The organism is Streptomyces sp. NBC_00887 (assembly GCF_045207585.1).
Map to the genome: position 1 here is coordinate 8464506 of NZ_CP108788.1, position 459621 is coordinate 8924126.

Consider the following 459621-nt stretch of genomic DNA (forward strand, 5'->3'; position numbering starts at 1 on the left):
GCGCAGGCATCCGAGGACCTCAAGGAGCGGCAGGAGAAGCTGGGCGAGGACGTCGACGACGTCCTCGACGAGATCGACGACGTACTCGAGGCCAACGCCGAGGATTTCGTGAGGTCGTTCGTTCAGAAAGGTGGAGAGTAGGGCTTAATGTCCGACCTCTCTGCCGGAAGGAAATGCTCTCGCTGTCGAAAAACTCTGCCGACGGAGTCCTTCGCCAGTAACAGGGCAATGCGGGACGGCCTCCAGGCGTACTGCCGGGGGTGCTCTGCTGAGTACTACCGGCAGCGCCAGGAGGCCAGGGGCCGGACCGTTCGAGTCAAGGTCCCGGTCCCTCGGGGGCACAAGCGTTGCCCGCAGTGCGGCGAGGTGAAACCGCACGATCAGTGGGATCGCAACAGATCGTCTTCCGACGGCTGGTCGAGCTACTGTCGCCCATGCCGCGGCGAGCGAAACCGGATCAGTTACTTCCAGCGCAAGTACGGGCTCGGTCCAGCGGAGTTGGACGCGCTGATCGCCGCTCAGCAGGGCGTTTGCTGCATCTGTCTAACTGCTTCGGCGGAGCATGTGGATCACTGTCATGAGACGGGTAGGGTCCGTGGCGTACTGTGCTTCAGCTGCAACGCAGCCCTGGGGCAGCTCAAGGACCGGCCGGATGCCATAAGGCGTGCAGCCGCATACGTGGAGGGAAACGCGTGGAAGCCAACACTCGTAGCACCGGGCGTCTACCAGCTGCCTTCCTGACGCCGGGATCGTCCTCGTTCATGGACTTCCTGTCCGACCAGTCGCCGTCGATGCTTCCGGGCAACCGCAGCCTGCCGCCGATGCAGGGAGCCATCGAGGCACCGCACGGTACGACGATCGTCGCGGCCTCGTTCCCGGGCGGTGTGGTGCTGGCCGGTGACCGGCGGGCGACCATGGGGAACATGATCGCGCAACGGGACATCGAGAAGGTGTTCCCGGCCGACGAGTACTCGGCGGTGGGGATCGCCGGCACGGCCGGTCTCGCCGTGGAGATGGTCAAGCTGTTCCAGCTCGAACTGGAGCACTTCGAGAAGGTCGAGGGCGCCACACTCTCCCTGGAGGGCAAGGCGAACCGGCTGTCCACGATGATCCGCAGCAATCTGGCGATGGCCATGCAGGGTCTGGCGGTCGTCCCGTTGTTCGCCGGCTACGACGTCGACCGTGAGAAGGGCCGGATCTTCTCGTACGACGTCACCGGCGGGCGTTCCGAGGAACACGGGTACGCGGCCACCGGCTCCGGCTCGATCTTCGCCCGCGGGTCGATGAAGAAGCTGTACCGCGAGGACCTGACGGAGGAGCAGACACTCACTCTGGTCGTGCAGGCGCTGTACGACGCGGCAGACGACGACTCGGCGACCGGTGGCCCCGACGTGGCCCGCCGGATCTATCCGATCGTCACCGTCATCACCGACGAGGGCTTCCGCAGGCTGAACGACACGGAATCCTCGGAGATCGCGCGCGCGATCCTGGAGCGCCGGCTCGAGCAGCCCGACGGCCCGCGTGCCGCGCTGCTCTGACCGGCCCGATTCCTCTCCGATGCACTCGTCACTGACAGAAAGGGACGGATAGCCGGTGTCGACGCCGTTCTATGTCTCACCCCAGCAGGCCATGGCCGACCGGGCGGAATACGCCCGGAAGGGCATCGCCCGTGGTCGCAGCCTGGTTGTGCTGCAGTACGCCGACGGCATTGTGTTCGTCGGCGAGAACCCGTCCCGTGCGCTGCACAAGTTCAGCGAGATCTACGACCGGATCGGCTTCGCCGCCGCCGGCAAGTACAACGAGTACGAGAACCTCCGGATCGGCGGTGTGCGCTACGCGGATCTGCGCGGATACACCTACGACCGTGACGATGTGACGGCCCGTGGGCTGGCCAACGTCTACGCGCAGACCCTGGGCACCATCTTCTCCAGCGCCGCCGAGAAGCCGTACGAGGTGGAGCTGGTGGTCGCCGAGGTCGGTGCCGGGCCGGAGGGCGACCAGATCTACCGGCTCCCGCACGACGGTTCGATCGTGGACGAGCACGGCTCGGTCGCGGTCGGCGGCAACGCCGAGCAGATCAGCACCTTCCTCGATCAGCGCCATCGTGACGGGATGTCGCTCGCGGAGGCGCTCAAGCTGGCCGTGCAGGCGCTGTCGCGCGAGGCCAACGGCAACGAGCGGGAGATTCCCGCCGAGCGGCTCGAAGTCGCGGTCCTGGACCGTACGAGGCCGCAGCAGCGCAAGTTCAAGCGGATCGTCGGCCGGCAGCTGACGCGGCTGCTGGACGCGGACGGTGCGGGAGCGACCCCGACGGACGCCCCGTCCGACACCGAGGAACCCGACGCCCCGGACGGGACGACCGGCGAGAGCTCGGGCGAGAGCACCGGTGGCAGCACCGGCGAGTCCACGCAGGAGTAATCCGCTCGGGCAGGTATCCGTGCCGGTGCCCCCGGCAGCCGCGACCGGCTGCCGGGGCGCCGTCATGTCCGGCCGCCGTCGGCGGGAGGCGCCGCTGTGGAGCCGCGGACCACCAGGCGCACGGGGAGGCTGCCCGGCTCCGCGGGCCGGCCGTCCAGGACGGCGAGCAGGGCCGCCATACCGCGCTCGCCCACCTGTTCGGCCGGGAGCTGCACCGTGGTGAGCTCCGGTTCCACCGCTGTGGCGAGGGCGAGGTCGTCGAAGCCGGTCACGGAGATGTCGCCGGGAACCCGTAGCCCGCGCCTGCGTACCGCCTTGCAGGCACCGGCGGCCAGGATGTCGTCGTCGCAGACGATCGCCGTCGGCAGCGGCCCGGGGGCGGCCAGGACCGCCTCCGTTGCCTCGCGCCCGGCCCGAACGTCCAGCGGGGACGTCACCCGGCGGACGGCGGCGCCGGGGACGTCCCGCACGGCGTCCGCCAGGGCGCGGGCCCGCTCCGCGAAGGTCCAGGTGTCCACGGCGGAGGCCAGATGGACGAGGCGGCGGTGGCCGAGGGCCAGCAGATGCTCCGCCACCTGGCGCATGCCGTCCGCGATGTCGAGGTTCACCTGTGCCGCCGCGCCGTGTTCGTCGGGGTCGCTGTCGAGCATCACCAGGGGCAGATCCGCCCCGCGGAGCGCACCCAGGGCGTCGGCGGCCATGGAGGAGGCGATGACACCGTCGAGTGCCGCGCGGGCCGACGCGAACGGGTCCCTGGCCGGTCCTGTGCCATCGGGCGAGGGGTAGAGCACGACGCCGAAGTCGTGCTCGGCCGCGACGGCGGCGGCGCCCGTGTAGACCCGGGCGAAGAACTCGTTGGTGAGCGCGGGCACCACGAGGAGCGCGGTGCGGGTGCGGCCGAGCCGGAGGCTGCGAGCGGCGAGGTTGGGCCGGTAGCCGAGGTCCCGGGCGCTGTCGCGGACGCGCCCGGCGGTCGCCTCGGACACCCGTCCCTGCCATTTGCCGCCGAGCACGAGCGAGACGGTGGCCTGCGATACGCCTGCGGCCCGGGCCACGTCGCGGCTGGTGGGCCGGGGTGGGGCGGGCTGCTGCGCGCTGCTCACTCGTGCCTCCGTGCTGGACCGGCCAGCTGCCGTGGGATGGACTCGCGGACTGCGCACATGGTACGTATGAACCTCGACGTTATACGTAAAACTTCGGTGGAGCGCGAAGCACGCCGGGGGAGAGAGGCGGACATGGCCGCGGGATATCTGGACATCCTCCGGGCGCGGCATGCCGCCCGACTGCTGGCGGGGACCCTGGTCGGGCGGCTGCCGAACGGCACCGCCCACATCGCGATCGTCCTGTTCACCCGGGCCGAGGGCGGCAGCTACACGCTGGCCGGTGGCCTCGCCGCCGCGTACGGTCTGGCCACGGCCGTGGGGCAGCCCCTTCTGGGCAGAGCCGTGGACCTCTACGGCCAGCCACGCGTCCAGCTCCCCGCCGCCGTGCTCTCCGCACTGGGCATGGCCGCGCTGGCCCTGGTGGGCCTCGGCTCGCTCCCGCAGGCCGTCGCGGCCGTGATCGTGGCCGGAGTCTTCACACCGCCGCTGGAGGGCGGCCTGCGGGCCCTGTGGCCGAAGGTGCTGGGCAGCGAGGACCGGGTCCACCGTGCGTACGCCATGGACGCGGTGGCCCAGGAAGTGATGTTCACCCTGGGGCCGCTCCTCGTGACGGTCCTGGTGTCGCTCTGGTCACCGGCCGCGGCGCTGCTGGTCATCAACGCCATGGGTGTCCTCGGCGCGCTCTGGGTGGTGCTGTCCGAGCCGTCCCGCACCTGGCGCTCCGCTCCCCGCGAGGCGCACTGGCTGGGCGCGCTGCGCTCGCGCGGGCTGCTGGCCCTGCTGGGGGCGTTCTTCTTCGTCGGGCTCGCCCTCGGCTCGATCACGGTGGCGGGTGTCGCGTACGCCGACGACCACGGCCGGGAGTCCGTGTACGGCTGGCTGATGGCCGCGCTCGGACTGGGCGCACTGATCGGCGGCGTGGCCTACGGGGCGCGCCAGTGGGCCGGAGCCCCCGAGCGGCGGCTGCGGGTCATCGTCGCGCTGCTGGCCCTGTGCTACCTGCCCCTGATGCTGACCCCCGGGGTGCCCGCCATGACCGCGCTGTCCGCGCTCGCGGGAGTCTTCCTCGCGCCGGCCATCGCCTGCTCGTTCATCGTGGTCGACCGGCACGCCCCGCGGGGCACGGTGACGGAGGCGTTCTCCTGGCTCGTGACGACGTTCGGTGTGGGTGCCGCGGCCGGAACGGCCGTGGCGGGCCCGGCCGTCGAGCTCGGCGGAACGGCGTCGGGTTTCGCCGTCGCGGGGGCCGGGGGAGTGGCCGCGCTGCTGGTTCTGCTGGCCACCGGAAGGGTCCTCGCAGTTCCCGGGCGCAGGCCCGCTGTTGTGACCGGATCGGAAAATGATCGAAACGGTGCTGCCGAACCCGGTTTCAGCTCAGGCCGTAAGGCGTAATGTTCAGTCATGGACCGCCGCATTTTCGGGCTGGAGAACGAGTACGGCGTCACGTGCACGTTCAGGGGACAGCGCCGACTGTCACCTGACGAAGTGGCGCGCTACCTCTTCCGCCGTGTTGTGTCATGGGGCCGCAGCAGCAATGTCTTTCTGCGGAACGGCGCCCGCCTCTACCTCGACGTGGGATCGCATCCGGAATACGCGACACCCGAATGCGACGACGTGACCGAACTGGTCACGCACGACAAGGCAGGCGAACGCATTCTCGAAGGCCTGCTCGTCGACGCCGAACGCCGCCTGCACGAGGAGGGAATCGCGGGCGACGTCTATCTCTTCAAGAACAACACCGACTCGGCGGGAAACTCCTACGGGTGCCACGAGAACTACCTCGTGGCCCGGCACGGAGAATTCTCCCGGCTCGCGGACATCCTCATTCCGTTCCTCGTCACCCGGCAGCTGATCTGTGGTGCGGGCAAGGTGCTGCAGACCCCGCGTGGCGCGGTCTACTGCGTCAGCCAGCGTGCCGAGCACATCTGGGAGGGCGTCAGTTCCGCCACGACACGCTCCCGGCCGATCATCAACACCAGGGACGAACCGCACGCCGACGCCGAGCGGTACCGCCGCCTCCACGTCATCGTCGGTGACTCCAACATGTCCGAGACGACCATGCTGCTCAAGGTCGGCGCGACCGACCTGGTGCTCCGCATGATCGAGGCGGGCACGGTGATGCGCGACCTGACCCTGGAGAACCCGATCCGGGCCATCCGCGAGGTCAGCCACGACATCACCGGGCAGCGCAAGGTGCGCCTGGCCAGCGGCCGGGAGGCATCGGCCATCGAGGTCCAGCGGGAGTACTACGAGAAGGCCGTCGACTTCGTCGAACGCCGCGGCATCCGCACCGGCACCGTCGACCAGGTCCTCGAACTGTGGGGCCGCACGCTGGACGCCATCGAGGCCGAGGACCTCGACCGGATCGGCACCGAGATCGACTGGGTCATGAAGTACAAGCTCATCGAGCGGTACCGGGCCAAGCACAACATGACCATGTCGAACCCGAGGGTCGCGCAGATAGACCTCGCCTACCACGACATCCATCGGCGGCGCGGGCTCTACTACCTCCTGGAGCGCAAGGGCCAGACCGCCCGTATCTGCAACGACCTGAAGATCTTCGAGGGCAAGTCGGTGCCCCCGCAGACGACCAGGGCACGGCTGCGCGGTGACTTCATCCGCAGGGCCCAGGAGCAGCGGCGGGACTTCACCGTCGACTGGGTGCACCTCAAGCTCAACGACCAGGCACAGCGCACCGTGTTGTGCAAGGACCCGTTCCGCTCCGTCGACGAGCGGGTGGAGAAACTGATCGCGGGTATGTGATCCGGACGAGAGATCTCCCGCCCCGCACGCGACCGGGCCCCGTACGTTCCTCGTGCGGGGCCCTTCGCTCGGCCTAGAGTGTCGGGGACCCATTCACGTGCCGTCTGAGATCTGAGGAACCAGTGCGCCGACTTGCCGGCCTTCTCGTCGTCCCCCTTCTGCTGCTGTCCACGGCGGCATGCGGCGACGACAAGGCCTCCGACTCCGCCTCGTCCGAAGGCAATCCCGCGATCACCGCGGGAGCGAAATTCGGCGAGAAGCCCACCCTGGCGAAGGGTGAGGGCGATCCGCCCAAGGAGCTGAAGACCGAAGTCATCAGTGAGGGTGACGGCGCGAAGCTCAAGAACGGCGACGCGATCCAGGTCAACTACCTCGGGCAGGCGTGGAACTCCACCAAGCCGTTCGACAACAGCTTCGACAAGGGCCAGCCGTTCGACCTGACGCTCGGTGCCGGCATGGTCATCCAGGGCTGGGACAAGGGTCTGGTCGGCCAGAAGGTCGGTAGCCGGGTCCAGCTCGTCATCCCGCCGGACCTCGCCTACGGGGAGCAGGGGCAGGGAGACATCAAGCCCAACTCCACCCTCGTCTTCGTCGTCGACGTGGTGAAGGCGACGCAGGTTCCGAAGTCCGCCGAGGGCACCCCGGTCGCCCAGGACAACATCGACCTGCCGAAGGTCGGCACGAACACCGACGGCAAGGCACCGAAGGTCACGTTCCCCAAGGGCAACCCGCCCAAGAAGCTGGTCTCCCACTACATCCTGGAGTCCGACGGGGACGTCATCAAGGAGACCGACAGCCTCGTCGTGAACTACGAGGCCTACCTGTGGAAGGGCGGCAAGAAGTTCGACAGCACCTACGACACGGGCAAGACCGCGACCTTCCCGCTGGCCCAGATCACCGTCAAGGGTCTGAAGAACGGGTTGGTCGGCAAGAAGGTCGGCAGCCGTGTGCTGCTCGTCATCCCGCCGGACCAGGCTTTCGGCAACGAGGCGCAGCAGACCATTCCTGCCAACTCGACGCTCGTATGGGCCATGGACATCCTGACAAAGATGTAAGACTGTCCCGGTTGCCCAGTTCATCATTTAGAGGAGCAGTTCAGTGAGCATCGAGAAGCCCGAGATCGACTTCCCGGGTGGCGAGCCGCCGGCCGACCTGGAGATCAAGGACATCTGGGAGGGCGACGGAGCGGTGGCCCAGGCGGGCCAGACCGTCTCCGTGCACTACGTGGGTGTGGCGTTCTCCACCGGCGAGGAGTTCGACGCTTCGTGGAACCGCGGCACCCCGCTGCAGTTCCAGCTCGGTGCCGGTCAGGTCATCGCCGGCTGGGACCAGGGCGTCCAGGGCATGAAGGTCGGCGGCCGTCGTCAGCTGACCATCCCCGCGAACCTCGCCTACGGCGACCGCGGCGCGGGTGGCGGCGCCATCGCGCCCGGCGAGACGCTCATCTTCGTCTGTGACCTGGTCGGCGTCTGATCCGTCCGGACTACAGGAGCGAGGGCCCGCGCCGCAAGGCGCGGGCCCTCGCTTTGGTCCGGACACCCCGGGGCGGTACGGTCGACGGTCGTAGCACGTAGAGAAAGGGCGTCGATGGCGATTGCCAAGGCCGAACGGCTGATGAACCTGGCACTGTGTCTGCTGGGTACCCGGCGCCCGCTCAGCAAACGTGAGCTCCGCGGGTCCATCGAGGCCTACATGGAAGCGGGCTCGGACGAATCCTTCAACCGGATGTTCGAGCGCGACAAGGATGATCTGCGCGAACTCGGTCTGGTCATCGAGACCGTGGAGAACCTGGACGGCGACACCGGCTACCTCGCGCGCCGCGACAGCAACCGGCTGCCCCCCATCACGCTGGACGCCGAGGAGGCCGCCGCCCTCGGGCTCGCCGCCAAGGTCTGGCAGCAGGCAAGGCTGGCCGGGGCCGCCAGCGGCGCCCTGCAGAAGCTGCGGGCGGCCGGCATGCCGGAGGCCGAGGACGCGTACGAGGTGCACAGTGCCCTCGAACCCCGTATCCCGGTCCACGAGGCGGCCTTCGAGCCGCTGATGCTCGCCTGCAGGGACCGCCGCCCCGTCACCTTCGACTACCGCAAGGCCAACGCCGCCCGCCCCGAGCAGCGCCAGGTGGAGCCCTGGACGCTCGAGTGCTGGCGCGGCCACTGGTACCTGGCAGGCTGGGACCGGGACAGGGGCGCCGAGAGGGTCTTCCGGCTGTCCAGGATCGCCGGCCGGGTCCGCTCCCGGGCCGGGGCCTTCACGGCCTCGGTGCCCGATGTGGTGACCGTGCGCGAGACCGTGGAGAGCTGGGCGGGGGAGACCGCGACCAGGACCGCCCGGATCAGGCTGCGCGCCGGGTCCGGCTACCCGCTGCGCTCCCGCGCGATATCCGTACGGGAACTCGGTGACGGCTGGGACGAGTTGGAGATTCCGTACGGACACGGACTGGACGCCTGGCTCGTCGAGTTCGGACCCGACGTCGTCGTGAGGGAACCCGCCGATCTGCGGGCCGATGTGATGGACCGGCTGCGCGCCGTGGCCAAGGACTGAGGGGAACCGTACTCGTGGCCACGAACGCGATCGACCAGACCAGGCGGATGCTCTCCCTGGTGACATACCTGCGCGAGCGCCCCGGCGCCCACGTCCAGGACGTCGCCCGGGCCTTCGGGATCACCGAGGACGAGCTGATCTCCGACCTCGACGTGCTCCCCATGTGCGGGACCAGCTTCCGCGGCGGTGACCTGCTCGACATCGACACCGACGGCGACCGGATCTGGTGGCACAACCCGGACGACGTGGCGGAGCCGCTCCGGCTGGCCGCGGACGAGGCCACGGCGCTGCTCGTCGCGGCCCGCGCGGTGGCCACGCTGCCCGGACTGCGTGAGAGCGACCGGCAGGCGCTGGTGCGCGCGACCGCGAAACTGGAGACGGCGGCCGGAGAGGTCGGGGCGGCCAGTTCTCGGCTCTCGGTGATCTTCGAGTCCGAGGGCGGGGTCTTCGCCGAGGTCGACCGGGCGATCTCCGAGCGCCGCCGCCTCTGGCTGCGCTACTACTCTCCCGCGCGCGACGAGCTCACCGAGCGCGAGGTGGACCCGATCCGCCTGTTCGCCGTCGGCCACACCTATATGGAGGGCTGGTGCCGGCTCTCCGAGGCGCGGCGTACGTTCCGGCTCGACAGGGTCGCCGAGATCCGGCTGCTCGACGCCCCGGCCGCACCGCCGGAGCTCGAACTGCGTGATCTTTCGGAGGGCCTGGTGCAGCCGGCGGCCGAGGACCCGGAGGTCGTCGTCGAGGTGGGACCCGGGGGCCGGTGGGTCGCCGAGTACTACCCGCACGACAGCGCGGAGGAACTGCCCGACGGGGGCCTGCGGATCACACTCCGTACCCCCGACCCGGCCTCGCTGCGCAGACTCGCCCTGAGGCTGGGCGGAGAAGGGCGCATCACGGCGCCGGAGGACCTCGCGCAGAGTGCGCGGACGGCGGCCCGGGAAGCGCTCGCCGCCTATGACGGTGCCCTCTGAGCGGCGGCTACCGGAACACGGAGGAGACAGAGGCCGTATGACTGCGATATCGAGTAGGCAGACCGGGCCGGTAGCGGTACCGGTGCCCGCCACCGTCCGGTTCCGGGCGGCCTGCCCGGACTGCCGCGAGAGATTCGAGCTGGCGGCAGGTGCCCTGCGCCTCGCGATAGGCGCGAGCCGTCGCACGACCTTCTACTCCTTCACCTGCCCCGAGTGCGGCTCGGCCGTCCGCAAGCCCGCCGGGGAGCGCATCATCGAACTCCTCACCGGCGGCGGAGTGCGGACCCTTCGCCTCCACACCGCCCTGCGGTGACCGCCCCGCAGTAACGAGAAGACATCGAGGCTCCGTCCATGTTCTGGCCCATGCTCGCCATCGCTCTGGGATTCCTCGGCCTGGCCGTGCTCGGAATCCTGGCCGTCAAGGTCTTCGTCGAGGCGCAACGGCTCGGCCGCCAGGTTTCGGCCACCACGAAGCGGATCAATCGAGCGGCAGAGGATCTCGAACGAGCGGCCACCGGTCTCGCGGACACCGGTGAGGCCCTGCGATAGCAGGGGAGCGGCCTTAAGGATTCACCGGTTCGGGGGGTACGCTGCTGGAGTCGGCCCAGGCTAGGGAGGTGCGGGCCGCAAGCGGGAGTACGCACGGGCATTGCCTCGCGTTTACCCCTGCGGGTTACGATCGCTGCCAGCGCGCAGGTCGGACGTACGTCCGGTCGAACGGGTAGTGAGTCCACCCTCCAGTCGCCTCAGTGAGAAGGAAGTCGCACATGCCGCTCGGCAATCTGAAGCCCCTCGAGATCATCCTGATCATCGCTGTCATTCTGCTGCTCTTCGGTGCCAAGAAGCTTCCCGACATGGCGCGTTCGCTCGGCAAGTCGGCCCGCATCCTCAAGAGCGAGGCCAAGGCCATGAAGAAGGACGGCGCGGAACCCGCGACGCCCACCACGGAGACCGTCGCGGACCCCACCCCGCAGCCGGCCCCCGCCAAGACGATCCAGGCCGCCCCGGGAGACGTCACCAGCTCCCGCCCGGTCAGCGAGGCCAAGCCCACCACCCAGAGCTGACAGCTGACGCGCTCCACCGACAGCTGCCGCACGAGACGAGGGAAGTGGGTTGCTCAAGTCTGCCCGCAAGCAGGAGAAGGACGACGAGGGGCGGATGCCCCTCCTCGATCACCTGCGTGAGCTGCGCAACCGACTGCTGAAGTCGGTACTTGCCATCGTGGTCGCCGTGATCGCGGCAGCGTTCTTCCAGAAGGAAATCTTCGAGTTCCTGATGAAGCCGATCCTGGACTCGGTCGGCTGCAAGAACGGCGCCGTGACCATGGTCAACGGTCGGCCGTGTGCGGAGATGACCACCAACGGTCTGCTGTCGCCCTTCACCATCGCGCTGAAGGTGTCCCTGATGGCGGGCGTTCTGATGGCCACGCCGGTCTGGCTGTACCAGCTGTGGGCGTTCGTGGCCCCGGGCCTGCACAAGCAGGAGAAGCGCTACTCGATGGCCTTCGTGGCTGCCGGGGTTCCGCTCTTCCTCGCCGGCGCCTACCTCGCGTACACGATCCTTCCGCAGACCGCGGAGATCATGCTCGGCTTCACGCCGGACAACGTGAAGAACCTGCTGCCCCTCGACGACTTCCTCGACCTGATCACGCGGATGGTGCTCGTCTTCGGGCTGGCCTTCGAGCTGCCCCTGCTGCTCATCCTGCTCAACATGACGGGGGTCCTGTCCGGAGCCCGCATGCTGCGCTGGTGGCGCGGGATGCTCGTCGGACTCACCGCGTTCGCGGCCATCGCGACGCCGGGCGGCGAGCCCATCTCGATGCTCCTGCTGGCGGGCCCGCTCGCGGTGCTCTACTTCATCGCGGTCGGTTTCTCCCTCCTCAACGACAAGCGCAGGCGGCGCCGCAACCCCGACGCCGACCTCGACGACGACGAGGCATCGCAGCTCGACCTCACACCCGAGGGCGTCGGCGCGGTCGAGGGCGTCTCCGCCTCACGGGCAGCCCTGCCCGAGCAGGCCAGTGGTGACTCCGACGGTGCCCGATCTCACCGCCTCAACGGTTACGACGACATCACCTGATCTTGTAGGGTCCTCCCCCAGACTCCGTCCAAGGGGACCCCAGTGACCAGCGAGATCACCCTCTTCGTCAATCCCACCGCAGGACGCGGCCGGGGCGCGCGTGCCGCGCAGCCGGCCGCTTCCGCGTTGCGGGACGCCGGATTCTCCGTGCGGACCGTGCTCGGCGAGGACGCCGTTGACGCCCTGCGGCGCGCCCGCGAGGCCGTGGCCGCCGGGACCGGCGCACTGATAGCCGTGGGCGGGGACGGCATGATGTCCCTCGCCCTGCAGGCCGTCGCCGGGACCGGGACACCGCTGGGCGTCGTCGCGGTCGGCACCGGCAACGACTTCGCCCGCGCGCTCGGGCTGCCGATCCGTGACCCCGCCGCGGCGGGACGGCTGGCCGCGGCGGCGCTCAAGGCGGGGACGGAGCGCGAGATCGACCTGGGCCGGGTCGGCGAGCGCTGGTTCGGTTCCGTGCTCGCCTCCGGGTTCGACTCGCGGGTCAACGACCGCGGGAACCGGATGCGCTGGGTCGGCGGACGGTTCAAGTACGACCTGGCGATCCTCGCCGAACTGGCGGCCTTCCGGCCGATTCCGTACCGGATCCGGCTGGACGGAGGTCCGGTGCGCGAGATCGAGGCGACGCTGATCGCCGTCGGCAACGGGTCCACGTACGGCGGTGGCATGCGGATCTGCGCGGACGCGGTCATGGACGACGGGCTCTTCGACGTCACCGTGGTCGGAGACTGCAGCCGGTCCACCCTGCTCAAGGTGTTCCCGAAGGTGTACAAGGGGACGCATCTCGGCCACCCCGACGTCACCGTGCACCGGGTCGCCTCGATCGAGCTGGCCGCCGCGGGCGTCACCGCGTACGCCGACGGCGAGCCGCTGGGGGCGCTGCCCCTCACGGCGACCTGTGTACCCGGTGCCGTCCGGGTCCTCTCACCGTGAATTTAAAGATCGGGCTGACTGTCATACCTGGCGGGTAGGCTCGTATCAAGATGACAGAGGACCTCTCACCAGCTGAGCGATACCAGGCTTCCCGGGTCCGTGCGGCCGAGCAGGCCACCGCCCTCGGGCCCTTCCGCGAGATGTACGAGTTCGGACTGGACCCGTTCCAGATCGAGGCCTGCCAGGCCCTGGAGGCGGGCAAGGGGGTGCTGGTCGCGGCCCCCACGGGGTCGGGCAAGACGATCGTCGGCGAATTCGCCGTACACCTGGCCCTGGAGCAGGGCCGCAAGTGCTTCTACACGACGCCGATCAAGGCGCTGTCCAACCAGAAGTTCACCGACCTGGTCAGGCGCTACGGCGCGGACAAGGTCGGACTGCTCACCGGGGACAACAGCGTCAACGCGGACGCACCCGTGGTCGTCATGACCACCGAGGTGCTGCGCAACATGCTGTACGCGGGCTCCCAGTCGCTCACCGGCCTCGGCTATGTGGTGATGGACGAGGTGCACTACCTCTCCGACCGCTTCCGCGGTGCCGTGTGGGAGGAAGTGATCATCCACCTGCCGGAGTCGGTGACTCTGGTGTCGCTGTCGGCGACCGTGTCCAACGCCGAGGAGTTCGGCGACTGGCTGGACACCGTCCGGGGCGACACCCAGGTGATCGTCTCCGAGCACCGGCCGGTTCCGCTGTGGCAGCACGTCATGGCCGGACGGCGGATGTACGACCTCTTCGAGGAGGAGACCGACCACGGCGGCCGGGGCACCGGCCGGCGCGAGGTCAACCCCGACCTCGTCAGGCTCGCCCGCATGGAGAACCAGCGCGGGTACAACCCGCGTGAGCGCCGCCGGGGCAAGATGGTGCGCGAGGCCGACCGCGAGCGCGAGCGGCGTCAGCGCAGCCGGATCTGGACCCCGGCCAGGCCCGAGGTCATCGACCGGCTCGACGCCGAGGGCCTGCTGCCCGCCATCACGTTCATCTTCAGCCGGGCAGGCTGCGAGGGGGCCGTCCAGCAGTGCCTGCAGGCGGGGCTGCGGCTCAACGACGAGGACAAGCGCCGTCTGGTGCGGGAGATCGTCGAGGAGCGCACCGCGTCCATCCCACCCGAGGATCTGCATGTCCTCGGGTACTACGAGTGGCTCGAAGGCCTGGAGCGGGGCATCGCCGCGCACCACGCCGGCATGCTGCCGACCTTCAAGGAGGTCGTCGAGGAGCTCTTCGTCCGCGGCCTCGTCAAGGCGGTCTTCGCGACGGAGACACTGGCGCTCGGCATCAACATGCCGGCGCGTTCCGTCGTGCTGGAGAAACTCGTCAAGTGGAACGGCGAGCAGCACGCCGACATCACTCCCGGCGAGTACACCCAGCTGACCGGGCGGGCCGGGCGGCGGGGCATCGACGTCGAGGGCCATGCGGTGGTCCTGTGGCAGCGGGGCATGGACCCGGGCGCGCTCGCCGGACTCGCGGGTACGCGCACGTATCCGCTGCGTTCCAGCTTCCGGCCCTCGTACAACATGGCCGTGAACCTCGTGCAGCAGTTCGGGCGGCACCGGTCGCGCGAGCTGCTGGAGACCTCCTTCGCACAGTTCCAGGCGGACCGTTCGGTGGTCGGGATCTCCCGGCAGGTCCAGCGCAACGAAGAGGGCCTGGAGGGCTACCGCGAGGGCATGACCTGCCATCTCGGGGACTTCGAGGAGTACGCGCGGCTGCGCCGCGACCTCAAGGACCGGGAGACGGACCTCGCCAAGCAGGGTGCGGCGCAGCGGCGGGCCGCTGCCGCGTCGTCGCTGGAGAAGCTCAAGCCCGGTGACATCATCCATGTGCCGACCGGCAAGTTCGCGGGACTGGCTCTGGTGCTGGACCCGGGGCTGCCGGGAGGGCGCACCAACGGGCACCGCGGGCTGGAGTACCACGACGGACCGCGTCCCCTGGTGCTGACCGTCGAGCGTCAGGTCAAGCGGCTGGCCCACATCGACTTCCCGGTGCCGGTGGAGGCGCTGGAGCGGATGCGGGTCCCCAAGTCGTTCAACCCGCGCTCACCGCAGTCGCGCCGCGATCTGGCGTCCGCGCTGCGCAGCAAGGCGGGGCACATCGATCCGGGACGCCACCGCAAGGAGCGGGCCGCGGCGGCCGACGACAGGGAGATCGCCCGGCTGCGTACCGAGCTGCGTGCGCACCCGTGCCACGGGTGCGACGAGCGTGAGGACCACGCCCGGTGGGCGGAGCGGTACCACCGGCTGCAGCGCGACACCCGGCAGCTGGAGCACCGGATCGAGGGGCGGACGAACACGATCGCCCGCACCTTCGACCGGATCGTCGCCCTCCTCACCGAGCTCGACTACCTGCGGGGCAGCGAGGTCACGGACAACGGCAGGCGGCTGGCACGGCTCTACGGCGAGCTGGACCTGCTGGCGAGCGAGTGCCTGCGCGAAGGCGTCTGGGAGGGGCTGAACCCCGCCGAGCTCGCCGCGTGCGTGTCGGCCCTGGTCTACGAGTCGCGCCAGGCGGACGACGCGGTGGCGCCCAAGCTGCCGTCCGGTCCGGCGAAGACGGCGATGGGTGAGATGGTCCGCATCTGGGGCAGGCTCGACGCCCTGGAGGAGGACTTCAAGATCAGCCAGACGGAAGGGGTCGGCCAGCGCGAACCGGACCTCGGTTTCGCCTGGGCCGTCTACATGTGGGCCTCGGGGCGGACGCTGGACGAGGTGCTGCGGGAGGCGGAGATGCCGGCCGGCGACTTCGTGCGCTGGTGCAAGCAGGTCATCGACGTGCTCGGCCAGATCGCGGCCGCCGCACCCAGGGACGGGAGTTCGGTGGCGAAGAACGCGCACAAGGCCGTCGACGGGGTCCTGCGGGGCGTGGTGGCGTACAGCTCCGTGGGGTGATCCCGGACGGGGTGATTCCGGCGGGTGATCCCGTCGGCGTGATGCCGCCGGGTAGGAACGACAGCAGAGTGGCCGCAGGCGTGTTCGTGTCTGTGGCCACTTCTGTGCGTGCGCAGTCCTTTCCTGCGTTCGCGGTCCTCTCCGCTACGTCTTCTTGTTCATCACCGCGAGGCCCGCGCAGACCGCCCCCAGCACCACAGCCAGGCCTCCGACGATCACGTTGTTGAGGATGACGCCCATATCGGGGCTCGAGCCCACGATCCAGGGCGACACGATCAGCCAGGCGCCCAGGGCGCAGATGGCGATGCTCATGCCGGTCATCCGTTCCGGCATGGCGGTGAAGCACAGCGCCAGAACGGCGATCGCGATACCGATGACGAGGTTGTGTGTCACCAGGGCCGGCTGGCTCGCCGTGAAGTGCAGCACCCAGGGCGAGACGGCGCAGTAGATACCGAGGAGGAACACAGGCGCGTCGGCGAGAGCGGTACCGCGGCCGCCGCCGCTCATCACGCGGTCGTGGCGCTCCCGCATCTCATCGACATCGGGATGGCCCGATAGGTCACTCCTGTGCGAGACGTTACTCATGAGATCGTCTCCTTCGAACCTTTGAAGGGCGACCGCGGTACGGATGGCGCGGTCATCGTCTCTTCAGCCAGTGTGCCCTTATATGTCTCTTATGTGTAGGTTTTCTCGCGGCGGATTCCTGCGTTTCCGTCGAGCCGCTCGGTCAGGGACACCAGGTCCGCGGCCCGCAGCACCCGGTCCCCGTACCCCGGCAGCGGCACGTGCAGGGTTCGCGTCCAGCGTTCCGGGAGGGCGCCGAGCCCGTACACCGCTCCCGCCAGTCCGCCGGTGACCGCCGCGACCGTGTCGGTGTCCCCGCCCACGTCGACCGCGGCGCCGAGCGCGCCCTCGAAGCCGGAGGTGGTGCGCAGTGCCCGGAGCGCGGTGCCGAGGCAGGGCCACACCGCACCGTTGAACTCGGTCGCGTCGTCCGGATGCCAGTCCGGTGCCAGCACGGCCGCCCAGCGGTCCCGGTGGTCGGCATGCACCTCGGCGAGGGCGCCGGGAACGGCGGCGAGGGGATCGTCGCCGTCCAGGGCGACGCGCACCAGCTCGTGGAAGACGGAGGTGCCTTCCCACGCGGCCCGGTCGCCATGGGTCAGGGCCGCGATGCGGCGTGCGGCGTCCATGGTCGCCGCACCCCCCTGCCGCGCGAAGTACACGGCGGAGGTGGTCGCCCGCATCAGCGAACCGTTGCCCGCCGCACGCGCGTTGATCGGGAAATGCAGGGCGGCGGCCATGTCCCAGGGGTCCCCGCTCGTCAGGACGTCCTCGGTCTGCAGCCCGAGTTCCTTGGGTCCGTCGGCCGCCCAGCGCCTGAACGGGTCGAAGATGTCGGAGAGTTCGAGACCGTCGTTCTCCAGCAGCGACTCGCCGACCAGAACGGCCATCTGCGTGTCGTCCGTGGCCTCGCCAGGATCCCAGCCCCCGCCCCCGCACAGCGTCCTCACGCCGTCCGGGAAGCGGGCGCCGAACACACCGGGCGCCCCGAACTCGAAGGGGGCGCCCAGTGCGTCGCCGGCCGCGGAGCCGACCACGGCACCGGCGGCGCGGTCCCTCCGGGCCGCCTTCCCCGGTTCGCCCGTTCCAGGAGTGCGGCCCTCGGGGCCCGTTCTGCTCATACGGTCAGCGCACGAGCGGAAGAGAACGTCAGGCGGCCGGCATCAGGACGGTGTCGATGATGTAGACCGTGGCGTTGGCGGTCGGGACGTTGCCGCAGACGACCTTCGAGGAGTCGTTCACGGTGTACGTCATGTCCGAACCGGACGTCGTCAGCTGCGTCTTGGCCAGGGTGTCGAAGGAGCCCTTGTCCAGCTGCGAGGGCGCCAGCTTCTCGCCCACGACGTGCGAGGTGAGCACCTTGGTGAGCGCGGCCTTGTCGGCGAGCAGCTTGTCCAGGTCGGCCTTCGGGATCTTGGCGAAGGCGTCGTTGGTCGGGGCGAACACCGTGATGTTCTCGGCGCTGTTCAGGGTGTCGACGAGGCCGGCCTGCTTGACGGCCGTGACCAGGGTGGACAGCGCCGGGTTGCTCGACGCCGCCGTGGCGACCGGGTCCTGCGCCATCCCCGCGAAGGAGCCCGCGCCGTCCTTCGGGACCGTCGCACAGGCCGGGCCGAACGGCTCGTCCATGGGCCGGGTCTCCTTGGCCGGAGCGCTCGACGCGGCCTTGTCCGCGCCGGAGTCGGAGCCGGACGCCGCGGTGTCGGAGTCGCCGGAGCAGGCGGTCATCGCCAGCGGCAGCAGGGCGGCGGCGGAGACGGCGACGGCGACGCGGCGAAGGTGACGGTTGTTCATGGTGTTCTCCTGTGAGGTGTGTTGATCAACAAAGCGGAGGGGACAGGAAGGGGAACGGGTGGAAAGGCCGGGCGGTCAGGACACGTCGACCACCACCGAGTGCCGGCCGGTCGCACCGTCGGGCACGGTGCCGACCCGCTCGTCGGTCTGGGTGACGCCGCTACGGTCCGTCGCGCGGACCTCGAGGGTGTGGTGGCCGGTCGTGGCCGGCCACTCCCACACCCATTGGCGCCAGGTGTCACGACCGGCCTCGGCGGCCAGCCGTGCCGTGTGCCACGCGCCGCCGTCCACCCGGACCTCCACCCGGGCGATGCCCCGGTGCTGGGCCCATGCGACGCCGGCGACGGGCACGGTCCCCGCGCGCGGGGAGGCGAAGGGGCGGGGCGTGTCGATGCGTGACTGGGTCTTGATCGGAGCCTCGCGCGACCAGTCGCGCTCGACCCAGTACGCGTCGTACGCGTCGAACGTCGTGAGTTCGATGTCCCGGATCCACTTGCAGGCCGAGACGTAGCCGTACAGACCGGGAACGACCATCCGGACGGGGAAGCCGTGGTCGAACGGCAGCGGTTCGCCGTTCATACCGACCGCGAGCAGTGCGTCGCGGCCGTCCATGGCCGCCTCGACCGGGGTGCCGATCGTCATCCCGTCGACGGAACGCGCCACGATCTGGTCCGCGGGCCCGCCCTCCGACGGGGGCTTCACCCCGGCCTCGCCCAGCAGGTCGGCCAGTCGTACGCCGATCCACCGGGCGGTGCCCACGTACGGGCCGCCCACCTGGTTGGACACACAGGTCAGCGTGATGTCCCGCTCGACGAGTTCGCGCCGCAGGAGGTCCTGGAAGCGGAGAGTGACGGGTTGCGCCACCCCTCTGCCGTGGATCCGCAGCCGCCACCGGTCGGCGTCGACGCGCGGGACCACCAGGGCGGTGTCCACCCGGTAGAAATCCTTGTTCGGCGTCACGAAGGAACTCAGCCCACGGATCCCCAGATCGGCGCCCCCGGGTACGGCGGGAGCCGGTGAGGCGGGTGCCGGGAGTGCGATCTCGCCGCGTGAGGCGGAGACCCCGGCCAGTTCGGACACCTGGAACCGACGGCCCAGGAGCCCCGCACCGGCCGAGGCCGCCGCGGCAGCGGTCGCCGCGATCACGAATCCGCGGCGGTCGAAGGCACCCTGCGCCCCGCCGTCCGTCTCCTCAGCCGCGGGAGACGGGCCGGTTGCCGGTGTGAGCCGTCCGGCCAGGAGGTACAGGACCCCCGCGGCCACCAAGGCGCCCACGACCGACGGCAGCGCGTCGGCCGGGCGGCCCTCCGGCCGCCCGGCTGCCGCGACCGCGCCGACCACACCGAAGACCAGTACGGCCGCGGCGCCGCTCCGCCGGTGCCGCAGCGCGAGGACCCCGACCGCCATGGCGAAGAGCGCCAGGAGTACGAGGATCCCGAGCTGCAGCACCAGCTTGTCGTCGGTGCCGAAGTTCCGTACGGCGAAGTCCTTGACGGCCGGGGGAGTCCGGTCGATGACCGCCCCGCCCACCGCCGTGACCGGCCCCGCCTCCGGACGTACGGCAGCCGCGACGAGTTCGGCCACGCACAGGGCCGTGAACCCGGCGATCAGACCGCTGAGCGCGGCGAACGCGGCGCGTGCCCAGCGGGATCCCCGGGACCCCGGGGCCCCGTGACTCTGCGAAACGTATCGGTCTGTGCTCACACCAGGAGTTCGGCACCGGGGACCACGCGGATTGGTCGTTCACCCGATCGAAGGAAGTCCGCACAGCGGCCAATCCGCGGGCCCACCTGCACCGAATGGCCTCTGAGGGGCTCTCCGGCGAGCCCCGCCAGCCGTGCGACACCGGGAGGAACCCCCATGACAACGAAGCGGCGGCGCACAGCCGTGATCGGCAGCGGAGTGGCGGGGCTGACCGCCGCTCACGTCCTGGGCAGCGCACGGGACGTGACACTCCACGAGGCGGACGAGCGCGTCGGGGGCCACGCGCACACCCACGACCTGACCTCGTCGGACGGCCGCATACACCGCGTCGACTCCGGGTTCATCGTGCACAACCGGCGTACCTACCCCCATCTGCTCCGGCTCTTCGACGAACTCGGTGTGGCGACCCAGGAGTCGGAGATGAGCATGTCCGTGCGCTGCGAGGGCTGCGGCCTGGAGTACGCGGGCGCCCGGGGCGCCGCAGGACTGTTCGCCCGGCCGGGGGCCGCCCTGAGGGGCCCGTACCTGCGGATGCTCGCGGAAGTGCCCCGGTTCCACCGGGCAGCCCGCGCCCTGCTCGCCCGGGACGACGGTGCGTCCGCCATGACCCTGGGGCAGTTCGCCGCCCGGGGCCGCTTCTCCCCCTACTTCAGCGCCCACTTCCTGACACCCATGGTCTCCGCCGTCTGGTCCTGCGACCCGGTGACCGCGCTGCGCTACCCGGCCCGGTACCTCTTCCGGTTCCTGGACCACCACGGCATGCTCACGATCGGCGGGTCGCCGGTGTGGCGGACCGTCACCGGCGGATCGCGGACCTACGCCGAACGCATCGCCAAGCAGGTGCACTCCGTGCGCACGTCCACCCCCGTGCGTGCCGTGCGCCGGCACAGCGACGGCGTGGAGATCGTCACCGAGGACGGCGCCACCGACGAGTACGACGAGGTGGTCGTCGCCACCCATCCCGACCAGGCGCTCCGCCTGCTCGCCGACCCCACCGACGAGGAACGGCGCACCCTCGGCGCCTTCCGCTACTCCCACAACCCCACGCTGCTGCACACCGATACCGCCGTCCTTCCGCGCAGCCGGCGCGCCGCAGCCTCGTGGAACTACCTGATGCCGTCCTGCGCGGCCGACGCCGACCGGGTCACCGTCAGCTACGACATGAACCGGCTCCAACGGCTGGACGCCCCCGAGCGGTTCGTCGTCACGCTGAACGGTGCGGACAGGGTCGACCCGGACCGCGTCCGGGCCCGCATGCTCTACGAGCACCCCGTCTTCACCCCGGAATCGGTCGCCGCCCAGGCCCGGCTGCCGGCCCTTTCGGGACCGGTCACCGCCTACGCCGGGGCCTACCACGGCTGGGGTTTCCACGAGGACGGCTGCCGTTCCGGAGCCGAGGCCGCAGCCGCCCTGGGGGTGACCTGGTGAACGCCCTCTACCCGTGCGCCATCACCCACGTACGCACCGCGCCCCGTCGGTACGACCTGCGGCACCGCGGCTATCTGTGGCTGATCGACCCGGACCGGCCGCCACGACTCCCTTCCGTCCTGCGCCCGTTGGCCCGTTTCGACGCGCGCGACCACTTCGGCGGCACGGCCCCCACGATCCGGGCCGGGCTGGAGCGGTTCCTCGCCGCCCGGGCCGTCGACCTCGCCGACGGCACCGTCACCATGCTCACCCAGGCCCGGGTCTTCGGCCATGTCTTCAACCCGCTGACCGTCTACTGGTGCCGCCGCCCCGACGGCACGCCCCTCTGCGTGGTCGCCGAGGTGCACAACACCTACGGGGAACGTCACTGCTACCTGCTGCGCCCGGACGCGGCCGACCGGGCGGTGACCGGCAAGGACTTCTCCGTGTCGCCGTTCTTCCCCGTGGACGGCGACTACCGGATGCGGCTGCCCGAACCCGGCCCTCGACTGAACCTGACGATCCATCTGGAACGCGACGGCACACGCCCGTTCACGGCGACCGTACGGGGAACGCGGCGCCCCGGTACGCCCGCCCAACTGCTCCGGCTGTTCCTCCGCCACCCCTTTTCCACCCTTGTCGTCTCCGCCGCCATCAGGCTCCACGGCATCCGGCTGTTCCTTCGCCGGCTGCCCGTGCAGCCACGTCCCCGTCACCGCACACAGGAAGGCATGCAGTGAAGGTGCCCACCTCTCCCACTCCCTCAGCCCCTCGCGTGGCTCCCGCCCGCAGCGGCAGCATTCCGGCCCAGGTCAGAGCCGCCTCGGCCTCCCTCACGGGCGTCGACCCGGACAGATGGCCCGATGTGGTGGCCCAGCCGCGGGCGTCCGGGGTCAGGACCGCCGTGGCCGAACGGCTCGTCCGGCACGCCCTGTCACGGCTCCCGTTGCGTGCCCGGCTCGCCGGCCGTGACAGCATCGGACCGGGCGGGCCGCTCATGGAGATCCGGCGGCCGGACGCGTTCTTCCGGCGGATCGGCGCGAGCGGACTGGTCGGCTTCGGCGAGTCGTACATGGCCGGCGAATGGGACTCGCCGGACCTCGTCGGCGTCCTGACGGTCCTCGCCGGCAACGCGGCGGACCTCGTCCCCGCACCGCTGCAGAAGTTGCGGAGACTGTGGGCACCGCGGCAGCCTGCCGCTCAGGCCAACACCCCCGAGGGCTCGCGCGACAACATCAGCCACCACTACGACCTGTCCAACGACCTCTTCGCCCTCTTCCTCGACGACACGCTGACGTACTCCTCGGCCGTCTTCCGCGGATTCCCGGCCGAGCACGACCTGCTGGCCGCCGGCCAGCACCGCAAGATCGACCGGCTGCTCGACATGGCCGGCGTGAGCCAGGGCACCGAACTGCTGGAGATCGGAACCGGCTGGGGCGAACTCGCCCTCCGGGCCGCCGCGCGCGGTGCCCGCGTCACCACGCTGACGCTCTCCCGGGAACAGCGGGAACTGGCCATTGGCAGGATCCGCGAGGCCGGCCACGAGGACCGCGTGGACGTGCGCCTCTGCGACTACCGGGACGTCACCGGGGAGTACGACGCGGTCGTCAGCGTCGAGATGATCGAGGCCGTCGGCCAGGAGTTCTGGCCGGTGTACTTCCGCACGCTGGACCGCTGCCTCGCCCCCGGCGGGCGCATCGCACTCCAGGCGATCACCATGCCGGACGACCGGATGCTCGCCAGCAGCAGCACCCACACCTGGATCCAGAAGTACATCTTCCCGGGCGGGCTGCTCCCTTCCACCGAATCGATCGAGCGCGTCACCACCGCACACACCGCCCTGCGGACCAGGCGGCGCAGCACCTACGGCATGCACTACGCAGAGACACTCAGGCTGTGGCGTGAGCGCTTCGAGGAGCGGGCGGACCGGGTCGACGCCCTCGGCTTCGACGCGACCTTCCGGCGCATGTGGACGTTCTACCTCGCCTACTCCGAGGCCGGATTCCGGTCCGGTTATCTCGACGTGCAGCAGATTCTCCTGACCCGTGAGGACACCGCGTGAACACCATCACCCACACCCCGGGGTACGGGGCCGCGCAGCGCATCGCGCCGGTCATCGAGCAGTACCTCGGTGGGCAGCCGCCGCTCAGGATCAGGATGTGGGACGGCAGCGAGACCGGCCCCGAGGACGCCCTCACGGTGCAGGTCCGTTCGCCCAGGGCGCTGCGCCGCCTCCTCCGGCAGCCGGGCGAACCGGGCCTGGCCGAGGCCTGCATCACCGGTGACATCGACATCGCCGACAACCTCGCGGCCGGTCTGCGCGCCACCCGCCACGACCGGTACACGGGCCTCGGCGCCACGGCCGCACAGGACGGCCACACCCCCGGCGAACCCGTCATCGCGGGGCCGCGCCCAGGGTCCGGCCGGTGAACGGCTTCGCCTGGGCGGCATTCGCCCAGAACCTGGCCGCGGCGGCGGGTGCCGCGCTCGCCGTCATGCTCGTGACGTTCCTGATCGCCCTGCGCGAGGGCCTGCACCGGATCGTCGACGTGGCGTGGGGCATCGGCTTCGCAGCCGTCGCAGTCGTCTCGTACGCGCTCTCGAAGGGCGACGGTGAGGACGCACGCCGGCTCCTGGTGACCGCACTGACGGTCGTCTGGGGACTGCGGCTGGCCGTGCACATCGGCCTCCGCGGCCGAGGCCACGGGGAGGATCCCCGCTACGCCGCCATGCTGGCCAAGGCTCCCGGGCACCCGGACCTCTACGCCCTGCGCAAGGTGTACCTCCTCCAAGGGGCGCTGGTCTGGCTGATCTCACTGCCCGTACAGGCGGCGCAGTACCTGACGGGACCGCTGTCCTGGTGGGCCTGGGCGGGCACCGCGCTGTGGGCGGTGGGGCTCGGTTTCGAGGCGGTGGGGGACCGGCAACTGGCCCGGTTCAAGAGCGATCCGGAGAACAAGGGGCGGATCATGGACCGGGGGCTGTGGTCCTGGACCCGGCACCCGAACTACTTCGGCGACTTCTGTGTCTGGTGGGGTCTGTTCCTCTTCGTGTGCTCCGACCCCGCGGTCGCGGCGGCGACCCTCGTGGCGCCCGTGGTGATGAGCTTCCTGCTGATCAAGGGCAGCGGCAAGGCGCTGCTGGAGCGGCACATGGCAGGACGGCCCGGCTACGACGACTACCGGGCCCGTACCAGCGGATTCCTCCCGTGGCCGCCGGGCAGGAAGCGCTGAACAGCCCCTGGGCGCGCGTGCCCAGGGGCCCCTCGCTCCGACTCAGGCGCCCGGGAAGTCCATCAGGGCCACGGGCGCCGAGGTCGGCTGCTCGGATCCACCCGCCGGCTCGACGGTGATGCCCATGCCGGACGCCCGGTCGACCGGCCCGTCCAGCAGTACGGCGTCGTCCGTCGCCGACGGGTCCATCAGACCGGCCGACCGCATGGTCCCGTCGTCGTTGAACCACAGCTGGTAGACCTTCCCCCCGGGCGGCCGGGCCAGGCCGGAGGCCAGGAAGACCGCCCGGTTCTCACTCTGCGAGACGACGACCGCCCCGCGGGCGCCGTCTTCCAGGGCTCCCGAGCCGGTTCTGGCATCCGGCGCCGCGAGCACCCGGGCCAGCTGCTCGTTCTGCTGCTGTGCCCGGTCCGCCTTCTGCCGGGCGTCCTGCGCGACCTGGTTCTGCCACACGGCGACCCCGCCGAACGCGGCAGCGGCGGCGACGCAGGCGGCGAGCGCGTACGTCGACCAGCGGCCCGCCCGGCGCGGAGGGGCACCGGAGAGGCCGGTCCGGCCGCGGGCCGGCGGCTCCTGCCGTACGGTCGTGATCTCCCGCAGCACCCGGTCGCGCAACCCGGGCGGCGCAGGGGTGGACACCGCGAGCCCGAGCCGGGCGGCGGTGGCGGACAGCTCCCGTACCTCCTGGGCGCACGCCTCGCAGGCGTCCAGGTGCCGCTCGAACGCGAGGCGTTCGTCCTCCGGTAGAGCGTGCAGGGCGTAGGCCCCGGTCAGTGTGTGCAGATCGGCGGTGCTCATGCGTTCACCCCCAGGCAGTCGCGCAGCCGGATCAGCCCGTCGCGCAACCGTGTCTTGACGGTTCCCAGTGGTACGGAGAGCAGCTCGCCGACCTCGCGATAGGTCAGCCCCCGGTAGTACGCCAGGGTCACGGACTGCCGCTGGAGTTCGGAGAGCGTCCGCAGACAGCGACGGACCTGTTCCCTCTCGAGCCGGGTCTCGACCTGTTCGGAGACCTCGTCGAAGTCGGGCGTGCGGTCCAGCAGCGCCGCCCTGTGCTCCCGCGCCGCGCTCGCCTCGGCCGACCGGACCCGGTCGACGGCGCGGTGGTGGGCGAGGGTGAGCACCCAGTTCATGGCGCTGCCCCGGGACGGCTGGAAGCGGGCGGCGGTGCGCCACACCTCGACCAGCACCTCCTGGGCGACCTCCTCGGACTGGGCGGGGTCGCGGAGGACACTGCGCACCAGGCCGAGGACCGACCCGCTGACCATGTCGTACACCTCGGTGAAGGCGTCCTGGTCCCCACAGGCGACCAGGACGAGCAGCGCCTGCAGATCGGGCCCGGGCGCGGGTGCCCCGCTGATGTAAACGGCCTCTTTCACGCGGATGTTCCTCCCAGGGCACGCAACGGTTTCCTGGGTGATTCGAAGCCGGCGGCCGTGCGGATTGGTCGGTGGGCCGGAATCGTCGCACGGCCCGGCCGCCGTCGATGACGGGGACCGGGCCGCAGGGGTGCGTCGGGCTCGCTACGCGGCCTTCTCCTGCTCGCGCTCGACCTGCTCGTTCCACTCGCGCTTGACCGCGCGCCAGGCGTCGTCGTTCTTGCCTTCGCGCCAGTAACCGGAGATCGACAGCTGAGCGAGCGGGATCCCGCGCTCCAGCCGAAGGTGACGGCGGATCTCCTTGACGAAGCCCGCCTCGCCGTGGACGAAGGCCTGTACCTCGCCCTCGGGGAACTCAAGACCCGTCACCGCGGCGGTCAGAGCCTCTCCGACGGGACGTTCGGCCCGGTGCAGCCAGGTCACCACCACTCCGTCGGGCGTGACGATCTTCTGCTCCTCCGCGGCGTCCGCGACCTCGACGAAGGCGTGCACCAGCGCGCCCGCCGGCATCTGCTCCAGGGCCACGGCGATCGCGGGCAGCGCGCTCTCGTCGCCGACGAGCAGGTGCCAGTCGGCCGAGGCCTGCGGCCCGTAACCGCCGCCGGGGCCCAGGAACGTCACCTGGTCGCCGGGCTGCGCCCGGCTCGCCCACGGACCTGCGAGCCCCTCGTCCCCGTGCACCACGAAGTCGATGGCGAGCTCACGGGCGGCCGGATCCCAGGAACGCACCGTGTACGTACGGGTGGTGGGCCACTGCTCGCGCGGGTACTCCTCGCGGATCCTGGCCATGTCGAAGGGGTGTGCGTAGTCCGCGCCTTCGGGCGCGAAGCACAGCTTGACGTAGTGGTCGGCGAACCCCGCGAGCTCGAAGCCTGCCAGGCCGTCGCCGCCGAGAACCACCCGCACCATGTGCGGGGTGAGCTGTTCGGTGCGCACGACCTGCGCCCCCTGCGCCGTCGGTGCCTGGCGTGCCTGCCGCTCTGCCACAAGGGACTCCCTGCTCCGGTTGTGCAATGAACCTCTGGACTTAGGTATGCCTAAGTTAGCACTCTCACGCCTGGAGTGTGACGAGCAGGCGTTGCAGGGAGCCGCCCAGACCCCACTGGGCCGCGAGGGCCTCGAGGGCCGCGGGGTCCCGCGGCTCGTCGGGGAGCGCGGCGTCGAATTCGGGCAGCGGTACGTCGCCGGCGACCCGGACCACCTTCGGTGCGACCGCCACGTAGTCCCGCGCCTCGTCGAGGCGCTTGCGCTGCGACGGGGTCAGCTTCGAGGCCGGATCGCCGACCGCGGCCATGATCCCGGCCAGATCGCCGTAGGCGTCCAGCAGCTTCGCCGCGGTCTTCTCGCCGATGCCGGGGACCCCCGGCAGGCCGTCGCTCGGGTCTCCGCGCAGCAGCGCGAGATCGACGTAGCCGGCGCCGTCGACACCGTACTTCTCCCGCAGCCATGCCTCGTCGGTCATCTGGAGCGTGCCCACGCCCTTCAGCGGGTACAGCACCCGCACCTGGCGGGCGTCGTCGACCAGCTGGTACAGGTCGCGGTCGCCGGTCACGATGTCCACGGGGCCGGTGGCCCGGCCGGCGAGCGTGCCGATCACGTCGTCCGCCTCGTACGGGGCGACGCCCACCCTGGCGATGCCGAGGGCGTCCAGGACGTCCTCGATGATCGGGACCTGCGGGGAGAGGGTGTCGGGGGTCTCCTCCTCGTCCGGGACCCCGGCGGGTGTCTCGGCGGCCACCCGGTGCGCCTTGTAGGTGGGGATCAGCTCGACCCGCCAGTGCGGCCGCCAGTCCGCGTCCATGCAGGCGACCAGGTCGTCGGGCCGGTGGTCCTGGACCAGCCGGGCGATGAAGTCGAGGAGCCCGCGCACGGCGTTGACCGGAGTGCCGTCCGGTGCGCGCACCGAGTCCGGGACGCCGAAGTAGGCGCGGAAGTAGAGGGAGGCGGTGTCGAGGAGCATCAGGCGTCGCGTCACACCCCGATGATGCCGCACGGCACCGACACCGCCGGCGGCCGACGCCTGCCGTCCCGCCGCCACCGCCACCCGAAGGTGAACTGGATCACACATGTGTTTGGGCTGCGTAAGTGAGGGCAGGCGCGCCACCGGAGCGGACCACGTCCATTTTTCGACTGATGTGCGTGCTTTGCGGACCGAATCCGCACTGCTCCACGGTCTGCCGGAGGGGGTGGCAGACCGTTTTTGGTTCAACGCGTGAGGTATATGTGTCAAGGCTGCAAGCGGAGCACCTGTACAAGGTGTTCGGCAGACGACCCGATCAAGCCGTGCGGAAGCTCGAGAGCGGTACCCACCGCGACGAGCTGCGCGCCGACGGAACGACCGCAGCGGTGATCGACGCCTCGTTCACCGTGGAACCGGGCCAGATCTTCGTCGTCATGGGGCTCTCCGGATCCGGGAAGTCCACATTGCTGCGGATGCTCAACGGGCTGCTCGAGCCCACCGCCGGACGTGTGCTGTTCGACGGGCAGGACCTCACCGCCCTGAGCCCGCGCGAGCTGCGCGGCGTCCGCTCCTCCAAGATCAGCATGGTTTTCCAGCACTTTGCGCTCTTCCCCCACAGGAGCGTGCTCGAGAACGCCGCGTACGGGCTGGAGGTTCAGGGAGTACCGCGTGCCGAGCGCGAGAAGCGCGCCACCGACGCCCTGGAGATGACGGGCCTCGCCGGCTGGGAGAAGTCCTGGCCCGACGAGCTGTCCGGCGGCATGCAGCAGCGTGTCGGGCTCGCCCGCGCGCTCGCCACCGACGCCGACCTCCTGCTGATGGACGAGTCGTTCAGCGCGCTCGACCCCCTGATCCGCCGCGACATGCAGGACCAGCTGCTCGAACTGCAGAAGCGACTGAAGAAGACCATCGTCTTCATCACCCACGACCTCAACGAGGCCATGCGCCTCGGTGACCGCATCGCCGTGATGCGGGACGGCGAGATCGTCCAGCAGGGCACCGCCGAGGACATCCTCGTCCGGCCGGCCAACGACTACGTGGCCTCCTTCATCCAGGACGTCGACCGCTCCCGCGTGCTCACCGCCGGTTCGATCATGGAGCAGCCCGAAGCGGGCCGCTCCGACGAGGACCTGTTGGCCGAGGCCCCCGCGACGGTGTCCGCCGAGACGCCCATCGCGGAGCTCTTCACCCCCTGTTCCACCAGCGGGGTCGCCGTCGCCGTCACCGACGCGGAAGGCGGCGTCATCGGCGTCGTGCCGCGCAACCGTCTGCTCGCCGCGCTCGGCGAGGAACCGAAGGTCGAGAACGTGGTGCCGGCCCAGCGTGACATCAGGAAGGTGAACGCCGGTGCCTAGGATCTCCTTCGGCGCATGGGTCGAGAGCGCCGTCGACTGGCTCCAGTCGAACCTCACCTGGATCTTCGACGCCATCAAGGCCGTCCTCGGCGGCATGTACGACGGTGTCAACGCGGTACTCGGCGGCGGCGAGCCGCTGCTCGTGGCCGCGATCTTCGCCGTGATCGCCTTCTGGCTGCGCGGCATCGTCCCGGCCGTGCTCACCTTCGCGGGCTTCGCGCTGATCGACTCCCTCGCCCTGTGGGGCGAGGCGATGGCGACGCTCTCGCTGGTCGTGGTGGCAGCCGTCATCACCATCGTGATCGCGGTGCCCATGGGTATCTGGGCCGCGCGCAACAACCGGGTCGGCGCCGCCCTGCGGCCCGTGCTCGACGTCATGCAGACGATGCCCGCCTTCGTCTACCTGATCCCCGGCGTCATGTTCTTCGGCGTCGGCGTCACCCCCGGTGTCATCGCCACCATCGTCTTCGCGATGCCCCCCGGCGTCCGGATGACCGAGCTCGGCATCCGCCAGGTCGACAGCGAGCTGGTCGAGGCGGCCGCGGCGTTCGGCACCACGCCCAAGGACACCCTGACCCGGGTGCAGCTTCCGCTCGCGCTTCCGACGATCATGGCCGGAATCAACCAGGTCATCATGCTGGCCCTGTCGATGGTCGTCATCGGCGGCATGGCCGGCGCCGGAGGCCTCGGCGAGAAGGTGTACGCCGCGATCACCCAGCTCCAGGTCGGCCTCGCCGCCGAGAGCGGGATCGCCGTCGTCATCCTCGCCATGTACCTCGACCGGATGACCGGAGCGCTCAACGAGCGGGTCTCCCCGCTCGGCCGCCGAGCGGCCGCCAAGGCCGCCGCCGGTGCGCGTCGCCTGAAGTTCACGCACTACAAGCCGGGAACCGCTGTCGCGATGACCGGTGTCGTCGTGCTCGCGCTCGTCGCGGGCGGTCTGAACATCGCCGGCTCGGGCTCGAACGACTCCGGGACCGCCACGGCCGACAGCGGGAACGTCGGCAAGGGCGAGAAGATCAACCTGGGCTACATCCCCTGGGACGAGGGCATCGCCTCCACCTTCCTCTGGAAGGAGCTCCTCGAGCAGCGCGGCTACACCACGGGCATCACCCAGCTCGACCCGGGCCCGCTCTACACCGGCCTCGCGCAGGGACAGCTGGACGTCCAGTTCGACTCCTGGCTGCCGACCACGCACAAGGACTACTGGGATCGCTACAAGGACAACCTCACCGATCTCGGTTCCTGGTACGGGCCGACCTCGCTGGAGCTGACCGTTCCCTCGTACGTCAAGGGCATCGACTCGCTCGATGACCTCAAGGGCCAGGGCAAGAAGTTCAACGGCAAGATCATCGGCATCGAGTCCAGCGCCGGGATGATGGGCACGCTGAACGAGAAGGTGCTCAAGGAGTACGGACTGGAGGGCGAGTACGAGGTCGTCTCCTCCAGCACCTCCTCGATGCTGGCCGAGCTGAACCGGTCGATCAAGAAGAAGGAGCCGGTCGTGGTGACCCTGTGGTCGCCGCACTGGGCCTACGGCAAGCACGACCTGAAGAAGCTGAAGGACCCCAAGGGCGCCTGGGGCGAGGGCGAGCAGATCCACACCGTCGCCCACAAGGGCTTCGCCGAGAAGGCACCGGCCGTCGCCGACTGGCTGAAGAAGTTCAAGCTCACCGAGAAGCAGCTCACCAGCCTGGAGAACGAGATCCAGGGAGCCGGCCAGGGCAAGGAGCAGGACGGCGTCCGCAGCTGGCTGAAGAAGAACCCCGGTCTCCTCGCCAAGCTGGCGCCGGTACCCGGCGGTGCGGGCGGTGCGCAGCAGGGCGAGGACGCGGGCAAGACCGTCAACATGGGGTACTTCCCGTGGGACGAAGCCATCGCCTCCACCTACCTCTGGCAGAACATGCTGGAGGACCGCGGGTACAAGACCACGGTGAAGCAGCTCGACCCGGGCCCGCTCTACACCGGCCTCGCGCAGGGACAGCTGGACGTCCAGTTCGACTCCTGGCTGCCGACCACGCACAAGGACTACTGGGATCGCTACAAGGACAACCTCACCGATCTCGGTTCCTGGTACGGGCCGACCTCGCTGGAGCTGACCGTTCCCTCGTACGTCAAGGGCATCGACTCGCTCGATGACCTCAAGGGCCAGGGCAAGAAGTTCAACGGCAAGATCATCGGCATCGAGTCCAGCGCCGGGATGATGGGCACGCTGAACGAGAAGGTGCTCAAGGAGTACGGACTGGAGGGCGAGTACGAGGTCGTCTCCTCCAGCACCTCCTCGATGCTGGCCGAGCTGAACCGGTCGATCAAGAAGAAGGAGCCGGTCGTGGTGACCCTGTGGTCGCCGCACTGGGCCTACGGCAAGCACGACCTGAAGAAGCTGAAGGACCCCAAGGGCGCCTGGGGCGAGGGCGAGCAGATCCACACGGTCGCCAAGAAGGACTTCGCCAAGGACTTCCCGGAGTTCACCGGCTGGCTGAAGGACTTCAAGCTCAGTGAGGCGCAGCTGGCCTCGCTCGAGGTGGAGATCCAGAAGGGCGGGGCGGGCAAGGAGAAGGAATCCGCCCGCCACTGGATGGACGCCAACCCGGAAGTGGTGGACCAGCTGGCCCCCGTCGGCAGCTGAATCGGTCCGCGTCAGCAGTCAACACCCTGAAGGGGACGGTCCCGGCATTGCGCCGGGGCCGTCCCCTTCAGGCTGGTCGGAGCCCTCCCTGAAGGTTTCCCGGACATTCACTTCGGCTCCATCCCACAAACGACATGCGTAGGGTGCTGGCAACCGGGAGGATGACGATCCGGGGAGGGAGCCGGACATGGACGACAAGGAAGCCCTTCGGGTGGGTGCCGCGGTTCGCCGACGGCGCAGGACCCTGGGTCTCACACTGGCCGCGGTGGCCGGGCGCAGCGGCTTGTCCGTGCCGTTCCTCAGCCAGATCGAGAACGAGCGTGCCAGACCCAGCGCCCGTTCCCTGGACCGGGTGGCGGAAGCACTGGAAACCACGACCGAGCGGCTGCGGGCAGCGGCGGACTCGGCGCGCTCCGTGGACGTCGTGCGGGCGGGTGACGACGACGGCGTACGCAGACTCGTGCGCGGCCGCCACCAGCTCAGCGTCCTGGAGTTCGTGGGCGAGCAGGACCTCGGACGCGAGTTCCAGCACCGCAACGACGAGGTGATGTACGTCGTGGAGGGCGCAGCCGAGGTCGAGGCCGAGGGCCAGGCCTACCGGCTGGGCCGCGGCGACACCCTCTTCCTCTCCGGAGGGGTCCGGCACCGGTGGCGCGCGACGGTGCCCGGCACCCGGCTGCTCGTCGTCTCGGTCGCCGAGCACATCGACGCGACGTACGACTCGCGTCGCTGAGCCGAGGGGTCCTGTCGTGCGCGTCGTGTCCCTCGTTCCCTCGCTGACCGAGGCGGTGGCCGTCACCGCCCCCGGCCTGCTGGTCGGTGCCACCGACTGGTGCACCCACCCGCCGGAGCTCACCACCGCCCGGATCGGCGGTACCAAGAATCCCGACGTGGCGGCCGTCGTGGCACTGCGCCCCGACCTCGTCGTCGCCAACGAGGAGGAGAACCGGGACCCCGACCTCGCCGCCCTGCGGGAGGCCGGGCTGAACGTCCTGGTCACCGAGGTCCGCACCCTCGCCCAGGCCTTCACCGAACTGGAGCGGGTCCTGGTCGCCGGATGCGGCCTGGGCCGGCCGCGCTGGCTGGAGGAGGCCGAGACCGCCTGGGCGGCGCTGCCGCCTCCCGCCACCCCGCGCCCCGCGGTCATCCCGGTCTGGCGCAGGCCCTGGATGGTGCTGGGCCGCGACACGTTCGCCGGTGACCTGCTGGCACGGTTCGGCGTACGCAACGTCTACGCGGACCACCCCGAGCGCTATCCCCGCATCCCGGTGGCCGAGCTGAACGCGGCAGGCGCCGAGCTGGTCGTCCTGCCCGACGAGCCGTACCGGTTCACCGCGACCGACGGCCCCGAGGCCTTTCCCGGGCTGCCCGCCGCGCTCGTCGACGGCCGTCACCTCACGTGGTACGGGCCGTCGCTGACCGAAGCGGCTGCGGTGCTGCGAGCAGCACTCCGCTGAGCAGTCCCCGCAGCGTCCGTGCGCCCGCCACCGCCCAGGCGGCCACCAGCAGCACGTAGAGCGCGACGGCCAGCCAGACGAAGGCGGTGAGCCCGGTGTGCCGGGCCAGCCCCGCCGCGCCCGTGACACACGTACCGACCGGGAACGTGAAGCCCCACCACGTCATCGTGAACCGCATGCCGCGCCGCGCGGCCCGCACCACCATCGCCACGGACAGCGCCAGCCACAGCAGCGCGAACCCCATCACGGGTACCCCGTACAGCACGGCGAACGCGCCGAACGCCGAGGCGTGCGGCGCCCCGATCGCAGCCGGCGCCGCATCGGCCAGCTGATTGACCGCGGTCGTCGACTGGCCCAGGGGGCCGAGCACCAGGAAGAGGGTCGGTGTCAGCGCGAGCGGCAACGGGCCCTGGTGCACCAGCCGGCCGAAGACCAGCGGAACGATCACCAGGGTCGCCAGCAGCGACAGCCCGAACATCGCGAAGCAGGCGAGCAGCAGTGCCTCGCGCCACTGGCCCGCGGGCAGTTCCGGCACGAGCAGCGGACCGACAGCGGCGGAGACCATCGGCGCCACGAGGGGGAGCAGCCAGACCGGCGACGCGGTGCCGGGTTCCGGACGGTGCCGTACGACCATGAGGTACGGGATCGCGACCGCCGCGGCGAGTCCGGTCACCGTGCCGAGCGTGAACAGCACCGCGTCCACGGCGACCGCGGCGGAATGCCCGATGACGTCCCGGCCGACCAGGAGGGTCCCCGCGCCGACCGCGAGCAGCGCCATGGAGAGGCAGCCGTAGAACGGGGCGACGGCAGGATCCAGGAGGTGGGCGCGGGCCTGGTCCCGGTGCAGGATCCAGTGTCCGGCGCGGGCCGCGAGGACCGTTACGAGCAGCACCGCGGACACGGCCCAGACCACGAGGCAGGCACCGCGCAGCCCGGGCACGTGCACGGGCAGCCCGGCCCCTGCCGTGGCGACGATCACGGTGCCCATGACCGTCGCGTACCAGTTGGGGCCGATGTACCGCAGGGTGGGGAGCCGAAGAGGGGTGGGGGCGGGGGCGAGCACCCGGGACTGGATCTGCGGAAAGATGGCCATGCCACGATCCTCGGCGGGCGGGTTCCGGCCCACCAGGGAGCCCGGACCTATGACGTCATAAGCTGGGCTTATGTCCATACCGATGTCCAGCGCCCCGCCGCCCAGCCCCGGTGACGAGCACGGCCCCCTGTCCCACCGGGTCCCCGACCTCGGGGCGATGGTGCTGCTGCTGGCCGTCGCCCGTCACGGCAGCCTGGGCAGGGCCGCGCGGGACGTCGGCATCACCCAGCCCGCCGCCTCCAGCCGCATCCGGTCGATGGAGCGGCAGCTCGGTGTCGCGCTCCTTGACCGCTCGCCGCGGGGCTCCCGGCTGACCGACGCGGGCGCCCTCGTCACCGACTGGGCGCGCAGGGTCGTCGAGGCTGCCGAGGCGTTCGACGCCGGTGCGCAGGCGCTGCGGGACCGGCGCGACTCCCGGCTGCGGGTCGCGGCGAGCATGACCATCGCGGAGTACCTGCTGCCGGGCTGGCTGATCGCGCTGCGCGCCGCACGCCCTGGAACGGCCGTGTCCCTGACCGCGGGCAACTCGGCCGTGGTCGCCCTGCGGTTGCGCGCGGGTGAGGCCGACCTCGGCTTCGTCGAGGGACTGTCGGTGCCGGAGGGGCTCGACGGCACGGTCATCGCGCACGACCGCCTCGTCGTCGTCGTCGCGCCCACCCATCCGTGGGCCCGCCGCCGCAGTCAGCTGACTCCGCAGGAGCTGGCGGCGACACCGCTGATCCTGCGGGAGCACGGTTCGGGCACCCGGCAGGTCCTGGACGCCGCACTCGCCGTGCACGGCGGACTCGCGCGGCCGCTGCTGGAACTCTCCTCGACCACGGCGGTGAAGGGGGCGGCGGAGAGCGGGGCCGGTCCCTGTGTCCTGAGCGAACTGGCTCTCGGCGAGGAGCTGTCGGCCCGGCGCCTGGTCAAGGTCCCCGTGGCGGGCGTCCGGCTCAGGCGTCAGCTGCGGGCGGTCTGGCCCGCGGGCCACCGCCCCACGGGCCCCGCCCGTGACCTGCTCTCACTGACCGCCGACGGGGCGTAGTCCCGCGGGCCTGCCCGCCTTCCGGCTCTGCTGCTCCTCGGTCCCCGGACCGCTTCCGGCCCCGGTTCCTCAGACGGCGGACGGGCTCGTCCGTGCCAGGGCCGCCGTGACCAGGGCCCGCATGATCCGGAGGTCCTCGCCCATCTCCGGGTGCCACTGCACCCCGAGCACCCACTGCGGGCCCGGCAGCTCGACCGCCTCGACCGTGCCGTCCGCCGCGTGCGCGGACACCACGAGACCCGGAGCGAGACGGTCCACGGCCTGGTGGTGGTACGTGGGTACGGACGCGTTCTCGGGCACGAGCGAGGCGTACAGCGTCCCCGGCACCGGCGACACCGCGTGCTCGCCGAGCACCCCCGCCTTGCCGAACGGACCGGTGTGCCCGTCCAGATGCTGGCTCAGTGTGCCGCCCAGCGCCACGTTGAGCAGCTGCATGCCGCGGCAGATGCCGAGCACCGGGGTGCCGGCCTCCATCGCCGCGCGGAGCAGCGCAAGCTCCCAGGCGTCGCGCTCGTGCGCGGGCGGCCCGGTCCTGAAGTCGCGCTCCGCGCCGTACAGACCGGGGTCGATATCGGCGCCGCCCGCGATCACCAGCCCGTCCAGCCTGGCCACGACGGCCGACGCGCGCTCGGGGGCGTCCGGCGGCAGCAGGGCCGCCAGGCCGCCGGACCGCTGGACCAGCCGGGGATACGCCGAGGGGAGCACCGCTGCGGGGAGCTCCCAGACACCCCAGCGAGCCGCCGGCTCCAGGTAGGTGGTGACGCCGATGAGCGGTTCGTGCATGGTGCGGTCCCTCCGGCGGGCGGTCGCGTGGACCGGGCCCGGTGCAATGGTGATGCGTCATACCTTTGTGCGTACCGGGCCGGTGCGCAAGAGAGACGATCCGGAAGATCGGGTTCAGGCCAGGAAACCCCGGAGCAGTGCCGCCGTTCCGGCGCAGTGCTCGCGCATCACCGTGCGCGCGGCCTCCTCGTCGCCGTCGAGCACCGCGTCGACGAGCACCGCGTGCTGGTGCTGCGAATGCTCGAGGTTCCGCACCAGCAGGGGTATGCAGTCGAGCAGGTCGTTCAGGGTCGCCCGTACGGCGGCGTACCGGGCGGTGAGGGACGGGGAGCCGGAGAGCTCGGCCAGCGTCAGGTGAAACAGGGTGTCGAGCCTGCGGTAGTCGGGCAGAGGTGCTTCGTGTGTCGCGATCAGTGCCCTGCGCAGCCGGTCCACGCCCTCGTCGTGGAGGCCGTGCGCCGCGCACAGCCCGGCCGCCCCGGTGTCCAGCACCTCGCGGAAGCGCAGGACGTCCTCGATGTCGACCCCCTCCACCCGGCGGCGCAGCTCGCCGCCGCCGGCCCCGCCGGCGCGGGGGAGCACGAACGTGCCGCCGTACCTGCCCCTCCTGGCCTCGACCAGCCCCTGGTCCTGGAGCACCTTCAGGACCTCGCGCAGGGTGACGCGGCTGATCCCCAGCAGCTCCGCCAGATCCCGCTCGGCGGGCAGCCGCCCGCCGCTGGGCACCAGGCCGAGCCGGACCACCTGGAGGACCTGCTCCAGCGCCTCCTCGAAGCCGTTGCCCGCGTGCACCGGCCTCAGTACGGGCAGCAGCCGGTCGAAGGGCCCGGTCCCACCGGTCTCCTGCGCCACGTCCCGATCCCCTTCCCCTCAATGGTTCTGTCCCATACCTTAAGCCTTCCGGCTGACCGAACGAGGAGTACCCCGTGGCAGACCGCACACCCCCGCTCCGGCCCGAGGAGCTGCGTCTGCTCGTCGCGAGCGGCGAGATCGACACCGTCGTCCTTGCCTTCCCCGACATGCAGGGCCGGCTGCAGGGCAAACGGTTCGCGGCGTCCTTCTTCGTCGACGAGGTGCTGGAACACGGAACGGAGGGCTGCAACTACCTGCTCGCCGTCGACACGGACATGAACACCGTCGACGGATTCGCGATGTCCTCCTGGGCCAACGGCTACGGCGACTTCGCGATGCACCCCGACCTGGCCACCCTGCGCAGGGTGCCCTGGCACGAGGGCACGGCCATGGTTCTCGCCGACCTCGCCTGGGAGGACGGTGCACCCGTCGTCGCCGCGCCCCGCCAGATCCTCCGCCGCCAGCTGGAGCGGCTCGCCGCCCACGGGCTGACCGCCCATGTCGGCACCGAGCTCGAATTCATCGTCTTCAAGGACACCTACGAGCAGGCCTGGGACCGCAACTACCGCGATCTCACCCCGGCCAACCAGTACAACGTCGACTACTCCGTCCTCGGAACCGGCCGCATCGAGCCCCTGCTGCGCCGCATCCGCAACGAGATGGCGGCCGCCGGCCTCACCGTCGAGTCGGCCAAGGGCGAGTGCAACCCCGGCCAGCACGAGATCGTCTTCCGATACGCCGAGGCACTGGTCACCTGCGACCAGCACGCCGTCTACAAGACGGGCTCCAAGGAGATCGCCGCCCAGGAGGGCGTCGCGCTCACCTTCATGGCCAAGTTCAACGAGCGCGAAGGCAACTCCTGCCACATCCACCTCTCGCTCCGGGACGAAGGCGGACAGAGCGTCATGGCGGGCGAGGACGGCACGATGTCACCCGTGATGCGGCACTTCCTCGCCGGACAGCTCGCCGCCCTGCGCGACTTCTCCCTGCTCTACGCGCCCAACATCAACTCCTACAAACGCTTCCAGCCCGGCTCCTTCGCCCCGACGGCCGTCGCCTGGGGCCACGACAACCGCACCTGCGCCCTGCGCGTCGTCGGACACGGCCGCTCGATGCGCTTCGAGAACCGGCTCCCCGGCGGAGACGTCAACCCGTACCTCGCCGTCGCAGGCCTCGTCGCCGCCGGACTCCACGGCATCGAGCACGCACTCGAACTCCCCGACGCGTGCGAGGGCAACGCCTACACCGCCGGATACGACCAGGTCCCCACCACACTCCGCGAAGCGGCCGCCCTCTGGGAGGACAGCGACGTGGCCCGGGAGGCCTTCGGCGACGAGATCGTCTCGCACTACCGCAACATGGCGCGTGTCGAACTCGAGGCCTTCGACGCCGCGGTGACCGACTGGGAGCTCCGCCGCTCCTTCGAACGCCTGTGAGGCACCTGTGATCACCGAGCACCGAGTACTGAACCCGGCGACCGAAGAGCTCGTCGCCACCGTTCCCGCCACCACCGTCGCCGAGGTGGACACCGCCGTCACGCGGGCCGCGGCAGCGCAGCAGGTCTGGGCCGCACTCGCTCCCGCCGACCGCGCCCGGCTGCTGCGCCGCTTCGCCGTCCTTGTCGACGAACACGGCGAACGGCTCGCGCGGCTGGAGGTCACCGAGGCGGGCCACACCCTGGGCAACGCGCGCTGGGAGGCCGGCAACGTCCGCGATCTGCTGGACTACGCGGCCGGGGGAGTGGAGCGCCTCACCGGGCGTCAGATCCCCGTGCCCGGCGGCATCGACGTCACCTTCCTCGAACCCCTCGGCGTCATCGGGGTGATCGCCCCCTGGAACTTCCCCCTGCCGATCGCCGCCTGGGGGGTGGCCCCGGCTCTCGCCGCCGGTAACGCCGTACTCCTCAAACCGGCGGAGACAACCCCGCTCACCGCCCTGCACCTGGCCGGGCTCGCCCTGGAAGCGGGTCTGCCCGAGCACCTCTTCCAGGTGCTGCCCGGCGCGGGCGAGGTCGCGGGCAGGGCCCTGGTGGAACACCGCGGAGTGGCCAAGATCGTCTTCACGGGCTCCACCCGTGTCGGCAAGCAGATCATGGCCGCGTGCGCCGACCGCGTGAAGCGGCTCACCCTCGAACTCGGCGGCAAGAGCCCCAACATCGTCTTCGCGGACGCCGACATCGAGGCCGCCGCAGCCGCCGCACCGATGTCCTTCCTGGACAACGCCGGTCAGGACTGCTGCGCCCGCAGCCGCATCCTCGTCCAGCGTTCCGCCCACGAACGCTTCCTGGAACTCCTCGCCCCCGCCCTCGCCTCGGTGGTCGTGGGCGATCCCTCGGACGAGAAGACCCAGATGGGCCCGCTGATCTCCCGCACCCAACTGGAGCGGGTCCGCTCCTACGTCCCCGAGGGCGCGGCCGGCATCCGGGGCAGCGCCCCCGAAGGCCCTGGGTTCTGGTTCCCGCCCACCGTCCTCACCGAGGTCCACGCGGACGCGCCCGTCGCCACCGAGGAGGTCTTCGGGCCGGTCGCCGTCGTGCTGCCCTTCGAGGACGAGGCGGACGCGGTCCGGCTGGCGAACGCCACCGAGTACGGCCTGGCCGGGTCCGTCTGGACCCGCGACGTGGGCCGCGCCCTGCGGGTCTCCCGGGCGGTGCGGGCCGGAAACCTGTCCGTCAACTCCCACTCCGCCGTCCGCTACTGGACACCGTTCGGCGGCTACAAGCAGTCCGGACTCGGCCGTGAACTGGGGCCCGACGCCCTCGCGGCATTCACCGAAACCAAGAACGTCTTCATCGGCACGGAGGCCTGAACACGCATGACCACCGACACCGGGAACATCTGCCGCCGCCTGGCCGGCCGTACCGCCGTCATCACCGGAGCCGGCAGCGGCATCGGTCTCGCCACCGCCCGCAGGCTGGCGTCCGAAGGCGCCAACGTCGTCTGCGGCGACATCGACGAAACCGCGGGCAGAGCGGCCGCCAAGGAAGCCGGAGGCACCTTCGTACAGGTCGACGTCACCGACCCCGACCAGGTCGAGGCGCTGTTCAAGGCCGCGTACGACACGTACGGATCCGTGGACATCGCCTTCAACAACGCCGGCATCTCGCCACCCGACGACGACTCCATCCTGACCACCGGGCTGGAGGCGTGGAAGCGCGTCCAGGACGTCAACCTCACCTCCGTCTACCTCTGCTGCAAGGCTGCCCTCCCCTACATGCGGCGCCAGGGGCGCGGCTCGATCATCAACACCGCGTCCTTCGTGGCCCGGATGGGCGCGGCGACCTCCCAGATCTCGTACACCGCGTCCAAGGGCGGAGTGCTCGCGATGTCCCGCGAACTCGGTGTGCAGTTCGCCCGGGAGGGGATCCGGGTCAACGCCCTGTGCCCGGGACCGGTCAACACCCCTCTGCTCCAGGAGCTGTTCGCCAAGGACCCCGAGCGGGCAGCCCGCAGGCTGGTGCACATTCCCGTCGGCCGGTTCGCCGAGGCGACGGAGATCGCGGCGGCCGTAGCCTTCCTGGCCAGCGACGACTCCTCGTTCGTCAACGCCACCGACTTCCTCGTCGACGGCGGGATCTCGGGGGCGTACGTGACTCCCCTTTAGCGATCGCCCGTTCCGGTCGGCCGGGTCGACGGACGAGCCGCGGCCAGGCCGGCCGCCCGCCGGAAGTGTCGACCAAGTGGACCGGCTGTGACCTACCCTGACGGGGTTTCGACCGTTCGAGCCAGGGGTGGGGATCCGCATGGCGACGCGCACGACCGACGACACGGGGCCGGGGCGGAAGAGGCTGCTGCCGGGCCGTCAGGGTACGGGGCGGCTTCGCCCCCTCCGCGCGGCCTTCACCGCGCTCCTCGTCGCCGGCCTCGCCACGGGCTGCTCCGCCCTCGGGGGCTCACTGCGCGTCGTCTGGGAGGCCCCGGTCGACAGCGAAGCCATGGGCTACGGCAACGGAACCTGGCTGGTCGGTGACACGCTCGTCCGCAGCCGGTACGACGCGGTCACCGCCTTCGACGCGGGGACGGGGAAGGGCCGCTGGGAGTACACCCCACCCGGACAGGAGCACATCTGCGCCGTCAGCCGGCGGTCGGCCGGCTCCATCGTTCTGATCGCCCGGGGGAACACGACGGACGCGGGCTGCTCGACCGTCGCCGCGCTCGACCTCACGACCGGCCGCGAGCGATGGCACACGCCTCGCCCCCCGGGCGAACAGACCGATACGTTCACCGACATGGTCGCCGTCGGTGGCGGGATCGCCGTCGTGCGGGACGCCGACGACATGTGGGCCCTCGACGACGACACGTGGACCCCCGACACCCGCCCCGCCGTCCCCGGGTCGAAGGCCCTGCGCGCCCTCGATCTGCGGACCGGCGCCCCGCGCTGGACAGCGGCCGTCCCCGAGGGCTGCGTGCCCGAGCAGATCGCCGCGGGGGAGCGGCAGGTCGTCGCAGTACTCGCTTGTGCCCGCACCGAACTGCGCCTCGCCGCGTTCGATCCGGCCGACGGCCGGCAGCGGTGGACCGCGCCCCTCGGCGGCCGGACCACGCCCGTACCGGACGGTCAGGTGACCCTGTTGTCCGCCGAGCCGGCGGTCGCGCAGCTCGGCGGCGCGACGGAGGGCCAGCCAAGTACCTTCCTCGCCTTCAGAGAGGACGGGAAGCCCGCCGGGCGGATCGAGTCCACCGGCGGATACGGAACGGTCCAGGCACACGCGCCGGCCCTCGTGGCCGTCGCGGACGGGCGGCTCTATCTCGGCGCCGAGAGCAGGGAGCGCGAGGCGTACCGGGACCGCGTGGTCGCCTTCGACCTCACGAGCGGCGGCCAGGTCTGGCTGGAGGACGTGGCCGTCGCGGGCGGTCTGCGCGCCCTCGACGTGACCGGCGGCCGGGTGACCGTTCTCGCCGACCGCGGCTCCCGGCACGACGGCCTCGACGAACTGCGGGTGCTCGACGCCGCCACGGGCGACGAGAAGGAGAGCATCGAGACCGGTCTCGACGTGGACCGGGCACAGGGCGAACTGGCGGACCTGCTCGTGTACGAGGAGCTCGTCGTCGCCGTGCGGCAGGATTCGGGGGCGCGCCCCTTCTCGGTGTACGCGCGCGAGTGACGGATCGGGGACCGCACCACCGACGCCGGATCTCCGGCGCAGGGCACCAGGGCCCCTCGCAGCGAAATCCCCGGAATCTAGAGTGGGGGCATGAGCAACGCGACCCCTCCCGGCTGGTACCCGGACGCGAGTACCTCCGGCACCGAGCGCTGGTGGGACGGCACGGCCTGGACCGGGCACACGCGGCCGGCCGCCGTCGCGCAGCCCGTCGCGTTCCAGCAGCAGTTCGCACCGCAGGTCCCACCGGCCCCCGCCCCGAGCGGCGGCCGGACCACCCGGGTCGTCGCGGTCGCGCTGGCGGTCCTCGTGATCGCCGGCGCGACCGTCACCGGAATCCTGGTGCTGGGCGAGGACGACGGCACAGGCACACAGGCGGGCCCCGGGCCCAGCAGCTCCGCACCGGCGACCGGTGGCTCCGACACCCCGGGCACGGACACCCCGTCGGCCGACGACGCCCCCGCGGACGACCCGAAGCTGCTCGTCGACCAGCTCAACGGGATCACGCTCCCGGTCCCCGAGGGCTGGGAGAAGCCGGAGAGCACGCTCGACGACGCGACCACGATGCGTACGGTCGAGTCCTACACCTGCCCCGGCGATTCCGGCAGTTACTGCTACCACGGCACGGTCACCGTCCGCACCGCGAGCGGCACCGACGTCACGTCCGTCGAGACTCTGGCGAAGCAGGACATCAAGACCGCCGCCGACAAGGCCTACGGGGAGAACTTCGTCGGGGACCCGATCCACGGCGGCATCACGTCGCAGAAGGAACTGGCGTCCAAGTCCGTGAGCGTGGCCGGGCGGACCGGATACCTGGTGCGCCGGCAGGTCACCACGGGCAAGGGCCCCGGCGGATTCGTGCAGTCGCTCGTCTTCCCCTCGGCGGTGGGCAGCGAAACGCCGGTCATCGTCCGCTTCGCGCTCGACGCCGGACAGGACAAGCTGCCCGTCTCCCTCATGGACACCATCACCCGGGGCATCCGCCCGCTCGGTGACAGTGCCACCGGAGGAGGCGTCGGCAGCTCGGTCGGACCCTGACCCGCTCCGGCCCCGATCCGGGCAGACGACCCTAGAGGAACGTACGGCCCTCGCCCCGGTACGTCGGCACGGTCGCCGTGATCCGGTCGCCCTCGATCAGCTGCAGTTCGTCGAAGCGCTCGCACAGCTCACCGGCCTTGGCGTGCCGGAACCACACCTTGTCCCCGATCAGCAGATCATCGGCGGGCGAGCCGAGCAACGGCGTCTGCACCTCTCCCGGACCCTCCTGCGGGTCGTAGCGCAGCCCCTCGGGCAGGTACGGGACCGGCAGCCGGTCCGCGCCCGCGGCCCCGGACGCCGGATATCCGCCACCCAGCACCGTCACCACGCCCACACCCGGCCGCCGCACCACGGGCTGGGCGAACAGGGCGGCCGGACGGCCCGTGAACGAGGTGTAGTTGTCGAACAGCCGCGGTACGTACAACCCCGAACCGGCCGCGATCTCGGTCACCGCCGCCTCGGCCGCGGTGTGCTGCACACTGCCGGTGCCGCCCCCGTTCACGAACTCCAGGTCCGGCGTCACCGCCCGGACGGCCCGCACGACCTCCGCCCGCCGCGCCGCCAGCTCCTTGCGGGCCGTGGCCTGCATCAGGCGGACCGCACGCGATCGCAGCGGCCGGCCGGCGACCGAGTCCCCGACGCCCGCGACATGGCCCTCGTACGCCATCAGCCCCACCAGCCGGAAGCCCGGCCTACGGGCCACGGAACGGGCCAGCTCGGCCAGTTGGGCGGGCGAGCGCAGGGGCGAGCGCAGCGCGCCGATCCTGACCCGGCCGCCGAGCATCCGCAGCGAGGTGTCCAGCTCCAGACAGACCCGGATCTCCTCGGTGCCGCCGGCCCGTGCCGCGTCGATCAGCTCCAGCTGCGCGTGGTCGTCCACCATCACGGTCACGGCCGCCGACAGCTTGGGATCCGCCGCCAGCTCGGCGTACGCGGCCCGGTCGGCCGACGGATAGGCCAGCAGCACGTCGTCGAAACCGGCCCGGGCCAGCCACAGCGATTCCGCGAGGGTGAACGACATGATCCCGGCGAACCCCGGACGCGCGAGCACCCGCTCCAGCAGCGCGCGGCAGCGCACCGACTTGCTCGCCACCCGGACGGGCTTCCCGCCCGCCCGGCGCACGAGGTCGTCCGCATTGGTGTCGAAAGCCTCCAGGTCCACCACCGCCACAGGGGCGTCGAGATGGGCGGTGGCCCGGTTGTAACGGGTCCGGTCAGCGGCGCGGGCAGTCATGGCCGCAGCTTGCCAGACGGTCGTACCACTGGGTAGGGGGACGTTCGGTGCAGATCCCCCGCACCCCCGGTCCTGTGCCCACGGGGCGCCCTTCACCCCGTAGAGTGACGGTCACGCGGATGACCGACGGCCGGTCCGGGAAAGTGATCCGCAGGCGGTACGGGGAAGTGAACCAGGGGGCCGGATGAGTACCGAAGCGCAGCGCGCTCCTGTGCCGCCCCGCCCGACCACCCCGCCGCCCGTCCCCGCGCAGCCCCCGGCTCCGCCCGCGCCTCCCGCCGCACCGGGCACGGGCGTGCAGCCCATACCGCCCTCCGTGCCTCCCGCCGCACCGGGCACGGGCGTGCCGCCCACGCAGGCCCCCGCCGCACCGGGCACGGTCGCGCAGCCCACGCAGGCCCCGGCTCCCCGCCCGCAGGCCCCCGCGCCCCGCACCGCGGACGACGCGCCCCCGCCCGTGGAGACGACCACCCAGCTGCGCATCGTGCCGCCCGCACCACCCGCCGCGCCTCCTCCGCCGCCGCCCGCGACCAGGCGCAGGCCCGTCGGCGCGGTGGATCTCACCCCGCGCCCCGGCGCCGTCCCCGCCCCGCCGGGGGCGTACTACGGCTACGCCGAGACGCCCGTCGAGACCACCACCCGCCTGCGCCCCATAAAGACCCGGAACCCGGGCAGGGCCGCGGCCGCCGTGGCCTGTGTCGTGCTCGGCATCGGGCTGATCGGCGGTGCGGTCACCGGCACCTGGCTCACGGGGGACTCCGCGGCCGAGCCCGGAGCCGGTACCGCGTACTCGGCCGGCCGCTCCGCCTGGCACAGCGTCCCCGTCGACACGCTCTTCCCCCGCACCCTCAAGGGCGACGGCGCGGGACCGGGGGCCACCGACCGGGTCTGGACCCGCGTCGCCGTCGCCACCGACAGCGATTGCGCGGCGGGCCTGGACCCGCTGCTGCTCAAGACGCTCCGCCCGGTCGGCTGCGCACGCATGGTGCGGGCCACCTACACCGACGCGACAAGCAGCAGTGTCACCACCGTGGGCATGGTCTTCACCGAGGCGGACAGCGAAGGGATGCGCGCGCTCAGTACCCGGTTCACCGGCCAGCACCTCGATGTACGGGCAGACCTGATGCCCCGTACCTACCCCGCCGAGGGCACCGCCGCAGCGGACTTCGGTGACCGGCAGCGTGCCAGTTGGACGGTCAGCGTCCTGACCGAGGTGCCCGTCGTCGTGTTCGCCGTCTCCGGTTTCGCCGACGGCCGTACGGTCGCCGAGCCGCAGCCCGCAGCCGTCGCCATGGCGGCAGGCGCCACCACGGCGGTCGCCCAGGCCGGGCTCGGCCACGAGGCGAAGGGCATCGCCGACCGGGTGGAGCGCTCGCTGCGCAGGAACGTCACCGACCTCACGGAGAAGCCGGAATGACCCGCCCCCGCCGGCTCCGCGCGTTCGCCGCGGTGGCCATCGCCACAGCGTTCGCGGTACTGCCCGCGGTGCCGGCCCAGGCCGACGCCCTGCGGGACCGGCAATGGGCCCTGGAGGCCCTGCACACCGACCGGGCCTGGCAGACCACGAAGGGCAAGGGCATCACCGTCGCCGTCCTGGACACCGGGGTCGACGGCAGCCACCCCGACCTCCAGGGCCAAGTGCTCCCGGGCAAGGACCTCATCGGGTTCGGCGCCGGAAAGGGCGACCGGGCCTGGGCGGTGCACGGCACCGCGATGGCCGGCATCATCGCGGGCCACGGCAACGGGCCCGGGCGGAACGACGGCGTCCTCGGAGTCGCACCGGAAGTGAGGATCATGCCCGTGCGGGTCATCCTCGAGTCCAACGACGCGTCCCGCGCCAAGGCCCGTCAGTCGCGCGGTACCGCCCTCGCCGACGGCATCCGCTGGGCCACCGACCACGGTGCCGACGTCATCAACCTCTCCCTCGGCGACGACAGCAAGTCCGCGCACCCCGAGCCCGGTGAGGACGCGGCCGTCCAGTACGCCCTGAGCAAGAACGTCTCCGTCGTCGCCTCGGCCGGAAACAGCGGTGAGAAGGGCAACGGCGTCTCCTACCCCGCCGCCTACCCCGGGGTGATCGCTGTCGCCGCCGTCGACAAGTACGGCACCCACGCCGCGTTCTCCACCAGCCGCTGGTACGCCACCGTCAGCGCGCCGGGTGTCGACATCGTCGTCGCCAACCCGGACCGCCACTACTACATCGAGTGGGGCACCTCGGCCGCCTCGGCGTTCGTCTCCGGAGCCGTCGCCCTCGTACGCGCCGCCCACCCCGGGCTGTCGCCCGCCCAGCTCAAGACGTTGCTCGCGGACACCGCGCGCAACTCCCCGGCAGGCGGCCGCGACGACGCCCGTGGCTACGGGCTGGTCGACCCCGCCGCCGCGATCGAGGCCGGGGAGAAGCTCCGCCCCGACAACCTGGACGCCAAGTCCGCCCCGGCCGGTTACCGCAAGCAGTACTTCGGATCCGGCCCCGACCCGAAGGCCGGGGACGACGGCCCCGCCGGCTGGCTGGCCCCGTCCGCCGGGGCGCTCGGCGCCGTGCTGCTGGCCCTGGCCGTGGTCCTGTGGCGCGGCAGGGGAGCCCACACCGGCGGAAGCACGAGCGGAAACAGCACCGTCGCCGGCATCACCCGGTGGCGCTGACCCGTCCTGCCACGCCGACGGCGGCCTTCGCCACCGACTCGACGAGGGCTACGCCGGCCTCCTTCGTCGCGTGCCCGCGCGACAGCACGGCCACCAGGTAGGTGCTCCCGCCGCTCTCCACCCGTCCGATGCTGTTGATGTCCCACAGCCCGGTCGTCGTGCGGGGCATCCACCCGTTCTTCAGCGCCGCGCCGCTGCCCGCCGCCGACACCCCCCACCGCTGGTCCGCCCGGACCTCGCCCATCAGCTCCGTCAGGTACGCGCGCGAGGTCTCCGACAGCTCCGAATCCGTACCGAACACCGCCTCCAGCAGACGCACCTGGTCGGTGGCCGTCGTCTGCGTCAGCCCCCACGCATGCGCGGCAGTCGTCCCGGAGAGCCCCAGCCGCTCGTTCGCCGCGTCCAGCCCCTCGGCGCCGCCGACCGTCTTCAGGAGCTCGGTGGCCGAGGTGTTGTCGCTGCGCCGGATCATGGCCTCCGCCCACGCGTGCTCGGCGCCGTTCAGCTCCCGCCCCTCGTCCTGGGCGAGGAGCAGCAGGGCCGCCAGGATGTCGACCTTGACGATGCTCGCGGTGTCGTACGCCCCGTCCCCGTACACCGCGCCCGCCCCGCTCGCCGTGTCCAGCACCGCCACCGACACGTCGGCGCCGCCGGTCAGGGGCGCCAGCGCGCCTGCCAGCTCCGCATCGAGATCCACCTCGGGCTCCTCGCTCGTGCTCGCCGCGGCCGACGGGCTCGACGCGGACGATACGGATGCCACGGCGGCGGGCGCACGATCCGGCGAGTGACCCACCAGATTCGCGCCCCCGGCGGCGGAACCCGCCAGCAGCACGACAGCCGTCACGGATGCGGACAGGGCGGACCTGCGGATTCTTCTGCGGGACATGATCCGGACGCTAGGAACCGCAGCTGGCAGCAGCCTGTGCCCGACCTGTCGCCGGGATGGGAGAACCGGTCCACTACGCTCGTCGTGTGGCGCTCAAGAACATTCCGGACCCCGGCTTCTCCGACGACGACGGCACGGCCGCCCCCGAACTGACGGCGGCGCTCGCCGCGTGGGCGGAGGACCGGACAACCGTCGGCCCGGTCCTGGCGGCGCTCCGCGGCGCCAGGCTCCTCGTCCCGGTCGTCGCCGTCCTCGGCGAGGTCGAGGAGGACGAGAACGGGCTGCGTCGCGAGAAGACCAGCGACATGGCCGTGCCGACCCTGCAGGCCGGTGACCGGCGCGCCCTGCCCGCCTTCACCTCCACCGCCTCGCTGGCCCGCTGGGACCCGCAGGCGCGCCCGGTCGCCGTACCCCTGCACCAGGCCCTGCAGGCCGCCGCCCACGAGAAGGCGGACACGGTGGTCCTGGACCTCGCGGGGCCCGTCGCCTTCGAACTGACCGGCCCGGCGCTGCTCGCCCTGGCAGAGAACCGCAGCAGCACGGACCCGCTCGACGACCCGGCCGTGGTCGCCGCGGTACGGGAAGCGGTCGCAGCCGAACCTGCGGTGATCCGGGCCCACCTGGGCCCGGGGCAGGCCGACGGCACCCTCGCCCTGGTCCTCCGCCCGGACGCGGTGGTGGCCGAAGCCGCCCGGCGGGTCGCCGACGCGCTGTCGGCCAGCGAGGTCCTGCGTGCCAGGCTGGTGCGCGGTATCGACCTCGCACTCCTGCCGGCCGGGGCCGAGGCACCCGGCGAGCCCCTCTTCACCCGCTGACACACGCGAGAGCCCGCCGCCTGTCGCAGGCAGCGGGCTCGGAGGTGTGCGGTGCGGAGGGATCAGCCGTAGACGGGGCCCGTGTACTTCTCGCCGGGGCCCTGGCCCGGCTCGTCCGGTACGAGCGAGGCCTCGCGGAAGGCCAGCTGGAGCGACTTCAGGCCGTCGCGCAGCGGGGAGGCGTGGAAGGTGCTGATCTCGGTGGTGCTCGCGTCGAGCAGACCGGCCAGTGCCTGGACCAGCTTGCGGGCCTCGTCCAGGTCCTTGTGCTGCTCGCCCTCCTCGGTCAGACCGAGCTTCACGGCGGCCGCGCTCATCAGATTGACGGCGACGGTCACGATCACCTCGACCGCGGGGACCTCCGCGATGTCGCGGGCCATGTCGTCGAAGCCGGGGTTCTCGGTGCTGGGGGTCGCGTCACTCATGCCCCACACGATAAGGCCACGTCCGCACGGCGCTGTCCGTGGGAGCACCTGTGGGAGCGACTGCGAGGCGTGCGGGGCCGCGGGTTAGCCGCAGCCCCGCGAAGCTGCTAACCTTGTGTAACGACCGGCCGGACACCTATGTGCTCGGCCCACAAGTGGAGGCTCCGATCTCCCACCTGACCGTCCTCGCGGACGGCGGGTCACCGGTCAGGTAGCGACCATCGTTCCGTACGGACGATGGAGCTGCTCGATGCGCCCCGCGGTTGACCGCGCGGTGTTCCGGTATTTCCTGGAGCCCCGCCTGTGTCCCGTCCCGGGGCATTTTTGCTTTCCCGGCTCGGTTGGTCTTACGAAACAGACGCTACGCGGCTGTCCGCCAGGCGGTCGCGTGGCGCTACCGAGGAGGATCCATCAGCGCCGAGCCCCGCATCAACGACCGGATTCGCGTTCCCGAGGTGCGACTTGTCGGTCCCAGCGGCGAGCAGGTCGGGATTGTTCCGCTTGCCAAGGCCCTGGAACTTGCACAGGAGTACGACCTCGACCTGGTCGAGGTGGCGGCGACAGCCCGTCCCCCCGTGTGCAAGCTCATGGACTACGGAAAGTTCAAGTACGAGTCGGCCATGAAGGCCCGTGAGGCGCGCAAGAACCAGGCGCACACGGTCATCAAGGAAATGAAGCTCCGGCCGAAGATCGACCCGCACGACTACGACACCAAGAAGGGTCACGTCGTCCGGTTCCTCAAGCAGGGGGACAAGGTCAAGATCACGATCATGTTCCGTGGTCGTGAGCAGTCCCGTCCCGAGCTGGGTTTCCGACTGCTCCAGCGTCTCGCTTCGGATGTCGAGGACCTCGGCTTCATCGAGTCCAACCCGAAGCAGGACGGCCGGAACATGATCATGGTTCTGGGCCCGCACAAGAAGAAGACCGAAGCCATGGCCGAGGCCCGTGAGGCCCAGGCCGCCCGCAAGGCGGAGCGTCAGGGTTACGCCCACGACGCCGAGCCCGAGGGTGAAGACGCTGAGGCCCCGGCCGCAGCTGCCGAGGCTCCGGCCGAGACACCTGCAGAAACACCTTCCGAGGCGTGACCTCTGGGGGCTGCCATCCAGGCGCCCCCAGGTCCCTCGGGAACCACCCAAAGATCTGACGCCCCTGCAGTCCGGTGCCCGCACCGAGAGGGGCGCCACTGACGAGGAGAGAACGGCGCGATGCCGAAGAACAAGACGCACAGCGGTGCCAGCAAGCGCTTCAAGATCACCGGCTCCGGCAAGGTGCTCCGTGAGAAGGCCGGCAAGCGCCACCTGCTCGAGCACAAGTCGTCCAAGAAGACCCGCTCGCTGACCGGCACGGTCGTCGTGGCTCCGGCCGACGTCAAGAAGGTCAAGAAGCTTCTCGGCAAGTGAGGACGCTGCCTCCGGTGAACCCGGAGGCGCGACCTCGATCCGACCGGGACCAATTCGTTTCCGGGCCGTGTGAGTCCAACCACGGCCCCGCTGTAAGGAGTCAAAAGTGGCACGCGTCAAGCGGGCAGTAAACGCCCACAAGAAGCGCCGGGCGATCCTCGAGGCCGCCAAGGGTTACCGCGGTCAGCGTTCGCGCCTGTACCGCAAGGCCAAGGAGCAGGTCACCCACTCCCTGGTCTACAACTACAACGACCGCAAGAAGCGCAAGGGCGACTTCCGTCGGCTCTGGATCCAGCGCATCAACGCCGCTGCCCGCCAGAACGGCATGACGTACAACCGCCTCATCCAGGGTCTGAACGCCGCCAACATCGAGGTGGACCGCAAGATCCTGGCCGAGCTCGCGGTCAACGACGCCAACGCGTTCGCCGCTCTCGTCGAGGTCGCTCAGAAGGCCCTTCCGAGCGACGTCAACGCCCCGAAGGCCGCCTGATCCAGGCAGTCCTTCCAGGTGTGTGAGCCGGACCCGCAGGCGCAAGCCGTCTGCGGGTCCGGTGCGTTGCAGGACGCTGTGCGTACGTAGTCATCCGTACGCAGAGAAACGTACGCAGAGAAGCAGAGATACGCAGAGAGGCTCGCCGCCGACCATGGGCACCCCCGAACTGATCTCCGCGCGGTCGCCGCGCGTCGCCGCCGCACGACGGCTGGCCAGGCGCAACTTCCGCGGCAAGGAGCGCAGGTTCATCGCAGAGGGGCCGCAGGCCGTGCGGGAGGCAGCGGCGCACCGGGGCAGCGACGGCGAGCCCACGCTGACCGAGCTCTTCGCCACCGTCGAGGCCGCCGACCGGTACGCCGACATCGTCGACGCCGCCCACGCGGCGGGCGCCCGCGTGCATCTCGCGGACAGCGACGTGCTGGCCGACGTCTCGCAGACCGTCACCCCGCAGGGGCTGATCGGTGTCTGCCGCTTCCTGGACTCGCCCTTCGAGGAGATCCTCGCGGCGAAGCCCACACTGGTCGCCGTACTCGCCCACGTACGGGACCCCGGGAACGCCGGAACCGTGCTGCGCTGCGCCGATGCCGCGGGCGCCGACGCCGTCGTGCTCACCGACGCGTCCGTGGACCTGTACAACCCCAAGTCGGTCCGTGCCTCGGTCGGTTCGCTCTTCCATCTGCCGGTCGCCGTCGGCGTGCCCGTCGAACAGGCCGTGCAAGGGCTGCGGGACGCCGGTGTGCGCATCCTGGCGGCCGACGGCGCGGGCGCGGACGACCTCGACGACGAGCTCGACGCGGGCACCATGGGCGGTCCCACCGCCTGGGTGTTCGGTAACGAGGCCTGGGGCCTGCCGGAGGAGACCAGGGCGCTGGCCGACGCCGTCGTCCGGGTCCCGATCCACGGCCGGGCGGAGAGCCTCAATCTTGCCACTGCCGCCGCCGTGTGCCTCTACGCCTCCGCACGGGCCCAGCGCCCGCGGCACACCGGCTGAGCCGGCCCGTTACCGGAGCTCCACCGATCGATCCAAGCCACACCCGGCGGTGCGCAGCCTCGGGGTGTCGCTCGCCGTCCGGCGCCTAGTAGGGTGACGAACTCGGGGGCCCACTGCACCGGTTCGAGAGGTGGGGTACGGGAATATGGCTGTCGGCATGAGCAGGCCGCGTCAGACACACACGGCCGCCGTGCGCGCCATCACCGACGGGGACGACACCATCGGCATCATCGGGGACGCGGCAACGGGCATCGACCCGGACGACCTGCCCGACGGTCTCGTCGTCGCCGACGAGAGCGGCCGGATCATCTGCTTCAACTCGGCCGCGACGCGGATCACCGCCACACCGCGGGCTGCGGCCCTGGGCCGCCCCCTCGAGCTCGCGCTGCCCCTCGAAGACCTCAAGGGCCGCCGCTGGTGGGCCCTGACCGACCCGTACGGGGGGCTCGCCATCAGGGTCGGACAGCCCGAGCGGAACCTGCTGCTCCCCGGCGGCCGTGAGGTCCTGGTATCAGCGCGGTACGTACGTGAAGCCCCGACCGGCCCGGTCCGCCGGCTGGTCGTCTCGCTCCGCGGAACCGAGGCGCGCCGCCGCACCGAACGCAGCCACGCCGAGCTGATCGCCACCGTCGCCCACGAACTGCGCTCCCCGCTGACCTCGGTCAAGGGGTTCACCGCGACCCTGCTGGCCAAGTGGGAGCGTTTCACCGACGACCAGAAGCGGCTCATGCTGGAGACCGTCGACGCCGACGCCAACCGCGTCAACCGGCTCATCGCGGAGCTGCTCGACATCTCCCGCATCGACTCCGGGCGCCTGGAGCTGCGCCGCCAGCCCGTGGACATCTCCGCCGCCGTCGAACGCCACGTCCAGGCCCTCACGGCGAACGGCCAGGCACCGGACCGCTTCCTCGTACGCACACGGCAGCCCCTGCCCGACCTCTGGGCCGACCCCGACAAGGTCGACCAGGTCCTGGGCAACCTCCTGGAAAACGCGGTGCGCCACGGCGAGGGAACCATCACTATTGAGATCGCCCCTGCACCCGCACCGGGCAAGAGCGACGAGATCGGAACGGCAGTCACCGTGAGCGACGAAGGTCCCGGCATCCCCGAGGAGTCGATGGGCCGCGTCTTCACCCGCTTCTGGCGGGGGAGCAAGCGCGGCGGGACCGGCCTGGGCCTCTACATCGTCAAGGGCATCGTCGAGGCGCACGGCGGCACGATCACGGTCGACCGGGGGCCCGGCGGCGGCGCCGAGTTCCGATTTATCCTGCCCGTGAGCGCCCCGGCCTATCTGAAATGAAGGGGTTTCGCGCCAGCGAATCGGACAGGGTGGCGGCGGGCGACGGGTGGGCTTGAGCGGCCCACGGGCTCCTTCGCCTCTCCCCGGCCCTTAGACTCGACTTTTGGCACCTTTGCGTCCTCAGTCGTCGAGCGAGGGGCCGCAGGGTCCGGGGTTTCCCCGGTTCAGCGCAGTATCAGCCAATCGGAAGCACGGGAAGAGATGTCGGCACCGAACAAGTCGTACGACCCAGTCGAGGTCGAGGCACTGAAACCGGAAGAGATCGAGCGCATGCGGGACGAGGCGTTCGCCGCCTTCGCCGCTGCCGGCGACCTCGACGCGCTCGCCCAGGCGAAGACCGCGCACACCGGTGGCACCTCGCCCCTGTCGCTCGCCAACCGCGAGATCGGCGCCCTGCCGCCGCAGGCCAAGGCCGAGGCCGGCAAGCGCGTGGGCCAGGCCCGCGGCGCCGTCTCCAAGGCCCTCGCCGCCCGCCAGACGGAGCTGGAGGCCGAGCGTGACGCCCGTGTGCTCGTCGAGGAGGCCGTGGACGTCACACTGCCCTACGACCGCACCCCGGCCGGTGCGCGCCACCCCCTCACGACCATCATGGAGCGCGTCGCCGACGTCTTCGTCGCCATGGGCTACGAGATCGCGGAAGGCCCCGAGGTCGAGGCGGAGTGGTTCAACTTCGACGCCCTGAACTTCGTGCCCGACCACCCGGCCCGGCAGATGCAGGACACGTTCTTCGTGCAGGGCGCCGACGGTGCCAGGAACGACGAGTCCGGTGTCGTGCTGCGCACGCACACCTCGCCCGTCCAGGCCCGCTCGCTGCTCAGTCGCAAGCCCCCTGTCTACGTGGTCTGCCCCGGCAGGGTCTACCGCACCGACGAGCTCGACGCGACGCACACCCCGGTCTTCCACCAGATCGAGCTGCTCGCCGTCGACGAGGGCCTCACCATGGCCGACCTCAAGGGCACCCTCGACCACATGGTCCAGGCGCTCTTCGGCCCGGACATGAAGACCCGGCTGCGGCCGAACTTCTTCCCGTTCACCGAGCCGTCCGCCGAGATGGACATGGTCTGCTACGTCTGCCGCGGCGAGTCCGTCGGCAACCCGGACCGCCCCTGCCGCACCTGCGGCAGCGAGGGCTGGATCGAGCTCGGCGGCTGCGGCATGGTCAACCCGAAGGTGCTCGTCGCCTGCGGTGTCGACCCCCAGAAGTACAGCGGATTCGCCTTCGGGTTCGGCATCGAGCGGATGCTGATGTTCCGCCACAACGTCGAAGACATGCGAGACATGGTCGAGGGTGACGTCCGGTTCACCCGGCCGTTCGGGATGGAGATCTGATGCGCGTCCCGCTTTCCTGGCTGCGGGAGTACGTCGACCTGCCGGCGACCGAGACCGGCCGTGACGTACAGGCCAAGCTCGTCGCGGTGGGCCTCGAGGTAGAGACCGTCGAACAGATCGGCGCGGGCCTCAAGGGCCCCCTCGTCGTCGGTCAGGTACTGACCATCGAGGAGCTGGAGGGCTTCAAGAAGCCCATCCGCTTCTGCACCGTGGACGTCGGCACCGCCAACGGCACCGGCGAACCGCAGGAGATCGTCTGCGGCGCCCGCAACTTCGCCGTCGGCGACAAGGTCGTCGTGGTCCTCCCGGGCGCCGTCCTGCCCGGTGACTTCGCGATCGCCGCGCGCAAGACCTACGGCAAGACCTCGCACGGCATGATCTGCTCGACCGACGAACTCGGCATGGGCGACGACGGCACGCACGGCATCATCGTGCTGCCCCCCGAGCACGAGGCCGGCACCGACGCGATCGAGCTCCTCGAGCTCATCGACGAGGTCCTCGACATCGCCGTCACCCCCGACCGGGGCTACTGCCTGTCGATGCGCGGCGTCGCCCGCGAGACCGCGATCGCGTACGGTCTGCCGCTGCGCGACCCGGCGCTGCTGGACGTGCCCGCCCCGAACGCGTACGGCTACCCGGTGAAGGTCGCCGACCCGATCGGCTGCTCCCGCTTCACCGCGCGCACCGTGGTCGGTCTGCAGCCCGAGGCACGCTCCCCGATCTGGATGCAGCGCAGGCTCCAGAAGGCCGGGATGCGCCCGATCTCGCTCGCGGTCGACATCACCAACTACGTGATGCTCGAGCTCGGCCAGCCGCTGCACGCCTACGACCGGACCCGCATCCAGGGAGCGATCGGGGTGCGCCGCGCCCAGCAGGGCGAGAAGCTCACCACGCTCGACGGCACGGTGCGCGTCCTGGACGCCCAGGACCTGGTCATCACCGACGACCGCGGGCCGATCGGTCTCGCGGGTGTCATGGGCGGTGCCGACACGGAGATCGCCGACGTGCAGGCCGAGGAGGCCGGCACCACCGAGGTCGTCATCGAGGCCGCGCACTTCGACGCGATCTCCATCGCACGGACCGCGCGCCGCCACAAGCTGGCCTCGGAGGCGTCCAAGCGCTTCGAGCGCGGCGTCGACCCGCAGGCCGCCGCCGCTGCCGCGCAGCGCACCGTCGACCTGCTGGTCCTCCTCGCCGGCGGCACCGCGGAGTCGGGCGTCACCGAGATCAGCGCCCCGTCCGCCCCCCGCACCATCGCCATGCCGGCCGATCACCCCGACAGGGTGGCCGGTGTCGCCTACGGCCGCGAGATCGTCGTACGCCGCCTCCAGCAGGTCGGCTGCGACGTCTACGGTCAGGACGAGCTGATCGTCACGGTGCCGTCCTGGCGCCCCGACCTCGCCGCGCCGAACGACCTGGCCGAAGAGGTCATCCGGCTCGAGGGCTACGAGAACCTCCCGTCCACGCTGCCGACGCCGCCGTCCGGCCGGGGGCTCACCGACCGCCAGCGGCTCCACCGGCGCATCGGCCGGGCACTCGCGGGCGCCGGTTACGTCGAGGCGCTCAGCTACCCGTTCATCGGCGACGCCGCCCTCGACCAGCTCGGCCTGGACGAGGACGACGCCCGCCGCCGCACGGTCACGCTCGTCAACCCGCTGTCCGACGAGGAGCCCGCGCTGCGCACGACGCTGCTGCCGGGTCTGCTCGGAGCACTGCGGCGCAACGACGGGCGAGGCAGCCACGACCTCGCGCTCTTCGAGACCGGTCTGGTCTTCCGGCCGTCCGGCGAGGAGACGAAGGCCGTGCGGCTGCCCGTCGACCGCCGTCCCACCGACGAGGAGATCGCCGGTCTCGACGCGGCGCTCCCGCGCCAGCCGCGCCGCGCCGCCGTCGTCCTCGCGGGCGCCCGCGAGCAGGCCGGCTGGTGGGGCAGGGGCCGTCCCGCCGACTGGGCGGACTCCGTCGAGGCGGCACGCACGATCGCCCGTGAGGCGGGCGTCGAGCTGACCGTCCGCGGCGATCAGCACGCCCCGTGGCACCCCGGCCGGTGCGCCGCACTGTACGTCACGGTGAACGGCGAGGAGACCCTCTTCGGGCACGCGGGCGAACTGCACCCGCGCGTCATCAAGGAGCTCCACCTGCCGGAGCGGGCCTGCGCCATGGAGGTCGAGCTCGACGTCCTGGAGCAGGCCGTCGACGGTGCGCTCCAGGCGCCGCGGATCTCCACCTTCCCGGTGGCGACCCAGGACGTGGCGCTCGTCGTCGGGCAGGACGTGTCCGCCGACGCGGTCGAGAAGGCGCTGCGCGAAGGCGCCGGCGAACTCCTCGAGTCGCTGCGGCTGTTCGACGTCTTCACCGGCGACCAGATCGGCGAGGGTAAGAAGTCCCTGGCGTACGCGCTGCGTTTCCGCGCCACCGACCGCACGCTCACCGTCGACGAGGCCTCCGCGGCCCGCGACACCGCGGTCGCCCTGGCCGCCGAGCGCACGGGCGCGGTGCTGCGCGGCGCGTAGCACCCGGCGCGACCGGTCCTTGCCGACGAGGGCTCGCGCAGGGTTCGCGCACAGTTCGCGCACAGTGAGGAGGGGCGTATCCGGCCATCGGATACGCCCCTTCTTCTGTCTCGCCGGGCGCGTGGACCGCACGCGGGCCCCGGACGGCGCCGGGGGAACCCCGGTCCGGCCGGACCCGCAGCCACCCTCCTGTCATCGGGGCAGTAGGTCGTGCGATCCGGCGCCGTCCGCCCTGCCACGGAGTGTCGGGCAGGTCGGCAGAACGGACGGCGCGGGTGCGGGTCGTCGAACTTTACGAGGGGGAGCCGACGACCCGGCCGCCTCTTGCGAGGCACTCATTCAAGCGACCGGTGCCCCGGCGCGGCAGAGCGCACAGCAGGATGGTTCGGGCATTCCGTTCACACCCCGTGTGAATCGTGCTCCACTAGGGTCATTGCGACGCGCACATGGGGGGGCAATGGAGCCCAACGTCCTGCTCGAATCCCTGATCGACGAGGCGGGTGTGTCCCGCGCAGGGCTCGCCGGCCATGTCAATCAGGCAGGCCGCGCCCGCGGCCTGTGCCTGAAGTACGAACACACTGCGGTCTCCCGCTGGCTCAAGGGCCAACGCCCGCGCGGTCAGGTGCCGGACCTGATCTGCGAGGTCCTGGGCAGCCGACTGGACAGGCCCGTCACGCTCGACGACATCGGCATGGGTACCTCAGGGGTGTACACGGTCGCGCACGGTTCGACCCTCCCGGGATTCGTCGAGCACGCGACCGCCCTGTGGCGCTCCGACGAGCAACAGCGCCCCAATCTCGTGACGGCTCCCGCCGTCACGGGTACGACGGCCGTGATGCCCGTCTGGGAGTGGGAGAACCCGCCCGAGGACGCCGATGTGTCCCGCCCCGGGCCGTCCCGCGTGAGCATGGCCGACATAGCGATGCTGCGTGCGGCCCGCGCCCACTACGAACAGATGTACCGAAAGGCGGGTGGCATCGCGACCAGGGCACGGGTCGTGGGCTTCCTCAACGCCGAGACCGCGCCGCTCCTGCGCAGCGGGTACAGCGACGCGACGGGCCGTCAACTGCACCGTGCGACGGGTGGGCTGGTGGCCGTCGCGGGGATCTGTGCCTACGACTCGGACGCCCATGGGCTCGCGCAGCGCTACTTCCACCAGGCACTGCGACTCGCCAAGGCCAGCGGGGACCGGGGGCTCGGCGGCTACGTGATCGCGCTGCTGGTCAACCAGTCGCTGTTCCTGGCCGACTACCGCCGGTCCGTCGCGTTCGCCGAGGCCGCACTGCGGGCGGCGGGCTCCCACATCACCCCGGCCCTGGCAGCCGATCTGTACGCGATGCAGGCCAAGGCCTACGCGCAGCTCGGCGACCACCGGAGCGCCCTGGAGTGCATCCGCCGCGCAGAGTCCCAGGACGGCCGTATCCACCCGGGCCACGAACCGGACGAGACGGGATACGTGCAGCCCGGACTCGTCAACGTCCAGGTGGCGGAGGCGCTGCTCAGGCTCGGGGATCTCCCCGGCGCCAGGGAGCACGCCGCGGCGGCCGTACGCTCCCCGGCGCACGACCGCGGCACCGTGCACAGGCTGGCGATGCTCACCCATCTCGAACTGCTCCAGGGCGAGCCGGACAAGGCGGCCCGCACCGCCTCGGAAATGGCGGAACGCGCCCGGGGCATGGAGTCGCGGCGACTGCGTGACCGGCTGCGCTCCGTGCGGGAACACCTGGCCGCGAGCGGCTCCGCCGACGCCGACGCTGCGGCCGGCCTCATCGACGGGGCGCTGCGCGTGCCTCTGTGAGCTCCGCCCGAGGTGCCGCCGTACGTTCCCTTGCGGGGCTGACCCTGCTCCGATGTTGCCATCGACCAGTCGGAAGGTGGCAAAACTGTGCAGTGGATGAACTTAGGCGAACAGACTGTTTATGAGAATCGCTGGTTCCGGGTCAATCTGGCAGATGTCGTTCTGCCTGACGGCCGGCATCTCGAGCACTTCCTCATCCGGCTGCGGCCGGTGGCCGCGGCGACCGTCGTGAACGAGGCGAACGAGGTGCTCCTGCTGTGGCGGCACCGGTTCATCACCGACAGCTGGGGCTGGGAGCTCGCTGCGGGTGTCGTCGAGGACGGCGAGGACATCGCGGCCGGGGCAGCCCGGGAGATGGAGGAGGAGACCGGCTGGCGCCCGGGCGAACTGCGCCCACTGATGACGGTGGAGCCGGCCAACGGCCTCATCGACGCCCGGCACCACCTCTTCTGGACGCGGGAGGCGACGTACACCGGCCCCCCGGCGGACGGCTTCGAGTCCTCGCGCCGTGAGTGGATACCGCTCAAGCTCGTGCCCGACATGATCGCGCGCGGCGAGATCCCGGCGGCCAACATGGCGGCCGGCCTGCTGATGCTGCATCACATGCAGCTGGGCTGAGCGCATACGGACATGCGAAGGGCCGGCCGGGGATGTCCCGGCCGGCCCTTCGCGTACACGTGCGGCGCCTGGCGCGTGGTCGCGGCGCCGCGGGAATTCAGCCGTACGGGTAGAAGCCCGAGCCCGTCTTGCGGCCGAGGCGGCCCGCGTCCACCATCCGCTGGAGCAGCGGGGGAGCGGCGTACAGCGGCTCCTTGTACTCGGCGTACATCGAGTCGGCGACCGAGGCCACGGTGTCCAGCCCGATCAGGTCGGCGAGCTTGAGAGGACCCATCGGGTGGGCGCAGCCCATCTCCATGCCGTTGTCGATGTCCTCGCGGCTGGCGATGCCCGACTCGAACATCCGGATCGCCGAGAGCAGATACGGGATCAGCAGGGCGTTGACGACGAAACCGGAACGGTCCTGGGCGCGGATCGCGTGCTTCTCGAGCACGTTCTGCACGACGGCTTCGGCGCGCTTTATCGTCTCGTCCGACGTTGTCAGAGCGGGGATCAGCTCGACGAGCTTCTGCACCGGGGCCGGGTTGAAGAAGTGGATGCCGATGACCTGGTCCGGCCGGGACGTCGCCACGGCGAGCTTCACCAGCGGGATGGAGGAGGTGTTCGAGGCGAGGATCGCGTCCGGCCGGGTCACCACCTGGTCGAGCACCTGGAAGATCTCGGTCTTGACCTGCTCGTTCTCCACGACGGCCTCGATGACGAGATCGCGGTCCGCGAACTCACCGAGATCGGTGGTGAAGCTGAGGCGGCCGAGTGTCTCGTCGCGCTCCTCCGCAGTGATCTTGCCGCGTTCGGCGGCCTTCGAGAGGGAGTTGTGCAGCCGGGTACGCCCTATCTCCAGGGCCTCGCCGGTGGTCTCGGCCACCATGACATCGAGGCCGCTGCGGGCGCACACCTCCGCGATGCCTGCGCCCATCTGGCCACAGCCCACCACTCCGACGCGTGCAATGTCGGCCATAGAGTCCGTCACCTCGTGCCTTTCGCTGATCTTCGTGCGGCAGTTCCCGTCTGATTCCGGTGCCCGCCTCGACCCCACGACGTTACTCCGCGATCCGGCCGAGGTGACCTGCGGGTCGGGAGGTCTTGGGGCGGGCATGATCTGCGTCACCGGCCATGATCCGGAGTGAGACCGGAGCGGTACAGGGGACAGACGAGTGAAAGGTGTGATCAATGCGGCATATGGGCCGGAGATCCTTCGCGATGGGCGCGGCCGGGATGGTGGCCGCCCTGATGACGGCGGGCGACGCGGTCGCCGGGCCCCGGCCGGGCTCCGCACGGAGGCGCCGCGGGGCGGCCCCGGGTGAACTGCGGGGTGTGTGGATCGCGACGGTGGCCAATCTGGACTGGCCCTCTGCCCCCGGCCTGACCGCCGCGGCCCAGCAGGCGGAGCTGGCCGCCCATCTGGACCGGGCGGTCGAGCTGCGGCTGAACGCGGTGTTCCTCCAGGTGCGGCCGACCGCGGACGCCCTGTGGCCCTCGCCGTACGAGCCGTGGGCGCGGTGCCTGACCGGGGTGCAGGGCCGGGACCCGGGCTGGGACCCGCTGGGGACCGCGGTGCGCGAGGCGCACGCCCGCGGTCTGGAGCTGCACGCATGGTTCAACCCGTACCGGGTCGCGAACCACACGGACCCTTCACGGCTCGTCGCCACCCACCCGGCCAGACTTCATCCGGACTGGGTACTGCCCTACGGCGGGAAGCTCTACTACAACCCGGGGCTCCCCGAGGTGAGGACGTTCGTTCAGGACGCGATGCTCGACGCGGTCAGCCGCTACGACATCGACGGGGTCCACTGGGACGACTACTTCTACCCCTACCCGGTGGCGGGCCAGGCCTTCGCCGACGACGCGGCGTACGAGGAGTACGGCGCGGACTTCCCGGACAAGGCCGCCTGGCGCCGGGACAACACCGACCGGCTCGTCAGCGGGACGGCCGAACGGATCAAGGAGCTCAAGCCGGCCGTCCGCTTCGGGATCAGCCCCTTCGGGGTGTGGCGCAACGCCGCGACCGATCCACTGGGCTCGGACACCAGGGCCGGTGTGCAGACGTACGACGACCTGCACGCCGACACCCGCAAGTGGGTGAAGGAGGGCTGGATCGACTACATCTGCCCGCAGATCTACTGGAACATCGGCTTCGCCGCCGCCGACTACGCGAAGCTGCTGCCCTGGTGGGCCGAGACGGTCCGGGGCACGGGAGTCGGTCTCTATGCGGGAGAGGCGCTCCACAAGGCCGGTGATCCCGCCCAGCCCGCCGCCTGGCAGGACCCGGCGGAACTCTCCCGCCACCTCGACCTCGCCGCCACGCACCCGGAGGTGGGCGGCCACGTCTTCTTCTCCGCGCGGCACCTGAAGGCCGACAGGATCGGGGCCATGGCCCGTGTGGTCGCCGACCACTACCAGGTGCGGACCCGCACGCCGCGCTGACCGGGGACGCGTGTGCCGGGGACGCGTGTGCCGGGGACCCGCACGGTCCCCGGCTGCACGCGCGCGGCCCGGTTACCGGTCCCGGTCCTCGGGGGCGGTGTGCTGGACGACGCTGTCGGGGCCGGGGGACATGATCGACTCATGCCCGTCCTTGAAGCGCAGGCGGAACGGGGGACTGCCCCCGTCGCCGAGCACTTCGATGATGTCTGCGACACGGTCGTGCTGTCCCACGGTCCTGCCGTGCATCAGCAGCCGGTCGCCCGCATGTGCCTCCATCGGGAGTGACCTCCTCACGGGTGGCGATCCATGTCGACAAGTCTATGACCGGACGCGGGCGCCGCCTCTCGTACGGGCCGTCCCGCGGGCTCCAGGGCGTCCTGCGGGCCTGCCCGCGCGCTGGGTGACGGCGATGCACACCAGCACGGCCACCGCCGCCACCGGAGCGGCTGCGGGCACCTCCTCGCCGAGGGCGAAGAACGACCAGACCAGGGTGAGCAACGGCTGCGCCAGCTGGAGCTGGCTCGCCCGCGCGACCCCGATCTCCGCCATGCCGCGGTACCAGACGTACAGGCCGAGGAAGGTCGACCCCGCCGCGACCCAGACCAGACCGATCACCCCGTGCGCGGTGATTCGCACCGGCTCGAAGGGCAGCGCCACGGCCGCGCCCACGATGGCGAGCGGCAGGCAGAGGAGCAGAGCCCAGCCGACGACCTGCCAGCCCGGCATGACGCCGGCGAGCCTGCCGCCCTCCGTGTATCCGGCCGCGCAGACCAGCAGTGCGCCGAACAGGTACAGATCGCCGCGGGAGAGGACCCCGCCGCTCTGCTGGACCGTGAAGGCGATCACCACGGCGGCGCCGGTGAGCGCGGCGATCCAGAAGGCGCGGGGCGGCCGGGAGCCGGTGCGCAGCGACGCGAAGAGCGCGGTCGTCAGTGGCAGCAGCCCCACCACCACGGCCGCGTGCGAAGTCGTGGAGGTCTGCAGGGCGAGCGTCGTCAGCAGGGGGAACCCGACCACGACCCCGCCCGCGACGACCGCGAGGCCGCCCCAGTGGCGGCGGTCCGGCAACGGGACGCGGCCCGCGAGCAGGAAGCTGCCGACGATCAGCGCGGCGAGCACGCTGCGCAGCGCGACCAGGGACCAGGGGCCGAAGCTCTCCAGCCCCCACGCGGTGGACGGAAAGGTCAGTGAGAAGGCGAGGACGCCGAGTCCGGCGAGCAGGACGCCGCCACGGCCCGTGTGCCGGCCGACCGCTATCGTGGTGGGCGCAATAGCGCTATCCTGTGCTGTCATGCATGAGCGTAGCAGTGTGGCCGAGCTGGTGAGTTCCCTGCGCGAGGAACTCAACCGCTACTCACCCGGTGGAAAGCTCCCATCGAGCCGAGCTCTCGTCGAGCGCTTCCGGGTGAGTCCCGTGACCGTCTCCCGGGCCGTCGCGCAGCTCGCCGCCGAAGGCCTGGTCGTCACCCGGCCCGGCTCGGGAGCCTTCCGGGCCGAGGACCGCACCGACGTTCCCGCACCGGGTGACACGTCCTGGCAGGAGGTCTCGCTCAGCGGCGACAGCGGACCGGAGGTCGTACCGCGCACCGTCGACGCCTCCGGAGTGCTGGTCACGCTCGCCGCGCCGCGGCCCGGAGTCATCGAGTTCAACGGCGGTTACCTCCACACCTCGCTCCAGCCCGAGCGAGCCATGTCCGACGCGCTGGCCCGGGCCGGCCGCCGCCCCGGAGCGTGGGGGAGACCGCCCACCGACGGCCTGAGCGAGCTCCGCGCCTGGTTCGCCCGCGAGATCGGCGGCACGCTCACCGGCGCCGACGTCCTGATCACCGCGGGCGGCCAGAGCGCGCTGGCCACCGCACTGCGGGCCCTCGCGCCGCCCGGGGCCCCCGTTCTCGTCGAATCCCCCACCTATCCCGGCATGCTGGCCGCCGCCCGTGCCACCGGGCTGAGGCCGGTGCCCGTGCCGGTGGACACCGACGGCGTACGCCCCGACCTGCTCGCCGCCGCTTTCCGCGCCACCGGGGCGCGGCTCTTCGTCTGCCAGCCGCTCTTCCAGAACCCGACCGGCGCGGTACTCGGACCGGACCGGCGTGCGCAGATCGTACGGACCGCCCGGGAGGCGGGCGCCTTCGTCGTCGAGGACGACTTCGCCCGCCGCCTCGCCCACGCGGACTCCGGCCCGCTGCCCGAACCTCTGGTCGCACACGACCGGGACGGTGTCGTCGTCCACGTCCGCTCCCTCACCAAGGTCACCTCGCCGAGCCTGCGCGTCGGCGCGCTGGCGGCCCGCGGTCCTGTCCTGGAGCGCCTGCGGGCCATCCAGGTCGTCGACAGCTTCTTCGTGCCCCGCCCGCTCCAGGAGGCCGCACTCGAACTCGTCGGCTCACCGGCCTGGGGGCGTCATCTGCGTGCGGTGGCCGCCGAGCTCGGCAGCCGCCGCACCGCGATCACCGCCGCGGTCCGGAGCCGGCTGCCCGAACTCGCGCTGCCCCACGTGCCGTCGGGCGGAGGCAGCCTCTGGCTCAGGCTCCCCGGGCCGGGGGCCGAGGAGCCCGCCCTGGTCTCCGCCGCCCTGCGGGCCGGCGTCGCCGTCGCCCCCGGCCGCCCGTACCACTGCGCCGAGCCCCCGGCCGGTCACATCCGGCTGAGCTTCGCCGCGGTCGCCGGCCCCGTGGAGATCGCCGAGGGCGTACGGAGACTGCGCACAGCGTGCGACGAGCTGTTCGACCGCCAGGGCCCGACGGATAGCCTGCGCGCATGACCGACACAGACGCCTCAGCAGCCACCGCCTCCTCTGCCGACGCCTCCTCCGCAGGTGCCTGCGGGCAGCGGTACGAGATCTCCAGCGACCCCTCCCGGCTGGACCCCGCCCGCATTCACCAATGGCTCTCCACGGACGCCTACTGGGCCCTGGGCCGCAGTCGTGAGCAGCAGGACCGTGCGCTGGCCGGATCCCTCAACTTCGGCGCGTACGACGTCGCCTCGGGCGAACAGGTCGCCCTCGCCCGGGTGGTGACCGACCACGCCTCGTTCGCCTGGATCTGCGACGTGTACGTCGACCGGGCGGCCCGCGGCAACGGAATCGGCACCCGGCTCGTCACCGAGATCCGGGACCGGCTGGCGCCGACGGGCGTGCGCAGGTTCCTCCTCGCCACGGACGACGCGCACGGGGTCTACGCGAAGGTCGGCTTCATGCCGCTCGAAGCACCGGGAAAGTGGATGTGCCTCCAGGTGGGCTGACCGGAAGCGCTTGTGTCCGCCGGACGCCGCCCTCTTGACCGGCGCGGCGTTCGGCTCCACGATCGCGCCCATGAGTGTTCGTGTCTCCCTGGTCGCAGCAGCGCGCAGCTCCGCCCTGCTCGCCGAGCGTTTCGACGACGACCGGCCGCTCGACCACACGGGCTGGCACGAGGTGCAGCTCGCCGCACACGCCCTGGTGTCGCTCGGCGCGGCCGAGCTGCGCTACTGCTCGCCCACACCGCGCAGCCGCGCCACCGGCGACGCCCTCGGCTTCGCGCCCATGGCCCAGCCCGCGCTCCGCGACTGCGACATGGGCCGCTGGCGCGGCCTGACCCTCGCGGACGTGGCCGCCCGGGAGCCCGCGTCCGTCGACGCCTGGCTCGCCGACCCGCGATCCGCCCCGCACGGCGGCGAACCGCTGCTCGCCTTCATCTCCCGGATAGGCGGCTGGCTCGACACCCGTCCGGCGTGCGACGGTTTCATCGTCGCCGTCGCCGAACCCGCCGTCGTCCGGGCCGCCCTCGTCTACGCGCTCAAAGCTCCGCCGTCGACGTACTGGAACGTCGACGTCCGCCCGCTCTCCACCCTCACGCTCACCGGGATGCCCGGCCGCTGGAGCCTGAGCCTCGAAGCGCTTCGGCGCTGACGGCTCCCCTCGATCGGAGGAACCCGGAGTTCGGCTTCTTCCCGCCAGTCCGACCAGTCGGTACGGTGAGGGCTCCCGAGACGAGGAGTGATCCGTGCCGCACTTCCATGGCCACTGCGACGACCGGTTCGCGGCGGTGCGCGACGCGTTCGCGGCGAATTTCGAGCAGCGTGACGAACTGGGCGCGGCCGTCACCGTCCTCGTCGACGGTTCCCCGGCGGTAGACCTCTGGGGTGGCTGGGCGGACAAGGACCGGACCCGTCCGTGGGAGCGGGACACCGTGGTCAACGTGTGGTCCACGACGAAGGGCCCGACCGCGCTCTGCGCCCACATCCTCGTCGACCGCGGCCTCCTCGACCTGGACGCTCCCGTAGCCACGTACTGGCCCGAATTCGCCGCCGCCGGCAAGGAGTCCGTGCCCGTACGCCATCTGCTCTCGCACCGGTCGGGCGTCGCGGGCCTGCGGGATCCGCACACCCTGGCCGAGCTGTACGACTGGGAGCTGACGACGGCCCGCCTCGCCGCGACCGAACCGTGGTGGGAGCCGGGCACCCGCTCCGGATATCACGCCATCTCGTACGGATTCCTCATCGGCGAGGTCGTCCGCCGGATCACCGGCCTGCTGCCCGGGGAGTTCCTGCGGCAGGAGATCACGGGCCCGCTGGACATCGACTTCACCATCGGTTTCCCGGAGGAGGACGCCCACCGGGTCGCCGAGCTCGTCCAGCCGAAGACCGTCTCGCGTGAACAGGCCGCGCTCTTCGCCCGGATGGAGCCGGTGGCCATCGCCTCACTGCTCAACCCCGGTACGGGCACGGCCGCCGCCAACACCCCCGAGTGGCGGGCCGCCGAGATCCCCGCCGCGAACGGCCACGGAACGGCCCGCGCGGTCGCCGCGCTCTACGGCATCCTCGCCGGACGGGGCAGCGTCGACGGCCGTCGGATCCTCTCCGAGAAGGCCGCGGAAAGGGTCCGTGAGGGGCAGGGCAGCTGCCGGGACCTGGTCCTCGGCGCGGGCTTCGCCCACGACACCGAGCTGGGCCTCGGCCTCTGGCTGAGCGGCGAGAACGCCTCCTACGGTCCCAACCCGCGTGCCGTCGGGCACGACGGGGCGGGCGGTTCCTGCGGATTCGCCGACCCGGAGGCCGGCATCTCGCTCGGCTACGTCATGAACCGCATGGGCGCGAACATCGCCGACGACCCACGCAAGATGGCGCTGATCGACGCGGTGTACGCGTCCCTCTGACCGGGCGGACGGGGCGGACGACGTGCCCCGCTCCCGGCCGCGGGCGGCGTCCGGTCAGTAGCCGGCCGGGCGCACCAGCCCCGACTCGTACGCGAACACCGCGGCCTGCGTCCGGTCGCGCAGGCCCAGTTTCACCAGGATCCGGCTCACATGGGTCTTCACGGTCTGCTCCGCCACGACCAGCCGCCCGGCGATCTCCGCGTTGGACAGCCCTTGCGCGACGAGGAACAGGACCTCGGTCTCGCGTTCCGTGAGATCACCGACGCGGTCCCTGCTCGGGGCGCGCGGCGCGGTGCTCACCCGGGAGAACTCGGCGATCAGACGCTTGGTGATGTTCGGGGCGAGCAGCGCGTCGCCGGCCGCCACCACCCGTACCGCCCGCGCGAGTTCGGCCGCCGACGCGTCCTTCAGCAGGAAACCGGAGGCGCCCGCGCGCAGCGCCTCGTACACGTACTCGTCGAGGTCGAAGGTGGTCAGGACGAGGACCTTGACGGTGGCGCCCGGCGCTTCGGTGATGCGGCGGGTGGCGTCGATCCCGCCGAGACGCGGCATCCGTATGTCCATCAGGACGACGTCGGGAGCCAGTGCGGCGACCTTCTCCACCGCGTCGAGACCATCCACCGCCTGGCCGACGACCTCGATGCCGGGCTCGGCGTTCAGCAGCACCGTGAAGCCCTGACGCACCATCATCTGGTCGTCGGCGATCAGCACGCGGATGGTCATGCGGGTTCCTCCAGGGGAAGTGTCGCCACTACTTCGTAACCCCCGCCGGGGGTGGGGCCGTGGGTGAGTTCGCCGCCCAGCATGGCGGTCCGTTCGTTCATTCCGAGCAGCCCGTGGCCGACGCCTGCGGACCGTGCGGGCGGGGTGTCCGGGGCGGAGTTGGTGACCCGGACCGTGACGGCCGCCCTGTGGTAGCCGACCTCCACCCGGGCGCGTGCCCCCGGGGCGTGCCGCATCACGTTGCTGAGCGCCTCCTGCACGATGCGGAACGCCGACAGCTCGACGCCGGGCGGCAACGGCCGCCGGGTGCCGGCCGTTTCCGTGGTGACGGTGATGCCGGCCCCCCGTACCTTCCCGACCAGTTCGGGAAGCATGTCGAGGGTGGGCTGCGGGGCGTGCCGTACGCCGTCCGCGAGGGCGTCCTCCGAGCGCAGTACGCCGAGCACGCGGCGCAGTTCGGCGAGTGCCTCGACGGCGTTCTCCCGGATGCCCGCGAGGTTCTCCTTGAGCTCGTCCGACGGGTTCTCCACCAGGTGCGGGGCTACCTGGGCCTGGATGGAGATCACGGACATGTGGTGGGCGACCACGTCGTGCAGCTCGCGTGCGATCCGGTTGCGCTCCTCCAGGAGCGTGCGCCGGGCCCGTTCCTCCTCCGTCAGCTCCGACTGCTCCACCAACTGGGTGCGGGCCACCCGCAGGGCCCGCAGCGCGCTGCCGACCACGACGGCCGCGACGGCGACGAGGGCGGCGCGGTCGAGGGCGTAGTTGTGGGCCTGCGTGGCGAACGAGCTGGCGGCAAGCCCCGTCAGGAGACTGACCACCAGCGCGGTGACCGCGCGGCGTGGCTGGACCCGGAGTGCCAACAGAAACAACGCCCCGCTCTGCAGGGCGATTTCGGGCGTGGTCCACGGGAACAGCGCGTCTGGCCTCAGCACCGGCTCGGCGAGCCGCACGCTGACGACCATGAGCCCGAGCGACGCCCACCAGGCGTACAGCGGCCGGGACATACCGGTGATCAGCGCCACCGACTGGAGCACGGCGAGGAGAACCGCGTACAGGGGGATGCCGGAGCCGTCCGGTATCAGGTCGTACACATGGAACAGCGTGATCGCCGACGCGACGATCGCCAGCAGCATTCCGAACACCGGCCGCCATATCGGTGCGCCCGGCCGGCCCGGTGGCGGTACCGGATCGACGGGCGAGGTCCACAGATCCTCGCGCAGCGTGCGCGGCAGCCTCCGCAGAGCGGCCGCCAGCCGTCGCCCGGCCGCCCCGGCCCCCGCCCACCCCGTCATGTTCTCCACCTTAAGCACGTCGCGACTCCTGGATCCGGGCGGGGGAACTCTTCCGTACGACGGTCGATCTGCTGTTCCGCCGCTGCTCGTACGCACCGAAGGCGTGCCGGAGCGCCAGCAACACCAGGGCGAAGACCGGCAGCCAGGCCAGCCGTGCCAGGACCCAGACCGGGCCGTCGGGCACGGTGTGCAGACCGGGCAACGGGCCGCCGGCGAACAGGACGGTCGAGGTGACCACGATCATCGCGGTCTGGTGCCACAGGAACACGGTCATCGCGGACAGGTTCACCAGCGCCACGGCCGCCCAGACGGCGGGACGCGCCAGGACCCGGCGCAGCGGTCCGAGCAGCAGCAGAGCCGCTCCGCACTGGGCGAGGCCGAAGGTGACGACCGCGAGCGTCGGAGGATCGAGGTTGGACAGCTCGCCGCCCGGCACCCCGACCATGGACGCCGGATAGCCGGCGAACAGGACGAGCCCTGCGGTGGCCGCCGCGCCCCCGAGCAGCAACGCCCAACCGGTCCGGCGGCTGCGCAGCCCGCCCCGCGCCCAAGCGGCGCCCAGGCAGTACGGGACCAGCCAGCCCGCCGCCACGTTGACCCGGCCGAGGGCGGCCGGGCCGTCGAGGCCCAGGCGGATCAGGTCGACGTGGAGGACCGCGGCGAGCGGCCACAGCGCATGCAGCCGCGCCACGAGCGGGGTCGCCGCCGTCAGCGCCGCGAAGACCAGCAGGAACCACAGGGGCGACCACACCAGCTTGCCCAGCGCGCGCACGGTGCCCTGGTCCACCCCGGAGGCCAGCATCACGCACGCCGCCACGGCCCACACCACCAGGACCACGGCGACCGGCCGGAACAGCCGCCCCATCCGGGCCCGCAGCCACACGCCGTAGGACTCGCCCCTCGCCCGGGCGGAGGCATAACCCTTCGCTCCCACGTGCCCGCCCACCAGGAAGAAGACCGCGAGCGTCTGGAACACCCAGGACACCGGGGTGAACTGCGGCATGTACTGGAGCGGACTCGCCCCGTGCACCGTGCCGCTGTCGGCGACCAGAGCCGTCACCAGCCAGTGGCCGCACACCACGCCCAGGATGGCGAGGCCGCGCAGGGCGTCGAGCGCACGGTCGCGGTCCGGAGGCGTCGCGGACTCGATGCGCCGCACGAGCTCACGCACGACGGCCCGCCGTCCCCGCGACGATCCGGCCGATGCTGCGCAGCGAGACGGAACCGGGCTTCAGGTAGTCGCTGTGCCCGCCGTCGCCCGCGTCGAAGACCTCGGCGCCGAACTCCGGCGAGACCGGGTCGGTACCGAACCCGACCGTCACGAACGGCAGTCGCACCCGTATGTGCGGTACGTCCGCGATCCAGTCGTCACCGCTCCGGCCGGCCCGGACGGTGGCCCGGGTGTGCAGCGCGGCGGCGCTGTCGGCACCGGTGCCGGGACTGCCGTACAGCACGATCTCCGCGACATCGAGTCCGGACGCCGCCCTGGCGCAGACGACGGAACCGTAGGAGTGGCAGAGCACGGAGACCCGGGCGGGGGGCCGTGCCGCACCCAACTCCCGTACGAAGGAGGTCAGTTGAGGTGCCGCTTCGACGGCACGCGCCGACGTCAGCGCCCCGGGGCTCACCGTGACCGGTGTCCGGTACCCGAGCCAGGCGACGACGGCCGACCCGCTGCCGAGCTCCCGGAGGAGCGCCTCGGCATCGCGCCGTAAACGCCAGTAGTGGTCGAGGTCGACGCCGGCTCCCGGTACCAGTACGGCGATCCGTCCGGCCCGGGACAGATCCCCGAAGACCTCGGCGCTGCGGCCGCCGTCGCGCCCGTCGAACGCGAGGAAGTGCCGGGCGGACCTGGCCATGTCCCGCAGCGAGGCGGCGCGTTGCCGGTCCCCGTTCCGGGCGGCCATGTGCTCGGCGGCCCGGATGCCGTCACGGTTCGCCGCGTACCGCGCCGCCAGCGCGCCAGGGGCCGTGGTGCCCAGCGGGCCGAGGGCCGCAGGGGCGGGTGCCGGAACAGCGGCGGGGCGGGCCGCCCCCGACACCGGCAGTGCCACGGACGCGGTGACGAGCGCGGAGAGCAACGCGCGACGCAAACGGCTGCTGCGTGGGCGGGACGCCATGGGTGGTCCTTCCGTACCGGATGTGCCTGATGAATCCGGTACCGAAGCTATGGACCGCCCCGTGTGGTCGGCGTCCCGCTGAGGAGCGCACCTGTCACGTAGCTCTGGAGTACTACGAGTAGGGGGTGCCCCGCCTCCGATGCCCGCTACGGGCGACGCCGGGGCTTGCCGCGCTTGCCGCCGCCGGACGCGCCCCGGGGGCTCTTGCCCGTCGCCTTGCCGGCTGCGGGCTTGCGCGGTGCGCCGCCCTTCTTCTCCGGGCGCTTGGCCTTCGGCTGCGGGGGTGTCGGGGGGCGGCCCCGGGTGCTGTTCACGGTCCGCCCGCGGACGATCCCGATGAACTCCTCCACCAGGTCGGTGGTCCTCTCCTCCGGCCAGGACAGGGCGATGCGCGACTCGGGTACGTCCGAGAGCGGCCGGTAGGTGAGGTCCTTGCGGTGGTACAGACGGGCCAGCGACTGCGGGACGACGAGCAGCCCCACCCCCGCCGCCACCAGCTCGACGGCGTCCTCCGTCGTCGCGGGGCGCTCGAGCGCGGGCCGGCCAGGCGGACGCTCCCACTCCAGGGTGTCGTCGAGGGGGTGCAGCACGATCTCGTCGGCGAGATCCGCGGCCGACACCTCGTCGACGGCCGCCACGAGGTGGTCCTTGGGGACCACGACCACGGTCGTCTCGGTGTAGAGGGGGATCGCGCTCAGATCCGTACGGTCCACCGGGAGGCGTACGAAACCGGCGTCGGCGTCGCCGCCGCGCAGCACACCGGCCGCCTCGGCCGCGGGGACGCCCACGAGGATCAGCGGGACGCCGGGCAGCCGCTCGTTCCAGATCCGCACCCATTTGGTCGGGGTCACGCCCGGGACGTAGGCGAGCCGGAACGAAGAGGGGGTTTCCGAGCCTGTCACTCCGCCAGGTTACCGGCCGTGGTCGGAGGCGGCGCACATGCTCGATACCCTGGACACCATGACGTCGCACCAGACCACCCAGACAATGAAGCCCGCCACCGCGGCGAAGAAGCTGGGTGTGTACCTCGAAGCCACCCCCGCCGAGTTCCAGGAGGGCGTCGTCTCGCGCAGCGAGCTGAACGCACTCCAGGCCGATCCGCCCGAGTGGCTGCAGGAGCTGCGGCGCAACGGTCCGCACCCCCGGCCCGTGGTCGCTTCGAAGCTGGGCATCTCCATCGCCGGCCTCGCGCGGGGCGGAGTCACCGAGCCGCTCACCACCGAGCAGATCGACGCGCTCAAGGACGAGAGCCCCGAGTGGCTGCAGAAGGAGCGCGCCACCCAGGCCGAGGTCCGCAAGGAAGCGATCCGCATCAAGGAGAAGAACGCGGCGCGGTCCGAGGAGTCCGGCGACCCGCGTTCCTGACGCGTGCGGGGGCGGTGAGGGCGCGGTGACGGCCGCCGGGTCTCCCGGGTCCGTCAGGGTCTCGAAGCGGTGAGGAACCCGGCCGCCCCGCTCTACGCCCCGGTGTAGGCAGCGATCGTCGCCGCCGTCGTGGCCGCCACGACCTCCGGGTCCGCGCCCGACGCGGCGTACGCGGCGCCCCACTCGTTGCCGGAGCGCGCCATGACCGACTTCGCCTCGGGCGTGGACTGCCAGGCGGCCGCTTCCTCGCCGAACCCCGGCTCCGGCCCGAACAGCGGCGCCGGTGAGCGGTCAGCCGCCGTGGAGGCCCCACTGGTCGAGGCTGCCGTAGACGTGAGCCTCCAGGCATTGAGGTGCGTCAAGGCCTACGGCCTCGCCACGGTAGAGGGCGATGAGCGAGTCCTTGCCCCGCCACCAGGTGTCGGTCAGGCCCTGCACTTCAGGCACCTGCTCGTAACCGTCGAGGTCCAGTGAGTCGACGGCCTTGCCGGTGGTCCTCGTGATGGTCTTGGCCCAGCGCCTCGCGTGGGCGGCCAGCGCCAGCGATTCCACCCAGCCGTCCGCACTGGCATGCAGCGGCGCCCAATGGGAGCCGTGGATCCCGAACTCGCCACCGGGGCCGATCATGAAGCCGTAGGCCATGGACACCCGACAGTCCCCGGCCGGAATCCACCAGCCCTCCGCGGCCGAGCCCTCGGGGACGTCCGCGTCCAGGATGCGCGGGCCGCTCTCGTAGAACGGGGCCGGCGGCAGCGCGAGACCGCCCCAGCGGTTCTGGAAGGCCGCGACCCGGTCGATCTCTGCGGCCGGGATGCCGTGCCTGAGCCACGTGTCGCGATGGCGCCCGATGCACTGCCGAGGAACGCGGATGCCCTCCACCTCTACGAACCTCTTGGCCCTGCGGGTCAAACCGTCAGGAGCGACCGGGATCGGCGACAGGGGAGTGGCGGCCGTCATGGTGCCGGAGTCTAGTGGCGGGGTCCGGCAGCGCATCGGGCGGCAGTCCCGCCCGCAGTCCTACGGGCCAGGAATCGCGCTCAGGGGCCAACTCGTGAGCTCAAGGGCCAACTATCGCGCTCAGTCACCATCAAGACGACGCTCAATCAGCAAATCTTTGCATAAAAGTGCAGGCCAGCGTATAGTCATGCCATCGACGAGGAGGCATTTCGATGGTGGTACGTGCGGCAGTGGCTGGAGCGAGCGGATATGCCGGCGGGGAACTGCTCCGCCTGCTCCTCACCCACCCACAGGTCGAGATCGGCGCCCTCACCGGCCACTCCAACGCCGGACAGAAGCTCGGCGCACTGCAACCGCACCTGAGGCCGCTGGCCGACCGCGTGCTCCAGCCGACCACGGCCGAGGTGCTCGCCGGGCACGAGGTCGTCTTCCTGGCCCTGCCGCACGGGCAGTCGGCCGCCGTCGCCGAGCAGCTCGGCGACGAGGTGCTCGTCGTCGACATGGGCGCCGACTTCCGGCTGAAGGACGCCGCCGACTGGGAGAAATTCTACAACTCGCCGCACGCGGGCACCTGGCCGTACGGCCTGCCCGAGCTGCCCGGAGCCCGCAGCGCGCTGGAGGGGTCCAAGCGCATCGCGGTGCCCGGCTGCTACCCGACCGCCGTCTCCCTCGCGCTCTTCCCGGCGTACGCGGCCCAGCTCGCCGAACCGGAGGCCGTCGTCGTCGCCGCCTCCGGCACCTCGGGGGCGGGAAAGGCCGCCAAGCCGCACCTCCTGGGCTCCGAGGTCATGGGCAACATGTCCCCGTACGGCGTCGGCGGAGTCCACCGGCACACGCCCGAGATGATCCAGAACCTCAGTGCGGCAGCCGGTGAGCCGGTCACCGTGTCCTTCACACCGACCCTCGCGCCCATGCCCCGCGGCATCCTCGCCACGTGCAGCGCGAAGGCGAAGCCGGGCGTGAGCACGGAGTCCCTCCGCGCCGCCTACGAGAAGGCCTTCGCGGACGAGCCGTTCGTCGACCTGCTGCCCGAGGGGCAGTGGCCCGCCACCGCGGCCGTGTACGGATCCAACGCCGTCCAGATCCAGGTCGCCCACGACGAGGCAGCCGGCCGGATCATCGTGATCAGCGCCATCGACAACCTCGCCAAGGGCACCGCGTCCGGAGCCCTGCAGAGCATGAACATCGCACTCGGGCTGCCCGAGGACACAGGTCTTTCCACCATCGGAGTCGCACCGTGAGCGACGCACGCGCAGCCGCCGGGCTGCGGGAGACGACGAGGACCGCGCCGCCGCGCAGCGCCGGCGGAGCAGCGAACGAGGAGATGCAGTGAGCGTCACGGCAGCCAAGGGATTCACGGCGGCGGGCATCGCCGCCGGAATCAAGGAGAGCGGCGGTCCGGACCTGGCCCTCGTGGTCAACAACGGGCCCGGTCGCGCCGCCGCGGGCGTCTTCACCTCCAACCGCGTCAGGGCCGCACCCGTCCTCTGGTCGGAGCAGGTCCTCAAGGGTGGCGAAGTGACCGCCGTCGTCCTCAACTCCGGTGGTGCCAACGCCTGTACGGGCCCCAAGGGCTTCCAGGACACGCACGCGACCGCAGAGAAGGCCGCCGAGGTCCTCACCGGTCACAGCGCGGGCGAGATCGCGGTCGCGTCGACCGGACTGATCGGCCTGCTGCTCCCCATGGACAGGCTCCTGCCCGGCATCGAGAAGGCCGCGGCGGCGTTGAGCGAGCACGGCGGTGAGAAGGCCGCCATCGCCATCAAGACAACCGACACCGTGCACAAGACCGCGGTCGCGGGCGGCGCGGGCTGGACCGTCGGCGGAATGGCCAAGGGCGCCGGCATGCTCGCCCCCGGCCTCGCCACCATGCTGGTCGTCCTGACCACCGACGCCGACGTGGACGCCGCAGGTCTCGACTCCGCGCTGCGCGACGCGACCCGGACCACCTTCGACCGGGTCGACTCCGACGGCTGCATGTCGACCAACGACACCGTGCTGCTGCTCGCCTCGGGCGCGAGCGGAATCTCCCCGGGGCAGGCCGAGTTCGCCGCTGTCGTCCAGACCGTCTGCGCCGACCTCGCACGCCAGTTGATCGGTGACGCCGAGGGCGCTTCCAAGGACATCCGGATCGAGGTCGTCAACGCCGCGACCGAGGACGACGCCGTCGAGGTGGGCCGCAGCATCGCCCGCAACAACCTCCTCAAGTGCGCCATCCACGGGGAGGACCCCAACTGGGGCCGTGTCCTGTCCGCCATCGGTACCACGAAGGCCGCCTTCGACCCCGATCAGCTGAACGTCGCGATCAACGACGTGTGGGTCTGCAGGAACGGCTGTGTCGGCGAGGACCGCGACCTCGTCGACATGCGCTACCGGGAGGTCAAGATCACCGCCGACCTCGCCGCCGGCACCGAGACGGCCGTCATCTGGGCCAACGACCTCACCGCCGAGTACGTCCACGAGAACAGCGCGTACAGCTCATGAGTGCCGCGAGGAAGCACACGGCGCTGCCGAAGGCGCAGATCCTCATCGAGGCGCTGCCCTGGCTGACCCGGCACAACGGAAAGACCGTCGTCATCAAGTTCGGCGGCAACGCCATGATCGACGAGGAGCTGAAGGCCGCGTTCGCCCAGGACGTCGTCTTCCTGCGGCACGCCGGTCTCAAGCCCGTCGTCGTGCACGGCGGCGGTCCGCAGATCAGTGCCCAGCTCGACAAGCAGGGCCTGGTCAGTGAGTTCAAGGCCGGTCTCCGCGTCACCACGCCCGAGGCCATGGACGTCGTACGCATGGTGCTGGCCGGCCAGGTCCAGCGCGAGCTCGTCGGCCTCCTCAACCAGCACGGCCCGCTCGCCGTCGGCATGACCGGCGAGGACGCCCACACCATCACCGCCACCCAGCACCGCCCGATGATCGACGGCGAGTCCGTCGACATCGGCAGGGTCGGCGAGATCACCGCCATTGACACCGGAGCCATCCAGGCGCTGCTGGACGACGGCCGGATCCCGGTCATCTCCTCCATCGCGCGCTCCGCCGAGGACAACCACGTCTACAACGTCAACGCCGACACCGCCGCCGCGGCCCTCGCGGCCGCGCTCAACGCCGAGACGCTGATGGTCCTCACCGATGTCGAGGGCCTCTACGAGGACTGGCCCCACAGCGACGACGTGATCAGCCGGCTCACCGCCACCGAGCTGGAGAAGCTGCTGCCCGATCTCTCCAGCGGCATGGTGCCCAAGATGCAGGGCTGCCTGCACGCAGTGCGCAACGGCGTCGAGACCGCCCGCGTCATCGACGGCCGGGTCCAGCACTCGATCCTGCTGGAGATCTTCACCGACGAGGGAATCGGCACGATGGTCGTGCCCGACACGCAGGACGGCGCACCGGTCGGCCCACACAACGACGTACACATCGAGCCGCAGCCGCACGCGCAGGGGGAGTCATGAGCAACGAGCAGTTCTCGCAGCGCTGGCAGACGGCGCTGATGGACAACTACGGAACACCGCAGCTGTCCCTGGTCCGCGGCGCGGGCGCCCGTGTGTGGGACGCCGACGGCACCGAATATCTCGACTTCGTCGGCGGTATCGCGGTGAACGCCCTCGGCCACGCGCACCCGGCCGTCGTCGAGGCCGTCTCCGCCCAGGCCGCCTCACTCGGCCACGTCTCCAACCTCTTCATCGCCGAACCGCCCATCGCGCTCGCGGAGCGCCTGCTTCAGCTCTTCGGCCGGACGGGCAAGGTCTACTTCTCCAACTCCGGCGCCGAGGCGAACGAGGCCGCCTTCAAGATCGGCCGGCTCACCGGGCGCAGCCACATGGTCGCGACCGACGGCGGATTCCACGGCCGGACCATGGGCGCGCTCGCCCTGACCGGCCAGCCCAGGAAGCGCGAGCCCTTCGTGCCGCTGCCCGGCGACGTCACCCACGTGCCGTACGGCGACGTCGAGGCGCTCCGCGCCGCGGTGACGACCGACACGGCCCTCCTGATCATCGAGCCCATCCAGGGTGAGAACGGTGTCGTCGTACCGCCCAAGGGCTATCTGGAGGCCGCCCGGGAGATCACCCGGGCCACCGGCACACTGCTGGTCCTGGACGAGGTGCAGACCGGGATCGGCCGCTGCGGCCACTGGTTCGAGTACCAGGCCCACCAGGGCGTCGAGCCCGACCTCGTCACCCTCGCCAAGGGCCTCGGCGGAGGGCTGCCGATCGGCGCGACCGTAGCGTTCGGCGCGGCGGCCGACCTGCTGAAGCCCGGCCAGCACGGCACGACGTTCGGCGGCAACCCGGTCGCCTGCGCCGCCGGTCTCGCCGTTCTGGACACCCTGGCCGCCGACGGCGCCCTGGACGACGTGAAGCGGCTCGGCGAGAAGATCAGGGACGGTGTGGAGGGGCTGGGTCACCCGTTGGTCTCCCACGTCCGCGGCTCCGGCCTGCTGCTGGGCATCGTGCTCACCGGGCCCTTCGCACCGCAGGTGCAGAAGGCGGCCCAGGAAGCCGGACTCCTGGTGAACGCTCCCGCCCCCGATGTCGTGCGGCTCATGCCGCCACTGATCATCGGCGACGCCGAGGTGGACGCGTTCCTGCGCATTCTGCCCGGAGCTCTCGACGCGGCCCACGGGGACGGACGATCCGGAGAATGAGGCGACGACGATGACCGAGGCGCAGGAATCCGAGCACGGCGGGCCGTCGGTGCCACAGACCCGCACCGCCCGCCACCGACGGATCGTGGACATCCTGAACCGGCAGCCGGTGCGCTCACAGAGCCAGTTGGCCAGGCTGCTGGCCGACGACGGGCTGAGCGTCACCCAGGCGACGCTCTCCCGGGACCTGGACGAGCTCGGCGCGGTGAAGATCCGCAACACCGGAGGCGAGCTGATCTACGCGGTGCCCAGTGAGGGCGGTTTCCGTACCCCGCAGGCACCGCTCGGCGGGTCCGCGAAGGAGGAACGGATGCGCAGGCTCTCCTCCGAGCTGCTCATCTCGGCGGAGGCCTCGGCCAACCTCGTGGTGCTGCGTACGCCGCCGGGCGCCGCCCAGTTCCTCGCCTCGGCCATCGACCAGGCCGAACTGCAGGCGATCCTCGGCACGATCGCGGGTGACGACACGCTGATGCTGATCAGCCGTGACCCGAACGGCGGCCAGGCGCTGGCCGACCACCTGCTGCGGCTCGCCCAGAACGAGCGCTGAGCGGCGGCCCGTCAGTAGCGCGTGATCGCGGTCGGGCCGGACTCGGTCCCGACCGCGATATGCGGACGCCGCGCCGGCTCCGCCCAGGCCAGGATCCGGTCCATGTCGGCGGCCGGCACGGAGACACAACCCGCTGTCGCCCCCTTGCCGTTGACGTGGAGGAAGATCCCGGCACCCCGGCCCCGTACCGGCCGGTGGTAGTTGAAGCCGATCACGAGCGCACGCGCGTACTGCGTCCCGTACGTCACCAGATGTTCGGCCTCGTCCGCCCGGCAGTCCGCCGACAGCGGCTCCACCCAGCGGTTGTACGCGCGCGACGCGTTGTCCTGGCACCACCACGAGCGCTCGTTGACCAGGCGGTACGGATAGCGGGTCCCGGCCGGGGCGGCAGCGACGCCGAAGGCGTACGGCAGGTCGTACAGGCCGGTGGGCGTGGTGTTCGTGCCCTGCGTACGCGCGGCACCCTCGGTCAGTCCGTTCGCCCCGAAGCGGGCAGGTGCGGAACCCGCACGGACCCATGTACCCGACCGCCGGTCCCACCACGTGACCGTGCCCGTGGTGGAGTCCGTGCCCGGGGCCTCGGCGGTGATCAGTTGGCTGCCGCCGCCCGTGTCGGCCAGCCGTTCAGGGAGGGGTGCCGGTTCTGCCGGCCGGGCCGCGAGGGACGCCAGTGCCAGCAGAACCGACACGGTCACCAGGGATCTGCGCATGTTCCGGACCGTACGGCCCGCGGCGGCGCGGCCCCACCGCGCCTGCTCCGTACGGCCCAGCGCCTCACCCCGCGGACGGCGCCGGCAGGGCGGGCAGCGGCAGGGGAAGACCCGGCAGCCCGTCGATGCTGGTCGCGATGTGCTCCTTCTTCCCGAAGTACGCGCTCAGGCTGGCGTCGTCCTCCCGCCTGAAGCGGTCGGCGTGCAGGGAGCGGTCCTCGTCGTACGCCATGAAGGGCACCCCGTATCCGCAGCTGTCCCGGATCAGTTCGGCCGTCACCACGATGATCGCGCGCAGGCCGTGCGAAGCCGGGTCGACCGAGGGGAAGTGGCCGAGCAGGGCAGGGAACCGCGGATCGTCGCGGAAGACCGGCTCACCGCGGCCGTGCACACGCACGATGTTCGGCGGCCCCTGGAAGGCACACCACATCAGCGTGATGCGTCCGTTCTCGCGCAGGTGGGCGACGGTCTCGGCGGTGCTCCCCGCGAAGTCGAGGTAGGCGACGGTCCGTTCGTCGACGACGGCGAATGAACCGCTGACGCCCTTGGGGGAGAGGTTCACCGTGCCATCGGCGTCCAGAGGGGAGGTGGCGGTGAAGAAGATGTGCTGCTCCTCGATGAAGGTCCGCAGCCGTCCGTCGATACGCTCGTACGTTTTTCCCATGAAGTGAAGTATCCGTCGCCGGACGACTCGCCCGTAATGCTTCTCATCCACCGGAACTGAAGGGCGGCAGCGGCTCGTAGCGGGCACGCTGCGCCTCGTGGGCGACCTCGGGGTCCTCGTCGTCCTCCATCGCGGCCAGTACGCGTTTGCGCAGAGCGAGGCTGTGGGCGCAGAGCAGGCGGAGGGCGGAACGCCGCACGTGCTGGGGGCGGCCGGGGGCGACCAAGGAGGCCAGCCACTCCTCCGGGACCAGCAGGACGTACGGGACGAGCGCCTTGCAGGCGGTGCGCACCACCGGCGGATGCGGGTCGTCCATGGCGGCCATCAGCTCGTCGGGGGAGACCGCGTCCAGCATGCGCAGGGCGGCGAGTGCCGCGGCGCGCACCCGGCCCTCCGGATGGGCCGTCAACGGCCGCAGCAGGGCCGTCGCGTCGGGCGCTCCGGACTCGGCCAGGCCGAACAGGGCTCCCGGCGGCAGCCCGGAGGCGGCGCGACCGGCGCACATCGCGCGGTAGACCTCCCCCGGGTCGCGGCCCTCCAGCCGCAGGACCAGGCGGGCGGCGGAACGCACGCGGGCCGACTGATCGACCAGGCGCGACTCGGCCTCCGGGCCGCGGTCCGCCCGGTGCAGGGCCATCACCGCGGAGGACCGCGTCACGGCCGAGGAGGCCCCGAGCAAGGGGTCCAGGAGCCGCTCCGGATCACCTGCGGTGACCTGCGCGAGCAGTTTGTCGGTGCACCGGTGGCGGACGACCCGGTCCGGGGCGGTGAGGATGAGCTCCGTCAGCCCGGCGGGCGTGAGCAGGTCCCCCTCCAGGGCCAGTCGCGCCCCGAGGACCCGGACCTCCGGCGCATGGCTCGCGCAGAGCATGCCCGGCAGTCCCGGCAGGGGTCCCGTGGCGGCCAGGACCCGGTCCAGGGCCCAGCCGCCGTGCGGGAAAAGGGTCAGACGCAGGGCCAGGGCCACCAGGTCCGAGGGCTCCGCCTCCGACGCCTGCAGGGTCGCACGCATGATCCGGCGGGCCCGCTCCCGTACCCGTACGTGACGGTCGGCGCAGCGGATCAGCAGCAGGGGCAGGAGGGGCGGCTGCCCGGGGGTGAACGCCAGCGCGGCCTCGCGGACCTGCCACCGGCGGTGGCAGAGGGCGATCGCGGTCTCCGCCTCACGGGGCGGGAACTGCGACCAGGTGACGTCCTTCGCCTCCTCGTCCCAGCGGGGTGCGCTCGACCAGTCGACCGACCCGCGTCCGCCTGCATGACGCTCCCGGAGCAGGGACACCAGCGGCAGGACCCCGCTCCGCCGCGCGGTCTCCGACCGTATCCGCCGGTCGAGCTCGACCCATGCCTCCGGATCGGGCGTGTCCAGTGCCGCGGCCAGGGGCTTGCCCAGCAGGAGTCGGTCCTGCGGGGAGAGGTACAGCGTGGGCGACAGAGGGATCACGTTCCGCATGAGCCCAGCCTAGGGATCACACGCGCCTCCCACCAGCAGCTTTGACAAACCATACAGAGGGCTGCATAGTTATGCCTACCAGTGACTGCACCGCACAGGGCTTCATCGGGATCCTCGGCCTTTCCTCGAAGATCGCGGCCACGTGCGACCTCGTCCGATCCCCGAGTCACCCACCGCCTCCCCTCCGTACGCGTGCGGGGAGGCGGTCGCACATCCCACCCTTGCACTCCCGAGGAGCACGCAGTGAGCAACGGCACCGGCAACAGCGACGTACGCCTCTGGGGCGGCCGTTTCGCCGACGGACCCGCCGAGGCGCTGGCCAAGCTGTCCGCCTCCGTCCACTTCGACTGGCGGCTCGCCCCGTACGACATCGCCGGCTCCCGTGCCCACGCGCGGGTGCTCAACAAGGCGGGTCTGCTCACCGAGGACGAGCTCGACCGCATGATCGCCGGCCTGGACTCGCTCGAAGCCGCCGTCGCCGACGGCTCGTTCACCGGCACCATCGCCGACGAGGACGTCCACACCGCGCTGGAGCGCGGCCTGCTGGAGCGTCTCGGTCCGGACCTCGGCGGCAAGCTGCGGGCAGGCCGGTCACGCAACGACCAGGTCGCCACGCTCTTCCGGATGTACCTGCGCGACCACGCCAGGATCATCGGCGGGCTGATCGCCGAACTCCAGGACGCGCTCGTCGGGCTGGCCGAGGCCCACGCCGACGTGGCCATGCCCGGCCGTACGCACCTGCAGCACGCCCAGCCCGTGCTGTTCGCCCACCACGTCCTGGCCCATGTGCAGCCCTTCATCCGGGACGCCGAGCGGCTGCGGCAGTGGGACGAGCGGACCGCCGTCTCCCCGTACGGCTCCGGCGCGCTGGCCGGATCGTCCCTCGGGCTCGACCCGGAGGCGGTCGCCGCCGACCTCGGCTTCGAGCACGGATCCGTCGCCAACTCCATCGACGGCACCGCGTCCCGGGACTTCGTCGCCGAGTTCGCGTTCATCACCGCGATGATCGGCATCAACCTCTCCCGGATCGCGGAGGAGATCATCATCTGGAACACGAAGGAGTTCTCCTTCGTCACCCTCCACGACGCCTTCTCCACCGGGTCATCGATCATGCCGCAGAAGAAGAACCCGGACATCGCCGAGCTGGCCCGCGGCAAGTCCGGCCGTCTCATCGGTAATCTGACCGGGCTGATGGCGACCCTCAAGGCCCTCCCGCTCGCGTACAACCGCGACCTGCAGGAGGACAAGGAACCCGTCTTCGACTCCTGCGACCAGTTGGAGGTCCTGCTCCCCGCCTTCACCGGCATGATGGCCACGCTCACCGTCAACCGTGAGCGCATGGAGGAGCTGGCCCCGGCCGGCTTCTCGCTCGCCACGGACATCGCCGAGTGGCTGGTCAAGCAGGGCGTCCCGTTCCGGGTCGCGCACGAGGTCGCAGGCGAGTGCGTCAAGGTGTGCGAGCAGCAGGGCATCGAGCTCGACGAACTGACGGACGAGCAGTTCGCCAAGATCTCCGAGCACCTCACCCCCGAGGTGCGCACGGTACTCGACGTGCCCGGCGCGCTCGCCTCCCGCGACGGCCGCGGCGGCACGGCCCCGTCGGCCGTCGCCGTCCAGCTCGCCGAGGTGAAGGCCGACCTCACGACGCAGCACGCCTGGGCGACCGCGCGCGGCTGATCCGGCGGCATCGCGGGCTACGTTGGTCGGGCAGGTACATGAAACCGACCAGGAGGAGTCCGCGATGCCCTTCGCCCGCCTGAACCGAGCGACCACCCCGACCGCCCACATCGGGCTGGGCCTGGCCGCTGTCGGCAGGCCCGGTTACATCAATCTGCACCGGGACCGGGACCTGCCCGCAGACCGCAGCGCGGACGCGCTGCGCTCCCGCACCCACGACCTCCTGGACGCCGCCTACGCGCAGGGCGTCCGGTACTTCGACGCGGCCCGCTCCTACGGCCGTTCCGAGGAGTTCCTCGCCGACTGGCTGACCGCGCGGCCCGAGGTGACGGACGTGGTCATCGGCAGCAAGTGGGGCTACACCTACACCGCCGACTGGCGCGTCGACGCCGAAGCGCACGAGGTCAAGGACCACAGCCTCGCCACGTTCGAACGCCAGCGCGCCGAAACGGCCGGACTGCTCGGCGAACGGCTCGACCTCTACCAGATCCACTCGGTGACCGCCGACAGCCCGGCACTGAGCGACAAGGACCTGCACGCGCGCCTGGCCGCGCTGGCCGCGGAGGGCACCACCGTCGGTCTCTCCACCAGCGGCCCCGCCCAGGCCGACGCCATCCGGGCCGCCCTTGCCGTCACGGTGGACGGCGAGCCCCTCTTCCGCACCGTCCAGGCCACGTACAACGCGCTGGAGACCTCCGCGGAGCCGGCGCTCGCCGAGGCGCACGACGCCGGGCTCACCGTCATCGTCAAGGAGGCCATGGCCAACGGCAGGCTCGCCGGGACCGAGGCTCCCGCCGTCGTCCGGGAGATCGCCGCCGAGGCCGAACTGGGCGCGGACGCCGCCGCCCTGGCCTTCGTGCTCCACCGGCCGTGGGCGGGCGTCGTGCTGTCAGGAGCGGCCACCGTCACCCAGCTCGCCGGCAATCTGCACGCCCCCCTCCTCGACCTGGACGCGGACCGGCTGGACCGGCTCGACGCCCTGGTGGAGGAGCCGGAGGCGTACTGGCGGCACCGCTCCTCGCTGCCCTGGAGCTGAGCCGGCATCACGCCCAGGCGGCGAGTGCGTCGAAGTCCGCCCGCACCAGCCCCACCCGGGGATCCACCGGACGCAGCAGCGCCCGCCCCGGGTGGTGTCCCGCCACCCAGCCCGTGTCGAGATCCGTGATCTCGTCGTCGACCCAGGCGAACGGCCTCCCGGCCGCGTACTCGACGACGTACCGCGTCTTCCAGTACGTCCCGTCCGCGGTGGCACCGTGCATCGCGGGCCAGTCGATGTACGGCAGCGGGGGCAGCCCGAGGTGCGGGCCGATCCACTCGTTGGCCTCGTCCTTCCAGGTGGTCGCCCAGACGAGTTCGTACCGGTCGGTGAGGGCCAGCAGTTCGTCGCCGTGCTCCGGGTTGAGCAGGACCGGCAGCGCCGGCCCCGCCGTCCACCCCGTCGGCCGCATGGTGTGCCGCCGGTAGCCCTCGGGCGCCCCGCGGCGGGACAGCGCCATGTACGGATTGAGCGGGCCGTCGATGTCGATCAGCAGCAGCGGCTTCATCGCCTCATGGTGCCCCTGTCCCCGCCCGACAGGGTGGAAGGCGTCAGGAGCTCGTGAGGATGACGAGCTGCTGGGTCGCCCGGGTCATCGCGACATAGCGGTCGACCGCCCCTTCGACGCCCTCGCCGAACTCCTCCGGGTCGACGAGGACGACCAGGTCGAACTCGAGCCCCTTCGACAGCTCCGGGGTCAGCGACCGGACGCGGGACGTCGAGCGGAATGCCGGATCGCCGATGACGCAGGCGATCCCGTCCGCATGCTCGGCGAGCCAGGTGTCGAGGACCGAGCTCAGTTCCGAAGCGGACCCGTGCACGACGGGAACGTTGCTGCTGCGGATGGAGGCCGGAACATTGGCGTCCGGGAGCACGGCCCGGATGACCGGCTCGGCCTCCGCCATGATCTCCTCCGGCGTCCGGTAGTTGATGCTCAGTGAGGCCAGGTTGATCCGGTCGATCCCGACCCGCTCGAGACGTTCCTGCCACGACTCCGTGAACCCGTGCCTGGCCTGGGCGCGGTCCCCGACGATGGTGAAGCTGCGGGACGGGCACCGGAGCAGCAGCATCTGCCACTCCGCGTCGGTCAGTTCCTGGGCCTCGTCCACGACGACGTGGGCGAACGGGCCGGCGAGCAGGTCCGGTTCGGTGCCCTGCAGTGCGCTCTCGTCGATCAGGGAGTCCTGCAGGTCCCGGCCGTGCAGCATCCCCAGCGCGCCTTCGCTCTCGTCGATCACCATGTTCTGCATCATGCTGGTGATGGACTCGGCCCTGCGCTCGCGCTCGTCGGCGACAGCGGCCTCGTTCCGACGCCTGCGCCGCGCCGCCTCGGGGTCCCCGACCCGCTGTCGAGCCGCGTCCAGGATCGGCAGGTCGGACACGGTCCAGGCCTGGGCGTCGCGGCGCTGCAGACGCTTGATGTCATCGGGGCCGAGCCAGGGAGCGCACTTGCGCAGGTAGGCGGGTACCGACCACAGGTCTCCGACGAGGTCGGCCGCTTCGAGCAGCGGCCACGCCCGGTCGAAGGCCGTGAGCAGGTCCCTGTTCCGCAGCAGCGACTTGCGCAGCAAGTACTCCGAGCCTTCGCCCTCGTACTTGTCCATCAGGATCGTGAGCAGTTCCTCCCAGACCTGGTCGCGCGCCTCGTTGTGCGGGGCACCGGGTCCTGCTGCTTCGAACGCCACGGCCCAGTCGGCGGCGCTCAGCCGGATGTCGGACCACTGGGTCGTGACCGTCATCCCCTCGGTCGGCGGCTCCTCGTAGAAGCTGACGGCCGCCTCCACCGCCTTCACCAGGTTCGCGGACGACTTCAGGCGGGCCACCTCCGGGTCGGTCTCCACGGCCGCCGCGGCTCCCTCGGTGACGAGATCCCGCAGGGTGCAGGTCTGTACGCCCTCCTCCCCGAGGCTGGGCAGGACGTCGGCGACGTAGCCGAGGTAGGGCTGGTGCGGACCGACGAACAGGACGCCGCCCCGGCGGTGACCGAGGCGGGGGTCGGAGTAGAGGAGGTAGGCGGAGCGGTGCAGCGCGACGACGGTCTTCCCCGTGCCCGGACCGCCGTCGACGACGAGGGCGCCACGTGATCCCGCGCGGATGATGGCGTCCTGGTCGGCCTGGATGGTGCCGAGCACATCCCGCATCTTGGGCGACCTGTTGCTGCCCAGGCTGGCGATGAAGGCGGACTGGTCGTCGAGCGCGGCGTGCCCGGCGAAGCCGTCCGGGGTGAACACCTCGTCCCAGTAGTCGCTGATGCGGCCGCGTGTCCAGCGGTACCTGCGGCGGCTCGCCAGACCCATCGGGTTGCCGTGGGTGGCCCCGAAGAACGGCTCGGCCGCGGGTGAGCGCCAGTCGAGCAGCAGCCGGCGGCCCGAGCTGTCCGTCAGGCCCAGACGTCCGACGTAGACCGGCTCGGAGGTGTCCGCACCGACCATGTGCCCGAGGCACAGGTCCATGCCGAAGCGACGCAGTGTGCGCAGACGAGCGGTCAGCCGGTGGATTTCGCTGTCCCGGTCCATGGCCTGCCGGCCGATGCCGCCGGGGGTCCTTCGTTCGGCGGCGAGGCGGTCGGACAGTTCGGCGATCGACTGCTCGAGGCACTCCGCGATGGCCGCGAAGTGCCGCTCGTCGCCGGCGATCAGTGCCGGGTCGGCCTTGGGGGAGAGGCGGTCGGGAAGGTCGAATGCGCTGGTGGTCAGCGGGTTCACGGCGTTGGCTCCGATCTGAGGTCGCTTGCAACCGTTGCGCGCAGCAAGGTGCCTGGACCGGCGTGAAGAATCTGGTGTCCGTGGCGGGCATCGGCCACCAGGGGTGTTGAGGTCTCGTGCTCTGTGCTTCCGGGTTTCCGGGCCGGCGTTCCCGCGTGGCTCACGCGGACACGGGGTGTCGTTCGTCGGCCACCCGTCCGGCCCAGTACGGCCGGGTCACCACCACCGGAGGTGCGTCGGCCCGGATGGCCGTCACCGCGAGTCCCATCAGCGGTTCGGCCTCCCCGCCCGGTCCATACGCAGACGACAACGCGCGCACGTCGTTGCTCCCTCATTTCCGCAGGTAGTGGCTTCGGCGGATGATTCTGCGGCATGACCGGGGCCTTGCCGCAAGGCCCCCCGTGCGCTATATGTTGAGAGTGGAAAGGAGTGGGTGCTCCTCTTTTCCCTCTGCCGTCCGCTCCGGACGGACAGCCTCCTCGTACATCCGCGGTGTGCAGCCTACGAGCGTACGCCGGTGCCGCGGCTCAGGAGAATCTCCCGTCGGCCCACGGATGCGGCCGCGGATCCAGAAGTCGTTCATGATGACCCGTACCGCCGCGGGCTGCGACACGACCCGGCCTCGCTATGAGACGTCCATGTCTCATTTGGGTTAGTGTCGTCTCATGACTCTCGACCGTGAGCAGGTGCTGCGCAGCGCCGCCGCACTGCTGACCCGTAGATCCACCGCCACCATGGACGAGGTCGCCAAGGCCGCAGGCATCGGCCGCGCCACCCTGCACCGCCACTTTGCCGGACGGGATGCGCTGGTCAGGGCATTGGAGAACCTCGGCATCCAGGAATTCGAGGCCGCACTCGACACCGCCGAGCTCGACGAGGGAACCGCCGAGGAAGGCCTGCGGCGCCTCGTCGCCGCCGTCGAGCCCGCTGCCGGGCTGCTGTCCTTCCTCGTCAACGAGAACCAGCTCTTCGAGGGCGATCAGGTGAACGAGGGCTGGAACCGGCTCGACGCCCGCGTCTCCGCCTTCTTCCGGCGCGGCCAGGAGCGCGGCGAGTTCCGGATCGACCTCACACCGGCCTGGCTGACCGAGGCCCTGTACGGGCTCATCGGCACCGGCGCGTGGGCCGTACAGGCCGGGCGCGTCGCCGGACAGGACTTCCAGTACATGATCGTCGAGTTGCTGCTCGGCGGAGCACGCCGGAGCGTGGAGAAATGACCAGCACCGAGCACCGCCCCGGCATCTCGGGCGACCCGTACCACCCGGGGCGGTGGATCGCCCTCGCGGTCCTCGTCCTCGCCGTCCTGCTGGTGGCCGTCGACGCCACTGTCCTCGGCCTCGCCACCCCGTTCCTCAGTGAGGACCTCGAACCGACGGCGACCCAGTTGCTCTGGATCGGCGACGTCTACTCCTTCGTCATCGCCGGACTCCTCGTCTCCATGGGCAGCCTCGGCGACCGCATCGGCCGCAAGAAGCTCCTGCTGACCGGGGCCGCCGCCTTCGGCGCGGTCTCCGTGCTCAACGCGTATGCGAACAGCGCCGAGATGATGATCCTGGCCCGGGCGCTGCTGGGTGTCGCGGGAGCCACCCTGATGCCGTCCACGCTCGCCCTGATCCGGAACCTCTTCCACGATCCGCGCGAGCGAAGCTTCGCCATCGGCATCTGGGGTGCCATGGCCTCCGCGGGCGCGGCGGTCGGCCCCGTCATCGGCGGTGTCCTCCTCGAGCACTTCTGGTGGGGCTCGGTCTTCCTGATCAACCTGCCGGTGATGGCGGTCCTCGTGGCCGTGGGCATCAAGATGATCCCCGAGTCGAAGGACCCGGCGCCGGGGCCGTGGGACGTGCCCAGCGTGGGGCTCTCCCTCATCGGCATGGTCGGCGTCGTGTACGCCATCAAGGACCTGGCGGCGCACGGCATCAGCTGGGCCGTGGCTCTCGCAGCCGTGGTGGGTGTGCTCGCGCTCGTCTGGTTCGTACGGCGGCAGTTCCGGCTCCCCGCACCCCTGCTGGACATGCGGCTCTTCCACCACCGGGGCTTCTCGGGCGCGGTCGTCGCCGACCTGCTGACCATCCTCGGCCTGTCCGGACTGGTCTTCTTCCTCTCCCAGTTCCTGCAGCTGGTTCAGGGGCGCAGCCCGCTGGAGGCCGGGCTCGCCGAACTGCCCGCGGCGATCGGCGCGGTGACCGCGGGGCTGCTGGCGGGCCGGGCGGCCCGCCGCTTCTCGGTCCGGTCCGTCGTCGCGGGCGGGCTGGCGGCGATCGGGCTGTCGCTCGCGGTGGTCACCCTCATCCACAAGGAGACCGCGTATCCGCTGATCGGAGCTCTGCTCCTGGTGGTCGGCGTCGGCGCCGGATTCTCCTTCACCGTCACCGCCGACGTCATCCTTTCCAGCGTCCCCCATGAGCATGCCGGCTCCGCGTCCGCCGTCTCCGAGACGGCGTACGAGCTCGGCGCGGCCCTCGGTATCGCGCTGCTCGGCTCCATCGTCACCAGCGTCTACCAGGGCTTCGCCACACCGGAGGGAGTCCCGGCGGACACCTCCGCGGCGGCCCACGAATCACTCGGCGGTGCCGTGGAATCGGCCGAGGCACTACCCGCCCAGCAGGCGGAGGCACTGGTCTGGGCCGCGCAGGAGGCGTTCGTCAACGGGCTGAGGGTCGCCGCTGGCGTCGGCGCCGCGGTGCTCCTGGCGACCGCCGTATCCGCGTGGTACCTGCTGCGCGGCCAGAAGCTGGAGGAAGGCATCGTGCCGGACGGCAGGCCGTAGGGCCTTCACGCCGGCCACAGGGTCCACCCGAGCGGCGGACACACGAAAGGGCCCGTACCCCCGCCATCCGGAGGTACGGGCCCTTTCACGCCGGGCGCGGCCGGGTCAGGCGGCCTTGGCCTTCGTTGCGTACATGTCGACGTACTCCTGGCCGGACAGCCGCATCACCTCGGCCATCACCGAGTCCGTCACCGCCCGCAGCACATAGCGGTCGCGGTCCATGCCCTCGTAGCGCGAGAACTCCATCGGCTCACCGAACCGGACCGTCACCTTGCCCGGCCGGGGCAGCCCGGCGCCGCCCGGCTGCAGCTTGTCCGTGCCGATCATCGCGAACGGCACCACCGGCGCACCCGTCATCAGCGTCAGCCTCGCGATGCCCGTACGGCCCCGGTAGAGCCGGCCGTCGGGGGAGCGGGTGCCCTCCGGGTAGATGGCGAAGGCGTTGCCCCCGTCCAGCACCCGGCGGCCCGTCATGAGGGCGGCGACGCCTCCGCGGCCCCCGTCCCGGTCGACCGGGATCATTCCGCAGCCCGTGAAGAACCAGGCCATCAGACGGCCCTTGAGGCCCTTGCCGGTGACGTACTCGTCCTTGCCGATGTAGAACACCGGCCGGTCGCAGCAGATCGGCATGATCATCGAGTCGATGAACGTCAGATGGTTGCCCGCGAGAATCACCGGCCCGGTCCCCGGAATGTTCTTGGCGCCTTCCACCTGGGGGCGGAACATCAGGCGCAGGATCGGTCCGAGCACTGCCTTGATGACCGTGAGTCGGGACAACGCATCCTCCGGTGTTGTGGCCGGGCCGGCCGGGTCGGGAATTTTAAGGGTCTGTGCAGGTGAGGACGATACTCGTGGGTACCCCCGAATCGCACATCGGGTTCACCGAGTGGATACGCAGTGTTGACGTGTGTTTCCGCCATGTTCGTCCACGTGCCGCCCCACCGATGGCGTAGCTGCCTACGATCAAGCCACTCGAGCCTCTCGTACGGATGGGGCCGGGCTCGCGTGCGGCTTTACCCCGTCTCCTGGTCGTCGGGCAGCGCCTCCGCCCCGCGATCCACGGCACCGGACCCCGGCCCGATCCGGCCTGTTCCAAGCGGAAGACCCCGGCTCGACAGGTGCCGGACATCACATGCGAGGAGTACACATGACAGAGCGTGCGCAGGGTCCCGGCCGGCGGACACTGCTGGGAGCGGCCGTCCTCGGTACGGCAGCCCTCGGACCGATCGGTACGGCGAACGCGGCCGAGCACGGCCGGGCCGCACAGGGCGGCGGCCACGGCTCCTACCGGGACCTGCCCGTGCCGACCGTCATCGGCCACCGCGGCGCCAGCGGCTACCGGCCCGAGCACACCCTCGGCTCCTACCAGCTGGCCCTGGACATGGGCGCGCACATCGTCGAGCAGGATCTGGTGCCGACCAAGGACGGCCATCTCGTCTGCCGACACGAGAACGACATCACCGGCACGACGGACGTCGCGGACCACCCCGAGTTCGCGGGCCGCAGGACGACCAGGACGGTCGACGGGGTCTCCCTCACCGGCTGGTTCACCGAGGACTTCACCCTCGCCGAACTGAAGACGCTGCGCGCCAAGGAGCGGATCCCCGGCACCCGCCAGGAGAACACCCTCTACGACGGCCGCTGGGAGATCCCCACCTTCGAGGAGGTCCTGCGCTGGGCAGACAAGGAAGGACGCCGGCGCGGCAAGCCCGTCTGGCTGTACGTCGAGACCAAGCACCCCACGTACTTCCGGAGCCTCGGGCTCGGTCTCGAGGAGCCGCTGGCCCGGCTGCTGCGCCGCCACAACCGGCACCGCGCGCACTCCCCGCTGATCCTGCAGTCCTTCGAACCGACCTCCGTGCAGCGGCTGTCGAAGCTCGTCGCCACACCGCGCGTCGTCCTGCTGTCCGGACCGAAGGAGCGGCCCTGGGACTTCGTCGAGGCGGGCGACCCGCGTACCGTCGCCGACCTCGTGAAGCCCGCCGGGCTGACGTGGATCGCGTCCTTCGCGCAGGGCATAGGCCCGACGCTGGACCTGGTCATCCCCAAGGACTCGGCGGGCCGGCTCACCACACCGACCACCCTGGTCCGGGACGCGCACGCGCGCGGCCTGATCCTGCACCCGTACACGATGCGCAACGAGAACTCCTTCCTGCCGGCGGACTTCCGGCGCGGCACGGACCCGAACGCGTACGGCGACGCCTTCGGCGCCCTCCGTACGTACTTCCAGGCCGGCATCGACGGGGTCTTCTCGGACAACCCGGACACCGCGCTGCTCGCGGCGGCCGACTTCGCCGGGGACGCCGCCGGCCGCTGAGCCACCTCCGTCAGCGGCCAGGCCGGGATGCCCCGGTCGGGTGGAGCTCCCCGTGCACGGCAACCGGCTGTGGACGGGGAGCGTTGACGGGGCATGACGCTTCTCGATCAAGCTCCCGCGGCCCGGGGCCCGCTCTCCCCGGCCGCTGTCGTCCGGGCCCTGCTCCCGCTGGTGCGCGCGGAGGCGACGGCCGAGGCCCCGGCCGCCGAGATCGATCCGGCGGACCTGGAACAGGCCGTGTGGCTGCGGCTGCTGGAGCGGCCGGCGGGGCAGGGGGCACCCGCGGATCCCGCCCGCTGGGTCCGCACCGCCGTACGGGCGGAGGTGCGCCGCGCCCGCCGCAGAGCACGGCGCGAGCGCGCGTACACAGCGGGCGAGCCGCCGGGAGACTGGAGCGGCTGCCCGGAGCGCCTCGCCCTGGGTGCCGACGAACGCCGGGTGCTGCGTGCGGCGGTGGACCGGCTGCCCGGCCGGTGCCCCCGGCTGCTGGCGGCGATACTCGCTCCCCACGATCCGACCTACCGGGAAATCGCAGGGGAGTTGGGTATGTCACAGGGAAGCTTGGGCCCGATCCGTTCCCGATGCCTTGGATGTCTGCGCAGAATGCTCGCGGCGGAGGTTGTAGCTCCTGAAGTGCGGGGATAGGAGCGGTAGACAACCGGCGGACCAGGTGAGCGGGAGGCATGCACACATGGGCATGAGCGTGACCATCTCGGCGGCGACAGCACAGGACGTCGAGCAGATCTTCAAGCTTCAGTACCTCTGCTTCCAGAGCGAGGCGGAGCTCTACGGCAACTACCGGATCGACCCACTCGTCCAGACCCTCGAATCGGTACGCGGCGAAGTCGCCAGGGACCTGGTCTTCGTGGCCCGGCTCGGCGAGGAAGTCGTCGGTTCGGTACGCGGCTTCACCGACGGGGACAGCACCGGCCTCATCGGCAAACTCTGCGTCCACCCCCGGCTCCAGGGGCACGGCCTCGGCGCACGTCTGCTGCGCGCCGCGGAATCGGGCCTGGCCGACGGGCGTTCGGCCAGGCGCTTCCGGCTGCACACCGGAGAGCGCAGCGAGGCGAACCTGCGGCTCTACAGCAAGGCCGGCTACTCAAGGGTGGGCAACGCCACCGGCGAGGACGGCGTTCGTCTGATCCTGCTGGAGAAGGACGCTGCCGCACCGGTCTACGTGGCCAGTGCCTGAAGGACCGCGGCGGATCTGACAGTCAGGCGTTCCGCGCGCGGCGCAGCCAGATCATCCCGGTGACCGGCAGGATCACCGGGATGAACAGGTAGCCCATGCCGAAGTCCGACCACACCGTGGCATCGGGGAACGCGGACGGCTCCAGCAAGGTCCAGGTGCCGATGACCAGCACCCCCGCGAGCTCGGCGGCGCAGCACACCAGCGCCGCCCTGCGCGCCTTCTCCCCGCCCCGCACCAGCGAGTACGTGATGAAGCCGTATACGACGGCGGCGACGGCGGACAGCACGTAGGCCAACGGAGCCTTGTCGAAGTCCAGGATCATCTGGACGATCGAGCGGGACGCGGCGGCCACGGTGAACACCCCGTAGAACCAGACGAGTACGCGCCCGGGCCCGGTGCCGAGCTCGAACTGCGGCTTCGGGCCCGCGGGTACGGGGGAAGCGCCGGGGTCCCCGGTGCGGTCGGTGTCGGTCACGGTCAGTTTCCCCAGATGTCGTAGAGCCGTACTTCGAGCACGGCCAGCACGACCGCGCCCGCCGCCACCGTCACCGAACCCCAGCGGGTCCGCTCGCTCAGCGACAGGAAGCCCGCCGCGGGCACGGCCGCGAAGGAGCCGATCAGATAGGCGATGAAGATCGTCATGCCCTGGTCGGGCCGCTCACCCCGGGCCAGCTGCACGATCCCCACCAGCAGCTGGGCCAGCGCCAGCACGGAGACGACGGCCATCCCGATGAAGTGCCAGTCCTTCGTGGGCTGGTCCCGGTAGGCGGCGTGACCGCACCAGGCGGCGAGGGCGAGCGCGGTCACGGCGACCGCGACCGTCAGGGCGTCAAGCATGCAGTGAGGGTATTACGGACTCCAGGACCCGCCGCGTGCGGCCCCGGCCCCTCGGGCGGGCACCGGCGTCCGGACCGGCGCGGCGTCCGGACTTCGTGGCCTTGACCACAGCACGCGCCCGGCAAGGGCGGGCCGGGCACTGTGGAGGGGGTATGCCGTACCTCGTGTCACCGCAGGTCAGAGCGGTGCGCACGGGGCGCGGAACCGGAGGCCGGGCGTCGTGGGCCGACCATCCACGGCTGTCCGCTATCCGGACAGCTGGATCTTCCGGAACGGCACGTCTGTTTTACTGGGGCCCATGACCACGACGAGCTGCCGCATCCCTGCGACCGAGGCGATCACCACGCCCGGTGCTCGTTGTATGTGTCGAATGCGCGCCTTCTGAGGGCCCCCGCCTGAGCCTCGCGCCCCGAAGCGAGACCGAGCCCGCGCCGTCCGTAGCCAACGGATCGAGCCTGCCCGGGCATGTGCCGCGCCCCCGCCCACCGACGGCCCGGCCGTGCCGAGACTCCCACCGGTCGACCACGAGACCACCGAGAACAGTCTCTTCAGACGAATGCCCCGTGCCCGGCGGACACCGCGCCGTGCACTCGACAGTGACGGAACCCCCCTGTGATCACCACTTCGGGCCTCACGAAGGTCTACCAGTCACGCGGCCGTGAGGTCACGGCCCTGGACGGCGTGGACCTCCATGTCCGCGAAGGCGAGGTGTACGGCGTCATCGGACAGAGCGGCGCCGGAAAGTCCTCCCTCATCCGCTGCGTCAACCTGCTGGAACGCCCCACCGCCGGCACCGTGACCGTGGCCGGCCAGGACCTCACCGCCCTCGCGGGCCGCGGCAAGCGGGCCGGCAAGGAACTGCGCGAGGCGCGCAGCCGTATCGGCATGGTCTTCCAGCACTTCAACCTGCTGGCCTCACGCACCGTCCTCGGTAACGTCGAGCTGCCCCTGGAGATCCTCGGCGTCTCCGGCCAGGCACGCACCCGCAAGGCCCGCGAGCTCCTCGACCTCGTCGGACTCGCCGACAAGGCGAAGGCCTACCCGGGCCAGCTCTCCGGCGGTCAGAAGCAGCGCGTCGGCATCGCCCGCGCGCTGGCCGGCGACCCGAAGGTGCTGCTCTCCGACGAGGCGACCTCCGCCCTCGACCCCGAGACCACCCGCTCCATCCTGCAACTGCTGCGCGACCTCAACCAGGAGCTCGGCCTCACCGTGCTGCTCATCACGCACGAGATGGACGTCGTCAAGACCATCTGCGACTCGGCCGCGCTGATGAGGAAGGGCCGCATCGTCGAGTCGGGCACCGTCGGCACGCTGCTGGCCACGCCCGGTTCGGAGCTGGCCCACGAGCTCTTCCCCGTGGGGGGCACGGCCTCCGGCCCCGACTGCACGGTCGTCGACGTCACCTTCCACGGCGAGGCCGCGGCCCGGCCCCTGATCTCGCAGCTCTCCCGTACGTACAACGTCGACATCTCGATCCTGGGTGCCGCGATGGACACCGTCGGCGGCCGGCAGATCGGCCGGATGCGCATCGAGCTGCCCGGCCGGTTCGAGGAGAACGTCGTCCCGATCGGCTTCCTGCGCGAGCAGGGCCTCCAGGCCGAGATCGTGGACAGCGCGCCCGCCGGCACCACCGCCATCCCCGCACAGACCCCCGCCCCGCTCACCAAGGAGGTGGCGAAGTGACCTGGTCCGAAATGCAGCCACTGCTCACCCAGGGAACCATCGACACCCTCTACATGGTGCTGTGGTCCGCGGTCGTCACCGTCCTCGGCGGACTGCCGCTCGGCGTTCTGCTGGTCCTCACCGACAAGGGCGGGCTGCTCCAAAACACCGTGGTCAACAAGGTCATCGGCGTGATCGTGAACATCGGCCGCTCGCTGCCCTTCATCATCCTGCTGATCGCCCTGATCCCGTTCACCACCTGGGTCGTCGGCACCTTCATCGGCCCGTCGGCGATGATCGTGCCCCTCGCCGTCGGCGCCATCCCGTTCTTCGCGCGCCTCGTCGAGACGGCGATCCGCGAGGTCGACCACGGGCTCGTCGAAGCCGTCCAGTCGATGGGCGGGTCCATCCCCACGATCGTCCGCAAGGTCCTGCTCCCGCAGGCGCTGCCCTCGATTGTCTCCGGTGTGACCACCACCGTCATCGTGCTCATCGGCTACTCCGCGATGGCCGGCGCGGTCGGCGGCGAAGGGCTCGGCTCCAAGGCCGTCACCTACGGATTCCAGCGCTTCGACAACCAGTTCATGCTCATCACCGTCGTGCTGCTGATCGTCGTCGTGACCCTGATCCAGCTGATCGGTGACGGAGCCGTACGCCTGCTGGCCCGCCGGGGCCGCACCACCTCCTGACTTCTCCCCAAGAAGCCCGAACTCCTTGTCCGGGCGCACCACCATCACCACCGGAAAGAGGCACTCTTCGTGCGTAAGAACATCAAGATCACCGCTGCAGCCGCAGCCACCGCCGCCCTCGCCTTCGGCCTCAGCGCCTGCGGCACGGACTCCGACCCGGCCGCCAAGGGCGAGACCGGCGCCGGCGCCGACACCTCCAAGGCCCTCGTCGTCGCCGCGTCCCCGACGCCGCACGCCGACATCCTGAACTTCGTCAAGGAGAACCTGGCGGACGAGGCGGGCCTCAGGCTGGAGGTCAAGGAGTTCACCGACTACGTCCTGCCGAACACCGCCACGGAGAACGGCCAGGTCGACGCCAACTTCTTCCAGCACAAGCCGTACCTGGACGACTTCAACAAGAAGCAGAAGACGCACATCGTCCCGGTCGTCAACGTTCACCTGGAGCCCCTCGGCCTCTACTCGAGCAAGATCAAGGACGTCAAGGACATCAAGGCCGGCCAGACGGTCGCCGTGCCCAACGACACCACCAACGAGGGCCGCGCGCTCCAGCTGCTCGCCGAGAACGGGCTGATCACCCTCAAGGACGGCGTCGGAACCAGCGCCAAGCTCAGCGACATCACGGACAAGAAGGGTCTGGAGTTCAAGGAGCTGGAGGCCGCAACCGTGCCCCGCGCCCTGAACGACGTCGACGCCGCCGTCATCAACGGCAACTACGCCATCGAGGCCGACCTGAAGCCGGGCAAGGACTCGCTGGTGCTGGAGAGCGCCGACGACAACCCGTACGCCAACTTCCTCGCCGTCAAGGAAGGAAACGAGAAGGACGCCCGCGTCCAGAAGCTCGTGAAGCTCCTCAACTCCGACGAGGTCAAGAAGTTCATCGAGGACACCTACCAGGGCTCGATCGTCCCGGCCTTCGGAGTGCCCGCCAAGTCCTGACCCTCCGGGGCCACTTGCGTCACGAGCCCCGCACACCCCGACCGGGGTGTGCGGGGCTCCGCCGTGCGGACCCGGCCATGCACATCAACGGCCCGATGCTGCATGCTGTGCCTTTACACGGTCTTCGGCATGGAGCTGCGCATGAATACCACCTTCCCGTCCATCTCCATCAGCACGGACAGGTTGGTGCTGCGCCCCTTCGACATGGCGGACGTCCCCGCGTACATCGAAATGATGAACGACGAGCTGGTCACCGCCTGGACCGATGCGCCACACCCCTACACCCAGGTCGACGCGGAACGGTGGGTCCGCAGGATCGCCCCCGCCGAGCGCACCCAGGGAAACGGCATCGTCTTCGCCGTCACCGAATTCCTCACCCAGCGCCTCGTCGGCTCCGTCCGGCTCCTCAACACCGACTGGCGCACCCTGGCGGCCGAGGTCGGCTACATCACCGCCCCCTGGGCGCGCGGCGAGGGATACGCCACCGAATCCGTCCTGGCCCTCGCCGAGTGGCTCTTCCGCGACCAGGGCTTCGAGCGCATCGAGCTGCGCACGCCCGCCGACAACACCGCCTCCCAGCAGGTCGCCCAGAAGCTGGGCTGCATCAGCGAGGGAGTGCTGCGCAACGCACGGATAGCGCGCACCCGGACCGAGAACGGCACGGACGGCGGCTGGACGGACATCAGGACCGACCTGATCGTCTGGGGGCTCCTCCCGGAGGACCTCGAAGGCGTCGCCGAGCAGCTGGCCGACGCGGGCGGCTACGGCACCTACAACGACTGGAACTGAAGGCCTCCTCCGGGCTCAAGGAAGCCGCTGGCCGGCCCTTGGTACGGACCGGATACGCTCACCCTTGCTCCGCCGCTCCCGCGCAGAGCCCACGCCTGCGACACACCAGGAGACTGACGACGATGGCCGACCGGGTCACGGTGATCGGCTGGGACGGCTCGCCACTGACCAGAGCGGCCACGGCCGCGCTCTCGGCCGCCACGCTCGTCGCCGGAGCCGCCCACCACCTGGCGCTCCCCGAGGTCCCCGGGAGCGCCGAACGGATCCGCCTCGGCAGCATCGACCTGGCCGCCCGCAGGATCGCCGGCCACCGTGGCAGCGCCGTGGTCATCGCCGACGGCGATCCCGGCTTCTTCGGGGTCGTACGCACCCTGCGCGCACCCGAGCACGGCCTCGAGGTCGAAGTCGTCCCCGCCGTCTCCTCGGTCGCCGCCGCCTTCGCCCGCGCGGGAATGCCCTGGGACGACGCCCAGGTCGTCGTGGCCCACCCGCGCACCCTGCGCCGCGCGGTCAACGTCTGCCGCGCCCACCACAAGGTCGCCGTCCTCACCTCCCCGGGCGCGGGACCCGCCGAGCTCGCCCTCCTCATGGAAGGCGTCCACCGCACCTTCGTGATCTGCGAGGAGCTCGGTACCGAACGCGAACGGGTCACCGTCCTCACCTCCGACAAGACCGCCGACCACACCTGGCGCGACCCGAACGTGGTCATCGTCATAGGCGGCGGGCCCGAGAATCCCGCCACCGGCGCCTGGTTCGCCGGCCGCGAGCCGGTCCAGCCCCGGGGAGCCCGCGGCTGGGCCCTGCCGGCCGGTGCCTACGGACCCGTCGGGGCGGAGCCCGGCGAGGGCGAGTCGCCCGGCCTGCGGGCCGCCCAGTTGGCCCGCCTCGGCCCGCGCACCGGCGACCTGGTCTGGGACATCGGCTGCGGCGGCGGCGCCCTCGCCGTGGAGGCCGCAGGCTTCGGTGCGGCGGTCCTGGCCGTGGACAGCGACCCGGACGCCTGTACCCGTACGACGGCGGCGGCCAGGACCTTCCAGGTCCCGGTCCAGGTCGTCCACGGCCGGGCCCCGCACGTTCTCGAACGCCTGCCTGAGCCCGATGTCGTACGGATAGGCGGCGGCGGCGTTCCCGTGGTCACCGCCGTCGCCGCCCGGCGCCCGGAGCGCATCGTCACCCATGCCTCCACCCGGGACGAGGCCGAAGCCCTCGGGGCGGCACTCACGGAGAACGGCTACACCATCGAGTGCGCACTGCTCCAGTCCGTCGAACTCGACACCTCTGCCTGGACCGAGCGCGAACGGTCCGTCGTGTTCCTGCTCTCCGCGCTCCGTTCCGACCTCGCCCCCTGAGGTGCTCGCCACGGAGCGCGAGGTAGGCTGACCGATTGTTGTACCGCGCCCGGCCGTTCGTCGCTTCGTTCGTCAATGTCCGGAAAAGTGGCTCGTTTTGGTCCGCGGTGTGGTACGGCGAAACCGGGGGACGCGCAACGTGGCGCAGTCCACAGCGAGCCGTGGCGGAACTGCCTGTCGCGGCGGCGAACGACCGCGAGAATGTATAGCTCCGCGCGCGTTTCGTGCCGCGCGGCGAGCCCGCTCGTTCTTGTTGACGAGCACCGGCGTGCCGTGGTTCGGGCATCCCGGGCGAAGGGCCGAAGGAGCACTGACGATGGGCGAGGGGTACGCATGACTGACACCGGCCAGATCCCGGGCGAGGGACTGCCGGAGAACGCAGGCATGGTGGCGCAGCCGGGCATCCCCGCCCCGGACGCGTACGCCTACCTCGACCCCTCCGAGCACGCACCCGAGGACGAAGACCTTCTGCTGATGCCCGCGCCCCAGGGCGCGTGGAGCGACGCACCCGCCGCCCCGGCACCCGCACCGGCGCCCGCGCCGTCGGGTCTGCCCGAGCAGTCGGCAGGACAGCAGTCCGCCTTCCAGTCGCAGCACCATGCGCATGTACCGGCGCAGGGCCAGCCCCTGTACGCCGCCGAGGCGCAGACGTCCACGACCGGCACCCACGAGTCCGGAGGCCGTGACTCCGGCTCCGTCGACCTCAACGGGGTACGGATCCCGGCCCCCGCCCCGGTGCAGGCCCCCGCCCAGGTCCCCGTGGCCGCCCAGGCCCCCGCCCCGGCGCGGCGCCCACTGCACCGGGGCCCCGCCTCGGGCGACGCCCCCTCCTACGGCGGTTCGCCGAGCGGCGGCGTCGTGCGCTCACTCGCCGACCGCGGCCCGGCCGGCGCCCCGCAGAGCCCGATGCCCGCACGGCACGCCGGGCCGCCGACGACGGGTCCCGAGTACTTCGACATCCCGGCGGACGACCAGGCCCCGCTGCCGGGCCCGCAGCTGGGCGAGATCCCGCGCCAGCTCGGCGACCCGTGGGGCGCGCAGGCGCCCGAGCAGGCTTTCCGGCCCGAACCCGTACCTGCCGTTCCCGCAGAAACGGTCGCCCCGGAACAGGTCGCCCCGGAACAAGTGGCCCCGGAACCGGTGGCCGAGGCGACACCGGAGGTGCCGGCGGAGGTGCAGACCGGGATTGCCGGTCTTCCTGACGGGGTTGCTGAGGGAACTCCCCTCACGACGCCCCTCGACGCGCCGGCCGAAACTGCCGCAGCCGAGTCCATGGGGCAGTTCGTGCCCGTGGAAGGCTCCGTGCCGACGACTCCGCACCTCGCCCCGACGCCCGCTGCCCCGGCACCCGACCCCGTACAGCCGGAAGCCGGGGCTGTGACGGCCGAGGAGGCCCGGCCCGACGCGGTCGTCGACCAGGAGCCGTTCGCTGTCGCCCCGGCTGCTCCGGTCGCGTTCGCGCCCGAGGTCGCCCCGGCTGCTCCGGTCGCGTTCGCGCCCGAGGTCGCCCCGGAACCCGTGGCGCCGACCGCGCCGGAGCCCACCGCTCCTGCGGTGGCCGTCGCCCCGGTGCCGGTGGAGGCCCCCGAGCCCGAGCAGGCGGTCGAGGCGCCGGACGGCGTCGCCCCGGTCGAGCCGGTCACCTTCGCCGAACCGGCCCCCGTTGCGGAACCCGTCGCGATCGCCGAGCCGGTTGGCGCGCCCGAGCCCGAGCCGGTTGCCGCGCCGGACCCCGAGCCGGCCGCGCTCGCGACTCCGGAACCCGTCGTGGAGTCCGAGCCCGAGCTCGTCGCGGAGCCCGTCCCCGTACCGCAGGCCGAACTCCCCGTAGAGGCCGAGGCCGAACCGGGCACCGGACCGGAGATCATCGAGACTCCCGCCCTGGAGACCCCTGCCGTGGGTGCTCCGGCCACCGAACTCGCGGGCGGCGCGGAGCCCGACGCCGTGACGACGGACGCCGAGCCCCGCGGGGCCGAGGCCGTGTCCGCGGAAGCGGCTCCCGCCGGGGCCGTCTTCGTCGAAGCGGCTCCCGACGGGACCGTTGTCGCCGAGGCCGCTCCCGCCGCGGCCCCCGAGCCCGCCGAACCGCCGGCCGTGACCCCGCCCGCCCCCGGCTACGACGACGCCGAGCGCGAAGCCGTCCTCAAGGTCATGCGCGAACGCCGCGACATCCGCAACGGATTCCGCAGCGACCCCATCCCGCACGAGGTCCTGCTCCGTGTGCTCGAAGCAGCGCACACCGCACCGAGCGTCGGTCACTCCCAGCCCTGGGACTTCGTGGTCATCCGTTCCGCGGAGACCCGCCGTTCGATGCACGAACTGGCTCAGCGCCAGCGGGAGGCGTACGCCAAGTCGCTCCCCAAGGGCCGGGCCAAGCAGTTCAAGGAACTGAAGATCGAGGCCATCCTCGACACTCCGGTGAACATCGTCGTCACCGCGGATCCCACCCGCGGCGGCCGTCACACCCTTGGCCGCCACACCCAGCCGCAGATGGCCCCGTACTCCTCGGCTCTCGCCGTCGAGAACCTGTGGCTCGCCGCCCGCGCCGAGGGCCTCGGAGTCGGCTGGGTCAGCTTCTTCGACGAGCGTGAGATGGTCCGTGCCCTGGGCCTGCCCGATCACCTCGAAGTCGTCGCGTACCTCTGCGTCGGTTACGTCGACGAGTTCCCCGAGGAACCCGAGCTGATGCAGGCGGGCTGGTCCAAGCGCCGCCCGCTGTCCTGGGTCGTGCACGAGGAGACGTACGGCCGCCGTGCCCTGCCGGGCGAGGAGCCGCACGACCTGCTGCAGGACACCATCGCGAGCATCCGCCCGCTGGACGCGAAGGCGCTCGGCGAGGCCTGGGAACGCCAGAAGCGGATGACGAAGCCCGCAGGCGCGCTCGGCATGCTGGAGATCATCTCCGCCCAGCTGTCCGGACTCTCGCGGGTCTGCCCGCCGCCGGTCCCGGAGCCCGCCGCCGTCGCGATCTTCGCCGGTGACCACGGGGTGCACGCCCAGGGCGTCACGGCGTGGCCGCAGGAGGTCACGGGCCAGATGGTCGCCAACTTCCTCGGCGGCGGAGCCGTGTGCAACGCGTTCGCGGCCCAGGTCGGCGCCGAGGTCTGCGTGGTCGATGTCGGAGTCGCCTCCGACCTGCCCTCGACGCCCGGCCTCCTTCCCCGGAAGGTACGCCCGGGGACGGCCGACTTCACGACGGGCCCCGCGCTCACCCGCGAGGAGGTCCTCGCGGCGATCGAGGTCGGCATCGAGACCGCGCGGGACCTCGTGGCTGCGGGCAACAAGGGCCTCCTCACAGGTGAGATGGGCATCGCCAACACCACCGCGTCGGCGGCCCTGATCTGCGTGTACACGGGCATGGACCCGGCGGAGGTGACCGGGCGGGGCACCGGGATCAACGACGAGATGCACGCCCGCAAGGTCGATGTGGTCCGGCGCGGCCTGGAGCTGCACCAGCCCGACCCGGCCGACCCGATCGGCGTGCTGGCTGCCGTCGGCGGCCTCGAGCACGCCGCGATGGCCGGTTTCCTGCTGGGTGGTGCGTCGCTCCGCACACCCGTCATCCTCGACGGTGTGAGCGCGGGCGCGGCCGCCCTGGTCGCCCGCGCGATCGCCCCCGAGGCGCTCGCCGCCTGCATCGCCGGACACCGCAGCGCGGAACCCGGCCATGTCGCCGCCCTCAACAAGCTGGGCCTGCGCCCGCTGGTCGACCTGGACCTCAGGCTCGGCGAGGGCACGGGCGCCCTGCTCGCACTGCCGATCGTGCAGAGCGCGGCGCGCGCGATGCACGACGTGGCGACCTTCGACTCAGCCGGAGTCACGGAGAAGTAGCGGGCACCGCACCGCGGTACCGGTCCCACCCGGTGGGACCGGTACCGCGGTGCGGTGCACGATCGGGGACCGGGGACGGGCGGGAGCCCCGGTCACCGGCAGGGCGGGCAGGGGTACAGGCCCACCGCGGGCGCCCACCGGACCCCGCACCGCCCACCGACCCCCGCCCCCACCACCCCGTATCGTGGGTCCGCGACAGCCACACGTCACAGCCTCACGTCACAGCCGCTCCACCGCCGCAGCGGCCCGCAGCACACCGCACCCTGCACCCTGCACGAGGAGCCCGCACCGCCATGGCCGAGCACGACGATCACCCTGCCTACCCCGTCGGACTGCGCCTGACCGGGCGCCGCGTCGTCGTAGTCGGCGGCGGCCAGGTCGCGCAGCGCCGGCTGCCCGCCCTCATCGCGGCCGGCGCCGACATCACCCTGGTCTCCCCGTCCGCAACCCCGTCCGTCGAGGCGATGGCGGACGCCGGTGAGATCCGCTGGGAGCGCCGCCGGTACGAGGACGGCGACCTCGCGGACACCTGGTACGCCCTGGTCGCGTCCACCGACGCCGCAGCCAACGACGCCGCGTCCGCCGAGGCGGAGCGCACCCGCACCTGGTGCGTCCGCAGCGACGACGCGGAGGCGGCGACCGCCTGGACACCGGCCACCGGCCGCAGCGAGGGCATCACGGTCGCCGTCCTCACCACCACCTCGCAGGGCCGGGACCCCCGCCACTCCGCCGCGGTCCGCGACGCGATCGTCGAGGGCCTGCGCGACGGCACCCTCGCCGCCCCGCACCACCGCACCCGTGCCCCCGGCGTCGCGCTGGTCGGCGGCGGCCCGGGCGACCCCGACCTGATCACGGTCAGGGGCCGGCGCCTCCTGGCCGAGGCCGATGTGGTCATCGCCGACCGGCTCGGTCCCCGTGATCTGCTCGACGAACTCCCGCCGCACGTCGAGGTGATCGACGCGGCGAAGATCCCGTACGGCCGCTACATGGCGCAGGGGGCGATCAACCAGGCGCTGATCGACCACGCCAAGGCGGGCAAGGCCGTCGTCCGGCTCAAGGGAGGCGACCCCTTCGTTTTCGGCCGCGGGATGGAGGAGGCCCAGGCGCTGGCCGCCGAAGGCATCGCCTGCACCGTCGTCCCCGGCATCTCCAGTTCGATCTCCGTACCGGGGGCGGCCGGCATCCCCGTCACCCACCGCGGAGTCGCCCATGAGTTCACCGTGGTCAGTGGGCACGTGGCCCCCGAAGACCCGCGCTCGCTGGTCGACTGGGAGGCCCTCGCACAGCTGCGCGGCACCCTCGTCCTCCTGATGGCCGTCGACAAGATCGGCGCCATCGCCCGTGCGCTCATCTCCCACGGCAAGTCCCCCGACACCCCGGTCGCACTGGTCCAGGAGGGCACCACGGCCGCTCAGCGCAGGGTCGACGCGACCCTCAAGGACGTCGGGGAGCGAGTCGTCGCGGAGGACGTGCGTCCGCCCGCCGTGATCGTCATCGGCGCCGTCGTCGGCGTCGGCACCGGCCCGGTCACCGGTGGGGAAGCATCGTCCCGTGGCTGAACTCATCACGATCGACGACCCCGACGACCCGCGTCTGAGCGACTACACGGGCCTCACGGACGTCGAACTCCGGCGCCGCCGGGAGCCCGCCGAAGGCCTCTTCATCGCCGAGGGCGAGAAGGTCATCAGACGGGCCGCGGACGCCGGGTACGAGATGCGGTCCATGCTGCTGTCCGCCAAGTGGGTCGACGTGATGCGCGATGTCATCGACGAGGCCCGCGCACCCGTCTACGCGGTCACACCGGAGCTCGCCGAACGCGTCACCGGCTATCACGTGCACCGCGGAGCGCTCGCCTCCATGCAGCGCAGACCGCTTGCCGAGGTCGGCTCCCTCCTGGCCCCGGAGTCCGGGCACGTCCGCCGGGTGGCCGTCTTCGAGGACATCGTCGACCACGCCAATCTCGGAGCGGCCTTCCGTAACGCGGCAGCACTCGGAGTCGACGCCGTCCTCCTCACCCCGCGCTGCGCCGACCCCCTGTACCGGCGGGCGGTCAAGGTGTCGATGGGGTCCGTCTTCCTGGTCCCGTGGACCAGGCTCGGTGCATGGCCCAAGGACCTCGACCTGCTCCGCTCGGCCGGCTTCACCACGGCCGCGCTCTGCCTCAGCGAGCAGTCGATCACCCTGGACGCCCTGGCCGCACGTCGGCACGAGAGGCTCGCGCTCGTCTTCGGTACCGAGGGGGACGGGCTCACCGCCGCGGCGCTGGCCGCCGCGGACGAACACGTCCGCATCCCCATGGACGCCGGAGTCGACTCGCTCAACGTCGCCGCTGCCTCGGCCGTCGCCTTCTACGCGACGCGTCCCGTCTCCGCCTGACCGGACGGCGCCACCTGCTGATCCACGGCCGGGTACGCGTCGTGGGTCGGGGACGGCGTGCCGCCCAGCCCCTGCGAGGGGCCCTGGCAGCCCTGCGCAGCCGCGATCCCCAGCGCCACGAGCAGGGTCACGACGACGAACACGACGAGCCGCTGGCGCAGCAGCCGCGGATTGGCAGGCCGCCGCTTGCCGCTCTTCCCGGCGGAGGTCGTCCGGACCCCGGGGCGCGTGCCCGGACGGCCGTTCGTTCCGTTGGTGCCCTGCGGACGCTTCCCGGAGTGCCCGGTGCCGCGCGCCGCCTGAGGGCGTGTGCCGCCGGTACGTGGCGCAGCCGAGCGCGACGACGAGGGGCGCCCGGCCGCGGGACGGGGCGCCGGAGTGGGGCCGGCCGCCGCGCGCCGGGTGTGCTGCTCGGTGTACGGGCCGTCGAGGAGACCGGTCGGCCGGTCCAGCTCCTGCTCGGCCCGCTGGGCGGGCGGCCTGCGCTCCTGCAGTCCCTGTGCCTCGCGCGCGGCGATCTCCTTGAGCCGCATCGAGAGCTGCAGAGTGCTCGGCCGCTCCTCCGGGTCCTTCGCCAGACAGGCGCGCACCAGCGGAGCGAGCGCGTCGTGCACCTCGAAGAGATGCGGCTCCTCGTGCACCACGCGGTAGAGCATCACTTCGGAACTGCCGTGCCCGAAGGGCGAGTCGGCCGTCGCCGCGTACGCCAGGGTGGCGCCCAGCGAGAACACGTCCGTGGCGGGCGTCACCGCCGCGCCCCGCACCTGCTCGGGCGCCAGGAAGCCCGGCGAACCCACGGCCGTCCCGACATGCGTGAGCGTGCTCGCCCCGGTCGCCCACGCGATACCGAAGTCGATGATCCGGGGGCCCTTGGGGGAGAGGAGGATGTTCGACGGCTTCAGATCACGGTGAACCACCCCGGCCTCGTGCACCGCCACCAGTCCTTCGGACAGCGCCGCACCGATCGAGGCCACCTCGGCCGCCGACAGCGGCCCCTCCTCGACGACCTTGTCGTGCAGCGAAGGCCCCGGGACGTACTGCGTCGCGAACCACGGGCGGTCCGCCTCCAGATCGGCGGCCACCAGACGTGCCGTACAGCCACCGCGGATCCGGCGGGCGGCGGACACCTCGCGCGCGAAGCGCGAACGGAACTCCTGGTCCTCCGCCAGATCCGGCCGGATCACCTTGAGCGCCACCCGCTGGCCCCTGCGGTCGGAACCCAGATAGACCACACCCATACCGCCCGCACCGAGCCGCCGGTGCAGCCTGAACGAGCCGACGACACGCGGGTCCTCGCGCCGGAGCCGCATCATCGCCATCGTCTGCCCATCCCCGCTGCCGGTCCGCCTGACGAGGCACAGCTTACGTACCCGTGGCGCGGCGCGCTCAGAGGCCGCGCCCTCGCCGACCCATCGATTGTCAGTGCCCGGTGGGAGAATTGAGGAGTGGTCAGGGAGCCGGAGATCCAGGCCCTGTGACCCGTGCGAGATCTCAAAGGACCGTCGCAGAAGGGGGATTGGATCAATGAAGGGCGATCGCGTGGAGATAGTCGTGGACGCGGGAGACACGACTCGGACGTACGAGGTGGTGGCCTCCAGGGCAGGCCGCCGGGTGGAGACAGCAGTCCGTCGAGGGGTGGTCGAAGTGAGCGAAGTCACCCGAAGTGGATCAGTTGTCCGAACCGCCCGCTTCATGGCGACCAGGGTGCTCGCCCTGGTCGAACAACCGGTACCCAGGGAGGACGACTCGGAGCGTCCCCTCCGGGAAGACCCCAAGGCCTAGCGCCGCGTCTCCACCCAGGGGAGTACGCCGGATGCCGACGGCTCATCCTCCGGGAGGCCCGGTAATCGGTACGCGGGCATGACGCCCGAGGGCTTCCGCCTCCCTAATGTTGAAGTCAAGCGGCGGGCGCAGAACTCGTCCCCCGAGGTCGAACGCCCGCCGCTCCGAAACAGGTCAGGAGAGGAACCATGGCGGACACGGCAACGCGGACCATGATCCGCGCACAGGGACGCAGGGCCTACGCCTCGTTCGGTGCACGCCCGTCCGGTACGCGCCACCCCCTGGTGGCGACAGCCATGGTCCTTCCCCTGGCGGCCCTGCTCGTAGTTGTCTTCGGCGGCTGGGACGCAGTGGTCACACAAGCGTCGTCCGTGGGCGTGATGCTGGGGCGCTGAGCGGCGCCCCGGGTCCGGAAGAGCGGTCCGGACCAGGACATCCGGCCAACAACCCCGTGGGGACGGGGGTGCGGCGGACGGCAGCGTTTGTCCGGCCAGCTGGGGAGCTGGCCGGACATCGCGCTGTCCGGACCCCTTCGGGGCCGCCGGGCGACCTCCGGCCGGGCGGCCGCGCCCCGTACGCTCGTCGCCGGGACCGGCCGCAGGGCCGGCCGATCACCGCCGGGGGAGCCGAACCGATGACCACCACCCCTGTCGTACGCGTACTGGGCGACCTCGCTCATGCCGGCAGCCATGCCCGTGCCGTCGCGTGCGACTGCCCCCCGCCCCGGGTGCTCGCGGACCGCCCCGACGGAACAGTGGTCCGCAGGGGGCCGGTGGTCGCCAAGGCGCACGCCCCGGACACCGACCGGCCGGACCTGGCTGACCGTCTCGCCCTGGCCGCGGCACCGCTCCTCGCGGGCGTCCTGCTCCCGCCCCTGCCGGTCCCCGCACCCCGTCAGGCGCCGGAAACCGCGGCGCCCCCGGCCGGCTTCCTCGGGGTGACGCCCGACGGCCGCCCCGTCAGCCTCTGGCCGCACGGTGAACCCGTCGACCCCTCGGACCCCGATGCCGCTCCCTGGGAGGAGGCGGGCACCCTCCTGGCCCGGCTGCACCGCACCCCGCCGCCCCATCCGCTGCCGCCCATGCGCGGACCCGCCAAGGCCGCCCGGGCCGTCGCGCGGATGCGCGCCGCCCGGCCCGGCGACCCGGACACCGCTCCGGTCCTCGCCGCCTGGCGCGGCCTGCCCGCGTGGGCTCGTGACGAGGCGCCGTCCCGCGGGCTCCGGGCCCGCTTCGTCTGCCACGGAGACCTGCACCTCGGCCAGCTCGTCCGCCACCCGGCCCCGAACGGCCCCTGGTTGCTGATCGACGTCGACGACGCGGGCCTCGGCGACCCCGCCTGGGACCTGGCGCGCCCCGCCGCCTGGTACGCGGCAGGGCTGCTGGCGCCCGAGGTCTGGCTGCGCTTCCTGGACGCCTACCGGGCCGCGGGCGGCCCCGCCGTACGCGCCGAGGGGGACCCGTGGCCCGACCTGGACGTCGCCGCGCGCGCACTCACGGTGCAGACGGCGGCGCTCGCCTTCGCCAAGTCCGCGGCGGAGGGCCGAAGTCCGGATGCGGTGGAACAGCTGATGATCGACGCGTGTGTCCGCATTGCGTCCCTCCCGCCCGAGTTGACACCCGAGCTCTCGTCGTAGGGTGAACCGACTGCCGCCGGGCATGCATTCCGGCGACATCGAAACGACGGTGAGGAGCCGGCCCGATGATCCAGTGTCCCAAGTGCCACGCCCAGATGAACACGTACAACCGCAACGGCGTCCAGATCGAGCAGTGCACAGGCTGCCGCGGCATATTCCTCGACTACGGCGAGCTGGAGTCCCTGACCCGCCTCGAGTCGCAGTGGTCGCAGCAGGCCCCGCCCGCTCCGCCCGCCCCCCAGGCGTACCCCGCCGCCCCGCAGGCGTACCCCGCGGCCCCGGCTCCCGCGTGGGGTGCGCCGCACCAGGGCGGGCACCACGGACACCACCGCCAGAAGAGCTTCGGCCGGATGCTCTTCTCCTCCTGAACCCCTGCGGGGGCCCGGGCGCGTTGCGTCCGGGCCCGTCGCGCCCGCATTGCATACCGTCGACGAAGTTCGGTTCCTGATCTAGTCATGAGCATGATCGCTGCCTAGCGGGGCCATGCACTTCCTCGACAGGTCCCGAACTGTCGCCCCCCGGGCTGGAGCCGCTGGCTCGTGCCACCCGCCGCGCTCGCCGTGCACCTCTCCATCGGACAGGCCTACGCCTGGAGCGTGTTCAAGCCCCCACTCGAATCCGCACTCGGGCTGTCGGGCACCGTGAGCGCCCTCCCGTTCCAGCTGGGCATCGTGATGCTGGGCCTCTCCGCGGCCTTCGGCGGCACACTCGTCGAACGCAACGGTCCCCGCTGGGCGATGTCCGTCTCCCTCGTCTGCTTCTCCTCCGGCTTCCTCGTCGCCGCCCTCGGTGCGGCCACCGGCCGGTACTGGCTCGTCGTCCTCGGCTACGGCTTCATCGGCGGGATCGGGCTCGGCATCGGCTACATCTCCCCGGTCTCCACCCTCATCAAGTGGTTCCCCGACCGCCCCGGCATGGCCACGGGCATCGCCATCATGGGCTTCGGCGGCGGCGCCCTCATAGCCTCGCCCTGGTCCACGGGCATGCTCGAGAGCTTCGGTACGGACCGCTCCGGCATCGCGAGCGCCTTCCTCGTGCACGGCGTCGTCTACGCGGCGTTCTTGGCGCTCGGCGTCCTCCTGGTACGGGTGCCGCCGGAGGGCTGGCTCCCCGACGGCTGGGAGCCGAAGCAGGAAACCCGCAGGCTCGTCACCAACGCCCAGGTCTCCGCGCGCAACGCCCTGCGCACACCGCAGTTCTGGTGCCTGTGGGTAGTCCTGCGCATGAACGTCACCGCGGGCATCGGCATCCTCGAGAAGGCCGTGCCGATGATCCAGGACTTCTTCGCGGACACCTCCACCCCGGTGTCGGTCTCGGCCGCGGCGGGCTTCGTCGCCCTGCTCTCGCTGGCCAACATGGGCGGCCGTCTCCTGTGGTCCTCCACCTCGGACCTGATCGGCCGCAAGAACATGTACCGCGTCTACCTCGGTGTCGGCGCGCTGATGTACGTGATGATCGAACGGCTCGGCAACGACTCCAAGCCGCTCTTCATCTGCTGCGCGCTGGTGATCCTCTCCTTCTACGGAGGAGGGTTCGCGACCGCTCCCGCCTACCTGAGGGACCTCTTCGGCACGTACCAGGTCGGAGCCATCCACGGTCGGCTGCTGACCGCCTGGTCCACGGCGGGCGTGCTCGGTCCGCTGATCGTCAACAGGGTCGCCGACGCGGGGGAGCGCGCAGGCCACAGCGGTCCCAGCCTCTACACGACCTCGCTGACCATCATGATCGGGCTGCTCGTCGTCGGCTTCGTCGCCAACGAGTGCATCCGCCCCGTCCACCCGCGCTTCCACGAGACTCCGGAAGGGAGCAGCCCCCCGTGTCCACCAGGAGTCGTAAGCCGCTCATGGTCCTCGTCTGGCTCTGGGTCGCAGTGCCGTTCGGCTACGGGCTGTACGAACTGACCCGCAAGGCCACCCAGCTCTTCACCGGCTGACCCGCAGGACAACGACGAAGCCCCCGGTCGTCGAGACGACCGGGGGCTTCGAACGGTGCGCGATACTGGGATTGAACCAGTGACCTCTTCCGTGTCAGGGAAGCGCTCTCCCGCTGAGCTAATCGCGCAGGGTGACCCTGCGTGTACTGCGTGCGCGATACTGGGATTGAACCAGTGACCTCTTCCGTGTCAGGGAAGCGCTCTCCCGCTGAGCTAATCGCGCGGGGGTCCTTGCGGACCGGTGGACGATACTGGGATTGAACCAGTGACCCCTTCCGTGTCAGGGAAGTGCTCTCCCGCTGAGCTAATCGTCCTTGGAGGTGGAGACGGGATTTGAACCCGTGTAGACGGCTTTGCAGGCCGTTGCCTCGCCTCTCGGCCACTCCACCAGGGATGGGGGTTCGGGAAGATCCCCCACCTTCTGCGAGCGGACGACCAGGTTCGAACTGGCGACCTCAACCTTGGCAAGGTTGCGCTCTACCAACTGAGCTACGTCCGCTTGTCATTCCCGTTCGGCTTGCGCGTCCCGGTGACGTGTTGAACTCTAGCGGATTCCCGGGCCAGCACAAAAACGCGTTTGTGCAGCGTGCTGCGCTGCCTCCGCCCCGCCGCAGGTCACCGTGCACCGTTCTAGACTCACCAGAGTGCACGACCTAGCTCCCATGGCCCGCTTCGGCGGCCTCATCGCCTCAGGCCTGCAGGATGTGACCAGCGATCCTGCGGCTCTCGAATCATCCGGTTTCTGGGCCGTATCCGCCGATTTCGAGGGCCGTCTCGTCTGCGCCCGCTTCTCCACCGTACGGACCGAGCAGGTGCCCCTTCCCGTGCCCGGCGCCTGGCGTGGCCCGGCGCCGCAGGACTGGATCTCATCGCTCGACGAGGACGCGTACAAGGCCGGCGTACGGCGGATCCGTGAACACATCGCGGCGGGCGAGGTCTACCAGGCCAACCTCTGCCGGGTCCTGTCCGCACCGCTGCCCGGCCCCGTAGCCGACGTGGACGCGCTCACCGCCCTGCTGGCCCGCGGCAACCCCGCTCCCTACGCGGGGACGATCCGGCTGCCTGCCCAGGGTGTCGAGATAGCCACCGCCTCCCCGGAGCTCTTCCTGAGGCGTGAGGGCAGGATCGTCGAGTCCGGGCCGATCAAGGGAACCGGGCGGACCGAGGACGATCTGCTGGACAAGGACCACGCCGAGAACGTGATGATCGTCGACCTGGTCCGCAACGACCTGGGCCGGGTCTGCGCGACCGGCAGCGTGAGCGTCCCCGACCTCTGTGTGGTGGAGAAGCACCCCGGACTCGTCCACCTCGTCTCCACCGTGCGTGGCCGGCTGGCCGACGGCGCCGGCTGGCCGGAGCTGCTCACCGCCGCGTTTCCGCCCGGATCCGTCACCGGTGCCCCGAAGTCCAGTGCCCTGAGGATCATCGACGCCCTCGAGACAGCGCCGCGCGGTCCGTACTGCGGAGGGATCGGCTGGGTCGACGCGGACAGGGACACCGCGGAACTGGCCGTCGGCATAAGGACCTTCTGGATCGACCGCACGGGCACCGCACCCGAGCTGCGCTTCGGTACCGGAGCCGGTATCACCTGGGGATCCGACCCGCAGCGTGAATGGGCGGAGACCGAGCTGAAGGCGTCCCGGCTGCTCGCTGTAGCGTCGGGCGCCTACGAGGAGACAGGAAGGACCGCGTCATGAGGATTTGGGTCAACGGCGAGCTCCGGGACGCCGATGACGCACGGGTGTCCGTGCTCGATCACGGACTGACCGTGGGGGACGGCATCTTCGAGACGGTCAGGGTCGCCCAGGGCCGCCCCTTCGCCCTGACCCGGCATCTCGACCGGCTGACGCGCTCGGCCCGTGGCCTCGGACTGTCCGACCCCGACCAGGACGAGGTCCGCCGCGCCTCGGAGGCCGTCATCGCGGCCAATCCCACGGAGCTCGGCCGGCTGCGGATCACGTACACCGGAGGCCTCTCACCCCTCGGTTCCGACCGCGGCGACGCGGGGCCCAGCCTCGTCGTCGCCCTCGGTGAGACGTCACGCCGTCCGGACAGCACAGCCGTGATCACCGTCCCCTGGACGCGCAACGAACGCAGTGCGGTGGCAGGGCTCAAGACCACCTCGTACGCCGAGAACGTCGTCGCCCTCGCGCGCGCCCACGAGCAGGGTGCCTCCGAGGCGCTCTTCCCCAACACGGTCGGGCAGCTCTGCGAGGGCACCGGATCCAATGTCTTCGTCGTGCTCGACGGCCGGATCCACACCCCTCCCCTCACCTCCGGATGCCTTGCCGGGATCACCCGCGCACTGGCCGTGGAGTGGACCGGTGCGCAGGAGACGGAGCTGCCGCTGGACATCCTCGAAAGGGCCGAGGAGATCTTCCTGACCTCCACGCTCCGCGACATCCAGGCCGTCCACCGGGTGGACGGACGGGAGCTGCCGGGCGCGCCGGGGCCGGTTACGGCGAAGGCGATGCGGATCTTCGACGAGCGCGCGGGCGACGACCTCGATCCCTGAGCCCGTCCGGCAAAAACAGGTGACGGACCGAGGACGAGCGGATAGAACACCCCTGATGACCACGACCCTCCGGCCGACCGGGCCGATCCAGCAAGGCGCCGACGGCGCACAGGAACGCACGTACGACGTGTGCGACAACGGGCGTCCCGTCGGTTCCGTCGCCGTCTCCACCGATCCGGTGTTCGGCGCGTCGGCCGGGATAATCCGGTCGCTGCGCATCGAGGAGACGCATCGCAGGCGGGGCCGGGGCACCATCGCCGCCCTCGCCGCGGAGGAGGTGCTGCGCAGCTGGGGGTGCACCCAGGTCCGGCTGGTGGCTCCCGCGGACGACGAGGCCGCCCGGGGGCTCGGGGCCGTGCTCGGCTACACCGAGCGCAGCCGGAACATGGTCAAGGAGCTCCGGCGGACCGCACCCGCGCTCCCGGACGGCGTCACCGGGCGTCCCATGAGCGGCCAGGAATTCGCCGACTGGGCGAGCACCAGCGTGGAGACGTACGCGCAGAACTGGATCGAGCGCGGCGTCCCGGAGGAGCAGGCCCGGCGGAAGTCCGAGACCGACCACGCCACGAACCTGCCGGACGGTCTGGCCACCGAGGGCATGCACTTCCACGTGCTCGTCCACGGCGGCGACGTCATCGGCCATGTGTGGGTGGCGCGGCACGAGACACCGACGGGCGAGGCGATGGGATACGTCTTCGACGTCGAGGTCCGGGGAGAGCACCGCGGACACGGATACGGCCGTGCGCTGATGCACCGTGCCGAGGACATCACGCTCGACTCGGGGCTCGGCAGGCTCGGCCTGCACGTCTTCGCGTCCAACACCCCCGCGCTGCGGCTGTACGAGTCGCTCGGTTACGAGCCGACCCAGTACAACCTGGCCAAGGCGTTGTAGGCGGTCCTCGCGGCGGGGTGCCGGCCCGCGCCGCCGGGCGGACCCGCCGTCAGCCGCGGTCGGCCAGCAGACGGTCCGCGATCTCCTCGATCCGCTCGCGCAGCCCTTCCTGGCTCTTGCCACCGTCCAGCCGCTCGTCACCGATCACATACGTCGGGGTTCCGGTGACCCCGATGGCCTTGCCCTCGGCCTGGTCCGCGTCGACGATCAGCATGTGCCGGCCGTCGATCAGCGCGGTGTCGAACTCCTCGGCGTCCAGCCCCAGTTCACGTGCCACATCGAGCAGCACGGGCTCACCGGTACGGGCGAGGTCGGCGGTGCGGGCCAGTACCGCCTCGATGTACGGCCACCCCTTGCCCTGCTCGACGGCCTCCTCGGCCGCCTGGGCCGCGGCGTACGCGTGCTTGTGCTTCTCCAGCGGGAAGTGGCGCAGCCGGATCTCCAGCCGGTCGCCGTAGCGGGCGCGAAGGGCGTGGACGTCGGAGAGGGCCTGATGGCAGTCGGGGCACTCGAGCTCGCACCAGATGTCCAGGACGACCGGGGCTGAGGGGGTGGAATCGCTCATGGGATCAGTCTTTCAGGCCGGACCTCCGCTTCCCAATCGGGACCTGGGGAGGACCGCAGCCCTGAAATGTCCCTGATGTGGCCCGGGACCGTGGCCCCCGAGCCGCGACCGGTGCAGGATGGAAGGGACGTTTCCCGATGTGCTGGAGGCACCGATGCTTGCCGAGACCATCTGTTCCGCGGTGTCGGCGGCAGGCCTGGGCATCGCCGCGATCACCGCGTACCGCAAGCGATTCCTCGCGGCGACCAGGATCGCCGCTTACTCGCTGGTGCCCGTCGGCCTCGTGATGACCGGTGTCGTCGAGTGGTTGTCCGACATCGTGTTCAAGCCCAGCGTCTGGCTCGGCTTCGGGCTGCTCGCGCTGGCGTGGCTCCTCTTCATGACCACACGGGCGGTGGAGCGTCGCGGCGGCTCCACCCGCAGGGAACGCAAGGCCGCTCGGGCTGCGTCGCAGGGTGACGCAGTCTCCCCGGCCGCGTCGACACCCTCACTGACGTCCGCGAACACGACGGCCCGCCCGCAGCCGCAGCCGCAGGCGAAGAAGAAGCCGCAGCAGGCCGCCGCGCCCGGTGAGGACTTCAGCGACATCGAGGCGATCCTGAAGAAGCACGGCATCTGACAGGGCAATCCGGGCGCTGCGTGACACCGCCATTATGGCTGCAATATGAATCGATTCATGCGTGTGGGGGGCGTGCGCGAGCCGCTCGTCTCCGCTTCGCGTATCGGTATATTCGGGGTTGCTCCGATCCGATCTTGACGGTATCCGGGGATGGAGTTAGCGTCCCGGACGTATTGAAACAATTCATTCCTGGGCCGCAGGGCAAGGGCGACGGGCCGGCGGATCTTGCCGGATGACGTCGGCAGGACAGGGATACGCTGCGCCGACGCGCGGCGGCCGGACGCATCAGTGGGGCAGGGCAAGTGGGGCGTGTGGCAGGGATCAAGGATGTGGCCCGGCAGGCCGGAGTCTCGGTGGGCACCGTCTCCAACGTGATCAACCGCCCCGAGGCGGTGCTTCCGGACACCCGGGCCCGGGTACTGGCGGCGATCGAGGAGCTCGGTTACGTACGCAGCGAGTCGGCCAGGCAGCTCAGGGCGGGCCGGAGCCGGATCATGGCCCTGCTCGTCCTCGACATGGGCAACCCCTTCTTCGTCGACATCGCCCGCGGCGCGGAACGCGCGGCCCGGGACGCCGGTCTCGGCGTGATGGTGTGCAACAGCGGCCAGAGTCCCGAGGAGGAGGCCGAATACCTCGGGCTCTTCGCCGAACAACGCGTCTGCGGGGTGCTCGTCACCCCGGCCGACGCCACCGGCGGCAACCTCGAGGCGTTCGGCCGCCACCGGATTCCGTACGTGCTCGTGGACCGGGTCGCCCCGGGTGCCGAGACCTGCGCCGTCTCCGTCGACGACGTACGCGGCGGCAGGCTCGCCGTAGGGCACCTCGTCTCGGCGGGGCACCGTTCCGTCGCCTATGTCAGCGGCCCCGGCGACCTGCACCAGATCAGGGACCGCCGTGAGGGTGCGCTCTCCGCCCTCGCTGAGGCCGGACTCGGTCCCGAGGCCCTCATCGAGATCCCGTCCGACCGCCTGGACGTGGCGGCGGGCCGGGACGCCGGGGCACGGCTGCTCGGTCTCGTGCCGCGCCCGACCGCCGTCTTCTGCGCCAACGACCTGCTTGCCCTCGGTGTCCTTCAGTCGCTCTACGCGGCGGGCGTCCGGGTGCCGCAGGACGTCGCCATCGTCGGTTACGACGACATCGAGTTCGCCGCGGCGGCCGCCGTGCCGCTGACCTCGGTCAGGCAGCCCGCCGTGCTCATGGGCAGGATGGCGGCGGAGCTCCTTCTCGAGGAGGCGGACGACGGGGACGGCAGCCACCGGCACCGCAGTGTGGTGCTCCAGCCGGAGCTCGTCGTACGCGCGTCCAGCGCCGCTCCGCGCTGACTCGCGGGCCGCGCCCGGAGAGGGGTCCACGAGTCGTGGGCGACGGGTGCGGATGGGTGACCGGGGATCGGACGCCGGAGCGAATTCGCGCCGTACGCGGAGGGTGAACTCCCCGTGCGAAAAGGCGTGTTGATCGCCAACGGGGGTGCCTCTGCGTCATGATCGCCTCGAGATGGTGGATACATACCGGGGCGAGGCCCCCGCACCCCCTGCCGAAGAGCCGCGTGGCTGCCTCTTCGCGCTGTCCCAGCCACCCCTGATGATCTTTCTGACGGTGATCGGCAGTCTTCTGCTGATGGCCGCGCTGCATGATCTTTTCTTCCTGTGAGCGGGCATCGGCATCCGGGACCGCCGCTCCGCCCGCCACCCTGCAGGGGCCCGTCCGGCGCGTGCGGCGACGGTCAGCGCGCCGCTTCCCTGCGCCGTGCCCGGTACGCGGCGACATGGAGCCGATTACCGCAGGTGCGGCTGGAGCAGTAGCGACGCGAGCGGTTGCGGGACAGATCGACGAACGCGCGCCGGCAGTCCGGCGCCTCGCAGCGGCGCAGCCGCTCCTGTTCGCCCGCCACGACGATGAAGGCCAGGGCCATGCCGCAGTCGGCCGCGAGATGGTCCGAGACGGAGGCGTCCGGCGCGAAGTAGTGGACGTGCCAGTCGTAGCCGTCGTGGTTCGTGAGTTGCGGGGTGGTGCCCGCGGCGGCCACCAGCCGGTTGACGAGATCGGCGGCAGTACGGGCGTCGGGCGCCGCGAACACCTCCGCGAACAGGCTCCGCACGTCCCGTACGGCGCGCAGGTCCTTCTCGCCGAGCTCGCCCACGCCGCTGATGAGATGGCGCTCCGCGAAGTCGTAGAGCGCATCGACGTCGGGGAGCCCGTCGGCCGGCTCGCTCTCCGGCGCGGTGTTCACCAGATCGACCACCGTGTCGAGGGCGATCCGGGTGTCGTGTGGGATCAGCACGCTTCGCTCCCTGGCCTCCGGCGGGCGGGTGCCCGCCGATGCCGGGTGACTCTACTGGCTCGGCGAAGGCGCCACGGGCCCGGCAGGGACTTACGGGCGAGCGGGAGGGCCTTTGCCGGTCGGACGAGCCGCCGGAGCGCGTGACGGCCGCCTGGCGGCTCTGGTGGTCACATGGCGGTCACTCGTGAGTCGCTTCGGTACCTGTGGGGCGTGTGGGACGCGTGGGGTCGCCAGGACGGGACCGGAACCGTCGGTCGTGGGGGACCGTGACCGAGACCGCCGGTTCCCGGGACCGCGAGACCGAAGCCGTCGCAACCGAGGGACGCGCAGTAAGGAATCCCGGTGCCCCGGCGCGCGCCGACGCCGTCGCCGCGGTGGGTTCCGCGGCGACGGCGCCGGTGTCTGCCGTATGAGGTTGTCCGCGCGACGCCGTCTCCCCGAGTCGGACGGCGTCCCGCAGCTCTCGGCCTGGCTCAGCTCTCGGCCAGGATGTGTGAGAGCTCCGTATCCAGATCGAAGTGACGATGCTCGGTGCCCGGCGGAACCGCGGCGTCGGTCCTCTTCAGGAACGACTCCAGGGCCCTTGCCGGAGCTTCTAGCAGGGCTTCTCCCTCCGGGGAGCTCAGTGCGATGCAGACGACACCCTGGCCGTGACTACGTGATGGCCAGACGCGGACGTCTCCGGTGCCGGTGGGCCGGTGCAGCCCCTCGGCAAGGAGGTCACGGGCGAAAACCCACTCGACCGTCTCCTCCGCTCCGGTGTGGAAGGTGGCGTGCACGGCATAGGGATCGGCCGTGTCATACCGCAGGCCCGCGGGTACAGGCAGTGAGGACTCGCTCGACACAACGAGGCGCAGGTGCAGCTCGCAGCTGACCGTGGTGTTCATAAGCGCCAGGGCCTTTCGCTCAGTGTGCGCTCGGGGATTCGCACGTCGGCGAAATCGACATGCCACCTACGGTGGTGTTGTAAACCCCTCTGACCTATTTGTGATGCTTCGGGCGTGTTGTGGGGCGGTGTGTAACTTTGGGTGATGCGTCCATTCCAGTGACCGACACCGTTCGGGTAGGTTGGGGTTCATGAATGCGGAGAGTGACGAGCGGAGCGAGGTCGCCTCACGGCCGGCCGCGGAGTCCGCGACGGGGGATGCGGCGCAGGCCGAGAGGGAGCTGGGCTCGCGGGCCCCGGGGTTCATCAAGGCGTCCCGGCTGTTGCACGTGAGCTGGCAGGTCGGCATCTTCGTCGTCGGCCTCGCGGTGGTCGGAGCGGGCATCGTGATGCTGCCGCTGCCGGGCCCCGGGTGGCTGGTGATCTTCGGGGGTATGGCGATCTGGGCGACGGAGTTCGTCTGGGCGCAGCTCGTCCTGCGCTGGACCCGGCGCAAGGTCACCGAGGCTGCTCAGCGCGCCCTCGATCCCGAGGTGCGGCGGCGCAACATCATCCTCACCACGGTGGGGCTCGTGATCATCGCCGTACTCGTCGGGATCTACGTCTGGAAGTTCGGGATCACCATGCCGTGGAGGATCGACCAGTGACCCGTCGATGGTCCGGAGACACCGCTGACATGGGGTAATGTTTGCGGTGCGCCGGGGCGATTAGCTCAGTGGGAGAGCGCTTCGTTCACACCGAAGAGGTCACTGGTTCGAACCCAGTATCGCCCACCCCGTACCGATGGCCCGGAAGCTTCACTCGAAGCTTCCGGGCCATCGGTGTTTTCGCGTACAGGTGTTCGGCGGGCCGGGCGTTCCGCCGATTTTCGTCCTAACCGTTGACGAGCCGGGTGCCGCTCCTTACTTTGACCCAGCAAGCGCTTTCTAAAACGATTCAATGCGATGGTGGGGGCAAGAGATGTCTCGGAACAACGGCATGGACCGGCGGCAGATGCTGAAGCTGGCCGGCCTCTCGGCGGCCGGTCTCGGACTGACCGCAGCTGGTTGCGGCTCGGGCGGGAGCGGCAGTTCCGGGGGTACGGTCACCATCCGGCACTCCTGGTGGGGCGCCGACGACCGGGCGAAGAAGGTCCAGCAGTGCGTCGCCCTCTTCGAGAAGAAGCACCCGAAGATCAAGGTGAAGACGGACTTCCAGCAGTACCCGGACTTCTGGAAGAAGTTCAACACGCAGGCGGCCGGCGGCAACGCCCCGGACGTCATCCAGAACGCCGTGACCTTCCTGCGCAAGTACGAGGCGAAGAACGTCCTCCTCGACCTCAGCCCCCAGGTGGAGAAGGGCAACCTCAGCCTCGACGGTTTCCGTTCCGGGCTGGAGAAGTTCGCGGAGGTCGACGGCAAGCTGCTCGGCGTACCGGTCGGCAGCAACTCGATGGCCCTGGTCATCGACGAGAGGGTCTACGAGAAGGCCGGCATCGCCCCCGAGATCGGCTGGACCTGGGACGACTGGTACGCGGGCCTGCAGAAGATCAAGAACGGTCAGAAGATCGCCGGTGACGCCGGACCGCACGGCGTGATGTACCTGTACGACCTGATACTCCGCCAGAACGGCAAGGCCTTCTTCACCGAGGACGGAATGGGCTTCGGCGAGACCGAGCTGCTGCCGTACTGGACCGAGGCCCTGGAGCGGGTCAGGTCGGGTGTCTACGCCGACCCCAAGAAGGTCGAACAGATCAAGCCCGCCTCCGCGACCGCCAAGGGACTCTCCGCCGGTGAGTTCACCTGGGACAACTTCTCGGTCCGCTACAGCGCCGAGGGCAAGAGCAGCTACGGCCTCGCCCCCATCCCCAGCACCGACGGCAAGAAGACCGGCCAGTACCTGGGTTCGCTGATGCTCAGCGGCACGGCGCGCACCAAGCACCCGGCCGAGGTGGCCACCTTCATCGGCTTCATGACCCACGACCCCGCGGTCGCCAGGATCATGGGGTACGACCGCGGCGTACCCGCCACCACCGCCCAGTTCGAGGCCTACGAGCCCACCGACGCCCCCAGCAAGGCGATCGCCGCGTACGAGTCCGCGATCGCCGGCGCGGGCATCCTGGAGCCCATCACACCGCACCCGGCGGGCGCCGACGTGATCGAGGCGGCCTTCCTGCGCATCTCCGCCGACCTCTCCCTGGGCAAGGCCTCGCCGAAGGACTCCGTGAAGCAGTTCTTCTCCGAGGCCAAGACCGCCCTCGCCTCGAACTGAGAGGTACCGTGGTGACTCACATCCAGACCTCCTCGGGCGCACGCGCGTCCGGGGGCGACCGGTCCGCGGAGAAGCGGACCGGTCCCGTGGGAAACGCGCCGCCTGCCGGCCCCGAGCGGGCCGGCAGCCGCGAGAACCTGGCCGGCTACCTGTTCATGTCGCCCTGGATCGCGGGCTTCCTGTTCCTGGTCGCCGGGCCCATGGTGTTCTCGCTGTACCTCTCGTTCACCGAGTACAACCTGTTCGAAGCCCCGCGCTGGATCGGCCTGCAGAACTTCACCGACATGTTCGCCGACCCCCGGTGGCGCCAGTCGGTCGAGGTCACCTCGTGGTACGTACTGATCGGCACCCCGGTCAAACTGGCCGCCGCACTCGCCGTCGCGATGCTGCTCGCCCAGAAGCGGTGGGGCCAGTCCTTCTACCGGGCGGCCTTCTACGCCCCGTCCCTGATCGGCGCGAGCGTTTCGGCGGCCATCGTCTGGCGCGCACTGTTCTCGGACGACGCCCTCGTCGACCGTACGCAGAAGGTGTTCGGTGTCGAGGTGGGCGGCTGGATCGGCGACCCCGGGATGATCATCTACGCGCTGATCGCCCTCACCGTCTGGCAGTTCGGCGCCCCGATGGTCATCTTCCTGGCCGGTCTCAAGCAGGTCCCGCGGGAACTGTACGAGGCGGCCGAGGTGGACGGAGCCGGCCGATGGCGCAGGTTCTTCCACATCACCCTGCCGATGATCTCGCCGGTGCTGTTCTTCAACGTCCTGCTGGAGACCATCCACTCCTTCCAGATCTTCGGCTCCGCCTACATCGTCAGCAACGGCAGCTGCGGACCGGCCGACGCGACGCTCGTCTATACCTGCTACCTGTACGAACAGGGCTTCGTGAACAGCCGGATGGGCTTCGCCTCCGCCATGGGATGGCTGCTGCTCGTCGCGGTGGGCCTGGTCACCGCCGTGCTGTTCTGGTCCCAGAAGCGCTGGGTGCACTACGAGGAGGGCGGCCGATGAGTCTCCTGCACGCAGCCGTACGACGCCGGGGACCCGGCGCATTCGCCTGGCACCTCGGTGCACTCGTCATCCTCGCCGTGGTCCTCTACCCGGTGGTGTGGACGATCGGCGCCTCGTTCAAGCCCAGCGCGGACATCATCGGCGCCCTGGACCTGTTCCCGGCCGACCCCATCACGGACAACTACACCCGGCTCACCGAGGGCATCGCCGACATCCCCATCTCGACGTTCTTCCTGAACTCGGCCTACATCGCGGTTGGTTCGGTCATCGGCGTGGTGCTGTCCTGCTCGCTGACGGCGTACGCCTTCGCGAAGGTCCGCTTCGCCGGCCGCAACGTCATGTTCGCCATCATGATCGGCACCCTGCTCCTGCCGTACCACGTGCTGATCATTCCGCAGTACGTGCTGTTCCAGAAGCTGGAACTGATCAACACCTTCACGCCGCTGCTCATCGGCAAGTACCTCGCCACCGACGCCTTCTTCGTCTTCCTGATGGTGCAGTTCATGCGTGGGCTGCCCAAGGAGCTCGACGAGGCCGCGCGGCTCGACGGCTGCGGACACCTGAGGATCTACTGGTCGATCGTCATGCCGCTCTGCCGGCCCGCGCTCATCACCAGCGCCATCTTCACCTTCATCAACGCCTGGAACGACTTCATGGGCCCCCTGCTCTACCTCAACGAGCCGGACAAGTACACCGTCTCCATGGGGCTGAAGATGTTCATCGACCAGGACGCCGTGGCCGACTACGGCGGCATGATCGCCATGTCGCTGGTCGCCCTGCTGCCCGTGCTGGCCTTCTTCCTGGCCTTCCAGCGCTACCTGATCGACGGCATGGCCACCTCCGGTCTGAAGGGCTGAGGCCACCGTGACGACGAAGTCCCGCACCGCGGAACGGCGTTCGCGTGTCATGGACCGTTTCGGCCTGTTCTCCGAATGCCTGCTCACCGGCGTATGGATCGCCGTCGCCGCCCTGCCGCTCCTCACGTTCCCCGCGGCCTTCGCCGCGGGGACCCGGCACCTGCGCCGCCATCTGGCGGGCGAGCAGGGCGGCCTGCGGGAGTTCGTCACCGACGCACGCGCCGCTGCCCGCGGCGGCTGGCTCGTCGGCGTGTCCGTGTGGGCGGCCGCAGCCCTGCTGTGGCTGGACCTGTCGGCCGTACGAGCCGGGCTGCCCGGCGGCCCTTTCGTGGGCGCCGTCGGCATCCTCGCCCTGATCGGCTACCTGGTCGCGGTCGTACGCGCCGCCGCGTGCTGGGAGCCCGGCGACAACTGGCGGTCCCTCCTCGCCGCCGCGGGCCGCCGCACGGTCCGCGACCCGGCCGGCTCCCTCCTGCTCGTCTGCGGGATGGCCGTCGTCGTGCTCTCCGGCGCACTGGTACTGCCGCTCGCCGTCCCCGTCCTCGGGGCCGTCGCCGCCGCGGCCACCGCAGTCGAGGCCCGCCGGCTCGCCCGCTGAGACCCCCGTACCGCCCTTTCGATGTCCCCCGTCCGCACGGAGAGAGGCACAACCATGTCCAGGATGCCCCGCAGAACACTCCTGAAGGCCGCAGCGGCGGCCGGCGCAGCCGCCCAGTTCAGCTGGTCCTTCGGCGCCACCACCGCAACCGCCGTCCCGGGCGCGGAGAACACCACCGAGCCCGTCCCCCTCACCTGGCTCGAGTCCGGCGGCCTCGGCGCCGCCCCCGGATCCACACTCGGTGTGCCCTGGCCCAAGGGGCAGTACGCGAAGGACCAGACGTTCGCGCTGGCCACCGAGGACGGCAAGGACGTCCCCGTACAGACCTGGCCGATCGGCTACTGGCCCGACGGCTCGCTCAAGTGGACCGCGCACGCGGTCGGCCCCGAGGTCACCGCGAAGAAGTTCGCACTCACCACGGGGACGCCCGCCGCCCCGGAGAAGAAGGTCACCGTCACCCGGGCGGGCGGCACCCTCACCGTCTCGACCGGGGTGATCACGGCCAAACTCGGCACCAACGGCTCGGCACTGGTCACGTCCGTCACCCGCGGCTCCACCGAAATCGCCCGCAACGGCCGGCTCGTCCTGCTGCGCCAGGGCGAGATCGAGGACGGCGACCAGGGCAACGAGAAGTACGAGCGCTTCGAGAGCGTCATCGAAGCCGCCGAGACGGAGCAGGACGGCCCCGTCCGTGCCGTCGTCCGCATCGACGGCAAGCACCGCAAGGGCTCCCGCTCCTGGATGCCGTTCTCCGTACGGTTCTACTTCTACGCGGGCGCCGACTCCTTCCGGATGATGCACACCATCACCTACGACGGCACCCAGGAACCCGGAAAGGCGAGCGGCGACTTCATCCGCGGCCTCGGCGTCCGCTTCGGCGTCCCGATGCGCGACGCCGCCCATGACCGCCACATCCGCATCGGCGGCGACGGCACCGGCCTCCTGCGCGAGGCCGTGAAGGGCATCACCGGGCTGCGCCGGGACCCCGGGGCCGCCGTGCGCGAGGCACAGTTCGCGGGCCAGAAGCTCCCCGACCCCGCCACCTGGGACCAGCGGGTCACCACCCGGCTCCAGTACATCCCCGAGTGGGGCGACTACACGCTCTCCCAGCTCTCCGCCGACGGTTTCGGGCTGCGCAAGCGCACGAAGAAGGGCCATGGGTGGATCCCCGCCGGAGGCGGCACGCGGGCCTCCGGCTTCGGATACGTCGGCGGGCCGAGCGGCGGACTCTCCTTCGGACTGCGCGACTTCTGGGAGAAGCACCCCGCCCAGCTGGACATCCGCGACGCCCAGACCGACGAGGCCGAGGTCACCCTCTGGCTCTGGTCACCCGAGGCCCGGCCCATGGACCTGCGCTTCTACCACGACGGCATGGGACAGGACACCTACGCCGAACAGCTCGAAGGCCTCAACATCACCTACGAGGACTACGAACCCGGCTTCGGCACCCCGTACGGCATCGCGCGGACGAGTGAACTCCTCTTCTGGGCCAACGAGTTCACCCCCACCGCCGAGACCCTCGCCCAGCAGGTCGACGCCGTACGCACCCCGCCCCAGCTCGCCGCGCCGCCCAAGCAGCTCATCAAGGCCAAGGTCTTCGGCGGGCTCTTCGCCGAACCCGACCGGTCCACCGCCGCCAAGTCGAAGATCGAGGACCATCTGGACTTCCTCTTCACGTACTACAAGGACCAGGTGGAGATGCGCCGTTGGTACGGCTTCTGGGACTACGGCGACATCATGCACACCTACGACCCCACCCGCCATCAGTGGTGCTACGACGTCGGCGGCTACGCCTGGGACAACTCCGAGCTCTCGCCCGACCTGTGGCTCTGGTACGCGTACATGCGCTCGGGCCGCGCCGACATCTACCGCTTCGCCGAAGCCATGACCCGGCACACCGGCGAGGTCGACGTCTACCACCTCGGCAGGTGGGCGGGACTCGGCACGCGCCACGGCGTCCAGCACTACGCCGACAGCGCCAAGCAGCAGCGCATCGCCAACACCACCTACCGCCGAATGTTCTACTTCCTCACCGCGGACGAGCGCGTGGGCGACCTCATGCACGCCAATGTCGACTCCGACGAGACCTTCCTCGCCCTGGACCCCATCCGCAAGATCCGCACCGAGCCGTACACCCCCGACCGGCACGCCCTGTCCATCGGCTTCGGCACCGACTGGAGCGGCCTCGTCTCCGCCTGGCTCACCGAGTGGGAGCGCCGCGGCCCCAAGTGGGAGAAGGCCAGGGACCGGGTGCTGTCCACCATGGAGACCATCGCCGCCCAGCCCAACGGCTTCGTCCAGGGCGTCGGTCTGTACGACCTCGACACCGGGAAGTTCGCGATAGCCGAGAAGCCCGCGGTCGGTGTCTCGCACCTGTCGGCCATGTTCGGCCTGGTCGAGCTCAACGCCGAACTCATCGACATGATCGACATGCCGGAGTTCGAGGCGGCATGGATCGACTACTGCCGCTACTTCAACGCCACCAAGGCGGAACAGACCGCCCGCTACGGCAGCAACTTCGGCACCCTGCTGCTGTTCCAGGGCCACTCCCGCCAGGACGCCTACGCCGCCGTACGAACAGGAGACGTCACCCTTGCCACCCGGGCGTGGAAGCAGTTCTACAGCAGCGCCGACACGTGGGACTACAAGGAGACCACCGACTGGAGCACCCACAAGGTCGAGGGACCGACCGGACCCGTACCGGGCAGTGAAGCGGCCTGGGTCAGCACCAACTCCACCGCCCTGTACGGACTCGCGGCGATCCAGAACCTCGCACTCGTCGGCGACAAGATGCCCTAGGGTTCTTCGTTCGGGTCAGGCCGGATCAGGGTGCCGGGCCCCGCGAGCCCGGCATGATCCGAACGAGAGGCCCTAACGCATCCGGCCGAGGCTCTCCCGCACCCGGCGCGCGTCGCGCAGCCGCTGTTCGTACGTCGCCCCGAGTGCGAGCAGCAGCAGCCCGGCGAGCGCCGGGGGCGCCCAGCGGGGGAGTGCGTCGAAGACCTGGACGACATGCGGGGCCAGCTCGTGGAGCCCGACCAGGGCCAGGACCGAACCGCCCAGCACCAGGGGCGCCTGAAGCCGGAAGCGGGCGCCCACCAGCGTGACCACGAGCGCCGCCATGCCCAGCAGCAGGGGCCGCAGCCAGTGCGGATCGACCCACGCCACCACGAGGCTCGGTACCATCGTCATCGAGAGCGCGGGGCCGTACGCCACCCAGGAGGACGCGGCCGGGTCCGTGCGACGGCGCAGGTACCCGACCGCGAACGCGATCACCGACACCGGCAGGGTGTAGGCCTCCGGGTCCGACACCTCCGAAGCCGCCAGCCGCACCCACGCGGCCATCACGAACAGCACCGCCGCCAGGTGCCCCGCAACCGGCCGGCGGTCCGGCCGCACCGCGGTACCCGCGGCCAGCACCCCGCACAGCGCCAGCACCAGAGCCAGGAAGGGCGCGTCCGTCACCGCGAGCCCCACGGCCACCACCGCTCCGAAGGCCCCGGTGAGTTCCACCGTCGACGCCACGGCGGCCACCCGTAGCCGTGCCCCGAGCAGCACCGTCACCGCGGGAACGACCAGGACCAAAGGAGCGGCGTGCGGCGCGCTCCACCCCAGCGAAGCCCCCGCCGCCGAAACAGGCACGATCGCGCACAGGACGGAGGCACCGGCGAGGACCGACTGCACCGCAGCCGCCCCCGACCGGGCCGCCGCACCCGCGAACAGCACCGACAGTCCCACGAACACCGCGTACGTGGCCGGTTCGGCGGCCAGTGCGAGCAGGCCCGCACTCACCGCGCCCACGAGCGCGCACACCAGAGCGGTGAACGAAAGCGCACCCGCCCCCGCCCGCACGGCGACCGCCAGCAGCCCCGTCACCAGCAGCAGTTCCACGCCCACCGCCACCGCGTACGGCACGTCCATCACAGCCGGCAGCGCCAGTGCCGCACACCAGCCCAGGACCATCGCGCCGGCCGCCGCGGCGACACGCCACCCCGGCCGGGGCGACAGCAGCGCGCCGCATACCCGGTCCCACCCGGCGTGCAGAGCCGCAAACAGGCCCGCCACCAGTACCAGCACCACCGGCGAGGCAGCCGACTCCGGCCACGGCATCGACGGTCCCAGGGCGCCCCGGACGCTCCCCGGCGCCCCGGCCCACACATCGGTCAGCAAGGACACCGGCCCCAGCAGCACAGCCGCCACCGCAGGCAGCGCCCACAGCACCGCACCCGCCGTCACCGCCGCGGACGCCACCAGCACACCCCGGCCCACCGGCTGCGGAACCCGCACACGCACCACCGCCGTCAGCGCCGCACCGCACAGCAGGTACACCACCACCGACCAGTTCCACGGCAGGCCCGTACGCAGCACACCGCCCACCCCGGCCACCGCGGCGAGACCCGCCACCACACCCGCGGCACCGGCCCACTCCTTCGGCGCGCGCCACGCCGCGAACAGCGCCACCACCGCACCGGCCAGCAACAGCGCACCCGGGCCCGCGGCCGCGAGCGGTCCATCGGCCGACACCGACTGGCCCAGGCCGATCAGCATCGCGATCAGCCCGGCCGACGCCGCCCCGACGCCCGCCGTGATCCGCACCGCGAGTCCCCGGCCACGCAGCGCCACCGCGACATCCGCGGCCGCGGTCACCAGCAGCGCCCAACCGAAGACCGCTGCCTGCGCCCCGGCGGACCACGCCCCGAGCACCAGCGGCAGTTGCCCCGCCACCACGGCAGCGGGCAGCGGCATCCGCAGCCGCCCCAGCGCCAGCCCGTACGCCGCCCACAACGCGGTCAGCACCGCGGACGCGACCGCCGCGAAGCCGAGCCTGTCCGTGTCCGGCACGGCCACCGCGTGCAGCGCGTACGCGTCCAGAACCGTCAGCACGAGCGCCAGTACCGTCAGCGCCTCCGCCGTCGCGGACAGCTTGCGCCTCAGCAGCAGCGCGGGAGCCACGAGCGCGGCCAGCGTCACCGTCGCCAGCACCGCCGAACGGCCGGCGATACCCATCTCGCCCCAGCTGAACAGGGTGAACGCGATCGCCGCGATCGTCAGCAGCAGACCACCGAGGACCAGCAGCACGTTCTGTACACCGGACGCACCGGACGCCGGGGCTGCGGCGGCGGCGCCGACCGGCGGCCCCCAGCCGAACGGCGCGGCGGGAAGCCGCCCGGGAGGTGCCGCGAACGGAGGCGGGGCGACCGGCGGGCGCAGCACGCCCAGCAGCCAGGCGCGGCGGTTCAGCAGCTGCAGCCGACGGGCGTCGAGCCGGACAAGTTCTTGGTCGAGGAGCGCCAATTCCTCGGCGGGTGGCGGCACATGTTCCATGAGGGGAGTGTGGCGCCGACCACACGCTCGTACATGCGCTCGGATACTCAGTTCCCGCCATGAGTAGGTCCGGCACGCGCAGACTGGACCCATGGACTGGAACCACTACCGCTTCACCAGCGTCTGGGACCTGCCCGCCGCTCCCGACACCGTGTACGTGGCCCTGGAAGGCGCCGAGGACTACCCCCGGTGGTGGCCGCAGGTCCGCGAGGTCACGCCCGTCGACGACACCTCCGCCACGACGCGCTTCCGCTCCTTCCTCCCGTACGACCTGGTCGTGACCGTCAGGCAGAGCCGCCGCGAGCCCGCGTCCCGGATCCTCCAGGCCGCCATGACCGGTGATCTCGAGGGCTGGGTCCGCTGGACCGTCACCGCGCACGACGGCGGGAGCCGGGTGCTCTACGAGCAGGAGACCGTCGTCCGCAGGAGGCTGCTGCGCCGCCTCGCCGTGCCCGGACGCCTCGTCTTCCGCGCCAATCACACGCTGATGATGCGCGCCGGACGCCGCGGGCTGGCGGCATGGCTGCAAGGAGTTTGAACGTAGCCCGCCGGGCCCTGTATGGTTCAACCCGTTCCCGGGCGATTAGCTCAGTGGGAGAGCGCTTCGTTCACACCGAAGAGGTCACTGGTTCGAAACCAGTATCGCCCACCCGGGAAAAGCCGGTCCGTCAGCACCATCGACGGACCGGCTTTCGCGTACCGGCCCGGATCAGGCCGCCGCCGGCAGCTCCGGACGCAGCGGCCACGCCGGATCCACAGCCTCCGCCTCGCCGTTCTTCTCGAACCACGCCTGCAGACCGCGCGCCTGCGCCGCGTGCCACACCGCCTGCAGCGAATGCAGCTCCGCCGGCGACAGCCGCTCCAGCCGGGCGGAGAACCGCCGCCCCACCGCGCGCACCAGCTCCAGCGACGCCGCCGCGTCGGCCGCCGCGTCATGCGCCCCGTCCAGCACCACCCCGTACAGCTCGCACAGATCCGTCAGCGTGCGGCGGCCCTTGCGGTAGCGGTCCAGGTGTTTGTCCAGGACACGTGGGTCCAGCACGCACAGGGGCGTGTTCTGCAGATACGCGCCCAGCGACGACGCCCGGTGCCGCTTCAGCTCCCGGTCCAGCAGCGTCAGGTCGAACGGCGCGTTCATCACGACGAGCGGCCGGCCCGTCGCGCACTGCTCGGCCAGCGCCCTCGCTATCTCCTCGACGACCGGTGCGGGCCACCGGCCGTTGCGCTGCAGGTGGTCGTCGGTCAGACCGTGGATCTCGGTGGCCCCGACGGGTACCGGTATCCCCGGATTGACCAGCCAGCGGGTGACGCGAAGGCGTCCGCCCGCGGTGTCCTGGACGACGAGAGCGGCCGAAACGATCCGGTCCTCCTCGACGTTCACGCCTGTTGTCTCCGTGTCAAAAGCGGCCAGCGGCCCTTCGAACCAGTGCATCATCCCCGAACTCCTCGCCCCTGCGCGGCAGATGACGGGATTCCTCTGCCCGATTCGGTGATACCCGGGCCCTTTGCCTGATACGCCGTTTGCGGGCCGTCTCCTGCGGTGACAACACAGGAGACGGGAAAGGAAGTTGGCCGTCCCGTCAGCGGAGACCGGGCAACCGGTCGGCACAGCCCGGAAGGCACACGGAGCCATGGCGCTCGCGCAGCCGAACCCAGGGGGTCCCGCCCGCGCCGAGGACTACGGGGGAGGACCGCCGCCGCAGCGGATGGCACCACCACTGCGCGGCACACTCGCCACCACCGCCTGCATGGAGACCCTCCAGGTGGGCTACTTGCACGCGGTAGCGGCCGCGGCGGGGTGTTCCCTGTCGCAGCCCTTTCCCGACAACGGCATCGACTGGCACGTCAGCCACGGCGCCCCCGACCACACCGTCGACGACGAAGTGACCATCAAGGTGCAGCTCAAGTGCACCTACCAGATTCCCCCGCACCCACCTGGCGCGGCGTTCTCCTTCACGCTCGACAACGCCCACCTCGTGAAGCTCGCACGGACACCCGTGTCGGTGCACAAGATCCTCGTCGTGATGATCGTGCCCCGCAGCCAGGACGACTGGCTGCGGGCCGGGCACGACCGTCTCGACCTGCGGCACTGCTGCTACTGGACCAACCTGGCCGGCCACGCGGTGACGGGCCGGCACAGGACCACTGTGCGGATCCCGACCTCGCGGATCTTCGACGACCGAGCACTCTGCGAGATCATGGCCCGGGTCGGGGCGGGAGGGAGACCCTGATGCACCGGTCGATGGACGAGCCCGCCGGCGGGACGACGCCGGCGGGCACACGCGCGCACCCGTACGCCGAGGACGTGGACCAGGGGCCCGACCCCGCCCTCGTCGACCCGGCCGTACTCGGCACGCTCCTGCGCCGGCACGGATGGCGCCGTCGCGGGGGAGCCGCCGGGCGCTACAGCCGGTGGACCCCGCCCGGTTCCGCCGCGGGCACCAGCCTGCTCGTGCCCGACACCGCCGCCTACCCCGACAGTGAGGACCTGCTCGCCGAAGCCCTCACCGCGCTCGCCCGCAGCGCCGCGCCGTCGGCACGTGACGTCCTGGTCTCCCTCGCCGTGCCGAGCGACGAGATCCGCTGGTGGCGCGATGTCCCCGAGGAGACCGCCGGGGCCGCGGGCTGGACGGAGGCCGAACAACTGCGTACGGCCGCCCGGCAGATCCTGCTCGCCGGAGCACTCGCCGTACGCGGCCTCGCCGGCTACCACGGCGCACGCCACCGCGGGAAGGCGCGGGCGGCCCTGGACGGCACCCTCGTCGGACCCGCGCCGGGCGGCCGTCGGCTCACGGTCTTCGTCCCCGTCGCCTCCGGGAGGGCCGTGGCCGTACAGCTCTACCAGGCGCTGCACGCCACCAGGGAGGCCGTCGACTACCAGCGCGCCACCGGGGGCATGGAAGCGTTCGACAGCGCCGTCGCGGCCGGGGTCAGCAGGGAGCTGACCGAGGCGGTCGTCGCTCTGGTCCGCGGATCGGAAGGCACCAGGATCACGCTGGACTGGGCACCCGCCGCCGGAACGCCCGAAGGCTGCCCCGCACGGCCCGAGCCCGTCGAGTTCTCCCCGGGGGACCTGCCCGCCCTGCGCCTGGCAGGGGTGCGCTACCTCCAGGACGAGCCGGCCGTCCCGGTACGGATCACCGGGGCCGTCGTGCGGCTGCGCCGCTCCGGGCCGCGCGGCCCGGGCATCGTGCGGCTGCGGGTGCTCGCCGGGGCCGAGGTCGCGCACGTCCGGATCGAACTCGACGAGGAGGCGTACCGGATCGCCGGCCACGCCCACCTCGTCGGCCTGCCGCTGCGGGTCGAGGGCCGACTGGAGAACCGCGGCGGCTTCCGGCGGCTCACCGGAGCCTCGCAGGTCGCGCCCGTCCAGGTGGACGAGGCGGAGCGGGACCGGCTGATGAAGTCGCTCCAGGAGAACGTCGACTTCTTCGAGGAGGCGTGCACGGGGGACGAGGGATAGCCCCCGGGGTACCCCCGCGGTATCCCTTTCGCGTCCGGGGCCTCCGGCTCGGTACGATTCCTCTTGCGCGCAGAGGAATGCGACGCACCCCCTCAGTCAGGAGAGACCGGTGTCAGACGTCCGTGTGATCATCCAACGCGATTCCGAGCGGGAAGAGCACGTGGTGACGACGGGAACGACGGCCGGCGAGCTCTTCCCCGGACAGCGCACCGTCGTCGCCGCACGGGTCGAGGGGGAGCTGCGGGACCTCGCGTACGAGCTCAAGGACGGCGAAGTCGTCGAGCCCGTCGAGATCTCCTCCGAGGACGGCCTCAACATCTTGCGGCACTCCACCGCGCACGTGATGGCCCAGGCCGTGCAGGAGCTGCACCCCGACGCCAAGCTGGGCATCGGCCCGCCGGTCAAGGACGGCTTCTACTACGACTTCGACGTCGAGAAGCCGTTCACGCCCGAGGACCTCAAGGCCATCGAGAAGAAGATGCAGGAGATCCAGAAGCGGGGGCAGAGGTTCTCCCGCCGGGTGGTCACCGACGAGGCCGCCCGTGAGGAGCTCGCCGACGAGCCGTACAAGCTGGAGCTCATCGGCATCAAGGGCTCGGCCTCCTCGGACGACGGCGCGGACGTCGAGGTGGGCGGCGGCGAGCTGACCATCTACGACAACTTCGACGCCAAGACCGGCGAGCTGTGCTGGAAGGACCTCTGCCGCGGTCCCCACCTGCCCACCACCCGGTTCATCCCGGCGTTCAAGCTGATGCGGAACGCCGCGGCGTACTGGCGGGGCAGCGAGAAGAACCCCATGCTGCAGCGCATCTACGGCACCGCGTGGCCCACCAAGGACGAGCTCAAGGCGCACCTGGAGTTCCTGGAGGAGGCCGCCAAGCGCGACCACCGCAAGCTCGGCAACGAGCTGGACCTCTTCTCCTTCCCCGACGAGATCGGCCCCGGCCTCGCCGTCTTCCACCCCAAGGGCGGCGTCATCCGCCGGGCCATGGAGGACTACTCGCGGCGCCGCCACGAGGAGGAGGGCTACGAGTTCGTCTACAGCCCCCACGCGACCAAGGGCAAGCTCTTCGAGAAGTCGGGTCACCTGGACTGGTACGCCGACGGCATGTACCCGCCCATGCAGCTCGACGACGGGGTGGACTACTACCTCAAGCCGATGAACTGCCCGATGCACAACCTGATCTTCGACGCGCGAGGCCGTTCCTACCGCGAACTTCCGCTGCGGCTCTTCGAGTTCGGCACGGTGTACCGGTACGAGAAGTCGGGTGTCGTCCACGGGCTGACCCGCTCGCGCGGCTTCACCCAGGACGACGCGCACATCTACTGCACCAAGGAGCAGATGGCGGAGGAGCTCGACCGGACGCTCACCTTCGTCCTGAACCTCCTGCGCGACTACGGGCTGACCGACTTCTACCTGGAGCTCTCCACCAAGGACCCGGAGAAGTTCGTCGGCTCCGACGAGGTCTGGGAAGAGGCCACCGAGACGCTGCGCCAGGTCGCCGAGAAGCAGGGCCTGCCCCTCGTCCCCGACCCGGGCGGCGCCGCGTTCTACGGCCCGAAGATCTCGGTGCAGTGCAAGGACGCCATCGGCCGTACCTGGCAGATGTCGACCGTGCAGCTCGACTTCAACCTGCCGGAGCGCTTCGACCTGGAGTACACCGGCCCGGACGGCACCAAGCAGCGCCCGGTCATGATCCACCGCGCGCTGTTCGGCTCCATCGAGCGCTTCTTCGCGGTGCTGCTCGAGCACTACGCGGGTGCGTTCCCGGTATGGCTGGCCCCGGTCCAGGCGGTCGGCATCCCGATCGGTGACACCCACATCCCGTACCTCCAGGAGTTCGCCGCCGAGGCACGGAAGAAGGGCCTGCGGGTCGAGGTGGACGCTTCTTCGGACCGCATGCAGAAGAAGATCCGCAACCACCAGCGCGCCAAGGTGCCGTTCATGATCATCGTCGGTGACGAGGACATGAACGCGGGCACGGTGTCCTTCCGCTACCGCGACGGTTCGCAGGAGAACGGCATCGCCCGCGACGAAGCGATCGCCAAGCTCGTCGACGTGGTGGAGCGACGCGTCCAGGTGTGATCCTGCCTGAGGAGAGGCCCCCGGTGAGCTACGCGCTCCCCGAGGGCCTCTTCTCGTCCTCCCGGGCGAACACCTGCAGCAGCCACGACGAGAACGAGCCCGTCACCGCCCCCAGCAGGGCCAGCCCGCAGACCATCAGTCCCGTCGCGACGACCCGGCCGCCGAACGTGATCGGCACGGCGTCCCCGTACCCCACCGTCGTGAGCGTCGCGCACGCCCACCACACCGCGTCGCCGAACGTACGGATGCTGGCGTCCGGGGCCGTGTGCTCCAGGTGGTACACGGCGAGCGACGCCGAGAAGCCGAGCAGCACGGTCGTGAGCCCCGCGTAGGCGATCACACGGGCGTACAGGCTCAGCCGCGGCTCGTCCCGGCGCTTCTGGACCGCCGTGTAGATCTGGACCACACGCAGGGGGCGCAGCAGGGGCAGCGCGAGTACCACGGTGTCCAGCACGTGGGTGCGTACGAAGTGCCGGCCCAGGCCGCTGAGGCGGAGCCGTACGCCGTAGTCCACCGCGAAGAGCAGCCAGGTGGCGGCGACCAGGGCGAGGGCGATGTCGGGCCACGGTTCACTGTCGTGGGGGGCCAGGACGCGTACCGCGTAGCCGGTGAGGAAGACCAGCGCCGCGACGAAGAGCGGGACCTCCGTGCGCTGCTCCCATTCCGTGAGCCGGACGGGTACGGAAGAGTCGGAAGGGGCGCTCATGGCCCCAGCATCGCGGTGCGCTGCCCGGCCGGGCCCCGGCGACACGCTCCGCCGGGGTGAAGCAATATGCTGACCGGCATGACGAGTGAGCCGGAGCAGCAGATCGGAGTGGGGACGCCCGACGCGTTCCAGCGCCTGTGGACGCCCCACCGGATGGCCTACATCCAGGGTGAGAACAAGCCGAACGGTCCGGGGGCCGAGGACGGCTGTCCGTTCTGCGTCATTCCCTCCAAGTCGGACGAGGACGGGCTCGTCGTCGCGCGCGGCGAGAAGGTCTACGCCGTGCTCAATCTGTACCCGTACAACGGCGGGCACCTGATGGTCGTGCCGTACCGGCACGTCGCGGACTACACGGAGCTGGACGGTCCGGAGACGGCCGAACTCGCCGACTTCACCAAGCGGGCGATGGTCGCGCTGCGGGCGGCATCCGGAGCACACGGGTTCAACATCGGGATGAACCAGGGTGCGGAGGCCGGGGCGGGAATCGCCGCGCACCTGCACCAGCACGTGGTGCCGCGCTGGGGCGGGGACACCAACTTCATGCCGGTCGTCGCCCACACGAAGGTGCTGCCCCAGCTGCTCGGGGACACCCGGGCGATGCTGGCCGGTGTGTGGCCGGCCGAGCAGCCCTCCGGCTGAGTTCTCCCCGCATCGCACGCGTGGGCGCCCGCGGCCGGGTGGCCGGGGGCGCCCACGGTCGTGCCGTCACGCGTCGTAGACGTCGGCCTTCCGCGGTGCCGGGTCCTGGACGAGACCGCTGAGGATCATGGATCGGTTGTCGAAGCGTTCGGTGTCGACGCCGTTCTCCTTCAGGACCCGCATGGCGGCGGAGTGCACGGATCGCAGGACGGGGGTGGCCGCCCGCATGGCGTCGTCGGCCATGAAGCGGTGGCCCCACGGCTTGGCGGCCCAGGCGTGGCGCAGGCCGAAGGGCTCGGGCAGGACGATCTTGCCTCCGAGGTAGTCGAGCAGCGGCGGGTACCAGGTGAACGGGGCACGCAGCGCGAGCCTGACGACTTCCTTCGCCTTGACGAGGGGGAGCGTGACCTTGCGGGTCTCCCAGAACTTGACGGCCTTCTTCACCGTCTTCGTCTTGGCCTCCGGCTTGGAGAGGAAGAGGGAGTGGACCGGCCCAAGGGCGTGTCCGGTGACCTCGATCCGCAGGGTCTCGTGGAGCACGGTGACGGTGATCAGCATGGTGATCACCAACTGGCCGTCCCAGAGGGTGAACTGGACGCCCAGGTAGTGCCGGTCCCCGCTGCCGAACTGCTGGTGGTTGCAGATCCGCTGTATCTCGTGCGGCTTGACCTGGAAGGTGGCGACGTCCTCGCCCGCGGGGCGCGAGACGGAGTCGGCGTTCTCACCGACGGGCGACACGATCCAGTGCTTGACGGAGGGAGTGGGGAAGCCTCCGGTGTTCAGCGGGCCGCGCTCCAGCATCTTGAGCTGGTCGTGGATGACCCTTATCAGGTCCCAGCTGCGGAACTGGTGGATCTCCTTGGCGGGGTCCTTGGGTACGAGCTCCTCGGCGAGCTGCCAGCTGCCCCAGCGGGTGCCCATGCCGAGGATGCCCTTGGGGCCGGCGTAGAAGACCGCGTTGGACTGCTGTTCGGCGGAGAGCTTCTCCAGGCCCTGGCGCAGGGCTTCGCGGGCCGTCTCGTTGGGGTTCTTCGGTACGGCCTCGGGGATCTTGGCCCTGACGCCGGTGCCGGAGAGGAGCCCCTCCCAGCGGTCGCGCATGTCCTTGGCGGACGTCTCCGCGATCCGCTTGGCGAGCAACCAGCCGATGACCGGGGCGACGACCATGGCGCGGAGATAGAGGGCCAGGAGTCCGGTGACCGGCATGGCGACCAGGAAGATGATGGCGATGACGCCGACGGCGACGAGCAGGACGCCGCCCAGGGACTGGAAGACCTTGTCCTTGGAGTTGTTGAGGGAGTCACGTAGCCGGAAGGCCAGGACCCACAGGATCAGTCCGGGCAGGAACGCGAAGCCGAAGAGAGCCGTCACCAGGGTCAGCCGGGTGTCGCGCGCCTTGCGCAGCCGGGTGGCGGACAGGCAGTGCTCGACGACGGTCTGCGGGTCGGTGCCGAACGACTGGATGAGTGCCTTGCGGTCGCCCCCGAGCGTGCGTTCCTGGACGGCGCGGGAGAACGCCTCACCGAGATTCGGCTTGAAGTAGTCGGACTTGAAGAGCTTGGAGTCGCCCGGCTTCACCTCGGACTTGTGCCACTCGCTGTTGGCCTTGAGGATCTCCGACACATCGCTGTCGCGGTATGCGGCGGAGGCGAGGGCGTTGGTCGCCACCGCCTGTCCGGCCGAGCCCTGGACAGGGATCTGCGCGCCGGGAGAGAAATCGAATCCGTTGCTGGCCACTCTGCCGCCCCCACTTGACGCCTGGTCTGCTCCTGCGGCTTTCCCAACTACCGTACGTCGCACACCTTCTGAGCTGGGACCACAGCGTATCGTCCGGATCGCGACGCCGCCCGGCTGTGGGGGCCGGGGCGGGTTGGCAGGTGTCAATTCCGGTCAGCTAGGTGACGTCTGTGCCGTTTTCCTGCTCTTTGCGGATGCGGTCGGCGAGTTGGGGTGGCATGGCCTCGTGCCGGGCGTACGCCCGGTCGAATCGTCCGGTGCCGTGCGACAGGGAGCGTAGATCGACCGCGTACCTGCCGATCTCGATCTCGGGCACCTCGGCGCGTACGAGGGTCTGCTCCCCGGCCGCCTGCTCGGTGCCGACCACCCTGCCGCGCCGGCCGGCGAGATCGCTCATGACGGCCCCCACGTAGTCGTCGGGGACCAGCACCCGGACCTCGGCGACCGGTTCGAGGAGCTGGATGCGGGTGTCGGTGGCCGCCTCACGCAGTGCCAGGGCGCCGGCGGTCTGGAAAGCGGCGTCGGACGAGTCGACCGAGTGCGACTTCCCGTCGAGCAGGGTGATGCGGACGTCGACGAGCGGGTGCCCCGCCGCGACGCCGCGGGCCGCCTGGGCGCGCACGCCCTTCTCGACGGACGGGATGAACTGGCGCGGCACCGCGCCGCCCACCACCTTGTCGACGAACTCGATGCCCGTACCGGGAGGCAGCGGCTCCACCTCGATCTCGCAGATGGCGTACTGGCCGTGGCCGCCCGACTGCTTGACGTGGCGGCCCCGCCCGACGGTCCGTGACGCGAACGTCTCCCGCAGGGGCACCCGGTGGGCCACGGCGTCGACCTGCACGCCGTACCTGCTGCGCAGCCGCTCCAGCGCGACGTCCGCCTGGGCCTCTCCCATGCACCACAGGACGACCTGGTGGGTGTCCTGGTTCTGCTCCAGGCGCAGGGTGGGATCCTCGGCGACGAGCCGGGCCAGGCCCTGGGAGAGCTTGTCCTCGTCGGCCTTGCTGTGCGCGCGCACCGCCAGGGGCAGCAGCGGGTCCGGCATGGTCCACGGCTCCATCAGCAGCGGATCCCCGGTGCCGGAGAGCGTGTCCCCGGTCTCGGCACCGCCCAGCTTGGAGACGGACGCGAGGTCTCCGGCGATGCAGTGGTCCAGGGGGCGCTGCTGCTTGCCGAAAGGGGAGGAGAGCGCGCCCACCCGTACGTCCGCGTCGTGGCAGGGGCGCGGCTCGTGCCCCGGGTCGGTGAGGCCGTGGCCGCACACGTGCACCGTGTCGTCGGGGCGCAGGGTGCCGGAGAAGACGCGCACGAGGGAGACGCGTCCGACGTAGGGGTCGGACGCCGTCTTCACCACCTCGGCGACCAGGGGCCCCTGCGGGTCGCATACCGGGGCGGGCCGCGGGGCGCCCTCGGGAGTGGTGACGGCGGGGAGGGTCCGTTCGAGGGGGAGGGGAAGCCGCCGGTGATCAGGTCCAGGAGCTCGACCGTGCCGATCCCCTGACGCGCGCCGTCGACGGCCGGGGCCGCGGTGAGGACGGGGTGGAAGGCGCCGCGTGCGACGGCGCGTTCCAGGTCGTCGACGAGCGTCTTGGTGTCGATGTCGCCGCCGGCGAGGTAGTGGTCCATCAAGGTCTCGTCCTCGCTCTCGGCGATGATCCCTTCGATGAGCCGGTTGCGTGCCGCCAGGAGCGGTGCCCGCTCGTCGCCCGCGGGCGGGTTCTCCTTCCGCTCCCCGGAGGAGTAGTCGAAGATCCGCTGCGTGAGCAGTCCGGTGAGGCCCGTCAACGGCGCGTGCCCGTCAGGGGCCTCGGGGCCCTGCACCGGCAGATAGAGGGGAAGCACGGCGTCGGGGTCCTCGCCGCCGAAGAGCCGGCCGCAGACCCGGGTCATCTCGTCGAAGGAGGTGCGGGCGGTGTCCAGGTGCGTGACGACGATCGCGCGCGGCATCCCGACGGCGGCGCACTCCTCCCAGACCGCACGGGTGGTGCCCGCGACCGCGTCGGCCTCCTGGGCCGCCGAGACGACGAACAGGGCCGCGTCCGCAGCGCGCAGACCGGCCCTGAGTTCCCCGACGAAATCCGCGTAGCCGGGGGTGTCCAGCAGATTGATCTTGTAGCCGCCCCATTCGACGGGGACCAGCGAGAGCTGTACGGAACGTTGTCGGCGTTGCTCGATCTCGTCGTAGTCGGAGACGGTCCCGCCGTCCTCGACCCGGCCGGCCCGGTTGACCGCTCCCGCCGTGAGCGCGAGAGCCTCGACCAGAGTGGTCTTGCCGGAGCCGCTGTGGCCGACCAGTACCACGTTCCGTACGGAAGCGGGCCGGTCGGCCGTCGCTGCTCTGCCGGCGGCCCCGGTGTGTGTATGCGTCCTGTCGCCCATGATGCGTTCCTCCCGATCGGTGGGGCTGTGAGGCCCTGGGGAGTGGGGGTCACGGGCAGGAGGAGCCGACGCGGCTCCGGCAGCGCCCGCGTCATTCGAGCTTTCCACTCGCGCCGGGCCGCGTCCATATGTCGCACCCCGACGCCGGTGAGTTCCGGGTGACCCACCGGGACGGGGTGCCCCGCCGTGGGACGGCACGGCTCGTGACTACGATGGGCCAGCCGGTGGCCGAAGTGGCCGCACGGCCCACCGAACCTCGGGAAGGCCATGCTGAACAAGTACGCGCGTGCATTTTTTACGCGTGTCCTCACACCGTTCGCCGCTCTGCTGCTCCGCCTCGGGGTCAGCCCCGACGCGGTCACTCTCGTCGGCACGGCCGGAGTGATGGCAGGTGCGCTGGTCTTCTTCCCGATGGGGGAGTTCTTCTGGGGCACGATCGTGATCACGGCCTTCGTGTTCTCGGATCTCGTCGACGGCAACATGGCGCGGCAGGCCGGGATCTCCAGCCGGTGGGGCGCGTTCCTGGACTCGACGCTCGACCGGGTCGCGGACGGGGCGATCTTCGCCGGGTTCGCCCTCTGGTACGCGGGCAGCGGCGACGACAACGTGCTGTGTGCGGTCGCGATCTTCTGCCTGGCCAGCGGCCAGGTGGTCTCGTACACCAAGGCCCGCGGTGAGTCGATCGGCCTGCCGGTCGCGGTCAACGGGCTGGTGGAACGCGCCGAACGGCTGGTGATCTCGCTGGTCGCCGCCGGACTGGCCGGCCTGCACGGGTTCGGCGTGCCCGGGATCCAGATCCTGCTGCCGATCGCGCTGTGGATCGTTGCCGTGGGCAGCCTGGTGACCCTGGTCCAGCGGGTGGTGACCGTGCGCCGGGAGTCGGCCGAGGCCGACGCCGCGGGCGGGACCGCGGAACAGGGGAGCGAGGCCGCGCAGTGAGCGGCACCGGATCCGATCTCAGGGGACGGCTCACCGACGGGCTCTACGGGCTCGGCTGGGGCGCGGTCAAGAAGCTGCCCGAACCGGCCGCCCGTGCGCTCTTCCGCACCATCGCCGACCACGCCTGGAAGCGGCGGGGCAAGTCGGTGCTGCGGCTGGAGTCGAACCTGGCCAGGGTGGTTCCCGACGCGGACGCCGCCCGTCTCGCCGAGCTGTCGAAGGCCGGCATGCGCTCCTACATGCGCTACTGGATGGAGTCCTTCCGGCTGCCGACCTGGAGTCCGCAGCGGATCAGGGACAGCATCAACGTCCGGGACGTCCACCGGCTCACCGAAGGCATGGACGCCGGGAACGGGGTCATCATCGCGCTGCCGCACCTGGGGAACTGGGACCTGGCGGGCGCATGGGTCACCACCGACCTGAAGGTGCCGTTCACGACGGTCGCCGAGCGGCTGAAGCCGGAGACCCTGTACGACCGGTTCGTGGCCTACCGCCGGGGCCTGGGCATGGAGGTCCTGCCGCACAACGGAGGGGCCGCCTTCGGGACCCTGGCCAGGCGGCTGCGGTCCGGCGGCCTGATCTGCCTGGTCGCCGACCGCGACCTGTCGGCGTCCGGTGTCGAGGTGAACTTCTTCGGCGACACCGCGCGGATGCCCGCAGGACCCGCGCTGCTGGCCCAGCAGACCGGCGCGCTGCTGCTGCCCGTCACGCTCTGGTACGACGGCACGTCCGTCATGCAGGCGCAGATCCATCCGGCCGTGGGCGCACCCGGGACAGGTACCCGCGCCGAGAACACGTCCTCCATGACACAGGCGCTGGCCGATGCCTTCGCCACCGGGATCGCCGAGCATCCGGAGGACTGGCACATGCTGCAGCGGCTCTGGATCTCCGATCTGGACCCCCAGGGGGAAACTCCGTGAAGATCGGCATCGTCTGCCCGTACTCCTGGGACGTCCCCGGTGGGGTGCAGTTCCACATCCGGGACCTCGCCGAGCACCTGATCCGCCTCGGCCATCACGTCTCGGTGCTGGCGCCCGCGGACGACGAGACGCCGCTGCCGCCGTACGTGGTGTCCGCGGGCCGTGCCGTGCCCGTCCCGTACAACGGCTCGGTGGCCCGGTTGAACTTCGGGTTCCTGTCCGCCGCGCGGGTGCGCCGCTGGCTGCACGACGGCACCTTCGACGTCATCCACATCCACGAGCCCACCTCGCCCTCGCTCGGGCTGCTCGCCTGCTGGGCGGCGCAGGGGCCGATCGTCGCCACGTTCCACACGTCCAACCCCCGCTCCCGGGCCATGATCGCCGCGTACCCGATCCTCCAGCCGGCGCTGGAGAAGATCAGCGCGCGGATCGCGGTGAGCGAGTACGCGCGACGCACCCTGGTCGAGCACCTCGGCGGGGACGCGGTGGTCATCCCCAACGGCGTGGACGTCGGCTTCTTCGCCGGTGCCGAACCGAAGGCCGAGTGGCAGGGCGGCACGCTCGGCTTCATAGGGCGCATCGACGAACCGCGCAAGGGGCTGCCCGTCCTGATGAAGGCGCTCCCCGCGATCCTCGCCGCCCGCCCGGAGACGCGCCTGCTGGTCGCGGGCCGCGGTGACGAGGAGGAGGCGGTCGCCTCACTGCCGAAGGAGATGCGCGAGCGCGTCGAGTTCCTCGGCATGGTGAGCGACGAGGACAAGGCGCGGCTGCTGTGCAGTGTCGATGTGTACGTGGCGCCGAACACCGGCGGCGAGAGCTTCGGCATCATCCTGGTCGAGGCCCTGTCGGCGGGAGCACCCGTGCTCGCCAGCGACCTCGACGCGTTCGCGCAGGTGCTCGACCAGGGGGCCGCGGGCGACCTCTTCGCCAACGAGGACGCCGACGCGCTCGCCGCGGCCGCGATCCGCCTGCTGGGCGACCCGGAGCGACGGGCCGGTCTGAGGGAGCGGGGCAGCGCGCACGTGCGCCGCTTCGACTGGGAGACGGTCGGCGCGGACATCCTCGCCGTGTACGAGACGGTCACGGACGGGGCCGCATCGGTGGACACCGACGAACGCACGGGCCTGCGCGCACGGTTCGGGCTGGCCAGGGACTGACGCCGGGCTCACGGGCCGATACGGCGCACCGGCGGCCCGGGGGCGCACCCGGCGACGGTAGCCTTGCCGCCCGTGATCGAAACCTTCATCTGGATTGCCGTCGCGCTCCTCGCGATCGGCCTGTACCTCAGCTGGACCGCCGGCCGGCTCGACCGGCTCCACGCCCGTATCGACGCTTCCCGGGCGGCCTTGGACGCCCAGTTGTTGCGCCGTGCCTCGGTCACCCAGGAACTGGCCACCGCCGGGGTGCTGGATCCCGCGGCGTCGATCGTGCTGTACGAGGCGGCGCACGCCGCACGGCAGGCCGAGGAGGAGCAGCGCGAGGTCTCCGAGAGTGAGCTGAGCACCGCGCTGCGGGCCGTGTTCGGCGAGACGGCGCAGGTCGAGGCCCTCAAGGAGTTCCCCGGCGGACAGGACGCGGCGAAGGAACTGGCCGCCGCCGTGCGCCGGGTCCCGATGGCCCGGCGCTTCCACAACGACTCGGTGCGTGCCGCCCGCGCGCTGCGCAGGCACCGGACCGTACGACTGTTCCGGCTCGCCGGACACGCCCCGTTCCCGCTCGCCTTCGAGATGGACGACGAGCCACCGGTCGCGCTGGCGGACCGGCCCGGCAGCTGAGGCGGCGCACAAAACGATCCACGGGGTGTCCATTGGCCCTTGCTGTGGACTGGTCCCGGAGCGTTTGCTCGTGCCTGCAGTCTCCCGTTCCTTTTTCACCCCCAGTGAGGTCGATCCGTGTCCACGCTTCCCAGCACCCCGCAGTCCACCGAGTCCCCGGCCACCGGCACCGCCCGCGTCAAGCGCGGCATGGCCGAGCAGCTCAAGGGCGGCGTGATCATGGACGTCGTCGACGCCGAGCAGGCGAAGATCGCCGAGGACGCGGGCGCCGTGGCGGTCATGGCCCTGGAGCGGGTTCCGGCCGACATCCGCAAGGACGGCGGCGTGGCCCGGATGTCCGACCCCAACATGATCGAAGAGATCATCGAGGCCGTCTCCATCCCCGTCATGGCCAAGTCCCGCATCGGCCACTTCGTCGAGGCCCAGGTCCTGCAGTCCCTCGGCGTCGACTACATCGACGAGTCCGAGGTCCTCACCCCGGCCGACGAGGTCAACCACAGCGACAAGTTCGCCTTCACCACTCCCTTCGTCTGCGGTGCCACCAACCTGGGCGAGGCCCTGCGCCGCATCGCCGAGGGTGCCGCGATGATCCGCTCGAAGGGCGAGGCCGGCACCGGCAACGTCGTCGAGGCGGTCCGGCACCTGCGCCAGATCAAGAACGAGATCGCCCGCCTGCGCGGCTTCGACAACAACGAGCTGTACGCCGCCGCCAAGGACCTCCGTGCCCCGTACGAGCTGGTCAAGGAGGTCGCCGAGCTCGGCAAGCTGCCCGTCGTCCTGTTCTCCGCCGGTGGTGTCGCCACCCCCGCGGACGCGGCCCTGATGCGTCAGCTCGGTGCCGAGGGCGTCTTCGTCGGCTCCGGCATCTTCAAGTCCGGCGACCCCGCCAAGCGCGCCGCCGCCATCGTGAAGGCCACCACCTTCTACGACGACCCGAAGGTCATCGCGGACGCCTCCCGCAACCTGGGCGAGGCCATGGTCGGCATCAACTGCGACACGCTGCCCGAGGCCGAGCGCTACGCCAACCGCGGCTGGTAACCCACTGATGACCGACAACCCTGTCATCGGAGTCCTGGCTCTCCAGGGCGACGTACGGGAACATCTGATCGCCCTGGCCTCGGCGGACGCCGTGGCCAGGCCGGTCCGGCGTCCCGAGGAGCTCGCCGAGGTCGACGGGCTCGTCATACCCGGTGGCGAGTCCACCACGATGTCCAAGCTGGCCGTCCTGTTCGGCATGCTGGAACCGCTGCGCGAGCGGGTCGCCGCCGGAATGCCCGTCTACGGCACCTGCGCCGGGATGATCCTGCTCGCCGACAAGATCCTGGACCCCCGCTCGGGCCAGGAGACGGTCGGCGGTATCGACATGATCGTGCGCCGTAACGCTTTCGGGCGGCAGAACGAGTCGTTCGAAGCCGCCGTCGAGGTGGACGGGATCGCGGACGGTCCGGTCGAGGGCGTGTTCATCCGCGCGCCCTGGGTCGAGTCGGTCGGGGCGGAGGCAGAAGTCATCGCGGAACACGGCGGGCATATTGTCGCCGTACGGCAGGGAAACGCCCTGGCTACGTCATTCCACCCCGAACTGACCGGGGACCACCGGGTCCACGCACTCTTCGTCGACATGGTGCGCGCAGTGTGCTGACTCGATCCCGGTAGGATCTCTCGGGTTCGTTCAGATTTTGGTGACGCGAAGGAGAAGGCAGATGTCCGGCCACTCTAAATGGGCTACGACGAAGCACAAGAAGGCCGTGATCGATGCCAAGCGCGGCAAGCTCTTCGCGAAGCTGATCAAGAACATCGAGGTTGCGGCCCGTTCCGGCGGCGTGGACCCCGAAGGCAACCCGACGCTCGTCGACGCCATCCAGAAGGCGAAGAAGAGCTCCGTCCCGAACAAGAACATCGACTCCGCGGTCAAGCGCGGCGGCGGTCTCGAAGCGGGCGGCGCGGACTACGAGACGATCATGTACGAGGGCTACGGCCCCAACGGTGTCGCGGTGCTCATCGAGTGCCTCACCGACAACCGCAACCGCGCGGCGTCCGACGTACGTGTCGCGATGACCCGCAACGGCGGCTCGATGGCCGACCCCGGCTCCGTCTCGTACCTGTTCAACCGCAAGGGCGTCGTCATCGTCCCGAAGGGCGAGCTGTCCGAGGACGACGTCCTGGGCGCCGTGCTCGACGCGGGCGCCGAGGAGGTCAACGACCTCGGTGAGACCTTCGAGGTCGTCAGCGAGGCCACCGACATGGTCGCGGTCCGCACCGCGCTCCAGGAGGCGGGAATCGACTACGACTCCGCCGAGGCCAACTTCCTGCCCACCATGCAGGTCGACCTCGACGAAGAGGGCGCGCGCAAGATCTTCAAGCTCATCGACGCGCTCGAGGACAGCGACGACGTGCAGAACGTCTTCGCCAACTTCGACGTCTCCGACGAGGTCATGGAGAAGGTCGACGCCTGACATCCGGGCACCCTCCGCACGAGCGGAGCCGACGGGCCGACGGGGACACACCCCGTCGGCCCGTCGCATTGTCGGTGCGAGCCGATAGCCTGCGGGAACAGTTGACCGATCGGTGAGGGGAGGGGGCGCTCCATGCGTGTTCTGGGCGTGGACCCGGGGCTGACCCGGTGCGGTGTCGGAGTCGTCGAGGGTGTGGCGGGCCGGCCGCTGACGATGGTCGGCGTCGGCGTCGTACGCACGCCGGCCGATGCCGAGCTCGGACATCGACTGGTCGCCATCGAGCAGGGCATCGAGCAGTGGCTCGACGAGCACCGGCCCGAATTCGTCGCTGTGGAGCGGGTGTTCAGCCAGCACAACGTCCGTACGGTGATGGGCACGGCCCAGGCCAGCGCGGTCGCCATGCTCTGCGCCTCCCGCCGGGGCATCCCGGTCGCCCTGCACACCCCCAGTGAGGTCAAGGCGGCCGTCACCGGCTCGGGCCGCGCCGACAAGGCGCAGGTCGGAGCCATGGTGACGCGGCTGCTGCGGCTCGACGCACCGCCCAGGCCCGCCGACGCCGCCGACGCACTCGCCCTCGCCATCTGCCACATCTGGCGCGCCCCCGCGCAGAACCGACTGGAGCAGGCCGTCGCCGCCCACCGCACGCTGAAAGGCCGTACCGCATGATCGCCTTCGTCTCCGGCCCGGTGGCCGCCCTCGCCCCGACCACGGCCGTGATCGAGGTCGGCGGCATCGGCATGGCCGTCCACTGCGCCCCCGGCACACTCGCGGGCCTGCGGATCGGCCAGGAGGCGAGGCTCGCCACCTCCCTCGTCGTACGGGAGGACTCGCTCACGCTGTACGGCTTCGCCGACGACGACGAGCGGCAGGTCTTCGAGCTCCTCCAGACCGCCAACGGCGTCGGCCCGCGTCTCGCCCAGGCGATGCTCGCCACCCACAGCCCGGACGCCCTGCGCATCGCCGTCGCCACCGGTGACGAGAAGGCGCTCACCGCCGTCTCCGGGATCGGCAAGAAGGGCGCCCAGAAGCTCCTCCTGGACCTCAAGGACCGGCTCGGCGAGCCGGTCGGGGCGCACATCGGGCAGCAGGGCATCGGCACCGCGGTCAGCTCCTCCTGGCGCGACCAGCTGCAGGCCGCCCTGATCGGCCTCGGCTACGCGACGCGCGAGGCCGACGAGGCCGTGACCGCCGTGGCCCCGCAGGCCGAGGCCGCGATCGCCGGCGGCGCACAGCCGCCCGTACCGCAGCTGCTGCGCGCGGCCCTGCAGACACTCAACCGCGCACGCTGACCCGGGGGCCGACGCCCCGTACGCCGGCCGGAGCATCGCACGACCGGCACCGAAACACCCGAGGCGGGACTGACGAGATGAACTGGGACGAGACCGGAACCGACACCGGCGCGACGGACGACCTGCTGGACGACCGGCTGGTCGCCGCCGGTGCGGACGGGGAGGACACCGCGGTCGAGGCCGCGCTGCGCCCCAAGGACCTCGACGAGTTCGTCGGCCAGGAGAAGGTACGGGAACAGCTCGACCTGGTACTCAAGGCCGCGCGCGCCCGTGGCGCCACGGCCGATCACGTCCTGCTCTCCGGTGCCCCGGGCCTCGGCAAGACCACTCTCTCCCTGATCATCGCCGCCGAGATGAACGCCCCGATCCGCATCACCTCCGGCCCCGCCATCCAGCACGCGGGCGACCTCGCGGCGATCCTCTCCTCCCTCCAGGAGGGCGAGGTCCTCTTCCTCGACGAGATCCACCGCATGTCGCGGCCCGCCGAGGAAATGCTCTACATGGCCATGGAGGACTTCCGCGTCGACGTCATCGTCGGCAAGGGCCCCGGTGCCACGGCCATCCCGCTGGAACTGCCCCCCTTCACGCTGGTCGGGGCCACCACCAGGGCCGGACTGCTGCCGCCCCCGCTGCGCGACCGATTCGGCTTCACCGGCCACATGGAGTTCTACGCCCCCACGGAGCTGGAGCGGGTCATCCACCGCTCCGCGGGCCTCCTCGACGTGGCCATAGACACCGAGGGCGCGGCCGAGATCGCCGGACGCTCCCGGGGCACGCCCCGTATCGCCAACCGGCTGCTGCGCCGCGTCCGGGACTACGCGCAGGTCAAGGCCGAGGGCCGGATCGACCGGGACATCGCCGCAGCGGCCCTGCGGGTGTACGAGGTCGACGACCGGGGCCTGGACCGGCTGGACCGCGCGGTGCTCGGCGCCCTGCTGAAACTCTTCGGCGGCGGCCCCGTCGGCCTGTCCACCCTCGCCGTGGCGGTGGGGGAGGAGCGTGAGACCGTCGAGGAGGTCGCCGAGCCCTTCCTCGTACGGGAAGGACTGCTCGCCAGGACCCCCCGAGGACGGGTGGCCACCCCAGCGGCCTGGGCTCACCTCGGCCTCGTACCGCCGCAGCAAGGCGTTAAGGGACAACAGGGCCTGTTCGGGGCGTGATGCGTCACAGGGTTGGCCACCAGGGGAACCACGGTGCCATGCTGGGCGTTGTTCCAATGATGCGGACTCGCTTAGACTCCGCCGATGCCGCCCGTACAGGTCGGTGTACCCACCCCCGTAGATCAGGCCGCATTTCAGCGCGGTCGTGCGAAGGAAGTTCCGTCCCGTGAGTCTCGTGACCCTCCTCCCCTTCATCGTGCTCATCGGGGCCATGTTCCTGATGACCCGGTCCGCCAAGAAGAAGCAGCAGGCGGCTGCGCAGATGCGCAACGACATGCAGCCCGGCACGGGCGTCCGGACGATCGGGGGCATGTACGCCACCGTCAAGGAAATCCAGGACGACACGGTTCTCCTCGAGGTCGCGCCCGGCGTCCACGCCATCTACGCCAAGAACTCGATCGGTGCCGTCCTGGACGACGCGGAGTACAACCGCATCGTCCACGGTGACGACGAGGACCTGAAGGTCGACGGCGCGGTCGTGCCCGACGACGCCTCCTCGCTGACCGCCACCGAGACCGCCGAGGCGGACGCGGACGACGCGAAGATCGACCTGGGCAAGAAGGCCGAGGGCGACGCCGACGGGTCCAAGGACTCCGAGGTCAAGGACGCCAAGGCCGACGGCGAGGGCGACGCGAAGAAGTAGTTCCACGATCCAGGGACGCCGGACACCTACAGGTGACCGGTGTCCCCCGGACCGTGCGGTCTTCTGCGGGGGCGGGTCCCCACAACACTTCGTGGCCGCTCGGGCGCGTACCCGGCGCGGGGCGGTTGGACAGGGAGAAACGAGAAGGTGGCAGCACCGAAGAAGGGCCGAGGGCCGGCCGGCGGTCAGAGCAGGCCGGGGCGTGCCCTGGCTTTTATTCTGATCGCCATGGTCGCGCTCGCCGGCGGGATGTTCTGGTCCGGTCACACCACGCCCAGGCTTGGCATCGACCTGGCGGGCGGCACGTCGATCACGCTCAAGGCGAAGAGCCAGCCCGGCAAGCCTGACGCGATCAACGAGACCAACATGAACACCGCGGTCAGCATCATCGAGCGCCGTGTCAATGGTCTGGGTGTCTCCGAGGCCGAGGTCCAGACCCAGGGCAAGTCGAACATCATCGTCAACATCCCCAAGGGCACGAATTCGAAGCAGGCCCGGGATCAGGTCGGTACGACTGCCCAGCTCTACTTCCGTCCCGTGCTCACCGTCGCAGGCGGCGAACCGACGCCCACCGGGTCCGCGAGCCCTTCCGCGAACGGTTCCGGCAAGCCGAGTGCCACGCCCAGTGCGAAGGCGAGCGACCCGGAGACCGCTTCCGACTCGAAGGCCACGCCTTCGGCGAGCGCCACCACCCAGGGCCGTGCGGTCACCGGCGCCCTGAAGAAGGACGCGACGCCGACCCCCAGTGCCTCGGACGGTGCGAAGACCTCCGAGCCCCCTGCAGCGACGCCGGCGCCCGACCCGGCGACCGCCGCGCTGGAGAAGAAGTTCACCGCGCTGGACTGCACCGACCCGGAGGCCCGGGTGGCCGCCGGTGTCGGAGTCAAGCCCGAGGACCCCGCGGTCGCGTGCAGCTCCGAAGGTGACGCGAAATACCTCCTCGGCCCGGCCGAGGTCTCCGGTACCGACGTCGACGACGCCAAGGCCCAGTTCGACCAGCAGCGCGGCATCTGGCTCGTCTCGATGGAGTTCACCGACAAGGGCTCCAAGAAGTTCCAGACGATCACGAAGAAGCTGTCGGCGCAGCAGTCCCCGATGAACCAGTTCGCGATCTCCCTCGACGGCGAGGTCGTCTCCGCACCGCAGGTGAACGAGACCCTCAGCGGCAGCGCCGAGATCTCCGGCAGCTTCACCCAGCAGTCCGCCGAGGACCTGGCCAACGTGCTCTCCTACGGTGCGCTTCCGTTGTCCTTCAGCGAGGACACGGTCACCACGGTCACCGCAGCCCTCGGTGGCGAGCAGCTGGAGGCCGGTCTGATCGCCGGCGCCATCGGCCTGGCCCTGGTCATCATCTACCTGGTGGCCTACTACCGCGGTCTGGCGCTCATCGCGCTCCTCAGCCTCGCGGCGTCCGGCATCCTGACCTACACGATCATGGCTCTGCTCGGCCCGGCCATCGGCTTCGCGCTGAACCTGCCCGCAGTCTGTGGCGCCATCGTGGCGATCGGTATCACGGCGGACTCGTTCATCGTGTACTTCGAACGCGTCCGTGACGAGATCCGCGAAGGCCGCACGCTGCGTCCCGCGATCGAGAGGGCCTGGCCCCGTGCCCGGCGCACGATCCTGGTCTCCGACTTCGTGTCGTTCCTCGCCGCCGCGGTGCTCTTCCTGGTCACCGTCGGGAAGGTTCAGGGCTTCGCGTTCACGCTCGGCCTGACGACCGTGCTCGACGTCGTCGTGGTGTTCCTCTTCACGAAGCCCCTCATGACTCTGATGGGCCGTACGAAGTTCTTCTCCAGCGGTCACCCCTGGTCCGGGCTGGATCCGAAGCGGCTCGGTGCCAAGCCGCCGCTGCGCCGCTCGCGCCGTGTCCACGCCCCCACCGACCACCCGAAGGAGGCGTGAGATGTCGCGACTCGGCAATCTCGGCGCCCGGCTCTACCGTGGCGAGGTCGGTTACGACTTCATCGGCAAGCGCAAGATCTGGTACGGCGTCTCGATCCTGATCACGATCACGGCCATCCTCGGCCTGGCGGTCAGCGGTCTGAACATGGGCATCGAGTTCAAGGGCGGCGCGGTCTTCACGACCGACACCAAGGCCAAGGTCTCGGTCTCCCAGGCCCACGAGGACGCGGTGGCGGCCTCCGGCCACGAGGCGATCGTCCAGGAACTCGGCGACGGCGGGCTCCGGATCCAGATCACCGAGGTCGACACGGCGCAGGCCGACCGGATCAAGACCCAGCTCTCGGAGGACCTCGGCATCCCGGAGTCCAAGATCAACGCGGATCTGGTCGGTCCCAGCTGGGGTGAGCAGATCGCCAACAAGGCCTGGACCGGCCTCGGCATCTTCATGGTCCTCGTGGTGATCTATCTCGCGATCGCCTTCGAGTGGCGCATGGCCATCGCGGCCCTCGTCGCGTTGATCCATGACATCACCATCACGGTCGGTGTCTACGCCCTGGTCGGCTTCGAGGTCACCCCGGGCACCGTGATCGGTCTGCTGACGATCCTCGGTTACTCCCTCTACGACACCGTCGTCGTCTTCGACAGTCTCAAGGAGGGCCAGAAGGGGATCACGAAGCAGACCCGCTGGACGTACAGCGAGGTCGCCAACCGCTCCATCAACGGCACGCTGGTGCGCTCCATCAACACCACCGTCGTCGCTCTGCTGCCGGTCGCCGGCCTGCTCTTCATCGGTGGCGGTGTCCTCGGCGCAGGCATGCTGAACGACATCTCGCTGTCGCTCTTCGTCGGCCTCGCGGCCGGTGCGTACTCCTCGATCTTCATCGCCACACCTCTGGTCGCCGACCTCAAGGAACGCGAACCGCAGATGAAGGCGCTGAAGAAGCGGATCCTCGCCAAGCGGGCTGCCGCAGCCGCCAAGGGCGAGTCCGCGGAGGACGAGCGGGACGACCGCGCGCAGGAGGAGGACGGCTTCCCCGAGGACGCCGCAGCCGCCGGCGCCGTCGTCGGACAGCGCCAGCAGCCAAGGGGCCACGGGCGGACTCCGGGGAAGCGTCGATGACCAGCACCACCGACTCGACCCGGGAGCTCCTGCTCAGCCGGATCCGCGACGTACCGGACTATCCGAAGCCCGGAGTGGTGTTCAAGGACATCACCCCGCTGCTCGCGGACCCGGTCGCCTTCACGGCGCTCACCGACTCCCTCGTGGACCTGTGCGTACGGCACGGGGCCACCAAGGTCGTCGGCCTCGAGGCGCGCGGTTTCATCCTGGCGGCGCCCGTCGCCGTCAAGTCCGGCCTCGGCTTCGTACCCGTCCGCAAGGCCGGGAAGCTGCCCGGTGCCACGCTCGGGCAGGCGTACGAGCTGGAGTACGGCACGGCGGAGATCGAGATCCACGCCGAGGACCTGTCGGCCGACGACCGGATCATGGTCATCGACGACGTCCTGGCCACCGGCGGCACCGCCGAGGCCTCGCTGGAGCTGATCCGGCGGGCCGGCGCCCAGGTCGCGGGTGTGGCGGTCCTCATGGAGCTCGGCTTCCTCGCCGGCCGTGCACGTCTGGAGGGGGCCCTCCGCGGCGCCCCGCTGGAGGCGCTGATCACGCTCTGAGCGGCGCTGCGCAGCCGTAGTGGCAGCAGCCGGTCACACAGGACGGGCACTCGGGACATCCGGGTGCCCGTCCTGTGTGGTGACGGGTTCCCACGGTCCCCGGGCGAGGACCGGCCCGGGGATCGATACCATGGGCTTTCCGGGTAGCCCGGATCCGCACGAGGAGCGCACTTGCCAGACGAGGCCCAGCCAGTCGCCGCCCCGCAGCCCGACGAGCCCGCTGCGGACCCCGCCACGCCCGAGGAGGCGCAGCGCGCGCAGGAGCCGGAGCCCGGGAAGCGAGAGCCCGCGGACGACGCGGACCAGGACCGGGGCACCGCCTCCGAGGCACCTGCCGCACCTGCGACGGCGAAGCCGGGCCCCCCGCCCGGGGTGAAGGCGGCGTCCCCGGCGAAGCCGGATGCCGAGCCCGCGCCCTCCGCCGAGCCCACCGGGTCCACGCAGGCCGCCCCGAAGACTCCCGCACCACCGACGTCTCCCGCTCCGGCCGCGAAGCCCCCGGCCGCGACGTCTCCCGCTCCCGTCGCCAAGCCCCCGGCCAAGCCCGCAGCCACCCCGCCGGCCCCGCCGGCCCGCTCCGGTGGTTCGTCCAACCGTGTCCGGGCCAGGCTCGCCCGGCTGGGCGTGCAGCGCTCCAGCCCGTACAACCCGGTCCTCGAACCGCTCCTGCGCACGGTCCGCAGCAACGACCCCAAGATCGAGTCCGCCACACTGCGGCAGATCGAGAAGGCCTACCAGGTCGCCGAGCGCTGGCACCGCGGGCAGAAGCGCAAGAGCGGCGACCCCTACATCACCCATCCGCTCGCCGTCACGACCATCCTCGCCGAGCTCGGCATGGACCCGGCGACACTGATGGCCGGACTGCTGCACGACACGGTCGAGGACACCGAATACGGCCTGGACACGCTGCGCAAGGACTTCGGCGACCAGGTCGCGCTCCTCGTGGACGGCGTCACCAAGCTCGACAAGGTCAAGTTCGGCGAGGCCGCGCAGGCCGAGACCGTGCGCAAGATGGTCGTCGCCATGGCCAAGGACCCCAGGGTCCTCGTCATCAAGCTGGCCGACCGCCTGCACAACATGCGCACCATGCGGTACCTCAAGCGGGAGAAGCAGGAGAAGAAGGCCCGCGAGACCCTTGAGATCTACGCGCCCCTGGCTCACCGCCTGGGCATGAACACCATCAAGTGGGAGCTGGAGGACCTCGCCTTCGCGATCCTCTACCCGAAGATGTACGACGAGATCGTCCGCCTCGTCGCCGAGCGCGCGCCCAAGCGCGACGAGTACCTCGCCGTAGTGACCGACGAGGTCCAGTCCGACCTGCGCGCCGCCCGGATCAAGGCCACCGTCACCGGACGCCCGAAGCACTACTACAGCGTCTACCAGAAGATGATCGTGCGGGGCCGCGACTTCGCCGAGATCTACGACCTGGTGGGCATCCGTGTCCTCGTCGACACGGTCCGCGACTGCTACGCGGCCCTCGGCACCGTCCACGCGCGATGGAACCCGGTCCCCGGCCGGTTCAAGGACTACATCGCGATGCCGAAGTTCAACATGTACCAGTCACTGCACACCACGGTGATCGGCCCCAGCGGCAAGCCCGTCGAGCTCCAGATCCGCACGTTCGACATGCACCGCCGCGCCGAGTACGGCATCGCCGCGCACTGGAAGTACAAGCAGGAGCCCTCGGCCGGCGCCTCCAAGGTGCGTACCGACGTGCCCAAGAACACCGGCCGCGGCCAGGACACCGTCAACGACATGGCGTGGCTGCGCCAGCTCCTGGACTGGCAGAAGGAGACCGAGGACCCCAGCGAGTTCCTGGAGTCCCTGCGCTTCGACCTCTCGCGCAACGAGGTCTTCGTCTTCACACCCAAGGGCGATGTCATAGCGCTCCCCGCGGGTGCGACCCCGGTCGACTTCGCGTACGCCGTCCACACGGAGGTCGGCCACCGGACCATAGGAGCACGGGTCAACGGGCGGCTCGTACCGCTCGAGTCGACGCTCGACAACGGCGACCTGGTGGAGGTCTTCACCTCCAAGGCGGCCGGCGCCGGACCCTCCCGGGACTGGCTCGGGTTCGTCAAGTCGCCGCGGGCGCGCAACAAGATCCGCGCCTGGTTCTCCAAGGAGCGCCGCGACGAGGCGATCGAGCAGGGCAAGGACTCCATCGCGCGGGCCATGCGCAAGCAGAACCTGCCGATCCAGCGGATCCTCACCGGCGACTCCCTGGTCACCCTCGCCCACGAGATGCGGTACCCCGACATCTCGTCGCTATACGCGGCGATCGGTGAGGGGCACGTCGCGGCGGCAGGTGTCGTCCAGAAGCTGGTCCAGGCGCTCGGCGGCGAGGACGCCGCCAACGAGGACCTCGCGGAGAGCTCGCCGCCCTCGCACGGCCGCAACAAGCGCCGTGCCAAGGCGGATCCGGGTGTGGTCGTCAAGGGTGTCGAGGACGTCTGGGTCAAACTGGCCCGCTGCTGCACCCCCGTGCCCGGTGACCCGATCATCGGGTTCGTGACCCGTGGCAGCGGTGTCTCCGTGCACCGCGCCGACTGCGTCAACGTCGACTCGCTCTCGCAGCAGCCGGAGCGGATCCTCGAGGTCGAGTGGGCGCCGACCCAGTCGTCGGTCTTCCTCGTCGCCATCCAGGTCGAGGCACTGGACCGGTCGAGGCTGCTCTCCGACGTCACGCGGGTCCTGTCGGACCAGCACGTCAACATCCTGTCGGCGGCCGTGCAGACGTCCCGCGACCGGGTGGCCACCTCGCGGTTCACCTTCGAGATGGGCGACCCCAAGCACCTCGGCCACGTCCTGAAGGCCGTGCGGGGCGTCGAGGGCGTGTACGACGTCTACCGGGTCACTTCGGCCCGCAGGCCTTAGGACCGTCCCGGGGCGGTCCTACGGCGTCGTCGGCGTTGTGGCTCCGGCCCACGTCGCCGACGACGGCGCCCGTACGACAGGCCCAGGGAGCGCGGTCCTGCCCACGGTGCCCTCGGACATGACCGGGCTGAACGCCCCCTCGGAGCGAGGGGGCGTCAGAGGAGGTCGCGAGGCAGCGTCTCGTTCCACGTGCGGGAGAACACACGGCGGCCGTCCTCGTACCCGTCGAGCGTCGCGTCCACGAGGAATTCCGTCCGGGTGCACCGCAGTACCGTGCGGGTCTCCACCCGCACGTCCCAGTCCTTCCGCTGGAAGCGCATGGTCCAGGCGGCTTCGCCGCTGACCGACGTCAGGTCGTCGGCGACCGCCGCGTAGCGTTCGTAGGCGCGCAGGCCCACGTCGAGCCCGATGTCCTCGTAACGCACCAGACCACCGTCCTTCACGATCTCCAGCGCGGAGTGATAGTCGATCAGGTCACGCCTGACCTCCCAACGCTGCTCCGGGGGCGTGAGCTGTGTGGTCGCGAGCGGTGGAGCGCCCTCGGGCTCGCCGAAGGGCTTCCAGGACAGGTGGTCGGGTGCGCTGACAGGACGCACCGGCAGGGTCAGGCTGCTGGTCCCCTCCCACACGTTCAACGTGACCGGTTCGGGCGGAGGCCAGGCCAGCGGCCAGTACGAGGTCGAAAGGGAGAGGCGGATACGGTGTCCGGCCGGGAACGCCTGCGCCACGCCGTTGAGTTGGACGGTCGCCCGGTACCGCTTTCCGGGTTCGAGCGGCTGCGGGTCCTTCGACGTCTCGCAGTGGGTGAGGTTGAGCAGCCCGTACGTGACCCGGGTGGCGCTTCCGTCGGGTGCCACGTCGGAGAGCCGGGCTGCGACCATCGCCACCGGTTCGCTTGCGGACACCTCGAGTCGGACAGTCGGGGACCCAAGGATCTCAAGCTGCTCGGTGAGTTCGTCGGTCTCGAACACGAGTGAACCGCCGTCCTCCTCCCGCTGGTCGTAGGGCAGGTCCGGCGGTGCGTTGTACGACGCCCACTTACCGGCGAACTGGCCCACCGACAGGGGCGATCGCACAGTCAGCGGGTCCGCGGCCTCCGGCACCTCCCCGGGCCTGCCGATGCGGTGACGGCTCAGGCGGTGCTCGGTCGGTTCGATGTGCGGGGAGGGCCAGGCCGGTTCGCCCACCCAGCGGCCGGGCCGTTCCTCGTACGACGTGGAAGGCGGCACACTCTCCTGCATCCATGTCTGGAGCATGGGGCCGTCCATGACGCCGTTGTCGATGTCCTTCAGCCAGTGGTCCCACCAGGCAACGACCTCCTGCAGGTAGCCGATGGCCGGGCCCGGTTCCCCCAGGTGCGGGAACTTGTGGGACCACGGCCCGATGAGGCCCCTGCGCGGGACGTCCAGGTTGCCCAGCAGACGTGTCACCGCGTTGGAGTAGCCGTCGGCCCACCCGCTGGAGGCAAGGACCGGGCACCGCACGCGGGAGTAGTCCTCGCAGACCGAAGCGTGCTCCCAGTAGGCGTCGCGGCGCTGGTGGCGCAGCCATTCCAGGGCCCAGGGGCTGGTGTGCTCCATGCGCTGGTGCCACATCTCGCGCCACTGCTCGCCGACGACGGCCGGGTCGGGCGGGCAGGTGGCGTAGGCGAACATGGTGCCGGCCTCGGCGAGGTTGTCGGACAGCATGGCGCCGCCCATGTAGTGCATGTCGTCGGCGTAGCGGTCGTCGGTGAAGGAGGAGATGGCGATCGCCCGCAGGCTCGGTGGCTGCCGGGCAGCCACCTGGAGCGCTGCGAATGCGCCCCACGAGATGCCCATCATGCCGGTGCTGCCGTCGCACCAGGGCTGATCGGCCAGCCAGGCGAGCACTTCCTCGGTATCGGCCTGCTCGCGTTCCAGGTACTCATCCGCGAGCACGCCTTCGGAGTCGCCGGTGCCGCGGATGTCGACGCGGGCACAGGCATAGCCGTGCCCGGCGATGTAGGGGTGATGGAGCGAATCGCGCACCGAGGTGAGATCCCGCTTGCGGTAGGGGATGCACTCCAGAATCGCCGGCACCGGCTCCGCGTCCGAGGACACGGGCCGCCAGATCCGCGCGGAGAGGTTCACACCGTCGGACATGGGGATGACGACGTGGTCCTCCTCCGTCGTCTCGCAGGGCAAGTTGCTCACGGAACGCATACGGGCTTCCACCTCCTGGTGATTGCGGCTCAGCTGGTCTGCTGCCCAGGTGCTCGGCTGCCACACAGCAGCCATCCCTGCAGTCCGGGTCAGGGAGTCGTGCCGTCGTGGTCCGCGGGAGCAATGCCGTCGAAGGCGAGGTGCAGCGAGGCGACACAGCGGTCGAACTTCTCGCGCAGTTCCTCCTCGCTGTCGCCGCCGGTGAAGATGTGGGCCACTTCATAGCTGTAGCTGTCCTGCTCAGGCATCCGAGACAGCCGCTGCCCTTCTTCAGGGATCATGTCCACCCGCACCCCGGGGACTTCGCGCTCGATGCGCCGGATGTCCTCCTCGTCCGGGACTCCGTGGACGACCCCGTCGGCGAACCACCGGTAGTACCACTTGGCAGCCATCCGGTACGGGCCCGCGCCCCGGGCCACGCCCGGATCGTTGTCGAGGGCGAGGCTGATCATGTGGTGGTGGTTGGGGACTCCGTCCACGTACTCGAAGAGTTCCGCATGCGACTGCGAGTGCCGGGGGTTGATCTCCAGGAGGTTGAGTTCGTCGGCACGGGGATCGTAGAAGTACTCGATGCTGAAGGTGGCGGAGTCCATGCCGATCTGCTTGATCACCTTCGCGGAGACGTCGTGCAGTCGCTGGACCACCGGGGCGGGGAGCGTCGACGGGTACTGGTGGCGCAGGAAGGACGAGCTGTCCGGGTAGTTGATGGAGTCCAGCACGCCGTACACGGTGACCTCACCGCCACGCGCGTATCCCTCCACCGCCACTTGCAGGCCGGTGAGCGCCTCCTCCGCGAGGCAGACCTGTCCTCCGACACCCTTCATCTCGGGCGGCAGATCGAGCTGATCGAGGATGTGGTCGAAGGGACGGCCGACCCGGCTGATGCCGTCCCGTATCTCCGCGACGGCGGCACCGAATTCCTCGTCGTTCTTCACTCCGAAGGCCAGTTCCGAGGAGTACGACAGCGCCGGCTTGAGCCACATCGGATACCTCACCCCTTCCGGGGGGCGAGGGTCGGACGCGGACAGATCGACCCTTCCGAAACGGGGGTGCTCCTTCACCGCCTTCTGCTGTTCCAGCCGACTCCAGTACTTGTGCTCGCACTTGACGATGGATTCGAGGCTGGTGCTCCGCGTGCCGTAGCGTTCGGAGAGGAGCGGGACGAGGGTACTCACCGGGAAGTCCCGATAGCCGACGATCGCGTCGACAGTTCCGTCGAACGCGTCGAGTACGGACCGGGCCTTCTCCAGCAATGCGGGCACCGACACCTCGCCGACCTGGAGCTCGTCCATGGTCAGCAGAGGATGGAAGCGGTACCGCCCGGCGTCGGGTACTGATTCCAGCGTGCGCAGGTCGGCATCGCTCAGGCCGATGACGAATATGTTGTGCTTGCTCACCGCGTCTCCTCCGTCTGGGCATGCCGAACCGGTGAAGTGCCCTACCGGGCACGGGGTTCGGATCACCGCCGCCTACCCCTCACGCTTGTGGCCATGCCGTCACGCACACCGGTCGCAGACGCAAGCTCGCCGGTGGACACGCCATCTGTCCCGAGGGGTGTGTACCGATGCGGCGGGGGTACGCGCTGGTTCGCCTACGGGGGCCCAAAGGGCAGCAGATGACAGTGGAGGGGAAGATCGTGACATCGACGTCCAGACAGGCCTTGGTCGCGGACCCGGCGGTTGGGGCCGGGCTCCCGCAGATCGACGATCCTCAGAGGATCGCTCCGAAGGACGCACGGGCGATGGGGAAGATCTTCTTCGACCGGCTCCAGGTCCTGGAAGAGGGCACGGCCGAATACCAGTACGCCCGCAACACCTTGATCGAGATGAATCTGTCGCTGGTCCATTTCGCTGCCAAGCGATACCGCAACCGCGGTGACGGGCAGATGGAGGACATCATCCAGGTCGGCACCATCGGCCTGATCAAGGCGATCGACCGCTTCGAGCTCTCCCGCGAGGTCGAGTTCACCTCCTTCGCGATCCCCTACATCGTCGGCGAGATCAAGCGCTTCTTCCGGGACACGACATGGTCGGTCCACGTCCCGCGCCGACTTCAGGAACTACGGGTGACTCTCGCCAAGACCAAGGAACAGCTGGCCAACAGGCTGGACCGGGATCCCACGGTCGCCGAGATGGCCGCCTTCCTGGACATCGGCGAGGAGGACGTCATCGAGGGTCTCGTCGCGGCCAACGGCTACACCGCGGGCTCCCTCGACCTGCCCGTGGGTCACACCGAGGAGAACAGTTCCCGAAAGGGCGGCCATACGTATGCCGAGATCACGGGCTGCCTCGACCCCGACATGGAGCTGGTGGAGAACCTCCACGCACTGGCCCCACTGATGGAATCGCTGGACGAACGCGAACGCGCCATCCTTCGGATGCGCTTCGGCCAGGAGCTGACCCAGTCTCAGATCGGCGAACACCTCGGCCTTTCCCAGATGCACGTCTCACGCCTCCTCACCCGCATCCTGAAAAAGCTCCGCACAGGCATGCTCACCCAGGAATGACCTGCCCTCCCACCGGAAACGCCCGACGTGGCAGCCGTCGGCCGATGGCGCAGGCACCTCAGGCACCCCAGGAACTGAACCGGTCCGGCTCCGGGTAGGCGGAGCGGGCCGGAGTGCTACCTGGCGGTCGCCCTTCGCCGCCCCCGACGCCGGACCCGGTGGCAACGGCCACACAGCGGCAACGGCACGGCGCGACGCCGGGCGGGACCGGTACGCGTGTCATCCGCCGGGCGGCGGACGCCAGAGGGGCTTCCCCGCGCAGACGCGGGGAAGCCCCTCTGATCAAGTCGGGAGGCTTGTCAGCCGCCGAACTCCTCCAGGCCCTTCAGCGCCTGGTCCAGCAGCGCCTGCCGGCCCTCGAGCTCGCGGGACAGCTTGTCCGCCCTCGCGTTGTTGCCCGAGGCGCGCGCCGTGTCGATCTGCGTGCGCAGCTTGTCGACGGCGGCCTGGAGCTGACCGGTAAGACCCTCGGCGCGGGCCCGCGCCTCCGGGTTCGTCCGGCGCCACTCGGACTCCTCGGCCTCCTGAAGCGCCTTCTCCACCGCGTGCATCCGGCCCTCGACCTTCGGGCGGGCGTCACGCGGGACGTGGCCGACGGCCTCCCAGCGCTCGTTGACGGAGCGGAACGCGGCCCTGGCCGCCTTCAGATCCGTCACCGGCACCAGCTTCTCGGCCTCGACGGCGAGCTCCTCCTTCAGCTTGAGGTTCTCGCCCTGCTCCGCGTCACGCTCCGCGAAGACGCCGCTGCGCGCCGCGAAGAAGACGTCCTGGGCGCCGCGGAAACGGTTCCACAGGTCGTCCTCGGACTCGCGCTGGGCGCGGCCCGCGGCCTTCCACTCGGTCATCAGGTCGCGGTAACGGGCGGCCGTCGTACCCCAGTCGGTGGAACCGGAGAGCGACTCGGCCTCGGCGACCAGCTTCTCCTTGACCTTGCGGGCCTCCTCGCGCTGGGCGTCCAGCGAGGCGAAGTGCGCCTTGCGGCGCTTCGAGAACGCCGAACGGGCATGCGAGAAGCGGTGCCACAGCTCGTCGTCCGACTTGCGGTCGAGTCGCGGCAGACCCTTCCAGGTGTCGACGAGCGCCCGCAGCCGTTCACCCGCGGACCGCCACTGCTCGCTCTGCGCCAGCTCCTCGGCCTCGACGACGAGCGCCTCCTTGGCGTGGCGCGCCTCGTCGGTCTGCTTCGCCTTCTGGGCCTTGCGCTCCTCCCGCCGCGAGTCGACGGTCGCGACGAGGGAGTCCAGCCGCTTGCCGAGCGCGGCGAGGTCGCCCACGGCGTGGTGCTCGTCGACCTGCTGACGCAGATGCTCGATCGCAGCCGTCGCATCCTTCGCCGACAGATCGGTGGTCTTCACCCGCCGCTCGAGGAGGCCGATCTCGACCACCAGGCCCTCGTACTTGCGCTCGAAATAGGCCAGTGCCTCCTCGGGGGAACCGGCCTGCCACGATCCGACGACCTGCTCGCCCTCGGCCGTACGCACGTACACGGTGCCCGTCTCGTCGACACGGCCCCACGGGTCGCTGCTCACAGCGCCTCCTCCACCTGATGCCTACGAGGGGGTTCGCCCCCCGGGCATCGTCCACAGTTTCCTGGGGCGGGCAGCGCCCGCCCTGCACAACGCCAATCTAGGCGACCGGCCACCCGGCTGTCCGCACTCAGCGCGGCCGAAATTCTCCGCCCGCCCCGAGCGACGGGGGCCGGCCGGCCGGCCGGCCGGCCGGTCAGACCTTGTCGACCGTCGCCTTCTCGACCGTGACCGCCTTCTTCGGAGCACCGTCGGCCGCCCCACCGGTGACGCCCGCCGCGGCGATCTTCTTGACGGCCTTCAGGCCGGCATCGTCCATGGTGCCGAACGGCGTGTAGCTGGGCGGCAGTTTGGTGTCCTTGTAGACGAGGAAGAACTGGCTGCCGCCGGTGCCCGGCTGGCCGGTGTTCGCCATCGCGACCGTGCCCGCCGGGTATGTGACCGACCCGTCGTCGCCCGCCTTGCCGAGCGCGGTCAGGTTCTCGTCCGGGATCGTGTAGCCGGGACCGCCCGTTCCGTCTCCCTTGGGGTCACCGCACTGAAGGACGAAAATGCCCTCCGTGGTCAGGCGGTGACACTTCGTGCTGTCGAAGTACCCCTTGTCCGCGAGGGCCTTGAACGAGTTGGTGGTGTGCGGGGTCTTCGCCGCGTCCATCGCGATCGCGATGTCGCCCTGGCTCGTCTTCAGCGACATCGAGTACTTCGCTTTTTTGTCGATCTTCATCGCGGGCTCGGGAGCCTTGCTCTCGCTCGCCGAGGGAGAGGCCGACGGGCTCGCGCTCGCCGCCGCATCCGCGGAGTCCTTCGTGTCGTCGCCGTCCCGGGAGACGTACGCGCCCGCGCCGATGACCGCCACCACGGCCACAGCCGACACGATGATCACGGCAAGGCGCCTGGTCTTCCGGCGCGCTTCCTCCCGGCGCTGTTGCTGCCGCTCGAACTTCTCCCGGGCGAGCTGCCGCCGCCGCTGATCGCTGCTGACCACCGGTTGGTCTCCTTGTACGTCGTGTGATTCGGCCTGGGTTGCCCCGTACCGTATATGGGTTAGCTGTGGAATGAGGAGCGCCGGTAGGCTCTGATCTGCCGCATCCGTCTCCACAGCCCTCTCCCGTCGGACGAACACTAAGGACGATCGTGCTCATTGCCGGGTTCCCCGCCGGGGCCTGGGGGACCAATTGCTACCTGGTCGCCCCCGCCGCAGGCGAGGAGTGCGTGATCATCGACCCGGGCCACCAAGCGGCCCAGGGCGTCGAGGAAGCGCTCAAGAAGCATCGGCTCAAGCCCGTCGCCGTCGTGCTCACCCACGGCCACATCGACCATGTGGCCTCGGTCGTCCCCGTGTGCGGCGCCCATGACGTCCCCGCCTGGATCCACCCCGAGGACCGGTACATGATGAGCGATCCGGAGAAGGCGCTCGGCCGCTCCATCGGGATGCCGCTCATGGGTGAGCTGACCGTGGGCGAACCGGACGACGTCAAGGAGCTGACCGACGGCGCCCTGCTGAAGCTGGCGGGCCTGGAGTTCGGCGTCGCGCACGCGCCCGGCCATACCAAGGGGTCGGTGACGTTCAGGATGCCCGAGGCCGCGGATGTTCCGCAGGTTCTCTTCTCGGGCGACCTGCTCTTCGCCGGCTCCGTCGGACGCACCGACCTGCCCGGCGGCGACCACGCCGAGCTGCTCGAGTCGCTGGCCCGTGTGTGCCTGCCGCTCGACGACTCGACCGTGGTGCTGTCCGGCCACGGCCCCCAGACGACCATCGGCCGCGAGCGCGCCTCCAACCCGTATCTGCACGGCATGGACGCGCCCCGCCGAGGAATGTGACGAGAGAAATTCCTGTGAGTACCTTCCAGGCCCCCAAGGGCACGTACGACCTGATCCCGCCGGACTCCGCGAAGTACCTCGCGGTGCGCGCGGCGATCTCCGCACCCCTGAAGAACTCCGGCTACGGCTACATCGAGACGCCTGGATTCGAGGACGTCGCCCTGTTCGCGCGCGGGGTCGGTGAGTCCACCGACATCGTGTCCAAGGAGATGTACGCCTTCGAGACCAAGGGCGGCGACAAGCTCGCGCTGCGCCCCGAGGGCACCGCCTCCGTGCTGCGTGCCGCGCTGGAGGCCAACCTGCACAAGGCCGGCAACCTCCCCGTCAAGCTCTGGTATTCCGGCTCGTACTACCGCTACGAGCGCCCGCAGAAGGGCCGTTACAGGCACTTCTCGCAGGTCGGCGCGGAAGCCATCGGCACCGAGGACCCGGCGCTGGACGCCGAGCTGATCATCCTGGCCGACCAGGCGTACCGCTCGCTGGGCCTCGCGCAGTTCCGGATCCTGCTGAACTCGCTGGGCGACAAGGAGTGCCGTCCCGTCTACCGGGAGTCGCTCCAGACCTTCCTGCGCGACCTCGACCTGGATGAGGAGACCCGCCGGCGCATCGAGATCAACCCGCTCCGGGTCCTCGACGACAAGCGGCCCGACGTGCAGAAGCAGCTGACCGGCGCACCCAAGCTGCGCGACTACCTGTGCGACGCCTGCAAGGCGTACCACGAGGAGGTCCGCGATCTGCTGACGGCGGCCGGAGTCGTGTACGAGGACGACGAGAAACTGGTCCGAGGCCTCGACTACTACACGCGCACGACCTTCGAGTTCGTCCACGACGGTCTGGGCTCCCAGTCCGCGGTGGGCGGCGGCGGCCGCTACGACGGACTGTCCGAGATGATCGGCGGCCCCGCGCTGCCGTCCGTCGGCTGGGCGCTCGGCGTGGACCGTACGGTGCTCGCACTGGAGGCGGAGGGCATCGAGCTCGCCGTCCCCCCCACCACCAGCGTGTATGCGGTACCGCTCGGCGAGGAGGCCCGTCGGGTGCTCTTCGGCCTGGTCACCGAGTTGCGCCGGGCGGGTGTCGCCACCGACTTCGCGTTCGGCGGCCGGGGCCTGAAGGGTGCGATGAAGAGCGCGAACCGCTCCGGCGCCCGCTTGACGATCGTGGCCGGTGAGCGCGACCTCGCCGAGGGCACGGTCCAGCTCAAGGACATGGAGTCGGGCGAGCAGCAGGCGGTGGCGCTTCACGCGCTCGTGGCCGAGGTGCGGACCAGGCTGGCCTGATCGGCCGAGTTCGCCCGTGCCCGCCCGGTTCTCCCGGGCGGGCACAGGCGCGTTCGGCGCCGGCTGTGCCGCCGGACGGCGGGCAGGCCCAGGAGGGGTCCGCCGGGCTGTCTCCCGCACCGTCAACTCGGCGGGAGCCGATTCATCCTGCCGGACGTCGCCGATCCGGGAGCGCCGCCGGCGGCCGGCGGTGGCCGGATCGGCCCCGGGCACACGGACCGTCGCGGCCGCGGCGACCTCACAGGATCTCGACGCGGGTGCTCTTCCCCGCACCGTGCGGCCCGTGGGAGCCCGAGCACCTGTCCGGCACGGATCCGCAGGTGGACGCCGTCCGCGGCGGTCGGCCACCCCGTGTCGCCTGTGCAGCCCGCACACGTCGACCGCCCGATCCGTCATGCCGTGGAGGACCTCCCGCGGCCCCGCATTCCGGGCCCTGTCCGGGCACACCTTTATGTTCATCGAACGGTTGGCCGTGCCGGCTGTGCGGCACAATGACCAAGCCCGGCTGGCTACTCAGTGATGGAACGGCGATATGACGATGGCAGCGGTAGACCACCCCTCCTCCCGGCAGGACGAGGACGACGGCGCGAAGACCTTCGGCGGCAGTCGCGCGCTCGCGCTGCTGCTGGTGATCACCGGCGCGGCCGGGCTGCTCGCCGCCTGGGTGATCACGATCGACAAGTTCAAGCTGCTCGAGGACCCCAGCTTCACCCCGGGCTGCAGCCTGAACCCGGTCGTCGCCTGCGGCAACATCATGAAGAGCGAGCAGGCGGCGGCGTTCGGCTTCCCCAACCCGATGCTCGGAATCGCCACCTACTCGGTGGTCATCGGCATCGGCATGGCGCTCCTGGCCGGCGCGCGCTTCCGCAGCTGGTACTGGCTCGGCCTGAACGCGGGCACGCTGTTCGGCGTCGGATTCTGCACCTGGCTCCAGTACCAGTCGCTCTACAACATCAACTCGCTCTGCCTGTGGTGCTGCCTGGCCTGGGTCGCCACGATCTTCATGTTCTGCTACGTCACCACGCACAACATCAAGCACGGCATCCTGCCCGCCCCCGCCTGGCTGCGGAACACCCTCACCGAATTCCACTGGGTGCCGCCGGTGCTCTGGATCGGAATCATCGGCATGCTGATCCTGACCCGCTGGTGGGACTTCTGGACCAGCTGACGCAGCCGGCGGTCCTGTCAGTGGGGTGACATAGGCTTCGGAGCGTGGAGCCCGACCTCTTTACCGCAGCAGCCGAAGACCGCCAGGAGAAGGACCCGTCCAGCAGCCCCCTCGCTGTCCGGATGCGTCCTCGTACGCTCGACGAGGTCGTGGGCCAGCAGCATCTGCTCAAGCAGGGCTCGCCCCTGCGCCGGCTCGTCGGCGAAGGGAGCGGGGGACCGGCAGGCCCCTCCTCGGTGATCCTCTGGGGGCCGCCGGGCACCGGCAAGACGACCCTGGCGTACGTGGTCAGCAAGGCCACCAACAAGCGCTTCGTCGAGCTCTCCGCGATCACCGCGGGCGTCAAGGAGGTCCGGGCCGTCATCGAGGGCGCGCGCCGCGCCACCGGGGGCTTCGGCAAGGAGACGGTCCTCTTCCTCGACGAGATCCACCGCTTCTCCAAGGCGCAGCAGGACTCCCTGCTCCCCGCCGTGGAGAACCGCTGGGTGACCCTGATCGCCGCCACCACGGAGAATCCGTACTTCTCGATCATCTCCCCGCTGCTGTCGCGCTCCCTGCTGCTGACCCTGGAGCCCCTCACCGACGAGGATCTGCGCGCCCTCCTGCGCCGGGCCCTGTCCGATGAGCGGGGGCTGGGCGGAGCCGTCACCCTGACCGACGACGCGGAGGCGCATCTGCTGCGGATCGCGGGCGGTGACGCCCGGCGCGCCCTGACCGCTCTGGAGGCGGCGGCCGGAGCGGCCCTCGCCAAGCACGAGCCGGAGATCACGCTCACGACGCTCGAGGAGACCGTCGACCGGGCCGCCGTGAAGTACGACCGTGACGGCGACCAGCACTACGACGTGGCGAGTGCCCTGATCAAGTCCATCCGCGGCTCCGACGTGGATGCCGCCCTGCACTACCTCGCCCGGATGATCGAGGCGGGGGAGGACCCCCGGTTCATCGCCCGGAGGCTGATGATCTCCGCGAGTGAGGACATCGGGCTCGCCGATCCGACAGCGCTGCCCACCGCGGTGGCAGCGGCCCAGGCGGTAGCCATGATCGGCTTTCCGGAGGCTGCGCTCACCCTCAGCCACGCCACGATCGCGCTGGCGCTCGCCCCGAAGTCCAACGCGGCCACCCTGGCGATCTCGGCGGCGCAGGAGGATGTGCGCAGAGGCCTCGCAGGCCCGGTTCCCGCCCATCTGCGCGACGGTCACTACAAGGGTGCCGCCAAGCTGGGCCACGCCCAGGGCTATGTCTACCCCCACGACGTCCCCGGCGGGATCGCCGCACAGGAGTACGCCCCGGAGGCGGTCCGCGGCAAGCGCTACTACGAACCCACGCGCTACGGCGCGGAGGCGCGGTACGCGGACGTGGCGGACCGGGTCCGTGAGCGGCTCGGCCGCGGCGAACCGGGCACCGCGTCGTCCTGACCGTGAGCGGCCCGATGCGGTGACTCCGGGGCGGTTCAGCAGGAAGCCGCCTCGAAGAGCGTGTACATGGCGCGGCGCAGCTCGCTGACATCGCGGACGGGGTCCGGGAACTCGAATCGTGCGTCGAAGCAGTCCCCGCCGTCCTCGACGAACCGGACCCGGAGACCGAAGCGGTCGAGCGCGACCGGGACGGCGGCGGTCCGCCGAGCCGAGCGGGTGTCCGCGGTCCGTTCGCCGAGCAGCGTGGACAAGGTCTCCATCTGCTCGCCGTGGGCCGCGTGCAGATGCTGGAGCAGCTCGGCCTCGTGGCTGACGAGCGGATCGGCGTCCGCGTCGCGCAACGCCTCGGGCTCGATGTCCTCCGCGCCCCACAGGTCGTCGATGGCCGCCTCCCCGACCTCCAGCCTGAGCATCATCCGGCCGGGCTCGGCCAGGCCCGGTGGCCGGGTCAGCCAGCCGGCGATCCGGGCTCGGCCGCGGATCCGGTGCGGGACCGAGACCGGTGCGACGTCGGTGATCTCCAGTACGGCGGTGAGCTCGTCACCCTGGGCGTGTGTCGCGGCCCGCACGACCGGTGAGTCGGCTGGGAACCGGAGGAACAGATCCCCGTCGGGGCCGATGTACCTGGAGTCCGGTACCAGGAGGTCGGGAGGGATCACATCCAGCCCCGGTACGAGCAGTGCCGCGGAGCAGGTACTCTGTACGAGAGAACGTGTGCGCTCGGCTGCTGACGGCATCCGAGTGTTTTCAAGCCCGCTGGGACGCGGCTGACCACGATCAGATCGGCCTTCCGTCGTAGCAGCACCTTCTGGTGTGCTGCCGCTGTCTGTGCTGTCCGTGACGTGAGTGGTGTTCCCAGGGCGAGACATGCGATCTCCTTGAGTAAGGTAAGCCTTACCTAACTTAACCTACAACGGAGGTCTGGAGAACGTGCCTAACCAGTCGCGTCCCAAGGTCAAGAAGTCGCGTGCCCTCGGCATCGCCCTGACGCCGAAGGCTGTCAAGTACTTCGAAGCCCGCCCCTACCCGCCGGGCGAGCACGGCCGTGGCCGCAAGCAGAACTCGGACTACAAGGTCCGTCTGCTCGAGAAGCAGCGTCTCCGCGCGCAGTACGACATCAGCGAGCGCCAGATGGCGCGTGCCTACGACCGCGCCAAGAAGGCCGAAGGCAAGACGGGCGAGGCGCTGGTCGTCGAGCTCGAGCGCCGCCTCGACGCCCTGGTCCTGCGTTCGGGCATCGCCCGCACCATCTACCAGGCCCGCCAGATGGTCGTCCACGGCCACATCGAGGTCAACGGTGGCAAGGTCGACAAGCCGTCCTTCCGCGTGCGCCCCGACGACGTCGTGCAGGTCCGCGAGCGCAGCCGCGCCAAGGTCCCCTTCCAGGTGGCCCGCGAGGGTGGTTACGACACCGACGGTGAGACCCCGCGCTACCTCCAGGTGAACCTGAAGGCCCTGGCCTTCCGCCTGGACCGTGACCCGAACCGCAAGGAAATTCCGGTCATCTGCGACGAGCAGCTCGTCGTCGAGTACTACGCCCGCTGATCCAGGCGTAGCTACCTCACAGCTCGGGCCCGCCCCTCCCTGTTGTCCGGGAGGCGGCGGGCCTTCGCGTTTCCCCGGGCGCCGCCACACCGCGTGTCCCCTCCCCGCCCGGACGGACGTGGGCCACCTCGCCGAGCGCCCGCGCCACCGCGGCCGTCGTGTCCAGCCGGCTTCCCGTGCGCCGCTCCGCCTCGTACCGCACATCGCCGAGCACGTTGCGGGCCCGTGCCTCGCAGTCGGCGCGCGGCCTGCCGTAGTACGCCGAGCCGAACAGGGGAAGGCCCACCGAGGGCCAGACCCGGTCCGCGGCGCCCTGCAGGACGGCGGCCTCCGCGGCGTCGCCCTCGACGGCGGTCAGCAGGGCCATCAGCTCCAACGAGAGGACCGTGCCGAGCAGGTCGTGGAACGTGTGCGCGATGGACAGTGCTTCGCCGAGCATCTGCCGCGCCCGCGTCGTGCGCCCCCGCTGCAGAGCCGCATAGGCCAGTACGTACAGAGCGTAGGCAAGAGCCCAGCGCTCCCCGTGGTCCTCGCAGATCTCGCGGACCTCGTCACAGATCTCCGCCGCCCCGTCCAGGTCCCCGCCGAAGGCCACGGCCATCGCCAGCTCGATCTGGGCCATCAGTACATTGCTGTTGAGCTCACCGATCTCCCGGTAGCGCGCCAGGGCCTCGCGCAGCAGCTCCTCGGCGCGGACCAGATCGTCCGTGACGATCGCCAGGCAGCCGGTGCGGTGCACCGCGTAGGCCACCGCGGAGGCGTCCCCCGAGCGCTCGCCCTCCTCCCGGCACTCCTGCAGGGCCGAGACCGCGCCGATCGCGTCGCCCTGCAGCACCGCCACATAACCCAGCACCCACAGGGCCTTCAGCCGCGACGGATCGTAGGGCGACTCCTCCTCCAGGACGTGGTCCAGCCAGTGGCGCCCCTCCGAGAGCCGGCCGCAGCCCGCCCAGTAGAACCAGAGGGTGCCCGCCAGGTACTGGGCGAGGTGGACCTCGTCGGGGCTCTCCATCGAGCACTCCATCGCCCGGCGCAGATTGGGCAGCTCGCTGTCGATGCGGGCGGCCGCCGCGGCCTGCCGGGGGCTGAACCAGTCGAGCTCGCACCAGGTGGCGAGCCCCAGGAACCAGTCCCGGTGCCTGCGGCGCAGCCGTTCGGTGTCGCCGGTCGCGCCCAGCCACTCGGCGCCGTACTCCCGCACGGTGTCCAGCAGCCGGTACCGACTGCCCACCGGCGAGTCCTCCCGCAGTACGACGGACTGCGCGAGCAGCTCGTCCAGAACGTCGAGCACCGAGTCCACCGGCAGGTCGGGACCGCTGCAGATGTACTCGACGGCCTCCAGGTCGAACTGCCCGGCGAACACCGAAAGCCGCGCCCACAACAGGCGCTGTTCCGGGGCGCACAGTTCGTGGCTCCAGCCGATGGCCGTACGCAGGGTCTGATGGCGGGGCAACGCGCTCCGGCTGCCGCCGGTCAGCAGCCGGAAGCGGTCGTCCAGCCGCTGGAGGACCTGCTCCACGGACAGGGCCCGCAGCCGCCCGGCGGCCAGTTCGAGCGCGAGCGGGATTCCGTCGAGGCGCCGGCACAGCTCACGTGCGGACTCCTGGTTGTCGGCCGTCAGCCGGAACCCCGGCTGTACGGCCCGGGCCCGGTGGGTGAAGAGCTCCAGGGCGTCCTCGTCCGCCATCGGCGCCAGCGCGAAGGTGACCTCGCCGTCCACGCGCAGGGGACGGCGTCCGGCGGCGAGGATCTGCAGCCGCGGTGCCCTGCGCAGCAGTTCGCCCACCAGCTCGGCACATGAATCGATGAGATGTTCGAAGCCGTCGATCACGAGCAGAAGTTGACGCTCGGCGCAGTGCTCCACCAGCGTGGTGCGTGGCGGCCTCTTGGTGTGATCGGTGAGGCCCAGGGCGTCGACCAACGCGTGCTCGAGCAGCGCCGGATCGTGGATGGCCGACAGCTCGGCGATCCACACCCCGTCGCAGTACCGTTTCTCCGTGAGTGCCGCGATCCGGACGGCACAACGGGTCTTGCCGACCCCGGCCACCCCGGCGACCGTGACCAGCCTGGACTCGTCCAGCAGCAGCCCCAGCCGGGCCAGCTCGTCCTCGCGTCCCACGAATGTGTTCAGTTCGGCAGGGAGGTTTCCGTGGACGGCGGCGGGCGAGGGTTCGGCGTCGTCGGGTGCGGGGGAGGGGCGCTGAGGGCGTCGCATGAAACACGCAGAGTACTGGCACATAAGCTCTCCGTACAATCTCCCCGCCTCCGCGCTCGCCCCGCCCGCCCGTAATGCGGTACAGGGCCTGACGCCCGGCGCGATAGGGTCGAGGGACGAGGACCGGCTGTGGTGGCAGCACACACCGGCCGACCCGAGACAGGCAGAGACAAGCCCCGGCCGGGGCAATCGACGAGCAGGGAGCGGTGCACTGTGTCCGGTGGAGAGGTGGCCGGGATCCTGGTGGCCGTCTTCTGGGCGATCCTGGTTTCGTTCCTCGCCGTGGTGCTGGTGAGGCTGGCCCAGACGCTCAGGGCGACCACCGAGCTGGTGGCGGACGTGACCGAGCAGGCGGTTCCGCTGCTCGCCGACGCCTCCGCGACCCTGCGCTCCGCGCAGACCCAGCTCGACAAGGTCGACGCCATCGCGAGCGACGTGCAGGAGGTCACCTCCAACGCCTCCGCGCTCTCCACCACCGTCGCTTCGACGTTCGGCGGGCCGCTCGTGAAGGTCGCCGCGTTCGGCTACGGGGTACGCCAGGCGCTCGGCCGCCGGACCGCTCCGGAACCGGAGCCGGCCCCCCGGACCTCCCGCCGCACCGTGATCGTCGGCCGTACCGTGCCGTCCGCCCGCAGCAGGAAGCGGAGCGGCCGCAGCTCCCGTGGACAGAAGGACTGACGCAGCGATGTTCCGCCGTACGTTCTGGTTCACCGCCGGCGCAGCCGCCGGCGTCTGGGCCACCACCAAGGTCAACCGCAAGATCAGGCAGCTGACTCCCGAGAGCCTCGCGGCCCAGGCCGCGAACAAGGCGATCGAGGCGGGTCACAGGCTGAAGGACTTCGCTCTCGACGTGCGCGAGGGCATGGTCCGGCGCGAGGCCGAACTGGGCGGGGCGCTGGGCCTCGACGCACCTGTCGACCCCGAACTCCCGGTACGCGCCCATTACGCAGTCGAAGCGGCCGACCCGGGCCGCGACGCCACCCACCGCAAGCTCCCCTACAACTCGAACAACCGGAATGAGGACCACTAATGGAGTCGGCTGAAATTCGCCGCCGCTGGCTGAGCTTCTTCGAGGAGCGCGGTCACACCGTCGTGCCTTCGGCGTCGCTCATCGCGGACGACCCGACTCTGCTGCTGGTCCCCGCGGGCATGGTCCCCTTCAAGCCGTACTTCCTCGGCGAGGTCAAGCCGCCCGCCCCGCGCGTCACCAGCGTCCAGAAGTGCGTCCGTACGCCGGACATCGAAGAGGTCGGCAAGACCACCCGGCACGGCACGTTCTTCCAGATGTGCGGCAACTTCTCCTTCGGGGACTACTTCAAGGAAGGGGCCATCCAGTACGCCTGGGAGGCCCTGACCAACTCCGTCGAGGACGGCGGCTTCGGCCTCGACCCCGAGCGTCTGTGGATCACCGTCTACCTGGACGACGACGAGGCCGAGCAGATCTGGCGCGAGAAGATCGGCGTTCCGGCCGAGCGCATCCAGCGCCTGGGCAAGAAGGACAACTTCTGGTCCATGGGCGTCCCCGGTCCCTGCGGCCCGTGCTCCGAGATCAACTACGACCGCGGCCCGGAGTTCGGCGTCGAGGGCGGCCCCGCCGTCAACGACGAGCGCTACGTGGAGATCTGGAACCTGGTCTTCATGCAGTACGAGCGGGGTGCCGGCGACGGCAAGGAGGACTTCCCGATCCTCGGCGACCTGCCGTCGCAGAACATCGACACCGGTCTCGGCCTCGAGCGCCTCGCCATGATCCTTCAGGGCGTACAGAACATGTACGAGACCGACACCCTGCGCGTCGTCATGGACAAGGCCACCGAGCTCACCGGCGTGCGCTACGGAGCCGAGCAGGGCTCGGACGTCTCCCTGCGCGTCGTCGCCGACCACATCCGCACGTCGGTGATGCTCATCGGCGACGGCGTCACTCCCGGCAACGAGGGCCGCGGCTACGTGCTGCGCCGCATCATGCGCCGCGCCATCCGCAACATGCGGCTCATGGGCGCCACCGGACCGGTCGCCCGCGACCTGGTCGACGTCGTGATCGACACGATGGGCGAGCAGTACCCGGAGCTCATCACCGACCGCAAGCGCATCGAGACCGTCGCCCTGTCCGAGGAAGCCGCCTTCCTCAAGGCCCTCAAGGGCGGCACGAACATCCTCGAGACCGCCGTCACGGAGACCAAGGCCGCCGGCGGCCAGGTCCTCGCCGGCGACAAGGCGTTCCTGCTCCACGACACCTGGGGCTTCCCGATCGACCTCACGCTGGAGATGGCCGCAGAACAGGGCCTCTCCGTCGACGAGGAGGGCTTCCGCCGCCTGATGCAGGAGCAGCGGGACAAGGCCAAGGCCGACGCCCGCGCCAAGAAGACCGGTCACGCCGACCTGTCCGCCTACCGCGAGGTCGCCGACAGGTCCGGCGCCACCGAGTTCACCGGCTACACCTCCATCGAGGGCGAGTCGACGATCGTCGGTCTCCTCGTCGACGGTGTCCCCTCGCCGGCCGCCACCGAGGGCGACGAGGTCGAGGTCGTCCTGGACCGCACCCCGTTCTACGCCGAGGGCGGCGGCCAGATCGCCGACCAGGGACGGATCCGGCTCGACACCGGCGCCGTCATCGAGGTCCGCGACGTACAGAAGCCGGTCCCCGGCGTCCACGTGCACAAGGGCGTCGTCCAGGTCGGTGAGGTGACGGTCGGTGCCTCCGTGTACGCCGCCATCGACAACACGCGCCGCCGCGCCATCGCCCGCGCCCACAGCGCCACGCACCTCACGCACCAGGCGCTGCGCGACGCCCTCGGCCCGACGGCCGCCCAGGCCGGTTCGGAGAACTCGCCCGGCCGCTTCCGCTTCGACTTCGGCTCGCCCGCCGCCGTACCCGGCACGGTCCTCACCGACGTCGAGCAGAGGATCAACGAGGTCCTCTCACGGGAGCTCGACGTCCAGGCCGACGTCATGTCGATCGACGAGGCCAAGAAGCAGGGCGCCATCGCCGAGTTCGGCGAGAAGTACGGCGAGCGGGTCCGGGTCGTCACCATCGGCGACTTCTCCAAGGAGCTGTGCGGCGGCACGCACGTCCACAACACCTCCCAGCTGGGCCTGGTGAAGCTCCTCGGCGAGTCGTCGATCGGTTCCGGTGTGCGCCGTATCGAGGCCCTGGTCGGTGTCGACGCGTACAACTTCCTCGCCAAGGAGCACACGGTCGTCGCCCAGCTCCAGGAACTGGTCAAGGGCCGGTCCGAGGAGCTCCCGGAGAAGATCGCCGGCATGCTCGGCAAGCTGAAGGACGCCGAGAAGGAGATCGAGAAGTTCCGCGCGGAGAAGGTCCTGGCGGCCGCCGCCGGGCTGGTCGACTCGGCCAAGGACGTCCGGGGCGTCGCCCTGGTCACCGGACAGGTCCCGGACGGCACCTCGGCCGACGACCTGCGCAAGCTCGTCCTGGACGTGCGTGGACGCATCCAGGGCGGCCGGCCGGCCGTCGTGGCCCTGTTCGCCACGGCCAACGGACGCCCGCTGACCGTGATCGCCACCAACGAGGCCGCACGCGAACGCGGCCTCAAGGCCGGTGACCTGGTCCGTACCGCCGCCAAGACCCTCGGTGGCGGTGGCGGCGGCAAGCCGGACGTCGCGCAGGGCGGCGGCCAGAACCCGGACGCCATCGGTGACGCCGTCGCCGCTGTCGAACGCCTCGTCACCGAGACGGCGTGACACCGGAGATGACGCAGATGCGCCGTGGACGTCGACTCGCCATCGACGTCGGTGACGCCCGTATCGGGGTCGCCTCGTGCGACCCCGACGGGATCCTCGCCACGCCGGTGGAGACCGTGCCGGGACGCGACGTCCCGGCCGCCCACCGGCGGCTCGGCCAGATCGTCGAGGAGTACGAGCCGATCGAGGTCATCGTCGGTCTGCCCCGCTCACTGGGCGGTGGCGAAGGTCCCGCCGCGGCGAAGGTCCGGGCCTTCGCCCAGGTGTTCGCCCGCTCGGTCGCACCCATTCCGGTGCGATTGGTGGACGAGAGGATGACCACAGTGACGGCCACTCAGGGGCTCCGTGCTTCGGGCGTGAAGTCCAAGAAGGGCCGGTCTGTCATCGACCAGGCTGCCGCTGTGGTGATCCTTCAGAACGCTCTGGAGTCCGAACGGGCCTCGGGGCAGGCTCCCGGCGAGGGCGTCGAAGTGGTTGTCTGATCGCGATACGGTAACGTTCCGCGCGATGCGTCGGTGTTCGAACAAACACCGCACAGCGAAGCGAAGAGACGGAACGTCGTCTCGCGGCTCAAGGGGATCGATGACTGAGTATGGCCGGGGCCCCGGCTCCGAACCGTGGCACCCCGAGGACCCCTTGTACGGGGACCAGGGGTGGGAAGGCGGCCGACAGGCTGCCCACGGCCAGGGCCAGTACGACAGCCAGCAGCAGCCCTATGCGCAGGACCCGTATGCCCAGCAGCAGCCCCAGCAGGGCTACCCGCAGGACCCTTATACCCAGCAGCAGGCCCCGTACGCGCACCAGCAGGACCCGTATGCCCAGCAGCACCCCCAGCAGGGCTACCCGCAGGACCCGTACGCCCAGCAGCAGCCCCAGCAGCCCCAGCAGCCCCAGCAGCCCCAGTACAACGGCGGCTGGGACACGGGCCAGCACGCCGCGATGCCGTACGAGCCGCAGCCCCAGCCGCCGTACGGCAACGCCCCGGGCGGCTACGGCGAGCAGGCCGACTACTACGGCACGGCCGAGGCCTACCCCCCGCCGCAGCCCCCGGGCCGCCGCGAGCAGGCGCCCGAGCCTCAGCAGCCTCAGCGGCAGAACCCGGACTGGGATCCGGATGAGCCTCAGGAGGAGACGCATCCTTTCTTCACGGGTGCGGACGAGCCCGACGAGGGCCGCGATTCCCGGAACCCCCGCGACTCCCGGGACGGTGACGACTACGACGACGAGCCGCGCGAGCCCCGCCGGGGCAAAGGCAAGAAGAAGAGCCGCAGCGGCTGCGCCTGCCTGGTCGTCTCCCTGATCCTCGTGGGCGGCCTCGGCGGAGCCACCTACTTCGGCTACTCGTACTACAAGAGTCAGTTCGGCGAGGCCCCCGATTTCGCGGGCAGCGGTTCGGGCGAGGTCGAGGTGGAGATCCCGGAAGGCGCTCTCGGGGCGGAGATCGCGAACATTCTGAAGAAGGCGGGCGTCGTGAAGTCGGCCGACGCCTTCATTTCGGCCCAGAACGGGAATCCCAAGGGGAAGTCCATTCAGGCCGGTGTTTATCTCCTGAAGAAGGAGATGTCCGGGGACAGTGCAGTGGATCTCATGCTGTCCCCGACGAGCAAGAATGCTCTGGTGATTCCGGAGGGATGGCGGAACGCTGCCATCTACCAGTTGATCGACACGAAGCTGAAGATCAAGGCGGGCACGACGGCGGGCGTCGCCAAGACCAAGGCGGGAAGCTTCGGACTGCCCGACTGGGTGGAGGACGGCCCGGTCCTCAAGGATCCGCTGGAAGGATTCCTCTACCCGGCCGCCTATCCGGTCTCCCAGGGGACGAAGCCTGAGGTCGTCCTGAAGAAGATGGTCGATCGGGCGAACGCGGAATACAAGAAGCTCGACCTCGAAGCGGCGGCCAAGAAGTACAACCTGGACGGCCCGTGGCAGGTGCTCACGGTGGCCAGCCTCGTCCAGGCGGAGGGCCTCACGCACGATGACTTCCGCAAGATGGCGGAGGTTGTCTACAACCGCCTGAAGCCGGACAACACGATCACGAATCGGAAGCTCGAGTTCGACTCCGCGTTCAATTACCTGAAGAAGCAGAGCAAGATCAAGATCGATCTCGGTGAGATCCGGAGCAACGACGATCCGTACAACACCTATTTCCACGCCGGCCTGACCCCCGGACCGATCAGCAATCCGGGCGAGGAAGCGATCAGGGCCACGCTCAATCCGACGGCCGACGGCTGGATGTTCTTCATTTCGCTCGACGGCAAGAAGACCGACTTCACCAAGACGGTTGCTGAGCACGAAAAGCTCAATGACAAGTTCAAGGAACAGCATGGCCTCGACTGACGGACGCCGCCGCGCGGCCGTCCTCGGCTCGCCGATCGCCCATTCGCTCTCCCCGGCCCTGCACCGGGCCGCGTACGCGGAACTCGGCCTCGATACATGGTCGTACGACCGCTTCGACGTGGACGAGGCCGGGCTTGCGGGCTTCGTCGAGGGCCTGGACTCCTCCTGGGCCGGACTTTCCCTGACGATGCCGCTCAAGCGGGCGATCATTCCGCTGCTCGACGAGATCAGTGAGACCGCAGCCTCGGTCGAGGCGGTCAACACCGTCGTGTTCACCGAGGACGGCCGTCGGGTCGGCGACAACACCGACATCCCCGGAATGATCGCTGCACTGCACGAACGCGGAGTCGAGAAGGTGGAGTCCGCCGCCGTACTCGGCGCCGGAGCGACCGCGTCCTCGGCCGTCGCCGCACTCGCCGCGATCTGTACCGGACCGGTCACCGTCTACGTCCGCAGCAGGGAACGCGGAGACGAGATGCGCGGCTGGGGCGACCGCCTCGGCGTCGATGTCCGGGTCGCCGACTGGGCGTCGGCGGAGCAGGCGCTGCGGGCCCCGCTGGTGATCGCCACCACCCCCGCCGGCACCACGGACGCTCTGGCGGACGCGGTACCGGCTGCCCCGGGCACCCTGTTCGACGTGCTCTACGAGCCGTGGCCGACCGCGCTCGCCGCCCGCTGGTCAGCAGCGGAAGGGACCGTGGTCGCGGGTCTCGATCTTCTCGTCCATCAGGCCGTCCTCCAGGTGGAGCAGATGACCGGACGAAGCCCCGGCCCGCTGGCCGCGATGCGCGCGGCGGGCGAGGAAGCCCTCGCGGCGCGCGAGCACTGACGCCGCGCGAAGCGACGTGCACGTCGGGACCCTTCGTCCCGCGCGCGGGACCGCGTCGGGCGCCGGAACGGTCCGTCTGCTGGACCGGCGGGTGGTTCGCGCCCCCGGGCGTGGGAGGATCGGGGTGGCGGGCCAGGGCCGCGCACCCGGTCGCGCCGTTGCAGTTTTCAGGCGCGAGCATGAGGAGCACCGTTGAGCAGGTTGCGCTGGCTGACCGCGGGAGAGTCGCACGGCCCCGCACTGGTGGCGACGCTGGAGGGTCTTCCCGCCGGCATCCCGGTCACCACGGAGATGGTGGCGGACGCGCTCGCCCGGCGACGGCTCGGTTACGGGCGCGGCGCTCGGATGAAGTTCGAGAAGGACGAGGTCACCTTCCTCGGCGGCGTCCGGCACGGTCTGACCATGGGTTCGCCCGTCGCCGTGATGGTGGGCAACACCGAGTGGCCCAAGTGGGAGCAGGTCATGTCGGCCGACCCGGTCGACCCCGACGTACTGGCCGCGCAGGCCCGTAACGCCCCGCTGACCCGGCCCCGGCCCGGTCACGCCGACCTCGCCGGGATGCAGAAGTACGGCTTCGACGAGGCCCGGCCGATCCTGGAGCGCGCCAGCGCCCGGGAGACCGCGGCCCGTGTCGCCCTCGGCGCCGTCGCCCGCTCCTACCTCAAGGAGACCGCGGGCATCGAGATCGTCTCCCACGTCGTCGAGCTGGCCGCGGCCAAGGCGCCCTACGGCGTCTGCCCCAAGCCGTCCGATGTCGAGCGGCTCGACGCCGACCCCGTGCGCTGCCTGGACGCCGACGCGTCGAAGGCGATGGTCGCGGAGATCGACCAGGCCCACAAGGACGGCGACACCCTCGGCGGAGTCGTCGAGGTGCTCGCGTACGGCGTGCCCGTCGGTCTCGGTTCGCACGTGCACTGGGACCGTCGGCTCGACGCCCGGCTCGCCGCCGCTCTGATGGGCATCCAGGCCATCAAGGGCGTCGAGGTCGGCGACGGCTTCGACCTGGCCCGGGTACCGGGCTCCAAGGCGCACGACGAGATCGTGGCCACCGCGGACGGGATCAGGCGCACCTCCGGCCGTTCCGGCGGCACCGAGGGCGGCCTGACCACGGGTGAGCTGCTGCGGGTCCGGGCCGCGATGAAGCCGATCGCCACGGTGCCCCGCGCGCTCGCCACCATCGACGTCGTCACCGGTGAGGCGGCCCAGGCCCACCACCAGCGCTCCGACGTCTGTGCCGTCCCGGCCGCCGGGATCGTCGCCGAGGCGATGGTCGCACTGGTCCTGGCCGACGCGGTCGCGGAGAAGTTCGGCGGCGACAGCGTCGCGGAGACCCACCGCAACGTGCAGTCGTACCTCTCCCACATGCAGATCCGGTGAGCGGCCCGCTGATCGTCCTCGTCGGCCCCATGGGGGTCGGCAAGTCCACGGTGGGCGAGCTGCTCGCCGAGCGCCTCGGCACGACCTACCGGGACACCGACGCGGATGTCGTGGCCACGGCGGGCAAGGCGATCTCCGAGATCTTCTTCGACGAGGGCGAGGAGCACTTCCGGGCGCTGGAACGGCAGGCGGTGCGGGACGCCATGGCCCAGCACCGGGGCGTCCTCTCCCTCGGCGGCGGAACGGTGCTCGACGGGACGACGCGTGAGCTGCTCGCAGGCCACCCCGTCGTCTACCTGTCGATGGACGTGGACGAGGCCGTCAAACGGGTCGGGCTGAACACCGCCCGGCCCCTGCTCGCCGTCAACCCGCGACGGCAGTGGCGCGAGCTGATGGAGGCCAGGCGCCATCTCTACGAAGAGGTGGCCCGCTCCGTCGTCGCCACTGATGAACGCACCCCCGAAGAGGTCGCCCAGGCGGTCCTCGACGCACTGGAACTGCCGGAGCGCACGGGCGAGTCCCCGCTGTCCGGCCGGGAGAACACACGTATGACCGAGCAGGGCACCACGCGCATCCAGATCGCCGGCACGGCGGGTACCGACCCGTACGAGGTGCTCGTCGGCCGCCAGCTCCTCGGCGAGCTGGCGAACCTCATCGGCGACCGCGCCAGGAGGGTCGCCGTCCTGCACCCCGAAGCGCTCGCCGAGACCGGTGAGGCGGTCCGCCAGGACCTGGCCGACCAGGGCTACGAGGCCATCGCGATCCAGCTGCCGAACGCCGAGGAGGCCAAGACCGTCGAGGTCGCGGCCTACTGCTGGAAGGCGCTCGGCCAGACCGGCTTCACCCGCACGGACGTCATCGTCGGTGTCGGCGGTGGCGCCACCACCGACGTGGCGGGCTTCGTCGCCGCCACCTGGCTGCGCGGGGTCCGCTGGATCGCCGTGCCGACGACGGTGCTCGCGATGGTCGACGCGGCCGTCGGCGGCAAGACCGGTATCAACACCGCCGAGGGCAAGAACCTCGTCGGCGCCTTCCACCCGCCCGCCGGAGTGCTCTGCGACCTCGCCGCGCTCGACTCGCTGCCGGTCAACGACTACGTCTCCGGCATGGCCGAGATCATCAAGGCCGGCTTCATCGCCGACCCGGTCATCCTCGACCTCGTCGAGGCCGACCCGCAGGGCGCCCGCACGCCCGCCGGACCGCACACCGCCGAGCTGATCGAGCGTTCCATCCGGGTCAAGGCCGAGGTCGTCTCCAGCGACCTCAAGGAGTCCGGACTCCGGGAAATCCTCAACTACGGGCACACCCTGGCCCACGCCATCGAGAAGAACGAGCGCTACAAGTGGCGCCACGGCGCCGCCGTCTCGATCGGCATGGTCTTCGCCGCCGAACTGGGCCGGCTCGCCGGACGCCTCGACGACGCCACCGCCGACCGGCACCGCGCCGTCCTGGAGTCCGTCGGACTGCCGCTCACCTACCGCGGCGACCAGTGGCCCAAGCTCCTGGAGAACATGAAGGTCGACAAGAAGTCGCGCGGCGATCTGCTGCGCTTCATCGTCCTGGACGGCATCGGGAAGCCCACCGTGCTCGAGGGACCCGACCCGGCGGTCCTCCTCGCCGCCTACGGGGAGGTCTCCGCATGACCACCCGCAGGGTCCTCGTGCTCAACGGCCCGAATCTCGGACGGCTCGGCTCCCGCGAGCCCGACGTGTACGGGGCGACGTCGTACGCGGGTCTGGTCGACACCTGCCGTACCGTCGGCAAGGAGCTCGGCTTCGACGTCGACGTCCGCGAGACCAATGACGAGGGCGAACTGATCCGCTGGCTCCACGAGGCAGCCGACGGATCGATTCCGGTCGTTCTCAACCCGGGCGCTTTCACCCACTACTCGTACGGCATGCGCGACGCGGCCGCTCAGCGCACCGCTCCGCTGATCGAGGTGCACATCTCGAATCCGTACGCACGGGAGGAATTCCGCCACACCTCGGTGGTCGCCCCGGTGGCCACCGGCACCGTGGCCGGATTCGGTATCGGCTCCTACCGACTCGCCCTGCGCGCCCTGTCCGACGAGTTGACGGCCTGACGGACTGTCAACGGGCACTTCGTGCCTCCCTGGGCCGTTCACTCGGTGGCGGCCCAGGAAGGTACGGTTGCCGTCGACCAGCGCCAGTTGCCTGCACGAGACGGAGTGGCACCGGATGCAGCACGCAGTGGGGGCCCCGCTGCCGCCGCCCCACGGTCCCGGAAACGGGCCGTGGACGCAGGAGGCCCAGCACCCCGGTCCGCCGGGGCCGCCGCCGATACCTCCCGCCCCCCAGGGGCAGGGCTGGACCGGCCCCGCACCCCAGCACGCCCCTTCCCCTCCCTCGCGGGAGACCACCGGGCACATCCAGCTCCCACCGGGCGGGCCCGTTCCGCTGCCCGCGCCGCCCGCCGAGGCGGGCACCGGCACCGCGACCCTGGCCGTGCTGCTGATCGGCCCGGCGGGGGCCGGCAAGACGACGGTCGCCAAGCTCTGGGCGGGCCGCCGACGCGTCCCGACCGCGCATGTCTCCCTCGACGACGTCCGCGAATGGGTCTGCTCGGGTTTCGCCGACCCGCAGGCCGGTTGGAACGACCACTCCGAGGCGCAGTACCGGCTGGCACGCCGCACCTGCGGCTTCGCCGCCCGTAACTTCCTGGCCAACGGCATCTCGTGCATCCTCGACGACGCGGTCTTCCCTGACCGGCCCGTCGTCGGCCTGGGGGGCTGGAAGCGCCATGTCGGCCCCGGCCTGCTGCCCGTCGTCCTCCTGCCCGGCCTGGAGGTCGTCCTGGAGCGCAACGCGGCCCGCAGCGGCAACCGGCGCCTGTCCGACGAGGAAGTCGCCCGGATCCACGGCCGGATGGCCGGCTGGTACGGCTCCGGCCTGCCGATCATCGACAACTCCACGTACGACGTCGAGACCACCGCCAGGGTCCTGGACGACGTGCTCGCCCGCTCCATAGCCAGCCCGCCCACCTGGTAGCCGCGGGTGCCGCGCCCCGGTCGGATGCGCTGACCGGGCGGCCCGCCGCCCGCGCTCGTAGGCTCGGAACATGTCAGAGGTGTACGCCGTCCGACGCGGGCTGCTCCGCGACCGGTACGCCGCCGCCGGATCCGCTGCGGCCCTGGTCTCCCGCCCCGCCAACGTCCGCTATCTCGCGGGCGGGGCCCCGCCCGGCGCCGTGCTGCTGCTCGGCCCCGGACAGGACGTCCTGCTCTGCCCCCGTGCCCCGACGGGCGATCCCGCCCACGGGCGCCCCGACGAACAACTGCGGCTGACGGTGCTGCCCGCGCCCGACGGGGACCCCGTCGTCGCCGCCGCGGATCTGGCTCTCTCCCTCGACGCGGAATCCCTCGCCGTCGAGGAGCACGACCTCACCGTCGCCCGGCACCGAGCCATGGGCTCCGTCGCCCCCCGCCTCCGCCTGGCCGATCTCGGCTTCACCGTGGAGCAGCTGCGGGTCGTCAAGGACGAGGAGGAGATCGCCTGTCTGCGGATCGCCGCCGAGATCACCGACCAGGCCCTCGGAGAGCTCCTCGAATCCATCCTGGTGGGCCGCACCGAGCGGCACCTCGCCCTGGAGCTGGAGCGCCGCCTGGTGGACCACGGAGCGGACGGCCCCGCCTTCTCCACTTCCGTCGGAACCGGCCCCAATTCCGGCCAGGGGCGTCACAGGCCCTCGGACCGGAGGGTGGAGGAAGGCGATTTTCTCTCCGTCTGCCTGGGTGCGAACTATCGCGGCTACCGGTGCGAGATCGGTCGGACGTTCGTCATCGGGACCGCTCCCGCCGCATGGCAGATCGAGCTGTACGACCTTGTTTTCGCCGCTCAGCGGGCCGGGCGGGAGGCTCTCGTGCCCGGTGCCGCCTACCGTGACGTGGACCACGCGGCCCGTCATCTGCTGGAATCGGCGGGTCACACGGAGGGCCTCCAGGCATGGACCGGGCACGGGGTAGGGCTCGAAATCGACGAGGACCCGCAGCTGGCACCGACAGCCATGGGTAAACTGGACGCTTGTGTGCCGGTCACCGTCGAACCGGGGGTCCACCTCCCGGGCCGGGGCGGTGTCCGGATCGATGACACGCTCGTCGTGCGCCCCGAGGCGGACGGCGGACCCGAGCTACTCACCATTACGACCAAGGAGCTGCTCGCGCTCTAGCGCGCATCCTTTGTCGTCCACCAGCTTCAGTCCAGGAGATTCCGCAACCGTGGCTTCCACGAACGACCTCAAGAACGGCCTGGTGCTCAAGCTCGACGGAGGCCAGCTCTGGTCCGTCGTCGAGTTCCAGCACGTCAAGCCCGGCAAGGGCCCGGCTTTCGTGCGTACCAAGCTCAAGAACGTGCTCTCCGGCAAGGTCGTCGACAAGACGTTCAACGCCGGCGTGAAGGTCGAAACGGCCACCATTGACCGCCGAGACATGCAGTTCTCGTACATGGACGGCGAGTACTTCGTCTTCATGGACATGAACACGTACGACCAGCTGATGGTCGACCGCAAGGCTGTCGGCGACGCCGCCAACTTCCTGATCGAGGGCTTCACCGCTTCGGTCGCGCAGCACGAGGGCGAGGTGCTCTACGTCGAGCTGCCGGCCGCGGTCGAGCTGACGATCCAGCACACCGACCCGGGTGTCCAGGGTGACCGCTCCACCGGTGGCAGCAAGCCCGCCACCCTGGAGACGGGCTACGAGATCGGCGTCCCGCTCTTCATCACCACCGGCGAGAAGATCAAGGTCGACACCCGTACGGGCGACTACCTCGGCCGGGTGAACAGCTAACCGTGGCTGCCCGGAACAAGGCCCGCAAGCGCGCCTTCCAGATCCTCTTCGAGGCCGACCAGCGCGGTGAGTCCGTGCAGACGGTCCTCGCGGACTGGGTTCGGCTCTCGCGGACCGACGACCGTCAGCCGCCGGTCGGCGAATTCACCATGGAGCTCGTCGAGGGGTACGCGCAGTACGCGGACCGCATCGACGACCTCATCGTCACCTATGCCGTGGACTGGGAGATCGACCGCATGCCGGTCGTCGACCGGAGCATCCTCAGGCTCGGCGCGTACGAGCTGATCTGGATGGACTCGACCCCGGACGCCGTGGTGATCGATGAGGCGGTCCAGCTCGCCAAGGAGTTCTCCACGGACGACTCCCCGTCCTTCGTGAACGGCCTGCTGGCCCGTTTCAAGGATCTCAAGCCGAACCTCCGCCGGGAGCAGTAGCCCGGCGGTGTTCAGCCGAACGAAGGGCCCATGGCGCGAGCTGTGGGCCCTTCGGCGTGCCCGGCGCCGCCACCCCGCCCGGCAGGGCCGCGCCCCACACCTGCCGAGGTGCGAGCCGCCCCGGAAACGGAAAGGCGCCGGGAACGGAAACGCCGGGCCGGCGGGGTGCCCGCGAGGGCCCCCGCCTACCCGGCGGTACGTTTCTGCTGCGGCTGTCAGCCCTCGTCGTGGGCCACTGCGCGGCGCGCGTCGGCGTCCAGAACGCCCCAGCTGATCAGCTGCTCCGTGAGCACGGACGGCGACTGGTCGTAGATCACGGCCAGCGTGCGCAGATCGTCCTGGCGGATCGAGAGCACCTTGCCGTTGTAGTCGCCGCGCTGGCTCTGGATCGTCGCCGCGTAACGCTGCAGCGGTCCGGCCTTCTCCGGCGGGACGTGGGCGAGGCGCTCCAGGTCGAGGACGAGCTTCGGCGGCGGCTCGGCAGCACCGCCGGGCGTCGTGCCGGGCAGGAGCTCCTGCACCGGGACGCCATAGAAATCCGCCAGCTCGGCAAGGCGCTGCACGGTCACGGCGCGGTCGCCGCGCTCGTACGAACCGACCACTACGGCCTTCCAGCGGCCCTGCGACTTCTCCTCCACGCCGTGGAGGGAGAGGCCCTGCTGGGTGCGGATGGCGCGGAGCTTGGCCCCGAGCTGTTTTGCGTATTCGCTGGACATAAGGCTCCCCGGACGCTGGAACATTCTGCGGCTCCGCCGCGTGGCTGGTAACTCACTGTGAGGTTACGCAGCGTTACTTGGATGCGTCAAGCTGAAAGGTCCGGACTGCCACCTCCCGGGGGCGGGGTCGGGGCTCGCACAAGCCCTGGTAACGTGGATGACGCAATTTCGACGTCCTTTAACGTCCGTCCAGTGAGGCGGAGAAGGAGGTCCGTTTCTTATGGACGCACAGCATGACGACCACGGCAATGCGGCACGCCCCGTTCTCGAGGCTCCCGACATCGCCCGGGTACTGACCCGAATCGCCCACGAGATCGTCGAACGCGCCAAGGGCGCCGACGACGTGGTGCTCCTCGGCATCCCGACGCGGGGGGTCTACCTCGCCTCCCGGCTCGCCGGGAAACTCGAAGAGATCACCGGCCGGAAGACGCCGGTCGGATCGCTCGACATCACGATGTACCGCGACGACCTGAGGATGCGCCCCGCGCGCGCCCTTGCCCGCACGGAGATCCCCGGTGAGGGCATCGAGGGCAGGCTCGTCGTCCTGGTCGACGACGTGCTCTTCTCCGGCCGCACGATCCGCGCCGCACTCGACGCGCTCGGCGACATCGGCCGTCCACGCGCCGTGCAGCTCGCGGTCCTCGTCGACCGCGGCCACCGTGAACTCCCGATCCGTGCCGACTACGTCGGCAAGAACCTCCCCACGTCGCTGCGGGAGACGGTCAAGGTCCAGCTCGCCGAGGAGGACGGCCGCGACGCCGTGCTGCTCGGCGTCAAGCAGACCGTCCCGGCGGGCGAGCAGTAGCTCCGCGCCCCGTACGCCGCTCCAGTGGCCGTACGGCAGCTTCCGCACGCCCGCATGCCTGATCCCTCCACCATCCACGGAGAACCCCAGATGAAGCGTCACCTCATCTCGGCCGCAGATCTCACCCGCGACGACGCCGTCCTGATCCTCGACACCGCCGAGGAAATGGCCCGGGTCGCGGACCGGCCGATCAAGAAGCTCCCCACCCTGCGCGGCCGTACCGTCGTCAACCTCTTCTTCGAGGACTCGACGCGCACCCGCATCTCGTTCGAGGCCGCCGCCAAGCGGCTGTCCGCCGACGTCATCAACTTCTCCGCGAAGGGCTCGTCCGTCTCCAAGGGCGAGTCCCTCAAGGACACCGCCCTGACCCTGGAGGCGATGGGCGCCGACGCCGTCGTCATCCGGCACGGCGCCTCGGGGGCTCCGTACCGCCTCGCGACATCGGGCTGGATCGACGGGGCCGTCGTCAACGCGGGCGACGGCACGCACGAGCACCCCACCCAGGCACTGCTGGACGCCTTCACGATGCGCCGCAGGCTGGTCGGAGCCGACGCGGGGCTCGGCCGGGACCTCGAAGGCCGCCGCATCACGATCGTCGGCGACATCCTGCACAGCCGGGTGGCCCGGTCCAACGTCCACCTGCTGACCACGCTCGGCGCGCACGTCACCCTGGTGGCCCCGCCCACCCTGGTGCCCGTCGGTGTCGAGCAGTGGCCCTGCGACGTCAGCTACAGCCTCGACGAGGTGCTGCCGAAGTCCGACGCGGTGATGATGCTCCGTGTGCAGCGCGAACGGATGAACGCCGCGTACTTCCCGACCGAGCGCGAGTACTCGCGCCGCTACGGCCTGGACGGCCTGCGCATGGCGCGCATGCCCGAGCACGCCATCGTCATGCACCCCGGCCCGATGGTCCGCGGCATGGAGATCACCGCCGACGTCGCCGACTCCGACCGCTGCACGGTCGTCGAGCAGGTCGCCAACGGCGTGTCGATCCGCATGGCCGTGCTCTACCTGCTGCTCGGCGGCTCCGAGCCCGCCGCTCCCGCCGTTCACAACCGTACCGAGGAGAACAAGTAACCATGAGCAAGATCCTTATCCGCGGTGCGAAGGTCCTCGGCGGCGAGCCCCAGGACGTCCTCATCGACGGCGAGACCATCTCCGCGGTCGGCACCGGACTCGACGCCGGCGACGCCACCGTGATCGAGGCCGCGGGCCAGGTCCTGCTGCCCGGCCTCGTCGACCTGCACACGCACCTGCGCGAGCCCGGCCGCGAGGACTCCGAGACGGTGCTCACCGGCACCCGGGCCGCGGCCGTCGGCGGCTTCACCGCCGTCCACGCCATGGCCAACACATTCCCCGTAGCCGACACCGCGGGCGTCGTCGAGCAGGTCTGGCGGCTCGGCAAGGAGTCCGGCTACTGCGACGTGCAGCCCATCGGCGCCGTCACCGTCGGCCTGGAGGGCAAGCAGCTCGCCGAGCTCGGAGCCATGCACGACTCCGCCGCCGGAGTGAAGGTCTTCTCCGACGACGGCAAGTGCGTCGACGACGCGGTGATCATGCGACGCGCCCTGGAGTACGTGAAGGCGTTCGACGGCGTCGTCGCCCAGCATGCGCAGGAGCCCCGCCTCACCGAGGGCGCCCAGATGAACGAGGGCATCGTCTCGGCCGAGCTCGGTCTCGGCGGCTGGCCCGCCGTCGCCGAGGAGTCGATCATCGCCCGCGACGTACTGCTCGCCGCCCACGTCGACTCCCGGGTGCACATCTGCCACCTCTCGACCGCCGGCTCCGTGGAGATCGTCCGCTGGGCCAAGTCCAAGGGCTGGAACGTCACCGCCGAGGTCACCCCGCACCACCTGCTCCTCACCGACGAGCTCGTACGGACCTACGACCCCGTCTACAAGGTGAACCCGCCGCTGCGCACCGAGGCCGACGTGATGGCCCTGCGCGAGGCGCTCGCCGACGGCACGATCGACTGCGTCGCCACCGACCACGCCCCGCACCCGCACGAGGACAAGGACTGCGAGTGGGCCGCCGCCGCCATGGGCATGGTGGGCCTGGAGACCGCGCTGTCCGTGGTCCAGCAGACGATGGTGGACACCGGTCTCATCGACTGGGCGGGCGTCGCCGACCGCATGTCGTTCCGTCCCGCGGCCATCGGCCGGCTCGAAGGACACGGCCGGCCCGTCTCGGCGGGTGAGCCCGCCAACCTCACACTGGTCGATCCGGCATACCGTGGAGCCGTGGACCCCGCGGGCTTCGCGTCCCGCAGCCGCAACACTCCGTACGAGGGTCGCGAGCTGCCGGGCCGAGTGACCCACACCTTCCTGCGGGGCCGTGCCACGGTCGTCGACGGGAAGCTCGCGTGACAACACTCAACCCCAGTTATCAGCTGTACCAGCTGGCCGCCGAGCAGAAGTCGGCGGAGGTGACCGACTGGTCCGCCCGCATCAGCTGGGTCCTCGGACTGGTCGTCTTCATCGCTTTCGTCTACTGGCTGATGCGCCAGGGGTGGAAGTGGCGCGGCAGCCTCCAGTCCGATCTGCCCGAGCTCGCCACGGCCCCCGAAGGATTCGCGGACGGCGAGAAGCTGCTCACGCTGACCGGCCGCTACCACGCGTCGACCACTGCGGGACAGTGGCTCGACCGCATCGTCGCCCACGGCCTCGGCACCCGCAGCCGGGTGGAACTCACCCTCACGGAGCAGGGCCTCGACGTCGTACGCCCCGGCGCGGCCGACTTCTTCGTCCCCGCCGCCGCACTGCGCGAGGCCCGGCTCGACAAGGCGCTCGCCGGCAAGGTCCTCCCCGAGGGCGGCCTCCTGGTCATCACCTGGGCGCACGGCGACAGGCTGATCGACTCCGGTTTCCGCTCCGACCACGCCGCCGAGCACCCGGCCTGGGTCGACGCCGTCAACCACCTCACCAGCACTACGGAAGGCACCGCACGATGACGATCTCCACCCGGGGAGCCGACAAAGCTCCCGCCGTACTCGTCCTGGAGGACGGCCGCTCCTTCCGCGGCCGCGCCTACGGGGCCGTGGGGGAGACCTTCGGCGAAGCGGTGTTCTCCACCGGCATGACCGGTTACCAGGAAACGCTGACCGATCCCTCGTACCACCGCCAGGTCGTCGTGATGACCGCCCCGCACATCGGCAACACCGGTGTGAACGACGACGACGCCGAGTCGAAGCAGATCTGGGTCGCCGGATACGTCGTCCGCGACCCCGCCCGCAAGCCCTCCAACTGGCGCTCCCGGCGCTCGCTGGACGAGGAGCTCGTCAGCCAGGGCATCGTCGGCATCAGCGGCATCGACACCCGTGCGCTGACCCGCCACCTCCGCGAGCGCGGCGCGATGCGCGTCGGCATCTTCTCCGGCAACGCCATCGCGGACGAGGGCATACTGCTCGCCAAGGTGCGCCAGGCGCCCGAGATGAGCGGCGCCGACCTCGCCGCCGAGGTCGCCACCAAGGAGACGTACGTCGTCCCGGCGATCGGCACCAAGAAGTTCACCGTCGCCGCGATCGACCTCGGCATCAAGGGCATGACCCCGCACCGCATGGCCGAGCGCGGCATCGAGGTGCACGTCCTGCCCGCCACCGCCACCCTCGACGAGGTGTACGCGGTGAAGCCCGACGGAGTCTTCTTCTCCAACGGCCCCGGCGACCCGTCGACCGCCGACCACCCCGTCTCCGTCATGCAGGGCGTCCTGGAGCGGAAGACCCCGCTCTTCGGCATCTGCTTCGGCAACCAGATCCTGGGCCGCGCACTGGGCTTCGGCACGTACAAGCTGAAGTACGGCCACCGCGGCATCAACCAGCCCGTGCAGGACCGCACGACCGGCAAGGTCGAGGTCACCGCGCACAACCACGGCTTCGCCGTCGACGCCCCCCTCGACAAGGTCTCCGACACCGAGTTCGGCCGCGCCGAGGTCTCCCACGTCTGCCTGAACGACCAGGTCGTCGAAGGCCTCCAGCTCCTGGACCGGCCCGCCTTCAGCGTCCAGTACCACCCCGAAGCAGCTGCAGGCCCGCACGACGCCGCGTACCTCTTCGACCGTTTCGTTACCCTGATGGAGGGCCAGCGTGCCTAAGCGCTCCGATATCCAGTCCGTCCTGGTCATCGGCTCCGGCCCGATCGTCATCGGGCAGGCCGCCGAATTCGACTACTCCGGCACCCAGGCCTGCCGCGTTCTCAAGGCCGAGGGCCTGCGCGTCATCCTGGTCAACTCCAACCCGGCCACGATCATGACCGACCCGGAGATCGCCGACGCCACGTACGTCGAGCCGATCACCCCCGAGTTCGTCGAGAAGATCATCGCCAAGGAGCGCCCCGACGCGCTCCTCCCGACGCTGGGCGGCCAGACCGCGCTCAACACCGCGATCTCCATGCACGAGAACGGTGTCCTGGAGAAGTACGGCGTCGAGCTCATCGGCGCCAACGTCGAGGCCATCAACAAGGGCGAGGACCGCGACCTCTTCAAGGGCGTCGTCGAAGCCGTCAAGGCGAAGATCGGTTACGGCGAGTCCGCCCGCTCCGTCATCTGCCACACCATGGACGACATCATCGAGGGCGTCGACACCCTCGGCGGCTACCCCGTCGTCGTCCGCCCGTCCTTCACCATGGGCGGCGCCGGTTCCGGCTTCGCCCACGACGAGGACGAGCTGCGCCGCATCGCCGGACAGGGCCTCACGCTCTCGCCGACCACCGAGGTGCTCCTGGAGGAGTCCATCCTGGGCTGGAAGGAGTACGAGCTGGAGCTGATGCGCGACAAGAACGACAACGTCGTGGTCGTCTGCTCCATCGAGAACTTCGACCCGATGGGCGTCCACACCGGTGACTCGATCACCGTCGCCCCCTCGATGACCCTCACCGACCGCGAGTACCAGCGGCTGCGCGACATCGGCATCGCGATCATCCGCGAGGTCGGTGTCGACACCGGCGGCTGCAACATCCAGTTCGCCATCGACCCGACCGACGGCCGGGTCATCGTGATCGAGATGAACCCGCGCGTCTCCCGCTCCTCGGCGCTCGCCTCGAAGGCCACCGGCTTCCCGATCGCCAAGATCGCCGCCAAGCTGGCTGTCGGCTACACGCTCGACGAGATCCCCAACGACATCACCGAGAAGACGCCGGCCTCCTTCGAGCCGACCCTCGACTACGTCGTCGTGAAGGCCCCGCGCTTCGCCTTCGAGAAGTTCCCCTCCGCCGACTCCACCCTCACCACCACCATGAAGTCGGTGGGCGAGGCCATGGCGATCGGCCGCAACTTCACCGAGGCGCTGCAGAAGGCCCTGCGCTCCCTGGAGAAGAAGGGCTCGCAGTTCGCCTTCACCGGCGAGCCCGGCGACAAGGCCGAGCTGCTCGCCGAGGCGGTCCGCCCCACGGACGGCCGCATCAACACCGTCATGCAGGCGATCCGCGCCGGCGCCACCCAGGAAGAGGTCTTCGACGCCACGAAGATCGACCCCTGGTTCGTCGACCAGCTCTTCCTGATCAAGGAGATCGCCGACGAGCTGGCCGCCGCCGAGCGCCTCGACACCGAGCTGCTCGCCGAGGCCAAGCGGCACGGCTTCTCCGACGCCCAGATCGGCGAGATCCGCGGTCTGCGCGAGGACGTCGTGCGCGAGGTACGGCACGCCCTGGGCATCCGCCCGGTCTACAAGACGGTGGACACCTGTGCCGCGGAGTTCGCCGCCAACACGCCGTACTTCTACTCCTCCTACGACGAGGAGAGCGAGGTCGCGTCCCGCACCAAGCCCGCGGTGATCATCCTCGGATCCGGTCCGAACCGCATCGGCCAGGGCATCGAGTTCGACTACTCCTGCGTCCACGCCTCCTTCGCACTGAGCGACGCGGGCTACGAGACCGTGATGGTCAACTGCAACCCGGAGACCGTCTCCACGGACTACGACACCTCCGACCGGCTGTACTTCGAGCCGCTCACCCTCGAGGACGTCCTGGAGATCGTGCACGCCGAGTCCCTCGCGGGCCCGATCGCCGGTGTCATCGTCCAGCTCGGCGGCCAGACCCCGCTCGGCCTGGCGCAGGCGCTCAAGGACAACGGCGTGCCGATCGTGGGCACCTCCCCGGAGGCCATCCACGCCGCCGAGGACCGCGGTGCCTTCGGCCGGGTCCTCGCCGAGGCCGGTCTGCCCGCCCCGAAGCACGGCACGGCGACCACGTTCTCCGAGGCCAAGGCCATCGCCGACGAGATCGGCTACCCCGTCCTCGTACGCCCGTCGTACGTGCTCGGCGGCCGCGGCATGGAGATCGTGTACGACGAGGCGCGCCTCTCCTCGTACATCGCCGAGTCCACCGAGATCAGCCCCACCCGGCCGGTCCTGGTCGACCGCTTCCTCGACGACGCGATCGAGATCGACGTCGACGCGCTCTACGACGGCACCGAGCTGTACCTCGGCGGCGTCATGGAGCACATCGAGGAGGCCGGCATCCACTCCGGCGACTCCGCCTGCGCACTGCCCCCGATCACGCTCGGCGGCTTCGACATCAAGCGCCTGCGGGCCTCGACCGAGGGCATCGCCAAGGGCGTCGGCGTACGCGGCCTGATCAACATCCAGTTCGCGCTCTCCGGCGACATCCTCTACGTGCTCGAAGCCAACCCGCGCGCCTCGCGGACCGTCCCCTTCACCTCGAAGGCGACCGCGGTCCCGCTCGCGAAGGCCGCCGCCCGCATCTCGCTGGGCGCGACCGTCGCCGAGCTGCGCGAGGAGGGCCTGCTGCCGAAGCAGGGCGACGGCGGCACCCTGCCGCTCGACGCGCCGATCTCCGTCAAGGAGGCCGTCATGCCGTGGTCGCGCTTCCGCGACATCCACGGCCGCGGCGTCGACACGGTCCTCGGCCCGGAGATGCGCTCCACCGGTGAGGTCATGGGCATCGACTCGGTCTTCGGCACGGCGTACGCCAAGTCGCAGGCCGGCGCGTACGGCCCGCTGCCCACCAAGGGCCGCGCCTTCATCTCCGTCGCCAACCGCGACAAGCGCTCGATGATCTTCCCGGCCCGCGAGCTCGTCGCCCACGGCTTCGAGCTGATGGCCACGTCCGGCACGGCCGAGGTGCTCAAGCGCAACGGCATCAACGCCACCATCGTGCGCAAGCAGTCCGAGGGCGAGGGCCCCAACGGCGAGAAGACCATCGTCCAGCTGATCCACGACGGCCAGGTCGACCTCATCGTCAACACGCCGTACGGAACGGGCGGCAGGCTCGACGGCTACGAGATCCGCACCGCGGCCGTCGCCCGGTCGGTGCCGTGCCTCACCACGGTCCAGGCGCTCGCCGCCGCCGTCCAGGGCATCGACGCGCTCAACCACGGTGACGTCGGCGTACGTTCCCTCCAGGAACACGCGGAACATCTGACCGCGGCCCGCGACTAGGGCCTCCCGTTCGGATCATGCCGGGCTCGCGGGGTCCGGCACGCACTCCCCCAAGGCCTTAAGGGCCAGGGGGGACCCCCTCCGGCGTTGTCGTCGTCGCTTACTTCCCCGAGCTCTCGGCTTCGCTCGAGCAGAGGAGACCCCATCGCGTGGGCTCCCTCCTCCGCCTTGCAGCTGCACGCACCGGACCCCGCTCCCTGATCCGGCCTGATCCGAACGAAAGACCCTAGGACGCCAGCAGGGGGGACACCGGAAACGGTGTCCCCCTCTTCATGAGGACTGTGTGATGTACAAACTCTTCTTCCAGCTGGTCTTCAAGCGCATGGACCCGGAGCAGGCCCACTACCTGGCCTTCCGCTGGATCCGCCTCGCGGCCCGCGTCCCCGTGCTGCGGACCTTCGTCGCCGCCGCGCTCGCCCCCCGCTACGAGGAACTGCGCACCGAGGCCCTCGGGCTGAGGATGCACGGCCCGTTCGGGCTCGCCGCCGGCTTCGACAAGAACGCGATCGCGATCGACGGCATGTCGATGCTCGGGTTCGACCACATCGAGATCGGCACGGTCACCGGTGAACCGCAGCCCGGCAACCCGAAGCAGCGCCTCTTCCGGCTCGTCGCGGACCGTGCGCTGATCAACCGCATGGGCTTCAACAACGAGGGCTCCGCGGCCGTCGCCGAACGCCTGGCCGCCCGCAGGCCCGTCTTCCGTACGACGGTCGGCGTCAACATCGGCAAGACCAAGGTGGTCCCCGAGGCCGAGGCGGTGGGGGACTACGTCAAGTCCACCGAGCGGCTCGCCGCCCACGCCGACTACCTCGTCGTCAACGTCTCCTCGCCCAACACCCCCGGCCTGCGCAACCTCCAGGCCACCGAGGCGCTCCGGCCGCTGCTCTCGGCGGTGCGCGAGGCCGCCGACCGTACGGTCACGGACCGCCGGGTCCCGCTGCTCGTCAAGATCGCCCCCGACCTGGCGGACGACGACGTCGACGCGGTCGCGGACCTCGCCGTCGAGCTAGGTCTGGACGGCATCATCGCCACCAACACCACCATCGCCCGCGACAGTCTCGGACTGAAGTCCCCGGCGTCGCTGGTCAAGGAGACCGGCGGACTCTCCGGCGCACCCCTCAAGGAGCGCTCCCTGGAGGTCCTGAGCCGCCTGTACGCCCGTGTGGGGACCCGGATCACCCTCGTCGGTGTCGGGGGCGTCGAGAACGCCGAGGACGCCTGGCAGCGCATCCTCGCCGGTGCCACGCTCGTCCAGGGCTACAGCGCCTTCATCTACGAGGGCCCGTTCTACGCCCGTTCGATCCACAAGGGCCTGGCCGCCCGCCTTGCCGCCTCCCCGTACGCCACCCTCGCCGAAGCCGTCGGCGCCTCGACACGGAAGGTCATGCAGTGACCCTCGAACCCTTCGGCGCCCGTCTGCGCCGCGCCATGGACACCCGCGGACCGCTCTGCGTGGGCATCGACCCGCACGCCTCGCTCCTCACCTCCTGGGGCCTGAACGACGACATCGCGGGCCTGGAGCGCTTCACCCGTACCGTCGTCGAGGCACTGGCCGACCGGGTCGCCGTGCTCAAGCCGCAGTCGGCGTTCTTCGAGCGATTCGGCTCGCGCGGCATCGCCGTCCTGGAGAAGGCCGTCGAGGAGGCGCGCGCCGCCGGGGCCCTGGTGCTCATGGACGCCAAGCGCGGGGACATCGGCTCCACCATGGGCGCCTACGCGGCCACGTACCTCGACAAGGACTCGCCGCTGTTCTCCGACGCGGTCACCGTCTCGCCGTACCTCGGCTTCGGCTCGCTGCGCCCGGCGCTCGACGCGGCCGCGATCTCCGGCTCGGGCGTCTTCGTCCTCGCCCTCACCTCCAACCCGGAGGGCGCCGAGGTCCAGCGTGCCACCGCCGCGGACGGCCGGCCGCTGGCCCAGCTGATGCTCGACCACATGGCCGCCGAGAACGAGGGCGCGGCGCCGCTCGGCTCCGTCGGGGCGGTCGTCGGTGCCACGCTCGGGGACGCGGGTGTGAATCTGGCGATCAACGGTCCGCTGCTCGCTCCCGGCATCGGCGCCCAGGGCGCCACTCCCGCGGATCTGCCCGGTGTGTTCGGCGCCTCGGTGGGCAATGTGGTGCCGAGCGTGAGCCGGGGCGTGCTGCGCCACGGACCGGACGCGTCAGGGCTGCGCGAAGCCGCCGGTCGGTTCGCGGACGAGGTCCGCGCAGCCGTCTCGGATGGCTGACCATGCCACGTAACAGCGCGTTGACGGAATCCTGACCAGAAATCCGGGTTGTTATGACGGAAATGTCCTGGTCGGCTGAGGCTGACCAGGACTTTTCGTCTGTTCTCGCTGACTCAGGCGGCCGTGGCCGCTAGTCTCCGTCGAGAGCTAACGAGCACAGGTTGTTCGTTGCTCACCGGCTGTGGGGCTTTCACGTTCCTCAGCGGTCCGTATCCGACAGATCGACATCCGAGGTGACGTAGGCGTGGCTCTTCCGCCCCTTACCCCTGAACAGCGCGCAGCCGCGCTCGAAAAGGCCGCCGCGGCTCGCCGGGAGCGGGCCGAGGTCAAGAATCGACTCAAGCATTCCGGCGCCTCCCTCCACGAGGTCATCAAGTCGGGCCAGGAGAACGACGTCATCGGCAAGATGAAGGTCTCCGCCCTGCTGGAGTCCCTGCCGGGCGTGGGCAAGGTCCGCGCCAAGCAGATCATGGAGCGGCTCGGCATCTCCGAGAGCCGCCGGGTCCGGGGTCTTGGCTCCAACCAGATCGCATCTTTGGAGCGTGAGTTCGGCGGCAGTGCCGCCTGACGTTCTCAGGCACTCCTGAGAAGCGGGATAATCGCTCCATGGCTGCAACATCCCGGGGGAACTCCCCCGTACCCCCGGACGTACGTCCGCGGCTGACCGTGCTCTCCGGCCCCTCCGGGGTCGGTAAGAGCACGGTCGTCGCTCATATGCGCAAGGTTCACCCCGAGGTCTGGCTCTCGGTGTCGGCCACGACCCGCAAACCGCGCCCCGGCGAACGCAACGGCGTCCACTACTTCTTCGTGGACACCGAGGAGTTCGACAAGCTGATCGCCAACGGCGAGCTGCTGGAGTGGGCGGAGTTCGCGGGCAACCGTTACGGCACCCCACGCCGGGCCGTGCTGGAGCGCCTCGAGGCGGGCGAACCGGTGCTGCTGGAGATCGATCTGCAGGGTGCCCGCCTGGTCCGCCAGTCGATGCCCGACGCGCAGCTCGTCTTCCTGGCGCCGCCGAGCTGGGACGAGCTGGTCCGCCGGCTCACCGGCCGCGGGACGGAGGCGCCCGACGTGATCGAGCGCCGTCTCACGGCGGCGAAGGTCGAGCTGGCCGCCGAGGCGGAGTTCGATACGACTCTTGTCAACACCTCGGTCGAGGACGTGGCACGCGAGCTGCTAACGTTGATGCTGCAGGCTTCCGGCCTCCGCGGCATCGACGACTGACCTCGTCGGCCCCCGCGGACGCAGAGCATCACCACTGCGGAACCAGCATGATCAAAGATCTCTTTGATCTCTATCCCCTTCGGAAGGCAGAGAGTGTCCTCTTCCATCACCACGCCCGAGGGCATCATCAACCCGCCGATTGATGAGCTCCTCGAGGCCACCGACTCGAAGTACAGCCTCGTGATCTACGCGGCCAAGCGCGCGCGCCAGATCAACGCGTACTACTCGCAGCTCGGTGAAGGCCTCCTCGAGTACGTCGGTCCGCTCGTCGACACCCACGTGCACGAGAAGCCGCTCTCGATCGCGCTCCGCGAGATCAACGCGGGCCTGCTGACCTCCGAGGCCATCGAGGGCCCCGCACAGTAGGCAGGAAACGCACCTTCACCACAGGCCCGGCGGTCATCACCGCCGGGCCTGTGGTGTGTCCGGGGCCGGGCCCGCCGAGGGCCGTCCCATGCGGTGAGGCAGCATGGAGTGCGTACGTCCCCCGGCTGCGGGCAGCCGGGTGCGCATCGGTTGCGCGGAGAAACGAGTGCGGGGAGACGCAGTGGACAAGCCGAAGGTCGTCCTGGGGGTCAGCGGTGGCATCGCCGCCTACAAGGCGTGCGAACTGCTGCGCCGGCTGACCGAGTCCGGTCATGACGTCCGGGTCGTGCCGACCGGGGCGTCGCTGAACTTCGTCGGGGCCGCCACCTGGTCGGCGCTCTCCGGCAACCCCGTGTCGAGCGAGGTCTGGGACAGCGTGCACGAGGTGCCGCACGTCCGGATCGGGCAGGCGGCCGACCTCGTCGTGGTCGCCCCCGCCACCGCCGACATGCTCGCCAAGGCCGCCCACGGCCTCGCCGACGACCTCCTCACCAACACGCTCCTCACCGCCCGCTGTCCGGTCGTCTTCGCACCGGCGATGCACACCGAGATGTGGGAGCACCCGGCCACGCAGGAGAACGTGGCCACGCTGCGCCGCCGCGGCGCCGTCGTCATCGAGCCCGCTGTCGGCCGCCTCACCGGCGTCGACACCGGCAAGGGCCGGCTGCCGGACCCGGGTGAGATCTTCGAGGTCTGCCGCCGCGTCCTGACCCGCGGACCGGCCGAACCCGACCTCGCAGGCCGGCACGTGGTCATCAGCGCCGGCGGCACCCGGGAGCCCCTCGACCCGGTCCGCTACCTCGGCAACCGCTCCTCCGGCAAGCAGGGCTACGCGCTGGCGCGCACCGCTGTCGCCCGCGGCGCCCGGGTGACGCTGATCGAGGCGAACACCGGACTGCCCGACCCCGCGGGCGCCGACGTCCTGCGCGCCGGAACCGCCGTACAGCTGCGCGAGGCCGTGCTGAAGGCGGTGGCCGACGCCGATGTGGTGGTGATGGCCGCGGCGGTCGCCGACTTCCGTCCCGCGGACTACGCCGCGGGCAAGATCAAGAAGAAGGACGGCCAGGAGCCGGCGCCCCTGGTCCTCGTCCGCAATCCCGACATCCTCGCCGAGGTCTCCGCGGACCGGGCCCGCCCCGGCCAGGTCGTCGTCGGTTTCGCCGCGGAGACCGACGACGTCCTCGCCAACGGCCGCGAGAAGCTCCGCCGCAAGGGCTGCGACCTGCTCGTGGTCAACGAGGTGGGGGAGCGCAAGACCTTCGGGTCCGAGGAGAACGAAGCGGTGGTGCTCTCGGCCGAAGGCGGCGAGACCGCTGTGCCGTACGGGCCGAAAGAAGCACTCGCCGACACGGTTTGGGACCTGGTGGCGGCGCGCTTCGGCTAGATTGCTCAGTTGCCGCTCCGGCGGGATGGAAGCTCAAGAAATTCGGTCATTTCTCACACCCGGAAGGAGTGATTGTCGTACTGACGTCAACAGTGCCGCCGGTCACAGAGCTCCCAAGGGGCGAGACGCGTGGCCCATTCACCGGAAGCGACCGATAAACTGGTCGACGGAACGTGCCGGGCGCAGCTCCCGGAGGTCCATCAATGATCAGCCAGCAGCCGCTGCAACCCCAGGGAGCGATGTGTCCCGCCGTCTCTTCACCTCGGAGTCCGTTACCGAGGGCCACCCCGACAAGATCGCTGACCAGATCAGCGACACGATTCTCGACGCGCTCCTGCGTGAGGACCCTTCCTCGCGTGTCGCCGTCGAGACCTTGATCACTACTGGTCTGGTGCATGTCGCGGGTGAGGTCACCACCAAGGCCTACGCCGACATCCCCAACCTCGTGCGCAACAAGGTGCTGGAGATCGGCTACGACTCCTCCAAGAAGGGCTTCGACGGAGCCTCCTGCGGCGTGTCCGTGTCCATCGGAGCGCAGTCCCCGGACATCGCCCAGGGTGTCGACACGGCGTACGAGAAGCGCGTCGAGGGCGACGAGGACGAGCTCGACAAGCAGGGCGCCGGCGACCAGGGCCTCATGTTCGGCTACGCCTGCGACGAGACGCCCGAGCTGATGCCGCTCCCGATCCACGTGGCGCACCGGCTCTCCCGCCGGCTGTCGGAGGTCCGCAAGAACGGGACCATCCCGTACCTGCGTCCCGACGGCAAGACCCAGGTCACCATCGAGTACGACGGTGACAAGGCCGTCCGCCTCGACACGGTCGTCGTCTCCTCGCAGCACGCGTCCGACATCGACCTGGACTCGCTCCTCGCGCCCGACATCCGTGAGTTCGTCGTCGAGCACGTCCTGGCGCAGCTCATCGAGGACGGCATCAAGCTGGACACCGAGGGCTACCGGCTCCTGGTGAACCCGACCGGCCGCTTCGAGATCGGCGGTCCGATGGGTGACGCCGGTCTGACCGGCCGGAAGATCATCATCGACACCTACGGCGGCATGGCCCGCCACGGCGGCGGCGCCTTCTCCGGCAAGGACCCGTCGAAGGTCGACCGCTCGGCGGCGTACGCCATGCGCTGGGTGGCGAAGAACGTCGTCGCGGCCGGTCTCGCCGCCCGCTGCGAGGTCCAGGTCGCGTACGCGATCGGCAAGGCCGAGCCGGTGGGTCTGTTCGTCGAGACCTTCGGCACCGCCACCGTCGAGACGGAGAAGATCGAGCACGCGATCGGCGAGGTCTTCGACCTCCGTCCGGCCGCGATCATCCGCGACCTCGACCTGCTCCGCCCGATCTACGCCCAGACCGCCGCGTACGGCCACTTCGGCCGTGAGCTGCCCGACTTCACCTGGGAGCGCACCGACCGCGTGGACGCGCTGCGTGCGGCGGCGGGGCTCTAGCCCGGCCGACGTCAGCCCTCCGGGGCCCGGATGCCGTACACGGTGTCCGGGCCCCTGTGCGTGCGCTGCGGGAGGCGCGACCGGTGTCAGTGGCGTCTGGTAGGAATTTGGCTGTGAGCAGCGAAGACGAGCGGTCCGACGAGCCCGAGGCCGGGGCACCGGAGCAGCTTGCGCTCATCCGGGAGACCGTGCGCCGGGCCAAGGTGCCGCGGGCCAAGCCCCGCACCTGGCGGGGCGCGGCGCTCGCCGAGGAGCTGCCGGTCGCCCGGGTCCTGGTGAACAAGGGCGCGCTTCACCTCGATCAGTATTTCGATTACGCGGTCCCGGAGGAGCTCGACGCCGAGGCGCAGCCCGGTGTCCGGGTGCGGGTGCGGTTCGGGGCCGGGGGGCGCCAGGTCCGCGGCGGGCGGCGCGAGGGCGGTGGGCTGATCGACGGATTCCTGATCGAGCGGCGTGCCGGGTCGGACTATCAGGGCGCCCTGGCGGCGCTCGCCTACGTCGTCTCGCCCGAGCCGGTGCTCGGCCCCGAGCTGCTCGCGCTCTCGCGGGCCGTCGCCGACCGTTACGCGGGCAGCCTCGCCGATGTGCTGCAGCTCGCCGTGCCGCCCAGGAACGGCCGGGCGGAGTCCAAGGCGTCACCCGCGCCGCTGCCACCGCCCCCGGCACCGGCCCCCGGCACCTGGGAGCGGTACGCCCAGGGGCCCGCGTTCCTCGGCGCACTGGCCGAGGGCGGTGCGCCCAGAGCCGTCTGGACCGCACTGCCCGGGCCGCACTGGCCCGAGGAGATCGCCAGGGCCGTCGCCGCCACGCTGGCCTCGGGACGGGGCGCACTCGTCGTCGTACCCGACGGGCGGACCGCGGGGCGTGTGGACGCCGCGCTCACCGAGGTGATGGGGGAGGGGCGCCACGCGCTGCTGACCGCCGACTCGGGGCCCGAGAAGCGCTACCGGGAGTGGCTCGCCGTCCGGCGCGGTTCGGTGCGCGCGGTGGTCGGGACCAGGGCCGCCATGTTCGCCCCCGTCGCCGATCTGGGCCTGGTGGCCGTCTGGGACGACGGGGACTCCAGTCACAGCGACGACAACGCCCCGTTCCCGCACGTCCGGGAAGTCCTGGAGCTGAGGGCGGCGCACGGCCGGTGCGCGTTCCTCCTGGGCGGTACCCACTGCACCGTCGAGGCCGCCCAGCTGGTCGAGAGCGGCTGGGCGCTGCCTCTGCGCGCGGACCGGGAGCAGTTGCGGATCGCGGCGCCCCTGGTGCGTACGGTCGGCGACGGTGAGCTCGCGAGGGACGGGGCGGCGCGTTCCGCCCGGCTGCCCAGCCTCGCCTGGCAGACCGTACGGGACGGGCTGCGCAGCGGTCCCGTGCTGATCCAGGTGCCGCGCCGCGGGTACGCACCCCGGCTGGCCTGCGAGCGCTGCCGCGAACCCGCGCGGTGCGGGCACTGCGCGGGGCCGCTGGAGGCTCCGGACCAGCAGGATCTCAACTGCGCCTGGTGCGGACGCGCCGAGACGGCCTGGCGCTGCGCCGCCTGCGGCAGCGGGCGGCTGCGGGCCCGGATCGTCGGTGCCCGGCGGACCGCCGAGGAGCTGGGCCGGGCGTTTCCCGCCGTTCCGGTGCGGACGTCGGGCCGGGACCACGTGCTGGACTCCGTACCGGACCAGCCCGCCCTGGTGGTCAGCACGCCCGGGGCCGAACCCGTGGCGGAGGGCGGCTACGCGGCCGCGCTGCTGCTGGACGGCTGGGCGATGGTCGGCCGGCCGGACCTGCGGGCCGGCGAGGAGGCACTGCGGCGCTGGACGGCCGCAGCCTCACTGGTGCGGGGACAGCCTGAGGGGGGCACGGTGGTGATCGTGGCCGAGCCGACCCTGCGGCCCGTCCAGGCCCTCGTGCGCTGGGACCCCGTCGGCCATGCCCGCCGCGAACTCGCGGAGCGTGCCGAGCTCGGCTTCCCCCCGGTGTCCCGGATGGCTTCGGTGACCGGGCCGCCGGAGGCGATCGCCGCGTACCTGGCCGCCGTGGAACTGCCGTCGGAGGCGGAGATCCTCGGACCGGTACCGCTGCCGGGGGCCGTCTCCGGCAGGCCCCGGAGGCAGGGGGACGCACCGCCGGGCGAGACCTGGGAACGGGCACTGGTCAGGGTTCCGCCAGGGCGCGGGGCGGCGCTCGCCGCCGCCCTGAAGGCGGCTCAGGCGGCGCGGACGGCCCGTGGGACCGGAGATCCGGTACGGATCAGGATCGACCCGCCGGACATCGGCTGACGAGGCCGTACGGCCCCGCCGCCATGGCCGCCGCCCCCGCCGTGCGGACGCGGTGAGGGCAGAGGAAGCGCTCCGGTCAGCCGTTGCGGGGGCCGGGGAAGGCGCCGGGGCGCAGCTCCTCGCGCGGCGCGGGACGGTCCGCCGACGGCTGCGGCGGCATGGAACGGGCCGCGGGCACCGCGGGCAGCACGGGGGAGGAACCGGGCGGCGCGGGCAGCGGACGGGGTGCGGACTCGGCGGCGACCTCGGCGGTACCCGGCTGCGGGGTGTTCCGCCGCGCACCGTAACGGCGGTGCACCGCCTGCTTGGTGACCCCGAGGGCCGAGCCCACCGCGTCCCACGAGAAGCCGAGCGAGCGGTCGAAGTCCACCGCCGCCGTGACCAGCGTCTCGACGCTGTCCCGCAGTTCCTGAGCCAGCCGGACGGTGGGCGCCGGGGCCCTGCCGTAGACGACGAAGCCCGCGGACGGGCCGGAGCGGCGCGGACGGTAGACGTTTCCCAGCTGCGCAGTGAGGGTGCGCAGCGCGTCCACCTGCCGCCGGACCCGCTCGATGTCCCGCACCAGCAGGTGCAGACTGGCACGCGCCTGGGCGTCGTGGGTTGCGTGGTCGGCCATGAACAAGCCTCTCGAACCGGCGTTGAAAGGGATCGGACCGCATCTTTCGGCGGCCCACTTCGGTCAATCTCTCTTGACCAACGCCTCACCCGGCCATGTGGTCACGCATCAGGGGCGTATGCGCATATGCGCGGGGCGCACAGGCGTGCGTACGCCCCCCGGTGGCCGGGTCCCGGGGCCGCCCCGTCGTCCCGGGTGTGCGCCCGTCAGGGACGACGGGACAGCCCCTAGACTGGTGTGCTGCTCGCCACACCGTACGTTTCGGCCCGAGAGGCAGTCCGCCACCCATGAAGCTCGTCTTCGCAGGCACCCCCGAGGTTGCCGTCCCCGCCCTGGACGCCCTGATCGCCTCCGGCCGCCATGAGGTGGCCGCCGTCGTCACCCGTCCCGACGCACCCGCCGGGCGGGGCCGCCGCCTCGTGGCCAGCCCGGTGGCCGAGCGCGCCGAGGAAGCGGGGATCGAGGTCCTCAAGCCGGTACGCCCGCGCGACGAGGCCTTCCTGGCGCGGCTGCGGGAGATCGCCCCGGACTGCTGCCCCGTCGTGGCCTACGGTGCGCTGCTGCCCAGGACGGCCCTCGACGTTCCCGCCCGCGGCTGGGTCAATCTGCACTTCTCGCTCCTGCCGGCCTGGCGTGGCGCCGCACCGGTGCAGCACGCGGTGATGGCCGGGGACGAGGTGACCGGCGCGTCGACCTTCCTGATCGAGGAGGGCCTGGACTCCGGACCGGTGTACGGCGTCCTGACCGAAGAGGTACGGCCCACGGACACCAGCGGTGACCTGCTCACCCGGCTGGCCTTCGCCGGCGCCGGGCTGCTCGCCGCGACCATGGACGGCATCGAGGACGGCACCCTGCACGCCGTACCGCAGCCCGCCGAGGGCATCACCCTCGCGCCCAAGATCACCGTCGAGGACGCCCAGGTGCAGTGGTCCGCACCCGCGCTGCGGGTCGACCGGATCGTGCGCGGCTGCACCCCGGCCCCCGGTGCGTGGACCCTCTTCAGGGGCGAGCGCCTCAAGCTGGTCCAGGCAGCGCCCGTCCTGGACCGCGCCGACCTGGCGCCGGGCGAGCTGTCCGCGGGCAAGAACAACGTGTACGTGGGCACCGGATCGCACGCCGTGGAGCTCCTCTGGGTCCAGCCCCAGGGCAAGAAGCCGATGAAGGCCGCCGACTGGGCGCGCGGTGTGCGCATCGTCCCGGGCGAGCTCCTGGGACTCTGACGACGGGGAGGCGCCCGCGCCTCCGGAGCCCACGTCGCCGCACATGCCGCCGCCCGTGCCGCCGGTCCGGGCGGCGACGTACGCTGGGTGGGTTCGCCACTCTCACCATCAGCGGAGCACCTTTCACGTGAACGACCAGCAGCGTCGCCGTCCCGCCAAGCCGCATCGCCGCCCGCAGAAGGACCCGGTCCGGTTCCTCGCCTTCGAAGCGCTCAGGGCCGTCGACGAACGCGACGCGTACGCCAACCTCGTCCTGCCCCCGCTGCTGAAGAAGGCACGCGCCAAGGGTGACTTCGACGGACGGGACGCCGCGCTCGCGACCGAGCTGGTCTACGGGACCCTGCGCCGCCAGGGCACGTACGACGCGATCGTCGCGGCCTGCATCGACCGGCCGCTGCGCGAGGTGGACCCGCCCGTGCTGGACGTGCTCAACATGGGCGTGCACCAGCTGCTCGGCACCCGCATCCCGACCCACGCGGCCGTCTCCGCCAGCGTGGAGCTGGCCCGCGTCGTCCTGGGTGAGGGGCGTGCCAAGTTCGTCAACGCCGTGCTGCGCAAGGTCTCGGCGCACGATCTCGACACCTGGGTGGAGCGCGTCGCGCCGTCGTACGACGAGGATGCCGAGCAGCACCTCTCGGTCGTCCACTCCCATCCGCGGTGGATCGTCTCCGCGCTGTGGGACGCCCTGGGCGGTGGCCGCGCCGGGATCGAGGACCTCCTCGAAGCCGACAACGAACGCCCCGAGGTGACGCTCGTCGCCCGCCCCGGCCGCTCCACCACCGACGAGCTGCTGGCTGCCCTGGGCGAGGAGAGCGGACTGCCGGGCCGCTGGTCCCCCTACGCCGTACGGATGGCCGAGGGCGGCGAGCCCGGTGCGCTGACCGCGGTGCAGGACGGCAGCGCGGGTGTGCAGGACGAGGGCAGCCAGCTCGTCGCCACCGCCCTCGCCAACGCGCCCGTGGAGGGCAGTGACACACGGTGGCTCGACGGCTGCGCCGGCCCTGGCGGCAAGGCGGCCCTGCTTGCCGCGCTCGCTGCCGGACGCGGCGCGGCACTGCTCGCCGCCGAGAAGCAGCCGCACCGCGCCCGGCTCGTCGAGCGGGCACTGGCCGGCAACCCGGGCCCGTACCAGGTGGTCACCGCGGACGGCACCCGGCCGCCCTGGCAGCCGGGCACCTTCGACCGGATCCTGATGGACGTACCGTGCTCGGGCCTCGGGGCGCTGCGCCGCCGCCCGGAGTCCCGGTGGCGTCGCCGCGCGGAGGACCTGGAGAGCTTCGCGCCGCTCCAACGGGGCCTGCTGCGCGAGGCGTTGAAGGCCGTCCGGATCGGCGGGGTCGTCGGCTACGCGACCTGCTCGCCGCATCTGGCCGAGACCCGGATCGTCGTCGAGGACGTGCTCAAGGGGCGCGGCGGAGCGCCGGTCGAGGCGGAGTGGGTGGATGCCCGCCCCCTGATGCCGGGAGTACCGGCGCTGGGCGACGGTCCAGACGTCCAGTTGTGGCCGCATCTGCACGGCACGGACGCGATGTATCTGGCGCTGCTGCGACGTACGGGGTGACCCCTGGCCCGCAGGCCGGGCGAAAAGCCGGGATTGTGCGAACCGTAATGATCCCGTGAGGCTTTGGGGGGCACCGAGGCGGGGAAGTGGCGCGGAACATGGCAGGCTTGGTGCATGGCCCAGATCAACCCCAGCATCCTGTCCGCCGACTTCGCGCGACTCGCCGAGGAGGCGAAGGCCGTCGACGGCGCCGACTGGCTCCATGTCGATGTGATGGACAACCACTTTGTGCCCAACCTGACGCTCGGCGTGCCGATCGTGGAGGCGCTGAGCAAGGCCACGGACACCCCGCTGGACTGCCATCTGATGATCGAGGACGCGGACCGCTGGGCACCGCAGTACGTCGAGGCGGGCGCCGGCTCCGTCACCTTCCACGCGGAGGCGGCGGCGGCGCCCGTACGGCTGGCGCGGGAGATCAGGGCCAAGGGGGCGCGCGCCTCGATGGCACTCAAGCCCGCGACCCCGATCGAGCCGTACGAGGACCTGCTCCCCGAGCTCGACATGCTGCTGATCATGACGGTGGAGCCGGGCTTCGGGGGCCAGTCCTTCCTGGACATCATGCTGCCGAAGATCCGGCGTACCCGTGACCTGATCTCCAAGCACGGCCTCGAGCTCTGGCTCCAGGTCGACGGCGGCGTCTCCGCCACCACCATCGAGCGCTGCGCGGAGGCCGGAGCCGATGTCTTCGTCGCCGGGTCCGCGGTCTACGGGGCCCAGGACCCGGCCCAGGCCGTGCGTGCCCTGCGCGAGAAGGCGGACGCAGCCACCGCCGCGGCGCCCTGGGCGTGCGGCCACTGAACAAAGGGCAGATGAACGCGGCCCGACGGGCCGGATCAAGGATCGCCGGATCTGACAGGATGACGGTGTATCGGGCGTGTGAACAGCAGTGAGGAGATCGCGGTGTCTGGCATCTCGGCGGGTCGGTCAGCCATGCGGATGGGACCCGCGGAGCTGGTCCAGGCGGCGGCCATGGCCCGTCGGTTCTACCTCGAGGGAAAGTCGAAGATCCAGATCGCCGAGGAGTTCGGCGTCAGCCGCTTCAAGGTGGCCCGGGTTCTGGAGACGGCCCTCGAGCGTGATCTCGTACGGATCGAGATCCGGGTACCGGCCGAGCTTGACGCGGAGCGCTCCGACGCGCTGCGGGCCCGCTACGGGTTGCGCCACGCGGTCGTCGTCGAGTCCCCGGCGGACGAGCAGGACGACGCAGCCGACCCGGAGAACCTGGGCGAGGTCGCGGCCGAGCTGCTCGGCGAGCTGGTGAACGAGGGCGATGTGCTGGGCCTGGCCTGGGGCCGCTCCACGATCCACATGGCCGCGGCGCTCGACCGGCTGCCGCCCTGCACGGTCGTGCAGCTGACCGGGGTCTACGACGCGGGGACGGCCGAGCGCGGATCGGTCGAGGCGGTGCGCCGCGCGGCCCAGGTGTCCGGCGGCGAGGCGCATCCGATCTACGCGCCGATGCTCCTGCCCGATCCGGCGACGGCGGCGGCCCTGCGCCACCAGACGGGTATCGCCCGCGCCTTCGAGTACTTCGACAAGGTGACGGTCGCCGCGGTCTCCATCGGTTCCTGGGAGCCGGGCATCTCCACCGTCCACGACATGCTCTCGGACGAGGAGCGGGCGCACTACGCCTCGCTCGGGGTCGCGGCCGAGATGTCCGCGCACCTCTTCGACTCCGACGGTCGGCGCGTCGGCCGGGACCTGGGCGAGCGGTGCATCACCGTGGAGGCGGACCGGCTGCGCCGGATCCCCGAGGTGGTCGCCATCGCCGGCGGTCAGCGCAAGGCGGCGGCGATCGGCGCGGTGCTCCGCTCGGGCCTGGTCACCAGCCTGGTGACGGACACGGCCGCGGCCGACTACCTGCTGACGGAGTCCGCTGCCGGACAGCGCCCCGCCCTGGAGCGCGCCGACCCCGACGACTGACCGTCACGGAACATCACGGAGGCCGGGCACCGCACGGGTGCCCGGCCTCCGTCGTCTACCGGCTTCGCTGCCCGTCGGACGTGCCCGATCCCGCCGGGTCCGCGGCCACGCCGAGGACGGTCTCCTCCAGGTACTCCGCGGGTTCCGCGTACTGGCTGACATCCGCCGGGTTGTAGCGGGGGGTCTGCCGGGACCAGTCCAGATTGCCGCGCATCCAGCTCCGCATCCCGTCGAGATAGGGGACGAGCAGCTCGGACAGCTGCGGATACATGTCGAGCAGCTCGTCCTCCGCCGTGAGGAAGCGCTCGGTCTCGGTGGCTATCTCGGCGCACACGTGGTCGAGGGCCTGCTGTTCCCCGTAGCCCCGGTGGTGGCGTACCAGGTGAACGAGGTTGTGGATCTCGCCGAGCACCTGCTCCTTCTCGAAGGAGTACACGTCGTTCGCCCAGCACACGACGTTGCAGGAGGCTTCCAGAGCCGTGATGAACCGGGGGTCGTTGTGGACCGACTCGGGCGCCTCGATGCCCGCCACGATCTCTATCAGGTCCATGCACACATGGATCGCCCCCGTGTGCCGGCGCTGGGCCACGTAGGTCTCCTCGGCCGGCACGACGCCTTCGGCCCGGTTCCCCGCCTCCCAGGTGGTGGCGGTCATCAGGTACGTCATGAGGTGCCAGGAGAAACGCGTGCGCCAGTGCGGGGCCGCCTGCGGAATCGTACGTTCCCACAGATCGGCCAGGGCGACGACGGCGGCGGGCGGCTCCTCGCCCGGCAGCGGGCCGGGAGCCGTTCCCTCCACCACGGAACGCATCCGAGCCACGACGTCGCGTACCCGTTCGGGGCTGCGGCCGAGATGGCCGTCGTCCAGCTGGTCGTCGACGAGGAAGAGCCAGACGAACCAGTCGGCGACCAGGTCGAGGTGCTCGCTGCCCGCCGTGGGGTAGACCATGCCGACGAACGCGCCGAAGTCGGCCTGCTCGAAACGGCGTCTCGCGGACTCCCGGTGCACCAGACCGGTGCGGCGCGTCCACGCGGCGATGTGCTCGCGGGTGTGCCCTACGTGGGGGTTCGTCCGCTGAGGGAACGGGCAGTAGATGTCGGGCAGTTCGCTCTCCACAGACGGATCCGAATCCTCTCCGGCCAACGACGTGACGGGTTCCTCCGCGCGCTCTGAGCGGTGGTGGCGGTCACCCCCGAGACCTGCGGATTTGAAGCTACCTGACCCCCTGTCACCCGGTCCAGGGATCGTGATCACGAATGGTTGAAAGGCGTTCGGGTAAGGTCTACGAGTAAGGCAGGTTCCACTTGCCAGGCCCCCCGGAGCGCCTCTTTGGAGGAACTCACGAACGCGGGGGTCCATTGCTGTGTCTTCGTGGAAACGACCTGCACCGTTTCGTATGAAAAAATGAGTGTTATGCGTTTTCTTGAGCCCGGCACCGGTCGCTACACGGCGTCCCCCTCGGTCCCCTACGACCTCACGTACGACGATGTCTTCATGGTCCCCGGCCGCTCCGCGGTCGGTTCCCGGCAGGCCGTGGACCTCTCCTCGCCCGACGGCACCGGCACCACCATCCCGCTCGTCGTCGCGAACATGACCGCGATCGCGGGGCGCCGGATGGCGGAGACGGTCGCCCGCCGCGGTGGGCTGGTCGTCATCCCCCAGGACATCCCGATCGAGGTGGTCACCGAGGTCATCAGCTGGGTCAAGACGCGCCACCTCGTGCTCGACACTCCCATCGAGCTGTCTCCCGGCCAGACCGTTGCCGACGCCCTGTCCCTGCTGCACAAGCGGGCCCACGGAGCGGGTGTCGTCGTCGACGCGGAGCGCAGGCCGGTCGGTGTCGTCACCGACCACGACCTGACCGGTGTCGACCGCTTCACGCAGCTGTCCGAGGTCATGTCCAAGGACCTGGTGCTGCTCGACGCGGACATCGACCCGCGCGACGCCTTCGGCAAGCTCGACGGCGCCAACCGCAAGCTCGCCCCCGCGGTCGACGCGGACGGCAGGCTCGTCGGCATCCTCACCCGCAAGGCCGCGCTGCGCGCGACGCTGTACACCCCGGCGACGGACTCCGAGGGCAGGCTGCGCATCGCCGCGGCCGTCGGAATCAACGGCGATGTCGCGGGGAAGGCCAAGCAGCTCCTCGACGCGGGCGTCGACACGCTCGTCGTCGACACCGCGCACGGCCACCAGGAGTCCATGATCAGCGCGGTCGCCGCGGTGCGGGCGCTCGACCCGCGCGTGCCGATCGTGGCAGGCAACGTCGTCGCGGCCGAAGGCGTGCGCGACCTGATCGAGGCCGGCGCGGACATCATCAAGGTCGGGGTCGGCCCCGGCGCCATGTGCACCACCCGGATGATGACCGGTGTGGGCAGGCCCCAGTTCTCCGCCGTGCTCGAGTGCGCGGCCGAGGCCCGCAAGCACGGCAAGCACGTCTGGGCGGACGGAGGCGTCCGCCACCCGCGCGACGTCGCCATGGCGCTCGCCGCCGGTGCGTCCAACGTGATGATCGGTTCCTGGTTCGCCGGCACGTACGAGTCGCCCGGTGACCTCCAGCAGTCCGCGGACGGCCGCTACTACAAGGAGTCCTTCGGGATGGCCTCCGCACGCGCGGTGAAGAACCGCACATCGGAGGAGTCCGCCTACGACCGGGCTCGCAAGGGTCTGTTCGAGGAGGGTATCTCCACCTCGCGGATGTTCCTGGACCCGGCGCGCCCCGGTGTGGAGGACCTGATCGACTCGATCATCGCCGGCGTCCGCTCGTCCTGCACCTACGCGGGTGCGGCCTCGCTCGAGGAGTTCGCCGAGAAGGCCATCGTGGGTGTGCAGAGCGCCGCCGGTTACGCGGAGGGCAAGCCGCTGCACGCCAGCTGGAGTTGACCGCGCGGTCCACGCATCACAGGTGCCCCTCCCGGGTGTTCGTACCGGGAGGGGCACCTGTGTGTTCAGGTGTCGTTACATGACTGAATAAGACCGCTTCTAGTCGGCAGTCAGGCATTATTGACCACCTTCAACTCTGTTGAATTGTAAGTAATATGAGTCGCAATCAGCTGCCCGCCTCTCTGCGGTAAGGGATCTCATGTCCTTCTTCACTGACCTGGCCCACCAGTACATCGACGGCGAGTGGAGGCCGGGGAAGGGGTCCTGGGACATCATCGACTTCAACCCGTACAACGGTGACAAGCTCGCAGCCATCACCGTCGCCACGGCGGCCGAGGTCGACCAGGCCTACCGCGCGGCCGAGCGGGCCCAGCAGGAATGGGCGGACACCAACCCGTACACCCGCCGTGCGGTCCTGGAGAAGGCTCTGCGGATCGTCGAGGAGCGCGAGCCCGAGATCGCCGATGCGATCGTCGCGGAGCTCGGAGGCACCCGGCTGAAGGCCGCGTTCGAACTGCACCTCGCCAAGGAGTTCCTGCGCGAGGCCGTCCAGCTCGCGCTGCGGCCGTCCGGACAGATCCTTCCCTCGCCGACCGAGGGCAAGGAGAACCGTGTCTACCGCGTGCCCGTCGGCGTCGTGGGCGTCATCAGCCCCTTCAACTTCCCCTTCCTGCTGTCGCTCAAGTCGGTCGCGCCCGCGCTGGCCCTCGGCAACGCCGTGGTCCTCAAGCCCCACCAGAACACGCCGATCTGCGGTGGCACGCTCCTGGCCAAGGTTTTCGAGGACGCCGGTCTGCCCGCCGGGCTGCTGAACGTCGTGGTCACCGACATCGCCGAGATCGGCGACGCGCTGCTCGAACACCCCGTCCCGAGGCTCATCTCCTTCACCGGTTCCGACAAGGTGGGCCGCCACGTCGCGACGGTGTGCGCGGCCAACTTCAAGCAGTCCGTACTCGAACTCGGCGGGAACAGCGCGCTGATCGTCCTGGACGACGCCGATGTGGACTACGCCGTCGACGCGGCCGTCTTCAGCCGGTACGTGCACCAGGGCCAGGTCTGCATGGCCGCCAACCGGATCCTGATCGACCGCGCCGTCGAGAAGGAGTTCACCGAGAAGTTCGTCGCCAAGGTCGCCTCCCTGCGCGTCGGGGACCCGGCCGACCCCTCGACCCAGATCGGCCCGCTGATCAACTCCTCGCAGGCCGAAGCGGTGAGCAAGATCGTCGACCAGACCGTGGAGGCCGGCGCGACGGCCCTGTTGCACGGCCGGGCCGAGGGCAACCTGGTGAGCCCCTCCGTACTGACCGCGATAGCCGCCGATTCCCCCGTCCTGCAGCAGGAGATCTTCGGGCCCGTCGCCCTCCTCGTGCCCTTCGACGGCGAGGACGAGGCCGTCCGGATCGCCAACGACACCCCGTACGGGCTGAGCGGCGCGGTGCACACGGGAAACATCGAACGCGGTGTACGCGTGGGGCAGCGCATCCGCACCGGCATGATCCACATCAACGACGGCACGGTCCACGACGAGCCCATCGTGCCCTTCGGCGGCGAGAAGGCCTCGGGCCTGGGACGGCTGAACGGCGACTCGACGATCGAGGCCTTCACCACCCAGAAGTGGATCTCGGTGCAGCACGGCCGCTCGCAGTTCCCCTTCTGACCGGCCGCCCCCCTGCGGTGAGCGCGCCCCGCGCGGGCGCGCGTGGTCTACTTCGGGGGCGGCCCGTGCCGCCCCCGAATCCGACCGTCGCAGAGAAGTGATCCCTCTGAAGTGCGCCTGAACGACCTCGACGAACGCATCGTCCACGCCCTTGCCGAAGACGCCCGGCGCAGTTACGCCGACATCGGCGCGATCATCGGACTGTCCGCCCCCGCCGTGAAACGCCGCGTGGACCGACTGCGCGCCGAGGGAGCCATCACCGGCTTCACCGTGCGGGTGGACCCGGCGGCGCTCGGCTGGCACACCGAGGGCTTCATCGAGATCTACTGCAGCCGCAACACCGCACCGGAAGCGATCAAGCAGGGCCTCGCCCGTTACCCGGAGATCGCGTCCGCGTCCACCGTCACGGGGGACGCCGACGCGATCGTGCAGGTCTTCGCCGCCGATATGCGGCACTTCGAGCAGGTGCTCGAGCGCATCGCGGGCGAGCCGTACGTGGAGCGCACCAAGTCGGTGCTCGTCCTCTCCCCGCTGCTGCGACGGTACGCCTCGGGCTCTCCCGCCTGAGGCCGCGCGGGGCCCCGCCCCCGCCCGTGCGAGACCGAAATCACCCTTCTGACCTGCGTGGACGCCGTACGCAACGAATCGCCGCGGCAGCCCTGTCCGACGCAATGAATCGATGGTGTGTGCGCAACACTCGCGCCTTGTCCGGCCCGATCGGCGCCCCGTACCTTCAATACGTCTCCCCGTACTCCGCCCGCACCGCCCGAGGTCAGCCATGCCGCCGCTGCGTACCGCCCTGCTCCAGAGCTCCGGACGACCCGGCTCCGTGGACGAGAACATCAAGGTGCTCGACGAGGCCGCAGGACGCGCCGCCGAAGCCGGTGCCCGACTGCTCGTCTGCCCGGAACTCTTCCTCACCGGATACGCCGTCGGCGACGCCGTCCCCACGCTCGCCGAACCCGCGGACGGCCCGGGGGCACGCGCGGTCGCCGAGCTCTGCGCGCGGCACGGCATCGCGGTCCTGTACGGCTACCCGGAGCGCGCCGGCGAGCTGATCTTCAACGCGGCGCAGCTCATCGGCCCGGACGGCGGCGCCCTCGCGAACTACCGCAAGACCCACCTGTTCGGCAGCTTCGAGCAGAAGTGGTTCACCCCCGGCGAGCAGGCCGTGGTGCAGGCGGACCTCGACGGCGTCCGGATCGGCGTGCTGATCTGCTACGACGTCGAGTTCCCGGAGAACGTCCGCGCGCACGCCCTGGCGGGGACCGGTCTGCTGCTGGTGCCGACCGCCCAGATGCACCCCTTCCAGTTCGTCGCCGAGTCGGTGGTCCCGGTCCGTGCCTTCGAGAGCCAGATGTACGTCGCGTACGTCAACAGGACCGGTCCGGAGGGTGAGTTCGAGTTCGTCGGGCTGAGCTGTCTGGCAGGCCCCGACGGCACTGTGAGGACCCGCGCCGGCCGCGGTGAGGAGCTCGTCATCGGTGAGGTGGACCCCGGGTTCCTCGATGCCTCGCGGACGGCCAACCCGTATCTGAAGGACCGCCGTCCCGGCCTGTACGGCTCCCTCGTCTGACCCGCGCCGCCCTCCCTCTTCGTCCCCCTCTCACCTGTGCAAGGAGTCCGTACCCCATGACGTCCACGGTGCCCAACGCCGTCCAGCACACCGACGCGCAGCCGCCGATCACCATGTTCGGGCCGGACTTCCCCTACGCGTACGACGACTTCCTCGCGCACCCGGCGGGCATCGGCCAGATACCGGCGACCGAGCACGGATCCGAGGTCGCCGTCATCGGCGGTGGCCTCTCCGGCATCATCGCCGCGTACGAACTGATGAAGATGGGGCTGCGGCCCGTCGTCTACGAAGCGGACCAGATCGGCGGCCGGCTGCGTACGGTCGGTTTCGAGGGCTGCGACCCCTCGCTGACCGCCGAGATGGGCGCCATGCGCTTCCCGCCCTCGTCCACGGCGCTGCAGCACTACATCGACCTGGTGGGCCTGGAGACCGAGCCGTTCCCCAACCCGCTCTCCGCGGCGACTCCGTCGACCGTCGTCGACCTCAAGGGCGAGTCCCACTACGCCGAGACGATCGCCGATCTGCCGCAGGTCTACCGCGATGTGATGGACGCCTGGAACGCGTGCCTGGAAGAGGGCGCCGACTTCTCCGACATGAACAGCGCCATGCGCGAGCGCGATGTCCCGCGCATCCGGGAGATCTGGGCGAAGCTCGTCGAGAAGCTCGACAACCAGACCTTCTACGGGTTCCTCTGCGCCTCGGACGCCTTCAAGTCCTTCCGGCACCGCGAGATCTTCGGCCAGGTCGGCTTCGGAACCGGCGGCTGGGACACCGACTTCCCCAACTCCATCCTGGAGATCCTCCGCGTCGTCTACACCGAGGCCGACGACCACCACCGCGGGATCGTCGGCGGCAGCCAGCAGCTGCCGCTGCGCCTGTGGGACCGCGAACCGCGCAAGATCGTCCACTGGCCGCTCGGTACGTCGCTGGCCTCCCTGCACGGCGGGCAGCCGCGCCCCGCGGTGACCCGCCTGGACCGTACCGCAGGCAACCGGATCACCGTCACGGACGCCACCGGCGACATCCGCTCCTACCGGGCGGCGGTCTTCACCGGGCAGTCCTGGCTGCTGCTCTCCAAGATCGCCTGCGACGACGCGCTCTTCCCGATCGACCACTGGACGGCGATGGAGCGCACCCACTACATGGAGTCGTCCAAACTGTTCGTGCCCGTCGACCGGCCGTTCTGGTTGGACAAGGACGAAGCGACCGGCCGCGACACCATGTCGATGACGCTCACGGACCGGATGACCCGGGGCACGTACCTCCTGGACGACGGGCCCGGCAAGCCGGCCGTCATCTGCCTCTCCTACACGTGGTGCGACGACAGCCTGAAGTGGCTGCCGCTCTCCCCGAAGGAGCGCATGGACGTCATGCTCAAATCGCTCGGCGAGATCTATCCCAAGGTCGACATCCGCAAGCACATCATCGGTAACCCGGTCACCGTCTCGTGGGAGAACGAGCCCTACTTCATGGGCGCGTTCAAGGCCAACCTGCCGGGTCACTACCGCTACCAGCGGCGCCTGTTCACCCACTTCATGCAGGACCGGCTGCCCTCGGACAAGCGGGGCCTGTTCCTGGCCGGCGACGACATCTCGTGGACGGCCGGCTGGGCCGAGGGCGCCGTGCAGACCGCGCTCAACGCCGTCTGGGGTGTGATGGCCCAGTTCGGCGGCGCCACGGACCCGACGAACCCCGGCCCCGGCGACGTCTTCGACGAGATCGCACCGGTCGAGCTTCCGGAGGACTGAGACCGGGCACCGGCCGGGCCGTCGGCGCAGACCCCGGCCCGGCCGGCAGCCCCGGCACCGCCCGGAACGCCTGCGCGCGCAGACCCCGGACGGGCCGTCAGCGCAGGCGTTCCAGGGCGTCGGCGGTCACCGTGTGGAGCAGGCGCTGCCCGGCGAGCAACCGCAGCACCTCGCCGACGGCGCTCGCCCCGAGACGCTGCCTGCCCTCGACGCTGCCCGCGGCCCGATGCGGGGTCAGCAGCACGTTCGGCAGGGCGCGGAAGGGGTGGTCCTCCGGGAGCGGCTCCGCGTCGAACACGTCGATCGCCGCGTCCAGCCGCCCCGAGGCCAGCTCCGCGAGCAGTGCCTCCTCGTCGACCAGCCAGGCCCGGGCGGTGTTCACCAGGCCCGCGCCGTCCGGCATCAGCGCAAGCTGGGCGGCACCGAGCATCCGGTGCGTCCGCTCGGTCACCGGGGCGTGCACGGCGACGATTCTGCTCCGCGTCAGCAGCTCCTCCAGCGGCACGGACTCCACCCCGAGCGCCACCGCGTCCGCGTCGGACAGGAACGGGTCGGTGACCCGGACCCGCGCCCCCATCGCCCGCACCATGGAGATGTACGCGCGACCGGTGCGGGACGCGCCGACCACCCCGATGTCGCTGCCGTGGATCTCGTGCGACGGCGGCGCCCTGGACGGCCTCGGCCCACGGGGCGCCGCCGTGCAGGGCATGATCGAAGCGGTGGATGCGGTGCAGCAGGGACAGGGTGAAGGCGAGGGCCACCTCGGCCACCGGCCGGGCCATCTCGTGCCCCGCCTGCGTGACATGGACGCCGCGCCGGAACACCTCCTCGTCGACGTACGGGGCCACGGCCGATCCCGTGTGCGCGACGAGCTCCAACCGGTCAGCGGAGTCGAGGAGCCGCGCGTCGACGCGCGGACTGCGCCACGAGGTGATGAGTGCCCGTGCGCCGGGGAGGGCCGCAGCCAGCGCCGTACGGTCCCGGTGCTCGTCCAGAACGGTCAGCTCGGCCGCCGCGTCCAACTGCTGCCAGACCTCGGCGGTGAAGAACTCGGCGCGCAGGTGCGGGGGTACGGAGACGACCACGCGGGGGCGGCCGGCCGGATCGGACATGATGGGCTCCGCGGGGAAGAGGCCGGGGAACACCCCAGGGTATGACCCGCCGTCCGGGTGAACCGGATCAGCGGCACGGGGTGAGCAGAATCCGCCCCACCAGGCCGATACCCGCGTCCGTACGAGCCCTGAACTCCTCGGCCAGCAGCGGTACTCCACGCAGTCGCCACAGCATCCGCGCCGCCGACCACGAGGCCTCACGGGCCCTCTCCAGGCTCCAGGAACCCGCCAGATGCGTGAGGGGGTCGGCGACCTCCAGCAGATCGGGACCCGGCATCAGTTCTTCGCGGATCTGTTCCTCCAGCATCACGAGGAGATCTCCCACCCGGTCGAACTCCTCCTCCAGGTCCGCCGGAGCGCAGCCGAGCGTACGACAGGTGTCCACCACGGCCACGGCGAGATCGTGACCGATGTGCGCATTGATACCGGCGAGTGCGAACTGCAGCGGGCGTACGCCGGGATGGCGCCGGAGCTGGAACAGCGGACGCCAGCAGGCGGGCGGCCGACCGCCCGCGGCGGCGGTGTCGACAGCGGTCAGATAGCGCTCGGCGAACCGCACATCCAGGGCGGACACGGTGTCCCGGTCCGGGAGGGAACCGTCCTCGGTCCGCCCGCTGACGGCCTCGGTGACCGTCAGATAGACCTGGTTGAACACGGCTACGCCGTCTCCCGGCGGCCAGTGGGAGCGGAGCATGCGCATCCGCTCGATCACCGTGCCCACATCGGCCACCGCACCGTCCACTCGTGGGCAGGAGGCGCCGACCGGGTCTGCGAACTGCTCGAACTGGGCCATGCGGGCAGCGTCCCAGCCGTAGGCTCGCCACGGCGCAGACCGGCCGGAGGTTCATCGGAACGGACGAACGCGGGGCGCCGGGGGAGAGGAACGAACAGTGTCGGGCGCACGCGCACAACGCAGGACCGAAACCAGACAGCGGAGGCGTACCGCACGCCGGCACGCCATGGCCTTCGCCGCATCGGCCGTCGTCGCCGTCGGTACGGCGACCGGTGTGATCACCGCAGCCGCGGGGGAGGGCGAGCGGACGACCGCCCGCCCCGACACGACCGCTTCGCCGGTCCTCGAACCGCTGCCCGCGGTGCCCACCGCGTCACCGGCCACCGTGTCCCCCTCCGCCTCGCCGCGTCCTTCCCGGACGGGCGTGAAGAGAGCCGCTCCGGCGCCGTCGCAGAAGAAGCCCCCGCAGCGGACCGCCACGGCCGCCGGGCTCTACCGCCACCCGGAGTCGCAGGTCCTGGACTGGGTCCGAGGCCACCGGGACGATCCGCGCCGCCCGCTCATCGAGTCCCGGATCGCGGCGCAGCCGGCCGCGGTCTGGTTCGCGGCCTACAACCCGTCAGCGGTGACCGCCCAGGTCCGCGGCGTGACGTCGGGAGCCGCCGCCGCGGGCCGCACCCCCGTGCTCGTGCCCTACGCGATACCCGACCGGGACTGTGGCGGAGCCTCCGAAGGAGGGGCGCCGGGACTCGCGGCGTACGACGCGTGGATGGGCGAATTCGCCGAAGGGCTGGGCAGCGGGCCGGTGATCGTGATCCTTGAGCCGGACGCGATCGCGCTCTCGGACTGCCTCTCGGCGGGGCAGCGCGCAGCCCGCTTCGCGTCGCTGGCCAGGGCGGGCCGTACCCTGCACGCCGCGAACCCGCGGGCCAGGGTCTACTTCGACGGCGGGCACTCGGGCTGGCACGCCGCCGCCAAGCAGGCGGCGGCGCTCAAGGAGGCCGGAGCCGCGACCAGCGGGGACGGCATCTTCACCAATGTGTCGAACTTCCACAGCACGGCGGACGAAGCGGACTACGCCCGCCGGGTACTGGCCGCCCTCGGCGGCCCGGCCCGCCTCGGCGCGGTCATCGACACCAGTCGCAACGGCAACGGGGCGCCGCAGGCCGGTGACTGGTGCGACCCGGGAGGCAGGGCCCTCGGCCGGACCCCGACGACGAGGACCGGCGAGTCCCGGATCGACGCCTACCTGTGGGTGAAGCTGCCGGGGGAGTCCGACGGCTGCACGGGCGCGGCCGGATCCTTCACCCCGGACTACGCCTACGCCCTGGCCACCGGCTGAGCCTCAGCTCTTGGGCGATTCCTCGTCGTACGCGGAGGTGCCCGAGTCCAGCAGGGCTCCTTGGTCCTGAGGTGGGCGGGGGCGAAGGCCCGCAGCACGTGGTAACCGGTGATCACGACGATGGTGCCGAGCACGGCACCGCTCAGTTCGAAGTCGTCGGGACATCGTGAGGGTGGAAGCCGGCCCCAGGAGCTCGCACGGACCAGGAGCCGGCACTACTCGACCTTCGACCTGGTCGCCCACACCCGGCTCGCCGCCATCGGCAGGCAGGTCGGGGTGGACCTCTGGGACTACGAAGGGCCGCAGGGGCAGAGCCTGTTCACGGCCGTGCGCCATCTGCTGCCCGCCGCGACCGGGGCCGCCCCCTGGCCGCACCCCGAGCTGGAGTTCCACCGGTACGCGGCGAGCGACATCGTGCACGCGGCCGCGGCCGCGGGCGACCGGGAGGCCCGGGCGGCGGTCCCCGCCTCGAAACTCCCCCGGCGGTGACCCGTGGGCACTGTGCCCCGCCGCGGAACAGCTCGACTCGATCGCCGGCTGACCTGCGGCGTACGGGCCCCGCGCCGTCCGCGGCACCCGTACGCCGTCCCGTGTCACTTTCCGGCGGTGCTTCCGGACGGTGCGGCGGCGGGTGCCGCGTCGGGCGCGCCGCCCTCCGCCACCTTGCGATCGCCCGCCCTCAGCACCCCGGCGCCCAGCACCAGTCCGAATGCCAGCACCGTCACGAGGCCGAACGACACCAGCAGCGACGTCGCCTCCGCCAGGGAGCCGATCGCGGACGGGGCGATGAGCCCCGAGGTGTACGTGATGGTGGCGACGCCCGCGATGGCCCGGCTCGGGTTGTCCCCGCTGCGCCCGGCCGCCGCGAACGCCAGCGGTACGACGACCGCGACGCCCAGTCCCAGCAGGCCGAAGCCGCACAGCGCCAGCCCCGCGTTCGGCGCCAGGACAACCAGCAGCCCGCCGACGGTGGCCAGGACGCCGCCGACCCGTACGGTCCGCACCGCGCCGAACCGGTCGACGACCCGGTCGCCGGCGATCCGGGCGATCGCCATCATCAGGGCGAACGCGGTCGTGGACGCCGCGGCGAGCCCGGCGGAACTGCCCATGTTGTCCTTGAGGTAGACCGCCGACCAGTCCAGGCTCGCTCCTTCGGCGAACACGGCGCAGAAGCCCACCGCGCCGATGACCAGCGCGGACTTCGGCGGCAGAGTGAAGCGTGGCGGCGGCTCCTCGTCCGGCTCGCTGCGCAGGTCGAGCACGTGCCGGCACGCGATCAGGCCGAGCACGGTGAGCACGAGCGCGGCCAGGGTGTGATGGAGCCGGGCATCGGCGCCGATGTGCGCGGCGACCGTGCCGGCCGCGGAACCGACCAGCGCGCCCACGCTCCACCACCCGTGCAGCCCGGACATGATCGACTTGTCGAGCCGGTTCTCCACCTCGACGCCGAGCGCGTTCATGGCGACGTCCGACATCCCGGCGGTCGCCCCGTACACGAAGAGCGCCGCGCAGAGCGTGAACAGGTTCGGGGCCAGGGCCGGAAGGGCCAGTGCCAGCGTCCAGAGCGCCAGCAGCCCGCGCAGGGCCGTCCGTGCGCCGAACCGGTGACTGACCCGGCCGGCCAGCGGCATGGCCAGTGACGCGCCGATGGCCGGGAAGGCGAGGGCGAGGCCGAGCTGTCCGGCGCTCACCGAGGCATGGTCCTGGATCCAGGGGACCCGGGTCGCGAAGCTGCCGGTCACCGCTCCGTGCACGGCGAAGACCGCGGCGACCGCGTACCTGGCCCGCCTGACCTGTTCCATGCCGAAAACCCGGACCGTTGGATCCATCGTCATACGCCGTGCCCTCCCCGGAGAATCCTCGCCGAACAGGCCACTCGGGTGCCCGTCCACGCGGTGCGGGACGTAAACTATCAGGAACCCTGCCTGATAAATAGCCCGCCACGGCGGGCCGGCAGCGATCTGGAAGGATCCCGGCATGCCCGCATCCCCCAGCACGGCCCGGGCCATCAACGACCGGCTCGCCCTGCGACTTCTCCAGCAGGACGGCCCGCTGACGGCCACTCAGCTCAAGACCCTGACCGGACTGTCCCGCCCCACGGTCGCCGACCTGGTCGAACGACTGCAGGACGCCGGCCTGGTCAGGGTCGTCGGCGAGAGCGGATCGGACCGCCGGGGCCCCAACGCCCGGCTGTACGGGATCGTTGCCGACCGCGCACACCTGGCCGCTCTCGACGTACGCACCGACAGCGTCGCCGTGGTCGTCGCCGATCTGCTGGGTGTCACGCTCGCCGAGGCCACCCTGCCCATCGGCAGCGACACCGCGACCGAGCCCGCGGTGGAACAGGCCGTCGCGCTGCTGGAGCGCACCGCCCGCGCCGCGGGAACGGCGCCGCTCCACAGCGTCGGCATCGGAGCCCCCGGCCTCATCGACCCCGTTTCCGGCGAGCTCCGCGACACGACAGGGCTCCCCGCCTGGCACCGCGGGCTGGTCAAGGTGCTCCAGCAGCGGCTGCCCGCGACGGTCCTCGTGGAGAACGAGACCAATCTGGCCGCCGTCGCCGAACACCGCATCGGCGCCGCACGCGACCGCGACACCTTCGTCCTGCTCTGGCTCGGCCACGGCATCGGAGCCGCCGTCATGCTGGACGGGAAGCTGCGCCGCGGCGCCTCCGGCGGGGCGGGCGAGATCGGATTCCTGCCGGTACCCGGCACCGGCGGGGTGCCCTCGGCACACAACTGCGACGGCGGATACCACTCGCTGACCGGCTCGGTCGCCGTCTGCGAACTGGCAGCCGACCACGGCATCAAGGCGCAGGGCCCCGCCGGCGACGGGGAGCAGGAGCAGTACCTCGCAGCCGCGTCCGTCGTCCGTTCCGCGCTGGCCGCGGACGGCCCGGAGGGCGACGCGTTCCTGGCGGCGCTGGCCGACCGGATCGCGCTCGGCGCCGCAGCCGTCGTCTCGGTGCTCGACCCCGGCTGCCTCGTCCTGGCCGGCGAGGTCGGCAGGGCGGGCGGTGACACGCTCGCCGCACGGGTCGAGGAACGGCTCGCCCGCATGTCGCCCCTGCCCACGGAGGTCAGGGCGGGGGAGCTGGGTGGCAGCGCGGTCCTGCGTGGCGCGCTGCTCGCCGCCCGCGAGGCCGCGCAGGAGGTCCTGTTCGCTCCGGGTGGCGCCCGGTAGCTTTCTGTGATCCACGCCACAGTGCGCACCCGCATGGCTGAACTCCAGCCGTGGCAGAATGTGTGCTGTACCAGTAGCAGCGCACTCCGGGGTCGGTGTAATTCCGAACCGGCGGTTATAGTCCGCGACCCGTCCGCATCCAGCGGCCGGTTGACCAGGTGAGATTCCTGGACCGACGGTGAAAGTCCGGATGGGAGGCAGTGCGCGGCGGTCCGTCACAGGTACGCCGCCTTGGGCGGATGCGTTCCGGGATCTTCCGGGACCACGCATCCGTGTCCCGGCTCGGCGTTCCCCTGTTGCGTTCCGCTTCATCTGTCGTCATCGACAGGCCCCGGAGTCCGTGCCCGAAGAGGCAGGAGGACCCGGTGGCCACCGCAGCCGATATCACCGCCATGCGGCGAGCGATCACGCTCGCGGCCCGCGGACTCGGCTCCACCAGCCCCAACCCGGTCGTCGGGTGCGTGATTCTCGACGCCGCCGGACAGCCGGCCGGTGAGGGCTTCCACCGGCGCGCCGGTGGGCCGCACGCCGAGATCCACGCCCTGCGCGAGGCCGGCGAGCAGGCCAGGGGCGGCACCGCCTACGTCACCCTCGAACCCTGCAACCACACCGGACGCACCGGCCCCTGCGCGCAGGCGCTCGCGGCAGCCGGTGTCGAGCGGGTGGTGTACGCCGTCGGTGACCCGAACCCGCAGGCCGCCGGAGGCGCCGACACCCTGCGTGCCGCCGGGATCGAGGTGGAGCAGGGCCTCCTCGCCGAAGAGGCCGAGGCGGGCAACGCCGCCTGGCTGACCTCCGTGCGGCTCAGCCGCCCGTACGTCCTGTGGAAGTACGCGGCCACCCTCGACGGCCGGATCGCCGCCGCGGACGCCACGAGCCGCTGGATCACCTCCGCCGAGTCCCGCGCCGACGTCCACCGGCTGCGCGCCGAGGCCGACGCCGTCGTGGTCGGTTCCGGCACGGCCCGCACCGACGACCCCCAGCTCGCGGTACGCGGCATCGAAGGCGCCGACCAGCCTCTCCGTGTCGTCGTCGACACGGGCGCCACCGCCGTACGACCCGGCTCCCGGGTGCTCGACGGCACGGCACCCACCCTGATCGCGGTCGCCGGCGACGCCGACACCGCGCACCTCCCCGAAGGCACCGTGCTCCGGCTGCCCCGCGCCGCCACCGGCCCCGGCCTGGACATCCCGTCCCTGCTCACGGCCCTGCACAGGCGCGGGATCCGCTCCGTACTCCTCGAAGGCGGACCCGTCCTCGCCGGTTCCTTCGTCGCCGCGGGAGCAGTCGACAAGGTCGTCGGCTACCTCGCTCCGGTCCTCCTCGGCGCGGGCCCGGCAGCCCTCGCCGACGCCGGAATCTCCACCATCTCCCAGGCGTTGCGCCTCGACGTGACCGAGACCGTCCGTATCGGCCCCGATCTGCGCATCACCGCCGTCCCCGTCCCTGCTCGGAAGGGAAACTGAGTGTTCACCGGAATTGTCGAAGAACTGGGTGAGGTCACCGCCGTCGAGAAACTCGGCGACGCCTCCCGCTTCCGACTGCGCGGCCCCGTTGTCACCGAAGGCGCCAAGCACGGCGACTCCATCGCCGTCAACGGCGTCTGCCTCACCGTCGTGGACCTCGGCGAACACGAGTTCACCGCCGATGTGATGGCCGAGACGCTGAGCCGCTCCAGCCTCGGAGCGCTCGAGACCGGCTCCCGGGTCAACCTGGAGCGCCCCATGGCGCTCGGCGGCCGGCTCGGCGGACACATCGTCCAGGGCCACGTCGACGGCACGGGCCGCATCATCGAGCGCAAGATCTCCGAGAACTGGGAGATCGTGAAGATCTCCCTGCCCGCCGATCTCACCCGTTACGTGGTGGAGAAGGGCTCGATCACCGTCGACGGCGTGAGCCTGACCGTCGTCGACGCGGGCCCTGACTACTTCACCATCAGCCTCATCCCCACCACCCTCGCGCTGACCACTCTGGGCGTGAAGGAGCCCGGCGACCCGGTCAACCTCGAAGTGGACGTCATCGCGAAGTACGTCGAGCGGCTGCTCGGCGGGAACGCGCCGGAATCCGGAGGGCCGGTCGCATGAGCGCCCTGGACTGGCTGAACTCGGAGGCGTTCACCGCCTTCGGCCAGCACATCATCTGGTCGGACCTGATCGGCAACACGATCGGTCTGACAGCCCTGGCCCTCGGCTGGCTCCGCTCGGTCTGGACCTGGCCCGCCCAGCTCCTGTCCGGCGTCGTCCTGATCGCCGCCAACGTCTCCGTGCAGCAGGCGGGCAGCGTCGGCAAGCAGCTGATCGTCGTCGCCGTCGCCGTATGGGGCTGGCAGCAGTGGACCCGCGGCAGGCAGCAGGACGGTTCCATCGCCGTGCGCTTCGCCACCTGGCGCGAGCGTGCGTACCTGGCGGGCGGCGCCGCGGTCGGCACCCTCGCGGTCGGCTGCCTGTTCACCGCCTTCCCCTCGCTCTCCTGGAGCCCGTGGGCGGACGCGTACATCTTCGCCGGCACGCTCGTCGCGATGCTGGCCCAGGCCCGCGGCATGGTCGAGTTCTGGTTCGCGTGGCTGCTCGTCGACCTCGTCGGCGTACCGCTCAACTTCCACAGCGGACTCGCCTTCTCCGGTCTCATCTACGTCGTCTACGGGGCCCTCGTCCTGTGGGGCATGCGCGACTGGTGGCTGCGTACGCGGTCACCCGCTCTGGAAGGAGCCACGGCATGACTGCCCAGCCCACCTGGTTGCACGACCGTACGGCCGAGGACCTGTCCCTCGACCCCGTGGAGCAGGCGATCCGCGACATCGCCGCCGGCCGGCCCGTCGTCGTCGTCGACGACGAGGACCGCGAGAACGAGGGCGACCTCGTCATCGCCGCCGAGAAGGCGACCCCCGAGATCGTCGCGTTCATGATGAGCGAGTGCCGTGGGCTGATCTGCGCGCCCATGGAGAACGACGAGCTGGAACGGCTCGAACTCCCGCAGATGGTCGACAACAACACCGAGTCGATGAAGACCGCCTTCACCGTCTCCGTCGACGCCTCGGCCGCCCATGGTGTGACCACCGGGATCTCCGCAGCCGACCGGGCCACCACGCTGCGGATGCTGGCGGGCGGCAGGGCGGGCGCCGGCGACTTCGTCCGGCCCGGCCACATCTTCCCGCTGCGCGCCCGCTCCGGTGGTGTCCTCGTCCGCAACGGCCACACCGAGGCCGCGGTGGACCTCGCCCGCCTCGCCGGGCTGCGGCCCGCAGGCGCCATCGTCGAGATCGCCGGCGAGGACGGGGTGATGCTCAGGCTGCCCGACCTCGTCCCGTTCGCACGCAAGCACGGACTGACGATCATCTCCATCGAGGACCTGATCGCCTACCGGCGCAGCTCGGAACCGACCGTCCGCCGTGAGGCCGAGGTACGCCTGCCGACCGCGTTCGGCGCGTTCACCGCGTTCGGCTACCGCTCCACCGTCGACGGCGTCGAGCACGTGGCACTCGTCCACGGGGACATCGGTGACGGCCAGGACGTCCTCGTCCGGGTCCACTCCGAGTGCCTGACGGGGGACATCTTCCAGTCCCAGCGCTGCGACTGCGGCCCCCAGCTGCACGCCTCGATGGAACGCATCACGACCGAGGGCCGCGGCATCGTCGTCTATCTGCGCGGTCACGAGGGACGCGGCATCGGCCTGCTGTCCAAGCTGCGCGCGTACGAACTCCAGGAGCGGGGCTCCGACACCCTCGACGCCAATCTCGAGCTCGGCCTGCCGGCCGATGCCAGGGACTACGCGGCGGGTGCCCAGATCCTCGAGGACCTCGGCGTCCGCACGCTCCGGCTGATGACCAACAACCCCGACAAGACCGCCGCGCTCGTGCGGCACGGGCTCGGGATCACCGGGCGCGAACCCATGCCCGTCCAGGCCGGCGAACACAATCTGCGGTACCTGCGCACCAAGCGGGACCGCATGGGGCACGACCTGCCCTGGCTCGACGCGGTCACCGCGTCGACCTGCGGCAACCAGTAAGCACAGACGAACAGTAGGAGAGACATGAGCGGCAAGGGCGCACCCGAACTGTCCGTACGCAACTGCGGTGACCTGCGGGTGGCAGTGATCGCTGCGCAGTGGCACGAGAAGGTCATGGACGGACTCGTCGACGGGGCACTGCGCGCCCTGCACGACCTGGGCATCGACGAACCGACCCTGCTCCGGGTCCCCGGCAGCTTCGAGCTCCCGGTGGTCGCCAAGGTCCTCGCGGGACGCGGTTACGACGCGATCGTCGCCCTCGGAGTGATCATCCGCGGCGGCACCCCCCACTTCGAGTACGTGTCCCAGGGCGTCACCAACGGCCTCACCCAGGTCACCGTCGACACCGGCGTCCCCGTCGGCTTCGGCGTCCTCACCTGCGACACCGAGGAGCAGGCGCTGGACCGGGCGGGACTCGAGGGTTCCAACGAGGACAAGGGGCACGAAGCGGTCACCGCCGCCGTCGCCACCGCGGCCACGCTGCGCACCGTCAGCGAACCCTGGCGCTGAGAGAGGGTCCGGGACCCCGTATTCTAAGGACCATCATGGCGAACAAAACCTTCGAAGAGCTCTTCGCCGAGCTGCAGCTCAAGGCCGCCAACGGCGACCCCTCCACCTCCCGCACCGCCGAACTGGTGGACAAGGGCGTGCATGCCATCGGCAAGAAGGTCGTCGAGGAGGCCGCCGAGGTCTGGATGGCCGCCGAGTACGAGGGCAAGGAAGCCGCCGCCGAGGAGATCTCGCAGCTGCTGTACCACGTCCAGGTGATGATGGTCGCCCGCGGAATCTCCCTCGACGACGTCTACGCCCACCTCTGAGCACAGCCCCGCACGTTCCCGGAACTCCCTCCGTACAAAGGAAACCTGACCTCATGCTGCGCATCGCCGTCCCCAACAAGGGTGCAATCTCCGGGCCTGCGATGGCGATGCTCCATGAGGCGGGCTACCAGCAGCGCAAGGAGTCGAAGGAACTCGTCCTGGTCGACCCCACGAACGAGGTCGAGTTCTTCTATCTGCGGCCGCGCGACATCGCGATCTACGTCAGCTCCGGCCGCCTGGACATCGGCATCACCGGCCGCGACCTGCTGCTGGACTCCGGTGCCGACGCCGAGGAGATCCTCCAGCTCGGCTTCGCCCGCTCCACCTTCCGCTACGCCACGAAGCCCGGCACGGCCACCGGCCCGCAGGACTTCGACGGCATGACGGTCGCCACCTCCTACGAGGGCATCGTCGCCAAGCACCTCGCCGAAGTGGGTGTCAAGGCCTCGGTCGTGCACCTCGACGGCGCGGTCGAGACGGCCATCGAGCTCGGTGTCGCCCAGATCATCGCCGATGTGGTGGAGACCGGCACCAGCATGCGCAACGCCGGTCTGGAAGTCATCGGCGAGCCGATCATGTCCTCGGAAGCGGTCGTGATCCGTCGCAAGGGCGCCCCCGCCGACGAGCCCAAGGTGGAGCAGTTCCTGCGCCGCCTGCAGGGCGTCCTGGTCGCCCGCAGCTACGTGATGATGGACTACGACTGCCGCGTCGAGCACCTGGAGCGCGCCGTGGCCCTCACCCCGGGCCTCGAGTCGCCGACCATCTCCCCGCTGCACCACGAGGGCTGGGTGGCCGTCCGCTCCATGGTCGCCGCCAAGGAGGCGCAGCGGATCATGGACGACCTGTACGAGCTCGGCGCCCGCGCCATCCTCACGACGGCCATCCACGCCTGCCGCCTCTGACGGCCCGGACCGACCAGCGCACACCGAAGGACGACAGTCTCATGTCCGCCCCCGCGTCCCGGACCGAACTCCCCGCCCTCCCGGTCACCTTCAGGCCCACCCTCACCCGGGTGGTCCTGCTGACCGTGGGGGTGGCCATGTTCGTCGTCATCACCGTCGTCGCACTGATCCTCGAACACCTGAGCCCGGGGGAGCGGACCAGCTTCGTCTTCGTCGCGCTGCTCTTCCTCGGTGTGCTCGCCCTGCTCAGCAGGCCGAAGATCGTCGCCGACGAGGCCGGGGTCAGGGTGGTCAACATCACCCGGACCCGCCGACTGGCCTGGGCGGAGATCCTGCGCGTCAATCTGCGGGCGGGCGACCCCTGGGTCTTCCTCGACCTGAGCGACGGCACCAGCATGCCCGCCCTCGGCATCCAGCCCGGAATCGCCAGGGAACAGGCCATTCGTGACGCACGGACACTCCGCGCGCTCGTGGAATTCACACGGCACCGGAACGGACGACGCCACGGAGAACGTCTGAGCCCTCTGCCCCGAAGAGCCGCATCTTGATTACTCTGGAGGGCGGCGGCGCCTCGAGCGCCCCGCCCCGCACCAGAGGCCCACGGGCCGGCGGGGCATTCCTGCGACCCAAGGAGTGACTCCCTCCAGCAATGGACGGATCGTCCGGTAGTACCTGCGCCGCCCTCTCCCCGGAGGCGGCGGCATGACAACCCCCCTGCTGCTTCTCAGCGCGGCATTCCTTCTCATCCTCGCCAACGGATTCTTCGTGGCAGCCGAATTCGGGCTCGTCACGGTGGACCGGCCGGACGCCGAACGCGCCGCCGCCGAAGGCGACCGCCGGGCCCGCACCGTCGTCGCGGCCCTGCGTGAACTCTCCTTCCAGCTCTCCGGCACCCAGCTCGGCATCACCATCACCTCGCTGGTCGTCGGCATGCTGGCCGAACCCGCGCTCGCCCAGCTGCTCGCCGGACCGCTCACCGCCACCGGACTGCCCGCAGGCGCCGTCCCCGGTGTGAGCGTCGTGATCGGCATGCTGCTCGCCTCCGCCGTCCAGATGGTCATCGGCGAGCTCGTACCGAAGAACTGGGCGGTCTCCCGGCCGCTCCAGGTCGCCCGGTTCGTCGCCGGTCCCCAGCACCGGTTCGCCACCCTCCTGAGGCCGGTGATCACCGTGCTGAACACCGTGGCCAACCGGCTGGTACGGCTGCTGGGCGTCGAGCCCACCGATGAACTGGCCTCCGCGCGGACCCCCGGCGAACTGGTCTCGCTCGCCCGCCACTCGGCAGAGGCCGGCATCCTGGAGCAGGACACCGCCGATCTCTTCGTACGGACCCTGTCGCTCGCCGGTCTCACCGCGCAGCACGTGATGACCCCGCGGGTGAAGGTCAGCGCCCTGCAGTCGTCGGCGACCGCCGCGGACGTCCTCAACCTCACCCGGGCCACCGGGCTCTCCCGCTTTCCCGTCTACCGGGACCGCATCGACGAGGTCGTGGGGATGGTGCATCTCAAGGACGCCCTCGCCGTCCCCGCCCAGGACCGGCTCCGGACCCCGGCGGGCCGGATCGCCGTACCGCCGCTCCTGGTACCGGAGACGCTTCCCGTCGAGCAGCTGCTCCGGCAGCTGCGCAACGAGCAGCCGATCGCCGTCGTGGTCGACGAGTACGGGGGCACCGCCGGTGTCGTCACCCTCGAGGACATCATCGAGGAACTCGTCGGCGAGGTGAGGGACGAGCATGACGCGGAAGGCGCCGACCGCCCCGAGCTGACGTCCGTCGTCACCGACGACGGACGCCCCGGCTGGGACGTGGAGGGAAGCTGCCGGGTACTGACATTGCTGCGGATAGGCCTCGACGTGCCCGAAGGGCCGTACGAGACCGTGGCAGGACTGGTCGCCGATTTGCTGGGACGCATCCCCGCTCCCGGTGACCGGGCCGAGCTGCCCGGCTGGCGGATCTCCGTCCGCCAGGTCGGCCACTACCGCGCCGAGCAGGTGCGCTTCGTGCGGCTGACGGGCGCGGCGGAACCGGTGGCGCACGAGCCCGTCCGTGCACTGGCGGAGGCTGTGCGATGAGTCTCGTCCAGTTGCTTTTCGCGGGGCTCCTGGTGCTGGCGAACGGCTTCTTCGTCGGCGCCGAATTCGCTCTGGTGTCCGTGCGTCGCAGTCAGATCGAACCCCTGGCCGCCAACGGGTCGAGCAGGGCGGGGAAGGTGCTGTACGGCCTGGAGAACCTGCCGCAGATGATGGCCGCCGCACAGTTCGGCATCACGGTCTGCTCGCTCACCCTCGGCGCCGTCGCCGAGCCGACCGTCGCCCATCTCCTGGAGCCGGTCTTCCACGCGGCGCACATGCCCGAGGGACTCATCCACCCCCTCGGCTACGCCCTGGCCCTCGTCTCCGTGATCTTCCTCCATCTCGTCATCGGCGAAATGGTCCCGAAGAACCTGGCGATGGCCGCTCCCGAGAAGACCGCGATGTGGCTCAGCCCCGGACTGGTCGGCTTCGCCCGGCTCTGCCGGCCGGTCACCTCGGCGCTCGGAGCGTGTGCCCGGCTCGTGCTCCGGCTCTTCAAGGTCGAGCCGAAGGACGAGGTCGAGTCCGTCTTCACCAGCGAACAGCTCAACCGGCTGGTGGAGGACTCCGGACAGGCCGGACTGCTCGAACCCGAGGCGCAGGAACGGCTCGGGGACGCACTGGAGCTGGGCAGCCGGCCCGTCACCGACGTGCTGCTCGACCGGGCGTCCCTGGTGACGGTGGATCCGTCCGTCACCCCGCGCCAGGTCGAGGAGCTGACCGTACGGACCGGCTTCTCGCGCTTTCCTGTCCGTGCGGAGGGCGGCGGCCCCTTCATGGGATATCTGCACGTCAAGGACGTCCTCGAGCTGGAGGACGGCGAGCGTGCCGTCCCGCAGCAGATCTGGCGCCCGATGGCGACCGTGCGGGCGGAACTCCCGCTGGACGACGCCCTGACCGTGATGCGCCGCGCCGCGACGCATCTGGCCCAGGTCGCCGACGCCACGGGCAAGGTGCTCGGCCTGGTCGCCATGGAGGACGTCCTGGAAAAGCTCGTCGGTGAGGTCCGGGACCCGGCGCACCGCGTCTCGGTGCCCCGCCGCACGGTGAAGGTGCCGACGGAGCGCAAGGCCATGGCCCCACTGGGCTGACGGGTCATTCACCACCGCACGGAACCGGCTCGGCGCCGGGAGGGCACCCGCCCCCCGGCGCCGGGGGACCCGGCGCCCTGCTGCTCACAGCGCCCCTGGCTCCGGCTTCCCGCGGTCCACCGGACCCCGCCCGGAGAGCACTTCGCCGTACGCCTGCATCAGGTCCGGCAGCCGGAGCGTGGCCAGATCGTCCCGGGTCGGCGCGACCGCGTAGCCGGAGAGCCGCAGATCGCGATAGGCGCAGCTCTTCTCGTACAGGGTGCGGAGGAAGCGGCCGTTACCCAGCTCGTCGATCCAGCCCTGGTCGACCACGTGCCCGCTGATGCTGCGCAGCTCGTCCAGCGACTCCTCGTCCCAGACGTCGCCGTTCTCGGCGGCCAGCACCCCGCCGATCGCGGTGAGTTCCAGAGGGCGGTAGCTGGGGAAGTCCACCCGGGTCGTGAAGCGTGAGGAGAGACCCGGATTGGTGGAGAGCAGCCGGTCCATGCCCTCCGGATAGCCCGCGAGGATGACCACGAGATGGTCCCTGTTGTCCTCGGCCCGCTTGAGCAGGACCTGCAGGGCCTCGTCGCCGTACGCGTCGCCCTTGCTGTAACCGGAGTTGGAGAGGCTGTACGCCTCGTCCACGAAGAGCACCCCGCCGAGCGCCGAGTCGATCAGCTCATTGGCCTTCACCGCCGTCTGGCCGAGGAACTCACCGACGAGATCGGACCGCTGGGCCTCCACCAAGTGGTCACCGCCCAGGAGGCCGAGCGCGTAGAACACCCGGCCGAGAATGCGCGCGACCGTGGTCTTGCCCGTCCCGGACGGCCCGGAGAAGACGAAGTGACGCTTGGGCGGCTGCACCGGAAGACCCTGCTCGGCGCGGAGCCGCGCCATGTTGAGCTGCGCGGACAGAGCCTTGACCTGGCGCTTCACGGGTTCGAGTCCCACCATGCGCTCCAGCTCCGCCAGGGCCTCGGCGAGCAGCGCCGGATCGCTCGGCCCCGAGGGGAAGGCGGCGGGCGCGGGCTGTCCCGCGGACTTCTCCCTCACCCCGTCGGCACGCGGAGCCGAACCGGCTCCGGGCAGGTCCTGCGGGTCCCCGCCGAGCCAGGGTTCGCGCCCGTCCACCAGACCGGTGTCCAGCAGCGAGTCCCCGTCGGCCTGGGCCTCCGTGCCCGTGCCGTCCGGGCCGAAGCCGGTCATCGACACCGCGGCCAGATCGGCCGCCTCGTCGTATCCGTCCCCCTCGGAGATCGCCGCGAGCCGGGCGGAGGTGTCCATGAAGGCGGGGTCCACGCGATGCACCGCCCGGTACAGCGGAAGCGCCGCCGCGCTACGCCCGGTGCCCTCATGGGCCCGCGCCAGCCAGTAGCGCAGCTCCTTGCGCTGCGGTTGCTCGCTGCGGCAGCGCATCAGGGCGGCGGACAGCAGTGGCTCCGCATGCCCGTACATCTCCAGGCGCACCCGTGCCATCCCGCCGAAGAGCCCGGCCTCGATGCCGAGCAGTGGATCGTCGACCAGCTGCTCCGTGGTGCGTACGAGCTGCTCCCAGTCCTTGACCAGGTAGGCGCGGCAGGCGTGGAGGAACCGCACATGCGGATCCGTGTCGATCGGGGGAAGGCCCGCCAACGCCCGGTCCAGCTCGGGTACGTGACGGCCGTCCAGCCAGTGCGAGGCGTGCGCGAGAAGCAGGTCGCGCGGGCTCTCGAGCACCGGTTGCACCCACCAGCCCAGCCAGTACCAGGAGTTGAGGGTGCGTCGATGGCGCGCCCGTTGCTCGCCGAACCGGTCTCGATGGCGGTACATGCGTAAGAGCGCGGTGGTGGTGTCGATCCGCAGGGCGTGCAGGCCGAGCCAGCCGTCCGCCATGCCGGGGTCGAAGCGCACCGCACTTCGGAATTCCTCTTCGGCCTGCGGGTACGCACCCATCGTGTAGGCGTCCACGCCGCGCAGCCACGCAAGGTCGGCGGGGGCTTGTGAGCCCTGCGTGCCGATGTCCATCAGGTCCCCCACAAACCGTGCCCCCAGAATGTCCCGCCCGCACAGCATGCCCATCGGAGCGTGCCGAATCACTGCGTCGGGGACGGGAATTGACCGCACCGAGATGCATCGTACCTGTACAGGGAGTGAGCAGCGAAGGGCGTAACCGGCGCATCGGAGTCGTGACCCAGTGTGAGCGGAACGCGTCACCGGGCGGCCGGAAACGGCTGCCCGAGGGCAGAACGAAGCCCCCGATCACGGGGGAACAACCGGGGGCTCCGCGTCTGTGAGGGCTCCGAAAAGCCGCACATCGAGAACGTAAGACCTGTACGGCCCCTCGGTCAAGCCGAGTTGGGGCACGCCGGGAGCGAATTCCGACTGCTCGGTATGGCGACCCTCAACCTTCACTGTGCGTGATGATGTGACGCGTTCCCGCTGTCGCGTGAGGCGCTTCCAGCCACGCGTACCCCTCGGGCAACTGCCGTATCACCGCATCCGCGAAGGGGTACGAGGGGTCGTGGGCGAAGTGCTCGAGTTCCGCGACGGTCCATCCGTCCCAGAATTCCGAGAGCGCGGGGCCGTCGCGACGGCGGCCCCGCTCCCAGGACCTGCCGCTGTCCCCTTCGAGCCACAGCAGCTCCGCCAGGAAGGGGCGCACCGCGCTCCGGCCCGCGCCCACCCCCTCGATCAGCATCACCGGGGCGGGCGGCAGTGCCCGCTGCGGCCCGAAGCACCGGCCTGTCCAGTCGTACGGGGCGTAGTGCGCCGTCTCTCCGCGCGAGAGCGGGCCGAGGACCTGCGCCCGCAGCCGGCCGGTCCAGGCGAAGAGCTCGCCATGGGTGGCGAGGTCGTCCAGATGCAGCACGGGGGCGTCGTCCAGGGCTGCGGCCAGCCGGCCCGCGAAGGTCGTCTTGCCCGAGCCCGCGTGTCCGTCGACCGCGATCAGCCGCACCGGCCCGCAGGACGGGGCCAGGGAGCGCAGGCGGCGGGCGTGGTCCGCCAGGTCGTTCATGTCTCCAGCCTAAGGGCTGTCCCGCACCCCGGCCGGAGCCCTCGCAGGTCACGCCAGTGGACCAGACCAATATTGATCACGCGACGCGGCGCGAATCGCTGGCCGGATCCGGTCCGGACCCGCAATAGTTGGCGCACCGCTCGGCATCCGCAGCCCCATATCCGCTCACGACAGGGGGTCTCGCCCATGACCAGACCGACTTCACGCAGAACCGTGCTGACCGCCGCGCTCGCGGCCGGCGCAGGCGCGGTGTCCGCCGCAGGCTCCGCCGCAGCCGCTCCCGCCCGCACCTCTCCCACCCCGGCGGTCGCCTCGCTCGTCGACAACCGTTTCTGGAACACCTACACCGACTGGCGCTTCGGTACCTCCGAGGGCACACGCGCCGTCGCCGGCCGCAGGCCGGGTCTCGTGATCTCGACCCCCGCCGGGACCACCGACTACGCCGACCCGCACACGGGGAGGACCACCACCTGGGAGTACGCGACCTGGACCTCACCCGTCCACCGCTCCACGGTGCCGGCCACCGAGGTGATCGCCTCGTGGAACGCCCGCACCCCGGCCGGTACATGGATCCAGATCGAGCTGCGCGGCCGGTACTCCGACGGGACCGACACCCCCTGGTACGTGATGGGCCGCTGGGCCTCCGGCGACGCGGACATCCGCCGGACCTCCGTCGACGACCAGACCGACGACAGGAGCACGGTCTGGACCGACACCTTCTCGGTGGACGACGCCGCGAGCGGGCTGCGGCTGGTCTCGTACCGGCTGCGGCTCACCCTCCACCGGACCCCGGGCAGCCGTCTCACCCCCACGGTCCACCGCGTCGGCGCGATGGCCTCGGACGTCCCGGACCGCTTCACCGTCCCGGCCGCCGCGCCGGGGCTCGTCCGCGAACTGCCGGTGCCCCGCTACTCGCAGAACGTCCACGTGGGGCAGTACCCCGAGTACGACAACGGTGGCGAGGCCTGGTGCAGCCCGACCTCCTCGCAGATGATCATCGAGTACTGGGGGCGCAAGCCCACCGCGGACGAGCTGTCCTGGGTCAAGCCGGGGCTCGCCGACCCCCAGGTCTGCCACGCGGCCCGCTACACCTTCGACTACCAGTACGAGGGCTGTGGCAACTGGCCCTTCAACGCCGCATACGCGGCCACGTACAAGGACATGAACGCGGTCGTCACCCGGCTCGGGTCGCTGGGCGATCTGGAGAAGCTGGTCGGTGCGGGCGTGCCGGTCATAACGTCCCAGTCGTTCCTCGAGACGGAGCTGACCGGGGCGGGCTACGGCACCTCCGGCCATCTGATGACCGTCATCGGCTTCACGGCCGACGGCGATGTGATCGCCAATGACCCCGCCTCGCCGGACAACGGGGCCGTGCGGCGCGTCTACCTTCGGCGAGAGTGGGAGAACATCTGGCTGAGGACGAAGCGCTACGACGCGAACGGCGCGGTCAGGAGCGGTACGGGCGGGGTCTGCTACGTCTACTGGCCGACGGACCCGACACCGGGTCAGCAGCGGGTTCTGAGGTCGCTGGGCCTGGCCTGAGCGGGGAACCCCACGGCCGCCTCGACGACCTGACGGCAGTGCTCCCGGCCGTCCTGGGCGAGGTGGCCGTACGGGGTCCACCGTGACGTCGACCCGGCGAAGTCCCAGGCGTTGATGTCGACTGGGGCCCGCTGGGTGCCGGCTCGGCCGGATGCACCCAGCGGTTGCGACGCGGGCCGATCGCTCTCGTCAGTAGCCGACCGAGAAGGTGGCGTCCGCCCTGTCGGTGGCGGTCACGACAGGGTCTATCCGCAGGGTGTAGTCGGAGTGCCGGACGTAGCGGGTCGGGTTGTTGTGTGAACGGAAGGACGCCCAGGAGGCATCGGCGAGGCCGGCGACCCGGTGGAAGGTCGCGTCCGCTGCGAATCCGGCCGTGCCGTCACTCTCGTCGAGGCGCAGCGCGTAGTTGAAGTGACGCAGGTAGCGGGTCGGGTAGTTGACCGACTGGAAGGACACTCCGGAAGCGTCGGCGAGGCCGGGTACCAGCTTCCACTGCGAGTCGGGGTACGGGTCGAACGGGTAGGTGTCCAACCGCGCGATCAGGTTGGCGTGGCGTACGTACCGGTCCGGGAAGTTGTAGGACTTGAGCCGGTTCCAGGCGGGTGCTCCCCACCGCGTCACGAGATTGCTGTGCTGGCCGGCGGTGATGGCGGCGATGGTGCAGTGTTTGGCGTTGAGGGGGTGGGTGTAGAGCCGCTGGTCGACGGGGGTCCAGCTGCCGGCGGCGAGATCGTTCGTCTGCCAGGCGTAGAGGACGCCGTTCGGCGTGTACGTGTCGCCCCACAGGTACCAGGTGTTCGAGGTCAGGGACTTCACCAGGGTGGGCGCCTCGGTGCCACCGTGGGCGAGCGAGGTGCCGAAGGGAACGAAGCTTCCCGGGTTCAGCGACGTGGACCGAGCCCCGGTCAGACCGCCGGTGGCGCTGTTCTTGAAGAACAGGTAGTTGACGCCGTTCACCCCCACCGCCATGTCCCCGTCGATGACGTCGTATCCCGGGTCGAAGAAGACCTGCGGTGCGGAGACCGTCAGGAAATCCGTCGTGTAGTTGACCATGATGACGCTGTGCCCGGTCGAGTTCACCGACGAGTAGATGAGGGCGTACTGGCCCCGGGAGGCGTCCCAGAAGGCTTCCGGGGCCCAGCTGTGGGTGGCCATGCCGTGCAGCTTCGGGCGCCGGTAGTTGGTGAAGGTGCGCAGGTCGGCGGAGTCCCAGACATGGATGTACTGGCTGTTGTAGCCCCAGTCGGTGCCTTTCAGATCGGTGGCGAGAACCACGAAGGCGCCGTCCTGCTTACGCAGGATGAACGGGTCGCGCAAGCCGCCGGCGCCCGCGGTGGGGGTGACCACCGGTGCGTTCTGGTTCAGCGGCATCCAATTCAGGGAGTCGGTGCTGACAGCCAGGTGGAGGCCGTAGTCGTTTCCGTTGTTCAGTGGTGATTCGGTGAAATAGCCCATGACGTATGCAGAATCGGCGGCGTGAGCTGTCCGGGCCCCTAGGGACACATCGGCGGCCAGAGCCACAGAAGTGGCTGCGGCGGCGCCGAGAAATGAACGGCGCGAAAGGGCTCGGGGGCGGGTGGGAATGCTCATCGGAACTCCGGTTTCTCGCTGGAGGCAGGGGTCTGGGGCGAGCTGAGGGAGTGCAGGTGCGGAGTGCGAAGTGACATATTGGTCGCGTGTTCGGCATCTCGAACCCAGTTCGGTTGGGCGGTCAGAAATTAGGGGCCCGCCGCTGCGACGTCAACGCCTGTGACGTAATTTCTTGCGCCTGCCGTTGCCGTCTCATCTGCTCCGCCCTCACGTCACCGAAAGGCGTCCTGGGAGTTGACTCCGCATTGCCCGGCACTTATGGTTCCGGCGACATCTGGCATGTGTTCGATATTCCGAACCTCGCGTGCCTCTCTTCACCTTTCCACGCAGAGGAAAGAAATAGCCCAAGGCAGGAACTGGCGTTTCCGTATTTCCGTACATGAGGCTCCTTCGAAGGTCTCTCAGGCCGGATCGGCTGCGTGTTCTCCCCGTTGGGCCCCCGCAGCCACGCTGCCGCGGGACAGGACCGCATCGGCAGGGTGGATCGAGAAGTGACTCGCCCGCCGCCGGTCGCGCCACGACCACAGCCTCTGCGCAGATGAGGGCCGGGGCGGGTCCCGCACCCGCCCCGGCCCCCTACTGACCGCACCGTTCTCGTCGCACGCCCCGATCAGGTCGTTCCCCTGCGCGACGGGGCGGCTCCGGCGGCGTCACAACCCCAGAGCAAGGCGGTGATATGCCTGGTTCCAGCGCAGTTCGCGCGTGAACTGCCGCACGTTCGTCGCCCCGTCGATGACAGCGAGTTCCATGCGGAGCATCTCGGCCAGATCGTCCAGGTGCTCCGTGGTGAGCGCGGTGCTCAGCACGGTGTGGTGCGGGCCGCCGGCCGTGAGCCACGACTCGGTGGAGGTACGCAGGTCGGGGCGGGGCTGCCAGACGGCGCGGGCCACAGGAAGGGCGGGCAGGGGCTCGGCCGGGGACACGACGTCGATGTCGTTGGCGACCAGGCGGAAGCGGTCCCCGAGGTCGGCCAGACCTACAACGACGCCGGGGCCCGGGGCGGCGTCGAACACCAGACGTACGGGGTCCTCGCGGCCGCCGATGCCCAGCGGATGGATCTCACAGCTGGGAGTGCCGGTCGCGATCGTCGGGCAGACCTCGAGCATGTGCGCGCCCAGGATGACTTCGTTGCCGGGCGTGAGGTCGTACGTGTAGTCCTCCATGAAGGACGTTCCGCCGGGGAGGCCCGCGGCGGCGACCTTGAGGGCGCGCAGCAGCACGGCGGTCTTCCAGTCGCCCTCGCCTCCGAAGCCGTAGCCCCGGGACATGAGGCGTTGCACGGCAAGACCCGGGAGCTGGCGCAAGCCGCCGAGGTCCTCGAAGTTGGTGGTGAAGGCCTCGAACCCGCCCTCGTCGAGGAAGGTGTTCAGACCCACCTCGATACGGGCCGCGTAGCGGAGCGACTCGTGCCGTTCGCCCCCGGTGCGCAGCTCCGGTGCGAGGTGATAGGTGTCGTCGTACTCCTTGACCAGGGCGCTGACCACTGATTCGTCCGCGCTGTCGACCACGTCGACGAGGTCGTTGACGCCATAGGTGTTGACGGACACCCCGAAGCGGAGCTGCGCCTCGACCTTGTCGCCCTCGGTGACGGCCACGTCGCGCATGTTGTCGCCGAAGCGGGCGACCTTGAGCGTGGCGAGTTCGGAGCGGGCGGCTGCGGCACGGGCCCAGGTCGTGACCCGGGCGACCGTCAGGGGATCGGTGACATGGCCGGCCACGGTCTTGCGGGCCACCCCGAGGCGGGACTGGATGTGCCCGAACTCGCGGTCGCCGTGGGCGGCTTGGTTGAGATTCATGAAGTCCATGTCGATGGTGGCCCAGGGCAGGGCGACGTTCGACTGGGTGTGGAGGTGGAGCAGGGGCTTGCGCAGGGCGTCCAGGCCGGAGATCCACATCTTCGCGGGGGAGAAGGTGTGCATCCAGGCGATGAGGCCCACGCAGCGATCGTCACTGTTCGCCTCGAGACACATGCGCCGGATCGAGGAGGCCTCCGTCAGCACGGGCTTCCACACGATGCGCGCCGGGAGGTCGCTCGCGTCGGCGAGAGCAGCGGCGATCTGCCCGGACTGCTCGGCCACCTGGTGCAGGGTCTCCTCGCCGTAGAGGCCCTGGCTGCCGGTGAGGAACCAGATCTCGTGGATGGATGATGCGGGGCTGGACACGGGAGCTCCTGGAGGTAGTCGTGTACGTGGTGGGGCCGCGCGCAGAGCGTTGCGGGCGTCGTGGCCGTTGTCAGAGGGAGGCGATCGCGTTGTTCCGTACGTTCCTCAGGCGGTGCAGGAGGTCGCCGGTGCCGAAGTGGTCGTGCAGCAGCCGGTATTCGGCGAACAGCGCGTCGTAGGCGTCGGCGCGCGCGGAGTCGGGCGTGAAGGCGTCGCGCTTCAGGCTGCCCATGGCGGCTGTCGCGGTACGCACGTCAGGGTGCGCTCCCGCGGCGACGGCGGCGTGGATGGCCGAGCCGAGTGCCGGTCCCTGCTGGGAGGCCGCGAGGGAGACAGGACGGCGCAGTACGTCGGAGTAGATCTGCATGAGCAGTTGGTTCTTGGCCAGTCCGCCGGCCACGATGAACTCGTTGACCGGGACGCCGCCGCTCTCCAGCGTCTCCACGATGACGCGGGTGCCGAAGGCGGTGGCTTCCAGGAGCGCGCGGTAGACGTCTTCGGGCCGGGTGGCCAGGGTGAGTCCCACGATGACACCGGAGAGGTGGTGGTCGACGAGCACCGAACGGTTGCCGTTCATCCAGTCCAGGGCCACCAGCCCATGGCCCCCGACCGGCTGCCGAGCCGCTTTGCGGGTCAGCAGGGTGTGCAGATCCTCGCCCAGGGACGCCGCCTCTTCGAGGTACTCCGCCGGGACGCCCTGGCGAAGGGCCCAGGCGAAGATGTCGCCGACCGCGCTCTGCCCCGCCTCGTAGCCGTAGGTGCCCTCCACGATGCCTCCGGCGACGACACCGCAGATCCCGGGGACGTCGGCCAGCACGGGAGCATTGACGACATGGCAGGTGGAGGTGCCCATGATGGCCAGCAGACGGCCGTCCTCCACGGCTTGGGCGGCCGCCGCGGTCACATGGGCGTCGACGTTGCCGGCCGCGACGGCGATACCGGCGGGAAGACCGGTCCAGTCGGCAGCCCTGGCGGACAGTGATCCCACACGGGAGCCGAGTGCGGACAGAGGGAACTCGAGCCGGGTCCGGGCGAAGTCCGAGAAGCGTGGGTCCAGGCCGGCCAGGTACTGCTCGCCGGGGTAGGAGCCGTCCTGGTAGATGCCCTTGTACCCGGCGGTGCAGGCGTTCCGCGACTCCGCACCGGTGAGCTGCCACACGATCCAGTCCGCCGCCTCGATCCAGCGGGCACACGAGTCGTACACCTGCGGGTCCTCCTCCAGGACCTGCAGGGCCTTGGCGAACTGCCATTCGGCCGAGATCTTGCCGCCGTACCGCGAGATCCACTGCTCGCCCCGTGCGTGAGCGAGATCGTTGATGCGGTCGGCCTGTCCCTGTGCGGCGTGGTGCTTCCACAGCTTCGGCCAGGCGTGAGGGCGGTCGGCGAGCCCCGTCTCGGCCAACGGGGTCCCGTCCGCAAGCGTGGGAAGCACGGTGCAGGCGGTGAAGTCGGTGGCGATGCCGATGACCGAGACGGGATCGACGCCTGCCGCCGCGACAGCCGCCGGCACGGCGTGGCGCAGGACGTCGACCCAGTCCTGGGGGTGCTGCAGGGCCCAGTCGGGCGGCAGTGATGCGCCGGTGCCGGGCAGATTCCGGTCGATCACCCCGTGCGGATAGTCGTGTACCGCGGTGGCCAGCTCCGCTCCGTCCCGCACGCGCACCACCACGGCGCGGCCCGACAGAGTGCCGAAGTCGACTCCCACGGTGTACTGCTCGGAGCTCTCGGAGCTCTCGGAGCTCTCGGAGCCCTCGGAACGCGGGGGTACGGGGGACGCGGGGGGATGGGGTGACGTCACCAGGGGTGCCTTTCGAGGAAGTTGTTCAACAGCAAGCGGCCGGCAGGAGGGCGGCGACTCGTGTGGGCCCAGGGAGCGGGCTTGCTCGACACTCGAAGTGTGAGCGCTAACAATCGTGAAATCAAGAGTCGCGCGCTGCCGGCGCCTCTCGCGCGGGAGGTGACCGTGCGTGCCGCCGGTCGAGACGTGGGGCAAATGTTGTCCGGTTATGGGTAAATGGTGCTGATCTGCTCGGCAGTTCCATGTCCTGTGTGCGTCACGGCGAGCCTTGTGGCGGTGCAGTTGCCGACGGAGAGGAGGTCGGTCGACCCGAGGCATGGAGCAAGATAACGGAAAAGTAACGCGCGTCAAGGGATTGAGATGTTGAGCTGTTAGCGCTCACAATGCTGCGGCACCCACCCTTCGAGGCGGGCCTGTCGGTACTCGTTCCTGCTGCCGGCTCCACTGCTCGAACAGGGCTCAACTCGCCTGCGGAGACCGCCTCGTGGTCGCGCCGACGTGAATTTCGTGTATCCCGAAAGGACACCCATCATGGCTCGCAGAGCTGCCTTTGCCGTCAGCATCGCCCTCATCGCGTCCTCGGCGCTGACCGCCTGCTCCACGGAGAACCCCGCATCCGGATCCGCGGGCGCCGGCGGGGGCGGCTCCGACGGCAAGATCGTGCTCGGCTTCGCCCAGGTCGGCGCCGAGAGCGGGTGGCGTACCGCCAACACCAAGTCCGTCCAGGAGGCGGCGAAGAAGGCCGGCATCACCCTCAAGTTCTCCGACGCGCAGCAGAAGCAGGAGAACCAGATCAAGGCGATCCGCACCTTCATCCAGCAGAAGGTCGACGTCATCGCCTTCTCGCCGGTGGTGGAGTCCGGCTGGGACACCGTCCTGAAGGAGGCCAAGGACGCCGGCATCCCGGTGATCCTCACCGACCGTGCGGTGGACAGCAAGGACTCCTCGCTCTACAAGTCCTTCCTGGGCTCGGACTTCGTCAAGGAGGGCAAGTCCGCCGGTGAGTGGCTGACGGCGGAGTACGAGGGCAAGGACGCGCCGGTCAACATCGTCGAACTCCAGGGCACCACCGGCTCGGCGCCGGCCAACGACCGCAAGGCCGGCTTCGCCGACGTCATCAAGGGCGACGACAAGTTCAAGATCACCGCCTCGCAGACCGGCGAGTTCACCCGCGCCAAGGGCAAGGAGGTCATGCAGGCCTTCCTGAAGTCCCAGAAGGACATCGACGTCCTCTACGCCCACAACGACGACATGGCACTCGGCGCGATCCAGGCGATCGAGGAAGCGGGCAAGAAGCCGGGCACCGACATCAAGATCATCTCGGTGGACGGGATCAAGGACGCCTTCGTCGCGATGGCCGCAGGCAAGATCAACGTCGTCGTCGAGTGCAACCCGTTGCTCGGTGACCAGCTGATGGAGCTGACCAAGAAGGTCGCAGCGGGGGAGGACGTGCCGGCCCGCGTGGAGACCGAGGAGGGAGTCTTCCCCCAGGCCGAGGCCGAGGCCGCACTGCCGACCCGTAAGTACTGACGCACGTCCGACCGGCACGGAGGAGGCCCCGACGCGGTGCGCCTCCTTCGGCCACACCTCATGAGAGGAGGGCGGATGGCAGCCCCAACCACCCCCCAGGCAGAGACGGCCGACCAGCGACGGCCGGTTCTGGAAGCCCACGGAATCCGCAAGCAATTCCCGGGTGTGCTCGCCCTGGACGGGGTAGCCCTGCGGCTCTACCCCGGAGAGGTTCACGCCCTGATGGGTGAGAACGGCGCGGGGAAGTCCACTCTGATCAAGGTTCTCACCGGCGTGCACCCGGCCGACGAAGGCACCATTCTCGTCGGCGGACGGCCGCAGGAGTTCGGCGACCCCCTCCAGGCCCAGCGTGCGGGCATCAGCACGGTCTACCAGGAAGTCAACCTCTGCTCGAACATCTCCGTCGCGGAGAACATCCTCATCGGCCGGGAACCCCGCAGGTTCGGTCTCATCCACTGGTCGGCGCTGCGGCAGCGGGCGAGGGAACTCCTGACGGAACTGGACCTCGACCTGGAAGTCACCAGTCCGCTGAGCACGCACTCCCTTGCCGTACAGCAACTGGTCGCCATCGTCCGGGCCGTGGACGTCTCGGCCAAGGTTCTCGTGCTGGACGAACCCACCTCCAGCCTCGACCGGGAGGAAGTCGCGCAGCTGTTCACGCTGGTACGCCGCCTGCGGGACCGCGGTGTGGCCATTCTGTTCGTCACCCACTTCCTCGATCAGGTCTTCGACATCTGCGACCGCGTCACGATCCTGCGCAACGGCCGCCTGGAGGGTGAGTACCCCATCGAGGAACTCACCCCTGTCTCCTTGGTGCAGCGCATGATCGGCGGGGCGTTGGCCACACTCGACCAGCTCTCGGACGAAGCCCACCGAGAAGCCTCCGAACGTGCCGGCGGCGAGCCGTTCCTCCGGGCGCGGCAGCTGACGCGCACCGGATTCATCGAACCGTACGACCTGGACATCCGTCCCGGAGAGGTCATCGGCCTGGCCGGGCTCCTCGGCTCCGGCCGAACGGAGGCCGCCCGCCTGCTGTTCGGCGCGGACAGCGCGGACGCCGGCGAGCTGAGTGTGGAAGGCGAGACGGTCTCGTTCCGCACCCCGCGCAACGCCATCGCCCACCGGATCGCGTTCTGCTCGGAGAACCGCAAGTCCGAGGGGCTCGTGGGTGAACTGACCGTCCGCGAGAACATCGTGCTCGCATTGCAGGCCGCCCGTGGCTGGACCAAGCCCCTGTCCCGGGCCAGGCAGGACGAGCTGGCGCGGCACTGGATCGACGCCCTGGACATCCGTCCCGCCGCCCCCGAGGCCCAGGTGCGCCATCTCAGCGGAGGCAACCAGCAGAAGGTCCTGCTGGCTCGCTGGCTGCTGACGGACCCCAGACTGCTGATCCTCGACGAACCCACCCGGGGCATCGACATCGGGGCCAAGGCCGAGATCCAGAAGCTCGTGGCCCGCCTCGCGGCCGATGGCACCGCCGTGCTGTTCATCTCCGCGGAGATCGAGGAGGTCCTGCGCCTCAGCCACCGCATCGCCGTGCTGCGGGACCACCGCATGGTCGCCACCCTCACGAACGACGACAGCGTCACACCCGAACGCATTCTGGCCACCATCGCCACCGGAGCGCATTCATGACCCCGCAGCCTGCCAAGGCCACAGCGGCCGACGGCCTCCGGAAGCGGCTGGCCGGCCACCGACTCCTGTGGCCCTCGCTCATCCTGCTCGCCCTGTTGCTCGGCAACCTCGCCTTCACGCACGACTTCCTCGCCGTGCGCGTACGCAACGACCACCTCTACGGCAGCCTCATCGACATCGTGCAGTTCGGCGCTCCCCTCATCCTGGTGTCGCTCGGCATGACGCTCGTCATCGCCACTCGTGGTATCGACCTCTCCGTCGGTTCCACCGTCGCCATCGCCGGCGCGCTCGCCTGCCAGCACATCGCAACCTCCGAACATCCCGGCAGTGTCGGCACCATGGCCACGGCAGTCGTCATCGCGCTGTGTGTGGCGTCGGTACTCGGCCTGGCGAACGGGCTGCTCGTCTCACGGCTCGGAGTACAGCCCATCGTGGCCACCCTCATCCTGATGGTGGCCGGCCGCGGCGTCGCCCAGCTGATCACCGACGGTCAGATCATCACGGTGACCAGCAGCCCCTACAAGATGATCGGCGGGGGCTACTGGCTCATGTTCCCCTTCGCCGTGCTCCTTGCGGCGGCCGTCGTCGCGCTCACCTCGGCCATCACGCGGCGCAGCGCACTGGGCCTGCTGATCGAGTCGGTGGGCGGCAACCCCACAGCGAGCCGCCTGGTCGGCATCCGCGCAGCCGGTGTCCTCACCGTGGTCTACGTCTTCAGCGCCCTGTGCGCCGCCATCGCCGGCTTGATGATCAGCTCCAACGTCTCCAGCGCAGACGGCAACAACGCCGGACTGTGGATCGAGCTCGACGCGATCCTCGCCGTCGTCGTGGGGGGCACGGCGCTCACCGGCGGGCGCTTCTCCATCGGCGGCACCGTCCTGGGTGCGTTGATCATCCAGACGCTCTCGACCACCGTGTACACCCTGGGCGTTCCGCCCGAGGTCACACTCGTCTTCAAGGCAGTCGTCGTCATCGTCGTCTGCCTCGTGCAGTCCCCGGTATTCCGGGCCAAGGCACTGCGCCGCCGCAGAAGAACGGCGCCCCCCGGATCACACACCACGGCGGGCGAGACCCCGCGGCAGCAGGAGGTACGTGCATGAGCACCGGCATCGCGGGGGCCGCCGCGACCCTCACCCGGCCCTTCCGTGCGACCGCCTCGGCGCGCAGTCGCGCCCGTATCCCCCTGATGGTCACCGCCGTCCTGCTGGTGGCGATGTTCGCCGTGGGCTCGGTGCGCTACGACGGGTTCTTCTCGGCACAGGTCCTGCTCAACCTCCTGATCGACAACGGCTTCCTCCTGGTCGTCGCCGTCGGCGTCACCTTCGTCATCCTCACCGGTGGCATCGACCTCTCCGTCGGTTCGGTCGTCGCCCTGTCGACGATGCTCACCGCCTGGCTGGTCGAACAGCACCAATGGCCGCTGGTCTCCGTCATCCCTCTGGTGCTGCTGGTGGGAGGGGCAGGGGGATCCCTGATGGGCTGGATCATCCACACCTTCGAGATCCAGCCGTTCATCGTCACCCTCGCCGGCATGTTCCTGGCCAGGGGCCTGTGCTACACCATCAGCACCGAGTCCATCTCGATCAGCGACCCCACCACGGTGCAGATCGCGCAGACGCGTCTCTACGCACCCGGGGGACTCTTCGTCTCCATATCCGTGGTCATCGCGCTGGCGGTGGTGGTGGCCGCCTTCGTGACCCTCCACCACTCCCGGTTCGGCCGCAACGTCCACGCTCTGGGCGGCAACGAGAACTCAGCCCGCCTGATGGGTCTGCCGGTCGGCACGACGAAGGTCGCGGTCTACGCGATCAGCGGTCTGTGCTCCGCACTCGGTGGCGTGCTGCTGACCTTCTACATGCTCTCCGGCTACGCCCTGCACGCCATGGGCCTGGAGCTCGACGCCATAGCCGCCACCGTCATCGGCGGCACCCTCCTGACGGGAGGTTCGGGGTTCGTCCTGGGCACGGCCATGGGCGTTCTCGTCCTGGGCATGATCCAGACGGTCATCAACTTCCAGGGCACGCTCAGCTCCTGGTGGACCCGCATCGTCATCGGGGCCCTGCTGCTCGTCTTCATCGTGCTGCAGCGCCTGATGAGTGGTCGTCGCCCCGCCGCCGACTGACGCCTCGCACGTCTCTCCTCCCACCGGTCGGCCCGCCCGTGCAGCCCGGGCAGCGGCCGCCCGCCCCCTGCCCGGTACCGCTACCGGGTACGCCACACGTCCAAGGGAACACAGACCATGGGACATCCACAGGAATCAGTGGGCGGACTGCCCCGGCCGAAGACGGGCGAGCCCTCCGGGCGGGTCCGTAGACCCTTCCCGTCGGCGGACGTCGGGACGGGCGACCGGTGGGTCTTCGGATTCCCCGGCCGGGCACGCGCGGAAGTCCACACACGCGGCGCCCGCCTGCACTCCCTTGTCGTACCCGACAGGTGGGGCCGCCTCGCGGATGTCGTCCTCTCCCCCCGGGAAGCAGGGGCGCTCCAGGGCGAGGCCCGCTACTTCGGTGCGACGGTGGGCCGCTACGCGAACCGCATCGCCCACGGCCGGCTCACCGTCGACGGGGTCACCCATCGCCTCGACACGCAGGACACCGGTCACAGCCTGCACGGCGGCCCCGACGGGTTCGATCAGCGGTCCTGGCGCTGCGAACCCTTTCACTCCGCCAACCGCACCGGCGTCAGGCTCTTCCTGCACAGCCCGGACGGGGACCAGGGGTTCCCGGGCGCCGTGAGCATCCGCGTGAGCTACACGCTGGACCGGGAGGACAACCTGACCCTGTCCTACCGGGCAGAGGCCGAAGCCCCGACCGTCGTCAACCTCTCCAACCACGCCTTCTGGAACCTCGAGGGAGAGGACCGCGGCAACATCCTGGCGCACCATCTCCAGATCGACGCACCGCTGTTCACCCCGGTCGATGCCGAACTCATCCCCGAAGGTCCTCATCGGCCGGTCAGCGACACACCGTTCGACCTGCGCCGTCCCCGGCGGCTGTCCGACGTCCTCACCCACACCGACGCCCAGCTCATCACCGCAGGAGGCGGGTTCGACCACAACTGGGTCCTCTACCCGGCGCGGCGCTCCCAGTTGCGCAGGGCGGCCGTTCTCCACGCTCCGGTGTCCGGACGGCGCCTCGAAGTCCGCACCACAGAGCCAGGCATGCAGGTGTACACCGGAAACGGCTTCTCCGGAGACGTCATCGGAAAGGGCGGCAGGCCGTACCGCGCCTATGCGGGGATAGCCCTGGAAACCCAGCACTTCCCGGATTCGCCCAATCGGGCAAGTGATCCGACCACCCTGCTGCGGCCCGGTGAGGTGTACCGGTCCACCACGGTACTGAGCTTCACGACGGACTGACCGGAGAACCCGCTGGTACCCGGCCCCGGATGAGGGTCGGGTCGTCGGCACGTCCTCCGGGAGAGCGGTCGAGGACGATCGCCCCGACGGCACCCCTCCCGGATTTCGGCAGCGGTGCGCTCCGGCCGTCCGCATCTGCGAGGTTGTCCGGTCGTGCGGGCGGCCATCCGTCCGAAGTCTGTCCGAGCCGTCAGGCTCGGCTTCGAAGGGCCCCTCGATGGCGTACGCACGCCCATTGACTTCGTTTCGACGCCGCCTCTAACGTACCGCCAACATCTCGAACGTCATTCGATATACCGAACAGATCGGGCCATGGTGATGATCGTCGCAAGACAAGGACTCCGGCACGGCAGCCGACCGCGCCGACCAGAAGAGGCTCTGCGGCACCACCAGCCCATGGACGGTGAATGATGAGTGCCGCGATCCTGGTCACCGGGCCGGGAGCGCACCAGGTGATATCGCAACCAGTCGTGTCGCCCGGCCCGGCCGAAGCGCTGGTCCGCGTACACAGCAACGGGCTCTGTCGAAGCGACACGGACATACTCCGCGGTGCGAGACCCGACGGCTATGTGCGGTATCCGCTCACGCCCGGCCATGAGTGGTCCGGAACCGTGGAGCGCGTGGGCAGCGGGGTGCCGGAAGGGCTCCTGGGCCGGAAGGTTGTCGGCGAGAGTGCCCGGGGATGCCAGATCTGCGAGCGGTGTCACCTGGGTGAGAGCACGCTGTGCGAGTCGGGGTACGAGGAGACGGGGTTCACCCAGCCCGGCGGCATGGCCGAAACGCTCGTGATTCCCGCACGGCACCTGCATGTGCTTCCGGACGACGCGGATCTTGCCGCGGCCGCCCTGCTCGAGCCGGCTGCCTGCGCGGTGGCCGCCGTGCTCAAGGCGCGGCCCCTCCCCCTGGAGAGCATCGCCGTGCTCGGCGACGGGGTGTTCGGGCTCCTCGTCGTCCAATTCCTGGTGGCGACCGGTGCGAAGCGGGTGACCGTGGTGGGTTCGGGTGCGGGCCGCGAGGACCTGGCCCTGGCTCTCGGCGCGCATGCCTACATCGCTCTCGGTGAGTCTCTGCCCCGGGAGTTCGACGTCGCCGTACACACCGTCGACGCGCACACCACCTCGCAGCAGGCGGTCGGAACACTCCGGAAGGGTGGTCGCCTGATCGGTACGAGTACGGGTCTGGGCCCGGACCTCCTCGATCCCGCCGAACTCATGAAGCGGCAACTGAATGTGCAGTGTGTCCTCGGAGCGACATCGGCGGCGTGGGTCCGCGCCGTGCGGGCCTTCACCTCGGGACGGCTCTCCACCCGCCCTCTGATCACGCACACCTTCGGCCTGGACGCCTATCAGCAAGCCATACAGCTCTCCGAATCGGTCGACCCCGGTGTCGGCAAGGTACTGCTCAGGCCCGGGGCGTGACGTACCGCGAACGCCTCTCGCTGCCGAGGAGTCCGACCGCGCTGTCGGAGCACGGGGATCGGCGGCAGGGGGTCGTCATTCCGCGTGCGGAATGTTCCGGCGCGCGGTGCTCGCACGCACGATGAGCTCCGGCGCGACGGTGAGGTGGGTCGACTCGCTGGTCCGGCCCTCGATGTGGTCCAGGAGCAGTGCGATGCTGCTTCGGCCCAGTGAGGTGAAGTCCTGACGGATCGTCGTGAGCGGGGGCGGGAAGAACTCCGCCTCGGGGATGTCGTCGAAGCCGGCGACCGCGACGTCCGTGGGTGTCTGCACGCCGGCTTCCCGAAATGCGCGCAGTACCCCGAGTGCCATCTGGTCGTTCGCGACGAACACGGCGGTCAGACCGTCCCCGCGTCCGGGTGAGGCCAGGACGTGGCCGGCGAGCTGCTGGCCTGCCCGGTACCCCGACATGGGACTCCAGTCGCCCCGGAGTGGCGGCGGTACCGTGGCGCCGGCGTCGCGCAGGGCGCTCTCCCATCCCGCGGTCCGCGCTTCGCTCTCCAGCCAGTCCTGAGGGCCTGCGACGTGCCACACGGTGGAGTGCCCGGTGGCGAGGAGATGCTCAGTGATCATCCGGGCGCCCAGGTGCTGGTCCAGGGACACCCCGGGCAGATCGAGGGTGTGGCCGCCTTCCACGGTGACGACAGGGCATGGGGTGTCGAGCGCCGCCAAGGCCTTCACGGCGTCACGCTGGGGGGTGATGGCGATGACACCCTCCACTCCCCAGGTCGTGAGGTGCTGCATGGCCTCCGTGAGCGCGGCCTGATTGGCCATGCGCAGGGTCACGGCCGAAGCGAGGTAACCGCGCTCCCGAGCCGCCTCCTGGACGCCCGACAGGGTGCTTGCGGGCCCGTGCAGGGTGGTGTTCACCGCGATGACACCGAGAGTGTGAGTGCGCCGGGTTGCCAGGGCGCGAGCCGCCGAGTTGCGGCGGTAACCCAGCTGCTCGATCACCTGTGTCACCGCGGCGCGGGTCTTGGCGCTCACGTTCGGATGACCACTGAGGACGCGGGAAACCGTCTGATGGGACACGTCCGCCGCGCGAGCGACGTCTGCCATCGTGGGGGCTCTCGCCACATCTGGGAGCTGGGTCAATCCTCTTCCTTCCTCGAGCGAGCGGCATGTCCAAGGTACCGCCCGGGGCCACGCCGGGGCGTGGGTGCCGACTTGCGTGATGACCCGTCCTTCTTGTGCGCGCGCACATTCTGCCCCATGCCTGGTACGGGGCGACAGGGAAGTTGGTGCACCAGAGGTCTTGAGTGTTGTGATGTTAGCGCTCACAATCTGATTGGCATAGAGCCGCTGCCCTCGCGGCCGACGCGCACCCATGCCCGACACACTCGACGTGCCGCAGCCTCCGCCGGCTCCGCTTCCGGAGAACTGCTGCCGACCCCAGAAGGCCCGGTGAACACGTAGTGAGCGAGACCACCATCAAGAAGCTCCGCCGCGAGGTACTGGCGGCCAACCTGCGGATCCCGGAGGCCGGGCTTGCGACGCTCACCTGGGGGAATGTGAGTGGAGTGGACCGTGACGCGGGTGTGTTCGTCATCAAGCCGTCCGGCGTCTCCTACACCGATCTCACCGAGGAAGATCTCGTGGTGGTGGCGCTGGAGGACGGCAGTGTCGTGGAAGGGAGCCTCAAGCCGTCCACCGACACCGAGACCCACCGCTGCCTCTACCGGGCCTTTCCCTCGGTGGGGGGAGTCACTCACACGCATTCGACCCACGCGGTCGCCTTCGCGCAGGCCCGGCGCCCCGTACCCGTCCTGGGTACGACACATGCGGACACGTTCAACGGGGCCATCCCCGTGACAGCGGATCTCACCGCCGAACAGTGCATGAAGGACTACGAGTACAACACCGGCCAGGTGATCGTCGCCCTGCTCGAAGGCGACCCCCGACGTGCCGAGGACGTCCCCGGGGCACTCGTTTCGCGTCACGGTCCCTTCACGTGGGGGGCCACCGCCACGGCTTCGCTCGAGAACGCCATCATCTGTGAGGCCGTAGCCGAGATGGCCCTGCACACGCTGGCGCTCCAGCCGGCACTCGAGGCCGTGTCGGCCCCACCGCAGCATCTCCTGGACAGGCACTTCACGCGGAAGCACGGACCGGACGCCTATTACGGCAACTCCGCTCATACGCCTGCCCGTTGACTGCGGCGTGCCGGGCAACAGCAGGTGTGTGCGGCTCGGGGGGCGCTCCTACGGCGTCGCCCACGGAGCTCGCCAGGGAAGGGTTCCGTCCGAGCGGGCCGCCGGGCGTGCCCGGCTGCGACGTCATGACTTCGGGTGGACGCGGACACGGAGGCGGCGGTAGGTGCCCGCTCTGCCGCCCGGACGCAGGCCTTCGAGACCGGTCGGCCTTCGGCGGCCCCACGAGGGGCCCATGCCCGAGCCCGCTTCGTCCGCCGACACGTACGGGGCGACGGGAGTGACCCGGTGCGCCGGGGCCGGGCCTCGGCCGGCCCTTCGGGTGCGGTCTGCGTCCTCTCGCCCGCAGTGCGGCATCACCCTCCGGGACTGCGGCGGTGGAGCCGGATGACCGGCTGGGACGACTCCATGATCACGCAGGGGACTTTCTTTCGGGGGAGCGTTCCCGGGAGTGATCCGTCAGCAGCACCTGCTGGTGTGACAATGGAGTACCGATCGCCGACGGCGACGCGGTGGTCGGCGGCCCGTCAGTACTCGCGGCTCGGCAGAGCCACCTCGGCCTCCTCCTGGGTGTAGACGTCCTCAACCGTCTCGACGCGCCGGGGAACCCTGCTCCCGGCTGCTACCTGCCGGACCAGGCGCATCAGTTGGTCGCCGAGCAGCGGATTGCACTCCACGATGACATTGATCTTCTTGGCCTTCATGGCCATGAAGGCATCCTTCGTGCCGTCGACCGAGATGATCTTGATGTCGGTCCCCGGTTCCATTCCGGCTTCCTCGATGGCCTCGATCGCACCCAGAGCCATGTCGTCATTGTGGGAGTACAGGACATCGGGGTTCCTGTGCGAATTCAGAATGGCCTGCATGACCTCCTTGCCCTTGGCGCGGGTGAAGTCACCCGACTGCGAAGCCACGATCCTGAACTTGGCGTCCAGCTTGATGGCCTCGGCGAAACCCGCTTCGCGGTCGTTCGCGGGAGCGGATCCGGTGGTGCCCTGGAGTTCGACGATGTCGACCGGGCCACTACGGTCCTCGTACTCCTTGACGAGCCAGACTCCCGCCTCCTCGCCCTCCTCGACGAAGTCCGAGCCGAGAAAGGACGTGTAGAGAGGGACATCCTCGGAGTCGACCGCACGGTCCGTGAGAATGACCGGAATCTTGGCGTCCTTCGCCTCGTTCAGTACCGCACCCCAGCCTGACTCCACGACCGGGGAGAAGGCGATGACGTCGACCTTCTGCTGGATGAATCCGCGGATCGCCTCGATCTGGTTCTCCTGCTTCTGCTGCGCATCGGAGAACTTGAGGGTGATGCCGGCCTTCTTCGCCGCCTCCTGAACGGACTTGGTGTTCGCCGTGCGCCAGCCGCTTTCCGAGCCGACCTGGGCGAATCCGAGCACCAGTTCGCCGTCCGAGTCCTCCCCGGACGACTGCTCGGTGGAGCAGGCGGTGAGCATCGAGCCTGCCAGAACGGCGGCGGCGAGAAGAGCTCTGCGCTTCATGGTCGTTGGGTCCTCTCGCATCTGCGGGTGGGCCCCGGAGCACGGTGAAGGCAGTGCACCGGGGTGGATGGGTCCCTGAGGGTGCGCCGTGGGAGGGCTCCGTGGCCGCCAGGGAGGCGAGGCGGGAGGTGGCCAGAGGCTGAGCGCGCATCATTGTTAGCGTTCACACATCGAGACTTCAAGGCCTCGGTGACGCGTTATCCATTCTTGACCCGTCGGGCCTTGAGGGGCTCATCATGCTTCCAGGCGGCCGGTATCCAGGGTGGAGGCGTAAGGCGTCGGAGGGCGGTGGGATGCCGGGCTCCGTGAGCGGAGACCGGGACCACGCTGGTTGATTCATCCCTAGATGCGATGAGTTGATACGCGGTGGACGCGACGGGCGGCCCTGAGGTCATCCGCCTCGGGGGTCGGCGTGACGCTGGAGCTCCACCAGGCCCGCAGAGCCGGTCGGGCGTAGGGGTGGAGTCGAACTTTGACAGAGCTCTTGACGCCCGGGCTGTTAGCGTTAACAATCTCGCAACCGATGGACCTCCTGGGTCGAACGGCAGGCGCTGCTCGTTGTCTCAGCCCACGGCACGGCAGGGCCCATGTCGTACGCCACCGCATGATCGCCCGCGGCCCCGGCCGGCGGGCGTGGGTCGGCCTTCGTCCACGCATGCCCAGCTGGTGCGCGAGGACGAAGGGGCGTCGGGGTGCAGCGACATGCGTAGGCCTGAAAGTTCATCCAGCTCAGCCCAGCCCGTCCCAGCCCGGCCCATCTCGGCTCAGCCCGGCCCAACGCACGTTTACCAGTGATGGCCGTCGGCCTCACTGTCGCCACATGAGGAGGACAGAGTGGGGTTCCGTAAGCTCTTCAGCGCTCTCGCGGTCGGGGTTGTCATGGTGGCAACCCTGCTGCTGCCCTCTCCCGCCCAGGCCGCCGCGCCGGACTCGCCGGCCGTCCCGTATTCCAACCCTTGGTGAATCAGCGGGCCGACCCGCATATCTTCAAACACACGGACGGGTTCTACTACTTCACCGCAACCGTCCCCGAGTACGACCGCATCGTCCTGCGCCGGGCCACAACCATCCAGGCACTCTCCACCGCCTCCGAAACGGTGATCTGGACGAAGCACGCGACCGGAGAGATGGGCGCACACATCTGGGCGCCGGAAATCCACTTCATCGACGGCAAGTGGTATGTCTACTTCGCTGCAGGACGCGCCGACGACGTGTGGAAGATCAGGATGCACGTCCTCGAGAGCTCTGCCGCGAACCCGCTGACCGGTGGATGGACCGAAAAGGGTCAGATCAAAACGCCGATGGACAGCTTCGCGCTGGATGCGACCACCTTCGTGGTGAACGGTTCCCGGTACCTCAGCTGGGCGCAGCAGGACCCGGGCATCAACAGCAACTCCAACCTCTACATCGCCAAGATGGTCAACCCGTGGACCATCAGCGGCACGCCTGTACGGCTGAGCGTGCCCACGTACGGCTGGGAGACCGCCGGCTATCGAGTCAACGAGGGTCCGGCGTTGATCCAGCACGGCGGCAAGGTCTTCATGACGTACTCCGCGTCTGCGACCGACAGCAACTACTGCCTCGGCATGCTCACCGCCTCGGCCACCGGAAATCTGCTCGATCCCGCGGCTTGGTCGAAGAGCGCCACTCCCGTCTTCGCCACCAACGCGGCCACCGGCCAGTACGGCCCGGGTCACAACTCCTTCACGACCTCGGAGGACAACAGGAGCGACGTACTCGTCTATCACGACCGCAACTACAAAGACATCGCCGGCGATCCGCTCAACGACCCCAACCGCAGGACGCGTGTCCAGAAGGTCTACTGGAACGCCGACGGCACACCCAATTTCGGGATTCCGGTCGCCGATGGTGTCACCCCCAAGCGTCTGTCCTCCTTCAATTTCCCGAACCATTACATCCGGCACTGGGAATTCCGCGGAAAGCTCGAGGCGAACGTCAGCAATCTCGCTGACTCGCAATTCCGCACCGTGAGTGGGCTCACCGGCAGCGGAACGGTCTCGCTGGAGTCCGCCAACTTCCCGGGCTACTACCTGCGCGCCAGGAACGGCGAGGTCTGGGTGGAGAAGAACGACGGCACCACGACCTTCGCCGACGGAGCGACCTTCTACCAGCGGCCCGGCCTCGCGGATGCGGCCGGTGGTGTCTCCTACGAGGCCTACCGGCTTCCGGGACAGTACGTCCGGCACTTCGGCTTCCTGCTGTACGTACAGAGCGTCGGTACGACGACCGCCAACCAGGACGCCACGTTCCGCCAGCAGTGACCACGCTTCCGTCGCAGGGCTTGCCGAGAGGGCTCCTCCTGCCCGAGCGATCTCGGCTGCGCAGCGCAGTCCGTCGTCCGCAACCTTCACACTCCCCCGAGGAGAAGATGTGCTGTTCGTCCATGAAGGAAGAGCCGTGGGGCGAGGAATTCTCCTCCTTCTCGCGTTCATCACCGCAATTGGCATGAGCCTGCCTAGCGCGAGCCCTGCTCAGGCGGCACCCGGCCCATCCTTCACCAACCCTGTGGTAAATGTTCCGAACAGCGCGGACCCGACGCTGGTCTTCCACGGCGGCTTCTACTACTACGTCGCCACGACATGGTCCTCCGACGTCGTCATGCGCCGGTCGACGACCGTCGCAGGTCTGCGCAACGCCCCGGAACAGGTGGTCTTCCGCACGGCCGGAACGGCGATGTGGGCACCCCACCTGGAGATGATCGGCGACCGCTGGTACCTGTACTACTCGGTCGAGCAGTCCGGTGGCCCCCGTCGGACGCACGCACTGGAGAGCGCCGGGACCGATCCGCTCGGGCCGTACACGGACCGAGGCATCATCCATCTGATGCCGGACAACGGGTGGGCGATCGATGCGAGCCCGCTGAGGCTCAACGGCGCTCTCTACATGACCTACTCCGCGTTCTCCCCGCAGGACGGTCTGCAGTCGCTCTACATCGCACCCCTGTCGAACCCTTGGACGGCCGGCGCCCACGGCACGCGGATATCGGCTCCGACCCTCGCGTGGGAACGGCAGGACGGAGCCGTCAACGAGGGGTCGTTCGCCCTGCAACGCAACGGCCGCACCTTCCTGACGTACTCGGCCAGCCACTGCAACGGCCCCCACTACAAGCTGGGCATGCTGGAGTACAGCGGTGGCGACCCGCTCGCCACCGCGTCCTGGGCCAAGTCGCCCCAGCCGATCTTCCAGCGCAACGACGCGGCCGGGGTGTTCGGGCCCGGGCACCATTCGTTCTTCACGTCCCCCGACGGCAGCGAGACCTGGATCGCCTACCACGCGAACTCCTCGGCGAGCCAGGGCTGCGGCACCACACGCACGACGCGGGTGCAGAAGATCTCCTGGAACGCCGATGGCACTCCGAACCTGGGCACCCCGGTCTCGACGTCGACCGTCCTCCAGGGCCCGTCGGGCGAGGCCGGCGCCGCCCCCGCACCGGTGGCCCTCCGCAACCGGCACAGCGGCCTGTGCCTGGACGACTACGACTGGGCCACCACGCCAGGAGCGGAGGTGCGCCAGTGGACATGCAACGGCGCCGCGGTCCAGAACTGGACCCTGACACCCACGGAGAACGGGTACTACCGGATCCGCAACGGGCACAGCGGGCTCTGCCTGGACAACAAGGACTTCGCGACCGCGCCCGGATCCGTCGTTCAGCAGTGGACGTGCAATGGCGCGACAGTGCAGCAATGGCGGCCGGTTCCGGTGGGGGAAGGGTATTCCACCCTCGTCAACCGGCACAGCGGGCTGTGCCTCGACAACTACAACTGGGGTACCGCGCCGGGCGCCGAGGTCCGTCAATGGACCTGCAACAACAACAATGCCCAGCGATGGAGCATCACCTGATGCCCGTGCCCGCTCGCAGGGCACCTCGGCCATGAGGAGGAGGGCGGAAACGCCCGCTGCCCGAGACGAGGAATGCCCCGCCGGCCGGTGCGTCCGCGTCGGACCGGAGCGGGCCCGGAGTCGGTTCGGGTGCCGTGTGGTGTCCCGCACAGCCGGCACGCTCCCTCCGCTCCGGTCCCGTCCCGGATCCCTTACGGCAGAGGGGATCCGGGACAGCGGCCGGCCGCACGCCCGGTCCGCGGGCCGCGGCGGGAGTGATCCGGGTCTCTACCCGTGAGCCGGCCACGCTGGCACTGTGGTCGGGTCACGGGGGACGACCACTGCCGAACGACCGAGCGAGATGCCATGACCGCGACCGCAGCCGAGAACACGACCCGCGCCCGCCGCGCCCGCACGGGCGGCCCCCAGGACGGGCCGAAGGTGCTGGAGCACATCCTGGGCTGGACGCTCGTGGTCGTGCTCGCGATGTTCGTCACCCAGGCCGGACTCATGTGACGCCGGACGATCGCGGCGCGGGGGCACGTGCGAGAGGGGCGAGGCGCCCGCCCGGCCCCCCGCCCCTCGCCCGCCCTGTCGTGCGTGTACCCCGTCGCGGCTAGTTGATCGCCTTGATCAGCTCGCCGTTCGTGGTGTCACCGCTGAGCTCCCAGAAGAAGGTGCCTCCCAGGCCCTGCTGGTTCTTGTAGTCCATCTTCGTGGCGATGGTGGCCGGGGTGTCGTAGCTCCACCAGTCGGTGCCGCAGTGGGCGTACGCGGTCCCGGCGACCGTGCCCGTGGCCGGGCAGCTGTTCTTCAGGACCTTGTAGTCCTCCATGCCCGCCTCGTACGTCCCCGGGGCAGCCCCGGTGGCCGTGCCGCCGGGCTCCGACTGCGTGACGCCCGTCCAGCCGCGGCCGTAGAAGCCGATGCCCAGCAGCAGCTTCTCCGAGGGGACGCCCAGACCCTTGAGCTTGGATATGGCCGCGTCGCTGTCGAAGCCCTCCGTCGGGATGCCCGGGTAGGAGGTCAGCGGGGAATGCGGGGCGGTCGGCCCCTCGGCCGCGAACGCGCCGAAGAAGTCGTACGTCATCGGGTTGAACCAGTCGAGGTACTTCGCCGCACCGGCGTAGTCCGCGGCGTCGATCTTTCCGCCGTCCGAGCCGTCGGCCGTGATCGCCGAGGTGATCAGGTTGCCGGTGCCGAACTTGGTGCGCAGAGCGGACAGAAGGTTGCCGTAGGCGTCACGGCCGCTGGTGTCGCAGCTCAGGCCGCAGGCATTCGGGTACTCCCAGTCGATGTCGATGCCGTCGAAGACGTCGGCCCAGCGGGGGTCCTCGACCAGGTTGTAGCAGGACTCGGCGAAGGCGGCCGGATTCTGCGCGGCCTCACCGAAGCCGCCGGACCAGGTCCAGCCGCCGAAGGACCAGATGATCTTCAGGTCCGGGTGCAGCTTCTTCAGCTTGCGCAACTGGTTGAAATTGCCGCGCAGTTCCTGGTCCCAGGTGTCCGCGACGCCGTCGACGGACTGGTCGGCCGTGTACGCCTTCTCGTAGTCGGCGTAGCTGTCGCCGATGGTGCACTTGCCACCCTGGACATTGCCGAAGGCGTAGTTGATGTGCGTGAGCTTGTCGGCCGAGCCGGACGTCTCGATGTTCTTGACGTGGTAATCGCGCTCGTAGACACCCCAGTTGGTGAAGTATCCGACCACCTTGCCGCCGGCGGCGGCGGGGGCGGCCTCGGCGGCTGCCGGTGCGGGGGCGGCGGGGGCCGCACCCGCCGACGACGTCCCTGCTACGCCTAGGAGGGCGGCTCCGAGCGCGGCGGTGCAGACGGTCGCTGCGAGCGCCCGGAAGCGGGCGCGTGGACGGTGAAGTCCGGTCATTGTGGCTCCTCGTGGGGGAGGGCTTCTGTGTGGGGGTGCCGACCGAATCCATAGGTTTGGCATGGACGCGATCGGCAATGGGGGAAACCGTAGGTGGACTAGACCAGTTGGGTCAATGGTTCGGACCAATTTCCCTGATCAAGGACGCCGGGCGACCGGTGACGCAAGCGCTCCGATCGGGCATACTCAACGCGCCACAGCCGCTGGCCAGCGCCTCTCGTGATCCGAGCAGGCAGGATCGGCTGGGGAGTCATAGATTTCCGGGCATCGCCCGGGACCACCCGGCGGCGCCGCTCACACCCCGCGCGCGCGACCGCCGCAACGCCCGACAGGGAGGAGAGCGCCGTCATGTCCGACAGTGCCCCGCAGCCGGTGGAACGCCGCCTGCCCACCGAGGAGTCCCGGCAGCTCATCGAGCTCGTCCGCGACATCGTGTCCAAGGAGATCACTCCCAGGGCGGCGGAGGAGGAGGAAGCGGGCCATTTCCCGCGCGCGGTCTTCACCCTGCTCTCCGAGTCCGGACTGCTCGGCCTGCCGTACGACTCCGCACACGGCGGCGGTGACCAGCCGTACGAGGTGTACCTCCAGGTGCTCGAAGAGCTGGCCGCGGCCAGGCTCACCGTCGGACTCGGAGTCAGTGTCCACTCCCTCGCCTGCCACGCGCTCGCCGGATACGGCACCGAGGAGCAGCAGGCAACCCACCTCCCGGCGATGCTCTCGGGCGGTCTGCTGGGCGCCTACTGCCTCTCGGAGCCCGCCTCGGGCTCCGACGCGGCCTCGCTGCGCACGAAGGCGGTGCGGGACGGCGACGACTGGGTGCTGACCGGCACCAAGGCCTGGATCACGCACGGCGGCATCGCCGACTTCTACACGGTGCTGGCGAGGACCGGGGTGGAGGGTTCCCGCGGGATCACCGCGTTCCTCGTCCCGGGGGACGCGGAGGGGCTCACCGCGGCCGTACCCGAGAAGAAGATGGGCATGAAGGGCTCGCCGACCGCCCAGCTGCACTTCGACGGTGTGCGGATCTCCGGTGACCGCCGTATCGGCGACGAGGGGCAGGGCTTCGCCATCGCCCTGTCCGCGCTCGACTCGGGGCGGCTCGGGATCGCCGCCTGTGCCATCGGGGTCGCCCAGGCGGCCCTGGACGAGGCCGTCGGCTACGCGACGGGACGACGTCAGTTCGGCCGTCCCGTCGCGGACTTCCAGGGCCTGCGCTTCATGCTCGCCGACATGGCCACCCAGATCGAGGCCGGACGGGCGCTCTACCTGGAGGCGGCGCGCCTCCGTGACGCGGGCCTGCCGTTCTCCCGGCAGGCGGCGATGGCGAAGCTGTTCTGCACCGACGCGGCCATGAGGGTGACCACCGACGCGGTCCAGGTGCTCGGGGGCTACGGCTACACCCTCGACTTCCCCGTCGAGCGTCTGATGCGTGAGGCCAAGGTGCTGCAGATCGTCGAGGGCACCAATCAGATCCAGCGCATGGTCATCGCCCGCCATCTCGCGGGTCCCGAGACGCGCTGACCCGGACGGGCCGGTCCGACCACACCGGCGTCGTCATGATCCGGTTCCACTCCTGGTCCTGGCGGCCCGGCAGCGTCCGGCCCGTACCCTCCCAATGGTGCAGCATCGCCCGGTAGATGGGCGGGTCGGTCGTGTGCGGCACGGGCGGCTGTGCCGCCTCCCGGGGTGCCTGGCCGGGCTGAGGAACCGATTCTTCGGGCGTCGGAGCGGTCAGGCGGCGGCGAACCGGTCCGGCTGTCGAGTGCAGCATGCTCATACGCAAACAACGCCCCGGCAGGGCGGCGGGTCACCGTCCGGGCGATTCGTGCGCCCGTTCCTCGGGTGCACGGGCCCCGGAGGGCGCATGCGGGTGCCCCGGACGGTGTCCGGGCTGTACGGGCGCCGGAACCGGTCGGTGGAACTGTCCGCACCACGACGGCCCGCCGTCGTGGTGCGGCACAGATGTGCGACTCAGGGAACGTCAGGCGGCGCGACGCCGCATCTGCGGAACCTGCAGGGGGCGTGAGCCGGGGCCGCCGGCGTGCGAGAAGGGCTGCATCCGCCAGTCGAGCCCCTGAGGGAGTGTCAGCAGCAGGGCCGTCTCCTGCTCCTGGGCATCGAGGGACTCATCGGCCGGACGCGCGTCCGCGGCGGAGCGGCTCGTGCCCGAGCACACGGTGAGGACGAACGGATTCCACGGGGAGGGGCACAACGCGTGCTCGGGCAGGACGTCCTCGTCCGCCAGCAGGGCGATGGGCTGGGAGCAGTCCGGGCAGATCACCCGGTACATCTCGAATGTGTCGTACGCGTCGGGAGCGGTGTCCTCGTCGGAATCAACGGGCTCCGGTTCGGTACGTCCGGTGAGCTTCAGGCTCTGCATGGGTTGTTCCCCCCTCGGGTGGGCCGGCAAGGCGCCACGGCCTCGACCACAGCAAGCACTTCCCGTCGGGAGCGGGCGGTAACCGCGAGGCCGTCGGCTACCCACCCGTAAACTTGTGGCATTCGTCACATGCCCCCCGAACGTGCAGTTCCACAGGCTCCACGACTGTGCTTGGAGGGACCTGGGGCCATAGGTTGATCCGCATGGAGGAGCTGGACCGTCAGATCGTGGAGTTGCTCGTCAAGGACGGGCGGATGAGCTACACCGACCTGGGCAAGGCCACGGGCCTGTCCACCTCGGCCGTTCATCAGCGTGTGCGCAGGCTGGAGCAGCGCGGGGTCATCCGGGGCTATGCCGCGGTCGTCGACCCCGAAGCCGTCGGCCTGCCCCTTACCGCGTTCATCTCGGTGAAGCCGTTCGACCCGAGCGCGCCCGACGACATCGCCGAACGCCTCGCCGGTGTCCCGGAGCTCGAGGCCTGCCACAGCGTCGCGGGCGACGAGAACTACATCCTCAAGGTGCGGGTCGCCACCCCCCTGGAGCTGGAGCACCTGCTGACCCGGATCCGCTCGCTGGCCGGTGTCTCCACCCGTACGACCGTCGTCCTCTCCACACCGTACGAGGCCCGCCCCCCGCGTATCTGAGGCGCGGTGCCCCGGCCCCCGCCCGGGAGCGGGCGGTGCTCGTCGGTGCGTGGGTGCCGGCCCCCCGTCGAGGGGGTGCAGCCCTCCGTCGAGGGGGGTGCGGACCGAAGCGGTCCGGGCAGGCGCGAGACTGGTGCCATGACCGAGAGCACCGCCTTTCAGGGCGACCACCGCACCGTGCTGCTGCGCGGTGGAGACGTCCACAGCCCCGCCGACCCGTTCGCGACCGCGATGGTCGTCGAACGCGGGCATGTCGCCTGGGTGGGGTCCGAGGGGGCCGCCGACGCCTTCGCGAGCGGCGTCGACGAGGTGATCGACCTGGAAGGGGCCCTGGTCACCCCGGCGTTCACCGACTCGCACGTCCACACCACGTCGACCGGACTCGCTCTCACCGGGCTGGACCTCTCGGGCGCGCGCACGCTCGCCGACGCCCTCCGGCTCGTGCGTGCGTACGTGAAGAGCCACCCGGGGGAGCGGGTCGTCCTCGGCCATGGCTGGGACGCGACGCGCTGGCCGGAACAGCGGCCCCCCTCGCGCCCCGAACTCGACGCGGCGGCCGGCGGCCGGCCGGTCTACCTGCCCCGTGTCGATGTGCACTCCGCGGTGGTCACCACCGCGCTCCTGGACCTCGTCCCGGGTGCCACCGAGCTCACCGGCTACCACCCCGACGGCCCTCTGGTCGGCGCCGCGCACCACGCGGTGCGCGCCGCGGCCCACGGCGCCGTCACACCGCAGCAGCGTGCCGAGGCCCAGCGTGCCGCGCTCGCGCAGGCGGCCTCGCTCGGCATCGGGACGGTGCACGAGTGCGCCGGCCCCGACATCTCGGACGAGGAGGACTTCACCGCTCTGCTGAAGATCGCCGCCGAACAGTCGGGCCCCCGGGTCTTCGGATACTGGGCCGAACGGATCGAGGACGCGAAGGGCGCCGCCCGGATCCGGGAGCTCGGAGCCGCCGGCGCGGCAGGGGACCTCTTCGTCGACGGGTCCCTGGGCTCGCACACCGCCTTCCTCCACGAGCCGTACGCCGACGCGCCGCACACCGGCACCGCCCATCTGGACGCGGCGCAGATCGCCGCGCATGTCACGGCCTGCACCGAGGCGGGACTGCAGGCGGGGTTCCACGCCATCGGCGACGCCGCGGTCTCCGCGGTCGTGGCGGGTGTACGGGCTGCCTCCGAGACTCTCGGACTGGCCCGGATCCGCGCCGCCAGGCACCGGGTGGAACATGCCGAGATGCTCACCCCCGAGACCATCGCGGCCTTTGCCGAGCTGGGGCTCACCGCATCCGTCCAGCCCGCCTTCGACGCCGCCTGGGGCGGCCCGGACGGCATGTACACCGGTCGGCTGGGTGCCGAGCGGGCCGGCACGCTCAATCCGTACGCGGCACTCCTGCGCGCAGGTGTGCCCCTCGCCTTCGGCTCGGACAGCCCGGTCACCCCTCTGGACCCGTGGGGGACCGTGCGCGCCGCTGCCTTCCACCGGACGGCGGGGCACCGCATCTCCGTACGGGCGGGCTTCACGGCACACACCCGCGGCGGCTGGCGGGCGGTCGGCCGCGACGACGCGGGAGTCCTCGTCCCCGGCGCGCCCGCCGACTACGCCGTGTGGCGTGCCGGTGAGCTGGTCGTTCAGGCCCCCGACGACAGGGTCTCCCGCTGGTCGACCGACCCCCGTTCCGGCACCCCTGGCCTGCCGGATCTCACTCCCGGGGGTGAGCTTCCCGTATGCCTGCGCACCGTGGTTTTCGGACAAACTGTCTACGTACGGCCGAACGAGTGACGTCGTGACATTTCGTACCGCCGATCGAAGTTGCGCGCACTCTGCCGCGACCTGCGGACCCTTGGCACTGGCCAGGCGCTTTAGGTAAAAATCGCAGGTCAAACGGCTGTTGACAGAGAGTGCCCACGGGCCGGTAGGTTCGGCTGGGTCCACCACTGGACGTCCGCCCGGTCAAACCTCCACGCAGTCGTCGAACGCCGCTGGGTCACGGGGTGGTGTGCCGCACCGGCGCGCCACCACTGACAGCCAGGTTCAGCGCCCGCGCCTCGGGGGCGAGGGGAGGTTTCGGCCGGACGGCGGGTGCGACCCGGGTGGGGCCCGGAGGTTCAGTAGACAACGGCATTCGGTCGACCCGCAGCCAGCGGGTCCCAGGTCGGCCCGAAGGACGCCGGGCCCCGATCCGCAGTTCTGTCCGCAGTTCCATCCTTCTGTCCGGTACCGCGGGCGCGCCTCGCGCGTCACGTCGTGACCGCGTCGGAGTCCGGCCGTGGCGCGCTGGATATGGTGTGCACCTGCGTACGGACTTTAAGGGGCAGTAGTGAACGACGGCGGTCAGAGGCAGTTCGGCCCGCTCGGCAGAGTCTTGGTGATCATTCCGACCTACAACGAGGCCGAGAACATCAAGCTGATCGTCGCCAGGGTGCGCGCCGCCGTTCCGGAAGCGGACATCCTGGTCGCCGACGACAACAGCCCCGACGGCACCGGAAAGGTCGCCGACGAGCTCGCAGCGGGCGACGACCACGTGCACGTCCTGCACCGCAAGGGCAAGGAAGGGCTCGGAGCCGCCTATCTGGCGGGCTTCCGCTGGGGCTCGGAGAACGACTACGGCGTTCTCGTCGAGATGGACGCCGACGGCTCCCACCAGCCCGAGGAACTTCCCCGGCTCCTGACCGCGCTGAAGGGCGCCGATCTCGTCCTCGGCTCGCGCTGGGTCCCCGGCGGCCGGGTGGTCAACTGGCCCAGGCACCGCGAGATGATCTCCCGCGGCGGCAGCCTCTACTCCCGGATGCTCCTCGGCCTCTCGGTGCGGGACGTCACCGGCGGCTACCGTGCCTTCCGCACCCCGACCCTGGACGGCCTCGGCCTCGAAGAGGTCGCCTCGCAGGGCTACTGCTTCCAGGTCGACCTGGCCCGCCGCGCGGTCGAGGCGGGCTACCACGTGGTCGAGGTGCCGATCACGTTCATGGAGCGGGAGATCGGCGACTCCAAGATGAGCCGCGACATCCTGGTCGAGGCGTTGTGGCGGGTCACCGGATGGGGAATCACCACCCGGGTGAGCAAGGTCCTCGGCCGCAAGCCCTCCTGACCTCCCGGCCCCGGTCGATGATCGGCGGCGGGCACCATGATCACCCCCTTATGCCGCTTCCACGCCCGTACAGGCACACTGGGTGCATGACGACCGGCACACCGCCTTCGAACCGTCCACGGCGCTCACGCGCCCGTACCTTCCTGCCCCTGGGCCTCGCGGCCTGGCTGGTGCTGGAGATCTGGCTGCTGACCGTGGTGGCCGAAGCGGCGAGCGCGTTCACCGTGCTGCTGATCCTGGTCGCCGGCGCCGTACTCGGGGCCGTGGTGATCAAGCGGGCGGGGCGGCGGGCCATGCGCACCCTCACCGAGACCTTCCAGCAGATGCCCGGGCAGCCGGGCGCGACGGCGACCCCGGCCGCTGCCCCGTCGGGCAGCAAGGGCAACGGCTTCCTGATGCTGGCCGGCCTGCTCCTCATGCTCCCCGGCCTCATCTCGGACGCGGCGGGACTGCTGCTCCTGCTGCCGCCGGTCCGCTCGATGGCGGGCCGCTACGTGGAGCGTTCCCTGGAGCGCCGGATGCGGGCGGCCGGGCCGGGCAGCCTGTCGGACGCCTTCCAGCAGGCCCGTATGCACCGGCCGGACGGAAAGGTCGTCCAGGGCGAGGTCATCCGTGAGGACGGCACGCGGACGCACTCCCGCCCCGACGAGGGCCCCGGAGCGAACCGGCCGCCGCTGTCCCCCTGAAACTCTGTGGGCTGTACGGCTCCCGAGGCCGCACAGCCCACAGAAGTGCAGCGCGGCCCACAACGCCTTGGGCGCACAAGCCCTGGGTGCACGGGCGGACAAAGAGCCGCGGGCCGTGACACACGTTCTGTGTCACGGCCCGCGGCTCTTGGATCTGTGCGGTGATATGCGGTCAGGCAGACTTCCTGCTGTCCCGCGGGTGCACGGCAATGTTCATGGCGCCGGAGCGCAGGACCGCCAGCCTCTCGGCCAGCACTTCCTCCAACTCCTCGCGTGTGCGCCGCTCCATGAGCATGTCCCAGTGCGTACGCGCAGGCTTGCCCTTCTTCTCCTCGGGGCCATCCCCGTCCACCAGGAGTGCCGTGGCGCCGCACGCCTTGCACTCCCACTCCGGCGGAATGTCCGCCTCTACCGAGAACGGCATCTCAAATCGATGGCCGTTCGGGCATGCGTACTCCACCGCCTGGCGCGGGGCCAGATCGATGCCGCGGTCCGTCTCGTAGCTGGTAACCACAAGTCGCGTGCCGCGGAGAGCTCGCTCACTCATGAATCGTGCCTCCCGGGCTTGTCGCCCACAGGACAAATGTCGCTGTCGTCGTCATCCGGTCAACGTCCGGTCGGCGGTAAAGATTCCCGTTTCCGGTCATGCGTCGCCCGTCGTGCCGCTGCTGTATCTGGGTTGAGTACCCATCGGTGCCCGGTTTGTCACCTCTGGTGGAAGTTGTCACCCAACGGTTTTGCTTCTACCACTCGCAGTAACGGTCCTCCGGGCAGGCCAAAGGCGTACACTACCGGCCTTTCACTTCAACGTCTAAATCCGGTCCGGCACGGGATTGCCCGCGGCGGCCACAGCCGCCCGCACAGGCACCCGCGCGAGCAGCACGGAACCGAGCGTGAAGAAGATCACCAGGGACAGGATCGCGTCCCGGTAGCTGCCGGTCAGCTGATAGCCGAGACCGAAGACCAGGGGGCCCAGCCAGCTGAGTCCCCGGTCGCTCATCTCGTACGCCGAGAAGTACTCGGCCTCCTTCCCGCGCGGCACGAGGTGCGAGAACAGCGAGCGCGAGAGCGCCTGGCTGCCGCCCAGAACCAGGCCGATCGCGGCCGCCAGCGAGTAGAAGAACACCGGCGCGTCGGCAGGCAGCAGGTAGGCGCAGACGAGGATCAGCGTCCAGACGACCAGCGAGGCGAGAATCGTGCGCTTCGCGCCGTACACCCGGGCGAGCCGGCCCATCCCGAGCGCCCCGGCCACCGCGAGCACCTGCACGAGAAGCACCGCGGTGATCAGAGTCGTCTGGTCGAGGCCCAGCTCCTCCGAGCCGTACACCGAGGCCTGGGAGATCACCGTCTGGATCCCGTCGTTGTATACGAGGTAGGCGAGCAGGAAGGACAGCGTCAGCGGATGGCGGCGCATGTCGCGCAGGGTCGCCATCAGCTGCCGCCAGCCGGATCCGACCGCCCCCTCGCCGCCGGGAGCCACCCGTCGGTCGCGCAGCCTTCGCAGGGGTACGAGGGTGAAGGCGCCCCACCACACACCGGCCGAGGCGAGACAGATCCGGACCGCGTCGGACTCGGACAGGCCGAAGGAGTCATGGCCCGTGTAGAGGACGAGGTTCAGGACGAGGACGAGGGCACCCGAGGTGTACCCGAAGGCCCATCCGCGGGAGGAGACCGCGTCGCGTTCCTCCGGAGCCGCGATCTGCGGCAGATAGGCGTTGTACAGCACCATCGACACGGAGATCGACGCGTTCGCCACGATGAGCAGGAACGCACCCAGCAGATAGCGCTCGCCGTCCAGGAAGAACATGCAGGCGGTCGCCGTGGCGCCCACGTAAGCCGCCGCCGCGAGCAGCGGCTTCTTGCGCCCCGTACGGTCCGCGGCGGCGCCCGCCATCGGCATCACCAGTACCGCCACCACGACCGACACCGAGACGGCGTACGCGAAGAGCGAGCCGGCCCGCACGGGTATGCCCAGCGGATGCACGAAGCCGTCCGCATCGGCGGCGGCCTTGGCTATGGACGTCAGGTACGGGCCGAGGAAGACCGTGAGGACGCTGGTGGAGTAGACGGAACAGGCGAAGTCGTAGAAGTACCAGCCTCGTTGTTCCCGAAGGCGGTCCGCGGCCCCGGGGGGCCGTTCCGCAGGTCCGGTCGATTCTGCGGTTCCGGTGCTCACGCCGCGCCCCCTCGCTGATGCAGTGCGGACGCGGCCGTGCCGGCGTCAGGCCCAGGCCCCCCGCTCGCTCAGCACCGTGCGCAGCGTCTCGATGTGATCGGTCATGATGCCATCCACACCGAGGTCCAGGAGCGCCGCCATTCGTTCCGGTTCGTTGACCGTCCAGACATGCACCTGCAGTCCGCGTGCGTGGGCCGTACGGACGAAGCTCCGGTCCACCACCCGGATGCCGTTCTGGCTCTCCGGGACCTGTGCGCACACGGCCCCGGCGCGGAGCGCCGCCGGAATGCCGTACGAACGCAGCCGCAGGCCGAACACACCGCGCACACCGTAGGAGGTGGCCAGGCGCGGACCCGCGAGACGGTGCGCCCTGGCCACCCTCGACTCCGAGAACGACCCCACGCACACCCGGTCCCAGGCGTCGGTCCTGCGGATCAGCTCGATGAGCGGGACGAGGGCAGGCTCCGCCTTGATGTCCACGTTCCAGCGGGCCTCGGGGAACTCCTCCAGCAGCTCCTCGAAGAGCGGCAGCGGCTCACTTCCCGCCACCCTCGCCCGGCTCACCTCGCTCCAGGGGAGCTCGGCTATCCGGCCCCGGGCGTCCGTGACACGGTCCAGGGTGGAGTCGTGGAAGGCCACCAGGCGGCCGTCCGCGGTGGTGTGGACATCCGTCTCGAAGTAGCGATAGCCCGCACCGGCCGCCCGACGGAAGGCTGCTGCCGTGTTCTCCATCCCGTCCGCCGCTCCGCCGCGGTGGGCGAACGGAATCGGCGAAGGGTGGTCCAGATAGGGGTGGCGTCCCGAAGTCGCTGTTGTCACTGCGGCAGTATCGCCTCCTGCGGTGTCCGGCCGGCAACATCCGGGGTGCCCTCGTCCGGCGCCGGGAGGTCGAAGACGCGTAGGAAGAACTGGGCCAGCGGGCCGATGGCCAGGGCGTACAGCACAGTGCCTGCGCCGAGGGAGCCCCCGAGCAGGAATCCGGTCACCACGACGGCCACCTCGATCGCCGTGCGCACCAGCCTGATGGGGCGCCCCGTGAGCCGGTTCAGGCCGGTCATCAGCCCGTCGCGCGGCCCCGGGCCGAACCGCGCCGAGATGTACAGCCCGGTGGCGACGCCGTTGAGGACGATGCCCGCGGCCATCAGCGGGATCTGCGCCCCGAACCCGTGCGCATCCGGAAGGAGGGCGAGGGTGGAGTCCATCGCGATGCCCACGGCGAAGACGTTGGAGACTGTGCCGAGCCCGGGGCGCTGTCTGATCGGGATCCACACGAGCAGCACGACGGCGCCGACGATGATCGAGACGACGCCGATGGAGATGCCCGTCCGCTCAGCGAGGCCCTGATGCAGCACGCCCCACGGTTCGAGCCCGAGCCCGGCGCGGACCATGAGCGCCGAACTCGCTCCGTAGAGGGCCAGGCCCGCATAGAGCTGGATCAGCCGCCGGCTGAGGCGGGTCCCGCTCCGGGCGGTGGGTTCGGACAAGTGGTGCCCCCTGTGTGGTGGTGTTGGACTGCTGCATGACACTCTGTGGCGGGGGATCGGCTGCCAACTATGGCCAATCCGAGGAAGGTGGACTGATTTCCATGGCTCAGTGGACTTCGACGGTGGGTGCCGCGCAGCTCGCACGGCAGCTCAGGGCGCAGCAGCCCCGGCCCGCCGGGCAGGGCACCCGCAAGCCGCCCGCCTACCGCGCCCTCGCCGACGGTGTGCGCCTGCTCGTCCTCGAAGGCAGGGTCCCGGTCGCCGCCCGGCTGCCCGCCGAGCGGGAGCTGGCCCTCGCCCTCTCGCTCAGCCGGACCACCGTCGCCGCGGCGTACGAGGCGCTGCGTGCCGAGGGGTTCCTGGAGTCCCGCCGCGGGGCCGGCAGCTGGACCGCGGTCCCCGCGGGCAACCCGCTGCCCGCCCGCGGTCTCGAACCCCTGCCCCCGGAATCACTCGGCTCGATAATCGATCTGGGCTGCGCCTCGCTGCCGGCCCCGGAGCCCTGGCTGACCCGGGCCGTCCAGGGCGCTCTGGAGGAGCTTCCGCCCTACGCGCACACCCACGGCGACTACCCGGCCGGCCTGCCCGCACTGCGGCAGATGATCGCCGCCCGCTACACCGGTTCCGGCATCCCCACCATGCCGGAACAGATCATGGTCACCACCGGGGCGATGGGCGCCATCGACGCGATCTGCCACCTCTTCGCCGGGCGCGGCGAGCGCATCGCTGTGGAGTCCCCGAGTTACGCCAACATCCTGCAGCTCATGCGGGAGGCCGGGGCCCGGCTGGTACCGGTGGCCATGGAGGAGGGGCTCGGCGGCTGGGACATGAACCGGTGGCGCCAGGTCCTGCGGGACTCCGCGCCCCGGCTGGCCTATGTCGTCGCGGACTTCCACAACCCCACCGGGGCGCTCGCCGACGAGCAGCAACGGCGCGCCCTGGTCGACGCGGCCCGCTCCGCGGGCACGGTGCTCGTGGTCGACGAGACCATGAACGAGCTCCATCTGGACGCCGACGTGGAGATGCCCCGCCGGGTCTGCGCCTTCGACCCGGCGGGCAGCACCGTCCTCACCGTCGGATCGGCGAGCAAGGCCTTCTGGGCGGGAATGCGGATCGGCTGGGTCCGGGCGGCCCCGGACGTCATCCGCAGCCTGGTGGCGGCCCGTGCGTACGCGGACATGGGCACTCCGGTACTGGAACAGCTCGCCATCAACTGGCTGATGCGCACCGGAGGCTGGGAACAGGCGGTGGAGGTCCGGCGCGACCAGGCGCGGGTGAACAGGGACGACCTGGTGCGGGCACTGCGCCGGGAACTCCCGGAGTGGCAGTTCGAGGTGCCGCGCGGCGGGCTCACCCTCTGGGTGCGCACGGGCGGGCTCTCCGGATCACGGCTGGCCGTGGCAGGCGAGCGGGTCGGCGTACGGGTGCCGTCGGGGCCCCGGTTCGGGGTCGACGGGGCGTTCGAGGGCTATGTGCGGCTGCCGTTCACGGTGGGCGGCCCGGTGGCGGACGAGGCTGCGGTGAGACTCGCCGCGGCAGCGGAGCTCGTCAGGTCCGGCGCGAGCGCGGGAGCCGAGACCCCGCGGACGTTCGTGGCCTGAGGCCGTCGGCTTCACCCCTCGGCAGTGGCCGGCGCCGTGATCAGCGGATCCGGGTGTGCCGGGACGGGGACGGATTCGGCGGCTTCCGCGGCCCGTGGGGCCTGTTCCACCGGAGGCTGCTGCCCACCCGGCAGCAGGTCGAGCACGGCCTGCCGGTGCGCCTCGCTCGTCGCGTGGTCGTACGGGTCGGGTGTTGCCGGGACCTGGAGCCGCAGGACCGGGCCGGTGCCCAGTCGCGCGTACCCCCGGCCCGGCGGTACGTCCGCGGTCGGGGTGGTGTGGGGCGGGGCACCGAGCACGGACTCGACCTGCTCGTGCGTGGCGGGGCCGAGGACGGCGCGGGCCCGGGTGTGGGTCCGTACGGTATCGGTGAGCGCGTCCACGCTGTCGAACTGGTCCGCCACGACGACCGTCACACCGGCCGCACGGCCGTGTCGCAGTGGTACCTGGAGCAGCTCCTGCGGATCGGGCCTGCCGTCGGCCGCCGCCAGGTGTCCGAGCGCGCTCGGGCGGTCCAGCAGGATCCAGAGAGGGCGCTTGATGTCCTCGGGTTCGGGGTGGCCCGCCTGGCGCGCCCGGTTCGCCGCGATGAGCCGGCGTTCCGTCTCGTGCGCGGCCCATTCGAGCGTTGCCAGGGACCCGGCCAGACCGCATTCGACGGCGAGGACTCCCGGGCGTCCTGCCAGACAGCCGTACTCGCCGGTTCCGCTGCCTTCGACGACGAGGACGTCGCCGTGCTGGAGGGCCTGCAGCGCGATGGACCGCAGGAGCGTCGTCGTGCCGCTGCCAGGATGCCCGACGACGAGCAGATGCGGTTCCGTGGAACGGGCTCCGGTCCGCCAGACCACCGGAGGCGCGTCCCGGGTCGCGTCACCGTCCACGACCGGAACGGTGCGCCGCACCGCGTCGGCGTCGGTGAAACCCAGCACGGTCTCACCGGGGCCGGTGACGAAGCGCTGGGCGGCAATGGTGGTGGGCAGCGCTTCGAGCACGGTCATGAGGAGGTGGTTGTTCTCCTCGTCCCAGGCGAAGTGGTACTCGCGGCCCCGGCCCGACTTGGCGTGGAGGACCTGCTCGATGCGCGTCCGGGAAGCCGCTTCGCCGTCCGTGAAGTACGCCGGGTAGCCCACCTGGAGACGGGTGAGGCGGCCGCTGCCGTCGAACGCGAACGAGGAGTCGAAGGCCTTCTCCCAGTCGCCGCCGTGGGAGTACAGCGGACTGGGGTCGTCGGCCACGGAGAAGTGGGGCACCAGCGCCTCGTAGAGCGCTTGCAGCCGTGCCGTCTCCGTGTCGTCGGGACCGGTCTTCACCGGAGTGCGGTCCCGTCCCTTCCACGCGGCGGCGCCCATCACCGAGATCAGGGCCAGCAGGGGCCCGTACGGGATGAGCGCCACCACCAGTACGCAGGCCGCGACGAGGAACAGGACGTGCCCGCGCCTGTCCCTGGGCGTCGCGGCCCATTTCTGTCGTCCTGCTCCGGCCAGCAGCCGCAGTCCACGGGTGACCGTGATCAGCGGATGGAGGACGTCGGTGGCGTTGTCGGCGGCCGTGCGCGCGAACTCGCGACTGCGAGTGATCGAAGCGCTGCCGCTGCTCAGAATGCGGGGGAGTGGTCGCCGGGCCACGTCGGTCTCCTGAAGAGGTCGGAGCGGGAGGGGAGCGTCAGAACTTGATCCCGCCCAGCATGCTGGCGAGGCTCGCGCCGCCTGCGGTGATGCTGGGAGCGATGGCGGTGCCGGCCAGGTAGAAGCCGAACAGGGCGCAGATGAGGGCGTGGGATGCCTTGAGCCCGTCCTTCTTGAAGAACAGGAAGACGATGATGCCGAGCAGTACCACGCCCGAGATGGAGAGGATCATGAGCAGTTCTCCTGGTTGAAGGGGACAGTCACCATGAGTACTTCCAGGATCACAAGATGTATCTATACGATAAAAGGTGCAATTGGGTGAAATGGTGATGTTTTCACTCGACCGGCGGGCGAAAAGTGGTTGTCCGAGCGGAACGGTCCGGAGAGCGCGCCGCAAAGGCCGCCACTCGTCGTGATCTTTTGCCGCATCCGGGCACGCTCATGTCGGCACCGGAGCAGTACCCTGTCGATTCACTCGTACGGCCCCCGCCGTACTCCCCACCAGGTCGGCAACGGCGACCAACGGTTATGGAAGGCGGTCCGTCCGATGAGCGAAACCCCCGATCCCGAGGTGGTCGAGCTGGCGACCAAGGTCTTCGACCTCGCTCGCAAGGGGGAGGCCGACTCGCTCGCCGCCTATGTCGACGCCGGAGTCCCCGCGAACCTCACCAACGACCGGGGCGACTCCCTGCTGATGCTCGCCGCGTACCACGGGCACGCAGAGGCCGTCACGGCCCTCGCCGGCCGTGGTGCGGACCCTGACCGCGCCAACGACCGGGGGCAGACCCCGCTCGCCGGAGCCGTCTTCAAGGGGGAGCGCACCGTGATCGAGGCACTGCTCGCCGCGGGAGCCGATCCGGCCGCCGGAACACCGTCCGCGGTGGACACCGCACGCATGTTCGGCAAGGGCGACCTGCTGGAACTCTTCGGTGCGCGCTGAGACACCGCCCGGACCGCCGGCTGACCGGTGCGCCGTAAATGTGGTCGCGTCGGCGAAATGGCTGGGTCATCATGACGTCGCGGGTCCGCTCAGGACCACCGACGAGAGGCAGAGGAAGATGAGCACCAGGCAGAAGACGGCGGTCGGCCGATCATGTTGCTGCGCGGCCTAGTGCCTCCCAGGCACTTGGAACAGCACAGTCCCGGTTGCGTCGACAGCTTGATGTGAGGCTTTCCCCATGTTCGATCCATTCATAGCGCCGAGCGGCACCCTGCTCGGCCTGTTGCAGAGGGGCCGCGGCGACGGCACGCTCCACGCACTCGCCGCACCACGCCCCGAGGCTCTCGCGGCCCTCAACCACTGCGTCCTGAGCGATCCGCGTCACGACTGGCAGGTCGACAACCGCTCCCTCTACTACGCACGCCTGTACCTCGATCTCGACGGCGGCATCGAGGAGATCGAGCGGCACCTGTGGGACCCCGAGGACCAGCTCGACACCGAGGACTCACGCACGGGCCTGGCACTCTCCGTACTCGGCCACCTCGCCTCCTACGGACGCGACGACGCCCTCGTGCTGCTCCGGCGCTACGCGGCCACCGGGGCCAACTGGGCCTGGGCACTCGACGAGCTGGCCCTGCGCGACGACGACGCCGGACTGCGCTCACTCGCCGTACCCGTACTCGGCCGGTTCCCCGCCACCCCGGAAGGCACCGCCGAGCTGGCCGCCGCCGTACGGGACGCATTCGAGCCGCGGCCCTGGCGGCTGTGGGCGGACGACCCGCGCGAAGCGGTCGGAGCCCGCGTCCGGGCCGCGACCGAACAGGGCTCCTTCGACCGGTGGCAGCGGCAGATGCGGCCCGGCGGTCCCCGCCCCGGCTGGAGTGTCCAGGCCGTCTTCGACTGGGCACAGGAAGGTCTGGAGCGCGGCAGTGTGCTCCACGTGCCGGCCGCCCGCTGCCTCTCCGCCGTCGCGGGCGCCGAGGACAGGCCGCTGATCATCGAGGCCGCCCGCGGCGGCTCCGACGGCGCACGCTGTGCGGCCCTCCACTACCTCGTCGAGGCCCAGGACCCGGCCGTGCTCGACCTGATCGAGCAGGCCGCCCTCAGCCCCTCGTCCGTCGTCGCCGAAGCCGCCGTGGCCGCGTTCGAGCGCATGTGCGGCGACGCGGCGGTGGACCGAGCCCGGCGCTGGGCGCACCGGCCCGACGCCCTCGGAGCGTCGGCCGCGGGAGTGCTCGCCTGCCGCGGCGGCGCCGAGGACGCCCCGCTCGTACTCGCCGCGCTGCGCGAGGCCGTACGGGGGGACGGCCCCGACGCCCAGCGGCTGTGGACCCTCGTCGACGGCACGGGCCGCCTCGGCATCGCCTGCGCCGCTCCGGTACTGCGCCACGTCTACCGGGAGACGTCCTCCTCGCACCTTCGAGGACGGGCGGCCCGCGCCCTGGCAGCCACCGACCCCTCCTTCGCCACCGGCTTCGCGGTCGAATGCCTCTGGGACTGCGAGGAGACGACCCGGGAACTCGCCGCGCTCCACGCGGAGACGGGGGACATCAGGGTCGCCGAACGCCTGCGGCGGCTGGCCGCCGACCCGGCCGAGGAAGCCGAGGTACAGACGGCTGTACGCAGCCGGATCGGACCGGACGCTCCCGCCGTCTGACCCGGGGCGCGGGCTGCCGCGCCGAACCCGGGATGCCGCGTGTCGGGGGGCACGCGGCGCAAAAGCTCATAGGACGTTCCCCGGGCGGAAAGATCCAAGTCGGCGCAGCCACGCCCGGCGCGGCGACAACACGGGTATGCGTGTCGTCATCGTCACCGAGTCCTTCCCGCCCGACGTCAACGGTGTGGCCCACTGCACCCTGCAGACCGCACGGCATCTCGTCGCCCGAGGCCACGAACCGCTCGTCATCGCCCCGGCAGCCGCCGGGACAACGTCCTCCACCGTCTCCGCCGACCCCACGTACACCGACGCGCCCTGCCCGGTGGTGCGTGTCCCCTCCCTGCCTCTGCCCGGCTACCCGCAGGTCCGGGTGGCGCTCCCCAGCCGACGGCTCGCCGCCGCGCTCACGGGGCACCGCGCCGAACTCGTCCATCTCGCGGGACCCTTCGTCCTCGGCGTACGGGGGATGGCCGTCGCCACCCGGCTGGGGCTGCCGGCCGTCGCCGTCTACCAGACCGACCTGGCCGGCTACGCCCGCACCTATCTGGGCACCGGTGAGAACGCCGCCTGGCGCAGGATGCGCGCCGTGCACAGCGCGGCCGACCTCACCCTCGCCCCCTCCGCCGCCGCACTGCGCGATCTCACCGACCACGGAGTGCCCCGGGTGAGGCTCTGGCCGCGGGGCGTCGACACCGTACGGTTCCGCCCCGGTCTGCGGGACGAGGCGCTGCGCCGCTCGCTCGCTCCCGGCGGGGAGAAGATCGTCGGCTACGTCGGCCGGCTGGCCCCGGAGAAACACGTCGAACTCCTCGCCGGAGCCTGCACCCTGCCCGGCGTCAGGGTCGTGGTCGTCGGCGACGGACCGAGCGAGGCCTCGCTGCGCACGGCACTGCCCGGAGCCGTCTTCCTGGGAAGGCGGACCGGAGAGGAACTCGCGCGGATCTTCGCCTCCCTGGACGTGTTCGCACACACAGGTCCGTACGAGACCTTCTGCCAGACCGTGCAGGAGGCCATGGCCTCCGGCGTCCCCGTGGTCGCCCCGGCGGCGGGCGGACCGCTCGACCTCGTCGACCACGGGCGCACCGGGGTGCTCGTCCCCCCGCACGACCCCGGGGCCGTACAAGCAGCGGTCGGCGCCCTCGTCGCGGACCCCGCGCGCGCCGAGGCCTACGGCAGGACCGCACGGGCCATGGTCGAGGGCCGCACCTGGGCAGCGGTCGGCGACCAGCTGCTCGGCCACTACGACGAGGTCCTCCGCGGCCGGACGGCGGTGGCCGCGTGAACGGCAGGACCCCAAGAGCCCGGGACGGGCTCAGGATCGTGCGTCTGGCGAACTTCGTCACCCCCGCATCCGGCGGCCTGCGCACCGCACTGGACGAGCTCGGCCGCGGCTACCGCGCGGCGGGGCACGAGCCCGTACTGATCGTCCCGGGGGCCACGGCGAGCGACGTGCACACCCCCCAGGGCCGCGTGATCACCCTGCCCGGGCCGGTCCTGCCGGGAAGCGGCGGCTACCGCGTGCTGACGAACCGCAGGAGGCTGCGCGGCCTCCTGGAGGGGCTGCGCCCCGACCGGCTCGAGGCGTCCGACCGGACCACACTGCGATGGACGGGGGAGTGGGCACGCCGCGCCCGGGTGCCCGCGGTCATGGTGTCCCACGAGACGGCCGACGGAGTCCTGCGCACCTGGGGCGTCCCCCCGGCGGCGGCGGGTCGCGCCGCCGACCGTCTCAACGCACGGAGCGCCCACGCCTACACCCGGATCGTGTGCACCACGGAATGGGCGGAGCGCGAGTTCGTACGGATCGGTGTGCGCAACGTCGTGCGCGCCCCGCTCGGCGTGGACCTGCGCGGGTGCCGTCCGGATCTCCGCAGCGGGACGCTGCGCGCCCGTCACACCGTCGGCGACGCGGTGCTCCTGCTGCTGTGTTCACGGCTCTCGGTGGAGAAACGGCCCGGCCGCGCCCTGGACGCACTGGCGGCGCTGCGGGGCCAAGGGGTGCGCGCCGCGCTGGTCGTGGCAGGTGACGGGCCGCTGCGGGCCGGGCTGGAGAACAGGGCCCGTGCGGAGCGCCTGCCGGTCGAGTTCCTGGGCCACGTACGGGAGCGCACCCACCTGGCCGACCTTCAGGCGACGGCGGACGTCTGTCTGGCCCCGGGCCCCGCAGAGACGTTCGGCCTGTCGGCCCTGGAGGCACTCGCCTGCGGTACCCCGGTCGTCGCGAGCGGCACCTCGGCACTGCCGGAGGTGATCGGAGACGGAGGCCTGGCCGCCGCGGACACGGGAGAGGCGTTCGCCGCCGCGGTACGGGAACTCCTGGCCCGCCCCGAGCGGGAACGCAGGGCGGCGGCGCGGGCGCGGGCCGAACTCTTCGGCTGGGAACGCTCGGTGGCCGCGTTCCTGGCCGCGCACGATGCCCCCGAACGGCGCGGAGCGCTCGGGGCGAGGCCATGAGCGGGCCGGCCGGCCTCCACGCGACGGCCGGTCCCGCGACACCCGGAGCCGGCGCCACGGCCGCCCGTAAAACCCTGCGGTTCGCCGCACTGGGGGACTCGCTGACCGAAGGAATCGGGGACCCTGTTCCGGGCGGCTGGCGGGGCTGGGCCGCCCTGCTCGCCGAGGGACTCGGCGGCGCGGAGCGGGACGTGGAATTCCGCAACTTCGCCGTCGCCGGCTCGCTGTCCGGCGATGTCCGCGACCACCAGGCAGCGGCGGCCGCGGCGTTCCGGCCCGACATCGCCTCGGTCGTCGTCGGCGTCAACGACACCCTTCGCCGCTCCTTCGACATCCGGCTGCTCGCCGGGCGGCTCGACGAGATCTGCGCACAGCTGGCCGCGGGCGGAGCCGTGATCCTGACAGCGTGTCTGCCCGACCCCGGCACGGCCCTGGGGCTCCCCGCCCCGCTGCGCCACCCCCTGGCCCGGCGGCAACGGGCGGTGAACGCCGTGGTGCACGCCCTGTCCGCCCGCTACGACGCGGTACATCTCCACGCCGCGGACCGGACCTGGGTCCAGGATCGCTCCCTGTGGAGCGTGGACCGGCTCCATCCGGCCGAGCGGGGACACAGGAGACTCGCAGGCGGATTCCACCGGCTGCTCGCCGACCGCGGCCTCGCCCTGGGCGCCCCGCCCGGTCCCGAACCGCAGCAGCCGCCCCCCACGCGCGCGGCCGCGGCCCGCTGGCTGGTCACGGAGGGCACGGGCTGGCTGGCCCGCAGAAGCACGGACCTGCTGCCCCAGCTGCTGGGACTCGCGGCGGCCGAGATCCGCCACCGGGTGGGCGGAACGAGCGGACAGCTGGACGTCAGGGCCGAGCAGACGCTGCTGGAGGCACTCGCCGACATCACGCACGCGCCGTCCCTGCGTGTGGTCGTCCCCCGCGCCAGAATGGAGGGATGACCGGGCGCTGGGAGTTCTGGATCGACCGTGGAGGCACCTTCACCGACGTGGTGGGACGTGACCCCGACGGGCGGCTCGTCTCCCGCAAACTCCTCTCGCACGATCCGGACCGCTACCGCGACGCGGCCGTGGCCGGAATCAGGCAGCTGCTCGGTCTCGGCCCCCACGACCCGGTTCCCGCCGACCGGGTCGCGGGCGTCAAGATGGGCACCACCGTCGCCACGAACGCGCTCCTGGAGCGCCGGGGCGAGCCGACCGTCCTGGTCATCACGGAAGGCTTCCGGGACGCCCTGCGGATCGCGTACCAGAACCGGCCGCGCCTCTTCGACCGGCACATCGTGCTCCCCGAGGCCGTGTACGACCGGGTGATCGAGGTCCCGGAGCGGATCGACGCCGGGGGCCGGATCGTGAGACCCCTCGACCGCACCGCGGTGGCCGAGCAGCTGAAGGCGGCCCGGGACGACGGAATCCAGAGCGCGGCGGTCGTACTCATGCACGGCTACCGCCACCCCGACCACGAGATCGCCGTCGCGGCGGCAGCCCGGGAAGCGGGCTTCACCCAGATCAGCTGCTCGCACGAAGTCAGTCCGCTGATCAAGCTGGTGCCACGGGGCGACACCACGGTCGTCGACGCCTACCTGTCGCCGATCCTGCGCCGGTACGTCGACGAGGTGGCCGGTGAACTGAGGGGGATCCGCCTCATGTTCATGCAGTCCAACGGCGGACTGCGTGAGGCCGCGCACTTCCGGGGCAAGGACGCGGTGCTCTCCGGCCCCGCCGGCGGCGTCGTCGGCATGGTCCGCACGTCCGAACAGGCGGGATACGACCGGGTCATCGGGTTCGACATGGGTGGCACCTCCACCGACGTCTCCCACTACGCGGGCGAGTTCGAGCGGGAGTTCGGCACCCAGGTGGCAGGGGTGCGGATGCGCGCACCCATGATGAGCATCAACACCGTCGCCGCGGGCGGCGGCTCGGTGCTGCACTTCGACGGGCGCCGTTACCGGGTCGGCCCCGACTCCGCGGGCGCCGACCCCGGCCCCGCCTGCTACCGCAGGGGCGGGCCGCTCACCGTCACCGACGCCAACGTGATGCTCGGCCGGGTCCAGGCCGCGTACTTCCCCGCCGTCTTCGGACCGGCCGGCGACCAGCCGCTCGACGAGACCGTCGTGCGAGAACACTTCGACGCGCTCGCCGAGAGGGCCGCATCCGTCACGGGGAGGCCCCGGACCGCGGCGGAGGCCGCCTCGGGCTTCCTGGAGATCGCCGTACTGAACATGGCGAACGCCGTCAAGAAGATCTCCGTCCAGCGAGGCCACGACATCACCCGGTACGCGCTCACGACGTTCGGCGGGGCCGGCGGTCAGCACGCCTGCGCCGTCGCCGACGCCCTGGGCATCGACACCGTCCTCGTACCGCCGCTCGCCGGGGTCCTCTCCGCGTACGGCATCGGTCTGGCCGATGCCACCGCGATGCGCGAACAATCGGTCGAGGCCGAACTGGACGAGGAGACCGGGGCCGGGGTGGACGGCACCTGCGAGGAGCTGGCCGAGCGCACCCGCGCCGAGCTCCGAGCGGAATCCGTCCCCGACCGGGCCGTCGGTACCCGGGCGCGGGTCCTCCTGCGCTACTCCGGCACGGACGCGAGCCTGCCCGTAGCCCTCGGCACGGTGACCGCCATGACGGAGGAGTTCACAGCCGCCCACCGGGCCCGCTACGGATTCACCATGGACAAGCCCCTGGTGGTCGAGGCCGTCTCGGTGGAGGCGACCGCGGCAGCCGGACCGCACGTCCCCCACCGCGTCTCCTCGGCCGCGCGCGAGCACGCGCTGCAACCGCTCGAGAACGTGCGGATGTTCACCGAGGGCCGATGGCAGGACACCGCTCTGTACCGCAGGGCCGACCTGCGCCTGTCGGACACCGTGACCGGCCCGGCCGTCGTCGCCGAGGACGACTCCACCACCGTCGTCGACCCGGGCTGGCAGGCCACGGCGGACGCGGCCGGGCACCTCGTACTGACACGGGTACGCCCCAGGCCCGAGAGGACCGCCGTCGGCACCCGGGTGGACCCGGTGATGCTGGAGGTGTTCAACAACCTCTTCATGTCGATCGCCGAACAGATGGGCGTGAGGCTGGAGAACACCGCCCACTCCGTCAACATCAAGGAGCGTCTGGACTTCTCGTGCGCGCTGTTCGACCAGGACGGCAACCTCGTGGCCAATGCACCGCACATCCCGGTGCACCTGGGCTCGATGGGGGAGTCCATCAAGGAGGTGCTGCGACGCAACCGGAACTCCTTGCGCCCCGGCGATGTGTATGCCATCAACGATCCGTACCACGGCGGCACGCACCTGCCCGACGTCACCGTCGTGTCGCCCGTGTTCGACGACGAGGACGGCTCGGAGCCCCGGCTGCGCTTCCTGGTGGCCTCGCGCGGACACCACGCCGAGATCGGCGGCATCACCCCCGGGTCCATGCCCGCCTTCAGCCGCACGATCCACGAAGAGGGGGTCCTGTTCGACAACTGGCTGCTCGTGCGCGACGGAAGGCTCCGCGAGGAGGAGACCCGGGAGCTGCTCACGACCGCCGCGTACCCCTCACGGGACCCGGACACCAACCTCGCCGACCTGCGCGCCCAGATCGCGGCCAACGAGAAGGGCATCGCGGAGCTGCGCCGCATGACCCGTCAGTTCGGGCACGACGTCGTCTCGGCGTACATGGGTCACGTCCAGGACAACGCGGAGGAGTCCGTGCGCCGGATCGTCGCCGGGCTGCACGACGGCTCCTGCCGCTACGAGACCGACAACGGCGCCGTCATCGAGGTGGCCGTGACGGTGGACCGCGAGGCACGCACCGCCGTCATCGACTTCGCCGGCACCTCCCCCCAGCAGCCCGGCAACTTCAACGCCCCGAAGTCCGTGGTCATGGCAGCCGTCCTGTACGTCTTCAGGACACTGATCGAGGACGACATCCCGCTCAACAGCGGCTGCCTCGAACCCCTGGAAGTACGCGTCCCGGCGGGATCCATGCTGGCGCCCGTCCACCCGGCGGCGACCGTCGCGGGCAATGTGGAGACCTCCCAGGCCGTGACCGGTGCCCTCTACGCGGCACTGGGCGTCCAGGCCGAGGGATCGGGCACCATGAACAACCTCACCTTCGGCAACGACCGCGTCCAGTACTACGAGACGGTCGCCAGCGGGTCGGGCGCCGGTGACGGCTTCGACGGCACCGACGCCGTACAGACCCACATGACCAACTCCCGGCTCACCGACCCCGAGATCCTCGAGTGGCGCTACCCCGTGCTGCTGGAGAGCTTCGGCGTACGGGAAGGCAGCGGCGGCGAGGGCCGGTGGCACGGCGGCTCCGGGGTGGAACGCAGAATCCGCTTCCTCGAGCCCGTGACCGTGGCACTGCTGTCCGGACACCGCCGAGTGGCACCGTACGGAATGTCCGGAGGCGGGCCGGGGGCACTGGGCACCCAGCACGTGGAACGGGCCGACGGTAGGACCGTCACACCGCTGGACGGCTGCGACACCGCCGAGCTGGACACCGGGGACGTGCTGGTCCTGCGCACACCGGGCGGAGGCGGCTACGGGTCCGGGCAACCGGTCGCTTCTGCGCCGTTTCGACCGTTGTCGGTGTGAGGACCTAATCTGTTCAGCGTGACTTCGCCTGCCTACACCGACACCGCTGCGTCCCAGCTCAGCGCCGGACCGCGGCCCGCCGCGGGCCCCGCCGCCGACGAGGGGCTCTCGCGTCGGCTGCGCGCGCTGGCCTGCACCGCTCCGCTGCACGACCTCGATGTGCGCAAGGCGAATCTCGCCGGCGAGTACACGGTCTACGCGATGGCCGAGGTCGCCCTCGCCGCGATCGACCTGGTCACCCTGAACATGGACTTCGACACGGGCGCCGACCACGACCAGATAGTGGCCAGACTCCTCCCGCGGGTCGGTGCCCAGGCACCGGGCCGCCCCGTCGCCGAGTACGAGCGGGTTGCCCGCTGGGTGCTGGAGAACCTGATCAACGTCGGCAGCGTCGACCGCGGCTTCCGCGCGGTGTACGGCACCTTCGGCCCCGATGGCGTGTACGTCCGCAGGGACTATGACTTCAAGCTCATCGAAGAGGTCCCCGGGCACGGCGGCAGCCTCTACCTCCGCGCCACCGACGAAGCGGTCAACGTCCTGGTCGGTGCACTCGACACGGACGTGACCAGCGCCCAGATCGCCGCCGAGGTCAAGTTGGAGGTCCTCATCAGCCGGGGCCGCCTGGCCGACGCGCAGCTCGCCGCGGAGCAGGCCCGCTACCGCACCGTGCAGTACGCGCAGACCCTCCGCAGGACACTCGAGGCGACCCGGCGCAACGTCCGCGCCGTCGACTGGCTCAACGCCGTTCCGGACATGATCACCGAAGCGCTGGACCACGTAGCCGACCGCTACCGCCACGAGAACGCGATTCTCACCAACATCCGCAAGGCCAGGGACGAGGCGGAGGACCCCGAACACAAGCGGCGCGCCGCGGAGCTCGTCGACATCGTGAAGGACTGCATCCGCCGCCACACCCAGCTGCAGTCCAGGCTCCTGGAGGCCGGACCGCTCTTCCGCGCCGAGCAGGACCGCCAGGCCTTCGCCGCCCCCACGGCCCGGGTGGGACTCGATCTGTACGGACAGCTCGTCGTCCCCCTGCTGCCGCTCCCCGTCGAACAGGCCACCAGGGCCACCGACGCGTTCTTCGCCCACGGGACCGGACTGCGTACCCCCACCTCGGTCCGCATCGGCGATCTCGTCGACATGCTGTTCACACCGCCGGTGGAGCGTGAGCACCTGGGCGTGGAAATGCCCGAACCCGATCTCATCGCCACCCCTGACGACAGCCGGTTCAGCGAGGAGCAGCTCGCGAGCGCCATGGAGCTGCTCGACCTCGAGCACGACGCCCCCCGCCGGCTCTCCGGACTCCTCGCCGAGGCCCGCCTCCGTGATCCGGACCTGCCCTACCTGGTCGCCCTGCTGTCGGTCCATGCGGCGAGCCCGCCGGTCGGGACCGCCTACCGCCAGGGCGAGCGGCGACTGCTGTTCGCCGTCGACGACGGCACCCAGCTCGACGACCCGGAATTCGGCGGCGCGGACCTGATAGTGGGCATGGCGCTCCTGGACGCCGCAGGCATGGCCGCCGACCGGAAGGAAGCCTCATGAGGGCCCCCGGAACGAAGGCCCCCGGGGCGAGGACACCAGGAACGAAGGCCCCCGGACCGGGTCGGCGGGCGAGGACCCGCACCACCCTGCCGGAACGTGAGCGCAGTACCCGCACCGAGGAGCCACAGCAGTGAGCGAGCAGCACGCCGAGTACACCGAAGGGTGGGGCGACCCGTCCGCCACGCACACGGCCGACACCGCACCGCCCGCCGCTCCCGCCGCCGTCACCCCGGCCGACGCGGCCGACGCCGCGCGGCTCGTCTCCTTCGGACTGCAGCCCAAGCTCATGCCTGCCCGTGACGCCGAGTACGCGGAACTGCTGCGCCGCTACCGGGAAGAGCCGGCCTTCGCCCGGCTCGCCGACGCGGTCGCCACCGGGCTCGGACTCGTCGTCCTGGAGGTCTCCACCCGGGCGGGCATGGCCGTGACCGCCGACGAGGACTCGGTGTTCGCCGTGCGCATGGGGGACTACGCCCGGCGCGCGTCCTCCGATTCCGCCGACCGCTTCCTCCACGGCCTCGCCCACCTCGCCGTCGCCGCCATGGCCTTTCCCCGGCCCGAGGACCTCGCGGACGACGCCTACATCGGCCGCATCACGGTCAACGGGGTCGACGCCTTCGTCCGCCAGGCCTGCCACCGCCTGGAGGAGCTTGCCGAGGAACGGGGCGACAACACCGACCCGGCCTCCGACGCCCCGGGGCTGGAATCCGGCTGGCGGGTCTACGCCCGCCGCAGCGCCACCGGAGCGACGAAGGACGCACGGCGGCTCGCAGGATCCACCACGGGCATCATCGGCAAGGCCGTCGCCTTCCTCACCGACTCGGGCTTCCTCCAGCGCACCGGGGACGACGCGGGCGGCACGTACCGCACCACCGCCCGTTACCAGCTGCAGGTACGTGACATGGCGGGCAACGCGGCCATGACCGAGCTGCTGGAGCTCGGCGTCGTCCCGGTCACGGACGGCTCGGCGACCCTCCTGCCCCCGCCCGACGCCGACAATCCGGAACTGGTCGCCGACGCGGGTCTGCCCTTCCACTCCTGACCCGGCCCCGTCCACGCCCCAACCGCCGTGCCCGGCACCTGTCGGGCCCAGCCTCTTCCGTTGCCCCTCCGCTGCCTGAACGACGAGAGTCCGCCGCCATGTACGAGTTGTCCCGGGTCCGCCTCTACTCCATCGGACCCGCCGGTGCGCGCTACGCCGACACCGTGCTCGACCTGCGCGGTGTCGGTCAGCCCGTGCCCCACCCCGCACCGGCCCAGGCGGAGTTCTTCGAGGACGAGCCGGTGGGCCCGCCGCGCCGTCCCGCACCCGCAGGTGTGCTCTTCCTGGAGAACGGCGGCGGAAAGTCCGTCCTGCTCAAGCTGATCTTCTCCGTCATGCTGCCGGGGCACCGCAACACCCTGGGCGGCGCGAGCTCGGGAGTGCTGCGCAAGTTCCTGCTCGCCGACGACTGCGGGCATGTCGCCCTGGAGTGGCAGCACACGCTCACCGGTGAATGCGTGGTCGTCGGCAAGGTCAGCGAGTGGCGCGGGCGTCAGGTGTCCAACGACCCGCGCAAGTTCGCCGAAGCCTGGTACTCCTTCCGCCCCGGGCCGGGACTCAGCCTCGACAGCCTCCCCGTCGCCGAGGCCACCTCCGTGGGCCGCCCGGCCGAAGGCGTCTCCGGCGCCCGGGGCAGGCGCCGCACCATGAAGGGCTTCCGGGACGCCCTCACGGACGCGGGCAAGTTCTACCAGCACCTCGATGTGCACTGGGAAGAGATCCACGACCGATGGAACGAGCACCTCGGTGAGCTGGGCCTCGACCCCGAACTCTTCCGCTACCAGCGCGAGATGAACTCGGACGAGGGCGAGGCAGCCGGTCTGTTCGCCGTCAAGAAGGACTCCGACTTCACCGACCTGCTGCTGCGGGCCGTCACCGACACCCGCGACACGGACGGCCTCGCCGACCTCGTCAGCGGCTTCGGCAACAAGCTGGGCCGGCGCGCCGAGCTCACAGCAGAGCGCGACTTCACCGCGGGATCCGTCGACCTGCTGGGCCGGATCGTCGAGGCCACCGCGACCAGGGCCCGCAGCCGCGACATCCACGCCGGTGCCGAGCGCCGCACCCGCACCATCGCCCGCAGGCTGGCCACCCGCGCCGCCGAGGAGCGGGGCCGCACCGCGGAGCTGGCCGAGCAGGTCACAGCAGCCGCCCACACCGTCACGGCGGCGGAGGCCGCCCGCGGCCACCGGGACCTGATCGCGGCGGAGCTGGCCTACCGGCACGCCTCACTGGCCCTGGCAGCCGCGGAGAAGGGCGCGGCGGCCCAGCGCCGCGAGCTGGGCGACGCCCGTACCCTGCACGCCGCCTGGCAGGCAGCCGAGGCGGTCCTGCGCCATCGCGCGGCAGCCGACCGCTCCGCCCGCGTCGCCGTGGCCATCCGGGAGGCGGAACGGGACGCCGCCCCGGCTCTCGCCGCACGCGCCACAGCCGCCGCGGACCTGGTGCGCGCCCTGCACACAGCGGCCGAGGCGGGCGAGAGCGTCGCCAACGAGGAGGAGGAGCGCTCCGCCACCCTCCAGGCCACCGGCGAGACGGCTCACCGCGACGCCACCACCGCGGCCACGGAGGCCCAGCGCGCCCGCAGCGAGGCCGGACACCTGCGCCAGCGCCTCGCCGAGGTCGAACAGGAGACAGCCGAAGCCGTCCGGGCGGGCTGGCTCGACAACACCGCGCCGGACGCCGACCCGGCCCGCGCCGCGCTCGCCGCGAGCGATGCCGAACAGACCGCCGTCGCCGCCTGGGACACCGCCAGGGAGGCCGCCCGGGCCACGGCCGACCACGCCAGGGAGGCGGCGGCGGCCGAGAGCCGCGCCGAGCTCGCCGCGGCAAGGGCCGCGGACGGCGCGCAGGCCGCCGAACAGTCGTACGAGGCCGAGCGCAGGGCCGCCGAGTCGATCGCGGCCGACCACCGCCTCGCCGACCTGCTGGGACTGCAGACCACGAGCGGCACCGGCGTGCCCCGCCCCCGCCGGGGCGCCGCAGAACAGGAGGGGGAGAGCACCCCGGGGGCCGGCGGACCGGCTTCCCGGGACGCGCAGTCCCTCAGCGCCGAGGAGTTCGACAGCAGCGCCGACGAACTGCGTGAGCTCCTCGACCAGGGCGTCGCCTCCGCCGAGCGCAGGCTCTTCGACCTGCGCACCGCCGCCGCCGACGACGCACGCATCCTGGGCGCGCTCGGCGACGGAGGACTGCTGCCGCCCGGCCCCGACGTCCTCGCCACCGTCGAGTACCTCGGTGAGCACGGCATCCCGGCCCTGCCCGGCTGGCGCTACCTCGCCCAGGCCGTCGACCCCGCCGACCACGCAGCGATGCTCTCCGCACGCCCCGAGCTCGTCGACGGCGTCGTCATCACCGACCCGGACGCCCACGCCCGCGCCCGGGAGGTGCTCGGCACCGCGGCCCTGCTGCCCCGCTCGGCCGTCGCGGTCGGCACCACCGCGGCACTCCTCGCACCCGTCCCCGCGCCCGGCGCAGGCACGGGCGGAGCGGACGAGGTCTTCCTCGTCCCGCCGAACCCGGCCATGCACGACGAGCACGCGGCGGACGAGGAACGGCAGGCGCTCAGGACCCGGGCCGCAGCCCGTGACGAGGACATCAGGATCCTGGCGGCGCGGCTCACCGCCGACCGCTCCCTCGCCGCCCGTATCGGCTCGTGGCGCTCCGACTGCCCGCCCGGCATGCTCGGCGAGCTCGGCGATGCTGCCCGTACCGCGCGCACCGCCGCCGAGACGGCCGAGGCCGTACTCGCCGAGGCGCGCACCGTCCGCGCCGAGGCCGACGAAGCCGCCGCCGACGCCGCACGCGTCCGCGAGGAGCGGCAGGAGACCGCGCAGCGCGCCCGCCGTGCTGCCGACGCCCTCGCCGGCCTGGCGCACCGTCTGCGCGAGCGGTCGGCCTGGCAGGCACGGCTCCGTGAACTGACGGACGAAGCAGCCGAATCCGAAGCACGGGCCACGGTCTGCCTGGATCGGGCGCGTGCCGCGGACGAGGACCGCAGGGCCGCCCAGCGCGCCGCGGACGACGCCCGACGCACCGCCCGTGCCCTGCGCGCCGAACGCGCCGAGATCGCGGGTGCCCCCGAAACCCTGCCCGAGCAGGCCGCCGGCACAGCCCGCACCTCCCTCCCCGCCCTGCGCGAGGCGTACCGGGCCGCATCCCAGCTGTACGAGAAGGTGGGCGTCGGCGCCGACCTGCGCGCCGAGCAGGCCCGCGCCGAGAGCGACGAGAGTGCCGCCGTCGCGGAGCTCGACCGCCTCTCCAACAAGGTCCGTACCCGTGCCGCCCAGCTCCTCGAAGGCACCGACGGCGCCGACGGCCCCTCGCGGCAGGCCGCGGCCGCCCGCGCCGAGTCCCTCGTGCAGCTCCTGGAGACCAGGGCGTCCACGGCCAGCGAGCAGCTCGGCAGGCTGCGGGGCGAGGCGGAACGGCTCGCCCCGGCCGACGACGAGGCACGCCACACCGAGCTCTCCGAGGACCTCTCCCCGGCCGACGCGGAACAGGCCCAGATCCTGTTCCGCACGGCAACGGCCGAACTGGCCACCGCCACCGCGGCCCTGGACACCGCCCGTGCCACCCACGCCGAACTGCTGCGCGCCCACCGCGGCGCGGAGGACTCGGCGAGCGGCTTCGACGAGACGGCGGCGCTCCTGCGCGATCTGCTCAGGGACCACGGCGCGGACGACGAAGGCGACGCCCCCAGCCCGTACCCCGGCACCCTCGAGGAGGCCAGGCAGTCCGCCGCGGAGGCCCGGCGCTCACTGCGCGGCTGCGTCACCGACCTGTCGGCGGCCGAGAGTTCCGTACGGGAAGCGAGCGACGTGCTCGTACGGCATGCCAACTCCACCCGCTACGAGCAGGTCCGCACACCCGCCCGGCAGCAGATCCGTGAGCTACCGGCCGTCGCCCTTCCCGACCACGCGGAGAAGTGGGCCGCCGCCTTCGCCCCCCGGCTGCGGGTGCTCACCGACGAGCTCGCCCAGCTGGAGCGCAACCGCGACTCCATCGTCGACCGGCTCCGCGGTCTCGTGGACTCCGCCCTCACGACCCTTCGCTCCGCCCAGCGGCTCTCCCGGCTTCCCGAGGGGCTCGGGGAGTGGTCCGGCCAGGAGTTCCTCCGGATCCGCTTCGAGGAACCCGACCAGGCCACTCTCAGCGAACGGCTCGGAGAGGTCATCGACGACGCCACACACGCCGCGCTCAAGAAGAACTCCGACCTGCGCCGGGACGGTATGTCCCTGCTGCTGCGGGGAGTCCAGGCGGCGCTGCTGCCCAAGGGCATCGCCGTGGAGATCCTCAAGCCGGACGCGGTGCTGCGCGCCGAGCGGGTCCCGGTCGGGCAGATGGGCGATGTCTTCTCGGGCGGTCAGCTGCTGACCGCGGCGATCGCCCTGTACTGCACGATGGCGGCCCTGCGCAGCAACGACCGGGGCCGCGACCGCCATCGCCACGCGGGCACCCTCTTCCTCGACAATCCCATCGGCCGGGCCAACGCCACCTATCTGCTGGAACTCCAGCGTGCCGTCTCGGACGCCCTGGGGGTTCAGCTCCTCTACACGACCGGTTTGTTCGACACCACGGCGCTCGCCGAATTCCCGCTGGTCATCCGGCTCCGCAACGACGCGGACCTGCGCGCGGGACTGAAGTACATCAGCGTGGAGGAGCACCTGAGGCCGGGACTGCCGCAGCAGGACCCGGCGGGGGAGACCGTCCACGGAGAGATCACGGCGACCCGCATGTTCAAGCGCAGCGAGCAGACGCCGAACGCCCCGGCGGGGGCATCGGTTCCGGAGATGCGGTCGGAGACGACTCTTCGCTGAGGCTGTCCCGGAGGCCCTCTCGAACCGTGAGGCCCTCTCGAACCATGAGGGCCTCTCCAACGGTGAGGGCCTTTCCAACCGTCCGAGCGTCACCGGATCGCCGGCCACCGCGCCGGAGCACAGGCCGTCAGGCCCTGGAGAGCCCGCCTGTGCCCCGGCGCCGTATCCGGGTGGCCTTGCGCGTCTGCGCCCTGGCCGTGCGCCGGGCGCGGCGCCGCTCACGCCGCATGCGACGCGCGGTGCTGGACGGCACGGACACCACGCCGTTGCGCTGGTTCCACACCTGCCGGGTCACCCACACATCCAGCACCGACCATGTCGCGACGACCGTGCTGCCCACACCGCTGAGCACCATCGGGAAGGCGAGCCACGATCCGGCGAGGGTGCACAGGAAGGCCACCATGGCCTGAATGATCGTCAGCGACGCTATGAGGACGGCACGCACCGCGGCAGTCCGCACCGGATCAGGCATCCGCCGCCGCAGCGCGGGTTCCTCCACCCACAGCTGCTGCCGCGGAACCCTCGCCGGCCCGGTCGCCTCCGCAGCCGACGCCGCGATCCGACGCTCTTCCGTGTCCAAGGACCTTCAACTCCCCACCGCTGTCCGACTTCAGGGTGGCTGCCCGGGTTGCGCCCGTTCTACGCGGGCGGGCCCTGCAGCTCTGCCACGCCTGCCCCATAATGTTCTCCTGCCCCGTACATGTGGACGAATGCCGAGCCGGGAAGATTCCCGCAGAACATCCTCAATCGGCCCCGTACGGTCGCGGAACGAAGAATTCCAGCCAACTGCCTGAAGTGACTCCGTGGCCTGTCGGGAGACTTTCTCTGTCGCTTTCGCGAATTTCATCTCAGGGAATACCCGGACAACTCGTGATCAACGATGGGGAGGGCGGCCGAAAATCGTCCGGACACGCCTTCGAGTTGTCTGCTTGTCAGTAGTAGGCTCGCGCCGTTTGTTGACGGCACACCGACGTACCTCCGGCGGACCACCGCCGGAACACCGGAACGACACCGACACGACCACCCCCGCAGCGCGGGGTCGAGCTGGGGGAGGCCATGCGCTTTCGCGGGAAGTCCATCCGCAGGAAGATCGTGGCGTTGCTCCTGGTGCCGCTCGTCTCTCTCACGGGACTCTGGGTCTTCGCCACTTACGTCACCGGGCGCGAAGCCGACGAACTGATGGGTGCGAGCGCCATCGTGGAGAAGGTCGGCCATCCTCTGGAGGACACCGTCCGTGCCGTCCAGGGCGAACGCCGTCAGACGCTGGTCTTCCTCGCCGACCCCCGGGCTTCCGACGCCCTGCCGATCCTGCGCCGTCAACGTGCCGCGACCGACCGGGTCGTGGCGGACGTCAGGAGGAGCGCACAACAGGAGGGCGTCCGCGACGCGCTGAGTCAGGACGCGGAGACGCAGCTCGACTCGATCCTCAGCGAGGTCGACGGCCTGGACTCGCTGCGTGCGTCCGTCGAGAAGCGCACCATCGACCGTACCCGTGCCCTCGACTTCTACAACGGTCTCGTCGACCCCTGCTACCGCTTCCTCAACGGACTCCACACCATGGAGAACGTATCGATGGACAAGCAGGTCCGGGCGCTGGTCGGCATCTCCCGGGCGCGCGAGATGCTCTCCCGCGAGGACGCGCTGATCACCTCGGGCCTCATCGCGGGACGCCTGGGCGCCCCCGAGCTGCGCGCCATCTCCGACCTCGCCGCCAGCCGCAACCTTCTGTACGAGGTCAACCTCGAACTGCTGCCCGAGGCCGAGAGCCGGCGCATGGAGCAGTACTGGGGAAGCCCCGACACCGAATCGTTGCGTACGGCCGAGCAACGGCTCATTGCCGCAGGCCCGTTCAAGAAGCCCGGCCCCATCGACGCGGCGCGCTGGCAGGAAGTGGCCCCGCCGGTTCTCGAACACCTGGCCAACGACAGCACGGAGATGGCGAACCGCTTCCAGGACCGTGCCGAACCGGCCGGATACCGCGTCCTCATCCAGGCAGGCGTCGCCGGTGTCCTCGGATTCGTCGCGCTGCTCGTCTCCGTCTTCGTCTCGGTACGCATCGGACGCGAGCTCGTCCGCGACCTCTCCCGGCTGCGCAAGGACGCCCACGAGGTGTCCGGCGTACGGCTGCCGAGCGTGATGCGGCGGCTGGCCGCGGGCGAACAGGTCGACGTCGAGACCGAGGCCCCGCACCTCCAGTACGAACGGGACGAGATCGGCCAGGTCGGCCAGGCGCTCAACACGCTCCAGCGGGCCGCCGTCGAGGCCGCGGTCAAGCAGGCGGACATGCGCCGCGGCGTCTCCGAGGTCTTCGTCAATCTCGCACGGCGCAACCAGGTGCTCCTGCACCGCCAGCTGACGCTCCTGGACACCATGGAGCGCCGCACCGAGAACAGCGACGAACTCTCCGATCTCTTCCGCCTCGACCACCTCACCACCCGCATGCGGCGCCACGCGGAAGGGCTCGTGATCCTCTCCGGGGCAGCCCCTTCCCGGCAGTGGCGCAAGCCCATCCAGCTGATGGACGTGGTACGGGCGGCGGTCGCCGAGGTCGAGGACTACGAACGGATCGAGGTACGGCGCCTCGCCCGTATCGGCGTGGGCGGCCCCGCCGTGGCCGACCTCACCCACCTGATCGCCGAACTCCTTGAGAACGCCACCGTGTTCTCGCCCCCGCACGCCGCCGTCCAGGTGCACGGCGAACGCGTGGCCAACGGCTTCACGCTCGAGATCCACGACCGCGGCCTCGGCATGTCGCCCGAGGTCCTCCTGGACGCCAACCTACGGCTCGCCGAGACCCCCGACTTCGAGCTCTCCGACACCGACCGGCTCGGCCTCTTCGTGGTCAGCCGGCTCGCCCAGCGGCAGAACGTCAGGGTGTCGCTGCAGACATCGCCGTACGGGGGGACGACCGCGATCGTCTTCATCCCGGCCCAACTGCTCACCGACGCACCCGACACCCATGGCACGGGCTTCCGCCTCGACCGCCGGGCCGAGAAGGCCATCGGCAGCGGCCGGCCGGGCAGCACCGTGCCCGGCAGCGACAAGGCCCGCAGGGACGGACTGGCGGACGTGACCACCACGGCCAGGCCCGCCGGGCTCTCGCCGGTCCCCACCGGACTCAGCGACCCGTCCGTGCTCGACGGCCCCGTGGAACTCGAAAGCCCGGTAGGGGCCCTGGAGTTCACCGACGACCAGGTACTCGACCCGGCGCTCGCGCCCGTCCTCGACGGCGTCTCCGACCTCGAGGACACGGAGAGCGAGCGCGGCGGCATCTTCCGCGCCCGCGATCTGCGCCGGGACACCGGCCGTGAACAGCACCAGCAGGCGTTCGACCCGTCCGACGGGCGCTCCGGAGACGTCCGCCCGATGCGCCCCGCGGGGCCCGTACCGCTGCCGCGCCGCAAGCCGCCGACCCTGGTCACCGACCACGGCCGCCGGGTCGGCGAACGGGACCGGTCCCCCTCCACGGCACCGGACGACTTCCCGGTCGCGCCGGACGCCGCGGTCTTCCCGGCCGCTCCCGAGACAGGCACCGTCTCGGCGGCCGGCCGGCGGGCCCCCTTCCCGTCACAGCGCAGCTCCAGTGCGCGGCCGTCCGCACCGGACACCGTGGGCGGCCTGCCGCGCAGGGTCCGGCAGGCAAGCCTCGCCCCTCAGCTCCGGGAGGACTCCGCGGGCCGGACTCCCGGCAACGCCCCCGCAGACACCGTCGACGACCTCGAACGTGACGCGGACGAAGTACGCAATCGCATGGCTTCGCTTCAACGCGGCTGGCAGCGCGGCCGTCGGCAGAACGCCGAGGACGTGACCGGCCACGGCGAGACAGCACCAGGAACCACTCCGGGAGGGGACGGTCGATGACCGCACCGAACGCCGCAGCACACAACGCCTCACGCCAGGGCTCCGGCGAACTCAACTGGCTCCTCGACGAACTGGTCGAGCGCGTCGCGAGCATCCGTAAGGCGCTGGTGCTCTCCAGCGACGGCCTGGCCACCGGCACGTCCAAGGATCTGACCCGCGAGGACAGCGAACACCTGGCAGCCGTGGCGTCCGGATTCCACAGCCTCGCCAAGGGCGTGGGCCGGCACTTCGACGCGGGCCGGGTCCGGCAGACCGTAGTGGAACTCGACGACGCCTTCCTCTTCGTCACCGCGGCCGGTGACGGCAGCTGTCTCGCCGTCCTCTCCGACTCGGACTCGGACGTCGGGCAGGTGGCGTACGAGATGACACTCATGGTCAAGCGCGTGGGGGTTCACCTGGCCAACGCCCCCCGGACGACCGGTTTCCCCGCCGGCGGGTGAGCGGACGGCATGAGCGCCGACTCCGACCGGGGCACCGCCCCCGGATCAGCACCCACCGATGTGGGCTCCTCACGCTGGTACGACGCCGAAGCAGGCCCGGTCGTCCGTCCCTACGCGATGACCCGGGGCCGTACCAGCAGCGCGTCCCGTCATCGTCTCGACCTGATCGCGATCGTCGTCCCCGAACCCGCGGCCGACGATCCGGGCCGTGATCAGACGCTCTCCCCGGAACACGTGGAGATCGTTGAACTGTGCAGCGACATGCCCCAGTCCATCGCCGAGCTCGCCTCCGGACTGGACCTCCCTGTCGGGGTGGTCCGGGTCCTGGTCGGCGATCTCGTCGAGGACGAACTGGTTCATGTCACCCGTCCCGTTCCGCCGGCCGAGCTGCCGGACGTGAACATTCTTCGCGAGGTGATCAATGGCCTTCGGGCGCTCTAGCCGCAGAAAGCGGCCCGTTGAGCCCGTTACCCTGAAAATCCTGGTGGCGGGCGGATTCGGCGTAGGCAAGACGACCCTGGTGGGGGCGGTCAGCGAGATCAGACCGCTGCGTACGGAGGAGAGGCTGAGCGAGGCGGGCCGCCCCGTCGACGACCTTGCCGGTGTCGAGGGCAAGAACACCACCACGGTGGCCATGGACTTCGGGCGGATCACCCTGCGCGAGGACCTGGTCCTCTATCTGTTCGGGACGCCCGGACAGGACCGGTTCTGGTTCCTGTGGGACGAACTGGCCCAGGGCGCGCTGGGGGCGGTCGTCCTCGCGGACACCCGCCGGCTGGAGGACTGCTTCGCGGCGGTCGACTACTTCGAGCGCCGCGGGATCCCGTTCACCGTCGCGGTCAACCTCTTCGAGGGGGCCGAACAGTTCCCCGACGAAGCGGTGCGAACGGCACTCGACCTCGACCCCGAGGTACCGGTTCTCCTGTGCGACGCGCGCGACCGGGCGTCCGTACGGGATGTGCTGGTGGCCGTCGTCGAACACGCGATGGCGCGGGCCGACCGGCTCCGGGAACCTGCCACGACCTGACAGTCCGGCGACAGCACCGAACGCGGCCCGTACCCCCGCCGACCGGGGTACGGGCCGCGCGTACGGTGCGGACCGGCAGTGGTCGTGGAAGGAGTCTTCACCTGTCGTGACGGACCGTCAACCCCCGTGCACACCCTCCGGTCAGGGGTTCTCGGCGAGCCACTTGGCGGCCGTCTCGGCCAGCTCCCCGTCCCGTCCGGCGAGCATCATGCGGATCATCTGCACATCGCCGCGCAGCGACCATGCGGGGTGCCCGAACGTGGCGGGATTGTTCTTCTCGATGAGGAAGTGCGCCGGCCAGGCGGTGCCGTACCCGATCAGGGGCAACGCAGCGGCGTAGCGCTTCCGGCCGCGCGCCAGTCCGTAGGCGGTGACGGCGAGACCGGTCAGTGTTCCCGTCAGATGGACCCACCTCGTCGCCGCCCTGGAATGCATCGCGACGTAGTAGGGCCAGAACTCTTCGTACGAATCGAACGTCTGTTGTGACATAGAGGCACCGTAATGGCTCAGATGGCAACCGGATACGGCAGTTCCGCGTCCGACAAGGAGAACGGGCGGCCGGAGCCCACGGGGGTGGTCCCGGTCGCCCGTTCTTCGCGCCGGAGCCGCTCTCAGTGGCCCGCGACGGACCGCCTGCTCACCGGGAAGTCGAAGTAGGTGTCCGGGAACACCTCGGGCTTGTAGGTGTAGTGCCACCACTCCTCGGCCAGGTTCACGAAACCGAGGCCGGTGAGCGTCGTCTTCAGGAACTGCCGGTTCGTGCGCTGTATCCCCTGCACCCTCGGGTCGTCCGTGTGCGACAAGGTGTCGAAACAGTCGTAACCCGTCCCCATGTCGACCGAGTTGTCGGGGAATCGCTCGTCCGCCGGCGCGTAGCACGGCGCCAGCCGCTCGCCCGGCACGTAGGGCCTGGTCGGCAGGGCGGGAAGCTTCACCAGCGTCAGGTCGACCGTGCTGCCCCGGCTGTGACCGGACTTCTCCGCGATGTAACCGTCCTCGAACAGACGGGTCTTGTCGACGAGCGGATAGAACTCGTTTTTCATGGTCTGGTCGTCGAGATCCTTCGCCCAGCGCACGAAGTGGTCCACCGCCCGCTGCGGCCGGTAGCAGTCGTACACCTTGAGCGAGTAACCCTGGCGCAGGAGGCTCCGCTGAGCCGTGCGCAGCGCCCGTGCCGCGGGCCGGGTCAGGATGCAGACGGGCTGCCGGTACCCCTCCACCCGCTCGCCCAGGAAGGTGTGCGCGGTGGTGTACCGCATCTCGGTGATGATCGTGGGATCGACGGAGCGCAGGTCGACGAACTCCGGGGGAGCCTTGGGTTCGGGCTCGGCCCGGGCCACCGGAGCGGCAGCGGTCAGGGCGAGCAGGGCGGCGGCAGCGGCGGCCGAAGCGCGGAGGGCGTGAACGATTCCTGTCATGGGCACATCGTCCATCAGCTCGGGGGCGGAGGAGAAGGGCGATCGGATACAGTCCGCCCGTGAAGGACTCCCACTGCAGCTCCTGCGGAGCCCCGTACTCCGCAGACCCGTCGGTGCCCACCGCCTGGCCACGCACCTGCCCCGCCTGCGGCGCCACCACCTACCGCAACCCGCTGCCCGTCGCCGTCGCCCTCCTGCCCGTCACCGGCCCGCACGGCACCGGACTCGTCGTCATCACCCGCACCATCCCACCGCAACTGGGCGGCATCGCCCTGCCCGGCGGGTACATCGACCACACCGAGGACTGGCGCGAGGCGGTCGTACGGGAACTGCGCGAGGAAACCGGGATCAAGGCCGACGGGACGGACGTACGGCTCGCCGACGCCCTGAGCTCGCCGGACGGCCATCTCCTCCTCTTCGGTCTGCTCCCGCCCCGCCCCGCCGCGGACCTGCCGCCGTCCGTGCCCACGGACGAGACCTCGGGGTTCGAGGTCCTGCAGACCCCCGCGGAGCTCGCCTTCCCGCTGCACACCCGGGCCGTACGCTCCTGGTTCGCCGGCAGCTACAGCGACTGAACCGGGCCCGCGGGGGCCCGCAGCCCCCGCACCCGTACCGGATACGTCACCAGGTCCTCCTCACCGTCCCGCTCGACCACGACACGCCCGCCCGAGAGCCGGGACGTGAACCGCTCCACCTCGGACCGGGTCCACCCGTCGCCCACATCGCGCGCCACCAGCCCGCCACCCGTGCGCCCCGCCGCAGGAGCCCACACCTCCAGCTCCGTGCTTCCGTCCGCACGCCGCACCGGAAGCACCGCCCCGGCCCGCGCCAGCACCGGAATCCGTGACAACGGCGCGTCCAGCAGAACCTGTCCCGGCCCCTCGTACGCCTCCTCGGTCGCCGTGTCGTACCAGCGGCCGCGCGGCAGCCGAACCGCCCGGCGATCCGACCCGCACTCCAGCACCGGTGCCACGAGCAGTGCATCGCCCAGCAGGAACGCGTCCTCGCACTCCCGCAGCGCCCGGTCCCCGGAGGCCCCCCACCACAACGGCCGCACATACGGCGCACCCGTCAGCCTGGCCAGTTCCGCCAGCGTCACGAAGTAGGGGCGCAGCCGCTCCCGTTCCTCCAGTGCGGCCCTCGCGCCACTGAGCACCTCGGTCCCGAACTCCCACGGCTCCCGCCGCCCCGCGTCGATGGCCGCATGGGTACGGAACAACGGCAGGTACGCGCCCAGCTGGAACCAGCGCAGATACAGCTCCGGCGACGGCGACCCGTCGAACCCGCCCACATCCGGCCCCGAATACGGCACCCCGCAGAGTCCGAGACCCAGCACCAGGGCCAGCGACGCACGCAGCCCGGGCCACCCCGTCGCCACGTCACCGGACCAGGTGCCTCCGTACCGCTGCATCCCCGCCCAGCCGGAACGGGAGAACAGGAACGGCCGCTCATCGGGCCGCAGCCTGCGCAGCCCTTCGTACCCGGCCTGCGCCATCGTGAGGCCGTAGACGTTGTGCGCCTCACGATGGTCACCGCCACGGCCCTCAAGCGCGTGCCGGGACGAATGCGGCAGCGAAGGGTCCCCGAAGGCCGTGAACGCCACCGGCTCGTTCATGTCGTGCCACACCCCGGAGAACCCCTGGGCGAGCCGCTCCTCGTACAGCGTCCCCCACCACTGCCTCACCTGCGGATCGGTGAAGTCCGGGTAGACGCACTCACCCGGCCACACCTCACCGAGCACCCGGCGCCCCTGCGGATCCCGGACGAACGCACCCGCCGTGCCGACCTCCCGGCCGCTGTCGAAAACCCCGTTGCCCGGTGACGCCTTCACCGCCGGGTCGACGATCGACACCAGACGCACCCCGTCCGCGCGCAACTCCTTGGCCAGCCCGGGCAGATCGGGGAACCGCTCACGGTCGACCGTGAAGACCTGATGCGCGTCGTAGTGATCGATGTCCAGGTGCACCGCCGACAGTGCCAGGCCCCGCTCCCGGTACCCCGCCACTATCCGCCGCACCTCGTCCTCGCTGCCGAACCCCCACCTGGAGTGCTGCGGACCCAACGCCCACGAGGGCGGCAGCGCGGGCGCACCGGTCAGCGCCGTCCAGCCCTGCAGCACCCTGGACGGCGTACCCGTCACCACCCAGCAGCGCAGCGGACCGCCCTCCATCCGCACCTCACAGGTACCCGGCCGGTCATGCCCGGACCCCGCACCCTCCTCACCCTCCCGGAGGGTCACCCGGCCCGACCAGGTGTTGTCATGGAAGGCCAGATGCGTCCCCGCGTCCGACACCACCAACTGCACCGGCATAGTCAGATACAGCGGATCGTCCCCGGGACCGAAGCGGCCACCCGGATCGGTGTTCCACAGCCTGTACGTCCCCCCGCGCAGCCGCGGACCGCCCGCCCGCCCACCGAGTCCGAAGAAGCGCGCGTCGGCAGGCACCTCGGAGCGCTGGACCCAACGCGCCGCACCCCCGCCCACCGGTTCCCACCACCGCGGCGGCAGCTCCCGGCGCAGCACCACACCGCCCGGTGTACGCAGCTCCACCGCCCCGTGCCGCGACACCGCCACCGTCAGCCGCTCCGACACCACCTGCCAGCCGCCGTCCTTGTCCGGCTCCAGCCCGGCCCGCGGATCCGGTTCCGGCGCCTCTCCCGGCAGCGCGTAGGACGGCATCGACTCCGCACCGTCCCAGGACCAGAACACCGCACCACCGACGGCCACACGGATGCGCAACTCCGAACGGGCGAATCTCACGACACCCCCGCCCGGTCCGGGCTCGGCCCCCACCAGAAGACCGGGGACCCGAGCCCGCTCCGGCCCCCGCGGCGGCAACGCCCGCGCGTCCGTCCGCCGTCGTCGCCAGGCGGAGCGCACCGCGCGCATCCCCTGCACGGAACCGACCATCTTCACCGAGCGCACCAGGTCACGACCATCCATGCAGGCCACCCTGCCACCCGGCCGACGGCGAACGGGGTCCGTTCAGCTTCCGTTCACCTGTGGCCGGACCACACTGCCGCGCCGGCAACCATGGCCGGGGGACCCTGGTGCGAAAGACGATCACATGGCATCGTCCGTGAATGCCGCTCACGCGCACACCCCAGCCCGTGCGCGCGACGCACGCACACCCCGCGTACCCGAGAAAGGCCAGGGAGCCACCCCATGACCTCAGAAGCCGGCGAAGCCCCCCTCTGGCAGCCCGACCCCGAACGCATCGAGGCCGCGGCCGTCACCCGCTTCCAGCGCTGGGCGGCAGGGCGGTACGGAGCGCCCGCCGAAGGCGGCTACGAGGCACTGCACCGCTGGTCGGTCGACGAGCTCGACACCTTCTGGCAGGCCGTCACCGACTGGTTCGACGTGCGCTTCTCCACCCCGTACGAGACCGTCATCGGCGACCGCGCCATGCCCGGTGCCCAGTGGTTCCCCGGATCCACCCTCAACTACGCCGAACACGCACTGCGGACCGCCGACGACCCCCTGCGCGCCGATGCCCCGGCACTGCTCCACGTCGACGAGACCCACACGCAGATCCCCATCAGCTGGTCGTCGCTCCGCAGCCAGGTCGGCTCCCTCGCCGCCGAGCTGCGCGCCCTCGGCGTCACACCCGGCGACCGCGTCAGCGGGTACCTCCCCAACATTCCGCAGGCGGTCGTCGCCTTCCTCGCCACGGCTGCCGTCGGCGGAGTCTGGACGTCGTGCGCCCCCGACTTCGGTGCCCGCAGCGTCCTCGACCGCTTCCAGCAGGTCGAACCCGTCGTCCTGTTCACCGTCGACGGCTACCGCTACGGCGGCAAGGAGCACGACCGCACCGAGACCGTGGCGGAGCTCCGACGCGAGCTCCCCACCCTGCGCGCCGTCGTCCACATCCCGCTCCTCGGCACGGACGCGCCCGACGGAGCCCTCGAGTGGTCCGCGCTCACCTCCGCCGATGTCGAACCCGTCTTCGAACAGGTCCCCTTCGAGCACCCGCTCTGGGTGCTGTACTCCTCCGGGACCACCGGACTTCCCAAGGCGATCGTCCAGTCCCAGGGCGGCATCCTCGTCGAACACCTCAAGCAGATCGGGCTGCACTGCGACCTCGGCCCCGACGACCGCTTCTTCTGGTACACCTCCACCGGCTGGATGATGTGGAACTTCCTCGTCTCCGGCCTGCTGACCGGCACCACGGTCGTGCTGTACGACGGAAGCCCCGGATACCCGGACGTCAGCGCCCAGTGGCGGGTCGCCGAACAGACCGGAGCGACCCTCTTCGGTACCTCCGCGGCCTACGTCATGGCCTGCCGCAAGGCCGGAATCCATCCGGGCCGCGACCACGACCTCAGCCGTGTCCAATGCGTCGCCACCACCGGCTCCCCGCTTCCGCCCGACGGTTTCCGCTGGCTCCACGACGAGGTGGCCGAGGACCTGTGGATCGCCTCCGTCAGCGGCGGCACCGACGTCTGCAGCTGCTTCGCGGGCGCGGTCCCCACCCTGCCGGTCCACATCGGCGAACTGCAGGCCCCCTGCCTCGGCACGGACCTCCAGGCCTGGGACCCCGCAGGCAAGCCGCTGACCGGCGAGGTCGGCGAGCTCGTCGTCACCAGCCCCATGCCCTCCATGCCGATCCACTTCTGGAACGACCCCGACGGCAGCCGCTACCACGACAGTTACTTCGACATGTACCCCGGCGTCTGGCGTCACGGCGACTGGATCACCCTCACCGGCCACGGCTCGGTCATCATCCACGGACGCTCCGACTCCACCCTCAACAGGCAGGGGGTGCGGATGGGATCCGCAGACATCTACGAAGCCGTCGAACGGCTCCCCGAGATCCGCGAGTCCCTCGTCATCGGCATCGAGGAGCCGGACGGGGGCTACTGGATGCCGCTCTTCGTCCACCTCGCCGAAGGTGCCGCGCTCGACGACGACCTCCGCGACAGCATCAAGCGGACGATCCGCGAGAACCTCTCCCCACGCCACGTACCGGACGAGGTCATCGAGGTCCCCGGTATCCCGCACACCCTCACCGGCAAACGCATCGAGGTTCCGGTCAAGCGCCTCCTACAGGGCACGGCCCTGTCCAAGGCGGTCAACCCCGGCTCCATCGACAACCTCGAACTCCTCCACTTCTACGAGAACCTCGCCCGCGAACGCCGCTGACCCGGTCACCGAGGGCACCGTTGTCAGTCCCCCTGATTACGCTGAGTGAGCATCGATCGACAGCGCACAGGGGGACTCATGGCGCACATCAAGCAGACGAAACGCACCCACCACCGCTCCGCCACATCCATGCGACGCGCGCTGCGCCGCGAAGCACCCAATACCGTCGGCCTCCTGGTCGACGCCGAGGACTTCGCGGCGATGCGTCACTACCGGACCTTCACCTTCGACGATCACTCCGTCTATCTGCAGCAGGTCGAAGGCCTGCTCAAAACCCTCGCAGCGCAGGGAATGCACACCACGGTCGCCCTCTTCGACCCGGAGGACTACGCGGAGTTCTGCACCGACGCCGACCTCGATCCGGACGACCGCACGAACCGCAGCCGCTTCACCGCCGAAATCGCCGCAGCCGGTGCCACCGTGGCCTATACCGGCCAGCCCATCGACGCCCTGATCCCGCAACTCGTCTCGCGCGCCGTCCGCCGGGCTACCTGGGAGTACGCCACCATGCTCCTGGCGGACCTCGGAGACTGCGCGGACTGCGGACAGGACATCGGCAGGGCCGCCTTCGACCGGGCCTCCCACCTGCTGACGCGTCTGCTGGAGACAGCAGGACCGGGTACCCACCACACGGTCTGCAGCACACCCACGGAAAACGAACAGCTCCTCGCCGTGCTCCACACGACGAGGCACCCCGACGGTCCGGTGCATCTCGAATCGTCGGAAGGAGCGGAGTTCGCCACCGTCCTCGCCGTCGGCATCGCACTCGAGACACGGGGAGGCGTGGTGATGCGCACCAGCACCGCGGACGCCCCCGACCGGGTGTACGGCTGGCGTCTGATCCGCGGCGGACTCGTCCCGCTGACCGCGGGCGAGGTCTTCAGCGCCTACTGCACCGACGCGGACACGGGCGAACCGGTCTCCCCGGAGTCGAACGTGGAGTACTGCGCAGGCTTCGACCTCGGCGCCGACGAGCCGGAGGAGCACCACTGACGGAAAGAACGAAGGGGCTCCCGCCTGCAGGGCGGGAACCCCTTCACAACCGACTGCGCGAGTCCGGCGGCGTCACTCGCCCGACAGCACCGCCTGGGCCGCGATCCGTGCCTCTTCGGCGGAGTCCGTCGCACGAGCGGCGGAAGCGGCACGCTCGCACTGCGCGAGCGTGTACTTCGCCAGCGTGGCGCGCACATAGGGAATGGAAGCGGCGCCCATGGACAGCGAGGTGACACCCAGACCGGTCAGCACGCAGGCAAGCAGCGGATCCGCGGCAGCCTCTCCGCAGACACCACAGCTCTTGCCCTCCGCGCGGGCCGCGTCGGCCGACAGAGCGACCAGATCCAGCAGCGCCGGCTGCCACGGGTCCTGCAGTCGGGAGACGGCGCCCACCTGCCGGTCGGCCGCGAAGGTGTACTGCGCCAGGTCGTTGGTACCCAGCGACAGGAACTCCACCTCCTGCAGGATCGAGCGAGCCCGCAGCGCGGCGGAGGGAATCTCCACCATCGCACCGAACTTCGCCTGCAGTCCGGCCTCACGGCACGCGTCCGCGAACGCCTTCGCGTCGGCACGGTCGGCCACCATCGGGGCCATGACCTCGAGGTAGACGGGCAGACCCTCGACCGCCTTGGAAAGGGCGGTCAGCTGCGTGCGCAGCACATCGGGGTGGTCCAGCAGACTGCGCAGCCCACGGACACCGAGCGCCGGGTTCGGCTCGTCCGCCGGGGTCAGGAAGTCCAGCGGCTTGTCCGCACCGGCGTCGAGCACCCGCACGACGACGCGCCCCTCGGGGAACGCCTCCAGCACGGCACGGTAGGCCGCGATCTGCTTCGCCTCGGTGGGCGCCTGCTTGCTGTCGTCCAGGAACAGGAACTCGGTACGGAACAGCCCGACGCCTTCGGCACCGGCCTCCACCGCCGCCGGCACATCGGCGGGACCGCCGACATTGGCGAGCAACGGGACCTTGTGGCCGTCGGACGTGGCACCCGGTCCCGTCGTGGCGGACAACGCGGCCTTGCGGGCCGCCGCGGCGCTCTCCATCGCCGTACGCTTCTCGTCGCTCGGCTCGACGAAGACCTCACCGGTACTGCCGTCCACCGCGACGACGGTGCCTTCGGCGATCTCCCCGGCTCCCGGGAGAGCAACGACGGCCGGAACTCCCAGTGCGCGCGCCAGAATTGCGCTGTGACTCGTCGGACCGCCCTCCTCGGTGACGAACCCGAGCACCAGAGCCGGGTCCAGCAGGGCCGTGTCGGCCGGGGCCAGGTCGCGAGCAATCAGTACGTAGGGCTCGTCACTGTCCGGAACACCCGGCATCGGAACGCCGAGCAGCCGCGCAACGATCCGGTTCCGCACATCGTCGAGGTCCGCGACGCGGCCGGCCAGATACTCCCCGGCATTGGCCAGCAGAGCCCGGTACGAGGCGAATGCGTCGTAGACCCCCCGCTCCGCGGTGCTGCCGACTGCGATGCGGCGATCCACATCGGCCATGAGCTCCGGGTCCTGCGCCATCATGGCCTGGGCCTCGAGCACGTGCTGGGCCTCGCCGCCGGCAAGATTGCCTCGCGCGATCAGGTCGGCCGCGACAGCTTCCACCGCCTGGCGGGCGCGCCCCTGCTCGCGCTCGGCCTCCTCCGTAGGAATCTGTTTGGCGGGCGGCTCAAGCACCGCCGTACCCATGTGCCGAACTTCGCCGATCGCCACACCGTGGCTCACGCCGACGCCTCGCAGCGTTGTCTCCATTTCACCCGTCTCCGGTTGTGCGGTGGCTGTGCCACCGCGGTGAATGCCCACTGGCAGTTGCTGAACCAAAGGTGTTACTGCCAGCCGAACAGTGCGTCTCCGACCTTCACGTCGCCGTCCTCGCGCACCTCGGAAAGGGATTCGGCGGTGGCTTCGAGCGCCACGATCGGGCAGATCGCCGACTTGCCGGCTGCCTCGACGGCGGCCGGGTCCCACCGCACGATGCCCTGACCACGGGTCACGGTGTCCCCCTTGTTCACGAGGAGCTCGAAGCCCTCGCCATTGAGCTGTACGGTGTCGATGCCGAGGTGGGTCAGCACCCCGTGTCCCTCGTCGTCCACCACGACAAAGGCGTGGGGGTGCAGGGAGACGACGATGCCGTCGACCGGAGAGACGGCCTCGGAGGGCTCGCGCACGGGGTCGATGGCGGTACCGGGACCAACCATGGCGCCGGAGAAGACCGGATCGGGAACCGCGGTGAGTCCGATCGCGCGGCCGACAAGCGGGGACGTCACTGTGGTCATGGGGAGCCTCCCAGGGGTGGAGCTTGGTCTGTTGTCGCCGTACCGACTGATGGGGACGGCGTACTGATCAGCAGCGTAAGTCATATGAAGTCACGGTTCCGCCCGAGAGCTACCGGTTGGCAGACCTAGGGGTGCACCGCGAACGATTTGCCTCGCCCCACAGCGGCCTGTATTGTCGTCATTCTGCCTGGCCCCAACACGACCTCGAGTCGGGGGTCGGCGGCGACTCTCAAACACCGAACTTCCGATCTGAGCCTCATTCTGCGTGTCTGCAGGAGCTGGTCAAGGAAATGGAAAACGGCTGATAGAGTCGGACTCGCCGGAAAGGGAAAGCGCGAAAGCGAAGAACTGGAAAGCGCAGTAACAATTCTCCTGCTTCGCAGGGGGCCCGCTTCGGCCGGGAATCGGACACGAAAGAGTCTGATAGAGTCGGAAACGCAAGAACGAAGGGAAGCGCCCGGAGGGCCCCGGTGAAACGGGACCGAAGGAAGCGTCCGTTCCTTGAGAACTCAACAGCGTGCCAAAAGTCAACGCCAAATTTGTTGATACCCCGGCCCACTTCGGTGGGTTGGTGGTTCCTTTGAAGTCCTACTGGCCCATGTGGCGGGTAGGCAACATCAGCGAGGACGCTGTGGATGACCAGCCCTATTCCGGTTGGTTGTCCCGCTCTTTTATGGTGCTCTCCCGATTACGGGAAAACATTCATGGAGAGTTTGATCCTGGCTCAGGACGAACGCTGGCGGCGTGCTTAACACATGCAAGTCGAACGATGAAGCCCTTCGGGGTGGATTAGTGGCGAACGGGTGAGTAACACGTGGGCAATCTGCCCTTCACTCTGGGACAAGCCCTGGAAACGGGGTCTAATACCGGATAACACTCTGTCCTGCATGGGACGGGGTTAAAAGCTCCGGCGGTGAAGGATGAGCCCGCGGCCTATCAGCTTGTTGGTGGGGTAATGGCCTACCAAGGCGACGACGGGTAGCCGGCCTGAGAGGGCGACCGGCCACACTGGGACTGAGACACGGCCCAGACTCCTACGGGAGGCAGCAGTGGGGAATATTGCACAATGGGCGAAAGCCTGATGCAGCGACGCCGCGTGAGGGATGACGGCCTTCGGGTTGTAAACCTCTTTCAGCAGGGAAGAAGCGCAAGTGACGGTACCTGCAGAAGAAGCACCGGCTAACTACGTGCCAGCAGCCGCGGTAATACGTAGGGTGCGAGCGTTGTCCGGAATTATTGGGCGTAAAGAGCTCGTAGGCGGCTTGTCACGTCGGATGTGAAAGCTCGGGGCTTAACCCCGAGTCTGCATTCGATACGGGCTAGCTAGAGTGTGGTAGGGGAGATCGGAATTCCTGGTGTAGCGGTGAAATGCGCAGATATCAGGAGGAACACCGGTGGCGAAGGCGGATCTCTGGGCCATTACTGACGCTGAGGAGCGAAAGCGTGGGGAGCGAACAGGATTAGATACCCTGGTAGTCCACGCCGTAAACGTTGGGAACTAGGTGTTGGCGACATTCCACGTCGTCGGTGCCGCAGCTAACGCATTAAGTTCCCCGCCTGGGGAGTACGGCCGCAAGGCTAAAACTCAAAGGAATTGACGGGGGCCCGCACAAGCAGCGGAGCATGTGGCTTAATTCGACGCAACGCGAAGAACCTTACCAAGGCTTGACATATACCGGAAAGCATCAGAGATGGTGCCCCCCTTGTGGTCGGTATACAGGTGGTGCATGGCTGTCGTCAGCTCGTGTCGTGAGATGTTGGGTTAAGTCCCGCAACGAGCGCAACCCTTGTTCTGTGTTGCCAGCATGCCCTTCGGGGTGATGGGGACTCACAGGAGACTGCCGGGGTCAACTCGGAGGAAGGTGGGGACGACGTCAAGTCATCATGCCCCTTATGTCTTGGGCTGCACACGTGCTACAATGGCCGGTACAATGAGCTGCGATGCCGCGAGGCGGAGCGAATCTCAAAAAGCCGGTCTCAGTTCGGATTGGGGTCTGCAACTCGACCCCATGAAGTCGGAGTTGCTAGTAATCGCAGATCAGCATTGCTGCGGTGAATACGTTCCCGGGCCTTGTACACACCGCCCGTCACGTCACGAAAGTCGGTAACACCCGAAGCCGGTGGCCCAACCCCTTGTGGGAGGGAGCTGTCGAAGGTGGGACTGGCGATTGGGACGAAGTCGTAACAAGGTAGCCGTACCGGAAGGTGCGGCTGGATCACCTCCTTTCTAAGGAGCATCTAGGTTCTCTTCGGGGAATCCAGAGACCATTTCGTCGGCAAATGTTCGACGGTGGTTGCTCATGGGTGGAACGTTGACTATTCGGCACGACAGGTTGTTTTTGCGAGTACTGCTTCGGCGTGGAAAGTGAGAGGGATCGGTCGGGTCGGGCACGCTGTTGGGTATCTGAAGGTACGGGCTCGTTGAGTCTGGATCTTCGGTTGCCGGCCCCAGTGAACTCGCCTGTGAGGGCGGGGTGATGGGTGGCTGGTCGTTGTTTGAGAACTGCACAGTGGACGCGAGCATCTGTGGCCAAGTTTTTAAGGGCGCACGGTGGATGCCTTGGCACCAGGAACCGATGAAGGACGTGGGAGGCCACGATAGTCCCCGGGGAGCTGTCAACCAAGCTTTGATCCGGGGGTTTCCGAATGGGGAAACCCGGCAGTCGTCATGGGCTGTCACCCACTGCTGAACACATAGGCAGTGTGGAGGGAACGCGGGGAAGTGAAACATCTCAGTACCCGCAGGAAGAGAAAACAACCGTGATTCCGGGAGTAGTGGCGAGCGAAACTGGATGAGGCCAAACCGTATGCGTGTGATACCCGGCAGGGGTTGCGCATGCGGGGTTGTGGGATCTCTTTTTCATGGTCTGCCGACTGTGAGACGAGTCAGAAACCGTTGGTGTAGGCGAAGGACATGCGAAAGGTCCGGCGTAGAGGGTAAGACCCCCGTAGCTGAAACATCAACGGCTCGTTTAAGAGACACCCAAGTAGCACGGGGCCCGAGAAATCCCGTGTGAATCTGGCGGGACCACCCGCTAAGCCTAAATATTCCCTGGTGACCGATAGCGGATAGTACCGTGAGGGAATGGTGAAAAGTACCGCGGGAGCGGAGTGAAATAGTACCTGAAACCGTGTGCCTACAAGCCGTGGGAGCGTCGCTGTATGTGCTTGCACATGCAGTCGTGACTGCGTGCCTTTTGAAGAATGAGCCTGCGAGTTTGCGGTGTGTTGCGAGGTTAACCCGTGTGGGGAAGCCGTAGCGAAAGCGAGTCCGAATAGGGCGATTTAGTAGCGCGCTCAAGACCCGAAGCGGAGTGATCTAGCCATGGGCAGGTTGAAGCGGAGGTAAGACTTCGTGGAGGACCGAACCCACCAGGGTTGAAAACCTGGGGGATGACCTGTGGTTAGGGGTGAAAGGCCAATCAAACTCCGTGATAGCTGGTTCTCCCCGAAATGCATTTAGGTGCAGCGTCGTGTGTTTCTTGCCGGAGGTAGAGCACTGGATAGGCGATGGGCCCTACCGGGTTACTGACCTTAGCCAAACTCCGAATGCCGGTAAGTGAGAGCACGGCAGTGAGACTGTGGGGGATAAGCTCCATGGTCGAGAGGGAAACAGCCCAGAGCATCGACTAAGGCCCCTAAGCGTACGCTAAGTGGGAAAGGATGTGGAGTCGCAGAGACAACCAGGAGGTTGGCTTAGAAGCAGCCACCCTTGAAAGAGTGCGTAATAGCTCACTGGTCAAGTGATTCCGCGCCGACAATGTAGCGGGGCTCAAGCGTACCGCCGAAGTCGTGTCATTCCAGCACGTACCCCCAACGGGGGCTGGGATGGGTAGGGGAGCGTCGTGTGCCGGGTGAAGCAGCCGCGGAAGCGAGTTGTGGACGGTTCACGAGTGAGAATGCAGGCATGAGTAGCGATACACACGTGAGAAACGTGTGCGCCGATTGACTAAGGGTTCCTGGGTCAAGCTGATCTGCCCAGGGTAAGTCGGGACCTAAGGCGAGGCCGACAGGCGTAGTCGATGGACAACCGGTTGATATTCCGGTACCCGCTTTGAAACGCCCAATACTGAATCAGGCGATGCTAAGTCCGTGAAGCCGGCCCGATCTCTTCGGAGTTGAGGGTAGTGGTGGAGCCGATGAACCAGACTTGTATTAGGTAAGCGATGGGGTGACGCAGGAAGGTAGTCCAGCCCGGGCGGTGGTAGTCCCGGGGTAAGGGTGTAGGCCGTGTGGCAGGTAAATCCGTCACACATTAAGGCTGAGACCTGATGCCGAGCCGATTGTGGTGAAGTGGATGATCCTATGCTGTCGAGAAAAGCCTCTAGCGAGTTTCATGGCGGCCCGTACCCTAAACCGACTCAGGTAGTCAGGTAGAGAATACCGAGGCGTTCGGGTGAACTATGGTTAAGGAACTCGGCAAAATGCCCCCGTAACTTCGGGAGAAGGGGGCCATCACTGGTGAGGGAACTTGCTTCCTGAGCTGGGGGTGGCCGCAGAGACCAGCGAGAAGCGACTGTTTACTAAAAACACAGGTCCGTGCGAAGCCGTAAGGCGATGTATACGGACTGACGCCTGCCCGGTGCTGGAACGTTAAGGGGACCGGTTAGTGCACTTTCGGGTGTGCGAAGCTGAGAACTTAAGCGCCAGTAAACGGCGGTGGTAACTATAACCATCCTAAGGTAGCGAAATTCCTTGTCGGGTAAGTTCCGACCTGCACGAATGGCGTAACGACTTCTCGACTGTCTCAACCATAGGCCCGGTGAAATTGCACTACGAGTAAAGATGCTCGTTTCGCGCAGCAGGACGGAAAGACCCCGGGACCTTTACTATAGTTTGATATTGGTGTTCGGTTCGGCTTGTGTAGGATAGGTGGGAGACTTTGAAGCGGCCACGCCAGTGGTTGTGGAGTCGTCGTTGAAATACCACTCTGGTCGTGCTGGATGTCTAACCTAGGTCCGTGATCCGGATCAGGGACAGTGTCTGATGGGTAGTTTAACTGGGGCGGTTGCCTCCTAAAGAGTAACGGAGGCGCCCAAAGGTTCCCTCAGCCTGGTTGGCAATCAGGTGTTGAGTGTAAGTGCACAAGGGAGCTTGACTGTGAGACCGACGGGTCGAGCAGGGACGAAAGTCGGGACTAGTGATCCGGCAGTGGCTTGTGGAAGCGCTGTCGCTCAACGGATAAAAGGTACCCCGGGGATAACAGGCTGATCTTCCCCAAGAGTCCATATCGACGGGATGGTTTGGCACCTCGATGTCGGCTCGTCGCATCCTGGGGCTGGAGTCGGTCCCAAGGGTTGGGCTGTTCGCCCATTAAAGCGGTACGCGAGCTGGGTTTAGAACGTCGTGAGACAGTTCGGTCCCTATCCGCTGTGCGCGTAGGAATATTGAGAAGGGCTGTCCCTAGTACGAGAGGACCGGGACGGACGAACCTCTGGTGTGCCAGTTGTCCTGCCAAGGGCATGGCTGGTTGGCTACGTTCGGAAAGGATAACCGCTGAAAGCATCTAAGCGGGAAGCCTGCTTCGAGATGAGTATTCCCACCACCTTGAGTGGTTAAGGCTCCCAGTAGACGACTGGGTTGATAGGCCAGATGTGGAAGCCCGGTAACGGGTGGAGCTGACTGGTACTAATAGGCCGAGGGCTTGTCCTCAGTTGCTCGCGTCCACTGTGTTAGTTCTGAAATAACGAACGGCCGTGTTTTCTTCCGGTGTTGGTTAATTTCATAGTGTTTCGGTGGTCATTGCGTTAGGGAAACGCCCGGTTACATTCCGAACCCGGAAGCTAAGCCTTTCAGCGCCGATGGTACTGCAGGGGGGACCCTGTGGGAGAGTAGGACGCCGCCGAACAATTATTCCGGGAAAGCCCCGTGCCCTTGTGGCACGGGGCTTTTCTGCGTTCAATCACGTCCTTGTACCCCCGTGCATCGGCACTCGGCGGCTGAGGGTAGGGTCAGGGTGCATCATTGGCACGTTCTTCACAGGAGGCCCCCGGGTGGAGGTCCAGGAGACTCGAGTTCAGACGAACCGAGTACTCACCATCCCCAACATCCTCAGCATGGCTCGCCTCGTCGGCGTGCCGCTCTTCCTGTGGTTGATCCTTCGTCCCGTCTTCGGCGGGCCCAACAGCGACGGCTGGGCGTTGCTGGTGCTGATGCTGAGCGGCGTCAGCGACTATCTCGACGGCAAGCTCGCACGCCGGTGGAACCAGATCAGCAGCCTCGGGCGACTCCTGGACCCAGCTGCCGACCGCCTCTACATCCTGTCGACCCTCGTCGGGCTCACCTGGCGCGAGATCCTGCCGCTCTGGCTCACCGCAGCTCTTCTCGCACGTGAGCTCATGCTCCTTGTCATGGTGGGAATCCTGCGCCGGCACGGCTATCCGCCGCCGCAGGTGAACTTCCTCGGGAAAGCTGCAACCTTCAACCTGATGTACGCCTTCCCCTTGTTGCTGCTCAGTGACGGAAGTGGTTGGCTGGCTTCGCTGGGCGCCGTTTTCGGATGGGCGTTCGCTGGTTGGGGTACAACGCTCTATTGGTGGGCAGGGATCCTCTACGTGGTCCAGGTCCGCCGACTCGTCAAGGCGGATGAAGTAGCCGAATAGCTCGTTGATGCGGTGCCGCGCAGTGTCGCCGGTCCGCAACGGATGCTGTGGTTGTTGCCCCGACGGGTGATGTCGGCTAGACCGTCGTCTCTTCAAGGAGGACGTTTCCGACATGAAGGCCGTCGTAATGGCCGGCGGCGAAGGCACTCGTCTTCGCCCCATGACCTCAAGCATGCCCAAGCCGCTCCTGCCCGTAGCCAATCGGCCGATCATGGAGCATGTGCTGCGGCTGCTCAAGCGGCATGGGCTCAATGAGACCGTCGTAACCGTTCAGTTCCTTGCTTCGCTCGTGAAGAACTACTTCGGCGACGGCGAAGAACTCGGAATGGAGCTCACCTACGCCAACGAGGAGAAGCCACTCGGTACCGCGGGAAGCGTCAAGAACGCAGAGGAAGCCCTCAAGGACGACACCTTCCTGGTTATTTCCGGTGACGCACTCACCGACTTCGACCTGACGGACCTCATTGCCTTCCACAAGGAGAAGGGCGGACTGGTCACGGTATGCCTGACCAGGGTCCCGAATCCGCTGGAGTTCGGCATCACGATTGTCGACGAGCAGGGTCAGGTCGAGCGCTTCCTGGAGAAGCCGACCTGGGGCCAGGTCTTCTCGGACACCGTCAACACGGGCATCTACGTCATGGAGCCCGAGGTCTTCGACTACGTCCAGGCAGATACCTCGGTGGACTGGTCCGGCGACGTGTTTCCGCAGCTCATGAAGGAGGGCAAGCCGATCTACGGCTATGTCGCCGAGGGCTACTGGGAGGACGTGGGCACCCACGAGAGCTACGTGAAGGCCCAGGCCGACGTGTTGGAGCGCAAGGTCGACGTCGAGCTCGACGGCTTCGAGATCTCGCCCGGTGTGTGGGTCGCGGAGGGCGCGGAGGTCCATCCCGACGCGGTACTCCGAGGGCCGCTGTACATCGGCGACTACGCCAAGATCGAAGCCGGTGTCGAACTCCGGGAACACACCGTCATCGGGTCGAACGTCGTGGTGAAAACCGGTGCCTTCCTGCACAGGGCCGTGGTGCACGACAACGTGTACATCGGCCAGCACAGCAATCTTCGTGGCTGCGTGATCGGTAAGAACACCGACATCATGCGGGCGGCCCGCATCGAGGACGGCGCCGTCATCGGCGACGAATGCCTGGTCGGCGAGGAATCGATCATCCAGGGCAATGTGCGGGTGTACCCGTTCAAGACCATCGAGGCCGGAGCCTTCGTCAACACCTCGGTGATCTGGGAGTCGCGGGGGCAGGCGCACCTCTTCGGAGCGCGCGGTGTCTCCGGGATCCTGAACGTCGAGATCACCCCGGAGCTCGCCGTGCGACTCGCCGGTGCGTACGCGACGACCCTGAAGAAGGGGTCGACCGTCACCACGGCACGTGACCACTCCCGTGGTGCGCGCGCGCTGAAGAGAGCGGTCATCTCCGCCCTGCAGGCGAGCGCCATCGACGTACGGGACCTGGAGAACGTGCCGCTGCCGGTGGCCCGCCAGCAGACCGCGCGGGGCAGTGCCGGCGGCATCATGATCCGGACGTCGCCCGGTGTGCCGGACTCCGTCGACATCATGTTCATCGACGAAAGCGGTGCCGATCTCTCCCAGGCGCGCCAGCGCAAGCTTGACCGCGTCTACGCCCGCCAGGAGTACCGCAGGGCCTTCCCCGGTGAGATCGGAGACCTCCACTTCCCGTCGAGCGTCTTCGACTCCTACACGGGATCCCTGCTCCGCAACGTCGACACGGACGGTATCGCCGACGCGAGCCTCAAGGTCGTGGTCGACGCGTCGAACGGCAGCGCGGGGCTCGTCCTGCCCAGCCTGCTCGGACGCCTCGGTGTGGACGCGCTGACGATCAACCCCGGGCTCGACGAGTCGCGTCCCACAGAGTCCGCCGAGTCCAGGCGGGCCGGACTGGTGCGCCTCGGGGAGATCGTGTCGTCCGCACGGGCGGCCTTCGGGGTGCGGTTCGACCCCGTCGGTGAGCGGCTCTCCCTCGTCGACGAGCGGGGCCGGATCATCGAGGACGACAGGGCCCTGCTGGTCATGCTCGACCTCGTGGCGGCCGAGCGGCGGAGCGGGCGCGTGGCCCTGCCGGTGACCACCACCCGTGTCGCCGAACAGGTGGCCGCGTACCACGGCACGCAGGTGGAGTGGACGACCACGTCCCCGGACGACCTGACCAGGGTGGGACGCGAGGACGCCACCATTTTCGGTGGTGACGGACGCGGCGGATTCATCATTCCCGAGTTCAGCAGCGTCTTCGACGGCTCGGCTGCCTTCGTCAGGCTCATCGGGCTGGTGGCCCGGACCCAGCTCACGCTCAGCCAGATCGATGCCCGCATTCCGCGTGCCCACGTGCTGCGCCGTGACCTTGCGACGCCCTGGGCCGTCAAGGGGCTCGTCATGCGGCGGGTCGTGGAGGCGGCAGGGGAGCGCAGTGTGGACACCACCGACGGTGTCCGGGTGGTGGAGACCGACGGCCGCTGGGTGATGGTGCTGCCCGACAGGGCGGAGGCCGTCACCCATCTGTGGGCCGAAGGCCCCGATGACGCCTCCGCCCAGGCCCTGCTGGACGAGTGGTCGGCGATCGTGGACAGCGCCGGCGACTGAGCCGAGCCGGGTGGCCCGGACGCCGTGGTGCTGCGGCTTCCGGGCCACCGGTGGGGCCATTCGGCGGCAGCAGGCATGACGTGCGACGATGTGCGGCATGTCGCAGCCGCCCCCCGATCGGAGTAGCACCCCGCAGCGTCCCCGCCCCGACGCGTCCATGTCGCTGTTGACCAATGTGATGGACCACAGCCTCGACGAGGGATACGCCGAGGCTGCTGCGCGCCGCAAGGCCGACGGAAGTGCGGGCATGCCCCGTACGCTCAAGTCGAAGCTCGGCCTCGCGGCAGGCCTCGTCGTCGCGGCTCTCGTCGTGACGCTCGGTGCCGCCGAGGCCCAGGTCGCGGCACCGGTCGTGGCGAAGGAGCGCGAAGAGCTCATCGACCGTGTCAACGCCGAGACCGATGCGGCGGACGCGCTCCAGGAGGACGTCGACGAACTGCGCAAGGACGTCGACGAACGGCAGCGCAAGGCGCTCGAACGGCATGGCGGGGCCAAGGGCGGGCTGGTGGCGCTCCTCTCCGGAGCGACCGCGGTCGAAGGGCCCGGAATCAAGCTCGTCGTCGATGACGCCAAGGACACCGACCAGGGCGGCGGCGGACCGCGTGAGTCGACCGGCTTCGCCGACACCGGGCGGGTGCGCGACCGCGATATGCAGCGCGTGGTCAACGGCCTCTGGCAGTCCGGGGCGGAAGCGATCGCCATCAACGGACAGCGGCTGACCGCCCTCTCCGCGATCCGCGCGGCGGGCGACGCCATACTGGTCGACAACAGGCCGCTGGTGCCGCCCTACACGGTGCTGGCGGTGGGGGACGGCAAGAAACTCTCCGACGCCTTCCAGGACAGCGCGGACGGTCTGTATCTGCAGGCGCTGCACGAGAGCTTCGACATCCGCACCAGCATCTCCGAGCAGGAGCGGGTGCGCCTTCCGGCCGCGCCGAGCCTGATCGTACGCACAGCAGAGCCTCAGGCCGCAGACACGCGCAGTGGTGCGGCAGAAACAGGGAAGGGCACATCGTGATCGCCGTACTGGGCCTCGTCGTGGGAGTCGTGGTCGGACTGTTGGTCCGGCCCGAAGTGCCGGCGGTGGTCGAGCCCTACCTGCCGATCGCCGTTGTGGCCGCACTCGACGCCGTCTTCGGAGGTCTGCGTGCCATGCTCGACGGGATCTTCGTGGACAAGGTCTTCGTCGTGTCGTTCCTCTCGAACGTCGTGGTGGCCGCACTGATCGTGTTCCTCGGCGACAAGCTGGGTGTAGGCGCCCAGCTCTCCACCGGTGTGGTGGTCGTGCTCGGTATCCGCATCTTCTCCAATGCCGCGGCGATCCGTCGGCACGTCTTCCGGGCTTGAGGCCGATGAGCAACGACGAGAATCCGCGCAACGAGGGACCTGCGGGCGAGCTGCCGGCAGAGGTCCCCGCGCCGGCCCCCGAGACCGGCGCCGACCAGCCCAAGGAGTCCTCCGGGCGCCAGCGGCTGCTGGCGGGCCTCTGGCCGCCCAGGGTGAGCAGGGCCCAACTCATCGTGGCGCTCCTGCTGTTCGTACTGGGGCTGGGGCTGGCCATCCAGGTCAGGTCGAACAGCGACAACAGCGCGTTGCGCGGTGCCCGCCAGGAGGACCTGGTCCGCATCCTCGACGAGCTCGACAACCGGACCCAGCGGCTCGAGGACGAGAAGCAGAGCCTCGACGACCAGCGCACGGAGCTGGAGAACAGCTCCGACCAGGCGGAGGAGGCCCGCAAGCAGACGCTCGAGAAGGAGCGGCAGCTCGGCATCCTCGCGGGTACGGTCGCGGCCGAGGGACCCGGCATCACCCTCACCATCAACGACCCGAGCGGTGCGGTCGAACCGGACATGCTCCTCGATGCCATCCAGGAACTGCGGGCGGCCGGTGCCGAAGCGATCGAGATCAACGGCGTGCGGGTGGTGGCCAATACGTATTTCTCCGGCGACGGGGGAGACCTGAGGGTGGACAACCGGAGGATCCGGTCTCCGTACGAGTTCAAGGTGATCGGCAAACCGCAGGACCTCGAGCCGGCGCTCAACATCCCCGGTGGAGTGGTGCAGACGCTCGAGAAGGAGCAGGCCACGGCGGAGGTGGCACGGGCCGAGGAGATCGTCGTCGACGCCTTGCGACCGGCGAAGCTGCCTGACTACGCTCGGTCGTCGTCCCGGTGAGGCCTTGGCGCACGTGGCCCGCAGGACACAGTCACGAGGTTGCGGGGGGTCGGCGCATCGGATCGGTGGCGCGTGGTGGAAACTGTCGGGTGGATACGGACGTTGTGAAGATGTCCGGGTCGGCAGGTGTGTTCATTCAGGGTTCGTCCTGCCCCACGGGCGGGTCTATTTCGGTCAAGGGGAATCGCCCGTGAAGTTGTTTGCGAAGTTGTTCGGAAAGAGTGCACGCGAAGACAGCGGCGCTGCTCGCCACCGTGCTCCGCGCCAGGGTCAGGGCGCCGAGGAGCAGGGTTCGGAGCGCCCGCTCTTCCGCGATGAGGTGCCGGGTTCGCCGGGCGATCAGAGGGGCGCCTCCGGCGCGTCGTCTGTTGACCCTGCCGGTGCCGGACGCATAGGTTTCGGGGAACCATCAACCTCAAGTACGGGTGGAGGGTTCACCCCCGCCCCGGAGGGCTCCTCCATGCCGGTCTGTACGAGGTGCGGGCATCGCAATGGCGAGGCCGGCCGTTTCTGTTCCAACTGCGGTGCGCCGCTGCGGGGCGGAGTTCCCGAGCGCGCCTCCGAGACGACGTCGACGATCTCGATCTCCGGCATCGAGGCGTACGAGGCCGAGGTGACGGGACAGACGGCCATTCCGTCCCTCTCGCCGGAAGCACAGGCAGCCGTCGACGCGCTGCCCGCGGGATCCGCGCTCCTGGTGGTGCGCCGCGGCCCGAACTCCGGCAGCCGCTTCCTGCTGGACGGCGAGCTGACCACCGCGGGCCGTCACCCGCAGAGCGACATCTTCCTCGACGACGTGACCGTGTCGCGGCGCCATGTGGAGTTCCGCAGGAGCCCGGACGGTAGTTTCACCGTGGGCGACGTCGGCAGCCTCAACGGCACCTACGTCAACCGTGAGCGCATCGATTCCGTCCTGCTGTCCAACGGCGACGAAGTTCAGATCGGCAAGTACCGGCTGGTCTTCTACGCGAGCCAGCGGGGCGTCTGACCCTCCCCCGGACCGCGTCCGGAAGGACCCCGAGGAAGGTTCATGCTGCGAACACCGACAGGCGGTGCCGGACACGGCACCGCCGCCGCGGACGAGCGCGCCATGAGCATCGGCACGGTGCTTCTGGAGCTGCGCGACGAGTTTCCCGAAGTAACGATCTCCAAGATCCGCTTCCTTGAGGCGGAGGGGCTCGTCGAGCCGCAGCGGACGCCCTCCGGCTATCGCAAGTTCAGCCCGGCCGACATGGAGCGGCTGGCTCAGGTGCTGCGCATGCAGCGGGACCACTACCTGCCGCTCAAGGTCATCCGTGAGCACCTGGATGCCCTCGCCCGTGGCGAGCAGGCCGCGCTGCCGTCCGGCGGCGGTCAGGGCGAGCTCGTGGACGGTCGCTGGGAACCGGACCCCGGCCGGGCCACAGCCGCCCGGATCGGGCGCTCCGAGCTTCTCGCGGCCGCTGACGTCAGTGAGGACCAGCTCGTCGAGTGGGAGTCCTACGGGCTGATCGCTCCCTCGCCCGAGGGAAGCTACGAAGCCGAGGCGGTGACGGTCGCGAGACTTGTGGCGGATCTGGGGCGATTCGGTCTGGAACCTCGGCATCTGCGGGCCGTCAAGGCCGCCGCGGATCGTGAGGCGGGACTGGTCGAACAGGTGGTCGCGCCCCTGCGCCGGCACCGGAATCCGCAGACCAGGGCCCATGCGGAGGCCACCGCGAGAGAGCTCGCGGAGCTGTCCGTCCGGCTCCACGCGGCCTTCGTGCAGACCGCCCTCAAGGTCCGGTTCCACTGACCGCGGCGGAGCCCGACTATCCAAACATGGCGGGCACGTCCTAGGGTTGCTGTGTGAACGAGCTCGACGTTGTGGGTGTCCGGGTGGAAATGCCCTCCAACCAACCGATCGTGCTCCTGCGTGAAGTAGGAGGCGACCGGTACCTCCCCATTTGGATCGGCCCTGGGGAAGCGACCGCGATCGCCTTCGCCCAGCAGGGCATGGCTCCGGCCAGGCCGCTGACCCATGATCTCTTCAAGGATGTGCTCGAGGCCGTCGGCCAAGAGCTCACCGAGGTCCGGATCACGGACCTCAGAGAAGGGGTTTTCTACGCGGAGCTGGTCTTCGCCAGCGGAGTCGAGGTGAGCGCGCGGCCGTCCGACGCCATAGCGCTCGCCCTGCGCACCGGAACGCCGATCTACGGCAGTGACGGTGTGCTGGACGACGCCGGGATCGCCATCCCGGACGAGCAGGAGGACGAGGTCGAGAAGTTCCGTGAGTTCCTCGACCAGATCTCACCGGAGGACTTCGGTACGAACAGTCAGTGACCGTCCCGCGGGGGTGCCGTCAGCGCATCCGACAAGCCGTTCCCGGAAATGAGACACGGGAAACCACCCTCAGGGTGATTATCACTCGGCGTGCCGAGTGTGGCGATCGTTGACGCACCCCTGGTGACTGCCTACCTTCGAGATGGCAGGTCAAGGACGGAGGTCGGCGTGAGAAGCAGCGGCGACGGTACGGCTGCGGGTGGGCCGTACCGGCAGCACAGCAGTGCGGCCGACCACACCATCAGACAGCCGGTTCAGCCGGAGGCGGTGGCAGCGGACGGTGCGGTAGTGGCAGGTGACATCGGCTACCGGGGGCCGACGGCGTGCGCGGCGGCCGGGATCACCTACCGGCAGCTCGACTACTGGGCCCGTACGGGTCTGGTGGAGCCGAGTGTGCGTCCGGCGTACGGATCGGGGACACAGCGTCTCTACAGTTTCCGGGACGTGGTCCTCCTCAAGATCGTGAAGCGGTTCCTCGACACGGGTGTCGCGCTGCAGAACATCCGCACCACGGTCCAGCACCTGAGGGCCCGCGGATTCACGGATCTGGAACGGATGACCCTGATGAGCGACGGGGCGACGGTCTACGAGTGCTCCTCGCCCGACGAGGTCGTGGATCTGCTCCAGGGGGGGCAGGGAGTCTTCGGTATCGCCGTGGGCGTCGTCTGGCGCGATGTGGACGCGACCCTGTCGCAGCTCCACGGCGAGCGGGTCGACACGGGGGAGACGCTGATCGGCAACAACCCCGCGGACGAGCTGGCCCGGCGGCGCAACCGTGCGGGCTGAGCCACCGGGCCTGCTCCGCGCCGCACGGGCGCGGAGCAGGCCCGTTGTCAGTGGCATAGGGCAGCATCGGTTGATGTGAGATCCGCTCCCACCATCCTGCATCTGGACATGGATGCCTTCTACGCCTCTGCCGAGCAGGCGGCGAAACCGAGCCTGCGCGGCAAACCGGTGGTGGTGGGCGGACTGGGAATGCGTGGGGTGGTGGCCACCGCGTCGTACGAGGCCCGGCGCTTCGGAGTGCATTCGGCGATGCCCATGGCACAGGCGAGACGGCTTGCACCCAACGCCGCCTATCTGGTGCCGCGGTTCGCGCTCTACCGGACGGTGAGCGACCAGGTGATGGAGCTCCTCGGGCGGCTTTCGCCGCTCGTCGAGCCGCTCAGCCTGGACGAGGCCTTCGTCGACCTGGAGGCCGGCGGGGTCGCCGATGACGCGGCATCGGCCCGTGCGATCGGTGAGCAGCTGCGCACGGTCATCAGAGGCGTCACCGGACTCAGCGGTTCGGTCGGTCTGGCCGGTTCCAAGATGCTGGCCAAGATCGCCTCGGAGGAGGCGAAACCGGACGGTCTCCTGCTCATCGAGCCGGGTACGGAGCGCGAACTGCTCGCTCCCATGTCCGTGCGGATCCTGCCGGGCGTCGGGCCCGCCACCGGGGACCATCTGCGGCGCGCGGGGATGACGGTGGTCCAGGACCTGGCCGAGGCCGGGGAGGCAGAGCTCGTCCGCCTGCTGGGCAAGGCGCACGGCGTCGCGCTGTACCGCATGGCCCTCGGGCACGACGACCGGCCCGTCGTCGCGGAACGGGACGCGAAGTCCGTATCGGTCGAGGACACCTTCGACGTGGACCTGCACGACCGGGTCCGGGTCAGGACGGAGGTGGAGAGGCTGGCCGGACGGTGTGTGGAGCGCCTGCGAGGCGCGGGGAGGTCGGGGCGGACCGTCGTGCTCAAGGTGCGCCGCTACGACTTCTCCACGCTCACGCGTTCCGAGACCCTGCGCGGCCCCACCGACGACCCCACGGTCGTCAGAGAAGCCGCGGCGCGGTTGCTGGAGGCCGTTGACACCACCGGTGGCGTACGGCTCCTCGGAGTGGGTGTCACAGGGCTCGCGGACTTCACCCAGGAGGACCTCTTCGCGCAGGCCGCCGACGCCCGGCAGGCGGTGGCGGACGAGTCGGAGGACGGGGCCGACGGTGCCCCCGACGAGCCGGTCACGGCGGAGGAAACGGCCGAGGAGAGGGCGGACCGCCTCGCGGGCCGACGGTGGCCCGCAGGCCACGACGTACGCCACGAGGACCACGGCCACGGATGGGTGCAGGGCAGCGGTGTCGGCCGTGTCACGGTCCGGTTCGAGGAGCCGGAGGAGCGGCCGGGCCGGGTACGCACGTTCCGTGTCGACGATCCGCAGCTCCGGCCGGCCGACCCGCTACCCCTGGTGCGGGACCCCGTGGACTACTCCTCGTGGCCGGCCAGCCTGCCGAAGTCCCTGTCGGGCCCCGTACCGCCCGGCGCGGCGGAGTCCAGCCCGTAATGGCGGTAGAGCTGCAGTTCCTGCTCAGGGGAGAGATGACGGCCGACTCCGAAATCGGGGGCGTCCTTGATCAGGGCGCGGTCGAAGGGGATCACCAGGGTGCCGTCGACGAATTCGCTCGGTTCCAGCGGTACGAAGGCGTCCCGGGTGAACAGTCCGGTGCGCACGGCCGCCCACTCGGGTACACCGGTGGCGTCGTCGAGATAGACCTCGTCCACCGTTCCGATCTTGGAGCCTTGGCGGTCGTAGGCCTTGCGGCCGATCAGGCTGCGCGGATCGATGTCGGTCTGCACGGTGCCTCCCACTGGTCGCACTGCGGTCAGGGTGGTCGCAATAGCTCCACAGGCACTACGAAAGGCCAGATCCGGGGCTTCGGCCACTCGAGACGGCCGGCGCCGCCCCGCTGGTAGTCTGGAACACGGCTGCTGACCCTGTGCGGGAGAGTCCTCCGGAGCATTCCGGAGGCGCCGAAGGAGCAACTCCTCCCCGGAATCTCTCAGGCCCCCGTACCGCACGGACGAGGTCACTCTGGAAAGCAGGACGGGATCCGTACGGCACGTGCCGTGGCGGGCCCCGTCCTCACCGACGGTGAAAGCCGGTATGCCTCAGGGCGTGCCGGTGAAGCTCTCAGGTCGAGATGACAGATGGGGAGGCCGTTCGGGCAGCCACGCCGTGGTGCCCCTCGCAGGTCGTGAGACCAGGAGGCCTCCATCATGACCCCCCGTCGCACTCCGCTCTCCCAGCTGGAGCAGGGCATTCCCTTCGAGCAGCGCCACATCGGGCCCGATGCCGAGGCCCAGGCCAAGATGCTCGCCCAGGTCGGATACGGCTCCCTCGACGAGCTCACCGCCGCTGCCGTGCCGGACGTGATCAAGAGCGCCGAGGCGCTGGATCTTCCGGCTGCCCGTACCGAGGCCGAGGTCCTGGCCGAACTGCGACGCCTCGCCGACCGCAATCAGGTGCTCGCGCCGATGATCGGGCTCGGCTACTACGGCACGTTCACCCCGCCGGTGATCCTGCGCAACGTCATGGAGAACCCTGCCTGGTACACGGCGTACACGCCCTACCAGCCGGAGATCTCCCAGGGGCGGCTCGAGGCCCTGCTGAACTTCCAGACGATGGTGGCCGACCTGACCGGTCTGCCCACCTCCGGTGCCTCCCTCCTCGACGAGGGCACGGCGGCTGCCGAGGCGATGGCGCTCGCACGGCGCGTCGGCAAGGTCAGGAACGGCGTCTTCCTGGTCGACGCCGACACCCTGCCGCAGACCGTCGCCGTGATCCGGACCCGCGCCGAACCGACCGGCGTCGAGGTGGTCGTCGCCGACCTCACCGACGGAATTCCGGCCGATGTCGCCGAGCGCGGCGTCTTCGGCGTCCTGCTGCAGTATCCGGGCGCCTCCGGAGCGGTCCGTGACATCAAGCCCGTCATCGACCGCGCACACGAGCTCGGCGCGATCGTCACCGTCGCGGCCGATCTGCTGGCCCTGACCCTGCTCACCTCGCCCGGCGAGCTGGGCGCGGACGTGGCCGTCGGGACCACGCAGCGCTTCGGTGTCCCGATGGGCTTCGGCGGACCGCACGCCGGCTTCATGGCCGTCCGCGAGAAGTTCGCGCGCAGCCTGCCCGGCCGTCTCGTGGGCGTCTCCGTCGACGCCGACGGCAACAGGGCCTACCGTCTCGCCCTCCAGACCCGCGAGCAGCACATCCGCCGGGAGAAGGCCACCAGCAACATCTGCACCGCGCAGGTGCTGCTCGCCGTGATGGCGGGGATGTACGCCGTCTACCACGGCCCCGACGGTCTGCGCACGATCGCGCGGCGCACCCACAGGTACGCCACGATCCTGGCCGACGGTCTGCGGGCCGCCGGTATCGACGTGGTGCACGGCGCCTACTTCGACACCCTCACCGTGAGAGTTCCCGGTGCAGCTACCGGTGTGGTCGCCGGTGCCCGCGAGCGCGGGGTGAACCTGCGGCTCGTCGACGCCGACCACGTCTCCATCGCCTGCGACGAGACCACCACCCGTGCGCAGATCGCGGCCGTCTGGGCCGCCTTCGGAGCCGGCGGCGACATCGAGGCCCTCGATGCCGACGCCGAGGACGCGCTGCCCGGGAACCTGCTGCGCACCGACACCGTCCTCGCCCACCCGGTCTTCCACCAGCACCGTTCCGAGACCGCGATGCTGCGCTACCTGCGCAAGCTCGCCGACCGCGACTACGCGCTGGACCGCGGCATGATCCCGCTCGGCTCCTGCACCATGAAGCTCAACGCCACCGCCGAGATGGAGTCGATCACCTGGCCCGAATTCGGTGCGCTGCACCCGTTCGCGCCGGCCGAGCAGGCACAGGGCTTCCTCACCCTCATCCGTGAGCTGGAGGAGCGCCTGGCCGAGGTCACCGGCTACGACGCCGTCTCCCTCCAGCCCAACGCCGGCTCCCAGGGTGAGTTCGCCGGTCTTCTGGCCGTGCGTGCCTTCCACCGGGCGAACGGCGACGAGGGGCGTACCGTCTGCCTCATCCCGTCCTCCGCGCACGGCACCAACGCCGCGAGCGCCGTGATGGCGGGCATGAAGGTCGTCGTCGTGAAGACCGCCGACGACGGCGAGGTCGACATCGACGACCTCCGCGCCAAGATCGAGAAGCACCGTGACGAACTCGCGGTCCTCATGATCACCTACCCGTCCACGCACGGTGTCTTCGAGGAGCACGTCGCCGCGATCTGCGGCGAGGTGCACGACGCGGGCGGCCAGGTGTACGTCGACGGCGCCAACCTCAACGCGCTGGTGGGCCTCGCCAAGCCGGGCAAGTTCGGCGGCGACGTCTCGCACCTGAACCTGCACAAGACCTTCTGCATCCCGCACGGCGGCGGTGGCCCGGGCGTCGGCCCGGTCGGTGTCCGCGCGCACCTGGCGCCGTACCTTCCCAACCACCCGCTGCAGCCCGCCGCCGGCCCCGAGACCGGCGTCGGCCCGATCTCGGCGGCACCGTGGGGCTCGGCCGGAATTCTGCCCATCTCCTGGGCGTACGTACGGCTGATGGGCGGCGAGGGACTGAAGCGTGCGACGCAGGTCGCCGTACTCGCGGCCAACTACATCGCCAAGCGTCTGGAACCGCACTTCCCGATCCTGTACAACGGCCCGGCCGGTCTGGTCGCACACGAGTGCATCGTGGACCTGCGCCCGATCTCCAAGTCGACCGGCGTCAGCATCGACGACGTCGCGAAGCGGCTGATCGACTACGGCTTCCACTCGCCGACGATGTCGTTCCCGGTGGCCGGGACGCTGATGATCGAGCCCACCGAGAGCGAGGACCTCGCGGAGCTCGACCGGTTCTGCGACACGATGATCGCCATTCGCGGTGAGATCGAGAAGGTCGCATCCGGCGCGTGGAGCGCGGAGGACAACCCGCTGAGCAACGCCCCGCACACGGCGGCCGCGCTCGGTGGCGAGTGGACGCACGCCTACAGCCGTGAAGAGGCTGTCTTCCCGGCCGGCGTCACGCCTTCGGACAAGTACTGGCCGCCGGTGCGCCGGATCGACGGCGCCTTCGGCGACCGCAACCTGGTCTGCTCCTGCCCGCCGCTGGACGAGTACGACCAGTAGGAACGCGGACACCCGTCGGGGCCGGTGCGGAGACTTCTCCGGGCCGGCCCCCGTCTTTCTCCGGCCGCGGTCAGGCGGCCTTCATCACCTGGCCGGTCTTCAGCGTCCGGTGCGGGGCGATGATCTGCCCGTCCGGGAGCAGCTCACCGGTGTCCTCGAAGAGCAGGACGCCGTTGCACAGCAGGCTCCAGCCCTGTTCCGGGTGATGAGCCGTCAGGCGCGCGGCTTCCCGGTCGTTGGAGTCCGCGGTCGGGCAGGGTGGCTGGTGCTGGCACATGGATGGGTTCTTTCGCTGCGTTGAGTCGAGTGTCCTGCGGCTTGACGATGTGTTCATGGCCGCCCCCGTATCAGTCGGTCCGGTCCCAGTGTTGCCCTACGGGCGTCGTTCCGCAGGGATTTCGCAGCAGCTGCTCTTCTCCTCTCATGACGCATCACCCGGCCGGACGGTTCAATGCAACTGCACTGTCCCTTCGGGTGGTTCGGGGTGGCCTGAAGGGGCTAGTCCGGACGGGTACGGATGCGCCCCCGCCGTGGTGCACGGCGGGGGCGCATGGCGTTCGAGGATCAGGCAGGCGACCCGAGGAGGCCGGGCAGACCGGGCAGCGGAGCCGGGGAGACACGCATGGTCATGACCGGAAGCAGATCGGAGACGCGATGCGGTCGATGGGCCGTGATGCCGGGAGGAGCGGGCGCGAGGGGCACCAGCACATCCGTCGGGGCGAGGGTGCCTCCCCCGGCATCGGCTTCGGTGTCCGCGTGCAGCCACAGCGTGAGCATGTAGAGCTCCGGTACGGACAGCAGGCGCGGCTGGTAGTGCGCTGCCGCCGAATCCGCCTGTCGTACGGCGAGTTCGGTCGAGACGATGTACGGCCCCTCGAAGAAGTGGGAGAAGGTCCAGCCGTCGGCGGTGAGCATGGTGTCCGCGGCGGCCACGGCGCGCTCGCCGCTGCGGATCAGGAAGCGCCAGCCGGCCAGGCGGGTGCGGGGCGTGGAATCGTCGGGGACGATCCGGTCCAGTACGTGGACCGGGAGGGGCAGTTCGGGGCTCAGCGATCCCTGGACGGACCGGAGAGCGGGCGTGTGGGCCTCGCGGACTGCGGTGGGAGAACCGAGTGCCGCGAGAACGCTGCGCAGTGCGGGCGCTGGGGCCGGAGAAACATGCAGCGGCATAGTGGGTCGCCTCTCACTTGGAGACACGGTGATGCGTGGGCGGGTGCAGACGGCGCTGTCGGCGTGCGGGGCCAGAGGAAGGCCGGTGACGGGCGGACGGGCCGGTGCGTCAACTCTCTGCCTCGTTCGCAGAGTTTATACGACAAGTGTTCACACGGTGTTTCGTCTAGCTGTCCCGCATATTGCACGCAAGGCGGGATCGAGCCTTTGAAATGTGGAGATGGTGTTGGTTCGGCAGGCCCTGGATGCCCCCTGCCAGGTTTTCTTCCGACACAGCGGTAGGCTGAAACCCGTCGGTGTTTCTACCACGTATCCGGCGGCGACTGTGCATTGGCCGCATGCCGAAGGAATGTGCCTCCGGCTTCTGTCGCCAGACTAGCGGGTACGCGTGGACATCGGGGCGTTATAGATCACGCCGTCTGGGCATTATCGATCGTGATGCGAGCGGCCTGGGCCGCGGGCCGCCCACTCGAGGAGGGACCCTTCGATGGGCGAGAAGGTCGTGGCGGGCGCCTTTGACCTGTCCGATCGGCAGGCGTACCGGAAAAAGCTCTCCCAGTGCCTGGAGGGACTGGGGAGGCTCCTGTCGGAGGGGAGGTTCGATCGTCCCAGAAATCTCATGGGTCTGGAGATCGAGCTCAATCTGGCGGGCTCCGACGGTATGCCGAGGATGCGGAATGCGGAGGTGCTCCAGCGGATCGCCAGCCGGGATTTCCAGACCGAACTCGGGATGTTCAACCTGGAAGTAAATATCCTTCCGCACCGGCTGAGCGGACGGGTTTTCGATCAGCTCGCCGAGGAGCTCCGTACCGGACTTGCATATGCCCACAGGAAGGCCGTCGAGGTCGATGCCGGGATCATGATGATCGGAATCCTGCCCACTCTGGGCCGCCACGACGTGGTCTCGGCCAATCTGTCGGACGTGGACCGATACACGCTTCTCAACGATCAAATGGCCGCGGCACGCGGTGAGGATTTCGCCCTCGATATCGAGGGCGTCGAACGCCTGGTGGCCACTTCCGCCTCCATTGCGCCCGAGTCGGCGTGCACCTCCGTCCAGCTCCATCTGCAGGTGACGCCGACACGCTTCGCGGACGTGTGGAACGCCGCCCAGGCCATCGCGTCCGTCCAGATCGCACTGGGGGCCAATGCCCCCTTCCTGTTCGGCAAGGAGCTGTGGAGGGAGTCCAGGCCGCCCCTGTTCCTGCAGGCCACAGACGTGCGGCCGCCTGAGCTGACGAATCAGGGGGTCCGCCCGAGGACCTGGTTCGGGGAGCGCTGGATCAGCTCCGCCCACGAGCTCTTCGAGGAGAATCTGCGCTACTTCCCGCCGCTGCTGCCGATCTGCGACGACGAGGAACCCTTGCGCGTGCTCGACGAGGGCGGCGTTCCCACGCTTGCCGAGCTCGTACTGCACAACGGCACGGTCTACCGGTGGAACCGGCCGGTGTACGGCCTCGTCGACGGCATTCCCCACCTCAGGGTGGAGAACAGGGTCCTTCCCGCCGGCCCGACGGTCACCGACGTGATCGCCAACGCCGCCTTCTACTACGGCCTGGTGCGCGCGCTGGCAGACGAGTCCCGGCCGGTGTGGACCCGGCTGCCCTTCGAGGCGGCCGCCGAGAACTTCGACGCCGCCTGCCGCCACGGAATCGACGCGGAGCTGCTCTGGCCCCGTCCGGGCCGCTCGGGCGGGGTCGCGAAGGTGCCCGCTGTCCAGCTGGTGCGGGACGAGCTGCTGCCCCTCGCCGCCGCCGGGCTCGATGCCTGGAACATCGAGCCCGTGGACCGCGACCGCTACCTCGGCGTCATCGAGGAACGCTGCAGGCTCCGGGTGAACGGGGCCTCCTGGCAGGTCGACACGTACCACCGGGCGCTGGAGGCAGGTCTCGAACGTGAGGCCGCGCTGGCTGCCACCACCCGGCGCTACGGGGAGCTGATGCAGGCGGGCGAACCGGTGCACACCTGGCCCGTCGGCTTCCCGGCTCCCTGAGGGCGGGAGACGGCGGAGCCCCGGCCGGGGGGAGGCTGCTCCTGGGCGCCGGGGGAGGCTGCTCCCGGGCGCCGGGCGCTCTGGTCCAGGGCGTCGGTCTCGGGTCTTGGCCGCTCGGCGGAGGCTACTCCCGGTCTCAGCGACCACTCTGCCCGGCCGTCATGACTGCCTGCAGGATGACAGCCTGGATCTCGGCGGGGTCGCTGACCCCGTAGCAGCCTCCGCCGGTGACCTCAGCCATCTCCGTCACCTCCGCGCGGTCGGCGTCCGGGCCCACCGCGATCGCGATGATCGGAACCGGCCTCTCCGGGTCCGAGACCTCCTTCAGCCGGTCGATCAGGGCGCTCCTGGAGATGCTGTGGTCGTCCTGGTTCGAACCGTCGGTGAGGAGGACCAGGGCATTGAACTTGCCCTTCACGTACGACGACTGCGCCTCCTTGTAGGAGGCCAGAGTGGTGTCGTACAGGCCGGTCGCGCCGTTCGGCACGGGCTCCAGCGCGTTGAAGGCCGCCGAGAGCCTCTCCCGGTGCGTTCCGCCGCCCTTCGCCGGTTCGCCGAGCCTCCGGGTGGGCACCACCCGGCGGTAGTCCTTGTCCCCGTCGAGAGTCGTCGCGAACACCCACAGGCCGATCTCGTCGTCGGGCGTGAACTGGCCCAGTGCCTGGATCAGCGAGGCCTTGGTGACGTCCATCCGCGACCGGTCACGCCCCGGCACCGTGACGGCCATGGAACCGGAGGCGTCGACGACCGCGGTCAGCCGGGCGCTCTGCACCGTGACCGTCCACATGCCGAGGGTCTCCTGGAGCACATCGGCGGAGGGCGGTACGGCGGCAGGGGTGGCGAACGGCTGAGGAGTTCTGCCGCCCGCGGACTCGACCAGCGCGGCCTCGGTGGTGCCGTCGGTGGTGCGGAAGCCGTTCTTCTCCAGGACGGCGTGGGCTTTGTCGTCGTCCAGCAGTCTCATGAACCGGAGAGCGGCTCTGCTCTCGTCGCTGGTCAGCTCGGCGCTGTTGACCAGCGCGTACGGATAGTTGAGGAGCGGGGTGCCGTCCGCGGGGTAGAAGAGCTGGAGCCTGCCCGCACTCGGCGAGCTCGCGTTGTGGGTGAACGCCGCCTGCTCGGAGACCAGAACCGCCTGATTGTGCTCCGGATTCCCGCCTTCGACTCCTGAGGCGTCCTGCGCCAGCGACTCGAGCAACTGTCTGTCGCTGTCGGACATCCGCTGCGCCAGGGCCTTGGCCGTGGCGGCGACCTCGGTGTCGTGGTCGCCGCCCGGCCCGCCGGCCGACGCTCCCATGCTGCTGAGAGCCAGCAGGCCGGTGGCGCTGCGTGCCGGATCGGCAACTCCCAGACGTACCTCGTCCGATCCCATGGCCGAAGCAGCCAACTCGGCCCAGGAGTAGGTCTTCTCGGGCCAGCCCAGTGCCTTGGACGCGGACGGCACCATGCCGACGGTCACCGGGGAGGTGGCCACGAAGTCGCCCGGGGCGACCGGGATGCCGCTGCCCGTGCCCTTCGCGCGGTCCAGCCAGAGGTCGGAGTCCGGCAGCCAGACCTGGTAGCCGGGATCCCCCGAACCCGTGGCGAGCGCGTTCGCGACCTTGTAGGAATCGCGGGCCAGAACGGTGACATGGAGGCAGCGGTCGTCGGATCGCGCCGACTCCTCGCGCGCCCTGGCCGCGACGGTCCTGACGGCAGGGGCGATGTCCGGGGAGGCGACAACGGTCAGGCGTACCGCCGCGTCCTCGCAGGAGTCCGATAACGACAGCAGGCCGCCCTCCGCCGCGACCGCTGTTCCCGCTGCCGCGGCAAGCACGAGCACCGTGGCGATGGCGACGGAGCGACGGTGACGCGGGGGAGGGGTGTCCCGGTGACCCTCCGCCCGGCAGCCGTCGGGCAAGCTATGACGTCCCATGTCGATGGTGCCTCCTTGAGGATGAACAAGGAAAAAGGGGGACCGCACCATCGGCAATGGCGATTGTCCCCCGGCCTGTCACGCATGATCTTCGTACCTGCATTCGAGACCTTAGCGGGACGGCGGGCGGCATGAGTTGCGATTGCAGAACTGAAGGCAGGTGTACTGGTGGAGGCGGGGCGCGTGGCTGAATTCACTCCTCATGAGGCCGTTTCGCGGCGGATCCTGCGGCAGGAGACGGTGCTGGTGCTGGCCCTCTCGCTGGGGGCCAGCGGGGTGTCTGCCCTGATCAGCTTTGTCGGGTCGTTGACGAAACCAGGAGGCTTGAAGGATCAGGCCGCGACGCTGAACGGCTCGTACGCGCCAGGCCGGCCGTGGTTGGATCTGGCCTGGCAATTGTTCGGGATCGCAACGGCCCTGGTGCCCGTCGTGCTGGTGGCTCATCTGCTGACCCGTGAGGGCGCCGGTCTGCGCGTCCTCGGATTCGACCGGACCAGGCCCTCGTCGGACCTCGGGCGCGGCACCCTGGTCGCGGCGGGGATCGGCAGCGCCGGGCTGGTGTTCTATCTGGTGGCGCGGGCGGGCGGATTCAACCTGACGGTGGTCCCCGAATCGCTGCCCGAGGTGTGGTGGAAGTTCCCCGTCCTGATTCTCTCCGCGGTGCAGAACTCCGTTGTGGAGGAAGTCATCGTCGTCGGCTATCTGCTGCGCCGGCTGCAGCAGTTGGGCTGGACGCCCATGGCCGCCCTGATGGCGAGTTCCGTGCTGCGCGGCTCCTACCACCTGTACCAGGGCATCGGCGGCTTCATCGGGAACATGGTCATGGGCGTCGTCTTCGTGCTGCTGTACCGGCGCTGGGGACGCGTCGGTCCGCTGGTGGTCGCGCATGCCCTGCTCGACATCGGGGCGTTCGTGGGATACGCGCTGCTCGCGGGGAAGGTGAGCTGGCTGCCGACGCCGTGAACGAAGGGGCCGGGGTGCGCGGACCCGCGCACCCCGGCCCGCGTCAGAGTGCGGCCAGCAGTTCCCCGTCGATGACGGTGACGGCGCTGCCGGTCAGCAGGGTGCGGTCGCCGCGCAGTGAGGTGCGGACGAGGCCGGAACGGGCGGAGGCCTGCAGGCCGGTGAGGTCCTCGCGCCCGAGGCGTGCCGACCAGAACGGGGCCAGGGCGGTGTGGGCGCTGCCGGTCACCGGATCCTCGTCGATGCCGACTCCGGGGAAGAAGCCGCGCGACACGAAGTCGTAGCCGCCCGAAGGGTCCGCGGCCGCGGCCGTGGCGATGACGCCACGCCGGGAGAGGGCGACCAGTCCGGCGAAGTCCGGCGAGAGCGCGCGTACGGCAGCCTCGTCGGCGAGTTCGATCAGCAGGTCGCCGATGTGCGATCCCGTGTCGTGGACGGAGACGGGATCGGCGCCCAACGCCTTCGCCAGGCCGGGCGGGGCGGTGACGGGTGTCAGCGGAGCTGTCGGGAAGTCCAGCGTGAGGGTGCCGTCCGGGTGGGTGGTGGTGCGCAGGATTCCGCAGCGGGTCGAGAAACGGACCGTGCCGCTCGCCGTTCCCGTGGTGTGCAGGACGTGCGCGGTGGCGAGTGTGGCGTGCCCGCAGATGTCGACCTCGGTGGCCGGGGTGAACCAGCGCAGCGCCCAGTCGGCGTCGGCGCCGGGCGGCAGCGGGTGGGCGAACGCCGTCTCGGAGAGGTTGACCTCGGCGGCGATCTGCTGAAGCCGTCCGGGATCGGGGAAGGGGCCGGATTCCAGGATCAGGACCCCGGCGGGGTTGCCGGCGAAGGGGCGGTCGGTGAACGCGTCGACGATGCGGATCCTCATGACGGTGACCGTAGGCGGACCGGTGGGCGCGGTCCAAGGCCAATTCCCGGTTGGCGGCCCTGCTGTCCTGTGACGGTGAACCTTGACCGTTGTCAGCGAAGTTCGCCCAAGACGTCGCATGGCCCATCCAACGCCCCGGACTCCGGGCCGGGTGTGGTTCGGCCCGTGCGACGGGGCGGTGGGGAGGGGTGCGACCATCCTCGGATGCGAGCGATCGACGAGTTGACCCATGTGGATGATCCGGCGTGGCCAGAGCTTCGGGAGACGCTGTCGGCGAGCTCCGCACCCGTTCAGGTGCTGTCTGCCGACGTCGACGAGGGTCGCCGATGTCTTCTGCAGATGCAGGTCACGGCGCGATCGGTGCTGGGTGCTCTGGCGCTGAACACCGGCGGGCTGCTCGTGGACAACGGGTGGGTGCGTGTGTTCGGCGGGGGTGCGGTCACGGGCGGAGGGCTCCCGAGTCTGGCGCGGGTCAACCGTTTTCCCGCAGACTTCGATCCGGTCTGGCATCCCGCGACAGGTCTGATCGTCGGCCACGACGTCGTCGGTGGGGTCTTCGCGCTGAACGGTGGCGATCCTGCGGCTGTGGGCAGGCCAGGGGCACCTGGGCAGATGACGTACTTCGCTCCCGACACCCTTCAGTGGGAAGCGATGGAAATGGGCCACTCCGGATGGGTCTCCTGGCTGCTCTCGGGTCGGTTGGAGACGTTCTATGACGGGCTGCGATGGCCGGGCTGGCGTGAGGAAGCTGCGGCCCTGGCCTTCTCGCAGGGCATTTCTGTGTACCCGTTCCTGTGGTCCGAGGAGGCCCATGCCGATCTCGCGGCGACACGTCGGCGGCCTGTGCCGATGCGCGAGGTCATCGGAGTCGCTGCGGACTTCGCCCGGCAGATGGGGCCGTCCGATCCTGGGTTCCTCGGCGACGTGTGACCGGCTGGTGCATGCCGTGGGGGCAACGGCTCCGCGAGCACGTCGCTCACGTGTCATCGCTGTGTGGATGAGCGTTCCAGAGGCGTCTGGGGGCTTCGAGTTCGGTTCGAGGGAAGTGCTCACCCCATTTGGCCAAGTAGCCGCTCTCGTCGTAGGTCCGAGCCACCTCGTCGAAACAGCGGATCACGGCTCGGGCCGGCGTGTCGATGTGAAGTCGGCTCGACCAGATCTCGGTGCCCTTGTTGTCGCTGCCGCGGCGAAGTTCCAGGATGCGGATCCAGGCGTCGCCACCTTGGCGGTAGAAGATCCACCGGAAGGCTGTGGTCTCGGCTTCGAACTGCGCGCGGGTGTCCGTCTCGCCTGAGACGAGCCGGGCCGGGCCACGGCAGTCAGGAACTCCTTCGGAGCGCTGGTGATGCAGGAGGCTGTGAGTTCGGCTTTGGCCTGTTGGTCTTCACCGGTGCAGTCGGCCCAGCCGTGTCCGTCCAACCTCCAGGTCATGCGCATGCCCGTCGTCACGTCCGTTCCGTGTTGAACGGCGCCGGCGGTATGCCCGGCGGAGGAAGGTCGAGAACGCGGGCAAGGGCGGCGACCAGAGGAGCAGAGTGGTCGGGCAGGTGCTCGGAAACCCGGTCGGTCGCCACCGCTGGGAACCCAGTCAGGTCATGCTCGGCGCCGGCGAGCAGATGGCGCAGCTCCGGGACTGACAGTTCGATCACTGAACTGCCGGTCCGATCGGTGCCGACGGTCAGACGGATGGTGTCGCCGAGGCGCTCGGCCGTCGACGGGTGAGGATCGTGGCCGTACCCGATTCTGCTGCTGCCGTCGGCGACCCGGTACCAGTCGTGCCAGTCTTCCGGTCCGTCACAGCAGCTGGGCGAGAAGGCGACGGCTGTGGAGGTGTCCGTGACCCGCAGGCCGCCCGCGGCATAGGGGGTGTCGAGAGTAAGCAGTCCGTGCAGGAAGCCGCTCAGAGGGTGTGCCGGCCGAGGCGGCAGATCGGCGGAATCCGCAGGGTCGACGTCATTGCATGCGGCGATGCGCATGTCAGCCGTACCGATCTCGGCGGGTGAGAGCTCGCTGCTGAGCGTCAGGAAGCTGAACCGTTCGGTCCGGAGGACGGGCCGGAGGGCGAAGCCATCGGGGGTGTTCATCCCCAGGACGGCTGCGCATCCCGATCACCTGGCGAAGTGTTCCTTGTCAGGCGATCGGTTCCGATATATCGTTGAAGCATCGTGACAGATCAACGATGGAAGGAGCGTAGCGATGCGTTCACATGGACACGAGCATGAGCACGGACATGGGCACTGCGGGCCCGGTCATCAAGGTCGGGGCGACTACGAGGGGAGGCGGGCAGCCTTTGGCTCGTTCGGCCCGCCCTTCGGTGGCGGACCGTTCGGTGGCGGGCCCTTCGGCGGCGGACGCGGCCGGGGCGGCGGCAGGGGAAGGGCGCGGCGCGGCGACGTGCGAGCGTCGATCCTGGCGCTGCTCAAGGATCGTTCGATGCACGGTTACGAGATGATCCAGGAGATCGGCGAGCGCAGCGGAGGGGCCTGGCGGCCCAGCCCCGGATCGGTCTACCCCACCCTTCAACTGCTGGAGGACGAGGGCCTGATCGTCAGCGCGAGCGAGGGCGGCAAGAAGCTGTTCACCCTCACCGAGGCGGGCAGCACCGAGGCCGAGACCGGTCCCGAGGCGCCGTGGGAGGAAGTCGGGCGTGGAGTCGACTGGGAGGGTGTGAACGAGATCCGCCAGGCCGGGTTCGGCCTGATGGAGGCGTTCGGGCAGGTCTGGAAGACCGGCTCCGCCGATCAGCGCCAGAAGGCGCTCACGGTGATCAACGATGCCCGTAAGAAGCTCTATCTGATCCTTGCCGACGACGACCACTGACCCGTGGGGTGTGCGACCGTACGCCGCAAGGGCCCTGTTCCGCGGGGCCCTTGCGGCGTACGTCGTGTGCGGGTGCCCGCTTCACGGGCGGGCGATGAGGTCCGCCGGCCCCGTCCGCCAGATCGCCGCCGCGTCGAACCGGTCCGAAGCGCGGGGGTGCGGACCGTCGTCGTGGCAGTGGAACGCAGCCCAGAAGAGGTCGGCGGGCAGTGCGTCGGCGGGGGCGTGGACGCGGTAGACGTACTGCCGTCCGTCCAGGGCCGGCAGAGCGACCGACCAGGACACGAAAGGACCCTCCTCCCGCCGGTGTCGTCGGATCGGTGTGGCCTGAGGGACGTGTCCGGCGCGTCACCGGTTGCGCCGGGAGTGCGGCGCAAGGCGGCGCGCGCTCTTTCCGCGGACCGGTGCCCCGTGCGAGCCCGATCTCATCCGCAAGGATGAGGAACTCCGCAGGTGCCCGCCCTCGGTGGGATACGCAGATGGGCCGTGCCGGGGATGCCGCCGTGTTCCGGGACTGATGGGGTGGGTTGTGTGCACAACCGGACACCCTGGATACCCGAACAGCCCGCACCGAACGACGCCGGATTCACCGCTGAACTGGCCTCGGTGGTCACAGGTGCGCGCAGACGGGCCCTGCGTGACGGCGACCGCCACATCGACACAGCTCATCTGCTGCACTCGCTCATCGAATCAGATCCTGAGGTCCGTGCCGTTTTCGACGGTGGACCCAAGCTGGCACGGGTCCTCGGCTATCTCGTGCAGCGCAGCATCGGCTACGGGCTCCGCTGGCAGGGGACCCTGGAGCACTCGGGTGACCTGACGGCGGTGGCCGGGCCGGGGGCCGACGGGTGGTCACCCTCGGCCGTCGCGGCAATGGGCCGGGCGGAGCGGGGCGCGGTTCTGCGCGGGGAGTCCCGCGCCGGTGGGCTCGACATTCTCGGCGCACTGGTGGGGGACCCGGAGTGCCGCGCCGTCGAGGTGCTGGAGCGGGCGGGCGTGGAGGCGGCGTGGCTTGCCGGGCGTACGGCGGACCGGCTGGCCGAGGTTTCCCGGCAGGGGTGATCATGGACACCCTTCCGACAGGCGTGACGAGGGTGACGCTGCTGACGCGGGCTGTCATGATGTGCCGATGCACGCGTCTCAGGGGAGAAGCGCCGGTCTGGGCCTGGCCTTGGTCTCGGCGCTCGCATTCGGTGGTTCAGGGGTGGCGGCCAAGCCGCTGATCGAGGCGGGGCTCGACCCGTTGCACGTGGTGTGGCTACGTGTGGCGGGCGCAGCGCTCGTCATGCTGCCCGTCGCCTGGCGGCACCGGCATCTGGTGCGTGAACGACCGGCCCTGCTGGCCGGTTTCGGGCTCTTCGCCGTCGCGGGCGTGCAGGCCTTCTACTTCGCCGCGATCTCCCGTATCCCCGTCGGTGTCGCCCTGCTCGTCGAGTACCTGGCGCCCGCGCTGGTACTCGGCTGGGTGCGTTTCGTGCAGCGCAGGCCCGTCACCCGGGCCGCCGCGGCCGGGGTGGTCCTCGCGGTCGGCGGACTCGCCTGTGTCGTCGAGGTGTGGGCCGGACTGAGCTTCGACGCCGTCGGCCTGCTGCTCGCGCTCGGAGCGGCGTGCTGTCAGGTGGGCTACTTCGTCCTGTCCGATCAGGGCAGTCGTGACCGAGGGAGCCACGGCGACACCGAAGCCGGGCCGCCGCATCCGTTCGGCGTGATCGCGTACGGACTGCTGGTCGGGGCTGCGGTACTCACCGTGGTGGCCCGGCCGTGGGGCATGAACTGGGCGGCTCTGGGCGGGAGCGCCGAGATGAACGGGAACGCCGTTCCCGCGTGGGTGCTGCTGGGCTGGATCGTGCTGCTCGCGACCGTGCTCGCCTACGTCACCGGTGTGGTGTCGGTACGGCTGCTCTCACCGCAGGTCGCCGGTGTTGTCGCCTGCCTGGAGGCGGTCATCGCGACCGTGCTGGCCTGGGTGCTCCTCGGTGAACACCTCTCCGCGCCCCAGCTCGTCGGCGGCGGTGTGGTGCTGATCGGGGCCTTCATCGCGCAGTCCGCCGCGCCCAGACCGCCGTCCGGTCCGGTGGCGTCCGGCGCCGGAGTGCAGGTATCGGACGGTGAGGACGGCGGCGGCTCCGCCGTCGCGGAGGGTGAGTTGTCCGGGCACCGGACCGCACCGTAGGGTGGCGATCATGCACCTGACCGTACTTCCGCCGCCTGTCGCCTAGCGCGCGCGGCCACTCCTGACGAAGACCGGGCTCGGGCAGTCCCCGAGCGGTTCGTCGCTGCCCGCGTGCGGAGCCGAGCGACCACCACCCCCCTCTTCCTCCGGAGAAGTCACGTGTCCCACCCTGTTTCCGGCCTGCCCGTCGGGCGGAGCCTCCTCTATCTCGTTGTCGCCGGTATCGCCTGGGGCACCGCGGGCGCGGCCGCGTCCCTGCTCTTCCGGGTCAGCGATCTCGGCCCGCTCGCCCTGTCGTTCTGGCGGTGCGCCGGGGGTCTCGTACTCCTGGCGGGCGTGCTGGCGCTGCGACCCCGTCGGCCGGGCGCCGCGCATGAGTCCCGCCGTCTGCGGCTGCTGCGCATCCTGGGGACCGGCATCGGTCTCACGGTGTTCCAGAGTGCCTACTTCGCGGCGGTCGAAGCGACCGGTCTCGCGGTCGGGACCGTCGTCACTCTGGGGGCCGGGCCTGTCCTCATCGCGGTCGGCGCACGGCTGTTGATGGGGGAGCGGCTGGGCCGGGGCGGATTCGTCGCCGTCGCCGGTGCCCTCGCCGGTCTCGCCGTGCTCGTGCTCGGCGGCGAGGCCGCCGAAGTGCGGCCCGTCGGGGTGCTGCTGGCCCTGCTGTCCGCCGCCGGTTATGCGGCGATCACGCTGCTGACCCGGTGGCTGGGACGCCAGGGCGCGTCCGGCGACTCACTCTCCACCAGTGCGTGGGCGTTCGGCATCGGCGCGGTCGGTCTGCTGCCTGCGGCGCTGGCCGAGGGGCTCGTGCCGCACACCGCCGCCACGGGGCAAGTGCTGTGGCTGATGGTCTATGTGGCGGCTGTGCCGACCGCGCTCGCCTATGCGCTCTACTTCGCCGGCGCCGCTGCGGTCCGGTCGGCGACCGTGTCCGTGATCATGCTCCTGGAGCCGGTGAGCGCGGCCTTCATCGCGGTCACCGTCCTGCGGGAGCAGCTCACCGCAGCGACGGTCGTCGGCACGCTGCTCCTGCTCGGTGCGGTGGCCGGGCCGGCCCTCGACGAGGCGCGCGGCGCGGCTGCCGCCGTCCGCAGGCGCCGGGAGGCCCTGCCCATCTGATCCCGTGTGCCGGGCCCGTCCACGTGACGGGCCCGGCACACGAAGAGGCGTGTCAGAGAGCGGCCAGGTAGTCCGGTACGGGCACGGCGGGGTCGAGGTCGTCGGACGGAACCGGTGCGGCGTAGCCGTGGGCCAGCGGCACCACACCCGCCCAGTACGGCAGCGTGAGGTCTGCCTCGTCGTCGTTCGGCCCTCCGGTGCGTACCTTGGCGGAGACCTCGTCGAGGTCCAGCCGGATGACCGCCGTGGCGGCGAGTTCCTTCGCGTCGGCCGGCCGGGAGTCCAGCGACCTGCCGGGAACGACCTGATCGACGATGGCGTCGAGGGCCACGCGCCGTTCCTCGGGGTCGGTCACCGTGCGGGCGACTCCGTGCACCACCACGGAGCGGTAGTTCATGGAGTGGTGGAACGCGGACCGGGCCAGCACCAGGCCGTCGACGAGCGTGACCGTCAGGCAGACCGCCAGGCCCGGATCCGACGCGCCCGCCGTGCGCAGCGGCCGGGATCCGGTCGAGCCGTGCACGTACAGCCGCTCGCCGACCCTGCCGAAGAGGGTCGGGAGCACGACCGGTGCCCCGTCGCGGACGAATCCGAGATGGCAGAGGTAGCCCTCGTCGAGTATCGAGTGGACGACCTCCCGGTCGTACGAAGCGCGTTGCCTGGCACGGCTCGGGACCGTGCGCTCGGTCGGCTCGTACGGGGCTGCGACTGCCTGGCCGGTGCTGTCGGGCGTTGCGGTGTCCGGCATTGCGCTCTCCATTGCACTAGTGCATAATCATGTTTGTGCTAGGAGAGTATCGGATCGGCGGGCGGCGCGCATCGGACATTGCCGCGAGCGTGGAGCGCGGGGTGGGTTCGGGCGACCTCGCCCCCGGCCATGTGCTGCCGCCTATGCGGGAGTTGGCGTCGGTGCTGGGGGTCAATCCGAATACGGTGGCCGCCGCCTACCGGACGCTCCGTGAGCGCGGAGTGATCGAGACCGCGGGGCGCAGGGGCAGCAGGGTGAGGCAACGCCCTGCGAGCACCTCCCGCGGCTCGCTCCGGATCGACGCGCCGCCGGGTGTGCGGGACCTGGGGTCCGGCAACCCCGATCCGGCCCTGCTGCCCGACCTCGGCGAAGCGCTGGCCGTGGCCGCGCGGGCGAACGCGCTGAAGCCCCGGCTGTACGGGGATGCTCCCGTGATCCCCGAACTCGCGGCGTTCGTCCGGGCGGAACTGGATGCCGACGGTGTGCCCGCGGGGCCCGTGGCGGTCACCTCGGGATCCCTCGACGCGATCGAACGCGTGCTGTCGGCCCATCTCAGACCCGGTGACGCGGTCGCCGTCGAAGACCCCGGGTGGGGGAGCCTGCTGGATCTGGTCCCGGCCCTCGGCCTGCGTGCCGCGCCCGTCGCCGTGGACGACGAGGGGCCGCTGCCCGGCGACGTGGAGCGCGCGCTGAGGGCGGGGGCCAAGGCGCTGATCGTGACCGGCCGGGCGCAGAACCCGACCGGGGCGGCGGTGGGGGCAGACCGGGCGAAGGAGCTGCGGTCCGTTCTCGCGCGGTACCCCGGGGTGCTCCTGATCGAGGACGATCATGGTCACGCCATCGTCGACCTGCCGCTGCACCCGCTGGTGGGATCCACGGACCGCTGGGCCTTCGTACGGTCCGTCGCGAAGGCGTACGGACCGGATCTGCGGGTCGCCGTGCTGACCGGGGACGCGGTTACTGTCGACCGTGTGACCGGCAGGCAGAGGCTGGGGCCGGGCTGGGTCAGCACCCTGCTCCAGCGGGCGGTGGTGCACCTGTGGACCTCCGGAGCCGTCGACGTCGTCGCGGTCGCGAGGGCCTACGGTGAGCGCCGTGACGCGCTCGTCCTGGCGCTGGAGGACCGTGGCGTGCCGGCGCGCGGGCGGAGCGGGATGAACGTCTGGGTCCCCGTCGGCGACGAGACCGGCGCCGTGACCAGACTGCTGCACGCGGGCTGGGCGGTGGCCCCGGGTGCGCGCTTCCGGAACGTCGCACCGCAGGGGGTGCGACTGACCGTGTCATCGCTGACCGGGGCGGACATCGAACCCCTGGCGGACGCGGTGGCGGCCGCGGCGCAGCCGGCCGCGCCCATCACCTACGGCTGAACGGGCGGCGCCCCGGCACCCGTGCGGGCTTGATGGACGGACGGGGTCTGCTCTGGGTGAGTGCGGCACCCGCGAGGACCACCAGGGCGCCGACCGGGGTGTTCCAGCTCAGCTGTTCGCCTAGCACGGCCACGCCGGCCGCGGTGGCGATGACCGGGATGAAGTAGGTGACCATCTGGGCCGTCGTCGGGCCGACCTCCTGGACGAGCCCGTACTGCATGAGCAGCGCGAGCCCTGTTCCGAGCGCTCCCAGAGCGATGACGGAGAGCGTCGGGAGCAGCGGGAAGCGCTCGGGGAGCGAGGTGAACATCGGTGTGACGACGGCCAGTTGCAGCGTCCCGAGGAAGAGCTGGCTACCGGTCATCGCCAGCGCCGAGGAGCCGGTGCCCGCCAGCGTGCGGCGTACGTAGATCCAGCCGATCGGATAGCTGAGCGAGGCGAGCAGGGCCATGGCCGTACCGCCGAAGTCCAGTCCGGAGAAGCCCTGCCAGGCGCCCAGGACGGTCAGCACGCCGATGAAGCCGAGGCCGAGTCCCGCGACGCGGCGGCGGGTCGGCCGGTCCTCGGAGAGCGCGACGAGCGAGAGGGCCATGCCCCACAGGGGCGAGGTGGCGTTGCAGATCCCGGCGAGCGTGGACGGGATGGTCAGCTCGGCGTAGGCGAAGAGCGAGAAGGGCAGCGCGTTGAGGAGGAACGCGGCGACGAAGAGATGGCCCCAGGTCCGGCCGGAACGCGGCAGCCGTTCGCGGCGCACCGCGATGGCGACGGCGAGCACCGCCGTACCGAACAGCAGTCGGCCGAAGGTGACCTGGAAGGGGGCGTACCCGTGGGTGCCGACCTTGATGAGCAGGAAGCTGAAGCCCCAGATGAGGGAGAGCACCACGAACCGGATGCGCCAGTCCACGGCCCGACGCCGGCCGGGGGAGGGTGTGATGGGCCGGGGGATACCGGCGGACGGCACCGTCGCCGGTGCGGAGGGAGCGCTCATGGGGTCAACGATGACAACAAGAACCGCGTAGGACAAGTGAGATTTAGTGGCTTCATTCGCGTAGCATTGCTTACATGTTGAATCTGGAGCGCCTGCGCACCCTGGATGCCCTCGCCCGGCACGGCTCGGTGAGCGGCGCTGCCGAGGGTCTTCACGTCACCACGTCGGCGGTGTCGCAGCAGATGGCCAAGCTGGAACGCGAGGTGGGCCAGCAGCTCCTCGCCAAGAACGGCCGGGGCGTCCGGCTGACCGATGCCGGTCAGCTGCTCGCCGACCATGCCGCACGCATCCTGTCGCAGGTGGAGCTGGCCCAGTCCGACATCGAGGCCCAGCGCGGCGAGGTGGTGGGTGAAGTGCGGCTGGCGGCCTTTCCGACCGCCGCGCGAGGGCTGTTCCCCGCCGCCCTCACCGCACTGCGCCGGGATCATCCCGAACTGAAGGTACGCACGGTGGAGCTGGAGCCGGAGCGAGCCATTCGCGCCGTGCTCCGGGGCGACATGGACCTGGCCGTGGTGCTCGACTGGAGCAACAAGCGCCTGCCGGTGCCGGGTGGTCTGGCCAAGGCCGAACTCCTCGAAGACGTACCGGACATCGCCATGCCGGCCGGGCATCCGCTCGCGGACCGGACGGAGGTGGACCTCGAGGACTTCGCCGACGACGAGTGGGTCTCCTGGCCGGAGGGCGAATTCTGCTACGACTGGCTGATGTTCACCCTGCGGTCCGTGGGCGTCGAGCCCCGCATCTCGCACCTCGCGGGCGAGCACCACACCCAACTCGCCCTGATCGCGGCCGGATTCGGCGTCTGTGTGACGCCCCGGCTCGGCCGCGGACCGGTCCCGGAGGGGGTGTGCATGGTGCCCGTACGGCAGAGGATGCGACGCCACATCCACGCGGTGTGGCGGACGGACGCGGACCGGCGTCCGTCGATCCGGGCAGCCGTCGCGGCCCTGCGTGACGCAGGACGGGCACTGTGATCCGGTACCGGTCCCGTAGCGGCGGGCCGGGTTTCAGGAGAGGCCGGCCAGCTTACGGAAGTCCCAGGAGGTGACGGCCTCGGGCGTGAGCCGCAGCCAGGCGTGCCGTCCGTCGTGCGGCAGCGTGTCCAGGCCGAAGTACTTCGAAGCGAAGAGCTGCTCCGGCAGCTCGAGTTCGGCACACACCTCGCCCGTACGGGGTGCTTCGCCGACGACCTCCGCCTCGCCGGACAGCTCCACTCCGCGCAGGTCTCCGTACTCCACCCCGTCGTCCACCACCACCGCTACCTTCGGGTTCTGCCGCAGCTGTGCCCAGCGCCGGCTCCGGGTGAGCGAGTACAGCCAGAGGGACGTGCCGTCCCACACGAACCAGAGCGCCCCGACGTGGGGCATCCCCTCGGCGGAGACCGTGGCCACCCGGCAGGTGCGCTGCTCGCCGAGATAGGTGTCCCGTTCCGGGTCCGTCATCATGATCCGACGGCCGCGACGCTGGGTGACGGTCATGGGGGTGCCTCTCCTGCTGTCCGACCGGGTGTCCGGAATCATGGAGGCTCTACCTCCGGAAGTCCACTCGGGTGGAGCAGGCCGAGGCCATCGCGGGGGTGCCTGCCGACTGCCCCCGCGATGATCCGTACACGCTCGCCCGGCTACACGAGCGTGATCGAGTCGCCCTCGACCTTGATCTCCTTGGCCGGCAACGCCTGGGTCGCCGGACCGTTCGTCACGCTGCCGGTCGCCGCGTCGAAAGTGCTGCCGTGACAAGGGCAGTTGATGGTTCCGTTCGAGATTTCCTTCACCGCGCAGCCCTGGTGGGTGCACTTCGAGGAGAAGGCCTTGAACTCACCGGCCGTGGGCTGCGTCACCACGACCCCCCGGTCGGCGAACACCATTCCGCCTCCCTCAGGAATATCGGCGGTGCTTGCGAGGACCGTGCCGCCCCCGTTCGCACCGTCCCCCTCCCCGGCGGGCTGAACCGTGTCCGAACCGCCCGAGTCCTTCGAGCCGCCGCACGCGGTGAGTGCGGCGGCCACTCCGGCTGCGCCGACCGCCGCGACGACGGTGCGGCGCCCGAAGTGGACCTGGCGCTCCTGCGATGCGCTCATGCCGGCTTTCCCTTCATCGGAATACATGACGTCGTCAGTGGTACGGACCGAAGAGCTCCCGTGTTCAGACGCCGGCGAAGTTCCCGCCCCCACCTCATACATCCCCTCGGACGCCGGATCCCGTGCGCCGCGCACCCGCCCCCACCTGATCACAGCCGTGTGGCTCTCCCGCACCCTGCTTCGCCGCTCTCACGGATGCGCGCCTCCAACGACGTGCTCCGGTCGTACGGGTCGACCTCGGGGCCGTCCCCCGAGCCGTTGGCCGCGCGTTCGGCCCTGAACTCGGGGGTGAAGTAGCCGGTGTAGGTGTCACAGCCGCCGTTGGTGGTGTCCGACTTGTAGGAGACGAGGGAGAACGTCCCGGGCCTGATCTTCACCTTCGACGGGTCGTCCCAGCTCATGACGACCTCGCGGCGCACAATGGTGCGGGTGACTTCGTCACTTCCTGCCGCAGCGCGTACGACCGGATAGACGTACGTGACATCAGTGGCTACCTCGACCGCGCCGCGCTCACCCTCCTGGTACGTGATCCGTCCGCGTGTCCTGACCACGTTCCCGACAAGCCGCGTCTTCGTTTCCGCGAAACGGCTGAACAGCTTCAGAGGATTGTTCTCCCGGCTCGGGGCGCGGAACGCGGTCGCCAGGTAGTCGTTGACGTCCTGCTGGTACGGATTGATCAACGCGATCGCCTTCCCCGGCCGCTCCCCGCGCAGCACACCAGGATCCAGGCTGGACTCCGCGAGGAAGTCTCGGGTCCGGTCGAGCGCCTGTGCGACCTGCTCCTTGCTCATCCAGCCGGTCACCCGTGCCGCAGGCAGGACGAGTGATGCCGTCCCGTCGCCCCACCGCTCCGCCGGCGACCCCCTGAACGGCTCCTCCAACGTGGGTGGTAGGGCCGCCAGCTCATTCGCCGGCGGCTGGTCCGGACGTTCCGACTCGGCGGCGAGCGGCGCACTCCCACCGACTCCGACTCCGAACCACCCGGCCACCCGCCCCGGAATCATCACCACGACCAGCAGGACGACCACCACCAGCAGACCGACCGCGTACCAGCCTTTTCCCGTTCGCGGCCGCCGCGGTTGGTGGGTTCGCCACCCCTCCGGCCGACCGGGCGCCTCACGCAGCCGCCGCGCCACCATCCGGGCACGCGCCGAAGGTTCCTCGGGCGCGCCCGGAATCCCCGCCTCGGCCTCCCGCAGAAAGCGCTCCCACTCCTCGTCCGGTATGGATGCCCCACCCTTGCGCACGCTGTGTTCCCGCCCTTCTCACCCGCCCGGTCTCTCCCCTGAGACGGTTGACATCGGTGCATCATCACACAGCTCATCGGCGCTTCCGCGAACCCAAGTCCCCGCTCGGACAGCCCTGGAGACCCGTTTGCGGATCAGGGAAGGCGGCTGTGCCGAAGAGGTCCCGCACAGCCGCCGCCTCGTTCCCCGGACTACTTGTTGACGTTGAACCCCTGGTCGTTGCCGTACTTGATGCTGGACTGCTCCCAGGCTTCCAGCCCCTGCGACAGGGGGGTCGAGGAGACGTACGACTTGCCCACGGTGTCGTTGAAGACGGAGTTCGCGTACACCTGGTACGGCAGGTACGACCAGTCGCTGCCCACGTTGCGGGCCGAGTCGGCGAAGACCTTGTTGGCCTGCTGGCCGCCGAAGTAGGGGAACGCGGTCTCCAGGAAGGTCTTCGATTCCAGGTCCGCCCGGGTGGCGGGGAAGGCGCCTTCGCCGACGCGGGCCGTGGCGCCGGCGCCCGTGGTCGCGAACTCGGCGAAGGCGTAAGCCAGTTCCCTGTTCTTGGCGGCCTTCGGGACGGCGAGGGAACTGCCCCCGTTCTCGGCGCTGTCCGTCCTGCCCTTGGTCCACTGGGGGAGCGGGGCCACGCGCCAGTCACCGGACGCGGAGGCGACGCCCGAGGTGAAGTTGGCGGGCATCCAGGCGCCGATGGACAGGGTGGCGATGCTGCCGTCGGCCAGGCCCTTGTACCACTCGTCGCTCCAGGAGCTGATCGGTGCGATCAGGTCCTCGTCCAGCAGCTTCTGCCAGGTGCTGGTGTACGTCCTGGTGCCCGCGTCCTTGAAGTCGACCGTGACGTCGGCGCCTTCGGCCTTGTACGGACGGCCACCCGCCTGCCAGATGAGGCTGGTGGTGGCGCCCGCGTCGCCGGTGTCGTTGGTGATGAAGACCTTGGGGTCGGCCTTGTGCAGGGTGCGCGCTGCCTCGACGTACTCGTCCCACGTGGTGGGGACCTCGATGTGGTGCTTGTCGAAGACCTTCTTGTTGTAGAACAGCGCCATCGGGCCGGAGTCCATGGGCAGGGCGTAGACGGCCTTGTCGTACGTCACGGCGTTCCAGGGGCCGTTGGTGAACTTCTTGTCGTGTCCGGCGGCGCCGTAGCCGGCGAGGTCCTCCACGGACTTGCCGATCGCGAACTGGCCGAGGGCGTAGTACTCGATCTGCGCCACGTCGGGGGCGCCGGAGCCGGCGGCGATGGCGTTCTGCAGAGCGCTGTACTGCTTGTCGCCGGTGCCCGCGTTGACGAGTTCGACGTCGACCTTCGGGTACTTCTTCTCGAAGTCGGCAACCACCGTCTTGAGCGTGGGTTCCCAGGCCCACACCGTTATCTTGCCTCCCTTCGCCAGCGCGGACGCGACGTCCTTCGTGTCGCCGTCCTCGGCCGGATCGGAGGAGCCGCAGGCGGTCGCGGCGAGGGTGATGGCGCAGACCGCGGCGACCGCGGCGAGAAGCCGGCGAGTGCTGTGTGTCCTCATGCGTGGTGCTCCTGGTTCGGTGCTCGGGGAAGGGGAGGGGAGGGCGCGTGTGGGGGCGGATTCACTCCTTGACGCTGCCTGCGGCCAGGCCGGACTGCCAGTACCGCTGGAGCAGGAGGAAGATCACGACGATCGGCACGATCGTGAGCAGGGAGCCGGTGATGATGAGGTCGAAGACGGCCTCGCCGCCTGCCGTCTGGGCCTGGGCGTTCCAGGCGTTGAGACCGAGGGTGAGCGGGTACCAGTCCGGGTCCTTGATCATGATCAGCGGCAGGAAGTAGTTGTTCCAGGTCGCGACCATGGAGAAGAGCAGCACGGTGACCGTTCCCGGCATCAACAGCGGCAGGGCGATGCGGAAGAAGGTGCGCAGTTCGCCTGAGCCGTCGACGCGGGCCGCTTCGAGGAGTTCCGCGGGTACCGCCTCGGCGGCGAACACCCACATCAGGTAGAGCCCGAACGGGGAGATCAGGGAGGGGATGATGACGGCCCACGGGGTGTTCGTCAGGCCCATGCTGCTGAACATCAGGAACGTGGGTACCGCGAGAGCCGTGCCCGGCACGGCCACCGCACCGATGACGACCGCGAACACGGCGCGCCGGCCGGGGAATCGGTACTTGGCCAGGGCGTATCCGCCCAGGACGGCGAGGATCGTGGCGCCGCCGGCTCCCGCGGCGACGTACAGAAGGGTGTTGAGCAGCCAGCGGACGAAGACACCGTCGTCGTAGGCCAGCGTCCGGGAGATGTTGTCCCAGAGGTTGAAGTCCTCGCCGAACCACAGGCCCGAGGACCCGAGCAGGCCCTTCTGGTCCTTGGTCGCGTTGATGACCAGCCAGGCCAGCGGAAGCAGTGAGTAGAGGAGGACCAGTCCGGTCAGGAGGGTCAGCGGGATGCTGGGGCGGGGGTTGAGCGGGGTGTGGGGGCGACGGCGGGGCCGCAGGGCCGGCCGGCCGGATCCCCGGGAGGTGCGCGCGGTCCCGGCGGGGCCGGCGGGGTCCGCGGCGTTCGCGTCGACTCCGGCGAGGTTCGTGGTCATGGCTCAGCCCTTCCGCATTCCGCGCAGCTGGACGCTGTACGCGATGATCGCGGTGATGACGCCCATCACGATCGCCACCGTGGCCGCGTAGTTGTGCTGCCGGCCGGAGAAGGACAGCGAGTAGGTGTAGAGGTTGGGGGTGAAGTCGCTCGTGATCGCGTTCGGGGCGAGCTTCTGCAGGATGCTCGGCTCGTTGAAGAGCTGGAAGCTGCCGATGACCGAGAAGATCGTCGCGATGACCAGGGCGCCGCGGATCGCCGGCAGCTTGACCGCGGTGATGACCCGCCACTCGCCGGCGCCGTCGATCGCGGCGGCTTCGTGGAGCGAGCGGGGCACGACCTTGAGCGCCGAGTAGAAGATCAGCATGTTGTACCCGACGAATTCCCAGGTCACGATGTTGCCGATGGAGGTGAGCACCAGTGCGGGGGAGAGCGGGTCGGGAAGGGCGACGCCGAAGGCGTCGTTGATGTTGCCGACCAGACCGAACCGGGTGCCGTAGATGAAGCCCCACATCAGGCTCGCGACGACCGCGGGTACGGCGTAGGGCAGGAAGATCGATATGCGGAAGAAGGCCTTGCCGTACAGACGCCCGCTGTCGATGGCCAGCGCGACCAGCAGCGCGATGCCCAGCATGATGGGCACCTGTACGGCCAGGAACAGCCCGACCCTGGCCAGTCCCTCCCAGAACTGCGGGTCCGTCAGCGCCTGCTGGTAGTTGTCCATGCCGACGAAGGAGTTCCCGCCGATGAGCCGGTCGCGGAAGAGGCTGAGATACAGCGCGTATCCGATCGGCGCAAGGAAGACGAGGCCGAAGACCGCGACGAACGGACCTGCGAACCCCCACCCGACGAGGGCCTGCCTGCGGAGGCGGGAGCGCGCTCGCACGCGGGGTGGTGGTAGTGCCTTCGCCGGAGTCGGCAGGAGCGTCATGGCTGGTTCCTTGTGTCGGTGACCGACCGGTCCGTTGTGAGGAGGGACGAGGGCCTTCGGGCCGGAAGCGGCCGGATCAGGCTGTGCCCGATGAGAAATGTTTACGTAATCATCGGTAGCGTGATGGTGACACTCCCGGTGGGGGTCGTCAAGCATGGGGTGGGAGTCGATGGAAGGAAGACCGGTGACGGAGAAAGACGCGGCCGCTCGTGCGGAGACGGTGGACAAGGGCGGCCGCCGCGCCGCGAAAGGCAGGCAGCCACGGGTGTCGATGGCTGACGTCGCCCGGGTCGCCGGCGTCTCGTCGCAGACGGTCTCCCGGGTGTCCAACGGGGACCCGGCCGTCATCGACCGGACCCGGCAGAAGGTGCTGGACGCCATGAAGGAGCTCGGCTACCGGCCCAACAGCGCCGCCCGCGCTCTCAAGCGAGGCGACTTCCGGACCATCGGCGTCATCACCATGAGCCTGTCCAGCACCGGCAACGTGCGGACCCTGGAAGCCATCGCGAAGTTCGCCTCGCACGCGGGGTACGCGGTCACGCTGATCCCGATCGACGCCCCGACCCAGGACAACGTCAGAGGAGCCTTCACGCGGCTCGACGAACTCGCGGTCGACGCGGTCGTCCTGATCATGGAAGTGCACCTGCTCGACACGGCGTTGCTGACCCTGCCGCCGCATGTGACCGTCGTCGTGGTGGACTCGGACGCCGGCGACCGCTTCCACGTGGTGGACACCGACCAGCACCAGGGTGCCCGTACGGCCGTGCGCCACCTCCTCGAACTCGGGCACCGTACGGTCTGGCACCTGGCGGGCCCGGAGGAGTCGTTCGCGGCGGGTCGCCGCGCGGTCGCCTGGGAGTCGGCGCTGCGTGAGGAGGGGCGGGAGGTGCCGCCCCTGCTGCGGGGCGACTGGGCCCCCGCATCCGGCTACGAGGCGGGCCTGCGGCTGGCCGACGAGCCCGACTGCACCGCGGTGTTCGTGGCGAACGACCAGATGGCACTCGGCGTGCTGAGGGCACTCCATGAGCGCGGAAAGCGCGTACCCGAGGACATGAGCGTCGTGGGCTTCGACGACATCACCGAGAGCGCCTCCTTCATCCCGCCTCTGACCACCGTCCACCAGGACTTCGCCCGGGTGGGGGAGTTGTGCGTCGACGCCATCCTGGCGGAGCTGGGTGGCAAGGCCGTGGAGGGCGGCACGACGCTGGTGCCGACCCGGCTGGTCGTGCGCGCGAGCACGGCTCCGTATACGGAGGTCTGATCTCCTTCGGACCACCGGCTGCGGCCTCACGGCTTCGTCGGACATCTCGCGGGCGGACGGGCTGATCCACGGGCCCGCCTCACCCGGCATGGGGATGGCGCCGCCGCATGCCGGCGGAGGGGATCGCACCCCCGCCGCGGCCGGGCGGGTGCCGGCCGTCCGCGCCAGGTGGCGGCGACCGGGCTAGGGTTTGATCAGGGGGAACGGAATCCTCAGGAATGTCATGTACCGACACCGCAGAGCGCCGGACAGCACCCAGGAACTTCTCCTCACCCTTGGGCGCCTTGTCGATCAGGCACTGGAGAACGTCAGGCTCCAGCGTGCCCGGGCGGAGCTCGGCATGGCGCTGCAGCGGCACATGCTCCCTGCCGAACTGCCCGATTTTCCGGGCGTCCGACTGGCGGCCCGGTACGCGCCCTCGCAGGACGGTCTTGCTGTCGGCGGTGACTTCTACGACGCCTTCCCGATGAGGGACGGGGTGGCGGGGGTGGTCATCGGCGATGTGCAGGGCCACGGAGTGGAGGCCGCCGCCTTCATGGGGGAGGCGCGGGCCAGCCTGCGGGCCCTCGCCAGTGTCACGGCCGACCCCGGGGAGGTGCTGACCAGCGCCAATGACTTGCTGATCTCGCTCGGCGGCGACCTCTTCACCACCTGTTGCCTGCTGAGCTTCGTACCGCAGAGCGGCGATCTCCGTATAGCCCGGGCCGGCCACGTCCCGATGGTGTGGGGCACCGACGCGGGTGATTCGGGTGTGTCCCTGGACGCCGGCGGGGTCCCTCTGGGGATTCTGCCCGGCCAGAGCTACCCGGTAGTCCACCGACGCGTGACGCAGCCCGGCTACCTCGTCCTGCTGACCGACGGCGTCGTGGAAGGACCGGCCTACCCGATCGAGGAGGGGCTGGCGGAGGTGGCGGGGCTGGTGGCCTCCGCACATGGTGTCGCGCCCGACGTCCTGGCCTCGCGGGTGATCCGGGTCGCGGACCGCACCGGACACGATGACGATGCCGCCGTTCTCGTCGTCCGCTACGAGGGGCCGCCGGGCACCCGGTAGTACAGACGCAGACGTACCGCCCGCCTGCATGGCCGTGGCGTCGGCGCGTCCGTCAGGCCCTGACCGCTCGGGATGGTGTCTGATGCTGATGTGGTGGACTTCTCACAAATCGGGCGGCACAAGGCCACTGCTCTGACGATTTTGGCGGTCGCCGCCCTCTACTACGCGACCGCCCGCCTGGGACTGCTCCAGCAACTGGTGCGTGGCCAGGTCACGCCCCTATGGCCGCCGACCGGTATCGCGGTCGCCGCCCTGCTCCTGTTCGGAGCGCGGGTCTGGCCCGGAATCGCTGTCGGCGCCCTCGCGGTCAACATCTCCATCGGCCCCACGGTCCCCTCGGTACTGGCGATCGTCGTCGGCAACACCTTCGCCCCGATCTGCTCCTACCTGCTGCTGAACCGCGCCGGTTTCCACAACGGCCTCGACCGTCTGCAGGATGCGCTGGCCCTGGTCTTCCTCGGCGCCCTGGCTCCCATGCTGATCAGCGCGACCATCGGCAGCAGCACCCTCCTGCTGTCAGGGGTACTCCCGGCCAGCGGCTTCTGGCCGACCTGGTCCGTGTGGTGGACCGGCGATGCCATGGGCGTGCTCGTTGTCACCCCCTTCCTGCTCGTGGTCCGATGGGCCCGGTGGCCACGCGGTGTCAGCGCCATGATCTGGGTCGAGGCGGCGGCACTGGCGGCGTGCACCCTGACCGTGACGCTCCTGGCGACCAACGCCGGCAGCTCATCTCTGCTCTTTCTCGTGTTCCCCTTCCTGATCTGGGCCTCGTTCCGCTTCGAACGTGCGGGAGCCGCACCGTGCGCCCTGGGCGTCTCCACGCTCGCGATCCTCGCCTCCGGGCGGATGACCGGCCCCTTCGCCCACCAGGACCTCCTCACGAACATGGTCACCCTCCAGGCGTTCAACGGCACGGTCTCCCTCACCGCCCTGCTCCTCACCGCGGTCGTCACCGAACGGAACCGCACCCACGGCGAGATCGAGCGCCTGTGCGCGCAGCTCTCCGACGCGGTCGCGCACCAGAACGACGGGTCCCGCCGCGGTACTCCCCCCGACGCCTGAGACCGCAACTTGTGCCCTCACCGGACCCGGTGGGGGTCGGAGGCGCCGCCGGACCGTCGGCTGCGGCAGTGGGGCCCGTCCCGCCCCCGCCCGAGCAACCCCTCACCGACAGCGGCATGTGTTTACGCCCGGTGACGGACCTGCACCTACTCGTCGGTGGGGCCGAGGTCGTGGGTCTCCCGGAAGTCGACGGTACGGGCGCGATGGGCCGCGTGCAGTTCGAGAACGACGATCTCGTTGGTGCCCTCCTGGAGCACCGGCGCGGGGACGTACAAGGACCGCTGGGGCCCGCGGGACCAGTAGCGGCCCAGTGCGAAACCGTTGATCCACGCACTGCCCTTGGTCCAGCCGTCGAGGTGGAGGAAGGTGTCCGCCGTACCGGCGAGTTCGAAGGTCCCGCGGTGGAAGGTCGGACCGGTCGGCGTCGTGGTCGTGGCGGCGAAGCCCAGTCCGTCGAGAGAGGTCAGAGGCAGCGGCCGGTTGGTCCAGCCGACGAGCTCCGTGCCGTCCAGCAGGAGCCTGCCGGGCAGCCCCTTGCGGTCGTGGATGCCCGGCCCGTAGTTGACGCGGCCCTGGTTCTCGACGAGCAGGCTGAGGACGCAGCCCGCGCGGGGCACGGTGAAGGAGAGGGCGTGCTCGTGGTTCTCCCGCTCCAGGACCCCGACGCTCCGGCCGTCGAGGAAGACCTGGGCGCGGTCGCGGACGTGCTCCAGTTCGAGCAGGGCGGGTCCGGCGGCCGCCAGGACCGTCTCGTAGAGGACGAATCCGAAGTCCTGGCGCAGTTGCTCCATCGTCAGCGGATTCAGGGACCCGACGGCGTCACCGAGGCTCGGAGCCCAGTCGAACAGGCCGGCACTCTCGTTCAACGCCACTGCCGCCAGGGCGAGTTTGTCCGCGCGCGCGGGAACAGGCTCAGCGGGGACCGGTGCGTACTTGGCGATGACCTCGCGGAATGCGGTGAACTTCTCGGTGGGGTCCCCGGCTTCGTCGAGGGGTGCGTCGTAGTCGTAGGAGGTGACGGTCGGCCGGTAGGTGTGCTTGTCGTTGGCGCCGTTGGTGAAGCCGAAGTTCGTGCCGCCGTGGAACATGTAGAGGTTCACCGAGGCCCCGGCCGCCAGGGCCTCGTCCAGCTCCTGTGCCGCCTGGTCCGGGTCACGGACCACGTGGTGGCCGCCCCAGCGGTCGAACCAGCCGATCCAGAACTCCGTGGACACCAGCGGTCCGGTCGGCCGGTGTGCGCGCAGAGCCGCGAGGTTCTGGGTGGAGCGGCTACCGAAGTTGGCCGTGGCGAGGACCCCCGGCAACCCGCCACGCTCCAGGTCCGCGGGCTGGTCGCAGGTGAACAGCGGCACGTCGACACCGCAGCGCCGCAGCGAGTCGGCGAGGTGCTCCAGGTAGGCGGAGTCGTCGCCGTACGCCCCGTACTCGTTCTCCACCTGCACGGCGAGTACCGGTCCGCCGCGGGTGGCGAAGTAGGGCTGGAGCGGGGTGAGGAGCCGGGTGAAGTAGTCGTCGACCGCGGCGAGATAGCGGGGGTCGCGGGTGCGCAGGCGGATGTCGGGCTGCTCCAGGAGCCAGGAGGGCAGGCCGCCGCCCTCCCACTCGGCGCAGATGTAGGGCCCGGGACGGAGCAGGACGTGGAGGCCTTCCGCGGCGGCGAGGCCGAGGAAGGCGGGCAGGTCGAGTCCGCCGTCCATGTGGAACCGGTCCGGACGCGGCTGGTGGAGGTTCCAGGGGACATACGTCTCGACCGTGTTGAGACCCATGAGGCGGGCCTTGCGGAGTCGGTCTGCCCACTGCGCCGGATGGACCCGGAAGTAGTGCAGCCCACCGGACAGGACCCGGAAGGGTTCACCGTCGAGTCGGAATCCGCCGTCGTCGATCTGAAGAACGGACATGTGCTGCTGCTCCTGTGCTCAAGGGGGTGCGCGAGCGATCCGGCGCACGGCGGCCGGAATCCCTGCCGGATACATGTTTGCGTAAACATGAGGGCGATGGCAAGCCTCACGGGGAGGGACGGACGCCCTGCCACCACATGCAGACGCGCGGACGCGCCCGTACGCGGTCCGGCCCCGTGCCTACCATCCGGTCCAGAACACGTGGTTGACCGTCAGGGCCACGACTGCCTGTGCGGCCAGCCAGCCGCGTCGGCGCGGTACGGGCAGGAGCGCGGTGGCGGGGAGCAGCCAGAGGATGAAGGGCTGCCAGATCCGTTCCGTCTCCGCCTTGCTCATCCCTGACAGGTCGGCGGCCAGCAGCGCGAGGAACGCCGCCGAGACGAACAGGACCAGGCGGTGCGGCGAAGCCGTCGTCCCGGTTCGCAGGGCGCGCACGGCTCCGGGGACACCCACCGCCGTCCGGCGCAGGCCCGCGAGCGTCGCAGGTCCGACGGCGATCGCGGTGCAGGCGAAGTTCGCCCAGACCCAGTAGGAGTACGGCCGGAGTCCCCCCGCCCCCTGGTAGTAGCGATCGACGAGCAGGTGGTACGCCTCCCACCAGTTGAAGCCCGCGAGCGTGAAGGCGGCCGGTACGACCAGCGCTCCCAGCACGAAAGGGACGAGCGGCCGTGCGGTGCGAGTCAGCACGAGTACGGCGAGGAGCAGGAGTGCGATCAGCGTCAGCCCGTAACTGAGGTAGCAGACCAGGCCGTACAGCAGGCCCGCCCCCAGCGCGGCGGCTGCGGGGCTGCGGACCGTGCGGGTCGCGGCCAGGGCGAGCAGGGTGATGGACCAGGCGGCCACCGCGGTGAAGTAGCCGTCGGCCGAGGTACCGGCCCAGACCGCGACGGGTGCGAGGACGGTGAAGGGCGCGGCGCGGCGGGCGGTGTGCTCGTCCGTCAGGGCACGAACGGCGATCAGGGCCGCCACCGACGCGGAGGCGCCGGTCACGATGCACCAGATCCCGGCCCAGGCGCCGCCGCCGAGCCCGACGCGGTCCAGCAGGACGAAGGTGAGGGTGGCGCCCGGCGGGTGTCCCGCGACATGGGCGGGCCAGTTGCCCGGAGGTCCGATCAGGATGTGGTCGTTGAAGCCCTGCAGAGCGGCACCGATGTCGTCGAAGCGGCCGATGACTCTCAGGTACTCGTGCTTCGTGGTGAGACGTACGGCGATGCCACGCTCCCAGCCGTCGATCAGCGCGAGCGAGAAGACCCAGGCGAGAGAGGCGGCGTAGCAACTGAGAAGCAGTGCCCGCCGACGGAGCCGGCCGGCGAGGACGGGGCCGTACGCGACGACGGCCACGGCGACGGCCGGGGCGGCCACCGTGCCGGGGCCGACGTGCGGGTACCACGTCGCCAGCAGGGGCGCCCAGCGGACGTAGAGGGTGTGGTCGGCGTTCTCGATGGCGTGGCCGACGAGCACGGCGGCCGTGACCAGCATGATGCCCGCGCCGGCGGCCACGAGGTCACGGCGGTGCCCGGAGCGCTGTGCGGTCGGCTCGGTGATGTGCTCGGTGCGGTCCTCGGTCTTCACGCAGGCACCGTACGCACGGCGGTGCCGCGGTGGCGGGTGCCGGCGGGGCGCGTCACCGAACCGTCAGATTCCGGACTGCGTCGGTGGGCCTCCGGGCAGGAGTGGGCGGGGTGCCGGGCCCGTACGCTCCGAGGGGTGACGTCATCGTTTCGTCAGGAGTCGCACCCGCCCCTCCCAGGTTCCGCGGGCATAGCGTCGGGACATGGGCGACAGCCGTCGGAACAGTCCGACACCTCCCGCTTCCCTTTCCCGGCTCCTTTCCGGACGCGCCGCGACGCTCCCCGAACGCCTTCCCTCGGCGCCCGGGTTCTGGCGCAGTCCCGTACGGGGAGTGCGGTTCACCGCGGTGCTCGGCCTCGTCCTGCTCGTCGGGATCACGTTGCTCTTCGTCACGGGCCTGTTGTCGTACGCCGCCTACAACCCGGACCTGAATCCGGTCAACGACAAGACCCCAGGCAAGGGGCTGCTCGGCTTCTACCTCTTCGCCTGGCCGACCGGGCCGCACTGGCTGTACCGGCTGACGCAGGGCCTCCACGTCACCGTGGGGATCGTGCTCGTCCCGGTCCTGCTGGCAAAGCTGTGGTCGGTGGTTCCCAGACTCTTCGCACTGCCGCCGGTCCGCTCCCTCGGGCACGCGCTGGAACGGATCTCGCTGCTGCTGCTCGTGGGTGGTGCGCTGTTCCAGTTCCTCACCGGGTTGCTCAACATCCAGCTGGAGTACCTGTTTCCGGGCTCCTTCTACCCGTTGCACTTCTACGGGGCGTGGGTGTTCTTCGCCGCGTTCCTCGCCCATGCGGGCCTGCGGGCGCCGCAGGCCGTTCGGGTGCTGCGGTCGGGGGGACTGAGCGGGACGGTTCGGGGTGACCGGCTGGAGGCCCCCCTTCCCGCCGCGCCGACCCTGTCCCGGCGCGGCGCGCTGGCCATGGTGGGTGCCGGCTCATCGGTCCTCCTGGTCACGTCGGCCGGGCGGAGCTTCGACGGGCCGTTGAGGCGTCTCGCGGTGCTCACCCCGCACGGTGCCGCCGAGCCGGGCTCCGGACCCAACGGCTTCCAGATCAACAAGACGGCCGCCGCCGTCGGCGTCACCACGGCCGATACGGGGGAGGGCTGGTGGCTCACCGTCAGTGGGCCGGCCGGGGACCTCCGGTTCACCCGGGAGCAGTTGCTGGCCATGGACCAGCACAGCGCGGCGCTTCCGATCGCGTGCGTGGAGGGCTGGTCCACCTCCGACCAGTGGTGGCGCGGCGTACGGCTGCGGGATCTGGCGGCGCTCGCCGGGTACCCGGACCAGCCACCGGGCGTGCTGGTCGAATCGGTCCAGCGCAGCGGGCCGTTCCGCCGGGCGGCGCTCCGCGACAACCAGGTACGGGACCCGCGTTCGCTGCTGGCGATGCGGGTCAACGGCGAGGAACTGTCACCCGATCACGGATACCCGGCGCGGATCATCGTCCCGGCCGCCCCCGGCGTACTCAACACCAAATGGGTGGCCCGGCTGACCTTCGGAGAGCTGTGAACAGAACGGATCCCCGCGCGCTCCTGCGGCGTCGGTACGGGGAGGGGCCCCTGCACCTCGTCATGATGGCCGCTTCCTTCGCCCTGGCCGGATACGCCGGTGTACGGCTGCTGGCGGGGGACACGCTCGGCGTCATCGTGTGGTTCGTCGGCGCGGCCCTCGTGCACGACCTGGTGCTGGTTCCGGTGTACGCAGGGGCGGACCTGCTGCTGCGCAGGTCCTTCCGCCCGCGTTCCGTCTCGGTGAACTTCGTCCGCGTGCCGGCGTTCATCTCCGGACTGCTGTTGCTCGTGTGGTTCCCGCTGATCACCCGGCAGGCGGAGCGCTACGAGCCGGCGAGCGGGCTGTCCCCCGATGTGTTCCTGGGGAACTGGCTGCTGATCACGGCAGCGCTGTTCCTCGTGTCGGGGCTGTGCCTGGTGGTCCGGACGGTCCGGCCGCGCCGCAGGGAGACGAAGGAGCGGCCGCCCGCGTCCCACTGATCGACGGAGTGCAGCCCATGGGGGAGGGCGTACCTCATCAGGGCGGGTGTGCCGAGCCGGGCCCACGGGAAGGGGGCGGTCCGTGCCGGTCCGGGGCCGGAGGAGCGTCCGTCGTCCAACTGAACCCGGACCCGTTCGTCGATGTCCTGCGGCGCGGTCTCGGCGATGAGGAGTCCACCGGGGGCGAGCAGGTCCGCCGTGCGGTGCAGAAGGTGCCGCGGATCGCCTCCGATGCCGATGTTGCCGTCGACGAGGAGAACCGTGCCCCAACGCCCCTCGCCGGGCAGCGGCTCGAAGACGGACCGGTGCAGGGCGGACGCTCCGAGCCGCAGGGTGCGGTCTACGGCGGCCTCGCTGACGTCGATGCCGAGGGCGCGGTGGCCGCGGGCCGCCAGCGCGGCGACCAGCCGCCCGGGCCCGCACCCGATGTCCAGTACGGGGCCCTCGCACCGCCGCAGCGCCGACAGGTCCGCGGCGTCCGCGTCGGCGCACCAGCGTTCGACGTCGAGGGGCAGCAGCCAGCCGTCCGTACGGCGGAGGAAGAGCGGCCCGTGTCCGTTGCGCAGGGCGTTGGAGTACGGGTCGGTGCTCCATGAGGTGACGTCCGGGCGCGACGGGATCACCACACCGCGGTCCGGTCCCGAGCGGCTCATCGGACCGCCGTCCCGGTCAGCCGGGCGAGCTCGGCGGCGAACCGCCCGTGCGGCGCGAGGGCCGCGACCGCCAGGGCATCTGCCGCCGTGTCCACGTCCCGCAGCAAGGGAAGATCGCGAACGGCCAGCCCGGCATCGACCAGCCTGCGCCGCTGCACGGCACCGGTCTCGGGTACGGACATCGGCACACCGCGCAGGAGTTCGGGATCCGGTTCAACCAGGCCCAGCGCCCAGAAGCCGCCGTCCTCGGCAGGGCCGAACCAGGCGTCGCAGCCGTCCCAGGCGCCGGGGCTCAGTACGGGGGCCAGATCGGCCGCAGAGACCTGCGGGGTGTCCATGCCGATCAGGAGTGTCGGCCCCGCGCACGCGCCGAACGCGGCGGCGAGCCGCTCGTCGAGACCTCCCGTGCTCTGTGCCACCACCTCGATGCCGGGCGGCAGCCACGGTCCGGGCGCCCCGTCCAGGACGACCGCCCGCCGCGCGGCCGGCAGGGCGCCGACGGTACGCAGGGTGTCACCCAGGGCGGCCTCGGCGAGCCGTGCGGCCTCGACGGGCGAGAAGGGAGGGGTGAGCCGGGTCTTGACCCGGCCGGGCAGCGGCTCCTTGGCGATGACCAGCAGGGTAGTCGACCCGGCCGGCCCCGAACGGGCGGCGCCGGGATCGGATGCCCTCATCGAGAGGCCCCCGCCCGGACCGGCGGCTCACTCAGCACGGCGCGCATGTCGCGCACCGCGTGCCAGGTGCCCAGCCAGGTGCCGGTGACCTTCGACTTTCCCGTCCGCGCGACGTACGGGACGTCCGTCTCGGTGACCCGCAGTCCCGCGTCGGCCGCGCGCACGACCATCTGCAGCGGGTAGCCGCTGCGCCGGTCGGTGAGATCGAGCGCCAGCAGATCGGTCCGGCGTGCGGCCCGCATCGGCCCCAGGTCGTGCAGCCGCAGTCCCGTGCGGCGGCGGAGCATGCGGGCCAGCGCCGCATTGCCGGCCCGCGCGTGCAGCGGCCAGGCGCCGCGCTCCTCGGGACGGCGGCGGCCGAGCAGGAGATCGCTCTCACCGTCGGCGACCCGGCGGACGAAGCCGGGCAGCAGCCCGGGATCCAGCGAACCGTCGCAGTCGCAGAAGCAGACGAACTCCGCGTCGGAGGCGAGGAGCCCTGCCTGACAGGCCGCGCCGAACCCGCGCCGGGGTTCGTGCACCACGGTCGCACCGAGGGACCGGGCCAGCTCCGCCGAGCCGTCGGTGGAGCCGTTGTCCACGACGATCGCCCGCCAGCCACGAGGGACCGAGGCCAGCACCGCGGGCAGTGCGGCAGCCTCGTCCAGACATGGCAGGACGATGTCGGCACGGAGGGCGGAAGTATCGGAAGGAAGGGTCACCCGGATCACCCTACGGAGAGGAAGCGGGCATTTCGGGTTCCAGATTCTTACGAAATGTGGACGTCGCCGGGCAGCGGCACACGGGCGTCCCCGGCTCCGCGCCCCGGATGCCAAGGTGGGGGCATGCAGACGACTCCGGACACTCCACAGTCCGTCCCCGCCGACGGGGTGCGTCCGGCGGAGGAGAAGCCCATGCCGGCGACCGGCACGAAACCGGGAGGGCGCGGCCGCGTACTCGTCGTGGACGACGACCCCACCGTCGCGGAAGTGGTCGCCGGATACCTGAGTGGCGCCGGATACGAGGTGGCCCGCGCGGCGAACGGCCCCGCCGCGCTCGAGCAGTACGCCGCCCGTCGCCCGGACCTGGCCGTCCTGGACCTGATGCTGCCCGGGATGGACGGCTTCGAGGTCTGCCGCCGCATGCGGGCGCACGGACCGGTGCCCGTCATCATGCTGACCGCACGCGGCGACGAGGACGACCGCATCCTCGGTCTGGAGACGGGCGCGGACGACTACGTGACCAAGCCCTTCAGCCCCCGCGAACTCGTCCTGCGCGTCGACTCCGTGCTCCGCCGCGTCAGGGCCGCCGCGACTTCCGGCGGCCGCTCCGCGCTGCTCGAAGGCGCGGGGCTCGTCCTCGACCCCGCGGCCAGAAGTGCGACCTGGGAGGGCCGTGCGCTGGCCCTCACGCTGCGGGAGTTCGACCTGCTCGCCTTCCTCCTGCGCCACCCGGGGCAGGTGTTCACCCGGGAGGAGCTGATGCGCGGGGTCTGGGGCTGGGACTTCGGGGACCTGTCGACAGTGACCGTCCACGTCCGCCGCCTGCGCGGGAAGGTCGAGGCCGATCCGGCCCGCCCGGAGCTGATCCGCACGGTCTGGGGTGTCGGCTACCGCCTGGACCTCCCGGGCAGGGCTGCCATCCACGCCTCCGCCGATTCCGCCTCCGGAACACCGTCATGACCGACATCCTCCTCATCGCGCTCCTCGCCTTCCTGGGCGCCGCCGCGGCCGGACTGCTCGGCGCACTCGTGCTGCGGCTGTCCCGGCGCCGTTCGCTGGTCGTCTCGCTGACCGTCGTGGCCGCCGTGGCCGTCACCGCGATGCTCGCCGGAACACTGGCCGTCGCCTGGGCCATGTTCCTGTCGCCGCACGACCTGACGGTGGTCACGACCGTCCTCGCCATGGCCGCCGTCGTCTCGCTCGTCACCGCGATGCTGCTGGGCCGCTGGGTGGCGGCGAGGAGCCGCGAACTGACCCTCGCCGCCCGCTCATTCGGCGACGGCGGCACCTTCGCGGCCCCCGAGGCCCCGGCCACTGCCGAACTCGCGGCTCTCACGAGGGAACTGGCCGCCACCAGTGCCAAGCTCGACAGTTCACGCGAGCGGGAGCGCGCCCTGGAGACCTCGCGGCGTGAGCTCGTTGCCTGGATCTCGCACGACCTGCGCACCCCGCTCGCCGGGCTGCGCGCCATGTCCGAGGCGTTGGAGGACGGCATGGCCGTCGATTCGGGACGCTATCTGCGGCAGATACGCACCGAGGTGGAGCGGATGAACGACATGGTCGGCGACCTCTTCGAACTCTCCCGCATCCATGCCGGCTCGCTCACCCTGAGCCCCACGCGGATCTCCGTCCACGACCTGGTGGGCGACGCGCTCGCCGGCGCGGACCCGCTGGCCCGCGAGCACGGCGTGCGGCTGGTCGGCGACCGGATCGAGGCGGTGCCCGTCGAGGTCGACGGCAAGGAGATGAACCGGGTCCTGGGCAACCTCCTGATCAACGCCATCCGCCGCACCCCCGCCGACGGCACCGTCGCCGTGGCCGCGCAGCGCACGGGCGGCGGGGTGGTCCTCTCGGTGACCGACGGCTGCGGCGGCATCCCGGAGGAGGACCTGCCCAGGGTCTTCGACACCGGCTGGCGCGGCAGCCACGCCCGTACGCCACCGGCCGGCGCGGGACTAGGTCTCGCCATCGTGCGGGGGATCGTCGAGGCACACGCCGGCCGGGCGGAGGTCCGCAACGTGACCGGCGGCTGCTGCTTCGAGGTGACCCTGCCCGTGGCGTGAGCCTCAGGCGGACAGACCCGCGGCCGCATCCCGCAGCGGCGCCCCGGCGAACTGCGCCATGCCCTCGGCGAACCCGACCTCCGGCTTCCAGCCCAGTTCGTCCCGCAGCCGTCGCGAGTCCGCCGTGACATGGCGTACGTCCCCGAGCCGGTACTCACCGGTGGTCACCGGCGCGGGGCCTCCGTGGGCCGAGGCCAGCACGGCAGCCATCTCACCGATGGTGTGCGGCTCACCGCTCCCGGTGTTGTACGCGGCGAAACTGCCCGGTCCGCGTCCCGCGACCGCCTCCAGCGCCACCGCGTTGGCGGCGGCCACGTCCCGCACATGGATGAAGTCCCGTCGCTGACCGCCGTCCTCGAAGACGCGGGGAGCCTCCCCCCGGGCGAGGGCCGAACGGAAGAAGGAGGCGACACCCGCGTACGGGGTGTCGCGCGGCATCCCCGGTCCGTACACGTTGTGGTAGCGCAACGACACCGCGCGTCCGCCCGTCGCGCGAGCCCAGGCTGCGGCGAGATGCTCCTGGGCGAGCTTGGTCGCCGCGTACACGTTGCGTGGGTCGGCGGGAGCGTCCTCCGCGACCAGCCCGGACTCCAACTCGGCACCGCAGTCGGGGCAGTGCGGTTCGAACCGGCCCGCCACCAGATCGGCCTCCGCCCGTGGGCCCGGCCGGACACCGCCATGACGGGGACAGGTGTAGCGGCCCTCCCCGTAGACCACCATCGACCCGGCGAGCACCAGACTCCGGACCCCCGCCGCGGCCATCGCGGCCAGCAGCACGGCTGTTCCCAGGTCGTTGCAACCGACGTACTCCGGGGCGTCGGCGAAGTCCTTCCCCAGGCCGACCATCGCCGCCTGGTGGCACACCACGTCGACTCCCCGCAATGCGCGGCCCACGGCCTCGCGGTCCCGTACGTCCGCCACGATCAGTCCGCCGTCACGGCCGTCGCCGCCGGGCGGTGCCGCGGTGCCGCCGTGCGCCGAGGGGAGCAGGGCGTCGAGCACCACCGCCTCGTGCCCGGCAGACACGAGCGTCCGCACGATCTCCGAACCGATGAACCCGGCGCCGCCGGTGACCAGTACACGCATACGCCCACGTTAGGACGCCCGGCGCGGAATCGTCCGCCGACGGACCGGCACGTCACGAAGCCGTAAGCGGTATACCCGGACGAGCTCCCCGGCTTCCCTCGAAGGCATGGAGGGCCCGGACCGGCCGAACGGGACGCGGCAGCGGATGCCGCAGGGCGTCCTGTGCGTCCTGTCCGCGGAGGCGGTGTGATCATCCATGGATCGCAAGGTGCCCGAGCCGTATAGCCTGGCGAAATGCTCACAGAAGTCACGGCGACCCGCTACGTCACGCCCCTGCGGGAGGGCGGATCGCTGCCCGGGATCGTCGAAGCCGACGACCTCGGCACGTACGTCATGAAGTTCACCGGCGCAGGGCAGGGGCGCAAGACCCTTGTCGCGGAGATCATCTGCGGGGAGCTCGGCAGGCGGCTGGGACTGCGGGTCCCCGAGCTGGTGACGATCCAGCTCGATCCCGTCATCGGGCTCGCCGAACCGGACCAGGAAGTGCAGGAGCTCCTCAAGGCGAGCGGCGGGCTGAACCTGGGGATGGACTATCTGCCCGGCTCGCTCGGTTTCGATCCCCTCGCCTACGAGGTGGACCCTGCGGAGGCCGGCCGGGTCGTCTGGTTCGACGCGCTGATCAACAATGTGGACCGGTCGTGGCGGAACCCCAACTTGCTGGTCTGGCACGGCGATCTCTGGCTCATCGACCACGGGGCCACGATGATCTGGCACCACAACTGGCCGGGAGCGCAGGCGTCGGCGGCGAAGCCGTACAACGCCTCCGACCACGTCCTCGCCCCGTTCGGGCCGGACGTCGCGGCCGCGGCCGCGGAGCTCGCCCCGCTCGTCACCGAGGAGTTGCTGACCGGGGTGGTCGCCGATGTGCCCGAGGAGTGGCTGGCGGGCGAACCCGGATTCGACTCGACGGACCAGCTGCGCCGGGCGTATGTGGCGCCGCTGCTGGCACGCGCCGGCAGTGTCCACGAACGGATCACGATGGAGGCGCCCACGAAGACACGGGCATCCCAGGCCCCGGGCTGGCTCACCGAGCGCCTCGCGCCGCGGCCGCGCCCCACCCGTGAGGACCGTGCGGAGCAGGCGGACGCCGGACAGAGCAGCAAGGACGGCGGCCGATGAGCGAGCGCACTGTTTTCGAGTACGCGCTGCTGCGCGTCGTCCCGCGGGTCGAGCGCGGCGAGTGCTTCAACGCGGGCGTGCTGGTGTACTGCCGGGCGAAGTCCTTCGTCGCGGCGCGCACGCATCTGGACGAGCGCAAGCTGAAGGCCCTCGATCCGCACGCCGACGTGGTGGGCGTCCAGGCCGCTCTGCGCGCGGTCGAGGGGGTCTGCTGCGGTGGTGACGCCGCAGGTCAGGCTGCCGGTGACGACGCGGGGCGGCGCTTTCGGTGGCTGATCGCACCACGCTCCACGGTGGTCCAGCCGGGGGCCGTCCACAGCGGTCTCACCACGGACCCGGAGGCCGAGGTCGAGCGGCTGCTCGACCTGCTGGTGCGCTGAGCCGGCGGTTGGCGGCGCCGCCTGCGGCAGGTCCGGCAGCGGCGCCTTCCGGTGTGACATGCGCCCCTGCCCCCGTGGGCCGTTGACACCGGGTGCCAGGGCTTCTAGCGTCTCGTCTGCTGAAGGTACTAAGCGGTTGCTCAGTTATCGGGAACTTCCTGACGTCCGCTGAGCCGCGATCCAAGGGCGAGGAGAACCAAGCATGTCCACCACCGAGCAGCGCGTCGCCATCGTGACGGGAGCGGCGCGGGGCATTGGCGCCGCCACCGCCGTACGCCTGGCGGCCGAGGGCCGCGCCGTCGCCGTACTCGACCTCGACGAGGCGGCCTGCAAGGACACGGTCGAGAAGATCACCGCCGCGGGGGGCACCGCCCTCGCCGTCGGCTGCGATGTGTCGGACAGCGCCCAGGTGGAAGCCGCCGTCGCGCGCGTCGCCGCCGAGCTCGGCGCCCCGACGATCCTCGTCAACAACGCGGGCGTACTCCGCGACAACCTGCTCTTCAAGATGAGCGAGGCCGACTGGGACCTCGTCATGAACGTACATCTCAAGGGTGCGTTCCTGATGGCGAAGGCCGTCCAGTCGCACATGGTGGAGGCCAAGTTCGGCCGCATCGTCTCGCTGTCCTCCTCCTCGGCCCTCGGAAACCGGGGTCAGGCCAACTACTCCGCCGTGAAGGCCGGTCTCCAGGGCTTCACGAAGACCCTCGCCAAGGAGCTCGGCAAGTTCGGCGTCACCGCCAACGCCGTCGCCCCCGGCTTCATCGTCACGGAGATGACCGCCCAGACGGCGGCCCGCGTCGGCATGGGCTTCGAGGAGTTCCAGGCCGCGGCAGCCACCCAGATCCCCGTGCAGCGCGTGGGGTGGCCCGAGGACATCGCCAACGCCATCGCCTTCTTCACCGGCGACGACGCGGGCTTCGTCTCCGGCCAGGTCATGTACGTCGCCGGCGGACCGCTCAACTGACCCCGGAAAGGTAACGGACATCATGACTGTGCAGGACAGTGGCAAGGTCGCACTCATCACGGGTGCGAGCCGCGGTATCGGCTACGGCGTCGCCGAGGCGCTCGTCGCCCGGGGCGACCGCGTCGTCATCACGGGCCGTGGCGAGGACGCACTCAAGGAGGCCGTCGAGAAGCTCGGCGCCGACCGGGCGATCGGGATCGCGGGCAAGGCGCACGACGAGGCACATCAGGCGGCAGCGGTCGAGCGCGCCATGGAGGCGTTCGGCCGGGTCGACTACCTGATCAACAACGCGGGTACGAACCCGGTCTTCGGCCCGATGGCCGAGCTCGACCTCAACGTCGCCCGCAAGGTGTACGAGACCAATGTGATCTCGGCGCTCGGCTTCGCCCAGCAGACCTGGAAGGCCTGGCAGAAGGACAACGGCGGGGCGATCGTGAACATCGCCTCCGTCGCCGGTGTCTCGGCGTCGCCCTTCATCGGTGCCTACGGGATGAGCAAGGCCGCCATGGTCAACCTGACCCTCCAGCTGGCGCACGAGTTCGCGCCGGTCGTCCGGGTCAACGCGATCGCTCCGGCCGTGATCAAGACCAAGTTCGCCGAGGCGCTCTACGAGGGCCGGGAGGCGGAGGCGGCAGCCGCCTACCCGCTCGGCAGGCTCGGAGTTCCGGAGGACATCGGAGGTGCCGCGGCCTTCCTCACCTCCGCGCAGTCCGACTGGATCACGGGGCAGACTCTCGTGGTCGACGGAGGTATTTTCCTGAATGCCGGCGTGGCCTGAGTACGGCCTGAGCCGGTTTGGCCCTGAATGAGTCAAGCGCCCCGCCGGGCCAGCGGATTGACCTGGCGGGGCGCTGCGGTATGGTCTGCCGACCCATGGCTGATCGAGGAGCGTTCACGTGTTCTACCGGGCCAGTCTGCAGGCTGCTGCAGCCCTTGCATCTCTTTCTCTGCTGGCCGGCTGCGGTTTGCTGTCCGACAGCAGTTCGGAAACCGACCAGCAGATAGCCGTCGGGACGACGAGTTCGCCCTCGACGCTCGATCCGGCAGCGGCCTGGGACGGCTCCTGGGAGCTGATGAGGAACGTCTTCCAGACCCTGGTGAGCTTCCCCACCGGCACGATGAGCCCCGAGCCCGACGCGGCGGAGGACTGCCAGTTCACCGATTCCACGAGCATGGCCTACCGGTGCAAGCTCCGTCAGGGCCTGAAGTTCTCCAACGGCGAGGCGATCAACGCCGAGGCCGTCAAGTACTCCATCGACCGGATCGTGAAGATCAAGGTCAAGGGCGGCCCGGCCGGTCTGCTCGGCTCCCTCGACCGTGTGGAGACCAAGGGTGACGACACGGTCATCTTCCACCTCAGCAAGGCGGACGCGACCTTCCCGTTCATCCTCGCGACCCCGGCGATGTCGCTCGTCGCACCCAGTGAGTACCCCGCGGACAAGATCCGTGACGACGGCAAGGTCACCGGCTCCGGTCCGTACGTCCTGGAGTCGTACGAGCCCGGGAACAAGGCCGAGCTGACCAAGAACCCCAACTACAAGGGCTTCGCCAACCGCAAGAACACCGCCGTCACCATCCGCTACTTCAAGGACTCCGCCCCCATGGTGGATGCCCTGAAGAAGAAGGAGATCGATGCCACCTACCGCGGTCTGACCGCCGAGGAGGTCGTCGGCCTCGAGGACAACAAGAAGGACAACGCCGGTCTGCAGATCGTCGAGACCGTCGGCGCCGACATCCGCTTCCTGGTCTTCAACCCCAAGGACCCGGCCGCAGGCAAGCCCGCGGTCCGGCGGGCCATCGCGCAGCTGGTGAACCGTGACGCCCTGGTCGCCAAGGTCTACCAGGGCACCGCGGAGCCGCTGTACTCCATGGTCCCCAAGGGCATCGCCGGCCATACCACGAGCTTCTTCGACGCCTTCGGCGACGCGAACAAGACCAAGGCCCAGGCCATCCTCGCCGAGGCGGGGATCAACGAGCCGGTCAAGATGACGTTCTGGTTCACCACGGACCGCTACGGCTCCTCCACCGCCCCCGAGTTCGCCGAGATCAAGCGCCAGCTCGAGGACTCGGGGCTGTTCAAGATCACCCTGAAGAGCGCGCCGTGGAAGACCTTCCAGGAAGGCTTCACCAAGGGCGAGTACCCGGTCTTCGGCCGTGGCTGGTTCCCCGACTTCCCGGACCCGGACAACTTCATCGCCCCCTTCGTCGGCAAGGACAGCGTCACCGGGACGCCCTACCTGACCGCGGAGATCGATGAGCAGCTGGCGTCGTCCCGCCAGGAGAGCGATCGCGGAGCCGTTTCCACGCAGTTCAAGAAGGCCCAGGAAGTCCTCGTCGAGGACGTCCGGCTGCTGCCGCTGTGGCAGGGCAAGCTGTACGTGGCGGCCGGTGAGGACATCGGCGGCGGCGAACGAGCCCTGGACCCGCAGACGGTCATGCAGATGTGGGAGCTCTACCGCAAGGCCAGCTGGTAGGGCTCGGGGCGGTCGTTGTCAGTGGCCCCCGGTAGGTTCTGTGGTCAAGAACCGATTGTGTACCGGAGGTTGTGGACGTGACCGACACCGACCTGCTGCCCGAATCCTGGCGCGGCGTCCTCGACGAAGAGCTGCAGAAGCCGTACTTCAAGGAGCTCACGGAATTCGTCGAGGAGGAGCGGGCCAGGGGGCCGGTGTATCCGCCGCGCGAACAGGTCTTCGCCGCCCTGGACGCCACCCCGTACGACCGGGTCAAGGTGCTCATCCTCGGCCAGGACCCGTACCACGGTGAGGGGCAGGGGCACGGGCTCTGCTTCTCGGTGCTGCCCGGCGTCAGGACGCCCCCTTCGCTCCGCAACATCTACAAGGAGATGAACGACGAGCTCGGCCTGCCGGTCCCGGACAACGGATACCTGATGCCGTGGGCCGAGCAGGGCGTCCTCCTGCTCAACGCGGTGCTGACGGTGCGCGGCGGCGAGGCGAATTCGCACAAGGCCAAGGGCTGGGAGAAGGTCACGGACGCGGTGATCCGCGCCGTCGCCGAGCGGCCCGACCCGGCGGTGTTCGTCCTCTGGGGCAACTACGCGCAGAAGAAGCTCCCGCTGATCGACCAGGAGCGCCACGTGGTGGTGAAGGGCGCGCACCCCTCGCCGCTGTCCGCGAAGAAGTGGTTCGGCTCCCGCCCCTTCACCCAGATCAACGAGGCGATCGCCGCCCAGGGCCACGAGGCCATCGACTGGCGCATCCCGGACCTGGGACGAGGGGCGACCCGACCGGCGGTTCCGGTCCGCGCCTGAGCGGGTTTCCCGGCGGCTGCGGCTAGCGTTCGACCGACCGGAACGGGCTGGACGGCGTACCCAGGGAGACCGCGGTGGCGGAGCAGCAGGAGGCGTCGAAGGACGCCGTCATGACCAGGATCGGCCAGGCGATCATGCTGCTGCACGGAGGGGACAGGGAAGAGGCCCGCAATCGCTTCGGGGCCATCTGGTCGGAGATCGGCGAGGAGGGCGACGCCCTCCACCGCTGCACCCTCGCGCACTACATGGCCGACACCCAGGACGATCCCGGCGATGAGCTCGCATGGGACCTGCGGGCGCTGACGGCCGCGGAAGGGCTGAGCGGCGGGCCGGTCGCGGAACACCGGGACGCGACCGCGGTCCGGGCCTTCTTCCCCTCCCTGCACCTCAATCTCGCGGCGGACTACCTGAAGCTGCAGCGCCCCGAGTCCGCCCGGATCCATCTGGACCGGGCGTGGGACGCCGCCGGTGTGCTCGGCGACGACGGGTACGGCGGGGGCGTCCGCGCCGCCATCGGACGGCTGGAGCAGAGGATGCGGGGCAGCGCCGCCGGGCAGTGAGGTGGGCCCGCCCGTGACCTGGCGGGCCCACCCCGTACGGGCTTTCGCGGCTCAGCGGCCGTATGTCTCGTCGCAGATCAGGGACTGAGGGCTGCCTGCGGGCCAGCGCCCGTACCCGCGCCCGAGCCTGCAGACGTCGTTCCCGGTGACGGCGGAGCCCGGCACGGCGGGGAGCGCCGCGGGCGGCACGGCGGACAGCCGGTGAGGTGTCCGCCCCCTCGGGGTGTCGGCCGGTTCGTACTGCCGTGGGGCCCGTGGCGTGGTCCTCCGGGCCGGGGAGGGTGCTCCCGGGGCCACGGCCCGTACGGACGTCACGGGGTCCGGCAGGGCCTCGAGGGAGTCCCGGACCGGCGGCTGCACGATCTGCGGGGCCACGTCCTGGACGGGTCTGCCGGCTCCGGAACGTGGCGCGACGGTTCTCTTGGAGGGTTCCACCGACACGCAGCCGGAGACAGCTGTGACAGTAATCCCCACCAGCAGCGTTGCTGTGATTCTGATTCGATGCACCTGGGTAACTCTGCTCGGTCGTTTCGCCCGGTGACAGCCGGTGAGCGAGGATTGGTCCGCACGAGTGACCCGGTCAGCGGCGTGCCCCCGAACCGGGTGCGGAGCGTCAGGAGGGGCGTGGGGTGAGGGCCCGCAGGATCACTCCCCGGTCGTGCCGTCGATCCGTTCCCGTACGAGGTCCGCGTGACCGTTGTGCCGGGCGTACTCCTCGATCATGTGCGTGTAGATCCAGCGGAGGCTGAAGGGCTTGCCCTGGCTGCTCAGGCCGACCGAGAGTCCGTCGAGTTCGAACTTCGCCGAATTCAGCCGTGCCGCCTCGATCTCCGCCAGCCAGGTCGCATGCGCCTCGTCCCAGGTGTCCGCCTCGGTGAGGTGGAACTCCCCGTCCGGGTCCTCGTCGCTGCCGTAGAGGGGCGGTACGTCCTCACCGACCAGCACCTCGCGGAACCAGCCGCGCTCGACCTCGGCCAGATGTCGCACGAGTCCGAGCAGTGTGAACTCCGAGGGGGGCACGGACGCCTCCCGCAACTGGGCGTCGGTGAGGCCCGCGCACTTCATGACCAGCGTCTGGCGGTGGTAGTCCAGCCATCCCTCGAGCATCTGGCGCTCGGCGGCGTCGAAGGCGGGTTCGGAACGTTCGTCTGTCGTCATGCCGATCATCCTCACTCAATGATCATGAGCATGGCCAGCGGTTAGAGGTTCTGGGCGGCCTGGACGCCGAGCATCCCGCGCAACAGTTCGGCGCACCCGGTACGCAGTTCGTCCTCGGTCGGAACGGATCGGTGGTACGAGCCCGCGGCGCAGGCGAACATCATCCCTTCCGCCCAGGCCACGAGGGACAGCGCGTGGCGCTCCGGTTCGGCGGATCCGGCTGCGGTCATCAGGGCGACCAGGGGCTCGCGGAACTGCCGGCCCGCGGCATCGTAGAACGCCCGCAGTTCGGGGCGCCTGGTGGCCTCCAGGGCGAGTTCGTAACGGCAGACCAGAAGTTCCGGATGGCCGGTCAGACAGCGGTGCAGCGCGCGGGCCAGTGCGGCGGCAGCGGAGCCTGGGGCGCCGTCCGCCGGAAGTTCTCCGGGAGCGAGCACCTGTGCCTCGCGTTCCGCGAGCCGGCGAACGGCGGCTTCCAGCAGCGCCTGTCGGGTGCGTGCGTGGTTCGACGTCGACCCCTGGGGGAGTCCGGCCCGCTCGTCCACCGCGCGATGGGTGAGACCCCGCATTCCGCGCTCCGCGAGAAGGGTGAGCGCGGTGTCGGCGATCACGCGCGCGCGGGAGGTGCCGGGTGTCCCCGTGGTGCTTGTGGGCATGGGGTCAATCTACCGTCGCCACTACGGCTGTAGTACGGTGGATCTCGCACTACAGGTGTAGTTCCGAGGAGGGCTCAGTCATGACGACACCCCATGCGGTGATCATCGGCAGCGGAATCGGCGGACTCACCGCCGCCACGGCGCTGCACCGGTGCGGCTGGCACGTCACCGTCCTGGAGCGTGCGCCCTCGGTGGAGCCGGTCGGCGCCGGCATCAGCCTCTCTCCCAACGCGCAGCGCGCCCTGGACGTCATCGGCCTCGGCGACACGATCAGGTCCCTCGCCGCCTGGCAGGGCGACGGCGGGATGCGCAATCCGTCCGGCCGCTGGCTCGCCCGAATGAACAGCGCGGCCGCGGCGGAGAGGTTCGGCGGCCCTCTGGTCCTGCTGCACCGCTCCGTCCTGATCGACCTGCTCCGCGCCGGGATCCCCGACACCGCCCTGCACACCGGCACACCGGCCCAGCTCGTCGGCGCCGGCAGCGCGGGCGGCCGCCGGGCCGTCGTGAGGACACCCTCCGGGGACATCGAGGCCGACCTCGTGGTCGGGGCCGACGGCATCGGCTCGTCCGTACGCTCCACGCTCTTCCCGCATCACCCGGGTCCCACCTACAGCGGGTTCACCACCTGGCGTGTCATCGCCCCCGCGCCCGGCAGCCCGATCGGCTCGCAGGAGACCTGGGGCCGGGGCGCCCTGTGGGGCAGCCATCCGCTGAAGGACGGCCGGATCTACGCCTACGCGGCGGCCAGTGCCCCGGCCGGGGCGGTCGCACCCGACGACGAGAAGGCGGAACTCCTGCGCAGGTTCGGCGACTGGCACGCCCCGGTTCCCGGGATCATCGACGCCGTCACGCCCGAGGGGGTTCTGCGGCACGACGTGTACCACCTGACCGACCCGCTGCCCTCCTTCCACCGGGGGCGAACGGTGCTCGTGGGTGACGCCGCGCACGCCATGGCACCCACGCTGGGCCAGGGCGGCAACCAGGCCATCGAGGACGCCATCGTGCTCGCCCACCACCTCACCCCGGACGCCGACCTGGCGGAGGGGACAGCCGCCTACAGCGCGGTCAGACTGCCCCGTACGACGGCGATCGTCCGCAAGTCCGCACAGGTCTCCCGGCTGATGCAGCTGTCCAGCGGGCCGGCCGCCGCACTCCGGAACGGGCTGATGTCCACCGCCTCCCGCCTCGGCCCGGGACTCGTCCTGCGGACCTTCGACGGGATCGCCGACTGGCGGCCGCCCCGGCGCACGTATGCTGCCGGAACCAAGGACGGACATATGACGCGGCCGTGACACGGGCGTGCGCGGACGACAGGGAGACACTGGTGAAGGTCGGCTGCATCGGGCTCGGCGACATCGCGCAGAAGGCGTATCTGCCGGTTCTGACTGCCCTGCCCGGGGTCGAGCTGCATCTGCAGACCCGTACACCGGCCACCCTGGCGGCCGTCGGGGAGACCCATCGGATCCCCGCCCGGCAGCTCCACGCAGACCTCGACTCGCTCCTGGCCCAGGGACTGGACGCCGCCTTCGTGCACGCACCGACCCCCGTGCACCCGGAGATCACCGGCAGGCTGCTCGAAGCGGGTGTGCCCACCTACGTCGACAAGCCACTCGCCCATGAACTCGCCGACTCCGAGCGGCTGGTGGCCCTGGCCGAGGAGCGGGGCGTGAGCCTCGCCGTCGGGTTCAACCGCCGCCTCGCCCCGTCCTACGCGCAGTGCGTCGAGCACCCGCGCGAGCTGATCCTGCTGCAGAAGAACCGGGTCGGGTTGCCCGAGGACCCGCGCAGCATGGTGCTCGACGACTTCATCCACGTCGTCGACACGCTGCGCTTCCTGGTGCCCGGTCCGGTCACCGGTACCGTCGTGCGGGCGCGCATCATCGACGGCCTCATGCACCATGTGGTTCTTCAGCTGTCGGGAGACGGCTTCACCGCCATCGGCATGATGAACCGGCTCAACGGATCGACCGAGGAGATCCTCGAGGTCTCCGGCCAGGACACCAAGCGCCAGGTCCTCAACCTCGCCGACGTCGTCGACCACAAGGGCCAGCCCACCGTCCGGCGGCGCGGTGACTGGGTACCCGTCGCACGCCAGCGCGGCATCGAGCAGAGCGTGCTGTCCTTCCTGGACGGAATCAGGGCCGGAAAGGTGCTCAGCGCCCAGGACGCCCTGGAGACCCACCGTCTGTGCGAGCGCGTGGTCCGGGACGCGCTGGAGCAGGCGTCCTGAGGGATCGCACCCCCGCCACGGCGAAGAAGGCGGTCAGCACGGCCAGTGCCCCGTACACCGGCCACGCACCGAGGCGCGCATAGAGCGTCGTGCCCCGGGCGCGCGGTACGTCGAACACGGCGGCCTCACTCGCGTCCGTACCGATCCACGTTCCCACCCGTTCGCCCTGCGGCCCGTACACGGCGCTGACGCCCGTGAGGGTGGCGTGCACCATCGGGCGCCCGCTCTCGGCCGCCCGCAGCGCCCCGAGCGACGCATGCTGCTCCGGGGCCCAGCTGTGCTGGAACGTCGAAGTGGACGACTGGGCGATCAACACCTGGGCGCCGTCCTTGGCGAGCCGTCTGCTCATGTCGGGAAACGCGGACTCGAAGCACACCAGCGGCCCGAGCCGCAGCCCGTCCTCGCCCGGCAGGCGCATCACCACCGGGCGGCTGCCGCGCATGCGGTCCTCACCCGCGGCCTTGCCCACCGAGGTCGCCCAGCCCAGCACCGCACGGGCCGGGACGTACTCACCGAACGGCACCAGCCGCATCTTGTCGTAGCGGTCCCCGGTCGGCCCGTCCGGACCCACCAGCACCGCCGACTTGAAGATCCCGGCGCGGTCCGTGTCGTCCGTCCGCCTGGCATCCATGTTCACCAGCACGTCGGCCCCGACCAGCCGCGAGAGCGCCGCGATCCGAGCCGCCGTCCCGGGGCTGCGCGAAAGATCGACACCCACACTGCTCTCGCCCCACACCACCAGGTCGACATCCCGGCCGGCGAGACCACGGGTCAGCGCCTCACTGCGCGCGAACCGGCGCTCGATGCTGCCGGGGCCGTCGACAACACCCGGCTGCACGACGGCGATCCGGGCCGTTCCCGTGCTCTCCGGCCGAGGTGCCCATACCCACAGCGCGCCGACGAACAACGTCCACGCCACCAGGGACGCGGCCGCGGCAGTGCGGGCCCCAGGTACGGCGATCAGCAGAGCGACCGCCGTGTTCACCGCCAGGACGAGCAGGCTGACCAGCCACACACCGCCCACCGACGCGGTCCGCAGGGCGGGCGCGAACTCCCACTGGCTGGCGCCCAGCAGCCCCCAGGGGCCGCCGAGCCCCTCCCAGGAGCGGACGAGTTCGATCATCAGCCAGCCGGAGGGCACCACGGCGACAGCCGCGACCGAGCGCGGTACGGATGGTGATCCGCGGAGCAGTCCGGCCACCAGCAGGCCCCAGGGGGCCCACAACAGGCCGAGCAGCGCCGCGAGCACCACGATGAACACGTGCAGGCTCGGAACCAGCCAGTGATGGACGGCGAGCATGAAACCCATGCCGCCGAGCCATCCGTCGAAGGCCGCCCGCCGCCCGGTGTCCGCCGACCGGATCAGGAGCAGCCACGGCACCAGTGCGACGTAGGCGAACCACCAGGCCGAAGGTTCGGGAAACGCCAGGGCGGGCAGTGCGCCCGCGAGCAGGGCGGCGGCGGCGCGCCACCCGGGTGAGCGCAGCAGGTGCACGCCAGGCAGGAACCCGGTGGCCGGGCCGTCCGCAACCCGGCCAGCCGGAACCCGCCCGCCCCGCAACGGCATACCGTGTCCTCCCTGCCGGTCCGCCCACGTGATCCCAGTGTGGGGCAGAAGATCGGCAGCGCACAGTGGGCGTGCCGTCCGACACGGCGCCGCCGGGCCCTGGGACCAGCCGGTGACGCCGGTGCCGGACGGGGGGTCAGCCGGTGGGGGAGCCGGGCGCGCACCGCCACATCTCATGCGCCTCGACGGTACGGATGCGCCAGCCCGGCTCCGTACGCAGCAGATCGAAGGCGAACCTGCCGCCGGAGACGAAGGCGGGTGCCGTCCCGTGTTTCCCGGGTTCGGCTTCCGGGCCCATCGGGTTCAGATAGTCCGCCCGCACCCGTGCCCGGTCACCGGAGTAGCCGCCAAGATCCTGGAGATCGAGCCGCCGGTTGACGATCAGGTGCTGGCGGACGGGGGAGGCACGCAGGGTCCGGGCGAGCCATTGTGCGACCTCGGCTGCCGTGCCCTCGATCCCTCCGGCACCGCGGTAGTCGGCGCGCCCGTCCTCGGTGAACAACGCGATGTAGTCGTCCCAGGTGCCGTCGTCCACCGCGACCGCGTAGTCAGTGATCAATGCATCGATGGAGAGCCGGTCCATCACCGTCGCGAGAGCCACGCGCTGTGTCATCGCGCAAGTCTCCGCCTGTGGGAGCGGCAGGCCAAGGGTCCGGCCCCAGACGTGGCCGGACCGTGCCAGGCGGGCGACGATCCCGGAGCTCCACGTGCGGGTCGGGTGCGGAGGTGTACCGGGCGGCTGACGGACGCGGCTCACTTCACAGCGCGCCGAACCACATGTCCGCGAGCGAGTCCAGCGTGCCGTCTGCGGGAGCCGGCAGTTCCCGGAGGTACCAGGGGAGGTCGCTGTGCACGTGCAGCAGCGTGTACGCCAGGAGTTCCGACGGTTCGAAGGTCCGGCCGTACGCCTTCAGCACCCGTCCCATCAACTGCGGGTCCCCGCGCGTCACGAAGAGTCCGACGGCCACGAAGTCGTAGGCAGGGTCGCCGATCATGGCAGGCTCGAAATCGAACAGCCCGGTGAGCCTGCGGCCGCCCGCGTCCACGAGCAGGTGCTCGCGCATGAACTCCGTGTGCAGAAGGGCGGGTCGAGGGGCGGGCGGAGGTCGCATCCGGTCCAGGAAGCCGGGGATCTGTTCCGACCAGGCTTCCCCCAGCCCTCGCTTCTGCTGCCGCACGACCGCGTCCGCACGCTGCCCGGCCACGAACGCACTCCAGTCGCCGGGGCCGAGCACGTCCGCGAGCGGCTCGGTGTCGAGTGCGTGCAGGCCGGCGAGCGTCTCGCCGGCCTCGCTCACGATCCGCTCGTGGTCCGCCCGCGGCATGCGGTCCCAGGCGCCGGCGAGGCCTTCACCGGGCAGCCGGGACATCAGGACGTACTGCTACTGCCGGCCGTTCTCGTACGCTCCGAAGCTGCGCACCTCGGGCGTGGGGACGGGGAGCCGCCGTTGCACATGGGTCAGCACCCGTCCTTCGGCGATGCCGTCCTCGGCAGCCGCCCCCGGGAACAGTTTGAGCACTTGTTCGTCCCCGACCGCGTACACCGGCTGGGAGCCTTCCGGGAAGCGGGTGAGGGGGGCTCCGGCGAGCCCGAGCCGTGCACAGAGATCCTCCGCGCCGGGACGCATCACGGCCTCGTCCGGTACGACCGCGTCCCACTCCTCGTCCGTATTCACTTCAGGCAGCACGCGCCGCACCGTATGGAGGGGGAGAACAGATGGCAACGCGGTTTCCCGGCGGCGGGGCGGCACGGCGGAATGCCACGGGCCGCGGCCGGCCGTAGCGTGGACGGAAAGTCTCCGAGCGGACGGCAGGTACCCGTAATGGCCGGTGAGGTCTCCTTCTTCGAACTGGGTGCGGGCGACCCCGGGCAGGCGCGGACGTTCTACGGCGGGCTGTTCGGCTGGACCTTCGAGCCCGGCCCCGCCGACGGCGGCGGGTTCGCGATCGGTACGCCCAATGTCCCCGGCGGGCTGCACGGCGGGGACGCGGGCGCGAGCCCGTACCTGTTCTTCGCCGTCGACGACATGGCGTCCGCGGTGGCACGCGTCCGCGAACTCGGCGGGCAGGTCGACGACATCGACCTGGGAAGCGACGAAGGGTCGGTCGCCCGGTTCGGCCGCTTCCAGCTCTGCCACGACGACCAGGGTGCCCCCTTCGGGCTGCACCAGCCGCCGGAGCGAAGCTCCTGACGCCCGCACCGACGGTCAGGCCGCCTCGACGCCGCCCTGCACCGAGGCCCCCCACTCGACCAGCAGCCGTTCGTACTCCCGGCGGGACTCCGGGGACACCAGGCCGCCGTCGACGAGCGCGCGGATCTCCGCGTTCAGCTCGGTGAGTGAGCGGACAGGCGTCGGCTCGGAGGGCGGGGTGGGCATGTGCAGATTGTACGGGCGGTCGAGGTTCTACGGCGGCGACGGGTTACCGGTCTCCGCTGACCTGGGCGTCGTGGTGTCGCCGACTCCTGCCGTGGCCGACGGGACGACACCGGCCGAAGCGCGCCGAACCCCTGGCACGGGCTGCAACTGGTCATCACTCGGCGGGCCGTGAGCGGCCACCGTGATCGGCACTGCCTCGGCGTGATGAACAAGAAGGCGGCCTGTCAGGGCAGATAGTGACCTATGCATACGAAAAGCTGTCAACAATCTGAAATAGGGAGACGTATCGGCAGAGGGTACGGATGATGAATCGGATGAGAGCCACAGTCGGTACCGTCCTCATCACCCTCGCCGCCACCGTCGCTCTGAGCGGTTGCGCCGACGACGTCAGCAGCGAGAACGGTGGAAGCAACACGGGCGGCGACGGGGTCCGAGGCGGGAGCAACGCCGCCGCGGTCGCCTACAAGATCACCGAACGGGAAGAGGTGGGCGCCGTCAGGAACGTCCTCGTCCAAGTCGACAGCGACGACCGGCTCCCTGCCGTCTTCGACGCCGTGAAGGCCGAACTCACCGAAGAGGCCGTGTACGTCGTCGGCATCGAATGCACGACCGGCGGGGACGAGTACGACCGGCGCCTCGCCAACGGGCGCTACGTCGTCGGGGCAGCCGGATCGGCAGAAGCAGGACTCCCGGCCGGTACCACCGAGTACCAGGCCGCAGGCGGCAAGTGCCCGGCCTGATGCCGCACCGCACAGTGAAGCCCCAGGCCCGATGGTCCGGGGCTTCCTTCGGCTCGATGGAAGGACACGAAGAGCCGGAGCACTTCTGTGTGAGCCTGACCGAGCCGTCGGAGATGGGGTCCTGCGCGGCCGGTGCGGGGCGCGGTGGGAGTGCCAAAACGACTGGCGGCCTCCGGGGAGCGCGCCGGAGACTGTCGTGGTCATCGACACAGGAGGAGCGCATGAGGAAGATCCCGACCCTGTTCGTCCGCGACTTCGACGCCCGCCCCGCTCTTGTGCTGCCCGAGGTGACTCCGGGCTGCGCATGGGTGATAGCCGGTGAGGGGGAGGCGACCCGGAAGTACGACGGCACGTGCGTCATGCTCGATCAGTCCGGAGAGTGGTGGGCGCGCCGCGAGGTGAAGCGTGGGAGGACGCCGCCACCGGGCTACGTCCTGATTTCAACCGACGATGAGACGGGCAGGACCGTCGGTTGGGAACCTGTCGCGCAGTCCAGCTTCGCGAAGATCCACGCCGAAGCCGTCGGGAGCCGCGAGATCGAGAAGCCGGGCACCTACGAGCTCCTGGGCCCGAAGGTCAACGGGAACCCGGAGAACTACGCCGACCACGTCCTCGTACCCCACGGATGGTCCGTTCTGTCCATCCGGCAGGACTTCGCTACTGCACCCCGTGACTACGACGGCCTACGCACCTGGCTGCACGCCCGCCCCTACGAGGGCATCGTCTGGCACCACCCCGACGGGCGCATGGTGAAGATCAAAGGCAGGGACTTCCCCCGCCAGGAGCAGCCCTGACGGGTCTTGCCGACTTCTTCCGCAGGGCCGGTCTCAGCCCGCGGATTCACCGGCGTGGGGGCTCAGGACACCCGCGCCGATCAGGATGAACAGGAGGATGCCCAGAAGCACGCGGTAGATGACGAACGGCATGAAGCTCTTGGTCGTGATGAACTTCATGAACCATGCGATGACCGCGTAGCCGACCACGAACGCGATGATCGTCGCGAAGATCGTCGGCCCCCAGGAGACATGTCCCTCGCCCGCGTCCTTGAGCTCGAACGCGCCCGAGGCCAGCACCGCAGGAATGGCGAGAAGGAAGGAGTAGCGGGCCGCTGCCTCACGGGTGTAGCCCATGAGCAGCCCACCGCTGATCGTGGCACCCGAGCGGGAGACGCCCGGGATCAGGGCCATTGCCTGGCAGAAACCGAAGATCAGGCCGTCCCTGACGCCCAGTTCCTTCAGCGACTTGCGCTCCTTGATCGCCCGGTGCTTGCCGCCGGTCTCGTCACGGGCCGCGAGGCGGTCCGCGATGCCGAGGACGATGCCCATGACGATCAGCGTCGTCGCGATCAGACGGAGGTCGCGGAAGGGGCCCTCGATCTGGTCCTTGAAGGTCACGCCCAGCACGCCGATGGGAATCGAACCGATGATCACCAGCCAGCCCATCTGGGCGTCGTGGTCGCCTCGCATCGAGGAGTTGGTCAGTGACCGGAACCAGGCCGAGACGATCCGGGCGATGTCCTTGCGGAAGTAGATGAGGACCGCAGCCTCGGTGCCGATCTGCGTGATGGCGGTGAACGCCGCACCCGGGTCGTGCCAGCCGGCGAACGCGGCGGTCAGCCGCAGGTGTGCGCTGGAGGAGATCGGCAGGAACTCGGTCAGTCCCTGAACGAGGCCCAGGACGAATGATTCGAACCAGCTCATGGGGCTTTGGCCATCCCGGAGGTGATCATGCAACGTCCGACGGAGACTCAAGCCGTCGACAGCGTGCGGAAGCGGTCAAAAGGGAAAAAGAGGGCATGGTGTTGCGCCCCGGAGATCGTCTTTCGGTCGCGCGCAGCGTATCGCCTGTACGTGAACGGACTCCCGGCTGCCCCCGCTACGCCGCCCGTGCACCGCTCAGGAACCGCCCAGCCGGTGACGCTTGCGCCAGGCGAGCAGGGCCGCACCCGCCCCCGACAGCACGATGAAGCCCATGGCCGCCAGGAAGGCGGGCGAGGTCGGCGAGGATGCCTCGCTGCCCGCGATGACGTACGCCGCCGTATTGGGGATCGAACCGATCCCGGTGGCCAGCAGGAACGGCGGGTACCCCATCCGGGAGGTCGCCGCACAGTAGTTGGCGGCGGCGAACGGCACTCCGGGGAAGAGCCGCAGCGCCAGCATGGAGCGGAAACCGTGCCGGCTCAGCAGTCCGTCCGCGGCCTTCATCCACCGTCCGCGCAGGAGCGTCCGGAGGGCGTCCTGTCCCAGTACCCGACCGAGCATGAAGGAGACACCCGCGCCGAGCACGGTACCCGCCAGAGCCGCCGCCAGGCCTGTCTGTGCGCCGAAGAGCGCACCGGCGGCGAGGTTGAGAAGCGGACGCGGTACGAACGCCACGGTGCACACGCCGTACGCGGCGCCGAACAGCATGGCCGCGGCCGAACCGGTCAGCTGGGGTGGCCAGCCGGAGGCGAGCAGCCGCTGTGGTTCGAACAGCAGCATCGAGGTGGCGGCAGCCAGCAGTACGGCCACGAGCAGGGAGAACCGGGACCAGGGTGAGAGCAGCACCCTCGTACAACGCACTGCGAGACCGCCGGCGGGCCGGGCGGCGGGGACGGGGTCGAACATTTGGGGAGACTAACCGAGACGGGTGTGTGATCGCCGTAATGTGTCCGGACGCGATACACCGGCTGACTGTGCGGGGCATCTGTTCAGGCGGCAGGTGTCCTCAGCCTCCGCCCGGTTTGCCCAGGTGCCCGTGCCCGTGGGGTTGCCGGGAGGGAGCGGGCGTGGCCGACGATGGTCGATGCACAGCGGTGAGGCTCGGGATGGGCGAAACATCTTGCTGGCGTGCGGATTGACGGTTGTCGAGGGGTCGGTACCCGTGCCGGCGCGTAGCCCTTCCGTACCGCATCGCGGCGGAGACGGGCTCGCCCGAGTTCCTGGGTCTGTCGGCGGACGGAAGTCGTCCGTTCGCGGTCTCGGAGGCGGACGACGAGTACTGGATCATCGTCCGGAGTGTTCCTGGTGGTTCGGGGGGATGAACCGGAACAGACGCGTGATCGCCGTAATGTGCAGCCCATGAGGCCCGCAGCGCACGCCGCTCCCACCGTGCCGGACAGCGAGCTCGCCGACACCCTGTTCGAGCGGCTCACGGCTGTCTACCCCCGGGCCGCCGACCCGGAACGAGCGGTCTCGGCAGCCGCGTACATGAAGGACATCGCCCCGTTCCTCGGCATCGCCACCCCGCAGCGGCGGGCCCTTTCGCGGACCCTGCTGGCCGGTACGAGGCGGCCGGACGAGGCGGACTGTACGGCGATCGCCCTGCGCTGCTGGGAGTTGCCGGAGCGTGAGTACCAGTACTTCGCCGTCGACTACCTGCGCCGCCATGTGGCGCGCTGCTCCTCCGGGTTCCTCCCGGTCCTGCGCCACCTCGTCTCCACCAGGGCCTGGTGGGACACCGTCGACCTGCTCGCCGCCCATGTCGCAGGCCCGCTCGTGACCGCCGATCCGGTGCTCGCGACGGCGATGGACCGGTGGATCGAGGGCGACGACATGTGGGTCGCCCGCACGGCCCTGCTGCACCAACTGCGGTACAAGGAACTGACCGACACAGGAAGGCTGTTCGGCTACTGCCTGGCGCGGGCCGACCACCCGGACTTCTTCATCCGCAAGGCGATCGGCTGGTGTCTGCGCGAGTACGCGAAGACCGACCCGGATGCCGTGCGCGACTTCGTCGAGGGTGCCCGGGACAGGTTGTCGCCGCTGTCCGTCCGCGAGGCGCTCCGGAACGTGTGACGACCACGGCCGGCTGAACTCGTGTGTGCGGCAGGCCCGTCCGCCCGCCCGAAAACCATTCGACGCCCCCGCGCCGCTCCGCCATGATCAGGGACATGTTCCGGTACGCCTTCCTCGCAGCGCAGTCCGCAGTCGCGGACTCGCCGAAGGCTGCCGTGAGCACCGCGGTCGCAACCGCAGCAGCAGTCGAAGCAGCGTTCCTCGCTGCCGCAGCGCCCATCGGCGGCGCCCGAAGCTGACCCTCCCCCGACAGTCCGGCGGACCCCGTAAGGGGAGGGTCGGCGGGGCCCTGGGGTCTTCTCTTCTCAGCCTCGAATTCCAAGGAATGAGCCATGCCCAAGACGGCATACGTGCGCACCAAGCCGCACCTGAACATCGGCACCATGGGCCACGTCGACCACGGCAAGACCACACTGACCGCCGCCATCACCAAGGTGCTGAGCGACCGGGGGACCGGCACCTTCGTGCCGTTCGACCGGATCGACCGGGCGCCCGAGGAGGCGCAGCGCGGCATCACCATCAACATCTCGCACGTCGAGTACGAGACCGACACCCGGCACTACGCGCACGTCGACATGCCCGGCCACGCCGACTACATCAAGAACATGGTCACCGGAGCGGCGCAGCTCGACGGGGCGATCCTCGTCGTCTCCGCGCTCGACGGGATCATGCCCCAGACCGCGGAGCACGTCCTGCTGGCCCGTCAGGTCGGCGTCGACCACATCGTCGTCGCCCTCAACAAGGCCGACGTGGGTGACCCCGAGCTGACCGACCTCGTCGAGCTGGAGGTCCGTGAGCTGCTCTCCGCGCACGGCTACGGCGGCGACACGGTGCCCGTCGTACGGGTGTCGGGGCTCAAGGCCCTGGAGGGGGACCCGCGGTGGACGGCGTCCATCGAAGGGCTGCTCGACGCGATCGACACGTACGTGCCGATGCCCGTGCGCTACATCGACGCGCCGTTCCTGCTGTCCGTGGAGAACGTGCTCACCATCACGGGCCGCGGCACCGTCGTCACCGGTGCCGTGGAGCGCGGCACGGTGCGCGTGGGGGACCGGGTGGCGGTGCTCGGTGCGGACATCGAGACGGTCGTGACCGGCCTGGAGACCTTCGGCAAGCCGATGGAGTCCGCGGAGGCCGGGGACAACGTCGCGTTGCTGCTGCGCGGAGTGGAGCGCGACCGGGTCCGCCGCGGCCATGTGGTGGCGGCTCCCGGAAGTGTCAGTCCGAGCCGGCGCTTCACCGCGCAGGTGTACGTCCTGTCGGCCCGGGAAGGCGGCCGCACCACCGCGGTCACCACCGGCTACCGGCCGCAGTTCTACATCCGTACGGCGGACGTGGTCGGCGACGTCGACCTCGGCGAAACGGCCGTGGCCCGGCCCGGCGACACGGTCACCATGACCATCGAGCTCGGCCGTGACATCCCGCTGGAGTCCGGTCTCGGCTTCGCGATCCGCGAGGGCGGCAGGACCGTCGGCGCCGGTACGGTCACCGGCCTGCTCTGAGGCCGGGGAACCCGCCTCCCGCATTCCACGGGGGGCGGGTTCCGCATGTCCTGCGGACCCGGGCAGTCAGGCGCACCCGGGCAGTCCGGTACACCCGGGCAGTCCGGTACACCCGGGCAGTCCGGTACACCCGGGAACATCCGGTATTCCCGGGCAGTCCGGCCCGCCCGGGAAACAGGGAACAATGAGGGCGTGAACGAGCCGATACCCGTCATCCGCGCCGCCGACTTCGGCACCGCCCGGCTGCTGCCCGACGTGGACCGGGACCGGGCGTGGCTGCTCACGGTCGACGGAGCCCCGCAGTCGTACGTCGACCTCGACGATCCGGAGTACCTCGAATTCGAGTACGTGCAGCGGCTCGCCCATGTCGTGGACCTCGCGGCAGAGCCCGGCGCGCCCTTGGACGCGGTGCACCTCGGCGGCGGCGCGCTCACGCTGCCCCGCTACGTCGCGGCGACCCGCCCCGGCTCCCGGCAGGACGTGGCCGAGGCCGACCGGGGACTGATCGAGCTGGTCCATGAGCATCTGCCGCTGCCCGAAGCGGCCGGGATCACCGTGCACGGCACCGACGCCCGGGGCTGGCTGGAAGAGGCACCGGAGGATTCCGCCGACCTGCTGATCGCCGACGTCTTCGGCGGCGCACGGGTACCGGCGCACCTCACGTCCGTCGAGTACGCACGGGCCGCCGGGCGGGTCCTGCGGGCCGGAGGGATCTACGCGGCCAACCTGGCGGACAGCGCGCCCTTCGGCTTCCTGCGCCCGCAGCTCGCCAACTTCGCCGAGGTCTTCGACGAGCTCGCGCTGATCGCGGAGCCGGCCGTACTGCGCGGCCGTCGCTTCGGCAACGTCGTGCTCGTCGCCTCGCGAAGCCCCCTCGACATCGCACCGCTGACGAGGGTGTGCGCCGCGGACGCGTTCCCCGCCCGGGTCGCCCACGGGACGGCGCTCACACGGCTCGTAGGTGGCGCCGAGCCCGTACGGGACGCCGACGCGGTCGCCTCACCCGAGCCCCCCGACGGAGCCTTCGGTATCGGCTGACACCCGGCGCTCCTGCGCGGGCGGCACCGGCGCCGGGCCTCCGGCCGCCTTCACCGTGCTGCGCCGGGTCAGGTTCCGTACGTCCGGGACGAGCAGCACCGCCGCCGTCACCACCACGATCAGCGCGGCGCAGCCCCACAGGGCCTCGCTGCGGCCCACCAGTGTCTCCACCGGACCGGCCGCCGCCGTGGCCAGCGGCACCATCGCGACGGAGCCGAACCAGTCGTACGCCGAGACCCGGGACAGCTTCTCCTCCGGGATCTCCTGATGGAGCGCCGTCATCCAGGAGACGCCGAACACCTCGATGGCGACCCCGGTCACGAACATCACCCCGCAGAGACCGGCCACCGGCAGCGGCACGGCGAGGCTCGCCGAGGGCAACGCCAGCGGGAACACGCAGAGCGTCCCGGCGAGCAGCAGACGTCGGGGCTTCCAGCGCATCATCAGCAGCGCCCCGCCCAGCGTGCCGACTCCGAACGCGGCGAGCGCGAACCCCCATGGGCGCGCACCGCCGAGCTCGTCCCGGGCCACCAGGGGTCCGTACACCGCCTCGGCGGCGCCGATGACGGCCACGACCACGGAGAACTGCAGCACGATGGCCCAGAGCCAGGGGCGGCTCGCGACCTCCCGCCAGCCGTCACGCAGATCGGCGAGCAGTCCACCGCCCGGAGCGCGCTTCGGAATGTGGCTCACGTCGAGGAAGGCCCGCAGCGCACCGGCCACGGCGAACGCCGCCGCGTCGGCGGCCAGCACCCAGCCGGGGTCCATGGCGGCGATCATCGCGCCGCCGAGCGCCGCGCCGCCGATGGCCGCACCGTGCATGGACATCCGGAAGAGGGCGAAGGCGCGGCTCGCCTGCTCGCCGCTGACGCCGGACATCAGCATGCCCTCGGCAGCGGGACTGAAGAAGGCCTGCCCGGTGCCGCACAGCGCGGTCAGGAGCATCATGTGCCACAGCTGGGCGTCGCCGGTCAGGACCAGCCAGGCGAACACCGCCTGGGAGACGCAGTTGAGCGAGTTCGCAGCGACCATCACCCGGTGGCGCGGCAGCCGGTCGGCGATCGCACCGCCGATCAGCAGGAAGAGCACCAGCGGCGCGGTACGCGCGGCGGCGACCAGGCCGACGTCGCCGGCGTCGCCGCCCGACTCCAGAACCGCGAACGCCGCCGCGATCAGCGCGCCGTGGGTACCCAGGCCCGTGATGATCGCGGCGGCTGTCAGCAGACCGAAGTTGCGGCCCGTCCGCTCGGAGCGGAGCGAGGGGGGCGGAGATGCGGCGGCGGAAGTCACCAGGGGACTATCCCCGCCGCAGCCCCTCGCTGCCAAATGGGCCGGCCGTTCCGAGGGTGCGGAGCGTCAGGACGTGCTCTCCGCGAGCCGGACCGTGCTGAGGATCTTCTGGATGGTGGCGTCCGGGAGTTCGTCGTCCACGCCCGCGTTGGCGTAGAGGATCCAGGACGAGTACTCGGCCTTGGCGTTCTTGAAGGTGAAGGCGATCGACTTGCCGTCGGTGTCGCACTTGTCCTTGTTGGCCAGCCCCGTCGCGGTGGCGGTCACCACGCTGCCGGAGAGGCCGGACTTGGTCGTGTACGGCTTGGGCTTGCCGATCTTGACCTTCTCCTTGGGGTCCTCCTGGGCGTAGGCGGCCCACACCCAGTTGGCGGCCTCGTTGGTGGCGGCCTCGTCGGTGCTCTTGGCGCCCTGACCTCCCTTGGTGCCGACGCCGGCCAGACCGGTGTCCTCCTTGGTGCCGTCCTTGTCGGCGTCGTCGACGCACCACTTGCTCTTGTAGTGGGCCGGCGCGGAGAAGCCGACGGCGGGCGGGCCCTCGGGCTTCTTGACGTTCTCGAAGCCGGAGAACACGCCGGCGCCCGAGACCTCCCAGTCGCCGGGTACGTCGAACTGCGTGCCCCACTTGGGGTTCGTGACGACCTTCCAGCCGGGGATCGTCGGCGCGGCGTCCTCACCGCCCCGCGGGTTGGCCGCGGGCGAGGAGGTGGCGTCGGACGGCTTCGCCGACGGCGACGACTTCTTGTCGTCGGCGACGGTCTTGCCGCCCTTGTCGTCGTCCTTGCCCATGACGACGACGCCGGTGACGACAGCCGCCACGACGACCGCGGTGGCGGCGACGATCGCGACGATCGCCGTCTTCTTCTTGTCGTCCGGCTGCGGACCTCCGGGCGGCCCCGGCACCGCGTACTGCGGCATCGTCGGCTGCTGGTACGGGTTCGGCTGCGGGTAGCCCGGCTGCTGCCCGGGCTGGCCCTGCTGCGGATAACCCTGCTGCTGGTATCCCGGCTGCTGGTAGGGATTCGGCTGCTGGTACCCCGGCTGCTGGTACGGGTTCTGATTCTGGTCCTGCGGGTTTTGCTCGCCCCCGGGCGGCTGCTGTCCTGGCCACATGGCCAGTAACCATAGAGGGGTGCGGCGCCCACTGCTACGGCCGCCCCTGTGAGGAGATGGCCAAAGCCTTGTACCCGCGAGTAACATCCCGTTCATGAGCACTGAAGAGATGACAGTCGGCGAGATGCTGTCCGCGACCGTTCCGATGGTCAGGACCCTCAACCTGCAGTACCTCGAAACGAGCGCGGAGCGGGCTGTCCTCTCGCTGCCGGACCAGGCCGAGTACCACAACCACCTCGGCGGACCGCACGCCGGAGCGATGTTCACCCTGGCCGAGTCCGCGAGCGGCGCGATCGTCGTGGCCGCCTTCGGCGACCAGATGGGCCGGGCCGTGCCGCTCCCCGTCACCTCGGAGATGTCCTTCAAGAAGGTGGCCATGGGAGCCGTCACGGCGACCGCGACGCTCGGCCGCCCGGTGGCGGACGTCATCGCCGAACTCGACGAGGGCAAGCGGCCTGAATTCCCCATCACCGTCGAGATTCGGCGGGCCGACGGCGCCGTGACGAGCGAGATGACCGTGGTCTGGACCCTGCGTCCGAACCGCTGACCGATCCGTCCGCACCGGGCCGCCGCACCCCGCTCAGGGGAGCGGCGGCCCTTCGCGCCGTCCGGGCCAGGTAGGCTGCCCGCCGTGCGCCGGAGGAGTGCACAGCGGCAGGATTTCTTACGGAGGGACCGGCGTTGCACGTCCAGGAGTGGCTCGAGACCGTACCCGCGGTCAGTATTTACCTCCTGGTGGGGGTCGTCATCGGGCTCGAGAGCCTGGGAATTCCGCTGCCGGGCGAGATCATCCTCGTCAGTTCGGCGCTCCTCGCCTCCCAGCACGGTGACATCGACCCCGTGGTGCTCGGCGCCTGCGCGTCGGCCGGAGCGATCATCGGTGACTCGATCGGCTATGCCATCGGCCGCAGGGGAGGCCGTCCTCTGCTCGCTTGGCTCGGCGGCAGATTCCCCAAGCACTTCGGTGAGCCCCAGATCGCACTGGCGGAGCGGTCGTTCGAGAAGTGGGGTGTGTGGGCGGTTTTCTTCGGCCGCTTCGTCGCACTGCTGCGGATCTTCGCCGGACCGCTCGCCGGCGTTCTGCACATGCCGTACTGGAAGTTCCTGATCGCCAACGTGCTCGGCGGCATCGTCTGGGCCGGTGGCACCACGGCCGTCATCTACTCGGTGGGTGTCGTCGCCGAGGCTTGGCTCAAGCGCTTCTCGTGGCTCGGCCTGGTGGCTGCCGTACTGATCGGCCTGACGTCGATGCTGGTGCTGAAGAACCGGGCGAAGAAGGCCGGACAGCAGTCGGCGGCCGGCTCCCCGGCGGCGGCGGAGCCGGACCCGGTACCTGCCGTCGACTGACCCCGGCGCCCGCGGCCCGGACCCCCCGCGGGGCTTCGGCCGCGAGCCCGGCTGCCTGCATCAGGCCTGGTGGGCCTTACGGTGCGCCTTCGCCAGTTCCACGTAGCCGACGGCGTTGAAGCGGATGTTCGCGAGCTCCTCGGCGGTCAGTTCCCGCTTGACCTTGGCGGGCACACCGGCGACGAGCGAACCCGGCGGCACCCGCATCCCCTGCGGTACGAGGGCCTGCGCGGCGATCAGTGACCCGGCGCCGATGTGCGCCCCGTTGAGCACCGTGGCGCCCATGCCGATCAGGACGTCGTCCTCGATCACGCAGCCGTGCAGGACCGCGTTGTGGCCGACGGAGACCCGGGCGCCGACCGTGAGCGGGAAGCCGGGATCGGTGTGGACGCTGCAGTTGTCCTGGATGTTGCTGTCGGGCCCGAGAGAGATCGGGCCGCAGTCGGCACGCAGCACGGCCTGGTACCAGACGCTGGAGCCCGGGGCCAAGGAGACCTCGCCGATGACGACGGAGGTCGGCGCCACGAAGGCGTCCGGGTCGATGTCCGGCTCCTTGCCGCCGATGCCGGTGACCAACGCCTGCTCTGTCATCGTGTGCTCCTCGGTTGCGGGTGCGGTGAGGACGCGTCCTCCCACCTGTGAAACCGTAAGCGACGTCCTCTTCGTCCCGCCGGGCCGGGGTGGGGCGAACATCACAGCCTGGCGCGAGGGCCGGTCCCGTCACGGCCGACTACCGTGAGCGGGTGCCGAAGAACAGAAACACGTTCTCGTCCGTGGCCCTCTGGCGGCGCCGCGTCCTGTCCCGTGCCGTCCACCGGGGCTGGGCCTGGGTGCAGGAGTCCGGCGCGGTCACCGCGCAGCACCCGGGGCGCCTGCGGTTCGGCCGCATGGGCGCCGGGACCCGTCTCGCCTTTCCACAGGGCACCGTGTTCGGCGAGCCGTGGATCGAGCTCGGAGACCACTGCATCATCGGCGAGCAGGTGACGCTCACGGCCGGGATGATGCCCGACCTGGACCTGGGGTCCGAGCCGATCCTGACCCTGGGCGACGGTGTGGTGCTGGGCCGCGGCAGCCATGTCATCGCCGACACGACGGTGACGATCGGCTCGAACACGTACTGCGGTCCGTACGTCTACATCACCTCCACCAACCACAGCTACGACGACCCCCACGAGCCCGTCGGGAAGCAGTGGCCCCGCATGGAGCCCGTGGTGATCGGTCCCGGCTGCTGGATCGGAACCGGAGCGGTGGTCCTGCCGGGGGCCAGGCTCGGGCGCAACGTGGTGGTCGCCGCCGGAGCCGTCGTACGGGGCGAGGTGCCCGACCACGCCGTGGTGGCGGGAGCGCCCGCCCGGGTGGTACGGAGCTGGGACCCCGAGAACGGCTGGCAGCCGCCGCTGCGGACACCCGCACCTGTGCCGATCCCGGAAGGCGTCACGCCCGAGCAGTTGCTGGCCGTGGCGCATCTCGAGGACACGCCCCGCGGCTGAGTGCCTACCCCGTGGCCAGCAGGAGGGTCCCGAGCAGGGCGAGGCCCGCGCCCGCGGCCTGGACCGCGCGCAGCCGTTCGCCCAGCACGACGCGTGCGCCCAGCGCCGTCACCACCGGGTACAGCGACGCGAGGACCGCGGCCACGGTGACCGGGCCGTACCGGGCCGCGATCGAGTAGGTGCCGTTCGCGGCGACATCGGCGAGGCCGACGAACGCCAGCGCGGGCAGCGCGGCGAGGACGACGGCCCGACCGCCCTCCTCGGGCAGGGCACGGCCCCCGCGGCGCACCGATACGTACAGGGCCGTGCCGCCGACGGCGATGTTGGTGACGCGCTGGACGAAGAGCGCCAGGAACAGTCCGGTGACCGTGGTGGACGCCTCGGCGATCAGCGCCATCACCGCTCCGAAACCGAATGCCGCCAGCAGGGTCAGCACAACGGCCTGGCGCTGCACCGGGGCCCCACGCAACTGAGGGCCGCCTGCCAGGACGACGCCGACGACGGCCACGGCGACACCGGCGAACTGCGGCAGTCCCGGCTGTTCGCCGACGATCAGTCCGATCCCGACCGGAACGGCGACACCCAGCGCGCCGAGGGGGGAGACCACGCCCATCGGGCCGAGGGCCAGCGCCTTGTAGAAGCTCAGCATCGCCACGGGTCCGACGGCGCCGGCCGCGACCGCGAACCAGAGACGTCCGTCCAGCTCGCTCCAGGCACCCGTCGCCGTCACGACGATGCCGAGCACCGCAGCGGCGATGCACTGCGAGACCACCACCACGGTGAGTGCGGGGGTCCGCCGGGTCAGCAGCCCGCCGCCGAAGTCGGCCAGCCCCCACAGGAGGCTCGTGGCCAGGGCGAACAGTGCTGTCATCGCGTGCCTCGCAGTACAGTGCGGTGATCGGGTGGGTACACCACACCGTAGTGCAGTATTTTCGACCCAGTCATCCAAAATATTGGACGGAACGTGTCTGACCTCGATCAGCTCACCCAGTCGCTCGCACGCAACCTCAAGCGCTGGCGGGGCGAGCGCGGCTTCACCCTCGACGCACTCGCCGCCCGTGCCGGGGTCAGTCGCGGCATGATCATCCAGATCGAGCAGGCACGTACGAACCCGAGCGTCGGCACCACCGTCAAACTCGCCGACGCTCTCGGCGTGAGTATCACGACCCTCCTCGACTACGAGCAGGGGTCCCAGGTGCGCCTGGTTCCCGAGAGCCAGGCCGTGCGGATGTGGTCCACGGAGGCGGGCAGCTGGACCACGCTGCTCGTCGGCACGGAAGCCAGGGGGCCGATGGAGCTCTGGGCCTGGCACCTGATGCCCGGCGACGGCAGTGCCTCCGACCCGCATCCCGAGGGCACGGTGGAACTTCTCCACGTCACCTCGGGCGAACTGACCCTGATCGTCGACGGCGGCGAGCACTCCGTGCCGGCCGGCACCTCCGCGACCTTCGAGGCACACGTGCCGCACAGCTACCGCAACGACGGCACCGAGCCGGCCGAACTGACCATGGCCGTCTCGATCCCGCCGGTACGCCGTGACGGCAACTGACCTCGGCCGGAGGGCTGTTGGCGTGACGCGCATGCGCGCACCACTGGGCAACCTCGAGGACGCTTCTCCCGCCACAGACCGTCTCGGTCTGCTTCCCCCGCCCGTCGCCGATGCGGTGGCCAGGGGCTGGGGCGGCGTCCCCGCCGACCGCATCGTCCACGTCGACACGGATCCGGCGATCGCCGACACCGACGTCTTCGTCGAGCACTACGGCCCGGAGCTGCTCGACCGGTCGGCCAACTGCGTCGTCGTCGCGGGCAAGCGTGGCGGCGAGGTCACCCTGGCCGCATGCCTGGTCCTCTCGCGCACACGCGTCGATGTGAACGGCGCCGTACGCAAGCACCTCGGCGCACGCAAGGCGTCCTTCGCCCCGATGGACGTGGCGGTCGGCGAGTCCGGCATGGAGTACGGCGGGATCACCCCGATCGGCCTGCCCGCCACCTGGCCGCTGCTGCTCGACCCCGCGGTGGTCGACGAGGAGTGGGTGCTCATCGGCAGCGGCCGGCGCCGCGGCAAGCTGATCGTCCCGGGCAAGGCACTGGCGGCACTGCCGGGTGCGGTGCTGGTCGAGGGCCTGGGGATCTGAAGCCAGTAGCGGGAGGGCGCGGACCTGCCCGCCTCAGCTTCGGGCGCGGTTGTCCTTGAACCAGCCGACGGCGAAGTCCACCGCCGAGGTCAGCCGGATCAGCCGGCTCTGTGCCGAGCCCACGCGCCCCCGCCGTACGGCCCCGCCGGTGTCCGCCCGCTCGAAGTCGCGCCCCAGCGCGGCGAAGTCGCTGTCGTCCAGCGCGACGTCCTCGTACTCCCACCACTGACGGCGGCCCTCGGGCGCCACCACGCAGCGGTAGAGGCGGCGCGGCGGGTCGGGGAGCAGGTACTCGGCCAGATGAAAGGCCGTGCACGTGTCGAAGCCCGTGCCCAGGAGCAGAATCCGGGCGTCGGATTCGTACAGACGGGCGAGGGGGGAGTCCTCGCCCAGATGGCAGGTCGGACGGTGCCGGGCGAGCAGGCTCCCGGCCGCCGGGCCGATCGCGGCGAACGACGTCTGGGGGTGGGCGCTGCGCTCGGCGCCCGGTGCCAGACGGACCGTCTCGGCCAGCGTGCCCATGCCGGTCGCGGGCGACGCGGCCCTGTCGAACGGGGGCATCGACGCGCGCACGGCCGCGCGCGCCGCCTCGCTCAGCCCCCGTACCCGGTCCAGGTACGGGGGTGAGGTGTCGGAGTTCTCCGAGGTGAACGAGGGGACGACCAGCGTCCCTTCCGGTCCGAGCGCCTGCCGAAGGGCGTCGACCATGTCGACGGCGTCACCCCCCACCGCACGCATCGAGGTGTGGACCAGCAGGACACCGCCCCGCTCCACCCCGAGCCGGGACAGCTGGGCCACCGCCCGGTCATTGCTGATCAGCTGCTCTGTCACGGCAGACATTGTTCCCGTTGCGGAACGGGTGCGACACCGTCCTGTCAGGAGCGGCGGGCGAGTGTCGGGATTTCGATGGCGGGGCAGCGGTCCATCACCATGTCGACACCGGCCGCGCGAGTGCGCCCGTACGCCGCCTCGTCGATCACCCCGAGCTGGAACCAGACCGCCTTCGCGCCTGCCGCGACCGCTTCGTCGGCGACCGTGCCCGCCAGATCGCTGTTGACGAAGACGTCCACCACGTCGACCGGGAACGGAATGTCCGCCAGCGCGGCGTACCCCTGCTCGCCGTGGACCGTCGCCGCCTTGGGGTGCACCGGGACAACACGCTTGCCGAAGCGCTGAAGGACCTCGGCCACCCCGTAGGCCGCCCGGGAGCGGTTGTCGGACAGACCGACCACCGCCCAGGTGTCGCCAGAGTCCTGAAGAATCCTGCGGACCGTCTCATCGTCTGCGTACATGCCCGGGACAACGGACGGTCCCCCCGGACCATTCCCGTACGGCCGGGGGAGGGGCGGTCGCCGGACGGCGCATAGGGTGGCCGGATGCAGGAGCAGTACCGGACAGTCGCTCGCGCGGGTGTGCACGAGACCGAGGTCAACCGATCGCGCTTCCTCTGCGCGCTCGCCCCCGCAGCCACCGAGCAGGAGGCGCAGGAATTCGTCGCACGCATCCGTAAGGAGCACCCCACCGCCAGCCACAACTGCTTCGCCTACGTGATCGGCGCCGACGCCTCCGTACAGAAGGCGAGTGACGACGGGGAGCCGGGCGGCACCGCGGGCGTCCCCATGCTCCAGATGATGATGCGCCGGGAGGTGCGGTACGCCGTCGCCGTCGTCACCCGCTACTACGGCGGCGTCAAGCTCGGCGCCGGCGGGCTGATCCGGGCGTACGGGGGCGCTGTCGGGGAAGCGCTCGACACGCTGGGCACGATCACCCGGCAGCGCTTCCGACTGGCCACGGTCACCGTCGACCACCAGAGGGCCGGCAAGCTCGAGAACGATCTGCGCGCCACCGGCCGCTCCGTGCACGATGTGCGGTACGCGGAGGCGGTGACGATCGAGATCGGCATCCCGGACGCAGACATCGAGGACTTCAGGGTCTGGCTCGCCGATGCGACGGCCGGCTCGGCGACGCTCGAACTGGGTGGCGAGGCGTACGGGGACGTACGGGCCGGATGAGGGATCAGAGGCCCCGCGGCATTAGCGTGGTGTCGGGCCGACTGCGGAAATCCGCGGCGGGCGGGGGTGCGGAGCCGGTGCGGCTCCGGGGCGGAGGAAGCGGAAGATGCAGGTCGGAGCCGTCGGAGTGATGTCGTGAGGATTCTGCACACCTCGGACTGGCACCTGGGGCGGTCGTTCCACCGTGTCCCCATGCTCGAAGCCCAGGCCGACTACCTCGACCACCTCGTGCGGACCGTACGCGAGCACGAGGTCGACGCGGTCCTCGTGGCGGGCGATGTCTACGACAGGGCCGTGCCGCCGCTGGCGGCCGTCAGGCTGTTCGACGACGCACTGCACCGGCTCGCCGCCGCCGGCGTGCCGACCGTCATGATCTCCGGCAATCACGACTCCGCCCACCGGCTCGGCGTCGGTGCGGGGCTGATCGCGCGGGCCGGCATCCACCTGCGCACCGATCCGGCGGACTGCGCGACCCCCGTAGTGCTGCAGGACGCACACGGAGACGTGGCGTTCTACGGTCTGCCCTATCTGGAACCCGCGCTCGTCAAGGACACCCTGGGTGCCACGAAGGCCGGACACGAAGCGGTCCTGACCGCCGCAATGGACCGGGTCCGTGCCGATCTCGCCGACCGGCCCGCCGCCACCCGCTCCGTGGTCCTCGCTCACGCGTTCGTGTCGGGCGGCGAACCCAGCGACAGCGAACGCGACATCACGGTCGGCGGTGTCGCCGCCGTCCCCGCGGGAGTCTTCGCCGGTGCCGACTACGCGGCCCTCGGGCACCTGCACGGCTGCCAGACCGTCACCGAACGCGTCCGCTACTCCGGTTCCCCGCTCGCGTACTCCTTCTCCGAGGCAACCCACCGCAAGACGATGTGGCTGATCGACCTCGGCGCCGGCGGAGAGATCTCCGCCGAACGCATCGAATGCCCGGCCCCGCACCCGCTCGCACGGCTCCGGGGACGGCTCGACACCCTCCTCGACGACGCCGCCCTGGAACGGCACGAGGAGTCCTGGGTCGAAGCCACCCTCACCGACCCGGTACGGCCCGTCGAGCCGATGGCACGCCTCCTGGCCCGATTCCCGCACACCCTCAGCCTCGTGTTCGAACCGGAGCGTGCCCCCGAGGACCCCTTCGCTTCGTACGCCCAGCGGCTCCGGGGCCGGGACGACCAGCAGATCGCGGAGGACTTCGTGGCCCATGTGCGCGGCGGGAGCGGGCCCAGCGAGCAGGAGCGCACGGTGCTGCGCGCCGCGTTCGACGACGTACGGGTGAGCGACGGCGTGCACGAGGTGTCCCGTTGAGACTGCACCGGCTCACCCTCACCGCCTTCGGCCCCTTCGGCGCCACCCAGGAAGTCGACTTCGACGCGCTCTCCTCGGCCGGGCTCTTCCTGCTGCACGGTCCGACCGGCGCGGGCAAGACCTCCGTCCTCGACGCCGTCTGCTTCGGCCTGTACGGAGCCGTACCCGGCGCCCGGCAGAGCCTCGGCACCTCGCTGCGGAGCGACCATGCCCCGGCCGACCTGCCGACCGAGGTCCGGCTGGAGCTGACCGTGGGAGGACGTCGCCTGGAGGTCACCCGTCGGCCCGCCCAGCCCCGTCCGAGGAAGCGGGGACACGGCTTCACGACAGAAAAGGCACAGAGCCTGCTGCGCGAGTACGGCCCCGAGAAGGGCTGGCAGGCGCTCAGCCGCTCGCACCAGGAGATCGGCGAGGAGATCGGCCGGCTCATCGGGATGAGCAGGGACCAGTTCTGCCAGGTGGTCCTGCTTCCCCAGGGAGACTTCGCGCGCTTCCTGCGGGCCGACGCCGAGGCACGCGGCAAACTCCTGGGCAGGCTCTTCGACACCCGCCGGTTCGCCGCGGTGGAGGACCACCTGGCCGAGCTGCGCCGTAGGGCGGAAGCGCAGGTCCGAACCGGCGACGCACACATCCTGGCCCTCGCCCAGCGCATCGCGCAGGCCGCCGGACCGGCCGCCAGCGAATCGCCCCTGCCCGAGGACCGGCCCGGTGAACCCGGACTCGCCGACGGCGTACTGCAATGGGCAGCCGTCGCGCGTGGCGGCGCACACGAGCGGCTCGACATCGCCCGGTGCGCACTGTCGGCGGCGGAGGCCCGGAACAACGCCGCGCGCGACGCCCTGGACGCCGAGCGCGAGCTCGCCCGGCTGCAGCAGCGGTACGGGGAAACGCGCCGCCGCGCCGCAGGACTGGAGGAGCGTCGCATCGAGCGCGACCGCTGCCACGAACAGCTCACGCGCGCACGCAAGGCGGACCTCGTCGCTCCGGCGCTCGAGCTGCGCGAGGAGGCCGAACGCGCCCACCGGGCGGCGAGCGGGGCCCGTGAACGCTCTCGCGCGGAGCTGCCCCCGGAGCTGGCCGACGCGGGCGTCGAACAGCTTTCCGGCGCTGAGCGCACCCTCCGGTCGGACCTCGGCGCACTCGAAGCGGCGCGCCGCGCCGAACGGCGCAGCAGGCAGATCGACGCCGAACGGGCGGGGATCGAACGGCAGTCCCGTGCCGACGACGAACTGATCCAGGAGTCGGCGGACTGGCTGGCGGGCTGGGACGGCATCCACCGGGAACTGCGGGAGCGCATCGAGAGCGCGCAGGAGGCCGCGACCCGGGCCGAGCAGCTGGCCGGCCGGCTGGAACCGGCGCGCAGAAGGCTCGACGCGGCACGGCGGCGCGACGCACTCGTCGTCCGGGAAGGGACCGCCGAGGACAGTCTGACCGCGGCCCGCGAGCACGCCCTCGCCGCGCACGAGACCTGGCTGGGGCTGCGTGAGCGGCGGCTGCGCGACATCGCGGCGGAGCTGGCCGCAGGGCTCGCCGACGGCGTGGCCTGCACGGTGTGCGGGTCGGCCGATCACCCGGAGCCGGCCCGCCCGGGAGACGGCCATGTGGACCGCGCGACGGAGGAAGCGGCGCTCGCCGACCACCGGCGTGCGGAGCAGTCCCGCGCGGAGGCGGAGCGCGAGCTCGGCGTGCTGCGCGAACGGCTCGCCGTGGCGCGGGCGGAGGCGTCGGGGGACCTGTCGGAGCATCTGGAGGTGCCGGAGGCCGAGGGGGCGGCGCAGGATTCCGGCCGGGGTACGGCCTCCGTCGCGGAACTCGAGGCGGTCGTCACCGGGCTGGCCCGGGAACACGCGGAAGCGCACCGGCTGGCAGCCGGGATGCACGGCGCGCGGGAGGCACTCGCCGCTGCCGAGCGGGAACACCTCGGACGGCTCGACGCCCGGCAGCAGGCCGAACGGCGCTCGGCGGCCCGTACCTCACAGCGGGAAGCACTCGACCGCGAACAGGCCGCACTGGAGACCGAACTGGTGGCGGCACGGGGGGCCTCGGGCTCCGTCGCCGCACACGCGGACCTGCTGGAGCGCCGGGTCTCGCTGCTCGCCGATGCCGCTGATGCGCTGCGGGCCGAACAGAGCGCCGCGCAGCGCCGCAAGGAGGCCGACGGCACACTCGCCGACGCCGCCTTCCGGGCCGGGTTCGACACCCCGCAGGCCGCGGCTTCGGCGCTCGTCGACGGTACAGCCCAGCGGGAACTCCAGCACCGGATCGACGCCTGGCAGGCGGAGGCCGCAGCCGTCGCCGACCGGCTCGCCGAGGAGGACGCCCGGGCAGCCGCGGCGCACCCGCCCGCGACGCCGGATGCCGCGCAGTCGGCGTACGACGCGTCAGGACGGCAGCTGCGCGACAGCGCCGCCGCCCTCGCCGCCGCCCAGGAGCGCTGCACGGAGCTCGGCCGGCTCTCCCGGCAGACCGCGGACGAGGTGCGCAGGATGGGGCCGCTCCGGCAGGAGCACGAACGGGTGGCACGTCTCGCCGGGCTGACCGCGGGCACCTCGGCCGACAACGAGCGCAAAATGCGGCTCGAGGCGTATGTGCTCGCCGCCCGGCTGGAACAGGTCGCCGCGGCCGCGACAGCCCGTCTCCAGCGCATGTCGTCGGGCCGCTACACCCTGGTCCACTCCGACGCGCGGAGCGGTGGGCGCAGAGCAGGACTCGGGCTGCACGTCGTGGACTCCTGGACGGGCCGGGAGCGCGACACGGCGACCCTGTCCGGCGGCGAGACGTTCTTCGCGTCGCTCGCCCTCGCGCTCGGCCTCGCCGATGTCGTCACGGACGAGGCGGGCGGCGTACGGCTGGACACGCTCTTCATCGACGAGGGCTTCGGCAGCCTGGACGAGCAGACCCTGGACGAGGTCCTCGACGTCCTGGACTCGCTGCGCGAACGCGACCGCAGCGTCGGCATCGTCAGTCATGTCGCCGACCTGCGGCGCCGCATCCCCGCACAGCTGGAATTGGTCAAGGAACGACACGGCTCGGCGGTGCGGCATCGCGTGGCGGGCACGCTCAGCGGCTGATCGCCCGGCGGGGGAGAGGCGAGGAGTACACGATGCTGGTGGTCACGGAGCCGAGGGTGCCGATCCTCCCCGTGACCTCTTCGAGGTGGCGCATCGAACGGGCGGTCACCTTCAGCACGAAGCAGTCGTCCCCCGTCACGTGATGTGCCTCCACGATCTCCGGCGTCGTGTCCGTCAGATCGTGGAAAGGCTTGTAGTTGCCGTTCGGATAGCGCAGCCGTACGAGGGCCATGATCGGCATCCCGAGCCGCTCGGGTTCCACCACTGCGGTGTAACCGCTGATCACGCCCACCTCCTCGAGGCGGCGCACGCGTTCGGTGACGGCGCTCGGCGACATGGCGACGGCGCGGGCCAGCTCGGCGAAGGTCGCACGTCCGTCGCGTTGCAGGACGTCGAGGATGCGCCAGTCCGTGGCGTCCGGGGAATAGTCGGTCATGCTCCTCAGACAACAGGGAGATCCCCGGCAGATCAAGCGATGTGGCGGGGATCCTCACTTCCGGCAGAGGAGCACCGACCGTAGATTTCTGGGCATGACCTCACAGCTCACCACCACAGACAACCCCGTCCTGCGCGTCGCCCCGGCCTCCCCTGCGGCCGCCGCCGCGTACTTCGGTGCCTCGCTGGCCTTCCACGCCGATGCCTCCGACGTGGCCGCGGCACTGGCGGCGGGCGGCGACCCGGGCTTCGTCGTGCTGGACTCCCGGTCCACCGCGTCCTGGGACCAGGGACACATTCCCGGCGCGGTACACCTGCCCACCGCACTCGTGGCGGAGCAGGCACAGGAACTTCTCGACCCGGCGGTACCGGTGGTCACCTACTGCTGGGGCCCCGGCTGCAACGGTGCCGCCCGCGCCGCCCTGGCCCTCGCCGAACTCGGTTACCAGGTCAAGGAGATGCTCGGCGGATTCGAGTACTGGGCGCGCGAGGGATTCGAGTTCGAGACCTGGCAGGGCCTGGAACGGCGCCCCGCCGACCCGCTCACCGCGCCGGCGGGTGCCGACGACTGCGGTTGCTGACCACCGCGTCGTGCCGACGACTGCGGCGACTGCCGGTCACCGGCCGGTCAGCGCCCCTGGGAAGTGCCCGCGGTGTCGAGCAGGGCAGCGAACACGCCCTCCCCGTCGTGGCCGGCAGGCAGTCCGCTGACCTGCCCGTCGCCGACCTCCACCACCCGCCACACCCCGTCGTCGCGCAGGGCCATGTCCGTCGTCACCCAACGCCAGCCGAGGCCACGCACCGCCTCACCGACGGCATCGAGCCCGGGCGTGGGTACCTGGGCGGGCGTGTCGGGGTGGGCGGTCACCAGCACGGCCTCACCGTCCACCCACCACACCCGGGCCTCGCCGCCCGGAACGAACGACTCGTAGGCCCGCAGCACCACACCACCGGCCAGGAAGTCGCCCTGCAGCTCGACGAACCGCCCGACGACCGAGGCGAGCCGAGGAGCGTCCGACAGCGCCGGTACGTAGCAGGCCTCGTCCCACTCGTGCTTACGGGACTTCACGAAGTCCTTGACGACGCCCGCCCCGGAGCCGAGAGGTCCGGCGAGGCGTGCCCAGAACTCCGTGCCTGTACCTGCGGCGGCGTCGGAGGTCAGCGCGCACCAGACGCTGTGCGGTGTGAGACCGGCGAATACCCCGTACCAGCCGGGCAGTTCATGCGCCGTGCGGTATGCGGCGGCATCCGTGAGGAGCGAGCAGCCGCGCCCTGCCAGCGCCCCCTCCAGCTCCTCGTACCGCACCGGCGGAATCATCCAGCCTCGGTACCAGTACGCCCCCGAGTCCCGCCGGACCCGGCCGACGGACGCTTCCGGGTCCCCGGCGAGCAGCGCGTCGTGGTCGACCAGGGCGATCTGCGCCCCCGCCCTGCGGGCGGCGGCAGCCTCCTGGGCGAACTGAGGGTCCGGGCGTCCGGGGCGCAGGGGGTCGGAGCAGAACAGGAAACCGGTCGGCGTCATGCGGAACCGTTTCTTGAGCTTTCGCTCGGGACTCGGGCGGATACGGAAGGGCGCGCCGGCGGAGGCGTCGCGAGCGGACAGGGCCATGGTTCCACCGGACCCGTCGGCCGCGCGGATCGGAACGCGGAACCGCTCGCGGATCAGATCCCCGACGTTCGATCCGGCGTCAGATCCTGGACAGCTCGTCCACCAGATCGTCCAGGCCGAGCGAACCCTGCGAGAGAGCCGCCATGTGCCAGGCCTTGAGGTCGAACGCGTCCCCGTGCGCCTTGCGTGCGTTCTCCCGGCCCAGCAGCCAGGCGCGCTCGCCCAGCTTGTAGCCGATGGCCTGCCCCGGCATCGACAGATAGCGGGTCAGCTCGCTCTCCACGAAGTCGGCAGGCCGGCCGCTGTGGCTGCCGAAGAACTCCTGGGCCAGCTCCGGCGTCCACCGCTCGCCCGGGTGGAACGGCGAGTCCGCGGGGATCTCCAGCTCCAGGTGCATGCCGATGTCCACGATCACCCGGCAGGCACGCATCATCTGCGCGTCCAGATAGCCGAGCCGCCGCTCGGCGTCGGGCAGGAAGCCCAGCTCGTCCATCAGCCGCTCCGCATACAGCGCCCAGCCCTCGGCGTTGGCACTGACATGGCCGATCGACGCCTGGTAGCGGGAAAGGCTGTCGGCGACGTGGGTCCACTGGGCGATCTGCAGATGGTGGCCCGGCACTCCCTCGTGGTACCAGGTGGACACCAGGTCGTACACGGGGAAACGCGTCTCGCCCATGGTGGGCAGCCACGTGCGGCCGGGCCGGGAGAAGTCCTCGGAAGGACCGGTGTAGTACGGAGCGGCGGCTCCTCCCGCCGGGGCGATCCGGGACTCCACCTTCCGTACCCGCTCGGCGAGTTCGAAGTGGGTTCCGTCGAGCGCGTCGATGGCTTCGTCCATCAGCTCCTGCAGCCACACACGGACCTCGTCCACGCCCTCGATGTGCTTGCCGTGCACATCGAGATGGGCGAGAGCCTCCCAGGGGCCGGCGCCCGGAAGGATCTTGTCTGCCTCGGTCCTCATCTCGGCCAGCAGCCGGTGGTATTCGGACCAGCCGTACGCGTACGCCTCGTCGAGATCGAGGTCCGTGCCGTTGTACTGGCGTGCCCAACGTGCGTAGCGCTCACGGCCGACGGTGTCGGGGGCACCCTCGATCGCGGGGGCGTAGACCTCCCTCAGCCACCCGCGCAGCGCGAGGAGCCCCTCGGTCGCCCGGCGTGCGGCGTCGTCCAGCTCCGCGCGCAGCGACTCCGGTCCCGGGGCCACGAAGTCCTGGAAGAACCCGGTGCCGCCCTCCCCGGCCCAGGAACCCAGTTGCTCGATGAACGTGGCCGTGGGGCGCGGGCCCGCGTACAGCTTGCGATCGAGACCGAGCGCGAGCGAGGCCCGGTACCCGTCCAACGCCGCGGGGACCGCGAGCAGTCGGTCCACGACCGCCGCCCAGTCCTCGTCCGTTGCGGTCGGCGTCGCCGTGAAGACGTCGCGCAGGCTGTGCGCCGGTGAGTGGATGTTGGAGACGGCCCGCATGCCCTCCTCGGTCTCGTGGATGGCGAGTTCGGCCGTCAGCCGCTCGCGCAGAAGTCGCGCGCAGCGCTGCTCGGCGTCGGTGTCCGCGCCCGGCGCCCGCTCGGCGGCGTCGAGCTCCGCCAGGGTGCGGCGGATCAGCTCGGCAGCGGCTTCCTGGCCGGCCGGAGAGAAATCGGGCAGCCGACGAGAGCTTTCCGCGACACCGAGGTAGGTACCGGTGATCGGGTCGAGTTCGATGAACGCGTCGACGTAGGCGTCGGCGACCTGGCGCGGCAGCGTGCTGCTCGATGTGTCTGACATGTGGACATCCTCGTACGCCGAAGGGCTCCGCGTCACCCGGATAGGACCTAGGTCCCGGTGGAGGTCCTTTACGGCGTTGTGGAGTCGGGGTGCGCCTCGTCCGTGCCCGCGGTGGGCGGCAGCAGCGGACCGCACTCCCATTGCTGGAAGATCAGCCGCGTCTCCACCCGCGCCACCTCACGCTGCGAGGTGAACTCGTCCAGGACCAGGCGCTGCAGGTCCGCCGTGCCGGCGACGGCCACATGGACGAGATAGTCGTCGGGCCCGGTGAGATGGAAGAGCGCGCGGGACTCGGGCAGTGCGCGGATCCGCTCGACGAACGGTCCGATGAGTTCCCTGCGGTGCGGCCGGACCTGCACCAGGAGCAGTGCCTCGAGGCCCCGGCCGAGCCGGGCCGGATCGAGCCGCAGCTGGTGCCCGAGGATGACACCGGAGCGGCGCAGCCGTGCCACCCTGTCCAGACAGGTGGACGGCGCCACCCCGACTTCGGCGGCCAGCTCCCGGTACGTCGTCCGTGCATCGTTCTGCAGCAGTCGCAGAATGTGTAGATCCACCGGGTCCAGAGCGACAGATTCAGCCATTGGGCGAACGTAACACGGGATTTTCGCTCGATCGGCCGCTCAGTGTTCAGAGTACTGGCATGGACACCGAAGCCTCATCGCTGACATCCCCGGCCCTCCTCCGGTCCAGGGCGCTCGCCACCGAAGCCGTGCACGCCGGACGCGACGATCTCGCCTCTCTGGGACTGCACGCCGCGCCCATCGATCTGTCCACCACCTACCCCTCGTACGACTCACGGGGTGAGGCCGAGCGGATCGATGCCTTCGCCGCCACCGGAGCCAAGCCGGACGGGCCGCCCGTCTACGCCCGGCTGGACAATCCGACGAACGCCCGCTTCGAGACGGCACTGGCCCGTCTGGAGGGGACCGAGAGCGCTGTGGCCTTCGCCAGCGGAATGGCGGCGCTCACCGCCGTGCTGCTGGCCCGCGCGAGCATGGGGCTGCGCCATGTCGTCGCCGTCCGGCCGTTGTACGGATGCAGTGACCACCTCCTCGGCGCCGGGCTGCTCGGGACCGAGGTGACCTGGACCGATCCGGCGGGCATCGCCGACGCGATCCGCCCGGACACCGGGCTGGTGATGGTCGAGACTCCGGCCAATCCCACGCTGGCCGAGATCGACATCCGGGCGGTGGCGCACTCCTGCGGTTCGGTGCCGCTGCTCGTCGACAACACCTTCGCGACCCCCGTACTCCAGCGTCCGGTCGAGCACGGTGCCCGGGTCGTGCTGCACAGCGCGACCAAGTACCTCGGTGGCCACGGCGACGTCATGGGCGGGGTCGTGGCGTGCGACGAGGAGTTCGCGGCGAAGCTCCGGCAGGTGCGGTTCGCCACCGGTGGTGTGCTGCATCCGCTGGCCGGCTATCTGCTGCTGCGCGGCCTCTCCACCCTGTCGGTGCGGGTCAGGGCCGCGTCGGCGAGCGCCGCCGAACTCACCCGACGGCTCTCCGCCGACCCCCGCATCGCGCGGGTCCACTACCCGAAGCTGGGCGGGGCGATGGTCTCGTTCGAGGTGTACGGGGATCCGCACCGCGTGATCGCGGGAGTCGGGCTCATCACGCCCGCCGTGAGTCTCGGCAGCGTCGACACCCTGATCCAGCATCCGGCCTCCATCAGCCACCGCATTGTGGATGAGGGAGACCGGCAGGCCGCGGGCGTCGGCGACCGGCTGCTGCGGATGTCCGTCGGCCTGGAGGACGTCGAGGACCTCTGGGCCGATCTGTGTCAGGCGCTCAGCGACGGGCCTGCGGTGTCTGCTCGGACTGCCCGTGCGGGGCGGCCGGCAGACCTGGTGTCGCATCCAGCCGGGCTGTGATGACGAGGGTTCCCTCTTCGATCTGGTAGTCGAGGGGCAGCGAGAGCGCACGCATGGCAGCGACCATGCCCGTGTTGTGCGCCTGGGTGACGGCGTACACGCTCTCGCAGCCCGCCTCGACGGCCATGGCCACCAGCCGGCCCAGGAGTTCGGAACCGATGCCCCTGCGCTGCCAGTCGTCCTCGACCATCAGAGCGACCTCGGTCTCGTCGCCGTCCCAGAGCAGGTGGCCGAGCGCGACCAGCCGGCCGGAAGCCGTCTGAACGGCGAGCGTGCGGCCGAAACGCGGGCTCAGCAGGTGGTCCAGATAGCGGTCGGCATCACGCACCGGGCCGTGGTAGCGCAGACCGAGGGTGTTGTCGGAGCAGCGGTCGTGCATGGCGCGGGCGGCAGCGAGATCGCCGCGGTCCGCGCGCCGCACCGTGATCTCGTTGCCCTCGGGAAGGGTGAGGACGTCCTCGCTGCGCGGTACGCGGGGCCCGAGACGGGCATCGAGCTCCACCAGGGCGCGGGCCCGGGCGAATTCGGTCGGGGTGAACGGAAGATAGGGCCGCTCGACGGTGATGACGCCGCCGGAGGGATCGCGAAGCCTCATCACGGTCTCCTCCAGCACTCCCTCCACGGGAGCACTCTCCCCGGTGGGCCGTCCGGTGATCGACAGGGCCGGCAGCGAGTGGATGGTGCAACGGCCGAGCAGCTGGCGCAGCGCGAGAGGGAGTTCCGCCGCGTCCAGAGCGGTGCGGGTCGCGAGGCCGAGGACCCTGGTGGGCGCATCCACCAGATCGTGCGCGTCGGCGCGCTCGATCCAGGTGGCGGAACCACCCGCGGCGGAGATCTCCCGGGTGAGCTGCTGAGCCGGCAGCGCCGCGGGAGCCCTCAGCAGGAACTCGTCGACGGTGCCCTCGGCCAGCGGGTGCGTCTGCAGCGTGAGAATGTCGATCCGGTGCCGGGCGAGAGCGATGCAGAGCGCGGCGAGGGTGCCGGGGGTGTCCCGCACCGTCGTCCGCATCCGCCACAGCACGGTCTCCACGTCCGCCTCCACGCCGGAGGACGTGAGCGCGCTGCCTGCGCCGCCGGTGTCCGTATCGCTGTCCGGCTGCGGCGGCGGGGCGTGGCTGTGGCGTCGTGCCCACCATGTGTGGAACGCGGCCGTGGCCGCGAGGGCCACGGCCGAGGCGACCAGCAGGTACGGGCCGTCCGGGGTGTGCCCGATCAGATTGGCGATCGCGTCGGCCACCGCAACCGCCGTGAAGAGGGCGGCCAGCTCGATCAGGTCCCGCCGCCAGTGGTGGGGGCGGCGGGCACTCTTTGCGGATGTCACATCAGTCATGTCTTCACTGTGACCGAACGGTGTTGCCTGATCACGAACGCATTGTGACTGATGGGTTACGTGTGGATCTGGCTCCTATCAACACCTTTTGGCTGTCCCCCTCGACGGCACCCCCGTCATACCCGGATCCGGACGCCGCCAGCAGCCGGGCGGCCTGCCGCACCAGCTGCGAGGAGCCCCGTCGGCCGGCCGTCGCGGCGAGGCCGGCGATCGGTTCCGAGGTCACCGGTCCGCAGCGTTCCGCGCACGCGGCAGCCACGGCCAGGACGTCGCCCAGCCCGTGGGGCGCCTTCTCGTAGGCCAGCAGGCTCGGCAGCGCTGCCGTCAGCACCGAAAGGACCGTCCGGTACGCGCCGGTGGCGGCGGCCGTACGGGCCGAGTCCGCGAGCCGGTTCGGCTTCACGAGATCGTGGTCGACGAGAACGGCGAGCTCCCGCCCGAGCAGCCCCGCGTCCAGGCGCCCCTGGGAGGCGAGGACGAGGAGGGCGTCCACCGCGGACAGGCGGTCCTCCGGACGGCGAGCCCCCAGTCCGTACGCCAGGGCGAGATGAATGGCGTCGGCGGCAGGTCCACCCGCCTCGGCGAGTCCCGGCAGGACCCACGCCCCACCGTCCGGACCGTCGTCCGCACCGTGCATGAGGGTGGGTATCAGCCAGGCCGCGAGGGCCTCGCCGTCCTCCGGGAGGGCCGCGAGCCAGTGCTCCGAGCGGGCGGCGTCCCAGTGGTAGCAGGGACTCTGATCGGGGTGGTGCGGACGGCCCAGCCAGTGGAACGCGGGTGGGAACTCCTGCTGGATGTCGAGGCGTTCCTTCGTGGCGAGCAGCACCCGCCGGGTCCCGGTGGCGGAGCGCTGCCACCAGGTACCGGAGGTCGGACGGTCGCTGTCGGACCTGTGCCGCAGTACGGGGGCGACCGGTGTGTCCGTCCGCAACCACGAGGCGAGCCGGTCGCCCTCCGTCGTGCCGAGCAGGGCGGCGTCGGCCGCTGCCCGCAGGCTGCCGGTCCTTCGCACGCGAAGCAGCGCCTGCGCGAAGTCGGCGGGCCCCGGCGGGACGCCGAGCCGACGGTAGGCACGCAGCCGCTCCACGAGCTCGTCGGGGTCCAGCGAACCGGTGTGCCAGGTCGGCGTGGCCAGCAGGAAAGGCACCCGCCCCGTCGTCGCGAAGTCGGCCGCCTCCCAGAGCCTCGCGTGCATCACCCTGTCCAGCGCGGCGTGCGGGCAGGTGCCGGCTGCCGTCCAACGGTTGCGTCCGTCGTGGAGGGACCGGAACGAGATCCGGCCGAGCAGCGCTGCCGCGACAAGATCGAGACCGCCTGGATTCCTGGAGAACCACCGGTCCACCTGCTCCTGCCGAAGGTCATCGAGCCACCATTGTCCGGCCATCGCCTCGCGCAGTGCCTCCGTCAGCGCCGTACGGTCGGTCCGGGCGTGACGGATCAGCCCGTCGAGGGCTCGCTCGAACGAACTGACCTCCCGAGAACCGGAGTTGATCAGGGCGGCGACCTCTTCGACGAGCTCGGCCACCGTCTCCGGGGCGGGTCCGACGAGGCGCGCGGCGGGTGCCGGAGGCAGAGTCTCCTCGTAAGCCTCCTCGGCGGTCCCCTCGTCCAGCAGGTCCCCGAACACCTCACGGGCGGCGGCCCGGTGCATCGGTCCCAGCTGCGCCGCGGCAACGGCGAGATCCTCACGGGCGGTGTCACCGGCCGAACGGAGATGACGTGCCGTCAGCTTGAGGGCCCGCTCCTGGATGTCCATGTCCTCGTGCCCGAAAGCCTCGGCGACGACCGGAAGCAGTTCATCGGCGGTGGACGCGTCCCGGCGCAGCACCTTGCCGATCAGTGTCAACTGGGTCCGCACCAGCTTCTTCTCCGTGCGGAACAGCACCGGGCCCGAGACTTCTGCGAGCACACGCGTGGTCAGTTCCCCGCGGGCGTCCAGTCGGGACAGCACCTCCTGCGCATGGCCCGCGACGATCGCGATGCCGTCCCCGGCCATCCCCGACCAGTCCGGGACACGCGCATTCTCCTCCTCCTCGGTCAGGCCGAGTGCACGCACCACGGCGAGGTAGAACCTCAGACTCCCCGGCTTCCCCCCGCGCAGCAGCCGTTTCACGGCCCCGTCGACCAGCACGGCACGGTCCAGCATCCCTTCGGCGGCCAGCGTCGCCAGGGCTGCCGGCCAATGATCACCGGAGTCGGGATCGTCGTACCAGTACAGAGCGGACGGCGGCTCGGAGCCCTCGAACAGCCTCGGCACCATGGCCGTGAGGTGCGGGTCGGCGCGCAGGACCTCGATCAGGGGGGTCCGCTTGTTGTCGTGCCACCTGCTGGAGCCGACGTACGACAGCCAGGCCTCCACGATGGTGTCGGTGACCGGCATCGGGCACTGCGCGATGCGCACCAGTTCGGCGACGAACCGGTAGTCGGCGTCCGTCGAGGCCATCGACGGACGTGCCGCCAGCCGATGGGCGAGATCGGCGAGCCAGTCCGGATCACGGTCCGCGAGGACCTTCAGGACCAAGGGGTAGGGAGTGCTCGACCAGTCGCGCAGATCCCTGCCGCCGATCCAGGCCGCGCAGGCGGCTGCGCCGGTGTGACACCCCGCGCCCGCGACCAGCAGGGTGTTCTGGACGGCTGCCCGCTGCCGCCAGTCCCAGCCCCGGGCCTCCTTGCGCAGGGACTTCAACTCGGCGAGGGCCGCCCTGCGTCCCTCGCGGTCGAGTCCGGCCACCAGTGCGGGCACATCCTGTGTGCGGCCTTCCCGTACGGCGGTGAGGAGCTCCTTCATCGCACACCGCCGGCGACCGCGGCACCGCCGGCGACCGCGGCACCGCGGCGGACCATACGGACCGCCAAGGCGTGTTTGCAGGGGCCGCGGCGTCCTCGGTAGTCCGCCCACCACTGGCAGGTACAGCTCAGCACTCCGTCCCTCTCCCGCACCTGGTAGCGGCGTTCACCGGAGGAGACGGCCGCCAGCTCACCGTCGACGACGACCGCTCCCGAACCGGCCAGCTGCCGTGCCGCGACCAGACGTGGATTGTGCCGCTCGGCCCGGCGTGCGTCGTAGGGAAGCTCCCGGTGGAAGTAGGCGGCGTTCGCGAGGTCGTACCCCACGCGCCCGGCCGTGCCCAACCGGGTGAGCGCCGCCCGGATCCGTTCCACCGTCAGCCCCGACTGCTCGGCCAGATCGGCAGGGTCGATCCTGGGCTCCCAGGCCAGCAGCACGGACACCAGTTCGGCGTCCGCCGCGGCATCGTCCGTTGCCAGCGCCTCCAGCACTCCTCCCTCACCGGAGAATCCGCGTGACGCGTCCGGCGACAGGGTCAGTGTCAGCCGCATTCCCGGCAACACCACCTCCCAGGCACTCGCCGTCGCCGTACCGTCGGCCACCGGACCGTAGATCCGCAGAGCCGTCGCATGCCGCAACACCCGCTGCAGCGCCACCAGTCGCTCCGGACCCGGCAGGCAGACCGCGCCCGCGACGGGGCGGGTCGTCGGTCGCAGGGTCTTCCCGGCGGGCACGACCCACCGGGCTCCCCGCGAGGCGTTCCCCGAGGAGCGCGGCAGCGAACGGAGGAACCGGACAGCCTCCGCCGCCGGGAGCTCGGCCCGCAGATCGAATCCGGCGGACACCACCTGGGCCTCGGCGAAACCGCGCAGCCAGCGTCCCGGCAGCGGCACCTTCTTCTCCACCACCGGCCCGTCGATGGTGGTGACCGCCATCTCGTCGGGCCCGACCCGCAGGTGCAGCGGATCGTCCGCGGTTATCCGCGACAGCGCCTCACGCAAGGGGTGGTTGACGTCCACATTCGTCGTCCCGTGCCCCGTCTCCGCCCCGTCGAGGCCTTCCTGCAGCACATCAAGACGCGCGTACACCCCGCAGCAGCCGGAGAACGACTCGAAGCGCAGCCGGTCGCCGTTGCCCGTGACCACCGGGTCGAGGGACGACGGCAGCGTCCGCTGGTAGTAGCGGGCGGACGCCACATCGGCGACGGCCAGGAGCCCCCGCGCGGCGATCCTCGGCGAAGTGAGGAACCCGGAGAAGAACCGGGGGTGCGCCTCGGCGCCGCGCGGCGTGAGACCGCCGGCGGTCTCCAGTCCGAGCAACCGCCCGGCCTGCGAGGACTCCAGGACGGACGGGCGTGAGTAGGCCAGGGCCTGAACGGTTCGGGTCATGGGAAAACCGTAGGACCCACCACTGACAACGGCCCCGGACGCGAGCCCGGGACCGGTTCCCGACGACGCCCGCTCACTGCCCCGTACGCCCGGGCTGCAGCACCTTGGTGAACAGAACCGTGCCACCCTGCGCCCGCAGCCGCACCGTCAGTTCCCCGCTCCCACCGTCGATATCGACCTCTCCGAAGTACTGCGGGGACTCCATGGGCGACACGTTCGCCCGGTCCGGAGCCCGGACGAAGACCCGCTCGGGACCGAACGTGCCGTCGAGCGCGTTGGCGGGGAAGCCGCCTGCGGCCAGCGGACCCGAGACGAACTCCCAGAAAGGCGCGAAGTCCTTGAATGCCGCACGCTCGGGTGAGTAGTGCTGGGCGCTGGTGTAGTGCACATCGGCGGTCAGCCAGAGGGTGCCCGTGATCCGCCGGTGCTTGATGTACCGCAGCAGTTCGGCGATCTGCAGCTCACGTCCCAGCGGTGCGCCGGGATCCCCCTGGGCGACCGCCTCGAAGTCGGTGGCCCCGTCGGGGACGACCAGGCCCAGCGGCATGTCCGCGGCGATCACCTTCCACACCGCGCGCGACTGCGAGAGCTCGCGCTTGAGCCAGCTCAGCTGCTCGGAGCCGAGGATGCCGGTGGTGTCGTCGGGCTGCCGCCCGGGGGAGTTGGCGTTACGGAAGGACCGCATGTCCAGGACGAACACATCGAGCAGCGGACCGTGCCGCACGACGCGGTGCATGCGCCCTTCCCGGGACGCACCGTGCGCGGAGGGGCCGTGCAGGGCCGACGCCGGGAAGTACTCGCGGAACGCCCGCATCGACCGGGCCGCCAGGAGATCGACGTTCTTCTCGGTGTAGCGCACGTCGTCGAGGATCTGACCGGGATACCAGTTGTTCCGGACCTCGTGGTCGTCCCACTGGATGACGGAGGGAACCTGTGCGTTGAACGTGCGCAGGTTGTCGTCCAGCAGGTTGTACCGGAAGTTGCCGCGGTACTCGTCGAGGGTCTCGGCGACCTTGGACTTCTCCTGGGTCGTGATGTTGCGCCAGGTCCGGCCGTCGGGCAGTGCCACGCTCGGTTCGAGCACCCCGTCCGCGTAGATGTTGTCGCCGCTGCACAGGAAGAAGTCCGGGTCGAGGCGCCGCATTTCGTCGTACACCACGTAGCCGCCGATGTCCGGATTGATGCCCCAGCCCTGGCCCGCGATGTCGCCGGACCACAGGAAGCGCACCCCCTCACGGCGCCTGGCGGGGGCGGTGCGGAAGGTTCCGTACACCGGCTTGCCCGTGCGGCGCGGGTCGTGCGGGTCCGCGAGCGTCACCCGGTAGTGCACCTGCTCGCCGGCGGGCAGACCGTACAGGGGGGTCGTGCCCGTGAAGTCCGTGCGCGCCCCCATCAGCGGACCGTGCCATCTGCGTGCCTTGCGGAATGACTCGGTGGCCGACGTCTCGACCAGCATCCGGGCCGGACGGTCCGAACGCACCCATACCAGCGCCGACGACGCCGTCACATCGCCCACCTGCACACCCCATGCCGCGCTCGGCCTGCCGGAGAGCGCGAAGGCCGGAGCGGCTGCCAGGGTGGTGGGCACTGCGGCCGCGGCCGAGGCGAGCAGCGAGCCGCGCAGCACGGTGCGACGGCCCGGGGCCGATATGCGAGGACGGTTCGACATCGGGATGCCTCCAGGGGCGACGGGGCGGACGGCCTGCCGGAACGGCTGTGCGCGCATGGCTGGTTGCCGACTCATGCCTAGTGCCTGGCGGCGGCCGGAACGCCAACCCCAGATGAACAGGCGGCCTGTTCCTTCCCTAGGACGCCGTGAGCCCGCGGGCCAGCAGACGGATCCCGTGCGCGATATCGGCCGGGGCCAGATGCGCGTAGCCGAGCACCAGACGGACCGCGGGGTCCTCGGCGTCAGCCGTCCCGTAGTCGCTCAGCGGGCGCAGGGCGATCCCGGCTGCCGCCGCCCGGACCAGGATGTCCGCCCGGGAACCGCAGCGTTCGGGCAGACGGGCGATGATGTGCAGCCCCGCGGCGATCCCGCTGACTTCGGCACCGGGAAAGTGTTCCTCCAGCGCTGCGGTCATGGCGTCCCGTCGTTCCCGGTAGGCGCGCTGGCAGCGCCGCAGGTGACGGTCGTAGCCGCCCCGGGTGACGAAGTCCGCGAGGACGGCCTGGTCGATGGCGGGATTGCCGAGGTCCATGGTGCGCTTGCGGTCGACGATCTCGTCGGTCATCGACGCGGGGGCGATCAGCCAGCCCAGCCGCAGTCCCGGCGCCAGCGACTTGCTCACCGAGCCCGTGTACACGACATGCTCCGGGTCCAGTCCCTGGAGAGCCCCGACAGGCGCCCTGTCGTAGCGGAAGTCACCGTCGTAGTCGTCCTCCATGATCACGGCCGAGGAGCTGCGGGCCCAGTCGAGGAGCCTGCTGCGGCGCTCGGCCGAGTAGGCGATCCCGGTGGGGAACTGATGCGCCGGGGTCGTCACGAGAGCGCGCACACCGGAACGCAGAAGCGGTGCCACAGCGAGACCCTCGCCGTCCAGCGGCAGCGGGACCGTCCCGAGCCCGGCCGAGGCGAACAGCGCTGCGTGCTCCGGGCTTCCCGGGTCCTCCACACCGACCTCCGCGGCGCCGCGCCCCCGCAGCACGAAGCCGAGCAGCGTCGTCGCCTGTGCCACGCCCGAACACACCACAAGCCGCTCGGGATCGGCCACCACTCCGCGACGCCGCGTCAGCAGGGCGGCCAAAGCCTCGCGCAGCTCCGGAAGACCGCGCGGGTCCGGGTAGCCGAGAGCGCTGTGCGGCAGCCGGCCGAGGACCGCGCGGTGGGCGGCGCCCCAGGCGCTCCGCGGGAAGAGGGAGAGATCGGGGGTGCCCGGGCGGAAGTCCACCCGTACGCCGGGCGCACGCGGCGCCAGATCACGCGCCCCACGGGCAGCCGGTCGCACCCCGCCGCTCACCCACGTGCCCGCGCCCCGGCCGCTGCGCAGATAACTCTCCGCCGTCAGCTGCTCGTACGCCTCCGTCACCAGACCCCGCGACACCCCGAGGTCGGCGGCGAGTTCACGGCTGGCCGGAAGCCTGGTGCCCGCCGCGAGCCGACCCGAACGCACGGCCTCGCGCAACGCCGACTGCAGCGCACGACCGCGCTGACGGGCGGGCGCGGAGACTGCGGGGATCAACAGCTCCCAAGCGGCGGAGGCGATGGGCCGCTCTTCCTGAACGCCCGGACCGGGTCGTGGATTGGTCTCCGAAGACGTCATGGAAGTGGACCTTAAACCGGACCGTGCCGGAACCTAGCGTCGGTTCCATGAACGCTACCGATCTGCGCGGCGCCCTTCTCGCTGCTTTCGCCTGCACTCTGGTCGGTGCCTCCTTCACCGCGAACAGCCTCCTGGGCGACTATCCGTACGCGGGCGGGCAGGCACTGAGGTACGGCCTCGCCGCGCTGTTACTGCTCCCGCTCCTGCGCAGCCGCGGCACGTCAGGGCTCGTCCCTCTTCGTACCCTCACCCGCCGTCAGTGGGTCCGCCTCGCGGCCCTCGCGGCCATCGGCATGGTCGGCTTCAACCTTGCGGTGCTGGTTGCCGAACGCTCGGCGGAGCCGGCCGTTCCAGGCGTGTTCGTGGGCTGCGCGCCCATCGTCGTGGGCGTCATGGTCCCTGTGCTGGAAGGCCGCCGCCCCTCCCGGACCGTCCTGTACGCGGCCGGTTTCGTCGCGGCCGGGGCGTTCACCGTCCAGGGCTGGGGCCGGACCGACCTGGCGGGCATCCTCTGCTCGATGGGCGCGCTCGTCGGTGAGGTCGGCTTCGCGGTACTGGCCGTGCCGGTGCTGCGTCCGCTGGGCCCGAAGCTGCTGTCGGCGACCGTCTGTGGCGTCGCCGCCCTGGAGTCGGCGCTGCTGGGTGTACTGCTGGACGGGGCGGGGTTCGTACGGGTGCCCGCGGTGGAGGAGGCGCTGGCCCTGCTGTGGCAGGCGGCCGTCGTCACAGTGATCGGATTCGTCTGCTGGTACAGCGGTATGCGGCGCATCGGTGCCGAGCGCGCGACGCTCTTCTCCGGGCTGATCCCGGTATCGGCCGCGCTCACCGCGCCTGTCGTCGGTGCGGGGGTGTACGGCATCGCGCAGGGTGCGGGCAGCATTCTGGTGGGCGCGGGTGTGGCCCTCGGCTCGGGCGTCCTCAGGCGCCGCCTTCCCGCGGCCGGGAAGCCGGCCGGCGCCGCGAGCGGTGCGGGCCGTTCCGGGACCGAGGCCGCGGCACTGCGCGTCGGGCGTTCAGCGGCTCGTGTCGAGGATGACGCGCGCCACGGGGGCGGGGTCGTCGTTCATCGGAACATGACCGCAGTCGGGGAGCTGTACGAGCCGGGCACCGGGGATGAGCCCCTTGGCCCGGATTCCCTGCCGGCGCAGCAGCAGACGGTCCCGGCTGCCCCAGGCGATGGTGACCGGGAGATCAGGCACATCGTCGGAGAAGGTGAGGCCCCGGCCGGCGGCAAGAGTCTGGTGGAAGCCCGTCGCCCCGCGCAGAGCGACCGTCTCCGACACGACGGCATCGGGTGAACGGCGGCCGGGCCGTGCGTAGATGGTGCTGGTCAGCGCCGCACGGCCGGCCGAACTCCGCGAGAGCCGCTCGATCACGGGCATCGGCATCGTCAGCGCGCCGCGTCGCATGGTGCGCAGCACCCCGAACGCGTAGCGTCGCTCGCCCTCCGTCCAGAACCCGGCCGGGGACAGGGCCGTCACCGAGGAGACGAGCTTCTCGCGGCCCAGCTCCAGAGCCAGGAGCCCTCCGAGGGAGTTGCCCGCGACATGGGGACGCTCCACCCCGATTGCCTCGCAGAACGCGGCGAGCACCGGGACCACGGTCCCCAGGTCGTAAGGGAGGCCGTCCGGCAGAGCCGGTGAGTCCCCGAACCCGGGCAGGTCCACCGCTATGACGTCCCGCTCGACGGCCAGGATCCGTACGACCGGGTCCCAGGCCTGACGGTGGTGACCGATGCCGTGGAGAAGCAGCAACGGCTCGCCGGACCCGGCTCGTTCGTACGCCATGGACACGGTGTGCCGGCCGACGGCCGAATCGACTGCGAACGAGACCGTGGTGGCCATGCTGCTCCTCGGGTGATCCGGCCCCGTGCGGGCGGGGAATGAGGGGACGGACCCCTCGTCAGCAATGATTACCGCCGAGTAGCTTCCAGTTCAATAGGTGCGCCCGATTCCTGTTGTTCCTGCTGGACAGCGCCTGACGTGTCCGCTGGGATGGGGAAGTGACTGTCGATACCGTGACCGATCTCTTCGAAGAAAGCCGGCCCGTCCTCACCGGGGTGGCCTACCGCATGCTCGGCCGCATCGCCGACGCCGAGGACGTGGTGCAGGAGGCGTGGCTCCGCTGGTCGTCGGCCGGACGCGAGGACGTGCGCGAACCGAGGGCCTTCCTCGTACGCATCACCACCCGGCTGGCCATCGACCGGCTGCGTCACCTGCAGTCCAGGCGCGAGGCGTACGTGGGGCCGTGGCTGCCCGAGCCTGTCGTCACCGAGTTCGGCCCTTCCGTCCCCGACACCGCGGAGCAGGCGGTCCTCGCCGACTCCGTGTCCCTCGCCGTGCTGGTCGTCCTCGAGTCGCTCTCGCCCCTGGAGCGGGCGGTGTTCGTCCTCCGTGAGGCATTCGGGTTTCCCTACGCCGAGATCGCGGTCACCCTCGACCGGACCGAGGCAGCGGTGCGCCAGCTCGCCGGACGTGCCAAGCGGCACGTGGAGGAGCGCAAGCCGCGCTACGACGTGGATCCGGCCGTACGCCGTGATCTCACCGAGCGGTTCCTCTCGGCCGCGTCGGGTGGCGACATCGAAGAGCTGCTCGTCCTGTTGGCGCCCGATGTGCGGCTGGTCAGCGACAGCGGGGGCAAGTCGAAGGCGCCGCGGCGGATCATCGAGACCGCGGACAAGGTCAGCCGCTTCCTCTTCGCTGTCGGGAGGGACATGTCCGTGGAAATGGAGGCGCGGGTCCTGGAGCTCAACGGGGGTCCGGCCGTGGGTTTGTTCATCGACGGAAAAGTGGACACCGTCTTCCAGGTGGACGTCGAAGAGGGATTCATTCAATGCGTCTATATCATTCGTAATCCAGACAAACTTTCTGGATTGTCCGTGAGTTAAGTGCCGGCTGGCGGATAGCCGTCTGCTTTCTCTCCGCCGACCTTCCTCCGGCACCCGCGAGCCCATGAACCTCACGAGCCCCACGAGCCTCCTCGGTCGCGGGGCTCATTGCTGCGCGGGGCTCACGGCTCCGCGAACGTCCTGTGAACGCTCTGCGGCAGCAGCCCGTTTCGCTCTGTTACGGGGTGAGGATTGGTCTTGACCAAGGTGGTACGCCGTCCTAAGGTCTCCATGTTAAGACAGGGACCTTTAATAAATAACGTCGCGGAAAGACGCCGGGCGAATGCGGAGGACAGGGTGGGGACCACGCAGCTGGAATCGGTACAGGAGCCGAAGTACTGGCACCTCAAGACCGTGCTCAGTGAGGCACTCGACTCGGACTTTGCGGTAGGAGAGATCCTGCCCAACGAGCGTGACCTCGCGGCGCGTTTCGGAGTCGCCAGGGCCACGCTCCGACAGGCTCTGGAGCAGCTCGAACTCGAAGGAAGACTGCAGCGACGCCGGGGCGTCGGCACGACCGTCGCTCCGCCTCGTGTCGGTGTGGCCGTCGCTGCCGCGCAGCACGACTGGGCGGGCGGGGGCTCGGACGAGGCCTGGCAGCCCGTCGAATGCACCGTCGCGACTGCTCCCGCCGCGGTTGCCGCCGTACTGGAGTGCGACGCCGAGGAACCTGTGCACGTGGTGCGCCGCATACGTGTCACCCATGGGCAGTCGGTGGCGGCGGAGCTCCTGTACGTCCCCTCGTCGTCCGTACCCGAACTCTCCGCGATCGAAGCGCCGTCCGGGCCCACCCGGGCCCGCAGCGTCCTGCGCGAGCTGCACCGACTCGGCCTCGACGGCCAGGACCGCTCGGTCGAGCTCGGATCGGCACGCGCGGACGATGCCAAGGAGCTCGACCGGCTTCCCGGTGCCCCGGTTCTCGTGGTCACGACACGCTACTTCGCCGCCTCCGGTACAGCGGCCGTATCTGTCGCCACGTACCGGGCGGACACCTGCCGTCTGACCTTCGGGGACTCGGGGGCGCTGGAAATCAGTCACGACGAGCAGGAACGGCAGGCTTCCTGACCCGAGGGCGCCGCGGTTCCTGTCCTCGGCACCCGAGGCCCGCCACTCACTCGTGTCATGCCCAACGTGCGGCCCGTCGCAGTCAGCGGCGGGCCGTCACCGTTGCCTCCACCGCGAAGAGCTGTTCCTCGACATGGTCCAGCGCGAGCCGCAGGGCGCCGGTGGCCACGGCCGCCTCGCCCAGCAGAGACAGGGCCACCCGGGGCGGCCGCAGACAGTAACGGGCCAACTCGTCCCGGAGAGGGTCGAGGACACCGTCCAGTCCGGCGGCCCAGCCGCCGATGACCACGAGCTCCGGATCCAGCGCCAGCACCAGGGCCGCGACATCATGAACCAGACGTTGGATGAACCGTTCGACAGCGGCCTGCGCTCCGTCATCGCCGTGCTTGGCCTTCGAGAAGACGGCGGCCACGGCGTGCTCGTCCAGCGGGTCCAGCGGGGTGTCGGTCGTCGAGAGGAGATGCTCAGGGGTGACATCCCGGCCCAGCAGGTGCAGCGCGCCGATCTCGCCGGCCGCCCCGCCGAATCCGCGGTGCAGCCGCCCCCCGATCAGTGAACCCGCCCCGGGGCTCAAGCCCGCGAGAACGAAGACGATGTCGTCGGACTCGGTTGCCGCACCCTTCCAGTGCTCGGCCACCGCCGCGGCATTGGCGTCGTTCTCCACCAGTACAGGACACCGGAAGGAACGCCGCAGTTTCTCGCCGAGCGCCAGGCCGGTCCAGTCCGGCAGGGCGGTGGCCAGCCGTACGGTCCCGTCGGCCTCGACAATGCCGGGGCTGCCCACCCCGACCGCGCGCAAGCTGCTCCGCGCGACTCCGGTGCGCCGCAGCACATCGGCGATCACGGCCCTGACCTGATCGATCCTGTCATCCGCGCAAGCCGTCTCGGAGACCTCGCGCGAGCCCGCGCCCACGATCCTTCCGTCCAGCCCGGACAGCAGCGCGGAGACCCGGTGGGCGCCGATCTCGACACCCAGCAAGTACCCGGCCTCGGCACGGAACCGGAACCGCCGGGCAGGCCGCCCCTGCCGCCGTGTCTCACTCTCGTCCGGCAGGGCCTCGACGACCAGACCTGCCTCGAAGAGGCCCTCGACGACTCCCTCGACGGTGGGGCGGGACAGCCCCGTGAGTCGTGTCAGGTCCGTGAGAGTGGGTGACTGGGCACCCCGCAGGGCGTGCAGCACCACCGCGGAATTGATCCGCCGGAGCAGAGACGGGTCCCCACCGGTCAGCCGGCCCACGGTGTGTCCTCCCAGGTCGCGCGCATGTCTGCCGGATCGTACTCGCTGACCCAGGCTGCGGCGACCGGCTCCGGAAGCCGGTACCGAGAGGTGACCTGAGTCAGCCTGGAGCCACGAAGCCGGACTCGTAGGCGGCGATCACCGCCTGGGTACGGTCCCTGGCGCCCAACTTCGCCAGGACCGCGCTGACATGGCTCTTCACCGTCTCCACTCCGACCGTGAGCTTCGCTGCGATCTCCGCGTTGGACAGGCCCCGTGCCATCAACCGGAGCACCGCTGCCTCGCGGTCGGTGAGAGCCGCACGGTCCATCGCCTCCCGCGCCTTGCTCGTGCCGTACTCCGCCGCGAGCCGGCGGACCGCAGCGGGGAACAGCAGCGACTCCCCCTCCGCCACCAGCCGCACCGCGTGCACGATCTCCGCGGGCCGGGCGCGCTTGAGGAGGAACCCGTCCGCACCGGCACGCAGCGCCTCGTACACGTACTCGTCGTTCTCGAAGGTCGTCACCACGAGGATCTTCGGCGGATCGGGAACCGTGCGCAGCACCAGCCGGGTCGCCTCGATCCCGTCCATCAAGGGCATACGGACGTCCATCGCCACGACATCGGGACGCAGTTGACGCACGAGGGGGATCACCGCGGCGCCATCGGCGGCCTCGCCCACCACGGTGATATCGGGCTGCGCCTCAAGGACCGCACGCAGTCCCGTGCGGACGAGGGGCTCGTCGTCGACCAGAAGTACGGTAACCGGCATCCGGTCAGCGTATGTGGTCCAGCGGGAGGCTCGCGTGCACCATCCACTCTCCTCCGAACGGGCCCGTCTTGGCCTTTCCACCCAGCAGGGAGGCTCGCTCACGTACGCCCTGCAGGCCGCTGCCACCGCCCCGCCCCTTCGGTGATCCACCGATCGGATTGGCCACTTCGAGCTCCAGCCACCCGTCCATCACCGTGAGTCTCACCCGGATGGGGACGGGGCCGGCGTGACGCAGCACGTTGGTGAGTGACTCCTGAAGAATTCGGTAGCCCTCGCGGGACACGGGGTCGGGGACCAGACCCAGCGGACCCGACACATTCGCACTGACCTTCGCTCCGGCGCCGCGAGCCGAGTCCAGCAGCCTGTCGGCCTCGAGCAACGTGGGCCGCCGGCTGACCGGGGTGCCCGATTCGCGCAACACTCGCAGCACGCGCTCCAGATCGTCCAGCGCACTGCGGCCGGTCTCCTCGATGGCGGCGAGTGCCCGGTCGGTGAACTCGGGGTCGCGCGCAGTCCGGGCTGCCCCCGCCTGCACCACCGCGACCGTCAGCGCGTGCCCGATCGAATCATGGAGCTCCCGCGCTATCCGGTTCCGCTCGAGCAACTGCTCGGTGCGCTCCTCCAAGGCGGTCATCCGCTCCACGGGTGACGGACCGAGCAACCACCGGGCAACAGCGGTGACCAGATGGCCGAGCATGACGACCAGCCCGAGCAGCACCAGCATCGGCAGGGGGGCGAGCAGCACGAACCACCAGCTCGGCTCGACACCACGGACCAGCCAGTCACCGCTCAACCGGGTCCCGAACAAGGCGCTGACGAGGTCGACCGTCGTGGCAGGCAGCCAGACAGTCGCGAAGGTGGCCGCGGCCGCAAGCAGCAGCCGTATCTCCAGCCAGGCCACGGTGCGCCAGCGGTCCGCCCATGTCGCCGCAGGCCCAATGGAGATCGCGGCGTCCGGACGGCCGCGCTCCTGCGGTGTGAGGAGCAGCTGAGCCTGTACTCCTTCGGCGAGACGCATCGCGGGAATCAGCCCCACAGGAACCGCGAGGAAGAAGGGAACCCATGGATTGGCCGGGGAAATGAACATCCACACGCTGACGACCGCGGACGGGATGAGCAGATGAAGCCATCGGCTGTAGGTGGCGGGGACTGCCAGCGGTCTGAGGAGGCGGCGCATGCTGCCATCGTGCCAGTGCCGAGCGGCCGGAGGCTCCCCCCGCGAGAGGGAGACGATCCACTCGGGCGGGGGAGGCCACGGGCCGGGGCCGGCGGCCAGTCTGGGGTCATGACCAGCATCGACGTTCACGAGCTCACGAAGGACTACGGATCCACCCGCGCCGTGGACCGCCTCACGTTCAGCGTGCGGCCGGGCCGAGTGACGGGTTTTCTCGGCCCGAACGGCGCCGGGAAGTCCACCACCATGCGACTGGTCCTCGGCCTGGACCGGGCCACGGGCGGTTCCGCCACGATCGGCGGACAGCCCTACGCCTCGCTCGGCAACCCGCTGCGCCGGGTCGGCGCACTGCTCGACGCGCAGGCGGCGCACGGCTCGCGGACCGCGCGCAATCACCTGCTGGCACTCGCCGCGAGCAACGGCATAGCAGGCAGACGGGTCGAGGAGGTGCTCGAGGAAGCCGGCCTCGGCGCGGTCGGCGGGCAGCGGATCAAGACGTTCTCGCTCGGCATGCGCCAGCGTCTCGGTATCGCCGCGGCCCTGCTCGGAGATCCCGAGGTGGTGATGCTGGACGAACCGTCCAACGGACTGGACCCGGAAGGCATCATGTGGATCCGTGAGCTGATGCGGCGGCTGGCACGCGAGGGCCGCACCGTACTCGTCTCCAGTCACTTGATGTACGAGACCTCGTCCTTCGCCGACCACCTGGTGGTCCTCGGCCGGGGCAGGCTCCTCGTCGATCTGCCGATGCAGGAGTTCCTCGACTCCCGGAGCCGGCCGCGCGTACGGCTCCGGACAACCGAATCCACGCGTCTGAGGGATGCGCTGATCCGCAAGGGATACGAGCCGGAGCAGGGAGGCGACGGCCGCTGGACGGTGGAGGGAGCCAAGGCGGAGCAAATCGGTGCCCTAGCCGCCTTCGAAGGGATCCCCATCCTTGAACTCCTTGATGAGCAGGTCACCTTGGAACAGGCGTATCTCGACCTCACCGCGGCCGAAACGGAATTCGCCGCCTCCACATCACCCAACGCACACCAGGAGGTCTGACCGCCGTGACGATGTCGGCAACTGCCGTTCTGCACTCCGAGTGGATCAAGATCAAGTCGGTGCGGTCCGTGTCCGGATCCCTGATAGCGGTCTTCGCCGCCACCCTCGCCATCACCGTGCTCACGTTCGCCACCGTCGGACAGGCCGAGGCGGACAACGCTGATACCGAGTTGGTCTTCGGCGCCTTCTACGCGCTGAACTTCGGCCAGATCGCCGCCATCAGTTTCGGTGCGACTGCCCTGTCCTCCGAGTTCCTGAACGGGGCCATGCGGATATCGCTCTCGGCCGTTCCGCGTCGAGGCCTCTTCTACGCAGCAAAGATGTCCGTGGTCGGCGGACTCGCTCTCGCCGTGGGAATGATCACCAGCTTCACCACGTTCCTCGTGGGACAGATGTTCATGGGCGACTACGCGATCGGTCTGGGAGAGCCCGGTGCACTGCGAGCGGCGTTCGGCGGGGGCGTCTACCTCACGCTGATGGCTCTGTTCGCGGCCGGACTGACAGCGCTGCTGCGCAGCGCGGTTGCCGTACTCAGTCTGCTCATCCCCTTCATCCTGATCGTCTCCTTCGTGGTCGGAGACATCGCGGGCGGGGTAGCGCAGTATCTTCCGGACCGGGCAGGGCAGGTGGTTCTCCACCAGAATCCCGAAGGAAACCTCGGGCCGTGGACGGGGCTGGCCGTCACCGCAGCATGGGCCGGTGCCGCGTTGCTCGCCGGTTGGTGGGCCGTGCGTAAGAGGGACGCCTGACCGGTGCCCGCCCGGCGGCCTCAATGGCTCAAGAGCTCAAGAGCTCAAGAGCTCAAGAGCTCAAGAGCTCAAGAGCTCAAGAGCTCAAGAGCTCAGGGGCTCAGGGGCTCCGGGGCTCAATCGCTCGGGGGCTCAATGGCTCGGGCTCTCAAGGCCTCGGAGGGTGCAGCGGTCAGGGGGTGGGGGGAGGTGTGTCCTGTCCCACGGCCGTGCGCAGGCGGGCGAATTCCTCCGCCATCGTCCTCACGGTCCAGTGGGCGTTGAGTCCACTCGGGTTGGGCAGTGCCCAGACACGGGCGCCCCCGATGGTCGGCTCCTGCGGACCGATCTGCGCACGGCGTTCACCGAAAGCCGTGCGGTAGGCGGTGACGCCGACGACAGCGAGCCACGAAGGCCCGAGCTGTTCCACCTTCGCCGACAGAAGTTCGCCTCCTTCGCGGAATTCCGCGGTGCTCAGCTCGTCCGCACGTGCCGTGGCACGGGCAACCACGTTGGTGATGCCGAGCCCATGGGTGAGCAGCTCGTTCTGTTCCGACGGTTTCAGTTGCCTCGGAGTGAAGCCCGACAGATGCAGAACCGGCCAGAACCGATTGCCGGGGTGGGCGAAATGGTGTCCGGTCGCCCCGGTCATGAGGCTCGGGTTGATGCCGCAGAACAGCACACGCAGACCGCCCGCGACCACATCGGGGACGATGCGGTCGCGGGCGGCCAGGAGCTCTTCGGGTGTCATGCGCCGGTGGTGGGGACCATCAGAGGATGGAACCGGGCGTGTAGCCGGCCGCTTCCGGGTGCTGCTTGGTGATCTCCTCGATCCGGGCCACCAGAGCGGCAACCTGGTCGCCGGCCGCGCCGGTGAAGGACAGCTTGTCCGCCATCAGGGCGTCCAGCTGCCCGCGGTCGAGCGGGATGCGCTCGTCGGCGGCCAGCTTGTCCAGCAGCTCGTTGCGTTCGACACCCTGCTCACGCATGGCCAGCGCCGAGGCGACAGCGTTCTCCTTGATCGCCTCGTGGGCGACCTCACGGCCGACTCCTGCCCGTACCGCGCCCATCAGCACCTTGGTCGTGGCGAGGAACGGCAGGTAGCGGTCCAGCTCACGGGCCACGACCGCAGGGAACGCGCCGAACTCGTCGAGGACCGTCAGGAAGGTCTCCAGCAGCCCGTCGAACGCGAAGAACGCGTCCGGCAGTGCGACCCGGCGGACCACGGAGCAGGACACGTCGCCCTCGTTCCACTGATCGCCCGCCAGTTCGCCCGTCATCGACGCGTAGCCGCGCAGGATGACCATCAGGCCGTTGACGCGCTCGCAGGAACGGGTGTTCATCTTGTGCGGCATGGCCGAGGAGCCGACCTGACCCGGCTTGAAGCCTTCGGTCACCAGCTCGTGGCCGGCCATCAGCCGGATGGTCTTGGCGACCGACGAGGGCGCAGCGGCCAACTGGACCAGCGAGGTGACCACGTCGTAGTCGAGAGAGCGGGGGTAGACCTGGCCGACCGAGGTGAAGGCCTGCGCGAAGCCGAGGTGCCCGGCGATGCGCTGCTCCAGGTCGGCCAGCTTGTCCGCGTCGCCGCCCAGCAGGTCCAGCATGTCCTGCGCCGTTCCGACCGGGCCCTTGATGCCACGCAGCGGGTAACGGTCGAGCAGGTCCTCAAGCCGTCCGTAGGCCACGAGCAGCTCGTCCGCGGCGGTCGCGAAACGCTTGCCGAGCGTCGTCGCCTGCGCGGCGACATTGTGCGAGCGCCCCGCGATGACCAACTCGCGGTACTCGGCCGACAGCTTGCCCAGCCGGGCCAGAACCGACACCGTACGGTCGCGCATGAGCTCCAGCGAGAGCCGGATCTGCAACTGTTCGACGTTCTCGGTGAGGTCCCGGGAGGTCATGCCCTTGTGCACCTGCTCGTGGCCGGCGAGGGCGTTGAACTCCTCGATCCGGGCCTTGACGTCGTGCCGGGTCACCTTCTCGCGCTCGGCGATCGAGGCCAGGTCGACCTGGTCGATCACCCGCTCGTAGTCGGTGAGCGCTGCGTCGGGCACCTCGATCCCGAGGTCCTTCTGAGCGCGCAGCACCGCCAGCCACAGCTGACGCTCCAGCTTCACCTTCTGCTCGGGGGACCAGAGGACGGCCAGCTCCGTAGAGGCATAGCGGCCGGCCAGGACATTGGGGATGCGAGGCTTCGCAGACACAGCAGTCACGTGTCCAGATTCTACTGGCGGTTTCTGCAGGCCGACGCCGCGGGCCGGTGTGTGCTTTCCTACGAACGCGATGCCCGGCCTGCCCAAGGCCTCATGATGAGATTGCCCTACCGCTTCGCGGCCACGAATCCCCACTGGTCGACCGGCTCACCGGTGACGGGCTCCTCCGGGCGCCACAGGCTGATCGAACCGAAGCCGGGCTCGACCAGGTCCAGGCCGTCCGCGAAGGAGCGCATGATCTCCCTGGGCCGTGAGATGTAGGGCATCGCGCCACCGCTGGCGTAGTCGTCGGACGCAGCCCGGGTCTCCTCCGTCTCGATCGTGTCGCACAGCATCAGGAAGCTTCCGACGGGCAACGCGTCGAGATAGCTGCGCAGAAGGGCGGCGGCCTCGCCCCCGTCCGCGATATGCCCCAGGGTCGACAGCACCATCAGGACAACCGGCTGCTGGAGGTCCAGTGTTCTGGCGGCCTCCCGCAGTACCGTCCCGGAATCCTTCAGGTCCGCGTGCACGTAGTCCGTGGCGCCCTCGGGCCGGCTGGTCAGCAGGGCACGAGCGTGGGCCAGCACGATCGGATCGTGGTCCACGTAAACGATACGAGCGGAAGGGGCCACCGCCTGGGCCACCTCGTGCGTCGCGTTCGCTGTCGGCAGGCCGGTGCCGAGGTCGAGGAACTGCCGTATCCCCGCTTCCTGGGCAAGGTAGCGGACGGCCCGCGCCTGGAACAGGCGGGAGGCACGGGCGATGTCGATGATCTGCGGGTACGACTCCTCCATGGCCGCGCCCAGCAGGCGGTCCACCTCGTAGTTGTCCTTGCCGCCGAGCCAGTAGTTCCAGACGCGTGCCGAGTGCGGTGTGCCCGTGTCGATCCGGTCCGTCGGCGCCGCGGTGTCGTCACTCATCGTTCATCCCTGTCCTGGTGCCCAGGGTGCCCCTGCGCGGTCGACGACCAGCCTGGCTCATCCGCCCCTTGCGTACCAGGTGCAACTGCGCCAACTCGGCTGCTGGGCGATGAAGTCGGGAAGCCAAGGCCCGCACGGGCGGACGGCACCATCGCGCACGCACGAATGGACGCCAGGGCACGCGCGGAGAGGCATCGGGGCGCGCGGGGCGTCAGTGTTCCAGCCGGCGCCACTCCGTCACAGGGCCGGGGTTCGCCGCGTCCGCAGGCGTGACGTAGAAGGCGCGCCCGAGCCCGGCGTCGAACTGCGCGCCGGCCCGTCCGTCACCGGACGAGCGTCCGGTGAGGCGCCGCCCGATCCAGGGCATCAGATGCTGCCGGGCGAACCGGACGTCATCGACGCGCCTCTTGGCCCAGCGCGCGGGCTGGGAAGCCGGCACGGGGGTCCGCCAGTCGCTCTCCGCCGGCAGCCCGAGCGTCTGCCAGACCGCCTCGGCGACCCTCCGATGCCCCTCGGGTGTCAGATGCAGACGGTCGACGTCCCACATCCGGGGATCCCCCAGGGAGGGCGCACCGTACAGATCGGCCACCACCGCGCCGTGCCGTTCCGCGAGGTCGTCGACCAGCGAGAAGAGCTCCTCCATGCGCGGACGGAAGCGTTCCATCACGGGACCGTTGCGTCCCGGGCTGCGCATCAGCACCAGTTGCTTGCACGACGGAGCGAGACGCTCCACGGCCTCCTCCAGCCGACCCCGCACCATGCCCATGTCGCACTTCGGCCGCAGGGTGTCGTTGAGCCCGCCGACGAGCGTGATCACGTCGGGCTGCAGCGCCGCCGCGACGGCAACCTGCTCGTCGACGATCTGGCTGATGAGTTTTCCGCGCACGGCGAGATTCGCGTACCGGAATCCGGGAGTGCGGGCCGCGAGCCGGGCGGCGAGGACGTCGGCCCAGCCGCGGTAGGAACCGTTGGGCAACAGGTCCGACATGCCCTCGGTGAACGAGTCGCCGAGGGCGACAAGACTGGTGTAGGAGGCATTCAATTCCATGGCCATGCGATCCTACCGTGGTGGGAACCGCGGCCGGATCCCGCCGGAAGAGGGGCGCGACCGCAGCCGCGCCCCTCGCCACTCCCTCCCACAGGACACCGAGGTCAGCGCGCCTGGGCCCTTCCCACCAGCTCCCGCAGCACGTCCTCCATCGTGACCATGCCGACCAGCCGGTCGTCGTCCTCGTCCAGCACGGCTGCCAGGTGGGTACGGCTCCGCCGCAGCGCGGTGAGGACATCGTCGAGCGGCGTATTGGCCCGTACCCGGGCGATCGGCCGCATCGCCGTCACCGGGAACGGAACGTCGCGGGGTGTGGCGTCCAGCGCGTCCTTCACGTGGAGGTACCCGAGAATCCGCTGCTCGCTGTCCATGACGGGAAAGCGGGAGAAGCCGGATTCCGACGAGAGGCGCTCCAGCTCCTCGGGCGTCGTCCCGACCCGCGTGTACAGCACCCGGTCGACCGGGAGCAGGACGTCCCGGACCGGCCGGCGGCCGAGTTCCAGGGCATGCCGCAGCCGCTCCGCCGAGCGGTCGTCGACGAGGCCCGCGTCACCGGCGTCCTTGACGAGCCGGGCCAGCTCGTCGTCGGAGAAGGTCGCGGACACCTCGTCCTTGGTCTCCACCCGCAACAGCTTCAGCAGGGCGTTGGCGAAGGCGTTGATGGTGAAGATCACCGGGCGCAGCGCCCTGGCCAGGGTCACGAGCGGCGGTCCGAGCAGCAGCGCGGTGCGGGCCGGCTCGGCCAGCGCGACGTTCTTCGGCACCATCTCGCCGAGCAGCATGTGCAGGTAGGTCGCCACCGTCAGGGCGATCACGAACGAGATCGGGTGAACCAGTCCGTGCGGCACCCCCACAGCGTCGAAGACGGGCTCCAGCAGGTGTGCGATGGCGGGCTCGGCGACGATGCCGAGCACCAGCGTGCAGAGCGTGATGCCCAGCTGCGCCGCCGCGAGGAGTGCCGAGACATGCTCGAGGCCCCAGATGACGCTGCGTGCCCGCCGGTTCCCGGCCTCGGCCTCCGGCTCGATCTGGCTGCGCCGTACGGAGATCAGTGCGAACTCCGCGCCGACGAAGAAGGCGTTCACGACCAGGGTCAGCAGCCCGATCAAGAGCTGCACGGCGATCATCGTTCGTTCTCCGTCGGATCGTCGGTACCGGGCAGCGGTGCGTGCAGCAGGGCGCGCGCGGCGCGGTGCCCCGAGGCGTCCACGACGTCGATCCGCCAGCCGGTGAGCTCGACGGTGTCGCCGACCACAGGGATGCGGCCGACCTCGGTGGCGATGAGCCCGGCGAGTGTCTCGTAGGGGCCGTCCGGGACCCGCAGCCCGATGGTCCGGAGCTGGTCCGTGCGGGCGGCACCGTCGGCCGACCACAGGGTGCGTCCGTCGGCGTCCTCACCGGCGGGTGCGAGGTCGGGCGTCTCGTGCGGGTCGTGCTCGTCACGTACCTCGCCGACGACCTCCTCGACGATGTCCTCCAGCGTCACGACGCCTGCCGTGCCGCCGTACTCGTCGATGACGACGGCCATGGCGAGTTTGCCCGACAGCCGGTCCAGCAACCGGTCCACCGTGAGGGTCTCGGGCACGAGGAGCGGCTCGCGCAGCATGTCCGAGACCGGCTTGCGGGGCCGCTGCGCTGCGGGAATGGCCAGCACGTCCTTGATGTGCGCGACTCCCACGACCGAGTCCAGGCTGCCCCGGTAGACCGGGAAGCGGGAGAGACCGGTCGCCCGGGTGGCGTTCGCGACGTCCTCCGCGGTGGCCCGGACCTCGAGGGCGGTCACCTGGACGCGCGGGGTCATCACGTTCTCCGCGGTCAGCTCGGACAGGTTGAGGGTGCGCACGAACAGTTCCGCGGTGTCCGCCTCCAGGGCGCCCTCCTTCGCGGAGTGACGTGCCAGGGCCACCAGTTCCTGCGGGCTGCGCGCGGAGGCCAGCTCCTCGGTCGGTTCGAGGCCGAAGCGGCGCACCATCCGGTTGGCGGTGTTGTTGAGGTGGCTGATGAACGGACGGAAGACGGCGGTGAACACCCGCTGTGGAGTGGCGACCACCTTGGCGACGGCCAGCGGGGACGAGATCGCCCAGTTCTTCGGGACGAGCTCGCCGACCACCATCAGGACCACGGTGGACAGGGCGGTACCGAGGACGAGTGCCAGCGTGGAAGCCACGCCGGGGGAGAACCCCATGGCCTCGACCGGTCCCCGGATCAGCTTGGCGATGGACGGCTCGGCGAGCATGCCGACGACGAGGTTGGTGACGGTGATGCCGAGCTGAGCGCCGGAGAGCTGATAGGTGAGGCTGCGGACAGCCTTGAGTGCTCCCGCCGCACCTCGTTCCCCCCGCTCGACGGCCCGTTCGAGCTCGCCGCGCTCCACGGTGGTCAGGGAGAACTCCGCCGCCACGAAAGCGCCGCAGGCGAGTGAGAGCAGCACCGCCACGAGGAGCAGTAGCACTTCGGTCATCGGTTCACCTCCGTCCCATGATCGGGCAGGGGCAGGAGGTTCGCGCGATGTCGGCGGTGTCTACTACTGGGAGGCTCGCCCATGGGCGGACGCTCACACCTTTCGAAAAGTGGGACGGTTGAGGGTCCATAGTAAAGGGTCGGCAAAATGCCGGGTGCGTCGGGCGTTCCCGGAGGTTACCCATGGTCGCAACCGGTGAGGTGCTTCAGTCCTCTGCCCGCATCGGATTCGGGCATGCGCCGGAGGAAGCCCGAATCCTCAGGGGAGGTCAGAATCCGACGGAGGCAGAGGCGGAGGCAGAGGCGGAGGCAGGGCGCCCCCGCACGTGTCTACAGCGGTTTCACCCAGCGCCGCCAGTGGTCCTCGCGGTGGTATCCGGCCGCCGCCCATGTGTGGTGCGCCGTCTCGTTGGCCTCCAGGACCATGGCGTCGACCCGGCGCCCGCCCAGGGCGATGAACCGCTGTTCCGCCGCGTCCATCAGTGCGGTGGCGGCGCCCTGCCGGCGGTGGTCCGGGTGTACGGCGAGCCGGTAGGCAGAGCATCGCCAGCCGTCGAAACCGGCGATGATCGTTCCTGCGAGGACGCCGTCGCGCTCTGCGAGGAGCAGGGCTTCCGGGTCTCTCGAGATGAGCCCGGCCACCCCGTCGTAGTCGTCGCTGATGCTCGTTCCCTCTGCGGCCTCATCCCAGAACCGGAGCACGCTGCTGATGTCGGCCGGGGTCGCGCAACGGATCGCGAGGGATGCGGAACGTATATGGAGATCGCTCATGTGGCCAACCAAGCAGAGCACCGACCTGTTCTGCGAGCCATTTCCTCGCCCAGGAACGGCGTGGTCACGGTGCGGCCGCGTGCCCGCCCCCGCCGGTTCCCGCAGTGCGGTACGCGCACCAGCCACCGTGGGCCGTGATGTCCGCGGCCCCGTGCAGCGCATACGGCTCACAGAGGAATCCAGGGGCCGTGGTGCCGTCGGCGAGGTCGATCCGGCCCAGCGTCATAGGGTGCGGGAGCTGTGCCGTCAGTGTCCCCAGCCCTTCCGGGGGCAACTCCCAGATCTCCGTCTCGACGGATGCGCCGTCCTCGGCGACCCGTTCCAGGCCCGGCTTTGCGGGAGTCGTGCGCAGCGCGTGCAGTCTGTAGGAGGGCGCTGTCCTCGTCGTACGGATCAGCCGGGCGCCCAGCGCGAGGAGCTGTGAGTTGAGCGGCTGGCCCGTCAGATGGGCGCCGACCACGGCGAGCTGTACGGGTGGGGTCAGGAGCGCCGCGATCCGGGGCAGCCGTTCGTCGGTGTCGGCCGGGCCGATCAGCATGACCCCGAAGGGCAGTTCCGCGACGTCGCCCGCGGGCACGGCGAGCGCGCACAGGTCGAACAGGTTGGTGGAGTTGGTGAACCGTCCCAGTCGGGTGTTCGCGCCGACGGGGTCGGCGGCCACTTCGGCGAGGGTGGGGTGCCCGGGCGCGGTGGGGAGCAGGAGGGCGTCGGAGTCGCCCAGCGCGCTCAGGGCCGCTGTACGGAGACGGGCCAGGCGGTCCCGGTCGGCGAAGAGGCGGTGCGCGGGGATGTCGCGGGCCGCGGAAATGATCGCTGCCACCGTGGGGTCGAGATCCGTGGGCGCGGGAGTGCCGTCGATGAAGTCCCCCACGGCGGTGTAGCGCTCGGCCACGAACGCCCCCTGGTACAGAAGGGCGGCCGCCTCGGTGAACGGGGTGAGGTCGAGCGGTCTGATCTCGGCACCCGCCGCGCGGAGCCGCTCGACGGCGGCCTCGTACGCCTCTGCCCAGCCGGGGTCGAGCGCCCCCAGCTGCTGGACGGGAGGAACGGCGACGCGCCAGGGACCCGGTGCCCGGGGAGGGACGGCGCGCGGTGCGGGAGTGCTCATCAGGCCCAGTGCCTGCTCCGCCTCGGGGAGCGTACGGGCGAACACCGTGACGCAGTCCAGGCTCGCGCAGGCCGGCACCACCCCCTCGGTCGGGACGAGACCTCGGGTCGGCTTCACACCGACGATGCCGTTGAACGCCGCGGGAACGCGCCCCGAGCCCGCGGTGTCCGTGCCGAGTGCCAGGTCGGCGATGCCCAGGGCCACCGCGACCGCCGACCCGGAGCTTGAACCGCCGCTCACGCGGGAAGGGTCGACGGCGTTGCGCACCGCACCGTACGGGGAGCGGGTCCCGACCAGACCGGTGGCGAACTGGTCGAGGTTCGTCGTTCCGATCACCAGCGCACCGGACGCGCGCAGACGGGCCACGGCGGGGGCGTCGGCGGCGGGCTCGTACGCGTACGAGGGGCAGCCGGCCGTGGTCGGCAGGCCGGCCACGTCGATATTGCCCTTCACCGCCAGCAGACGGCCCGACAGCGGAAGGTGTTCGCCCGCGGCGACGCGGGCGTCCAGAGCGCGGGCCTCCTCCTCCAGATCGGCCAGCGGACGCAGGTCGATCCAGATCTCGGGCCGGTCGACCGCCCGGACACGCGCGTGGGCCGCACGAACCCGCCGGAGAACGGGGCTGGGGTCGGTCATGGTGCCACCTCGGGTCGGCGGGACAGGACGAGCAGCGGTGTTCCCGACTCCACCTGGGCGCCGGGCTTGGTGAGGATCCGGACGACCGTGCCGTCCATCGGGGCATGGACGCGGGATTCCATCTTCATCGCCTCCAGCGCGAGCAGCGGCTGACCCGCCGTGACCGTGTCCCCCGCGGCCACATTCACCTGCCAGACGGATGCGGCGAACTCGGCTTCCAGCAGTCGGCCCCCCTCAGGTACCTCGATCTCCGCGGGCACCTCGGCCGGGGCGGTTGCCGCCTCGGCCCTGGTGAACTCGCCGGCCTCCTCCCAGGCGTCACGCTCGGCGCCGAACGCGGTGCCCTGCCGGGTGCGGAACGCGGCGATCGACTCGGCGTTCGAGTCGAGGAACGCCCGGTACCGCGCCAGCGAGAACTCGCCTTCCTCGATGCGCGGTACGAAGCGCCCGGACGCGATGTCCGCGCGGAGTTCGAGGAGTTCGTCCGCCTCCACCGGATACCACTTGATGCGGTCGAAGAAGCGCAACAGCCAGGGCGAACCCGGCTCGAAGGCACCGCGCTGCTGCCAGCCCGACCACACCTGGGTCGTTCGGCCCACGAACTGGTAGCCGCCGGGGCCCTCCATCCCGTAGATGCACAGGTACGCGCCGCCGATGCCGACCGAGTTCTCGGCCGTCCAGGTGCGGGCCGGGTTGTACTTCGTGGTGACCAGCCGGTGGCGCGGGTCCAGCGGGGTGGCGACGGGCGCGCCCAGGTAGACGTCACCGAGCCCCATCACCAGGTACTCGGCGTCGAAGACCGTGCGGTAGACCTCGTCCACGGAGTCCAGGCCGTTGACCCGGCGGATGAACTCGATGTTCCACGGGCACCAGGGGGCGTCGTCCCGTACCCCCGCCGTGTAGCGCGCGATGGCTTCCCGGGTCGCCGGGTCGTCCCAGGACAACGGCAGATGCACGGTCCTGGACCGTACGACGAGGGCGTCGGTCGGCGGGAGGGCCGCCTCGGTGCGGTGGAGCAGCTCCAGGAGCCGTTCCTGCGGAAGGACCGAGGGGTCGGTCTGGATCTGGAGCGAGCGGATACCGGGCGTGAGGCCGGTGATGCCGGGGACGGCCTGCGCCGTCAGCGCCTCCATCAGCGCGTGGACGCGCATCCGCAGCGCCAGGTCCAGCTGCATCGGCCCGTACTCGACCAGGACGTTGTCGTCGCCGCTGCGGCGGTAGGTGAGGGTGCCGTCCTGGAACAGGATGCCGCCGTCGACGATCGCGGGGCGCGGCGCACCGGTGATCGTCACCGGCCGGAAGCGGACGGTGTCGCCGGGGCGCAGCTGCCCCAGCTTCCAGCGTTCGCCCGTCACCACCGTCGCCGGGCAGACGAACCCGCCCAGCGAGGGCCCGTCGGGACCGAGGAGCACCGGCATGTCGCCGGTGTAGTCGACGGCGCCCACGGAGTAGGGGGTGTCATGGATGTTGGACGGGTGCAGGCCCGCCTCGCCGCCGTCGGTGCGGGCCCAGCGCGGCTTGGGACCGACCAGGCGCACACCGGTCCTGGCCGAGTTGAAGTGGACCTTCCAGTCGGCCGCGTAGAAGTCGTGGATGTCCTCCTCGGTGAAGAACTCGGGCGCTGCGTGGGGGCCTTCGGCCGCTCCGATTCGCCACACGGAGCCGAAGTGCGGACGTGCACTCTCCGGGACGGCGACGCCCGCGGCCGCGCCGCTCCCGTCGGTCGCGCCGGCCGCGCCGCTCCCGCCGTGCAGGACGTCGCCGGTGCGCAGGGCCCGCCCGCCGTGGCCGCCGAAGCCGCCGAGCGTGAACGTGGCGGCGCTGCCCAGGAAGTCGGGGACGTCCAGGCCGCCACCCGCGAACAGGATGTAGGTCCGCAGTCCGTGCGCGGCCGGGGTGCCGACGGCGAGGGTGGCGCCGGCCGGGACGGTCAGGGGCTCCCACTGCCCGACCGGCGCGCCGTCGAGCGTCACGGGGGCGGGTGCACCCGTGACACACACCGTCGTCGCACGGGTGAAGCGCAGAGTCGGGCCCTGGAGCGTGCATTCGAGGCCGGGTGCGCCCGGGGCGTTGTCCAGAGCGGTGTTGCCGAGCCGGAAGGAGAGGTCGTCCATGGGGCCCGAAGGCGGTACGCCCACCTGCCAGTAGCCCGTGCGACCGGGCCAGTCCTGCACGGTGGTGAGAGTGCCGCCGGCCACCACCTCGATGCGGGGGGTCGGGTCCGTGACCGTGGCCAGGGTGGCGGTCGAGTGTGCGGCGCCCCGGAACCGGTCGTCGGCCAGGGCTGCCCGCACCAATCCCAGATTGGTCTCGATGCCGTCCACCCGGGTCGCGGCCAGGGCCTCGTCCAGCCGGGTGAGCGCGTGGGCACGGTCGGTGCCGTACGCGATGACCTTGGCCAGCATCGGGTCGTACGAGGTCGTCACCTCCGTACCCGTCTCGATCCAGGTGTCCACACGGATGCCCTCGGCCTCGGGGAACGCGACGCGGGTCAGCAGGCCGGCGCCCGGACGGTGGTCGCGCGTCGGGTCCTCCGCGTACACGCGTGCCTCGACCGCGTGGCCGCGCGGCTCCGACGGTTCCCGCACGACGTCGGTGTCGCCCTGCGCCAGGCGCAGCATCCAGGCGACGAGGTCGACACCGAAGATCTCCTCGGTGACGGGGTGTTCGACCTGGAGACGGGTGTTGACCTCCAGGAAGTACGCCTCCTCGCGGGCGGCGTCGTACACGAACTCCACCGTGCCCGCCGATCGGTAGCCGACCGAGGCGCACAACTCGCGTGCCGACGCGGCCAGTCGGCTGCGGACGGCATCCGGGAGGCCCGGGGCGGGGGCCTCCTCCAGGACCTTCTGGTTGCGGCGCTGGAGCGAGCAGTCGCGGTCGCCGAAGGTGACCACGCGGCCCCGGCCGTCGCCGAAGACCTGCACCTCCACATGCCGCGCGTGCTCGACGAGCCGCTCCAGGAAGACCCCCGCCGAGGAGAAGGACGCGGCGGCGACGCGCTGCACGCGCTCCCATGCGTCGGTCAGCTCCTCGGCGGACCGGCAGGCCGACAGACCGATTCCGCCGCCTCCTCCGGTGGCCTTGAGCATCACCGGGTAGCCGATGCGCTCCGCCGCGGTGAGGGCCGCGGGCAGGTCGGGGAGCAGCCCGGTGCCGGGCGCCAGGGGGACACCCGCCTCCTCGGCCGCCGCGCGGGCGGTGTGCTTGGCGCCGAACAGTTCAAGCTGATCGGCGGTCGGACCGACGAAGACGATTCCGGCGTCCTCGCAACGCCGGGCGAACTCCGCGTCCTCGGACAGGAATCCGTAGCCCGGGTGGATGGCGCCCGCGCCGGTGTCCTTGGCGGCCTTGAGGACCAGATCGGCGTCGAGGTACGACTCCTTGGCCGGCGCGGGGCCGAGGCGCACCGCCTCGTCGGCGAGCCGGACGTGGGGTGCGGAGCGATCGGCGTCGGAGAACACCGCGACGGTACGCAGGCCCAGTTCGCGGGCCGTCCTGATGATCCGGACGGCGATCTCGCCGCGGTTGGCGATCAGGAGGGTGTCGAAGGTCATCGCGCGGCCCCCGTTGCGGCGGGAGCGGTGATGGTGGCCTCGACGGCTGTCGGGTCGAAGCCGTTGCACGGGTTGTTGATCTGGGGGCAGTTGGAGACCAGGACCAGGACGTCCGTCTCGGCGCGGAGGGTGACCTTCAGGCCGGGCGCCGAGATGCCGTCCACGATGCCGAGCGTGCCGTCCTTCTCGACGGGCACGTTCATGTACCAGTTGATGTTGGAGACGAGATCCCGTTTGCCGAGCCCGTGCCGGGCGCCCTCCGCGAGGAAGTTGTCCACGCAGGCGTGCTGCGACCAGGTGTGGTGTCCGTAGCGCAGCGTGTTGGACTCCTTGGAGCACGCGCCGCCGACGGTGTCGTGCCGGCCGCAGGTGTCCTCGGTGACCGTCATGAGCGGGGTGTGCTCGTTCGACATCAGCACGCTGCCGGTGGTGAGGAAGATGTTGCCCTGCGCGTGGAGGGTGTCCGGCGCGCTGTAGCGGACGGCGGTGTCCCGGGCGTCGTACACGAGGAAGTCGACGGCCTGATTGCCGTGCAGGTCGGTGAGAGTGAGGTGTTCGCCGGCGCGGACCACGGCGGACCACGCGGCCCGTGCGGGGATCGTGGCGGTGGTGGTCGTGTCGGTCATGCTCGCCCCCTGGCGGTGAGGAAGTCGTTCGTGTTGAGGAAGGCCCCGCGCCCCTCGGGCGATGCGTCCCAGAGCGGGTCGCCGGGCCGCGTCGGCCGGGCACGCCAGGCGAGCACCTCCAGCGAGGTGCAGGTGTACGCCGGGCGGGGGTCCAGCGGATGCGGGACGTTCGCGACGAGCACCGTCAGGTCCTGCTCGGCGCGCAGCGTCACGGCCGTGCCCGCTCCCGCCGAGCCGGTGAAGTCCAGGGCACCGTCCTCCCGTATCTGCACGCCCTGGAAGAAGGAGAGGGAGGGCGGCAGATCCCGGGGCTCGAGGCCGTTCTTGGCGGCGGCGAGCTTCAGCAGTTCACGCCCGGCGGGGGAGGCGGACTGCGGAGTGCCGTCCCCGTACCGCGCGGTGTTGCGCAGGAGGGTTGACGTACCGCACAACGCGTCGTGCCGGCCCGAGGAGTCGGCGATCACCGAAGCGAGGACACGCCCCTGGTCGGACAGGAGCAGCCGGTCCGCGCCGAGATAGGCGTTCCACTGGACCTTGACCGTGTCGGCGGTGTTCAGCCGCTCCCACGGGCGGCCGTCGGCGTACAGGAGCACATGGGCGCAGGCGTCACCGTCGAGGTCCGTGAGGCGCAGTTCCGTACCGCGGGCGAGGACGCGGTGTGTGTAGTTGCCTCCCGCGACGGTCTCGGCCCACACGGGCTCGCCCGGCAGGCCGGCCGGCCAGTCGGCCGCGGGGACCACCGGCATGTCACGGGTACGGGTGATGTGTTGGGAGCGGGCGTGCTCCCGCGCTCCGTGTGTTGTCGCTGTCGCCATGGCTGGACCTCCGGTCGGCGGTGGCATCAGTGCGCGGCTCGCTGCGGGGCCCCGCGCCAGTTTCTGTCGCTCGACAGAAATTAAGTCGCCCGGGATTCGGGTTCGTTGCCCGTCCGTTGCGGGTGCGTTACCGACTGCTCACCAAGATCCCCGCAGCCCGGGATGTGCGACGATCGGCCTCATGCCTCCCACCGGAAGAAAGGTCGGTCGCCCGCGCGCCCAGCAGCGGCCCGACAGCGGTCTGTCCGCGCGAGACGAACTGCTGAGCGCGGCCGCCGAGCTGTTCACCAGCCGCGGCTACTCGGCGACCACCACCCGGGCCGTCGCGGAACGGGCAGGCATGCGCCAGGCGACGATGTATCACTACGTCGCGGGCAAGGAGGACCTGCTCGCGGAGCTCCTCGAGTCCACGGTCACCCCGTCGTTGGCGGTGGCACGGCGACTGCTCGCCGATGACGCGACGAGTGCGGAGGACCGGCTGTGGGAGCTGTGCCGCTCGGATGTGGCACTGCTGTGCGCGGGCCCGCACAATCTGGGCGCGCTGTACGTGCTGCCCGAGGTGCGGGCGGAACGGTTCGCCGGATTCCATCGCGTCCGGACCGAGCTCAAGGACGCGTACGGGGAGTTGCTGGCCGACACGGAGGCGTGCGCGGACCTCGACGAGGGGGAGCTGGCGCTGCGCACCGATCTGGTCTTCGGCCTGATCGAAGGCGTGATCCTGGTGCACCGCTCGGACCCGGAGCGGTCGGCCGACGTGTTCGCCGCCGCGACGGCGGACGCGGCGCTGCGCATCGCCGGGTCGCGGCGCGACGGGTAGGCCACGCGGCGGCCCCGGGCACCGGCGGTTCTGCCGGTATCCGGGGCCGACGGGTCAGCGGGTGGAAACCGCTCGCCTCCGGTACGTGCGGTACGCGGCGCCCAGGGCGACCGTGCCGGTCAGGAACAGGACCGTGAACCACTGGAAGTACCAGTGACCGCCCGCCGGGTCGTAGACCTCCGCCCGGGGCCAGGCCAGGTTGACCGTCATGAACAGGCCGTAGAGCAGGGCGAGAACATTGACCGGCAGGCCCCAGCGCCCCAGTGAGAACAGCGGCTTGCCCGCCTCGTCCAGGGCATCGGTGCGGGAGCTGTACGTGCCGCGCAGCCGGCGGACCAGGAGCGGGCCCGTCACCATCGAGTACGCGAGGTACAGCATCACGATGCACGTGGTGCCGATGGCCAGGAACGCGTCCGGCGAGGAGAAGTTGAGGAGCAGCAGGACCGCGGCGAGCACCCCGACGACCAGTGCGGGTGCGGTCGGCATCCCGGTCCGCCGGTTGACCTTGGACAGCAGGCCGGAACAGGGCAACTGCCCGTCACGTGCCATCGAGAACAGCATCCGGCACGCCGCGGTCTGGACCGCCAGCGTCGCCACCACGACGGCGACCACCACATCGGCCAGCAGAACCCTGCCCAGGCCGTCACCCAGACTGCTGGTCAGGACGTAGCTCATGCCGTCGGTCGCGAGGTTCCCGTCCGTGAGACTCGGCGCGGCCAGCAGCCCGCCCAGGACCAGGAGCCCGCCGAGCAGGCCCGCCGCGCCGAGCGCGGACAGGATCGTGCGCGGGGCGGTCCGGAGGGGATCGCGGGTCTCCTCGCTCATCTCCCCGGCGCTGTCGAAGCCGATCATCACGTACGCGGCCGTGAACGAACCCACCAGCAGGGCGCCGAACACACCCGTCTCCGCGCCGCTTGTGTGAAAGGTGATGCCCGGACTGCGCTCGGAGTGCGTCAGAAGCAGTACCACGATCAGGACGGCACCGATGATCTCGGCCGTGACCCCGATCCGGTTGACCACCGACATCACGCGGTTGTCGATGACGTTCACCAGCGTCGTGAGGGCCAGCAGAATAGTCCCGAGGACCGCCGCGTTGGCCGCCCCGGTCCGCGACAGCGGTGCCGGGTCGCCGCCGAGGATCTGGAAACCGGACCAGATCGGGGGCATCACCATCTGGAGAGCCAGGGCCGCCGCGGCCACCACCACGACCTGACCGATGACCATGATCCAGCCTGCGAACCAGCCGAAGGTGAGATTGCTGAGCCGGGACGACCACTGGTAGATCGCACCCGAAATCGGGTAGCGGGCGGCGAGTTCGGCGAAACACGCGGCGACCAGCAGCTGTCCGGCCAGCACGGCCGGCCAGGTCCAGAAGAAGACCGGACCGCCGAAGGCGTAGCCGACCGCGAAGAACTGGAAGACCGTCGTCAGGACGGAGATGAACGAGAATCCGGCGGCGAAGGAGGCGTACCGGCCGAGGCTGCGGTGCAGTTCCTGTCGGTAGCCGAACTCCTGGAGGGAGGAGCCGGCTTCCGGGGCCGGGGGTACGGGCGGGTCGGGACGTAGGTCGGCGGGGGCGGTGGCGGCCATGGCTGGACCTGCTCTCAGGGGAGGGCGGACGGTTCCGGGAGCGCGGGGCAGTCGGCCGAAGCCGTATTCCTGTCGGACGATAGAAATTAGGGAGAGGGTGTTTCCGCCGGATGACGCGGTCGTGTCCGCACGGAGCCGAAGCGCTCACTCCGCCACGGGGCGCGCCCGCAGCCCGCAGGTGTCCAGCACTCGGGTGCGTGCGACGTGATGGGGGAGGCGCGGCGGCGTATTCCCAGCTCACCGGCGTCCCGCCGGACGGTGCGCGGTCGTGCGTCCTGTGTGCGGCGGTCACCGGTGCACGGGGCACGCGCCGGTTCCTCTTGCCGGTGCTAGCGCAGGCACGCTAGCGTGATGGTGTGCCCAAGACTCAGCTGAACGTTCGAGTGGACGAGGCCACCGCCGAAGCAGCGCGCCAGCGCGCGCTGCAGCGGGGGATGAGCGTGAACCGCTACATAGAGGAGCTCGTCAAACAGGATGCGGGCGAGGTGGGACACACCTTCGTCGAGGCCGCGGCCGACTTCATGAAGCAGTACGAGTCGGTGTTCGCCGAGGAGTTCGGCACGGAGCGCAAAGGCAGCCGTTGAACCTCCAGATCGACCTTTCCTGGCTGCTCATGGTCGCCGAGCACAAGACACCCGGTGATCCACAGGTCGTCGACTGGGGTGCGCTCGTCGCCGCGGTCGGCCGGCACGAGGCGGAGATCTTCGGCAGTCCCGTCTACAGCGATCCGCACTCCCGGGCCGCAGCCCTGCTGCAACTGCTTCTCCACGTACCGGCTCTGGAGCACTCCAACGCGATGTTCGCGTCCGCGGTCGCGTACGGCTACCTCGTCGCGTCGGGCCTGAAGGTCATCACGTCGCCCGAACAGGTCCGCGACCTGGCCCTGCTGGTGAAGGAGGGCAAGGCGGATGTCCGGGCCATCGCGGACGAACTGCGCCAGTGGACCCTGTGACCGGGCAGGCTGCTCCCACGCGCCGCGTACCTGAGTCCACGGCCGCGCGTCCGAGTGCGGGGCTGTGTGCCTGAGTCCCCGTGGCGGCGCGCCTGGGTCCACGGCCCCGTGCCTGGGTCCACGGCCGCGCGCCGGGTGCCTCAGTCCACGACCATGGGGCGCCGGGCGACCCCGAGCACGCAGGGTGAGGACGGCAGCTGCACACCCCGTTCCGGGATCCGCAGCCTGCGGTACGTCCCCAGCTCGAAGCCGGCAGCCTCGATCGCCGCGAGGGTGTCCCGCGCCGTGTGACAGCCCCCGAAGAGCAGCGGCCAGACGGTGCGGTCCACCGCGCGCTGAGCGGTCGACAGCGCCCGGCCTGACGCCAGCGTGTGCTCGAAGAAGCGCAGTTCACCGCCCGGCCGCAGCACCCGCTTGATCTCACCGAGGGCCCGGGGCAGATCCCGGACGGTGCACAGGACGAGCGAGGCCACGGCCGCGTCGAAGGCCTCGCTCTTGACCGGCAGGGCCTCGGCCGTGCCCGGCACCACATCGACCGGGACCTCCGCACGCAGGCCGGCGCGGGCCGCCAGTTGACGCAGGCTGCGCTCGGGTTCGATCGCCACCACCTCGGAGACGGACCCGGGGTAGTGCGCGAAATTGAGTCCGTTGCCCGCGCCGATCTCGATCACCCGGCCCGAGAGCCCGGACAGGAGCTCCTCCCGGTGGGCGGCGATGCCGCCCTTCAGATCGGCGGTCACGCTCATCCAGGCGTAGAACCGGGCGAAGACCGGGTGGTGCACCGCATCCCCTGGAATCTTCGTGTTGCGCAGGTGCGTGACGGACCTCGGCATGACGGACCTCCTCGAGGGACAGGTACGGCTACCTCGATTCTCCCCCGTGCGGGCCCGCTCAGCCGCTCAACGGCCGAACCCGTTCCCGCCGAGCTCCGGTGCCAGCCAACTCGCGGCCCGCGCACGGAAGTCGGCCGGAGGCAGAAATCCCGCCCCGGCCGGGACCGCGCCGAGCAGCGGGGCGCCCGCCACGACCGGAAGGTCGTCGAGATTGCAGCGGGCGGCCAGATCCGGTTCGGGCGGCATGCTGCCCACCACCACGCCGAGGCACTCGATGCCACGCGCCCGCAGTGCCTCGGCCGTGAGCGCCGTGGCGTTCAGGGTCCCCAGGCCCGCGGGTGCCACGACCAGCACGGGCGCTCCCATCAGTCGTGCGGCGTCCGCGAGGGTGGCACCCTCGTCGTCGAACCGGACCAGCAGTCCGCCCGCACCCTCGACGAGCACCAGATCGTGCTCCGTCGCCAGTTTCTGGGCGGCTTCGGCCACTTCGTACGGACGCACCGGTGCCATTCCGGCACGGCGCGCGGCCGTCGCAGGGGCCAGCGGCTCCGGGAAACGTGCCAGTTCGACCGCGGTCACATGGGCGCCCGCGAGCCGTGCCACCTCGGCGGCGTCCCCCGGCTCGCCGGGCGCCAGCCCGGTCTGGGCGGGCTTGAGAACCGCGACCCGGCGGCCCCGGAAGGCCGCGGCCACCGCGGCTGTCACGACCGTCTTGCCGATCTCGGTGCCCGTACCCGACACCACCAGAATCGTCATGTCACCCTTCCCGCGCTGCCGCGCACACGGCCCGGCAGATCCGTGCCACATCGTCGTCGCCCGTCACATAGGGCGGCATGGTGTACACGAGGTCGCGGAACGGCCGCAGCCAGACGCCCTCGCGGACCGCGGCGCGTGTCGCGGCCGTCATGTCCACCTCGTGATCGAGCTGTACCACTCCGATCGCGCCCAGCACCCGTACGTCCCGGACACCAGGCAGACCGGAGGCCTCCGCGAGCCCGTGCCGCAGCCCTGCGCCGATCCGCTTCACCTCCTGCTCCCAGTCCTGGCCCAGCAGCAGATCGATGGAGGCCGAGGCCACTGACGCGGCGAGCGGATTGCCCATGAACGTCGGCCCGTGCGCCAGCACCGGCACATCTCCGCTCGAGATGCCCTCCGCCACACGTGAGGTGCACAGCGTGGCGGCCAGCGTCAGATAGCCGCCGGTCAGAGCCTTGCCGACACACATGACATCGGGGGAGACCCCGGCGTGCCCGGCTGCGAACAGCTGCCCCGTGCGGCCGAATCCCGTCGCGATCTCGTCGAACACGAGGAGTACGTCGTTCTCGTCGCACGCCTCGCGGAGCACCCGCAGGTACGCGGGCGAGTGGAACCGCATGCCGCCGGCACCCTGTACCACCGGTTCCACGATCACCGCCGCCAGTTCGTCGGCGTGGTCCGCGACGATCTCCCGCAGATGACGCACGTAGGCGTCGTCCGGCTCGGCGTCGAAGCCGTCCGGCGGAGCGTCCGCGAAGATCTGGCGCGGGAGGGCCCCCGACCACAGTTCGTGCATCCCGCCCTCGGGATCGCACACCGACATCGGCTGCCAGGTGTCCCCGTGGTAGCCCCCGCGCCATGTCAGCAGCCGGTGTTTGGCGGGCTGCCCGGCCGAGCGCCAGTACTGCAGGCACATCTTCACCGCGACCTCGACCGAAACCGATCCGGAGTCGGCGAGGAAGACGTGTTGCAGCGGTTCCGGAGTGATCTCCACCAGCCGGGTGGCGAGCCGGACGGCGGGCTCGTGGGTGAGCCCGCCGAACATCACATGGCTCATCCGGTCCAGCTGGCCGCGTGCGGCCTCGTTGAGAACCGGATGGTTGTAGCCGTGCACCGCCGACCACCACGAGGACATGCCGTCCACCAGCTCGCGGTGCCCTTCGGCGGGTTCCGCGAGCCGGAGCCGCACACCGGACGCGGACTCCACGACCAGCGGCTCCTGACGGCCCGGCATCGGACCGTAGGGGTGCCAGACGTGGGCCCGGTCCAGGGCGCGCAGCCGTCCGGGCGCGAGCGGTTCACGCATTGGGCGCGAGGTCCGTCCCGGCACCGCGGCGTCGGACCGCCACCAGATCCGTCCGTGCCGCAGGGACCTCGGCGTCCTCCGCGGCCGCCTCGGGAGCGTCACCGCAGGGTGCGCAGCCGCCGTCGTGCGAACCACAGCCGCCGCCCACCTGGGCGCGGTGCTCGGGAAGCGTCGTCGTGCCCGCACCCTCCACCTCGAAACCGGCGTCCGCGATCATGTCGAGGTCGGTCTGGCCCGCCTGGCCCTCACTGGTCAGATAGTCGCCCAGGAAGATCGAGTTGACCAGGTTCAGGGCGAGCGGCTGCATCGAGCGCAGATGGACCTCGCGCCCGCCGGCGAGACGTACCTCGACGTCCGGGCAGACGAAACGGACCATCGCCAGAATGCGCAGGCACCGCTGAGGGGTGAGGTGCCAGTCCTTGGCGAGCGGGGTCCCCTCCATCGGAATCAGGAAGTTCACCGGCACCGAGTCCGGGTTCAGCTCGCGCAGCGAGAAGACGACGTCCACCAGGTCGGCGTCGGTCTCGCCCATGCCCGCGATCAGCCCGGAGCACGCCGAAAGGCCCGCGGCCTGGGCCTGCTGCACGGTATCCACCCGGTCGGCGTACGTGTGGGTCGTCGTGATGTCCCCGTACGTCCCCTCCGAGGTGTTGAGATTGTGGTTGTACGCATCGGCTCCCGCGGACCTGAGACGGTCCGCCTGCCCCTCGGACAGCAGACCGAGGCAGGCGCACACCTCGACGTCCTCGTGCTGCTCCTTGATCGCCTCGATGGTCTTCGACACCCGGTCGACGTCCCGGTCCGTCGGCCCTCGGCCGCTCGCCACCAGGCACACGCGCTTCGCGCCACCGGCGACCCCGGCGGTCGCGGCCTTCGTCGCCTCGTCCGGCTTCAGCCAGGTGTACTTGAGGATCTCCGCCTTGGAGCCGAGCCGCTGCGAGCAGTACGAGCAGTCCTCGGGGCAGAGCCCGGACTTGAGGTTGACCAGATAGTTCAGTTTCACGCGCCGCCCGAACCACTGGCGGCGCACCTTTCCGGCCGCGGCCACCACGTCGAGCAGTTCGTCGTCGGAGGTCGCCAGTACGGCGAGCGCTTCTTCACGGGTCGGCAGTTCGCGCCGCAGCCCCTTGTCCACCAGCGTGTTCAGCAGGTCCATGGACCTGATCCTTACGTACGGCACGGCCTCCGGCCAAGGAGGAACCGGACAGGAGAGGCGGCCAAGGGTGTGTGTATTGCCACATCCTGACCTGCTGCGCACCGGGCTAGGGTCTGTGAGCTGCCTACAAAAGGGACCCTCCCATGCCCTTCGCCCCGTTCGACTGGATCGATGACGAGGCCCGTCGCCGTGCCGCCGCCGGACTCGTCCGGACCCTGCGCCCCCGGCCCGCCGAAGCGGAACTGCTGGACCTCGCGAGCAACGACTATCTCGGCCTCACCCGGCACCCCGAAGTCACCGCCGCGGCGGCGGACGCGGCCCGGCGCTGGGGGGCCGGCGCCACGGGCTCACGGCTGGTCACCGGGTCCACCGCGCTGCACGCCGAACTCGAACGCGCGCTCGCGGACTTCTGCGGGTTCGAAGCCGCCCTGGTGCTCTCGTCCGGCTATGCGGCCAACCTCGCCGCTCTCACCGCACTGACCGGACACGGCTCGCTGATCGTGTCCGACGCGGGCAACCACGCCTCGATCGTCGACGGGTGCAGGCTCTCGCGGGCCGCCACGGCGGTCGTGCCGCACGCGGACCCCGACGCCGTGCGCAAGGCGCTCCAGGCGCACGACGGACGTGCGCTGGCCGTCTCGGACTCCGTCTTCTCGGTGGACGGCGATGCCGCGCCGCTGGCGGAGCTCGCCACTGTCTGCCGCGCCGAGGGCGCGGCACTCCTCGTGGACGACGCGCACGGCCTGGGCGTGCTGGGCGAGGGCGGGCGTGGAGCGCTCGCCGCCGCCGGGCTGGCCGGCGGCGAAGGTGTCGTCGCCACGCTCACCCTCTCCAAATCCCTGGGCAGTCAGGGTGGAGCGGTCCTCGGCCCCGCCCGTGTCATCGACCATCTGGTCAACACGGCCCGCACGTTCATCTTCGACACCGGTCTCGCGCCGGCGGCGGCAGGCTCGGCCCTGGGTGCTCTGCGGCTGCTCCGCCGCGAACCGGAACGGGCGGCCAGGGCCCGGGAGGTCGCCGGCGACCTGTACGGCCGGCTGACCGCGGCAGGTCTGACAGCGGTGCGCCCCGACGCGGCGGTCGTCTCCGTCCGCGCGCCGTCCGCGGAGGCGGCGGTGCGCTGGGCGGCGGACTGCCGCACGGCCGGTCTCGCGGTCGGGTGCTTCCGGCCCCCGTCGGTACCGGACGGGATCTCCAGGCTGCGGCTGACCGCACGGGCCGACCTCAGCCGTGAGCAGATCGCGACCGCGGTGGCCACGATCGTGGCATCGGCACCCTCCGGGGTCAGCTGACCCGGCGGTCACCCAGCCCGCCGACGAAGGAGGTCCAGGCCGTCGCCGAGAAGCGCAGCGGCGGCAGGTCCACGTCCTTGGAGTCGCGTACGGCGAGCTGCCCAGCGCCGAGCCGGGCAGCTTCCACGCAGTTGTTCATCCCGGTGCTGCGGCTGCTGCGGCGCCACCGCGGTGCGTGCGCTTCGAGACGGTGCTGTGCGAGACGGTCGGACATCGTGCCCCCCTCGGGCAGTCTGTAGGTCCGGTCAGTCGCCGCGGCTGACTGCGGCGATGAGGTCCAGCGATCGCTCCGGCGACAGCGCGTGAGCCTGCATCGTGCGGAAGGCCGAGCTGTACGCCTCGAGGTCTTCTCTCCGCTCCAGATAGAGACTACTCGTCAAATGGTCAAGAACGACCACATCCAGATCAGAAATGTTCGGGAAGGAGAAGATAACGAAAGGTCCCGTGAGGCCGATATAGCTGCCGGCCTCGAAAGGCAGTAACTGCAGTTGCACGTGCGGTAGTTGAGCTGCGTGGGCCAGATGGTCCAGCTGCTCCCTCATCACCTGGGGGCCGCCGACTCCGCGCCGCAGCACGGCTTCGTCGAGCACGACGCTCAACTCCAGCGGGCGCTGCGCGTACAGCACCCCTTGGCGGGCGAGCCGGACCTCCACCAGGGAGTCCAGCTGTCCGGGCGGCAGCCCGTCCAGCGAGGACCGGGTCACCGCCCGTGCGTAGCCCGCGGTCTGGAGCAGCCCCGGGACCACCGAGGTCTCCAGCGTGCGGGCGGCTCCCGCCTGGGACTCCAGGCTGATGAAGTCGCGGTACTGGGGTGGGATGAGGCCCCGGTAGGCATGCCACCACCCTGTGCCCCCACCGCCCGCCGAGCCCGCGAGCACCTCCAGGAGGGACCGGAGGTGAACGTCGTCCACGTCGTAGGCGTCCAGCAACCGGGTCACATCGCCCGGAGTCACTCCGCTCGCACCCGTCTCGATCCGGCTCACCTTCGACTGGTGCCAGCCCAGCAGACGGGCTGCCTCCCGGCTGGTGAGTCCCGTGGTGTGGCGCAGACTCCGCAGCTCCTCCCCGAGCTTGCGTCGGCGTACCGCTGGGCCGTGCCGCATGCCGGCCTCCTTCCGCTCTGCGGGGAGCCGGCCCGTACCGGGTCCGGCTCGGAAGGGGGCCAGTGTTGCGCCCGTATACGGCTTCCGGGGCAGAGTTCACCGTATTGGGCGACAGATATATGCATATCTTGATGGATTGCCGTTACAGAGGGCGGCATCAGTGGCAATCTGGCGCGAAGCACAATCCAGGCCGATCGCAGGTCGGTCAGGGCGGGAAAGGGACGGCGTCGCCATGGCAGACCATCAAGAAGCAACCGCCACTCTGCCGAGCGACCCGGTCTCGGTCTCCCGGGCACGGAGGTACGTGGCCGGCGTTCTCGCCGGCTGGGGCCTCCCCGACGGGACCGACGCCGCCGACACGATCCGGCTGATCGTCTCGGAGCTCGCCACCAACGCCGTCCAGCACACCTTCGGGCAGTCGCCCACCTTCACGGTGGACCTCCGCCTCGACCGGGACGTCGAACTCTATCTGGGAGTGACGGACAGTCACCCCCGCTGGCCCCAACGGCTACCCGCCGCAGTCCAGCAGGACAACGGCCGCGGGATGGTGATCATCAGGGCCCTCGCCAAGGAATGCGGCGGCCGGCTGAGCGTCAGCCCCACCCCGGACGGCGGCAAGACCGTGTCGATCGCGCTTCCCTGGGTCGTGCCCGCTCAGGCCTGACGTCACCGCGCCCCCGTGGCGCGGCCGAAGCCGCTGCGCAGCAGAGCCCTGAGTGTCGCGGCCGCGGCCGTCGACCGGTCACCGCGGTGCACCACGGAGATCGTCCGGCGGAAGGCGGAGGGGTCGAGGCGCCGCACGGCGAGTGGCGTCGGAGACATCGACGCGACCATCTCGGGCACCACCGCCACGCCTACACCCGCGCTGACCAGTGCGCACACCAGCGCGTAGCCGGGGGACTCGCACACCACGGCCGGCGTCGCCCCGGCGTCGGCCAGCGCGCGCTCCACCCCCTGTCGGGGTGGATGCGCGGGTGCGCTGCTGATCAGCGGACGGCCCGCCAGCTCGGTCACCGGGAGCCGGCCGCTGCCCTCGGACAGCGCCTGCCCCACGGCTGTGATCAGTACGAGCTCCTCGACCAGCAGAGGCTCGGCGTACACCCCGGAGGGCAGCGGATCGGCGACAGCCGGTTCGTACGCATGGGTCAGCGCCAGATCCACGTCGCCCGCGGCCACGGCTGCGACCCCGCCGGGCGGCTCGTAGTCCGTCACGGTGAGTTCCACGTCCGGGTGGGCGCGGCGGAACGCACTGAGCACCGGCGGCAGCAGATGAATACCGGCCGTGGTGAAGGTGCCGACCCGCAGCCGCCCTCCCGACAGCCCCGCGAGCCGGGCCAGCTCGTGCCGCGCCTGGTCCATCTCGTCCAGGACCCGTCGGGCACGCCCGGCCAGTAGCTCACCGGCAGCCGTCAGGCGGGCCCCGCGATGGTGGCGCACCAGCAGCGCGGCCCCGGACTCCCGCTCCAGTTTCGCGAGCTGCTGGGAGAGGGCGGGCGCGGTGTAGCCGAGCCTCGCGGCCGCCTTCGTGATCGAACCGGCCTCGGCGACCGCCACCAGTGCGGCCAGCCGCGTCGGATCGTACATAAAGCATTCCTTTTGGCAGACCCAGAAGATTGCAAGTACACGCTAAAGGGCCGGCCGGGTCAGGGTGTACCCATGGACGCACAACTTCTCGCCTTCGTCCCGGTCGCCGCGGGAATGGTCGCCCTGCCCGGCGCGGACTTCACCGTGGTCGTACGCAACGCCCTCGCCTCGCGCCGGTCAGGGATGGCTGCGGCGGTGGGTGTCGCCGGGGGGCTGCTCGTGCACACCGCGCTGGCCGTCGCCGGACTCGCGGCGGTGCTGGTGGCGGTGCCCGTCCTGTTCCGCACCGTGCAGCTGCTCGGTGGCGCCTATGTGCTCCACCTGGGGGTGAGCGCCCTGTACGCGGTCCGGCGGCGGGCGGTTGCGGGCGCCTCCGCACCGGATGAGGCGCCCGCAACCGAACGGGGGCCGGTACGGGCACTGCGCCAGGGCTTCCTGACCAACGCCCTGAACCCGAAGGCGCCTGTGCTCTTCCTCAGCCTGCTGCCCCAGTTCGTCCCCGAGGGGCAGCCGCCGCTTCCCAGAACCCTGCTGCTGGCGGCCGTGGTCGTGGTGCTGGCCCTCCTCTGGTTCCCGGCCGTGGCCCTGCTGGTGGACCGCCTCGGCCGTTGGCTGCGCCGGCCGCGTACCGCCCGCGCGATCGAGGGCGGCAGCGGCGCGGCGCTCACCGCGCTGGGGCTCGTGCTGGTGACCGGGCCCCTGCTGCACTGACTCGGCAGGACCGGCCTCCTGCGGGGCTGGCAGGGACGGCCGGCGGCGGTGTCAGCCGGGGGCAGCCGTCAGCGGACCCGCCCGTACCAGATGCTCTTCGACCAGATCCGTTCCAGCCGGACCACCGCCCCGGTCTTCGGCGAGTGCCAGATCTTGCCGCCGCCGGCGTAGATGCCCACGTGGTAGACGCTCCGGCCCGCGTGGAAGAAGACCAGGTCGCCGCGCCGCCGTTGCGACGAGGAGATGTGGCGGGTCTTGTTGTACTGCTGCTGGGCCGTGCGGGGGAGCTTCTTGCCCGCCTTCTTGAACGCGTAGAGCGTGAGGCCCGAACAGTCGAAGCGGTGGGGGCCGCTGGCGCCGTGCCTGTAGGGCGCTCCCTTCTTCGAGGCGGCGATGTCGAGCGCCCTCGTCGAGTGGGTAGCGGCCCCGGCCTCGTTGACGAGGCCGGGGGCGAGCATGGTGGTACCTACAGCGAATGTGAGAACCGAGGCCGTACCGACCCGGGCGAAAAGAGACGGGACATGAACCTGCGCAGTCATGCGCAACCCTTCGTCAGCCGCCTGTGAAGGATGACCTGTCGGGTTCGGGCTGGCGAAGTTGCCCGGCCGCACTTGGCGGCTTCACCCCGAGGGTCGAAGGGATATCCCGTCGACCCGTTGTGCTCGGGTCCTCCACTCCTGCCGATCCACTTCTGTCGACCAGGCATCCGGACAGCGGCAGGACTCGGCGTCCGCCCGGACCGCCCCGTCGCGGTGGCGGGGGCTTGTCGTCTCAGGGATCTTTACTCACGGGCTGCCGGATTTCCGCGGTGAAGGTTGTTTTGTGAGAGTCATCACGACTGATCCGTTCGGGTGGACGGGGCGGGACCGAAGCTGAGGCGACGCTGTGTGACCGGCCTCGTACCAGCAGCGGAACGGTGAATTCCACTCAGTGTCCGCGCGCACTGCGCAAGTTGAGCTGTCCCCCGTGAGGGGGATGGTCTACGCCGAACGGGTGAGTAAAATTGATCTGCGCATCGGGCGTGTCCGGCTTCGGGGGCATCGGTGCAGCCGTTGACGGAACTGTTCGAAGATCTGGCGGCTCGGGGCAGCCGAGGGTTCCGTAGCCCGGGTGTTCGACGGTGGCGGTGAGCGAGGCGCGTGCACCCCTCGGCGGGAGACGGGCCGGTGACCGTCCTTCCGCAATTCGAGGACGTCTACGGGCGTGCCAGCCCGTGGCGGTCGGCCCAGACGTTGATCGCCCCGGCCAGGTCCGCGGGGCGGTCCTCCGGGGAGTGGTGGCCGGCCGGCCCGTGGCGGGAGACCTCCAGACCCGCGATGTTCTCCTCGCACCAGGCGACTGCCCCCTGGTCGGTCATCGCGCCCGGACCGGGATCGAACGAGGCGAGCAGCTTGGGGACTTCGGGACTGGCGGCCAGCCAGGCGTCGTAGCGTTCGATGCGGGCCACGACGTCGGCGGGTTCGGAGTCCAGCGGCATCATGCGCGTCCACGCCAGGATCGGGCGGCGGCTGTGCGGGGTCGGGAAGGGGCGGCGGTAGACCTCGAGATCGGCCGGATCCAGTGGGGTGGCGAGCGTGCCCGGGAGCCCGTCGATGAACAGCGACTTCTCCAGGATCATCTCCTCGCCCACCCCCGGGGTGCGCAGAAGAGTAAACAACTCCCTTCCGGCCGACGGGAATTCGTCGCCGACCAGCGGTTTGATGATCGCCTCGGTGAAGGCGAGGCCACGCACGCTGTCCGGGAGGCGGGCTGCGCGGTCGAAGGCGAGCGCTCCGCCCCAGTCATGGCCGACGAGGACAGCCTCGGCAAGGCCGAGGGCGTCGAACCAGGCGTCGAGGTAGCGGGCGTGGTCGTCGAAGGAATAGGCGAGGTCGGGCTTGCCGGAGTCGCCCATGCCGATGAGGTCGGGGGCCAGGAGACGGCGGCCGGGCGCGGCCACGCCCGGCAGGACGTTCCGCCACAGGTGCGAGGAGGTGGGGTTGCCGTGGAGGAAGACGAACGGCAGGCCGTCGGGGTCGCCGGACTCGCGGTAGTGAAGGGCGGAATCGAGGACGGGAAGGGTGGGCATCGCGGTGTCACTTCGCTTTCTGTGCGGGAGATTCAGAGATTGAGGCTCTGGACGCGGTCGACGGCCATCTCGACGACGACCAGGTCCGGCGGGGCGGGCGAGGCCGTGCGGTAGCGGTCGGTGTAGCGGCGAACGGCCTCGGCCAGGCGGGCGGGGTCGTCGGTGACGGCGGCCCGGCCTTCGAGAGTGAGCCAGCGGAAGCCGTCCGCCTGGCAGAGCGCGACACGGGCCGCAGCGCCACCTGCCGCCACGTTCCGGGCCTTGCGGGCTCCCGCCCGGGTGGTCACCCGGACGAGACCGGCGGACGCGTCGAAGGTGAAGCGGACGGGCGTGGCGTGCGGTGTCCCGTCCGGGCGGAGGGTGGTCAGCGCGGCCGTGTGGGGCAGAGCGAGGAACGCCCTTGCGGCGGCCGGCAGTCCGGCAGTCGCCCGGCTCACCTCTTCTTCACGCCCTCGTTCCAGATCAGCTTGGCGATGTTCGGTCTCACGGCAGTGGTGATGACCCCCATGGCCGTACGGACGTACCGCCGCTCCTCCAGCTCGCGCAGCATGCTCGCGGCGAGGTCGGCACGAGCGGTGAAGACGCCGTCGGCGCTGGTCTCGGCGGTGTGGTAGCGGGTGACGGCGGGGTGCTCGAAGAGGCCCGAGGGGCGGACGAGCGTCCAGTCGAGGTCGGTACGACCGATCACGGCCTCCATGCGGCGCATGTCCTCGTGCAGGGTGCGGCCGAGGCGCCGGTTGACGAGCGGGTCGAGCACATGGTTGAAGAAGTGGGCGCCGGTGGGCCGCCAGTCGGGGTCGGCGATGCTGGAGCTCACGGTGAGCAGCCGTTCGACACCGTGCCGGGCCATGGCCCGGGTGAGGGCGGTGGCGCTTGCCGAGTACGTGGTGATGTTCTCTTTGGAGAAGCGTGCGCCCAGCGCGGAGAGGACGGCGTCCGTCCCGCCGATCACGGCGTCGACGGCCTCCGGGTCGGTGGCATCGGCGACTGCCACGGTGAGGCCCGGCCGTGCGGGGAGGGAACCCGGGCGGCGGGTCACGGCGACGACCTCGTGGCCGGCCGCGAGGGCTTGTTCGGTGAGGTGGCGCCCGGTCGGTCCGTTGGCGCCGAAGACTGCGATACGCATGGTGTGGGCCATCCCTTGGTGTGGCTTCCGGAACGCCCTTGACTGTGCCGACCGCGAAACGCAGGCTCAACGCTGATGAATAACGCCGCCCCCGCCTCCGTCCGCACCCGAGGCCGCCCCCGCGGCAACCCGCCCACCCGCGAGTCGATCGTCTCGGCGGCTCGTGAACTGTTCCTGGAACGCGGCTACCGGCTCACCACCCTGCGCGCGGTCGCCGGGGCCGCCGGCGTCGACCCGGCGCTGATCGCGTACCACTTCGGCTCGAAGAAGGGCCTGTTCGCGGACGTGATGCAGTTCCAGTGCGCCAACGCGCTTGCGGTGGACGATGTCCTCGGCGGCGATACGGCAACCCTCCCCGACCGTCTGATCGACGCCGTGACGGACCTGTGGGAGGACGCTGACTTCCGGCAGCTCACCATCCGGGGCGAGGAGGCGGCCGAGGTGATCCGCGAATACCTGGAACGCGAGCTGTTGGCCCGGCTTGTTGAATTTCTCGGCGGACGCGACGCGACCGCCCGCGCCACGGCTGTGGTGACGGTTCTGGGCGGCCTCATCTACACGCGCTACCTCAACCCCCTTCCCACCCCCGCCGCACTCACCCCGTCCGAGACCCGCCGCGTCCTCACGCCGGCACTGCGCGCCGCGCTGGCCCCGAGGTCGCGCACGGCGGCGGCCGGAACGGACCGTCGCGGCTCGCCTCCCGCCGGAGGAGACGCCATGAAACGGCGTCAGGACGACTTCACGGCAAGGGAGACGGCCTGAGGAGCGGTCAACCCTCCGAAGCGGGAGGCACGGTGACCCGCTCGGCGCGCCGCTCACCGTCCAGCACCCTCAACGCCCGTGCCAGCGTGCCCGCATGGATCTGGGACTCGCCCCGCTCATGCATCAGCGCGAGGGCGTCGCGCAGGGCGGTCGCCCGTGAGGCCAGCGCCTGGGCGGCCCGGAGCGCTGCGTAGGTGTCGCTGCCGCGGGCGGGGTTGATCCGGCCGACCTGGTCGAGCACCTCCAGGTAGCAGTCGATGAACTCTCCCTCGGCGCGGGTCAGCGCGGGGAGCGGCGGAAGCTGGGGAGAGAGCAACGGGGATCACCTCGCGGGGTGTGGCGGCCGGTGCGGTGTGCGGTTCTCCGTGATGTGGTCGACCAGCCCGTACGCCTTGGCGGCCGGGGCGTCGAGGATGGTGTCCCGCTCGAGGTCGGTGCCGATGTCCTGTGCGGAACGCCCCGTGTGGCGGGCCAGCATCGCGGTGAGCGACTCTCGCTCACGCATCAGCTCGCGCGCCTTGATCTCGAGGTCGGAGGGCTGGCCCTGCACCGGCTCGTCGAGAGCCGGCTGCTGAATGACTACCCGGGCGCCGGGCAGGGCATGTCGGCGGCCGGGTGCGCCGGCTGCGAGCAGAGCGGCGGCGTAGGAGCCCGCCTGGCCGAGGCAGAAGGTCTCCACCTCGCAGATCAGGTACTGCATGGTGTCGTAGACCGCAGCCATGGCGTTGAACGAGCCGCCGGGCGAGTTGATGTAGAGGGAGACCGGCCGGTCGGGCCCGGAGTACTCCAGGTACATGAACTGCGCGATGAGGTCGGTGGCCGCGGTGTCGTCGATGGGCGTGCCGAGAAAGACGATCCGCTCGGCGAGCAGCTTCGAGTACGGATCCAGAGTCCGGGTGCCGGTCGCGGTGCGTTCGGTGAACTCGGGCAGTACATGGCGGGCGGCAGGACGGTGCACGGCGTTGCCTCTTCCTTCGAGTCCGTAAAAAATGTACAGGACGTACAGAAGCTTCGATGGGAACTATGGCTCAGGGGTCCAGGGGGAAGCAACAGGGCCGAGGCTGTTTCGCTCTCGGCGAGGGACGAAACCTGATAACCCATCACATCGGGGGCCGAGGAGGCTCGCGTTCGTGCAACCTCGACGCCGACAGGGGGCTGTGGGCGACACGCTGAGCATTCCTGGAGGGCACCGCTGTCCGCCGTACGCCGGGTGAACCTGGGGGCGTAGGGACTCCACAGGAAAGGTCGGTTCCATGTCCGAGAGTGATGCCACCACCGTCTGTACGAAGTGCGGCGGCACCATCGCCGTCTCTCCGGCCCGCCACGACCAGGCCGCACGTGTCCGCCACGTCGACGCCCCTGGCCGGCCCGAGAAGTGCCCTGGCTGGAGGGTGCTCGACAGGCGCGCGGTCTGCGGGCCCGGCGCCGCGACAGGGCCGGCGTCGACTGCCTTCGGCCCGTCGGCAGAGCGAGGGGTGCACGTTGACGTGTACCCCTCGCCTGAGGGTGCGCTGCCGTTACCGGCTCGGCTTCCGGTCAATGTCCAGGAGCGGCGGCGCCCTGCTTCGAGTTCCCCAGGAGGGTGCCGCCTGTTCGATCCTCCATCGGGAAGAACTCGGCCCTCGCATCCGTTCTCCACCCGAGCAGTGGACAACAGGGGTTGCGGGACAGAAGGGTGAGGCAGTGTCAGTAGCGTTCAACGAGGAGACGCGGAAGCTTCTGGACGGGAGGAACTTCGCCACCGTCGCGACGCTGAACCGGGACGGAGGGCCGCAGACCTCGGTGGTCTGGATGGCGAGGGACGGAGACGCGGTGCTGTTCTCCACCACGGCCGGGCGGCAGAAGGCGCGAAACCTCACCCGGGACCCACGGGTCAGCCTCACCGTCTACGACATCGAGAACCCGTACCACTCGGTGGACATCCGTGGCACCGTCGAATTGATCGAGGACCGGGAAAAGTCACTTCCGCGCGAGCTCTCGCAGAAGTACCTCGGAGAGGACCCGCCCGCCGAGTCGGACGATGTCCTGCGGCTGATCGTCCGGGTGACTCCGCAGAGGATCTCCGGTTTCTCTGTCTGAGGCCGACAACTCCTGGACCGGAAGAACGTCGCTCGGGACGAGGCCCTCGCCGTCGACCTCGGGCGGAATGGATGCCGACAGGAGCTGGGCTTCTCCGCTGCCGCACGGACTCCGTGACGGTGAGATACGCGCCTTAAGCTGGGGACCATGGCCTACGAGATTCCGGTGACGCAAGCCCGAGCAGAGCTCGCCGAACTGATCAACCGCGTTGTCTACGGTGGTGAGCGAGTGGTCGTGACACGGCACGGCAAGCCGCTCGTGGCCCTGGTGTCGGCGGCTGACCTGCAGCGACTCGAGAGTGACGAGGTCGCGGCCGAGGCCGAGGAGCAGATCGTTCGTACGGTGTCCTCGATCGGCTCCATCACATCCGCTCCCGGCGAACGCCGCCGTTTCGGTATCGCCGCGGAGCACCGCGGCCACGACGACCGGGACGACTGACTCCGGGCACGACGACAAGAGCCGCGCACCCCCGTCCGCTACGGCGGGGGTGCGCGGCGGTTCCGGTGCGGAGTCGCTCAGCCCGCGAGGGCGGGTGCGGGGTCGCGCTCGGAGGATTCGATCTGGTCGGGGTTCCCCGGGCGGGCGCGGCCGCCGATCAGGACGGCGGTGAGGCCGAGCACCGCCCAGATCGCCAGGGTCGCCATGGCCCCGCCGGCCGCACTTCCGTCGAAGAACGCCACGGATCGCAGGAGTGATCCGCCCGCGCCCGGCGGCAGCCACTGGCCGATCATGCCGACCGGTTCGGGGAGCAGTTCGGGGGCGCTGGTGATCCCGGAGAACGGATTGCCCAGCAGCACCATCAGCAGCGCCCCCAGACCGATGCCCGGCGTGCCGATCAGGGCGGCGAGCCCCGCCACGGCCGCACCGATCGCCACCACGGTCAGTCCGATGGTGCCGGCCTCGGCCCACCAGTCGCCCGTGATCACGCCGAGCCAGCTGTGTGCCACGGCCGTGGCGGCGACACCCACCAGGACTGCCGCGCCGGTCAGCGTCACGGCGGCACGGGCGCCGCGCAGCTTCATGAGGGTCACCACCGCCCCGGAAGCGACTCCGGCCAGGGCCAACGGCAGGATGCTCGCGCCGAGCACGCTGCCCCGGGGATCGGCTCCGGGCGCGGCGACGACGTCGGTGACCGGTACCTCGCTGCCCGCAGGGGCCGCAGCGGTGACCGCTTCGCGCAGCAGCTGGGAGACGGCCGGGCTCGCCGCCGACGCGGTGAGCAGCTGCGGGCCCTTCTCCGTGGCCACGACGGCGCCGTATACGACCCGGTCCTCGATGGCGGCGCGGGCGGCGGGTGCGTCGTCGTAGCGGTGGATCTCGAACGCACCCTCGCGCCGCTCGAGCTGCTCCTGCAGCCGGTCGGCCGCCGGTGCGGTGCCCGCGATGCCCACGGGCAGGTCCCGAGGTGCCGTCCGGGCGGCGGGCCACGAGAAGGCCCAGAGCGCGAGCGTCACCACCAGAGGGACGAGCAGGATGACCGCCACCGCGCGGCGGTTCTGTCCGGGCATGACGAGTGCCTCGATTCAAAGAGAAGGATCGTTCGTTTTATGCTCATCCCACTGTCCTTCCGGCTCGGCACCTTGTCAAGAAGGAACGTTCGTTTTAGGTTGGGTCCATGGCCCGTGTATCCCAGGAACACCTCGACGCCCGCCGCCGGCAGATCCTCGACGGCGCCGCACGCGCCTTCGCCCGCGACGGCTTCCACGGCACCTCGATGCAGGACGTCCTGAAGGAGGTCGGGCTGTCGGCGGGGGCGGTCTACCGCTACTTCAGCGGCAAGGAGGACCTGATCGCGGCCATCGCGGGGGAGGCGGTCGGTGGAGTCCGTCAGGCCTTCGAGCGGGCCTCCCGGGACAGTCCGCCGCCCACTCCCGATGTCCTGATCGGCCGTGTGGTGCGCACGCTTTTCGGTGACGGGACGGACAGGGCGGGCGGGCTGGACCGCAGGGCCTACGCCGGGCTGATCGTCCAGGTGTGGTCCGAGACCCTGCGCAGTGAGCGGCTGGCGGACACCCTGGGTGAGGCCTATGCGGGTCTGCGTGTGGCCTGGGCGGAACTGGTCGGCGTGTACCGCGCGGCCGGAATGCTCACCGCCGAGGTGCCGGACGAGCACGTCGCCCGCACGCTGATCGCCGTCGCCCAGGGGTACATCGCCCAGCTGGCCATGTTCGGCGACGTCGGCCCGGAAGTCCTCGAAAGCGGCCTGCGCGGGCTGATGTCCATGGATCTGCAAAAGATCAGTTAACGCGCCGGAAAAACTTCCGCCCTAACGTGCAATACCTGGCCGCGCGATCCGCTTCATCGTTCAACAGAGTGTTGAACGGGGATAGGGTCCCGCTGCGCCCGGGCCGGTCCCGGGCGGAAGACGAAGAGGTGGAAGCGTGCAACTGACTCCGCACGAACAGGAACGCCTGCTCATCCATGTGGCGGCCGATGTCGCCGAGAAGCGCAGGGCGCGCGGGCTGCGGCTGAATCACCCCGAGGCGATCGCTCTGATCACCTCCCACCTCCTGGAGGGCGCGCGCGACGGCCGGACCGTCGCCGAACTGATGGCCTCCGGCAGGAAGGTGCTCACCCGCGAGGACGTCATGGACGGCATCCCCGAGATGATTCACGACGTCCAGGTCGAAGCCACCTTCCCGGACGGCACCAAGCTCGTCACCGTCCACGATCCGATCGTCTGACGGGGGAGCGGCCGGATGATTCCCGGAGAGATCCTGTACGCGGAAGGCACGGTGCGGCTCAACGAGGGGCGCCCCGTCACCCGCATCACCGTCCTCAACGCTGCCGACCGGCCCGTCCAGGTCGGCTCGCACTACCACTTCGCCGAGGCCAACCCCGGTCTGGACTTCGACCGCCGGGCAGCGCACGGGCTGCGGCTGAACATCGCAGCGGGTACCGCCGTGCGCTTCGAGCCCGGTGTCCCGGTCGACGTCGAACTCGTCCCGCTCGCAGGCCTGCGCACCGTCCCCGGGCTGCGCGGCGAAACCGGAGGTTCCCTCGATGCCTGAGCTCAGCCGCGCCGTGTACGCCGATCTGTTCGGGCCGACCACAGGCGACCATATCCGGCTCGCCGACACCGATCTCGTCGTCGAGATCGAGGAGGACCGCTCGGGCGGCCCCGGGAGGGCCGGTGACGAGGCGGTGTTCGGTGGCGGCAAGGTGATCCGCGAATCGATGGGCCAGGCGCGCACCACCCGCGCCGAGGGAGCACCCGACACGGTCATCACGGGCGCCGTCATCATCGACCACTGGGGCATCGTCAAAGCCGACATCGGTATCCGCGACGGCCGGATCACCGGCATCGGCAAGGCCGGCAACCCCGACACGATGGACGGCGTCCACCCTGATCTGGTCATCGGTCCCGAGACCGAAATCATCGCGGGCAACGGCAAGTTCATCACCGCGGGTGCCATCGACGCGCACGTCCACTTCATCTCCCCGACCCTCGTCGACCAGGCGCTCTCCTCCGGCATCACCACGCTCGTCGGTGGTGGCACGGGCCCGGCGGAAGGGACCAAGGCCACCACGATCACCCCGGGGCCCTGGCACCTCGCCCGGATGTTCGAGGCCCTGGAGGGCTATCCCGTCAACATCGGCCTGCTCGGCAAGGGCAACACGATGTCCCGCGAGGCCATGCACTCCCAGCTGCGCGCCGGAGCGCTGGGGTTCAAGATCCATGAGGACTGGGGCGCCACCCCCGCCGTCATCGACGCCTGTCTGAGCGTCTGCGAGGAGACAGGCGCGCAACTGGCCATCCACACGGACACGCTCAACGAGGCCGGATTCGTCGCCGACACCCTCGCCGCCATCGCCGGGCGCTCCATTCACGCGTACCACACCGAGGGCGCGGGCGGCGGGCACGCCCCCGACATCATCAGCGTGGTCTCGGAGCCGTACGTCCTGCCCAGCTCCACCAATCCGACCCGGCCGCACACCGTCAACACGATCGAGGAACACCTCGACATGCTGATGGTCTGTCATCACCTCAACCCCGCCGTGCCGGAGGACCTGGCCTTCGCCGAGTCCCGGATCCGGCCCTCGACCATCGCGGCCGAGGACATCCTCCACGACCTCGGCGCCATCTCGATCATCTCCTCCGACTCCCAGGCGATGGGACGGATCGGCGAGGTGATCCTGCGTACCTGGCAGACGGCCCACGTGATGAAGCGGCGACGCGGTTCCCTGGCGGGCGACGGGGCCGCCGACAACCACCGGGCTCGTCGCTATGTCGCCAAATACACGATCAACCCGGCAGTCGCCCAGGGCCTGGACCGGGAGATCGGCTCGGTCGAGACGGGGAAGCTCGCCGACCTCGTGCTGTGGGACCCGGCTTTCTTCGGCGTCAAGCCGCAGACCGTGATCAAGGGCGGTCAGATCGCGTACGCGCAGATGGGCGACGCCAACGCCTCGATCCCCACCCCGCAGCCCGTCATGCCCCGTCCGATGTTCGGCGCCGTGGGGCGTGCGCCCGCCGCCAACTCCTTCAACTTCGTGTCCACGGCCGCCATCGAGGACGGGCTGCCGGACCGGCTGGGGCTGGGCAAGGCATTCGTGCCCATCACCAGCACCCGCGGGGTCACCAAGGCGGACATGCGGGAGAACGACGCCATGCCACGGGTCCAGGTCGACCCCGACAGCTTTGCGGTCACCATCGACGGGGAGCAGGTCGAACCTGCTCCGGCAGCCGAACTCCCCATGGCCCAGCGCTACTTCCTCTTCTGAGGGCGGGTCAGGCCTCCATGACGACACGCGCCGCACTGCTCGTCCTCGCCGACGGCCGGTTCCCCGCCGGCGGCCACGCCCACTCGGGTGGCGCCGAACCGGCCGTCAAGGCAGGACACATCCGCAACGCCCAGGACCTGGCGGGCTTCTGCCTGGGCCGGCTCCACACCACGGGACTGACCTCGGCCGCACTCGCCGCGGCGGCGGCCCACGGCCTCGACCCGCTCGCGCTCGACGAGGCCGCCGACGCCCGGACGCCCTCGCCCGCGCTGCGGGCCGTCGCACGCAAGCTCGGCCGCCAGCTGATGCGGGCCGCGCGGGCAACCTGGCCCAGCACCGAACTGGCCGCGCTCGCAGCGGCCCGGCCGCGGGGCGCCCACCAGCCCGTCGTCCTCGGCCTCACCGCACGCGCGGCGGGCCTGGGGCCCGAGGACGCCGCACACTGCGTCCTTTACGAAGCAGTCAGCGGCCCGGCCACCGCGGTCGTCCGGCTGCTCTCCCTGGACCCCTTCGAGGCCACCGCCGTCCTCGCCCGCCTCGCGCCCGAACTCGACCTGGTCGCCGAACAGGCCGCCGCAGCCGCACTGGAGGGCATCGACGCACTGCCCGCCGCCTCCGCGCCGCTGCTCGACATCACCGCCGAAGCACACGCGGCCTGGCCGGTCCGGCTGTTCGCGTCCTGAGAACTCCACACCTGCCACCAGGAGTCACCCCCATGCACCTCGACCACACCCACAGCGGCCCCGCAGCCGTCAGCGCCGACGCCGCACGCCCCGACGGCACCCGGCGCGCCCTGCGCATCGGCCTCGGCGGACCCGTCGGTTCCGGGAAGACCGCGACGGTTGCCGCCCTGTGCCGCGCCCTGCGCGACCGGCTGTCGATCGCCGTCGTCACCAATGACATCTACACCCGCGAGGACGCGGCCTTCCTCCTGCGCAACGCCGTGCTGGCGCCCGAGCGCATCCAGGCCGTCGAGACCGGCGCCTGCCCGCACACCGCCATCCGCGACGACATCTCCGCCAACCTCGAAGCCGTCGAGGACCTGGAGGACTCCGTGGGACCGCTCGACCTGATCCTCGTCGAATCCGGCGGCGACAACCTCACCGCGACCTTCTCCAAGGGACTCGTCGACGCCCAGGTCTTCGTGATCGACGTGGCGGGGGGAGACGACATCCCGCGCAAGGGGGGCCCGGGAGTCACCACCGCCGACCTCCTCGTCATCAACAAGACGGATCTCGCCCCGTACGTCGGCTCCGACCTGGGCCGGATGGCCCGCGACGCCGCCGAGCAGCGCGGTGAACTCCCCGTCGTGTTCACCTCCCTGACCTCCGCCGAGGGCGTGGCGCCCGTCGCGGACTGGGTGCGGGCGCAGCTCGCGGCCTGGACCGCATGAGCATCGACGCCACCGCTCGCATCACCGCGGTCCCCGACGGGCGAGGTTCCACCGCGCTCCCCGTGCTGGAGAGCGCGGGACCGTTGGCCCTGCGCCGCACCAGATCACCGGAGCCCGGACGCGCCCGCGTCACCGTGGTCGGAGCGATGAGCGCGCCGCTGGGCGGCGACCGCCTCGCCATCGAGGTGCGGGCCGAGGACGGCGCACGGCTGGCGGTGGACTCCGCCGCGGCCACCGTGGCGCTCCCCGGCGCCCGTCCGGACGCGGGCCGCGCCTCGTACGACCTGCGGCTGAGCGTGGGGGAGGGCGCGGAACTCCGCTGGCTTCCCGAGCAGCTCATCTCCGCGTACGGCAGCGAGCTCGACCAGAGCACCCGGGTCGAACTCGCCGCCTCCGCACGTCTGGTGCTGCGCGAGGAACAGATCCTGGGACGGCACGGCGAGGTCACCGGCAGCCTCACCACCCGTCTGACGGTCCGCCGGGCCGGCCGCCCCTTGCTCGACCAACAGCTGGGGTACGGGCCCGGGGCGCCCGGCGGATGGGACGGCGCTGCGGTCCTGGGCGGTCACCGGGCGGTAGGTCAACTACTCGTCGTCCACCCGGCTTTCGAGGAGGACCTGCCTGAACCCCGGCTTCTGGGACCCACCGCCGCGCTCGCCCCGCTGGCCGGTCCCGCCGTCCTGGTGACAGCGCTCGCAGCCGACGCCCGGCTGCTGCGCGGCGTCTTGGACGAGGCGCTCGCCGGGCTGTTGGACGGACTCAAGGACTGCCACGGGGCCTGAGTCCGCTCAGCGGGACGCGGTCACCGGTTATTGGTTCGGTAAAGAAACATGCGTTCGCCCTGTTCTCAGTAGCCCCACAGACGAAAGGATCCGCTGGACGTACGAACACCTGCGCCACCAGCGGGCGCAACACACAGGGGGAGGTTCCACTTGAGACGCACAGCAGTGCTCGGCTCGGCCGGCACTCTGATCGCGGGCACGCTCGTAGCGGGGGCGATAGCCGCACCGGCAGCCAGTGCCGACGGCCGTCACCACGGCGGTTCCGAGGCGCGCGGCGTCCAGGTCGCCGCGGCCCGAGCGGCGAAGGCCGGCATCGACTGGACGGACTGTCCGGCCGACTGGGCGATCGTCACACCCATCCAGTGCGGATGGGTGACCGTGCCGCTCGACTACGCCAAGCCGAACGGCAAGCAGATCAAGCTCGCCGTCGACCGGCACGTCAGCACGGGCACGAAGGAGGAGCGCCAGGGCGCGCTCCTCTACAACCCCGGTGGCCCCGGCGGCTCCGGTATGGCGTTCCCGAGGCGCATCGTCACCAAGAACCCGCTCTGGGTGAACGTGGCGAAGGCATACGACTTCGTCGGCTTCGACCCACGCGGTGTCGGCCACTCGGCGCCGATCTCCTGCATCGACCCGCAGGAGTTCGTGAAGGCCCCGAAGGCGGACCCCGTACCCGACAGCGAGGCCGACAAGCGCGCGCAGCGCAAGCTCGCCGCCGAGTACGCGGCCGGCTGCGCCGAACGCAGCGGCGACATGCTGCCGCACATGACCACGCCCAACACCGCACGCGACCTGGATGTCATCCGTGCCGCGCTCGGCGAGAAGAAGCTCAACTTCCTGGGCGTCTCCTACGGCACCTACCTGGGTGCGGTCTACGGCACGCTCTTCCCGGACCACGTGCGCCGCATGATCGTCGACAGCGTGGTCGATCCTTCGAAGGACAACATCTGGTACGAGGCCAACCTCGGCCAGGACGTCGCCTTCCAGGTGCGCTGGCAGGACTGGAAGACGTGGGTCGCCAAGAACGACTCCGTCTACCACATCGGTGACACGCCCGAGAAGGTCGAGCAGGCGTGGCTGAAGCTGCGCGCCGCGGCCAAGAAGGACCCGATCGGCGGCGTCGTCGGCCCCGCCGAACTCATCGGGTTCTTCCAGGGTGCGCCGTACTACGACTCCGCCTGGGCACCCACCGCCCAGATCTGGAGCGACTACCTGGGCGGCGACACCCAGGCGCTGATCGACGCCGCTGCCCCCGACCTGTCGGACACCAAGGGCAACGCCTCC

Annotated in this window: 414 protein-coding genes, 7 tRNA genes, 3 rRNA genes, 6 pseudogenes and 3 riboswitches (2 of these 433 running past the window's edge); of the genes and pseudogenes, 274 read left to right on the forward strand and 156 right to left on the reverse strand. The window is 70.5% G+C overall.

Annotated features, from left to right (window positions below):
* The 4 genes from OG844_RS38615 to prcA all read left to right on the forward strand — a co-directional run.
* Positions 1 to 141 carry the 3' portion of a ubiquitin-like protein Pup gene (locus tag OG844_RS38615; RefSeq protein WP_329212782.1) on the forward strand. Its footprint begins 78 nt before the window's first position, so 141 of the gene's 219 nt are visible here — the last part of the coding sequence; its start codon lies beyond the left edge, outside the window; the stop codon is at positions 139 to 141.
* A gap of 87 nt (positions 142 to 228) precedes the next feature.
* A complete protein-coding gene (locus OG844_RS38620; protein WP_406396369.1) occupies positions 229 to 741 on the forward strand; it encodes an endonuclease VII domain-containing protein in 513 nt (170 codons plus the stop codon).
* Complete coding sequence (gene prcB / locus OG844_RS38625; RefSeq protein WP_385610522.1) at positions 693 to 1538, forward strand: proteasome subunit beta; 846 nt, start codon at positions 693 to 695, stop codon at positions 1536 to 1538. The genes OG844_RS38620 and prcB overlap by 49 nt, the downstream gene beginning before the upstream one ends.
* 55 nt (positions 1539 to 1593) lie before the next feature.
* Entirely contained in the window at positions 1594 to 2418 is an 825-nt protein-coding gene (prcA, locus tag OG844_RS38630) for a proteasome subunit alpha (protein ID WP_406388839.1), read from the forward strand.
* A 62-nt stretch (positions 2419 to 2480) separates the two neighbouring features.
* Here prcA and OG844_RS38635 read toward each other — a convergent pair whose 3' ends face one another.
* On the reverse strand, positions 2481 to 3521 hold the full coding sequence (locus OG844_RS38635; protein WP_406388837.1) for a LacI family DNA-binding transcriptional regulator: 1041 nt from the start codon (positions 3519 to 3521) through the stop codon (positions 2481 to 2483).
* A gap of 132 nt (positions 3522 to 3653) precedes the next feature.
* On the opposite strand from OG844_RS38635, the gene OG844_RS38640 reads away from it, so the two are divergent.
* From OG844_RS38640 to OG844_RS38695, 12 genes are all read left to right on the forward strand, one after another.
* Positions 3654 to 4913: an MFS transporter gene (locus OG844_RS38640; RefSeq protein ID WP_406388835.1), complete on the forward strand. Its 1260-nt coding sequence runs from the start codon at positions 3654 to 3656 to the stop codon at positions 4911 to 4913.
* Positions 4914 to 4922: 9 nt separating this feature from the next.
* Positions 4923 to 6284 carry a Pup--protein ligase gene (gene pafA, locus OG844_RS38645; RefSeq protein WP_406388833.1) on the forward strand — a complete coding sequence of 454 codons (1362 nt, stop codon included), beginning with the start codon at positions 4923 to 4925 and terminating at the stop codon, positions 6282 to 6284.
* 122 nt (positions 6285 to 6406) lie between these two features.
* Positions 6407 to 7339, forward strand: coding sequence for an FKBP-type peptidyl-prolyl cis-trans isomerase (locus OG844_RS38650; RefSeq protein WP_406388831.1), 933 nt, complete (start codon positions 6407 to 6409; stop codon positions 7337 to 7339).
* A gap of 43 nt (positions 7340 to 7382) precedes the next feature.
* Positions 7383 to 7757, forward strand: a complete 375-nt coding sequence (locus OG844_RS38655; RefSeq protein WP_406388829.1) for an FKBP-type peptidyl-prolyl cis-trans isomerase — start codon at positions 7383 to 7385, stop codon at positions 7755 to 7757.
* Between the two features lie 114 nt (positions 7758 to 7871).
* Entirely contained in the window at positions 7872 to 8825 is a 954-nt protein-coding gene (locus OG844_RS38660) for a helix-turn-helix transcriptional regulator (protein WP_406388828.1), read from the forward strand.
* A 14-nt stretch (positions 8826 to 8839) separates the two neighbouring features.
* Positions 8840 to 9796 (forward strand): WYL domain-containing protein, encoded by a 957-nt coding sequence (locus OG844_RS38665; RefSeq protein WP_329212791.1) that lies wholly within the window; start codon positions 8840 to 8842, stop codon positions 9794 to 9796.
* Between the two features lie 37 nt (positions 9797 to 9833).
* On the forward strand, positions 9834 to 10109 hold the full coding sequence (locus OG844_RS38670; RefSeq protein ID WP_383184435.1) for a hypothetical protein: 276 nt from the start codon (positions 9834 to 9836) through the stop codon (positions 10107 to 10109).
* 38 nt (positions 10110 to 10147) lie between these two features.
* Positions 10148 to 10345: a hypothetical protein gene (locus tag OG844_RS38675; RefSeq protein ID WP_384603641.1), complete on the forward strand. Its 198-nt coding sequence runs from the start codon at positions 10148 to 10150 to the stop codon at positions 10343 to 10345.
* Between the two features lie 218 nt (positions 10346 to 10563).
* The gene (gene tatA / locus OG844_RS38680) at positions 10564 to 10860 is read left to right on the forward strand and encodes a Sec-independent protein translocase subunit TatA (protein ID WP_406388826.1); all 297 of its coding nucleotides are present in this window, start codon (positions 10564 to 10566) and stop codon (positions 10858 to 10860) included.
* A 49-nt stretch (positions 10861 to 10909) separates the two neighbouring features.
* Entirely contained in the window at positions 10910 to 11875 is a 966-nt protein-coding gene (gene tatC, locus OG844_RS38685; RefSeq protein WP_406388825.1) for a twin-arginine translocase subunit TatC, read from the forward strand.
* A 42-nt stretch (positions 11876 to 11917) separates the two neighbouring features.
* Positions 11918 to 12808, forward strand: a complete 891-nt coding sequence (locus OG844_RS38690) for a diacylglycerol kinase (RefSeq protein WP_406388823.1) — start codon at positions 11918 to 11920, stop codon at positions 12806 to 12808.
* Between the two features lie 50 nt (positions 12809 to 12858).
* Positions 12859 to 15687 (forward strand): DEAD/DEAH box helicase, encoded by a 2829-nt coding sequence (locus OG844_RS38695; RefSeq protein WP_385610547.1) that lies wholly within the window; start codon positions 12859 to 12861, stop codon positions 15685 to 15687.
* A gap of 144 nt (positions 15688 to 15831) precedes the next feature.
* On the opposite strand, the gene OG844_RS38700 is transcribed toward OG844_RS38695, so the two are convergent.
* From OG844_RS38700 to OG844_RS38715, 4 genes are all read right to left on the reverse strand, one after another.
* On the reverse strand, positions 15832 to 16272 hold the full coding sequence (locus tag OG844_RS38700; RefSeq protein ID WP_406388821.1) for an SPW repeat protein: 441 nt from the start codon (positions 16270 to 16272) through the stop codon (positions 15832 to 15834).
* Positions 16273 to 16361: 89 nt separating this feature from the next.
* Complete coding sequence (locus tag OG844_RS38705) at positions 16362 to 17372, reverse strand: ADP-ribosylglycohydrolase family protein (protein WP_406395907.1); 1011 nt, start codon at positions 17370 to 17372, stop codon at positions 16362 to 16364.
* A 28-nt stretch (positions 17373 to 17400) separates the two neighbouring features.
* Positions 17401 to 18045 carry a fasciclin domain-containing protein gene (locus OG844_RS38710; protein ID WP_406388820.1) on the reverse strand — a complete coding sequence of 215 codons (645 nt, stop codon included), beginning with the start codon at positions 18043 to 18045 and terminating at the stop codon, positions 17401 to 17403.
* A gap of 75 nt (positions 18046 to 18120) precedes the next feature.
* Positions 18121 to 19656 (reverse strand): molybdopterin-dependent oxidoreductase, encoded by a 1536-nt coding sequence (locus OG844_RS38715; protein ID WP_406396030.1) that lies wholly within the window; start codon positions 19654 to 19656, stop codon positions 18121 to 18123.
* A gap of 249 nt (positions 19657 to 19905) precedes the next feature.
* On the opposite strand from OG844_RS38715, the gene OG844_RS38720 reads away from it, so the two are divergent.
* The 5 genes from OG844_RS38720 to OG844_RS38740 are packed head-to-tail and all read left to right on the forward strand — an operon-like array spanning position 19906 to position 24389.
* Positions 19906 to 21177, forward strand: a complete 1272-nt coding sequence (locus OG844_RS38720; RefSeq protein WP_406388819.1) for an NAD(P)/FAD-dependent oxidoreductase — start codon at positions 19906 to 19908, stop codon at positions 21175 to 21177.
* On the forward strand, positions 21171 to 21896 hold the full coding sequence (locus tag OG844_RS38725; RefSeq protein WP_406396029.1) for a DUF1365 domain-containing protein: 726 nt from the start codon (positions 21171 to 21173) through the stop codon (positions 21894 to 21896). Before OG844_RS38720 ends, OG844_RS38725 begins: the two co-directional genes overlap by 7 nt.
* A gap of 59 nt (positions 21897 to 21955) precedes the next feature.
* Positions 21956 to 23218, forward strand: a complete 1263-nt coding sequence (locus OG844_RS38730) for a class I SAM-dependent methyltransferase (RefSeq protein WP_406396027.1) — start codon at positions 21956 to 21958, stop codon at positions 23216 to 23218.
* Complete coding sequence (locus OG844_RS38735) at positions 23215 to 23586, forward strand: hypothetical protein (RefSeq protein ID WP_406388818.1); 372 nt, start codon at positions 23215 to 23217, stop codon at positions 23584 to 23586. The genes OG844_RS38730 and OG844_RS38735 overlap by 4 nt, the downstream gene beginning before the upstream one ends.
* A complete protein-coding gene (locus OG844_RS38740; RefSeq protein ID WP_406388816.1) occupies positions 23583 to 24389 on the forward strand; it encodes a DUF1295 domain-containing protein in 807 nt (268 codons plus the stop codon). Before OG844_RS38735 ends, OG844_RS38740 begins: the two co-directional genes overlap by 4 nt.
* A 42-nt stretch (positions 24390 to 24431) precedes the next feature.
* On the opposite strand, the gene OG844_RS38745 is transcribed toward OG844_RS38740, so the two are convergent.
* The 4 genes from OG844_RS38745 to OG844_RS38760 all read right to left on the reverse strand — a co-directional run bounded on the left by OG844_RS38745 (position 24432) and on the right by OG844_RS38760 (position 27728).
* Positions 24432 to 25187, reverse strand: coding sequence for an anti-sigma factor domain-containing protein (locus OG844_RS38745; protein ID WP_406388814.1), 756 nt, complete (start codon positions 25185 to 25187; stop codon positions 24432 to 24434).
* Positions 25184 to 25768, reverse strand: coding sequence for a sigma-70 family RNA polymerase sigma factor (locus OG844_RS38750; protein WP_406388812.1), 585 nt, complete (start codon positions 25766 to 25768; stop codon positions 25184 to 25186). The genes OG844_RS38745 and OG844_RS38750 overlap by 4 nt, the downstream gene beginning before the upstream one ends.
* Positions 25769 to 25912: 144 nt before the next feature.
* Positions 25913 to 26755, reverse strand: coding sequence for a siderophore-interacting protein (locus OG844_RS38755; protein WP_406388810.1), 843 nt, complete (start codon positions 26753 to 26755; stop codon positions 25913 to 25915).
* 64 nt (positions 26756 to 26819) lie between these two features.
* Positions 26820 to 27728: a 5'-3' exonuclease H3TH domain-containing protein gene (locus OG844_RS38760; protein ID WP_406396025.1), complete on the reverse strand. Its 909-nt coding sequence runs from the start codon at positions 27726 to 27728 to the stop codon at positions 26820 to 26822.
* A 263-nt stretch (positions 27729 to 27991) separates the two neighbouring features.
* On the opposite strand from OG844_RS38760, the gene OG844_RS38765 reads away from it, so the two are divergent.
* The 4 genes from OG844_RS38765 (at position 27992) to OG844_RS38780 (ending at position 33169) form a co-directional block, all read left to right on the forward strand.
* Complete coding sequence (locus OG844_RS38765; RefSeq protein ID WP_406388808.1) at positions 27992 to 29083, forward strand: glycine betaine/L-proline ABC transporter ATP-binding protein; 1092 nt, start codon at positions 27992 to 27994, stop codon at positions 29081 to 29083.
* Positions 29076 to 31712, forward strand: coding sequence for an ABC transporter permease/substrate binding protein (locus OG844_RS38770; RefSeq protein ID WP_406388806.1), 2637 nt, complete (start codon positions 29076 to 29078; stop codon positions 31710 to 31712). The genes OG844_RS38765 and OG844_RS38770 overlap by 8 nt, the downstream gene beginning before the upstream one ends.
* 187 nt (positions 31713 to 31899) lie before the next feature.
* A complete protein-coding gene (locus tag OG844_RS38775) occupies positions 31900 to 32445 on the forward strand; it encodes a helix-turn-helix domain-containing protein (protein WP_406388804.1) in 546 nt (181 codons plus the stop codon).
* A 16-nt stretch (positions 32446 to 32461) separates the two neighbouring features.
* Positions 32462 to 33169 (forward strand): helical backbone metal receptor, encoded by a 708-nt coding sequence (locus tag OG844_RS38780; protein WP_406388802.1) that lies wholly within the window; start codon positions 32462 to 32464, stop codon positions 33167 to 33169.
* On the opposite strand, the gene OG844_RS38785 is transcribed toward OG844_RS38780, so the two are convergent.
* A complete protein-coding gene (locus tag OG844_RS38785) occupies positions 33108 to 34262 on the reverse strand; it encodes a TDT family transporter (protein WP_406388801.1) in 1155 nt (384 codons plus the stop codon). The two genes, OG844_RS38780 and OG844_RS38785, sit on opposite strands and share 62 nt — an antisense overlap.
* Positions 34263 to 34344: 82 nt before the next feature.
* On the opposite strand from OG844_RS38785, the gene OG844_RS38790 reads away from it, so the two are divergent.
* The gene (locus tag OG844_RS38790) at positions 34345 to 35289 is read left to right on the forward strand and encodes a LysR family transcriptional regulator (RefSeq protein WP_406396024.1); all 945 of its coding nucleotides are present in this window, start codon (positions 34345 to 34347) and stop codon (positions 35287 to 35289) included.
* A 69-nt stretch (positions 35290 to 35358) separates the two neighbouring features.
* Here the strand turns inward: OG844_RS38790 and OG844_RS38795 are convergent, their stop codons facing one another.
* Positions 35359 to 36072, reverse strand: coding sequence for a gamma-glutamyl-gamma-aminobutyrate hydrolase family protein (locus OG844_RS38795; protein WP_406388799.1), 714 nt, complete (start codon positions 36070 to 36072; stop codon positions 35359 to 35361).
* 114 nt (positions 36073 to 36186) lie between these two features.
* Positions 36187 to 36924, reverse strand: coding sequence for a FadR/GntR family transcriptional regulator (locus tag OG844_RS38800; RefSeq protein WP_406388797.1), 738 nt, complete (start codon positions 36922 to 36924; stop codon positions 36187 to 36189).
* Between the two features lie 74 nt (positions 36925 to 36998).
* Between OG844_RS38800 and OG844_RS38805 the strand changes: the two genes are divergently transcribed.
* The 5 genes from OG844_RS38805 to OG844_RS38825 all read left to right on the forward strand — a co-directional run bounded on the left by OG844_RS38805 (position 36999) and on the right by OG844_RS38825 (position 43063).
* Entirely contained in the window at positions 36999 to 38360 is a 1362-nt protein-coding gene (locus OG844_RS38805) for a glutamine synthetase family protein (protein ID WP_406388795.1), read from the forward strand.
* A gap of 7 nt (positions 38361 to 38367) precedes the next feature.
* Positions 38368 to 39732, forward strand: a complete 1365-nt coding sequence (locus OG844_RS38810) for an aldehyde dehydrogenase family protein (protein WP_406388794.1) — start codon at positions 38368 to 38370, stop codon at positions 39730 to 39732.
* Positions 39733 to 39738: 6 nt separating this feature from the next.
* Positions 39739 to 40527, forward strand: a complete 789-nt coding sequence (locus OG844_RS38815; protein ID WP_406388792.1) for a 3-oxoacyl-ACP reductase — start codon at positions 39739 to 39741, stop codon at positions 40525 to 40527.
* A 139-nt stretch (positions 40528 to 40666) separates the two neighbouring features.
* The gene (locus OG844_RS38820; RefSeq protein ID WP_406388790.1) at positions 40667 to 42028 is read left to right on the forward strand and encodes a PQQ-binding-like beta-propeller repeat protein; all 1362 of its coding nucleotides are present in this window, start codon (positions 40667 to 40669) and stop codon (positions 42026 to 42028) included.
* Positions 42029 to 42118: 90 nt separating this feature from the next.
* The gene (locus tag OG844_RS38825) at positions 42119 to 43063 is read left to right on the forward strand and encodes a DUF2510 domain-containing protein (protein ID WP_406388788.1); all 945 of its coding nucleotides are present in this window, start codon (positions 42119 to 42121) and stop codon (positions 43061 to 43063) included.
* Between the two features lie 31 nt (positions 43064 to 43094).
* On the opposite strand, the gene OG844_RS38830 is transcribed toward OG844_RS38825, so the two are convergent.
* Positions 43095 to 44297 carry an amino acid deaminase/aldolase gene (locus OG844_RS38830; RefSeq protein WP_406388786.1) on the reverse strand — a complete coding sequence of 401 codons (1203 nt, stop codon included), beginning with the start codon at positions 44295 to 44297 and terminating at the stop codon, positions 43095 to 43097.
* 553 nt (positions 44298 to 44850) lie between these two features.
* Here OG844_RS38830 and OG844_RS38835 point away from each other — a divergent pair.
* Positions 44851 to 45714 carry a hypothetical protein gene (locus OG844_RS38835; protein ID WP_406396023.1) on the forward strand — a complete coding sequence of 288 codons (864 nt, stop codon included), beginning with the start codon at positions 44851 to 44853 and terminating at the stop codon, positions 45712 to 45714.
* Positions 45711 to 46940 carry a type VII secretion-associated serine protease mycosin gene (mycP, locus tag OG844_RS38840; protein ID WP_406388784.1) on the forward strand — a complete coding sequence of 410 codons (1230 nt, stop codon included), beginning with the start codon at positions 45711 to 45713 and terminating at the stop codon, positions 46938 to 46940. The genes OG844_RS38835 and mycP overlap by 4 nt, the downstream gene beginning before the upstream one ends.
* Here mycP and OG844_RS38845 read toward each other — a convergent pair.
* A complete protein-coding gene (locus OG844_RS38845; protein WP_406388782.1) occupies positions 46924 to 47826 on the reverse strand; it encodes a serine hydrolase in 903 nt (300 codons plus the stop codon). The two genes, mycP and OG844_RS38845, sit on opposite strands and share 17 nt — an antisense overlap.
* An 86-nt stretch (positions 47827 to 47912) precedes the next feature.
* On the opposite strand from OG844_RS38845, the gene OG844_RS38850 reads away from it, so the two are divergent.
* Positions 47913 to 48641: an SseB family protein gene (locus tag OG844_RS38850; RefSeq protein WP_406388780.1), complete on the forward strand. Its 729-nt coding sequence runs from the start codon at positions 47913 to 47915 to the stop codon at positions 48639 to 48641.
* Between the two features lie 62 nt (positions 48642 to 48703).
* On the opposite strand, the gene OG844_RS38855 is transcribed toward OG844_RS38850, so the two are convergent.
* Positions 48704 to 49066 carry a DUF1844 domain-containing protein gene (locus OG844_RS38855; protein ID WP_329212824.1) on the reverse strand — a complete coding sequence of 121 codons (363 nt, stop codon included), beginning with the start codon at positions 49064 to 49066 and terminating at the stop codon, positions 48704 to 48706.
* 341 nt (positions 49067 to 49407) lie between these two features.
* Here OG844_RS38855 and infC point away from each other — a divergent pair, with 341 nt between their 5' ends.
* The 9 genes from infC to OG844_RS38900 all read left to right on the forward strand — a co-directional run bounded on the left by infC (position 49408) and on the right by OG844_RS38900 (position 59508).
* Positions 49408 to 50151, forward strand: coding sequence for a translation initiation factor IF-3 (gene infC, locus OG844_RS38860; RefSeq protein ID WP_406388778.1), 744 nt, complete (start codon positions 49408 to 49410; stop codon positions 50149 to 50151).
* Positions 50152 to 50271: 120 nt separating this feature from the next.
* Positions 50272 to 50466 (forward strand): 50S ribosomal protein L35, encoded by a 195-nt coding sequence (rpmI, locus tag OG844_RS38865; RefSeq protein WP_031097481.1) that lies wholly within the window; start codon positions 50272 to 50274, stop codon positions 50464 to 50466.
* A 106-nt stretch (positions 50467 to 50572) separates the two neighbouring features.
* A complete protein-coding gene (gene rplT, locus OG844_RS38870; RefSeq protein ID WP_329212826.1) occupies positions 50573 to 50956 on the forward strand; it encodes a 50S ribosomal protein L20 in 384 nt (127 codons plus the stop codon).
* 154 nt (positions 50957 to 51110) lie between these two features.
* Entirely contained in the window at positions 51111 to 51950 is an 840-nt protein-coding gene (locus OG844_RS38875; RefSeq protein ID WP_406388776.1) for a TrmH family RNA methyltransferase, read from the forward strand.
* Between the two features lie 145 nt (positions 51951 to 52095).
* A complete protein-coding gene (locus tag OG844_RS38880; RefSeq protein ID WP_406388774.1) occupies positions 52096 to 53250 on the forward strand; it encodes an ATP-binding protein in 1155 nt (384 codons plus the stop codon).
* A gap of 201 nt (positions 53251 to 53451) precedes the next feature.
* Entirely contained in the window at positions 53452 to 54579 is a 1128-nt protein-coding gene (gene pheS, locus OG844_RS38885) for a phenylalanine--tRNA ligase subunit alpha (protein WP_351172822.1), read from the forward strand.
* Positions 54579 to 57092, forward strand: a complete 2514-nt coding sequence (gene pheT, locus OG844_RS38890; protein ID WP_406388772.1) for a phenylalanine--tRNA ligase subunit beta — start codon at positions 54579 to 54581, stop codon at positions 57090 to 57092. The genes pheS and pheT overlap by 1 nt, the downstream gene beginning before the upstream one ends.
* A 457-nt stretch (positions 57093 to 57549) precedes the next feature.
* Complete coding sequence (locus OG844_RS38895; protein ID WP_406388770.1) at positions 57550 to 58890, forward strand: transcriptional regulator; 1341 nt, start codon at positions 57550 to 57552, stop codon at positions 58888 to 58890.
* 87 nt (positions 58891 to 58977) lie between these two features.
* Positions 58978 to 59508 carry an NUDIX hydrolase gene (locus OG844_RS38900; protein WP_351172831.1) on the forward strand — a complete coding sequence of 177 codons (531 nt, stop codon included), beginning with the start codon at positions 58978 to 58980 and terminating at the stop codon, positions 59506 to 59508.
* A gap of 97 nt (positions 59509 to 59605) precedes the next feature.
* On the opposite strand, the gene OG844_RS38905 is transcribed toward OG844_RS38900, so the two are convergent.
* Positions 59606 to 60466, reverse strand: coding sequence for a 3-hydroxybutyryl-CoA dehydrogenase (locus tag OG844_RS38905; RefSeq protein ID WP_351172834.1), 861 nt, complete (start codon positions 60464 to 60466; stop codon positions 59606 to 59608).
* 221 nt (positions 60467 to 60687) lie between these two features.
* On the opposite strand from OG844_RS38905, the gene OG844_RS38910 reads away from it, so the two are divergent.
* The gene (locus OG844_RS38910; protein ID WP_406388768.1) at positions 60688 to 61932 is read left to right on the forward strand and encodes a glycoside hydrolase family 10 protein; all 1245 of its coding nucleotides are present in this window, start codon (positions 60688 to 60690) and stop codon (positions 61930 to 61932) included.
* 72 nt (positions 61933 to 62004) lie between these two features.
* On the opposite strand, the gene OG844_RS38915 is transcribed toward OG844_RS38910, so the two are convergent.
* Together OG844_RS38915 and OG844_RS38920 are read right to left on the reverse strand one after the other, a co-directional pair.
* Positions 62005 to 62208 (reverse strand): DUF1918 domain-containing protein, encoded by a 204-nt coding sequence (locus OG844_RS38915; RefSeq protein WP_351170625.1) that lies wholly within the window; start codon positions 62206 to 62208, stop codon positions 62005 to 62007.
* Between the two features lie 42 nt (positions 62209 to 62250).
* Complete coding sequence (locus OG844_RS38920; RefSeq protein WP_406388766.1) at positions 62251 to 63225, reverse strand: DMT family transporter; 975 nt, start codon at positions 63223 to 63225, stop codon at positions 62251 to 62253.
* Between OG844_RS38920 and OG844_RS38925 the strand changes: the two genes are divergently transcribed.
* The 4 genes from OG844_RS38925 to OG844_RS38940 all read left to right on the forward strand — a co-directional run bounded on the left by OG844_RS38925 (position 63224) and on the right by OG844_RS38940 (position 67064).
* Positions 63224 to 64693 (forward strand): PLP-dependent aminotransferase family protein, encoded by a 1470-nt coding sequence (locus tag OG844_RS38925; RefSeq protein WP_406388764.1) that lies wholly within the window; start codon positions 63224 to 63226, stop codon positions 64691 to 64693. The genes OG844_RS38920 and OG844_RS38925 overlap by 2 nt on opposite strands.
* Positions 64690 to 65172 (forward strand): GNAT family N-acetyltransferase, encoded by a 483-nt coding sequence (locus OG844_RS38930; RefSeq protein ID WP_406388762.1) that lies wholly within the window; start codon positions 64690 to 64692, stop codon positions 65170 to 65172. Before OG844_RS38925 ends, OG844_RS38930 begins: the two co-directional genes overlap by 4 nt.
* Before the next feature lie 70 nt (positions 65173 to 65242).
* On the forward strand, positions 65243 to 65818 hold the full coding sequence (locus tag OG844_RS38935; RefSeq protein ID WP_406388760.1) for a histidine phosphatase family protein: 576 nt from the start codon (positions 65243 to 65245) through the stop codon (positions 65816 to 65818).
* Positions 65819 to 65912: 94 nt separating this feature from the next.
* Positions 65913 to 67064, forward strand: a complete 1152-nt coding sequence (locus OG844_RS38940) for a serine hydrolase domain-containing protein (protein WP_406388759.1) — start codon at positions 65913 to 65915, stop codon at positions 67062 to 67064.
* Positions 67065 to 67118: 54 nt separating this feature from the next.
* On the opposite strand, the gene OG844_RS38945 is transcribed toward OG844_RS38940, so the two are convergent.
* From OG844_RS38945 to OG844_RS38965, 5 genes are all read right to left on the reverse strand, one after another.
* Positions 67119 to 67787 (reverse strand): response regulator, encoded by a 669-nt coding sequence (locus tag OG844_RS38945; RefSeq protein WP_406388757.1) that lies wholly within the window; start codon positions 67785 to 67787, stop codon positions 67119 to 67121.
* Positions 67784 to 69082 carry a sensor histidine kinase gene (locus tag OG844_RS38950; protein ID WP_406396022.1) on the reverse strand — a complete coding sequence of 433 codons (1299 nt, stop codon included), beginning with the start codon at positions 69080 to 69082 and terminating at the stop codon, positions 67784 to 67786. The genes OG844_RS38945 and OG844_RS38950 overlap by 4 nt, the downstream gene beginning before the upstream one ends.
* A 10-nt stretch (positions 69083 to 69092) precedes the next feature.
* On the reverse strand, positions 69093 to 70253 hold the full coding sequence (locus OG844_RS38955) for an acyltransferase (protein ID WP_406388755.1): 1161 nt from the start codon (positions 70251 to 70253) through the stop codon (positions 69093 to 69095).
* Positions 70246 to 71202 carry an alpha/beta hydrolase gene (locus OG844_RS38960; protein WP_406388753.1) on the reverse strand — a complete coding sequence of 319 codons (957 nt, stop codon included), beginning with the start codon at positions 71200 to 71202 and terminating at the stop codon, positions 70246 to 70248. Before OG844_RS38960 ends, OG844_RS38955 begins: the two co-directional genes overlap by 8 nt.
* A 146-nt stretch (positions 71203 to 71348) precedes the next feature.
* Positions 71349 to 72104, reverse strand: coding sequence for a LysR family substrate-binding domain-containing protein (locus OG844_RS38965; RefSeq protein WP_406388752.1), 756 nt, complete (start codon positions 72102 to 72104; stop codon positions 71349 to 71351).
* A 58-nt stretch (positions 72105 to 72162) separates the two neighbouring features.
* Here OG844_RS38965 and OG844_RS38970 point away from each other — a divergent pair, with 58 nt between their 5' ends.
* Positions 72163 to 72567 (forward strand): DUF5997 family protein, encoded by a 405-nt coding sequence (locus OG844_RS38970; RefSeq protein WP_384603748.1) that lies wholly within the window; start codon positions 72163 to 72165, stop codon positions 72565 to 72567.
* Between the two features lie 291 nt (positions 72568 to 72858).
* On the opposite strand, the gene OG844_RS38975 is transcribed toward OG844_RS38970, so the two are convergent.
* Positions 72859 to 73524 carry a hypothetical protein gene (locus OG844_RS38975; RefSeq protein WP_406388750.1) on the reverse strand — a complete coding sequence of 222 codons (666 nt, stop codon included), beginning with the start codon at positions 73522 to 73524 and terminating at the stop codon, positions 72859 to 72861.
* Between the two features lie 212 nt (positions 73525 to 73736).
* On the opposite strand from OG844_RS38975, the gene argC reads away from it, so the two are divergent.
* The 5 genes from argC to OG844_RS39000 all read left to right on the forward strand — a co-directional run bounded on the left by argC (position 73737) and on the right by OG844_RS39000 (position 78707).
* A complete protein-coding gene (gene argC / locus OG844_RS38980; RefSeq protein WP_406388749.1) occupies positions 73737 to 74765 on the forward strand; it encodes an N-acetyl-gamma-glutamyl-phosphate reductase in 1029 nt (342 codons plus the stop codon).
* Positions 74766 to 74853: 88 nt separating this feature from the next.
* Entirely contained in the window at positions 74854 to 76008 is a 1155-nt protein-coding gene (gene argJ, locus OG844_RS38985; protein WP_406388747.1) for a bifunctional glutamate N-acetyltransferase/amino-acid acetyltransferase ArgJ, read from the forward strand.
* On the forward strand, positions 76005 to 76967 hold the full coding sequence (gene argB, locus OG844_RS38990; protein WP_406388746.1) for an acetylglutamate kinase: 963 nt from the start codon (positions 76005 to 76007) through the stop codon (positions 76965 to 76967). The genes argJ and argB overlap by 4 nt, the downstream gene beginning before the upstream one ends.
* Complete coding sequence (locus OG844_RS38995) at positions 76964 to 78160, forward strand: acetylornithine transaminase (protein WP_406388744.1); 1197 nt, start codon at positions 76964 to 76966, stop codon at positions 78158 to 78160. Before argB ends, OG844_RS38995 begins: the two co-directional genes overlap by 4 nt.
* Before the next feature lie 10 nt (positions 78161 to 78170).
* Positions 78171 to 78707 (forward strand): arginine repressor, encoded by a 537-nt coding sequence (locus tag OG844_RS39000; RefSeq protein ID WP_329212851.1) that lies wholly within the window; start codon positions 78171 to 78173, stop codon positions 78705 to 78707.
* An 11-nt stretch (positions 78708 to 78718) separates the two neighbouring features.
* Here OG844_RS39000 and OG844_RS39005 read toward each other — a convergent pair whose 3' ends face one another.
* From OG844_RS39005 to OG844_RS39015, 3 genes are all read right to left on the reverse strand, one after another.
* Positions 78719 to 79417, reverse strand: a complete 699-nt coding sequence (locus tag OG844_RS39005; RefSeq protein ID WP_406388742.1) for a L,D-transpeptidase — start codon at positions 79415 to 79417, stop codon at positions 78719 to 78721.
* Between the two features lie 64 nt (positions 79418 to 79481).
* Positions 79482 to 80081, reverse strand: a complete 600-nt coding sequence (locus OG844_RS39010; protein ID WP_406388740.1) for a pyridoxamine 5'-phosphate oxidase family protein — start codon at positions 80079 to 80081, stop codon at positions 79482 to 79484.
* A 43-nt stretch (positions 80082 to 80124) separates the two neighbouring features.
* The gene (locus OG844_RS39015) at positions 80125 to 81531 is read right to left on the reverse strand and encodes a HEAT repeat domain-containing protein (protein ID WP_406388739.1); all 1407 of its coding nucleotides are present in this window, start codon (positions 81529 to 81531) and stop codon (positions 80125 to 80127) included.
* Positions 81532 to 81774: 243 nt separating this feature from the next.
* Between OG844_RS39015 and argH the strand changes: the two genes are divergently transcribed.
* On the forward strand, positions 81775 to 83208 hold the full coding sequence (gene argH, locus OG844_RS39020) for an argininosuccinate lyase (protein WP_406388737.1): 1434 nt from the start codon (positions 81775 to 81777) through the stop codon (positions 83206 to 83208).
* Positions 83209 to 83272: 64 nt separating this feature from the next.
* Positions 83273 to 84244: an aldo/keto reductase gene (locus tag OG844_RS39025; protein WP_406388735.1), complete on the forward strand. Its 972-nt coding sequence runs from the start codon at positions 83273 to 83275 to the stop codon at positions 84242 to 84244.
* A 7-nt stretch (positions 84245 to 84251) separates the two neighbouring features.
* Here OG844_RS39025 and OG844_RS39030 read toward each other — a convergent pair whose 3' ends face one another.
* The 3 genes from OG844_RS39030 to OG844_RS39040 form a co-directional block, all read right to left on the reverse strand.
* The gene (locus OG844_RS39030) at positions 84252 to 84752 is read right to left on the reverse strand and encodes a hypothetical protein (protein WP_406388734.1); all 501 of its coding nucleotides are present in this window, start codon (positions 84750 to 84752) and stop codon (positions 84252 to 84254) included.
* A gap of 43 nt (positions 84753 to 84795) precedes the next feature.
* Positions 84796 to 86949: an RNA polymerase recycling motor ATPase HelR gene (gene helR, locus OG844_RS39035; protein WP_406388732.1), complete on the reverse strand. Its 2154-nt coding sequence runs from the start codon at positions 86947 to 86949 to the stop codon at positions 84796 to 84798.
* A 160-nt stretch (positions 86950 to 87109) separates the two neighbouring features.
* Positions 87110 to 87268, reverse strand: a complete 159-nt coding sequence (locus OG844_RS39040; RefSeq protein WP_406388730.1) for a hypothetical protein — start codon at positions 87266 to 87268, stop codon at positions 87110 to 87112.
* Between the two features lie 346 nt (positions 87269 to 87614).
* On the opposite strand from OG844_RS39040, the gene OG844_RS39045 reads away from it, so the two are divergent.
* Positions 87615 to 88166 carry a TetR/AcrR family transcriptional regulator gene (locus OG844_RS39045; RefSeq protein WP_406388728.1) on the forward strand — a complete coding sequence of 184 codons (552 nt, stop codon included), beginning with the start codon at positions 87615 to 87617 and terminating at the stop codon, positions 88164 to 88166.
* Positions 88163 to 89716, forward strand: a complete 1554-nt coding sequence (locus tag OG844_RS39050) for an MFS transporter (RefSeq protein WP_406388726.1) — start codon at positions 88163 to 88165, stop codon at positions 89714 to 89716. Before OG844_RS39045 ends, OG844_RS39050 begins: the two co-directional genes overlap by 4 nt.
* 105 nt (positions 89717 to 89821) lie before the next feature.
* Here the strand turns inward: OG844_RS39050 and OG844_RS39055 are convergent, their stop codons facing one another.
* Entirely contained in the window at positions 89822 to 90493 is a 672-nt protein-coding gene (locus tag OG844_RS39055) for a lysophospholipid acyltransferase family protein (RefSeq protein ID WP_329212861.1), read from the reverse strand.
* A gap of 370 nt (positions 90494 to 90863) precedes the next feature.
* Here OG844_RS39055 and OG844_RS39060 point away from each other — a divergent pair, with 370 nt between their 5' ends.
* From OG844_RS39060 to OG844_RS39070, 3 genes are all read left to right on the forward strand, one after another.
* Positions 90864 to 92033: a glycerophosphodiester phosphodiesterase gene (locus OG844_RS39060; protein WP_406388724.1), complete on the forward strand. Its 1170-nt coding sequence runs from the start codon at positions 90864 to 90866 to the stop codon at positions 92031 to 92033.
* Positions 92034 to 92126: 93 nt separating this feature from the next.
* Entirely contained in the window at positions 92127 to 92678 is a 552-nt protein-coding gene (locus tag OG844_RS39065) for a sigma-70 family RNA polymerase sigma factor (protein ID WP_406388722.1), read from the forward strand.
* 46 nt (positions 92679 to 92724) lie between these two features.
* Positions 92725 to 93228, forward strand: coding sequence for a GNAT family N-acetyltransferase (locus OG844_RS39070; protein ID WP_406388720.1), 504 nt, complete (start codon positions 92725 to 92727; stop codon positions 93226 to 93228).
* Between the two features lie 22 nt (positions 93229 to 93250).
* Here the strand turns inward: OG844_RS39070 and OG844_RS39075 are convergent, their stop codons facing one another.
* Both OG844_RS39075 and OG844_RS39080 read right to left on the reverse strand, forming a co-directional pair.
* Positions 93251 to 93703, reverse strand: coding sequence for a hypothetical protein (locus tag OG844_RS39075; protein WP_406388718.1), 453 nt, complete (start codon positions 93701 to 93703; stop codon positions 93251 to 93253).
* 2 nt (positions 93704 to 93705) lie between these two features.
* The gene (locus OG844_RS39080; protein WP_406388716.1) at positions 93706 to 94065 is read right to left on the reverse strand and encodes a hypothetical protein; all 360 of its coding nucleotides are present in this window, start codon (positions 94063 to 94065) and stop codon (positions 93706 to 93708) included.
* 612 nt (positions 94066 to 94677) lie between these two features.
* On the opposite strand from OG844_RS39080, the gene OG844_RS39085 reads away from it, so the two are divergent.
* From OG844_RS39085 to OG844_RS39120, 8 genes are all read left to right on the forward strand, one after another.
* Complete coding sequence (locus OG844_RS39085; protein WP_406388714.1) at positions 94678 to 95748, forward strand: methionine ABC transporter ATP-binding protein; 1071 nt, start codon at positions 94678 to 94680, stop codon at positions 95746 to 95748.
* Positions 95745 to 96416, forward strand: coding sequence for a methionine ABC transporter permease (locus tag OG844_RS39090; protein WP_406388712.1), 672 nt, complete (start codon positions 95745 to 95747; stop codon positions 96414 to 96416). Before OG844_RS39085 ends, OG844_RS39090 begins: the two co-directional genes overlap by 4 nt.
* 69 nt (positions 96417 to 96485) lie before the next feature.
* Positions 96486 to 97352 carry a MetQ/NlpA family ABC transporter substrate-binding protein gene (locus OG844_RS39095; protein ID WP_406388710.1) on the forward strand — a complete coding sequence of 289 codons (867 nt, stop codon included), beginning with the start codon at positions 96486 to 96488 and terminating at the stop codon, positions 97350 to 97352.
* A gap of 102 nt (positions 97353 to 97454) precedes the next feature.
* Positions 97455 to 98141, forward strand: coding sequence for a GNAT family N-acetyltransferase (locus tag OG844_RS39100; protein ID WP_406388708.1), 687 nt, complete (start codon positions 97455 to 97457; stop codon positions 98139 to 98141).
* A 122-nt stretch (positions 98142 to 98263) separates the two neighbouring features.
* Positions 98264 to 99490 (forward strand): precorrin-6y C5,15-methyltransferase (decarboxylating) subunit CbiE, encoded by a 1227-nt coding sequence (cbiE, locus tag OG844_RS39105; RefSeq protein ID WP_406388706.1) that lies wholly within the window; start codon positions 98264 to 98266, stop codon positions 99488 to 99490.
* Between the two features lie 333 nt (positions 99491 to 99823).
* A complete protein-coding gene (gene cobT, locus OG844_RS39110; RefSeq protein WP_406388704.1) occupies positions 99824 to 103321 on the forward strand; it encodes a nicotinate-nucleotide--dimethylbenzimidazole phosphoribosyltransferase in 3498 nt (1165 codons plus the stop codon).
* Positions 103322 to 103614: 293 nt separating this feature from the next.
* Complete coding sequence (gene cobA, locus OG844_RS39115) at positions 103615 to 104880, forward strand: uroporphyrinogen-III C-methyltransferase (protein ID WP_406388702.1); 1266 nt, start codon at positions 103615 to 103617, stop codon at positions 104878 to 104880.
* Positions 104873 to 105697, forward strand: coding sequence for a TrmH family RNA methyltransferase (locus tag OG844_RS39120; RefSeq protein WP_406388700.1), 825 nt, complete (start codon positions 104873 to 104875; stop codon positions 105695 to 105697). Before cobA ends, OG844_RS39120 begins: the two co-directional genes overlap by 8 nt.
* Here OG844_RS39120 and OG844_RS39125 read toward each other — a convergent pair.
* The gene (locus OG844_RS39125; protein ID WP_406388699.1) at positions 105670 to 107016 is read right to left on the reverse strand and encodes a serine/threonine-protein kinase; all 1347 of its coding nucleotides are present in this window, start codon (positions 107014 to 107016) and stop codon (positions 105670 to 105672) included. The genes OG844_RS39120 and OG844_RS39125 overlap by 28 nt on opposite strands.
* Positions 107017 to 107221: 205 nt before the next feature.
* On the opposite strand from OG844_RS39125, the gene OG844_RS39130 reads away from it, so the two are divergent.
* From OG844_RS39130 to OG844_RS39150, 5 genes are all read left to right on the forward strand, one after another.
* The gene (locus OG844_RS39130; RefSeq protein WP_329212876.1) at positions 107222 to 107479 is read left to right on the forward strand and encodes a hypothetical protein; all 258 of its coding nucleotides are present in this window, start codon (positions 107222 to 107224) and stop codon (positions 107477 to 107479) included.
* A gap of 188 nt (positions 107480 to 107667) precedes the next feature.
* Positions 107668 to 107874, forward strand: coding sequence for a hypothetical protein (locus OG844_RS39135; protein ID WP_329212877.1), 207 nt, complete (start codon positions 107668 to 107670; stop codon positions 107872 to 107874).
* 239 nt (positions 107875 to 108113) lie between these two features.
* Complete coding sequence (locus OG844_RS39140) at positions 108114 to 109115, forward strand: phosphotransferase (protein ID WP_406388698.1); 1002 nt, start codon at positions 108114 to 108116, stop codon at positions 109113 to 109115.
* Between the two features lie 65 nt (positions 109116 to 109180).
* The gene (locus tag OG844_RS39145; protein ID WP_406388696.1) at positions 109181 to 109483 is read left to right on the forward strand and encodes a zf-TFIIB domain-containing protein; all 303 of its coding nucleotides are present in this window, start codon (positions 109181 to 109183) and stop codon (positions 109481 to 109483) included.
* A gap of 171 nt (positions 109484 to 109654) precedes the next feature.
* Positions 109655 to 111016 carry an OFA family MFS transporter gene (locus OG844_RS39150; RefSeq protein WP_406388694.1) on the forward strand — a complete coding sequence of 454 codons (1362 nt, stop codon included), beginning with the start codon at positions 109655 to 109657 and terminating at the stop codon, positions 111014 to 111016.
* 88 nt (positions 111017 to 111104) lie between these two features.
* On the opposite strand, the gene OG844_RS39155 is transcribed toward OG844_RS39150, so the two are convergent.
* The 5 genes from OG844_RS39155 to OG844_RS39175 form a co-directional block, all read right to left on the reverse strand.
* Positions 111105 to 111176: transfer RNA gene (locus OG844_RS39155), tRNA-Val, on the reverse strand.
* A 23-nt stretch (positions 111177 to 111199) separates the two neighbouring features.
* Positions 111200 to 111271, reverse strand: a tRNA-Val gene (locus OG844_RS39160).
* Between the two features lie 19 nt (positions 111272 to 111290).
* Positions 111291 to 111362: transfer RNA gene (locus tag OG844_RS39165), tRNA-Val, on the reverse strand.
* Position 111363: 1 nt separating this feature from the next.
* Positions 111364 to 111437 (reverse strand) — tRNA-Cys (locus OG844_RS39170).
* 37 nt (positions 111438 to 111474) lie between these two features.
* Positions 111475 to 111547: transfer RNA gene (locus OG844_RS39175), tRNA-Gly, on the reverse strand.
* A gap of 163 nt (positions 111548 to 111710) precedes the next feature.
* Between OG844_RS39175 and OG844_RS39180 the strand changes: the two genes are divergently transcribed.
* From OG844_RS39180 to OG844_RS39190, 3 genes are read left to right on the forward strand one after another with little or no spacing between them, the layout of a single operon-like run.
* A complete protein-coding gene (locus tag OG844_RS39180; protein WP_406396021.1) occupies positions 111711 to 112745 on the forward strand; it encodes a chorismate-binding protein in 1035 nt (344 codons plus the stop codon).
* Positions 112742 to 113563 carry an aminotransferase class IV gene (locus OG844_RS39185; RefSeq protein ID WP_406388693.1) on the forward strand — a complete coding sequence of 274 codons (822 nt, stop codon included), beginning with the start codon at positions 112742 to 112744 and terminating at the stop codon, positions 113561 to 113563. Before OG844_RS39180 ends, OG844_RS39185 begins: the two co-directional genes overlap by 4 nt.
* A gap of 55 nt (positions 113564 to 113618) precedes the next feature.
* Positions 113619 to 114455 (forward strand): GNAT family N-acetyltransferase, encoded by an 837-nt coding sequence (locus OG844_RS39190; RefSeq protein ID WP_406388692.1) that lies wholly within the window; start codon positions 113619 to 113621, stop codon positions 114453 to 114455.
* Between the two features lie 49 nt (positions 114456 to 114504).
* Here OG844_RS39190 and OG844_RS39195 read toward each other — a convergent pair whose 3' ends face one another.
* Positions 114505 to 115020, reverse strand: a complete 516-nt coding sequence (locus tag OG844_RS39195; protein ID WP_406388691.1) for a DsbA family protein — start codon at positions 115018 to 115020, stop codon at positions 114505 to 114507.
* Between the two features lie 154 nt (positions 115021 to 115174).
* Here OG844_RS39195 and OG844_RS39200 point away from each other — a divergent pair, with 154 nt between their 5' ends.
* The 3 genes from OG844_RS39200 (at position 115175) to OG844_RS39210 (ending at position 117289) form a co-directional block, all read left to right on the forward strand.
* The gene (locus OG844_RS39200; protein WP_406388690.1) at positions 115175 to 115639 is read left to right on the forward strand and encodes a hypothetical protein; all 465 of its coding nucleotides are present in this window, start codon (positions 115175 to 115177) and stop codon (positions 115637 to 115639) included.
* A gap of 311 nt (positions 115640 to 115950) precedes the next feature.
* A complete protein-coding gene (locus tag OG844_RS39205; protein WP_406388689.1) occupies positions 115951 to 116961 on the forward strand; it encodes a LacI family DNA-binding transcriptional regulator in 1011 nt (336 codons plus the stop codon).
* Between the two features lie 172 nt (positions 116962 to 117133).
* Entirely contained in the window at positions 117134 to 117289 is a 156-nt protein-coding gene (locus OG844_RS39210; protein WP_406388688.1) for a hypothetical protein, read from the forward strand.
* A 73-nt stretch (positions 117290 to 117362) separates the two neighbouring features.
* Here the strand turns inward: OG844_RS39210 and OG844_RS39215 are convergent, their stop codons facing one another.
* The gene (locus tag OG844_RS39215) at positions 117363 to 117920 is read right to left on the reverse strand and encodes a CGNR zinc finger domain-containing protein (protein WP_329212887.1); all 558 of its coding nucleotides are present in this window, start codon (positions 117918 to 117920) and stop codon (positions 117363 to 117365) included.
* Between the two features lie 473 nt (positions 117921 to 118393).
* Entirely contained in the window at positions 118394 to 118807 is a 414-nt protein-coding gene (locus OG844_RS39220; protein WP_003959770.1) for an SsgA family sporulation/cell division regulator, read from the reverse strand.
* Positions 118808 to 118997: 190 nt separating this feature from the next.
* Between OG844_RS39220 and OG844_RS39225 the strand changes: the two genes are divergently transcribed.
* From OG844_RS39225 to OG844_RS39255, 7 genes are all read left to right on the forward strand, one after another.
* A complete protein-coding gene (locus OG844_RS39225; RefSeq protein ID WP_406388686.1) occupies positions 118998 to 119453 on the forward strand; it encodes a TIGR02611 family protein in 456 nt (151 codons plus the stop codon).
* Between the two features lie 54 nt (positions 119454 to 119507).
* Positions 119508 to 119579 (forward strand) — tRNA-Val (locus tag OG844_RS39230).
* Positions 119580 to 119766: 187 nt separating this feature from the next.
* Positions 119767 to 121056, forward strand: coding sequence for an ABC transporter substrate-binding protein (locus OG844_RS39235; RefSeq protein ID WP_406388685.1), 1290 nt, complete (start codon positions 119767 to 119769; stop codon positions 121054 to 121056).
* Positions 121057 to 121067: 11 nt separating this feature from the next.
* Positions 121068 to 122060 carry a carbohydrate ABC transporter permease gene (locus OG844_RS39240; RefSeq protein WP_406388683.1) on the forward strand — a complete coding sequence of 331 codons (993 nt, stop codon included), beginning with the start codon at positions 121068 to 121070 and terminating at the stop codon, positions 122058 to 122060.
* Entirely contained in the window at positions 122057 to 122917 is an 861-nt protein-coding gene (locus OG844_RS39245) for a carbohydrate ABC transporter permease (protein ID WP_406388681.1), read from the forward strand. Before OG844_RS39240 ends, OG844_RS39245 begins: the two co-directional genes overlap by 4 nt.
* Before the next feature lie 49 nt (positions 122918 to 122966).
* Positions 122967 to 123515: a hypothetical protein gene (locus OG844_RS39250; RefSeq protein WP_406396019.1), complete on the forward strand. Its 549-nt coding sequence runs from the start codon at positions 122967 to 122969 to the stop codon at positions 123513 to 123515.
* 54 nt (positions 123516 to 123569) lie between these two features.
* On the forward strand, positions 123570 to 126314 hold the full coding sequence (locus OG844_RS39255) for a Tat pathway signal sequence domain protein (RefSeq protein WP_406388679.1): 2745 nt from the start codon (positions 123570 to 123572) through the stop codon (positions 126312 to 126314).
* Positions 126315 to 126386: 72 nt separating this feature from the next.
* On the opposite strand, the gene OG844_RS39260 is transcribed toward OG844_RS39255, so the two are convergent.
* Positions 126387 to 128840: an SCO7613 C-terminal domain-containing membrane protein gene (locus OG844_RS39260; RefSeq protein WP_406388677.1), complete on the reverse strand. Its 2454-nt coding sequence runs from the start codon at positions 128838 to 128840 to the stop codon at positions 126387 to 126389.
* Between the two features lie 91 nt (positions 128841 to 128931).
* Between OG844_RS39260 and OG844_RS39265 the strand changes: the two genes are divergently transcribed.
* Together OG844_RS39265 and OG844_RS39270 are read left to right on the forward strand one after the other, a co-directional pair.
* Complete coding sequence (locus OG844_RS39265; protein WP_406388676.1) at positions 128932 to 129378, forward strand: SRPBCC family protein; 447 nt, start codon at positions 128932 to 128934, stop codon at positions 129376 to 129378.
* Positions 129379 to 129417: 39 nt separating this feature from the next.
* Positions 129418 to 129489: transfer RNA gene (locus OG844_RS39270), tRNA-Val, on the forward strand.
* A gap of 60 nt (positions 129490 to 129549) precedes the next feature.
* On the opposite strand, the gene OG844_RS39275 is transcribed toward OG844_RS39270, so the two are convergent.
* Complete coding sequence (locus tag OG844_RS39275; RefSeq protein ID WP_406388675.1) at positions 129550 to 130275, reverse strand: 3'-5' exonuclease; 726 nt, start codon at positions 130273 to 130275, stop codon at positions 129550 to 129552.
* Positions 130276 to 130471: 196 nt separating this feature from the next.
* Between OG844_RS39275 and OG844_RS39280 the strand changes: the two genes are divergently transcribed.
* The 3 genes from OG844_RS39280 (at position 130472) to thrS (ending at position 134389) form a co-directional block, all read left to right on the forward strand.
* Positions 130472 to 131071: a DUF4365 domain-containing protein gene (locus tag OG844_RS39280; protein WP_351180506.1), complete on the forward strand. Its 600-nt coding sequence runs from the start codon at positions 130472 to 130474 to the stop codon at positions 131069 to 131071.
* Entirely contained in the window at positions 131071 to 132303 is a 1233-nt protein-coding gene (locus OG844_RS39285) for a hypothetical protein (RefSeq protein ID WP_406388673.1), read from the forward strand. Before OG844_RS39280 ends, OG844_RS39285 begins: the two co-directional genes overlap by 1 nt.
* Before the next feature lie 109 nt (positions 132304 to 132412).
* Positions 132413 to 134389, forward strand: a complete 1977-nt coding sequence (thrS, locus tag OG844_RS39290; protein ID WP_351180501.1) for a threonine--tRNA ligase — start codon at positions 132413 to 132415, stop codon at positions 134387 to 134389.
* Positions 134390 to 134417: 28 nt separating this feature from the next.
* Here thrS and OG844_RS39295 read toward each other — a convergent pair whose 3' ends face one another.
* Positions 134418 to 135095 carry a potassium channel family protein gene (locus tag OG844_RS39295; RefSeq protein WP_406388672.1) on the reverse strand — a complete coding sequence of 226 codons (678 nt, stop codon included), beginning with the start codon at positions 135093 to 135095 and terminating at the stop codon, positions 134418 to 134420.
* 66 nt (positions 135096 to 135161) lie between these two features.
* Between OG844_RS39295 and OG844_RS39300 the strand changes: the two genes are divergently transcribed.
* The gene (locus tag OG844_RS39300) at positions 135162 to 135734 is read left to right on the forward strand and encodes an HIT domain-containing protein (RefSeq protein ID WP_329212899.1); all 573 of its coding nucleotides are present in this window, start codon (positions 135162 to 135164) and stop codon (positions 135732 to 135734) included.
* Positions 135735 to 135800: 66 nt separating this feature from the next.
* On the opposite strand, the gene OG844_RS39305 is transcribed toward OG844_RS39300, so the two are convergent.
* Positions 135801 to 137471 carry a hypothetical protein gene (locus OG844_RS39305; RefSeq protein ID WP_406388671.1) on the reverse strand — a complete coding sequence of 557 codons (1671 nt, stop codon included), beginning with the start codon at positions 137469 to 137471 and terminating at the stop codon, positions 135801 to 135803.
* Positions 137472 to 137628: 157 nt separating this feature from the next.
* Positions 137629 to 139853 (reverse strand): annotated as a pseudogene (locus tag OG844_RS39310) (elongation factor G-like protein EF-G2).
* A 267-nt stretch (positions 139854 to 140120) separates the two neighbouring features.
* On the opposite strand from OG844_RS39310, the gene pgsA reads away from it, so the two are divergent.
* The 15 genes from pgsA to OG844_RS39385 all read left to right on the forward strand — a co-directional run bounded on the left by pgsA (position 140121) and on the right by OG844_RS39385 (position 155482).
* Complete coding sequence (gene pgsA / locus OG844_RS39315) at positions 140121 to 140792, forward strand: phosphatidylinositol phosphate synthase (protein WP_406388667.1); 672 nt, start codon at positions 140121 to 140123, stop codon at positions 140790 to 140792.
* Positions 140789 to 141712 carry a phosphatidylinositol mannoside acyltransferase gene (locus OG844_RS39320; protein ID WP_406388665.1) on the forward strand — a complete coding sequence of 308 codons (924 nt, stop codon included), beginning with the start codon at positions 140789 to 140791 and terminating at the stop codon, positions 141710 to 141712. Before pgsA ends, OG844_RS39320 begins: the two co-directional genes overlap by 4 nt.
* Positions 141709 to 142869 carry a glycosyltransferase family 4 protein gene (locus tag OG844_RS39325; RefSeq protein ID WP_406388664.1) on the forward strand — a complete coding sequence of 387 codons (1161 nt, stop codon included), beginning with the start codon at positions 141709 to 141711 and terminating at the stop codon, positions 142867 to 142869. The genes OG844_RS39320 and OG844_RS39325 overlap by 4 nt, the downstream gene beginning before the upstream one ends.
* Positions 142870 to 142941: 72 nt before the next feature.
* Positions 142942 to 143487, forward strand: a complete 546-nt coding sequence (locus tag OG844_RS39330; RefSeq protein ID WP_329212905.1) for a hypothetical protein — start codon at positions 142942 to 142944, stop codon at positions 143485 to 143487.
* Positions 143488 to 143604: 117 nt separating this feature from the next.
* Complete coding sequence (gene pdxS, locus OG844_RS39335; protein WP_406388663.1) at positions 143605 to 144525, forward strand: pyridoxal 5'-phosphate synthase lyase subunit PdxS; 921 nt, start codon at positions 143605 to 143607, stop codon at positions 144523 to 144525.
* Between the two features lie 7 nt (positions 144526 to 144532).
* Positions 144533 to 145126 (forward strand): pyridoxal 5'-phosphate synthase glutaminase subunit PdxT, encoded by a 594-nt coding sequence (gene pdxT, locus OG844_RS39340; protein WP_406388662.1) that lies wholly within the window; start codon positions 144533 to 144535, stop codon positions 145124 to 145126.
* A 61-nt stretch (positions 145127 to 145187) separates the two neighbouring features.
* Positions 145188 to 145940: a YebC/PmpR family DNA-binding transcriptional regulator gene (locus tag OG844_RS39345; RefSeq protein WP_266929230.1), complete on the forward strand. Its 753-nt coding sequence runs from the start codon at positions 145188 to 145190 to the stop codon at positions 145938 to 145940.
* 132 nt (positions 145941 to 146072) lie between these two features.
* A complete protein-coding gene (ruvC, locus tag OG844_RS39350; RefSeq protein ID WP_406388660.1) occupies positions 146073 to 146606 on the forward strand; it encodes a crossover junction endodeoxyribonuclease RuvC in 534 nt (177 codons plus the stop codon).
* On the forward strand, positions 146603 to 147229 hold the full coding sequence (ruvA, locus tag OG844_RS39355; protein WP_329212910.1) for a Holliday junction branch migration protein RuvA: 627 nt from the start codon (positions 146603 to 146605) through the stop codon (positions 147227 to 147229). Before ruvC ends, ruvA begins: the two co-directional genes overlap by 4 nt.
* A 77-nt stretch (positions 147230 to 147306) precedes the next feature.
* Positions 147307 to 148389 carry a Holliday junction branch migration DNA helicase RuvB gene (gene ruvB, locus OG844_RS39360; RefSeq protein WP_351180896.1) on the forward strand — a complete coding sequence of 361 codons (1083 nt, stop codon included), beginning with the start codon at positions 147307 to 147309 and terminating at the stop codon, positions 148387 to 148389.
* Positions 148390 to 148555: 166 nt separating this feature from the next.
* Positions 148556 to 149032 carry a preprotein translocase subunit YajC gene (gene yajC, locus OG844_RS39365; protein ID WP_406388657.1) on the forward strand — a complete coding sequence of 159 codons (477 nt, stop codon included), beginning with the start codon at positions 148556 to 148558 and terminating at the stop codon, positions 149030 to 149032.
* Positions 149033 to 149179: 147 nt separating this feature from the next.
* Positions 149180 to 150937 (forward strand): protein translocase subunit SecD, encoded by a 1758-nt coding sequence (gene secD / locus OG844_RS39370; RefSeq protein WP_406388655.1) that lies wholly within the window; start codon positions 149180 to 149182, stop codon positions 150935 to 150937.
* 1 nt (position 150938) lies between these two features.
* Positions 150939 to 152057, forward strand: coding sequence for a protein translocase subunit SecF (secF, locus tag OG844_RS39375; RefSeq protein WP_406388653.1), 1119 nt, complete (start codon positions 150939 to 150941; stop codon positions 152055 to 152057).
* A complete protein-coding gene (locus OG844_RS39380; RefSeq protein ID WP_406388651.1) occupies positions 152054 to 152605 on the forward strand; it encodes an adenine phosphoribosyltransferase in 552 nt (183 codons plus the stop codon). Before secF ends, OG844_RS39380 begins: the two co-directional genes overlap by 4 nt.
* A gap of 171 nt (positions 152606 to 152776) precedes the next feature.
* Positions 152777 to 155482, forward strand: coding sequence for a RelA/SpoT family protein (locus OG844_RS39385; protein ID WP_406388650.1), 2706 nt, complete (start codon positions 152777 to 152779; stop codon positions 155480 to 155482).
* 155 nt (positions 155483 to 155637) lie between these two features.
* Here the strand turns inward: OG844_RS39385 and OG844_RS39390 are convergent, their stop codons facing one another.
* Together OG844_RS39390 and OG844_RS39395 are read right to left on the reverse strand one after the other, a co-directional pair.
* Entirely contained in the window at positions 155638 to 157665 is a 2028-nt protein-coding gene (locus OG844_RS39390) for a CocE/NonD family hydrolase (protein ID WP_406396018.1), read from the reverse strand.
* An 89-nt stretch (positions 157666 to 157754) separates the two neighbouring features.
* Positions 157755 to 159062: an acetyl-CoA carboxylase biotin carboxylase subunit family protein gene (locus OG844_RS39395; protein WP_406388649.1), complete on the reverse strand. Its 1308-nt coding sequence runs from the start codon at positions 159060 to 159062 to the stop codon at positions 157755 to 157757.
* Between the two features lie 218 nt (positions 159063 to 159280).
* Here OG844_RS39395 and OG844_RS39400 point away from each other — a divergent pair, with 218 nt between their 5' ends.
* Complete coding sequence (locus tag OG844_RS39400; RefSeq protein WP_406388647.1) at positions 159281 to 160171, forward strand: SigB/SigF/SigG family RNA polymerase sigma factor; 891 nt, start codon at positions 159281 to 159283, stop codon at positions 160169 to 160171.
* 299 nt (positions 160172 to 160470) lie between these two features.
* Here the strand turns inward: OG844_RS39400 and OG844_RS39405 are convergent, their stop codons facing one another.
* Both OG844_RS39405 and OG844_RS39410 read right to left on the reverse strand, forming a co-directional pair.
* Positions 160471 to 161700, reverse strand: coding sequence for a DUF349 domain-containing protein (locus OG844_RS39405; RefSeq protein WP_406388646.1), 1230 nt, complete (start codon positions 161698 to 161700; stop codon positions 160471 to 160473).
* A gap of 193 nt (positions 161701 to 161893) precedes the next feature.
* Complete coding sequence (locus OG844_RS39410) at positions 161894 to 162682, reverse strand: peptidylprolyl isomerase (RefSeq protein ID WP_406388645.1); 789 nt, start codon at positions 162680 to 162682, stop codon at positions 161894 to 161896.
* A 149-nt stretch (positions 162683 to 162831) separates the two neighbouring features.
* On the opposite strand from OG844_RS39410, the gene OG844_RS39415 reads away from it, so the two are divergent.
* The 4 genes from OG844_RS39415 (at position 162832) to OG844_RS39430 (ending at position 167378) form a co-directional block, all read left to right on the forward strand.
* Complete coding sequence (locus OG844_RS39415; protein ID WP_329212919.1) at positions 162832 to 163518, forward strand: MBL fold metallo-hydrolase; 687 nt, start codon at positions 162832 to 162834, stop codon at positions 163516 to 163518.
* A 14-nt stretch (positions 163519 to 163532) separates the two neighbouring features.
* Positions 163533 to 164795, forward strand: coding sequence for a histidine--tRNA ligase (gene hisS, locus OG844_RS39420; RefSeq protein ID WP_406388644.1), 1263 nt, complete (start codon positions 163533 to 163535; stop codon positions 164793 to 164795).
* A 532-nt stretch (positions 164796 to 165327) separates the two neighbouring features.
* Entirely contained in the window at positions 165328 to 165963 is a 636-nt protein-coding gene (locus OG844_RS39425) for a vitamin K epoxide reductase family protein (RefSeq protein WP_406388642.1), read from the forward strand.
* Positions 165964 to 166007: 44 nt separating this feature from the next.
* Complete coding sequence (locus OG844_RS39430) at positions 166008 to 167378, forward strand: replication-associated recombination protein A (RefSeq protein ID WP_406388640.1); 1371 nt, start codon at positions 166008 to 166010, stop codon at positions 167376 to 167378.
* A 35-nt stretch (positions 167379 to 167413) separates the two neighbouring features.
* On the opposite strand, the gene OG844_RS39435 is transcribed toward OG844_RS39430, so the two are convergent.
* On the reverse strand, positions 167414 to 168115 hold the full coding sequence (locus OG844_RS39435; protein WP_406388638.1) for a DUF2470 domain-containing protein: 702 nt from the start codon (positions 168113 to 168115) through the stop codon (positions 167414 to 167416).
* A 193-nt stretch (positions 168116 to 168308) separates the two neighbouring features.
* Between OG844_RS39435 and rpsD the strand changes: the two genes are divergently transcribed.
* Positions 168309 to 168923, forward strand: a complete 615-nt coding sequence (rpsD, locus tag OG844_RS39440; protein ID WP_073729460.1) for a 30S ribosomal protein S4 — start codon at positions 168309 to 168311, stop codon at positions 168921 to 168923.
* Positions 168924 to 168939: 16 nt separating this feature from the next.
* Here rpsD and OG844_RS39445 read toward each other — a convergent pair whose 3' ends face one another.
* Positions 168940 to 171138 carry an ATP-binding protein gene (locus OG844_RS39445; RefSeq protein WP_406388636.1) on the reverse strand — a complete coding sequence of 733 codons (2199 nt, stop codon included), beginning with the start codon at positions 171136 to 171138 and terminating at the stop codon, positions 168940 to 168942.
* A gap of 228 nt (positions 171139 to 171366) precedes the next feature.
* On the opposite strand from OG844_RS39445, the gene OG844_RS39450 reads away from it, so the two are divergent.
* The 13 genes from OG844_RS39450 to nusB all read left to right on the forward strand — a co-directional run bounded on the left by OG844_RS39450 (position 171367) and on the right by nusB (position 184615).
* Positions 171367 to 171816 carry a DUF948 domain-containing protein gene (locus OG844_RS39450; protein WP_406396016.1) on the forward strand — a complete coding sequence of 150 codons (450 nt, stop codon included), beginning with the start codon at positions 171367 to 171369 and terminating at the stop codon, positions 171814 to 171816.
* A gap of 7 nt (positions 171817 to 171823) precedes the next feature.
* Positions 171824 to 172168: a DUF6167 family protein gene (locus OG844_RS39455; RefSeq protein WP_406388634.1), complete on the forward strand. Its 345-nt coding sequence runs from the start codon at positions 171824 to 171826 to the stop codon at positions 172166 to 172168.
* Positions 172168 to 174837 (forward strand): alanine--tRNA ligase, encoded by a 2670-nt coding sequence (alaS, locus tag OG844_RS39460; RefSeq protein ID WP_406388632.1) that lies wholly within the window; start codon positions 172168 to 172170, stop codon positions 174835 to 174837. Before OG844_RS39455 ends, alaS begins: the two co-directional genes overlap by 1 nt.
* A gap of 8 nt (positions 174838 to 174845) precedes the next feature.
* Positions 174846 to 175319, forward strand: a complete 474-nt coding sequence (gene ruvX, locus OG844_RS39465; protein WP_356416382.1) for a Holliday junction resolvase RuvX — start codon at positions 174846 to 174848, stop codon at positions 175317 to 175319.
* A gap of 100 nt (positions 175320 to 175419) precedes the next feature.
* Positions 175420 to 177174: an endolytic transglycosylase MltG gene (mltG, locus tag OG844_RS39470; RefSeq protein WP_406388630.1), complete on the forward strand. Its 1755-nt coding sequence runs from the start codon at positions 175420 to 175422 to the stop codon at positions 177172 to 177174.
* Positions 177161 to 178003, forward strand: coding sequence for a shikimate dehydrogenase (locus tag OG844_RS39475; RefSeq protein ID WP_406388629.1), 843 nt, complete (start codon positions 177161 to 177163; stop codon positions 178001 to 178003). The genes mltG and OG844_RS39475 overlap by 14 nt, the downstream gene beginning before the upstream one ends.
* A 192-nt stretch (positions 178004 to 178195) precedes the next feature.
* Positions 178196 to 179380, forward strand: coding sequence for a chorismate synthase (aroC, locus tag OG844_RS39480; RefSeq protein WP_406388627.1), 1185 nt, complete (start codon positions 178196 to 178198; stop codon positions 179378 to 179380).
* On the forward strand, positions 179377 to 181023 hold the full coding sequence (aroB, locus tag OG844_RS39485) for a 3-dehydroquinate synthase (protein ID WP_406388626.1): 1647 nt from the start codon (positions 179377 to 179379) through the stop codon (positions 181021 to 181023). Before aroC ends, aroB begins: the two co-directional genes overlap by 4 nt.
* On the forward strand, positions 181020 to 181463 hold the full coding sequence (gene aroQ, locus OG844_RS39490) for a type II 3-dehydroquinate dehydratase (protein WP_351172557.1): 444 nt from the start codon (positions 181020 to 181022) through the stop codon (positions 181461 to 181463). Before aroB ends, aroQ begins: the two co-directional genes overlap by 4 nt.
* 115 nt (positions 181464 to 181578) lie before the next feature.
* Positions 181579 to 182388, forward strand: coding sequence for a Pro-rich N-terminal domain-containing protein (locus tag OG844_RS39495; protein ID WP_406388625.1), 810 nt, complete (start codon positions 181579 to 181581; stop codon positions 182386 to 182388).
* Positions 182389 to 182458: 70 nt separating this feature from the next.
* Positions 182459 to 183565, forward strand: coding sequence for a M24 family metallopeptidase (locus OG844_RS39500; protein ID WP_406388624.1), 1107 nt, complete (start codon positions 182459 to 182461; stop codon positions 183563 to 183565).
* Between the two features lie 49 nt (positions 183566 to 183614).
* Positions 183615 to 184181 (forward strand): elongation factor P, encoded by a 567-nt coding sequence (efp, locus tag OG844_RS39505; RefSeq protein ID WP_031097761.1) that lies wholly within the window; start codon positions 183615 to 183617, stop codon positions 184179 to 184181.
* Between the two features lie 2 nt (positions 184182 to 184183).
* A complete protein-coding gene (gene nusB / locus OG844_RS39510) occupies positions 184184 to 184615 on the forward strand; it encodes a transcription antitermination factor NusB (RefSeq protein ID WP_056787023.1) in 432 nt (143 codons plus the stop codon).
* Positions 184616 to 184830: 215 nt separating this feature from the next.
* Here nusB and bldD read toward each other — a convergent pair whose 3' ends face one another.
* Positions 184831 to 185331 carry a transcriptional regulator BldD gene (gene bldD / locus OG844_RS39515; RefSeq protein WP_014157378.1) on the reverse strand — a complete coding sequence of 167 codons (501 nt, stop codon included), beginning with the start codon at positions 185329 to 185331 and terminating at the stop codon, positions 184831 to 184833.
* A 220-nt stretch (positions 185332 to 185551) separates the two neighbouring features.
* Between bldD and pyrR the strand changes: the two genes are divergently transcribed.
* The 14 genes from pyrR to OG844_RS39585 all read left to right on the forward strand — a co-directional run bounded on the left by pyrR (position 185552) and on the right by OG844_RS39585 (position 202440).
* Complete coding sequence (pyrR, locus tag OG844_RS39520) at positions 185552 to 186136, forward strand: bifunctional pyr operon transcriptional regulator/uracil phosphoribosyltransferase PyrR (protein WP_329212938.1); 585 nt, start codon at positions 185552 to 185554, stop codon at positions 186134 to 186136.
* 90 nt (positions 186137 to 186226) lie between these two features.
* The gene (locus tag OG844_RS39525; protein WP_406388622.1) at positions 186227 to 187213 is read left to right on the forward strand and encodes an aspartate carbamoyltransferase catalytic subunit; all 987 of its coding nucleotides are present in this window, start codon (positions 186227 to 186229) and stop codon (positions 187211 to 187213) included.
* 2 nt (positions 187214 to 187215) lie between these two features.
* Positions 187216 to 188502, forward strand: a complete 1287-nt coding sequence (locus OG844_RS39530; protein WP_406388621.1) for a dihydroorotase — start codon at positions 187216 to 187218, stop codon at positions 188500 to 188502.
* The gene (locus tag OG844_RS39535) at positions 188499 to 189086 is read left to right on the forward strand and encodes a hypothetical protein (protein WP_406388619.1); all 588 of its coding nucleotides are present in this window, start codon (positions 188499 to 188501) and stop codon (positions 189084 to 189086) included. Before OG844_RS39530 ends, OG844_RS39535 begins: the two co-directional genes overlap by 4 nt.
* A complete protein-coding gene (carA, locus tag OG844_RS39540) occupies positions 189083 to 190225 on the forward strand; it encodes a glutamine-hydrolyzing carbamoyl-phosphate synthase small subunit (RefSeq protein WP_406388617.1) in 1143 nt (380 codons plus the stop codon). The genes OG844_RS39535 and carA overlap by 4 nt, the downstream gene beginning before the upstream one ends.
* Positions 190218 to 193526, forward strand: coding sequence for a carbamoyl-phosphate synthase large subunit (gene carB, locus OG844_RS39545; RefSeq protein ID WP_406388615.1), 3309 nt, complete (start codon positions 190218 to 190220; stop codon positions 193524 to 193526). The genes carA and carB overlap by 8 nt, the downstream gene beginning before the upstream one ends.
* 286 nt (positions 193527 to 193812) lie before the next feature.
* Entirely contained in the window at positions 193813 to 194922 is a 1110-nt protein-coding gene (locus OG844_RS39550; RefSeq protein ID WP_406388613.1) for a quinone-dependent dihydroorotate dehydrogenase, read from the forward strand.
* Positions 194919 to 195758: an orotidine-5'-phosphate decarboxylase gene (gene pyrF, locus OG844_RS39555; RefSeq protein ID WP_356415400.1), complete on the forward strand. Its 840-nt coding sequence runs from the start codon at positions 194919 to 194921 to the stop codon at positions 195756 to 195758. The genes OG844_RS39550 and pyrF overlap by 4 nt, the downstream gene beginning before the upstream one ends.
* 244 nt (positions 195759 to 196002) lie before the next feature.
* Positions 196003 to 196326 carry an integration host factor gene (locus OG844_RS39560; protein ID WP_018524251.1) on the forward strand — a complete coding sequence of 108 codons (324 nt, stop codon included), beginning with the start codon at positions 196003 to 196005 and terminating at the stop codon, positions 196324 to 196326.
* A 38-nt stretch (positions 196327 to 196364) separates the two neighbouring features.
* The gene (gene gmk, locus OG844_RS39565) at positions 196365 to 196982 is read left to right on the forward strand and encodes a guanylate kinase (protein ID WP_406388611.1); all 618 of its coding nucleotides are present in this window, start codon (positions 196365 to 196367) and stop codon (positions 196980 to 196982) included.
* Positions 196983 to 197075: 93 nt separating this feature from the next.
* Positions 197076 to 197348: a DNA-directed RNA polymerase subunit omega gene (gene rpoZ / locus OG844_RS39570; protein WP_003970369.1), complete on the forward strand. Its 273-nt coding sequence runs from the start codon at positions 197076 to 197078 to the stop codon at positions 197346 to 197348.
* A gap of 181 nt (positions 197349 to 197529) precedes the next feature.
* Entirely contained in the window at positions 197530 to 198732 is a 1203-nt protein-coding gene (gene coaBC, locus OG844_RS39575) for a bifunctional phosphopantothenoylcysteine decarboxylase/phosphopantothenate--cysteine ligase CoaBC (RefSeq protein WP_406388610.1), read from the forward strand.
* Positions 198733 to 198973: 241 nt separating this feature from the next.
* Positions 198974 to 200182 carry a methionine adenosyltransferase gene (gene metK / locus OG844_RS39580; protein ID WP_406388609.1) on the forward strand — a complete coding sequence of 403 codons (1209 nt, stop codon included), beginning with the start codon at positions 198974 to 198976 and terminating at the stop codon, positions 200180 to 200182.
* Positions 200183 to 200295: 113 nt separating this feature from the next.
* Positions 200296 to 202440 carry a primosomal protein N' gene (locus OG844_RS39585; protein WP_406388608.1) on the forward strand — a complete coding sequence of 715 codons (2145 nt, stop codon included), beginning with the start codon at positions 200296 to 200298 and terminating at the stop codon, positions 202438 to 202440.
* A 76-nt stretch (positions 202441 to 202516) separates the two neighbouring features.
* Here OG844_RS39585 and OG844_RS39590 read toward each other — a convergent pair whose 3' ends face one another.
* Entirely contained in the window at positions 202517 to 203056 is a 540-nt protein-coding gene (locus tag OG844_RS39590) for a hypothetical protein (RefSeq protein WP_406388607.1), read from the reverse strand.
* Between the two features lie 287 nt (positions 203057 to 203343).
* Between OG844_RS39590 and fmt the strand changes: the two genes are divergently transcribed.
* The 4 genes from fmt to OG844_RS39610 all read left to right on the forward strand — a co-directional run bounded on the left by fmt (position 203344) and on the right by OG844_RS39610 (position 207760).
* Positions 203344 to 204276: a methionyl-tRNA formyltransferase gene (gene fmt / locus OG844_RS39595; RefSeq protein ID WP_329212964.1), complete on the forward strand. Its 933-nt coding sequence runs from the start codon at positions 203344 to 203346 to the stop codon at positions 204274 to 204276.
* A gap of 127 nt (positions 204277 to 204403) precedes the next feature.
* Positions 204404 to 205837 (forward strand): transcription antitermination factor NusB, encoded by a 1434-nt coding sequence (locus tag OG844_RS39600; RefSeq protein WP_351172610.1) that lies wholly within the window; start codon positions 204404 to 204406, stop codon positions 205835 to 205837.
* 114 nt (positions 205838 to 205951) lie between these two features.
* Positions 205952 to 206635 carry a ribulose-phosphate 3-epimerase gene (rpe, locus tag OG844_RS39605; RefSeq protein WP_406388605.1) on the forward strand — a complete coding sequence of 228 codons (684 nt, stop codon included), beginning with the start codon at positions 205952 to 205954 and terminating at the stop codon, positions 206633 to 206635.
* Between the two features lie 138 nt (positions 206636 to 206773).
* Positions 206774 to 207760 carry a sugar-binding domain-containing protein gene (locus OG844_RS39610; RefSeq protein ID WP_329215455.1) on the forward strand — a complete coding sequence of 329 codons (987 nt, stop codon included), beginning with the start codon at positions 206774 to 206776 and terminating at the stop codon, positions 207758 to 207760.
* Between the two features lie 55 nt (positions 207761 to 207815).
* Here OG844_RS39610 and OG844_RS39615 read toward each other — a convergent pair whose 3' ends face one another.
* Positions 207816 to 208877, reverse strand: a complete 1062-nt coding sequence (locus tag OG844_RS39615) for a terpene synthase family protein (RefSeq protein WP_406388603.1) — start codon at positions 208875 to 208877, stop codon at positions 207816 to 207818.
* Between the two features lie 297 nt (positions 208878 to 209174).
* On the opposite strand from OG844_RS39615, the gene OG844_RS39620 reads away from it, so the two are divergent.
* The 5 genes from OG844_RS39620 (at position 209175) to OG844_RS39640 (ending at position 215622) form a co-directional block, all read left to right on the forward strand.
* Positions 209175 to 210641 (forward strand): GuaB1 family IMP dehydrogenase-related protein, encoded by a 1467-nt coding sequence (locus OG844_RS39620; RefSeq protein ID WP_406388601.1) that lies wholly within the window; start codon positions 209175 to 209177, stop codon positions 210639 to 210641.
* A 199-nt stretch (positions 210642 to 210840) separates the two neighbouring features.
* On the forward strand, positions 210841 to 212298 hold the full coding sequence (locus OG844_RS39625; protein WP_406388599.1) for an aldehyde dehydrogenase family protein: 1458 nt from the start codon (positions 210841 to 210843) through the stop codon (positions 212296 to 212298).
* A 111-nt stretch (positions 212299 to 212409) separates the two neighbouring features.
* Entirely contained in the window at positions 212410 to 212865 is a 456-nt protein-coding gene (locus tag OG844_RS39630; protein WP_329212983.1) for an Lrp/AsnC family transcriptional regulator, read from the forward strand.
* A gap of 211 nt (positions 212866 to 213076) precedes the next feature.
* Positions 213077 to 213874: a carbon-nitrogen hydrolase family protein gene (locus OG844_RS39635; protein ID WP_406388598.1), complete on the forward strand. Its 798-nt coding sequence runs from the start codon at positions 213077 to 213079 to the stop codon at positions 213872 to 213874.
* Between the two features lie 56 nt (positions 213875 to 213930).
* A complete protein-coding gene (locus tag OG844_RS39640) occupies positions 213931 to 215622 on the forward strand; it encodes a flavin monoamine oxidase family protein (RefSeq protein ID WP_406388596.1) in 1692 nt (563 codons plus the stop codon).
* Positions 215623 to 215719: 97 nt separating this feature from the next.
* Here the strand turns inward: OG844_RS39640 and OG844_RS39645 are convergent, their stop codons facing one another.
* Positions 215720 to 216250, reverse strand: coding sequence for an NAD(P)-dependent oxidoreductase (locus OG844_RS39645; protein WP_406388595.1), 531 nt, complete (start codon positions 216248 to 216250; stop codon positions 215720 to 215722).
* Here OG844_RS39645 and OG844_RS39650 point away from each other — a divergent pair.
* Positions 216177 to 216779 (forward strand): hypothetical protein, encoded by a 603-nt coding sequence (locus tag OG844_RS39650; RefSeq protein WP_406396394.1) that lies wholly within the window; start codon positions 216177 to 216179, stop codon positions 216777 to 216779. The two genes, OG844_RS39645 and OG844_RS39650, sit on opposite strands and share 74 nt — an antisense overlap.
* A 22-nt stretch (positions 216780 to 216801) precedes the next feature.
* On the opposite strand, the gene OG844_RS39655 is transcribed toward OG844_RS39650, so the two are convergent.
* The gene (locus OG844_RS39655) at positions 216802 to 217527 is read right to left on the reverse strand and encodes a DUF5995 family protein (protein ID WP_406388593.1); all 726 of its coding nucleotides are present in this window, start codon (positions 217525 to 217527) and stop codon (positions 216802 to 216804) included.
* A 166-nt stretch (positions 217528 to 217693) separates the two neighbouring features.
* On the opposite strand from OG844_RS39655, the gene OG844_RS39660 reads away from it, so the two are divergent.
* Positions 217694 to 218809 (forward strand): glycoside hydrolase family 6 protein, encoded by a 1116-nt coding sequence (locus OG844_RS39660; RefSeq protein ID WP_406388591.1) that lies wholly within the window; start codon positions 217694 to 217696, stop codon positions 218807 to 218809.
* Positions 218810 to 218812: 3 nt separating this feature from the next.
* On the opposite strand, the pseudogene OG844_RS39665 reads toward OG844_RS39660, so the two are convergent.
* Positions 218813 to 218967, reverse strand: a pseudogene (locus OG844_RS39665) (nitrate reductase); the annotation flags it as partial.
* A gap of 16 nt (positions 218968 to 218983) precedes the next feature.
* Here OG844_RS39665 and OG844_RS39670 point away from each other — a divergent pair.
* A pseudogene (locus tag OG844_RS39670) lies at positions 218984 to 219350 on the forward strand (alginate lyase family protein); the annotation flags it as partial.
* Positions 219351 to 219402: 52 nt separating this feature from the next.
* Here OG844_RS39670 and OG844_RS39675 read toward each other — a convergent pair.
* Positions 219403 to 220644 carry an MFS transporter gene (locus OG844_RS39675; protein ID WP_406388590.1) on the reverse strand — a complete coding sequence of 414 codons (1242 nt, stop codon included), beginning with the start codon at positions 220642 to 220644 and terminating at the stop codon, positions 219403 to 219405.
* 142 nt (positions 220645 to 220786) lie between these two features.
* Between OG844_RS39675 and OG844_RS39680 the strand changes: the two genes are divergently transcribed.
* The 11 genes from OG844_RS39680 to OG844_RS39730 all read left to right on the forward strand — a co-directional run bounded on the left by OG844_RS39680 (position 220787) and on the right by OG844_RS39730 (position 230878).
* The gene (locus OG844_RS39680; RefSeq protein ID WP_406388589.1) at positions 220787 to 221992 is read left to right on the forward strand and encodes an ROK family transcriptional regulator; all 1206 of its coding nucleotides are present in this window, start codon (positions 220787 to 220789) and stop codon (positions 221990 to 221992) included.
* A 77-nt stretch (positions 221993 to 222069) separates the two neighbouring features.
* Positions 222070 to 222200: riboswitch (FMN riboswitch) on the forward strand.
* A 157-nt stretch (positions 222201 to 222357) separates the two neighbouring features.
* Entirely contained in the window at positions 222358 to 223458 is a 1101-nt protein-coding gene (gene ribD / locus OG844_RS39685; RefSeq protein ID WP_406388588.1) for a bifunctional diaminohydroxyphosphoribosylaminopyrimidine deaminase/5-amino-6-(5-phosphoribosylamino)uracil reductase RibD, read from the forward strand.
* Positions 223459 to 224076, forward strand: a complete 618-nt coding sequence (locus OG844_RS39690; protein WP_406388586.1) for a riboflavin synthase — start codon at positions 223459 to 223461, stop codon at positions 224074 to 224076.
* Positions 224073 to 224711 carry a nicotinamide riboside transporter PnuC gene (locus tag OG844_RS39695; protein ID WP_406388585.1) on the forward strand — a complete coding sequence of 213 codons (639 nt, stop codon included), beginning with the start codon at positions 224073 to 224075 and terminating at the stop codon, positions 224709 to 224711. Before OG844_RS39690 ends, OG844_RS39695 begins: the two co-directional genes overlap by 4 nt.
* Positions 224708 to 225997: a bifunctional 3,4-dihydroxy-2-butanone-4-phosphate synthase/GTP cyclohydrolase II gene (locus OG844_RS39700; RefSeq protein ID WP_406388584.1), complete on the forward strand. Its 1290-nt coding sequence runs from the start codon at positions 224708 to 224710 to the stop codon at positions 225995 to 225997. Before OG844_RS39695 ends, OG844_RS39700 begins: the two co-directional genes overlap by 4 nt.
* 24 nt (positions 225998 to 226021) lie before the next feature.
* Positions 226022 to 226507 carry a 6,7-dimethyl-8-ribityllumazine synthase gene (ribH, locus tag OG844_RS39705; protein WP_307128077.1) on the forward strand — a complete coding sequence of 162 codons (486 nt, stop codon included), beginning with the start codon at positions 226022 to 226024 and terminating at the stop codon, positions 226505 to 226507.
* Between the two features lie 35 nt (positions 226508 to 226542).
* Positions 226543 to 226815 carry a phosphoribosyl-ATP diphosphatase gene (locus OG844_RS39710; protein ID WP_056787177.1) on the forward strand — a complete coding sequence of 91 codons (273 nt, stop codon included), beginning with the start codon at positions 226543 to 226545 and terminating at the stop codon, positions 226813 to 226815.
* Positions 226816 to 226868: 53 nt separating this feature from the next.
* A complete protein-coding gene (gene hisG, locus OG844_RS39715; RefSeq protein WP_328908993.1) occupies positions 226869 to 227717 on the forward strand; it encodes an ATP phosphoribosyltransferase in 849 nt (282 codons plus the stop codon).
* 41 nt (positions 227718 to 227758) lie between these two features.
* Positions 227759 to 228265: a PH domain-containing protein gene (locus tag OG844_RS39720; protein WP_406388582.1), complete on the forward strand. Its 507-nt coding sequence runs from the start codon at positions 227759 to 227761 to the stop codon at positions 228263 to 228265.
* 154 nt (positions 228266 to 228419) lie between these two features.
* Positions 228420 to 229787, forward strand: a complete 1368-nt coding sequence (locus tag OG844_RS39725; RefSeq protein ID WP_406388581.1) for a hemolysin family protein — start codon at positions 228420 to 228422, stop codon at positions 229785 to 229787.
* Positions 229784 to 230878 (forward strand): hemolysin family protein, encoded by a 1095-nt coding sequence (locus tag OG844_RS39730; protein ID WP_406388579.1) that lies wholly within the window; start codon positions 229784 to 229786, stop codon positions 230876 to 230878. The genes OG844_RS39725 and OG844_RS39730 overlap by 4 nt, the downstream gene beginning before the upstream one ends.
* A gap of 84 nt (positions 230879 to 230962) precedes the next feature.
* On the opposite strand, the gene OG844_RS39735 is transcribed toward OG844_RS39730, so the two are convergent.
* Together OG844_RS39735 and OG844_RS39740 are read right to left on the reverse strand one after the other, a co-directional pair.
* On the reverse strand, positions 230963 to 232864 hold the full coding sequence (locus OG844_RS39735) for an AAA family ATPase (protein ID WP_406388578.1): 1902 nt from the start codon (positions 232862 to 232864) through the stop codon (positions 230963 to 230965).
* Between the two features lie 376 nt (positions 232865 to 233240).
* Positions 233241 to 233855: a uridine kinase gene (locus tag OG844_RS39740; RefSeq protein ID WP_406388577.1), complete on the reverse strand. Its 615-nt coding sequence runs from the start codon at positions 233853 to 233855 to the stop codon at positions 233241 to 233243.
* A gap of 186 nt (positions 233856 to 234041) precedes the next feature.
* On the opposite strand from OG844_RS39740, the gene OG844_RS39745 reads away from it, so the two are divergent.
* Positions 234042 to 235397 carry a peptidase C39 family protein gene (locus OG844_RS39745; protein WP_406388576.1) on the forward strand — a complete coding sequence of 452 codons (1356 nt, stop codon included), beginning with the start codon at positions 234042 to 234044 and terminating at the stop codon, positions 235395 to 235397.
* Positions 235398 to 235586: 189 nt separating this feature from the next.
* Here OG844_RS39745 and OG844_RS39750 read toward each other — a convergent pair whose 3' ends face one another.
* The 3 genes from OG844_RS39750 to araB form a co-directional block, all read right to left on the reverse strand.
* Positions 235587 to 236987 (reverse strand): glycoside hydrolase family 43 protein, encoded by a 1401-nt coding sequence (locus OG844_RS39750; RefSeq protein WP_406388574.1) that lies wholly within the window; start codon positions 236985 to 236987, stop codon positions 235587 to 235589.
* Between the two features lie 650 nt (positions 236988 to 237637).
* The gene (gene araA, locus OG844_RS39755; RefSeq protein ID WP_406388572.1) at positions 237638 to 239149 is read right to left on the reverse strand and encodes an L-arabinose isomerase; all 1512 of its coding nucleotides are present in this window, start codon (positions 239147 to 239149) and stop codon (positions 237638 to 237640) included.
* Between the two features lie 70 nt (positions 239150 to 239219).
* Complete coding sequence (araB, locus tag OG844_RS39760) at positions 239220 to 240854, reverse strand: ribulokinase (protein WP_406396014.1); 1635 nt, start codon at positions 240852 to 240854, stop codon at positions 239220 to 239222.
* A 624-nt stretch (positions 240855 to 241478) separates the two neighbouring features.
* Between araB and OG844_RS39765 the strand changes: the two genes are divergently transcribed.
* The 6 genes from OG844_RS39765 (at position 241479) to OG844_RS39790 (ending at position 248888) form a co-directional block, all read left to right on the forward strand.
* A complete protein-coding gene (locus tag OG844_RS39765) occupies positions 241479 to 242477 on the forward strand; it encodes an ABC transporter substrate-binding protein (RefSeq protein ID WP_406388571.1) in 999 nt (332 codons plus the stop codon).
* A 75-nt stretch (positions 242478 to 242552) separates the two neighbouring features.
* Positions 242553 to 244112, forward strand: coding sequence for a sugar ABC transporter ATP-binding protein (locus OG844_RS39770; RefSeq protein WP_406388570.1), 1560 nt, complete (start codon positions 242553 to 242555; stop codon positions 244110 to 244112).
* Positions 244109 to 245212: an ABC transporter permease gene (locus OG844_RS39775; RefSeq protein ID WP_406388568.1), complete on the forward strand. Its 1104-nt coding sequence runs from the start codon at positions 244109 to 244111 to the stop codon at positions 245210 to 245212. Before OG844_RS39770 ends, OG844_RS39775 begins: the two co-directional genes overlap by 4 nt.
* On the forward strand, positions 245209 to 246234 hold the full coding sequence (yjfF, locus tag OG844_RS39780) for a galactofuranose ABC transporter, permease protein YjfF (RefSeq protein WP_406388567.1): 1026 nt from the start codon (positions 245209 to 245211) through the stop codon (positions 246232 to 246234). Before OG844_RS39775 ends, yjfF begins: the two co-directional genes overlap by 4 nt.
* Positions 246235 to 246351: 117 nt before the next feature.
* Complete coding sequence (locus OG844_RS39785) at positions 246352 to 247470, forward strand: aldose epimerase family protein (protein ID WP_406388566.1); 1119 nt, start codon at positions 246352 to 246354, stop codon at positions 247468 to 247470.
* Positions 247471 to 247880: 410 nt separating this feature from the next.
* A complete protein-coding gene (locus OG844_RS39790; protein WP_406388565.1) occupies positions 247881 to 248888 on the forward strand; it encodes a zinc-binding dehydrogenase in 1008 nt (335 codons plus the stop codon).
* Positions 248889 to 248963: 75 nt separating this feature from the next.
* Here the strand turns inward: OG844_RS39790 and OG844_RS39795 are convergent, their stop codons facing one another.
* A complete protein-coding gene (locus tag OG844_RS39795) occupies positions 248964 to 249986 on the reverse strand; it encodes a LacI family DNA-binding transcriptional regulator (protein ID WP_406388563.1) in 1023 nt (340 codons plus the stop codon).
* Between the two features lie 356 nt (positions 249987 to 250342).
* Between OG844_RS39795 and araD the strand changes: the two genes are divergently transcribed.
* Entirely contained in the window at positions 250343 to 251080 is a 738-nt protein-coding gene (araD, locus tag OG844_RS39800) for an L-ribulose-5-phosphate 4-epimerase AraD (RefSeq protein WP_406388561.1), read from the forward strand.
* A gap of 524 nt (positions 251081 to 251604) precedes the next feature.
* Here the strand turns inward: araD and OG844_RS39805 are convergent.
* A complete protein-coding gene (locus tag OG844_RS39805; protein WP_406388559.1) occupies positions 251605 to 252576 on the reverse strand; it encodes an ABC transporter substrate-binding protein in 972 nt (323 codons plus the stop codon).
* Between the two features lie 879 nt (positions 252577 to 253455).
* Here OG844_RS39805 and OG844_RS39810 point away from each other — a divergent pair.
* The 3 genes and pseudogenes from OG844_RS39810 (at position 253456) to OG844_RS39820 (ending at position 256932) form a co-directional block, all read left to right on the forward strand.
* Positions 253456 to 254858, forward strand: a pseudogene (locus OG844_RS39810) (family 43 glycosylhydrolase).
* Between the two features lie 184 nt (positions 254859 to 255042).
* Entirely contained in the window at positions 255043 to 256437 is a 1395-nt protein-coding gene (locus tag OG844_RS39815; protein ID WP_406388558.1) for a family 43 glycosylhydrolase, read from the forward strand.
* A 345-nt stretch (positions 256438 to 256782) separates the two neighbouring features.
* On the forward strand, positions 256783 to 256932 hold the full coding sequence (locus OG844_RS39820; protein WP_406388557.1) for an SCO1431 family membrane protein: 150 nt from the start codon (positions 256783 to 256785) through the stop codon (positions 256930 to 256932).
* 100 nt (positions 256933 to 257032) lie between these two features.
* On the opposite strand, the gene OG844_RS39825 is transcribed toward OG844_RS39820, so the two are convergent.
* Positions 257033 to 258298, reverse strand: coding sequence for a glycoside hydrolase family 18 protein (locus OG844_RS39825; protein WP_406388555.1), 1266 nt, complete (start codon positions 258296 to 258298; stop codon positions 257033 to 257035).
* Between the two features lie 348 nt (positions 258299 to 258646).
* Between OG844_RS39825 and OG844_RS39830 the strand changes: the two genes are divergently transcribed.
* A complete protein-coding gene (locus OG844_RS39830) occupies positions 258647 to 259819 on the forward strand; it encodes an acyl-CoA dehydrogenase family protein (RefSeq protein WP_406388554.1) in 1173 nt (390 codons plus the stop codon).
* A 460-nt stretch (positions 259820 to 260279) separates the two neighbouring features.
* On the opposite strand, the gene OG844_RS39835 is transcribed toward OG844_RS39830, so the two are convergent.
* Complete coding sequence (locus OG844_RS39835; RefSeq protein ID WP_406388552.1) at positions 260280 to 260678, reverse strand: hypothetical protein; 399 nt, start codon at positions 260676 to 260678, stop codon at positions 260280 to 260282.
* Positions 260679 to 260881: 203 nt separating this feature from the next.
* On the opposite strand from OG844_RS39835, the gene OG844_RS39840 reads away from it, so the two are divergent.
* The 4 genes from OG844_RS39840 to fxsA all read left to right on the forward strand — a co-directional run bounded on the left by OG844_RS39840 (position 260882) and on the right by fxsA (position 265093).
* Entirely contained in the window at positions 260882 to 261322 is a 441-nt protein-coding gene (locus tag OG844_RS39840; protein WP_014044761.1) for an Lrp/AsnC family transcriptional regulator, read from the forward strand.
* Between the two features lie 138 nt (positions 261323 to 261460).
* Positions 261461 to 263101: an amidohydrolase gene (locus tag OG844_RS39845; RefSeq protein ID WP_406388551.1), complete on the forward strand. Its 1641-nt coding sequence runs from the start codon at positions 261461 to 261463 to the stop codon at positions 263099 to 263101.
* Between the two features lie 538 nt (positions 263102 to 263639).
* Positions 263640 to 264407, forward strand: coding sequence for a polyprenol monophosphomannose synthase (locus OG844_RS39850; protein ID WP_406388549.1), 768 nt, complete (start codon positions 263640 to 263642; stop codon positions 264405 to 264407).
* A gap of 86 nt (positions 264408 to 264493) precedes the next feature.
* Positions 264494 to 265093, forward strand: coding sequence for an FxsA family membrane protein (gene fxsA, locus OG844_RS39855; RefSeq protein WP_406388548.1), 600 nt, complete (start codon positions 264494 to 264496; stop codon positions 265091 to 265093).
* A gap of 172 nt (positions 265094 to 265265) precedes the next feature.
* Here the strand turns inward: fxsA and OG844_RS39860 are convergent, their stop codons facing one another.
* From OG844_RS39860 to OG844_RS39875, 4 genes are all read right to left on the reverse strand, one after another.
* The gene (locus OG844_RS39860) at positions 265266 to 265640 is read right to left on the reverse strand and encodes an RNA polymerase-binding protein RbpA (protein ID WP_329213065.1); all 375 of its coding nucleotides are present in this window, start codon (positions 265638 to 265640) and stop codon (positions 265266 to 265268) included.
* Between the two features lie 264 nt (positions 265641 to 265904).
* Entirely contained in the window at positions 265905 to 267269 is a 1365-nt protein-coding gene (locus OG844_RS39865) for an MFS transporter (protein WP_406388546.1), read from the reverse strand.
* Between the two features lie 45 nt (positions 267270 to 267314).
* Positions 267315 to 268088: a glycerophosphodiester phosphodiesterase family protein gene (locus OG844_RS39870; RefSeq protein WP_406388545.1), complete on the reverse strand. Its 774-nt coding sequence runs from the start codon at positions 268086 to 268088 to the stop codon at positions 267315 to 267317.
* Positions 268085 to 268753, reverse strand: coding sequence for a YitT family protein (locus tag OG844_RS39875; protein WP_406388544.1), 669 nt, complete (start codon positions 268751 to 268753; stop codon positions 268085 to 268087). Before OG844_RS39875 ends, OG844_RS39870 begins: the two co-directional genes overlap by 4 nt.
* A gap of 101 nt (positions 268754 to 268854) precedes the next feature.
* On the opposite strand from OG844_RS39875, the gene OG844_RS39880 reads away from it, so the two are divergent.
* The gene (locus tag OG844_RS39880; protein WP_406388543.1) at positions 268855 to 270354 is read left to right on the forward strand and encodes a PLP-dependent aminotransferase family protein; all 1500 of its coding nucleotides are present in this window, start codon (positions 268855 to 268857) and stop codon (positions 270352 to 270354) included.
* Positions 270355 to 270365: 11 nt separating this feature from the next.
* Here OG844_RS39880 and OG844_RS39885 read toward each other — a convergent pair whose 3' ends face one another.
* Together OG844_RS39885 and OG844_RS39890 are read right to left on the reverse strand one after the other, a co-directional pair.
* Complete coding sequence (locus OG844_RS39885) at positions 270366 to 271979, reverse strand: hypothetical protein (protein WP_406388542.1); 1614 nt, start codon at positions 271977 to 271979, stop codon at positions 270366 to 270368.
* A gap of 37 nt (positions 271980 to 272016) precedes the next feature.
* On the reverse strand, positions 272017 to 272211 hold the full coding sequence (locus OG844_RS39890) for a hypothetical protein (RefSeq protein WP_014044751.1): 195 nt from the start codon (positions 272209 to 272211) through the stop codon (positions 272017 to 272019).
* Positions 272212 to 272526: 315 nt separating this feature from the next.
* On the opposite strand from OG844_RS39890, the gene OG844_RS39895 reads away from it, so the two are divergent.
* From OG844_RS39895 to OG844_RS39935, 9 genes are all read left to right on the forward strand, one after another.
* On the forward strand, positions 272527 to 272919 hold the full coding sequence (locus tag OG844_RS39895) for an ankyrin repeat domain-containing protein (RefSeq protein WP_406388541.1): 393 nt from the start codon (positions 272527 to 272529) through the stop codon (positions 272917 to 272919).
* A gap of 238 nt (positions 272920 to 273157) precedes the next feature.
* The gene (locus OG844_RS39900) at positions 273158 to 274576 is read left to right on the forward strand and encodes a HEAT repeat domain-containing protein (RefSeq protein WP_406388539.1); all 1419 of its coding nucleotides are present in this window, start codon (positions 273158 to 273160) and stop codon (positions 274574 to 274576) included.
* A gap of 136 nt (positions 274577 to 274712) precedes the next feature.
* A complete protein-coding gene (locus OG844_RS39905) occupies positions 274713 to 275858 on the forward strand; it encodes a glycosyltransferase family 4 protein (protein ID WP_406388538.1) in 1146 nt (381 codons plus the stop codon).
* Complete coding sequence (locus tag OG844_RS39910; protein ID WP_406388537.1) at positions 275855 to 277030, forward strand: glycosyltransferase; 1176 nt, start codon at positions 275855 to 275857, stop codon at positions 277028 to 277030. Before OG844_RS39905 ends, OG844_RS39910 begins: the two co-directional genes overlap by 4 nt.
* Positions 277027 to 277974 carry an SGNH/GDSL hydrolase family protein gene (locus tag OG844_RS39915; protein ID WP_406388535.1) on the forward strand — a complete coding sequence of 316 codons (948 nt, stop codon included), beginning with the start codon at positions 277027 to 277029 and terminating at the stop codon, positions 277972 to 277974. The genes OG844_RS39910 and OG844_RS39915 overlap by 4 nt, the downstream gene beginning before the upstream one ends.
* Positions 277971 to 281618, forward strand: coding sequence for a hydantoinase B/oxoprolinase family protein (locus tag OG844_RS39920; protein WP_406388533.1), 3648 nt, complete (start codon positions 277971 to 277973; stop codon positions 281616 to 281618). Before OG844_RS39915 ends, OG844_RS39920 begins: the two co-directional genes overlap by 4 nt.
* A gap of 18 nt (positions 281619 to 281636) precedes the next feature.
* A complete protein-coding gene (locus OG844_RS39925; RefSeq protein ID WP_406388531.1) occupies positions 281637 to 283163 on the forward strand; it encodes a hypothetical protein in 1527 nt (508 codons plus the stop codon).
* Between the two features lie 130 nt (positions 283164 to 283293).
* On the forward strand, positions 283294 to 284205 hold the full coding sequence (locus tag OG844_RS39930) for a hypothetical protein (RefSeq protein ID WP_406388530.1): 912 nt from the start codon (positions 283294 to 283296) through the stop codon (positions 284203 to 284205).
* 98 nt (positions 284206 to 284303) lie between these two features.
* Positions 284304 to 289025, forward strand: a complete 4722-nt coding sequence (locus OG844_RS39935; RefSeq protein WP_406388528.1) for a hypothetical protein — start codon at positions 284304 to 284306, stop codon at positions 289023 to 289025.
* A 127-nt stretch (positions 289026 to 289152) separates the two neighbouring features.
* Here the strand turns inward: OG844_RS39935 and OG844_RS39940 are convergent, their stop codons facing one another.
* Positions 289153 to 289605, reverse strand: a complete 453-nt coding sequence (locus OG844_RS39940) for a hypothetical protein (protein ID WP_406388527.1) — start codon at positions 289603 to 289605, stop codon at positions 289153 to 289155.
* A gap of 476 nt (positions 289606 to 290081) precedes the next feature.
* Between OG844_RS39940 and OG844_RS39945 the strand changes: the two genes are divergently transcribed.
* Genes OG844_RS39945 through OG844_RS39960 form a run of 4 tightly spaced genes read left to right on the forward strand, consistent with a single transcriptional unit; the run spans position 290082 to position 294353 of the window.
* A complete protein-coding gene (locus OG844_RS39945) occupies positions 290082 to 292886 on the forward strand; it encodes a nitrate- and nitrite sensing domain-containing protein (RefSeq protein WP_406388525.1) in 2805 nt (934 codons plus the stop codon).
* Positions 292883 to 293326: a roadblock/LC7 domain-containing protein gene (locus tag OG844_RS39950; RefSeq protein ID WP_406388523.1), complete on the forward strand. Its 444-nt coding sequence runs from the start codon at positions 292883 to 292885 to the stop codon at positions 293324 to 293326. Before OG844_RS39945 ends, OG844_RS39950 begins: the two co-directional genes overlap by 4 nt.
* A gap of 9 nt (positions 293327 to 293335) precedes the next feature.
* Positions 293336 to 293767 carry a DUF742 domain-containing protein gene (locus OG844_RS39955; protein WP_406388522.1) on the forward strand — a complete coding sequence of 144 codons (432 nt, stop codon included), beginning with the start codon at positions 293336 to 293338 and terminating at the stop codon, positions 293765 to 293767.
* Positions 293748 to 294353: a GTP-binding protein gene (locus OG844_RS39960; RefSeq protein WP_406388520.1), complete on the forward strand. Its 606-nt coding sequence runs from the start codon at positions 293748 to 293750 to the stop codon at positions 294351 to 294353. The genes OG844_RS39955 and OG844_RS39960 overlap by 20 nt, the downstream gene beginning before the upstream one ends.
* Positions 294354 to 294494: 141 nt before the next feature.
* On the opposite strand, the gene OG844_RS39965 is transcribed toward OG844_RS39960, so the two are convergent.
* Both OG844_RS39965 and OG844_RS39970 read right to left on the reverse strand, forming a co-directional pair.
* Positions 294495 to 294842, reverse strand: coding sequence for an Mpo1-like protein (locus OG844_RS39965; RefSeq protein ID WP_406388519.1), 348 nt, complete (start codon positions 294840 to 294842; stop codon positions 294495 to 294497).
* Positions 294843 to 294964: 122 nt separating this feature from the next.
* Complete coding sequence (locus OG844_RS39970) at positions 294965 to 295771, reverse strand: M15 family metallopeptidase (protein ID WP_406388518.1); 807 nt, start codon at positions 295769 to 295771, stop codon at positions 294965 to 294967.
* A gap of 59 nt (positions 295772 to 295830) precedes the next feature.
* On the opposite strand from OG844_RS39970, the gene OG844_RS39975 reads away from it, so the two are divergent.
* Positions 295831 to 296346: an NUDIX domain-containing protein gene (locus OG844_RS39975; RefSeq protein WP_406388517.1), complete on the forward strand. Its 516-nt coding sequence runs from the start codon at positions 295831 to 295833 to the stop codon at positions 296344 to 296346.
* Here the strand turns inward: OG844_RS39975 and OG844_RS39980 are convergent.
* Positions 296334 to 298715: a glycoside hydrolase family 31 protein gene (locus OG844_RS39980; RefSeq protein WP_406388515.1), complete on the reverse strand. Its 2382-nt coding sequence runs from the start codon at positions 298713 to 298715 to the stop codon at positions 296334 to 296336. The genes OG844_RS39975 and OG844_RS39980 overlap by 13 nt on opposite strands.
* Before the next feature lie 222 nt (positions 298716 to 298937).
* Between OG844_RS39980 and OG844_RS39985 the strand changes: the two genes are divergently transcribed.
* Both OG844_RS39985 and OG844_RS39990 read left to right on the forward strand, forming a co-directional pair.
* On the forward strand, positions 298938 to 300914 hold the full coding sequence (locus tag OG844_RS39985; RefSeq protein WP_406388513.1) for an acetoacetate--CoA ligase: 1977 nt from the start codon (positions 298938 to 298940) through the stop codon (positions 300912 to 300914).
* Positions 300915 to 300992: 78 nt separating this feature from the next.
* The gene (locus OG844_RS39990; RefSeq protein WP_406388511.1) at positions 300993 to 301907 is read left to right on the forward strand and encodes a hypothetical protein; all 915 of its coding nucleotides are present in this window, start codon (positions 300993 to 300995) and stop codon (positions 301905 to 301907) included.
* A 72-nt stretch (positions 301908 to 301979) separates the two neighbouring features.
* Here OG844_RS39990 and ptsP read toward each other — a convergent pair whose 3' ends face one another.
* Together ptsP and OG844_RS40000 are read right to left on the reverse strand one after the other, a co-directional pair.
* Positions 301980 to 303650: a phosphoenolpyruvate--protein phosphotransferase gene (gene ptsP, locus OG844_RS39995; RefSeq protein ID WP_406388510.1), complete on the reverse strand. Its 1671-nt coding sequence runs from the start codon at positions 303648 to 303650 to the stop codon at positions 301980 to 301982.
* Between the two features lie 74 nt (positions 303651 to 303724).
* Positions 303725 to 304174 carry a PTS glucose transporter subunit IIA gene (locus tag OG844_RS40000; RefSeq protein ID WP_383183442.1) on the reverse strand — a complete coding sequence of 150 codons (450 nt, stop codon included), beginning with the start codon at positions 304172 to 304174 and terminating at the stop codon, positions 303725 to 303727.
* 701 nt (positions 304175 to 304875) lie between these two features.
* Between OG844_RS40000 and OG844_RS40005 the strand changes: the two genes are divergently transcribed.
* The 13 genes from OG844_RS40005 (at position 304876) to OG844_RS40065 (ending at position 320175) form a co-directional block, all read left to right on the forward strand.
* Positions 304876 to 306401: ribosomal RNA gene (locus tag OG844_RS40005) — 16S ribosomal RNA — on the forward strand.
* Between the two features lie 301 nt (positions 306402 to 306702).
* A 23S ribosomal RNA gene (locus OG844_RS40010) occupies positions 306703 to 309826 on the forward strand.
* A 79-nt stretch (positions 309827 to 309905) separates the two neighbouring features.
* Positions 309906 to 310022 (forward strand): 5S ribosomal RNA (rrf, locus tag OG844_RS40015).
* The 16S, 23S and 5S rRNA genes sit together here, the layout of an rRNA operon.
* A 145-nt stretch (positions 310023 to 310167) precedes the next feature.
* Positions 310168 to 310776, forward strand: a complete 609-nt coding sequence (locus OG844_RS40020) for a CDP-alcohol phosphatidyltransferase family protein (RefSeq protein WP_329213122.1) — start codon at positions 310168 to 310170, stop codon at positions 310774 to 310776.
* A gap of 112 nt (positions 310777 to 310888) precedes the next feature.
* Complete coding sequence (locus OG844_RS40025) at positions 310889 to 313384, forward strand: sugar phosphate nucleotidyltransferase (protein ID WP_406388509.1); 2496 nt, start codon at positions 310889 to 310891, stop codon at positions 313382 to 313384.
* A gap of 97 nt (positions 313385 to 313481) precedes the next feature.
* Positions 313482 to 314402 (forward strand): DUF881 domain-containing protein, encoded by a 921-nt coding sequence (locus OG844_RS40030; protein ID WP_406388508.1) that lies wholly within the window; start codon positions 313482 to 313484, stop codon positions 314400 to 314402.
* Positions 314399 to 314731 carry a small basic family protein gene (locus tag OG844_RS40035; protein ID WP_003970459.1) on the forward strand — a complete coding sequence of 111 codons (333 nt, stop codon included), beginning with the start codon at positions 314399 to 314401 and terminating at the stop codon, positions 314729 to 314731. Before OG844_RS40030 ends, OG844_RS40035 begins: the two co-directional genes overlap by 4 nt.
* A 5-nt stretch (positions 314732 to 314736) precedes the next feature.
* Positions 314737 to 315558: a DUF881 domain-containing protein gene (locus OG844_RS40040; RefSeq protein ID WP_406388506.1), complete on the forward strand. Its 822-nt coding sequence runs from the start codon at positions 314737 to 314739 to the stop codon at positions 315556 to 315558.
* A 190-nt stretch (positions 315559 to 315748) separates the two neighbouring features.
* Entirely contained in the window at positions 315749 to 316546 is a 798-nt protein-coding gene (locus OG844_RS40045) for an FHA domain-containing protein (RefSeq protein WP_406388505.1), read from the forward strand.
* A 42-nt stretch (positions 316547 to 316588) separates the two neighbouring features.
* Positions 316589 to 317332: a MerR family transcriptional regulator gene (locus OG844_RS40050; RefSeq protein WP_406388504.1), complete on the forward strand. Its 744-nt coding sequence runs from the start codon at positions 316589 to 316591 to the stop codon at positions 317330 to 317332.
* 53 nt (positions 317333 to 317385) lie between these two features.
* Positions 317386 to 317859 carry a bifunctional nuclease family protein gene (locus tag OG844_RS40055; RefSeq protein WP_006123076.1) on the forward strand — a complete coding sequence of 158 codons (474 nt, stop codon included), beginning with the start codon at positions 317386 to 317388 and terminating at the stop codon, positions 317857 to 317859.
* Between the two features lie 168 nt (positions 317860 to 318027).
* On the forward strand, positions 318028 to 318645 hold the full coding sequence (locus OG844_RS40060; RefSeq protein ID WP_406388502.1) for a MerR family transcriptional regulator: 618 nt from the start codon (positions 318028 to 318030) through the stop codon (positions 318643 to 318645).
* A gap of 75 nt (positions 318646 to 318720) precedes the next feature.
* Positions 318721 to 320175 (forward strand): DNA polymerase IV, encoded by a 1455-nt coding sequence (locus OG844_RS40065; RefSeq protein WP_406388501.1) that lies wholly within the window; start codon positions 318721 to 318723, stop codon positions 320173 to 320175.
* Here the strand turns inward: OG844_RS40065 and OG844_RS40070 are convergent.
* Positions 320097 to 320468 (reverse strand): PRC-barrel domain-containing protein, encoded by a 372-nt coding sequence (locus OG844_RS40070; RefSeq protein ID WP_351169381.1) that lies wholly within the window; start codon positions 320466 to 320468, stop codon positions 320097 to 320099. The genes OG844_RS40065 and OG844_RS40070 overlap by 79 nt on opposite strands.
* Before the next feature lie 133 nt (positions 320469 to 320601).
* Positions 320602 to 320697, forward strand: a riboswitch (glycine riboswitch).
* Positions 320698 to 320888: 191 nt separating this feature from the next.
* Between OG844_RS40070 and gcvP the strand changes: the two genes are divergently transcribed.
* Positions 320889 to 323774 (forward strand): aminomethyl-transferring glycine dehydrogenase, encoded by a 2886-nt coding sequence (gcvP, locus tag OG844_RS40075; RefSeq protein ID WP_406388500.1) that lies wholly within the window; start codon positions 320889 to 320891, stop codon positions 323772 to 323774.
* Positions 323775 to 323844: 70 nt separating this feature from the next.
* Here the strand turns inward: gcvP and OG844_RS40080 are convergent, their stop codons facing one another.
* Complete coding sequence (locus OG844_RS40080; RefSeq protein WP_406388498.1) at positions 323845 to 324051, reverse strand: DUF5999 family protein; 207 nt, start codon at positions 324049 to 324051, stop codon at positions 323845 to 323847.
* Between the two features lie 287 nt (positions 324052 to 324338).
* Positions 324339 to 324944, reverse strand: a complete 606-nt coding sequence (locus OG844_RS40085; RefSeq protein WP_384614811.1) for a hypothetical protein — start codon at positions 324942 to 324944, stop codon at positions 324339 to 324341.
* 487 nt (positions 324945 to 325431) lie between these two features.
* On the opposite strand from OG844_RS40085, the gene OG844_RS40090 reads away from it, so the two are divergent.
* Entirely contained in the window at positions 325432 to 326937 is a 1506-nt protein-coding gene (locus OG844_RS40090; protein WP_406388496.1) for a glutamate--cysteine ligase, read from the forward strand.
* Between the two features lie 136 nt (positions 326938 to 327073).
* On the opposite strand, the gene OG844_RS40095 is transcribed toward OG844_RS40090, so the two are convergent.
* The gene (locus tag OG844_RS40095; protein ID WP_406388495.1) at positions 327074 to 328852 is read right to left on the reverse strand and encodes a substrate-binding and VWA domain-containing protein; all 1779 of its coding nucleotides are present in this window, start codon (positions 328850 to 328852) and stop codon (positions 327074 to 327076) included.
* A 183-nt stretch (positions 328853 to 329035) separates the two neighbouring features.
* Between OG844_RS40095 and OG844_RS40100 the strand changes: the two genes are divergently transcribed.
* Positions 329036 to 329815 carry a CPBP family intramembrane glutamic endopeptidase gene (locus tag OG844_RS40100; protein ID WP_406388493.1) on the forward strand — a complete coding sequence of 260 codons (780 nt, stop codon included), beginning with the start codon at positions 329036 to 329038 and terminating at the stop codon, positions 329813 to 329815.
* A 43-nt stretch (positions 329816 to 329858) separates the two neighbouring features.
* On the opposite strand, the gene OG844_RS40105 is transcribed toward OG844_RS40100, so the two are convergent.
* Positions 329859 to 330680: a PhzF family phenazine biosynthesis protein gene (locus OG844_RS40105; RefSeq protein ID WP_406388491.1), complete on the reverse strand. Its 822-nt coding sequence runs from the start codon at positions 330678 to 330680 to the stop codon at positions 329859 to 329861.
* A gap of 204 nt (positions 330681 to 330884) precedes the next feature.
* On the opposite strand from OG844_RS40105, the gene OG844_RS40110 reads away from it, so the two are divergent.
* On the forward strand, positions 330885 to 331610 hold the full coding sequence (locus OG844_RS40110) for a DUF2625 domain-containing protein (RefSeq protein ID WP_406388490.1): 726 nt from the start codon (positions 330885 to 330887) through the stop codon (positions 331608 to 331610).
* Between the two features lie 515 nt (positions 331611 to 332125).
* Here the strand turns inward: OG844_RS40110 and OG844_RS40115 are convergent.
* Positions 332126 to 332764, reverse strand: a complete 639-nt coding sequence (locus tag OG844_RS40115) for a hypothetical protein (RefSeq protein WP_406388489.1) — start codon at positions 332762 to 332764, stop codon at positions 332126 to 332128.
* A gap of 112 nt (positions 332765 to 332876) precedes the next feature.
* On the opposite strand from OG844_RS40115, the gene OG844_RS40120 reads away from it, so the two are divergent.
* Positions 332877 to 333500, forward strand: coding sequence for a PadR family transcriptional regulator (locus OG844_RS40120; RefSeq protein WP_406388488.1), 624 nt, complete (start codon positions 332877 to 332879; stop codon positions 333498 to 333500).
* An 81-nt stretch (positions 333501 to 333581) separates the two neighbouring features.
* Here the strand turns inward: OG844_RS40120 and OG844_RS40125 are convergent, their stop codons facing one another.
* Positions 333582 to 333785 (reverse strand): hypothetical protein, encoded by a 204-nt coding sequence (locus OG844_RS40125; protein WP_406388486.1) that lies wholly within the window; start codon positions 333783 to 333785, stop codon positions 333582 to 333584.
* Between the two features lie 246 nt (positions 333786 to 334031).
* Here OG844_RS40125 and OG844_RS40130 point away from each other — a divergent pair, with 246 nt between their 5' ends.
* The 3 genes from OG844_RS40130 (at position 334032) to OG844_RS40140 (ending at position 336795) form a co-directional block, all read left to right on the forward strand.
* Complete coding sequence (locus OG844_RS40130; protein ID WP_406388484.1) at positions 334032 to 334562, forward strand: Clp protease N-terminal domain-containing protein; 531 nt, start codon at positions 334032 to 334034, stop codon at positions 334560 to 334562.
* 67 nt (positions 334563 to 334629) lie between these two features.
* Positions 334630 to 335673 carry an EamA family transporter gene (locus OG844_RS40135; RefSeq protein WP_406388483.1) on the forward strand — a complete coding sequence of 348 codons (1044 nt, stop codon included), beginning with the start codon at positions 334630 to 334632 and terminating at the stop codon, positions 335671 to 335673.
* Between the two features lie 159 nt (positions 335674 to 335832).
* Entirely contained in the window at positions 335833 to 336795 is a 963-nt protein-coding gene (locus OG844_RS40140; RefSeq protein WP_406388482.1) for a DMT family transporter, read from the forward strand.
* Between the two features lie 52 nt (positions 336796 to 336847).
* On the opposite strand, the gene OG844_RS40145 is transcribed toward OG844_RS40140, so the two are convergent.
* Complete coding sequence (locus OG844_RS40145) at positions 336848 to 337543, reverse strand: pyridoxamine 5'-phosphate oxidase family protein (RefSeq protein WP_406388480.1); 696 nt, start codon at positions 337541 to 337543, stop codon at positions 336848 to 336850.
* Positions 337544 to 337578: 35 nt separating this feature from the next.
* Between OG844_RS40145 and OG844_RS40150 the strand changes: the two genes are divergently transcribed.
* Entirely contained in the window at positions 337579 to 338910 is a 1332-nt protein-coding gene (locus tag OG844_RS40150) for an aminotransferase class I/II-fold pyridoxal phosphate-dependent enzyme (RefSeq protein WP_406388478.1), read from the forward strand.
* Here OG844_RS40150 and OG844_RS40155 read toward each other — a convergent pair.
* On the reverse strand, positions 338897 to 339898 hold the full coding sequence (locus tag OG844_RS40155; RefSeq protein ID WP_406388476.1) for a DMT family transporter: 1002 nt from the start codon (positions 339896 to 339898) through the stop codon (positions 338897 to 338899). The two genes, OG844_RS40150 and OG844_RS40155, sit on opposite strands and share 14 nt — an antisense overlap.
* Before the next feature lie 74 nt (positions 339899 to 339972).
* Here OG844_RS40155 and OG844_RS40160 point away from each other — a divergent pair, with 74 nt between their 5' ends.
* Positions 339973 to 340872 carry a LysR family transcriptional regulator gene (locus OG844_RS40160; protein ID WP_406388475.1) on the forward strand — a complete coding sequence of 300 codons (900 nt, stop codon included), beginning with the start codon at positions 339973 to 339975 and terminating at the stop codon, positions 340870 to 340872.
* A 33-nt stretch (positions 340873 to 340905) separates the two neighbouring features.
* Here OG844_RS40160 and OG844_RS40165 read toward each other — a convergent pair whose 3' ends face one another.
* From OG844_RS40165 to OG844_RS40190, 6 genes are all read right to left on the reverse strand, one after another.
* On the reverse strand, positions 340906 to 341376 hold the full coding sequence (locus OG844_RS40165) for a pyridoxamine 5'-phosphate oxidase family protein (RefSeq protein WP_406388473.1): 471 nt from the start codon (positions 341374 to 341376) through the stop codon (positions 340906 to 340908).
* Positions 341377 to 341519: 143 nt separating this feature from the next.
* Positions 341520 to 341975, reverse strand: a complete 456-nt coding sequence (locus tag OG844_RS40170) for a Rieske (2Fe-2S) protein (RefSeq protein ID WP_406388472.1) — start codon at positions 341973 to 341975, stop codon at positions 341520 to 341522.
* A 149-nt stretch (positions 341976 to 342124) separates the two neighbouring features.
* Positions 342125 to 343222 carry a hypothetical protein gene (locus OG844_RS40175; RefSeq protein WP_406388470.1) on the reverse strand — a complete coding sequence of 366 codons (1098 nt, stop codon included), beginning with the start codon at positions 343220 to 343222 and terminating at the stop codon, positions 342125 to 342127.
* A 191-nt stretch (positions 343223 to 343413) separates the two neighbouring features.
* Positions 343414 to 344745 (reverse strand): ABC transporter substrate-binding protein, encoded by a 1332-nt coding sequence (locus tag OG844_RS40180; protein ID WP_406388468.1) that lies wholly within the window; start codon positions 344743 to 344745, stop codon positions 343414 to 343416.
* Between the two features lie 61 nt (positions 344746 to 344806).
* The gene (locus OG844_RS40185) at positions 344807 to 345778 is read right to left on the reverse strand and encodes a carbohydrate ABC transporter permease (RefSeq protein ID WP_406388467.1); all 972 of its coding nucleotides are present in this window, start codon (positions 345776 to 345778) and stop codon (positions 344807 to 344809) included.
* Between the two features lie 3 nt (positions 345779 to 345781).
* A complete protein-coding gene (locus OG844_RS40190; RefSeq protein WP_406388465.1) occupies positions 345782 to 346708 on the reverse strand; it encodes a carbohydrate ABC transporter permease in 927 nt (308 codons plus the stop codon).
* A gap of 184 nt (positions 346709 to 346892) precedes the next feature.
* Between OG844_RS40190 and OG844_RS40195 the strand changes: the two genes are divergently transcribed.
* The 3 genes from OG844_RS40195 to OG844_RS40205 all read left to right on the forward strand — a co-directional run bounded on the left by OG844_RS40195 (position 346893) and on the right by OG844_RS40205 (position 350082).
* Positions 346893 to 347969, forward strand: coding sequence for a LacI family DNA-binding transcriptional regulator (locus OG844_RS40195; protein ID WP_406388463.1), 1077 nt, complete (start codon positions 346893 to 346895; stop codon positions 347967 to 347969).
* A gap of 223 nt (positions 347970 to 348192) precedes the next feature.
* Complete coding sequence (locus OG844_RS40200; protein ID WP_406388461.1) at positions 348193 to 349020, forward strand: PP2C family protein-serine/threonine phosphatase; 828 nt, start codon at positions 348193 to 348195, stop codon at positions 349018 to 349020.
* A gap of 72 nt (positions 349021 to 349092) precedes the next feature.
* The gene (locus OG844_RS40205) at positions 349093 to 350082 is read left to right on the forward strand and encodes an MASE1 domain-containing protein (protein ID WP_406388460.1); all 990 of its coding nucleotides are present in this window, start codon (positions 349093 to 349095) and stop codon (positions 350080 to 350082) included.
* Positions 350083 to 350228: 146 nt separating this feature from the next.
* Here the strand turns inward: OG844_RS40205 and OG844_RS40210 are convergent, their stop codons facing one another.
* Positions 350229 to 351980, reverse strand: coding sequence for a glycoside hydrolase family 35 protein (locus OG844_RS40210; protein WP_406388458.1), 1752 nt, complete (start codon positions 351978 to 351980; stop codon positions 350229 to 350231).
* A gap of 180 nt (positions 351981 to 352160) precedes the next feature.
* Positions 352161 to 353552, reverse strand: a complete 1392-nt coding sequence (locus tag OG844_RS40215) for a hypothetical protein (RefSeq protein ID WP_406388457.1) — start codon at positions 353550 to 353552, stop codon at positions 352161 to 352163.
* A gap of 202 nt (positions 353553 to 353754) precedes the next feature.
* Here OG844_RS40215 and OG844_RS40220 point away from each other — a divergent pair, with 202 nt between their 5' ends.
* Positions 353755 to 355065: a molybdopterin-dependent oxidoreductase gene (locus tag OG844_RS40220; protein ID WP_406388456.1), complete on the forward strand. Its 1311-nt coding sequence runs from the start codon at positions 353755 to 353757 to the stop codon at positions 355063 to 355065.
* A gap of 325 nt (positions 355066 to 355390) precedes the next feature.
* Here the strand turns inward: OG844_RS40220 and OG844_RS40225 are convergent, their stop codons facing one another.
* From OG844_RS40225 to OG844_RS40235, 3 genes are read right to left on the reverse strand one after another with little or no spacing between them, the layout of a single operon-like run.
* Complete coding sequence (locus OG844_RS40225; protein WP_406388454.1) at positions 355391 to 356200, reverse strand: class I SAM-dependent methyltransferase; 810 nt, start codon at positions 356198 to 356200, stop codon at positions 355391 to 355393.
* The gene (locus OG844_RS40230; protein WP_406388452.1) at positions 356197 to 356874 is read right to left on the reverse strand and encodes a DUF2064 domain-containing protein; all 678 of its coding nucleotides are present in this window, start codon (positions 356872 to 356874) and stop codon (positions 356197 to 356199) included. The genes OG844_RS40225 and OG844_RS40230 overlap by 4 nt, the downstream gene beginning before the upstream one ends.
* Positions 356871 to 357575: a glycosyltransferase family 2 protein gene (locus OG844_RS40235; protein ID WP_406388451.1), complete on the reverse strand. Its 705-nt coding sequence runs from the start codon at positions 357573 to 357575 to the stop codon at positions 356871 to 356873. The genes OG844_RS40230 and OG844_RS40235 overlap by 4 nt, the downstream gene beginning before the upstream one ends.
* A gap of 123 nt (positions 357576 to 357698) precedes the next feature.
* Between OG844_RS40235 and OG844_RS40240 the strand changes: the two genes are divergently transcribed.
* Together OG844_RS40240 and OG844_RS40245 are read left to right on the forward strand one after the other, a co-directional pair.
* Complete coding sequence (locus tag OG844_RS40240) at positions 357699 to 358535, forward strand: response regulator transcription factor (protein ID WP_406388449.1); 837 nt, start codon at positions 357699 to 357701, stop codon at positions 358533 to 358535.
* Positions 358532 to 359638 carry a sensor histidine kinase gene (locus tag OG844_RS40245; protein WP_406388448.1) on the forward strand — a complete coding sequence of 369 codons (1107 nt, stop codon included), beginning with the start codon at positions 358532 to 358534 and terminating at the stop codon, positions 359636 to 359638. The genes OG844_RS40240 and OG844_RS40245 overlap by 4 nt, the downstream gene beginning before the upstream one ends.
* A gap of 3 nt (positions 359639 to 359641) precedes the next feature.
* On the opposite strand, the gene OG844_RS40250 is transcribed toward OG844_RS40245, so the two are convergent.
* Positions 359642 to 360724: an NAD-dependent epimerase/dehydratase family protein gene (locus tag OG844_RS40250; RefSeq protein WP_406388447.1), complete on the reverse strand. Its 1083-nt coding sequence runs from the start codon at positions 360722 to 360724 to the stop codon at positions 359642 to 359644.
* Between the two features lie 234 nt (positions 360725 to 360958).
* Between OG844_RS40250 and OG844_RS40255 the strand changes: the two genes are divergently transcribed.
* The 7 genes from OG844_RS40255 (at position 360959) to OG844_RS40285 (ending at position 367018) form a co-directional block, all read left to right on the forward strand.
* Positions 360959 to 361843 (forward strand): HipA family kinase, encoded by an 885-nt coding sequence (locus OG844_RS40255; RefSeq protein WP_406388445.1) that lies wholly within the window; start codon positions 360959 to 360961, stop codon positions 361841 to 361843.
* Positions 361840 to 362223 (forward strand): DUF3037 domain-containing protein, encoded by a 384-nt coding sequence (locus OG844_RS40260; RefSeq protein ID WP_356425990.1) that lies wholly within the window; start codon positions 361840 to 361842, stop codon positions 362221 to 362223. Before OG844_RS40255 ends, OG844_RS40260 begins: the two co-directional genes overlap by 4 nt.
* Before the next feature lie 202 nt (positions 362224 to 362425).
* Positions 362426 to 363187, forward strand: a complete 762-nt coding sequence (fabG, locus tag OG844_RS40265) for a 3-oxoacyl-ACP reductase FabG (protein WP_351168460.1) — start codon at positions 362426 to 362428, stop codon at positions 363185 to 363187.
* A gap of 22 nt (positions 363188 to 363209) precedes the next feature.
* Complete coding sequence (locus OG844_RS40270; protein WP_406388443.1) at positions 363210 to 363965, forward strand: SDR family oxidoreductase; 756 nt, start codon at positions 363210 to 363212, stop codon at positions 363963 to 363965.
* Between the two features lie 118 nt (positions 363966 to 364083).
* Positions 364084 to 365661 carry an ABC transporter substrate-binding protein gene (locus OG844_RS40275; protein ID WP_406388442.1) on the forward strand — a complete coding sequence of 526 codons (1578 nt, stop codon included), beginning with the start codon at positions 364084 to 364086 and terminating at the stop codon, positions 365659 to 365661.
* A 77-nt stretch (positions 365662 to 365738) separates the two neighbouring features.
* A complete protein-coding gene (locus tag OG844_RS40280) occupies positions 365739 to 366458 on the forward strand; it encodes a uracil-DNA glycosylase (protein WP_406388440.1) in 720 nt (239 codons plus the stop codon).
* Between the two features lie 74 nt (positions 366459 to 366532).
* Positions 366533 to 367018, forward strand: a complete 486-nt coding sequence (locus OG844_RS40285; protein ID WP_406388438.1) for a hypothetical protein — start codon at positions 366533 to 366535, stop codon at positions 367016 to 367018.
* 51 nt (positions 367019 to 367069) lie between these two features.
* Here OG844_RS40285 and OG844_RS40290 read toward each other — a convergent pair whose 3' ends face one another.
* The 3 genes from OG844_RS40290 to OG844_RS40300 all read right to left on the reverse strand — a co-directional run bounded on the left by OG844_RS40290 (position 367070) and on the right by OG844_RS40300 (position 368832).
* A complete protein-coding gene (locus OG844_RS40290; protein WP_406388436.1) occupies positions 367070 to 367525 on the reverse strand; it encodes a hypothetical protein in 456 nt (151 codons plus the stop codon).
* 138 nt (positions 367526 to 367663) lie between these two features.
* Positions 367664 to 368176 carry a DinB family protein gene (locus tag OG844_RS40295; protein ID WP_406388435.1) on the reverse strand — a complete coding sequence of 171 codons (513 nt, stop codon included), beginning with the start codon at positions 368174 to 368176 and terminating at the stop codon, positions 367664 to 367666.
* Positions 368177 to 368217: 41 nt separating this feature from the next.
* Positions 368218 to 368832, reverse strand: a complete 615-nt coding sequence (locus tag OG844_RS40300; RefSeq protein WP_406388433.1) for a TetR/AcrR family transcriptional regulator — start codon at positions 368830 to 368832, stop codon at positions 368218 to 368220.
* An 80-nt stretch (positions 368833 to 368912) separates the two neighbouring features.
* Between OG844_RS40300 and OG844_RS40305 the strand changes: the two genes are divergently transcribed.
* Positions 368913 to 370124: an FAD-dependent monooxygenase gene (locus OG844_RS40305; protein WP_406388432.1), complete on the forward strand. Its 1212-nt coding sequence runs from the start codon at positions 368913 to 368915 to the stop codon at positions 370122 to 370124.
* Between the two features lie 32 nt (positions 370125 to 370156).
* Complete coding sequence (locus tag OG844_RS40310) at positions 370157 to 371062, forward strand: Gfo/Idh/MocA family protein (RefSeq protein WP_406396012.1); 906 nt, start codon at positions 370157 to 370159, stop codon at positions 371060 to 371062.
* Here OG844_RS40310 and lnt read toward each other — a convergent pair.
* The 3 genes and pseudogenes from lnt to OG844_RS40325 all read right to left on the reverse strand — a co-directional run bounded on the left by lnt (position 370986) and on the right by OG844_RS40325 (position 374257).
* A complete protein-coding gene (gene lnt, locus OG844_RS40315) occupies positions 370986 to 372629 on the reverse strand; it encodes an apolipoprotein N-acyltransferase (protein WP_406388431.1) in 1644 nt (547 codons plus the stop codon). The genes OG844_RS40310 and lnt overlap by 77 nt on opposite strands.
* A gap of 136 nt (positions 372630 to 372765) precedes the next feature.
* Positions 372766 to 373242: a nuclear transport factor 2 family protein gene (locus tag OG844_RS40320; protein ID WP_406388430.1), complete on the reverse strand. Its 477-nt coding sequence runs from the start codon at positions 373240 to 373242 to the stop codon at positions 372766 to 372768.
* 145 nt (positions 373243 to 373387) lie between these two features.
* Positions 373388 to 374257: pseudogene (locus OG844_RS40325) on the reverse strand (aminoglycoside phosphotransferase family protein).
* Between the two features lie 195 nt (positions 374258 to 374452).
* Here OG844_RS40325 and OG844_RS40330 point away from each other — a divergent pair.
* Complete coding sequence (locus OG844_RS40330) at positions 374453 to 374821, forward strand: VOC family protein (RefSeq protein WP_406388428.1); 369 nt, start codon at positions 374453 to 374455, stop codon at positions 374819 to 374821.
* 15 nt (positions 374822 to 374836) lie between these two features.
* On the opposite strand, the gene OG844_RS40335 is transcribed toward OG844_RS40330, so the two are convergent.
* Positions 374837 to 375007 carry a hypothetical protein gene (locus OG844_RS40335; protein WP_351168434.1) on the reverse strand — a complete coding sequence of 57 codons (171 nt, stop codon included), beginning with the start codon at positions 375005 to 375007 and terminating at the stop codon, positions 374837 to 374839.
* A 314-nt stretch (positions 375008 to 375321) separates the two neighbouring features.
* On the opposite strand from OG844_RS40335, the gene OG844_RS40340 reads away from it, so the two are divergent.
* Positions 375322 to 375747 (forward strand): hypothetical protein, encoded by a 426-nt coding sequence (locus OG844_RS40340; protein ID WP_406388427.1) that lies wholly within the window; start codon positions 375322 to 375324, stop codon positions 375745 to 375747.
* A gap of 221 nt (positions 375748 to 375968) precedes the next feature.
* Positions 375969 to 376541: a DUF5565 family protein gene (locus tag OG844_RS40345; protein WP_406388425.1), complete on the forward strand. Its 573-nt coding sequence runs from the start codon at positions 375969 to 375971 to the stop codon at positions 376539 to 376541.
* A gap of 33 nt (positions 376542 to 376574) precedes the next feature.
* Here the strand turns inward: OG844_RS40345 and OG844_RS40350 are convergent, their stop codons facing one another.
* Positions 376575 to 377447, reverse strand: coding sequence for an undecaprenyl-diphosphate phosphatase (locus OG844_RS40350; RefSeq protein ID WP_406388424.1), 873 nt, complete (start codon positions 377445 to 377447; stop codon positions 376575 to 376577).
* A gap of 195 nt (positions 377448 to 377642) precedes the next feature.
* On the reverse strand, positions 377643 to 378353 hold the full coding sequence (locus tag OG844_RS40355; protein ID WP_406388423.1) for a TVP38/TMEM64 family protein: 711 nt from the start codon (positions 378351 to 378353) through the stop codon (positions 377643 to 377645).
* Between the two features lie 453 nt (positions 378354 to 378806).
* Here OG844_RS40355 and OG844_RS40360 point away from each other — a divergent pair, with 453 nt between their 5' ends.
* The 4 genes from OG844_RS40360 to OG844_RS40375 all read left to right on the forward strand — a co-directional run bounded on the left by OG844_RS40360 (position 378807) and on the right by OG844_RS40375 (position 382063).
* Complete coding sequence (locus OG844_RS40360; RefSeq protein WP_406388421.1) at positions 378807 to 379523, forward strand: DNA alkylation repair protein; 717 nt, start codon at positions 378807 to 378809, stop codon at positions 379521 to 379523.
* 95 nt (positions 379524 to 379618) lie between these two features.
* Positions 379619 to 379762, forward strand: coding sequence for a hypothetical protein (locus OG844_RS40365; protein ID WP_406388419.1), 144 nt, complete (start codon positions 379619 to 379621; stop codon positions 379760 to 379762).
* 93 nt (positions 379763 to 379855) lie between these two features.
* A complete protein-coding gene (gene tuf, locus OG844_RS40370; RefSeq protein WP_406388418.1) occupies positions 379856 to 381025 on the forward strand; it encodes an elongation factor Tu in 1170 nt (389 codons plus the stop codon).
* A gap of 192 nt (positions 381026 to 381217) precedes the next feature.
* Positions 381218 to 382063 (forward strand): spermidine synthase, encoded by an 846-nt coding sequence (locus tag OG844_RS40375; protein WP_406388416.1) that lies wholly within the window; start codon positions 381218 to 381220, stop codon positions 382061 to 382063.
* Here OG844_RS40375 and OG844_RS40380 read toward each other — a convergent pair.
* Both OG844_RS40380 and OG844_RS40385 read right to left on the reverse strand, forming a co-directional pair.
* Positions 382025 to 383353 (reverse strand): MFS transporter, encoded by a 1329-nt coding sequence (locus OG844_RS40380; RefSeq protein WP_406388414.1) that lies wholly within the window; start codon positions 383351 to 383353, stop codon positions 382025 to 382027. The two genes, OG844_RS40375 and OG844_RS40380, sit on opposite strands and share 39 nt — an antisense overlap.
* Before the next feature lie 66 nt (positions 383354 to 383419).
* Complete coding sequence (locus tag OG844_RS40385) at positions 383420 to 384466, reverse strand: hypothetical protein (RefSeq protein WP_406388412.1); 1047 nt, start codon at positions 384464 to 384466, stop codon at positions 383420 to 383422.
* A 109-nt stretch (positions 384467 to 384575) separates the two neighbouring features.
* Here OG844_RS40385 and OG844_RS40390 point away from each other — a divergent pair, with 109 nt between their 5' ends.
* Both OG844_RS40390 and OG844_RS40395 read left to right on the forward strand, forming a co-directional pair.
* A complete protein-coding gene (locus OG844_RS40390; protein WP_406396010.1) occupies positions 384576 to 385013 on the forward strand; it encodes a DUF4442 domain-containing protein in 438 nt (145 codons plus the stop codon).
* 134 nt (positions 385014 to 385147) lie between these two features.
* Positions 385148 to 385813: a DedA family protein gene (locus OG844_RS40395; protein ID WP_406388411.1), complete on the forward strand. Its 666-nt coding sequence runs from the start codon at positions 385148 to 385150 to the stop codon at positions 385811 to 385813.
* 60 nt (positions 385814 to 385873) lie between these two features.
* Here OG844_RS40395 and OG844_RS40400 read toward each other — a convergent pair whose 3' ends face one another.
* Positions 385874 to 386404 carry a gamma carbonic anhydrase family protein gene (locus OG844_RS40400; protein WP_406388410.1) on the reverse strand — a complete coding sequence of 177 codons (531 nt, stop codon included), beginning with the start codon at positions 386402 to 386404 and terminating at the stop codon, positions 385874 to 385876.
* Between the two features lie 152 nt (positions 386405 to 386556).
* Between OG844_RS40400 and OG844_RS40405 the strand changes: the two genes are divergently transcribed.
* Positions 386557 to 387303, forward strand: a complete 747-nt coding sequence (locus OG844_RS40405) for an acyltransferase (protein WP_406388409.1) — start codon at positions 386557 to 386559, stop codon at positions 387301 to 387303.
* A gap of 4 nt (positions 387304 to 387307) precedes the next feature.
* On the opposite strand, the gene OG844_RS40410 is transcribed toward OG844_RS40405, so the two are convergent.
* Positions 387308 to 388174, reverse strand: coding sequence for an EamA family transporter (locus OG844_RS40410; protein ID WP_406388408.1), 867 nt, complete (start codon positions 388172 to 388174; stop codon positions 387308 to 387310).
* A gap of 93 nt (positions 388175 to 388267) precedes the next feature.
* On the opposite strand from OG844_RS40410, the gene OG844_RS40415 reads away from it, so the two are divergent.
* Together OG844_RS40415 and OG844_RS40420 are read left to right on the forward strand one after the other, a co-directional pair.
* Positions 388268 to 388852 (forward strand): helix-turn-helix domain-containing protein, encoded by a 585-nt coding sequence (locus tag OG844_RS40415; protein ID WP_406388406.1) that lies wholly within the window; start codon positions 388268 to 388270, stop codon positions 388850 to 388852.
* A gap of 31 nt (positions 388853 to 388883) precedes the next feature.
* Entirely contained in the window at positions 388884 to 389438 is a 555-nt protein-coding gene (locus tag OG844_RS40420) for a YbaK/EbsC family protein (protein WP_406388404.1), read from the forward strand.
* Between the two features lie 33 nt (positions 389439 to 389471).
* Here the strand turns inward: OG844_RS40420 and OG844_RS40425 are convergent, their stop codons facing one another.
* Positions 389472 to 390278, reverse strand: coding sequence for an aminoglycoside N(3)-acetyltransferase (locus OG844_RS40425; RefSeq protein WP_406388402.1), 807 nt, complete (start codon positions 390276 to 390278; stop codon positions 389472 to 389474).
* Positions 390279 to 390313: 35 nt separating this feature from the next.
* Complete coding sequence (locus tag OG844_RS40430; RefSeq protein WP_406388401.1) at positions 390314 to 390730, reverse strand: CoA-binding protein; 417 nt, start codon at positions 390728 to 390730, stop codon at positions 390314 to 390316.
* A gap of 84 nt (positions 390731 to 390814) precedes the next feature.
* Between OG844_RS40430 and OG844_RS40435 the strand changes: the two genes are divergently transcribed.
* The 3 genes from OG844_RS40435 (at position 390815) to OG844_RS40445 (ending at position 395823) form a co-directional block, all read left to right on the forward strand.
* Entirely contained in the window at positions 390815 to 391450 is a 636-nt protein-coding gene (locus OG844_RS40435; protein WP_406388400.1) for a YigZ family protein, read from the forward strand.
* Between the two features lie 135 nt (positions 391451 to 391585).
* Positions 391586 to 392752, forward strand: a complete 1167-nt coding sequence (locus OG844_RS40440) for an exonuclease SbcCD subunit D (RefSeq protein WP_406388398.1) — start codon at positions 391586 to 391588, stop codon at positions 392750 to 392752.
* Positions 392749 to 395823: an AAA family ATPase gene (locus OG844_RS40445; protein WP_406388396.1), complete on the forward strand. Its 3075-nt coding sequence runs from the start codon at positions 392749 to 392751 to the stop codon at positions 395821 to 395823. Before OG844_RS40440 ends, OG844_RS40445 begins: the two co-directional genes overlap by 4 nt.
* Here OG844_RS40445 and OG844_RS40450 read toward each other — a convergent pair.
* Complete coding sequence (locus OG844_RS40450; protein WP_351168390.1) at positions 395813 to 396259, reverse strand: Lrp/AsnC family transcriptional regulator; 447 nt, start codon at positions 396257 to 396259, stop codon at positions 395813 to 395815. The two genes, OG844_RS40445 and OG844_RS40450, sit on opposite strands and share 11 nt — an antisense overlap.
* Positions 396260 to 396353: 94 nt before the next feature.
* On the opposite strand from OG844_RS40450, the gene OG844_RS40455 reads away from it, so the two are divergent.
* Positions 396354 to 396839 carry a rhodanese-like domain-containing protein gene (locus OG844_RS40455; RefSeq protein WP_406388394.1) on the forward strand — a complete coding sequence of 162 codons (486 nt, stop codon included), beginning with the start codon at positions 396354 to 396356 and terminating at the stop codon, positions 396837 to 396839.
* A gap of 47 nt (positions 396840 to 396886) precedes the next feature.
* Here OG844_RS40455 and OG844_RS40460 read toward each other — a convergent pair whose 3' ends face one another.
* The 3 genes from OG844_RS40460 to OG844_RS40470 all read right to left on the reverse strand — a co-directional run bounded on the left by OG844_RS40460 (position 396887) and on the right by OG844_RS40470 (position 400213).
* The gene (locus tag OG844_RS40460) at positions 396887 to 397780 is read right to left on the reverse strand and encodes an ATP-grasp domain-containing protein (protein WP_406396009.1); all 894 of its coding nucleotides are present in this window, start codon (positions 397778 to 397780) and stop codon (positions 396887 to 396889) included.
* 166 nt (positions 397781 to 397946) lie between these two features.
* Positions 397947 to 399632: a DUF885 domain-containing protein gene (locus OG844_RS40465; RefSeq protein ID WP_406388393.1), complete on the reverse strand. Its 1686-nt coding sequence runs from the start codon at positions 399630 to 399632 to the stop codon at positions 397947 to 397949.
* Positions 399633 to 399700: 68 nt separating this feature from the next.
* Complete coding sequence (locus tag OG844_RS40470) at positions 399701 to 400213, reverse strand: Lrp/AsnC family transcriptional regulator (protein ID WP_406388391.1); 513 nt, start codon at positions 400211 to 400213, stop codon at positions 399701 to 399703.
* 59 nt (positions 400214 to 400272) lie between these two features.
* Here OG844_RS40470 and OG844_RS40475 point away from each other — a divergent pair, with 59 nt between their 5' ends.
* Positions 400273 to 401505 (forward strand): trans-sulfuration enzyme family protein, encoded by a 1233-nt coding sequence (locus OG844_RS40475; RefSeq protein ID WP_406388390.1) that lies wholly within the window; start codon positions 400273 to 400275, stop codon positions 401503 to 401505.
* Here OG844_RS40475 and OG844_RS40480 read toward each other — a convergent pair.
* The 5 genes from OG844_RS40480 to OG844_RS40500 all read right to left on the reverse strand — a co-directional run bounded on the left by OG844_RS40480 (position 401423) and on the right by OG844_RS40500 (position 410274).
* Positions 401423 to 402826 carry a GNAT family N-acetyltransferase gene (locus tag OG844_RS40480; protein ID WP_406396007.1) on the reverse strand — a complete coding sequence of 468 codons (1404 nt, stop codon included), beginning with the start codon at positions 402824 to 402826 and terminating at the stop codon, positions 401423 to 401425. The genes OG844_RS40475 and OG844_RS40480 overlap by 83 nt on opposite strands.
* Positions 402827 to 402866: 40 nt before the next feature.
* Positions 402867 to 405623 carry a DUF6493 family protein gene (locus OG844_RS40485; RefSeq protein ID WP_406388389.1) on the reverse strand — a complete coding sequence of 919 codons (2757 nt, stop codon included), beginning with the start codon at positions 405621 to 405623 and terminating at the stop codon, positions 402867 to 402869.
* A complete protein-coding gene (locus OG844_RS40490; RefSeq protein WP_406388388.1) occupies positions 405620 to 407011 on the reverse strand; it encodes an SWIM zinc finger family protein in 1392 nt (463 codons plus the stop codon). Before OG844_RS40490 ends, OG844_RS40485 begins: the two co-directional genes overlap by 4 nt.
* A gap of 73 nt (positions 407012 to 407084) precedes the next feature.
* A complete protein-coding gene (locus OG844_RS40495) occupies positions 407085 to 408680 on the reverse strand; it encodes an alkaline phosphatase D family protein (RefSeq protein ID WP_406388387.1) in 1596 nt (531 codons plus the stop codon).
* 136 nt (positions 408681 to 408816) lie between these two features.
* Positions 408817 to 410274, reverse strand: coding sequence for a PLP-dependent aminotransferase family protein (locus OG844_RS40500; protein WP_406388386.1), 1458 nt, complete (start codon positions 410272 to 410274; stop codon positions 408817 to 408819).
* A gap of 47 nt (positions 410275 to 410321) precedes the next feature.
* Between OG844_RS40500 and OG844_RS40505 the strand changes: the two are divergent.
* Positions 410322 to 411119, forward strand: a pseudogene (locus OG844_RS40505) (EamA family transporter); the annotation flags it as partial.
* Between the two features lie 168 nt (positions 411120 to 411287).
* Here OG844_RS40505 and OG844_RS40510 read toward each other — a convergent pair.
* On the reverse strand, positions 411288 to 412118 hold the full coding sequence (locus tag OG844_RS40510; protein WP_406388384.1) for an alpha/beta fold hydrolase: 831 nt from the start codon (positions 412116 to 412118) through the stop codon (positions 411288 to 411290).
* Positions 412119 to 412276: 158 nt separating this feature from the next.
* Here OG844_RS40510 and sigJ point away from each other — a divergent pair, with 158 nt between their 5' ends.
* Together sigJ and OG844_RS40520 are read left to right on the forward strand one after the other, a co-directional pair.
* A complete protein-coding gene (sigJ, locus tag OG844_RS40515) occupies positions 412277 to 413161 on the forward strand; it encodes an RNA polymerase sigma factor SigJ (protein WP_406388382.1) in 885 nt (294 codons plus the stop codon).
* A 297-nt stretch (positions 413162 to 413458) separates the two neighbouring features.
* On the forward strand, positions 413459 to 414226 hold the full coding sequence (locus tag OG844_RS40520) for a GntR family transcriptional regulator (RefSeq protein ID WP_329213376.1): 768 nt from the start codon (positions 413459 to 413461) through the stop codon (positions 414224 to 414226).
* An 82-nt stretch (positions 414227 to 414308) separates the two neighbouring features.
* Here the strand turns inward: OG844_RS40520 and OG844_RS40525 are convergent, their stop codons facing one another.
* The 3 genes from OG844_RS40525 to OG844_RS40535 all read right to left on the reverse strand — a co-directional run bounded on the left by OG844_RS40525 (position 414309) and on the right by OG844_RS40535 (position 417394).
* The gene (locus tag OG844_RS40525) at positions 414309 to 415466 is read right to left on the reverse strand and encodes an ROK family protein (RefSeq protein ID WP_406388380.1); all 1158 of its coding nucleotides are present in this window, start codon (positions 415464 to 415466) and stop codon (positions 414309 to 414311) included.
* 100 nt (positions 415467 to 415566) lie between these two features.
* Positions 415567 to 416217, reverse strand: coding sequence for a response regulator (locus tag OG844_RS40530; RefSeq protein WP_406388379.1), 651 nt, complete (start codon positions 416215 to 416217; stop codon positions 415567 to 415569).
* 4 nt (positions 416218 to 416221) lie between these two features.
* Positions 416222 to 417394, reverse strand: a complete 1173-nt coding sequence (locus OG844_RS40535) for a sensor histidine kinase (RefSeq protein ID WP_406388378.1) — start codon at positions 417392 to 417394, stop codon at positions 416222 to 416224.
* Positions 417395 to 417502: 108 nt separating this feature from the next.
* On the opposite strand from OG844_RS40535, the gene OG844_RS40540 reads away from it, so the two are divergent.
* Positions 417503 to 418438, forward strand: a complete 936-nt coding sequence (locus OG844_RS40540) for an ATP-binding cassette domain-containing protein (RefSeq protein WP_406388377.1) — start codon at positions 417503 to 417505, stop codon at positions 418436 to 418438.
* 5 nt (positions 418439 to 418443) lie between these two features.
* On the forward strand, positions 418444 to 419187 hold the full coding sequence (locus OG844_RS40545; protein ID WP_406388376.1) for an ABC transporter permease: 744 nt from the start codon (positions 418444 to 418446) through the stop codon (positions 419185 to 419187).
* Between the two features lie 172 nt (positions 419188 to 419359).
* Here the strand turns inward: OG844_RS40545 and mug are convergent, their stop codons facing one another.
* The 11 genes from mug to OG844_RS40600 form a co-directional block, all read right to left on the reverse strand.
* The gene (gene mug, locus OG844_RS40550) at positions 419360 to 419917 is read right to left on the reverse strand and encodes a G/U mismatch-specific DNA glycosylase (RefSeq protein WP_406388374.1); all 558 of its coding nucleotides are present in this window, start codon (positions 419915 to 419917) and stop codon (positions 419360 to 419362) included.
* A 19-nt stretch (positions 419918 to 419936) separates the two neighbouring features.
* On the reverse strand, positions 419937 to 421379 hold the full coding sequence (gene purB / locus OG844_RS40555; RefSeq protein ID WP_406388373.1) for an adenylosuccinate lyase: 1443 nt from the start codon (positions 421377 to 421379) through the stop codon (positions 419937 to 419939).
* A gap of 107 nt (positions 421380 to 421486) precedes the next feature.
* The gene (locus tag OG844_RS40560) at positions 421487 to 422281 is read right to left on the reverse strand and encodes an SAM-dependent methyltransferase (RefSeq protein WP_406388371.1); all 795 of its coding nucleotides are present in this window, start codon (positions 422279 to 422281) and stop codon (positions 421487 to 421489) included.
* Between the two features lie 211 nt (positions 422282 to 422492).
* A complete protein-coding gene (locus OG844_RS40565) occupies positions 422493 to 423329 on the reverse strand; it encodes an SGNH/GDSL hydrolase family protein (protein ID WP_406388369.1) in 837 nt (278 codons plus the stop codon).
* Between the two features lie 104 nt (positions 423330 to 423433).
* Positions 423434 to 424456, reverse strand: a complete 1023-nt coding sequence (locus OG844_RS40570) for a hemolysin family protein (protein ID WP_406388367.1) — start codon at positions 424454 to 424456, stop codon at positions 423434 to 423436.
* On the reverse strand, positions 424453 to 425790 hold the full coding sequence (locus OG844_RS40575) for a hemolysin family protein (protein WP_406388366.1): 1338 nt from the start codon (positions 425788 to 425790) through the stop codon (positions 424453 to 424455). Before OG844_RS40575 ends, OG844_RS40570 begins: the two co-directional genes overlap by 4 nt.
* 329 nt (positions 425791 to 426119) lie before the next feature.
* Entirely contained in the window at positions 426120 to 426560 is a 441-nt protein-coding gene (locus OG844_RS40580) for a GNAT family N-acetyltransferase (RefSeq protein ID WP_406388365.1), read from the reverse strand.
* Positions 426561 to 426624: 64 nt separating this feature from the next.
* Positions 426625 to 428304 (reverse strand): allophanate hydrolase, encoded by a 1680-nt coding sequence (gene atzF / locus OG844_RS40585; RefSeq protein WP_406388363.1) that lies wholly within the window; start codon positions 428302 to 428304, stop codon positions 426625 to 426627.
* Positions 428301 to 431861: a 5-oxoprolinase/urea amidolyase family protein gene (locus OG844_RS40590; protein WP_406388361.1), complete on the reverse strand. Its 3561-nt coding sequence runs from the start codon at positions 431859 to 431861 to the stop codon at positions 428301 to 428303. Before OG844_RS40590 ends, atzF begins: the two co-directional genes overlap by 4 nt.
* Entirely contained in the window at positions 431858 to 432487 is a 630-nt protein-coding gene (locus OG844_RS40595) for an urea amidolyase associated protein UAAP2 (protein WP_406388360.1), read from the reverse strand. The genes OG844_RS40590 and OG844_RS40595 overlap by 4 nt, the downstream gene beginning before the upstream one ends.
* On the reverse strand, positions 432484 to 433302 hold the full coding sequence (locus OG844_RS40600; RefSeq protein ID WP_406388359.1) for an urea amidolyase associated protein UAAP1: 819 nt from the start codon (positions 433300 to 433302) through the stop codon (positions 432484 to 432486). The genes OG844_RS40595 and OG844_RS40600 overlap by 4 nt, the downstream gene beginning before the upstream one ends.
* Positions 433303 to 433483: 181 nt before the next feature.
* Between OG844_RS40600 and OG844_RS40605 the strand changes: the two genes are divergently transcribed.
* Entirely contained in the window at positions 433484 to 434119 is a 636-nt protein-coding gene (locus tag OG844_RS40605) for a TetR/AcrR family transcriptional regulator (RefSeq protein ID WP_406388358.1), read from the forward strand.
* A 54-nt stretch (positions 434120 to 434173) separates the two neighbouring features.
* Here the strand turns inward: OG844_RS40605 and OG844_RS40610 are convergent, their stop codons facing one another.
* Positions 434174 to 435709 carry an amino acid permease gene (locus OG844_RS40610; RefSeq protein WP_406388357.1) on the reverse strand — a complete coding sequence of 512 codons (1536 nt, stop codon included), beginning with the start codon at positions 435707 to 435709 and terminating at the stop codon, positions 434174 to 434176.
* Between the two features lie 356 nt (positions 435710 to 436065).
* Between OG844_RS40610 and OG844_RS40615 the strand changes: the two genes are divergently transcribed.
* Both OG844_RS40615 and OG844_RS40620 read left to right on the forward strand, forming a co-directional pair.
* Positions 436066 to 436293, forward strand: a complete 228-nt coding sequence (locus OG844_RS40615) for an antitoxin (RefSeq protein ID WP_329213408.1) — start codon at positions 436066 to 436068, stop codon at positions 436291 to 436293.
* The gene (locus OG844_RS40620) at positions 436290 to 436661 is read left to right on the forward strand and encodes a fic family toxin-antitoxin system, toxin component (RefSeq protein WP_329213409.1); all 372 of its coding nucleotides are present in this window, start codon (positions 436290 to 436292) and stop codon (positions 436659 to 436661) included. Before OG844_RS40615 ends, OG844_RS40620 begins: the two co-directional genes overlap by 4 nt.
* A gap of 140 nt (positions 436662 to 436801) precedes the next feature.
* Here OG844_RS40620 and OG844_RS40625 read toward each other — a convergent pair whose 3' ends face one another.
* The 4 genes from OG844_RS40625 to bioB form a co-directional block, all read right to left on the reverse strand.
* On the reverse strand, positions 436802 to 437494 hold the full coding sequence (locus OG844_RS40625; RefSeq protein ID WP_406388356.1) for a class I SAM-dependent methyltransferase: 693 nt from the start codon (positions 437492 to 437494) through the stop codon (positions 436802 to 436804).
* Positions 437495 to 437560: 66 nt separating this feature from the next.
* Positions 437561 to 438250 carry a dethiobiotin synthase gene (gene bioD / locus OG844_RS40630; protein ID WP_406388355.1) on the reverse strand — a complete coding sequence of 230 codons (690 nt, stop codon included), beginning with the start codon at positions 438248 to 438250 and terminating at the stop codon, positions 437561 to 437563.
* Position 438251: 1 nt separating this feature from the next.
* Positions 438252 to 439556 carry an adenosylmethionine--8-amino-7-oxononanoate transaminase gene (locus OG844_RS40635; RefSeq protein ID WP_406388354.1) on the reverse strand — a complete coding sequence of 435 codons (1305 nt, stop codon included), beginning with the start codon at positions 439554 to 439556 and terminating at the stop codon, positions 438252 to 438254.
* Positions 439549 to 440712 (reverse strand): biotin synthase BioB, encoded by a 1164-nt coding sequence (gene bioB / locus OG844_RS40640; protein ID WP_406388353.1) that lies wholly within the window; start codon positions 440710 to 440712, stop codon positions 439549 to 439551. The genes OG844_RS40635 and bioB overlap by 8 nt, the downstream gene beginning before the upstream one ends.
* A gap of 143 nt (positions 440713 to 440855) precedes the next feature.
* On the opposite strand from bioB, the gene OG844_RS40645 reads away from it, so the two are divergent.
* Positions 440856 to 442004 carry an 8-amino-7-oxononanoate synthase gene (locus OG844_RS40645; RefSeq protein ID WP_406388352.1) on the forward strand — a complete coding sequence of 383 codons (1149 nt, stop codon included), beginning with the start codon at positions 440856 to 440858 and terminating at the stop codon, positions 442002 to 442004.
* On the opposite strand, the gene OG844_RS40650 is transcribed toward OG844_RS40645, so the two are convergent.
* Both OG844_RS40650 and OG844_RS40655 read right to left on the reverse strand, forming a co-directional pair.
* The gene (locus OG844_RS40650; protein WP_406388351.1) at positions 441997 to 442218 is read right to left on the reverse strand and encodes a DUF397 domain-containing protein; all 222 of its coding nucleotides are present in this window, start codon (positions 442216 to 442218) and stop codon (positions 441997 to 441999) included. The genes OG844_RS40645 and OG844_RS40650 overlap by 8 nt on opposite strands.
* A 31-nt stretch (positions 442219 to 442249) precedes the next feature.
* The gene (locus OG844_RS40655; RefSeq protein WP_406388350.1) at positions 442250 to 443107 is read right to left on the reverse strand and encodes a helix-turn-helix domain-containing protein; all 858 of its coding nucleotides are present in this window, start codon (positions 443105 to 443107) and stop codon (positions 442250 to 442252) included.
* Between the two features lie 232 nt (positions 443108 to 443339).
* Here OG844_RS40655 and OG844_RS40660 point away from each other — a divergent pair, with 232 nt between their 5' ends.
* A complete protein-coding gene (locus OG844_RS40660) occupies positions 443340 to 443771 on the forward strand; it encodes an ATP-binding protein (RefSeq protein WP_406388349.1) in 432 nt (143 codons plus the stop codon).
* A 2-nt stretch (positions 443772 to 443773) separates the two neighbouring features.
* On the opposite strand, the gene OG844_RS40665 is transcribed toward OG844_RS40660, so the two are convergent.
* Positions 443774 to 444691 (reverse strand): LysR family transcriptional regulator, encoded by a 918-nt coding sequence (locus tag OG844_RS40665; RefSeq protein ID WP_406388348.1) that lies wholly within the window; start codon positions 444689 to 444691, stop codon positions 443774 to 443776.
* 72 nt (positions 444692 to 444763) lie between these two features.
* Between OG844_RS40665 and OG844_RS40670 the strand changes: the two genes are divergently transcribed.
* Positions 444764 to 445402 (forward strand): LysE family translocator, encoded by a 639-nt coding sequence (locus tag OG844_RS40670; protein WP_406388346.1) that lies wholly within the window; start codon positions 444764 to 444766, stop codon positions 445400 to 445402.
* Positions 445403 to 445470: 68 nt separating this feature from the next.
* Here OG844_RS40670 and OG844_RS40675 read toward each other — a convergent pair whose 3' ends face one another.
* From OG844_RS40675 to OG844_RS40690, 4 genes are all read right to left on the reverse strand, one after another.
* Positions 445471 to 445941: a C40 family peptidase gene (locus tag OG844_RS40675; protein ID WP_406388345.1), complete on the reverse strand. Its 471-nt coding sequence runs from the start codon at positions 445939 to 445941 to the stop codon at positions 445471 to 445473.
* A 2-nt stretch (positions 445942 to 445943) separates the two neighbouring features.
* A riboswitch (cyclic di-AMP (ydaO/yuaA leader) is annotated at positions 445944 to 446117 on the reverse strand.
* A 480-nt stretch (positions 446118 to 446597) separates the two neighbouring features.
* Complete coding sequence (locus tag OG844_RS40680) at positions 446598 to 447470, reverse strand: haloalkane dehalogenase (protein ID WP_406388343.1); 873 nt, start codon at positions 447468 to 447470, stop codon at positions 446598 to 446600.
* 32 nt (positions 447471 to 447502) lie between these two features.
* Positions 447503 to 447907 carry a pyridoxamine 5'-phosphate oxidase family protein gene (locus OG844_RS40685; RefSeq protein ID WP_406388342.1) on the reverse strand — a complete coding sequence of 135 codons (405 nt, stop codon included), beginning with the start codon at positions 447905 to 447907 and terminating at the stop codon, positions 447503 to 447505.
* Positions 447904 to 448596, reverse strand: coding sequence for an NAD(P)-dependent oxidoreductase (locus OG844_RS40690; RefSeq protein WP_406388340.1), 693 nt, complete (start codon positions 448594 to 448596; stop codon positions 447904 to 447906). The genes OG844_RS40685 and OG844_RS40690 overlap by 4 nt, the downstream gene beginning before the upstream one ends.
* A 75-nt stretch (positions 448597 to 448671) precedes the next feature.
* Here OG844_RS40690 and OG844_RS40695 point away from each other — a divergent pair, with 75 nt between their 5' ends.
* Positions 448672 to 449358, forward strand: a complete 687-nt coding sequence (locus OG844_RS40695) for a TetR/AcrR family transcriptional regulator (RefSeq protein WP_406388338.1) — start codon at positions 448672 to 448674, stop codon at positions 449356 to 449358.
* 7 nt (positions 449359 to 449365) lie between these two features.
* On the opposite strand, the gene OG844_RS40700 is transcribed toward OG844_RS40695, so the two are convergent.
* Both OG844_RS40700 and OG844_RS40705 read right to left on the reverse strand, forming a co-directional pair.
* Entirely contained in the window at positions 449366 to 449674 is a 309-nt protein-coding gene (locus tag OG844_RS40700; protein WP_406388337.1) for a hypothetical protein, read from the reverse strand.
* A 6-nt stretch (positions 449675 to 449680) separates the two neighbouring features.
* Positions 449681 to 450316, reverse strand: a complete 636-nt coding sequence (locus OG844_RS40705) for an ATP-dependent Clp protease proteolytic subunit (RefSeq protein WP_406388336.1) — start codon at positions 450314 to 450316, stop codon at positions 449681 to 449683.
* A 725-nt stretch (positions 450317 to 451041) separates the two neighbouring features.
* Between OG844_RS40705 and OG844_RS40710 the strand changes: the two genes are divergently transcribed.
* Positions 451042 to 451437: a PPOX class F420-dependent oxidoreductase gene (locus OG844_RS40710; RefSeq protein WP_406388335.1), complete on the forward strand. Its 396-nt coding sequence runs from the start codon at positions 451042 to 451044 to the stop codon at positions 451435 to 451437.
* A 147-nt stretch (positions 451438 to 451584) separates the two neighbouring features.
* Positions 451585 to 451875, forward strand: a complete 291-nt coding sequence (locus OG844_RS40715; protein ID WP_406388334.1) for a type II toxin-antitoxin system Phd/YefM family antitoxin — start codon at positions 451585 to 451587, stop codon at positions 451873 to 451875.
* 77 nt (positions 451876 to 451952) lie between these two features.
* Here OG844_RS40715 and OG844_RS40720 read toward each other — a convergent pair whose 3' ends face one another.
* Positions 451953 to 452945: an ABC transporter permease gene (locus OG844_RS40720; RefSeq protein WP_406388333.1), complete on the reverse strand. Its 993-nt coding sequence runs from the start codon at positions 452943 to 452945 to the stop codon at positions 451953 to 451955.
* A 107-nt stretch (positions 452946 to 453052) separates the two neighbouring features.
* Between OG844_RS40720 and OG844_RS40725 the strand changes: the two genes are divergently transcribed.
* From OG844_RS40725 to OG844_RS40760, 8 genes are all read left to right on the forward strand, one after another.
* On the forward strand, positions 453053 to 453682 hold the full coding sequence (locus OG844_RS40725; protein WP_406388331.1) for a TetR/AcrR family transcriptional regulator: 630 nt from the start codon (positions 453053 to 453055) through the stop codon (positions 453680 to 453682).
* A gap of 136 nt (positions 453683 to 453818) precedes the next feature.
* Entirely contained in the window at positions 453819 to 454121 is a 303-nt protein-coding gene (locus OG844_RS40730; RefSeq protein ID WP_329213448.1) for an urease subunit gamma, read from the forward strand.
* Between the two features lie 15 nt (positions 454122 to 454136).
* Positions 454137 to 454448, forward strand: a complete 312-nt coding sequence (locus OG844_RS40735; protein ID WP_351178849.1) for an urease subunit beta — start codon at positions 454137 to 454139, stop codon at positions 454446 to 454448.
* A complete protein-coding gene (locus OG844_RS40740; protein WP_406388329.1) occupies positions 454441 to 456162 on the forward strand; it encodes an urease subunit alpha in 1722 nt (573 codons plus the stop codon). The genes OG844_RS40735 and OG844_RS40740 overlap by 8 nt, the downstream gene beginning before the upstream one ends.
* A 17-nt stretch (positions 456163 to 456179) precedes the next feature.
* The gene (locus OG844_RS40745) at positions 456180 to 456845 is read left to right on the forward strand and encodes an urease accessory protein UreF (protein ID WP_406388328.1); all 666 of its coding nucleotides are present in this window, start codon (positions 456180 to 456182) and stop codon (positions 456843 to 456845) included.
* Between the two features lie 32 nt (positions 456846 to 456877).
* The gene (ureG, locus tag OG844_RS40750) at positions 456878 to 457555 is read left to right on the forward strand and encodes an urease accessory protein UreG (RefSeq protein WP_406388326.1); all 678 of its coding nucleotides are present in this window, start codon (positions 456878 to 456880) and stop codon (positions 457553 to 457555) included.
* Positions 457552 to 458337: an urease accessory protein UreD gene (locus OG844_RS40755; protein WP_406388325.1), complete on the forward strand. Its 786-nt coding sequence runs from the start codon at positions 457552 to 457554 to the stop codon at positions 458335 to 458337. Before ureG ends, OG844_RS40755 begins: the two co-directional genes overlap by 4 nt.
* A 150-nt stretch (positions 458338 to 458487) precedes the next feature.
* Positions 458488 to 459621: the 5' portion of an alpha/beta hydrolase gene (locus OG844_RS40760; RefSeq protein WP_406388324.1), read on the forward strand. Its footprint extends 444 nt past the window's final position; 1134 of the gene's 1578 nt are visible here — the first part of the coding sequence; it begins with the start codon at positions 458488 to 458490; its stop codon lies beyond the right edge, outside the window.

Excerpts from the sequence above, each read along its gene's own strand:
- OG844_RS38620 (WP_406396369.1), top strand. The coding sequence starts at position 229 with ATGCGGGACGGCCTCCAGGCGTACTGCCGGGGGTGCTCTGCTGAGTAC.
- OG844_RS38640 (WP_406388835.1), top strand. The coding sequence starts at position 3,654 with ATGGCCGCGGGATATCTGGACATCCTCCGGGCGCGGCATGCCGCCCGA.
- pafA (WP_406388833.1), top strand. The coding sequence starts at position 4,923 with ATGGACCGCCGCATTTTCGGGCTGGAGAACGAGTACGGCGTCACGTGC.
- OG844_RS38660 (WP_406388828.1), top strand. The coding sequence starts at position 7,872 with ATGGCGATTGCCAAGGCCGAACGGCTGATGAACCTGGCACTGTGTCTG.
- OG844_RS38670 (WP_383184435.1), top strand. The coding sequence starts at position 9,834 with ATGACTGCGATATCGAGTAGGCAGACCGGGCCGGTAGCGGTACCGGTG.
- OG844_RS38675 (WP_384603641.1), top strand. The coding sequence starts at position 10,148 with ATGTTCTGGCCCATGCTCGCCATCGCTCTGGGATTCCTCGGCCTGGCC.
- tatA (WP_406388826.1), top strand. The coding sequence starts at position 10,564 with ATGCCGCTCGGCAATCTGAAGCCCCTCGAGATCATCCTGATCATCGCT.
- OG844_RS38695 (WP_385610547.1), top strand. The coding sequence starts at position 12,859 with ATGACAGAGGACCTCTCACCAGCTGAGCGATACCAGGCTTCCCGGGTC.
- OG844_RS38700 (WP_406388821.1), bottom strand. The coding sequence starts at position 16,272 with ATGAGTAACGTCTCGCACAGGAGTGACCTATCGGGCCATCCCGATGTC.
- OG844_RS38705 (WP_406395907.1), bottom strand. The coding sequence starts at position 17,372 with ATGAGCAGAACGGGCCCCGAGGGCCGCACTCCTGGAACGGGCGAACCG.
- OG844_RS38710 (WP_406388820.1), bottom strand. The coding sequence starts at position 18,045 with ATGAACAACCGTCACCTTCGCCGCGTCGCCGTCGCCGTCTCCGCCGCC.
- OG844_RS38720 (WP_406388819.1), top strand. The coding sequence starts at position 19,906 with ATGACAACGAAGCGGCGGCGCACAGCCGTGATCGGCAGCGGAGTGGCG.
- OG844_RS38745 (WP_406388814.1), bottom strand. The coding sequence starts at position 25,187 with ATGAGCACCGCCGATCTGCACACACTGACCGGGGCCTACGCCCTGCAC.
- OG844_RS38760 (WP_406396025.1), bottom strand. The coding sequence starts at position 27,728 with ATGCTCCTCGACACCGCCTCCCTCTACTTCCGCGCCTACTTCGGCGTC.
- OG844_RS38775 (WP_406388804.1), top strand. The coding sequence starts at position 31,900 with ATGGACGACAAGGAAGCCCTTCGGGTGGGTGCCGCGGTTCGCCGACGG.
- OG844_RS38785 (WP_406388801.1), bottom strand. The coding sequence starts at position 34,262 with ATGGCCATCTTTCCGCAGATCCAGTCCCGGGTGCTCGCCCCCGCCCCC.
- OG844_RS38790 (WP_406396024.1), top strand. The coding sequence starts at position 34,345 with ATGTCCAGCGCCCCGCCGCCCAGCCCCGGTGACGAGCACGGCCCCCTG.
- OG844_RS38795 (WP_406388799.1), bottom strand. The coding sequence starts at position 36,072 with ATGCACGAACCGCTCATCGGCGTCACCACCTACCTGGAGCCGGCGGCT.
- OG844_RS38815 (WP_406388792.1), top strand. The coding sequence starts at position 39,739 with ATGACCACCGACACCGGGAACATCTGCCGCCGCCTGGCCGGCCGTACC.
- OG844_RS38820 (WP_406388790.1), top strand. The coding sequence starts at position 40,667 with ATGGCGACGCGCACGACCGACGACACGGGGCCGGGGCGGAAGAGGCTG.
- OG844_RS38825 (WP_406388788.1), top strand. The coding sequence starts at position 42,119 with ATGAGCAACGCGACCCCTCCCGGCTGGTACCCGGACGCGAGTACCTCC.
- OG844_RS38830 (WP_406388786.1), bottom strand. The coding sequence starts at position 44,297 with ATGACTGCCCGCGCCGCTGACCGGACCCGTTACAACCGGGCCACCGCC.
- mycP (WP_406388784.1), top strand. The coding sequence starts at position 45,711 with ATGACCCGCCCCCGCCGGCTCCGCGCGTTCGCCGCGGTGGCCATCGCC.
- OG844_RS38845 (WP_406388782.1), bottom strand. The coding sequence starts at position 47,826 with ATGTCCCGCAGAAGAATCCGCAGGTCCGCCCTGTCCGCATCCGTGACG.
- OG844_RS38855 (WP_329212824.1), bottom strand. The coding sequence starts at position 49,066 with ATGAGTGACGCGACCCCCAGCACCGAGAACCCCGGCTTCGACGACATG.
- rpmI (WP_031097481.1), top strand. The coding sequence starts at position 50,272 with ATGCCGAAGAACAAGACGCACAGCGGTGCCAGCAAGCGCTTCAAGATC.
- OG844_RS38875 (WP_406388776.1), top strand. The coding sequence starts at position 51,111 with ATGGGCACCCCCGAACTGATCTCCGCGCGGTCGCCGCGCGTCGCCGCC.
- OG844_RS38880 (WP_406388774.1), top strand. The coding sequence starts at position 52,096 with ATGGCTGTCGGCATGAGCAGGCCGCGTCAGACACACACGGCCGCCGTG.
- pheS (WP_351172822.1), top strand. The coding sequence starts at position 53,452 with ATGTCGGCACCGAACAAGTCGTACGACCCAGTCGAGGTCGAGGCACTG.
- pheT (WP_406388772.1), top strand. The coding sequence starts at position 54,579 with ATGCGCGTCCCGCTTTCCTGGCTGCGGGAGTACGTCGACCTGCCGGCG.
- OG844_RS38895 (WP_406388770.1), top strand. The coding sequence starts at position 57,550 with ATGGAGCCCAACGTCCTGCTCGAATCCCTGATCGACGAGGCGGGTGTG.
- OG844_RS38905 (WP_351172834.1), bottom strand. The coding sequence starts at position 60,466 with ATGGCCGACATTGCACGCGTCGGAGTGGTGGGCTGTGGCCAGATGGGC.
- OG844_RS38910 (WP_406388768.1), top strand. The coding sequence starts at position 60,688 with ATGGGCCGGAGATCCTTCGCGATGGGCGCGGCCGGGATGGTGGCCGCC.
- OG844_RS38915 (WP_351170625.1), bottom strand. The coding sequence starts at position 62,208 with ATGGAGGCACATGCGGGCGACCGGCTGCTGATGCACGGCAGGACCGTG.
- OG844_RS38925 (WP_406388764.1), top strand. The coding sequence starts at position 63,224 with ATGCATGAGCGTAGCAGTGTGGCCGAGCTGGTGAGTTCCCTGCGCGAG.
- OG844_RS38920 (WP_406388766.1), bottom strand. The coding sequence starts at position 63,225 with ATGACAGCACAGGATAGCGCTATTGCGCCCACCACGATAGCGGTCGGC.
- OG844_RS38930 (WP_406388762.1), top strand. The coding sequence starts at position 64,690 with ATGACCGACACAGACGCCTCAGCAGCCACCGCCTCCTCTGCCGACGCC.
- OG844_RS38935 (WP_406388760.1), top strand. The coding sequence starts at position 65,243 with ATGAGTGTTCGTGTCTCCCTGGTCGCAGCAGCGCGCAGCTCCGCCCTG.
- OG844_RS38945 (WP_406388757.1), bottom strand. The coding sequence starts at position 67,787 with ATGACCATCCGCGTGCTGATCGCCGACGACCAGATGATGGTGCGTCAG.
- OG844_RS38950 (WP_406396022.1), bottom strand. The coding sequence starts at position 69,082 with ATGACGGGGTGGGCGGGGGCCGGGGCGGCCGGGCGACGGCTGGCGGCC.
- OG844_RS38960 (WP_406388753.1), bottom strand. The coding sequence starts at position 71,202 with ATGGCGTCCCGCCCACGCAGCAGCCGTTTGCGTCGCGCGTTGCTCTCC.
- OG844_RS38970 (WP_384603748.1), top strand. The coding sequence starts at position 72,163 with ATGACGTCGCACCAGACCACCCAGACAATGAAGCCCGCCACCGCGGCG.
- OG844_RS38975 (WP_406388750.1), bottom strand. The coding sequence starts at position 73,524 with ATGACGGCCGCCACTCCCCTGTCGCCGATCCCGGTCGCTCCTGACGGT.
- argC (WP_406388749.1), top strand. The coding sequence starts at position 73,737 with ATGGTGGTACGTGCGGCAGTGGCTGGAGCGAGCGGATATGCCGGCGGG.
- argB (WP_406388746.1), top strand. The coding sequence starts at position 76,005 with ATGAGTGCCGCGAGGAAGCACACGGCGCTGCCGAAGGCGCAGATCCTC.
- OG844_RS38995 (WP_406388744.1), top strand. The coding sequence starts at position 76,964 with ATGAGCAACGAGCAGTTCTCGCAGCGCTGGCAGACGGCGCTGATGGAC.
- OG844_RS39000 (WP_329212851.1), top strand. The coding sequence starts at position 78,171 with ATGACCGAGGCGCAGGAATCCGAGCACGGCGGGCCGTCGGTGCCACAG.
- OG844_RS39005 (WP_406388742.1), bottom strand. The coding sequence starts at position 79,417 with ATGCGCAGATCCCTGGTGACCGTGTCGGTTCTGCTGGCACTGGCGTCC.
- OG844_RS39010 (WP_406388740.1), bottom strand. The coding sequence starts at position 80,081 with ATGGGAAAAACGTACGAGCGTATCGACGGACGGCTGCGGACCTTCATC.
- OG844_RS39015 (WP_406388739.1), bottom strand. The coding sequence starts at position 81,531 with ATGCGGAACGTGATCCCTCTGTCGCCCACGCTGTACCTCTCCCCGCAG.
- OG844_RS39025 (WP_406388735.1), top strand. The coding sequence starts at position 83,273 with ATGCCCTTCGCCCGCCTGAACCGAGCGACCACCCCGACCGCCCACATC.
- OG844_RS39030 (WP_406388734.1), bottom strand. The coding sequence starts at position 84,752 with ATGAAGCCGCTGCTGCTGATCGACATCGACGGCCCGCTCAATCCGTAC.
- OG844_RS39045 (WP_406388728.1), top strand. The coding sequence starts at position 87,615 with ATGACTCTCGACCGTGAGCAGGTGCTGCGCAGCGCCGCCGCACTGCTG.
- OG844_RS39050 (WP_406388726.1), top strand. The coding sequence starts at position 88,163 with ATGACCAGCACCGAGCACCGCCCCGGCATCTCGGGCGACCCGTACCAC.
- OG844_RS39060 (WP_406388724.1), top strand. The coding sequence starts at position 90,864 with ATGACAGAGCGTGCGCAGGGTCCCGGCCGGCGGACACTGCTGGGAGCG.
- OG844_RS39065 (WP_406388722.1), top strand. The coding sequence starts at position 92,127 with ATGACGCTTCTCGATCAAGCTCCCGCGGCCCGGGGCCCGCTCTCCCCG.
- OG844_RS39070 (WP_406388720.1), top strand. The coding sequence starts at position 92,725 with ATGGGCATGAGCGTGACCATCTCGGCGGCGACAGCACAGGACGTCGAG.
- OG844_RS39080 (WP_406388716.1), bottom strand. The coding sequence starts at position 94,065 with ATGCTTGACGCCCTGACGGTCGCGGTCGCCGTGACCGCGCTCGCCCTC.
- OG844_RS39100 (WP_406388708.1), top strand. The coding sequence starts at position 97,455 with ATGCTGTGCCTTTACACGGTCTTCGGCATGGAGCTGCGCATGAATACC.
- cbiE (WP_406388706.1), top strand. The coding sequence starts at position 98,264 with ATGGCCGACCGGGTCACGGTGATCGGCTGGGACGGCTCGCCACTGACC.
- cobT (WP_406388704.1), top strand. The coding sequence starts at position 99,824 with ATGACTGACACCGGCCAGATCCCGGGCGAGGGACTGCCGGAGAACGCA.
- cobA (WP_406388702.1), top strand. The coding sequence starts at position 103,615 with ATGGCCGAGCACGACGATCACCCTGCCTACCCCGTCGGACTGCGCCTG.
- OG844_RS39125 (WP_406388699.1), bottom strand. The coding sequence starts at position 107,016 with ATGGCGATGATGCGGCTCCGGCGCGAGGACCCGCGTGTCGTCGGCTCG.
- OG844_RS39130 (WP_329212876.1), top strand. The coding sequence starts at position 107,222 with ATGAAGGGCGATCGCGTGGAGATAGTCGTGGACGCGGGAGACACGACT.
- OG844_RS39135 (WP_329212877.1), top strand. The coding sequence starts at position 107,668 with ATGGCGGACACGGCAACGCGGACCATGATCCGCGCACAGGGACGCAGG.
- OG844_RS39140 (WP_406388698.1), top strand. The coding sequence starts at position 108,114 with ATGACCACCACCCCTGTCGTACGCGTACTGGGCGACCTCGCTCATGCC.
- OG844_RS39145 (WP_406388696.1), top strand. The coding sequence starts at position 109,181 with ATGATCCAGTGTCCCAAGTGCCACGCCCAGATGAACACGTACAACCGC.
- OG844_RS39180 (WP_406396021.1), top strand. The coding sequence starts at position 111,711 with ATGGCCCGCTTCGGCGGCCTCATCGCCTCAGGCCTGCAGGATGTGACC.
- OG844_RS39185 (WP_406388693.1), top strand. The coding sequence starts at position 112,742 with ATGAGGATTTGGGTCAACGGCGAGCTCCGGGACGCCGATGACGCACGG.
- OG844_RS39190 (WP_406388692.1), top strand. The coding sequence starts at position 113,619 with ATGACCACGACCCTCCGGCCGACCGGGCCGATCCAGCAAGGCGCCGAC.
- OG844_RS39195 (WP_406388691.1), bottom strand. The coding sequence starts at position 115,020 with ATGAGCGATTCCACCCCCTCAGCCCCGGTCGTCCTGGACATCTGGTGC.
- OG844_RS39200 (WP_406388690.1), top strand. The coding sequence starts at position 115,175 with ATGCTTGCCGAGACCATCTGTTCCGCGGTGTCGGCGGCAGGCCTGGGC.
- OG844_RS39210 (WP_406388688.1), top strand. The coding sequence starts at position 117,134 with ATGGTGGATACATACCGGGGCGAGGCCCCCGCACCCCCTGCCGAAGAG.
- OG844_RS39220 (WP_003959770.1), bottom strand. The coding sequence starts at position 118,807 with ATGAACACCACGGTCAGCTGCGAGCTGCACCTGCGCCTCGTTGTGTCG.
- OG844_RS39225 (WP_406388686.1), top strand. The coding sequence starts at position 118,998 with ATGAATGCGGAGAGTGACGAGCGGAGCGAGGTCGCCTCACGGCCGGCC.
- OG844_RS39235 (WP_406388685.1), top strand. The coding sequence starts at position 119,767 with ATGTCTCGGAACAACGGCATGGACCGGCGGCAGATGCTGAAGCTGGCC.
- OG844_RS39245 (WP_406388681.1), top strand. The coding sequence starts at position 122,057 with ATGAGTCTCCTGCACGCAGCCGTACGACGCCGGGGACCCGGCGCATTC.
- OG844_RS39250 (WP_406396019.1), top strand. The coding sequence starts at position 122,967 with ATGGACCGTTTCGGCCTGTTCTCCGAATGCCTGCTCACCGGCGTATGG.
- OG844_RS39255 (WP_406388679.1), top strand. The coding sequence starts at position 123,570 with ATGTCCAGGATGCCCCGCAGAACACTCCTGAAGGCCGCAGCGGCGGCC.
- OG844_RS39260 (WP_406388677.1), bottom strand. The coding sequence starts at position 128,840 with ATGGAACATGTGCCGCCACCCGCCGAGGAATTGGCGCTCCTCGACCAA.
- OG844_RS39265 (WP_406388676.1), top strand. The coding sequence starts at position 128,932 with ATGGACTGGAACCACTACCGCTTCACCAGCGTCTGGGACCTGCCCGCC.
- OG844_RS39275 (WP_406388675.1), bottom strand. The coding sequence starts at position 130,275 with ATGATGCACTGGTTCGAAGGGCCGCTGGCCGCTTTTGACACGGAGACA.
- OG844_RS39280 (WP_351180506.1), top strand. The coding sequence starts at position 130,472 with ATGGCGCTCGCGCAGCCGAACCCAGGGGGTCCCGCCCGCGCCGAGGAC.
- OG844_RS39285 (WP_406388673.1), top strand. The coding sequence starts at position 131,071 with ATGCACCGGTCGATGGACGAGCCCGCCGGCGGGACGACGCCGGCGGGC.
- OG844_RS39295 (WP_406388672.1), bottom strand. The coding sequence starts at position 135,095 with ATGAGCGCCCCTTCCGACTCTTCCGTACCCGTCCGGCTCACGGAATGG.
- OG844_RS39300 (WP_329212899.1), top strand. The coding sequence starts at position 135,162 with ATGCTGACCGGCATGACGAGTGAGCCGGAGCAGCAGATCGGAGTGGGG.
- pgsA (WP_406388667.1), top strand. The coding sequence starts at position 140,121 with ATGCTGAACAAGTACGCGCGTGCATTTTTTACGCGTGTCCTCACACCG.
- pdxT (WP_406388662.1), top strand. The coding sequence starts at position 144,533 with ATGACCGACAACCCTGTCATCGGAGTCCTGGCTCTCCAGGGCGACGTA.
- OG844_RS39345 (WP_266929230.1), top strand. The coding sequence starts at position 145,188 with ATGTCCGGCCACTCTAAATGGGCTACGACGAAGCACAAGAAGGCCGTG.
- ruvC (WP_406388660.1), top strand. The coding sequence starts at position 146,073 with ATGCGTGTTCTGGGCGTGGACCCGGGGCTGACCCGGTGCGGTGTCGGA.
- ruvA (WP_329212910.1), top strand. The coding sequence starts at position 146,603 with ATGATCGCCTTCGTCTCCGGCCCGGTGGCCGCCCTCGCCCCGACCACG.
- ruvB (WP_351180896.1), top strand. The coding sequence starts at position 147,307 with ATGAACTGGGACGAGACCGGAACCGACACCGGCGCGACGGACGACCTG.
- secF (WP_406388653.1), top strand. The coding sequence starts at position 150,939 with ATGTCGCGACTCGGCAATCTCGGCGCCCGGCTCTACCGTGGCGAGGTC.
- OG844_RS39380 (WP_406388651.1), top strand. The coding sequence starts at position 152,054 with ATGACCAGCACCACCGACTCGACCCGGGAGCTCCTGCTCAGCCGGATC.
- OG844_RS39390 (WP_406396018.1), bottom strand. The coding sequence starts at position 157,665 with ATGCGTTCCGTGAGCAACTTGCCCTGCGAGACGACGGAGGAGGACCAC.
- OG844_RS39400 (WP_406388647.1), top strand. The coding sequence starts at position 159,281 with ATGACAGTGGAGGGGAAGATCGTGACATCGACGTCCAGACAGGCCTTG.
- OG844_RS39425 (WP_406388642.1), top strand. The coding sequence starts at position 165,328 with ATGACGATGGCAGCGGTAGACCACCCCTCCTCCCGGCAGGACGAGGAC.
- OG844_RS39435 (WP_406388638.1), bottom strand. The coding sequence starts at position 168,115 with ATGCCGTCAGCAGCCGAGCGCACACGTTCTCTCGTACAGAGTACCTGC.
- OG844_RS39445 (WP_406388636.1), bottom strand. The coding sequence starts at position 171,138 with ATGCGACGCCCTCAGCGCCCCTCCCCCGCACCCGACGACGCCGAACCC.
- OG844_RS39455 (WP_406388634.1), top strand. The coding sequence starts at position 171,824 with ATGTTCCGCCGTACGTTCTGGTTCACCGCCGGCGCAGCCGCCGGCGTC.
- alaS (WP_406388632.1), top strand. The coding sequence starts at position 172,168 with ATGGAGTCGGCTGAAATTCGCCGCCGCTGGCTGAGCTTCTTCGAGGAG.
- ruvX (WP_356416382.1), top strand. The coding sequence starts at position 174,846 with ATGACGCAGATGCGCCGTGGACGTCGACTCGCCATCGACGTCGGTGAC.
- mltG (WP_406388630.1), top strand. The coding sequence starts at position 175,420 with ATGACTGAGTATGGCCGGGGCCCCGGCTCCGAACCGTGGCACCCCGAG.
- OG844_RS39475 (WP_406388629.1), top strand. The coding sequence starts at position 177,161 with ATGGCCTCGACTGACGGACGCCGCCGCGCGGCCGTCCTCGGCTCGCCG.
- aroQ (WP_351172557.1), top strand. The coding sequence starts at position 181,020 with ATGACCACCCGCAGGGTCCTCGTGCTCAACGGCCCGAATCTCGGACGG.
- OG844_RS39495 (WP_406388625.1), top strand. The coding sequence starts at position 181,579 with ATGCAGCACGCAGTGGGGGCCCCGCTGCCGCCGCCCCACGGTCCCGGA.
- OG844_RS39500 (WP_406388624.1), top strand. The coding sequence starts at position 182,459 with ATGTCAGAGGTGTACGCCGTCCGACGCGGGCTGCTCCGCGACCGGTAC.
- bldD (WP_014157378.1), bottom strand. The coding sequence starts at position 185,331 with ATGTCCAGCGAATACGCAAAACAGCTCGGGGCCAAGCTCCGCGCCATC.
- pyrR (WP_329212938.1), top strand. The coding sequence starts at position 185,552 with ATGGACGCACAGCATGACGACCACGGCAATGCGGCACGCCCCGTTCTC.
- OG844_RS39525 (WP_406388622.1), top strand. The coding sequence starts at position 186,227 with ATGAAGCGTCACCTCATCTCGGCCGCAGATCTCACCCGCGACGACGCC.
- OG844_RS39530 (WP_406388621.1), top strand. The coding sequence starts at position 187,216 with ATGAGCAAGATCCTTATCCGCGGTGCGAAGGTCCTCGGCGGCGAGCCC.
- carA (WP_406388617.1), top strand. The coding sequence starts at position 189,083 with ATGACGATCTCCACCCGGGGAGCCGACAAAGCTCCCGCCGTACTCGTC.
- OG844_RS39550 (WP_406388613.1), top strand. The coding sequence starts at position 193,813 with ATGTACAAACTCTTCTTCCAGCTGGTCTTCAAGCGCATGGACCCGGAG.
- gmk (WP_406388611.1), top strand. The coding sequence starts at position 196,365 with ATGGCTGCAACATCCCGGGGGAACTCCCCCGTACCCCCGGACGTACGT.
- OG844_RS39590 (WP_406388607.1), bottom strand. The coding sequence starts at position 203,056 with ATGGCCGACCACGCAACCCACGACGCCCAGGCGCGTGCCAGTCTGCAC.
- fmt (WP_329212964.1), top strand. The coding sequence starts at position 203,344 with ATGAAGCTCGTCTTCGCAGGCACCCCCGAGGTTGCCGTCCCCGCCCTG.
- rpe (WP_406388605.1), top strand. The coding sequence starts at position 205,952 with ATGGCCCAGATCAACCCCAGCATCCTGTCCGCCGACTTCGCGCGACTC.
- OG844_RS39610 (WP_329215455.1), top strand. The coding sequence starts at position 206,774 with ATGGGACCCGCGGAGCTGGTCCAGGCGGCGGCCATGGCCCGTCGGTTC.
- OG844_RS39620 (WP_406388601.1), top strand. The coding sequence starts at position 209,175 with ATGCGTTTTCTTGAGCCCGGCACCGGTCGCTACACGGCGTCCCCCTCG.
- OG844_RS39625 (WP_406388599.1), top strand. The coding sequence starts at position 210,841 with ATGTCCTTCTTCACTGACCTGGCCCACCAGTACATCGACGGCGAGTGG.
- OG844_RS39635 (WP_406388598.1), top strand. The coding sequence starts at position 213,077 with ATGCCGCCGCTGCGTACCGCCCTGCTCCAGAGCTCCGGACGACCCGGC.
- OG844_RS39640 (WP_406388596.1), top strand. The coding sequence starts at position 213,931 with ATGACGTCCACGGTGCCCAACGCCGTCCAGCACACCGACGCGCAGCCG.
- OG844_RS39655 (WP_406388593.1), bottom strand. The coding sequence starts at position 217,527 with ATGGCCCAGTTCGAGCAGTTCGCAGACCCGGTCGGCGCCTCCTGCCCA.
- OG844_RS39660 (WP_406388591.1), top strand. The coding sequence starts at position 217,694 with ATGGCCTTCGCCGCATCGGCCGTCGTCGCCGTCGGTACGGCGACCGGT.
- OG844_RS39675 (WP_406388590.1), bottom strand. The coding sequence starts at position 220,644 with ATGACGATGGATCCAACGGTCCGGGTTTTCGGCATGGAACAGGTCAGG.
- OG844_RS39680 (WP_406388589.1), top strand. The coding sequence starts at position 220,787 with ATGCCCGCATCCCCCAGCACGGCCCGGGCCATCAACGACCGGCTCGCC.
- OG844_RS39695 (WP_406388585.1), top strand. The coding sequence starts at position 224,073 with ATGAGCGCCCTGGACTGGCTGAACTCGGAGGCGTTCACCGCCTTCGGC.
- OG844_RS39700 (WP_406388584.1), top strand. The coding sequence starts at position 224,708 with ATGACTGCCCAGCCCACCTGGTTGCACGACCGTACGGCCGAGGACCTG.
- ribH (WP_307128077.1), top strand. The coding sequence starts at position 226,022 with ATGAGCGGCAAGGGCGCACCCGAACTGTCCGTACGCAACTGCGGTGAC.
- OG844_RS39710 (WP_056787177.1), top strand. The coding sequence starts at position 226,543 with ATGGCGAACAAAACCTTCGAAGAGCTCTTCGCCGAGCTGCAGCTCAAG.
- hisG (WP_328908993.1), top strand. The coding sequence starts at position 226,869 with ATGCTGCGCATCGCCGTCCCCAACAAGGGTGCAATCTCCGGGCCTGCG.
- OG844_RS39720 (WP_406388582.1), top strand. The coding sequence starts at position 227,759 with ATGTCCGCCCCCGCGTCCCGGACCGAACTCCCCGCCCTCCCGGTCACC.
- OG844_RS39725 (WP_406388581.1), top strand. The coding sequence starts at position 228,420 with ATGACAACCCCCCTGCTGCTTCTCAGCGCGGCATTCCTTCTCATCCTC.
- OG844_RS39730 (WP_406388579.1), top strand. The coding sequence starts at position 229,784 with ATGAGTCTCGTCCAGTTGCTTTTCGCGGGGCTCCTGGTGCTGGCGAAC.
- OG844_RS39735 (WP_406388578.1), bottom strand. The coding sequence starts at position 232,864 with ATGGACATCGGCACGCAGGGCTCACAAGCCCCCGCCGACCTTGCGTGG.
- OG844_RS39740 (WP_406388577.1), bottom strand. The coding sequence starts at position 233,855 with ATGAACGACCTGGCGGACCACGCCCGCCGCCTGCGCTCCCTGGCCCCG.
- OG844_RS39745 (WP_406388576.1), top strand. The coding sequence starts at position 234,042 with ATGACCAGACCGACTTCACGCAGAACCGTGCTGACCGCCGCGCTCGCG.
- OG844_RS39750 (WP_406388574.1), bottom strand. The coding sequence starts at position 236,987 with ATGAGCATTCCCACCCGCCCCCGAGCCCTTTCGCGCCGTTCATTTCTC.
- OG844_RS39765 (WP_406388571.1), top strand. The coding sequence starts at position 241,479 with ATGGCTCGCAGAGCTGCCTTTGCCGTCAGCATCGCCCTCATCGCGTCC.
- OG844_RS39770 (WP_406388570.1), top strand. The coding sequence starts at position 242,553 with ATGGCAGCCCCAACCACCCCCCAGGCAGAGACGGCCGACCAGCGACGG.
- OG844_RS39775 (WP_406388568.1), top strand. The coding sequence starts at position 244,109 with ATGACCCCGCAGCCTGCCAAGGCCACAGCGGCCGACGGCCTCCGGAAG.
- yjfF (WP_406388567.1), top strand. The coding sequence starts at position 245,209 with ATGAGCACCGGCATCGCGGGGGCCGCCGCGACCCTCACCCGGCCCTTC.
- OG844_RS39785 (WP_406388566.1), top strand. The coding sequence starts at position 246,352 with ATGGGACATCCACAGGAATCAGTGGGCGGACTGCCCCGGCCGAAGACG.
- OG844_RS39790 (WP_406388565.1), top strand. The coding sequence starts at position 247,881 with ATGAGTGCCGCGATCCTGGTCACCGGGCCGGGAGCGCACCAGGTGATA.
- OG844_RS39795 (WP_406388563.1), bottom strand. The coding sequence starts at position 249,986 with ATGGCAGACGTCGCTCGCGCGGCGGACGTGTCCCATCAGACGGTTTCC.
- OG844_RS39805 (WP_406388559.1), bottom strand. The coding sequence starts at position 252,576 with ATGAAGCGCAGAGCTCTTCTCGCCGCCGCCGTTCTGGCAGGCTCGATG.
- OG844_RS39815 (WP_406388558.1), top strand. The coding sequence starts at position 255,043 with ATGAGCCTGCCTAGCGCGAGCCCTGCTCAGGCGGCACCCGGCCCATCC.
- OG844_RS39820 (WP_406388557.1), top strand. The coding sequence starts at position 256,783 with ATGACCGCGACCGCAGCCGAGAACACGACCCGCGCCCGCCGCGCCCGC.
- OG844_RS39825 (WP_406388555.1), bottom strand. The coding sequence starts at position 258,298 with ATGACCGGACTTCACCGTCCACGCGCCCGCTTCCGGGCGCTCGCAGCG.
- OG844_RS39830 (WP_406388554.1), top strand. The coding sequence starts at position 258,647 with ATGTCCGACAGTGCCCCGCAGCCGGTGGAACGCCGCCTGCCCACCGAG.
- OG844_RS39835 (WP_406388552.1), bottom strand. The coding sequence starts at position 260,678 with ATGCAGAGCCTGAAGCTCACCGGACGTACCGAACCGGAGCCCGTTGAT.
- OG844_RS39840 (WP_014044761.1), top strand. The coding sequence starts at position 260,882 with ATGGAGGAGCTGGACCGTCAGATCGTGGAGTTGCTCGTCAAGGACGGG.
- OG844_RS39845 (WP_406388551.1), top strand. The coding sequence starts at position 261,461 with ATGACCGAGAGCACCGCCTTTCAGGGCGACCACCGCACCGTGCTGCTG.
- fxsA (WP_406388548.1), top strand. The coding sequence starts at position 264,494 with ATGACGACCGGCACACCGCCTTCGAACCGTCCACGGCGCTCACGCGCC.
- OG844_RS39860 (WP_329213065.1), bottom strand. The coding sequence starts at position 265,640 with ATGAGTGAGCGAGCTCTCCGCGGCACGCGACTTGTGGTTACCAGCTAC.
- OG844_RS39880 (WP_406388543.1), top strand. The coding sequence starts at position 268,855 with ATGGCTCAGTGGACTTCGACGGTGGGTGCCGCGCAGCTCGCACGGCAG.
- OG844_RS39890 (WP_014044751.1), bottom strand. The coding sequence starts at position 272,211 with ATGATCCTCTCCATCTCGGGCGTGGTACTGCTCGGCATCATCGTCTTC.
- OG844_RS39895 (WP_406388541.1), top strand. The coding sequence starts at position 272,527 with ATGAGCGAAACCCCCGATCCCGAGGTGGTCGAGCTGGCGACCAAGGTC.
- OG844_RS39900 (WP_406388539.1), top strand. The coding sequence starts at position 273,158 with ATGTTCGATCCATTCATAGCGCCGAGCGGCACCCTGCTCGGCCTGTTG.
- OG844_RS39905 (WP_406388538.1), top strand. The coding sequence starts at position 274,713 with ATGCGTGTCGTCATCGTCACCGAGTCCTTCCCGCCCGACGTCAACGGT.
- OG844_RS39915 (WP_406388535.1), top strand. The coding sequence starts at position 277,027 with ATGAGCGGGCCGGCCGGCCTCCACGCGACGGCCGGTCCCGCGACACCC.
- OG844_RS39920 (WP_406388533.1), top strand. The coding sequence starts at position 277,971 with ATGACCGGGCGCTGGGAGTTCTGGATCGACCGTGGAGGCACCTTCACC.
- OG844_RS39935 (WP_406388528.1), top strand. The coding sequence starts at position 284,304 with ATGTACGAGTTGTCCCGGGTCCGCCTCTACTCCATCGGACCCGCCGGT.
- OG844_RS39945 (WP_406388525.1), top strand. The coding sequence starts at position 290,082 with ATGCGCTTTCGCGGGAAGTCCATCCGCAGGAAGATCGTGGCGTTGCTC.
- OG844_RS39950 (WP_406388523.1), top strand. The coding sequence starts at position 292,883 with ATGACCGCACCGAACGCCGCAGCACACAACGCCTCACGCCAGGGCTCC.
- OG844_RS39955 (WP_406388522.1), top strand. The coding sequence starts at position 293,336 with ATGAGCGCCGACTCCGACCGGGGCACCGCCCCCGGATCAGCACCCACC.
- OG844_RS39960 (WP_406388520.1), top strand. The coding sequence starts at position 293,748 with ATGGCCTTCGGGCGCTCTAGCCGCAGAAAGCGGCCCGTTGAGCCCGTT.
- OG844_RS39965 (WP_406388519.1), bottom strand. The coding sequence starts at position 294,842 with ATGTCACAACAGACGTTCGATTCGTACGAAGAGTTCTGGCCCTACTAC.
- OG844_RS39970 (WP_406388518.1), bottom strand. The coding sequence starts at position 295,771 with ATGACAGGAATCGTTCACGCCCTCCGCGCTTCGGCCGCCGCTGCCGCC.
- OG844_RS39980 (WP_406388515.1), bottom strand. The coding sequence starts at position 298,715 with ATGGATGGTCGTGACCTGGTGCGCTCGGTGAAGATGGTCGGTTCCGTG.
- OG844_RS39985 (WP_406388513.1), top strand. The coding sequence starts at position 298,938 with ATGACCTCAGAAGCCGGCGAAGCCCCCCTCTGGCAGCCCGACCCCGAA.
- OG844_RS39990 (WP_406388511.1), top strand. The coding sequence starts at position 300,993 with ATGGCGCACATCAAGCAGACGAAACGCACCCACCACCGCTCCGCCACA.
- ptsP (WP_406388510.1), bottom strand. The coding sequence starts at position 303,650 with ATGGAGACAACGCTGCGAGGCGTCGGCGTGAGCCACGGTGTGGCGATC.
- OG844_RS40000 (WP_383183442.1), bottom strand. The coding sequence starts at position 304,174 with ATGACCACAGTGACGTCCCCGCTTGTCGGCCGCGCGATCGGACTCACC.
- OG844_RS40025 (WP_406388509.1), top strand. The coding sequence starts at position 310,889 with ATGAAGGCCGTCGTAATGGCCGGCGGCGAAGGCACTCGTCTTCGCCCC.
- OG844_RS40030 (WP_406388508.1), top strand. The coding sequence starts at position 313,482 with ATGTCGCAGCCGCCCCCCGATCGGAGTAGCACCCCGCAGCGTCCCCGC.
- OG844_RS40040 (WP_406388506.1), top strand. The coding sequence starts at position 314,737 with ATGAGCAACGACGAGAATCCGCGCAACGAGGGACCTGCGGGCGAGCTG.
- OG844_RS40050 (WP_406388504.1), top strand. The coding sequence starts at position 316,589 with ATGCTGCGAACACCGACAGGCGGTGCCGGACACGGCACCGCCGCCGCG.
- gcvP (WP_406388500.1), top strand. The coding sequence starts at position 320,889 with ATGACCCCCCGTCGCACTCCGCTCTCCCAGCTGGAGCAGGGCATTCCC.
- OG844_RS40080 (WP_406388498.1), bottom strand. The coding sequence starts at position 324,051 with ATGTGCCAGCACCAGCCACCCTGCCCGACCGCGGACTCCAACGACCGG.
- OG844_RS40085 (WP_384614811.1), bottom strand. The coding sequence starts at position 324,944 with ATGCCGCTGCATGTTTCTCCGGCCCCAGCGCCCGCACTGCGCAGCGTT.
- OG844_RS40090 (WP_406388496.1), top strand. The coding sequence starts at position 325,432 with ATGGGCGAGAAGGTCGTGGCGGGCGCCTTTGACCTGTCCGATCGGCAG.
- OG844_RS40095 (WP_406388495.1), bottom strand. The coding sequence starts at position 328,852 with ATGGGACGTCATAGCTTGCCCGACGGCTGCCGGGCGGAGGGTCACCGG.
- OG844_RS40105 (WP_406388491.1), bottom strand. The coding sequence starts at position 330,680 with ATGAGGATCCGCATCGTCGACGCGTTCACCGACCGCCCCTTCGCCGGC.
- OG844_RS40110 (WP_406388490.1), top strand. The coding sequence starts at position 330,885 with ATGCGAGCGATCGACGAGTTGACCCATGTGGATGATCCGGCGTGGCCA.
- OG844_RS40115 (WP_406388489.1), bottom strand. The coding sequence starts at position 332,764 with ATGAACACCCCCGATGGCTTCGCCCTCCGGCCCGTCCTCCGGACCGAA.
- OG844_RS40120 (WP_406388488.1), top strand. The coding sequence starts at position 332,877 with ATGCGTTCACATGGACACGAGCATGAGCACGGACATGGGCACTGCGGG.
- OG844_RS40135 (WP_406388483.1), top strand. The coding sequence starts at position 334,630 with ATGCACGCGTCTCAGGGGAGAAGCGCCGGTCTGGGCCTGGCCTTGGTC.
- OG844_RS40145 (WP_406388480.1), bottom strand. The coding sequence starts at position 337,543 with ATGCCGGACACCGCAACGCCCGACAGCACCGGCCAGGCAGTCGCAGCC.
- OG844_RS40155 (WP_406388476.1), bottom strand. The coding sequence starts at position 339,898 with ATGAGCGCTCCCTCCGCACCGGCGACGGTGCCGTCCGCCGGTATCCCC.
- OG844_RS40160 (WP_406388475.1), top strand. The coding sequence starts at position 339,973 with ATGTTGAATCTGGAGCGCCTGCGCACCCTGGATGCCCTCGCCCGGCAC.
- OG844_RS40165 (WP_406388473.1), bottom strand. The coding sequence starts at position 341,376 with ATGACCGTCACCCAGCGTCGCGGCCGTCGGATCATGATGACGGACCCG.
- OG844_RS40170 (WP_406388472.1), bottom strand. The coding sequence starts at position 341,975 with ATGAGCGCATCGCAGGAGCGCCAGGTCCACTTCGGGCGCCGCACCGTC.
- OG844_RS40180 (WP_406388468.1), bottom strand. The coding sequence starts at position 344,745 with ATGAGGACACACAGCACTCGCCGGCTTCTCGCCGCGGTCGCCGCGGTC.
- OG844_RS40185 (WP_406388467.1), bottom strand. The coding sequence starts at position 345,778 with ATGACCACGAACCTCGCCGGAGTCGACGCGAACGCCGCGGACCCCGCC.
- OG844_RS40190 (WP_406388465.1), bottom strand. The coding sequence starts at position 346,708 with ATGACGCTCCTGCCGACTCCGGCGAAGGCACTACCACCACCCCGCGTG.
- OG844_RS40200 (WP_406388461.1), top strand. The coding sequence starts at position 348,193 with ATGTACCGACACCGCAGAGCGCCGGACAGCACCCAGGAACTTCTCCTC.
- OG844_RS40205 (WP_406388460.1), top strand. The coding sequence starts at position 349,093 with ATGGTGTCTGATGCTGATGTGGTGGACTTCTCACAAATCGGGCGGCAC.
- OG844_RS40210 (WP_406388458.1), bottom strand. The coding sequence starts at position 351,980 with ATGTCCGTTCTTCAGATCGACGACGGCGGATTCCGACTCGACGGTGAA.
- OG844_RS40220 (WP_406388456.1), top strand. The coding sequence starts at position 353,755 with ATGGGCGACAGCCGTCGGAACAGTCCGACACCTCCCGCTTCCCTTTCC.
- OG844_RS40225 (WP_406388454.1), bottom strand. The coding sequence starts at position 356,200 with ATGAGCCGCTCGGGACCGGACCGCGGTGTGGTGATCCCGTCGCGCCCG.
- OG844_RS40230 (WP_406388452.1), bottom strand. The coding sequence starts at position 356,874 with ATGAGGGCATCCGATCCCGGCGCCGCCCGTTCGGGGCCGGCCGGGTCG.
- OG844_RS40240 (WP_406388449.1), top strand. The coding sequence starts at position 357,699 with ATGCAGACGACTCCGGACACTCCACAGTCCGTCCCCGCCGACGGGGTG.
- OG844_RS40245 (WP_406388448.1), top strand. The coding sequence starts at position 358,532 with ATGACCGACATCCTCCTCATCGCGCTCCTCGCCTTCCTGGGCGCCGCC.
- OG844_RS40250 (WP_406388447.1), bottom strand. The coding sequence starts at position 360,724 with ATGCGTGTACTGGTCACCGGCGGCGCCGGGTTCATCGGTTCGGAGATC.
- OG844_RS40255 (WP_406388445.1), top strand. The coding sequence starts at position 360,959 with ATGCTCACAGAAGTCACGGCGACCCGCTACGTCACGCCCCTGCGGGAG.
- OG844_RS40260 (WP_356425990.1), top strand. The coding sequence starts at position 361,840 with ATGAGCGAGCGCACTGTTTTCGAGTACGCGCTGCTGCGCGTCGTCCCG.
- fabG (WP_351168460.1), top strand. The coding sequence starts at position 362,426 with ATGTCCACCACCGAGCAGCGCGTCGCCATCGTGACGGGAGCGGCGCGG.
- OG844_RS40270 (WP_406388443.1), top strand. The coding sequence starts at position 363,210 with ATGACTGTGCAGGACAGTGGCAAGGTCGCACTCATCACGGGTGCGAGC.
- OG844_RS40295 (WP_406388435.1), bottom strand. The coding sequence starts at position 368,176 with ATGACGACAGACGAACGTTCCGAACCCGCCTTCGACGCCGCCGAGCGC.
- OG844_RS40300 (WP_406388433.1), bottom strand. The coding sequence starts at position 368,832 with ATGCCCACAAGCACCACGGGGACACCCGGCACCTCCCGCGCGCGCGTG.
- OG844_RS40305 (WP_406388432.1), top strand. The coding sequence starts at position 368,913 with ATGACGACACCCCATGCGGTGATCATCGGCAGCGGAATCGGCGGACTC.
- lnt (WP_406388431.1), bottom strand. The coding sequence starts at position 372,629 with ATGCCGTTGCGGGGCGGGCGGGTTCCGGCTGGCCGGGTTGCGGACGGC.
- OG844_RS40320 (WP_406388430.1), bottom strand. The coding sequence starts at position 373,242 with ATGACACAGCGCGTGGCTCTCGCGACGGTGATGGACCGGCTCTCCATC.
- OG844_RS40330 (WP_406388428.1), top strand. The coding sequence starts at position 374,453 with ATGGCCGGTGAGGTCTCCTTCTTCGAACTGGGTGCGGGCGACCCCGGG.
- OG844_RS40335 (WP_351168434.1), bottom strand. The coding sequence starts at position 375,007 with ATGCCCACCCCGCCCTCCGAGCCGACGCCTGTCCGCTCACTCACCGAG.
- OG844_RS40340 (WP_406388427.1), top strand. The coding sequence starts at position 375,322 with ATGAGAGCCACAGTCGGTACCGTCCTCATCACCCTCGCCGCCACCGTC.
- OG844_RS40345 (WP_406388425.1), top strand. The coding sequence starts at position 375,969 with ATGAGGAAGATCCCGACCCTGTTCGTCCGCGACTTCGACGCCCGCCCC.
- OG844_RS40350 (WP_406388424.1), bottom strand. The coding sequence starts at position 377,447 with ATGAGCTGGTTCGAATCATTCGTCCTGGGCCTCGTTCAGGGACTGACC.
- OG844_RS40355 (WP_406388423.1), bottom strand. The coding sequence starts at position 378,353 with ATGTTCGACCCCGTCCCCGCCGCCCGGCCCGCCGGCGGTCTCGCAGTG.
- OG844_RS40360 (WP_406388421.1), top strand. The coding sequence starts at position 378,807 with ATGAGGCCCGCAGCGCACGCCGCTCCCACCGTGCCGGACAGCGAGCTC.
- OG844_RS40365 (WP_406388419.1), top strand. The coding sequence starts at position 379,619 with ATGTTCCGGTACGCCTTCCTCGCAGCGCAGTCCGCAGTCGCGGACTCG.
- tuf (WP_406388418.1), top strand. The coding sequence starts at position 379,856 with ATGCCCAAGACGGCATACGTGCGCACCAAGCCGCACCTGAACATCGGC.
- OG844_RS40385 (WP_406388412.1), bottom strand. The coding sequence starts at position 384,466 with ATGTGGCCAGGACAGCAGCCGCCCGGGGGCGAGCAAAACCCGCAGGAC.
- OG844_RS40390 (WP_406396010.1), top strand. The coding sequence starts at position 384,576 with ATGACAGTCGGCGAGATGCTGTCCGCGACCGTTCCGATGGTCAGGACC.
- OG844_RS40400 (WP_406388410.1), bottom strand. The coding sequence starts at position 386,404 with ATGACAGAGCAGGCGTTGGTCACCGGCATCGGCGGCAAGGAGCCGGAC.
- OG844_RS40410 (WP_406388408.1), bottom strand. The coding sequence starts at position 388,174 with ATGACAGCACTGTTCGCCCTGGCCACGAGCCTCCTGTGGGGGCTGGCC.
- OG844_RS40420 (WP_406388404.1), top strand. The coding sequence starts at position 388,884 with ATGCGCGCACCACTGGGCAACCTCGAGGACGCTTCTCCCGCCACAGAC.
- OG844_RS40425 (WP_406388402.1), bottom strand. The coding sequence starts at position 390,278 with ATGTCTGCCGTGACAGAGCAGCTGATCAGCAATGACCGGGCGGTGGCC.
- OG844_RS40430 (WP_406388401.1), bottom strand. The coding sequence starts at position 390,730 with ATGTACGCAGACGATGAGACGGTCCGCAGGATTCTTCAGGACTCTGGC.
- OG844_RS40435 (WP_406388400.1), top strand. The coding sequence starts at position 390,815 with ATGCAGGAGCAGTACCGGACAGTCGCTCGCGCGGGTGTGCACGAGACC.
- OG844_RS40450 (WP_351168390.1), bottom strand. The coding sequence starts at position 396,259 with ATGACCGACTATTCCCCGGACGCCACGGACTGGCGCATCCTCGACGTC.
- OG844_RS40455 (WP_406388394.1), top strand. The coding sequence starts at position 396,354 with ATGACCTCACAGCTCACCACCACAGACAACCCCGTCCTGCGCGTCGCC.
- OG844_RS40460 (WP_406396009.1), bottom strand. The coding sequence starts at position 397,780 with ATGACGCCGACCGGTTTCCTGTTCTGCTCCGACCCCCTGCGCCCCGGA.
- OG844_RS40465 (WP_406388393.1), bottom strand. The coding sequence starts at position 399,632 with ATGTCAGACACATCGAGCAGCACGCTGCCGCGCCAGGTCGCCGACGCC.
- OG844_RS40470 (WP_406388391.1), bottom strand. The coding sequence starts at position 400,213 with ATGGCTGAATCTGTCGCTCTGGACCCGGTGGATCTACACATTCTGCGA.
- OG844_RS40475 (WP_406388390.1), top strand. The coding sequence starts at position 400,273 with ATGGACACCGAAGCCTCATCGCTGACATCCCCGGCCCTCCTCCGGTCC.
- OG844_RS40485 (WP_406388389.1), bottom strand. The coding sequence starts at position 405,623 with ATGAAGGAGCTCCTCACCGCCGTACGGGAAGGCCGCACACAGGATGTG.
- OG844_RS40490 (WP_406388388.1), bottom strand. The coding sequence starts at position 407,011 with ATGACCCGAACCGTTCAGGCCCTGGCCTACTCACGCCCGTCCGTCCTG.
- OG844_RS40495 (WP_406388387.1), bottom strand. The coding sequence starts at position 408,680 with ATGTCGAACCGTCCTCGCATATCGGCCCCGGGCCGTCGCACCGTGCTG.
- OG844_RS40500 (WP_406388386.1), bottom strand. The coding sequence starts at position 410,274 with ATGACGTCTTCGGAGACCAATCCACGACCCGGTCCGGGCGTTCAGGAA.
- OG844_RS40510 (WP_406388384.1), bottom strand. The coding sequence starts at position 412,118 with ATGGCCACCACGGTCTCGTTCGCAGTCGATTCGGCCGTCGGCCGGCAC.
- OG844_RS40530 (WP_406388379.1), bottom strand. The coding sequence starts at position 416,217 with ATGCCGGTTACCGTACTTCTGGTCGACGACGAGCCCCTCGTCCGCACG.
- OG844_RS40535 (WP_406388378.1), bottom strand. The coding sequence starts at position 417,394 with ATGCGCCGCCTCCTCAGACCGCTGGCAGTCCCCGCCACCTACAGCCGA.
- OG844_RS40540 (WP_406388377.1), top strand. The coding sequence starts at position 417,503 with ATGACCAGCATCGACGTTCACGAGCTCACGAAGGACTACGGATCCACC.
- mug (WP_406388374.1), bottom strand. The coding sequence starts at position 419,917 with ATGACACCCGAAGAGCTCCTGGCCGCCCGCGACCGCATCGTCCCCGAT.
- OG844_RS40560 (WP_406388371.1), bottom strand. The coding sequence starts at position 422,281 with ATGAGTGACGACACCGCGGCGCCGACGGACCGGATCGACACGGGCACA.
- OG844_RS40565 (WP_406388369.1), bottom strand. The coding sequence starts at position 423,329 with ATGGAATTGAATGCCTCCTACACCAGTCTTGTCGCCCTCGGCGACTCG.
- OG844_RS40570 (WP_406388367.1), bottom strand. The coding sequence starts at position 424,456 with ATGATCGCCGTGCAGCTCTTGATCGGGCTGCTGACCCTGGTCGTGAAC.
- OG844_RS40575 (WP_406388366.1), bottom strand. The coding sequence starts at position 425,790 with ATGACCGAAGTGCTACTGCTCCTCGTGGCGGTGCTGCTCTCACTCGCC.
- OG844_RS40580 (WP_406388365.1), bottom strand. The coding sequence starts at position 426,560 with ATGAGCGATCTCCATATACGTTCCGCATCCCTCGCGATCCGTTGCGCG.
- atzF (WP_406388363.1), bottom strand. The coding sequence starts at position 428,304 with ATGACCGACCCCAGCCCCGTTCTCCGGCGGGTTCGTGCGGCCCACGCG.
- OG844_RS40590 (WP_406388361.1), bottom strand. The coding sequence starts at position 431,861 with ATGACCTTCGACACCCTCCTGATCGCCAACCGCGGCGAGATCGCCGTC.
- OG844_RS40595 (WP_406388360.1), bottom strand. The coding sequence starts at position 432,487 with ATGACCGACACGACCACCACCGCCACGATCCCCGCACGGGCCGCGTGG.
- OG844_RS40600 (WP_406388359.1), bottom strand. The coding sequence starts at position 433,302 with ATGGCGACAGCGACAACACACGGAGCGCGGGAGCACGCCCGCTCCCAA.
- OG844_RS40605 (WP_406388358.1), top strand. The coding sequence starts at position 433,484 with ATGCCTCCCACCGGAAGAAAGGTCGGTCGCCCGCGCGCCCAGCAGCGG.
- OG844_RS40610 (WP_406388357.1), bottom strand. The coding sequence starts at position 435,709 with ATGGCCGCCACCGCCCCCGCCGACCTACGTCCCGACCCGCCCGTACCC.
- OG844_RS40625 (WP_406388356.1), bottom strand. The coding sequence starts at position 437,494 with ATGCCGAGGTCCGTCACGCACCTGCGCAACACGAAGATTCCAGGGGAT.
- bioD (WP_406388355.1), bottom strand. The coding sequence starts at position 438,250 with ATGACGATTCTGGTGGTGTCGGGTACGGGCACCGAGATCGGCAAGACG.
- OG844_RS40635 (WP_406388354.1), bottom strand. The coding sequence starts at position 439,556 with ATGCGTGAACCGCTCGCGCCCGGACGGCTGCGCGCCCTGGACCGGGCC.
- bioB (WP_406388353.1), bottom strand. The coding sequence starts at position 440,712 with ATGGACCTGCTGAACACGCTGGTGGACAAGGGGCTGCGGCGCGAACTG.
- OG844_RS40645 (WP_406388352.1), top strand. The coding sequence starts at position 440,856 with ATGCCCTTCGCCCCGTTCGACTGGATCGATGACGAGGCCCGTCGCCGT.
- OG844_RS40650 (WP_406388351.1), bottom strand. The coding sequence starts at position 442,218 with ATGTCCGACCGTCTCGCACAGCACCGTCTCGAAGCGCACGCACCGCGG.
- OG844_RS40655 (WP_406388350.1), bottom strand. The coding sequence starts at position 443,107 with ATGCGGCACGGCCCAGCGGTACGCCGACGCAAGCTCGGGGAGGAGCTG.
- OG844_RS40660 (WP_406388349.1), top strand. The coding sequence starts at position 443,340 with ATGGCAGACCATCAAGAAGCAACCGCCACTCTGCCGAGCGACCCGGTC.
- OG844_RS40665 (WP_406388348.1), bottom strand. The coding sequence starts at position 444,691 with ATGTACGATCCGACGCGGCTGGCCGCACTGGTGGCGGTCGCCGAGGCC.
- OG844_RS40670 (WP_406388346.1), top strand. The coding sequence starts at position 444,764 with ATGGACGCACAACTTCTCGCCTTCGTCCCGGTCGCCGCGGGAATGGTC.
- OG844_RS40675 (WP_406388345.1), bottom strand. The coding sequence starts at position 445,941 with ATGACTGCGCAGGTTCATGTCCCGTCTCTTTTCGCCCGGGTCGGTACG.
- OG844_RS40680 (WP_406388343.1), bottom strand. The coding sequence starts at position 447,470 with ATGCCCACCCTTCCCGTCCTCGATTCCGCCCTTCACTACCGCGAGTCC.
- OG844_RS40690 (WP_406388340.1), bottom strand. The coding sequence starts at position 448,596 with ATGCGTATCGCAGTCTTCGGCGCCAACGGACCGACCGGGCGCCACCTC.
- OG844_RS40695 (WP_406388338.1), top strand. The coding sequence starts at position 448,672 with ATGAATAACGCCGCCCCCGCCTCCGTCCGCACCCGAGGCCGCCCCCGC.
- OG844_RS40715 (WP_406388334.1), top strand. The coding sequence starts at position 451,585 with ATGGCCTACGAGATTCCGGTGACGCAAGCCCGAGCAGAGCTCGCCGAA.
- OG844_RS40720 (WP_406388333.1), bottom strand. The coding sequence starts at position 452,945 with ATGCCCGGACAGAACCGCCGCGCGGTGGCGGTCATCCTGCTCGTCCCT.
- OG844_RS40725 (WP_406388331.1), top strand. The coding sequence starts at position 453,053 with ATGGCCCGTGTATCCCAGGAACACCTCGACGCCCGCCGCCGGCAGATC.
- OG844_RS40735 (WP_351178849.1), top strand. The coding sequence starts at position 454,137 with ATGATTCCCGGAGAGATCCTGTACGCGGAAGGCACGGTGCGGCTCAAC.
- OG844_RS40740 (WP_406388329.1), top strand. The coding sequence starts at position 454,441 with ATGCCTGAGCTCAGCCGCGCCGTGTACGCCGATCTGTTCGGGCCGACC.
- OG844_RS40745 (WP_406388328.1), top strand. The coding sequence starts at position 456,180 with ATGACGACACGCGCCGCACTGCTCGTCCTCGCCGACGGCCGGTTCCCC.
- ureG (WP_406388326.1), top strand. The coding sequence starts at position 456,878 with ATGCACCTCGACCACACCCACAGCGGCCCCGCAGCCGTCAGCGCCGAC.
- OG844_RS40755 (WP_406388325.1), top strand. The coding sequence starts at position 457,552 with ATGAGCATCGACGCCACCGCTCGCATCACCGCGGTCCCCGACGGGCGA.